General features: G+C 71.2%; 414 protein-coding genes, 3 tRNA genes, 1 pseudogene and 1 riboswitch (2 of these 419 cut by a window edge). Of the genes and pseudogenes, 172 read left to right on the top strand and 246 right to left on the bottom strand.

The annotated features are described in order from the left end of the window. The 6 genes in view from F9C11_RS23710 to F9C11_RS23685 are tightly spaced (at most 4 nt apart) and all read left to right on the top strand, a layout consistent with a single transcriptional unit that may run on beyond the window. Positions 1 to 756: the 3' portion of an ABC transporter permease gene (locus F9C11_RS23710; protein WP_409179555.1), read on the top strand. 90 nt of this gene lie to the left of the window's left edge; only the last 756 of its 846 coding nucleotides appear in the window; the start codon falls outside the window, past its left edge; its stop codon occupies positions 754 to 756. After that, the gene (locus F9C11_RS23705) at positions 753 to 1472 is read left to right on the top strand and encodes an ABC transporter ATP-binding protein (protein ID WP_409179553.1); all 720 of its coding nucleotides are present in this window, start codon (positions 753 to 755) and stop codon (positions 1470 to 1472) included. The genes F9C11_RS23710 and F9C11_RS23705 overlap by 4 nt, the downstream gene beginning before the upstream one ends. Then, on the top strand, positions 1469 to 2359 hold the full coding sequence (locus tag F9C11_RS23700; RefSeq protein ID WP_409179552.1) for an ABC transporter substrate-binding protein: 891 nt from the start codon (positions 1469 to 1471) through the stop codon (positions 2357 to 2359). Before F9C11_RS23705 ends, F9C11_RS23700 begins: the two co-directional genes overlap by 4 nt. Before the next feature lie 4 nt (positions 2360 to 2363). Continuing rightward, positions 2364 to 3431, top strand: coding sequence for an LLM class flavin-dependent oxidoreductase (locus F9C11_RS23695; RefSeq protein ID WP_409179551.1), 1068 nt, complete (start codon positions 2364 to 2366; stop codon positions 3429 to 3431). After that, positions 3428 to 4615, top strand: a complete 1188-nt coding sequence (locus tag F9C11_RS23690) for a M20 family metallopeptidase (RefSeq protein ID WP_409179550.1) — start codon at positions 3428 to 3430, stop codon at positions 4613 to 4615. The genes F9C11_RS23695 and F9C11_RS23690 overlap by 4 nt, the downstream gene beginning before the upstream one ends. Next, positions 4612 to 5109: a GNAT family N-acetyltransferase gene (locus F9C11_RS23685; RefSeq protein WP_409179549.1), complete on the top strand. Its 498-nt coding sequence runs from the start codon at positions 4612 to 4614 to the stop codon at positions 5107 to 5109. Before F9C11_RS23690 ends, F9C11_RS23685 begins: the two co-directional genes overlap by 4 nt. Here the strand turns inward: F9C11_RS23685 and F9C11_RS23680 are convergent. Beyond that, positions 5106 to 5360: a hypothetical protein gene (locus F9C11_RS23680; RefSeq protein WP_409179548.1), complete on the bottom strand. Its 255-nt coding sequence runs from the start codon at positions 5358 to 5360 to the stop codon at positions 5106 to 5108. The two genes, F9C11_RS23685 and F9C11_RS23680, sit on opposite strands and share 4 nt — an antisense overlap. A 271-nt stretch (positions 5361 to 5631) precedes the next feature. Next, entirely contained in the window at positions 5632 to 6810 is a 1179-nt protein-coding gene (locus tag F9C11_RS23675) for an MFS transporter (protein ID WP_409179547.1), read from the bottom strand. Positions 6811 to 6890: 80 nt separating this feature from the next. Here F9C11_RS23675 and F9C11_RS23670 point away from each other — a divergent pair, with 80 nt between their 5' ends. The 3 genes from F9C11_RS23670 to F9C11_RS23660 all read left to right on the top strand — a co-directional run bounded on the left by F9C11_RS23670 (position 6891) and on the right by F9C11_RS23660 (position 11741). After that, positions 6891 to 9881, top strand: coding sequence for a BTAD domain-containing putative transcriptional regulator (locus F9C11_RS23670; RefSeq protein WP_409179546.1), 2991 nt, complete (start codon positions 6891 to 6893; stop codon positions 9879 to 9881). A 97-nt stretch (positions 9882 to 9978) separates the two neighbouring features. After that, on the top strand, positions 9979 to 10854 hold the full coding sequence (locus F9C11_RS23665) for an NADP-dependent oxidoreductase (RefSeq protein ID WP_409179545.1): 876 nt from the start codon (positions 9979 to 9981) through the stop codon (positions 10852 to 10854). A 53-nt stretch (positions 10855 to 10907) separates the two neighbouring features. Next, on the top strand, positions 10908 to 11741 hold the full coding sequence (locus F9C11_RS23660; RefSeq protein WP_409179544.1) for a helix-turn-helix domain-containing protein: 834 nt from the start codon (positions 10908 to 10910) through the stop codon (positions 11739 to 11741). Between the two features lie 178 nt (positions 11742 to 11919). Here F9C11_RS23660 and F9C11_RS23655 read toward each other — a convergent pair whose 3' ends face one another. The 4 genes from F9C11_RS23655 to F9C11_RS23640 all read right to left on the bottom strand — a co-directional run bounded on the left by F9C11_RS23655 (position 11920) and on the right by F9C11_RS23640 (position 16911). Then, positions 11920 to 12894, bottom strand: coding sequence for an NADPH:quinone oxidoreductase family protein (locus tag F9C11_RS23655; RefSeq protein ID WP_409179543.1), 975 nt, complete (start codon positions 12892 to 12894; stop codon positions 11920 to 11922). 14 nt (positions 12895 to 12908) lie between these two features. Continuing rightward, positions 12909 to 14327, bottom strand: coding sequence for a Re/Si-specific NAD(P)(+) transhydrogenase subunit beta (gene pntB, locus F9C11_RS23650; RefSeq protein ID WP_409179542.1), 1419 nt, complete (start codon positions 14325 to 14327; stop codon positions 12909 to 12911). Between the two features lie 21 nt (positions 14328 to 14348). Continuing rightward, positions 14349 to 15872, bottom strand: a complete 1524-nt coding sequence (locus tag F9C11_RS23645; RefSeq protein WP_409179541.1) for a Re/Si-specific NAD(P)(+) transhydrogenase subunit alpha — start codon at positions 15870 to 15872, stop codon at positions 14349 to 14351. A 385-nt stretch (positions 15873 to 16257) separates the two neighbouring features. Further along, a complete protein-coding gene (locus F9C11_RS23640; RefSeq protein ID WP_409179540.1) occupies positions 16258 to 16911 on the bottom strand; it encodes a TetR/AcrR family transcriptional regulator in 654 nt (217 codons plus the stop codon). A 140-nt stretch (positions 16912 to 17051) separates the two neighbouring features. Between F9C11_RS23640 and F9C11_RS23635 the strand changes: the two genes are divergently transcribed. The 3 genes from F9C11_RS23635 (at position 17052) to F9C11_RS23625 (ending at position 19143) form a co-directional block, all read left to right on the top strand. Then, positions 17052 to 17384 (top strand): VOC family protein, encoded by a 333-nt coding sequence (locus tag F9C11_RS23635; protein ID WP_409179539.1) that lies wholly within the window; start codon positions 17052 to 17054, stop codon positions 17382 to 17384. 87 nt (positions 17385 to 17471) lie between these two features. After that, a complete protein-coding gene (locus F9C11_RS23630; protein ID WP_409179538.1) occupies positions 17472 to 18326 on the top strand; it encodes an alpha/beta fold hydrolase in 855 nt (284 codons plus the stop codon). A 211-nt stretch (positions 18327 to 18537) separates the two neighbouring features. Beyond that, the gene (locus F9C11_RS23625; RefSeq protein ID WP_409179537.1) at positions 18538 to 19143 is read left to right on the top strand and encodes a TetR/AcrR family transcriptional regulator; all 606 of its coding nucleotides are present in this window, start codon (positions 18538 to 18540) and stop codon (positions 19141 to 19143) included. 218 nt (positions 19144 to 19361) lie between these two features. Here the strand turns inward: F9C11_RS23625 and F9C11_RS23620 are convergent, their stop codons facing one another. Genes F9C11_RS23620 through F9C11_RS23610 form a run of 3 tightly spaced genes read right to left on the bottom strand, consistent with a single transcriptional unit; the run spans position 19362 to position 22691 of the window. Then, the gene (locus tag F9C11_RS23620) at positions 19362 to 20978 is read right to left on the bottom strand and encodes a class I adenylate-forming enzyme family protein (RefSeq protein WP_409179536.1); all 1617 of its coding nucleotides are present in this window, start codon (positions 20976 to 20978) and stop codon (positions 19362 to 19364) included. 22 nt (positions 20979 to 21000) lie between these two features. Then, positions 21001 to 21786 (bottom strand): MaoC/PaaZ C-terminal domain-containing protein, encoded by a 786-nt coding sequence (locus F9C11_RS23615; protein WP_409179535.1) that lies wholly within the window; start codon positions 21784 to 21786, stop codon positions 21001 to 21003. Beyond that, positions 21783 to 22691 carry an SDR family oxidoreductase gene (locus tag F9C11_RS23610; protein WP_409179534.1) on the bottom strand — a complete coding sequence of 303 codons (909 nt, stop codon included), beginning with the start codon at positions 22689 to 22691 and terminating at the stop codon, positions 21783 to 21785. Before F9C11_RS23610 ends, F9C11_RS23615 begins: the two co-directional genes overlap by 4 nt. Before the next feature lie 88 nt (positions 22692 to 22779). Between F9C11_RS23610 and F9C11_RS23605 the strand changes: the two genes are divergently transcribed. Together F9C11_RS23605 and F9C11_RS23600 are read left to right on the top strand one after the other, a co-directional pair. Next, positions 22780 to 23538, top strand: a complete 759-nt coding sequence (locus tag F9C11_RS23605; protein WP_409179533.1) for an enoyl-CoA hydratase family protein — start codon at positions 22780 to 22782, stop codon at positions 23536 to 23538. An 18-nt stretch (positions 23539 to 23556) separates the two neighbouring features. Next, the gene (locus tag F9C11_RS23600; RefSeq protein WP_409179532.1) at positions 23557 to 24615 is read left to right on the top strand and encodes an NAD(P)H-dependent flavin oxidoreductase; all 1059 of its coding nucleotides are present in this window, start codon (positions 23557 to 23559) and stop codon (positions 24613 to 24615) included. Between the two features lie 173 nt (positions 24616 to 24788). On the opposite strand, the gene F9C11_RS23595 is transcribed toward F9C11_RS23600, so the two are convergent. The 3 genes from F9C11_RS23595 to F9C11_RS23585 are packed head-to-tail and all read right to left on the bottom strand — an operon-like array spanning position 24789 to position 27933. Then, on the bottom strand, positions 24789 to 25940 hold the full coding sequence (locus tag F9C11_RS23595) for an acetyl-CoA C-acetyltransferase (protein WP_409179531.1): 1152 nt from the start codon (positions 25938 to 25940) through the stop codon (positions 24789 to 24791). A 17-nt stretch (positions 25941 to 25957) separates the two neighbouring features. Then, positions 25958 to 26758 (bottom strand): SDR family oxidoreductase, encoded by an 801-nt coding sequence (locus F9C11_RS23590; RefSeq protein ID WP_409179530.1) that lies wholly within the window; start codon positions 26756 to 26758, stop codon positions 25958 to 25960. Next, complete coding sequence (locus F9C11_RS23585; RefSeq protein ID WP_409179529.1) at positions 26755 to 27933, bottom strand: acyl-CoA dehydrogenase family protein; 1179 nt, start codon at positions 27931 to 27933, stop codon at positions 26755 to 26757. The genes F9C11_RS23590 and F9C11_RS23585 overlap by 4 nt, the downstream gene beginning before the upstream one ends. Positions 27934 to 28029: 96 nt before the next feature. On the opposite strand from F9C11_RS23585, the gene F9C11_RS23580 reads away from it, so the two are divergent. The 6 genes from F9C11_RS23580 to F9C11_RS23555 are packed head-to-tail and all read left to right on the top strand — an operon-like array spanning position 28030 to position 33748. Further along, complete coding sequence (locus tag F9C11_RS23580; RefSeq protein ID WP_409179528.1) at positions 28030 to 28908, top strand: enoyl-CoA hydratase; 879 nt, start codon at positions 28030 to 28032, stop codon at positions 28906 to 28908. Further along, positions 28905 to 30059 (top strand): acyl-CoA dehydrogenase family protein, encoded by a 1155-nt coding sequence (locus F9C11_RS23575; protein WP_409179527.1) that lies wholly within the window; start codon positions 28905 to 28907, stop codon positions 30057 to 30059. Before F9C11_RS23580 ends, F9C11_RS23575 begins: the two co-directional genes overlap by 4 nt. Further along, the gene (locus F9C11_RS23570) at positions 30056 to 31009 is read left to right on the top strand and encodes an acyl-CoA dehydrogenase family protein (RefSeq protein ID WP_409179526.1); all 954 of its coding nucleotides are present in this window, start codon (positions 30056 to 30058) and stop codon (positions 31007 to 31009) included. Before F9C11_RS23575 ends, F9C11_RS23570 begins: the two co-directional genes overlap by 4 nt. Further along, positions 31009 to 32082 (top strand): acyl-CoA dehydrogenase family protein, encoded by a 1074-nt coding sequence (locus F9C11_RS23565; protein WP_409179525.1) that lies wholly within the window; start codon positions 31009 to 31011, stop codon positions 32080 to 32082. Before F9C11_RS23570 ends, F9C11_RS23565 begins: the two co-directional genes overlap by 1 nt. A gap of 26 nt (positions 32083 to 32108) precedes the next feature. Further along, positions 32109 to 32981, top strand: a complete 873-nt coding sequence (locus F9C11_RS23560; protein ID WP_409179524.1) for a CoA transferase subunit A — start codon at positions 32109 to 32111, stop codon at positions 32979 to 32981. After that, positions 32978 to 33748: a CoA-transferase subunit beta gene (locus F9C11_RS23555; RefSeq protein WP_409179523.1), complete on the top strand. Its 771-nt coding sequence runs from the start codon at positions 32978 to 32980 to the stop codon at positions 33746 to 33748. Before F9C11_RS23560 ends, F9C11_RS23555 begins: the two co-directional genes overlap by 4 nt. 5 nt (positions 33749 to 33753) lie before the next feature. Here the strand turns inward: F9C11_RS23555 and F9C11_RS23550 are convergent, their stop codons facing one another. Beyond that, complete coding sequence (locus tag F9C11_RS23550; RefSeq protein WP_409179522.1) at positions 33754 to 34365, bottom strand: TetR/AcrR family transcriptional regulator; 612 nt, start codon at positions 34363 to 34365, stop codon at positions 33754 to 33756. A 91-nt stretch (positions 34366 to 34456) separates the two neighbouring features. Here F9C11_RS23550 and F9C11_RS23545 point away from each other — a divergent pair, with 91 nt between their 5' ends. Then, positions 34457 to 36010, top strand: a complete 1554-nt coding sequence (locus tag F9C11_RS23545) for an AMP-binding protein (RefSeq protein WP_409186960.1) — start codon at positions 34457 to 34459, stop codon at positions 36008 to 36010. Positions 36011 to 36176: 166 nt separating this feature from the next. Here the strand turns inward: F9C11_RS23545 and F9C11_RS23540 are convergent, their stop codons facing one another. The 8 genes from F9C11_RS23540 to F9C11_RS23505 all read right to left on the bottom strand — a co-directional run bounded on the left by F9C11_RS23540 (position 36177) and on the right by F9C11_RS23505 (position 43995). Next, positions 36177 to 36626 carry an NUDIX hydrolase gene (locus tag F9C11_RS23540; RefSeq protein ID WP_409179521.1) on the bottom strand — a complete coding sequence of 150 codons (450 nt, stop codon included), beginning with the start codon at positions 36624 to 36626 and terminating at the stop codon, positions 36177 to 36179. 44 nt (positions 36627 to 36670) lie between these two features. Then, positions 36671 to 37876: an acetyl-CoA C-acetyltransferase gene (locus tag F9C11_RS23535; RefSeq protein WP_409179520.1), complete on the bottom strand. Its 1206-nt coding sequence runs from the start codon at positions 37874 to 37876 to the stop codon at positions 36671 to 36673. Between the two features lie 13 nt (positions 37877 to 37889). Then, the gene (locus F9C11_RS23530; protein WP_409179519.1) at positions 37890 to 38660 is read right to left on the bottom strand and encodes an SDR family oxidoreductase; all 771 of its coding nucleotides are present in this window, start codon (positions 38658 to 38660) and stop codon (positions 37890 to 37892) included. A gap of 249 nt (positions 38661 to 38909) precedes the next feature. After that, the gene (locus tag F9C11_RS23525; protein ID WP_409179518.1) at positions 38910 to 40142 is read right to left on the bottom strand and encodes an NADH:flavin oxidoreductase; all 1233 of its coding nucleotides are present in this window, start codon (positions 40140 to 40142) and stop codon (positions 38910 to 38912) included. Between the two features lie 864 nt (positions 40143 to 41006). Beyond that, complete coding sequence (locus tag F9C11_RS23520) at positions 41007 to 41768, bottom strand: SDR family NAD(P)-dependent oxidoreductase (protein ID WP_409179517.1); 762 nt, start codon at positions 41766 to 41768, stop codon at positions 41007 to 41009. Then, a complete protein-coding gene (locus F9C11_RS23515) occupies positions 41765 to 42409 on the bottom strand; it encodes a PaaI family thioesterase (protein WP_409179516.1) in 645 nt (214 codons plus the stop codon). Before F9C11_RS23515 ends, F9C11_RS23520 begins: the two co-directional genes overlap by 4 nt. Then, complete coding sequence (locus F9C11_RS23510; protein ID WP_409179515.1) at positions 42409 to 43182, bottom strand: SDR family oxidoreductase; 774 nt, start codon at positions 43180 to 43182, stop codon at positions 42409 to 42411. The genes F9C11_RS23515 and F9C11_RS23510 overlap by 1 nt, the downstream gene beginning before the upstream one ends. A gap of 183 nt (positions 43183 to 43365) precedes the next feature. Beyond that, the gene (locus tag F9C11_RS23505) at positions 43366 to 43995 is read right to left on the bottom strand and encodes a TetR/AcrR family transcriptional regulator (protein ID WP_409179514.1); all 630 of its coding nucleotides are present in this window, start codon (positions 43993 to 43995) and stop codon (positions 43366 to 43368) included. A 68-nt stretch (positions 43996 to 44063) separates the two neighbouring features. Between F9C11_RS23505 and F9C11_RS23500 the strand changes: the two are divergent. Continuing rightward, positions 44064 to 45041, top strand: a pseudogene (locus F9C11_RS23500) (FAD-binding protein); the annotation flags it as partial. A gap of 158 nt (positions 45042 to 45199) precedes the next feature. On the opposite strand, the gene F9C11_RS23495 reads toward F9C11_RS23500, so the two are convergent. After that, positions 45200 to 46498 (bottom strand): NAD(P)/FAD-dependent oxidoreductase, encoded by a 1299-nt coding sequence (locus tag F9C11_RS23495; protein ID WP_409179513.1) that lies wholly within the window; start codon positions 46496 to 46498, stop codon positions 45200 to 45202. A gap of 299 nt (positions 46499 to 46797) precedes the next feature. Here F9C11_RS23495 and F9C11_RS23490 point away from each other — a divergent pair, with 299 nt between their 5' ends. Further along, positions 46798 to 48060: a PucR family transcriptional regulator gene (locus F9C11_RS23490; RefSeq protein ID WP_409179512.1), complete on the top strand. Its 1263-nt coding sequence runs from the start codon at positions 46798 to 46800 to the stop codon at positions 48058 to 48060. A gap of 166 nt (positions 48061 to 48226) precedes the next feature. Here F9C11_RS23490 and F9C11_RS23485 read toward each other — a convergent pair whose 3' ends face one another. Then, entirely contained in the window at positions 48227 to 50305 is a 2079-nt protein-coding gene (locus F9C11_RS23485) for a prolyl oligopeptidase family serine peptidase (protein WP_409179511.1), read from the bottom strand. Between the two features lie 252 nt (positions 50306 to 50557). Here F9C11_RS23485 and F9C11_RS23480 point away from each other — a divergent pair, with 252 nt between their 5' ends. From F9C11_RS23480 to F9C11_RS23465, 4 genes are all read left to right on the top strand, one after another. Next, positions 50558 to 51022 carry an SRPBCC family protein gene (locus F9C11_RS23480; RefSeq protein ID WP_409179510.1) on the top strand — a complete coding sequence of 155 codons (465 nt, stop codon included), beginning with the start codon at positions 50558 to 50560 and terminating at the stop codon, positions 51020 to 51022. Continuing rightward, positions 51012 to 52424 (top strand): MFS transporter, encoded by a 1413-nt coding sequence (locus F9C11_RS23475; RefSeq protein WP_409179509.1) that lies wholly within the window; start codon positions 51012 to 51014, stop codon positions 52422 to 52424. Before F9C11_RS23480 ends, F9C11_RS23475 begins: the two co-directional genes overlap by 11 nt. Before the next feature lie 34 nt (positions 52425 to 52458). After that, a complete protein-coding gene (locus tag F9C11_RS23470; protein ID WP_409179508.1) occupies positions 52459 to 54141 on the top strand; it encodes a DUF885 domain-containing protein in 1683 nt (560 codons plus the stop codon). Between the two features lie 219 nt (positions 54142 to 54360). Further along, positions 54361 to 55164 carry an IclR family transcriptional regulator gene (locus F9C11_RS23465; protein WP_409179507.1) on the top strand — a complete coding sequence of 268 codons (804 nt, stop codon included), beginning with the start codon at positions 54361 to 54363 and terminating at the stop codon, positions 55162 to 55164. A 20-nt stretch (positions 55165 to 55184) separates the two neighbouring features. Here F9C11_RS23465 and F9C11_RS23460 read toward each other — a convergent pair whose 3' ends face one another. Together F9C11_RS23460 and F9C11_RS23455 are read right to left on the bottom strand one after the other, a co-directional pair. Further along, positions 55185 to 56015 carry an alpha/beta fold hydrolase gene (locus tag F9C11_RS23460; protein ID WP_409179506.1) on the bottom strand — a complete coding sequence of 277 codons (831 nt, stop codon included), beginning with the start codon at positions 56013 to 56015 and terminating at the stop codon, positions 55185 to 55187. 210 nt (positions 56016 to 56225) lie between these two features. Then, complete coding sequence (locus tag F9C11_RS23455; RefSeq protein WP_409179505.1) at positions 56226 to 57137, bottom strand: LysR family transcriptional regulator; 912 nt, start codon at positions 57135 to 57137, stop codon at positions 56226 to 56228. Between the two features lie 441 nt (positions 57138 to 57578). Between F9C11_RS23455 and F9C11_RS23450 the strand changes: the two genes are divergently transcribed. Continuing rightward, the gene (locus F9C11_RS23450) at positions 57579 to 57977 is read left to right on the top strand and encodes a DUF1508 domain-containing protein (protein WP_409179504.1); all 399 of its coding nucleotides are present in this window, start codon (positions 57579 to 57581) and stop codon (positions 57975 to 57977) included. 264 nt (positions 57978 to 58241) lie between these two features. On the opposite strand, the gene F9C11_RS23445 is transcribed toward F9C11_RS23450, so the two are convergent. Beyond that, positions 58242 to 58451, bottom strand: coding sequence for a hypothetical protein (locus tag F9C11_RS23445; RefSeq protein WP_409179503.1), 210 nt, complete (start codon positions 58449 to 58451; stop codon positions 58242 to 58244). A 22-nt stretch (positions 58452 to 58473) separates the two neighbouring features. Further along, on the bottom strand, positions 58474 to 58833 hold the full coding sequence (locus tag F9C11_RS23440; protein WP_409179502.1) for a DUF488 domain-containing protein: 360 nt from the start codon (positions 58831 to 58833) through the stop codon (positions 58474 to 58476). A 91-nt stretch (positions 58834 to 58924) separates the two neighbouring features. Here F9C11_RS23440 and F9C11_RS23435 point away from each other — a divergent pair, with 91 nt between their 5' ends. After that, the gene (locus tag F9C11_RS23435) at positions 58925 to 59791 is read left to right on the top strand and encodes a LysR family transcriptional regulator (protein ID WP_409179501.1); all 867 of its coding nucleotides are present in this window, start codon (positions 58925 to 58927) and stop codon (positions 59789 to 59791) included. A 42-nt stretch (positions 59792 to 59833) separates the two neighbouring features. Here the strand turns inward: F9C11_RS23435 and F9C11_RS23430 are convergent, their stop codons facing one another. Beyond that, positions 59834 to 60673: a GH25 family lysozyme gene (locus F9C11_RS23430; RefSeq protein ID WP_409179500.1), complete on the bottom strand. Its 840-nt coding sequence runs from the start codon at positions 60671 to 60673 to the stop codon at positions 59834 to 59836. Positions 60674 to 60884: 211 nt separating this feature from the next. Here F9C11_RS23430 and F9C11_RS23425 point away from each other — a divergent pair, with 211 nt between their 5' ends. Then, entirely contained in the window at positions 60885 to 61802 is a 918-nt protein-coding gene (locus F9C11_RS23425) for a DUF5829 family protein (protein ID WP_409179499.1), read from the top strand. Positions 61803 to 61951: 149 nt separating this feature from the next. Then, positions 61952 to 62713: a hypothetical protein gene (locus F9C11_RS23420; protein WP_409179498.1), complete on the top strand. Its 762-nt coding sequence runs from the start codon at positions 61952 to 61954 to the stop codon at positions 62711 to 62713. A 57-nt stretch (positions 62714 to 62770) separates the two neighbouring features. On the opposite strand, the gene F9C11_RS23415 is transcribed toward F9C11_RS23420, so the two are convergent. The 5 genes from F9C11_RS23415 to benA are packed head-to-tail and all read right to left on the bottom strand — an operon-like array spanning position 62771 to position 69804. Next, positions 62771 to 63502, bottom strand: a complete 732-nt coding sequence (locus tag F9C11_RS23415) for a LuxR C-terminal-related transcriptional regulator (protein WP_409179497.1) — start codon at positions 63500 to 63502, stop codon at positions 62771 to 62773. After that, positions 63450 to 65402, bottom strand: coding sequence for a hypothetical protein (locus F9C11_RS23410; protein WP_409179496.1), 1953 nt, complete (start codon positions 65400 to 65402; stop codon positions 63450 to 63452). The genes F9C11_RS23415 and F9C11_RS23410 overlap by 53 nt, the downstream gene beginning before the upstream one ends. Before the next feature lie 29 nt (positions 65403 to 65431). Next, positions 65432 to 67915 (bottom strand): benzoate 1,2-dioxygenase electron transfer component BenC, encoded by a 2484-nt coding sequence (gene benC, locus F9C11_RS23405; protein ID WP_409179495.1) that lies wholly within the window; start codon positions 67913 to 67915, stop codon positions 65432 to 65434. Positions 67916 to 67927: 12 nt separating this feature from the next. Next, entirely contained in the window at positions 67928 to 68437 is a 510-nt protein-coding gene (gene benB, locus F9C11_RS23400; RefSeq protein ID WP_409179494.1) for a benzoate 1,2-dioxygenase small subunit, read from the bottom strand. Next, complete coding sequence (gene benA / locus F9C11_RS23395; protein ID WP_409179493.1) at positions 68434 to 69804, bottom strand: benzoate 1,2-dioxygenase large subunit; 1371 nt, start codon at positions 69802 to 69804, stop codon at positions 68434 to 68436. Before benA ends, benB begins: the two co-directional genes overlap by 4 nt. 229 nt (positions 69805 to 70033) lie before the next feature. Between benA and F9C11_RS23390 the strand changes: the two genes are divergently transcribed. Genes F9C11_RS23390 through catC form a run of 4 tightly spaced genes read left to right on the top strand, consistent with a single transcriptional unit; the run spans position 70034 to position 73213 of the window. Continuing rightward, positions 70034 to 70942, top strand: a complete 909-nt coding sequence (locus F9C11_RS23390; protein ID WP_409179492.1) for a LysR substrate-binding domain-containing protein — start codon at positions 70034 to 70036, stop codon at positions 70940 to 70942. Continuing rightward, positions 70939 to 72042 carry a mandelate racemase/muconate lactonizing enzyme family protein gene (locus F9C11_RS23385; protein WP_409179491.1) on the top strand — a complete coding sequence of 368 codons (1104 nt, stop codon included), beginning with the start codon at positions 70939 to 70941 and terminating at the stop codon, positions 72040 to 72042. Before F9C11_RS23390 ends, F9C11_RS23385 begins: the two co-directional genes overlap by 4 nt. A gap of 31 nt (positions 72043 to 72073) precedes the next feature. Then, positions 72074 to 72919, top strand: coding sequence for a catechol 1,2-dioxygenase (catA, locus tag F9C11_RS23380; protein WP_409179490.1), 846 nt, complete (start codon positions 72074 to 72076; stop codon positions 72917 to 72919). Between the two features lie 15 nt (positions 72920 to 72934). After that, positions 72935 to 73213 carry a muconolactone Delta-isomerase gene (gene catC, locus F9C11_RS23375; RefSeq protein WP_406634616.1) on the top strand — a complete coding sequence of 93 codons (279 nt, stop codon included), beginning with the start codon at positions 72935 to 72937 and terminating at the stop codon, positions 73211 to 73213. A 269-nt stretch (positions 73214 to 73482) separates the two neighbouring features. On the opposite strand, the gene F9C11_RS23370 is transcribed toward catC, so the two are convergent. The 6 genes from F9C11_RS23370 to F9C11_RS23345 form a co-directional block, all read right to left on the bottom strand. Continuing rightward, positions 73483 to 74277, bottom strand: coding sequence for a crotonase/enoyl-CoA hydratase family protein (locus tag F9C11_RS23370; protein WP_409179489.1), 795 nt, complete (start codon positions 74275 to 74277; stop codon positions 73483 to 73485). Between the two features lie 159 nt (positions 74278 to 74436). Continuing rightward, the gene (locus F9C11_RS23365) at positions 74437 to 74865 is read right to left on the bottom strand and encodes a MarR family winged helix-turn-helix transcriptional regulator (protein WP_409179488.1); all 429 of its coding nucleotides are present in this window, start codon (positions 74863 to 74865) and stop codon (positions 74437 to 74439) included. Between the two features lie 33 nt (positions 74866 to 74898). Continuing rightward, positions 74899 to 76092: a CaiB/BaiF CoA transferase family protein gene (locus F9C11_RS23360; protein WP_409179487.1), complete on the bottom strand. Its 1194-nt coding sequence runs from the start codon at positions 76090 to 76092 to the stop codon at positions 74899 to 74901. 38 nt (positions 76093 to 76130) lie between these two features. Continuing rightward, positions 76131 to 76898, bottom strand: a complete 768-nt coding sequence (locus F9C11_RS23355) for an NPP1 family protein (RefSeq protein ID WP_409179486.1) — start codon at positions 76896 to 76898, stop codon at positions 76131 to 76133. A gap of 64 nt (positions 76899 to 76962) precedes the next feature. Then, positions 76963 to 78795: an FUSC family protein gene (locus F9C11_RS23350; protein WP_409179485.1), complete on the bottom strand. Its 1833-nt coding sequence runs from the start codon at positions 78793 to 78795 to the stop codon at positions 76963 to 76965. Positions 78796 to 78919: 124 nt separating this feature from the next. Beyond that, positions 78920 to 80104, bottom strand: coding sequence for an FAD-dependent monooxygenase (locus tag F9C11_RS23345; RefSeq protein ID WP_409179484.1), 1185 nt, complete (start codon positions 80102 to 80104; stop codon positions 78920 to 78922). A 134-nt stretch (positions 80105 to 80238) separates the two neighbouring features. Between F9C11_RS23345 and F9C11_RS23340 the strand changes: the two genes are divergently transcribed. Further along, entirely contained in the window at positions 80239 to 80706 is a 468-nt protein-coding gene (locus F9C11_RS23340) for a MarR family winged helix-turn-helix transcriptional regulator (protein WP_409179483.1), read from the top strand. Positions 80707 to 80712: 6 nt separating this feature from the next. Here the strand turns inward: F9C11_RS23340 and F9C11_RS23335 are convergent, their stop codons facing one another. Further along, positions 80713 to 81633: a hypothetical protein gene (locus F9C11_RS23335; protein WP_409179482.1), complete on the bottom strand. Its 921-nt coding sequence runs from the start codon at positions 81631 to 81633 to the stop codon at positions 80713 to 80715. A gap of 96 nt (positions 81634 to 81729) precedes the next feature. Between F9C11_RS23335 and F9C11_RS23330 the strand changes: the two genes are divergently transcribed. The 4 genes from F9C11_RS23330 (at position 81730) to F9C11_RS23315 (ending at position 86483) form a co-directional block, all read left to right on the top strand. Then, positions 81730 to 82782 (top strand): peptidase dimerization domain-containing protein, encoded by a 1053-nt coding sequence (locus F9C11_RS23330; RefSeq protein WP_409179481.1) that lies wholly within the window; start codon positions 81730 to 81732, stop codon positions 82780 to 82782. Between the two features lie 10 nt (positions 82783 to 82792). Then, a complete protein-coding gene (locus F9C11_RS23325) occupies positions 82793 to 83620 on the top strand; it encodes an alpha/beta fold hydrolase (protein ID WP_409179480.1) in 828 nt (275 codons plus the stop codon). A 276-nt stretch (positions 83621 to 83896) separates the two neighbouring features. Beyond that, complete coding sequence (locus F9C11_RS23320; protein WP_409179479.1) at positions 83897 to 84871, top strand: pirin family protein; 975 nt, start codon at positions 83897 to 83899, stop codon at positions 84869 to 84871. Between the two features lie 82 nt (positions 84872 to 84953). Continuing rightward, positions 84954 to 86483, top strand: a complete 1530-nt coding sequence (locus tag F9C11_RS23315) for a DUF4157 domain-containing protein (protein ID WP_409179478.1) — start codon at positions 84954 to 84956, stop codon at positions 86481 to 86483. An 8-nt stretch (positions 86484 to 86491) separates the two neighbouring features. Here F9C11_RS23315 and F9C11_RS23310 read toward each other — a convergent pair whose 3' ends face one another. Next, on the bottom strand, positions 86492 to 87388 hold the full coding sequence (locus F9C11_RS23310) for a phosphatase PAP2 family protein (RefSeq protein WP_409179477.1): 897 nt from the start codon (positions 87386 to 87388) through the stop codon (positions 86492 to 86494). Positions 87389 to 87500: 112 nt separating this feature from the next. Between F9C11_RS23310 and F9C11_RS23305 the strand changes: the two genes are divergently transcribed. From F9C11_RS23305 to F9C11_RS23295, 3 genes are read left to right on the top strand one after another with little or no spacing between them, the layout of a single operon-like run. Then, complete coding sequence (locus F9C11_RS23305; RefSeq protein WP_409179476.1) at positions 87501 to 88181, top strand: response regulator; 681 nt, start codon at positions 87501 to 87503, stop codon at positions 88179 to 88181. A 59-nt stretch (positions 88182 to 88240) separates the two neighbouring features. After that, positions 88241 to 89587, top strand: a complete 1347-nt coding sequence (locus F9C11_RS23300; protein WP_409186959.1) for an ATP-binding protein — start codon at positions 88241 to 88243, stop codon at positions 89585 to 89587. Next, entirely contained in the window at positions 89584 to 90066 is a 483-nt protein-coding gene (locus F9C11_RS23295; protein ID WP_409179475.1) for a hypothetical protein, read from the top strand. The genes F9C11_RS23300 and F9C11_RS23295 overlap by 4 nt, the downstream gene beginning before the upstream one ends. Here F9C11_RS23295 and F9C11_RS23290 read toward each other — a convergent pair. Continuing rightward, positions 90063 to 90662, bottom strand: coding sequence for a TetR/AcrR family transcriptional regulator (locus F9C11_RS23290; RefSeq protein ID WP_409179474.1), 600 nt, complete (start codon positions 90660 to 90662; stop codon positions 90063 to 90065). The genes F9C11_RS23295 and F9C11_RS23290 overlap by 4 nt on opposite strands. A 56-nt stretch (positions 90663 to 90718) precedes the next feature. On the opposite strand from F9C11_RS23290, the gene F9C11_RS23285 reads away from it, so the two are divergent. Continuing rightward, the gene (locus F9C11_RS23285) at positions 90719 to 91954 is read left to right on the top strand and encodes an FAD-dependent oxidoreductase (RefSeq protein WP_409179473.1); all 1236 of its coding nucleotides are present in this window, start codon (positions 90719 to 90721) and stop codon (positions 91952 to 91954) included. Positions 91955 to 92919: 965 nt separating this feature from the next. Here F9C11_RS23285 and F9C11_RS23280 read toward each other — a convergent pair. Next, on the bottom strand, positions 92920 to 93480 hold the full coding sequence (locus F9C11_RS23280) for an NADPH-dependent FMN reductase (protein WP_409179472.1): 561 nt from the start codon (positions 93478 to 93480) through the stop codon (positions 92920 to 92922). A 95-nt stretch (positions 93481 to 93575) separates the two neighbouring features. On the opposite strand from F9C11_RS23280, the gene soxR reads away from it, so the two are divergent. Continuing rightward, entirely contained in the window at positions 93576 to 94043 is a 468-nt protein-coding gene (gene soxR / locus F9C11_RS23275; RefSeq protein WP_409179471.1) for a redox-sensitive transcriptional activator SoxR, read from the top strand. Between the two features lie 755 nt (positions 94044 to 94798). Here the strand turns inward: soxR and F9C11_RS23270 are convergent. Next, positions 94799 to 95305, bottom strand: coding sequence for a mycothiol transferase (locus tag F9C11_RS23270; RefSeq protein WP_409179470.1), 507 nt, complete (start codon positions 95303 to 95305; stop codon positions 94799 to 94801). Positions 95306 to 95554: 249 nt separating this feature from the next. Here F9C11_RS23270 and F9C11_RS23265 point away from each other — a divergent pair, with 249 nt between their 5' ends. Further along, positions 95555 to 95704 carry a hypothetical protein gene (locus F9C11_RS23265; protein WP_409179469.1) on the top strand — a complete coding sequence of 50 codons (150 nt, stop codon included), beginning with the start codon at positions 95555 to 95557 and terminating at the stop codon, positions 95702 to 95704. Positions 95705 to 95780: 76 nt separating this feature from the next. Here F9C11_RS23265 and F9C11_RS23260 read toward each other — a convergent pair whose 3' ends face one another. Beyond that, positions 95781 to 96215 (bottom strand): DUF6314 family protein, encoded by a 435-nt coding sequence (locus F9C11_RS23260; protein WP_409179468.1) that lies wholly within the window; start codon positions 96213 to 96215, stop codon positions 95781 to 95783. 242 nt (positions 96216 to 96457) lie between these two features. Here F9C11_RS23260 and recQ point away from each other — a divergent pair, with 242 nt between their 5' ends. Then, positions 96458 to 98302 (top strand): DNA helicase RecQ, encoded by a 1845-nt coding sequence (gene recQ / locus F9C11_RS23255; protein ID WP_409179467.1) that lies wholly within the window; start codon positions 96458 to 96460, stop codon positions 98300 to 98302. 925 nt (positions 98303 to 99227) lie between these two features. Here the strand turns inward: recQ and F9C11_RS23250 are convergent. Next, positions 99228 to 99431, bottom strand: a complete 204-nt coding sequence (locus tag F9C11_RS23250; protein WP_409179466.1) for an antitoxin — start codon at positions 99429 to 99431, stop codon at positions 99228 to 99230. 117 nt (positions 99432 to 99548) lie between these two features. On the opposite strand from F9C11_RS23250, the gene add reads away from it, so the two are divergent. Further along, complete coding sequence (gene add, locus F9C11_RS23245) at positions 99549 to 100532, top strand: adenosine deaminase (RefSeq protein ID WP_409179465.1); 984 nt, start codon at positions 99549 to 99551, stop codon at positions 100530 to 100532. Here add and F9C11_RS23240 read toward each other — a convergent pair. Together F9C11_RS23240 and F9C11_RS23235 are read right to left on the bottom strand one after the other, a co-directional pair. Further along, the gene (locus tag F9C11_RS23240; RefSeq protein WP_409186958.1) at positions 100510 to 101904 is read right to left on the bottom strand and encodes a vWA domain-containing protein; all 1395 of its coding nucleotides are present in this window, start codon (positions 101902 to 101904) and stop codon (positions 100510 to 100512) included. The two genes, add and F9C11_RS23240, sit on opposite strands and share 23 nt — an antisense overlap. 5 nt (positions 101905 to 101909) lie before the next feature. Continuing rightward, a complete protein-coding gene (locus F9C11_RS23235) occupies positions 101910 to 102791 on the bottom strand; it encodes a MoxR family ATPase (RefSeq protein ID WP_009080300.1) in 882 nt (293 codons plus the stop codon). Positions 102792 to 103004: 213 nt separating this feature from the next. On the opposite strand from F9C11_RS23235, the gene mgrA reads away from it, so the two are divergent. Next, complete coding sequence (gene mgrA / locus F9C11_RS23230) at positions 103005 to 104033, top strand: L-glyceraldehyde 3-phosphate reductase (RefSeq protein WP_409179464.1); 1029 nt, start codon at positions 103005 to 103007, stop codon at positions 104031 to 104033. A gap of 25 nt (positions 104034 to 104058) precedes the next feature. Here the strand turns inward: mgrA and F9C11_RS23225 are convergent, their stop codons facing one another. Beyond that, on the bottom strand, positions 104059 to 104613 hold the full coding sequence (locus F9C11_RS23225) for an NUDIX domain-containing protein (protein ID WP_409179463.1): 555 nt from the start codon (positions 104611 to 104613) through the stop codon (positions 104059 to 104061). Between the two features lie 5 nt (positions 104614 to 104618). After that, positions 104619 to 105143 carry a PadR family transcriptional regulator gene (locus tag F9C11_RS23220; protein ID WP_409179462.1) on the bottom strand — a complete coding sequence of 175 codons (525 nt, stop codon included), beginning with the start codon at positions 105141 to 105143 and terminating at the stop codon, positions 104619 to 104621. A gap of 84 nt (positions 105144 to 105227) precedes the next feature. On the opposite strand from F9C11_RS23220, the gene F9C11_RS23215 reads away from it, so the two are divergent. The 5 genes from F9C11_RS23215 (at position 105228) to F9C11_RS23195 (ending at position 111904) form a co-directional block, all read left to right on the top strand. Next, entirely contained in the window at positions 105228 to 105788 is a 561-nt protein-coding gene (locus tag F9C11_RS23215; RefSeq protein ID WP_409179461.1) for a hypothetical protein, read from the top strand. Between the two features lie 4 nt (positions 105789 to 105792). Further along, positions 105793 to 107097, top strand: coding sequence for a carotenoid oxygenase family protein (locus F9C11_RS23210; protein ID WP_409179460.1), 1305 nt, complete (start codon positions 105793 to 105795; stop codon positions 107095 to 107097). A gap of 229 nt (positions 107098 to 107326) precedes the next feature. Next, positions 107327 to 108484 (top strand): ROK family protein, encoded by a 1158-nt coding sequence (locus F9C11_RS23205; protein WP_409186957.1) that lies wholly within the window; start codon positions 107327 to 107329, stop codon positions 108482 to 108484. 322 nt (positions 108485 to 108806) lie between these two features. After that, on the top strand, positions 108807 to 109538 hold the full coding sequence (locus tag F9C11_RS23200; protein WP_409179459.1) for an HAD family hydrolase: 732 nt from the start codon (positions 108807 to 108809) through the stop codon (positions 109536 to 109538). Continuing rightward, positions 109535 to 111904, top strand: coding sequence for a glycoside hydrolase family 65 protein (locus F9C11_RS23195; RefSeq protein WP_409179458.1), 2370 nt, complete (start codon positions 109535 to 109537; stop codon positions 111902 to 111904). The genes F9C11_RS23200 and F9C11_RS23195 overlap by 4 nt, the downstream gene beginning before the upstream one ends. Positions 111905 to 112355: 451 nt before the next feature. Here the strand turns inward: F9C11_RS23195 and F9C11_RS23190 are convergent, their stop codons facing one another. The 5 genes from F9C11_RS23190 to F9C11_RS23170 form a co-directional block, all read right to left on the bottom strand. After that, positions 112356 to 112559, bottom strand: coding sequence for a hypothetical protein (locus F9C11_RS23190; RefSeq protein ID WP_409179457.1), 204 nt, complete (start codon positions 112557 to 112559; stop codon positions 112356 to 112358). Between the two features lie 41 nt (positions 112560 to 112600). Then, positions 112601 to 113563 carry a Ppx/GppA phosphatase family protein gene (locus F9C11_RS23185; RefSeq protein WP_409179456.1) on the bottom strand — a complete coding sequence of 321 codons (963 nt, stop codon included), beginning with the start codon at positions 113561 to 113563 and terminating at the stop codon, positions 112601 to 112603. A 159-nt stretch (positions 113564 to 113722) separates the two neighbouring features. Then, positions 113723 to 114763, bottom strand: a complete 1041-nt coding sequence (locus F9C11_RS23180) for an LLM class F420-dependent oxidoreductase (RefSeq protein WP_409179455.1) — start codon at positions 114761 to 114763, stop codon at positions 113723 to 113725. Positions 114764 to 114847: 84 nt separating this feature from the next. Further along, positions 114848 to 116047, bottom strand: a complete 1200-nt coding sequence (gene fahA, locus F9C11_RS23175) for a fumarylacetoacetase (protein WP_409179454.1) — start codon at positions 116045 to 116047, stop codon at positions 114848 to 114850. After that, the gene (locus tag F9C11_RS23170) at positions 116044 to 119358 is read right to left on the bottom strand and encodes a DUF885 domain-containing protein (RefSeq protein WP_409179453.1); all 3315 of its coding nucleotides are present in this window, start codon (positions 119356 to 119358) and stop codon (positions 116044 to 116046) included. The genes fahA (F9C11_RS23175) and F9C11_RS23170 overlap by 4 nt, the downstream gene beginning before the upstream one ends. 740 nt (positions 119359 to 120098) lie before the next feature. On the opposite strand from F9C11_RS23170, the gene F9C11_RS23165 reads away from it, so the two are divergent. Next, the gene (locus F9C11_RS23165; protein WP_409179452.1) at positions 120099 to 121409 is read left to right on the top strand and encodes an AsnC family protein; all 1311 of its coding nucleotides are present in this window, start codon (positions 120099 to 120101) and stop codon (positions 121407 to 121409) included. Positions 121410 to 121824: 415 nt separating this feature from the next. Here the strand turns inward: F9C11_RS23165 and F9C11_RS23160 are convergent, their stop codons facing one another. The 9 genes from F9C11_RS23160 to F9C11_RS23120 all read right to left on the bottom strand — a co-directional run bounded on the left by F9C11_RS23160 (position 121825) and on the right by F9C11_RS23120 (position 131432). Then, complete coding sequence (locus F9C11_RS23160; protein ID WP_409179451.1) at positions 121825 to 122751, bottom strand: RluA family pseudouridine synthase; 927 nt, start codon at positions 122749 to 122751, stop codon at positions 121825 to 121827. After that, a complete protein-coding gene (gene lspA / locus F9C11_RS23155; protein ID WP_409179450.1) occupies positions 122748 to 123365 on the bottom strand; it encodes a signal peptidase II in 618 nt (205 codons plus the stop codon). Before lspA ends, F9C11_RS23160 begins: the two co-directional genes overlap by 4 nt. Positions 123366 to 123628: 263 nt before the next feature. Then, entirely contained in the window at positions 123629 to 123874 is a 246-nt protein-coding gene (locus F9C11_RS23150; RefSeq protein WP_409179449.1) for a hypothetical protein, read from the bottom strand. 250 nt (positions 123875 to 124124) lie between these two features. Further along, a complete protein-coding gene (locus tag F9C11_RS23145) occupies positions 124125 to 125453 on the bottom strand; it encodes an aminotransferase class V-fold PLP-dependent enzyme (RefSeq protein ID WP_409179448.1) in 1329 nt (442 codons plus the stop codon). A gap of 39 nt (positions 125454 to 125492) precedes the next feature. After that, positions 125493 to 125607: riboswitch (SAM riboswitch) on the bottom strand. Positions 125608 to 125702: 95 nt separating this feature from the next. Further along, entirely contained in the window at positions 125703 to 127181 is a 1479-nt protein-coding gene (locus F9C11_RS23140; protein ID WP_409179447.1) for a potassium/proton antiporter, read from the bottom strand. A gap of 99 nt (positions 127182 to 127280) precedes the next feature. After that, entirely contained in the window at positions 127281 to 127976 is a 696-nt protein-coding gene (locus F9C11_RS23135) for an ArsR/SmtB family transcription factor (protein WP_409179446.1), read from the bottom strand. A gap of 97 nt (positions 127977 to 128073) precedes the next feature. Further along, complete coding sequence (locus F9C11_RS23130) at positions 128074 to 129723, bottom strand: penicillin-binding transpeptidase domain-containing protein (RefSeq protein ID WP_409179445.1); 1650 nt, start codon at positions 129721 to 129723, stop codon at positions 128074 to 128076. Positions 129724 to 130088: 365 nt separating this feature from the next. Further along, entirely contained in the window at positions 130089 to 130946 is an 858-nt protein-coding gene (locus F9C11_RS23125; protein ID WP_409179444.1) for a phosphotransferase family protein, read from the bottom strand. Between the two features lie 15 nt (positions 130947 to 130961). Continuing rightward, positions 130962 to 131432, bottom strand: a complete 471-nt coding sequence (locus F9C11_RS23120) for a glycine-rich domain-containing protein (protein WP_409179443.1) — start codon at positions 131430 to 131432, stop codon at positions 130962 to 130964. Positions 131433 to 131737: 305 nt separating this feature from the next. On the opposite strand from F9C11_RS23120, the gene F9C11_RS23115 reads away from it, so the two are divergent. Next, positions 131738 to 132859 carry a helix-turn-helix domain-containing protein gene (locus tag F9C11_RS23115; protein WP_409179442.1) on the top strand — a complete coding sequence of 374 codons (1122 nt, stop codon included), beginning with the start codon at positions 131738 to 131740 and terminating at the stop codon, positions 132857 to 132859. Positions 132860 to 132985: 126 nt separating this feature from the next. Here the strand turns inward: F9C11_RS23115 and F9C11_RS23110 are convergent, their stop codons facing one another. Together F9C11_RS23110 and ileS are read right to left on the bottom strand one after the other, a co-directional pair. Beyond that, the gene (locus tag F9C11_RS23110) at positions 132986 to 134368 is read right to left on the bottom strand and encodes an amino acid permease (protein WP_409179441.1); all 1383 of its coding nucleotides are present in this window, start codon (positions 134366 to 134368) and stop codon (positions 132986 to 132988) included. Positions 134369 to 134470: 102 nt separating this feature from the next. After that, entirely contained in the window at positions 134471 to 137632 is a 3162-nt protein-coding gene (ileS, locus tag F9C11_RS23105; RefSeq protein ID WP_409179440.1) for an isoleucine--tRNA ligase, read from the bottom strand. A gap of 421 nt (positions 137633 to 138053) precedes the next feature. Here ileS and F9C11_RS23100 point away from each other — a divergent pair, with 421 nt between their 5' ends. Then, positions 138054 to 139826 carry an HSP90 family protein gene (locus tag F9C11_RS23100; protein ID WP_409179439.1) on the top strand — a complete coding sequence of 591 codons (1773 nt, stop codon included), beginning with the start codon at positions 138054 to 138056 and terminating at the stop codon, positions 139824 to 139826. Continuing rightward, the gene (locus F9C11_RS23095) at positions 139823 to 142552 is read left to right on the top strand and encodes a hypothetical protein (RefSeq protein ID WP_409179438.1); all 2730 of its coding nucleotides are present in this window, start codon (positions 139823 to 139825) and stop codon (positions 142550 to 142552) included. The genes F9C11_RS23100 and F9C11_RS23095 overlap by 4 nt, the downstream gene beginning before the upstream one ends. Positions 142553 to 142730: 178 nt before the next feature. Here F9C11_RS23095 and F9C11_RS23090 read toward each other — a convergent pair whose 3' ends face one another. Continuing rightward, on the bottom strand, positions 142731 to 144074 hold the full coding sequence (locus tag F9C11_RS23090; protein ID WP_409179437.1) for an MFS transporter: 1344 nt from the start codon (positions 144072 to 144074) through the stop codon (positions 142731 to 142733). 64 nt (positions 144075 to 144138) lie between these two features. Between F9C11_RS23090 and F9C11_RS23085 the strand changes: the two genes are divergently transcribed. Continuing rightward, positions 144139 to 144927, top strand: coding sequence for an ArsR/SmtB family transcription factor (locus F9C11_RS23085; protein WP_409179436.1), 789 nt, complete (start codon positions 144139 to 144141; stop codon positions 144925 to 144927). On the opposite strand, the gene F9C11_RS23080 is transcribed toward F9C11_RS23085, so the two are convergent. The 11 genes from F9C11_RS23080 to F9C11_RS23030 all read right to left on the bottom strand — a co-directional run bounded on the left by F9C11_RS23080 (position 144872) and on the right by F9C11_RS23030 (position 154824). Next, positions 144872 to 145498 carry a hypothetical protein gene (locus F9C11_RS23080; protein ID WP_409179435.1) on the bottom strand — a complete coding sequence of 209 codons (627 nt, stop codon included), beginning with the start codon at positions 145496 to 145498 and terminating at the stop codon, positions 144872 to 144874. The genes F9C11_RS23085 and F9C11_RS23080 overlap by 56 nt on opposite strands. A gap of 152 nt (positions 145499 to 145650) precedes the next feature. Beyond that, the gene (locus F9C11_RS23075) at positions 145651 to 146502 is read right to left on the bottom strand and encodes a DivIVA domain-containing protein (RefSeq protein ID WP_409179434.1); all 852 of its coding nucleotides are present in this window, start codon (positions 146500 to 146502) and stop codon (positions 145651 to 145653) included. A 53-nt stretch (positions 146503 to 146555) separates the two neighbouring features. After that, positions 146556 to 146828, bottom strand: a complete 273-nt coding sequence (locus F9C11_RS23070; RefSeq protein ID WP_037367937.1) for a YggT family protein — start codon at positions 146826 to 146828, stop codon at positions 146556 to 146558. A gap of 115 nt (positions 146829 to 146943) precedes the next feature. Further along, positions 146944 to 147516, bottom strand: a complete 573-nt coding sequence (locus F9C11_RS23065; protein WP_409179433.1) for a cell division protein SepF — start codon at positions 147514 to 147516, stop codon at positions 146944 to 146946. An 80-nt stretch (positions 147517 to 147596) separates the two neighbouring features. Continuing rightward, positions 147597 to 148340, bottom strand: coding sequence for a YggS family pyridoxal phosphate-dependent enzyme (locus F9C11_RS23060; RefSeq protein WP_409179432.1), 744 nt, complete (start codon positions 148338 to 148340; stop codon positions 147597 to 147599). Next, positions 148337 to 149050 (bottom strand): peptidoglycan editing factor PgeF, encoded by a 714-nt coding sequence (gene pgeF, locus F9C11_RS23055; protein ID WP_409179431.1) that lies wholly within the window; start codon positions 149048 to 149050, stop codon positions 148337 to 148339. The genes F9C11_RS23060 and pgeF overlap by 4 nt, the downstream gene beginning before the upstream one ends. Positions 149051 to 149777: 727 nt before the next feature. Next, the gene (ftsZ, locus tag F9C11_RS23050) at positions 149778 to 151094 is read right to left on the bottom strand and encodes a cell division protein FtsZ (protein WP_409179430.1); all 1317 of its coding nucleotides are present in this window, start codon (positions 151092 to 151094) and stop codon (positions 149778 to 149780) included. Between the two features lie 395 nt (positions 151095 to 151489). After that, complete coding sequence (locus F9C11_RS23045) at positions 151490 to 152251, bottom strand: anti-sigma factor domain-containing protein (RefSeq protein ID WP_409179429.1); 762 nt, start codon at positions 152249 to 152251, stop codon at positions 151490 to 151492. Continuing rightward, positions 152248 to 152841 (bottom strand): ECF RNA polymerase sigma factor SigK, encoded by a 594-nt coding sequence (gene sigK / locus F9C11_RS23040; protein WP_409179428.1) that lies wholly within the window; start codon positions 152839 to 152841, stop codon positions 152248 to 152250. Before sigK ends, F9C11_RS23045 begins: the two co-directional genes overlap by 4 nt. Beyond that, positions 152834 to 153559: a DUF1365 domain-containing protein gene (locus F9C11_RS23035; protein ID WP_409186956.1), complete on the bottom strand. Its 726-nt coding sequence runs from the start codon at positions 153557 to 153559 to the stop codon at positions 152834 to 152836. Before F9C11_RS23035 ends, sigK begins: the two co-directional genes overlap by 8 nt. After that, positions 153553 to 154824 (bottom strand): NAD(P)/FAD-dependent oxidoreductase, encoded by a 1272-nt coding sequence (locus F9C11_RS23030; protein WP_409179427.1) that lies wholly within the window; start codon positions 154822 to 154824, stop codon positions 153553 to 153555. The genes F9C11_RS23035 and F9C11_RS23030 overlap by 7 nt, the downstream gene beginning before the upstream one ends. A 72-nt stretch (positions 154825 to 154896) precedes the next feature. Here F9C11_RS23030 and F9C11_RS23025 point away from each other — a divergent pair, with 72 nt between their 5' ends. Beyond that, on the top strand, positions 154897 to 156135 hold the full coding sequence (locus tag F9C11_RS23025; protein ID WP_409179426.1) for a class I SAM-dependent methyltransferase: 1239 nt from the start codon (positions 154897 to 154899) through the stop codon (positions 156133 to 156135). Beyond that, positions 156132 to 156911, top strand: a complete 780-nt coding sequence (locus F9C11_RS23020; RefSeq protein WP_409179425.1) for a DUF1295 domain-containing protein — start codon at positions 156132 to 156134, stop codon at positions 156909 to 156911. The genes F9C11_RS23025 and F9C11_RS23020 overlap by 4 nt, the downstream gene beginning before the upstream one ends. Here F9C11_RS23020 and F9C11_RS23015 read toward each other — a convergent pair. After that, positions 156898 to 157341, bottom strand: coding sequence for a DUF664 domain-containing protein (locus tag F9C11_RS23015; protein ID WP_409179424.1), 444 nt, complete (start codon positions 157339 to 157341; stop codon positions 156898 to 156900). The two genes, F9C11_RS23020 and F9C11_RS23015, sit on opposite strands and share 14 nt — an antisense overlap. After that, on the bottom strand, positions 157338 to 157847 hold the full coding sequence (locus tag F9C11_RS23010; protein WP_409179423.1) for a DinB family protein: 510 nt from the start codon (positions 157845 to 157847) through the stop codon (positions 157338 to 157340). Before F9C11_RS23010 ends, F9C11_RS23015 begins: the two co-directional genes overlap by 4 nt. 116 nt (positions 157848 to 157963) lie before the next feature. Here F9C11_RS23010 and F9C11_RS23005 point away from each other — a divergent pair, with 116 nt between their 5' ends. Beyond that, positions 157964 to 158398 carry an OsmC family peroxiredoxin gene (locus tag F9C11_RS23005; protein WP_409179422.1) on the top strand — a complete coding sequence of 145 codons (435 nt, stop codon included), beginning with the start codon at positions 157964 to 157966 and terminating at the stop codon, positions 158396 to 158398. Between the two features lie 426 nt (positions 158399 to 158824). Here F9C11_RS23005 and F9C11_RS23000 read toward each other — a convergent pair whose 3' ends face one another. The 17 genes from F9C11_RS23000 to F9C11_RS22920 all read right to left on the bottom strand — a co-directional run bounded on the left by F9C11_RS23000 (position 158825) and on the right by F9C11_RS22920 (position 177485). Next, on the bottom strand, positions 158825 to 159658 hold the full coding sequence (locus F9C11_RS23000) for an NAD(P)H-binding protein (RefSeq protein WP_409179421.1): 834 nt from the start codon (positions 159656 to 159658) through the stop codon (positions 158825 to 158827). A gap of 110 nt (positions 159659 to 159768) precedes the next feature. Continuing rightward, the gene (locus tag F9C11_RS22995; RefSeq protein ID WP_409179420.1) at positions 159769 to 160632 is read right to left on the bottom strand and encodes a cell division protein FtsQ/DivIB; all 864 of its coding nucleotides are present in this window, start codon (positions 160630 to 160632) and stop codon (positions 159769 to 159771) included. Next, entirely contained in the window at positions 160629 to 162047 is a 1419-nt protein-coding gene (gene murC / locus F9C11_RS22990) for a UDP-N-acetylmuramate--L-alanine ligase (RefSeq protein WP_409179419.1), read from the bottom strand. Before murC ends, F9C11_RS22995 begins: the two co-directional genes overlap by 4 nt. Beyond that, the gene (murG, locus tag F9C11_RS22985; RefSeq protein ID WP_409179418.1) at positions 162040 to 163164 is read right to left on the bottom strand and encodes an undecaprenyldiphospho-muramoylpentapeptide beta-N-acetylglucosaminyltransferase; all 1125 of its coding nucleotides are present in this window, start codon (positions 163162 to 163164) and stop codon (positions 162040 to 162042) included. The genes murC and murG overlap by 8 nt, the downstream gene beginning before the upstream one ends. After that, positions 163161 to 164597, bottom strand: coding sequence for a putative lipid II flippase FtsW (gene ftsW, locus F9C11_RS22980; RefSeq protein WP_409179417.1), 1437 nt, complete (start codon positions 164595 to 164597; stop codon positions 163161 to 163163). Before ftsW ends, murG begins: the two co-directional genes overlap by 4 nt. After that, positions 164584 to 165990, bottom strand: coding sequence for a UDP-N-acetylmuramoyl-L-alanine--D-glutamate ligase (gene murD, locus F9C11_RS22975; RefSeq protein ID WP_409179416.1), 1407 nt, complete (start codon positions 165988 to 165990; stop codon positions 164584 to 164586). The genes ftsW and murD overlap by 14 nt, the downstream gene beginning before the upstream one ends. A 57-nt stretch (positions 165991 to 166047) precedes the next feature. Further along, positions 166048 to 167130: a phospho-N-acetylmuramoyl-pentapeptide-transferase gene (gene mraY / locus F9C11_RS22970; RefSeq protein ID WP_409179415.1), complete on the bottom strand. Its 1083-nt coding sequence runs from the start codon at positions 167128 to 167130 to the stop codon at positions 166048 to 166050. Next, positions 167127 to 168632 (bottom strand): UDP-N-acetylmuramoyl-tripeptide--D-alanyl-D-alanine ligase, encoded by a 1506-nt coding sequence (gene murF / locus F9C11_RS22965; protein WP_409179414.1) that lies wholly within the window; start codon positions 168630 to 168632, stop codon positions 167127 to 167129. The genes mraY and murF overlap by 4 nt, the downstream gene beginning before the upstream one ends. Then, positions 168629 to 170188 (bottom strand): UDP-N-acetylmuramoyl-L-alanyl-D-glutamate--2,6-diaminopimelate ligase, encoded by a 1560-nt coding sequence (locus F9C11_RS22960; RefSeq protein ID WP_409186955.1) that lies wholly within the window; start codon positions 170186 to 170188, stop codon positions 168629 to 168631. Before F9C11_RS22960 ends, murF begins: the two co-directional genes overlap by 4 nt. 422 nt (positions 170189 to 170610) lie before the next feature. Further along, entirely contained in the window at positions 170611 to 172536 is a 1926-nt protein-coding gene (locus F9C11_RS22955; protein ID WP_409179413.1) for a peptidoglycan D,D-transpeptidase FtsI family protein, read from the bottom strand. Then, complete coding sequence (locus tag F9C11_RS22950; RefSeq protein WP_409179412.1) at positions 172536 to 173186, bottom strand: hypothetical protein; 651 nt, start codon at positions 173184 to 173186, stop codon at positions 172536 to 172538. Before F9C11_RS22950 ends, F9C11_RS22955 begins: the two co-directional genes overlap by 1 nt. Then, a complete protein-coding gene (rsmH, locus tag F9C11_RS22945) occupies positions 173183 to 174139 on the bottom strand; it encodes a 16S rRNA (cytosine(1402)-N(4))-methyltransferase RsmH (RefSeq protein ID WP_409179411.1) in 957 nt (318 codons plus the stop codon). Before rsmH ends, F9C11_RS22950 begins: the two co-directional genes overlap by 4 nt. A gap of 192 nt (positions 174140 to 174331) precedes the next feature. Continuing rightward, positions 174332 to 174763: a division/cell wall cluster transcriptional repressor MraZ gene (gene mraZ / locus F9C11_RS22940; protein ID WP_009080393.1), complete on the bottom strand. Its 432-nt coding sequence runs from the start codon at positions 174761 to 174763 to the stop codon at positions 174332 to 174334. 543 nt (positions 174764 to 175306) lie between these two features. Then, positions 175307 to 176005, bottom strand: a complete 699-nt coding sequence (locus F9C11_RS22935; RefSeq protein ID WP_409179410.1) for an ESX secretion-associated protein EspG — start codon at positions 176003 to 176005, stop codon at positions 175307 to 175309. Beyond that, positions 176002 to 176571 (bottom strand): PE-PGRS family protein, encoded by a 570-nt coding sequence (locus F9C11_RS22930; RefSeq protein WP_409179409.1) that lies wholly within the window; start codon positions 176569 to 176571, stop codon positions 176002 to 176004. The genes F9C11_RS22935 and F9C11_RS22930 overlap by 4 nt, the downstream gene beginning before the upstream one ends. A gap of 22 nt (positions 176572 to 176593) precedes the next feature. Further along, positions 176594 to 177127 (bottom strand): DUF3558 domain-containing protein, encoded by a 534-nt coding sequence (locus tag F9C11_RS22925; RefSeq protein ID WP_409179408.1) that lies wholly within the window; start codon positions 177125 to 177127, stop codon positions 176594 to 176596. Further along, positions 177120 to 177485, bottom strand: a complete 366-nt coding sequence (locus F9C11_RS22920) for a hypothetical protein (RefSeq protein WP_409179407.1) — start codon at positions 177483 to 177485, stop codon at positions 177120 to 177122. Before F9C11_RS22920 ends, F9C11_RS22925 begins: the two co-directional genes overlap by 8 nt. A gap of 264 nt (positions 177486 to 177749) precedes the next feature. Here F9C11_RS22920 and F9C11_RS22915 point away from each other — a divergent pair, with 264 nt between their 5' ends. The 3 genes from F9C11_RS22915 (at position 177750) to F9C11_RS22905 (ending at position 182753) form a co-directional block, all read left to right on the top strand. Beyond that, on the top strand, positions 177750 to 178814 hold the full coding sequence (locus F9C11_RS22915) for an AAA family ATPase (protein ID WP_409179406.1): 1065 nt from the start codon (positions 177750 to 177752) through the stop codon (positions 178812 to 178814). Between the two features lie 32 nt (positions 178815 to 178846). After that, positions 178847 to 180118, top strand: a complete 1272-nt coding sequence (locus tag F9C11_RS22910; protein ID WP_409179405.1) for a DUF58 domain-containing protein — start codon at positions 178847 to 178849, stop codon at positions 180116 to 180118. A gap of 76 nt (positions 180119 to 180194) precedes the next feature. Then, complete coding sequence (locus F9C11_RS22905) at positions 180195 to 182753, top strand: transglutaminaseTgpA domain-containing protein (protein ID WP_409179404.1); 2559 nt, start codon at positions 180195 to 180197, stop codon at positions 182751 to 182753. An 858-nt stretch (positions 182754 to 183611) separates the two neighbouring features. Here F9C11_RS22905 and F9C11_RS22900 read toward each other — a convergent pair. From F9C11_RS22900 to F9C11_RS22890, 3 genes are all read right to left on the bottom strand, one after another. After that, positions 183612 to 184016, bottom strand: coding sequence for a DUF3040 domain-containing protein (locus tag F9C11_RS22900; RefSeq protein WP_409179403.1), 405 nt, complete (start codon positions 184014 to 184016; stop codon positions 183612 to 183614). Positions 184017 to 184954: 938 nt separating this feature from the next. After that, the gene (gene dinB, locus F9C11_RS22895) at positions 184955 to 186172 is read right to left on the bottom strand and encodes a DNA polymerase IV (RefSeq protein WP_409186954.1); all 1218 of its coding nucleotides are present in this window, start codon (positions 186170 to 186172) and stop codon (positions 184955 to 184957) included. A 291-nt stretch (positions 186173 to 186463) separates the two neighbouring features. Continuing rightward, a complete protein-coding gene (locus tag F9C11_RS22890; RefSeq protein ID WP_409179402.1) occupies positions 186464 to 187189 on the bottom strand; it encodes a methyltransferase domain-containing protein in 726 nt (241 codons plus the stop codon). Positions 187190 to 187301: 112 nt separating this feature from the next. Between F9C11_RS22890 and F9C11_RS22885 the strand changes: the two genes are divergently transcribed. From F9C11_RS22885 to F9C11_RS22870, 4 genes are all read left to right on the top strand, one after another. Then, on the top strand, positions 187302 to 188153 hold the full coding sequence (locus F9C11_RS22885) for a ParA family protein (RefSeq protein WP_409179401.1): 852 nt from the start codon (positions 187302 to 187304) through the stop codon (positions 188151 to 188153). A 3-nt stretch (positions 188154 to 188156) separates the two neighbouring features. Continuing rightward, positions 188157 to 188975: a DNA-formamidopyrimidine glycosylase family protein gene (locus tag F9C11_RS22880; protein ID WP_409179400.1), complete on the top strand. Its 819-nt coding sequence runs from the start codon at positions 188157 to 188159 to the stop codon at positions 188973 to 188975. 349 nt (positions 188976 to 189324) lie between these two features. Beyond that, positions 189325 to 189897, top strand: coding sequence for a GNAT family N-acetyltransferase (locus tag F9C11_RS22875; protein ID WP_409179399.1), 573 nt, complete (start codon positions 189325 to 189327; stop codon positions 189895 to 189897). A gap of 526 nt (positions 189898 to 190423) precedes the next feature. After that, positions 190424 to 191449 carry a quinone-dependent dihydroorotate dehydrogenase gene (locus F9C11_RS22870; RefSeq protein WP_409179398.1) on the top strand — a complete coding sequence of 342 codons (1026 nt, stop codon included), beginning with the start codon at positions 190424 to 190426 and terminating at the stop codon, positions 191447 to 191449. 78 nt (positions 191450 to 191527) lie between these two features. Here the strand turns inward: F9C11_RS22870 and F9C11_RS22865 are convergent, their stop codons facing one another. From F9C11_RS22865 to F9C11_RS22825, 9 genes are all read right to left on the bottom strand, one after another. Further along, positions 191528 to 192706, bottom strand: a complete 1179-nt coding sequence (locus F9C11_RS22865; protein WP_409179397.1) for a hypothetical protein — start codon at positions 192704 to 192706, stop codon at positions 191528 to 191530. Positions 192707 to 193445: 739 nt separating this feature from the next. After that, positions 193446 to 194438, bottom strand: coding sequence for a phage shock envelope stress response protein PspM (gene pspM / locus F9C11_RS22860; RefSeq protein ID WP_409179396.1), 993 nt, complete (start codon positions 194436 to 194438; stop codon positions 193446 to 193448). A gap of 36 nt (positions 194439 to 194474) precedes the next feature. Further along, positions 194475 to 195332 (bottom strand): PspA/IM30 family protein, encoded by an 858-nt coding sequence (locus F9C11_RS22855; RefSeq protein WP_409179395.1) that lies wholly within the window; start codon positions 195330 to 195332, stop codon positions 194475 to 194477. 240 nt (positions 195333 to 195572) lie between these two features. Then, complete coding sequence (locus F9C11_RS22850) at positions 195573 to 196022, bottom strand: helix-turn-helix domain-containing protein (protein ID WP_409179394.1); 450 nt, start codon at positions 196020 to 196022, stop codon at positions 195573 to 195575. A 100-nt stretch (positions 196023 to 196122) separates the two neighbouring features. After that, a complete protein-coding gene (locus F9C11_RS22845; RefSeq protein ID WP_409179393.1) occupies positions 196123 to 196587 on the bottom strand; it encodes a CinA family protein in 465 nt (154 codons plus the stop codon). Then, entirely contained in the window at positions 196587 to 197234 is a 648-nt protein-coding gene (pgsA, locus tag F9C11_RS22840) for a CDP-diacylglycerol--glycerol-3-phosphate 3-phosphatidyltransferase (RefSeq protein WP_409179392.1), read from the bottom strand. Before pgsA ends, F9C11_RS22845 begins: the two co-directional genes overlap by 1 nt. Next, the gene (rimO, locus tag F9C11_RS22835; protein ID WP_409179391.1) at positions 197231 to 198679 is read right to left on the bottom strand and encodes a 30S ribosomal protein S12 methylthiotransferase RimO; all 1449 of its coding nucleotides are present in this window, start codon (positions 198677 to 198679) and stop codon (positions 197231 to 197233) included. The genes pgsA and rimO overlap by 4 nt, the downstream gene beginning before the upstream one ends. A gap of 102 nt (positions 198680 to 198781) precedes the next feature. Then, positions 198782 to 203026: an AAA family ATPase gene (locus tag F9C11_RS22830; protein ID WP_409179390.1), complete on the bottom strand. Its 4245-nt coding sequence runs from the start codon at positions 203024 to 203026 to the stop codon at positions 198782 to 198784. A gap of 119 nt (positions 203027 to 203145) precedes the next feature. After that, the gene (locus tag F9C11_RS22825) at positions 203146 to 205194 is read right to left on the bottom strand and encodes an acyltransferase family protein (RefSeq protein WP_409179389.1); all 2049 of its coding nucleotides are present in this window, start codon (positions 205192 to 205194) and stop codon (positions 203146 to 203148) included. Positions 205195 to 205351: 157 nt separating this feature from the next. On the opposite strand from F9C11_RS22825, the gene F9C11_RS22820 reads away from it, so the two are divergent. Then, positions 205352 to 205870, top strand: a complete 519-nt coding sequence (locus F9C11_RS22820) for an amino-acid N-acetyltransferase (RefSeq protein ID WP_037355697.1) — start codon at positions 205352 to 205354, stop codon at positions 205868 to 205870. Between the two features lie 4 nt (positions 205871 to 205874). Here the strand turns inward: F9C11_RS22820 and F9C11_RS22815 are convergent, their stop codons facing one another. Together F9C11_RS22815 and F9C11_RS22810 are read right to left on the bottom strand one after the other, a co-directional pair. Beyond that, the gene (locus tag F9C11_RS22815) at positions 205875 to 206258 is read right to left on the bottom strand and encodes a hypothetical protein (RefSeq protein ID WP_409179388.1); all 384 of its coding nucleotides are present in this window, start codon (positions 206256 to 206258) and stop codon (positions 205875 to 205877) included. 65 nt (positions 206259 to 206323) lie between these two features. Further along, positions 206324 to 208861 carry a DNA translocase FtsK 4TM domain-containing protein gene (locus F9C11_RS22810; RefSeq protein WP_409179387.1) on the bottom strand — a complete coding sequence of 846 codons (2538 nt, stop codon included), beginning with the start codon at positions 208859 to 208861 and terminating at the stop codon, positions 206324 to 206326. Between the two features lie 530 nt (positions 208862 to 209391). Here F9C11_RS22810 and F9C11_RS22805 point away from each other — a divergent pair. The 4 genes from F9C11_RS22805 (at position 209392) to F9C11_RS22790 (ending at position 212277) form a co-directional block, all read left to right on the top strand. Next, complete coding sequence (locus F9C11_RS22805; RefSeq protein ID WP_409179386.1) at positions 209392 to 209673, top strand: hypothetical protein; 282 nt, start codon at positions 209392 to 209394, stop codon at positions 209671 to 209673. A 146-nt stretch (positions 209674 to 209819) separates the two neighbouring features. Next, positions 209820 to 210629, top strand: coding sequence for a lysophospholipid acyltransferase family protein (locus F9C11_RS22800; RefSeq protein WP_409179385.1), 810 nt, complete (start codon positions 209820 to 209822; stop codon positions 210627 to 210629). Between the two features lie 47 nt (positions 210630 to 210676). Further along, complete coding sequence (gene wrbA, locus F9C11_RS22795) at positions 210677 to 211291, top strand: NAD(P)H:quinone oxidoreductase (RefSeq protein WP_409179384.1); 615 nt, start codon at positions 210677 to 210679, stop codon at positions 211289 to 211291. A 41-nt stretch (positions 211292 to 211332) separates the two neighbouring features. Beyond that, on the top strand, positions 211333 to 212277 hold the full coding sequence (locus tag F9C11_RS22790; protein ID WP_409179383.1) for an EamA family transporter: 945 nt from the start codon (positions 211333 to 211335) through the stop codon (positions 212275 to 212277). Positions 212278 to 212498: 221 nt separating this feature from the next. On the opposite strand, the gene F9C11_RS22785 is transcribed toward F9C11_RS22790, so the two are convergent. The 6 genes from F9C11_RS22785 to thyX form a co-directional block, all read right to left on the bottom strand. Further along, positions 212499 to 214196, bottom strand: coding sequence for a ribonuclease J (locus tag F9C11_RS22785; RefSeq protein WP_409179382.1), 1698 nt, complete (start codon positions 214194 to 214196; stop codon positions 212499 to 212501). Beyond that, positions 214193 to 215206, bottom strand: a complete 1014-nt coding sequence (gene dapA / locus F9C11_RS22780; protein ID WP_409179381.1) for a 4-hydroxy-tetrahydrodipicolinate synthase — start codon at positions 215204 to 215206, stop codon at positions 214193 to 214195. The genes F9C11_RS22785 and dapA overlap by 4 nt, the downstream gene beginning before the upstream one ends. Before the next feature lie 112 nt (positions 215207 to 215318). Continuing rightward, positions 215319 to 216821, bottom strand: a complete 1503-nt coding sequence (locus tag F9C11_RS22775) for a serine/threonine-protein kinase (protein WP_409179380.1) — start codon at positions 216819 to 216821, stop codon at positions 215319 to 215321. Between the two features lie 84 nt (positions 216822 to 216905). After that, on the bottom strand, positions 216906 to 218147 hold the full coding sequence (locus F9C11_RS22770; RefSeq protein ID WP_409179379.1) for an Nramp family divalent metal transporter: 1242 nt from the start codon (positions 218145 to 218147) through the stop codon (positions 216906 to 216908). A 101-nt stretch (positions 218148 to 218248) separates the two neighbouring features. Then, a complete protein-coding gene (locus F9C11_RS22765) occupies positions 218249 to 218647 on the bottom strand; it encodes an ACT domain-containing protein (RefSeq protein WP_409179378.1) in 399 nt (132 codons plus the stop codon). A 10-nt stretch (positions 218648 to 218657) separates the two neighbouring features. After that, complete coding sequence (thyX, locus tag F9C11_RS22760) at positions 218658 to 219416, bottom strand: FAD-dependent thymidylate synthase (protein ID WP_409179377.1); 759 nt, start codon at positions 219414 to 219416, stop codon at positions 218658 to 218660. Positions 219417 to 219500: 84 nt separating this feature from the next. Between thyX and F9C11_RS22755 the strand changes: the two genes are divergently transcribed. Together F9C11_RS22755 and F9C11_RS22750 are read left to right on the top strand one after the other, a co-directional pair. After that, positions 219501 to 220022 carry a toxin-antitoxin system HicB family antitoxin gene (locus tag F9C11_RS22755; protein ID WP_409179376.1) on the top strand — a complete coding sequence of 174 codons (522 nt, stop codon included), beginning with the start codon at positions 219501 to 219503 and terminating at the stop codon, positions 220020 to 220022. 605 nt (positions 220023 to 220627) lie between these two features. Then, complete coding sequence (locus tag F9C11_RS22750) at positions 220628 to 221503, top strand: DUF4097 family beta strand repeat-containing protein (RefSeq protein WP_409179375.1); 876 nt, start codon at positions 220628 to 220630, stop codon at positions 221501 to 221503. 895 nt (positions 221504 to 222398) lie between these two features. Here the strand turns inward: F9C11_RS22750 and F9C11_RS22745 are convergent. Beyond that, the gene (locus tag F9C11_RS22745) at positions 222399 to 223613 is read right to left on the bottom strand and encodes a winged helix-turn-helix domain-containing protein (protein WP_409179374.1); all 1215 of its coding nucleotides are present in this window, start codon (positions 223611 to 223613) and stop codon (positions 222399 to 222401) included. A gap of 50 nt (positions 223614 to 223663) precedes the next feature. On the opposite strand from F9C11_RS22745, the gene F9C11_RS22740 reads away from it, so the two are divergent. Beyond that, positions 223664 to 224218 carry a GNAT family N-acetyltransferase gene (locus F9C11_RS22740; protein WP_409179373.1) on the top strand — a complete coding sequence of 185 codons (555 nt, stop codon included), beginning with the start codon at positions 223664 to 223666 and terminating at the stop codon, positions 224216 to 224218. On the opposite strand, the gene F9C11_RS22735 is transcribed toward F9C11_RS22740, so the two are convergent. Beyond that, on the bottom strand, positions 224208 to 224684 hold the full coding sequence (locus tag F9C11_RS22735; RefSeq protein ID WP_409179372.1) for a GtrA family protein: 477 nt from the start codon (positions 224682 to 224684) through the stop codon (positions 224208 to 224210). The two genes, F9C11_RS22740 and F9C11_RS22735, sit on opposite strands and share 11 nt — an antisense overlap. 154 nt (positions 224685 to 224838) lie before the next feature. On the opposite strand from F9C11_RS22735, the gene F9C11_RS22730 reads away from it, so the two are divergent. Both F9C11_RS22730 and F9C11_RS22725 read left to right on the top strand, forming a co-directional pair. Continuing rightward, the gene (locus F9C11_RS22730; RefSeq protein ID WP_409179371.1) at positions 224839 to 225354 is read left to right on the top strand and encodes a hypothetical protein; all 516 of its coding nucleotides are present in this window, start codon (positions 224839 to 224841) and stop codon (positions 225352 to 225354) included. 20 nt (positions 225355 to 225374) lie between these two features. Further along, positions 225375 to 226082 (top strand): SAVMC3_10250 family protein, encoded by a 708-nt coding sequence (locus tag F9C11_RS22725; protein ID WP_409179370.1) that lies wholly within the window; start codon positions 225375 to 225377, stop codon positions 226080 to 226082. A gap of 3 nt (positions 226083 to 226085) precedes the next feature. Here the strand turns inward: F9C11_RS22725 and F9C11_RS22720 are convergent, their stop codons facing one another. The 13 genes from F9C11_RS22720 to F9C11_RS22660 all read right to left on the bottom strand — a co-directional run bounded on the left by F9C11_RS22720 (position 226086) and on the right by F9C11_RS22660 (position 239983). Further along, on the bottom strand, positions 226086 to 226535 hold the full coding sequence (locus F9C11_RS22720; RefSeq protein WP_409179369.1) for a hypothetical protein: 450 nt from the start codon (positions 226533 to 226535) through the stop codon (positions 226086 to 226088). Continuing rightward, the gene (dapB, locus tag F9C11_RS22715; protein ID WP_409179368.1) at positions 226532 to 227281 is read right to left on the bottom strand and encodes a 4-hydroxy-tetrahydrodipicolinate reductase; all 750 of its coding nucleotides are present in this window, start codon (positions 227279 to 227281) and stop codon (positions 226532 to 226534) included. Before dapB ends, F9C11_RS22720 begins: the two co-directional genes overlap by 4 nt. After that, a complete protein-coding gene (locus F9C11_RS22710) occupies positions 227278 to 228642 on the bottom strand; it encodes a M16 family metallopeptidase (RefSeq protein WP_409179367.1) in 1365 nt (454 codons plus the stop codon). The genes dapB and F9C11_RS22710 overlap by 4 nt, the downstream gene beginning before the upstream one ends. 84 nt (positions 228643 to 228726) lie before the next feature. Continuing rightward, complete coding sequence (locus F9C11_RS22705; protein ID WP_409179366.1) at positions 228727 to 230973, bottom strand: polyribonucleotide nucleotidyltransferase; 2247 nt, start codon at positions 230971 to 230973, stop codon at positions 228727 to 228729. A gap of 236 nt (positions 230974 to 231209) precedes the next feature. Then, complete coding sequence (gene rpsO / locus F9C11_RS22700; RefSeq protein ID WP_009080476.1) at positions 231210 to 231479, bottom strand: 30S ribosomal protein S15; 270 nt, start codon at positions 231477 to 231479, stop codon at positions 231210 to 231212. Positions 231480 to 231624: 145 nt separating this feature from the next. Continuing rightward, positions 231625 to 232128 (bottom strand): RNA 2',3'-cyclic phosphodiesterase, encoded by a 504-nt coding sequence (gene thpR / locus F9C11_RS22695; protein WP_409179365.1) that lies wholly within the window; start codon positions 232126 to 232128, stop codon positions 231625 to 231627. A 3-nt stretch (positions 232129 to 232131) separates the two neighbouring features. Further along, on the bottom strand, positions 232132 to 232605 hold the full coding sequence (locus F9C11_RS22690; RefSeq protein WP_037714715.1) for a helix-turn-helix transcriptional regulator: 474 nt from the start codon (positions 232603 to 232605) through the stop codon (positions 232132 to 232134). Positions 232606 to 232778: 173 nt separating this feature from the next. After that, positions 232779 to 233735, bottom strand: coding sequence for a bifunctional riboflavin kinase/FAD synthetase (locus F9C11_RS22685; RefSeq protein WP_409179364.1), 957 nt, complete (start codon positions 233733 to 233735; stop codon positions 232779 to 232781). A gap of 44 nt (positions 233736 to 233779) precedes the next feature. Further along, positions 233780 to 234697 (bottom strand): tRNA pseudouridine(55) synthase TruB, encoded by a 918-nt coding sequence (gene truB / locus F9C11_RS22680; RefSeq protein ID WP_409179363.1) that lies wholly within the window; start codon positions 234695 to 234697, stop codon positions 233780 to 233782. 515 nt (positions 234698 to 235212) lie between these two features. Beyond that, positions 235213 to 236532 (bottom strand): MFS transporter, encoded by a 1320-nt coding sequence (locus F9C11_RS22675; RefSeq protein ID WP_409179362.1) that lies wholly within the window; start codon positions 236530 to 236532, stop codon positions 235213 to 235215. A 113-nt stretch (positions 236533 to 236645) separates the two neighbouring features. Further along, the gene (locus tag F9C11_RS22670) at positions 236646 to 237467 is read right to left on the bottom strand and encodes a PhzF family phenazine biosynthesis protein (RefSeq protein ID WP_409179361.1); all 822 of its coding nucleotides are present in this window, start codon (positions 237465 to 237467) and stop codon (positions 236646 to 236648) included. 57 nt (positions 237468 to 237524) lie between these two features. Continuing rightward, positions 237525 to 238862 (bottom strand): MATE family efflux transporter, encoded by a 1338-nt coding sequence (locus F9C11_RS22665; RefSeq protein WP_409179360.1) that lies wholly within the window; start codon positions 238860 to 238862, stop codon positions 237525 to 237527. A gap of 155 nt (positions 238863 to 239017) precedes the next feature. After that, on the bottom strand, positions 239018 to 239983 hold the full coding sequence (locus tag F9C11_RS22660) for a ketopantoate reductase family protein (protein ID WP_409179359.1): 966 nt from the start codon (positions 239981 to 239983) through the stop codon (positions 239018 to 239020). Positions 239984 to 240072: 89 nt separating this feature from the next. On the opposite strand from F9C11_RS22660, the gene F9C11_RS22655 reads away from it, so the two are divergent. Beyond that, complete coding sequence (locus F9C11_RS22655; protein WP_409179358.1) at positions 240073 to 240642, top strand: TetR/AcrR family transcriptional regulator; 570 nt, start codon at positions 240073 to 240075, stop codon at positions 240640 to 240642. A 31-nt stretch (positions 240643 to 240673) separates the two neighbouring features. On the opposite strand, the gene F9C11_RS22650 is transcribed toward F9C11_RS22655, so the two are convergent. Next, positions 240674 to 241684, bottom strand: a complete 1011-nt coding sequence (locus F9C11_RS22650; protein ID WP_409179357.1) for a DHH family phosphoesterase — start codon at positions 241682 to 241684, stop codon at positions 240674 to 240676. Positions 241685 to 241709: 25 nt separating this feature from the next. Between F9C11_RS22650 and F9C11_RS22645 the strand changes: the two genes are divergently transcribed. The 3 genes from F9C11_RS22645 to F9C11_RS22635 all read left to right on the top strand — a co-directional run bounded on the left by F9C11_RS22645 (position 241710) and on the right by F9C11_RS22635 (position 247022). After that, the gene (locus tag F9C11_RS22645) at positions 241710 to 242744 is read left to right on the top strand and encodes a TRM11 family SAM-dependent methyltransferase (RefSeq protein WP_409179356.1); all 1035 of its coding nucleotides are present in this window, start codon (positions 241710 to 241712) and stop codon (positions 242742 to 242744) included. A gap of 175 nt (positions 242745 to 242919) precedes the next feature. After that, positions 242920 to 246030, top strand: coding sequence for a hypothetical protein (locus tag F9C11_RS22640; RefSeq protein ID WP_409179355.1), 3111 nt, complete (start codon positions 242920 to 242922; stop codon positions 246028 to 246030). A 38-nt stretch (positions 246031 to 246068) separates the two neighbouring features. Next, entirely contained in the window at positions 246069 to 247022 is a 954-nt protein-coding gene (locus F9C11_RS22635) for a pentapeptide repeat-containing protein (RefSeq protein WP_409179354.1), read from the top strand. Positions 247023 to 247115: 93 nt separating this feature from the next. On the opposite strand, the gene F9C11_RS22630 is transcribed toward F9C11_RS22635, so the two are convergent. The 7 genes from F9C11_RS22630 to rimP form a co-directional block, all read right to left on the bottom strand. After that, positions 247116 to 247949: an alpha/beta hydrolase gene (locus tag F9C11_RS22630; RefSeq protein WP_409179353.1), complete on the bottom strand. Its 834-nt coding sequence runs from the start codon at positions 247947 to 247949 to the stop codon at positions 247116 to 247118. A 4-nt stretch (positions 247950 to 247953) separates the two neighbouring features. After that, positions 247954 to 248427 (bottom strand): 30S ribosome-binding factor RbfA, encoded by a 474-nt coding sequence (gene rbfA, locus F9C11_RS22625; protein WP_409179352.1) that lies wholly within the window; start codon positions 248425 to 248427, stop codon positions 247954 to 247956. Positions 248428 to 248461: 34 nt separating this feature from the next. Continuing rightward, positions 248462 to 248755 (bottom strand): DUF503 domain-containing protein, encoded by a 294-nt coding sequence (locus F9C11_RS22620; protein ID WP_037812533.1) that lies wholly within the window; start codon positions 248753 to 248755, stop codon positions 248462 to 248464. 163 nt (positions 248756 to 248918) lie between these two features. After that, a complete protein-coding gene (gene infB / locus F9C11_RS22615) occupies positions 248919 to 251873 on the bottom strand; it encodes a translation initiation factor IF-2 (protein ID WP_409186953.1) in 2955 nt (984 codons plus the stop codon). 89 nt (positions 251874 to 251962) lie between these two features. Beyond that, positions 251963 to 252265, bottom strand: a complete 303-nt coding sequence (locus F9C11_RS22610; protein WP_409179351.1) for a YlxR family protein — start codon at positions 252263 to 252265, stop codon at positions 251963 to 251965. Positions 252266 to 252354: 89 nt separating this feature from the next. Then, positions 252355 to 253413 (bottom strand): transcription termination factor NusA, encoded by a 1059-nt coding sequence (gene nusA / locus F9C11_RS22605; RefSeq protein ID WP_409179350.1) that lies wholly within the window; start codon positions 253411 to 253413, stop codon positions 252355 to 252357. Beyond that, positions 253410 to 253943, bottom strand: a complete 534-nt coding sequence (gene rimP / locus F9C11_RS22600) for a ribosome maturation factor RimP (RefSeq protein WP_409179349.1) — start codon at positions 253941 to 253943, stop codon at positions 253410 to 253412. The genes nusA and rimP overlap by 4 nt, the downstream gene beginning before the upstream one ends. A gap of 111 nt (positions 253944 to 254054) precedes the next feature. On the opposite strand from rimP, the gene F9C11_RS22595 reads away from it, so the two are divergent. Next, the gene (locus F9C11_RS22595) at positions 254055 to 254975 is read left to right on the top strand and encodes a ferritin-like domain-containing protein (protein ID WP_409179348.1); all 921 of its coding nucleotides are present in this window, start codon (positions 254055 to 254057) and stop codon (positions 254973 to 254975) included. A 255-nt stretch (positions 254976 to 255230) separates the two neighbouring features. Here the strand turns inward: F9C11_RS22595 and F9C11_RS22590 are convergent, their stop codons facing one another. From F9C11_RS22590 to F9C11_RS22570, 5 genes are all read right to left on the bottom strand, one after another. Next, entirely contained in the window at positions 255231 to 255908 is a 678-nt protein-coding gene (locus F9C11_RS22590) for a hypothetical protein (RefSeq protein WP_409179347.1), read from the bottom strand. A gap of 32 nt (positions 255909 to 255940) precedes the next feature. Beyond that, on the bottom strand, positions 255941 to 256963 hold the full coding sequence (locus F9C11_RS22585; RefSeq protein WP_409179346.1) for an aminotransferase class V-fold PLP-dependent enzyme: 1023 nt from the start codon (positions 256961 to 256963) through the stop codon (positions 255941 to 255943). A 10-nt stretch (positions 256964 to 256973) separates the two neighbouring features. Continuing rightward, positions 256974 to 257738: an isocitrate lyase/phosphoenolpyruvate mutase family protein gene (locus F9C11_RS22580; RefSeq protein ID WP_409179345.1), complete on the bottom strand. Its 765-nt coding sequence runs from the start codon at positions 257736 to 257738 to the stop codon at positions 256974 to 256976. 73 nt (positions 257739 to 257811) lie between these two features. Continuing rightward, complete coding sequence (locus F9C11_RS22575) at positions 257812 to 258441, bottom strand: GPP34 family phosphoprotein (protein ID WP_409179344.1); 630 nt, start codon at positions 258439 to 258441, stop codon at positions 257812 to 257814. Next, positions 258438 to 259877: an ArnT family glycosyltransferase gene (locus F9C11_RS22570; protein WP_409179343.1), complete on the bottom strand. Its 1440-nt coding sequence runs from the start codon at positions 259875 to 259877 to the stop codon at positions 258438 to 258440. The genes F9C11_RS22575 and F9C11_RS22570 overlap by 4 nt, the downstream gene beginning before the upstream one ends. Positions 259878 to 260055: 178 nt before the next feature. Here F9C11_RS22570 and F9C11_RS22565 point away from each other — a divergent pair, with 178 nt between their 5' ends. Together F9C11_RS22565 and F9C11_RS22560 are read left to right on the top strand one after the other, a co-directional pair. Continuing rightward, complete coding sequence (locus F9C11_RS22565; RefSeq protein WP_409186952.1) at positions 260056 to 261258, top strand: sensor histidine kinase; 1203 nt, start codon at positions 260056 to 260058, stop codon at positions 261256 to 261258. Further along, a complete protein-coding gene (locus F9C11_RS22560; protein WP_409179342.1) occupies positions 261255 to 261905 on the top strand; it encodes a response regulator in 651 nt (216 codons plus the stop codon). The genes F9C11_RS22565 and F9C11_RS22560 overlap by 4 nt, the downstream gene beginning before the upstream one ends. A 240-nt stretch (positions 261906 to 262145) precedes the next feature. On the opposite strand, the gene F9C11_RS22555 is transcribed toward F9C11_RS22560, so the two are convergent. Beyond that, positions 262146 to 262823, bottom strand: coding sequence for an IclR family transcriptional regulator (locus tag F9C11_RS22555; protein WP_409179341.1), 678 nt, complete (start codon positions 262821 to 262823; stop codon positions 262146 to 262148). Between the two features lie 118 nt (positions 262824 to 262941). On the opposite strand from F9C11_RS22555, the gene F9C11_RS22550 reads away from it, so the two are divergent. From F9C11_RS22550 to fahA (F9C11_RS22510), 9 genes are all read left to right on the top strand, one after another. Then, positions 262942 to 263361, top strand: coding sequence for a nuclear transport factor 2 family protein (locus tag F9C11_RS22550; protein WP_409179340.1), 420 nt, complete (start codon positions 262942 to 262944; stop codon positions 263359 to 263361). Positions 263362 to 263445: 84 nt separating this feature from the next. Further along, complete coding sequence (locus F9C11_RS22545) at positions 263446 to 264291, top strand: SDR family NAD(P)-dependent oxidoreductase (RefSeq protein ID WP_409179339.1); 846 nt, start codon at positions 263446 to 263448, stop codon at positions 264289 to 264291. Further along, positions 264284 to 265078, top strand: a complete 795-nt coding sequence (locus F9C11_RS22540; RefSeq protein WP_409179338.1) for an SDR family NAD(P)-dependent oxidoreductase — start codon at positions 264284 to 264286, stop codon at positions 265076 to 265078. The genes F9C11_RS22545 and F9C11_RS22540 overlap by 8 nt, the downstream gene beginning before the upstream one ends. Continuing rightward, positions 265075 to 266481 carry an FAD-dependent oxidoreductase gene (locus F9C11_RS22535; protein ID WP_409179337.1) on the top strand — a complete coding sequence of 469 codons (1407 nt, stop codon included), beginning with the start codon at positions 265075 to 265077 and terminating at the stop codon, positions 266479 to 266481. The genes F9C11_RS22540 and F9C11_RS22535 overlap by 4 nt, the downstream gene beginning before the upstream one ends. 135 nt (positions 266482 to 266616) lie before the next feature. Next, on the top strand, positions 266617 to 267942 hold the full coding sequence (locus tag F9C11_RS22530; protein WP_409179336.1) for an MFS transporter: 1326 nt from the start codon (positions 266617 to 266619) through the stop codon (positions 267940 to 267942). A gap of 43 nt (positions 267943 to 267985) precedes the next feature. After that, positions 267986 to 268525 (top strand): MarR family winged helix-turn-helix transcriptional regulator, encoded by a 540-nt coding sequence (locus F9C11_RS22525; RefSeq protein ID WP_409179335.1) that lies wholly within the window; start codon positions 267986 to 267988, stop codon positions 268523 to 268525. Positions 268526 to 268607: 82 nt separating this feature from the next. After that, positions 268608 to 269807 carry a homogentisate 1,2-dioxygenase gene (locus tag F9C11_RS22520; RefSeq protein WP_409179334.1) on the top strand — a complete coding sequence of 400 codons (1200 nt, stop codon included), beginning with the start codon at positions 268608 to 268610 and terminating at the stop codon, positions 269805 to 269807. Beyond that, positions 269774 to 270631 (top strand): hypothetical protein, encoded by an 858-nt coding sequence (locus F9C11_RS22515; protein ID WP_409186951.1) that lies wholly within the window; start codon positions 269774 to 269776, stop codon positions 270629 to 270631. Before F9C11_RS22520 ends, F9C11_RS22515 begins: the two co-directional genes overlap by 34 nt. Next, positions 270628 to 271797, top strand: coding sequence for a fumarylacetoacetase (gene fahA, locus F9C11_RS22510; protein WP_409179333.1), 1170 nt, complete (start codon positions 270628 to 270630; stop codon positions 271795 to 271797). The genes F9C11_RS22515 and fahA (F9C11_RS22510) overlap by 4 nt, the downstream gene beginning before the upstream one ends. Positions 271798 to 271873: 76 nt before the next feature. Here fahA (F9C11_RS22510) and F9C11_RS22505 read toward each other — a convergent pair whose 3' ends face one another. Further along, positions 271874 to 272503: a CoA transferase subunit B gene (locus F9C11_RS22505; protein WP_409179332.1), complete on the bottom strand. Its 630-nt coding sequence runs from the start codon at positions 272501 to 272503 to the stop codon at positions 271874 to 271876. After that, positions 272500 to 273210 carry a CoA transferase subunit A gene (locus tag F9C11_RS22500; protein WP_409179331.1) on the bottom strand — a complete coding sequence of 237 codons (711 nt, stop codon included), beginning with the start codon at positions 273208 to 273210 and terminating at the stop codon, positions 272500 to 272502. Before F9C11_RS22500 ends, F9C11_RS22505 begins: the two co-directional genes overlap by 4 nt. Before the next feature lie 156 nt (positions 273211 to 273366). Here F9C11_RS22500 and F9C11_RS22495 point away from each other — a divergent pair, with 156 nt between their 5' ends. Then, entirely contained in the window at positions 273367 to 274134 is a 768-nt protein-coding gene (locus tag F9C11_RS22495; protein ID WP_409179330.1) for an IclR family transcriptional regulator, read from the top strand. A 32-nt stretch (positions 274135 to 274166) separates the two neighbouring features. On the opposite strand, the gene F9C11_RS22490 is transcribed toward F9C11_RS22495, so the two are convergent. Further along, entirely contained in the window at positions 274167 to 274538 is a 372-nt protein-coding gene (locus F9C11_RS22490; protein ID WP_409179329.1) for a winged helix-turn-helix transcriptional regulator, read from the bottom strand. A 141-nt stretch (positions 274539 to 274679) separates the two neighbouring features. Here F9C11_RS22490 and F9C11_RS22485 point away from each other — a divergent pair, with 141 nt between their 5' ends. From F9C11_RS22485 to F9C11_RS22470, 4 genes are read left to right on the top strand one after another with little or no spacing between them, the layout of a single operon-like run. Continuing rightward, on the top strand, positions 274680 to 275069 hold the full coding sequence (locus F9C11_RS22485) for a hypothetical protein (protein ID WP_409179328.1): 390 nt from the start codon (positions 274680 to 274682) through the stop codon (positions 275067 to 275069). Continuing rightward, positions 275066 to 275227, top strand: a complete 162-nt coding sequence (locus F9C11_RS22480) for a hypothetical protein (protein WP_409179327.1) — start codon at positions 275066 to 275068, stop codon at positions 275225 to 275227. Before F9C11_RS22485 ends, F9C11_RS22480 begins: the two co-directional genes overlap by 4 nt. A 50-nt stretch (positions 275228 to 275277) precedes the next feature. After that, entirely contained in the window at positions 275278 to 275955 is a 678-nt protein-coding gene (locus F9C11_RS22475; RefSeq protein ID WP_409179326.1) for a winged helix-turn-helix domain-containing protein, read from the top strand. Beyond that, positions 275952 to 277307 carry a sensor histidine kinase gene (locus F9C11_RS22470; RefSeq protein ID WP_409179325.1) on the top strand — a complete coding sequence of 452 codons (1356 nt, stop codon included), beginning with the start codon at positions 275952 to 275954 and terminating at the stop codon, positions 277305 to 277307. The genes F9C11_RS22475 and F9C11_RS22470 overlap by 4 nt, the downstream gene beginning before the upstream one ends. A 226-nt stretch (positions 277308 to 277533) precedes the next feature. Here F9C11_RS22470 and F9C11_RS22465 read toward each other — a convergent pair whose 3' ends face one another. Further along, complete coding sequence (locus F9C11_RS22465) at positions 277534 to 278760, bottom strand: LCP family protein (RefSeq protein ID WP_409179324.1); 1227 nt, start codon at positions 278758 to 278760, stop codon at positions 277534 to 277536. A gap of 158 nt (positions 278761 to 278918) precedes the next feature. Continuing rightward, entirely contained in the window at positions 278919 to 279662 is a 744-nt protein-coding gene (locus F9C11_RS22460; protein ID WP_409179323.1) for an SDR family NAD(P)-dependent oxidoreductase, read from the bottom strand. Positions 279663 to 279761: 99 nt separating this feature from the next. Between F9C11_RS22460 and F9C11_RS22455 the strand changes: the two genes are divergently transcribed. Together F9C11_RS22455 and F9C11_RS22450 are read left to right on the top strand one after the other, a co-directional pair. Then, positions 279762 to 280370: a TetR/AcrR family transcriptional regulator gene (locus tag F9C11_RS22455; protein WP_409179322.1), complete on the top strand. Its 609-nt coding sequence runs from the start codon at positions 279762 to 279764 to the stop codon at positions 280368 to 280370. Between the two features lie 37 nt (positions 280371 to 280407). Beyond that, positions 280408 to 281961 carry an MDR family MFS transporter gene (locus F9C11_RS22450; RefSeq protein WP_409179321.1) on the top strand — a complete coding sequence of 518 codons (1554 nt, stop codon included), beginning with the start codon at positions 280408 to 280410 and terminating at the stop codon, positions 281959 to 281961. Positions 281962 to 282491: 530 nt separating this feature from the next. Here F9C11_RS22450 and F9C11_RS22445 read toward each other — a convergent pair. Then, positions 282492 to 282761, bottom strand: coding sequence for a WhiB family transcriptional regulator (locus tag F9C11_RS22445; RefSeq protein WP_009080567.1), 270 nt, complete (start codon positions 282759 to 282761; stop codon positions 282492 to 282494). A gap of 446 nt (positions 282762 to 283207) precedes the next feature. On the opposite strand from F9C11_RS22445, the gene shbA reads away from it, so the two are divergent. Then, positions 283208 to 284350 carry an RNA polymerase sigma factor ShbA gene (shbA, locus tag F9C11_RS22440; RefSeq protein ID WP_409179320.1) on the top strand — a complete coding sequence of 381 codons (1143 nt, stop codon included), beginning with the start codon at positions 283208 to 283210 and terminating at the stop codon, positions 284348 to 284350. On the opposite strand, the gene F9C11_RS22435 is transcribed toward shbA, so the two are convergent. Beyond that, entirely contained in the window at positions 284327 to 285190 is an 864-nt protein-coding gene (locus F9C11_RS22435; protein ID WP_409179319.1) for a LysR substrate-binding domain-containing protein, read from the bottom strand. The genes shbA and F9C11_RS22435 overlap by 24 nt on opposite strands. A 100-nt stretch (positions 285191 to 285290) precedes the next feature. Here F9C11_RS22435 and F9C11_RS22430 point away from each other — a divergent pair, with 100 nt between their 5' ends. Next, the gene (locus tag F9C11_RS22430; protein ID WP_409179318.1) at positions 285291 to 286316 is read left to right on the top strand and encodes a bile acid:sodium symporter family protein; all 1026 of its coding nucleotides are present in this window, start codon (positions 285291 to 285293) and stop codon (positions 286314 to 286316) included. Positions 286317 to 286382: 66 nt separating this feature from the next. Here the strand turns inward: F9C11_RS22430 and F9C11_RS22425 are convergent, their stop codons facing one another. Next, positions 286383 to 288902: an ABC transporter permease gene (locus F9C11_RS22425; protein WP_409179317.1), complete on the bottom strand. Its 2520-nt coding sequence runs from the start codon at positions 288900 to 288902 to the stop codon at positions 286383 to 286385. Positions 288903 to 288905: 3 nt separating this feature from the next. Beyond that, on the bottom strand, positions 288906 to 289622 hold the full coding sequence (locus tag F9C11_RS22420; protein WP_409186950.1) for an ABC transporter ATP-binding protein: 717 nt from the start codon (positions 289620 to 289622) through the stop codon (positions 288906 to 288908). 192 nt (positions 289623 to 289814) lie between these two features. Between F9C11_RS22420 and F9C11_RS22415 the strand changes: the two genes are divergently transcribed. From F9C11_RS22415 to F9C11_RS22350, 14 genes are all read left to right on the top strand, one after another. Further along, positions 289815 to 291050, top strand: coding sequence for a sensor histidine kinase (locus tag F9C11_RS22415; RefSeq protein WP_409179316.1), 1236 nt, complete (start codon positions 289815 to 289817; stop codon positions 291048 to 291050). Continuing rightward, positions 291038 to 291682 (top strand): LuxR C-terminal-related transcriptional regulator, encoded by a 645-nt coding sequence (locus F9C11_RS22410; RefSeq protein ID WP_409179315.1) that lies wholly within the window; start codon positions 291038 to 291040, stop codon positions 291680 to 291682. Before F9C11_RS22415 ends, F9C11_RS22410 begins: the two co-directional genes overlap by 13 nt. Positions 291683 to 291878: 196 nt before the next feature. Continuing rightward, on the top strand, positions 291879 to 292427 hold the full coding sequence (locus tag F9C11_RS22405; protein WP_409179314.1) for a DUF1062 domain-containing protein: 549 nt from the start codon (positions 291879 to 291881) through the stop codon (positions 292425 to 292427). Positions 292428 to 292837: 410 nt separating this feature from the next. Then, the gene (locus F9C11_RS22400; RefSeq protein WP_409179313.1) at positions 292838 to 293176 is read left to right on the top strand and encodes a WXG100 family type VII secretion target; all 339 of its coding nucleotides are present in this window, start codon (positions 292838 to 292840) and stop codon (positions 293174 to 293176) included. 31 nt (positions 293177 to 293207) lie between these two features. Continuing rightward, a complete protein-coding gene (locus F9C11_RS22395; protein ID WP_409179312.1) occupies positions 293208 to 293507 on the top strand; it encodes a WXG100 family type VII secretion target in 300 nt (99 codons plus the stop codon). A 45-nt stretch (positions 293508 to 293552) separates the two neighbouring features. Beyond that, complete coding sequence (locus tag F9C11_RS22390; RefSeq protein ID WP_409179311.1) at positions 293553 to 294107, top strand: WXG100 family type VII secretion target; 555 nt, start codon at positions 293553 to 293555, stop codon at positions 294105 to 294107. Positions 294108 to 294173: 66 nt separating this feature from the next. Continuing rightward, positions 294174 to 298073, top strand: coding sequence for a hypothetical protein (locus F9C11_RS22385; protein WP_409179310.1), 3900 nt, complete (start codon positions 294174 to 294176; stop codon positions 298071 to 298073). Beyond that, a complete protein-coding gene (gene eccCa, locus F9C11_RS22380) occupies positions 298070 to 302086 on the top strand; it encodes a type VII secretion protein EccCa (RefSeq protein ID WP_409179309.1) in 4017 nt (1338 codons plus the stop codon). The genes F9C11_RS22385 and eccCa overlap by 4 nt, the downstream gene beginning before the upstream one ends. Then, a complete protein-coding gene (gene eccD / locus F9C11_RS22375; protein ID WP_409179308.1) occupies positions 302083 to 303468 on the top strand; it encodes a type VII secretion integral membrane protein EccD in 1386 nt (461 codons plus the stop codon). Before eccCa ends, eccD begins: the two co-directional genes overlap by 4 nt. A 19-nt stretch (positions 303469 to 303487) precedes the next feature. Next, entirely contained in the window at positions 303488 to 303718 is a 231-nt protein-coding gene (locus tag F9C11_RS22370; protein ID WP_409179307.1) for a type VII secretion protein EccB, read from the top strand. Between the two features lie 17 nt (positions 303719 to 303735). Continuing rightward, the gene (locus F9C11_RS22365) at positions 303736 to 306156 is read left to right on the top strand and encodes a hypothetical protein (protein ID WP_409179306.1); all 2421 of its coding nucleotides are present in this window, start codon (positions 303736 to 303738) and stop codon (positions 306154 to 306156) included. Positions 306157 to 306175: 19 nt separating this feature from the next. Next, positions 306176 to 309457: a right-handed parallel beta-helix repeat-containing protein gene (locus F9C11_RS22360; protein WP_409179305.1), complete on the top strand. Its 3282-nt coding sequence runs from the start codon at positions 306176 to 306178 to the stop codon at positions 309455 to 309457. 17 nt (positions 309458 to 309474) lie between these two features. Then, on the top strand, positions 309475 to 309873 hold the full coding sequence (locus tag F9C11_RS22355) for a YbaB/EbfC family nucleoid-associated protein (protein ID WP_409179304.1): 399 nt from the start codon (positions 309475 to 309477) through the stop codon (positions 309871 to 309873). Continuing rightward, a complete protein-coding gene (locus tag F9C11_RS22350; RefSeq protein WP_409179303.1) occupies positions 309870 to 310595 on the top strand; it encodes a hypothetical protein in 726 nt (241 codons plus the stop codon). The genes F9C11_RS22355 and F9C11_RS22350 overlap by 4 nt, the downstream gene beginning before the upstream one ends. A 281-nt stretch (positions 310596 to 310876) precedes the next feature. On the opposite strand, the gene F9C11_RS22345 is transcribed toward F9C11_RS22350, so the two are convergent. The 3 genes from F9C11_RS22345 to F9C11_RS22335 form a co-directional block, all read right to left on the bottom strand. After that, on the bottom strand, positions 310877 to 311029 hold the full coding sequence (locus F9C11_RS22345) for a hypothetical protein (RefSeq protein WP_409179302.1): 153 nt from the start codon (positions 311027 to 311029) through the stop codon (positions 310877 to 310879). A 1413-nt stretch (positions 311030 to 312442) separates the two neighbouring features. Then, a complete protein-coding gene (locus tag F9C11_RS22340) occupies positions 312443 to 313492 on the bottom strand; it encodes a hypothetical protein (RefSeq protein WP_409179301.1) in 1050 nt (349 codons plus the stop codon). A 213-nt stretch (positions 313493 to 313705) separates the two neighbouring features. After that, positions 313706 to 314020: a hypothetical protein gene (locus tag F9C11_RS22335; protein WP_409179300.1), complete on the bottom strand. Its 315-nt coding sequence runs from the start codon at positions 314018 to 314020 to the stop codon at positions 313706 to 313708. Positions 314021 to 314123: 103 nt separating this feature from the next. Here F9C11_RS22335 and F9C11_RS22330 point away from each other — a divergent pair, with 103 nt between their 5' ends. Both F9C11_RS22330 and F9C11_RS22325 read left to right on the top strand, forming a co-directional pair. After that, positions 314124 to 325259, top strand: a complete 11136-nt coding sequence (locus tag F9C11_RS22330; protein WP_409179299.1) for a TcdA/TcdB catalytic glycosyltransferase domain-containing protein — start codon at positions 314124 to 314126, stop codon at positions 325257 to 325259. After that, positions 325252 to 325809, top strand: coding sequence for a type VII secretion system-associated protein (locus F9C11_RS22325; protein ID WP_409179298.1), 558 nt, complete (start codon positions 325252 to 325254; stop codon positions 325807 to 325809). The genes F9C11_RS22330 and F9C11_RS22325 overlap by 8 nt, the downstream gene beginning before the upstream one ends. A 286-nt stretch (positions 325810 to 326095) precedes the next feature. Here F9C11_RS22325 and F9C11_RS22320 read toward each other — a convergent pair whose 3' ends face one another. Next, positions 326096 to 327103 (bottom strand): helix-turn-helix domain-containing protein, encoded by a 1008-nt coding sequence (locus tag F9C11_RS22320; protein WP_409179297.1) that lies wholly within the window; start codon positions 327101 to 327103, stop codon positions 326096 to 326098. A 168-nt stretch (positions 327104 to 327271) separates the two neighbouring features. On the opposite strand from F9C11_RS22320, the gene F9C11_RS22315 reads away from it, so the two are divergent. Next, positions 327272 to 329164 (top strand): putative Ig domain-containing protein, encoded by a 1893-nt coding sequence (locus F9C11_RS22315; protein ID WP_409179296.1) that lies wholly within the window; start codon positions 327272 to 327274, stop codon positions 329162 to 329164. 584 nt (positions 329165 to 329748) lie between these two features. Here the strand turns inward: F9C11_RS22315 and F9C11_RS22310 are convergent. The 4 genes from F9C11_RS22310 to F9C11_RS22295 are packed head-to-tail and all read right to left on the bottom strand — an operon-like array spanning position 329749 to position 333475. Next, positions 329749 to 330684: a ribokinase gene (locus tag F9C11_RS22310; protein ID WP_409179295.1), complete on the bottom strand. Its 936-nt coding sequence runs from the start codon at positions 330682 to 330684 to the stop codon at positions 329749 to 329751. Further along, entirely contained in the window at positions 330669 to 331703 is a 1035-nt protein-coding gene (locus tag F9C11_RS22305; protein ID WP_409179294.1) for a phosphotriesterase, read from the bottom strand. The genes F9C11_RS22310 and F9C11_RS22305 overlap by 16 nt, the downstream gene beginning before the upstream one ends. After that, positions 331696 to 332691 (bottom strand): DMT family transporter, encoded by a 996-nt coding sequence (locus F9C11_RS22300; RefSeq protein WP_409179293.1) that lies wholly within the window; start codon positions 332689 to 332691, stop codon positions 331696 to 331698. The genes F9C11_RS22305 and F9C11_RS22300 overlap by 8 nt, the downstream gene beginning before the upstream one ends. A 31-nt stretch (positions 332692 to 332722) precedes the next feature. Further along, positions 332723 to 333475, bottom strand: a complete 753-nt coding sequence (locus F9C11_RS22295; protein WP_409179292.1) for a glutamine amidotransferase — start codon at positions 333473 to 333475, stop codon at positions 332723 to 332725. A gap of 112 nt (positions 333476 to 333587) precedes the next feature. Here F9C11_RS22295 and F9C11_RS22290 point away from each other — a divergent pair, with 112 nt between their 5' ends. Continuing rightward, positions 333588 to 334577: a LacI family DNA-binding transcriptional regulator gene (locus F9C11_RS22290; RefSeq protein WP_409179291.1), complete on the top strand. Its 990-nt coding sequence runs from the start codon at positions 333588 to 333590 to the stop codon at positions 334575 to 334577. Beyond that, positions 334574 to 335632: a M20 family metallopeptidase gene (locus F9C11_RS22285; RefSeq protein ID WP_409179290.1), complete on the top strand. Its 1059-nt coding sequence runs from the start codon at positions 334574 to 334576 to the stop codon at positions 335630 to 335632. Before F9C11_RS22290 ends, F9C11_RS22285 begins: the two co-directional genes overlap by 4 nt. 515 nt (positions 335633 to 336147) lie before the next feature. On the opposite strand, the gene F9C11_RS22280 is transcribed toward F9C11_RS22285, so the two are convergent. Next, positions 336148 to 337245, bottom strand: a complete 1098-nt coding sequence (locus tag F9C11_RS22280; RefSeq protein ID WP_409179289.1) for an NAD(P)/FAD-dependent oxidoreductase — start codon at positions 337243 to 337245, stop codon at positions 336148 to 336150. Positions 337246 to 337498: 253 nt separating this feature from the next. Here F9C11_RS22280 and F9C11_RS22275 point away from each other — a divergent pair, with 253 nt between their 5' ends. Together F9C11_RS22275 and F9C11_RS22270 are read left to right on the top strand one after the other, a co-directional pair. After that, the gene (locus tag F9C11_RS22275) at positions 337499 to 337663 is read left to right on the top strand and encodes a hypothetical protein (protein WP_409179288.1); all 165 of its coding nucleotides are present in this window, start codon (positions 337499 to 337501) and stop codon (positions 337661 to 337663) included. Between the two features lie 72 nt (positions 337664 to 337735). Further along, positions 337736 to 338380, top strand: coding sequence for a carbonic anhydrase (locus tag F9C11_RS22270; protein WP_409179287.1), 645 nt, complete (start codon positions 337736 to 337738; stop codon positions 338378 to 338380). Between the two features lie 30 nt (positions 338381 to 338410). Here F9C11_RS22270 and F9C11_RS22265 read toward each other — a convergent pair whose 3' ends face one another. The 6 genes from F9C11_RS22265 to F9C11_RS22240 form a co-directional block, all read right to left on the bottom strand. Next, complete coding sequence (locus F9C11_RS22265; RefSeq protein ID WP_409179286.1) at positions 338411 to 338944, bottom strand: MarR family winged helix-turn-helix transcriptional regulator; 534 nt, start codon at positions 338942 to 338944, stop codon at positions 338411 to 338413. A gap of 26 nt (positions 338945 to 338970) precedes the next feature. After that, positions 338971 to 340251 carry an MFS transporter gene (locus tag F9C11_RS22260; RefSeq protein ID WP_409179285.1) on the bottom strand — a complete coding sequence of 427 codons (1281 nt, stop codon included), beginning with the start codon at positions 340249 to 340251 and terminating at the stop codon, positions 338971 to 338973. Positions 340252 to 340439: 188 nt separating this feature from the next. Then, a complete protein-coding gene (gene pepE, locus F9C11_RS22255; RefSeq protein ID WP_409179284.1) occupies positions 340440 to 341174 on the bottom strand; it encodes a dipeptidase PepE in 735 nt (244 codons plus the stop codon). 29 nt (positions 341175 to 341203) lie between these two features. Further along, positions 341204 to 342493 carry a M20/M25/M40 family metallo-hydrolase gene (locus F9C11_RS22250; RefSeq protein ID WP_409179283.1) on the bottom strand — a complete coding sequence of 430 codons (1290 nt, stop codon included), beginning with the start codon at positions 342491 to 342493 and terminating at the stop codon, positions 341204 to 341206. Then, positions 342490 to 343830, bottom strand: a complete 1341-nt coding sequence (locus tag F9C11_RS22245; RefSeq protein WP_409179282.1) for a cytosine permease — start codon at positions 343828 to 343830, stop codon at positions 342490 to 342492. The genes F9C11_RS22250 and F9C11_RS22245 overlap by 4 nt, the downstream gene beginning before the upstream one ends. Further along, complete coding sequence (locus tag F9C11_RS22240) at positions 343827 to 344777, bottom strand: DUF1177 domain-containing protein (protein ID WP_409179281.1); 951 nt, start codon at positions 344775 to 344777, stop codon at positions 343827 to 343829. The genes F9C11_RS22245 and F9C11_RS22240 overlap by 4 nt, the downstream gene beginning before the upstream one ends. A 102-nt stretch (positions 344778 to 344879) precedes the next feature. Here F9C11_RS22240 and F9C11_RS22235 point away from each other — a divergent pair, with 102 nt between their 5' ends. Continuing rightward, on the top strand, positions 344880 to 345674 hold the full coding sequence (locus tag F9C11_RS22235; RefSeq protein WP_409179280.1) for an IclR family transcriptional regulator: 795 nt from the start codon (positions 344880 to 344882) through the stop codon (positions 345672 to 345674). A gap of 6 nt (positions 345675 to 345680) precedes the next feature. On the opposite strand, the gene F9C11_RS22230 is transcribed toward F9C11_RS22235, so the two are convergent. Further along, the gene (locus F9C11_RS22230) at positions 345681 to 346841 is read right to left on the bottom strand and encodes a glycosyltransferase (protein WP_409179279.1); all 1161 of its coding nucleotides are present in this window, start codon (positions 346839 to 346841) and stop codon (positions 345681 to 345683) included. Positions 346842 to 347012: 171 nt separating this feature from the next. Between F9C11_RS22230 and F9C11_RS22225 the strand changes: the two genes are divergently transcribed. From F9C11_RS22225 to mmsB, 8 genes are all read left to right on the top strand, one after another. Next, the gene (locus F9C11_RS22225) at positions 347013 to 348035 is read left to right on the top strand and encodes a helix-turn-helix transcriptional regulator (protein WP_409179278.1); all 1023 of its coding nucleotides are present in this window, start codon (positions 347013 to 347015) and stop codon (positions 348033 to 348035) included. 523 nt (positions 348036 to 348558) lie between these two features. Beyond that, positions 348559 to 349575 carry a LacI family DNA-binding transcriptional regulator gene (locus F9C11_RS22220; RefSeq protein WP_409179277.1) on the top strand — a complete coding sequence of 339 codons (1017 nt, stop codon included), beginning with the start codon at positions 348559 to 348561 and terminating at the stop codon, positions 349573 to 349575. 108 nt (positions 349576 to 349683) lie between these two features. Further along, on the top strand, positions 349684 to 351354 hold the full coding sequence (araB, locus tag F9C11_RS22215; RefSeq protein WP_409179276.1) for a ribulokinase: 1671 nt from the start codon (positions 349684 to 349686) through the stop codon (positions 351352 to 351354). Beyond that, positions 351354 to 352031, top strand: a complete 678-nt coding sequence (locus F9C11_RS22210; RefSeq protein WP_409179275.1) for an L-ribulose-5-phosphate 4-epimerase — start codon at positions 351354 to 351356, stop codon at positions 352029 to 352031. The genes araB and F9C11_RS22210 overlap by 1 nt, the downstream gene beginning before the upstream one ends. A 26-nt stretch (positions 352032 to 352057) precedes the next feature. Continuing rightward, positions 352058 to 353563, top strand: a complete 1506-nt coding sequence (gene araA / locus F9C11_RS22205) for an L-arabinose isomerase (RefSeq protein ID WP_409179274.1) — start codon at positions 352058 to 352060, stop codon at positions 353561 to 353563. A gap of 17 nt (positions 353564 to 353580) precedes the next feature. Next, positions 353581 to 354687 (top strand): multiple monosaccharide ABC transporter substrate-binding protein, encoded by a 1107-nt coding sequence (gene chvE, locus F9C11_RS22200; protein ID WP_409179273.1) that lies wholly within the window; start codon positions 353581 to 353583, stop codon positions 354685 to 354687. Further along, complete coding sequence (gene mmsA, locus F9C11_RS22195) at positions 354684 to 356204, top strand: multiple monosaccharide ABC transporter ATP-binding protein (RefSeq protein WP_409179272.1); 1521 nt, start codon at positions 354684 to 354686, stop codon at positions 356202 to 356204. The genes chvE and mmsA overlap by 4 nt, the downstream gene beginning before the upstream one ends. Beyond that, positions 356201 to 357442, top strand: coding sequence for a multiple monosaccharide ABC transporter permease (gene mmsB, locus F9C11_RS22190; protein WP_409179271.1), 1242 nt, complete (start codon positions 356201 to 356203; stop codon positions 357440 to 357442). Before mmsA ends, mmsB begins: the two co-directional genes overlap by 4 nt. A gap of 32 nt (positions 357443 to 357474) precedes the next feature. On the opposite strand, the gene F9C11_RS22185 is transcribed toward mmsB, so the two are convergent. Then, the gene (locus tag F9C11_RS22185) at positions 357475 to 358488 is read right to left on the bottom strand and encodes a helix-turn-helix domain-containing protein (protein WP_409179270.1); all 1014 of its coding nucleotides are present in this window, start codon (positions 358486 to 358488) and stop codon (positions 357475 to 357477) included. 150 nt (positions 358489 to 358638) lie between these two features. Between F9C11_RS22185 and F9C11_RS22180 the strand changes: the two genes are divergently transcribed. Next, positions 358639 to 359295, top strand: coding sequence for a cutinase family protein (locus tag F9C11_RS22180; protein WP_409179269.1), 657 nt, complete (start codon positions 358639 to 358641; stop codon positions 359293 to 359295). Between the two features lie 150 nt (positions 359296 to 359445). Here the strand turns inward: F9C11_RS22180 and F9C11_RS22175 are convergent, their stop codons facing one another. From F9C11_RS22175 to F9C11_RS22165, 3 genes are all read right to left on the bottom strand, one after another. Then, positions 359446 to 361701, bottom strand: a complete 2256-nt coding sequence (locus F9C11_RS22175; RefSeq protein ID WP_409179268.1) for an ATP-binding protein — start codon at positions 361699 to 361701, stop codon at positions 359446 to 359448. Between the two features lie 163 nt (positions 361702 to 361864). Then, positions 361865 to 362950: a DUF6801 domain-containing protein gene (locus F9C11_RS22170; protein ID WP_409179267.1), complete on the bottom strand. Its 1086-nt coding sequence runs from the start codon at positions 362948 to 362950 to the stop codon at positions 361865 to 361867. A gap of 65 nt (positions 362951 to 363015) precedes the next feature. Continuing rightward, the gene (locus F9C11_RS22165; RefSeq protein WP_409179266.1) at positions 363016 to 364254 is read right to left on the bottom strand and encodes a DUF6801 domain-containing protein; all 1239 of its coding nucleotides are present in this window, start codon (positions 364252 to 364254) and stop codon (positions 363016 to 363018) included. Between the two features lie 321 nt (positions 364255 to 364575). On the opposite strand from F9C11_RS22165, the gene F9C11_RS22160 reads away from it, so the two are divergent. The 3 genes from F9C11_RS22160 to F9C11_RS22150 are packed head-to-tail and all read left to right on the top strand — an operon-like array spanning position 364576 to position 366843. Beyond that, positions 364576 to 365142, top strand: a complete 567-nt coding sequence (locus F9C11_RS22160) for a hypothetical protein (protein ID WP_409179265.1) — start codon at positions 364576 to 364578, stop codon at positions 365140 to 365142. Next, a complete protein-coding gene (locus F9C11_RS22155) occupies positions 365139 to 366329 on the top strand; it encodes a lipase family protein (protein WP_409179264.1) in 1191 nt (396 codons plus the stop codon). Before F9C11_RS22160 ends, F9C11_RS22155 begins: the two co-directional genes overlap by 4 nt. A 4-nt stretch (positions 366330 to 366333) precedes the next feature. Continuing rightward, positions 366334 to 366843 (top strand): GtrA family protein, encoded by a 510-nt coding sequence (locus F9C11_RS22150; RefSeq protein ID WP_409179263.1) that lies wholly within the window; start codon positions 366334 to 366336, stop codon positions 366841 to 366843. Positions 366844 to 366874: 31 nt separating this feature from the next. Here F9C11_RS22150 and F9C11_RS22145 read toward each other — a convergent pair whose 3' ends face one another. Beyond that, positions 366875 to 368056, bottom strand: coding sequence for a helix-turn-helix domain-containing protein (locus F9C11_RS22145; protein WP_409179262.1), 1182 nt, complete (start codon positions 368054 to 368056; stop codon positions 366875 to 366877). 198 nt (positions 368057 to 368254) lie between these two features. On the opposite strand from F9C11_RS22145, the gene F9C11_RS22140 reads away from it, so the two are divergent. From F9C11_RS22140 to F9C11_RS22125, 4 genes are all read left to right on the top strand, one after another. Then, a complete protein-coding gene (locus F9C11_RS22140) occupies positions 368255 to 369454 on the top strand; it encodes a PucR family transcriptional regulator (protein WP_409179261.1) in 1200 nt (399 codons plus the stop codon). 1256 nt (positions 369455 to 370710) lie between these two features. Next, positions 370711 to 371646, top strand: a complete 936-nt coding sequence (locus tag F9C11_RS22135) for an alpha/beta fold hydrolase (RefSeq protein WP_409179260.1) — start codon at positions 370711 to 370713, stop codon at positions 371644 to 371646. A 214-nt stretch (positions 371647 to 371860) separates the two neighbouring features. Beyond that, the gene (locus tag F9C11_RS22130) at positions 371861 to 373195 is read left to right on the top strand and encodes a helix-turn-helix domain-containing protein (RefSeq protein WP_409179259.1); all 1335 of its coding nucleotides are present in this window, start codon (positions 371861 to 371863) and stop codon (positions 373193 to 373195) included. Positions 373196 to 373262: 67 nt separating this feature from the next. Then, the gene (locus tag F9C11_RS22125; protein ID WP_409179258.1) at positions 373263 to 374423 is read left to right on the top strand and encodes a PucR family transcriptional regulator; all 1161 of its coding nucleotides are present in this window, start codon (positions 373263 to 373265) and stop codon (positions 374421 to 374423) included. A 483-nt stretch (positions 374424 to 374906) separates the two neighbouring features. Here F9C11_RS22125 and F9C11_RS22120 read toward each other — a convergent pair whose 3' ends face one another. The 12 genes from F9C11_RS22120 to F9C11_RS22065 form a co-directional block, all read right to left on the bottom strand. Then, a complete protein-coding gene (locus F9C11_RS22120) occupies positions 374907 to 375524 on the bottom strand; it encodes a hypothetical protein (protein ID WP_409179257.1) in 618 nt (205 codons plus the stop codon). After that, positions 375521 to 376027 carry a hypothetical protein gene (locus F9C11_RS22115; RefSeq protein ID WP_409179256.1) on the bottom strand — a complete coding sequence of 169 codons (507 nt, stop codon included), beginning with the start codon at positions 376025 to 376027 and terminating at the stop codon, positions 375521 to 375523. Before F9C11_RS22115 ends, F9C11_RS22120 begins: the two co-directional genes overlap by 4 nt. After that, positions 376024 to 377130 carry an MCE family protein gene (locus tag F9C11_RS22110; RefSeq protein WP_409179255.1) on the bottom strand — a complete coding sequence of 369 codons (1107 nt, stop codon included), beginning with the start codon at positions 377128 to 377130 and terminating at the stop codon, positions 376024 to 376026. Before F9C11_RS22110 ends, F9C11_RS22115 begins: the two co-directional genes overlap by 4 nt. After that, entirely contained in the window at positions 377130 to 378101 is a 972-nt protein-coding gene (locus F9C11_RS22105; protein WP_409179254.1) for an MCE family protein, read from the bottom strand. Before F9C11_RS22105 ends, F9C11_RS22110 begins: the two co-directional genes overlap by 1 nt. After that, entirely contained in the window at positions 378098 to 379096 is a 999-nt protein-coding gene (locus F9C11_RS22100) for an MCE family protein (protein ID WP_409179253.1), read from the bottom strand. Before F9C11_RS22100 ends, F9C11_RS22105 begins: the two co-directional genes overlap by 4 nt. After that, positions 379096 to 380112 (bottom strand): MCE family protein, encoded by a 1017-nt coding sequence (locus F9C11_RS22095; RefSeq protein WP_409179252.1) that lies wholly within the window; start codon positions 380110 to 380112, stop codon positions 379096 to 379098. Before F9C11_RS22095 ends, F9C11_RS22100 begins: the two co-directional genes overlap by 1 nt. Further along, complete coding sequence (locus tag F9C11_RS22090; RefSeq protein ID WP_409179251.1) at positions 380103 to 381119, bottom strand: MCE family protein; 1017 nt, start codon at positions 381117 to 381119, stop codon at positions 380103 to 380105. Before F9C11_RS22090 ends, F9C11_RS22095 begins: the two co-directional genes overlap by 10 nt. After that, a complete protein-coding gene (locus tag F9C11_RS22085) occupies positions 381116 to 382309 on the bottom strand; it encodes an MCE family protein (RefSeq protein ID WP_409179250.1) in 1194 nt (397 codons plus the stop codon). Before F9C11_RS22085 ends, F9C11_RS22090 begins: the two co-directional genes overlap by 4 nt. Next, positions 382306 to 383121, bottom strand: coding sequence for an MlaE family ABC transporter permease (locus F9C11_RS22080; RefSeq protein ID WP_409179249.1), 816 nt, complete (start codon positions 383119 to 383121; stop codon positions 382306 to 382308). The genes F9C11_RS22085 and F9C11_RS22080 overlap by 4 nt, the downstream gene beginning before the upstream one ends. Further along, on the bottom strand, positions 383122 to 383853 hold the full coding sequence (locus F9C11_RS22075) for an MlaE family ABC transporter permease (RefSeq protein ID WP_406643124.1): 732 nt from the start codon (positions 383851 to 383853) through the stop codon (positions 383122 to 383124). Positions 383854 to 383912: 59 nt separating this feature from the next. Then, a complete protein-coding gene (locus F9C11_RS22070; RefSeq protein WP_409186777.1) occupies positions 383913 to 384653 on the bottom strand; it encodes a hypothetical protein in 741 nt (246 codons plus the stop codon). 109 nt (positions 384654 to 384762) lie between these two features. Further along, on the bottom strand, positions 384763 to 386406 hold the full coding sequence (locus tag F9C11_RS22065) for a DUF6801 domain-containing protein (RefSeq protein ID WP_409186776.1): 1644 nt from the start codon (positions 386404 to 386406) through the stop codon (positions 384763 to 384765). Between the two features lie 254 nt (positions 386407 to 386660). Here F9C11_RS22065 and F9C11_RS22060 point away from each other — a divergent pair, with 254 nt between their 5' ends. Beyond that, the gene (locus F9C11_RS22060; RefSeq protein WP_409186775.1) at positions 386661 to 387596 is read left to right on the top strand and encodes an ATP-binding cassette domain-containing protein; all 936 of its coding nucleotides are present in this window, start codon (positions 386661 to 386663) and stop codon (positions 387594 to 387596) included. Continuing rightward, positions 387593 to 388426, top strand: a complete 834-nt coding sequence (locus tag F9C11_RS22055; protein ID WP_409186774.1) for an ABC transporter permease — start codon at positions 387593 to 387595, stop codon at positions 388424 to 388426. The genes F9C11_RS22060 and F9C11_RS22055 overlap by 4 nt, the downstream gene beginning before the upstream one ends. Here the strand turns inward: F9C11_RS22055 and F9C11_RS22050 are convergent. From F9C11_RS22050 to F9C11_RS22030, 5 genes are read right to left on the bottom strand one after another with little or no spacing between them, the layout of a single operon-like run. Then, complete coding sequence (locus F9C11_RS22050; RefSeq protein WP_409186773.1) at positions 388423 to 389565, bottom strand: glycosyltransferase; 1143 nt, start codon at positions 389563 to 389565, stop codon at positions 388423 to 388425. The genes F9C11_RS22055 and F9C11_RS22050 overlap by 4 nt on opposite strands. Then, the gene (locus F9C11_RS22045) at positions 389541 to 390317 is read right to left on the bottom strand and encodes an alpha/beta fold hydrolase (protein WP_409186772.1); all 777 of its coding nucleotides are present in this window, start codon (positions 390315 to 390317) and stop codon (positions 389541 to 389543) included. Before F9C11_RS22045 ends, F9C11_RS22050 begins: the two co-directional genes overlap by 25 nt. Then, on the bottom strand, positions 390305 to 390595 hold the full coding sequence (locus tag F9C11_RS22040; RefSeq protein ID WP_238605367.1) for an acyl carrier protein: 291 nt from the start codon (positions 390593 to 390595) through the stop codon (positions 390305 to 390307). Before F9C11_RS22040 ends, F9C11_RS22045 begins: the two co-directional genes overlap by 13 nt. Beyond that, positions 390592 to 394437: a beta-ketoacyl synthase N-terminal-like domain-containing protein gene (locus F9C11_RS22035; protein WP_409186771.1), complete on the bottom strand. Its 3846-nt coding sequence runs from the start codon at positions 394435 to 394437 to the stop codon at positions 390592 to 390594. The genes F9C11_RS22040 and F9C11_RS22035 overlap by 4 nt, the downstream gene beginning before the upstream one ends. Continuing rightward, entirely contained in the window at positions 394431 to 400199 is a 5769-nt protein-coding gene (locus F9C11_RS22030; protein ID WP_409186770.1) for an SDR family NAD(P)-dependent oxidoreductase, read from the bottom strand. The genes F9C11_RS22035 and F9C11_RS22030 overlap by 7 nt, the downstream gene beginning before the upstream one ends. Before the next feature lie 261 nt (positions 400200 to 400460). Here F9C11_RS22030 and F9C11_RS22025 point away from each other — a divergent pair, with 261 nt between their 5' ends. From F9C11_RS22025 to F9C11_RS22000, 6 genes are all read left to right on the top strand, one after another. After that, a complete protein-coding gene (locus F9C11_RS22025) occupies positions 400461 to 401249 on the top strand; it encodes an SDR family oxidoreductase (RefSeq protein ID WP_409186769.1) in 789 nt (262 codons plus the stop codon). Between the two features lies 1 nt (position 401250). Further along, positions 401251 to 402219: an aldo/keto reductase gene (locus F9C11_RS22020; RefSeq protein ID WP_409186768.1), complete on the top strand. Its 969-nt coding sequence runs from the start codon at positions 401251 to 401253 to the stop codon at positions 402217 to 402219. 53 nt (positions 402220 to 402272) lie between these two features. Further along, positions 402273 to 403094, top strand: a complete 822-nt coding sequence (locus tag F9C11_RS22015) for an ACT domain-containing protein (RefSeq protein ID WP_409186767.1) — start codon at positions 402273 to 402275, stop codon at positions 403092 to 403094. A 939-nt stretch (positions 403095 to 404033) separates the two neighbouring features. Continuing rightward, positions 404034 to 404105 (top strand) — tRNA-Leu (locus F9C11_RS22010). Between the two features lie 12 nt (positions 404106 to 404117). Beyond that, a tRNA-Tyr gene (locus F9C11_RS22005) sits at positions 404118 to 404190 on the top strand. A gap of 23 nt (positions 404191 to 404213) precedes the next feature. Continuing rightward, the gene (locus F9C11_RS22000; protein WP_409186766.1) at positions 404214 to 406493 is read left to right on the top strand and encodes a hypothetical protein; all 2280 of its coding nucleotides are present in this window, start codon (positions 404214 to 404216) and stop codon (positions 406491 to 406493) included. Between the two features lie 262 nt (positions 406494 to 406755). Here F9C11_RS22000 and F9C11_RS21995 read toward each other — a convergent pair whose 3' ends face one another. Further along, complete coding sequence (locus F9C11_RS21995) at positions 406756 to 407358, bottom strand: TetR/AcrR family transcriptional regulator (RefSeq protein WP_409186765.1); 603 nt, start codon at positions 407356 to 407358, stop codon at positions 406756 to 406758. An 82-nt stretch (positions 407359 to 407440) separates the two neighbouring features. Between F9C11_RS21995 and F9C11_RS21990 the strand changes: the two genes are divergently transcribed. The 3 genes from F9C11_RS21990 to F9C11_RS21980 all read left to right on the top strand — a co-directional run bounded on the left by F9C11_RS21990 (position 407441) and on the right by F9C11_RS21980 (position 409908). Further along, positions 407441 to 407899: a hypothetical protein gene (locus F9C11_RS21990; protein ID WP_409186764.1), complete on the top strand. Its 459-nt coding sequence runs from the start codon at positions 407441 to 407443 to the stop codon at positions 407897 to 407899. A gap of 298 nt (positions 407900 to 408197) precedes the next feature. Further along, positions 408198 to 409142 (top strand): GlxA family transcriptional regulator, encoded by a 945-nt coding sequence (locus F9C11_RS21985; RefSeq protein ID WP_409186763.1) that lies wholly within the window; start codon positions 408198 to 408200, stop codon positions 409140 to 409142. Positions 409143 to 409155: 13 nt separating this feature from the next. Beyond that, on the top strand, positions 409156 to 409908 hold the full coding sequence (locus tag F9C11_RS21980) for an HD domain-containing protein (RefSeq protein ID WP_409186762.1): 753 nt from the start codon (positions 409156 to 409158) through the stop codon (positions 409906 to 409908). Between the two features lie 3 nt (positions 409909 to 409911). On the opposite strand, the gene F9C11_RS21975 is transcribed toward F9C11_RS21980, so the two are convergent. The 3 genes from F9C11_RS21975 to F9C11_RS21965 form a co-directional block, all read right to left on the bottom strand. Next, positions 409912 to 414432, bottom strand: coding sequence for a cation-translocating P-type ATPase (locus F9C11_RS21975; protein WP_409186761.1), 4521 nt, complete (start codon positions 414430 to 414432; stop codon positions 409912 to 409914). Between the two features lie 51 nt (positions 414433 to 414483). After that, on the bottom strand, positions 414484 to 414768 hold the full coding sequence (locus F9C11_RS21970) for a hypothetical protein (protein WP_409186760.1): 285 nt from the start codon (positions 414766 to 414768) through the stop codon (positions 414484 to 414486). A gap of 69 nt (positions 414769 to 414837) precedes the next feature. Continuing rightward, the gene (locus tag F9C11_RS21965) at positions 414838 to 415701 is read right to left on the bottom strand and encodes an alpha/beta fold hydrolase (RefSeq protein WP_409186759.1); all 864 of its coding nucleotides are present in this window, start codon (positions 415699 to 415701) and stop codon (positions 414838 to 414840) included. A gap of 216 nt (positions 415702 to 415917) precedes the next feature. On the opposite strand from F9C11_RS21965, the gene F9C11_RS21960 reads away from it, so the two are divergent. Beyond that, complete coding sequence (locus F9C11_RS21960; protein ID WP_409186758.1) at positions 415918 to 416133, top strand: hypothetical protein; 216 nt, start codon at positions 415918 to 415920, stop codon at positions 416131 to 416133. Further along, on the top strand, positions 416130 to 416336 hold the full coding sequence (locus tag F9C11_RS21955; RefSeq protein WP_409186757.1) for a hypothetical protein: 207 nt from the start codon (positions 416130 to 416132) through the stop codon (positions 416334 to 416336). Before F9C11_RS21960 ends, F9C11_RS21955 begins: the two co-directional genes overlap by 4 nt. Before the next feature lie 171 nt (positions 416337 to 416507). Here F9C11_RS21955 and F9C11_RS21950 read toward each other — a convergent pair whose 3' ends face one another. Beyond that, on the bottom strand, positions 416508 to 417443 hold the full coding sequence (locus F9C11_RS21950; RefSeq protein ID WP_409186756.1) for an AraC family transcriptional regulator: 936 nt from the start codon (positions 417441 to 417443) through the stop codon (positions 416508 to 416510). Positions 417444 to 417580: 137 nt separating this feature from the next. Here F9C11_RS21950 and F9C11_RS21945 point away from each other — a divergent pair, with 137 nt between their 5' ends. The 3 genes from F9C11_RS21945 to F9C11_RS21935 are packed head-to-tail and all read left to right on the top strand — an operon-like array spanning position 417581 to position 420285. Further along, complete coding sequence (locus F9C11_RS21945; protein WP_409186755.1) at positions 417581 to 418810, top strand: cytochrome P450; 1230 nt, start codon at positions 417581 to 417583, stop codon at positions 418808 to 418810. 1 nt (position 418811) lies between these two features. Continuing rightward, positions 418812 to 419822 carry a 2Fe-2S iron-sulfur cluster-binding protein gene (locus tag F9C11_RS21940; RefSeq protein WP_409186754.1) on the top strand — a complete coding sequence of 337 codons (1011 nt, stop codon included), beginning with the start codon at positions 418812 to 418814 and terminating at the stop codon, positions 419820 to 419822. A gap of 16 nt (positions 419823 to 419838) precedes the next feature. After that, entirely contained in the window at positions 419839 to 420285 is a 447-nt protein-coding gene (locus F9C11_RS21935) for a hypothetical protein (protein ID WP_409186753.1), read from the top strand. Here the strand turns inward: F9C11_RS21935 and F9C11_RS21930 are convergent. Continuing rightward, complete coding sequence (locus F9C11_RS21930) at positions 420282 to 421223, bottom strand: NADP-dependent oxidoreductase (protein WP_409186752.1); 942 nt, start codon at positions 421221 to 421223, stop codon at positions 420282 to 420284. The two genes, F9C11_RS21935 and F9C11_RS21930, sit on opposite strands and share 4 nt — an antisense overlap. 79 nt (positions 421224 to 421302) lie before the next feature. Between F9C11_RS21930 and F9C11_RS21925 the strand changes: the two genes are divergently transcribed. Continuing rightward, positions 421303 to 421881 (top strand): TetR/AcrR family transcriptional regulator, encoded by a 579-nt coding sequence (locus F9C11_RS21925; protein ID WP_409186751.1) that lies wholly within the window; start codon positions 421303 to 421305, stop codon positions 421879 to 421881. 401 nt (positions 421882 to 422282) lie between these two features. Here F9C11_RS21925 and F9C11_RS21920 read toward each other — a convergent pair whose 3' ends face one another. Beyond that, positions 422283 to 423104: a hydrolase gene (locus F9C11_RS21920; RefSeq protein ID WP_409186750.1), complete on the bottom strand. Its 822-nt coding sequence runs from the start codon at positions 423102 to 423104 to the stop codon at positions 422283 to 422285. An 80-nt stretch (positions 423105 to 423184) separates the two neighbouring features. Between F9C11_RS21920 and F9C11_RS21915 the strand changes: the two genes are divergently transcribed. From F9C11_RS21915 to F9C11_RS21895, 5 genes are all read left to right on the top strand, one after another. Further along, a complete protein-coding gene (locus F9C11_RS21915; protein WP_409186749.1) occupies positions 423185 to 423943 on the top strand; it encodes a hypothetical protein in 759 nt (252 codons plus the stop codon). Positions 423944 to 424101: 158 nt separating this feature from the next. Continuing rightward, the gene (locus F9C11_RS21910) at positions 424102 to 424944 is read left to right on the top strand and encodes a lysostaphin resistance A-like protein (protein WP_409186748.1); all 843 of its coding nucleotides are present in this window, start codon (positions 424102 to 424104) and stop codon (positions 424942 to 424944) included. Between the two features lie 16 nt (positions 424945 to 424960). Next, positions 424961 to 426109: a sensor histidine kinase gene (locus tag F9C11_RS21905; RefSeq protein WP_409186747.1), complete on the top strand. Its 1149-nt coding sequence runs from the start codon at positions 424961 to 424963 to the stop codon at positions 426107 to 426109. Continuing rightward, positions 426106 to 426801: a response regulator gene (locus F9C11_RS21900; protein ID WP_409186746.1), complete on the top strand. Its 696-nt coding sequence runs from the start codon at positions 426106 to 426108 to the stop codon at positions 426799 to 426801. The genes F9C11_RS21905 and F9C11_RS21900 overlap by 4 nt, the downstream gene beginning before the upstream one ends. Before the next feature lie 208 nt (positions 426802 to 427009). Then, positions 427010 to 427504 (top strand): IclR family transcriptional regulator, encoded by a 495-nt coding sequence (locus F9C11_RS21895; RefSeq protein WP_409186745.1) that lies wholly within the window; start codon positions 427010 to 427012, stop codon positions 427502 to 427504. A 491-nt stretch (positions 427505 to 427995) separates the two neighbouring features. Here F9C11_RS21895 and F9C11_RS21890 read toward each other — a convergent pair whose 3' ends face one another. The 3 genes from F9C11_RS21890 to F9C11_RS21880 form a co-directional block, all read right to left on the bottom strand. Further along, entirely contained in the window at positions 427996 to 428289 is a 294-nt protein-coding gene (locus F9C11_RS21890; protein WP_409186744.1) for a hypothetical protein, read from the bottom strand. Positions 428290 to 428604: 315 nt separating this feature from the next. After that, positions 428605 to 428678: transfer RNA gene (locus F9C11_RS21885), tRNA-OTHER, on the bottom strand. 117 nt (positions 428679 to 428795) lie between these two features. Beyond that, positions 428796 to 429557: a GntR family transcriptional regulator gene (locus F9C11_RS21880; RefSeq protein ID WP_409186743.1), complete on the bottom strand. Its 762-nt coding sequence runs from the start codon at positions 429555 to 429557 to the stop codon at positions 428796 to 428798. Positions 429558 to 429652: 95 nt separating this feature from the next. On the opposite strand from F9C11_RS21880, the gene F9C11_RS21875 reads away from it, so the two are divergent. From F9C11_RS21875 to F9C11_RS21850, 6 genes are all read left to right on the top strand, one after another. Then, a complete protein-coding gene (locus F9C11_RS21875) occupies positions 429653 to 429898 on the top strand; it encodes a hypothetical protein (RefSeq protein WP_409186742.1) in 246 nt (81 codons plus the stop codon). Continuing rightward, entirely contained in the window at positions 429895 to 430197 is a 303-nt protein-coding gene (locus tag F9C11_RS21870) for a hypothetical protein (RefSeq protein ID WP_409186741.1), read from the top strand. Before F9C11_RS21875 ends, F9C11_RS21870 begins: the two co-directional genes overlap by 4 nt. Beyond that, positions 430194 to 430361, top strand: a complete 168-nt coding sequence (locus F9C11_RS21865; protein WP_409186740.1) for a hypothetical protein — start codon at positions 430194 to 430196, stop codon at positions 430359 to 430361. Before F9C11_RS21870 ends, F9C11_RS21865 begins: the two co-directional genes overlap by 4 nt. Positions 430362 to 430812: 451 nt before the next feature. After that, the gene (locus F9C11_RS21860) at positions 430813 to 431028 is read left to right on the top strand and encodes a hypothetical protein (RefSeq protein ID WP_409186739.1); all 216 of its coding nucleotides are present in this window, start codon (positions 430813 to 430815) and stop codon (positions 431026 to 431028) included. A gap of 200 nt (positions 431029 to 431228) precedes the next feature. Next, positions 431229 to 431987 (top strand): hypothetical protein, encoded by a 759-nt coding sequence (locus tag F9C11_RS21855; protein ID WP_409186738.1) that lies wholly within the window; start codon positions 431229 to 431231, stop codon positions 431985 to 431987. Next, on the top strand, positions 431974 to 432450 hold the full coding sequence (locus tag F9C11_RS21850) for a type II toxin-antitoxin system VapC family toxin (protein ID WP_409186737.1): 477 nt from the start codon (positions 431974 to 431976) through the stop codon (positions 432448 to 432450). Before F9C11_RS21855 ends, F9C11_RS21850 begins: the two co-directional genes overlap by 14 nt. Before the next feature lie 29 nt (positions 432451 to 432479). Here F9C11_RS21850 and F9C11_RS21845 read toward each other — a convergent pair whose 3' ends face one another. From F9C11_RS21845 to F9C11_RS21720, 26 genes are all read right to left on the bottom strand, one after another. Further along, positions 432480 to 432797 carry a hypothetical protein gene (locus F9C11_RS21845; protein ID WP_409186736.1) on the bottom strand — a complete coding sequence of 106 codons (318 nt, stop codon included), beginning with the start codon at positions 432795 to 432797 and terminating at the stop codon, positions 432480 to 432482. Next, entirely contained in the window at positions 432794 to 433711 is a 918-nt protein-coding gene (locus F9C11_RS21840; RefSeq protein ID WP_409186735.1) for an N-acetylmuramoyl-L-alanine amidase, read from the bottom strand. The genes F9C11_RS21845 and F9C11_RS21840 overlap by 4 nt, the downstream gene beginning before the upstream one ends. A 2-nt stretch (positions 433712 to 433713) precedes the next feature. After that, positions 433714 to 434427 (bottom strand): hypothetical protein, encoded by a 714-nt coding sequence (locus F9C11_RS21835; RefSeq protein WP_409186734.1) that lies wholly within the window; start codon positions 434425 to 434427, stop codon positions 433714 to 433716. Next, the gene (locus tag F9C11_RS21830; protein WP_409186733.1) at positions 434424 to 434669 is read right to left on the bottom strand and encodes a hypothetical protein; all 246 of its coding nucleotides are present in this window, start codon (positions 434667 to 434669) and stop codon (positions 434424 to 434426) included. Before F9C11_RS21830 ends, F9C11_RS21835 begins: the two co-directional genes overlap by 4 nt. Positions 434670 to 434706: 37 nt before the next feature. After that, complete coding sequence (locus tag F9C11_RS21825) at positions 434707 to 435465, bottom strand: hypothetical protein (RefSeq protein ID WP_409186732.1); 759 nt, start codon at positions 435463 to 435465, stop codon at positions 434707 to 434709. A 10-nt stretch (positions 435466 to 435475) separates the two neighbouring features. Then, positions 435476 to 436630 carry a hypothetical protein gene (locus F9C11_RS21820; RefSeq protein ID WP_409186731.1) on the bottom strand — a complete coding sequence of 385 codons (1155 nt, stop codon included), beginning with the start codon at positions 436628 to 436630 and terminating at the stop codon, positions 435476 to 435478. Beyond that, the gene (locus F9C11_RS21815) at positions 436627 to 437748 is read right to left on the bottom strand and encodes a hypothetical protein (protein ID WP_409186730.1); all 1122 of its coding nucleotides are present in this window, start codon (positions 437746 to 437748) and stop codon (positions 436627 to 436629) included. Before F9C11_RS21815 ends, F9C11_RS21820 begins: the two co-directional genes overlap by 4 nt. 12 nt (positions 437749 to 437760) lie before the next feature. Next, positions 437761 to 438675, bottom strand: coding sequence for a phage distal tail protein (locus F9C11_RS21810; protein ID WP_409186729.1), 915 nt, complete (start codon positions 438673 to 438675; stop codon positions 437761 to 437763). A 10-nt stretch (positions 438676 to 438685) separates the two neighbouring features. Next, on the bottom strand, positions 438686 to 442180 hold the full coding sequence (locus F9C11_RS21805; protein WP_409186728.1) for a hypothetical protein: 3495 nt from the start codon (positions 442178 to 442180) through the stop codon (positions 438686 to 438688). 300 nt (positions 442181 to 442480) lie between these two features. Next, positions 442481 to 443068, bottom strand: a complete 588-nt coding sequence (locus F9C11_RS21800; protein WP_409186727.1) for a hypothetical protein — start codon at positions 443066 to 443068, stop codon at positions 442481 to 442483. Between the two features lie 92 nt (positions 443069 to 443160). Continuing rightward, positions 443161 to 443631, bottom strand: coding sequence for a hypothetical protein (locus F9C11_RS21795; RefSeq protein WP_409186726.1), 471 nt, complete (start codon positions 443629 to 443631; stop codon positions 443161 to 443163). Positions 443632 to 443645: 14 nt separating this feature from the next. Then, positions 443646 to 443897, bottom strand: a complete 252-nt coding sequence (locus F9C11_RS21790) for a hypothetical protein (protein WP_409186725.1) — start codon at positions 443895 to 443897, stop codon at positions 443646 to 443648. Positions 443898 to 443900: 3 nt separating this feature from the next. Next, positions 443901 to 444230 (bottom strand): hypothetical protein, encoded by a 330-nt coding sequence (locus tag F9C11_RS21785; protein ID WP_409186724.1) that lies wholly within the window; start codon positions 444228 to 444230, stop codon positions 443901 to 443903. 4 nt (positions 444231 to 444234) lie between these two features. Continuing rightward, positions 444235 to 444654, bottom strand: a complete 420-nt coding sequence (locus F9C11_RS21780; RefSeq protein WP_409186723.1) for a hypothetical protein — start codon at positions 444652 to 444654, stop codon at positions 444235 to 444237. Then, complete coding sequence (locus F9C11_RS21775; protein WP_409186722.1) at positions 444651 to 445112, bottom strand: HNH endonuclease signature motif containing protein; 462 nt, start codon at positions 445110 to 445112, stop codon at positions 444651 to 444653. Before F9C11_RS21775 ends, F9C11_RS21780 begins: the two co-directional genes overlap by 4 nt. Positions 445113 to 445170: 58 nt before the next feature. Further along, positions 445171 to 445542 carry a hypothetical protein gene (locus tag F9C11_RS21770; RefSeq protein WP_409186721.1) on the bottom strand — a complete coding sequence of 124 codons (372 nt, stop codon included), beginning with the start codon at positions 445540 to 445542 and terminating at the stop codon, positions 445171 to 445173. A gap of 17 nt (positions 445543 to 445559) precedes the next feature. Beyond that, on the bottom strand, positions 445560 to 445961 hold the full coding sequence (locus F9C11_RS21765) for a DUF6093 family protein (RefSeq protein ID WP_409186720.1): 402 nt from the start codon (positions 445959 to 445961) through the stop codon (positions 445560 to 445562). Continuing rightward, positions 445961 to 446536 carry a hypothetical protein gene (locus tag F9C11_RS21760; protein WP_409186719.1) on the bottom strand — a complete coding sequence of 192 codons (576 nt, stop codon included), beginning with the start codon at positions 446534 to 446536 and terminating at the stop codon, positions 445961 to 445963. Before F9C11_RS21760 ends, F9C11_RS21765 begins: the two co-directional genes overlap by 1 nt. Before the next feature lie 19 nt (positions 446537 to 446555). Beyond that, positions 446556 to 446879 (bottom strand): hypothetical protein, encoded by a 324-nt coding sequence (locus tag F9C11_RS21755; RefSeq protein ID WP_409186718.1) that lies wholly within the window; start codon positions 446877 to 446879, stop codon positions 446556 to 446558. A 34-nt stretch (positions 446880 to 446913) separates the two neighbouring features. Beyond that, positions 446914 to 448107 (bottom strand): DUF5309 family protein, encoded by a 1194-nt coding sequence (locus F9C11_RS21750; RefSeq protein WP_409186717.1) that lies wholly within the window; start codon positions 448105 to 448107, stop codon positions 446914 to 446916. Positions 448108 to 448149: 42 nt separating this feature from the next. Next, a complete protein-coding gene (locus F9C11_RS21745; protein WP_409186716.1) occupies positions 448150 to 448905 on the bottom strand; it encodes a hypothetical protein in 756 nt (251 codons plus the stop codon). A gap of 40 nt (positions 448906 to 448945) precedes the next feature. Beyond that, positions 448946 to 449929: a hypothetical protein gene (locus tag F9C11_RS21740; protein WP_409186715.1), complete on the bottom strand. Its 984-nt coding sequence runs from the start codon at positions 449927 to 449929 to the stop codon at positions 448946 to 448948. Then, a complete protein-coding gene (locus tag F9C11_RS21735) occupies positions 449916 to 451406 on the bottom strand; it encodes a phage portal protein (protein WP_409186714.1) in 1491 nt (496 codons plus the stop codon). Before F9C11_RS21735 ends, F9C11_RS21740 begins: the two co-directional genes overlap by 14 nt. Then, the gene (locus tag F9C11_RS21730) at positions 451403 to 453010 is read right to left on the bottom strand and encodes a terminase (protein WP_409186713.1); all 1608 of its coding nucleotides are present in this window, start codon (positions 453008 to 453010) and stop codon (positions 451403 to 451405) included. Before F9C11_RS21730 ends, F9C11_RS21735 begins: the two co-directional genes overlap by 4 nt. A 1-nt stretch (position 453011) precedes the next feature. After that, a complete protein-coding gene (locus tag F9C11_RS21725) occupies positions 453012 to 453485 on the bottom strand; it encodes a hypothetical protein (RefSeq protein ID WP_409186712.1) in 474 nt (157 codons plus the stop codon). An 805-nt stretch (positions 453486 to 454290) separates the two neighbouring features. After that, on the bottom strand, positions 454291 to 454614 hold the full coding sequence (locus tag F9C11_RS21720) for a hypothetical protein (RefSeq protein WP_409186711.1): 324 nt from the start codon (positions 454612 to 454614) through the stop codon (positions 454291 to 454293). 73 nt (positions 454615 to 454687) lie between these two features. On the opposite strand from F9C11_RS21720, the gene F9C11_RS21715 reads away from it, so the two are divergent. Together F9C11_RS21715 and F9C11_RS21710 are read left to right on the top strand one after the other, a co-directional pair. Continuing rightward, a complete protein-coding gene (locus tag F9C11_RS21715; protein WP_409186710.1) occupies positions 454688 to 454945 on the top strand; it encodes a hypothetical protein in 258 nt (85 codons plus the stop codon). Further along, positions 454945 to 455478, top strand: coding sequence for a MerR (locus F9C11_RS21710; RefSeq protein ID WP_409186709.1), 534 nt, complete (start codon positions 454945 to 454947; stop codon positions 455476 to 455478). The genes F9C11_RS21715 and F9C11_RS21710 overlap by 1 nt, the downstream gene beginning before the upstream one ends. 121 nt (positions 455479 to 455599) lie before the next feature. On the opposite strand, the gene F9C11_RS21705 is transcribed toward F9C11_RS21710, so the two are convergent. The 17 genes in view from F9C11_RS21705 to F9C11_RS21625 are tightly spaced (at most 33 nt apart) and all read right to left on the bottom strand, a layout consistent with a single transcriptional unit that may run on beyond the window. Next, positions 455600 to 455803 carry a hypothetical protein gene (locus tag F9C11_RS21705; protein ID WP_409186708.1) on the bottom strand — a complete coding sequence of 68 codons (204 nt, stop codon included), beginning with the start codon at positions 455801 to 455803 and terminating at the stop codon, positions 455600 to 455602. Further along, complete coding sequence (locus F9C11_RS21700) at positions 455800 to 456093, bottom strand: hypothetical protein (RefSeq protein ID WP_409186707.1); 294 nt, start codon at positions 456091 to 456093, stop codon at positions 455800 to 455802. The genes F9C11_RS21705 and F9C11_RS21700 overlap by 4 nt, the downstream gene beginning before the upstream one ends. 32 nt (positions 456094 to 456125) lie before the next feature. Further along, the gene (locus F9C11_RS21695) at positions 456126 to 456524 is read right to left on the bottom strand and encodes a hypothetical protein (RefSeq protein ID WP_409186706.1); all 399 of its coding nucleotides are present in this window, start codon (positions 456522 to 456524) and stop codon (positions 456126 to 456128) included. Then, positions 456521 to 456838, bottom strand: coding sequence for a hypothetical protein (locus tag F9C11_RS21690; protein WP_409186705.1), 318 nt, complete (start codon positions 456836 to 456838; stop codon positions 456521 to 456523). The genes F9C11_RS21695 and F9C11_RS21690 overlap by 4 nt, the downstream gene beginning before the upstream one ends. Beyond that, positions 456835 to 457008, bottom strand: coding sequence for a hypothetical protein (locus F9C11_RS21685; protein ID WP_409186704.1), 174 nt, complete (start codon positions 457006 to 457008; stop codon positions 456835 to 456837). The genes F9C11_RS21690 and F9C11_RS21685 overlap by 4 nt, the downstream gene beginning before the upstream one ends. Beyond that, complete coding sequence (locus tag F9C11_RS21680; RefSeq protein WP_409186703.1) at positions 457008 to 457463, bottom strand: DUF6221 family protein; 456 nt, start codon at positions 457461 to 457463, stop codon at positions 457008 to 457010. The genes F9C11_RS21685 and F9C11_RS21680 overlap by 1 nt, the downstream gene beginning before the upstream one ends. Beyond that, the gene (locus tag F9C11_RS21675) at positions 457463 to 457981 is read right to left on the bottom strand and encodes a hypothetical protein (RefSeq protein ID WP_409186702.1); all 519 of its coding nucleotides are present in this window, start codon (positions 457979 to 457981) and stop codon (positions 457463 to 457465) included. Before F9C11_RS21675 ends, F9C11_RS21680 begins: the two co-directional genes overlap by 1 nt. Next, entirely contained in the window at positions 457978 to 458286 is a 309-nt protein-coding gene (locus F9C11_RS21670; RefSeq protein WP_409186701.1) for a hypothetical protein, read from the bottom strand. Before F9C11_RS21670 ends, F9C11_RS21675 begins: the two co-directional genes overlap by 4 nt. Then, positions 458283 to 458963 carry a hypothetical protein gene (locus F9C11_RS21665; protein ID WP_409186700.1) on the bottom strand — a complete coding sequence of 227 codons (681 nt, stop codon included), beginning with the start codon at positions 458961 to 458963 and terminating at the stop codon, positions 458283 to 458285. The genes F9C11_RS21670 and F9C11_RS21665 overlap by 4 nt, the downstream gene beginning before the upstream one ends. Further along, positions 458960 to 459193, bottom strand: a complete 234-nt coding sequence (locus tag F9C11_RS21660; RefSeq protein ID WP_409186699.1) for a hypothetical protein — start codon at positions 459191 to 459193, stop codon at positions 458960 to 458962. Before F9C11_RS21660 ends, F9C11_RS21665 begins: the two co-directional genes overlap by 4 nt. After that, entirely contained in the window at positions 459190 to 459456 is a 267-nt protein-coding gene (locus F9C11_RS21655; protein ID WP_409186698.1) for a hypothetical protein, read from the bottom strand. The genes F9C11_RS21660 and F9C11_RS21655 overlap by 4 nt, the downstream gene beginning before the upstream one ends. Beyond that, entirely contained in the window at positions 459453 to 459671 is a 219-nt protein-coding gene (locus F9C11_RS21650; protein ID WP_409186697.1) for a hypothetical protein, read from the bottom strand. The genes F9C11_RS21655 and F9C11_RS21650 overlap by 4 nt, the downstream gene beginning before the upstream one ends. Further along, the gene (locus tag F9C11_RS21645) at positions 459668 to 459982 is read right to left on the bottom strand and encodes a hypothetical protein (RefSeq protein ID WP_409186696.1); all 315 of its coding nucleotides are present in this window, start codon (positions 459980 to 459982) and stop codon (positions 459668 to 459670) included. Before F9C11_RS21645 ends, F9C11_RS21650 begins: the two co-directional genes overlap by 4 nt. Beyond that, positions 459979 to 460482, bottom strand: coding sequence for a hypothetical protein (locus F9C11_RS21640; protein WP_409186695.1), 504 nt, complete (start codon positions 460480 to 460482; stop codon positions 459979 to 459981). Before F9C11_RS21640 ends, F9C11_RS21645 begins: the two co-directional genes overlap by 4 nt. Further along, complete coding sequence (locus F9C11_RS21635; protein WP_409186694.1) at positions 460475 to 460660, bottom strand: hypothetical protein; 186 nt, start codon at positions 460658 to 460660, stop codon at positions 460475 to 460477. Before F9C11_RS21635 ends, F9C11_RS21640 begins: the two co-directional genes overlap by 8 nt. A 33-nt stretch (positions 460661 to 460693) precedes the next feature. Beyond that, positions 460694 to 460903 (bottom strand): hypothetical protein, encoded by a 210-nt coding sequence (locus tag F9C11_RS21630; RefSeq protein ID WP_409186693.1) that lies wholly within the window; start codon positions 460901 to 460903, stop codon positions 460694 to 460696. After that, a protein-coding gene (locus tag F9C11_RS21625; protein WP_409186692.1) for a hypothetical protein crosses the window boundary here: on the bottom strand, positions 460896 to 461373 show its 3' portion. Its footprint extends 431 nt past the window's final position; only the last 478 of its 909 coding nucleotides appear in the window; the start codon falls outside the window, past its right edge; it ends in the stop codon at positions 460896 to 460898. Before F9C11_RS21625 ends, F9C11_RS21630 begins: the two co-directional genes overlap by 8 nt.

Here is a 461373-nt window from a genome sequence, read left to right as displayed (position 1 = left end):
CGGCTCGCCCTGCGCGTCGTCGGCCCGCTGGTGCTGCTGCTCGCCTGGGTCACCGGGTCGGCCACCGGTCTGCTCAGCCCGACGCTGCTCGCCTCGCCCGGCCAAGTCCTGGCCGCGGTGGGCGAACTGTGGACCAGCGGACAGCTCGGCGACGCACTGGAAGTCTCGCTCGCCCGCGCCGGAGCCGGGCTGGCCATCGGAGTGCTCGTCGGCCTCTCGCTCGGCGTCCTCACCGGTTTTTCCCGGCTGGGCGAGGAATTGCTCGACTCGTCCGTGCAATTGCTGCGCACCGTTCCGTTCCTGTCGCTGGTCCCGTTGTTCATGGTGTGGTTCGGGATCGGCGAGACCGCGCGCGTCGTGCTGATCGCGGTGGCGACGAGTTTTCCCATGTATGTCTCCACTTCCGGCGGAGTGCGCAACGCCGACCGCGGCCTTCTCGAAGCGATGCGGACGTTCGGCATGGGCCGGCTGGCTCTCGTGCGGGAAGTGGTGCTCCCGGGCGCGTTGCCGTCGCTGCTGTCCGGGCTGCGGTTGTCGATGACGCTCAGCGTGATCGCGCTCATCGCCGCCGAGGAGATCAACTCGACGGCGGGCATCGGCTACCTGATGTCGACCGCGCAGGAGTACTCGCGCACCGACGTGCTGACCGTCTGCATCCTGATCTACGCGGTGATCGGCCTGCTCGCCGACGGCGCGGTCCGGCTGCTGGAGCGGCTGGTCATGCCGTGGCGGACCGTCGGACGGGGCGCCCGGTGAACGCGGCGGCCGTGCACCTGCGCGCGCTCGAACGGCGGTTCGGCGACCGCGCGGTGCTGGACAGCCTCGACCTCGACATCCAGCGCGGCGAGTTCTTCGCGCTGCTGGGTGCCAGCGGCAGCGGGAAAACGACCCTGCTGCGGTTGCTGGCCGGCCTCGACCGCGCCGACGGCGGCACGGTGTTGGTACCTCAGATCCGCACGGTGGTATTTCAGGAGCCCCGGCTGGTGCCGTCAAAACGGGTGCTGGCGAATGTCACGGTCGGGATGCCGCGCGGCAGTACCACCCGCCGGACCGGGCTGGACGCACTCACCGAGGTCGGGCTCGCCGACCACGCCGACGCCTGGCCCGCAACCCTGTCCGGCGGCGAGGCGCAGCGGGTCGCGCTGGCCCGCGCCCTCGTCCGCGAACCCGAACTGCTGCTGCTCGACGAACCGTTCGCCGCGCTTGACGCGCTGACCCGGCTGCGGATGCAAGACCTCGTCGAACAGCTGTGCCGCGTGCACCGGCCAGCCGTCCTGCTGGTCACCTACGACGTCGACGAAGCCATCCGGCTTGCCGACCGCATCGGCGTCCTGCGCCAAGGACGCTTGATCACCGACGAACGCGTCGCTCTCGACCGGCCCCGCGACCCGGCCGATCCCGCTTTCGCCGCCCTCCGTTCCCGCCTGCTCGCCGACCTGGGCGTGCACTCGCTCGAGGAGACCTCGCCATGACTGTCCACATCGGAGTCCACCCGCACAACCCGTCGCTGTATCACCTGTCCCGGCTGGGATTCCTCGAAAAGCTGCTGGAGCCGCTCGGCGAGCAGGCCGAATGGCACCGGGTCGGCGGGCTCGACACCGCGGCCGCGCTCGCCGGCCGCCGGATCGACTTCGGCGGCACCGGTTCGACCCCTCCGCTTTCCGCCCAGGCCGACGGCCACGACCTCGTCTACGCCGCCGTCTCCGCGCCTCGGCCGGGGCACGGCGCGCTGCTGGTGCGCGAAGACATCCAGACGGCGGCGGACCTGAAGGGCCAGACCGTCGACCTCGCGATCGGCTCGTGGCAGACCCATTTCGTCAGCAAGCTCCTGAGCAGCCACGGACTCGACTACGGACAGGACATCACCGCGCGCCGAGCCGGACCGTCCTCCGCCGACGACCTCCGCGACGGCCGCATCGCCGCGTGGGTGGCGCAAGGCGCGGAACTGTCCGCCGCCCGTCGCACCGGTGTCGGGCGCACGCTGAGCGAAGCCGGAGACGTGATCGCGGACCGCTCGGTGTTCTTCACCCGCCGCGACTTCGCCGACACGCGGCCCGAAATCGTCGGCACCGTCGTGAAAGCACTGCAGCAGGCCGACGACTGGGTTGCCCGGCACCTGACCGAAGCAGCGGACTTCACCGCCCGCGATCTAGATGGCAGCGCCGAGGATTGGCATGCCGCACTGGCCGTGCTGCCATGGCAACTCGAGCCGGTGAGCGACGCCTTCCTCGCCGAGCAGCAGGAAGCCGCCGACATTCTGGCGAAGGCCGGGTTCCTGGCGAAACCGATCGAGGTCGCCCAGATCCGGCACCCGGGACTGGACCAGGCCGTCGCGGCGGCACTCGGCGTGAAGGGTTGATATCGTGACCGAAATCCTGTGGTATCTCATCCCCCGCGAAGGCGCCTATCCGTGGGAGCCCGAAGGACGCCGCGAAGTCGATCTGACATATCTCCAGCAGCTCGGCACCGCGGTCGACCGCATCGGCTTCGACGGAGCGCTGTTCGCCACCGACCTCTACGACGTGTGGCCGCTCGCCAGCGCGCTCGCCGCGGTCACCCGGCCGTCCTTCAAACCGTTGCTCGCCGTGCATCCCGGCCTGATTTCGCCGACCCAGCTGGCGAAAATGGCGTTGACCTTCGAACAGCTCTTCGGCCGGGACCGGCTGCGCTTCAACGTGGTCAACGGCTCCACCCCCGCGCTGCGGCAGGCCGGGCTGCAGCTGGAACACGACGAGCGGTACGCGCTCAGCGCCGAATACTGGTCGCTGGTCAAACGCCTCATCGCCGGGGAGACGTTCGACCACAAAGGACGGTTCTACGAACTCACCGGCGCCGGACAGGGACTGCGCGAGCTGGTCCCGGACGGCGGCACGCACGTCCCGCTGTGGTTCGGCGGCTCCTCCCCGGCCGGCATCGAGATGGCCGCCGAGCACGTCGACGTGTACCTGACCTGGGGCGAGCCTCCGCACCTGCTCAAGGAAAAGCTGGAGCGGGTCCGCGAGCGAGCCGCCGCGCACGGCCGCGAACTCCGGCTCGGCCTGCGGCTGCACCTGATCGTCCGGGACACCGAGGAAGAAGCGTGGGCCGCCGCCGACCGGCTCCTCGACGTGACGAGCACCAGCACCTACGAACGCATGCTCGGCGACGCGGCCGCCAACGACGGCGAAGGCTGGCGCCGCCAGTTCCGCCAGCACGGCGGCGTCGTCCCGGCCCGCGCACGGGAACTCGAGGAGCATCCCAACCTGTGGCCGGGCATGGGCCTGTTCCGTCCGGGCCCGGGCACCGCGGTGGTCGGCAGCACGGAACAGGTGCTGGAGCGGCTGGCGGAATTCCGCGATCTCGGGGTCGACGTGTTCATCCTGTCCGGGAATCCGTTGCTGGAAGAGGCTTACCGGGTCGGCGAAACGATCCTGCCGGAGCTGCGCGGATGAGTGCGCCGGCGGCCCGGGACCTCGAGCTGCCTCAGCTCCGAGCCCGCCTCCGCGCGACCCCGGAAGTCGGGTTGCACCTGCCGCGCACCCAGGAAACCGTCCTCTCCGCCCTCGACGGATTACCGCTCGAAATCCGTCTCGGCGACGCGCTCAGCTCCGTGGTGGGGATCGTGCGCGGCGGGTCCCCCGGCCCCACTGTGCTGCTGCGTGCCGACCTCGACGCATTGCCGTTCCCCGGCGGGCCGCGGCATGTCTGCGGGCACGACCAGCACGCGGCGATGCTGGTCGGCGCGGCGCGGTTGCTGTCTGCCCGCCGGGACCGGCTGGCGGGCGACGTGCTGCTCATGTTCCAGCCCGGCGAGGAGGGGCACTACGGAGCGCGGCACATGCTCGAAGAAGGTCTCCTCGACGCGACCGGCAGCAAACCGATCGCCGCCTACGCGCTGCACTCCGCCGCTTCGTCTCCGCTGGGCGCCTTCGCGAACACTGCCGGTCCCGCGCTCGCCGCGTCCGGCAGTGTCACGATCACCTTGCGCGGCCGGGGCGGGCACGGGGCCTGGCCGCACCGCGCCGCCGATCCGGTGCCCGCGGCCGGTGCCCTGATCACCGCGCTGTATGCGGTGGTCAACCGGGAGTTCGACGTCCAGGAACCCGTGGTCCTGACCGTCGGCAGCGTCCACGCCGGAACGCAGGCGACGATCATCCCCGCCGAGGCTCAGCTCGACGCGACGCTCCGGGCGATGTCCGACGAAACGCTCGACCGGCTCGCCGCCGCAGTGGAACGCGCCGCGCACGGTGTCGCGCAGGCCCACGGAATCCGTGCCGAGACCGCCTATCGGCCCGGCTATCCGGCGACGGTGAACCACGCCGGCGAAGCGGATTTCGTGCGCGACACCGTGCACGACGTCTTCGGCCCGGAGCGGTTCGTCCGCACCACCCGACCCGCACTGGTGTCCGACGACATCGGCCGGGTCCTGGCCGCCGTCCCCGGAGTGATGACCAGCGTCGGAGCCTGCCCGCCCGGCCGCGATCCCGCGACCGCACCGGGAAATCACGCGCCGGACGCCGAATTCGACGACGCCGTTCTCCCCGACGGCGCCACGCTGCTGGCCGAACTCGCGCAACGGAGGCTCGGATATTCGGTGGACAGCGGCCGCGGCGGCGCGCAAGATCAAGAGACGTGACCGACCTCGCCGCCTTGCCGCTCGCCGATGCCCAGCTGTCCGAAGCCCAGCCGTCCGACGCCGCCGAACTCCTGGTGCTGCAACGATGCTGCTGGGTCCCGCAGGCGATCGTCAACGACACCTTCGACGTCCCCGCCCTGCACGAGGACCTGGACACCGTGCGCGGCTGGATCGAGACCACTCGCGTGTGGACAGTCCGGATCGGCGGGCGGCTGGTCGCCGCCGTGCGCGCGCACCTCGAGGAGGACCGCTGGGAGATCGGCCGCTTGATGGTCGCGCCCGACCTCGCCGGGCAGGGCGTCGGCCGGTGGCTGCTGAGCTACGCCGAACGGCAGGCCCCGCCGCAGGCCGCGAGCCTGGTGCTCTACACCGGGGCGGGCAGCGAGCGGAACCTGACGATGTACCGCCGCGCCGGGTACCAGGTGACGGAACCGCCCGCGAACACGCTCGGGAAGCACATTCGCGGGGCGGTTTACCTGACGAAGAGGATTTAGCGATTTTCCCTGCGCAGCAAGGCGAAGGTGCCGGCGGCGATCAGCGCGAGCGCGTCGACCCCGACCGCGGTGCGGATACCCTTCAGCTCGCCCGTGGTGACGGTCGTGAAAACCGCGCTCAGCAACGGGATTCCGATCGCCATGCCGATTTTGCTGGCTCTGCGTGGCCCGGGCAGCGCCGCCCCGAGCATCGTGCGCGGCGGAACCGCCAGGAGCCTCGGCCCGAAGCTGTCGCCGAGGACCTGGCCCACCCGATGCCCACCAGCACCAGCCCGGCGACCAGCGACGAATGGCCCAAGACGTTCTGCCCGTACAGCCCGCCGAAGAGGAACAACGCGGCAACGTTCCCGTAGCCGACGCCCGGGCACCGGAGGACGGCCACCGGCAGGAGCGGTCCGGCTCTCCCCCGTCCCGAACGCGATCAGCAGGACAACCGCCAGGGCCAGTGACCCGACGGCCGTGGTGTCCACCCCGGACTCGGCTCTGGCACGGTTCCGTCCAAGATCGCCCGGGACAGCGGCGTCAAGCGCCCCGCGCCGGGAAGCCGTGCCGTCGCGCGGCCAAGACGACCGCCAGCACCGGTGCCATCAGCACCAGCACCGCCCACGGGAACGAACCGCTGCCCGCCGCGTCGAGCAGCACCCCGCCGACGACGCCGCCGCCGGCCATCGCGGCGTTCCACAGCGTGACGAGCATCGCCTGGACCGGGTCCGCGGACGCGCCGCCCGCCTCGCCCGCCGCCGTCTGCAGCAGGGTCGGCACCCCGCCCCAGCCGAGGCCCCACAGCGCGGCGGCCGCGTAGACCAGCGCGGGCTCGGTCGCGAGCAGAGCCGCGGCGACGGCGACCAGCAGCGAGCTGACGACCATGAGCAGCCGCAGCCGCCGGTGGATCTGCGCGCCGACGATCCAGATGCTCACGATCGACGCGAGACCGAAGGTCAGCAGGACCAGGTCGGTGTCGTCGCCCATGCCGAGGCCGGTGAGGTAGGTGGCGAGGTAGGCGTACAGCACGGTGTGCGCCAGCACGAACACCAGCGTGACGAACAGGACCGCGGCGACTCCCGGGATCCGCAAGGCGGGCAGCATCTTCGGCCGCGCACCCCCGGCCTGGCCGGGGAAGTCCGGCACCGCCGCGGTGATCCACGCCAGCAGCACCAGCGTGAGCCCGGTCATGGCGAGGAACGCGGTGCGCCAGCCGGCGAGCTGGCCGAGGAAGGTCCCGGCGGGCACGCCGAGGCACAGCGCCACTGGGATACCAGCCATGGCGATTGCAATGGCACGGCCCTGCAGCACGGGCGCCACCAGACGGCGGGCGTATCCGGCCAGCAGCGCCCACGCGAGACCGGCCGCGACGCCCGCGACGAACCGCGCCACCATCGTCAGGCTGTACTCCGACGACACGGCGGTGACGGTGTTGGCCACGGCGAATCCGGCCATCGAGGTCAGCAGCAGCCGTTTGCGCCGCCAGCCCGCGGTGGCCGTGGACAGCGGGATCGCGGTCAGCACGGTGCCCAGCGCGTAGACCGTGACGGTCTGCCCGGTCGCGGATTCGCTGACGCCGAGCGAGCCGCTCATCGCGGGCAGCAGGCCGGCGGGCAGCGTTTCGGTGAGGCTGGTGATGAACACCGCGGTGGCGAGGGACAGCAGTGCGAAGAGCGGAAGCCGCTGGGTGGGCGCGACGGAGACTGAGGTGTTGCTCATGCGCCCACTCTGCGGACCGGGCCTTCGGGAACGCTTACGATCGGCTGACGGTGGTCTGACGGCGCGAACGGGAGCGACGCATGCGGTTCGGGGTGCTCGGCCCGCTCGCGGTGTGGGACGAGACAGGCGCGCTGGTCACCGTGCCCGAGGCGAAGGTGCGGGCCCTGCTCGCGACGCTCCTGGCCCACGACGGCGGACCGGTCGCCCCGGACCGGCTCGTCGAAGACCTCTGGGGCGACCGTCCGCCGGGCAAACCGGCGGGCGCGTTGCAAGCCAAGGTGTCGCAGCTGCGCCGGATCGTGGGCCGCGAAAGCATCGAGCGGCAACCCGCGGGGTACCGGCTGCGGATCGAGCACTCCGACGCCGCTGAGTTCCGAAAGCTCGTCGCCCAGGCTCGCGCGACAGCCGACCCCCACGCCCGCGCGGCCCGCTTCGCCGAGGCGTTGGCCCTCTGGCGAGGCGAGCCGTTCGCCGACTTCGCCGACGAGGAATTCGCCCGGCCCGCCGCGCATCGGTTGTCCGAGCTGCGTCTGTCCGCAGTGGAGGAACAAGCCGCAGCCCAGGTCGAAGCAGGCGACTACTCCGCCGCGGACGACCTGGCGGACGTCATCGCGCGGCATCCGCTCCGCGAAGGCTTGCGGGCCGCGCAGATGCGCGCGCTGTACCTGCGCGGACGGCAGAGCGAAGCCCTTGCCTCGTATACCGAACTTCGCACCCGGCTCGCCGAGGAGCTGGGCGTCGACCCGAGCCCGGAGCTGCGCGCGCTGTACGAATCGCTGCTGCGGCAGGAACTCGGCGCCGAACCGCGCGGCAACCTCCCCCTCCCGTTGACCCCGCTGATCGGCCGGGAAGAAGCGCTTGCCCGGCTGACCGGGCTGTCGGCAAGGCTGGTGACGCTGACCGGTCCGGGCGGAGTCGGGAAGTCGCGGCTCGCGGTGGCCGCGGCAAGTTCTCCCCGCACCGCACCGGACGGCGTGTGGCTGGTCGAATTCGCGGGCGTGCGCGGTTCCGCGGCCGACCTCGCCGAAACGGTCGCCGCCGTCCTCGGAATCCGCGACTCGGCCGACTCCGCGTCGCCGGTCCAACGCCTCGCCGCGGCCCTGCGCGACCGGCGGACGCTGCTCGTCCTGGACAACTGCGAACACGTCGTCGAAGCCGCCGCCGAACTCGTCGAAGCACTCCTCCGCACCACTCGCGACCTGCGCGTTCTCGCCACCAGCCAGGAACCGCTAGGCCTGCCGGGCGAGACCGTGTTCGCCGTCGAACCGCTGCCGCCCGCGGACGCCGTCCGGCTGTTCACCGAACGCGCCACCGCCGCCGCCCCGGATTTCGCGGGCGACGCCGGCACGATCGCCGAGATCTGCCGCCGCCTCGACGGTCTTCCGCTCGCGCTGGAACTGGCGGCCACCCGCGTCCGCGGTCTGGGCGTGCGGGAACTGGCGGCCCGGCTCAACGACCGGTTCGCCGTCCTGACCCGAGGGTCGCGCGGCGCTCCGGCGCGGCAGCAGACCCTGCGCGCGGTGCTCGACTGGAGCTGGGACCTGCTCAGCGATCCGGAGCGGACTGTCCTCAGCAGACTGGCCGTCCACCGGGACAGTTTCGATCTCGCCGCCGCCGAAGCCGTCTGCGCGGGCGACGGCGACGTGGTCGATCTCGTGCTGCGGCTGGTCGACCGGTCGCTCGTGTCGGTCGCCAACGGACCGGCCGGGATTCGGTACCGGCTGCTGGAATCCGTTGCCGCGTATGCCGTCGAGCGGCTGGCGGATCCGGCTGCCACCCGTAGCCGACATCTGCGGCATTACCTGCGAATCGCCGAGAACGCCCGCTTGCACGGCGCCGAGCAGCGGGTGTGGCTGGCCCGGCTGGACATCGAAGCGGGCAACCTGCGCGCGGCCTTGGACGAGGCGATCTCCCGGTCGCCCGCCGAGGCAGTACGGCTCGCCAAGGCGTTGTCCTGGTGGTGGCTGCTGCGCGGCAGGCTCACCGAAGGCCGCCGGATGCTGTCCGCCGTTTTGCGGGCCGCCGGGCCGAATCCGGACCTCACTGTCCTCAATGGATCGTTCGCCCTGCTGACCGGCGAACCTGCCCCGCCGGATTCCCCGGACAGCGCCCGGGCGCTGTGGCTGCGCGCCTACAGCCTGTTCAGCGTCGGCGAGGTCGCCGCCAGCCACGAAACCAACGAACGCGCCCTCGCCCTGGCGACGGCCGAGGCCGACGAATGGGGTGTCGCCGCGGCGCTCGGCTTGCGAGCGATGCTCAGCCTGGTCCGCGGCGATCTCGCCGGACTCGACCGGGACGGCCTGCGCAGCGCCGAGATCTTCCGCCGCCTCGGCGACCGGTGGGGCGAGATGCAGACCATCCCGCCGCTGGCCGCGCTCGCGGAAATCAGGGGCGACTACGCCGAAGCCGCGCGCCGCCAGCACGAGGGACTCGCCATCGCGCGCGAACTGGACTTGCGAGCGGAAGTGTCCGCGAGACTGTCCGGCCTCGGCCGCCTGGCACTGCTCGAACGCGACTGGGACCGAGCCCGCGACCTGCACGAACAAGCCCTCCGCATCGCGGCCGACCACGGCTACACCTACGGCCGCATCCACGCCGAAATGGGCCTGGCGCTGGGTGCCCGCCGCTCCGGCGACCTCGATGCCGCCGAACGCCGGCTGACCCGGATCCGCGACGAATACCGCGGCCTGTCCTCGACGGCGGGCGACCATTTGCTGTATGCGGAACTCGGTTTCGTCGCCGAACTCCGCGGAGATCTGGTGCAGGCGAAGAGATATCACCGGCAGGGGTTGGAATACGCGCGGGAACTGGACGAACCGCGTGCGGTCGCGCTGTCGTTGGAAGGGCTGGCGGGGACGGCGGATCCGGAAACCGCGGCGTTGTTGCTCGGTGCGGCGGACGCGGCGCGACGCAGTGTCGGCGCGCCGCTCCCGCCTGCCGAACGCGGTGACGTCGACCGGATCACCGAAGCCGCCCGAGCTGCCCTCGGCGATTCCGCCTTCGCTGCGGAATTCCAGCGCGGCGCCCAGTTGTCGGTCAAGGCCGCGGAGTTCGTCTCGGCTCGGTGGTGACGCCGGCACCAGGACAACCGCCGCCTAGCTCCCCGGCCCCGGCCGCCGCACCCTGGCACCAGGGCCGCACCCCGGCGGCCGGACTGGAGCGAACCCCGTGAAAGCACTGCACCTCACCGGCTTCGGCACCGAAGCCACCCTCACCGACCTCCCCGCCCCCACACCGGGACCGGGGCAGGTCGTGGTCGATGTCGTGGCGGCGGCGGTGAACCCGCTGGACCGCAAAATCGCCTCCGGCGCCATGCACGATTTCTTCCCGGTCACCCTCCCCTACGTCCTGGGCACCGATTTCTCCGGCCGAATCGCGGCCCCGGGCCCCGGCTGGCAGATCGGCGACCCGGTGATCGGCCGCCTCGACCCCGGCACCGGCGGCGCTTTCGCCGAGCAGATCGTGCTCGACGCCAGCCAGCTGGCCCCGGCCCCGTCGCGGATCAGCCTGGACACCGCGGCCGGCCTCCCGACCGCCGCCGCGACCGCGTGGCAGGCGCTGGCCGAGATCGCGAACGTCCACTCCGGACAGACAGTGCTCGTGCACGCCGCGGCCGGTGGCGTGGGCAGCTTCGCGGTCCAGATCGCCCGCCTGCTCGGCGCCCGGGTCGTCGCCACCGCGTCCGGTTCGGGCGTCGCGCTCGCGGAAAAACTCGGCGCCGACGAGGTCCTCGATTACCGGAAGACCGAGTTCGACCGCCGGCTCCGCGGAATCGACGTGGTGCTCGACACCGTCGGCGGCGAGGTCGGGGCCCGGTCGCGGCGGGTCGTGAAGCCGGGCGGGCTCGTCGTGACCACCCCGGCCCCGGCGGAGGGGGCCGAGTTCGTGTTCCACACCTCGGACGCGGCCCGGCTGGCGAAAGTGGCGAACTTGGGCCTGGAAGTGCTCGTCGACCGGACGTATCCGCTGGCAGACGGCGCACCGGCGCTCGCCTACCTCGGCGAAGGCCACGCCCGGGGCAAGGTGCTGCTCCGCGTCGCCTGAGTGGTGCCGGCGACGCCTGGCTGCGGCCGGTGGCCCGGAGGCATAGTGGCGGCATGGATCTGCGCGAACTAGGCGTCTACCTCAAGTCGCGGCGCGACCGGATCGGCCCGGCGGACGTCGGTCTCTCCGCCGGGCCGCGCCGCCGGGTGCCCGGGCTGCGCCGCGACGAGGTCGCCACCCTGGCCGGCGCTTCGGTGGACTACTACGGGCAGCTGGAGCAGGGCCGCGGCACGCAGCCGTCGGAGCAGATGCTCGCCGCGCTGGCCCGGGCGCTCCGGCTGACCAGCGACGAGCGCGACCACCTCTACCACCTGGCGGGCCGCCCGCTGCCGCCCGCGTCGAGCGGCAGCGCGCACGTCCAGCCCGCCCTGCTCAACCTCCTCGGGCAGCTGACCGCGACCCCGGCGCAGGTGATGACCGACCTCAGCGTCCCGCTCGTGCAGAACCGGCTCGCCGAGGCACTCCTCGGCGCTCCCGCGCCCGGCGACGGCGTCCAGGCCAGCTTCGTCTACCAGTGGTTCACCGACCCGGCCGCGCGGCAGCGCTACCACCCGGACGAACACGAGCACCAATCGCGAGTCTTCGTCGCCGACCTGCGCGCCGCGCTCGCCAAACGCGGCCGCGACGCCCTGGCCGGCGAACTCCTCTCGACGCTGCGCGCCCGCAGCGAGGAATTCGCGTACCTGTGGGAACAACGCGAGGTCGCCGTCCGCCGCACAGACCGCAAACGGCTCGTGCACCCGACGCTCGGCGTCCTCGAACTCGACTGCATGAACCTGCTCAGCGAGGACGGCGGCCAGCGCCTGCTGTGGTTTACCGCCCCGCCGGGCAGCACGGACCTCGACCTGCTGGGCGCCGTCGGCACCCAGGACCTCGCAGCCCGCTAGTCCACTATGGACTCACGGGGTCACGAGCACACCCCGCCGGGCGGTGCCGACCTCGACCTGCTGGGCGCCGTCGGCACCCAGAGACCTCGCAGCCCGCTAGTCCACTATGGACACCCCGCCCAGCGTCTCCGACGATGCACCGCCGGAGACGCCCGGGGCCTCGCGCGGCGTCAGTCCACTAGGGACGGACAGCCAGGATGAGCTTCCCCATCGCCTTCCGGTTCTCGATGACCTCCAGCGCCTCCCGCACCTCCGCCAGCGGGTAGCTCCCGCCCAGCGGCGGCACGATCGCGCCCTCGGCCAGCTTCAGCAGCAGCTCCGCCCACTGTCCCCGCAGGTACCCCGGGCGCGGCAGCGCGTACGCGCCCCACCCGACGCCCACGACGTCCAAGTTGTTGAGCAGCAGCCGGTTCACCTTCACCTCCGGGATCGACCCGCCGGTGAACCCGATGACCAGCATCCGCCCATCCGCGGCGAGGCAGCGCAGCGAATCGGTGAACCGGTCGCCGCCGACGACGTCCGCGATCACGTCGACGCCGCGGCCGCCGGTCGCCGCCTTCACCGCGTCCTTGAACCCGTCCGCCAGCACGTACTCGTCCGCCCCGGCCGCGACCGCCGCCTCGCCCTTCTCCGGCGTCGACACCACGCCGAGCACCTTGCCCGCGCCGAACGCCTTCGCGACCTGGATGACCGCCGTCCCGACCCCGCCGGCCGCGCCGTGCACCAGCACCGTTTCCCCGGCCGCCATCCGGCCGCGGCGGCACAGCGCGAAGTGCGCGGTCAGGTAGTTGAACGGAATCGCCGCCGCCTGGTCGAAGGCCAGGTCGTCCGGGATCGGGAAGACCGCGTCCGCCGCGCACGCGACCTGCTCGGCGAACCCGCCGAGGAACGGCAGCGCCGCGACCCGGTCCCCGGCCTTGACCGCCGCGCCGTCCGGAGCCTCCGCCACCACCCCGGCGACCTCCGCGCCCGGGACGAACGGCAGCTCCGGTTTCACCTGGTACAGCCCGCGCGTCTGCAGCAAGTCCGGAAAGGACACTCCGGCCGCGTGCACGTCGATCAGCACCTGGTCGGCGCCGCGCGCGGGGGCCTCGGCTTCGACCACGGAAACGGTCGACGGGCCTTCGAGATCCTTGATGTGTACGGCTTTCATGCGTTTCTCCTGGTTCACAGCGCGGAGAGGATGTCGTTGACGCGGTCTTTGGCGTCGCCGAAGAGCATGGCGGAGTTGTCGCGGAAGAACAGGGGGTTCTGCACGCCCGCGTAGCCGGAGGCCATGGAGCGTTTGAACACGATCACGTTCTCCGCTTCCCAGACGGTGAGGACGGGCATTCCGGCGATGGGGCTGCCCGGGTCTTCGGCCGCGGCGGGGTTGACGGTGTCGTTGGCGCCGATGACGAGGACGACGTCGGTGTCGGCGAAGTCGTCGTTGATCTCGTCCAGTTCCAGCACGATGTCATACGGCACCTTGGCTTCCGCGAGGAGCACGTTCATGTGGCCCGGGAGGCGTCCGGCGACGGGGTGGATGCCGAACCGGACGTCGATGCCCTTGTCGCGCAGTTTCCGGGTCAGTTCCGCGACCCCGTACTGGGCCTGCGCGACCGCCATCCCGTAGCCCGGCGTGATGATCACCTTGGACGCCCCGGTGAGCAGCTCCGCCGCGCCCTCCGCGGTGATTTCCCGGTGCTCCCCGTAATCCTTGTCCCCGGACGGTCCGGCCTCGATCCCGAACCCGCCCGCGATCACCGAGATGAACGACCGGTTCATCGCCTTGCACATGATGTAAGACAGATACGCACCCGACGAACCGACCAGCGCGCCGGTGATGATCAACAGGTCGTTCTCCAGCAGGAACCCCGACGCCGCCGCCGCCCAACCGCTGTAGCTGTTCAGCATCGAGACGACCACCGGCATGTCCCCGCCGCCGATCGAGGCGACCAGATGCCACCCCAGCGCGAGCGCGAGGACGGTGACGACGATCAGCAGCCACAACGCCGGGCTGACCACGAACCACGCGGTGAACGCCACGAACAACACCAGCGCGCCGAGGTTGAGGACGTTCTTGCCGGGCAGCATCAACGGCGCGGACTTCATCTTCGCCGACAGCTTCAGGTTCGCCACGATCGACCCGGTGAACGTCACCGCCCCGATGAACACCCCGATGAACACCTCAGCGTGGTGAATCCCCAACGTGCCCAAGGAATCCAAGTGCTGGGCTTCCCCACCCGCGGGGTCGCACTCGACCTGCAGGTAGCCGTTCCAGCCGACCAGGACGGCGGCGAGACCGACGAACGAGTGCAGCAGGGCGATCAGCTCGGGCATCCCGGTCATCTCGACCACGGCCGCCCGCCGCAGCCCGATCCCCGCGCCGATGACCATCGCGACGATCATCAACGCGACCGACGTCCCGGTGATCTCGCCGGTGACAGCCTGGGCGATCGTCGCGATCAACGCGACCACCATCCCGGCGATCCCGAAATAGTTCCCGACCCGGGCGGTTTCGTGCCGGGACAGTCCGGCGAGGGCGAGAATGAACAACAGCCCGGCCACGATGTAGGCGGCCTGGCTGGCAGTGTGCACAGTCATCTGAAAAGAGGCCTTCCGTGGTCAGCTGCGGGAGAACATGGCGAGCATCCGGCGGGTCACCGCGAAGCCGCCGAAAATGTTGATCGTCGCCAGCAAGGTCGCCACCGCCGCCAGCACGACGACGACTGTGTTGCCGCTGACCAGGTTCAGCAGCGCGCCCACGACGATGATCCCGGAAATCGCGTTCGTCACCGACATCAACGGCGTGTGCAACGCGTGATGCACATGCCCGATCACGTAATAGCCGATCACGATCGCCAACGCGAACACCGTCACATGCGGCAACAGGGCCGCTGGAGCCAACGCCGCCAGCACCAGCACCACCGCCGCGATCCCCAAGACGACCCCGAGCCTGCGACCGGAGGACATCGGCTGCTTCTCCGGCTCCTCCTTCTTCACCACCGCCGCGGGTTTCTGCGGCGCCGCGGAGACCTGCACCGGAGGCGGCGGCCACGTCAACTCGCCGTTGCGCACGACCGTGATCGACCGGACCACCACATCCTCGAAATCGACCACCAGCCGGCCGTCCTTCTCCGGCGTCATCAGCTTCATCAGGTTCACCAAGTTGGTGCCGTACAGCTGCGACGCCTGCGCCGGAAGCCGCCCGGCGAGGTCGGTGTAACCGAGGATCGTCACGCCGTTGTCGGTGACGATGCTTTCCCCGGCGACCGAACCCTCGACGTTCCCGCCGTTCGCCGCCGCCATGTCCACAATGACCGAACCCGGCTTCATCGACGCCACCATCTCGCCGGTGATAATCCGCGGCGCCGGACGCCCCGGGATCAACGCCGTCGTCACGATGATGTCGACCTCGCGACACTGCGCCGCATACAGCTCTTTCTCGCGCGCCTTGTAGTCCTCGCCCATCTCCTTCGCGTATCCCGTGGCGGAGACTTCGGCGTTCGGGTCCTCGATGGACAGATACTCCCCGCCCAGGCTCTTCACCTGATCCGCGACCTCCGGGCGCGGGTCCGTCGCCCGCACAATCGCACCCAGCGACCCCGCCGCCCCGATCGCCGCCAACCCCGCCACACCCGCGCCCACCACCAGCACCTTCGCCGGGTTCACCTTCCCCGCCGCGGTCACCTGCCCGGTGAAGAACCGCCCGAACGTGTGCGCCGCCTCCACCACCGCCCGATACCCCGCGATATTCGCCATCGAGCTGAGCACATCCAGCGACTGCGCCCGCGAGATCCGCGGCACCGCGTCCATCGCCAACGCCGTGACCGGCCGCCGCGCCAAATCCTCCACCAACTCCGGCCTCAACGCCGGAGCCAGCAAACTCACCACCGTCCCACCCGACTTCACCGCATCCAACTGCGACGACGACGGCGCATTCACCCCGAACACGATGTCCGCCTCGGCAATCGACCCGACCGCCGCACCAGCCTCCGCATACGCCTCGTCAAAAAACCCCGACAACAAACCCGCGCCCGGCTCCACCGCGACCTCATAGCCCAGCCCGCGCAGCTTGCCCACCGTCTCCGGAGTCGCCGCGACGCGCGTCTCCCCCGGCTGGGCCTCCTTGAGCACCCCGATCAGCATGCCGTCTCCTTCCCGCTCGTTCGCGGAAGATCCGCCGGCCGGGCCTGACGGCGTTTTGGGTCGCCACCTGGTCCGACTTCGCCCGCTTCAGGTACAGATGCGCTGGATACTCCCATGCCGCCCGGCCTCCGGCAGCCAACCGGAGCCCCTTTTTCGGCGGCGAGCGCGACGAGATCACGGTCATAGCCGCGGGCGATCGCGGCTGCCGGATCCCCCGCGCTGCCCCCGGGGCCGCGGCACTGGGCCGGGAAACCGCCGACTACCCGGTTGAACCGCCCCGCCGGGCCTCGGCCGCCGCCGCTGCGGGCCCGGCCGCGGATCGGCAGCCGGATCGATCACGACGTCCGCAGTGATGTCCGCCACTTGACAACCGGCCGCCGCGCGCTCAGCCGACCGGGCGGCCCACTCCGTTGCTCCGCCTGGAGCCCGCGGTCGCGTACCGGGTCAGCATGGCCGTCAGCTCGTCCTCGAACGCGGGAAGATCGAGCGGCTCCGGCCCGGCGATCAGCTTGTGCACGAGCAGTTCCACCGTGTTCACCACGAGCCGCGCCGCCATGTCCACATTGGACACGTGCGCTTCCGGGGAGCGCTCGAGCAGCCCGCGCACATAGGCGATCTGCTCCTCCTCGTACCGGGCGACCTGCTCCAGCAATTCCGCGGAGCGCGGGGCTTGTTCGGCCATCACGCGCAGCAGTTGCGGATCGTCGAGGTGGTTCTGGACCGCCGCGTGCACGATTTCGCGGAGCGCGTCCTCGAGCGTCGTCGGCGGCCCGGTGGTTTCCCGGTGCCGGCGCAGGGTTTCCGCGCCGGCGTCGAGATGCCGCGCCGTCAGCGCGACGAGGATGGCGTCTTTGTTGGGGTAGTACTGATACAGCGACCCGATCGACACCCGCGCCCGCTCCGCGATGCGGTTCGTGGTGCCCGCGGCGTAGCCCTGCTCGGCGAAGACCTGCGCGGCGGCCGCGAGGATCCGCTGGCGGGTCAGTTCGCCGCGCACCTGCTGGGGTTCCTTGCGCGGCTGGAGCCGCTTTCCGGGCATCGCGAGCCTCCTCGGCAGCGGTGAGCTTTTGCTCATAATAACCCGCTGAACAGGGTGGACGCGGCAAGTGCTTGCACTTCGCCAGCACTCGTGGTCTCCTGGCAGCGCTTGCAGTTCGCAATCACTTCAAAGGGGAAGCCATGATCCGTCGAGTACTCGCCCAGTGCACCGTCTCCGACCTCGCGCGCGCCGAGGAGTGGTACGCCGCGCTGTTCGAGCGCGGTCCCGACGCCCGCCCCATGGCCGGACTGCTGGAATGGCGCCTCGGCGACACATTCGGCCTGCAGGTGTGGTCCGAACCCGGGCGAGCCGGGCGGTCGACGGTCGTCTTCGAGGAAACGGATCTCGACGCGGTCGCCGCGCGGGCGACGAAGGCCGGGATCGCCCACGACGGACCGCGCCCCGGCGGCGGCGCGCGCATTCTGCCGCTCGCGGACCCGGACGGAAACCGCGTGGTGTTCAGCGGCGCCTGAGCCGGAACCTGCTTGACCGGCCGGTCCGGACCGGCCTAACCTCGCGACTAGAGCGATCGCTCTAGTCGCGAGACCCGAGGAGGTCCGATGCCGCGCGTGGAACTGTCCGCCGGGCCGATCGACTACACCGACACCGGCGGCTCCGGCCCGGTCCTCGTGTTCGGGCACGGGTTCCCGATGTCCGGCACGCAATGGCGCAAGGTCGTCCCCTTGCTGGACGGTTGCCGCTGCGTCCTGCCCACCCTGCCGCTCGGCGCTCACCTCGCCCCGATGCGGCCGGACGCGGACCTGACCCAGTTCGGCGTCGCGCGGCTGCTCGGCGAATTCCTCGCCGCACTCGACCTCCGCGACGCGACTGTCGTGCTCAACGACTGGGGCGGCGGCCAATTCCTCGTCGCCGACGGGCTGGCGCCGGCCGAGCACGTCGCCCGCGTCGGACGGCTCGCGCTGGTCGCGTGCGAGGCGTTCGACAATTTCCCGCCCAAACCGGCGCGACTGGCCGTCCGCCTGCTCCGGCTCCCCGGCGGACCGTGGCTGCACGCCCAAGCCACCCGGACCTCGTTCTACCGGCACGCCAAGGCCGCGTACGGCGGGATGTGCGAGAGCCGGATTCCCGACGACGTTCTCGAAGGCTGGTTCGCTCCGGCGTTGCGGGACAAGGCAATCCGCCGGGACATGGTCAAGTTCGCCACCGGCAGCCCGCCGCGGCGGGTGCTGCTCGAATGGACCGGGCGGCTGCGGACGTACGAGCGGCCGGTCCTGGTCGTCTGGGCGGGCAAGGACCGGATGATGCCCGCCGACCACGGGCGACGGCTCGCCGAACTGTTCCCGGACGGCCGCCTCGTCGAGATCCCGGACAGCGGCACCCTGATCCCCGAGGACCAGCCGGAACGGCTGGCCAAGGAACTGACCGCGTTCCTCGCCGAAACCGGCGCAGGCTGAACCAGCAGGCCGATCCGGTCGACGGAAACCGCACTCCGGGCGGTTCTTCGGAGATTGTCCACCGCGACGCCGGCCAACGGCGACCGCGTTCCGCCGGAATTACTCGACGGGCTCCTGGACACCGCCGTCGAACAGTTCCCGCGCGGCCCCCGTCCATAACGAAACCGGTCGGCCCGGCGAATGCGGCGGGCAATTGGATACCGTGGTCGGCATGGCTGACCAACGACCGCTCGGCTTGCGAGAACGCAAGAAGCTCGACACGCGCAAAGCGCTGAGCGACGCCGCCGTGGCGCTGATGTACGAGAGAGGTCCAGACAACGTCGTCCGCGAGGACATCGCGGAACGCGCCGGGGTGTCGCTTCGGACGTTCAGCAACTACTTCGCCACGAAGTACGACGCGGTCGCCTACCGGCAGGAACACCGGATCCGGCTCAGCGCGGAACTGCTGCGGCAGCGCCCGCCGGAAGAACCGCTGTGGACCGCGCTCGCCGAGGCGCTCATCGAACCGCTGCGCGCCGACGGGGTGCCGTACGGGCAGCCGGCCTCCGACCAGCTCAGCGCGGTGCAGGCGTGGAGCGCGACGCCGGAGATGCGCACCGCATTGGCCCGCGTGGACACCCGCGACCTGGTCAAGGCGATCGCCGACCGCACCGGCACCCGGGTCGGCGAACTGTACCCGCAGCTGGTGTCCGACGTCGCGATCGCCGCGATGACCGCGGTGCTGAACCGGTTTCTGGACGAGAGCCTGGAGAAGTCCGTTCCGGCGACGCTGCGCGAGGTGTTCGCCGGGATCGCGCAGGGGCTTCCGCCTCAGTGATCCTCGGGGAAGCCAGACGCATTTCGTACCGGGATCCGGTTGCGCGGCAAGGAATCCGGCGTAATCCACTGCGTTGACGACGCCATCCTCAGTGACCGGGCGCAGCTGCTGGGTCTCGCGGCCGCGCCGGTACCCGGTGCTCCAGGTCGAGCACCTCGCGGGCGGACGGCTCGCGAGCGTCCGCTCCGGTCCTCGCCGGAACCACCGCTCCCGGCCTGCTACTCCCACCGCACCCGCCGCCGGACCACCTTGCCCGTCGCGTTGCGCGGCAGCGGATCCCGGGTCAGGAACCAGGCCGTCGGGACCTTGTACCGGGCGAGCCGGTCGCCGAGATAGTCCCGCAGCTCGTCCGCGTCCACTTCGGACCCGGGGCGCACCACGACCTTCGCGGCCACGATCTGGCCGTAGTCCGCGTCGGGCAGTCCGGCCACGACGCATTCGGCGACTCCGGGGTGCCCGGCGAGCTGTTCTTCCACCTCCGCCGGATAAACGTTCTCCGCTCCGCGCAGGATCAGATCGCTTCGCCTGCTCCGCACGAACAGCGCACCGTCGCGCAGCCGGCCGAGGTCGCCGGTCCGGAACCAGCCGTCCTCGGTGAACGCGGCGGCCGTCGCGGCCGGGTCGTTGTAGTAGCCCAGCATCACCTGCGGGCCGCGGAGGTGGATCTCGCCGTCGGTGCCGTCCGGGACCGGGCGGCCTTCGGGGTCGCGGATCTGCACTTCCATGTTCGGCACGGGACGGCCCGCGGTGTCCGGGTCGGCGACGAGTTCGGCGGGGGTGGCGAGGGTGGCCGCGGTGGACGACTCGGTCAGGCCGTAGTTCGTGCTCAGCGAGGCGGCCGCGCCGGGAAGCGCGTCCCGCAGCCGGGCCTTCAGCTCGGCGGTCGACGGCGCGCTGCTGACCGAAACCGTCTTGAGCGAGCTGAGGTCGTACCCGGAAAGATCGGCCTCGACCAGGCGGGACAGCATCGTCGGCACCGCGCCCCAGTTGGTGATCCGCTCGGCCTGCACGAGGTCCAGCACACGGTGGATGTCGAATTTCCCTTGGTACAGCACGGCGGTGTCGCCCACCGCGAGCCGCACGACCGCGAGGTTGTGCAAGGCGGCGATGTGGAACAACGGGGTGGCCAGCAGGAATCGGCGGTCCCGCGCCGGACGGCCGAACTCCGCCGCCAGAGCGTCGTTGAACAGGTGAAACCAGACCGCCGCGATTACATTGCGATGCGAATGCGTCGCGCCCTTCGGACGGCCGGAGGTGCCGCTCGTGAAAAGGACGACGGCCGGATCGTCCTCGTCGACCGGCTCCGGCCGCAGCTGCGCGCCTTCGTGGCGGCCGAGGAGTTCCCGGTATTCCGGGCTGCCGAATCCCAGCACCGGATACCGGTCCGGGACCAGCGGTTTCCGGGCCGCGTCGGTCAGCACGACCTTCGGCGTGGTCAGGTCGACGCCGTGCGCGACCTCCGGCGCGGCCCACATCGAGTTCATCCCGACCGCGATCGCGCCGAGCGACACCGCCGCCCAGAACGCGACTATCCACTCCGGACAGTTCGCCGCGCACAATCCGACCCGGTCCCCGCGCCCGACCCCGTACTCGGTCCGCAGCACCGAAGCCAGCACCGCGACTTGGCGGTAATGCTGGGAAAAAGTGAGCCGACTGTCCACAGTGACCAGATACTCGCGATCGCCGAACGCACGCGAGGCCTCGAGCAATTCGGTCAGGCACCGATGCCGCCGCGCGAACACTCTCGCCGGACGGCCCGCCACCGGCTCCGCCCGGATCTCGAACTCCGCGCCCGGCGCGGTCAGCCGCGCGATGATGTCGTCCCGCTCGGTCATCGGTCGCCTCCCGTAGGGTCATTCATCCGAAGCGGACGCGACCGCCGTCGACCACAGGACCGCGGTCCGACCTGATCCGCAGGTCGCCGTCGGACCAGCCGTCGACCTGCAGCTGTTCGCCCGGGAACACTGGTGCGGCAAACCGGCCTTCCAGATATCTCAGGTCCGCCGGATGCGCGCCGACCTGCCGGGCGGCGACCAGCGCGCCCGCGCCGAGGGTGGCCAGGCCGTGCAGGATCGGGCGCGGCTGGCCGATCCCGGCCGCTGCCGCCGGATCGACGTGGATGTGGTGCCGGTCCCCGAGCAGCCGGTAGAGCAGCGCTTGATTGTCCGCTGTGGACAGCGGAGCAGTCCACTCCGGACTGTTCACCGCAGACGGACGGCCCGGGCCGCGTTCGCCGCCGAAACCGCCGATGCCGGGACAGAACAACGACCACGTCGCGACGAAGTAGTCCGATTCGACGGCCACCTCATACACCGCCGCACTGCCTTTGTCCCACACCTCCGGAACCCAGGCCCGCATGGACATCTCCCCGGCCGGCGGCAATGGCCGCACCACCTCCAGCCGTTGCGAGCCGTGTACCGCGTTGCCGACCTCGAACGCCCCGGCCGAGCCGAGGACGTCCGGGGCCCATTGGGCGAGCGTCAGCGCGAACGGCGGCAGCACCCGCAACCGGTCCTCGAAGACCAAGTCGAGTTCGTCCGGCCGGGCGCCGACGGCGAGCGCGTAAAGGATCGGGTCGCGGTCGCGGTAGCCGACGGTGCGCTCGCCGAGAACCCGGCCTTTCCAGTCCGCGGGGCTGCTCACTGCGCCCCGTAAACCGGTTCGGGCTTGGGCGCTTCGTTGAGCAGCTCGCGCACCGCCGGGCCGACCTCGGCGGCGGTCCAGCGCCGGTCGAGTTCGCGGGACGGGCCGTGGCTCCAGCCGTTTTCCACGCAGATCCGGCCGCCCTCGACCTCGATCACGCGGCCGGTGACGTCCGCGGCGTCCTCGCTGGCCAGCCACGCGACGATCGGCGACACGTTGCCCGGGTGCATGGCGTCGAACCCGCCTTCCGGCGCGGCCATCCGCGCCGCGAACGGGCCCTCGGTCATCCGGGTGCGCGCGGCCGGGGCGAGCGCGTTCACAGTGATCCCGTACCGGCCGAGTTCCGCGGCTCCGACCAGCGTCAACGCGGCGATCCCAGCCTTGGCGGCGCTGTAGCTGCCCTGGCCGACGCTGCCCTGCAGCCCCGCGCCGGAGGTGGTGTTGACAATCCGCGCGGCCCGCGTTCGCCCGGCTTTCGCCTCCGCGCGCCAGTAACCGGCGGCGTGGTGCATCAGCGCGAAATGCCCCTTGAGGTGCACCGCGACGACCGCGTCCCACTCCTGCTCGCTGGTCGTCACGATCATCCGGTCGCGCACGAACCCGGCGTTGTTGACGACGATGTCGAGCCCGCCGAACGCATCGATCGCCTGCTGTACCAACGCTTCCGTCGCCGCGAAGTCCGCTACGTCCGCGCCGTTGGCCACCGCTTCGCCGCCCAGCGCGCGGATCGCTTCGACCACTTCGCCGGCCGGACCGTCGGACGCGCCTTCGCCCGCGCCCGACGTGCCGAGGTCGTTCACCACCACCCGCGCGCCCTGCCGGGCGAGTTCCAGCGCGTGCTCGCGGCCGAGCCCGCGTCCTGCCCCGGTCACGATCGCGACCCGGCCCTCCAAGATCCCGCTCACATCGTCTCCGTCCGTCGGCCGGCGAGGAGGTTCCCCGTAAACCAAGCAAGTGTTAGGCTACCAAGCAATCGCTAGGTTAGGAACGCACGTGACGATTTCCACGCAGCTCCACGACAACGGCACCTTCGTGGTCACCATGGACTACCCGCCGGTGAACGCCCTGCCGGTCGCCGGATGGTTCCGCCTCGCCGAAACGGTCCGGGAGGCGGGCGAGGACGCGGCGGTGCGCGTCGTCCTGCTCCGCGCCGAGGGCCGGGGCTTCAACGCCGGCGTCGACATCAAGGAAATGCAGCGCACCACCGGTTTCGACGCCCTCGTCGGCGCGAACCGCGGCTGTTACCTGGCGTTCAAAGCGATCTACGAATGCGCCGTGCCGGTGATCGCCGCGGTGAACGGTTTCTGCCTGGGCGGCGGCGTCGGACTGGTCGGCAACTGCGACACGATCATCGCCGCCGACGACGCGTACTTCGGAGTCCCCGAGGTAGACCGCGGCGCCCTCGGCGCGGCCACGCACCTCGCCCGGCTGGTCCCCCAGCACCTGATGCGCACGCTGTACTTCACCAGCCGCACCATCATGGCGAACGACCTGGTACAGCACGGTTCGGTGGTGGAAACCGTGCCCGCCGCCGACCTGCACGACGCGGCGCTCGCCCTGGCCGCCGAGGTAGCCGCCAAGGACCCGCGCGTGATCCGGGCCGCCAAAGCCGCACTCAACGGGATCGACCCGATCGACGTCAACCGCAGCTACCGGTACGAACAGGGCTACACCTTCGAACTCAACCTCATCGGAGCCGCCGACGAACACCGCGATGCCTTCGTCACGACCGGCCGCCCGCTGAACGACTGACCTTCCCCGAGGAGACCCGTGCCTCTCCGCACCCCGCTCACCGAGCTGACCGGCGTCGCCCACCCGATCGTGCAGACCGGCATGGGCTGGGTCGCCGGCCCGCGCCTGGTATCCGCGACCGCCAACGCCGGCGCCCTGGGCATCCTCGCCTCCGCGACGATGACCTACGACGAACTCGACCACGCCATCCAAGAAGTCAAACAGCGCACGGACCGGCCTTTCGGCGTCAACCTGCGCGCCGATGCGGGCGACGCCACCGAACGCGCCGAGCTGCTGATACATCACGGCGTGAAGGTGGCATCTTTCGCTCTGGCGCCCAAAAAAGACCTGATCGCGCGGCTGAAGGACCACGGCCTGGTCGTGATGCCCACCGTCGGCGCCGCCCGGCACGCCGAAAAGGTCGCCTCGTGGGGTGCCGACCTGGTGATGATGCAAGGCGGCGAAGGCGGCGGCCACACCGGTCCGACGGCCACCACCCTGCTGCTGCCATCTGTACTGGACGCGGTTGATATCCCAGTAGTCGCCGCTGGTGGTTTCTTCGACGGCCGCGGACTAGCCGCCGCCCTGTCCTACGGCGCGGCAGGCATCGGCATGGGCACGCGGTTCCTGCTCACCAGCGACAGCGCGGTGCCGGACGAGATCAAACGCACCTACCTCAGCTTCGGCCTGGACGGCACCGTCGTCACCACCCAAGCCGACGGCATGCCGCACCGCCTGCTGCGCACCCCGTTCATCGAGGGCCTCACGAAGGAGGGCTCCGTGCGGCGCTTGGCCCGCACCCTGCGCCGCACGAAGGACTTCAAGCGATTGAGCGGCCAGTCCTGGCCCTCCTTGCTCGCCGACGGCCTCCGCATGAAACGCGGCAGCGACCGCTCGTGGACGCAAACGATGCTGGCCGCCAACACCCCCATGCTGCTCAAAGCGGGTTTGGTGGAAGGCGACACCAAGGCCGGAATGCTGGCGGCCGGACAGGTAGTCGGCGTCATCGAAGACCTGCCGAGCTGCGCGGAACTGGTGACCCGGATCGTGGAAAGCGCCCAGGAACGGTTGAAAGCCACCAGCGCCCTGCTGGACTGAGCCGAGGTCCGCCCGCGCAACCGCACCGGTGCACCCAACCCCCGCACCCCGACACGAAGCCGCAACACGGCGCTGGGGCATCTTTCCCGCCTTGCCAAGCACCCCAGCGCCGTAGTCAGCCTCAAGCTTCGGGGTGCCCCCACCGCACAAGCCGACCCGAACGAAACCGCACCCTAAAGCCGTTCAAGCACAGTCACATTCGCCTGTCCCCCGCCCTCGCACATGACCTGCAACCCGAACCGCCCCCCGCTCCGTTCCAATTCATGCAGCAAAGTAGTCATCAACCGCGCCCCGGTAGCCCCGAGAGGATGCCCCAGCGCGATCCCGCCCCCATTGACATTGACCTTCTCGTGCGGCACTCCGATCTCCCGCATCCAAGCCAGCACCACCGGCGCGAACGCCTCATTGCACTCAAAAAGATCGATGTCCCCCACTGACATCCCAGTCTTCTCCAACGCCCGCTGCGTAGCCGGAATAGGCGCAGTCAACATCCACACCGGATCCGCCCCGTACACGCTGATGTGATGCACCCGAGCCCGCGGCGTCAACCCGTGCTCCGAAACCGCACGCTCCGAAGCAATCAGCAAAGCCCCGGCCCCATCGCTGATCTGCGAAGCCACCGCGGCAGTAAGCGGACTGCCTTCTTCCAGCGGCTTGAGCCCAGCCATCTTCTCCAAGGTGGTATCCCGCCGAGGCCCCTCGTCCACGGCGAACGCACCCACCGGCGAGATCTCCCGCGAAAACCGGCCTTCGTCGATAGCCGCCAACGCCCGCCGATGACTCTCGTAAGCGAATTCCTCCAGGGACGACCGGGAAAGCCCCCACTTCTCCGCGATCATCCGAGCCGACCGGAATTGCGAAACTTCCTGCTCCCCATACCGGGCCACCCACCCGGGCGACTCCGCGAACGGCGTGCTGAACCCGAACTGCTGCCCCACCACCATCGCCGAGGAAATCGGAATAGCGGACATATTCTGCACTCCCCCGGCCACGATCAGATCCGCGGTCCCGGACAGCACCCCCTGCGCCGCGAAGTGCACCGCCTGCTGACTGGACCCGCACTGCCGATCGACAGTCACCCCAGGAACGTGATCCGGATATCCAGCCACCAGCCAGGCAGTCCGGGCGACATCCCCAGCCTGCGAGCCAATAGTGTCGCAACACCCGAACACGACGTCGTCGACCGCACCCGGATCGATCCCGGTCCGCTCGACGAGCGCACGAATCGCATGCGCGCCGAGATCAGCCGAATGCACTCCCGCGAGCGCACCGCCCCGCCGTCCCACCGGAGTGCGAACCGCGTCGATCACATATGCCTCAGGCACGAAATCCTCCTGCCGGATCAGGGATGCTGACTGCTCACCGAGACGACTTCGCCCGTGAGGTACGACGAATAAGCACTAGCGAGAAACACCATCACATTGGCGACTTCCCACGGCTCCGCGGCCCGGCCGAACGCCTCGCGCCCCTTTAATTCGGCAAGCAGCTCAGCGGTGGTCACCTTCTCCAGGAACGGATGCATCGCCAGACTCGGCGACACCGCGTTCACCCGGATCCCGGCGGAAGCCAGATCCATCGCCGCGGACCGGGTCAGCGCCATCACCCCGGCCTTGGCCGCCGCGTAATGCGCCTGCCCCTCCTGCGCCCGCCAGCCGATCACCGAAGCGTTGTTCACGATCACCCCGCGGCGCCCGCGCGCGATCATCCGCCGGGAAGCCGCCCGAATGCAGCGGAAAGTCCCGGTGAGCGTCACATCCAGCACCAGCGACCACTGCTCGTCGGTCATCTCGGTGATCGAAGCCGTGCCCCCGAGGCCGGCGTTGTTCACCATGACTTCGACCCCGCCGAACGGCTCGGCCGCGTCGAGCAAAGAACCGACCTGTTCTTCCTTGGTCACATCGCACACCACCGAACTGACCCGCTCGGCGCCGAATTCCGCGCCCAGTTTGGAATCCGCCTCGGCAAGCCGCCGCTCGTGCGTATCCCCGAGCACGACCGCCCGTGCGCCCTCTTCCAAACAGCGCCGGGCGACAGCCGCACCAATTCCCGCGCCCGCCGCCGCGGTCACGACGACCACGCGTTCGGCGAGCAACCCGTGTCCCGGCACGTAATCGGGCGCGGGCTGTTCCGGTTTATCACTCACGGTCGCGGCTCCCTCGGCAGGCCGAGCACCCGCTCGGCAATGATATTGCGCTGGATTTCGTCCGAGCCGCCGTAAATGGTGTCGGCCCGGCTGAACAAGAAAAGCGTCTGCTGCGCGTCCAGCTCATAGGAACCGGTCGCGGTCAACGCGGAACCCCCGCGGACCTCCATCGCCAATTCCCCCAGTTCCCGATGCCACCGAGCCCACAGCAGCTTCGACACCGAAGCCTCCGGCCCCTGCGACCCCGCCTCGTACGCGCTCAAAGTCCGCAGCGCGTGCACCCGCAGCACCTCGAGGCCGACCGCGGCCCGCGCCAGCCGATCCCGCACCACCGGATCGTCGTACCGTCCGTTCGCCCGCGCGGCAGCGACCACGCCGGCCAGCTCCCGGGCGAACCCGACCTGCTGGCCGACAGTCGACACCCCGCGCTCGAACCCGAGCGTCGCCATCGCGACCCGCCACCCGTCCCCGGGCGCGCCGACCACCAGCGACTCCGAGGTCCGGGCCCCGTCGAAGAACACCTCGTTGAACTCGCTGGTCCCGGTCAGCTGGCGGATCGGCCGCACCTCGACCCCGGGCTGGTCCATCGGCACCAGCAAGTACGACAGCCCGGCGTGCCGTCGCGACCCCGGCTCCGTCCGCACCACCGCGAAACACCACTGCGCGTGCTGAGCGAGCGACGTCCAGATCTTCTGCCCGTCGATCACCCATTCGCCGTCCTCCAGCCGGGCCCGCGTGCGCACCCCGGCCAGATCCGACCCCGCGCCCGGTTCGGAATAGCCCTGGCACCACAGCTCGGTGACCGCGGCGATCCCCGGCAGGAACCGCCGCCGCTGCTCGTCCGTGCCGTGCGCGATCAACGTGGGCCCGAGCAGCTCCTCACCCAGGTGGTTCACCCGCGCCGGGGCGTTCGCCCGCGCGTACTCCTCGTGGAAGATCATCTGCCGCACCAGGCTCAGCCCGCGCCCGCCGTATTCGACCGGCCAGCCGAGGCACGTCCAGCCGTGCGCGGCCAGATGCTGGTTCCACGCCTGCCGTTCCCGCGGCGCCTCGTGCTCGCGCCCGGATCCGCCGAGGCCCTTCAGCGCGGCGAACTCGCCCGCGAGGTGGTCGCGCAGCCACTCGCGCACCTCGGCGCGGAACTGCTCGTCCTCGGGGGTGTAGCGAAGATCCACCCGTCCTCCTGGTCCGCCGGCGCCGGTCCGGCCACGCTACCAAACCAAGCACTTGTTTGGTAGCATCGCCGCCGAATCGAGAGGGAGTGATGCGCGTTGAGCGGAACCGAGCAAAGCACCGACGAGCAGGTCGTGACGTACGAGGTGCGCGGTCCGGTCGCGGTCGTCGCGCTGAACCGGCCGCGGTACCGCAACGCGCAGAACTCGAAGATGACCTACGCGCTCGACGCCGCGTTCGCCAAGGCGGTGGACGACCCGGACGTCAAGGCGATCGTGCTGGCGGGCAACGGCAAGCACTTCTGCGCCGGGCACGACATCGGCACCCCCGGCCGCGACGCCGGCCAGAGCTTCGAGCGCAAAGCGGTCCTCTGGTGGGACCACGCCGACCGGGCGGGCGTCGATTCCCGGTTCGCCCGCGAATCGGAGGTCTACCTCGGCATGTGCCGGCGGTGGCGGGAGATCCCGAAGCCGATGATCGCGATGGTGCAGGGCGCGTGCATCGCGGGCGGGCTGATGCTCGCGTGGTCGTGCGACTTCATCGTGGCCTCCGACGACGCGTTCTTCTCCGATCCGGTCGTCCGGATGGGCATCCCGGGCGTCGAGTACTTCGCGCATCCGTGGGTGATGAACCCGCGCGCGGCGAAGGAATTCCTCTTCACCGGCGACCGCTTCGGGGCCGGCCGCGCGCAGGCGCTCGGCATGGTCAACCACGTCGTGCCGCGCGCCGAACTCGAAGAGGCGACGTTCGCGATCGCCGAGCGGATCGCGCAGATGCCGCAATTGGGCCTCGCGCTTACGAAGAAAGCGGTCAACCAGGCCGAAGACCTGATGGGCATGCGGTCCGGAATGGACTCCGTGTTCGGCCTGCACCACGCCGCGCACGCGCACAACGCGGAGCTGGACGCCGATTCGCTCGCCGGGCTCGACGCGCGTTCGATGGCGAAGGCCAACAAGAAGGCCGCGGGAGAGTCATGAGCCCGGAATTCACCGCCGCGGAAGAGGAGTTCCGCGCGGAGGCGCGCGCCTGGCTGGCGGAAAACAGCCCTGGCCCGCTGCCGTCGATGGACACCGAAGACGGGGCCCGCGCGCACCGCGAATGGGAAGCGAAACTGGCCGAGGGCCGGTGGTCCGTGGTCACCTGGCCCGCCGAGTACGGCGGCCGCGACGCGACGTTGACCGAATGGGTGCTGTTCGAGGAGGAGTACTACCTCAGCGGCGCGCCGACCCGGATCGCGCAGAACGGCATTTCGCTGCTGGCCCCGATCATCTTCGAGCACGGCACCGACGAGCAGCGCCACCGGCACCTGCCGGCGACCGCGAACGGCACCCGGATCTGGGCTCAGGCCTGGTCCGAACCCGAGGCGGGCAGCGACCTCGCCGGGATCCGCAGCACGGCCGTCCGCGACGACGACCGCGGCGGCTGGGTCCTCACTGGACAGAAGATCTGGAGTTCCCGCGCGCCCTTCGCGGACTGGGGGTTCGGCCTGTTCCGCTCCGATCCCGAAGCCGAACGGCACCGCGGCCTCACCTACTTCCTGTTCCCGCTCGATGCCGCCGGCGTCACCGTCCGGCCGATCGCCCAGCTCGACGGCGACTGCGGGTTCGCCGAGATCTTCTTCGACGACGTCTTCGTGCCTGACCACGACGTCCTCGGTGGGGTCGGCGACGGCTGGCGGGTCGCGATGAGCACGGCGGGCAACGAACGCGGCCTGTCGCTGCGTTCGCCGGGCCGGTTCCTCGCGGCGGCGGACCGGCTGCTGGACCTCTGGGCCGAACGCGGGGCCGAAGCGCCGCACCTGCGCGACCGCGTGGCCGACGCGTGGATCAAGGCCGAGGCCTACCGGCTCTACACCTGGGACACCGTCGACCACGTCCAGAACGGCGGCGACGTCGGCGCGGCGGGCAGCGTGAACAAGCTCTTCTGGACCGGCCTCGACCTCGGCATCCACGAAACGGCGCTGGACCTGCTCGGCCCGGAGCAGGAGCTGCGCGGGCGCTGGACCGAGGACTACCTGTTCGCCCTCGGCGGCCCGATCTACGCCGGCACCAACGAAATCCAGCGCAACATCGTCGCGGAACGGCTGCTCGGCCTCCCCCGCGGCGAACGCGGGAAGGCACAGGCATGAAGTTCCGGCTGTCCGCCGAACAGCGCGCGTTCGCCGAAGCGCTGGACGCCCTGCTGGGCGCGGCCGACGTCCCCGGCGTCAACCGGTCCTGGGCGGCCAAGCGGCCGGAATCCGGGCTGCTGCTGTGGAAACAGCTCGCCGAACTGGGCGTCACCGCGCTCGCCGTGCCCGAGGAACACGGCGGGGTGGGCGGGACGCCGGTCGATCTGCTCGTGGCCTTCGAGCGGCTGGGATATCACGGCGTGCCGGGTCCGCTGATCGAATCGGTCGCCGCCGCGCCCGCGCTGCTCACCGACGCGTCGCTGCTGTCCTCGCTGGCATCCGGGGACGCGGTGGTGACCTTCGCGAGCGCGCCGGACACTCCGTACGCGCTGGATACTGATGTCGCGACGGACGTCTTCGTGGTCGGCGACGCGCTGGCCCGGGCGGAAATCGGCCGCTCGCTGCAGTCGGTCGATCCTTCGCGGCACCTGTTCGAGGTGACCGCCGCGGCCGAGGTTCAGCCGCTTTCTCCCGAAACACGGCAAAAAGCACTCGATCTCGCCAGCCTCGCCTGTGCCGCCGAACTGCTGGGCTGCGGCGAGCGGATGCTGGCCGACACCGTGGCATATCTGGGGCAGCGACGGCAGTTCGGCCGCGTGATCGGCGAGTACCAGGCGCTCAAGCACGCCGTCGCGGACGTCCGGGTGGCGCTCGACTTCGCCCGCCCCCTGCTGCTCGGTGCCGCCCGCGAACCGAACGCCCGCTCAGTCTCGGCGGCGAAGGTGGCAGCCTCGGACGCGGCCCAGCTCGCCGCGCGCACCGGACTGCAGTTGCACGGCGCGATCGGTTACACGCTCGAATGCGACCTGAGCCTGTGGTTGCTGCGCGTCCGGGCACTCGTGGGTTGCTGGGGCACGCCCGCCGTGCACCGAGCGCGAGTGCTGGAAAGCCTGATGAGGGGCCGCTGATGCACTTCGCGCTGACCGACGAGCAGCGGGATCTCGCCGCCGCCGTCCGCGGGCTGGTCACCCGGAGAGCCGCGAAGACCGACCTGCGGGCGGCGATCGACTCGCCGTCCGGGTATGACACGGAGCTGTGGTCCGCGTTGTGCGAGCAGATCGGCGTCGCGGCGCTGGCCATTCCCGAGGAGTACGGCGGGGCCGGGTTCAGCCTGTTCGAAACGCATGTCGTGCTGGAAGAACTGGGCGCGAGCCTGACGCCGTCCCCGCTGCTGGGCTCGGGAGTGCTTGCCGCACAAGCATTATTGGCGGCGGACGCGCCCGAGCTGCTCCTCGAAATCGCGGCGGGCGAGGTCGTCGCGCTGGCGTGGGCAGACGGTGCCGGACGGCATCGGACCGACGGTTCGGACGTGGTCGCCTCGGGCGGCGTCCTGAACGGCACCGCGACGCTGGTGCTGGACGGCGCGCAGGCGTCGCACCTGCTGGTGGTCGCGATGGCAGACGGACGCCCCGCGCTGTTCCAGACCGACGCGACGGCCGAGGCGACCCCGGCGGTCGACCAGACGCTCAGGTTCGCCAAGACCGAATTCCGCGACACCCCGGCGACTTTGCTCGCCGCCGACTTCACCGAAGCGCTCCCCCGGCTGCACGCGATCGCCGCGATCGCTTGCACCGCACTGCAAGTCGGCGGCGCACAGTCCTGTTTGGACCGGACTGTCGCGCACCTCAAGGAACGCGAACAGTTCGGCCGTCCGCTCGGTTCGTTCCAGGCGTTGAAACACCGGGTCGCGGACATGCTGGTGCAGGTCGAAACCGCTCGTTCAATCTCGTGGGCGGCCGGGTTCGCGGCCGGCAACGGCACCGATCTCGTCCAGCAGGCGGCATACGCGAAATCCTGGTGCAGCGAGGCTTTCAGCACGGTAGCGGCCGAAACCGTCCAGCTGCACGGCGGGATCGCGATCACCTGGGAACACGACGCCCAGCTGTATTTCAAACGAGCGCACGCACTCGCGCAGCTTTTCGGCGACGCCCGCGAGCACCGGGCCCGGCTGCTGGCGCGCGGCCGCGCGGTGCCCGCCTGAGCGGCAGGAAGACAATGGAGGAACGAATGGGCGGCAAGTCCATGTCCCTGGACGGCGTCACCGAGTACGTCCGGTCCGGAATGACCGTCGGGATCGGCGGATGGGGGTCGCGGCGCAAGCCGATGGCGATGGTGCGCGAACTGCTGCGCAGCGACGTCGAGGACCTCACGCTGGTCACCTTCGGCGGGCCCGAGGTCGGGCTGCTGTGCGCGGCGGGCAAGGTGCGCCGGGTGGTCTACGGGTTCGTCTCGCTCGACACGATCCCTCTCGACCCGCATTTCCGCGCCGCGCGCGAGGGCGGCCGGGTCGAGACGACCGAGTACGACGAGGGCATGTTCGTCGCGGCGCTGAAGGCGGGCGCCAACCGGCTGTCGTTCCTGCCGACGCGGGCCGGGCTGGAAAGCGACGTGGTGCTGATGAACCCGGAGCTGAAGACGGTCGCGTCGCCCTATGACGACGACGTGTACATCGCGGTGCCCGCGGTCCGCCCGGACGTCTCGCTGCTGCATCTCAACCGCTCCGACAGCCTCGGCAACGGCCAGTTCCTCGGCCCGGACCCGTACTTCGACGACCTGTTCGCGATGGCGTCGGACAAAACCCTGCTGAGTGTCGAGAAAATCGTGGACACCGAGGACCTCACCGCCACCGAGCGGTCGACGTCGCTGCTGATCAGCCGGATGTTCGTGAACGGCGTGATCGAGGCGCCGAACGGCGCGCATTTCACCTCGTGCGACCCGGATTACGGCCGCGACGAGGCGTTCCAGCGGCATTACGCGCAATCGGCGCAGGACGAGGAATCGTGGCAGCGCTTCCGCGAGACCTACCTGGCCGGCGACGAGGCCAGTTACCACGAAGCAGTGCGCGCCTTCCACCGCTCGACCGAGAAGGAGTCCGCATGAGTGCGCCCGCGACCCGCGCCGAGGTCTGCATCGCCGCCTGCTCCGACGCGTGGCGCGGTTCCGGCGAGGTGCTGGCCCACGCGGTCGGCACGGTCCCGGCGATCAGCGCGCGGCTGGCCCGGCTCACCCACTCCCCCGAACTGGTGCTGTCCGACGGCGAATGCCACTTCATGGCCGACCCGCCGCCGCTGGGCGCGACCGCGGCGGCCGGCGGGACCGTCGAGAGCTGGGCCCCGTTCGGCCGGATCTTCGACATCCTCAACACCGGGCGGCGGCATTCGATGATGGGCGCGAGCCAGATCGACCGGTTCGGCAACCAGAACATCTCGCTGATCGGCGACTGGCGGAAGCCGAAACGCCAGCTGATCGGCATGCGCGGCGCGCCGGGGAACACCGTCAACCACCGCACCGACTACTGGGTGAGCCGGCATTCGAGCCGGGTGTTCGTGGACCGCGTGGACGTGGTCTCCGGGGTCGGCAACGACCGGGCCCGCGCGCATCCGTCGACCTCGCTGCGGTTCCACGACCTCGGCGTCGTGGTGACCGACCTGGCGGTGCTCGACTACGACGAGGACGGACGGCTGAAGGTGCGCTCGCTGCACCCCGGCGTCACCGAGGACGAGGTGCGCGCGAACACCGGCTTCGAGCTGGACTTCAGCGGAGCCGGGGTGTCGCGGACGCCGGACGAGCGCGAACTGGAGCTGATCCGCACCGTGCTCGACCCGAAGAACGCCCGGGACCGGGAGGTCAAGGAGCCCCGGCCCTGAACCGGTCAGCCGGCGAGCAGGCCGCCGTACAGCATCGCGAGGTACTGCTCCGCCACGACGTCGTGGCGGAGCTTCCCGCGCGGGTTGTACCAGCGGACCGACGACCAGACGGTGTCCCGGATGAACCGGTACACCAGGCTCGTCTCGAGGTCGTCGCGGAAGTCGCCGGTCTCCCGGCCCGCCTGGAGCACGCCGAGCCACAGTTTTTCGATCTTCAGCGACGTTTTCCCGACGAATTCGAAATCGGCGAGGCTGCCGACGACGGCCGATTCGTTCTGGTAGAGCGCCACCGCGAACGGCCGCTCGTGAATCGTCGCGAAAGCGGTGTGCACCAGCGCGTCGAACTGCTCGCGCGGCGTGCCGTCCTTCCCGGCGATCTCGGTGAACGCGGCCAGCAGGCCGTCCATGAACTCCTTGAGGATCTCGCGGAGCATGTCCTCCTTGGACGCGAAATGGTGGTACAGGCTCCCGGACAGGATGCCCGCCTCGTCGGCGATGTCGCGGACGGTGGTCTGGGAGTAGCCCCGGGTCGCGAACAGCTGAGCGGCGATGCCCAGCAGCTCGCCGCGCCGGGTGCCGCCGTTCTTGGCCGGGGCCCGGCCGGTTCGCGGAGTCATCGCATGGATCCCTTCCTGCCCGCTGCTTTCCCCTATGCTACCGAACAAGCACTTGTTCAGTGAGGAGACCCGCGTGTCGACACCTCGCACGATGCCCGCTCTGCTCGACGAAGCCGCCCGCCGCCACGGCGCCGCTCCGGCTGTGGTCGACGGTACGACACAGCTGTCCTGGACCGGATTGCGGGAGCGGGTACGCACCGTTTCCCGCGCGCTGGCGGCGGTCGGAGTCCAGTCCGGCGACCGGGTCGCGGTGTGGTCGCCGAACCGGGTGGAGTTCATCCTGACGTTCCTGGGCGCGCAGTGCCTCGGCGCGGCGCTGGTGCCGATCAACACCCGGTACCGCGGCGAGGAGGCGCGGGTGGTGCTGGAGCGGTCCGGCGCGTCGGTGCTGGTGCTGTGCAACGGGTTTCTCGGCAACGACTACCTCGGGATGCTGACCTCGGCCGCCTCCCGTCCGGGTGGCTCCGGCGCTTCTGGGGCAGTACCTGGCCTTCCGCGGCTGCACACCGTGGTCGACCTTGGTTCCGACGGGGTCGCGTTGCCGTGGGACGAATTCCTCGCCCGGGCGGAGTCGGTGCCGCCTGTCGACGAATCCGTGGTGACGCCTTCCACTGTGGCGGACATTCTGTACACCTCGGGCACCACCGGCGTGCCCAAGGGCGTGATGAGCACGCACGCCCAGACGATCGGCGTCGCGGACGTGTGGGCGAAGGGCGCGTCGCTCACCCCGGCCGACAAGTACGCGATCGTCAACCCGTTCTTTCACTCCTTCGGCTACAAGGCCGGGGTGGTCGCGGCGATCACCGCGGGCACGACCGTCTACCCGGTGCCGACCTTCGACCCGGTCGCGTTGATGGAGCTGATCCAGCGCGTTGGCATCTCAGTGCTGCCCGGTGCTCCTACCATCTTCACTACGCTGATCAACCACCCGCGCCGCAAGGACTTCGACCTGTCGTCGCTGCGGTTCGCGATCGCCGGGGCGGCTTCGGTTCCGGAGAACCTGTTCTCGGACATGCGGGAGATCCTCGGCTTCGAGCAGGTCGCGCAGGCGTACGGGCTCACCGAATGCGTGGTGGCGACCCAATCGCGCCCGAACGAGGACCCCCGGCATGTCGCGCACACGACGGGCCCGGCGGTGCCCGGGCTGGAAATCCGGACAGTCGACAGCGAGGGCGAGGACGTCCCGGTCGGCGCCGACGGGGAAATCCTCATCCGGGGCGAGTTCGTGATGCTCGGCTACTTCGACGACCCGGAAGCGACCGCGGCGGCGATCGACGCCGACGGCTGGCTGCACACCGGCGACGTCGGGCAACTGGACGAGCACGGCTGCGTCAAGATCACCGGACGGCTCAAGGACATGTTCACCGTCGGCGGGTTCAACGTGTACCCGGCCGAGGTGGAGAACGTGCTGAGCACGCACCCGGACGTCGTGGAGGCCGCGGTGGTCGGCGTGGACGACGAACGGATGGGCTCGGTGGGCCGCGCGTACGTGACGCTGTGGGACGGGATCGAGCTGGACCCGGACGCGCTGCGCGAGTACTGCCGGGAACGGCTGGCGAACTTCAAAGTGCCGCGCGAATTCGTGGCGATCAAGGAACTGCCGCGCAACGCCAGCGGGAAGATCGTGAAGCGGGAGCTGGGGTGACCCGCCCGGTGTCAGGCCTGGACCACGGCGGGTTAGCTCCGCGTCCAGCGGGATCGAGGGCTGCCACCAACGGTATCGAGCTGGAACCGAAGGCACTGCGCGAGTACTGCCGGGAACGACTGGCGAACTTCAGGGTGCCGCGCAACGCCAGCGGAAACGCCCGGCGTCAAGCCTGGACCACGCGCCGAGCAAGCTCCGCGTCCAACGGGCTCATCCCGTCGTCCACCTGGTCCGACGGCCGCCACCAGCGGAACGCCAGCACCTCGTCGTTCGCGGTCAGCCGAGGCGGGTGCTGGAGACAGGTCTGGTAGACGGCGAGAAGTTCCCGGCGTTTCGGCCGGACGAGGTCGAATTCGGCGACGGCCGCGAAAGCCAGGTCGTGCGCGCGGATGCCGGTTTCCTCCCGAAGTTCCCGGATGGCGGTGCGGTGCGCGGTCTCCCCTGGCTCCCGCTTGCCGCCCGGCAGCTCCCACTGTCGTCGCCAGCTGTCGAACACCAGCAAGACTGCCCCTCCCCGCCGCACGACCACCACCGACGCGGCCGCCTGTTCCTCCGCGGCGAACCGGACGGCAAGCAGCACGTTGCCCGCGCGATCGCGGATCGGCAGTGCAGTCATGCTCCGATCCAACCGCGCGGGCCTCTTCCCCGCCGAGTGTGTTTTTAAGCTAGCCGCTCCAGCACCATCGCCATGCCCTGTCCGCCCGCCGCGCACATGGTCTCCAAGCCGAAGGTCGCGTCCTTCTCCTGGAGGCAGTGCAGCAGCGTCGTCGCCATCCGCGCGCCGGTTGAGCCGAATGGGTGACCCAGCGCGATCGCCCCGCCGTGCACGTTGACGCGGTCGAGGTCCAGGCCCAGCTGGTCGACGCACGGCAGCACCTGCGCGGCGAAGGCCTCGTTCATCTCGACCAGGTCGATGTCCCGAACCGACAGTCCCGCCCGCGCCAGCGCCTGCTGGCTCGCTTCGACCGGCCCGAGTCCCATGATTTCCGGGCTCAACGCCGACACTCCCGTGGCGACGATCCGCGCCAGCGGCTGGATGCCCAGCTCACGCGCCCGGACATCGCTCATCACCACGAGCGCGGCCGCCCCGTCGTTGAGCGGGCAGCAGTTTGCCGCGGTAACCGTCCCGTCTGGTCGGAACACCGGCTTGAGTTGAGATATCTTCTCCAGCGTCACGCCCGCCCGCGGACCGTCGTCGGCGGACACCACGCTGCCGTCCGGCAAGGTCACCGGAGTGATGTCCTGCCGCCAGAACTCCCCCGCCGCCTCGGCAAGATTCTGGCTGCGCACCGCGAACGCGTCTTGGTCCTTTCGGGACACTCCACAATGGTCTGCGACATTCTCCGCGGTCTCGCCCATCGCAATGTAGACATCCGGCAGCGCACCGTCTTTCCGCGGGTCTGTCCACTTCAGACCGCCAGCCGCCCGCTTCTCTGTCACGGCCATCGCGTCCGCGTACAGCGGGTTCTTCGTGTCCGGCATCCCGTCCGCTTTCCCTTGGGAGAACCGGGAAACGCACTCGACGCCCGCTGAAACGAACACGTCGCCTTCGCCGGCTCGGATCGCGTGCATGGCCATCCGCGTTGTCTGCAGCGAAGACGCGCAATAGCGGTGCACAGTGGTGCCGGGCACCGCGTCGAGGCCGAGCCGCAGCGCTACCATCCGGCCGAGGTTGTACGCCTGTTCCCCGGCCGGTTGCGCGCAGCCGAGCATCAGGTCGTCGATCCGCCCGACCTCCGGGACCGCGGCCAGCGCGGCTTCGACCATCTGCGCGGCGAGGTCGTCCGGCCGCAGGTCTTTGAGGGAGCCTTTATACGCCCGCCCGATCGGCGAGCGGGCGGCGGAGACGATCACGGCTTCGGGCACAGCAGGGTCCTCCTCAGGAGTTCGGGGTGTGCTGGAGGAAAGCGGGCCATTCGCCGCCCCCGTCCACATTGAGCACCGCTCCGCTGACGTGGCTGGCGAGCGGCGAGGCGAGCAGCAAACAGGCTTGCCCGACCTCGGCCGGGGACGCGAACTGTCCACGCGGGATCGTCCGGGCGACCGCGGCGCGCTGTGCTGGATCGCCGTAGTGGTCCTCGGAACCCGGCGTCTCGACCAACCCGCAACTGACCGCGTTGACCCGCACCCGCGGTGCCCACTCGACGGCCAAACTGGTGGTGAGACTCTCCAGCGCCGCCTTCGCCGCGCCGTACACCGCCGTGCCCGGGCTGGGCCGCCGCGCCGAGATCGACGTGACATTGACTGCCGACGCACCGGCCGTCTCAGCCAGAATCGGGTACGCCGAGTGGAGCACGTACGCCGCGGCCAGGAAGTTCAGGTCGTTGATCTTGCGATGAAACCGCGGCGAGGCCTCGGCGAACTGGGCGAACGGCGCGCCGCCTGCGTTGTTGACCACGACGTCGAGCCGCCCGTGCCGCTCGCCGATCCGCTCCAGCCACTCGCGGACCTGCTCCGGCTCCCGCACGTCGACCTGCGTGAACCGCGGCTTGCGCCCGTCCACCTCGCGCAGCTTCCCGGGTTCGGTGCGCCCGCAGATCTCGACCTCGGCCCCCGCTTCGAGGAACGTCGTCACGATGCCGTCGCCGACGCCACGAGCGCCGCCGGTGACGAGGACGACGCGACCGGTCAGGTCGAAGCTGACAGACATGCTGCTCCTTCTCGCCGGGAGCACTCAGCTTACCAAACAAATGCTAGGTTGAGAGCGAGGAGGTTTTCCCTGCCACGTGAAGCGATCCGGCGAGTCAGCATCGTCGCCGGGGGCGCGCCGGGATTGCCGGGGCGACCAGGTCGCCGCGTGCGGGGACCTGGTCGTGCTGAACGACATCGACGCTGCGTTGCCACGGCGGCTCGTGAGCGCTGATTCCGGTCAGAACCGGCGCCGCCGCTCACGAGCTATTCAGCCCACGTATCCCGCGGGCTTGCCCCAATCCGCACCCCGGGTCGTAGTCCGGTCCACCAGCACACACCGCGTCCCGGTGAAGTTCGTTGGCATGCATTTGTTGCAGTGGATGCACAAGGACGGCGTCGCCGGCTCGGCCGCGATGCGGTTCACCAGGTCCGGCTCGCGCAGCAACGCGCGCCCCATCGCGACGTACTGGAACCCTTCCCGCATCGCCAGATCCATCGACGCGCGGCCGGTGATCCCGCCGAGCAGCACCATCGGCAGCTTCACCGCGGCCCGGATCTGGCGCGCGTCTTCAAGCAAGAATGCGTCCCGATAAGGGTATTCGCGGATAAAGCGCTTCCCCATCGCCTGAACGCCCAGCTTCAGCGGCTGCGGCAGCACCGCGGCGAACTCGCGGACCGGGGCGTCGCCCTTGAAGAGGTACATCGGGTTGAGCAGCGACGAACCGGCAGTCATCTCGAGCGCGTCGCAAGTACCGTCGGCTTCCAGCCACTGCGTCACCGGGATCGCCTCGTCGAGCCAGAACCCGCCGGGAGCACCGTCGTCCATGTTCATTTTGACGATCACCGCGATCCGGTCGCCGACCGCGTCGCGCACCGCGCGCATCGTGTCGCGCGCGAGCCGGGCGCGGTTTTCCAGCGAGCCGCCGTATTCGTCGGTGCGGTGGTTGAGTTTCGGACTCAGGAAGGAGCTGATCAGATAGTTGTGTCCTAAGTGGACCTCAATCGCGTCGAAGCCGCATTCGACGGCGCGCAAGGCAGCTTCGGCGTGGGCGCGTTTGACGCGTTCGATGCCGACGTGGTCGATTTGCTGGGCGAAACTGAGCGTCGTCTTGTGGAAATACCGGCTCGGCGCGAGCGCGGGAAGCCCGTTGCCCTTAGGGTTCGCGACCGGCCCGCCGTGCCCGATCTGCGCCGAGACCGCCGCGCCCTCGGCGTGCACCGCGTCGGTGAGCACGCGCAGTCCGGGCAGGGCTTCGTCGGCCCAATAGATCTGATGCCGGTCGGTGCGGCCTTCCTTGGCGACCGCGCAATAGGCGACCGTCGTCATCCCGACGCCGCCTTTCGCGTAACCGACGTGGAAATCGACCAGATCCCGGGTGACCCGGCCGTGATGGCTGAGCCCCTCGTAGGTCGCCGCCTTGACAACGCGATTGCGCAACCGCACCGGCCCGAGCCGGGCGGGAGCCAGCGGGTCGGGCGGGGTGGAGGTCGTGGAAGTCACGGTGCCACGGTAGGAAACGGAGCCCGCGGCCCGCTCCGCCGATCTCGGTGACCGGGAGGCGAGGACGGGTGGGCGCGGCAACGCTCGGCCCGGGCGCGGAGACTCCAGTTCAGCTGTTCGCGCTCAGGAGGGAAACCGCTGCGTCTGGCCTCATCCTCGATACCACGCCGACGCCTTCACCGGCCCCACCGCCGTCGCCGCGCGCCTCAAGGAAGCGTCCGAGACGGACGAGCCGGCGGATTACGCGAACAGGATCAATCTGGAGATCCTCGGCCAGCTCGCGCCCATCAGCACCCCGCCGGTCGTGCGGAAGTCCGGGAAATCGAACGGGGCCGGTTTCCTCGACATGGCGGCCGAGTTCCTCGCAGAGTTTGGCCGTTTGCCGCGGCGCGGCCAGGCACGCCGGATGCGGGTCGACCCGGTCCGGGCGTGCGTCGCCAGCCGATGCGGAGACGCCCGGGGCCGCGGCTGGGAAGGTGCCGTTCGGGGTCGGGGCGGCGAAGGCTTCCCCCGGGAGGGGTCCGGCGATCGCGTCCAGCAGCGCTGCGCTGTCCCGGACTGTCGTGGTCACTGCGTGGGCGACCGAAACCGGCGCGTCGGCAGCGGCGGATCAGCTCGCTGTCCACATTGGACTCAGCCGAGGCGGACAACCGGCTGTTGCGGGGAGACCGGCGGCCTCGGTGCCGATCTCGGCGAGGGCGGTTTCGAAGCGACGGCCGACGACAGCGTTGAGCCGAGGATTCGTCTCCTCGATGCGGGCGATCGCCTGTTCGGCGGCCCCCGTGCGGACAGTTCGCCGCGGCGGATGGCGGCGGCAGGGCCAAGGGCGGAAAGGATGGGCACAGCGAGATCTCCTCGGAAGGCTCAGCCGAAGAAGGCTTGACCGCCGTCGAGCGGCACGGTGGCCCCGGTCAGGTAGCGCAGATCGGAGCCGACCAGCGCGACGACGGCGCGGCCGATGTCCTCCTCGCACTCCCCGATCCGGCCCATCGGAATGGTCGCGACGAATTCGGCGGCCTCTTCGGGATGGTGCTCGGTCCACCATTTCAGCCCGGGCGACAACGCGTGCGGCGCGATCGCGTTTACCCGGATCCCGTCGCGCGCCCACTCCACGGCGGCGGTGCGCGACAGCGAGCGCAGGGCTTGTTTCGCCGCGGCATAAGCACCGTAGGTGGTGGGATCCCAACGCACCATCGCTGAGGTGACCAGGTTGACGATCGAACCGTCGCCGGTCGCCTTCAAATGCGGATGGGCGGCTTTCATGAACGCGAACGCGGCGAACGGGCCGGTTTCGAAACCGCGCCGGAAATCGTCCTCGCTCATTTTCAGCAACGGCCCGAAGGCGCCGGAGTACGCATTGTTGACCAGAATGTCCAAGCGGCCGAACCGCGAAACGGCCTCGTCGACGACGCCGGGAATCGACGCGGTGTCCGCGACATCGCATGCGAACGGTTCCGCGGACGCGCCCCGCTCGCGCAGGAGACGACAGGTCTCGTCCAGCTTGGCGCGCGTGCGGCCGACGACCGCGACCGACGCCCCCTCTCCTGCCAGCGCCAATGCGATTCCTTGCCCGACGCCTTGTCCGGCGCCGGTCACCAGGGCCACCCGGCCCGCGAGCGTGTTCATCGGCCTCCTTCGTCCTGGGCGACCGGCCGGGCGAGGTGTTTCGCCACGAAAATGCCGTCCGCGGAAACGCAGACCCGGCCGTCGGCGAGTATTTCGCCGGTCGTGTGAATACGGCGGCCTTCGCTGGATTCCTGGCGTGCGTGAATCGTCAGTTCCTCGAACAGCGGGGTCGTCCGGTGGTACCGGACGCTGAGCGTGCCGGTCATCCCGTCCGGCCCGGGACCCCAGCTGTTCGCGACGCCGAGCGCGTGATCCAGCAGCAGTGCGGAAATCCCGCCGTGCACGCAGCCCGGCGGACCTTGATAAGGCAAGCCGAGCGTCACCGTTCCGGCGACCGAACCGTCCGGCAGGCCGTGCAGGCGCAGCGGCGGCGCGAGAGCGTTTTCCGGGCCGGTGACCGGATCGTGCCGCGGTCGCCCGGCCCACATTCCGGCGAATCGTTCCTGCCGCTCCGGCGCGTGTTCTTCGAGCTGGGCGGCGATCCGGTCGAGTTCGCGGGCGATGTCCGTCATCGGCGCGGCGCTGTCCGCGCCCGCGTGCAGCAGTGCGCTGACCACCCGGCGCGCCGCCGCGACGGCAGCGTCGATGCCGTCGTCATCGGGCATGGGCGACAACGGGACGTTCTCGGCGTAGGTCGTCATCAGTAGTGCGCCGCCGGGCGGAGAGTCGCTTCGGCGCCGCCGTCGACGTAAACGACCTGGCCGGTGATGTGCGTGGTCGCGGCGTCCGCGAAATAGGCCAGGACTCGCGCGACGTCCTCCGCGGCCGCGTAACCGTGCAGCGGCATCGGGACTGCTTTGTCCATCACGGCTTTCCTCTTCGGGTCCGCGAAAAGCTCGTCGGTCATCGGCGTCCGCACCACCCCGGGTGCGACCACGTTGACCGCGATTCCCGCGTCGGCCCAGCCTGGCGAGACGGACGTCCGGCGCGCCCATTGCGCGATCGCGGACTTCGAGGACGGGTACAGCTGGAGCGCGCGATTGCCGGCGATCGCCGCGCGGGCGGCGGTCAGCGCGGCTTGCTCGTCGCCGCGCAGGCAGGCGTCGACCACCGCGGGATCGTTCGGCTGGGTGCCGGAGATCGAGCCGACCAGGACCACCCGCGGCGCCGCGGATTTCGCGAGCAACGGCTGGAGTGCGTCGACGAACTCGGTGCTGCCGAAGTAGTTCACCGTGACCATGGCTTCGCCCGGATTCGCCGTGCCGGCGCAGGTGATCACCGCGTCGACGTGCCCGGTGCGCTTGCCGATGTCCTCGGCGGCAGCGGCCCGGCCCCGCGGCGTCGAGAGGTCCGCGTCCACGTCGCTGCCCGCGAGGTCGACGCCGAGAACCTGGTCGCCGCGCTCGGCGAGGAGACCGCTGAGCGCCGCCCCGATCCCCGAACTCGCTCCGGTGACGACGACAGTGCGCGGCATGACGGCCTCCTGAGGTGGGTTCCGGGAACGGCCGCGACGCTACGGGGACCTCCGCGCGCGCGGCGGGCTGATCCCGGTCACCGGGAGAAACTGGCCGGTCTGACATACCAGCGCTCCGGACTGCCACGTCACCTCGAGCACCTGGTCGCCGAGCGAGCCGCCCGGCCTGGGCGGTGTGAAGTCTCAACCGGCCCGGACTGGTCGGTCAGCGGGCCGGCCCAGTTCGGCCAGCAGCAGCCGGCACGCCAGCACGGTGTCCGCCTCGGCCTCTTCCGCGGTGATGTGCCCGTTCAGCTGCGAAGTCAGCACGCCGTACCAGGTCTGCTCGACCAGCCGGACCAGCCGGCGGTCGTGGCCGCTGGGCTCGGCTACCCCGGCGACGCGCAGGATCAGGTCGCCGAACGCGACCGTCGCGGCCATGTTCGGCGACTCCCCCGCGACCGTCGCGTTGTTCGACTGCAGCATCGCCTGCGCGAGCCGCGGCCGCTCCAGCAGCCGGCGGGCGGCGTCGACCAGCACGCGCGCGACCGCCTCGGCCGGTTCCTGGCCGGGTCCGACCGGGACGCTGGTGCGGTCCAGCTGCTCGACCTGGCTGTGCAGCAGCGCGGTGAACAGGACCGTCTTGGACGGGAAGTACCGGTAGAGCGTGGCGATGGCGACCCCGGCGTCGCGGGCGACGTCGAGCATCTGGATCCGGTCGAGGCCGTGCTCGGCGCCGTGGTCCGCGGCCGCTCGCAGGATGCGCCGGTAGCGCTCCCGCTGCGCGGGCGAACTCGGCGTGGCCGGCGCCCGGTTTTCGGCGACTCTCGGCACCGCGACTCCTCCGCTCGTGATCAGGCCATTCTCGCGCACGATCCTCCCACCGGGCGCCGCCGCTGCCGGTGAGCGGGACGACCGCGGCCGGACGCGGTGGGCTCGCTGGGTCGCGACGACTTGGCTTCGGAGACCAGTTCGACGTGGTGGCGGCCGGGTCCGGCGCGGGTGCGCTGACCGGCGCGTACCTCGCGGCCCGGGCCGGGCTGCGCACCGCGGCGGTCGAGGGCGCGGACCGGCTCGGCGGGACGTCGGCGTACTCCGGCACGTCCTGCTGGCTGCCCGGCACGCAGGTGCAGCAGCGCTTCGGCGTCGCGGATTCCACCGCCGCCGCGCGCGAGTACCTGCGCGCGCTGCACGGCGAGGACCGGACCGTGCGGCAGGAGGCCGTTCCTGGAGAAGGCCCCCCGGAGCTGGTCGCGACGCTGGAGGCGGACCCGGCGCTCGAGTTCGAGTGGCGGGCGTTCCCGGACTGCTTCGACCGGCCGGGCCGGGTCCCCGGCGGACGTTCGTTCGTGCCGGTCGGCCTGCCGCGGTCCGAGCCGGGCGAACGCGCGGAGCTGGTGCCCGCGCCCGCGACGGGCGGCGGTACGCGAACGAGTCCCTGCCATACGACCAGAGGGGCCGTGAGATGGCAGCACCCGGCGCGGCGGATCCCCTCGCACCTCGTGTTCGACAGCCGGGAGGGCGGCCGCGGTGCCCGGCGGACGGCCGGACGACCGCTTGGCGGCCGGCACGTGGGCGGATGCGGACACGCTCGTGGAGCTGGCGAAGTTGATCGACGCTCCGGAGCTGCCGGAGACGGTCGCCCGGTTCGATTCTTTCGCCGAGGCGGGGCACGACCCGGGATTCGGCCGGGGCGAGGACGAATACGCGCGGCATGCCGCGAATCCGGTGCCGGTTCCGGTGGATCGCCCGCCGTTCCGCGCCGCTCGGCTGGTGCTGCCGGACCTGGGCATGAAGGGCGGACTGGTCACCGAGCCGGTCCGGACGCGCGAGTGCTGCGCGAGGACGGTTCAGTGGTCGAAGGTCTTTACGCGGCCGGGAATTCGGCGGCTTCGATGACCGGGCGGTACTGCCCGGGCCCGGGAATTCCCCTGGGCACGGCGATGGCTTCGCGGCCCGAGCGGTCGACGAGGTGGGGGCACGGGCCGGAAAACAGCCGGATTGCCGCGCAGCCCCACGCCGCCGCGGGCCAGGCGCGTCAACCGAGCACCGTGCCCGAGCTTTCCGTGTTGCGAGGGCGTTTGCGAGAGAAGGCCGAGAGGTCGATCTCCAGCCCGGTGTGTTCGCCGACGTACCGCGCCGGCCGCGCGTCGTGGTCCGTGCCGTTCTCGGTCTGTTCGATGATCGCGGCCAGGAACTTGCCGACGATCGGGGCGTTTTTGAACTGGTTGCCGCTGGTGCCCATGGCGACGTAGAACCCGTCGAGCCCGGTGCGGTCGTAGATGGGGGTCCAGTCGTCGGCGACGTCGTAGACCCCCACGACCCCCCGCGCCCGGTTCGGGACCGTCAGCCCGGGCAGCCGCCGGGCGGCGCGGGTCACTTGCGCCTCGAACACCGCCATGGTCGGGTGCGTCGCGACCGCGTCCGGGTCGTCCGCCCACTGCAGCGGATCGCACTCCGGTTCCGTGCCGCCGACGAGCAGCCCGCCGCCGGGCTCGCCGCGCAGATACGTGCCCAGGTCCATGTCCGCCACCGAAATCCCGGCCCCGGAACCGGCTTGATACCCCGGCGGCGCCGCCACGTGCGCGACCTCCTGGCGCAAGGGCCGGCACGACACCGTGAAATCCGCGCCGACCCCGGCCAGTTCGTTGACGCGCGTCGACCACGGGCCGGCGGCGTTGACCACCACGGCACACGGAATCCGGGTCCCGTCGCCCAGCACCGCCGCACTCACGCGGCCATCGGCCCGCTCGACGCCGCACACGGTCGTGCGGAAGCGGAACTCCGCGCCGTGGAACCGCGCGGCGGCGGCCAGGTTCTGCGCGGCCAGCGCCGGATCGGTCACGAATCCCGCGTCGGGCGTGTACACCGCGCCCAGCGCGGACTCCGCGTCCGCCCAGAACCGGTTGTCGTCAAGGCGTTTCGGCGGCCAGTAACTGCCGACGTCGATACCCGGTATCCGTTCCGCGAGCTCCGCGCTCGACCACTCCTCGAACGGAACCCCGGCCTCTTTGAACAGCGGCACATACGCCGACCGCGGCGCGGCAGGAACGTCCAGCATCGCCAGCCCGCACCGCTCGAACCGGGCCAGCTGCCCGACGTCGCAACCGAGGTGCTCCGCCCACGCCCGCCAGGCGAAATGCGCCTCCCAGGCCGCGGAAACCCCGGCCAGCGTGGAAAAATTGAACCGCACCACCGCACTCGAAGCGGCCGTGGAACCGTGCCCCGGCGCCCCGGCCTTGTCGACGACCGTCACGCGCCACCCGCGCCTGCCGAGTTCCAGCGCGACCGAAGCACCGACAACGCCCGAACCGATCACCACGACATCGGCGGCCATGGAACCCCACTCCCCTCACGGAAACCCGTGCGCCACGCCGAGCACGCACGATGACCCGGCCATTGTCGGCAGGCGCGGAGTCGCGCGGCATCAAGCATTCGCCGCATCTCCGCGCGCGAAACCGCGACCGCTGTCGACCCGCGGCGCTGCCTGGCCCCTGCGTCAGCCGGCCTGACCGGGCAGCCTGCACGCGTCATCTGTCGCGCCGGACCGCCGCCGGGTACGACAGGTGTCGCTTGTCCTCGAAGGCGTGATGGGAGAAAGTGGACACTGGCCCGTACCAGCGGAGGTAAGCGCGCATGGCTGATGAGCTGCAGGAGGTCGTGGACGCCCTGGCCGAGCGGCTCCAGCGGTCGGTGGCGATCGACGACCCGCAGATCCGGCTGCTCGCGGCGAGCCGCCATTTCGGCGACGAGGACACGACGCGGGTCTTCTCGGTGCTCAACCGCTCGCTCGACCCGCGGCTGCGCGAGCAGATCCTCGCCAAGGGCATCGCGCAGTGGACCAGCCCGGGCCTGGTGGTCGTGCAGAACGAAGGAACGCTGCCGCGGCTGTGCGTACCGATCCGCTGTGCCGGCCTGCTGCTCGGCTACCTGTGGCTCATCGACCCCGATGCCACGCTGACCGGGCACGACATGGAGAGCGCCCGGGAAGCCGCCGAACGCGCCGGTGTCGTGCTGTACCGGGACCTCATCGTGCACGAACGCACCCGGGCCCGGCACGAGGCGATCCTGTGGGAGCTGGTGGCCACCGACCCGGCCATCCGCTCGCAGGCGGTCGAGGACCTGCGTGCCGAGCAGCTGTTCCCCGCGACGGCCATGCACTTCCAGGTGCTCGGCGTGCAGCACCGGGGAGCCGAATCCCCGCAGACGGTGGCCATGGAGGCGGCGCTCGAGGACGCGCAGGACGCGATCGCGCAGTACTGCGGGGCACCGGGATCCGCGCTCGTCGCCGCGAACAAGTCCCGGGCCTGGTTGGTGATCGCCCAGCCGCGGCCGTTGTCGCGGCGCGAGACGGAGACCGTCTGCGACCGCCTCACCGCACGATTCGACCAGCTCACCCACCACGACGGGCGACTCGTGCTCGGCATCGGCGGTCCCGTCTCCCGGACCGAGGACATCGTCGAGTCGTACCGGCAGGCTTTCCTCGCGGTGCGCGCGGCACAGCTCGTCCCCTCCGTCGGACCGATCGCCCGCTGGGACGAGCTGGGCCCCTACGCGCTCCTGCTGAAAATGCCCGCCGAGGATCTGCTCGCCGCCGCGCGGGTGCCGGCGCTCGCCACCCTGGAACGCGAGGACGGCCAACGCGGACTCGTCGCGACGCTGGAGGCGTTCCTCGACAACGCGGGCGATGTCGCCCGTACCGCGGGCGAACTCAAGGTGCACCGGGCCACCCTGTACCACCGGCTCAAACGCATCGAAGCGATCACCGGATGCGACCTGAACCGAGGCGAAGACCGGCTCACCCTCCACTTGGGACTGAAACTGCGCACCCTGGCCGCCGCCTACCGCGACCAGACGGCTCCGGAGACCTCTTCCGCCGCGCTGCGCTCGGTGTCCTGACGCTCGGTGTCCTGACCCAGACCGCGCAAGCCGCTCCGAAACGCGGACCCTCGCCGCGGAGGCAGGACTGCGCACTTGCCGAACCACCAGGCGCGGCAGGGCATGCCGCCCAAGCGGATCTTCCAGCGGCGCCGCCGGAAACCGGCCACGGCACGACCTTCGGCAGCTAGTCGGCAGCTGGCGTCATCCCCAGATGGTCCATGACGAACGCGAGGATCTCCGCGTGGTGCTCGATGGCCTGCGCCCGCGTCGCCGGCAGGTGGCCGTAGTCCTTCCGGACCCGCAGCAGCGGCTTGTTCGCGGCGCTGGCCGCGCGCAGCCGCGCGGTGAAGACTCGGCCGTGGAACGGTTCGCAGCCGAAGTCGTGCTCCCCGAAAATCTGCAGCACAGCCGGATGCCGCACGCCGACGCGAACGTTGTGGTACGGGGAAAAGGCGGCGAGACGACGGGAGTCTTCGGGGTCCGTGACGTCTCCGTAGTCCTCGAGGAACGCCCCGCGCACTTCCTTGGCCGCGGGGTTGTCGGGGCTCTGGAACTCCAGCATGTCCAGCAGCGGCACATCGGCCACCACCGCGCCCCAGAGATCCGGCCGCCGCACGAGCGCGACGCCGGCGAGCATGCCGCCGTTGCTCTTGCCGTAGAAGGCGAGCCGACCGGGTTCGCTGACCCCGGTCGCGATCAGTTCGTCGGCGACGGCGAACAGGTCGTCGAAGGTGTTCTGCTTGTTGGCCAAGCGCCCGGCTTCGTACCACTCCCGGCCGTATTCGGCGCCCCCGCGGAGGTTCGCCTGCACGTACACGCCGCCCGCCGCGAGGAACGGCCCGACATTCCCGAGATAATGGGGCATCAGCGCCTGGTTGAAGCCGCCGTAGGCCTCGATGAAGGCCGGCTGCGGCTTGCTGCGGTCGAGATCGGGCCGGTGGACGACGAAGTACGGGATCCGGGTGCCGTCCCGGCTCGTGGCGAACGCGCGGTCGACGGTCAGCTCCGGAAAGGCGCGGCCGCTCTCGCTCAGCCGGACGAGTTCGTTCGTCTCGGGCAGGTAGCGGTAGTCCGCCGGCGCCTGCTGGAAAGTCTCGTGGGTGAACGTCAGCTCGGCGGAACGCTCGAAGCGGCGGGCGGCCATCGCGGTGGGCGAGGACCCGGAACCGGGCATCGGGACGGCCGCCTTCGCCTCGCCGGCCGCGCCGACCACCCGGAACTCGACCGCGATGTCCCGGATCTCGCAGACGACCAGGTCGTCGCCGAGCTTGCGGACGCACCGCAGGACCGCTTCGGACTCCGGCACCAGTTCGCGCCAGGTGCGCTCGTCGGCGGAGGTGGCGACGGGGACGGCGACCACTCTGCCGCGCGGGGCGTCGCCGGTGACCACCGCGACGTAGGTGTCCTCGTCGTACCACACGCCGTGGCACTCCCCGCGGTAGTCCGCGGGGAGGAAGGGCCGCCATTCGCCGGTGGCGCGGTCCAGGAGGCGGCAGGCGATCTGCTCGTGCTGCCCGGCGAGGGCGACGACCCGGGCGCCGTCCGGGGACACCTGCGCGGTCAGCGTGAAGGTGTTGTGCGGCAGCTGGTCGCAGGGGAACACGGTGTCGGCCTCCGCGGGGACGCCCGCGGTTACCGGGACGAAGCGCAGCCGGTGATCGCCGGTGTCCGTCCGGTCGGCCGTGTAGAACCCGGTACCGTCCGGCAGCCAGCCAGGAGTCGCGCCGGCGGCGACGTGGCGCGGCGCCTCGACCGGCAGCAGCTGGCCGTCGTCGGTGCGGACGACGTGCAGCGTGCCGATCGTCTGTCCCAGCGGGTAAGCGGCGAACACGACCCGTGCTCCGTCGGGGGCCGGTTCGTACCAGAGCAGCTGCGAGCCCTGGCCGAACGCGGGGTCGCGCGGGTCGACGAGAAGAGTGCGGGGGCCGTCCGCGGTTTCCGAGACCCACAGGCCCAGCGTCGGGTCGTCGGCGGCGACCGCGGCGAGCCGGAACCAGAACCGGCCCATCCGGCGCGGCGTCGTGGTCCCCCAGATCTCCGCGTTCGACGGCTGGTCCGCGACGGTCCGGCCGAGCTGGTCGCGGATCTCGCCGAAATGCTCCCAGCCGCGGAGCGCGGCCGTGGTGGCGGCGTTCTCCCGTTCCTGCCAGGCGAGCGTCTCCGGGGTGTTCTCCCGCAGCCAGCGGTTCTCGTCGGTGAACGTCACCGCCCCGACCGTCACGACCTGCTCGCTGGTCTTCCCGTCCGCCGTTTCCGTCGTCACCCGTGCTCCTCGGTTCTGCGTGGGCAAGGAACGCGCTCCGCGCCAATCGTGCGGTTCAGCTTAGGATTCGCCGTCGCTCGCGGCCGCAGGCAAGCGTTGCGACTCCGCGCCCGGGAACGCGACATCTGTCGCCCGCGCCAGATGTCGGACCGCCGCGCCGAACTGCCCGACGTTTGTCCAATTCTCCTCGGCGAGTCCGCATCGCAAGCTGAGTACCGGGTTCGCCGCCTTCGCCCTCACCTGGAGGTATTCATGTCCTCGCGCACGGTCGACCTCGTCACCCGCAACGTCGTCGAGATTCCCGCGGAACCGGCCGCGATCTGGCCGTTGCTGCTCGACCCGGACAGGTGGAAACAGGGGGCGAAACCGGTCTGGGAATCGGGCGAGCCGGGCGCCGTCGGGGAGGTCCGGGTCGCCCGAGAGGCGATCGACGGCGCCGAGTACCGCCTGGCCGTCGAGACGGTGGTGCTCGAACCGCCTTTCCGCAAGGTCGTGAAGCTGCTGACCGGCGCCCCGGACGATCCCGGGTGGGCCGCGTGGCAGCTCGTCCCGCTGGCCGGCTCGACGCTGGTGAGCTACGACGTCTACAGCAGGCACGAAATAGACGGCGGGACGACCGCGGACGACTACCGGGCGGCGAACCGGCTCCGCTTCGACGCCGAACTCGCCACGCTCAAGCGGCTGGTCGAGGAGGAGGTGGCGGGCGATGAAAAATGAAACCGTGGCGAGCGGCCTGCCGGTGCCGAGGGGCCGCACGCGATCGGTGAGCGCGTTGCTGGTCGGCGCCGTGCTCGTCTACGGCTTGCTCGAAGCCATGATCGTGCCCGCGCTGCCGCTCATTCAAGGCGGGATCGGCGCCACCCAGGCGGAAGCCGGGTGGATCATCTCGGCGATGGCGCTCGTCGGCGCGGTCGCGACGCCGGTCGTCAGCAGGCTCGCCGACATCCGCGACCGGCGGCGCGTTTTCCTCGGTGTGCTCGCGGTCGTCTTCGTGGGGATCGCGACCGCGGGGCTGGCCTCGTCGGTGCTGGTGTTCGCGATCGGCCAGGGGCTGCAAGGCGCCGGGGTCGGCCTGGTGCCGCTCGCGGTCGGCATCGTCCGCGACACCGAACCGCCCGAGCGGTTGCGCCGGACGAACGGCCTGTTCGTCGGAGGGCTGGCCGTCGCCAACGCGGCCGGGGTGCTGCTGGCCGGGCCGCTTCTCTCCGCGCTCCCGTACCAATGGCTGTACTGGACGGCGTTGATCGTGCTCGTTCCGCTGCTGGCGTTCGCGGTTGCCGTGATGCCCTCCTATCCGCCTTCGGTGCGCGGCAGGGTCGACTCCGCTGGCGCCGCCCTGCTCGGCCTCGGCGTGGTCGCGCTCCTGCTGGCCATCACGTTCGCCGCTTCGACCGGGTGGGCGTCGGCTCCCGTGCTCGGGCTGGGCGCGGCGGCGATCGTCGCGCTGGCGGGGTTCGTCCTCGTCGAGCGACGCGTCGCCGACCCTCTGGTGGACCTGCGGCTGGGCGGCTCCGCGGTGCTGATCGTGCACGTGACCGCGTTCGCCGCGGGAGTGTCCTCGGCGGTGCTGATGATCGCGGTGCCGAGGATCGCGGCGGCACCGGCGGCGACCGGGTACGGGCTGGGTTCGACCGCGGTCGCCACCGGGCTGATCATGTTCCCGCTCGGCGTGCTCGGCGCGATCTCCGCCCCGCTGACCGGCCGGCTGGAACGGCTGGTCGGGTCGCGCATGGTGATGGTGCTTTCCGGGGCGCTGCTGCTCGCGGCGGGACTGATCATGGTGAGCGGCCGGTCCAGCGCTTTCGTGCTCGCCGTCGGAGCCGGACTGGTCGGGGTGGCCATCGGCACCGGGCTCACGCAGGGCGTCAACATCATCGCGCTCACGCTTCCCGCCGACCGCGTCGCGAGCGTCACCGGGCTCGCTTACGTGCTGCGCGCCGTCGGCAACGCGGTCGGCGCCCAATTGGCCGCCACCGTCATGGCCCTCGACCTGCTTCCGGGCACCCAGCTGCCCACCTGGAACGCCATCACGTGGGTCTTCCTCGGCGCGGGCGCGGTAGGAGCGCTCGTGGCAGCGGTGTCTTTCCGGCTCCCCGCGCGGCTGACCGCCGCACACTGAAACCGCGCGCATCCGTCCGACCAAGGAGACGCACATGGCCCCGACCGTCCGAGCCCTCGCCGACCGGGTGTGGGACCACGTCCTGCGCACCGAGCCGCACCACGCGCTGCGCGCCGGCCACCCCGTCGAGCACCTTCCGAGCGGGTCGCTCGACGAGGCGGAAGAACGGGCCGCCACAGGCCGGTCCGTGCGTGCGGCACTCGCCGAGATCGACGACGCCGCGCTCGACCGGGACACGGCCGCGCTGCTGCACTTCGTCGCCGACCAGTGGGCGTGCGCCGGCGAATCGTGGTGGTGGCACTTCCCGGTCGCGCCCTACCAGCTGTTCGAGCTCAGTTTCACCGCGCCGCAAGCCTTCGACGCGATCACTTTCGCCGACCCGGACGCCGATGTCGAGCTTTTCCGTTCCCTCGCAGGGGATCTCGCTCGGCGGGTACGCGGCGCGGAAGCGAAACTTCGCGCGCAGGCCGAGCGCGGATGGGGAGCACCGCGAGCGGCGTTGCCAGGATTCGTCTCCGCCGTCGCCGGCCTGCGCGCCGCGACGCAGCGGTGGCTCACCCTCGACGAGCACCGCGTCGAGCACCTCTCCCCCGCACTGCGCGGCAGGCTCGCCGACGGACTCGGCCGCGCCGTGACGAACGACGTACTGCCCGCGGTCGACTCCCTGCTGCGCTACCTCGACGGTCCGGCACGAGACACCGCTGCGCCAGGGGTCGGGCTCGGCCGCTACCCCGGCGGCGAGGAAGCATACCGGCGGCTGGTACGGCAGTACGCCTCCTATGACATCTCACCGGAGCAGGTGCACGACATCGGGCAAGCCCAGGTCGCCGAACTCACCGAGAAGATGGCGGAACTGCGCTCCGAGACCGGGTTCGACGGCGACGAAGCCGCCTACCGGAAGGTCCTCGAGGCGGACGAACGATTCCACGCCCGCCGCGCCGAGGACGTCGCCGCGACCTACCAGCGCCATCTCGCCGCCATCGAACCGCTGCTCGGGCACTGGTTCTCGGTGCTGCCCAAGGCACCGCACACAGTCGAACGCCTCGATCCCGAACTCGAAGCCGGACTGTCCTACGGCTACTACGAACCACCAGGACCGGCCAATCCCGCAGGCCGCTACCGCTACAACGGATCCGGGCTCGACAGCCGAGCACAGATCAACGCGGCGACCCTGATCTTCCACGAACTCGTTCCCGGGCACCACTTCCACCTCGCGCGCCAGGAAGAAGACACCGCACTGCACCCGATCCGCGGCAAGCTCGCCCCCGAGCTGCTCGGCGCCTACACCGAAGGCTGGGCCGAATACGCCGCCTCGCTCGGGATGGAAATGGGCCTCTACGCCGATCCCTGGGACCGGTACGGCCACTACGCGCACCAGCGCCTCACCGCACAACGACTCGTCGTCGACACCGGGCTCAACGTGTTCGGCTGGTCCTTGGAGAAGGCGGAGGCGTACCTGGCGGCCACGACCTTGGAATCGCCGTCGCAAATACACACCGAAACGCTGCGCTACTCCACCGATATGCCCGGCCAAGCGCTGGGCTATCGCCTCGGGTTCCTCAAGTTCTGGGAACTGCGCGAACAAGCCGCGCGCACACTCGGGCCCGCCTTCGACGTCCGCGCCTTCCACGAGGTCGTCCTCGGTCCCGGTGCGCTCCCGCTCGCCGCCGTCAGCGAGAACACGGCGGACTTCGTCGCGGAGCACACCGCCGGATGACACCGCGGGCTGCCCCGGTTCGAGGGTTTTGCCGCCACGACGGTGCTGTTCTCGCGCTCTGCCGGGGGTGAGGCGGCAGCCGCCGCGACCCGAGCCGGTCGGCCGCCGAGGTGCGCCGTCCGGCTGATTCGCGAGGTCGGCGAGGGTTGACGCCGCGCCCGGCAGCCGTGTTACCGTCCGAACTAGAAATGATTTCAGTTCGTCCGCGAGGAGCACAGCATGCCGGTTGCCGCGACCGAAACGGGCCCCTCGCCGAACCGCACCCTGCCGCCGTCGATGGTCGAGCGGATGACGCTGATCCTCGACGCCTTCGACGCGCCGAGCACCCGGCTCACCCTCGAACAGGTCGCGCACGCGACCCGGCTCCCCCGTTCGACCGCGCACCGCATCCTCGACCAGCTCGTGCGGCTGCAATGGCTGTCGCATTCACCGTTCGGGTACGCGCTCGGCACCCGGGCGCTGCGCCTCGGCGGCACCGGCGGCAATCACCTCGAACTGCGCGAAGCGGCCGCGGCCGTGCTGCACGAACTGCAGTTGCGCACCGGGATGGTCGCGCACCTCGCGATCCTCGACGGCGCGGAGGTCCGGTACCTGGACAAGGTCGGCGGCCGCTTCGCCGCGGTCGTCCCGTCGCGCGTCGGCGGCCGCGCGCCCGCGCAGTGCACCGCGCTCGGCAAGGCGATGCTCGCCTGGCTGCCCGCGGAACAGATCGAGGACCGGTTCCGGCCGGGGATCGGCCGCCGGACCAGCCGGACGATCTGCGACCTGGTGACGCTGCACCGCGAACTCGGCCGGATCCGCGACCGCAACGGCCTCGCCTTCGAACGCGGCGAGTGCTTCTCCGAAATCTCCTGCGTCGCGGCTGCCATCCGCGGCCCGGAGGGACCGGAGGCGGCGATTTCCCTGGTCGGCGACGCGCACACGGCGCTGGAGCGCGTCGCGCCGCTCGTCGTGGTCGCCGCGCGGCAGGTCGCCCGGCAGCTGTACCCGATGGTGCGGCCGCGCACGGCAGAACCGGCCTGAACCCGACCGTCCACAAAGGACTATCCGGCGCCTGGACAGCACCGGTCCGCGAGGAATCCGCCGACCGCGGAGCGGAAGCCGGCCGGATCCTCCACCCACGGCAGGTGACCGGCGGGCAGCCGCACGCGCGACGCCTCCGGCAGCGCCCGGGCGAGCGAGTCGACTGCCGAGCGCGGCCGGATGTCCGCGGCCCCGTCCACGATCAGGGTCGGGACGTCCAGCGTTTCGCACTGGCCGCGAAGGACTGGCGAGCTCTCGCCGCCGAGGGCCGCGTTGCACTCGAAATTCACGTCGAACCACGGGTCGGCCATGGCTTCGGCGTGCTCCAGCGCGCGTTCCCGGTCGGCGAAGTCGGCTGACCACTGCAGGACGCAGTACTCCCGGTCTTCCTTGGCCGTGCGCTCCTTGGCTGCCAGCGCCTCCCATCGCGTCAGGTGACCGCCCAGCGAGTTCCGCAGATTCCGCGAGTAGTCCCCGTGCCAGGTCGAGTCGTCGTCGATCCCGGTGCCGGAGACGTAAACCAGTTTCGTCACGCGGTCCGGATGCGCCAGGGTGTAGCGCAACGCCAGCTGCGCGCCCCACGAATGGCCCAGCAACGCGACGCGGTCCCAGCCGAAATGGGCTCGGACCGCGTCGAGATCGGCCACCGTCCGCTCGACCGAGTACGGTCCCTGTCGCTGTGATCGGCCGCATCCTCGCTGGTCCCAACGACAGACAGTCGCGGCTGCCGACAGGTCGGCGGCGACGTCCGCCATCATGTCCCACAGACCCGGGCCGCCGTGACAGAAGACGACCGGTTCGCCGTCGCCTTCCCGGGCCGCCCACAGCCGGACACCGTCCTCAGTCCGCACCGCGTGCTCCACCCGACGCAGTATCGCGCACCGTTCCGCCCCCTGCGACCGGGTTTCGAGCGGCCGGGCTGTTCCGCCGCGGAGGATCATCGTTCGACGGCCCAGCCGGCGGGGCCGGGTGCTCGCGTTGGACCCGGGCGTCGACGACCGGCCGATGATTTTCCACCGCGGCGATTTCGGCGGCGACGGGCGTCCGGACGAGGTCCCGGGCTACCGCTGGGGCTGGAGCGACCGCTGAGCCTCCTCCTCGAGCGCGCGCACCATCGCCACCGCCGCCTGCCCCGGCTGCTCCCCGGTCACCGCCCACAGTGCGCGTCGCGGTCCGCCGCATTCGTCGCGCACCGGGATCCACCGGACGTCGGCGGGCAGCGAATCCGCGGCGAAACCGGGCACCAGCGAAATTCCCAATCCGGCCGCGACCAGGCCCAGCCGCGTCGGCCACGCGCGCACCGCGAAAGCGATCGACGGCCCGGCGATTCCCGGCCACGTCCCGAATTCCGGCGCGCCGCCCGCGCCGACGATCCATTGCTGTTCGGCCAGTTCGTCCGGTTCGACCCAGCTGCGCCCGGCGAACGGATGCGCTTCCGCGACCGCCACGCCGTAGCCGATTCCACTGCGCAATTCGGTGCGGCGCAAGCCCGCGAAGTCGTATTCCGGAACACCGTCGCCGGTCACCGCCACCGCGACGTCCAGCCGGCCCCGGCGCAGCGACTGCAATTGCGCCGGGATCGCCGACTCGGCGAGCTGCACCTCCACGCCCGGATGCGCGCGCAGCAGCCGGGAAACCGCGCGCGGCAGCAGAACCGCCGACGCGGCGGGGAATCCGCCGACCGAGATCCGCCCGGCGAGGCGGTCGCGCAGTCCGGCGAGTTCCTTTCCGGCCGCGCTCACGCTTTCCAGGACGCGACCGGCGTGCCGGATCAGCACTTCCCCTGCTGTCGTAGGACGGATTCCGCGTGCGTGCCGTTCGAACAAGGCGGTTCCCGTCGCGCGTTCGCTCGCCGCGATCTGCCGGGACACCGCCGATTGCGTGTAGCCGAGCCGGTGCGCGGCAGCACTGAACGACCCGGTGCGGGCCACCTCGACCACGACCCGGAGGCCGGTGAGCGTCAGATCAGCCATTCCGCCAACCATATCCGAAACGCGCGACCCCGGGCGTCCACAGTAGACGCCACCGCGACCCCCTCCCCTCGCCCCGGCCCGAAGCACCGGCGCGAACCCGGGTTTTCGCGCCCCGAAGGACACCGAGCGTGCCCCACCTGCCCCGCCGCGGGTGCCGCCGAACGCCCGAACCGCGGTTGCGGCGAACAGGCGAACTCGCCCGCGCCCGAAACATCCGCGCGGCGCCGAGCGATGCTCTTGCCAGGAGCGCCGAAGGAAACTCCAGCGGGACCGCCTGCCGGCGGTCCACTGTGGAATGCCCGCGCCCACCCGCTGTTCACCGGCTGGCCGTCGCCGCTTAACCGCGGGCGGTAACTTTCCGGCGCCGCGTCCGCGATGTCCTCATCGACTGCGACGGCTCGTCACCGGACGGCCGTCCGAGCCGGACTGAGGTTGCGACCCATGAAAAGCGCTCGAAGTCCACGCCGGACTCCCCGGTTCCAGCTGATCGGCGGCCCGGGAAACGCGACGAGATGGCGGCTTCTCGGCACGAACAACGCTTCGCTGGGCCTGGGCACCGTCGATTACCGCAACGGGGAGGAATGCGTCGCGGCGATCCAGTGGCTGTGCGCGAACATTCCACGCACGCGCATGGAACTCACCCACGACCACGGAATCGACTGGCGATGGTTCCTGCGCGCGGGCAGCGGGACAATAGCGTCGGCGAGCCACGCCTACGGCCGCCGCATCGAAGCGCAGCACGGATACGAACGATTCGTCGCCGCGATCGGGGAAGCGGCGGAATTCGCGGCGGAAGGCCGGATCACCGACTGGCGCACGAAATACCGGCTGCCCGGCTGAACGCGTTCGCCGGGCATTGACTACCGCGGACGTCGCGCTCCTCGCCGCCAAGGGTTCGGCGGCGAACGCCGACCCGGGCACCGCCGTGAACGTCCCGCCGGTTCTCGCGAGCAGCCAGTCGTCGCGCCAATCGCGGATTCCTGGACGGGCGCAATGCCGATCCGCCGCTTGCCAGGCGGCGGCGCATGGTGGTGTTCGCGGCTATCCGCGGACCGTTACTGGTGAGAGGAATCGTCCGGCGGTCGCGGCGGACGGGATAATGCGTCAGTTCCCGGTTCCCGGCCGAGCTGAGCCCCAGCCCCGCCGGGAACCGGCTGGTCGGCCGCGGGCCCGACGTCCGCCCCATTCGAGATATCCGGCGAGCGCGGCGCGGAACTCCGGGTCGGCGGGCAGCCCGACCTCGTCCGCGGTGGCCAGCAGCAGCGAACCCACCGGCGCGCTACGGCTCGGTGCGGCGCCGGAGGTACTAGGCATCGCGGTCGGCACCTCCTGACCGCTACGAGCCCAGCAGCTCGGCCAGCACCGCAGCCTCGCTGATATCACTGCGCTTGGTCGCCGTCAGCAGAGTCAACGGACCCTTCTCCGCCAGCGCACGCAGCTGGTCCAGCGCTTCCGCACGCTCCGGATCTTCCAGCTCCGCCCGGTAGCGCTCCGCGAATTCCTCGTAGCGCTCCGGATCATGCGCATACCATTTGCGCAGTTCCGTCGACGGGGAGATCTGCTTGAGCCAGTCGTCCAGGTGCGCGCGATCCTTGCTCAGCCCGCGCGGCCACAGCCGGTCGACCAAGACCCGCGAGCCGTCGGCGGATTCCGGTTCGTCGTAGACCCGGCGGACCTGGACTCGGCGTTTGCTCATCGGAAAGCGGCTCCTTCCGCGGTCGGGGGCTCCCGCCCAGCGTCCGCCGTCGCCCGCCCCGGCGCAAACGAAGGGGGTATAACCCCAGGGTATGGAACTGCGTCAGCTGCGGTACTTCGTCGCCGTGTTCACCGAGGGGTCGATCAGCCGGGCGGCCGGGTCGCTGCTGATGTCGCAGCCCGCGCTGACCCGGCAGATCCGGGTGCTCGAACGCGAACTCGGGACGCCGTTGTTCGACCGGGTGCCGACCGGCGTGCAGGCGACGGTCGCCGGCCGGGCGTTGCACGAGCACGCGCGGCAGCTGCTGCGGCTCGCGGACGCGACCCGCGAGGTCACCCGGTCCGCGGCCCCGGTCAAGGAGCAGGTCGAAATCGCGTTGCCGCCGGGCATTCCGCAGGACTGGGTGCTCGCGGCGCTGGCGGAGATCCGCCGTCAGGTGCCGGACGCCGCACTGTCGTTTTTGGACGCCAGCAGCACCGAGCAGCTGCGGATGCTCAGCGAAGGACGCATCGACATCGGGCTGGTGCACCAGAACCCGCCGTCGACGCTGCACGGGCGGCTGCTGTTCGAGCATCCGTTCGGCGTCGCGATCCGGCCCGGGCACGAGCTTTTCGGCCGCGCGAAGTGCCGGTTGCGGGAACTCGACGAGGTCCGGGTGCTCGCCCACGCGCGGGCGCAGGTCCCGGCCGGGCACGACCAGATGCTCGCGGCCGCGCACGGGCTCGGGGTGTCGCCGCACTGGCGGTTCGCGCGGTTCAACGAGAACGCGCTGGCGTGCGCGGAGGCCGTCGAGGCGGACGCCGTGCTGCTGAGCCGCCCCAGCGCGAACCGGATGCTGCCCGGCTGGGCCTGGAGCGAGCTGGTCGAGCCGAGCGTCCCGCTGACGACGTGGGCCGCCTGCCAGCCGCAGACCCGGCGGATCGTCGGCGCGGTCATGGAGGTGCTGGCCGGGTTCTAGCGAGCCCGTCCGGGAGCGCGAGGGCTCCCGGACGGGACCGGGTCAGCCGGTGGCCAGCACCTTGAGCCGGTCGAGCCCGGCGCTGAAGTAGTCCTGGTCGAGCGGCGACGAGGTGTACTGCCAGAAGGTGTAGAACCCCCAGTTGTAGGGCAGCGCGCCCGGCGACGACGAGTACGCCGCCACCCACAGCGGGTTGGTCGAGCTGAAGTCGCCCTTGTTGCCGGTGCACTGGGTCCACCAGCTGGTGGCCGTGTAGATCACCGGCCAGCGCGACGTCTTCGCGTGGTACTCGTCGCTGAACGCCTTGATCCACGACACCATCGCGGACTGGCTCAGCCCGTAGCAGGCCGAGTTCGGGCCCCATTCGATGTCGAGCGTGCCGGGCAGGGTCTTGCCGTCGTTCGACCAGCCGCCGCCGTGCGCGACGAAGTAGTCGGCCTGCGCCGCGCCGCCTGAGATGTCAGGGCGGCCGTAGTGGTATGCGCCGCGGATCATGCCGACCTGGTACGAGCCGTTGTACTGCTGGGCGAAGTCCGGGTTCTGGTATCCGGTGCCCTCGGTCGCCTTGACGTAGGCGAACCGTTTGCCCTGGTTCCACCAGGACTGCCAGTCGACCGCCCCCTGGTAGCTGCTCACGTCGATGCCCGCCGTGGTCGTTTCGACCGACGCCGGCGCGACCGCGGCGCCGCCCGGTTCGTGAGCCCGGATGGACGCGCCCATCTGGTGGTTGTCCGGAGTCTCGGCCGAGGTGCTCGCGGCCGCGGCAGGTGCGGCCGCGGCGGCCGGCGCGGTCGCCGCGAGCAGGGCGGCGGCCGCGGCGACCACCGTTCCGGTCAGGCGGCGGCGCGCCCTCCCGGCGGGTCCCCAGTGGTGAGTGGTCATGACAGGTCCTTTCGGATGCCCTCGCGACGTGCCACCCGATCAGGCGGCACGAGGACCTGATTCTGTTGCTGAACGTGATGCGCTGTCACTGCTCCAAGTGAACTAATTTCCAGTTGACCGGACAACGGGAAAGACATTCTCAGTAGGCCGTTGCGGTCGAATCCGGCGAAAACGCCGCCGGCCGGCCGCCGTCGCCTTACTCTCCTGCGCCATGTCGAAATCTCGAAGAACCCGGACGATCCTCCAGCTCCTCGCCGTGCTCCTGGCCCTCGCCGCCACGGGCGCCGGCACCGCGCAGGCGGACGAACCGGCCCTGCTGCGCTTCAACCACTCCTACGGAGTCCTCGACCGCGAGACCGCCGACGCCATCGAGCATTCGGCCTACCTCAAGGACTTCGCCAACTTCCAGGTCCGCACCACCACCGGCGCGGGCGGCGAGAAGTGGACCGGCCGCTACCTGATGGGCCGCGAAACCTACCTGGAGCTCTTCGGGGTCGGCGACGTCCCCGGCAAGGACGGCGACCTCGGTTCGGCGGGCCTGGGAGTCTCGGTCGAACACACCGGTCAACTGTCCACAGTGGTCCAGCGGCTGCGCGACGCGGGCATCGCGAACCCGGTGGAATTCCAGCAGACCCGCGACTTCGGCGACGGCAAGCCGGTCCCGTGGTTCGACGCGGTCTTCACCACCGACCAGTACGACACCTTCGGCGCCTGGGGCATGGAATACCGCCCCGAGTACTTCGCCGACCCGCGCAGCAACACCGGACCGGCACAGTACCCCGGCGACATCAGCCGCAACCGGTACTTGCCGGACGACTACCGCAGTCACCAGATGCGCGACGTCGTCGGCATCCGGCTGGGCATCACCGCCCGCGACCTGGACAACACGCTGTCGCTGCTGCGCGCCGGAGGCATGACCGTGCGCCAGTTCCCGGCCGGCGCGCTCGCTTTCGACGGCATGACCACGATCCGCTTCGACGCGGTCCCGGCGGATCAGGTCGGGTTGCGGCAGATCGACCTCGTTCTCAACCGTCCGGCCGGAACGAGGCACGTCGAGCAGATCGGCCGTTCGACGCTCACCGTCGGCCCCGGCGCGCACGCGCGCTGGACGTTCGGCTTCCGCGGCTGATCCCCGTCCGCGAGGGGAACCCCGCGTTCCCCTCGCGGACGGCAGGCGGAGGCGGCGAAAACCCGGTGGTCCCCGCCGGTAAGTTGATCGATATCTCGGTGCACCGGGAACGACGACCCGGAAAATCGGGTCCGTACGAGGGGAATCGCATGCACAAGAGTTCCGTCCTGTCCATCGGCCGTTCGGCCGCGGCGCTCGCCGCGTTCGCCGCGCTGGCGGCGTGTTCGCCGGGAACCGGCGCGGCCCCGGCGGAAACGGCCGCCGCCCGCCCGGAGGCCTTCGGCGCGGCCGGCTACCGCGGCATCGCCCCGGGGATGGCCAAGGAAGCGGCTGTCGCCACCGGGAAACTCGCCGCCGCCCCGGTCTCGGCGCTGGACGGCTGCACGGTCCTGAGCTGGCAGGGCGGCCCCGCGCCGGACCCGGCCAAGCTGGCCGCCGAAACCGAGGCGCAGCGCAAGGCCGACGACCTCTACGCAAGATCCGACGCGGCGGACCACGAGGCGAAGCAGAGCGCGGGCAAGTCCGCCGCCGAGCTGGCCAAAGCCGCCGCCAAGGACGCGGAAGCGGCGCAGCTGGCGGCCGACTCCGCGATGGCGAGCGCCGAAGTGGCGGGCAAGCGCGAAGAGCGCGACAAGGCGTTCGCCGCGGCCGGCGGCGCCTCGTTCGGCAAGAACGGCCTGCACGAACTGGGCGCTCCTCCCGGAGCCAAGACCGCGGAGGGCATCGGCGTCGGTTCGTCGCTGGCCGACCTGCACAAGGCGTACGACGCGCGCGGCCTGAAGCCTGGCACGGCAGGACGGTTCGAGCTGCCCATCGCGGAAAAGCCGGGCTGGCGTTTCGTGTTCACCCCCGCCGACAACGGAACCGTCGGCGGAGTCGCGATCAGCGACGGCGCCCTGAAGTGCCGCTGACGCTGAGTCCATAGTGGACGGACGAAGGCCTCCTCGCCGTCGCGGGCGAGGAGGCTTTCACGCGTCCCCGGAACGCAAGACCGCCAACTCCGTGCGGCCCCGAATCCCCAATTTCGCGTAAATCCGCGTCAAGTGATATTGCACAGTCTTGACCGACAAGAACAATTCCGCGGCCACCTCCCGGTTGGACTGTCCACGGGCGACCATCCGCGCCACCGCCTCCTCCTGCGGCGTCAGCTGATCCGCCCCGCTCCGCGGCACGTGCACGCCGCCGGCCCGCAATTCCCGCTCGCACCGGGCGACACACGTCACCGCCCCCATCGACGCGAACCCGTCCCGGGCGGCAGCCAATTGCGCGTCCGCCCGGGCCCGCCGCCCCAGCCTCCGCAACGTCTGTCCATACGCCAACGCGATCCGCGCCTGGTCGTACCGCAACGGCAGCGCCCCGATCAATTCCAGCGCGGCGTCGAACGCCGCCACCGCACCGACATGATCGTTCCGCGCGCCCAGCAACCGCCCGCGAGCCGCCGCCAGCCGGGCCCGCGCCGAAGCATGCTCCCGCTTTCCCGCGGCCCGCTCGTGCGGAGCCAGAAACGCGTCCGCCTCCGCCGATCGTCCACTAAGGACCAAAGCGTGCGCGTACAGGTCGTGCCAGGGCCAATGTCCGGGCTCGTCCACCGAAGTCGGCAACGACAACCGGGTCAGCGGATGCAAGGCCCGCAGCACGCCAGCGGAATCAGCCGCGGCCTCCGCGACCTGCGCCCGCGCCAGCAATGCCGGGACCCGCATGATCTCGTAATCCTGCGGCCCCGCCGCACAAGCGAGCAACGCCTCCTCGGCCCGCCCATGATCCCCGCGCAACGCGTGCACCGCGGCCGAAGTCCAGTGCAGCAACGGCGCGGCGAGCACGATTCCGGTCCGGTCCACGAGCGCCAGCGCTTCCCGGACCACCCGCAACGCGTCGTCCCATTCCCCGCTCAGGAACAGCGTCCGCGCCAGCCATGCCCGCGCCCACAAGGAAATCCGCGCCGAGCCGCCCAGATAGCTCGTGGGCACCGCGCTTTCCAGGTCCACCCGGGCGTCGTCGATCCGGTCGGCGAGCAGATTCAGCCATCCCCGCGCCATCACGACCCGCTGCGCCTGCGCCCCGTGCCGGATCCGGTCCGCCAGCCGCGCGTAATCCCGCCGCGCCTGCTTGGCCCGTCCCGAAGCGGCGAGCCCGAGGCCCCGGATCGCCGCCGCCTCCACCGCGGCCGGCGTCTCCGGCACCGCCAGCTCGAGAGCCCGGTCCGCCCAGCGCACCAGGTCCTCCGCGGAGTACCGGCACAGCGCGTCGAGCACGTAGCGCTGACATATCAACGCAGCCGTCTCCGGATCTCTCGACGCGTTGACGATATCCCCAGGCCCGGCTCAACCGTCCGCCGGCTTCCGCCGCCCGGCCCCGCACCACCGCGAGGTAGCCCAGCACCGCGTCCCGCAACGGCGTCTCGCGCACGCTCTCGACTTCCGGGGCGAGCGCGGCGGCCCGGAACACGTCGCCGGCGCCGATCAGCGCGTCGACCGCCCGGGTGATCCGAGCCTGCCGCAGTTCCGCGTCTTCGGTGAGCCGTCCAGCGTCGTTGAGCAGCACCGCGGCCGTCCCCCACGCCCCTGCCGCGGCCCGCTCGACCGCCAGCGCGTCGAGCCGGTCCGCGACGCCCGCGTCCGGCACCGGACTGGCCGCGACCAGCAACCGCAAGCTCCGCGCCGGATCCTCGACCAGTTCCGCCGCCCGCCGCTGCAGCTTCGACCGCCTTTCCGGGCCCAGCCCGGCCAGCACCGCCGCGCGCACCATCGGGTCCGGCGGCCCGATCTCGGCCAGCCCGCGCGGCGCGAGTTCGACCAGCCGCGTCGCGCACGCCTCGTCCAGCACCGGCAGCGGATCGCCGTCGAGATCGGCCAGCGACGCCACCGAGCGCACCGCCGCCCCGGCGCCGAGCACCGCCGCGGCCGCGACAAACCGTTCCGCAGCCGGAGAAAGCCGCGAGATCCGTTCGCGCACCGAAGCAGCGACCGCGGCCGGCGCGGGGAGATTCGGATCGAACCCGGCCCAAGTCGCGCGCGGGACCTCGGTCAGCAGCCGCACGACGTCGCGCGGCCGGCCAAGCGTGTGCCGGCACAAGCGTTCGGCCATCGTCGGGTGCAGAGCGATCCCATGCGCCGAGGCCAGCTCGGACACTTCCGCGGCGTCCAGCGGCGGCACCCGCACCTCGTCGCCGGACATCCGCGCGAGCAGTTCCTGAACGTCCGCACGGGCGCGGGAATCGCCGGTCGCGGCGGTGAGCAGCACCGTCGCCCGCGCCGCCGGATGGTGCCGCAGCAGCGACGACAGCGTCCGGATCGAGTCCACGTCGGCCAGCTGCGCGTCGTCGACCACCAGCAACGTCCCCGGCAGCAGCTCCGCCGCGATCCGCCCCGCGACCGGGAGCGGACCGTCGTCGGTCGGCACGTCCGGGAACAGCTGGCGCAGCACGGCGAACGCGCTGCCGCTCTCCCATTCGGCGGCGGTCGCGCGGAGCACCGGCCCGGGGAACGCGCCGGCCGCCCGCCGCGCCAGGGTGGTGCGCCCGCATCCGGCCGGACCGCACAGCAGCACCGCGCGCCCCGCCTGGGACAGCAGGCCGGCCAGCTCCTCCGCCGCGGTCGTCACGGTCCTCCCCGCTTCTCCGGATGCCGCCGTCAGCCGGGATCGCCCCCGGCGACGGGCAGGACGGTGCCGGTGACATACGAGGCCTCGTCCGAGGCCAGGAACGCGATCGCCGCGGCCTGCTCGTCCAGAGTGCCGTACCGCTTCAGCAATGACGACCCGACAGTCTGGTCGATGTGCGCCTGGAACCACTCCCGTTCCTGGTCAGTGGCCGGATCGGGGCCGCCGCGCGGGATGCGCCGCGGCGGGGCCTCGGTGCCGCCCGGCGCCGTCGCGACCACGCGGACGCCCGCGTCCGCGTACTCGAAGGCCAGCGACGCGGTCAGCGCGTTGACCCCGCCTTTCGCCGCCGAGTACGGGATCCGGTGGATGCCGCGGGTGGCCGCCGACGAGACGTTCACGATCACCCCGCCGCCGCGCTGCGCCATCGACGGCAGCGCGGCCCGGCAGGAGAACAGCGCGGTCAGCAGGGACCGGCGGAGTTCGGCCTCGATTTCGTCCGGGGCGAATTCGGTGAACGGCTTGAACCGCAGCGCGCCGCCGACATTGTTGACCAGCACGTCGATCCGGCCGAACCGGGCCAGCGCGGCCTCCGCGACCGCCTGCGCGTCCTCCCAGGTCTCCAGGTCGGCGACCACCGCCGCGGCCTCGGGCAGCTCGTCAGCCAGGCCGCTGACCAGGCCCGACCGGTCGGCGAGCACCAGCGCGCCGCCCTCCGCGGCGATCCGCCGGGCGGTCGCCTCGCCGATGCCCTGCGCGGCCCCGGTGACCACCACGACCTTGCCCGCGAACCGTCCCGGCGACAGGAATTTCGGCCGCGCCGCCGCGCCGCCCATCGCGCGGCGGGTAGTGAGCTTCGACCGTTCCGCGTGCTCGGCCACCAGCCTGCGCGCGGCCGCGCGGTCGCCGGACTCGAACGCGGCGACCAGGTCCAGGTGGTCCTGCGTGCAGCGCGGATGGCACCAGGTCGCGTTGCGCAGCGTCTCGGCCATGTGGCCTTTCATGCCGAGCGCCTGATATGCCTGCAGGAGGTGTTCGTTGCCGGTCAGGGTGAACAGGTAGTCGTGGAACGCCGCGTTGGTTTCGGTGTAGGCAGCGGCGTCGAGGAACCGGTCACCGTCCACATAGGGCACGGTCGACTCGGCCAGCAGCCGGTATCCGGCGAGCTGGCCCGAGGTCAACCGGCCGATGGTCAGTTCGAGCGCACCCAGTTCGAGGGCTTGCCGGGCCTCGAAAACGGCGTCCGATTCGTGGACCGACGGGTGTTCCTCGCCGATTTCGTACCCGCCCGGCGCTTCGCCGGCCGCGGGCAGCATTTCCTGGCCCGCGATCGTGCGCGCGACCCGGGCTTCTTCCGCGGCGGACACCACCGCTCCGGACCGCACCGGGTTCAGCTCGACCGCCGGGAACAGCTCCTGCCCGGCGAGCGCCCGGCCCGCGCCGAATTCCGGCTCCGGTTCCGGAACTGCCATGGCAACCGGCTCGGCTGGGATCTCTGGCGCCCGAACTGGCGCCGCCAGCGCGAATTTCTCGTAGTAGAACCCGGTCGGCTCGAATCCGGCCGAGGCGAAGTGTCCCCGCACCGCCTCCACCATCGGCGGGGGCCCGCACAGGTACACCGCGACGTCGCCGCCGTGCAGGTGCTCGTCCCGGATCAAGGCGGTCACGTAGCCCTTGTTCGGCGCGGCACTCGTCGGGTCGGAAACGCAGTAATCCCAGGTCAGCCCGGGGACCTCGGCGGCGAGCTTCTCCAGCGTCCCCGTCTCGACCAGGTCGTCGTCGGTGCTCACGCCGTATATCAGATGCGCCGGTCTGGTCGGACCAGAATCGCGCATAGCGCGCACAATGGACAGGATCGGCGCGAGGCCGGTGCCCCCGGCCAGCAGCAGCACCGGCCGGTCCGTCTCGCGCAGGAAGAAGCTCCCGTGCGGCCCGGTGAAGGTCAGTGCGTCGCCGGGTTTCGCCCGTCCGGTCAGGTAATCCGACATGACGCCGCCCGGCGTGAGCTTCACCAGGAAAGTCAGCCGCTCGTCCTCGGGCGCGTTGCTGAACGAATACGACCGGGTCGCCTCGGTCCCCGGCACGGCGATGTTCACGTATTGCCCGGGCAGGAAAGCCAGCCGGCCGCGTTCGCGGATCTCCACCGTCAGCGACATCGTCGTCGGCGAAAGCCGGTCCAGCGCGACAAGAGTGCCGTGATGTTCCGCGGCCTGCGTTTTCGCGACCGCCGACGTGCTCGCGATCTGCAACACCAGATCGGACTTCGGCTTCATGCTGCACGGCAGCACATAACCGCGCTCCGCCTCGTCCGCGCTCAACGCGTCTTCGAGATAAGACCCGCCGTCGTACTCCCCCGATTCGCAGAACGCCTTGCAGGTTCCGCACGCGCCGTCGCGGCAATCGAGCGGAATGTTGATGCGCTGCCGGTAGGACGCGTCCGCGACCGTCTGCTCCGGCGCGCAGGTGACAAAGCGAGTGACACCGTCCTCAAAGGACAGAGCGATCCGGTGGTTCATGACCGCCTCCGCTCAGAAATGGTAAACGTCGACGACGTGGTGGATATAGTCGTTCTTGAGCACCACCGTTTTCCGCCGGATCAACGGCGAAGGACCGGAGAAATCGATGGTGTAGAACGAAGTCCCGTAATACGGATCGACCGTGTGGTACCGGAAGTACATCGTGTGCCAGTTGAACCGCACGTCCACCAGATCGCCGTGCCGCTCGATCAGTTCGACGTTGGCGATGTTGTGACTGGTCCGCGGTTCCGGAATGGACGTCGCGCTCGACCGTTCGGTGCGGATCCGGAACACCCGGTCCTCGAGCCCGCCCTTGTTCGGGTAATAAATCAGCGAAATGTCGCGCTGCGGGTCCTCGGTGAGCAGATCGTCGTCTCCCCAGGAAGGCATCCAGTACACGACGTCGTCGGCGTAGCACTCCAGCCACTTCTCGAATTCGCGGTCGTCCAGATACCGGGCTTCGCGGTAGAGAAACTGCTCGACGTCGTGCTGGGTGATGGTTTTCCCGGCGGCGGCGGTCATCGGGCCTCTCCTCGAACAGCCTGCTCACGGGCGATCGCCGCGCGCATGACTTCCTGCCAATACCCGTGCTGCACCGGATAAAGACCCTCGTCCTCGTTCTTCTGCCCGGCCGAAACGACCCCGTGCAGCCCGAGCGACGACGCGACCTCGTCCGGTCCGGTGAGCCAATGCCGCGCCCCGCGGCTCATGTCGTTCCACGGTGCGGCCGTCGCGCGGAAAGTGAGCTGACAGGACCGGAATTCCTCCAGATCGTCCGGCGTGGCCATGCCCGAGGCGTTGAAGAAATCCTCGTACTGCCGGATCCGCCACGCCCGCGCTCGCGCGCTCTCGCCCTTCGGCGCGATGCAGTAGATGGTGACCTCGGTCTTGTCCGGCGCGATCGGCCGGAAGTGCCGGATCTGCGTCGAGAACTGGTCCATCAGGTACACGTTGGGGTATACGCACAGGTTCCGGGACCCGCGCACCATGAACTCGCCCTTGGCGTCGCCGTATTTCTCCTTCAGCTCCGCCATCCGCGGCCACAGCGGCCGGTCCTGCGGATTGCCCGCCCAGGTCCACAGGCACAGGTGCCCGTGCGGGAACGACCAGTAGCCGCCGCCGGACTTGCCCCACGAACCGGCGTCGAGGGTCTTCGTGTCGTTCGCCGATTCGCCGGTGTTGCGCCGGGCCGTGGTGGCCGCGTAATTCCAGTGCGTCGCGGTGACGTGGTAGCCGTCCGCGCCGTTCTCCGCCTGGACCTTCCAGTTGCCGTCGTAGGTATACGTGGAGGCCCCGCGCAGTACTTCAAGTCCGTCCGGCGACTGGTCCACGAGCATGTCGATCACCTTGGCGGCGTCGCCCAGGTGCTCGGTCAGCGGAAGGACGTCCGGATTGAGGCTGCCGAACAGGAACCCGCGGTAGGACTCGAACCGGGCGACCTTCGTCAGGTCGTGCGACCCGCCGGTGTCGAACGATTCCGGGTAGCCCGCGCCGTCCGGGTCCTTGACCTTGAGCAGCTTGCCGTCGTTGCGGAAGGTCCAGCCGTGGAACGGGCAGGTCAGTGTGGGCCGGTTGTCCCGTTTCCGGCGGCAGATCATCGCGCCGCGGTGCGCGCACGCGTTGATCAGGCAGTGCAGCTCGCCGGCCTTGTCGCGAGTGACGACGACCGGCTGGCGGCCGATCGTGGTGGTGAAGTAGTCCCCGGGGTCGGGCAGCTGGCTCTCGTGCGCGAGGTAGATCCAGTTGCCCTCGAAGATGTGCTTCATCTCGAGTTCGAAGATCTCCTCGTCGGTGAAGATCCGGCGGTTCGCGCGGTAGACGCCCGCCTCCGGGTCCTCCACCACCGCGTCCGCGACGAGCGAAGCGGCGTGGTCCAGCGTCTCGGCCATGACTCCTCCAACGGGCCTCTGATCTGCACTGATCGGCTCCCCAGCAGGGCGTTTCCCGCACTGTGCCAGCCCGTGGCCCCGGCCACACCAGGGCAAGCCCCAGTCCTGACCCAGAGTGCGATTATTCGATGCGGTTTATCAATCGCACGCAAACCGCTCCTTGTCTTCACTCAATGCCGGAACCTACGGTGAGCGAGACCACGCGCGGAGCCGGTGAGGAGGCAGCCCGATGGAACTGCGCCACCTGCGGTACTTCGCCGCCGTTGCCGAGACCTGCCACTTCGGCCGCGCCGCCGAACGCCTGCACCTCGCCCAGCCCGCGCTGTCGCACGCGATCCGGCAGCTGGAGGACGAACTGGGCGTCGCCCTGCTCAGCCGCACGACCCGGCAGGTGCAGGTCACCCCGGCCGGCCAATTCTTCCTGGCCGAGGCCCAGCGGATCCTGGACGCCGTCGAGGCGGGCGCGCGCGGAGCCCGGCGCATCGCCGACGGACGGCGCGGCCTCGCCCGGATCGGCTTCACCGGCACCGCCGCGCTGTCGCACCTGCCGCAGGTCGCCCGCGCGCTGCAGCACAGGCTGCCCGAGGTCGAACTCGAAGTGCACGCCGACCTGCTCACCGGCGAGCAGTGCGCCCAGCTGCGCGACGGCACGCTCGACATCGGCGTGCTGCGTCCGCCGGTCACCGGCGGCGACCTCGACCTGCACGTCATCGAGACCGAACCGCTCGTGCTCGCCGTCCCGGCCGACCACCGGCTCGCGGTCGAACCGGTCGTGGCGATGAGCGATCTGCGCGCCGAAGCGTTCGTCACCTATCCGGCCAGCCACTCCGTCGTCAACGAAGCGGTGCTGCGCAGCTGCCGCGACGCCGGTTTCACCCCGCACCGCGAGCACGAAGCGGCCGGCACCGCGGTGCTGCTCGCGCTCGTCGCCGGAGGTCTCGGCGTCGGCGTCGTCCCCGCGTCCGCGCGGGCGCTGCCGCTGGCCGGGGTCGTGTTCCGCGACCTCGCCGGAGCGGCCACCGTCCAGCTCGCGCTCGCCTGGCACCGCGACCGGGCCTCGGCACTGGTCCCGGCCGTGCTCGACGCGCTCGGCGAGCTGTTCCCCGTCGAACTGCCCGTGTCAGGGAGGACACGATGAAGATCACCCGGGTGGAGGCGATCCCGTTCGCCATCCCCTACCGCAAACCGCTGCGCTTCGCGTCCGGCGAGGTGCACACGGCCGAGCACGTGCTGGTCCGAGTGCACACCGACGACGGTGTGGTCGGCGTGGCCGAAGCGCCGCCGCGGCCGTTCACCTACGGCGAGACCCAGGCCGGGATCGTGGCCGTGCTGGAGACCGTTTTCGCGCCGCAGGTCGTGGGGCTGAGCCTGCTCGAACGCGAGACGGTGCACGCCCGGCTTTCCCGCACGGTCGGGAATCCGGCCGCGAAGTCCGCTTTGGACATGGCGATCTGGGACGCGCTCGGGCAAAGCCTCGACGTCTCGGTCACCGAACTGCTCGGCGGCTACACCGACCGCATGAAGGTGTCGCACATGCTCGGCTTCGACGAGCCGGCCGCGATGGTCGCCGAGGCGGAGCGGATCCGCGACAGCTACGGGATCACGACGTTCAAGGTGAAAGTCGGCCGCCGTCCGGTCTCCCTGGACACCGCGGTGGTTCGCGCGCTGCGGGAGCGGTTCGGCGCCGAGGTCGACCTGTACGTGGACGGCAACCGGGGCTGGACGGCCGCGGAATCCGCCCGCGCGATGCGGGAAATGGCCGACCTCGACCTGCTGTTCGCCGAGGAGCTGTGCCCCGCCGACGACGTGCTCGGCCGCCGCTGGCTCGTGTCCCGTTTGGACGTTCCGTTCATCGCCGACGAATCCGCGGTGACCCCGGCCGACGTGACCCGCGAGATCCTCGGCGGCTCGGCCACCGCGATCAGCATCAAAACCGCCCGCACCGGTTTCACGCGTTCGCAGCGCACGCACCATCTCGCCGAAGGCCTCGGGCTGGAAGTGGTGATGGGCAACCAGATCGACGGCCAGATCGGTTCACTGTGCACTGTCGCGTTCGGAGCGTCGTACGAGCTGACGGCCCGCCGCCCCGGCGAACTGTCCAATTTCCTCGACATGACCGACGACCTGCTCGCCGAACCGCTGCGCATCGCGGACGGCGAACTGGCCATCCGCCCCGGCGCCGGCCTCGGCGCCGAACTCGACCCCGGCAAGCTCCGGCACTACCGGCAGGACCGCTGAGCCGGAAACCCCGATGGATCAAGGAGGATTCATGACCGCCACGCATTCCCCCACCGCCGCCGCGTCCGGAGCCAACGCCACCGAACGGTTCAAGAGCGACAAGCTCGCCGGCGTCGCGGGCACCCCGAAGGAACGGGTCAGCCTGCTCGCCCGCGAGGTGCTGGAGGCCGTGCACGCGACGATCCGCAAGCACAAGGTGACCTACGACGAGTACAACGCGCTGAAATCGTGGCTGATCAGCGTCGGCGAGGACGGCGAATGGCCGCTGTTCCTCGACGTCTGGGTCGAGCACGTCGTCGAAGAGGTCGCCACCGAGCACCGCAAGGGCAACAAGGGCACCATCGAAGGCCCCTACTACGTGCCGGACGCCCCCGAGCGGGGCGCGCGCGGCAAGATCCCGACGCGGGAGAACGAGCCGGGCACCCCGCTGGTCTGGACCGGCCAGGTCACCTCGACCACCGGCGAGGCGCTGGGCGGCGCGAAGGTCGAACTGTGGCACGCGGACGCGGACGGCCTGTATTCGCAGTTCGCGCCGGGCATCCCGGAGTGGAACCTGCGCGGCACCTTCACCACCGACGACGAAGGCCGCTTCGAAATCCACACCGTGCGGCCCGCGCCGTACCAGATCCCGACCGACGGCGCCTGCGGCAAACTGATCGCGGCGGCGGGCTGGCACGCCTGGCGTCCGGCGCACCTGCACGTCAAGGTGTCCGCGCCAGGCCACGAACTGCTCACCGCGCAGCTGTACTTCCCCGGCGACGAGCACAACGACGACGACATCGCGTCCGCGGTGAAGCCGGAACTGCTGCTCGACCCCCGGCCCGCGGACAACGGCGAAACCGTCGAATACAGCTTCGTCCTCGACCCGGCCCTCTGATTCGTTAGGAGCCTCATGCTTTACCACGTGCGGATGGACGTCCGCCTGCCCGCGGACCTGGACCCGGCGGTCCGCGACGCCCTCATCGCGCGCGAGAAGGAGTACAGCCAGCAGCTGCAGCGCAGCGGGAAATGGCCGCACATCTGGCGGATCGCGGGCGAGTACGCGAACTACTCGGTGCTGGACGTCGCCGACCACGACGAGCTGCACCAGATCCTGTCGAACCTGCCGCTGTTCCCGTACATGGACATCCAGGTGACCGCCCTCGCCCGGCATCCGTCCAAAGTGGACTAACTCGCCCGGTCCCGGGCTTCTCGTCCGTGAGGGGAACCCGGAGAGGGTGTTGTGGAACCCGGTGATCGCCGATCATCGGGTCGGGTGTGCGTGTGTTCGGGCAAGCCGTCGTATCACTCGGCGAAAACCAGCGAGGGCGGCGAACACATCGAACCCCGCGGCCCCATCGAAACCGAAGCCGCACGCCGCCTAACAGAAGACACCCACGACTCACCACCACACCCTCTCAGGGATTCCGTCAAGGTTCCCCTCACGGACGTCCAGACCGCTTACCTGGCCTGCCAAACCGGCGCGCGCTTCTCGACGAACGCCTGCGTCCCCTCGCGCACGTCCTCGCTCGTCATCACTGCGACGGCGTTCTCCCGATTGTTGTCCCAAAAGACGTCCTCGGCCGGGATCGCACCGTCCACAATGCCCAGTGCGACGCGTTTGCTCGCCTGCACCGCCAACGGCGCGTTCGCGGCGATCTTCTCCGCCAGCGCCAGCGCCTCGGTCAGCACGTCGGCGTCCGCGACCACGTGGTTGACCAGGCCCAGCGTCGCCGCGCGGGCGGCGTCCAGCGGTTCGCCGGTGAACATCATCTCCATCGCGATCTTCCGCGGGATCTGCCGGGGCAGCCGGAACGCCCCGCCCGCCGCGGCGAACAGGCCGCGTTTGACCTCCGGGAGCCCGAAGGCCGCCGATTCGGCCGCCACCACCAAGTCGCTGGCCAGCGCGAGTTCCGTGCCGCCGCCGAGGGCGAATCCGTTCACCGCGGCGATCGTCGGCTTCGAGACCGGGTGCCGCACGTACCCGGCGAAGCCCCATTCCTCGTGGCCCGGCGCGGCGAGCGATTCGCCCCGCGCCACGGCTTTCAGGTCGGCGCCGGCGCAGAACGCCCGCTCCCCCGCGCCGGTCAGCACCACGACCCGCGTTTCCGGGTCCCGCTCGGCCCGTTCCAGCGCGGTGCCGACGAGTTCGCTCAGCTCGGCGTTGACCGAGTTCATCGCGTGCGGCCGGTTGAGCGTGATGACCAGAATGTGTCCGCGCTGGTCGACAAGCGCGGCCGGGGCGTCTGCGGGCATGGCCGTCCTCCTCCGCCGGCGCGAGGGCCGGCGCCTTCTCGTGGTCGGGTCCGGGCCGGAGGGCACCGCACCGGCCACCACCCCACCGTGCCGGTTCCCGCGGCGGCCGTCCACTCGAGCCGGAAGGTCCGCCTCGGCTCAAGCGTCCACAGTGGACCGCTAGGACTCGACGAACCTGCTCAGCAGCCGCCCGAACTCGGCCACGTCGCGGCGCGGCCAGTCCCGCAGCCGGTCTTCGAGCCGTTTCCGTTGCGCCGCACGGGTGATCGCCAGCGCGCGATGCCCGGCTTCGGTCAGCTCGAGCCGCTGCCGGCGCGAATGCCGCGGGTCCGGGCCGCGCACCAGCAGCCCGGCGTTCTCCAGTTCCGCGAGCTGCCTGCTCACCGTCGAGGGGTCGAGCCCGTACTCCTGGGCGAGATCCGCCGCGTGCGCGCAGTCCGCGAGGTCGATCGAGGACAGCATCGTGTACTGCACGAACCCGAGCCCCTCGTACAGTTCGTTCGAGCGCACCCGGGACCCGCGGGAAAACAGGATCATCGCGCGGTGGATAGCGTCCAGGGCGTCGCCGTCGCGGTCTTCTCCCGGCATGTCCCCGCATGCTAGAGATGCACCATACAACTGTCAACGCGGCTCGGCGGCGATTCCCCGGCGCAGCAGGTCGTCCGCGTCGGCCCCGGCTTCCTCGAGCAGCGCGCGGGTGTGCGCGCCGAACGCCGGGACGTCGCCCATCCGCGCCTCGACGTCGGCGAACGTCACCGGCGGCAGGAGCGCGTCGACGACGGCGTGCTCGGTGCCGATCTTCCGCCAGCGGTCGCGGGCGCGCAGCTGCGGATCGGCGACGACGTCGGCGACCTGTTTCACTTGCGCCGCCGGGATTCCCGCGTTCGCGAGCCGTTCGTCCAATTCCACTGTGGACCATCGGACGGTCTCGGCGGCGACCGCCGCGTCGCATTCCGCCCGGTGCTGCACGCGCAGGACGTTCGTGGCGAATCGGGGGTCGGCGGCCAGGTGCGGGGCTTCGAGGACCGAGGTGACCAGGGTCCGCCATCCGCTGTCGTTCTGGACGCCGATCAGCATCTGGCCGTCTTTCGTCGGGTACGCGTCGTAGGGGGCGATCGACGCGTGGCTCAGGCCCATCCGCGCGGGCTGGCGGCCGGAGTACATCTGGCTGTACATCGCGTAGCCCATCCATTCGACGGTCGCCTCCAGCATCGACACCTCGACCGTCGCGCCCTGGCCGGTCCGCCAGCGGCGCAGCAGGGCGGCCAGCACGGCTTGCGCGCAGTACATCCCGGAGGCGATGTCGGCGGCCGGGATGCCGGTCTTGACCGGGGTGTCCGGGGTGCCGGTGATGCCGATCAGCCCGGCTTCGGCCTGGACCAGCATGTCGTAGGCCTTGCGCTGTTCCCTGGGGCCGCCGGTCCCGTAGCCGGAGAGGTCCACCGCGACCAGTTCCGGGCGGTCCGCCCGCAGCTCGGCCGCGCCGAACCCCAGGCGGGCGGCCGCTCCGGGGGCCAGGTTCTGCACGAAGACGTCGGCGCGGGCGACGAGCCGGCGGACGACGTCGCGGCCTTCCCCGGTCTTGAGGTCCACGGCCAGGGATTCCTTGCCCCGGTTGAGCCAGACGAAGTGGGCGCCGGTGCCGTGGACCACGTGGTCGTATTCGCGGGCGAAGTCCCCGCCGTCCGCCCGTTCCACCTTGACGACGCGGGCGCCCAGGTCGGCCAGGGTGCGGGTGGCCAGCGGGGCGGCGACCGCCTGTTCGATCGAGACGACGGTGATTCCGTCCAGCGGAAGCGCGGAGTCCGGGTGCATGCCGCTTACTATTACCCGGTTTTCGCTCGCGTGGAAGGTCAGCCGCGCGGGTCGAAGGGGATCCCGGACGGCTTCGCCTTCTCCAGCAGGTCCTGGTACCTGCCGTCGCTGATCTTGATCGTGGCGGCGCCGAAATCCGCGTTCATCAGGCGGTCGCGCAGAGCTGCCGACGGCCACCCGTCCCAGCCGACCAAAGGTGGGTACCGCCAATCGTGGTAGTGGTTTTCCGGCGGTTCGTCGTGGGCGTCGGCCAGCCGGAAGAAGTGCGTGCCGAGGCCGTCCTTGTGGTAGACGACCTTCGGGTGGGAACCGTCGAAGTTCACCTTCGACCGCGGGTACGTGACCTGCGACGAGTGCTGCGTGGTCGTGACGTATTCGACCTGGTTCGCCGACTGGTCGATCCACGAGATCACGTGCTCCCAGTCGTGCCGGTGTCCGCCGAGGCCGCTGCCGTCGACGGCCTGGTCCTTCTCGAAGTAGCTCGCGTAGACGACCGCGCACCAGCCGTGGTTGCAGGTCGAGCGCGAGTAGGTCTGGGAGTTGTCCAGGTCGGACTTGTCGTGGCAGTTGCCGTTGACCGCGCCGGTGGTCTTGAGGCCCGGCGCGAGCGTGCCGTCCGGGCCGATCGCCGGGGTGGCGTAGCAACCGTCGCCGTCGTAGTCGTAGGCGGGCGAGAAGGACTGCTCGTATCCGTTGGCGTTCTGCGGCAAGTTGTGCGGTGGATCGGCGTACGCCGCGGTCACCGGGAACAGCAACGCCATGCATCCGGCGACCGTCGCGGCGCGGGCGAGCGGGAGTTTCCTCATCTCCGGATGGTGCCATCGCGAACGCGGAAGGTGAAGGGACGCAAGGGAAGCATCCGATGCCCTTTCAGCCCGCGAGCACCTCCGCACCCCGATGCACGCGCAGCAGGTCCGCCCGGACGAGGTCGGCCAGCAGCCGTTCCTCCTCGTCGGCCTCGACCGGACGCGCGGGCAGCTCCCGGCTTCCGGCCAGTGCAGCGGCCGCGGCTTCCGCGAAGGACGCCATCTCGGGAGACTGCCCGTCCCGCTGCAGCAACGCGCCCGCCGACGCCGCGAGACCGCGCAAGCCCTGTCCGGCTTCTTCCAACGCTTCCCGTTGCTCCGCCGAAGGCTCCCGGCTGCCGGGCTCGGGGCTCAGCAGGTCCTGATGCGTCCGGGCCGCGGCGCGGAACCGCAAGCCGACCTCACGCCGGCCGCCTCCGCCGCGCAATCGCTCCGCCACCGCCGCGAGCAGCTCGCCAGTCTCCTCGACCGCGTCGGAAAACCGTTGCGCCACCGAAGGTTTCGGCACGCCCGGCACCGCGGCGAAGCCGAACAGAAGCCCGATCACCACGGCGAGCGCCACCAGCAGCAGGTACTCCATGAGCACCGAAACCGCGTCCAGATGCCGCGTCGTCGCGTTCATCCCGACGCTCATCAGCACCATGCAGCCGTTGAACACCATCGGCTGCACCTGCATGAACGGGAACCCGACGAGCAGCGCGACAATCCCCAGCGGCAGCAACGCGCCCGGCGGCAACAGCCACAGCGCGACCGCGAGCACCACGGCCCCGGCCACCGCACCGGCGGCGCGCTGCCACGCCTTCGCCAGCGTGTCCCGCCACTCCGGCTGCATGAGCGCGAACGTGGTCATCAGGAACGACACCGTGAGCGGGTCGCCCGGGCGGAACGCCGCGATCACCGCCGCGACCAGCATTCCCAGCGCACACCGCACCGCGTGCCGCAACTGCGCGGAGCGCCACGAGAACAGGCCGGTCGCCTCGCGCCGCAAGGCCTCGCGCACGAGATGCCGCGGGAAGTCCACAATGGACTCGTCGCGACGCAGGGCGGCCTCCCGGATCGCGGACAGCCCGGCCCAGGCTTCGTCGAGCAGCGCCGAGGTGTCGCCGGGCAGCGCGACGTCCGGGTCGCTCCGCTCGATCTCCGGCGGGTCCGAAACGGTCTTGGCCCGCACGGCTTCCGCCAGCGCCGCGACCTGTTCGTCCGCGGCGTCGAGCACGCGGGTCACCGCCGCCGCCTGCTCCTCGTCGAACGCGCGCAGCCGGTCCCGCAGCAACGCGGCCGTGCCGTGGTAGCGCGCGCCTCCGGCGAGCACCCGCGCCTGCCACGCGCGCGGCCGGTCGGTCACCCACAACCGCACCGCCCGTTCCGCGCTCGCCCGATCCGGCCCGGCGAGCGCGTCGGCCAGCGCGGTGCGGGTCGGCTTGCCCGGATCGCCCAGCCCCATCAGCAGCCGCAGCACGAACACGACCGCGACGGCCAGCGCCGGCGCGCAGACGATCTGCGCCGGGCTGGCCGTGCCGCTCAGCTGGAAGCCGTAGCCGAACACCGAAGCCATCCCGAGCCCGAGCCCGACCGTCACGTACCGCGGCCCGAGCGCGGGCACCAGCGCGGCCGCGAACACCACCAGCACGAGCAGCGCGATCGACGCGACCGGCGACACCTCGCCCAGCAGCCGCGGCCCGGCCCCGCCGAGCACGACCGCCGGGGCGAACGCGGCGAGCAGCCACAGGTCCGGCCGCAACGGCCCTCCGGTGGCGGCGATGAAGCAGAACAACGCGGTCAGCCCGGCCAGGATCGCCGTCGCGCCGAGCCCGAGCGCCACCCCGAGCCCGGCCGTGCCGCCGACGACCACCAGAATCGCCGCGAGCATCCCGCCGCCGCGCGCAATCGCGTTCATCCCGCCCCGTTCCGTCACCGCGCAATGCCGCCGGGTAGCCTCGCACGCCGCATTGCCGCACTGTGCAGCGGGGAAAGCTCGTGAGTGCTGGTCCCGGTTCTAACCGGGACCAGCACGCACGACGTCAGACGGCCGCGCGCTCCGGCGGCAGCGTCAGCAGCGTGTACACCTCGCCGCGCGCCTGTCCTTCCAGCCCGTCCACCGACCGCAACGCCGCGTTCCGCGCTTCCAGCTCCGCTTGCGTCCGCGGCGCCATGACCGACGCGCCGTCCGTGGCCAGCGCCTGGTTGCGCTCCACGAACTCGCGCGACCGGGCCTCGTACGCCGCGAACGCCTCGTCGTGCGGAGCGGCGGCCAGCTCGTAGGCCAGCAGGTACGCGCCGACCATCGCGAGGCTCGAGCCCTGCCCGGACAGGAACGACGTGGCGTGCGCGGCGTCCCCGGCCAGCGCCACCCGGCCCCTCGACCACACCGGCAGGCGGATCTGGCTGACCACGTCGAAGAACAGATCGTCCGCCGAGCGCATCGCCTCGACCATCCGCGGCACCAGCCAGCCGTCGCCCTCGAAGCAGCTGGCGACCAGATCGCGCTGCGCCCGCGGGTCAGCGAAGGCGTGGAACGGCGGATCCTCGCGGCTGAACTGCAGGAACGCGTGCATGTCCCCGTCGCCGTCCCCGGTGGCGTAGAGCGCCGCGCTGTGGCCCGGGACGGCCCACACGACCCCCTCGTGCGACAACCCGAGGTCGTTGGGCATGGTGAACCCGGCGAAGCAGCAGCCGAGGTAGCGGTGGAACTGCTCCTCGGGCCCGAAGATCAGCGAACGGGTCTTCGAATGCAGCCCGTCCGCGCCGACGACCAGGTCGAACGTCTGCCGCCGGCCGCTGGCGAACCGCACGTCCACCGCGGCCCCGCGGTCGTCCAGCTCCGCGATCGACTCCGAGAAGCGGAACTCGACGTCGTCGCGGACCGCGTCGTACAGCAGGCTGGTGAGGTCGCCGCGGGCCAGTTCGATGTCGTGCCCCGTCAGGTCCCCGGTCACCGCCGCCGGTTCGAGCCCCTTGAGGAGGCTGCCGTCCACGTCGAGGAACGAAATCCGGCGGGTGGCGACGTGCCGCGCCCGCGCCTTCTCCTCCAGCCCCATCCGCCGCAGCACCTCGACGGCCGGGCCGCGCATGTCGATCGGATACCCGCCGCCGCGCACCGCCGGCGCCTTCTCCACCACGGTGACCGCGAAGCCGTACCGGTTCAGCCAGTACGCCAGCGCCGGGCCCGCGATGCTCGCCCCCGAGATCAGCACACTCCCGTTCATGGTTCTCCCCTTCCCCCCGGCAAGCGATAGATGCCTACCTTAGGTATCATTTTCGAGACCGGCCGGAACCGCCTCCCGCGATCCCGGCGACCCAACTGTATACCTAAGTTAGGTATCTAATCAAGGAGCCCGCGATGTCCGCCGTCCCTTCGCTGTTCCGGGACCTGCTCCCCCGGCTGAACGAGCTGAGCGGGACGCTGCGCCGGGGAAAGCTGTTCGAGCGCGCGGTCGAGGCCACCGGGCTGCCGCTGGAACGGCCGGCGGTGAGCGTGCTCGGCATCCTGCGCCTGGAGGGCGAACCGCTGCGGGTCGGCGAGATCGCGAGCCGGATGAACGTCGTCGGACCGCACGCGACGCGGCAGGTGCAGGCGCTGGAAAGCCGCGGCCTGGTCCGGCGCGTGGCCGATCCGGACGACCAGCGGGCCCGGCTGATCGAGCTGACGCCGGAGGGAGAGGCCGCCGCCGACCGCTACGTCGGCGTGATCGAGGGCTGGTTCTCCGCCGCCCTCAGCGACTGGACGGCAGAAGACCGCCAGCTCCTCGACCGGCTGATGAAGCGGCTCGTCGAGGACCTGACGGCCCGGCTGTCCGACTGGGACTGAACGCCGTCACCGCGACAGCCGCAGGAACTCCCGCTGTTCGCGGTCGTAGCGCTGGGTCAGTCCGTTCCCGTAGCGGTCCCACCAGTTCTGCGTGTGCCCGTTCTGGCGGGTGGTCGTGTCGCCGTAGACCTCCCGGTCGTATTCGATCCGGGCGTCGCGGAACTGCTGCTGGAACTCCTCCGGCGAAAGCCCGCGCAGATGCTCCACCGCGGCCGGGTCGAGGGTGCGCGCGCTCTGCACGATGTCCGCGCCGCCCATGTGGTTCAGGATCGCCCGGACGCCGCCCGCGCCGCGCATGTGCGCGCCGGACATGATCGCGGCCTGCGTGCCCGGGTCGGTGAATTCCAGGGCGCCGGCGCGGCGCGCGTTCGCGGTCATCAGCTGCGCGACCACCGCGCGTTCCTCGGCGCTGCCGACGCCGTACTGCTCGCGAGCGGCCATGATCTGGTCGTAGCCGTTGTGCATGCTCTCGCGGAAGCCGTACGCCTCGCGCACTCCGCCCTGTTCGCCGCTCGCGCCCTCGGACCGCATGATCGAGTCGACGACCCGGTCGTCCAGCTGGTGCGGTGCGGCACCCCCAGCAGCCGCACCGCCGCCGCCGGCCCCAGCTCCCCCGCCGCCCGTGCCGCCGCCGTAGCCCTGGGCCACCGCGGTGTCGGCCTCGGCGTAGTTGTGCGCCGCGTGCGCCACCTTGCCGTTGACCTGCTCGATCAGCTTCACGAAATCGCCGAGCGACGACACGAGCTTCGACTGCAGCAAGGCGTTCGCGGCGGCCACCCCGCTGCCGATGCCGGCGAACGACAGGGCGTCGATCACGAGCGTCTCGAGGTCGCGCACGGCCGAGAACGCCGCGGCGCCGAGGCCTTCCACGTTCTTCACGATCGCCGACACCTCGGCCGGCAGCACCCGGTAGGTTCCCGCTGTCATGGCAGTGACCCTCGCGCACCGGCCGGGCCGCGCCAACGGCCGAATTACCCACTTCCGCCGGGGATCGAATCGCTGCCCGGCGGGTACCTGAGCGGCATGGAGCCCGACGAGGACCGGCACGACCGGACCGACCACGAGATCGAACTGCTCGCCGAGCGGCTCTGGGCCTGGTCCCGCGACCCGGACGGCGAGCCGGGCCTCGGCCAGCTCGCCGACGCCGGGTTCGCCGTCTCCGGCCGCACCGCGCGCTACGGTTCCGGGCGGCCGTGCGTCGCCCTGCTGCTGCCGTCCGACCGGCTGCGGGAATTCGGGCACAACCTCGTCGCCGCGGCCATCGTCGGGGCCGCGCTCGCGACGGTCCGGACGCTGGAATCCGGTTCGCTCGTGGTCACCGACCGCCCCGCCGACGGCATCGACGCGGTGCTGACCTTCCAGCCCGGCGTCCACACCTGGGCCGCCGCGCCGCTCGCCGCCCGGACCGAGCTGCGGGTCACCGTGCACGGGAATTCCGGACCGGCCCCCGAGGACAGCACGGACGCGGTCGCCGGGCTGGTGCAGGTCTTCACCGCGATCGCCGCGCTGCGAGCGCGGCTGCCCGCCGGGTCGGAGGTGCGGGGAATCGTGACGCACGGCGGGGAATCCACCGACGCGGTGCCCGATTTCGCCGAAGCCCGCTTCGGCTTGCGCGCACCCGACGCGGAAACGCTCGGCCGGGTCGTCACCGAGGTGACCACGGCCGCCGAGGGCGCCGCGATGGCGACCGGGACCAAGGCGAACGTCGAACGGTTCGGGCCGATTCACGCGCGGTTCCAGGACAATCCGGTGCTGTCCGGGCATTTCGCCCGGCATCTCGCGGCGTGCGGGATCCACGCGTCCCCGGCGGGAGCCGCGGCGATTCCCGGCCGGGCGGAGGTGGGCGATCTGAGCGTGCGGATGCCGGCCATCCATCCGTCCGTCGCGCTCCACGATCCGGTGCGCGCGGTCGGCAGCCGGGCGTTCGCCGAGGCGACCGGCTCGCCGCGCGCCCGGACGGTGCTGCTCGCGACGGCGTCGGCGCTGGCCCGGACCGCGTCGGACCTGCTCGCGCATCCGGCTCTGGTGCGCCAGGCCTGGGACAATTTCGCCGACCGAGCGCGGCGGGGCGGCTAAAGTCCTCGGCATGGGGACGACGACCGCGGACGTGCCGCTGCCGGACGGCCGGAATCTTCGGGTCCACGACAGCGGGGGCGGCGGTTTTCCCGTGGTGTGGCACCACGGGACCCCGCAGTCCGGCCGCTTGCTGTCCCCGGTCGTGGAAGCCGCTGCCGCGCGGGGCTTCCGGGTCGTTTCCTATGCCCGGCCGGGATACGGCGAGTCCGCTCCGGACACCGGGCGGACGGTCGGGTCGGCCGCCGAGGACGTCCGGCAGCTGGCGGACGCCCTGGACCTGCCGCGGTTCGCGGTGGCGGGCGCGTCCGGCGGCGGACCGCACGCGCTGGCCTGCGCCGCGAGGCTGCCGGATCGGGTGCCGGCCGCGGTGTCGCTCGGCGGAATGGCGCCGTTCTCCGAGGAGTACGACTGGTACGACGGGATGGCCGACGACAGCTGGCTGCGGGCCGCGCGCGAGGGCCGGGAAACCCGGCTGCGGCACGGGAAAACGCAGGAATTCGACCCGGCGAGCTTCACCGACGCGGACTGGACGGCACTGCGCGGCGCCTGGGCGCCGCTGGGCCAGGACGCCGGCGCCGCGGCGGACGTGGCCGCGGAAGCCGACGACGACCTCGCGTATGCCGCACCGTGGGGATTCCCGGTCTCCGACGTGCGGGTCCCGGTGCTGCTGGTGCACGGCGGCGAGGACCGGATCGTCCCGGCCAGCCACGGCGAATGGCTCCTGCGGAACCTCCCGGACGCCGAACTGTGGCTGCGTCCGCGCGACGGGCACATCTCGGTGCTGAACGCGCTCCCGACCGCGCTCGACTGGCTGCGCAACCTCCTCGACCGTCCGTGAGGGGCGCTCCCGCGGCGACGCGTAGTGGTGCCGCCGGATCGTCAGCCGTGCCGCTTTGAGCCCTCCACCATGCGGCGGCCGGACCTGGCTATGACTTCGGCCGGAATCTGCGATATCGGCCAGCCGATCGGGCCTCTGCCGCCGGCAGCGCGTGCCGGGTTTCCGCGAATCAGGATCAGCGAAGCACTTCCGGCCGTTTGCCGCCGCGGCCTTTCCCGGCGCCCGCGACCCCCAGCCGGGCAGGAACCCGCGCCACCGCCGGTTATCGTGTCCGGCATGAGCAACGTCGAGACCGACCCGGCCGAACTGGCGTGCGGCGGCGATCCGGTCGGCCCCGGCAAGGTCGAGATCCTCGACGCCCGTTCCGTGCCGCTCGGCGGACCGCGGGCGATGCCGGTCCGCCGCACCCTGCCGCAGCGCCGGCGGTCGCTCATCGGCGCGTGGTGCTTCGCCGACCACTACGGTCCCGACGACACCTCGGTCAGCGGCGGCATGTCGGTCGGCCCGCATCCGCACACCGGGCTGCAGACGGTGAGCTGGCTGTTCGCCGGCGAGATCGAACACCGCGACAGCCTCGGCTCGCACGCGATGGTCCGGCCCGGCGAGCTGAACCTGATGACCGGCGGGCACGGCATCTGCCACGAAGAGGTGTCGACGCCGGAAACGACGACGCTGCACGGGGTCCAGCTCTGGGTCGCGCTGCCGGACGAGCACCGGCACACCGCGCGGGACTTCCAGCATTACGCGCCGCCGGCCACCGAACTCGACGGGGCCACCGCGCGCGTCTTCCTCGGCACCCTGGCCGGGGCGACCTCGCCGGTGAAGACCTTCACTCCGTTGCTGGGCGCGGAACTCGTCCTCGAACCGGGCGCGAGCATCCGCCTCGACGCGGACCCGTCCTTCGAGCACGGCGTCCTGCTGGACACCGGGGAAATCGTCTTCGCGGGCACCCCGCTGCAACGGGCTCAGCTCGGTTACCTCGGCATCGGCGCGGCCACGCTCGACCTGCACAACCCCGGCCCGTCGCCGGCGCGGGCGATCGTGCTCGGCGGGCCGCCGTTCGGCGAGGAAATCCTGATGTGGTGGAACTTCGTCGGCCGCAGCCACGACGAGATCGCCGAGTACCGCGCGGCCTGGGAGGCGAATTCCGACCAGTTCGGCGCCATCGAGCCGTACCCCGGCGGCCCGGCGCGGCTGCCCGCTCCCCCGCTGCCCGCGGTGCGGATCAAACCGCGCCGCAACCCGGCGTGAGCGGCCCGGAACGGTGACGCCGCGGTGACGGCCGGCCCGGAGGCTGGGGGCCGATCGCGTCGGCACTGTCGGAGGCGTTGTCATGGATGGGGCCTTTGCCGCGTCGCGGCGCAACCGAGCACCTGCCGCCGCGCCGCCGATCGTGCACGACGTCCTCCGTTCTCCGGGCCAGCCGCTCGCCCGCGACACGCGGGCGGTCATGGGCGCCGAACTGGACTGCGATTTCAGCGAAGTCCGGGTGCACACGGACTCGCGCGCCGCCGAGTCCGCCGCCGCGGTCGGCGCCGCCGCCTACACGGTCGGCCAGCACATCGTCTTCGGCTCCGGCCGCTACGAACCGCACTCCGCGGCGGGCCGGCGCCTGCTGGCCCACGAACTCGCCCACACCCAGCAGCAGACGGCCGCACCGGCTCCCGCGGACTTGCGGATCGGGGCAGCCGAGGACAGCACCGAACGCGACGCCCGCCGGGTCGCCGCGGGCGGACGGGCCCGGGCCGCCACGGGTCCGGCGGTGCTCCGCCGAAGCCCGCTGACCGACGAGCTGACGACCGACCTGCGCACGGGCGGCAAGACAAGCGTTTTCGACCGGCTGCGGGCTCGCGGCCCGATCGCTCAGGACCCGGATCTGGGCCCCTGGATCGACCGGAGCTTTCCCGGCGACACCGACGATCGCTGGCTGGCCCGGGAACTCGCCGCCCGCGGCGCGGAGCCGCGCTGGACGGCCGAGGCCTTCGCCGAACGGGAGCGCCGGGCCGCCGAGCACGGGTGGCGGCCCGAACCCGGCAACATCGAAGCGCGCTTCGACGTCGGTCACGGCCCCAACCCGATCCAGGCGTTCTATTTCCCCGGGAGAACCAACCGCCACGCCATGATCGTCGGCGGGGTGCACGGGTCCGAGGCCGCCGGAGTCCAAGTGGTCGAAATGCTGCTGCGGATCCTGCGGACGCCGGACGCCCAGGGCAACCCGCGCGTGCCCGCGTTCAGCGTCATCGTCGTCCCCACTTTGTTCCCGGCGAATTACGCGGTCCGCAGCAGGCAATCCCCGGGCGGCATCGACCCCAACCGGAATCTGCCCCAGCGCGGGCAAACGGTCGGCGCCGTCCCGGTCGACCGGGACAACCGGCCGCTCGATGCGCGAAACCGGCCGATCCTGCCGGAAAACCTGGTGCTGCTCGATCTGGTCGACCGGTTCCGCCCGGAACGCATCGCCATGGTGCACGGCGTGGCTGGCGGTCCCAACGCGGGCGTGTCCACCGACCCGCGGCCCGGGCACGACCGGCCCGCCGGCCCGGACGCTCCGGAAGGCGACGATCTCGCTCTGGCCCGGGAGATGGGGAGCCGGGCGATCGCCGGAGGGGCACGGGCCCCGCTGAACGAACGGGGCAGCGTCACCTACCCGACGCAGTCGGTGCCGCACCAGGAAGGCGTGACGTTCGGGATGTACGGCTCCAGCGCGGCGGGCAGCCGTCCGGCGATGAACGTCGTCCTCATCGAAACCCTGGGCAACACCCGGTCCGACGAGATCAGGAACAGCGACGCCGCGGGCAAACGGCGGATCGAGCTGCAGTCGTTCGCCGACGTGCTCAGAGACGTCTTCCTCGAACGGCCCTGAACTCGCGCCTAGCGCAACCGGTTCCGCGCCCCGGACGGATCGAAGTTCACCCGCCGCAGCGGTCCGGCCGCCAGCAGCACCACCGCCACCGCGCTCAACGCCGCCAGCACCAGCGCCGCCACGAACCGGGCCGGCACCGACGTCGCCGAGGCCAGGACCGCGTAGCCGCCCAGCACCACCGCGACCGGGCCGAGCAGCGCGACCGCGGTCAGCACCGGCGGAATCCGGCCGCCGTCCGGGCGCCGCGCCGAGACGACCGCCGCGCCCGCCGTCACGACCGCGGCCACCAGCAGGCAGGCGCCCACGGTGTCCGACAGGCGGTGCCAGCTGAGCGCGACGGTCGCCGCGGCCACCCAGGCCACGCCGGGCGCACCCACGGCGAGCACCCAGGTCCGGAACCGCGCGGGCAGCACCACGGCCAGCGCCAGCAGCACGGCGGTGGCCGCGCTCACGTGCCCGCTCGGGAAGCTGTTGTGGTGCGGGGCCCCGGACGAACCGACGTCCGGCCGGTCCAGCAGGTAGATCTTGAGCAGCTGCGCGGCGGCCAGCGGCAGCGAATACAGCACCAGCGCGGTCACCCCGAGCGCGAACCGCTTGCGCAGCACCGCGAGCGCCACGATCACGATCCCGGCCGCGCCGAACACCTCGACGCCGTCGATCCCGGCGAGCGGCCGCGCCCAGTCCACAGTGGACCGCGGAAGGCTCTGCGCGAAGCGCACGACGCCGTCCTCCGCGCGCTGCCCGGCCTCGGTCCGCACGAACAGCAGGTAGGCGACGACGAACGCGGCGGCGAACCCGATCGCGGCCGCCACGAGCACGGCGGTCCGCGAACGCCGCGGCGGGGCGAGCGCGTGCCGGGGCGCGGACAGGGGCACGGTCGGCGTTTCAGGAGTCAGCACTGCCATGCCTTCGAGCCTGGCCGCGGGATTTCGGGATCTCGTCAGTGCCGTGTCATGGTTTCGCTACAAGATCCGCCCGGCTCGCGCGAATCCGCGGGCTGTCCGAATAATGGCCCCTGTGGCTGTGGTGTTGGTGATCGAGGACGACGCGTCCGTCCGCGAGGGCATGGAGCTGGCGCTGCGCCGGCAGGGACACACGGTGCACACCGCGGCGACCGGCGAGGACGGCGTCGCGCAGCTGCGCGAACGCGCGCCCGACCTCGTGGTGCTCGACCTGATGCTGCCCGGCATCGACGGGTTCGAGACCTGCCGCCGGATCCGCGCGCTCGGCCAGGTGCCGATCATCATGCTCACCGCGCGCAGCGACGATTTCGACGTCGTCGCCGGCCTCGAAGCGGGCGCGGACGACTACGTCGTGAAGCCGGTCGAACCGCGCGTGCTCGACGCCCGGATCCGCGCGGTGCTGCGCCGCACAGCCGCCGAACCCGGCGCCGCCGGCCCCGAACAGCACGGCGACCTGGTGATCGACCGGGCCGGGATGCTGGTGCGGAAACACGGCGAGCAGGTCTCGCTCACGCCGACCGAACTGAAGCTGCTGCTGGAGATCTCGCGCACGCCCGGCCAGGTCTACAGCCGCAGCCAGCTGCTCGCCTCCGTGTGGGGGCACGACTACCTCGGCGATTCCCGCCTGGTCGACGCCTGCGTGCAGCGGCTGCGCGCGAAGATCGAGGACGTTCCGGCGCGGCCGGACCACGTGCAGACGGTCCGCGGCTTCGGCTACCGGTTCGGCCGCTCGTGAGCCGGCTCCGGTCGTGGGTGTCCGGGCTGCGCCTGCGGCTGGTGCTGGCGTTCGCGGCGATGACGCTGGTCGGCGCGGGCGCGGCGGCGGGCGCGAGCTACGTGTCCGCGCGCAACACGATCCTGGCCGGGGTGCAGGACCCGGCGATGGTGCAGCTGCGCGACGAGGTCCGGACCTACCTGCCGCAGCTGACGCTCCCGCCCGACCAGCGGCAGCTCGACAACATGGCGAGTTCGCTCAAGGGCGTCACGACCGTGGTGTTCGGGTCGCTGCATTCGCGCGTCGGGCTGAATCCGGCGGAAATCCCCGCCGGGCTGCGCAGCGCGGTCGCGGAGGGGACGTCCATCCAGTTCCAGCGGGTCGTCGAGGGCGGGCGCCCGGTGCTCTACATCGGGATGCCGCTGCTGCGCTACGGCGCGACGAAGAGCGAACACACCGGCATCGAGGTCTACAAAACGGTCCCGCTCGCCACCCAGCAGGCCGCGATCGAGCAGCTGGCGACGCGCGCGTGGCTGATGACCGCGCTGGCCCTGCCGATCGCGGTCGCGCTGGCGCTGCTGGCGGCGCGGCAGGTGCTGCAGCCGGTGCGCGCGCTGAACTCCGCGGCGCGCAAACTCGGCGACGGCCAGCTCGACGTACGGCTGCCCGCCAAGGGTTCCGACGAACTGGCCCAGCTGGTCACCACGTTCAACCACACCGCCGCGGAACTGGAACGCACCGTGGGCTCGCTGCGCGAGATGGAGGCCGACGCGCGCCGGTTCGTCGCGGACGTCTCGCACGAACTGCGCACCCCGCTGGCCGCGATGAACGTGGTCACCGACGTCCTCGACGAGGACGCCGACCAGCTGCCGTCGGACACCGCGGTGGCGGCGCGGCTGGTGTCGGCCGAAACGCGGCGGCTGACCCGGCTCGTACAGGACCTGGTCGAGATCTCCCGCTTCGACGCCGGACGGGCTGAGCTGCGGGTCGAGGAGGTCGACCTGGCCGAGGCGGTGCCGAACAGCCTCGCCGCCCGCGGCTGGACCGACTCCGTGGCGACCGACCTGCCCAGCGTCACCGTGTCCGCGGACCCGCGCCGCCTCGACCTGGTCGTCGCCAACCTGGTCGGCAACGCCCTGCACCACGGCGCGCCTCCGGTCGAAGTCCGGCTGAGCGCCGACGAAACGACCGTTTTCCTGACCGTCACCGACCACGGCCCGGGAATCCCCGAGGAGGTGCTGCCGAAGGTGTTCGACCGCTTCGCGAAGGCCGACACGTCGCGGGCCCGGTCCGAGGGAAGCGGCCTCGGGTTGTCGATCGCCCTCGAGAACGCCCGGCTGCACGGCGGCGACATCGAAGCCGAAAACACCGGCGACGGGGCGCGGTTCACGCTCCGCCTGCCCCGCACCGCGAGGGAGGAACGATGAGACTTCTGCGGCTTTTCCTTGCGGCAGCTTCGGTTTTGGCGCTCGCCGGGTGCGGTGTCCAGCCGACCGGAGTGATCCCCGCCGGCGACGCTCCCGGCGGATTCCAGCTGGGCGCGCCGCGTCCGCAGATCACGCTCTACTTCGTCTACGCGGGACAGCTCAGCCCGGTGCAGCGCGCCTGGGCGAGGGACGCGACCCCCACGACGGTGCTGACCGAGCTGTTCGGCGGCCCGACGCGGGTAGAGGAACAAGAAGGTTTCTACTCGATGCTCTCGCCCGGCAGGCACGTCACGGTCGACACCTCGGCGCAGCCGGTGACGGTGACTGTCGGCGAATCGATGAAACTGCTGTACCCGATCGGGCTGCAGCAGGTGGTCTGCACCGTGTCCGCTTCGTTGGCGGCGTCCGGGCAGCCGATCGGCAAGGGGATCACCGTGGTCGCCTCGGACACCAAGCTGGAATCCCTGTACTGCAATTAGCCTTGCGTCCCGGGCAAAAACCCGTACACCACCCGTTCGACGACCGACAGGACGATCTCCGTCGCGCTGTGTCCTTCGGGCACCTGCCGCAACGCCGCCTCCAACGCGCCCAGCACCGCCCCGGTCAACGCGGCGGCCTCGACCCGATCCAGCTGCGGCGCGCACGTTTCGTAGAGCTTCTCCGCCCACCGATCGGCCACCGCGGCGTTGCGCAGCAGGTACCCCGCGCGCAACGCCGGGACCCCGGCCAGCAACCGGGTGCGCACCTCGGTGAGCGGATGGTCCAGCGGAAAGCTCCAGGCGTCCGCCGTCGCCAGCGCGTGGACGGTTTTGGTCACCAGCTCCGCCACCGGCGCGCCCGGCCGCGCCTGCGCGAAGACCCCGTCGACCACCTCGTCGTAAAGATGCTGGTCAGCGAAGACGACGTCCTCTTTCGTGGCGAAGTAGTTGAAGTACGTCGCCGGGGACACCTTCGCCCGCGCGGAGATCTCGGCGACGGTCGTGCCGTCGTAGCCCTGCTCGTCGAACAGCGTGAGCGCCGCCTCGATCAGCGCCTGGCGGGTCCGCCGCTTCTTCTCTTCCCGCAACCCGGTCATGGCGGGAATCTTACCGTTACTCTAAACTTAGAGAGTCTCTAAGATTGGAGGTCCCGATGGAGCGGACCGGATGCGTGGTGGCCGGGGGCGGCCCGGCCGGCGTGATGCTGGGCCTGCTGCTGGCGCGGGCCGGGGTCGAGGTGGTGGTGCTGGAGAAGCACCGCGATTTCCTGCGGGATTTCCGCGGCGACACCGTGCACCCGTCGACGCTGCGGCTGCTGGACGAACTGGGCCTCGGCGACCGGTTCGCCGCCCTGTCCCGTTCGGTGCTGGAACGGATGAAAATGGAGATCGGCGAGGAAACCGTGATCGCCGCCGACTTCGGCAGGCTGCGCGGCCCGCACAACCACATCGCGATGGTGCCGCAAGCCGAATTCCTGGGCCTGCTGGCCGAAGCCGGCGCGGCCGAACCGAAATTCTCGCTGCGCATGGGCGCGTCGGTGGTGTCCCTTCGCCGCGAGAACGGCCGCGTGACCGGCGTGAACTACCGCGACGAAACCGGCGCCGTGCACGAACTCGCCGCCCCGCTGACGGTCGGCTGCGACGGACGCTGGTCGACCGTGCGCCGCGAACTCGGCCTCGCCCTGCGGGAGTCGGAGGTCCCGATGGACGTCTGGCAGGTGCGAGTGCCGAAAGCCGGACCGGGCGAACGGGGGGTGTTCGCGCGGTTCGGCCCCGGATACGCCTCAGTCACCATGGACCGCGGCGACTATTACCAGACCTCCTACCTCATCCCCCGCGGCCAAGACGCACAGCTGCGCTCCGGCCCCATCGAGGGCTTCCGCTCCCGGCTGGGCGAACTGTTCGGCTGGACGCCTTCGCAGTTGTCCGCCATCCGTTCGTGGGAGGACGTGAAGCTGCTCGAAGTGACCATGGGCCTGCTGCCGCGCTGGCACGCCCCGGGCGCGCTGTGCATCGGCGATGCCGCCCACCCGATGTCCCCCGTGGGCGGCGTCGGGGTGAACCTCGCCGTGCAGGACGCCGTCGCCACCGCACGACTCCTCGCGGAACCACTGCGCCGCGGCGAGGTCCCGGTGTCCCGCCTGGCCGCAGTACGCCGCCGCCGCTTGCTGCCGACGGTCGCGGTGCAGTCGAGCCAGCGAGGCGAACATGAGATGCTGCTGCGCCCGGCGCTGGAGGGAACGCTGGATCGGCTGCCCGCACCGATGCGGATGGTGCAACGATTCCCGGCGCTTTCCGGGGTGACTGCTTATCTCGGCGGCGTCGGGCTGCGACCGGAGCATGCACCTGCTTTCGCTCGACGGTCCAGTGTGGACAGTTACGCTGGATGAGGTGCTGCCGTTGGGGTTGGTGCCGCGGGGGTTCGCGGCACCGACCTGGGGCGGGATTGAGCGGTGCCTGGGTTTGGCCGGAGCCCGGGGCTTGGGCGAAGCCCGGGGCTTGGGCGAAGCCCGGGGCTTGGGCGAAGCCCGGGGCTTGGGCGAAGCCCGGGGCTTGGGCGAAGCCCGGGGCTTGGGCGAAGCCCGGGGCTTGGGCGGAGCCCGGGGCTTGAACGGAACCTGGACTGGACCAGAATCCCGGCACGGCGGGAGCCCAGACTTGGCCAGCGCGCGAGCTTGACTGGAGCCCCGGCTCAGCCGAAAACCCCAGCTGGACCAGAAGCCCGGCTTGGCCGGAGCCCGGGCTCGAGCGGAGCCCCGACTTGACCAGAGCCCAGGATTGGCAGCGCCCGGGCCGGACCGGAGCCCCAGCTGGCCGAAACCCGGGCTTGTCCGGCGTCTGGGTCGAGCAGAACCACGGCCCAGCCGGAGTCCGAACCGTCGGCGTCCATCTCCACGAACGTCGCGTAGCCGCGCTCCATCCCCCAACCGAAACCGGCGCTGCAGGCCTTGCCGAGGCCTTCCTTCGCGGTGCAGCACGTGCACCGCTTGTCCGACTCGGTTTGCCGAAACCCGGGCGTGAGCAGAGTCCCGGCTTGACCAGACCCCAGGATTGCCAGTGCGCAGGCTGGACCAAAGCCCAAGCTTGGCCGGAGCCCCGGCTTGGCCCGAACCCCTGGCCCGACCGGAGCTCCGGCTTGGCCCCAGCCCCCCGGCCCGACCGGAGCTCCGGCTTGGCCCCAACCCCCGGCTCGGCCCGAGCCCCGGCTCGGCCCGAGCCCCGGCTTGGCCGGAGCCCGGACTTGGCCGGGATAGCAGCGGAACGCGCACCGTTAGCCCAGCGCCAAACCGGCTTCCGCCGCCGCCATGAACTCGGCCCCGGTCGCATCGGCCGCGGCCTCCCCGCGGTAGCCGGGCTACGCCGGATAAGCCTGCACCAGCCGCGCCTCCTGCAGTGCCCGGGCCCACCATTCGAGCTGGTCGAGCAACGCCTTCGCCGCGACCGCCGCGTCCGGGTCGATCGGTTCGCCGTTCTCCCCGAAGCGGCCGTGCGCCCCGTGGAAGCTCACGGTTTCGCGGATGGTGACCGCGTGCAGCTCGGCGAAGACCGGACGGAGGTGCTCGACCGCGCGCAGCCCGCCGGAAATCCCGCCGTACGACACGAAAGCGACCGGTTTCGCATGCCATTCGCCGCGGAACCAGTCGAGGACGTTCTTGAGCGCGGCCGGGTAGCTGTGGTTGTACTCCGGCGTGACGACGACGAACGCGTCCGCCGCTTCGAGCCGGGCGGCGACGGGCGCGGCCCCCTCGCCGTTCATCGCGAGCGGCAGCGAGATCTCGGCGACGTCGAGGACGTCCACCGAGAATCCGCCGTGCCGGTCGACCTCGCGGGCGAACCAGCGCACCACCGTGGGGGCGAACCGCCCTTCCCTGGCGCTGCCGACGAGCACAGCGAGCCGGACGGGAGCTTCGGACACGTTTTTCTCCTTTTTCCCGGGGCGGAACAGGTTTCCCGCCTCCGGAAGGGAGTCTCGAACTTCAAGCTCCCTTTAAGTCAAGCTATGCTGAGCGCATGACGAAAACGGAGCCGCCCGAACTGACCGTCGGCGAACTCTCCCGCCGCAGCGGCGTGCCGGCGTCGGCCCTGCGGTTCTACGAGGACGAGAACCTGATCCGCAGCAGGCGCACCGCGGGCAACCAGCGCCGCTACCGCCGTGACGCCCTCCGGCGGGTCACGTTCATCCGCATGTCGCAGCGAGTCGGCATGCCGCTGGCGCAGATCCGCGAGGTGCTGGCCCTCCTGCCGGACGACCGGACCCCGACCCGCGCCGACTGGTCCCGCATCTCGTCCTGCTGGCGCTCCGACCTGGACCAGCGCATCCGCCAGCTGGAACAGCTCCGGGACCAACTGAACGACTGCATCGGCTGCGGCTGCATGTCCCTGGCCAAATGCCGCCTGGCCAACCCGAACGACCAACTGGGCCAAGCCGGCCCCGGCCCGCAGCGACTGCCGGACCACCGGGGAACGGAATACGACTGAGACCGCCCGGCGTCTCGGGTTGCCCACGCCTCCCGACCGGGTTTCGCCGCGCAGGGACTAGCCGCCACCGGGTGGTGCCACCTGGCAGCCACACTCCGCCCGACTCACCGCCCCGCCCCCACCCCCGCCGCCGCCGAAACCTGAGCTGCCCACGGCCTGCCGCCATTTCTCGGGCGCGCAGAAACCCCTCCGTGCCAGCGTCGGCGACGACGGTCTCGATTTCGGCGCGGCTCCCGCTCAACCCGCGCCAACGCCCATCGCTCGGCGTACGCCAGGCGTAAGCCGCCGTGCAGGAACAGCCGCACACAAACCGCCGTGCGCCAACCACCGCGCGCAAGCCGCCGTCCGCGAGCAGCTGCACACAAAACCGTCGTGAGCGACCAGCCACGCACCACCCGCTGTGCACAACCAGCCGCATACAAGCCGCCGTCGACGGATGCCTGCGCGCAAGTCGCGCCGTCCGCGGGCGGCCGCGCACAAGCCGTGAGCGAGCAGCCACGCGCCAACCGCCGTGCGCGAACAGCCGCACGCAAGCCGCCGTCCCTGGCCGCGAACTTCGCCAGCTCACCGTCCGGGTTTCGCCGCCCACCGCCTGCAGGCCGCTGCCCCGGCCTCCCGAGCACGCTCCGCGGGCGAGAACTCGGGCCGCCGCACTCAACTTGCCGGCTACCGGCCACCCGTCCGCAGCCGACTGCCGCTGCAGCGGTCCGGGCGGGACCGCTCACTCGCCCGGTGCGTCAGTCACTCCGGCTCGATCATCCCAGCAGCAACCCCCTCACGTAAGCCGCCTGTCCGGCGTGCTGCAGGTCGTCCGACAGCACGCTGACCAGCCGGACTCCCAGCGTCACCGGCGGGTCCCAGGCTTCGTCGACCACGCGGTCCAGCGCCTCCTCGTCGATACCGGCCACCCAGGACACCGTGTGCTCGTGCACGGCGTCGTAGTAGCCGGTGAGCAAATCCGGCGACTGGGGCCGCACCTTGGCGACGTCGTCGCTGCTGTGCCCGTAGCCGATGTCGCCGGCCGGGAACGGCAGGTCGAATTTCTCTCGCCAGCCCTTGGCCGTCCAGAGCTGGTCGGTGCCCGCCACGTCCGCGACATGGTCGTCTTGCACCCTCGCCAAATGCCAAATCAGCCAGCCGATCGAGTTGGCGTCCGGGCCGGGGCGCGCCGCCAGCTGCTCCGCGGTCAGCCCGTCGACTGCCTGGTGCACCACTTCCCGCACCCGGCCGAATCCGTCCACGAGCAGATCGGCCACATTCATCTCGCGCTCCTCCTCCGTCGTCGTGCCCTTGCCTCGATCATGCCTCGAAGATCCGGCTGTGCCCAGCACTGTGACTCGAGCGGTGCGAAGGGTCCCTTCGCACCGGCAGAACCGCTTCCGCACGGCAAAATCCGCCGGCTACCCGCGGTGACCGCGACCGTCCACTTCGGACCTGACGGTCGCGGCCGGTGTCAGGTAAACTCCGCGGCGAAAGCGACCTGCACGCCGACGACGCGAACGGAGGGCCCCGTGGCGATCACCGCGCCCCGCGCCCTGCCCGGCTTCGACAACATCGCCGGCATCGCGATTCCCGCGTGGGCGGGCATGGTGCTCACCGCGGCCTGCGCGATTTCGGCGATAGTGGTGCTGCTGCTGATTTTCCGCAACCGGCGCAAGTAGTCCACGCGGGACCTTCGCTTCGTATCCGCTGGGTCCCGTGCGAGAACAGTGCGGAATCAAGCGCCAACCGAGAAGATCACTTGGCCACCCGGGTGAACCGGCTGGTGATCACGTGGTCCTTGGCCGGCCCGGTCACCACCCATTCCTGTTCCCACCGGCGGGCGTCGAGCACGCGGTAGGCCCCTCGATACCAGTCGGCGGCACACGGATGGTCGGCCGTCCACTCCCCGGTCGCCAGGTCCAGGTCGTGGAAGAATCCGCCGTGGTCGAAGTGGACCGCGGCGCGCGGTCCTCCGCCCGGCCGGTAGTGCAGCGTCCGGACGAACGGTCCGCGATGCGCTCCGAGCTGCAGTTCTCCCGACTCGTGGTAGACGAGCACCCCGTCGGCGGACGTGAACGTCGCGCGGCCGCTCGCCTCCCCCAGCGCCGCCCCGTCGACGTCGACGATTTCGCGCGCGAGCTGCCATTCGCCGGAAAAGTACCCGGTCAGGTCATCGATCGGAAAAGCCACGGATCCCATTGTGCGCCTCCGGACCGCCCGCGAAGGGCACTGGGACCGCTGTCTCGACACTGTCTGTCACAGGGGTGGCGTGAAGGGTCCCGTCATCCCGACTGCCACCAGTCGCCATGCTGTTCACCCTGCGCGACCGGGCCCGCTCGGCCCCCGGAAAACGGCCGGTGCGACGGGGACTCTCGCGCCGATCGCGGCGGGGCAGGCTCGCCCGGACGGTCCGCCGCCCTAGAATCGGCCGCGTGGCGCACCCCGACCTGGCCGAGCAGGCCACCCGTTCCCCCGCTCTCGAGACTCTGCAGCGCGTCTTCGGCTACGACGCGTTCCGCGGCGACCAGGCGGAGATCGTCGAGCACGTGATCTCCGGCGGCGACGCGCTGGTGCTCATGCCCACCGGCGGCGGGAAATCGCTGTGCTACCAGATCCCGGCGCTGGTGCGGCCGGGCGTCGGCGTGGTGATCTCGCCGCTCATCGCGCTGATGCAGGACCAGGTCGACGCGCTGCGCAACGTCGGCGTGCGCGCCGGATTCCTCAACTCCACGCAGGATTTCGCCCAGCGGCAGGAGGTCGAGGAAGCCTTCGTCGCGGGCGAACTCGACCTGCTCTACCTCGCGCCCGAACGGCTCTCGGTCGAATCCACCGTGCGGCTGCTCGACCGCGGCAAGATCGCCCTGTTCGCGATCGACGAGGCGCACTGCGTCTCCCGGTGGGGCCACGATTTCCGGCCCGACTACCTGATGCTGTCGTCGCTGCACGAACGCTGGCCGGACGTGCCCCGGATCGCGCTCACCGCCACCGCGACCGAGGCCACGCACAAGGAAATCTCGCAGCGGCTCGGCCTGGACGACGCGAAGCATTTCGTCGCGAGCTTCGACCGGCCGAACATCCAGTACCGGATCGTGCCGAAAAACTCGCCGCAGAAGCAGTTGCTCGACCTCCTGCGCACCGAGCACCAGGGCGACGCGGGCATCGTCTACTGCCTGTCCCGCGCTTCGGTGGAGAAAACGGCGGATTTCCTGGTGCAGAACGGAATTCCGGCGCTGCCCTACCACGCCGGGCTCGACAAGGCGACCCGCGCGGCGAACCAGTCGAGGTTCCTGCGCGAGGACGGGCTCGTCGTGGTCGCCACGATCGCGTTCGGCATGGGCATCGACAAACCCGACGTGCGGTTCGTCGCGCACCTGGACCTGCCGAAATCCGTGGAAGGCTATTACCAGGAAACCGGCCGCGCGGGCCGCGACGGGCTGCCGTCGACCGCTTGGCTCGCGTACGGGCTGCAAGACGTGGTGCAGCAACGCAAAATGATCGACAACTCCGAGGGCGACGAGAGGCATCGCCGCCTGCAGGCCCAGCACCTGCACGCGATGCTGGCGCTGTGCGAGACGGTCGAATGCCGGCGCACGCAGATCCTCGCGTACTTCGGGCAGTCCGGCCAGCCGTGCGGGAACTGCGATACCTGCCTGAACCCGCCGGAACGCTGGGACGGCACCATCGCCGCGCAGAAACTGCTGTCCACAGTGGTCCGTCTGCGCAACGAACGGCGGCAGAAGTTCGGCGCGGGCCAGATCATCGACATCCTGCTGGGCAAGACGACGCCGAAGGTCACCCAGTTCCAGCACGACACGCTGAAGGTCTTCGGCATCGGCACCGAATTGCGCGAACAGGAATGGCGCGCGGTGGTGCGGCAGCTGCTGGCGCGCAACCTGCTCGCGGTCGAAGGTGATTACGGATCGCTGGTCCTGACCGAAGGCTCGACCGCGGTGCTGAACGGCTCACTAGAAGTGCAACTGCGCCGCGAACCGGAACGCCCGGCGCGCGCCCCGCGAACGTCCCGCCGCACGCCAGCCGCTCCGATCGACATGCCCCCGGAAGCCGAACCGGTCTTCGAGCGCCTGCGTGCCTGGCGCGCGGCGACGGCGAAGGAACAGGGTGTCCCGGCGTACGTGATCTTCCACGACGCGACGCTGCGCCAGATCGCCGCGATGATGCCGACGACGCTCGAGGTGCTGGGCACGGTGAGCGGGGTGGGCGAGAGCAAGCTGGCCAAGTACGGAGAGGGAGTGCTGGCGGTGCTGGCCGAGGAGTGAAGGCTGGCGCGCGGGGCGTGGTCCGGCTGGGTTGTGTGGGAGTCGGAGCCTCTGCTTTGGCTGACGGCCGGATCCGCGATTGGGCGGTTGGCTGGACTGGGCGAAACGACTGGCGAGACTTGGCTGAGCCGCAAGCCAGGGTGGACAGGGGCAGTCGGTCCCGCTTCGCGGAATAGCAGGGCAGTCTGGGCAGAGTGACCGGCCAGACTCCGCGAGCAGCACGGCAGGCTCGGCAGAATGACCGCCACACTCGGCGAGCAGCACGACGGGCTCGACGGAACGACCGGCCGGGGGTTCGTGGAGTGGGGAGTCGGGTTAGGCGGGTCTCAGCGGCAGGCGAAGCGCGCGGGGCCGGGCCAGGAGGACCAGTCGGGAGTACGCGAAGGCGTGAGAACTGCGCGGTTCCAACGCCGCTGGAGGCTCTCGGCCAGCACGAGGCGAAACTGCCGCCCGCTCAGCCAATGGCGCCGATCACCTCAGCCCACACACAGGGCCTGCGGATGCCTTCGCTGCCGATGCGTCTCAACTCCGCGGCCCTGGGTCGGCGCCTCGGCAGACGCGAAGATGGCGGAGTTTCTCGGCTCCGGAATCGAGGGCCGATGAGATTGCGGCCGCGCTCCTCGGGGAAGCTGCCGACGAAGCCGTCGGGTGCCATCTCGCGCAGTATCTGGGCAATCTGCCACTGTGGCCGGTGTCCGCATGGCCGCGCGTTCGCCGCCTACGCCCAGCCCCCCCGTCAGCCCAACCCGCCGTCAGCGCAGCACGTCGTCAGCGCGGCACGTCGTCAGCGCAGCACGTCGTCAGCGCGGCACGCTTCCCGCGCAGCCTCAGACCGCAATCCGGCCCGCCCGCTCAGCGCCACCCCACCTCAGCCGCGAGAATCCCCGCCAACCAGCCGCCTCCCAGCCAGCGTCGACGCCAGGGCTCACTCAGCCGCCCGGGCGCGGGTTGTTTCCGAGACCTTCCGGACCGCTCCCGTGATCTGCGAGTGGTACCGCCCGTTGGTCTTCTCGTCCACGAAGCGCGCCGCCTTGCCTACGGCCTCGTTCACCTTCTCCGGGTTCTTCCGCACGTACGACACCGCGCCCGCGGCGCCAGCCAGCATGGTGAGTTTCTTCATCAGAGCCATCGCGCACAAGTCCTTTCCCTAAGAAACCTCAGTCACCTGCCCAACGCCGTCCGGCCGCTTCGGGTTCCCGGCGAAACTCGGGTGACAGGAGGAGCGCGGGGCAGGCATCATCCGATCGTGCGCGATCTTTCGGCTCTTCCCAAGGTGCATCTGCACGTCCACCTCGAGAGCACCGTTCGTCCCGGTACGCTGGAGGAACTCGCGGCCGCCCATGGTGTTCGGCTGCCCGGGAAGCCGGCCTCGTTCAACGGGTTTCGGGCGTTCGCCGATCGGAACAGTCTCACTCGGTCGTGTTTGCGCGAAGCCGAGGACTTCGAGCGGATCGCGCGGGAATTCTGCGCGGACGAAGCCGCGCAGGGGACTCGGTACGTCGAGGTGACCTTTACCGCTGCCTCGCACGGGGAACGGGTCGGGGACCTTGAACTTCCCCTCGCCGCGGTCCTCAACGGACTGTCGGAGGGCGGGAAAGAGCATGGGCTGCAATGGAGGCTGATCCTCGACCATTCGCGGCGGAGGTCGGTCGAGCGAGCCGAGAAGACCCTGGAATTGGCCAAGCGGCACGAAGAGGTCGTCGCGATTGGCATGGCTGGCGAGGAAAGGTATTCGCTGGCTCCGTTCCGGGAGGTGTTCGTCAAGGCGCGGGAGGCGGGGCTGCATCTCGTTCACCACGCTGGCGAGGACGCGGGGCCGGACAGCGTGCGCGAGGCGCTCGAAATCGGTGGTGCTGAGCGGATCGGCCACGGAATTCGCATCGTGGAGGATCCGGACCTGACCGCTCGGCTCGCGGAAAGCGGGATGCCGATTGAGGTGTGTCCCTCGTCGAACGTCGTGCTCGGGTTGGTTCCGTCGCTTCCGGAGCATCCGCTGCCCCGATTGATCGACGCTGGTCTCAGGGTCACGCTCAACACCGATGTCCCGGACGTCACCGGCACCACGATCACCGACGAATTCACTCGGGCGAGGGAAATTTTCGGGTACGACGACGCGACTTTGGCTCGATTGGCCGGCAACGCGGTGACCGCCTCGTTCGCGCCGGAAGAGGCCAAAGCGTTGCTGCACAAGGAGATCGACGACTGGCTCAGGTCGGCAGAAGACGCGTGACCAGCACGCCCAGCTGCTGCGCGTTCCGGCATTCGTGCATCTCCACCAGCTCCGCGTAGTCCGGCGCGGCCGAATCGCCGGTACCCCACAGGGCCCGGCGCTCAGGATTCAGCCAGTGGACGTGCCGGGCACGGGAGCGGATCGCGCGGACGGCCTCGAGGTTCGGGTCGCCGCCGTTCGTCCGGGCGTCGCCCAGGATCAGGACCGACGTGCGCGGGCCGACGGCGTCCAGCCAGCGCGAGGTGAATTGTCCCAGCGCACGGCCGTAATCGCTGTGGCCGTCCCAGCGGACCACCGCGGCCTCGCTGAGCATTCGCGCGCCCAGCTGCTCGGGATCGGCGGCGCCGGTGTCCACGAGATGCGTCACCTCGTCGGTGCTGTCGACGAAGCCGAAAACGCGGACTTTGCTGAACTGGTCCCGCAACGCTTGCACCAGCAGCATCGTGAAGTTCGCGAATCCCGCCACCGAACCGGAAAGATCGCACAGGAGGATGATTTCCGGGCGACCGGGGCGGCGATGCCGGTAGGCTGGCCGCAAGGGCACGCCGCCGGTGGAGAGTGAACGACGCAGCGTTCGGCGCAAGTCGATCTGGCCGCGTGTGGTGCGTTTGCGGCGCGCGGCGAGCCTGGTGGCGAGTTTGCGGGACAGCGGCTGGATCGTGCGGCGCAGTTCGGCCAGTTGCGTCCGGCTGGCGAGCAGGAAGTCCACGCGGTCGGCGGCGGGGGCGATCGCGTGCTGGGCGATCCGTTCGCGGCCCCGGAGTTCGGCGGCCCGCCGGCGCGCCTCGGTCCGCACCCGGCCGCGGAAACCCTCGACGCGGCGGCGGATTTCGTCGCGGGTGAGCCGGTCGGCGAACTCGCCCGAGGAACCCGAGGAACCCGAGGAACCCGAACCGGAGCCCGAGCCGCGCATCGCGGCGAGCACCTGGGCGATGAGCGTCTGCGGTTGCAGGCGGTCCAGCGTCTGGTGCGCGGAATACCCGCCGCCCGGGCCGGTGCCGGCGCCGTACTGGCCCAGCAGGTCCACCGCGAGCCCGGCGAGCTGGTCCAGCGCCTGGTCGTCGCCTTCGGCCAGGGCCTCGGCGAGCGCTTCCCGCAGCTCCTCCCGGTCCCGCGGCGGGTTTTCGCGCGCCAGCTCCGGGGCTCCGACGCCGGCGGGGAAGTACAGGTCGAACGCGGCGTCGAACACCGTCCGCTGCCCGCCCCGGCGGACGAGCGCGGCGGCGAGCCCCTCGCGGACCAGGTCGCGGTCGTCCAGGCCGAGCACTTCCAGCGCGGCCGCCGCGTCGGCCGTCTCGCCCGGACCGGCCGGGATGCCGTGCGCCCGCAGGGCCCGCACGAACTCGGCGAGCCGTCCGGCCAGGCCCGGCACGCCGGTCACGACGCGTCCAGCACCTGGTCGAGACGCAGCCCGGCCCCGGCCTTCGCGATGTCGTCCTGGTGCTTCAGCACGACGCCGAGGCTTTCCCGCACCACCCGCTCGTCCAGCGCGCCCGCGCCCAGCTCCAGCAGCGTGCGCGCCCAGTCGACGGTCTCCGCCACCGACGGCAGTTTCCGCAGGTCCATCGCCCGCAGCGCGGCGATCACCCGCACCACCGAATCCGCCAGCGCGGCCTCGATGCCCGGCACCTTCAGCCGGACGATCTCGCGTTCGAGGTCCTCGTCCGGGAAATCGATGTGCAGGAACAGGCACCGCCGCCGCAGCGCCTCGGACAGCTCGCGCGTCGCGTTCGACGTGAGCACCACGAACGGCTGCTGCGTCGCGGTGATCGTGCCGAGTTCGGGCACGGTCACCTGGAAATCGCCGAGCACCTCCAGCAGCAGGCCCTCGATCTCGACGTCGGCCTTGTCCGTCTCGTCGATCAGCAGCACGGTCGGCTCGGTGCCGGAGATCGCGGTGAGCAGCGGGCGGCGCAGCAGGAACTCCTCGCCGAAAATGTCGGTGCGCGCCTCGTCCCACGTCTCGTCGCGGCCCGCGGTGATCCGCAGCAGCTGCTTCGCGTGGTTCCACTCGTACAGCGCGCGGGCCTCGTCGATGCCCTCGTAGCACTGCAACCGCACCAGCCGCGAACCGGTGACCTCGGCGACCGCCGTCGCCAGCGCGGTCTTGCCGACCCCGGCCGGGCCCTCGACCAGCAGCGGCTTCCCCAGCCGGTCGGCGAGGAACACCGTGGTCGCGACCGCGGTCGACGCGAGGTACCCGGCCTCGGCCAGCTGCGCCGACACGTCGTCGACGGACGAGAAAAACCCGGTGCCCACGTGGCCTCCTAAGCGATCGCTCACCTGCACTGTACTGGCCGGTCGCCCCGAAAGCCGTCCCGCCGCCCAGACATCGGACCCATACCCCACCCGGCACTCCCCGACCTCCCTAACCCTCCAGCAGCAGGAGCACATTCCTCCGACGTATCCCGGACCGCCGCACCAAGGCAGGAGGTCGCCCGCCGGACGCGGACCCCGGGCTAGCATCGCGGCGTGACCTACGCTGCCGCCGATGCCCGTTACGACTCGATGCCCTACCGCCGCTGCGGGCGCAGCGGCCTGAAGCTGCCCGCGATCTCGCTCGGGCTGTGGCACAACTTCGGGAACGACCGCCCGCTCACCGTCCAGCGCGACATCGTCCGGCGGGCCTTCGACCTGGGCATCACGCACTTCGACCTGGCCAACAACTACGGCCCGCCGTACGGCAGCGCCGAGGAGAACTTCGGCCGGCTGCTGGCGAGCGACCTGAAGCCCTACCGCGACGAGCTGGTCGTCTCGACCAAGGCCGGCTACGACATGTGGCCCGGCCCGTACGGCGAATGGGGTTCGCGGAAGTACCTGCTGGCCAGCCTCGACCAGTCGCTGGGCCGGATGGGGCTGGACTACGTCGACATCTTCTACTCGCACCGGTTCGACCCGGAGACGCCGCTGGAGGAGACCGTCGGCGCGCTCGACCGGGCGGTCCGGTCCGGCAAGGCGTTGTACGTCGGGATCTCGTCCTACAACTCCGCGCGGACCGCGGAAGCCGCGCGGTTGCTGCGCGAACTGGGCACGCCGCTGCTGATCCACCAGCCGTCGTACTCGATGTTCAACCGCTGGACCGAGGCGGACGATCTGCTCGGGACGCTGGAGCGGGTCGGCGCGGGCTGCATCGCGTTTTCGCCGCTGGCGCAAGGGCTTCTGACCGACAAGTACCTCTCCGGGGTGCCCGCGGATTCGCGGGCGGCGCAAGGGAAATCGCTGAACCCGGACACGATCACCGAGGAGAAGCTCGGCAAGATCCGGGCGCTCGGCGAGATCGCGGCGCGACGGGGGCAGACGCTGGCGCAGCTCGCGTTGGCCTGGGCGTTGCGGGATCCGCGGATGACGTCGCTGGTGATCGGGGCCAGCAGCGTGAAGCAGCTGGAGGACAACGTGGCCGCGCTGGACAACCTCTCCTTCACCGCGGACGAGCTGGCCGAGATCGACCAGCACGCCACCGAAGAAGGCATCAACATCTGGAAGCGGTCTTCGGACGGCTGAAAAGGCACTCGGCCGGAGGCGCGAACTACCCGAGCCTCCGGCCGAACTCGCCGTAGACCGTCTCGCCGTCCAGGAACGCTTGGTACGCAAGCTCGATTCGCCGCGCTTTCGAGGGCCGCAATCGCGCTCGCGCGGCCTCGAGGTCAAGAAACTCGAACCGGCTCACCTCGTCCGCGGCCAGGCGGATAGCTCCGATCCGCTCGCGGCTCAGCACCCCGCCGTCGAAGACGAACTGCAGGCTGTCCCGCCAAACGCCGTGCGCGGGCAACCAATCGACGACGAGCAGGCGTCCCACCGTGACGTCGATCCCGAGTTCTTCCCGGACTTCCCGACGGCACGCGGCCAGCGGCGACTCGCCGTCTTCGGCCAGGCCGCCGGGAATCTCCAGGAACGGCTTGTAGGTCGGGCAAACGAACAGGACCCGGCCGTGCTCGTCGTGCGCGAGAACTCCGGCCGCTGCGTTCTTGCGCGGAAACCGGGCGGCGATGCCGGGATGGAATTCGGCCTCCGGCTCGCCCTCGTCCCGGAGATCGCGCGCGAACCGGGCCTCGTCGCCGCCATGGACCGGATTGCCCGCCACGGCCGTCACCCGCGGCGGGCGCGGATCGTCTCCGCCGCCCACTCCGCCCAGTCCCGTTCCATCGCCGCGTACCGCTTGCCCCACTCCAGGGCGAGGCGGCCGTAGAGCGACGGATCGCTGTCGTCCCAGTCGACCGAAGCCTCCAGCGCGGCCAGCTCCTCGACCAGCCCCTCGGCGAAAGCGCCGTGCCTGCCCAGGAACCCCCGGGCCTCCTCCGGCGAGACCTCGCCCAGGAAGTACACCCGCAGCAGCATCTCGTTCCGCCGCGGCGCCGGCGGCCTGTCCTCCAGCAGCCATTTGCGCAGTTCCGCGCGCCCGGCGTCGGTGATCGCGTACTCCTTGCGCCCGCGCGGGCCCTCCGCGGAGACCTCGATCAGGTCCGCGCCCTCCAGCTTGCCCAGTTCTCCGTACAGCTGGCTCTGCGTGGCCGTCCAGACGCTCGACATCGCCGTTTCGAAGCGTTTGAGCAGGTCGTAGCCGCTTCCCGGGGCCGTGGCGAGCAGCCCCAGCACCGCGTGTCGCAAAGTCATGCCCCCACCCTACCTTCCACTATTGACATGTCCAGCCCGCACGTTCTAGCTTTGACCTGTCACCACAGGAATATGGGGGTACCGATGAACTACCTGAAGAGTTTCCTTCCGTGGATCGCCTTCGCGGTCGTCTCCACGCAGGCCGACTGGCGGTGGTCCGGCCTGGCCGGGCTGGTGCTGGCGGGCGGACTGCTCCTGCTCGAACGCCGGAACGGCAAGGGCTGGGACACGCTGTTCATCGAGGTCTCCGCGGTCGTCTTCTTCGCGGCGCTGTCGGCCTGGTCCTTCAGCGACCCGGCCTCGCCGTTGAGGAATTACGTCGGCGCGCTCACCGACCTGTGGCTGGCGGCGACCGCCTGGGGGTCGATCGCCGCGAAACGGCCGTTCACGCTCGGGATCGCGAAAACCATGGTCCCGCCGGAAATCGCCGCCACGACGGTGTTTCGCCGGGTCAACGTCGTGATCACCGCAGTGTGGGCGGCCAGTTTCACCGTCGCCGGAATCGCCGAAGCCGTCCTGCTGCATTACGCGCCGCACGACACCGTCGGTTTGGTCGTCATCAAGGTCCTCGGCTTCGCGGTTCCGATTTCGTTCACCATTCGCTATCCGCGCATCGTCCGGGCCCGTGCCCAGAAAGCCGCGTGAATCCATGGCCACCACCGATTTCCACCTCAAGGGCCACTACGCCCCGGTCCACGACGAACTCACCGCTCGCGACCTGCCGGTCACCGGTGCGCTGCCTCCGGAACTCACTGGCTGGTACCTGCGCAACGGGCCGAATCCGCGCCAGGACAGCGCGCATTGGTTCACCGGCGACGGCATGGTGCACGGCGTGCGGCTCGAAAACGGCCGCGCGGCCTGGTACCGCAATCGCTGGGTGCGCACCGAAAGCTTCGACACCCCGAATCCGGTGCTCTACAACGCCGACGGAAGCAGGAATCTCCGGTCGAGCGTTGCCAACACCCACGTCGTCAATCACGCGGGCCGCACGCTCGCGCTCGTGGAATCCTCGCTGCCGTACGAAATCACCACGGATCTCGACACCGTCGGCGTCTACGATTTCGACGGAAAGCTCGCCGACGCGATGACCGCGCATCCCAAGATCTGCCCGGAAACCGGCGAACTGCATTTCTTCGGCTACGGCAGCCTCACCGCCCCGCACGTGAGCTACTACCGCGCCGACGCCGCCGGGGAACTCGTGCTGCGGCAGCCGATCGACGTGCCCGGCCTGACGATGATGCACGACTTCGCGCTCACCCGGCGGCACGTGGTGTTCTTCGACCTGCCGGTGGTGTTCGACCGCGGAACCGACGGCGGCATGCCGTTCCGCTGGAGCGACACCTACGGCGCGCGGCTCGGCCTGCTCAGCCGCGACCGGCCGGAGGACGGCGTGCGCTGGTTCGAGATCGACCCGTGCTACGTCTTCCACACGCTCAACGCGCACGACACCGCCGACGGCCGGATCGTCGTGCACGTCGTGCGCTACGAGCACCTGTACCGGCCCGGCGTGCCGGACCCGAAGGGCGCGCTGTGGCGGTGGACGATCGACCCGCGCGCGGGCGCCGTCGCCGAGGACCTGCTCGACGACCGCGACGGCGAATTCCCCCGCATCGACGACCGGCTCGCCGGGCTCGACGCACGGTTCGGGCATCTCACCGGATGGCACGGCCCGGAGGGTCCGCTCGTGCTCCGCCGCTACGACTTGCACACGAACACCTCACGCGAGCACGTGTTCCCGGAAGGACACATCCCCGGCGAAGCGGTTTTCGTTCCGGCGGACGACCGTCCGGACGGCGCGGGCTGGCTCCTGACGTACGTCTACGACGGACCGGACGACCGCAGCGACTTGGTGGTGCTCGACGCGCAGGACCTCGAAGCCGATCCGGTCGCGACGGTCCGTCTGCCCGGACGCGTGCCCGCCGGGTTCCACGGCAACTGGCTGCCCGGCGCCTGATCCGGTCGGCCGGCGGACGGCGGACTCTGCGTGCCGTCCCCGGGTTTCGCCCGCCGAGCCCGTATCGTCGGGCCAAGACCTCCCGCCTGCCCTCCCGAGCCGGAAGAAAAGAAACTTTCCTGCCAAAGCGGGGCGAATCCGGTTACCGTGGCAGGACGGAAGTCCGAACGGGAAGGAAACTCAGCAGGTGGCAGGGTCGGGTACACCACCGGTCGGCACCCCGGCCGGGATGCGCATGATCAACCAGCGGGCGGTGCTCGACCTGTTGCGCCGCGGCGGGCCCGCGACGCGGCCGCAGGTGGCGAAGGACACCGGGCTGTCGAAGCCGACGGTGAGCCAGGCGCTGCTGGCGCTGGAGGCCGCCGGGCTCGCCCGCGCGACCGGGCACACGTCCACCGGCACCGGCCGTTCGGCGGTGCTCTACGAGGCGGACCCGACCGCGGGGTACGTGCTGGGCCTGGACATCGGCCGCGAGCACATCCGGGTCGCGGTCGCCGACCTGGGCCGCACCACGGTCGCCCGGCGAGACGTGCGCAACACGGCCCGCTCGGGCAGCGCGCTGATCTCCGCACTGGGCAAACTGGCGGCGGACATCGTCGCCGAAGCGGGTCTGACCAGCGACGACATCGTCGTCCGCGTGCTGGGCTCCCCCGGCGTCGCGGACCCGGTGAAACGCTGTTTCCGGCACGCCCCGAACCTGCCCGGCTGGGGCCGTCCCGGGTTGCTCGACGATCTGGAGCAGGTGCTCGGCCCGGACCTGCTGGTGGAAAACGACGCGAACCTCACCGCGGTCGGCGAATGGGAAAGCGGCGCCGCCCGCGGAGCGTCGGTAGTCGGCTGCATAACCATCGGCACCGGAGTAGGCATGGGCCTGATGGTCGACGGCCGGGTCTTCCGCGGCGCCACCGGCGCAGCGGGAGAAATCGGCTACCTGCCCTACGGCCGCACCCGCGTCGGCGACGAGCCGAGCGAACCCCCCGCCCGCGGCCACCTGGAAGAAGCGACCGCCGCACAGTCGGTGGTCCGCGGCGCACGCGAACTCGGCCTGGGCACAGCCCGATCCGCCCGCGAAGTCTTCAGGCTAGCCCGCGAGGGGGACGAACTGGCACAACGAGCGGTATCCGCGGAAGCAGACCGACTCGCCTACACCGTCGCTTCGGTGGCCGCGGTGATCGACCCGGAACTGATCGTCCTAGGCGGCGGCGTAGGAACGGCAGCAGACCTGCTGCTGGAACCAATCGACCGCGCCCTTCGCGCGTTCACCCCGCTCACCACCACCGTGGTGCAAGGCGAACTCGGCGACGACGGCGTCCTCACCGGCGCCATCAGCGTCGGCCTGCGCGCAGCAGAACGCCTAGTCTTCGACCGCCGCGTAGGCGCCGCCTAACCCGCACCGCCGCACCCAACAGCGCGGCACCAACCGCAACCGCTGCACCCAAACAGCGCGGCACCCAGCCCTAAAACCGCAGCCAGCGCACCCAACGAGCGAGGCACCCAGCCCCTCCCCCGCACCCCGATACGAAGCCTCCCTGCGGGCGGTGGGTGCTTGTCAAGGCATCTTTCCCGCCTTGACAAGCACCCACCGCCCGTCAGCACAATCAAGCTTCGGGGTGCCCCACGCAACCACTAACCGGCAATGTCGCCCCCCAGGGCGACGAGCCGCCCCCCGACACCCCGCAAACCTCCCCCACCCCCGGTACCTTGCAGGAATGATCGGACTGCCCGACACCATCACCGCCTGCCTCTTCGACCTGGACGGCGTACTGACCGGGACGGCCGTGCTCCACCGCGAGGCGTGGAAACGGACGTTCGACGAATACCTCCGCACCCGCGACTCCGCGAACTTCCAGGAATTCACCGACACCGACTACGCCACCTACGTAGACGGCCGCCCGCGAGCCGACGGCGTCCGGGAATTCCTGCGCTCCCGCGGAATCGAACTCCCCGAAGGCACCCCGGACGACCCCGTCGACGCACCCACCGTCAACGGCATCGGCAACCGCAAGAACGAACTGGTCCTCAAAATCATCGACGAACGCGGGGTAAACCCCTACCCGGGCTCCGTCCGCTACCTGGAAGCAGCCCAGCAAGCGGGCCTCCGGATCGCCGTAGTGACCTCCTCGGCGAACGGCGCGAAGGTCCTCGACGCAGCCGACCTGTCCCGCTTCGTGGAAGCCCGCGTAGACGGCCTGGTCATCCGCCGCGACCACCTGAAAGGCAAGCCCGCGCCCGATTCCTTCCTCGCCGGAGCCAAGGCGCTGGGCGTGGACCCGAAACAGGCCGCGGTGTTCGAAGACGCACAATCCGGCGTCCAGGCGGGAAAAGCCGGCGGTTTCGGGTACGTCGTGGGCGTGAACCGCGAAAACCAGGCGGCCGCCCTGCGCGCGCACGGTGCCGACGTCGTGGTGGACGACCTCGCCGACCTGCTGGAGGACAAGTGACAGAACTCGGTTACGAGTGCGCGCCGTGGGAGCTGCGCTGGCGCGGGCTCGACGTGGATGCGTTGCAGCGCACCGAATCCGCCTTCGCGGTCTCGAACGGACACATCGGACTCCGCGGCACCCTTGAGGAAGGCGAACCGCGCGGGCTGCCCGGCACGTACCTCAACGGCTTCTACGAACAGCACGAACTCCCTTACGCCGAGGGCGGTTACGGCTACCCGGAGGAAGGCCAGACCGTCGTCAACGTGACCGACGGCAAGATCATCCGGCTGCTGGTCGAGGACGAGCCGCTGGACATGCGCTACGGCATCGCGACCGCGCACGACCGCGTGCTCGACTTCCGCCGCGGCACGCTGCGCCGGGTCACCGAATGGTCCTCCCCCACCGGCAGGCGCGTGCGGGTGACCACCGAGCGGCTGGTTTCCTTCACCCAGCGCGCGGTCGCCGCGATCCGCTACGAGGTCGAACCGCTGGACGAGAACCTGCAGCTCGTCGTGCAGTCCGACCTGCTGGCCAACGAACCGGTCGAGTCCGACACGCACGACCCGCGGGTGGCCGCCGCGCTCGACGCGCCGCTGGTCGGCGAGTTCTGCCACGCCGCGGGCTACCAGGCCGTGCTGGTGCACCAGACCCGGATGTCCGGGCTGCGGGTCGCCGCCGCGATGGACCACAAAATCGAGGTGGACGACGGCCTGCGCACCCGCATCCACGCCGAGGAGGACCTCGCCCGGCTCACCGCCGCGGTCGACGTGCCCAAGGGCGGACGGCTGCGGGTCACCAAATTCCTCGCCTACGGCTGGTCCGCGCAACGGTCCGCGCCCGCCTTGCGCGCACAGGTCGAAGCCGCGCTCGCCGGCGCCCGGCAGACCGGCTGGAAAGGCCTGGCCGCCGAGCAGCGCCAGTTCCTGGACGACTTCTGGGCCACTTCGGACATCGAAATCGACGGCGACCCGGAACTCCAGCAGGCCGTCCGGTTCGCGCTCTTCCACCTGCTGCAGGCCGGGGCCCGCGGCGAAACCCGGGCGATCGCCGGGAAAGGCCTCACCGGCCCGGGGTATGACGGGCACGCGTTCTGGGACACCGAAACCTTCGTGCTGCCGGTGCTGACGTACACGATGCCGGACGCCGCCCGCGACGCGCTCGGCTGGCGACACTCCACAATAGACAAAGCGAAAGAACGCGCGGCCCAGCTCGGCCTGCGCGGCGCGGCTTTCCCGTGGCGGTCCATCAACGGAGCCGAATGCTCCGCGTACTGGCCGGCCGGGACCGCGGCGTTCCACGTCAGCGCGGACATCGCCGACGCCGTCGTGCGCTACGTGAACGCCACCCAGGACGAGCATTTCGAGCGCACCTGCGGCGCGGAACTGCTGCTGGAAACCGCGCGGCTGTGGGCCTCCCTCGGGCATTACGACCACCACGGGCACTTCCGCATCGACGGCGTCACCGGGCCCGACGAGTACTCCGCGGTGGCGGACAACAACGTCTACACGAACCTGATGGCGCGCAAGAACTTGCTCGCCGCGGCCGACGTGTGCCAGCGGCATCCGGACGTCGCCGCACAGTTCGAAGTGGACACTCCCGAGGTCGATTCCTGGCGCGCCGCGGCGGATGCCATGGCGCTGCCCTACGACCAGGAACTCGGCGTGCACCCGCAGTCGGAAGGCTTCCTGCAGCACGACGAGTGGGATTTCGCCGCCACCGACGAGGATTTCTACCCGCTGCTGCTGAACTACCCGTACTTCGACCTCTACCGCAAGCAGGTCGTCAAGCAGGCCGACCTCGTGCTGGCCCTGCATCTGTGCGGCGATTCGTTCAGTCCCGAGGAAAAAGCCCGCGACTTCGCCTACTACGAAGCACGGACCGTCCGCGATTCCTCGCTGTCCGCGGGCACCCAGGCCGTCATCGCCGCCGAGGTCGGACACCTGCAGCTGGCCTACGACTACCTCGCCGAAGCGGCGCTGACCGACCTGCACGACGTGCACAACAACGTCCGCAACGGCCTGCACATGGCGTCCCTGGCCGGTGCCTGGCAGGCCACCGTGGCCGGATTCGGCGGCCTTCGCGACTACGGCGGCCAGCTCTCGTTCGCGCCCCGGCTGCCGGAGGAACTGGGCGGCCTCACCTTCCGCCTCGCCTTCCGGGAAACGCGGTTCCAGGTGTCCATCCAGCACGACGCGGCGACGTACCGGGTGCTCAACGGGCCGCCGCTGGACCTGATCCACCACGGCGAACGGTTCACCGTGACCGAGGAACCGGTGGAGCTGCCGATCCCGAAGCTGGACCCGGGCCCCGCGCCGGTCCAGCCGGCCGGCCGCGCTCCGGCGCGCCGGGACGCGTCGAAGGTGCGGCAGTTCGACCGAGCCTGACTCGTGAGCGGCGATGCTGGTTCTAACCGGCTCTGAACCGCAGGACGTGGTTGACACCCGGACTTGGTGATCACAGGGAGTCCGGGTGAATGAGCCCCAGTCGGACCGCGAGGCGCGCCGGTGCCTCGCGGTCCTGCGCCAGGTCGAGGAAGTGTCCGGGAACGTCGCGCTGACGGCGCAACTACCACTTCGGGCTCGCCACTAACACGTCCTCGACGAAGGCATCGGGCACGTCTACCTCAAGCCCCGCACGCCCCCTCACCGGCAAAGTCGAGCGCTCTCACCGCATCGCCGAAGAGTTCTACCGCCTCCTCCACGGCATCGTCATCGACAACGTCAACGTCTTCAACGCCGACCCCTACGAGAGACTCCGGCAGAAAACCCAAACCACACAGTCCGAGTGACACCGATCTTCCGCAGTCGCACAGCCGGTTCTAACCGGCATCGCCGCTCACGACGGCGTTTCGTCCGTGCCCGGCACCCGCGGCACCTCGTCGGTCCGGGAGGGGCTCAGGTCCGGCCCCGGCGCGGTGGCCACCTCGCCGGGCAGCTCGTCCGGATCGGGCAGCTCGCGTTTGCGGCGCGCGGGGAACGGCGTTTCCTCGTCGTCGTCCTCGGAGCGGTCGCGGGGAAGGAATTCGCTGCGCGGGGTCATGTCTCCGGGATACCCGGTTTACCGCGCCCGCACCAGGGAGTTCACGCGGCCGGACGCGAGCGCTGCTTTCCGGTCGCGTCGGTGAGCTGGTCCAGCAGCGTCAGCAGGAGCCCGTCCCGGGTCGACCACGGGCAGATCGTCATCTTCCCGCCCGCGACCGTCAGCAGGGCTTCCGCGACCACCGCGCCGCCGAGCGCCTGCTGGGCCCGCTGCCGCGAAATCCCGGGCAGCTGCGCCCGCCGCGCGAACGGCATCGCCGAGAGCCGCGGAATCCACGCGCGCACGTCGTCCAGGTGCAGCTCGCGGGCCTTGCCCGGACGGTCGCCGGCCAGCCGGGCCAGCTGCCGCAGCACCTTCGAACAGCCGACCACGCGGTGTTCGGCCAGTTCAGCCTGCACATCGCCCAGCGCGGCGGCGACTTCCTCCAGCACGTGGTCACGCAGCGCACGCACTTGCTTGCCGCGCACCGGCGGTTCGGCGGGCAGCCAGTCGCGCGTGACCGACCGGGCGCCCAGAGGCAGCGACCGCGCGAACGCGGCCTGCTCGCCGGCCCCGGCGGAGAGCTCGACCGTGCCGCCGCCGATGTCGAGCACCAGCAGCGGTCCCCCGGCCGCGCCGTACCAGCGGCGCGCGCCGACGTAGGTCAGCTCCGCTTCCCGGCGGCCGGAGAGGAACCGCAGTTCGACCCCGGTTTCGCGGGCGACCGCACGGACCGCCTCCCGGGAGTTGACCGCGTCCCGGACCGACGACGTGGCCAGCGGAAACACGTCCTTGACCCCGTGCTCGCGGGCGAAGTCCATGCCGTTCGCGACGGCCTTCGCGATGGCCGCGATGCCGCGTTCGCTGAGCCGTCCGTCGTCGTCGAGTTCGCGGTCGAGGCGCAGCCGGGTCTGGTGCGTCAGTGCCGGGTCGATCGGGGATCCGCCGGGTTCGAGCACGACGAGCCGGGCACTGAACGATCCCACGTCCAGCACCGCAGCAGCGGGTCCTTCGATTCTGCGCACAGCCCGGCCTACCTCGCTTTCGCCCCGCCCGGATTCCCCGTTGAACCCGTTCTTACTCCCGTATTCGCGTCCCGCGCGGGGAGTTGACGGCATTTCGACGGCGGCATCGACCTGAGGTGCGGTTTTTTCACACTCTCAGCAGCCCGCATCATAGCGGACCTAGCCGAGCAGCTCCTTCAGCTTGGCGACGGCGGCCACCCGCGCCTCGCGCCCGGGCTGCAGCGGGTTGACCGCCAGCGTGGTCGCCCCGGCCTCCTTGAACGCCGCCAGCCGCTCCTTCACATACCCCGCCGGACCGACCAGCGACGTGGCGCGCAGCAGCTCCGTCGGGACGGCCGCGGCGGCTTCTTCCTTCTTGCCGTCGAGGTACAGGTCCTGGATTTTCTTCGCCTCGGCCTCGTAGCCGTAGTTGCACGCGAGCGTGTTGTAGAAGTTCTTGCCGCGCGCGCCCATCCCGCCGATGTACAGCGCGAACACCGGGCGCACCCAGTCGAGCAGGCCCTCGACGTCGTCGCCGATGGCCAGCGGCGGCGCGGCGAACACGTCCAGCTCGCCCAGCTCCGGGTCGCGTTTGGCCTTGCCCTCGGCCAGCGCGGCTCCCCAGACGTCGGCGGCCTTCTCCGGGTGGAAGAAGATCGGCTGCCAGCCCTCGGCGACCTCGGCGGCGAGCGCGACGTTCTTCGGCCCGAGCGCGGCGAGCACGACCGGGATCCGCTCGCGCACCGGGTGGTTGATCAGCTTGAGCGGCTTGCCGAGCCCGGTGCCCTGGTCCGCGGGCAGCGGGATCGTGTAGTGCTTGCCGTCGTGCACGACGCGCTCGCGCTTCCACACCTGGCGGCAGATCTCGATGATCTCGCGGGTGCGGCCGATCGGCGCGTCGTACTTCACGCCGTGGAAACCCTCGATGACCTGCGGTCCGGACGCGCCGAGGCCGAGGGTGAACCGGCCGTCGGACACGAAGTCCAGCCCGGCCGCGGTCATCGCGGTGAGGCTCGGGGTGCGGGTGTAGATCTGGAAGATGCCCGACATCAGGCCGACGCGCTCGGTCTTCGCCGCGAGGTAGCCGAGCTGGCTCACCGCGTCGAAGCTGTAGGCCTCGGGGACGAACACGATGTCGAGCCCGACCCGTTCCAGCTCCACGATGTCCGCGACGCTTTCGGCGAACCCGCCCGAGTAGCTGACGCCGGTGCCGATCCTCATCGATCCCTCATTCCCGTGCCGGTCGACTGTGACTAAGCGTTTGCTCATTATGCGGCCGCCCGGGTGCCGGCGCTACGGCGTGGGTCACACCACAGCGGGCGCCACCGTCCCGCGCACCTCGCCGAAGCCGATCCGGGCGCCGGCCGGACCCGGGGCGGAGGCGCTGACGACGACCTCGTCGCCGTCTTCCAGGAAGGCCCGGGTCTCGTCGCCGACCGCGAGCGGTTCGCGCCCGCCCCAGCTCAGCTCCAGCAGCGAACCGCGCTGGTCCTTCGCCGGGCCGGTGACCGTGCCGGACGCGTACAGGTCGCCGGTGCGCAGGCTCGCGCCGTTCACCGTGAGGTGCGCGAGCTGCTGCGCGGCCGTCCAGTACTGCGTGGCGAACGGCGGGCTGGACACGAGGTGGCCGTTGATCCGGATTTCCAGCGTCAGGTCGAGACTCCACGATTCGGCCGCGCGCAGGTATTCGAACGGCTCCGGATCCTGAGCGGGCTGGGACACCCGGGCGTGTTCCAAGGCGGCGAGCGGGACCAGCCACGGCGACACGGACGTGGCGAACGATTTGCCGAGGAACGGCCCGAGCGGCTGCGATTCCCAGCCCTGCAGGTCGCGCGCGGACCAGTCGTTGACCAGGCACACGCCGAACACGTGGCGCGGGAACTCGTCGATCGGCACCGGTGCGCCCAGCTCCGAGCCCACGCCGACGACGAAACCGACCTCGGCCTCGAAGTCGAGCCGGGTGGCCGCGCCGAACGACGGTTCCGGGGCGCGCCGCGGTTTCCGCTGCCCCGCCGGGCGAACCACGGGAGTGCCCGACGGGACGACGGTTCCCGCGCGGCCGTGGTAGCCGATCGGCAGGTGTTTCCAGTTCTCCGGCACCAGATCGTCGCCGCCGGTGAAGATCCGGCTGGCGTTGAGCGCGTGCTGTTCGCTGGAGTAGAAGTCGACGTAGTCCGCGACGTCCACCGGCAGATGGCTGACGATCTCCTTGCGAGGCACCAGATGCGGCCGGATCCGGTCGGCGTGGCGCGGTTCGGTGAGCCATTCGCGGACCCGCGCCCGCACTTCGGCCCAGGTGTCCGGGCCGGCGGCGAGCAACGGGTTCAGCACGCCCGCGCCGAGCAGGCGGCCGAAGGACTCGCCCTCGGCCGCCGCGCTCAGGTCGAGCACCTGGTCGCCGACCGCGACGCCCGCCCGCCGGGTCCGCTCGCCGTGCGAGAAAACGCCGTAGGGCAGGTTGTCGAGGCCGAACAGGGTGTCCGGCGGAAGGTCGAGCCAGGTCACGCGGACGCCTCCGCGATCCACGCGCCGACCACGGTGTCCAATGCGGACAGCGGGAGGATTCCGTTGCCCAGGATGACATCGTGGAACGCGCGGATGTCGAACCGGTCGCCCAGCGCCTGTTCGGCCTCGGCGCGGACGCGCTGGATTTCCAGCCGTCCCACCATGTAGCTCAGCGCCTGGCCCGGATTCGCGACGTACCGGTCGATCTCGGCCTCGATCTCCATCTTCGCCATCGGCGTGTGCTCGACCAGGTAGTCGACCGCCTGCTGCCGGGTCCAGCCCAGCGCGTGCAAACCGGTGTCGACCACCAGCCGGCCGGCCCGCATGGAGTCCTGGGCCAGCATGCCGAAGCGGGCGATGTCGTCGGAGTACAGGCCCATCTCGTCGGCGAGGCGCTCCGCGTACAGGCCCCAGCCCTCGATGTAGGCGTTGAACGGCGCGATCCGGCGCAGCAGCGGCAGATCGGCGAGTTCCTGCGCGAAGGTGAGCTGGAAGTGGTGGCCGGGAACGGCTTCGTGGAACGCGATCCCCTCGCTGGTGAACCGCGGCCGCGAACTCGCCTCGTAGGTGTTCGCGTAGTACGTGCCGGGCCGGGAACCGTCGAACGCCGCCTGCAGGTAGTAGGCGATGGTGCCGCTCGCCGCGTCCGCCTCCGGAACCGGCTCGACCGCGCACTTCGCCTCCGGAACCCGGGAGAACCATTGCGGGGCAACGGTTTCCGCCCGGGCGATGGCCGCGCGCGCGCCTTCCAGCAGCTCCTCGCCGTCGCGCCAGCGCAGCTCCGGGTCGTTGCGGAGCCGGTCGAAGATCTCCCGCAGCTCTCCGGTGCCGAACACGCGGGCGCCGAGTTCGCGGTACTCCTCGGCCAGCTTTTCGCCCAGCCGCAGCCCGGTTTCGTGCAGTTCCCGCGCGGTGCGGTCGGTGGTGGTGTGCGCGCGGATCAGGCCCTGGTACTTCTCCAGCCCGCCCGGCAGGTGGCTGATGCCCGGCTCGCTGTCCGTCTTCGAAACCGGCAGCACGTCCTCGGCGAGGAAGTCGCGGTAGCGCCGGTACGCGGGCCGCACGACTTCGGCGAGCAGCCGGTCGCACTCCGCCGCGAAGCCTTCGACCTCGACCGCCGGGGTGACGCGGAACGGGTCGCCGTCCTCGTTCGCGAGGTACCGCTCGACGTACTCGATCCCGATGCGCACCAGGAAGTCCGGCGGCGCGAATCCTTCCGCCACAGTCGTCCGCTGCGCCTCGATCACCGCGTCGAGATAGCCGCCGATCGCCGCCAGCCGCGTGAGGTAGTCGCGCGCCTTGCCCTCGTCCTCCGGGACCAGCGCGGGAAGGATGGTCATCAGGTTCAACGCGGGCGAGCTGAACCCGTCGCTCACCGCGAAGCCGGACAGCCGCGAGTCGATCGTGTCGATCGCGCCGCGGGCGTGCGTTCGCACCACCTCGCGGGTGATCACCTCGGACGGGGTCAGCCCGGCCGGGTCGATCGCGTCGGCGCGCTCGGCGATCGCGGCGTACCTGGCGCGGTCGCGCTCGGCCGCGGCGAGGCTCGGGTCGGCGAGCTTCGTGTGGTCGCCGGGCAGGCCGAGGACGGTGCGCTCCAGCGGTTCCCGCTCGAAGTCCAGCTCGACCAGCTCGTCGGCCAGACCGGCGACGGTGTCGCCGTGGCCGGCCACCCACTCGGTGACCACGGCGTCCAGCACCGACAGCGGCAGCGAGCCGCCGGAGAGGACGGTGTCGTGGAACGCCTTGACGTCGAAGCGGCTGCCGAGCCGCTGCTCGGCCTGCGCGCGCAGCCGCTCGATTTCCAGCCGTCCCACCATGTACGCCAGCGCCTGGCCCGGGTAGCCGAGGTACCGGTCGACCTCGGACTCGATCTCGACCCGCGCCATCGGCGTGTGCTCGAGCAGGTAGTCGACCGCCTGCTGGCGGCTCCAGCCCAGCGCGTGCATGCCGGTGTCGACGATCAGCCGGCCGGCCCGCATGGACTCCATCGTCAGCATGCCCAGCAGCGACACGTCGTCGGAGTACAGGCCCATCTCGTCGGCGAGGCGCTCGGTGTAGAGGCCCCAGCCCTCGGCGTACGCGGTGAAGTTGCCGATGCGGCGCAGCAGCGGCAGGTCGGCGAGGTCGAGGGCGGTGCTGAGCTGGAAGTGGTGGCCCGGGATCGCCTCGTGGAACGCGATGACCTCGGCGGTGTGCCGGAAGCGCTCGGTGGCCTGGTGGGTGTTCGCGAAGTAGACGCCGGGGCGCGACCCGTCCGCGGCGGGCGGCATGTAGTACGCCGGGGGCGCGCCGGGCGCGGAGTCCTCCGGCACCGCCTCGACGGTCCACGGGTGCTCCGGGACGCGGCCGAACCAGTTCGGCGCCTCGGCCGCGGCGCGGGAGATGGCCGTGCGGGCGGTTTCGAGGAGGTCCTCGGCGCTCGTCCAGCGGAGCTTCGGGTCGGTGCGCAGCCGCTCGAAGATCTCCGGCAGCTCGCGCGTGCCGAACACGCGCTCGCCGAGCGCCTGGTACTGCTCGACCTGGCCGGCGATGATCGCGAGGCCGGTGTCGTGCAGCTCCTGCGGGGTGCGGTCGCTGGTGGTGTGGGTGCGGGCGAGGCGGGCGTAGATCTCGTCGCCGCCGGGGAGCCAGGAGACGCCCGCCTTGTCGTCCGGGCGGCCGTGCGGGAGGACCTCGGCCTCGAGGAAATCGCGGTACTCGCGGAAACCGGGCCGGGCGAGGTCGCGGAGGATTTCGTCGCGGCGGGCGGCGAACTCGTCGTTCGGGGCGGGCTGGCGCAGCAGCGGGTCGTTCTCGGGCTCGGCGAGGTAGCGGTCGAGGTGCGCGATCGCGGCCTTGACCAGGCGTTCGACCGGCAGGAGTCCCGCGGCGATGCCGTCGCGGTGGCGTTGCGCGACGGCGCGGAGGTACTCGGGGATCCCGCGGAGCCTGCCGAGATGCGCCTCCGCGGTTTCCGCGGTGACGGTGATCATCGGCAGCGCGGACAGCAGCCCGGACGCGGGCCCGACGAACAGGTCGGTGACGGTGAAGTCGACGACCCGGCTGTCCATCCGGTCGAGGCTTCCGGCGATGGAGCTGAGCACGACGTCGCGGGTGACGCGGTCGGCCGCGCCGAGCCCGGCCGGGTCGACCGCCTCGGCGCGCTCCCGGATCCCGGCGAGCTTCTCCCGGAACGCCGCCTCCGCCGCGGCCGACGGATCGCCGAGCCCCGGCGCGTCCGGCCGGACGCCGAGAATGGCGGCGTCGAGCGGCTCGTGGTCGAACGACGCCTCGACCAGCTCGTCGGCGAGATCGGAAACGACGGACATCGGCGTGGACCCCCAGGGTAGGCGGAGAAGGTGCTGCCGCCGACCCTAATCGAGACCCGTGCCGCGACGCCCGTCTCCCGGCTGGCCGGTCCCTCGGCAGGCCTACCGGCGTGCCGGGGCGTGGAACTCGGGGCGGCCGGGTTGGGGCGGGTTTTCGCTTTTCCGCGCTGGTGCGGCGGTTGGCCTGGGCGCGCTTTGGCGGCGGTTGGCCTGGGCGCCATGCCAGGAAGGCACGGTTCGCGAGGCCTTTCGGACAACCGGCCACCGCCCGCGTTCCGCCAGCCGCCGCGGTGGCGCGCGGCTCGCCGAGGCCGGGGGCAAGGCCTCCCCCGCGAGACAAGGCCCGCAAGACTCTCCGGACAACTCGCCACCGCCCGCCGCCGCGGCGGCCTGCGGCTCGCCGACGCCGGGGGCAAGGCCTCCCCCGCAAAGCCCTCCCGACAACCCGCCACCACCCGCATTCCGCGAGCCGCCGCGATGGCCCGCGGCTCGCCGATGCCGGGAGCAAGGCCTCCCCCGCGAGACCCTCCGGACAACCCGCCACCACCCGCGCCCCGCCAGCCCGCAGCTCGCCGACGCCGGAGGCAAGACCGCCATGCCAGCGCGACACGCCTGCAAAACCTTCCCGGACCACCGGCCACCACCCGCGTCCCGCCAGCCGCCGCGGTGGCGCGGGGCACGCCGGGCGCGGTGGTGCGGCCGGGTGCGGCGGGCGAGGCGGTAGCGTTGCCGGAGTGGCCGTGACCGATCCCGCCGACATCCGCCTGCTCGCCGCGCTCGCCGAGCTGGGCAAGGGGGCTGTGCACGAGCTGGCGGCGAAGGTCGGGATGGATCCGAGGGAGGTCGCCTACCGGCTGGTCGCGCTGTCCGGGAGCGGATTGCCGCTGCTGGTCGGGGTCGAGAGCGACCCGAACGGCCTTCGCGCGGCGATTTCCGGGGCTCCGGCGTCGTGGCAGCGTCCGCAGGGGGGCGGGTATCCGGGAGGGCCCGGGTCGGCGCCGTTCCCCGCGGCCGGGCCCGGCCAGGGCGGGATGCCGCCGGGTCCGGCCTCCGCGCCGATGGCTTCCGGCCCGGCCGCGATGCCCTCCGGTCCGGCGCCGAACGGCCCGGCTTCGGCGGGAGTCCCGGGGCGGGGCGCGCAGGCTCCCGGGATGCCGGGCTCGTCCGGTCCGCATCCGCCGGGACAGTCCGGGATCCCCGACTCGGCCGGAATGCCGGGGCACTCCGGACCGCACCCGCCGGGGCAGCACGGCATGCCCGGACCCGGGACCTCCGGCGCGTACCCGCCCGGGCAAACCGGTCTTCCCCCGGGCCCGGGGCAGCACGGCAGGCCCGGGCCGGGGACGTCCGGTGCCTACCCGCCGGGGCAGAACGGCATTCCCGGACCGGGAGCGTCCGGCGCCTACGCACCCGGACCGGCCGGGATTTCGGGCGCTTACCCCCCTGGGCCGAACGGGATTCCCGGCGGAATGTCCGGCGCGTACTCCCCCGGGCAGACCGGGATGCCGCCCGCCGGGGTGAGTGTCCACAATGGACCGTACCCGGCTCCGGACCCGGTCGTCAGCACGTGGGGCGTCCCGCAGACGGCTTCCTGGGCCCGCGGCGACGAACCCCGGCCCGCCGCCGCGCCCGCGAAGCAGGGGCGGATCGGCGAGACGATGCAGTCGCAGGGACTCGAGGGGGAACAGCTTTCGGTGCAGCTGCTGGAAGTCCAGGATCCCGCCGACTTCCTCTTCGGCGCGGCCGGATACCGGCTCGAGGACGGCGAGCGCGCGGTCGTCGTGCACACCGAGATCACCAACCGCGGCCCGATCCCGTTCGCGTCGCTGCCCGACAACTACCTGGAACTCGTCGCCGACAGCGGCGAGACCATCGCGAAGGCCCCGGTGTCGCTGACGTCGCGGCCGCCGCACAAGATCGGCGTGCAGCCGGGCGAGACCCTCGGCGGGCACACCGTCTACGTCCTCCCGACCGCCACCCGGGTGGTCGCGGTGCGCTGGAGCCCGCGGCCCGAGCCGGACGAACGCACCCTGACCTGGGCCGTCGACTAGCCGGCTGGCCGGCGCCTGCGCCGGTCGGCACCCGGCGCAGGCGCTCGCGAGGCCTCCCGTCTCGCGGGAGGTCCGGAGCACCGGCCACATCGTCCGGACACTCCGCCCAGCGGCCATGCGCGAGCTGGTCAAACCCCGCGCATGCCGCGCCAGCAAAACCACGCAGCCACCGGACTAGTTCCCGTGCCGCAAGGTCTCCAGCGCACCCGGCCACACCGTCCGGCTACCCCGCCCAGCGGCCATCCGCGAGACGGGCTAACCCCGCGCATGCCGCGCCAGCAAAACCGCGGGACTAGTTCCCGCCCCGCAAGATCCCCAACGCACCGGCCACACCGTCCGGCTACCCCGCCCACCGGCCACCCGCGAGCTAACCAAACCCAGCGCCCGCGCATGCCGCGCCAGCAAAACCGCGGGACTAGTTCCCGTCCCGCAAGATCTCCAGCGCACTAGCCAGATCGTCCGGATACTCCGCCTCGAACTCCACCCACCGGCCGTCGGCCGGATGCGCGAAGCCGAGGGTTCGCGCGTGCAGCCACTGCCGGGTCAGGCCGAGTTTCCGGGCCAGCACCGGGTCCGCGCCGTAGGTCAGGTCGCCCGCGCACGGGTGGCGCAGCGCGGAGAAGTGCACGCGGATCTGGTGCGTGCGCCCGGTTTCGAGCTTCACGTGCGCCAGCGAGGCTGCCCGGAACGCCTCGACCACCTCGTAGTGCGTGACGCTCGGCCGTCCGCCGGCGACGACCGCGAACTTGTAGTCGTGCCGCGGATGGCGGTCGATCGGGGCGTCGATGGTGCCGCGCGTCGGGTCGGGGTGGCCCTGGACGACGGCGTGGTAGCCCTTGTCGACGGTCCGCTCCTTGAACGCCCGCTTCAGCACGGTGTACGCGTGCTCGCTCTTGGCCACCACCATCACCCCGGTGGTGCCCGCGTCGAGCCGGTGCACGACGCCCTGCCGTTCGGCCGCTCCGGACGTCGAGATGCGCAGCCCGGCCGCCGCGAGGCCGCCGACGACCGTCGGGCCGGTCCAGCCCGGGCTGGGGTGCACGGCGACGCCGACCGGTTTCGAAATCACCACGATGTCGTCGTCATCGTGCAGGATCTTCATGCCTTCGACCGGCTCCGCGACGATTTCCGCCGCCCGCTCGGGTTCCGGCAGCGTCACCTCGAGCAGCCCGCCCGCGGACAGCCGGTCCGATTTGCCCGCCGGACGGCCGTCGAGGAGCACGTCGCCCGCCGCGGCGAGGTCCGCGACCGCGGTGCGGGACAGGCCGAGCAGTTTGGCGAGCCCGGCGTCGACGCGCATCCCGTCGAGCCCGTCCGGGACGGGCAGCATGCGCGCGCTCACTCGGAATCCTTCTTCTTGCCGCGGGTGGAAGTGCCGTCGTAGTCCTTGCCGAGCAGGGACAGCAGCACGATCAGCGCCCCGCCGACGCAGATCGCGGAGTCGGCGATGTTGAAGATCGCGAAACCCTGCCCGTTGGGCACGAACGCGGAGATGAAGTCGACGACGTGCCCGCGCAGCGGTCCGGGCTCGCGGAAGAACCGGTCGGTCAGGTTGCCGAGCGCGCCGGCGAGCACGAGCCCGAGGCCGATCGCCCAGCCGACCGAGCGCAGCCGGCGCGAGATCCACACGATCGCGATCACGACGCCGATCGCGACGAGCGCGAGCACCCACGTCATGCCGGTCGCCATCGAGAACGCGGCACCCGGATTGCGGGTGACCTGCAGGTAGATCAGCCCGCCGAGGATCGGCTTGGGCTCCTTGCCCTCGAGGTTGGCGACGACGAGGTTCTTCGTGATCAGGTCGATCGCCCACAGCAGCGCCGCGACCGCGAACACCACCCAGACCCGCCGCTTGGGCAGCGGCGAGGTTTCCTCGGCAGCCCCCTGCTCAGGCGGTTCCGCAGACGGCTCGACCTCGGATTCGGACGGCGAAGGATCGGTGCTCACCCCCCCCATTGTCCACAACCGCGCCCGAGCAGGTCACAGCGGCAGTCCCCGGCCGGAATCCGGGCCGCGCGGCGCTCGCCGGTTTCGCCGTCGCCGCCGTGCCCGCCGAGATCCCCACCCGCGCCGCCGCGGCGTGGACCCCACCGACTGTCTCCCGCTGTGGGCGGCACACTGGCGGGCCTGTCCCGCACCGAACCGCGAGAAATCCACGACGGGCAGCAGGCCGCCCTAGCCGACTGCCACCCGCCCATTCCCCCGCGGCGGCGACGCCATCAACCGCGTTCCCCGTCGTCGAGTTTGAAATGATCAGTCAACCGGTCGATGGTGAATTTGTTGCTGAGACGGCAAGCGCTGTGCTGATTGGCGAACATGCCGCTCTGCCAAAAGCCTTCGGTCCGATCGCGGACGGCCACCCATTCGACGGGGACGACGTACTCGGCGGTGTCGTTCGTCGACCAGCCAGGTGCGAGCGAGGTACTCGTGTCCGCCGTCGCGGTAATAACGGAAGAAGACGACATTGATCGGCACCCCGTATCTGGTGTTGAGGTAGGTGACGATGCGCTCGGTCGCGGAGTCCGCCTCGGCGGCGACTACGGACAAGCAGTGGTCCCTGTTCAGTTCTTCGGGCGGATTGCTGCCCAACCTCCAAGACGTGCAGTGCGCCGTCTTCGTCGACTGCGGGCAAGTCGATGATTTTCCCGAAGCTGGTCGGCACTTGGCGGCCGATCAGCAGCAACCGAGGACCCAAGATGTCCGGGTCGCCTTCGATCAGGAACAGAAACCGGGCAGCTCCCGCGTGTCCCCCACCGGCGCCCACCGGCCGTCCACCTTCGCGTACTCCCACCGGGCGCCCCGGGCCACGATCTGCCGCAGCGCCAGCACCAGCCGGTCCACGTGTTCCTCGGTGCTTCCCAACCCGAGGCTCACCCGGACCGCCTGCTGGCCCTCGCTTCCGGCTTCACGGATCAACCGCCGGGCGGCCACATGCGCGCAGAACGCGCCGTCCCGCACGCCGATTCCGTACTCAGCCGACAGAACCGCCGCCAGCCAGCCGGGCTCGAATCCGTCGACCACGAAACTGACCGTGCCGACGCGGTCCACCGGTGCGTCGAAGAAGCGCAGCTCGGCAAACCCGGGCAAGCTCTCGAGACCCTTGCGCAGCCGCTCCAGCAGCGCGGCCTCATGCGCACCAACGGCATCCCAATGCGCCGCCAGCTGCTCGCAAGCCACCCCGAGCGCATACACGCCAACGGTATTCGGCGAACCGGCCTCGTGCCGTTCCTCGCCGGTGTTCCACACCACGGCTTCCTCGGTCACCAGTTTCGTCGCACCGCCGCCGGCCAGGTACGGCTCGGCCGCCCGGAGCCAGTCGCTGCGGCCGATCAGCGCGCCCGCCCCGAACGGCGCGTACAGCTTGTGCCCGGACAGCGCGACATAGTCGACATCCAGCTCCCGCACCGAAATCCGGCGATGCGGAGCGAGCTGCGCGGCGTCGAGCGCGACCCGAGCACCGTGTTTCCGGGCCACCGCGGCGATTTCCGCGACCGGCAGCAGCTCGCCGGTCACGTTGGACGCCCCGGCGACCACCACCAATCGCGGCCCCTGCGGGCATTCCGCCAGCGCTTCGTCCACAACGGACACCGCGGCGAGCCGAGTGCGCGGCAGCTGCACGCGCCGGACGTTCGGGCCCCGCCACGGCAGCAGCGCCGCGTGGTGTTCGCTGTCGAACACCACCACGGAAGTCTTGCGCGGCAACGCTTTCGCCAGCAGGTTGAACGCGTCCGTGGTGTTGCGGGTGAAGATCACCGAGTCGCCGCTGCGGGCGTCCACGAACCGGCGCAGCACGTCCCGGGTCCGCTCGTACAACCGGGTGGAGACCTGCGAAGCGAAGCCCGCGCCGCGATGCACGCTGGCGTACCAGGGAAGGAACTCGTCGACCGCCGTGCGCACCGCGTCCAGGCAGGGCGCGCTGGCCGCGTGGTCGAGGTTGGCATAGCCGATGTCGCCGCCGGTGACCAGCGGGACCCGCAACGCGGCACCAGCGACAGCGGGAACAGCAGAAACAGTTTCCGTGGACCGGTCGAGTGCGAGAGTCATGACGGTGCCTCCTCGGCGTTCCGGGGGACCCCGGCGAGGGGCCCGCGCTTGCCCGCCGCACTGCGCGACCGGCCTGGTCCTCACCCGGGGCACCCCACCGCGGTAGGAGGGTTGCCGGCCAGCAAGCCGGGGCTTCGCGCTGGCACTCATGACCTGGAACCGAAGATAGCGGAAAACCCGCGAAGAAGGCCAGCCCCGTCTCGTGATCTGAGACGGCGGTCACCCGACAGTCTACAAAGGACAGAAGGGTCAGGCCCCGGATTCCCCGTGCCAGCGGGCGAGGCGGCCGGCCCGGTCGACGGCCCGGATGCGCCGTTCGGTCGCGTCGCGGTCGGCGGCGGTCGTGACCACCAGAAGCTGGTCCTCGACCTGCAAGCGGCTCGTTTTCTGCGGGGTGAAGCCCGTCCCGCCGCGCACCACGAGGCTGACCGTCGCCCCGGCGGGCAGCCGCAGCTCCGACAGGTACACGCCGTGCAGCTTCGACCCCTTCTGGATGCGCACCTGCAGCAGTTCCGCGCCGAGTTCGTCGAGCGGCGCGGCGTCGACCTCGATCTCGTGCGCCTGCGTCGCCTTCGTCAGCCCGAGGATCCGCGCGAGCGGGCTGAGCGTCGCGCCCTGCAGCAGGGTGAGCACGATGACGAGCACGAAAACCGCGTCCACGAGCCGTTGCGCGCCCGGCACGCCTTCGGACAGCGGGATCATCGCGAGCACGATCGGCACCGCGCCGCGCAACCCCGCCCAGGACAGGAACGTCTGCTCCCGCCACGGCAACCGGAACGGCAGCAGCGACAGGATCACCGACAGCGGCCGCGCGAGCAGCAGCACCACCGCGCCCGCGACCAGGCCCGGGATGAGCGTTTCGAGCAGCCGGGTCGGCGACGCGAAGAGACCGAGCAGCACGAACAGCCCGATCTGCGCCAGCCAGCCGAGCCCTTCGGCGAACGACAGGGTGTCCGACCGGTGCGGCAGCTTGGAATTGCCCAGCACCAGGCCCGCGACGTAGGTGGCGAGCAGGCCGGACGCGTGCGCCAGCTGTCCCGAGGAGTACGCGAGCACGCACACCGCGACCGTGGCGAGCGGGTACAGGCCGGTCGCCGGAAGCGCGGCCCGGCGCAGCGCCTGCGCGCCCAGCCAGCCGAACGCGAGGCCGAGCGCGAGGCCGGCGAGCAGTTCGTAGACCACCAGCAGCGGCAGCGACCAGTCGACGGCCTCGCCGGACGCGAGCACGACGACCGCGATGTAGGCGGGCGCGTCGTTGACGCCGGATTCCAGCTCCAGCGCGCCGACGAGCCGTTTGCCGACCCCGGCCGTGCGCAGCACGGAGAACACCGCCGCCGCGTCGGTGGACGCGAGGACCGCGCCCCACAGCAGGGCGAGCCGCCAGTCGAGGCCGAGCAGCCAGTGCAGTGCCGCGCCGGTGACCGCGATGCTGATCACCACGGCCACTGTGGACAGCAGGATTCCGGGCCCCAGCGAGGGTTTCACCGCCGACCAGCGCGTGGTGAGCCCGCCTTCGGTGAGGATCAGCACGAGCGCGGCGAGCCCGAGGGACTGGGTGAGCGCGGGATTGTCGAAGCGGATGCCGAACCCCGCCTCGCCGAGCACGACGCCGATCCCGAGATACAGCAGCAGCGACGGGAAGCCGAGCCGGATGGACACCCGCACCGCGACGACCGAGACGACCAGAACCAGCGCTCCGACGCCCAGCAGCACGGGAAGCTCGTCCACTCTGGCCCTCCCTCCCGGTCGCCCGCAGGCGTCCAGAATAGTGAGGCAGGGTCCGGTTCCCGAGCGCGCACCACCGGTGCGGGGGACGGCGCAGGTGTGTTACGACGCCTCGGCGGCACTCACCGTCGCGAGATCGACACCGAGCGCGGCGAACGGCCCCTTCGCGCTCGGCAGGACCCGGATCGCGCGCTGCTGGTCCCGCGTCAGCCATCCCGCCTCGACGGCCCGCTCCAGCACCGCCGCCGGAACCGCGCCGGCCAGGTGCTCCCGCCGCTCTGTCCAATCCAGACAGTCGCGCAGCAACGGCCGCCGCGGCCGATCCGGCACCGCGACGCCGAGATCGGCCAGCACGTCGCGTCCGGCGTCGGTGAGCGCGAGCCCGTCCGACACGTCGATCAGGCCCCGTTCGACCATCCCGTCCCGCAAGGCGACCCCGAGCGTCCCGGCCAGATGGTCGTAACAACTGCGCGCGAAGGACAACCGCTGCACCCGCAACGAAGTCCGCAGCCCGGACGGCCGTTTCAGTTCGGCATGCTGCGCCAGATGCTCGATCAACTCCGCGACCCGCGGATTCGCCAGCCGCACGTACGCGTGCCGCCCCTGCTTCACCCGCGCGACGAACCCGGCCTCGGCCAGCCGCGTCACGTGCTCGCTGGCCGTCGAGACCGCGATCCGCGCGGCGGCGGCCAGTTCGCCGACGGTCCAGGCGCGGCCGTCGAGCAGGGCGAGGCACATGGTCGCGCGGCTCGGATCGGCGAGCACTGCGGCGACTTCGGCCAGTCCGACTGTTTCCATACGGCGAGGGTAGAGCGGGCAAGGTTCGGCGGCGGCCGAAAAGTCGCCTCGTGAGTGTCCATCCCGGTTAGAACCGTGATGAACACTCACGAGCCCGCTACAGCGCGTCGAGGAACTTCGCGCCCAGCGAGACGGCCGGTTTGGAGTCGTTGGCCCCCTCCAGGAACACCGCGAACGCCAGGTCGCCGCGGTAGCCGACGAACCAGCCGTGTGCCTCCGCGCCGTCGCCGAACTGCGCGGTGCCGGTCTTGCCGAACACCGGACCGGAGTGCGAGAGGCCGGTCGCCGTGCCGCCGGTGACGACCTCGCGCATCATCCCGCGCAGCGCCGACAGCACCGAACCGGACGGCGGCTGGTAGCCGGTGTTGACCTTGGTCCCGCCCTCCCACAGCCGCGGCACGACCGCGCGCCCGGACGCCGCGGTCGCCGCCAGCACCGCCGCTCCCATCGGGCTGACCTGCACCTTTCCCTGTCCGATGCCGTCCTCGACCTGCTCGTCCGCGTTCGCCGCCGGGTCGACGCGGCCCAGCTCGGTGGACAGGCCCTCGATCGCGAAATCGGCGTTGAGGCCGAACTGGGTGGCCGCCTTCGCGAGCCCATCGGCGGGCAGCTGCGACGCGAGCCGGCCGAACGTCGTGTTGCACGACTTCGCGAACGCCTTGTGCACGGTCGTCGTGCCGAGGTCGAAACCCTCGTTGGAGAGCGTGCGGGTGCCGATCCGGTCGGTCAGCGGGCACGGCACCGAGGAATCCGGCGTGACGAGCCCGGCTTCCAGCGCCGCGGTAGCGGTGACGATCTTGAACGTCGACCCCGGCGCGTACTGGCCGCTGAACGCCGACGCCGCGTTGGTGACGCTGGCGTTCTGCGCCACCGCGAGCAGATCGCCGGAAGACGGCTGGACGGCGACGAGGACCGCCTTGCCGCGATACCCGTCGACCGCTGCCTGAGCGGCGTTCTGGGTCGCGACGCTGAGCCCGGTGACGGCCGGTTTGTGATCGCCTTCGGGGTTGCCGAACAGCGTCTCCAGGCTCTTGCCCGTGGCGTCCACGCGCTCGACCGCGAACGCTTGCGACGCTTGGCCGTGCCCGGTGAGCGCCGAACGGAGCAGCGGGAACACCTTGTCGTCAGCCAGTTTCAGCCCGCCGCTGCCGGAGACGACGACCGGTTTGCCGTCGCGGTCGACCACCGCCGGAACGTCCGAGGACGCGATCGCCAGCCGCTGGCCCGCTTCCAGCTTGGGGTGCAGCACGGTCGGCGCCCAGTGGACCCGCCACTTCCCCTGCGCCTGGACGAGCCCGAGGCTGCCGGCATACGTCCAGCTGCGGTTCGGACCGAGGTTCCAGGTGATCGTGTAGGCCGCCGTGGCCTTGTCGCCCTGTGCCGCGCCGACGTCGCCGAGCTTGGCGGTCAGCTCCTTGGGCCGGAGCGTCGCCCACGCGTCCTGCAGCGCGGAAGAGGCGTCCGTCGGGGCGTCGGTGGCCTTGCTGGCGGCGTCGGGGTCTTTCCCGGCGAAGGCGAGCAGGTAGGTGCGCGCCGCTGACGTCGGGTCGCTGGGCTCCGCGACCGTCTCCGTTCCTGGCGAGGCCGCCGTCGATCCCCCGCCGTTGAGCAGCACGACCGCCGCCACCACGATCGCGACCACGGCCAGCGCGCCCCCGATCAGCACGCCCTTCTTCCCGGCAGGACTCACCGTCGCCTCCCCCTCGCCCCACGCGGTCCGCCCGCGTCCCTGGCCCAGCTTGCTCATCGCTGGAGGGAACCGGGCGTTACCTCGGGGAATGGGACGGATTCGTGATCAACGCGGTGGGGTATAGGTCGTTATACGTCCGCCGCCGGTCCGCGGGTCATTGATCCGCGGGCCGGAGGGCAGTTTTGGACCAGTCGGGGACGTGCCGCGCTCAAAGCCCGCCTGAAGGACCCGATCACCGGCGAGCGGTGGCGCGGTTCTCCTGCTGTCCACGGTGGGCCTTCTGCTCCGCGAGATGGCCTCGCCCGGGACGCGTCGTCGGCTGTTTCGGAATCCCGGCTGCTCATTCGCAGGCTAAACCTGCTGGTCACCGCCGGGATCCGGACGGCAGACGCACCCTTTTCGCTGCCTCCTGGCCTTCCGGATCAAGTCGCCAGTCGGTACCGGACGTACTGCCGGGCAACGTCGGTGAGCCCGGGGAACGCGCCGCGGTAGGCCCACATTCCGAAGACCAGCACCGCGAACGCGGTCACTGCTTCGGCGGGGGCGTCTCGGTACGCCGGGATCGCGTTCGCCCATTCTTCGGCCTGTTGCGGGGTGTGGCCGTCGGCGACGAGCCGCAGCACCAACGCCGCCGGGTCAAGCCATGGCGCGCCGACGCTCGACCACGCCCAGTCGACAACCCGCGCGCGGTCGGAGACGAGAATGTTGAGCGGGTGCAGGTCACCGTGCACGAGGCTGCTTCCGTCAACGGCCTCGATCCCGCGCCGCTCCCAGTCCAGCAGTTCAGGCAGGTGGGCCTTGTCCCAGCCGTCAAGTTCGCGGTCCGATTCGGACAGTCGACGCCAGGGGGCGGACCACGCCCATTGGTCCATGGACTGCTCCAGTTCGACGGGGGACGGGGTCAGCTCCCGTGTCATCGCAGCTACGGTCTCGGCGACCATCGGGAGGTCCGGCGATCCCGGCGCGAGGCTGGGGTGATGCCCGGTGACGGCCTCGAACCCGAGCACGTGCCACCCCTCGGCGGTCACTTCCCAGAGGAGGCGCGGCGCAGCAGAATTCGGCCGGGCCCCGACCCGTGCTTCCGTCTGCTGCGCCCGCGCTCGCCGTGTGCCAGCCAGGACGCCCTTGACGAAGCAAGGGCCGTGCGCGGCCTGGAGCGTTGCCAGGAAATCGGAGTTCCGGCCGTTGTCCGGGGAAACCGTCGCGGCCACGGGACCCGTCCGTTCTTCGATCGCTCGCCGGACGGCAGCGGGAAGGTTCGCCCAATCCTGGCTGACCATGTCTGCCTCTTCGGTCTAGCTCCGCGCGGAAGACGGCGGCGGGTCGTCGGTGCACCCGTTCTTGCACTGGGAACACTTGGCGCACTTCGCCGCGCCAGTGAACCACAGGGGCTCGTCCACCGCGAACCCCGCCGCCCGGATGGCGCCGGTGGTCCGGCGCATCATGTCGACGAGCGGAACGTCCCCGATTTCGTCTCTGTCATTCGGGACGTGGTGGATGAAGCTTCCGGAAACCCGGTCGCAGAATTCCGCGTATTCGTGCGTGTACAGAATGAACGTGTGCCATCCGATATCGACGGTTTCGCTCGGCGCCAGAGGGCGGCTGGTCCGGGCGCACGCCGCGAGGAACGCAAGCGCCTGGTCCATGATTCGTCCCGCGTACTCCAGAGAAACGACGTTCTCTGTCGAGATGCGGGCCCGGAGCCTGCGGAACAATTCCTCCGGGATGAGCCCCTGCCCGGTCAAGTCCCCTACCGCAACAGTCATATGCGAACATCCTTCCGATCTGGTTGTATCCGTTGCCTTGCGTGCCAACGAAAACCCGGCGACCGCCGCCGGGACCACTACAGTCCAGCGGACTTCATTCGTTGCCGCGCATGGAACCCGGCCGGTGCGGAGCCGATTCGCGGACCGTGCGCGGAAGGTCTCCCCAGCATGATTCGCGCGGTCATCGCCCGTCCCTCGCGTCCGTACCAGCCCATGCCCTCTACCTTCGGGACCAGCCGGACCGATGAACAGACGTTTGCCGTCTACCGTCGTCTACAGTCAATGGCGAGCACAGGGGGTGACGGATGGACGACCTCGCAGCACGGCTCCGGCGCGCACGCACCGACGCGGGGATGAGCCTCGCGGCTTTAGCCGCCCGCACCCACTTCAGCAAGCCGCTGCTCGGGTTGCTCGAAACCGGAAAACGCACGATCAGCCCGGAACACGTAGTCGCCTACTCCCGCGTCCTGTGCGTTCCCGTGACGGCCCTGTACGGGGCCCCGGACGACCCATTGCGCATCGCGCACGAATGGCTGGTGTCCGAGACTCCCGCAGCCCGGCACACGGCCGCCGGGCGACGCGTCGGCCCCAGCCTCGCCACCGAACTAGAGGAACGCGTCGTCGAGCTGCGCCACCTCGACGACGTGATCGGCGGGGGCGACCTCATCCCGCTCGTGCGCCGCGAACTCGCCGACGCCGAACGGGTAGTGAACGAGGCCAGCTACGACGAGGACACCGGCCGCCGCCTGCTCACCGCAGTCGGCGAACTCGCGCAGCTCGCCGGATGGGTCGCCAGCGACGCCGGACAGTACGCAGAAGCACAGCACGTGTACCTGTCCGGCGTGTCCGCCGCCCGTGACGCCGGCGACCGTGCACTCGCCGGGCAACTCCTCTCCAGCCTCAGCTACCAGATGGCGAACGTCGGCGACCCGGCCGACGCCGCCCTGCTCGCCCGGTCCGCCGTCGCCGGGGCCCGCGACGCCACCCCCATAGTCCGCGCACTGCTGCTCGAACGGGTCGCGTGGGCGTCCGCCCGGTCTCGGGACACCGACGGCACCCGCCGCACCCTGGACGCCGTAGACGACGCCTACGCCGCCCGCAGCACCGACACAGAAGAACCGGAATGGGTGTACTGGCTGGACCGGAACGAAATCGACGTAATGGCCGGACGCTGCCTCATCGAACTAGGCGAACCGGCACGCGCGGAACCTCTCATCACCCACGCCGTCGACGCCTACGCACCGGAACACGCCCGGGAAGTCGCCCTGTACCGGACCTGGATCGCCGAGGCATACGCGCGCTCTGGGGACCTCGACGCGGCCCGCTCCGCACTACGCGCTGCCCGCGAGTCCGGCGACGGAGTCAACTCGGCCCGGCTGGCCACCCGCATCGAACAGATCTCCCGGCTGGTCGGCGCGGACGCATAAGCACCAGGCCCGCGCTGTCGGCCAGCTCCCCGAGCGGAGATCATCTCGTCTCTCAGCCGGGGCGACCTCCGCCTGGGGAAATCGACCGACGAAACAGCAGGTTTCAACCCCGCGCCGTATAGGTCGTTATACAGCCTGATCGGTCTTCCGCCGCGCGCGCTGCCAGCAGATCCCGGCCACGACCAGCACCGCGACCAGGACACCCGAGCTGATCAGCTGGACCCGGGCCTCGGGGTCGCCGGTCATCACCGCCAGGATCGCGACCATCGCGGCCAGCGTGAGCCAGGTCAGGTACGGGAAGCCCCACATGCGCACGGTCAGGCTCTCCGGCGCGGTGCGTTCCAGCTGCCGGCGCACGCGCAGTTGCGTGCAGGCGACCAGGATCCACACGATCAGCAGCACTGAGCCGACCGCGTTGAGCAGGTATTGGAAGACGGTGTCCGGCCAGAGTGCGTTCAGGGCCACGGCGACGAAGCCGAAGAGCACCGAAGCCGCGACAGCGAACACCGGCACGCCGTTTCGGTCCACTTTGGTCAGTGCGCGGGGCGCGTGGCCGCGGCGGGCCAGCGAGTACACCATGCGCGCCGCGCCGTACATGTTGGTGTTCAGGGTGGACAACAGGGCGAACAGCACGACCACGTTCATGATCTGCCCGGCCGCCGGGATTCCGATCCGCTCCAGGGTCGCGACGAACGGGCTCTGTCCTGTTTGGACGTCCGGCCACGGCAGCAGCGAGACGATCACCAGCATGGAACCGATGTAGAACACCGAAATCCGCACGACCGCGTTGCGGACCGCGCGGCCGACGGCGTGCGCGGGGTCGTCGGACTCCGCGGCCGCGATGGTCACCACTTCCAGGCCGCCGAAGGTGAAGACCACCGCGAGCAGCCCGGTGCCGACGCCCTGCCATCCGTGCGGCAGCAGCCCGCCGTGGCCGAGGAGGTTGCCCGTGCCCGCGAACGACGTCCCGGGAAGCACGCCGAGGAACGCGAGCACGCCGAGGACCAGGAACGCCACCACGGCCAGCACCTTGATCAGCGCCAGCCAGAACTCCAGCTCGCCGAAGCGGGACACGGCCGTGAAATTGACCGCGGTCAGCACGGCCATGAAGAGCAGGACCAGCGCCCACTGCGGAATGCCGGGCAGCCAGCCGTTGACGATGATGGCGGCGGCGGTGGCCTCGACGGCGAGCACCACGACCAGCGCGGCCCAGTACAGCCAGCCGATGGCGAACCCGGCCCACGACCCGAACGCGCGCTCGGCGTGCACCGAGAACGACCCGCTGGACGGGATCGCGGCGGCCATTTCCGCCATCATGCGCATCACCAGCATGGCGAGCGTGCCCGCGAGCACGAAGGACAGCACGATGCCGGGCCCGGCGAGCTTGATCCCGACGCCGGAGCTGACGAACAGTCCCGAACCGATCACGCCGCCCATCGCGAGCATGGCGAGGTGCCGCTGGCGCAATCCGGCGGCCAGCCCTTCGGCGGCCGCGGCTTCTGAAGTCATGGGGAATCCCTAGCAGACGCTCACCCAGGCGCCGGAAGGCAGGCGTCCGCGAGGGGAACCCAAGCAGAATCCCTCCGGGTTCCCCGCACGGACCAGCCGCACTTACGCCTTCGCGACCGCCACGCGCACCTTCACGCCTTCGCCGACCGTGCCGTCGAAGCCCTCGGCCACCTCGCCGTAGGACACCGACGTCGCGAGCGTTTCGGACGCCACGAACTCCTCGTGCTTGCGCACCGCGCCGGTCACCTCGCCCGCGGCGTCCACGGTCAGCGAGATCCGGTCGCCGACGTCGAGACCGGCCTCGCGGCGGGCCTGCTGGACCACGCGGACCAGGTCGCGCGCCACGCCCTCGTTCGCCAGGTCCTCGGTGACCTCGGTGTCCAGCACGACCAGGCCGGCCCCGCCGGGCAGTTCGGCCGCAGCGCCGCCGCCGGAGGCCACCAGCCGCCGGTCGTACTCGCCCTCGACCAGCTCGACGCCCGCGGCCACGACCGCGCCGGAGGCGTTCGTCGTCCAGTCGCCCGCCTTGACCGCCTTGATCACCTGCTGCACGGCCTTGCCCAGCCGCGGCCCGGCCGCCCGCGCGTTCACCGCGACCTCGAACGTGCCATGCGCGGCGACGTCGGCGGTCAGCTCCACCGACTTCACGTTCACCTCGTCCCGCAGGATCTCGGTGAACCCGCGCAGCGGTTCGACGTCCTCGGCCGCGACCACGAGCTTCGCCAGCGGCAGCCGCACCCGCAGCTTGTTCGCCTTGCGCAGCGCCAGCGCCGACGACGCCACCTGCCGCACCTTGTCCATCGCGGTCACCAGCGCCGCGTCGGCGGGCAGGTCGAGCGCGTTCGGCCAGTCGGTCAGGTGCACCGAGCGGCCGCCGGTCAGCCCGCGCCACACCGTCTCGGTGGTGAGCGGCAGCAGCGGGGCGACGACCCGGCAGGTCACCTCCAGCACCGTGTGCAGCGTGTCGATCGCGTCCTGCTCGCCCGCCCAGAACCGGTCGCGCGACCGGCGGACGTACCAGTTCGTGAGCACCTCGAGGAAGTCCCGCACGGTCTGGCACGCGCCCGCGATGTCGTAGCCGTCCATCGCGGACTCGACGTCGGTGACCAGTTCGTGCGTTTTCGCCAGCACGTACCGGTCGAGCAGGTGCGTGGAATCCGTGCGCCACTGCCCCTGCTTGCCCTCGGCATTCGCATACAGGGCAAGGAAATAGTACGAGTTCCACAGCGGCAGCACGGCCTGGCGCACCGCGTCGCGGATCCCCCGGTCGGTCACCACGAGGTTGCCGCCGCGCAGGATCGGGCTCGCCATGAGGTACCACCGCATGGCGTCGGACCCGTCGCGCTCGAAGACCTCGTTGACGTCCGGGTAGTTCCGCAGCGACTTCGACATCTTCTGGCCGTCGGAGCCGAGCACGATGCCGTGCGACACGCAGGTGCGGAACGCCGGCCGGTCGAACAGCGCGGTGGCGAGCACGTGCAGCAGGTAGAACCAGCCGCGGGTCTGCCCGATGTACTCGACGATGAAGTCGCTCGGGTAGTGGTGCTCGAACCATTCGCGGTTCTCGAACGGGTAGTGCACCTGGGCATACGGCATCGACCCGGAGTCGAACCACACGTCGAGCACGTCCGGCACGCGGCGCATGGTCGACTTGCCGGTCGGGTCGTCCGGGTTCGGCCGGGTCAGCTCGTCGATGTAGGGCCGGTGCAGGTTGTCCAGCCGCACGCCGAAGTCGGCCTCCAGCTCGTCCAGCGAGCCGTAGACGTCGATGCGCGGGTAGGCCGGGTCGTCGCTTCGCCACACCGGGATCGGCGTGCCGAAGTAGCGGTTGCGGGAGATCGACCAGTCGATGGCGTTCTCCAGCCACTTGCCGAACTGGCCGTCCTTGACGTTCTCCGGGTACCAGGTGATCTGCTGGTTCAGCTCGACCATCCGGTCCTTGAACTGCGTCACCGCGACGAACCACGACGACACCGCGCGGTAGATCAGCGGGTTCCGGCAGCGCCAGCAGTGCGGGTACGAGTGGTCGTAGGTCTCGTGCCGCAGCAGCACCGCGCCCTGGCGCGCCGCGCCGCCGGTGCCGTTCTTGAGGTCCTTGACGATGTTCGGGTTCGCGTCGAACACCTGCTGCCCGGCGTAGTCCGGCACGGTGGCGTCGAACTTGCCGTGGTCGTCCACCGGCGTCACCGGGGCGATCCCGGCCGCGTCGGTGACCACCTTGTCCTCGGCGCCGTAGGCGGGCGCGATGTGCACGATGCCGGTGCCGTCTTCGGTGGTGACGTAGTCCGCGGACAGGACGCGGTGCGCGTTCTCGGCGCCCACGAAGTACGGGAACGGCGGCGCGTAACGGGAACCGAGCAGCTGCTCGCCGGTGTAACGCGCGACGACAGCCGGTTCCTCGCCCAGCTCGCGGGCGTACGCGGCCACGCGCTCCTCGGCGAGCAGGTACCGCTTGCCGTCGCTTTCCACCACGACGTACTGCACCTCGGGATGCACCGCGGTGGCGAGGTTGGACGGCAGCGTCCACGGCGTCGTGGTCCAGATCAGCAGGTACGTGCCGTCGAGCTCGTTGTCGTTGCCCTCCAGGCGGAAGCCGACCGTGACGGCCGGGTCCTGCCGGTTGCGGTAGACGTCGGCGTCCATGCCCAGCTCGTGGTTGGACAGCGGCGTCGCGTCGCGCCAGCAGTAGGGCAGGACGCGGTAGCCCTCGTAGACGAGTCCCTTGTCCCACAGCCGTTTGAACGCCCAGAGCACCGATTCCATGTAGGTGACGTCGAGCGTTTTGTAGTCGTTGTCGAAGTCGACCCAGCGGGCCTGGCGGGTCACGTACTCGCGCCATTCGTCCGTGTAGCGCAGCACGGACTGCCGCGAAGCCTCGTTGAACTTCGCGATGCCCATCTCTTCGATCTCGGTCGTCTCGGTGATCCCGAGCTGCCGCATCGCCTCGAGTTCGGCGGGCAGGCCGTGGGTGTCCCAGCCGAACCGCCGTTCGACGTGCTTGCCCTTCATCGTCTGGTAGCGCGGGACGATGTCCTTGACGTACCCGGTGAGCAGGTGCCCGTAGTGCGGGAGGCCGTTGGCGAAGGGCGGGCCGTCGTAGAAGACGTACTCGTTGTCGCCGTTCGTGCCCGCGGGGCGCGCGTCGATCGTCGCCTGGAAGGTCCGGTCGCTCTCCCAGTACGCGAGGACGCTCTCCTCCAGCGCGGGGAACGACGGCTGGGACGGGACCGTGGTCTCTCCGCCCGGCGAAGCCTGGGGGTACATCCGGGTGCTCCTTGCGTTCGTCGCTCGTACGGGCGACCGGCGGCCGCCCACACGGGGACGAGACGCTCGCGCGTCACGCGGTACCACCCCGCTTGCCCGGCGCACTGCTCCCGGGCCACTCGTTGCGCGGCTGTCACGGGCCGCACCCGTCCGGTTCTACTGCGGGCTCGCGCCCGGTTCTTCCGGAGGCTCCCCGGTGATGGCCGGATCGACGCCTTGCTGACTCCAGGTTAACGCCTCGCCGCAACCCGCTTTCGCCCTGCCCCGGCTGTGTTCGCCCGGCCGGGCGCGGACGCCGGGAAACCGCGCGACGATCGCGCGCGCCGGGCGGAAAAACCCGGTGCCCGGCGCCGGGCCGCACCGATACGGTGGCCGCCGGGCAACGGTCCCGCCAACACCACAGCACAGGAGTCGAGCACGGGTGAACCGTAGTTTCCAGGTGGATCTTCGCGGGGTCGTCGACCTGCTGAGCCAGCACCTCTATTCCAGTCCGCGCGTGTACGTGCGGGAACTGCTCCAGAACGCGGTGGACGCGGTGACCGCGCGGCGGGCGGCCGACGCCGCCGCGCCCGCCGGGATCGCGATCGACGCCGGCGAGGGGACGCTGCGGATCGCCGACACCGGGATCGGGCTGACCGAGGGGCAGGTGCACGAGCTGCTCGCGACGATCGGCCGCAGCTCCAAAAGGGACGAACTCGGGTACGGCCGCCGGGATTTCCTCGGCCAGTTCGGGATCGGGCTGCTGTCCGCGTTCCTGGTCGCCGACGAGACCCGCGTCGTCACCCGCTCCGCGACCGGCGCTCCCGCGGTTTCGTGGACCGGCCGCGCGGACGGCACCTACGCCGTCGGGCCCGGCGAGCGGGACGCGATCGGCACCACCGTCACCCTCACCGCGCGCCGCGGCGCCGAGCAGTGGTTCGTGCCGGAGACGGTCGCCGACCTCGCGACGCTCTACGGTTCCATGCTGCCGTTCGAAATCACCGTGAACGGCAAGGCGATCAGCGGCTCCGGCGTCCCGTGGCTGGCCAGCCAGCGCTCCCCCGGGCACCGTTCGGCGGACCTCGTCGGCTACGCGCAGGAGGTGCTGGGCTTCACCCCGTTCGACGTCGTCGACCTCGACGTGCCCGAGGCCGGGCTGACCGGCGTCGCCTACGTGCTGCCGTTCCCGGCGAACCCGGCCGAGCAAGGCGGGCATCGCGTGTACCTCAAGCGGATGCTGCTCGCGGAAAACGCGCCCGGGCTGCTGCCGGACTGGGCGTTTTTCGCCCGCTGCGTCGTGGACACCGGCGAGCTGCGGCCCACCGCGAGCCGCGAGGCGCTGTACGACGACGATCAGCTCGCCGCGACCCGCGAAGCGCTCGGCGAGCAGCTGCGCGGCTGGCTCGTCGGGCTGTCGGCCACCCATCCGCAGCGGCTCAACCAGTTCCTCAAGATCCACCACCTCGGCGTCAAAGCGCTCGCCCTGCACGACGACGACATGCTGCGGCTGGTCGACGAGTGGTGGCCGCTGGAAACGAACGTCGGCCGGATGACGCTCGCCGAATTCCGCGCGCGCTACGGCGTGCTCCGCTACTGCGCGACCGCCGACGAATTCGACCAGCTGGCCGGCGTCGCGGCCGCGCAGAACCTGCCGGTGATCAACGGCGGCTACACCTACGACAGCGAACTGGTCGAACGCGCCCGCGCGCTCGACCCGGGCGTGCGCGTCGAGCGGCTCGACCCGAGCGACCTCACCACCGCCTTCGCCGACCTCGACCCGGACACGGCGCTGGCGGTCCGGCCGTTCGCCGCGGCCGCGCAACGCTGCGTCGACCGGCTCGGCTGCGAGGTCGTGCTGCGCGAGTTCGAGCCCGCGTCGCTGCCGGTGCTCTATCTCGTCGACCGTGCCGCCGCGTTCGCCGGCGAACTGCGCGCGACCAAGGAAGCCGTGGACGAGCTGTGGGCCGGGGTGCTCTCGGCCTTCGAGAAGCCGGAACGGGACCGCCCGCAGCTGGTGCTCAACTACCGCAACCCGTTGGTACAGCGCATTTCCCGGCTCGACAACGCGGAGCTGACCGCGCTGGCCGTCGAATCGCTCTACGGACAGGCGCTGCTGCTCGGCAGGCACCCGGTCCGGCCCGCCGATTCCGCGCTGCTCAACCGGGCGTTCCTCGGCCTCCTCGACCGCGCCGTCCCGAACCAGGAGAACCGATGACCGCACCGACCGGCCAGGACCTGTGGAACCGGCTGGGAGCGGCCCGCAGCCTCCCCTTCGGCAAGGGCCAGATCGCCGCGATGGAGACCCTGGTCCGGACCGCCGACGCCGAGGGCGCGGGCGACGTGCAGTACGCCGCCCGGCTCTCGCTCGTGCGCGCGTACACGCACGGCGGCGAACCGGCGAAGGCGTTCGTGCCGTTCGCCTGGTGTCTCGCCAAGCACGACCAGGGCGAGGGCGCCGAGAACTGGGACTACGTTCTCTTCTGGTCGTTCAAGTCCGTCGTCAAGTCGCTGACCGACTTCCCCGAGGTGCCGCTGGAACGCACCTACGCCGTGCTCGACGATATGGAGCGCAGGTACCGGGCGGCCGGGCACACGATGAACCCGGTGCACCAGCACCGGCAGATCGTGGCGCGGCACGTCGGCGACCACGAAACGGCCGTCGAGCAGTACCGGCTGTGGAACGCGGCGCCGCGCGGCGAAATGTCGGACTGTGCCGGATGCGAACCGTCGAGCAAGGTCGCCCACCTGAGCCGCTACGGCCGGTTCGAGGAAGCCGTCGCGATCGCCGAACCGGTGCTCAGCGGCACTTTCACCTGCAGCGAGCAGCCGAACGGGATCCTGTCCACACTGCTGCTCCCGTTCGTCCACAGTGGACGGCTCGAGGAGGCGGCGCGGGCGCACCGGCAGGTGTACCGCACGATCCGGCACAACCGGCTGGACCTGGGCCTCCTCCCCCGCCACCTCCGGTTCTGCGCGCGCACCGGCAACCACGTGCGCGGGCTGGAAATCCTCGAGCGGCATCTCGGCTGGCTGGACGACGCGCCCTCCCCGTACGTCGAGATGGAGTTCTGCGCGGCCGCGGCGCTGAATCTGCGCCTGGTCGCCGACTCCGGGCACGGCGGCACGGCCGTGCGGCGGCCCGGAGGCGAGATTTCCGTCCAGGCCCTGCACGACGAGCTTTCCGAGCGCGCGCTGGGCGTCGCGGCCCGCTTCGACGCCCGGAACGGGACCAGCGAGCAGAGCGGCCTGGTCCGCGCCGTCCTCGCCGCCGAGCCGATCGTGGACCACCTCCCGCTGTCCTGGACCACCCCGCGGCCGGCCCCGGCGCGGACTCCGGCCGCACCGTCCTTTCCGGACACTCCGGAGGAACTGGCCGACCTCGCCGAGAAGCACTCCCGGCGCGGCGAAGAAGCGGCCGCCGAAGCCGCGTGGGCGAAGTTCGACGAACTGTGCCCGGAACCGGCCGGAGCGCTGCTCGCGCGGCGGCTGTCCGGGTCCGCCAACGCGGCGGCGGACCCCGAAACCGCCGTGCGCGATTGGCTGCGCGCGGCCGAACTGTTCGCGGCCGAGGGCGACGAGGTCGCCCGGCACACCGCGGCGAGCAAGGCCGGGCTCGCCCGCTGCCAGCTGGGCCAGCCTGGCCTCGCCGCCCTCTCCGACGCGGCCGAGGCACTGGCCGGGCTGGACGATCGGGACCAGTACGTCCGCGCCCTGATGCGGTGGGCCGTGGCGCTTTCCGAGACGGACGACCTCGACGGCGCGTCCGCCGTTCTCGGCCGCGCCAAAGCCGCCGCCACGGCGGCGCCCGCCGAGCTCACCGCCCGGCTCTCGCTGCTGCGCGCCGAACTCACCGCGCGCAGCGGCCGGCTGCCGGAGGCCCGAGAGCTGGCCGGACGCGCGACGGAACTGTTCGCCGAAGCCGGGTTGGCCGGCCAGGAGGGGTGGGCACGGCTCATGGCCGCCCGGATGACCGCCTCGACCGGCGATCTCGAGGCGGCTTACGCCCTGCTGCGGCCCGCCGAATCCGTCGCCGACGCGGGCCTGCGGGCCCAGGTGCGCCGCACCCTCGGCATGCTCGCGTCCGACCTCGGCCTGCTGGAGGACGCGGTGGGCCACTACCGCGGCGAGGTCGCCGATCTGGCCGAGTCCGGGGACCTGGCCGGGGCCGCGCTCGCCCAGCTCGGGCTGGCCTCCGCGGCCGGCCGCGCCGGGGACGCGCTGACCGCCGCCGACGCGGCCGAGGCGGCGATCGAAGTCCTGGAACGGGACGGCGACGAGGACGAACTGGCCAGGGCGCGCTACCTGCTCGCCGGGGCACACCGTGCGCTCGACCAGCGAGACGCGGCGCTGGTCTTGCTGGGGCAGGTGCTCGAGCATTTCGCCGCGGCCGGGAACCAGCCCGCGGCCGGGCAGGCAGCCGAGACCATCGGCGACATCCTCGACGAACTCGACCGCGACGACGAGGCCGCCGAGTCCTACCTGCGCGCCGCGGAGTGCTTCAGGGCGGCGGAAATCCCGGTCGACGCCGTGCGCAACCTGCGGCAGGCAGCGGTGTCGTGGCAGTGGACCGCCGACCCGGACCGGGCGCTCGCCACGCTGGCCGAAGCGGAGAAAAGCGCCGCGGCCCTCGAGGGCGACGAGCCGCCGGTCGTCGGGGAACGAGCCATGGTCGCCTTGAACGGCGGCCGGATCCTGGGTTCCGCCGGACAGCGGGAGGAAGCGCTGCCCCGGGCCGCCGCGGCCGCCGAACTGCTCCAGTCGATCGGCGCGACGACCGAAGCCGCGATCGCCGTGTCGCTGCAGGCCCGGCTGCTGGCCGAACTGGACCGCCCCGCCGAAGCCCGGGCCGCGGCGGAAGCAGCGATCCAGGGCTTCCCGCCGGAGGCGACGGAGCAGATCGAAGGACTCCGGGCGCTTTTGGCGAGCCTCGACGTTTCGTAGGCGCCGCTCCGCCGAGCCCGCGGGTGTTCTGCCGGGCTCGGCGGATCATCCCGCTTGTCGCGAACCTGGCCGCGCACCGTCGCCGCGGCAAGACGCTCCCCCCTGCCTCACCGCGTTGCTTGACCCCGCCCGCGCGCGATGGCCCCAGCGGAGGCACGATCCAGCCCGGCACCGCGAATCAACCCGCCGACTCAACCCGCTCACCCCGAACCCGGCCGCGCACCGTCGCCATCGCAAGCACCGCCGCCGCGAACCACAACCCCGCTGAAACCACCCCCAGCACATGCAATCCGTCCACAAACGACCCGCGCGCCGCCGGTTCCCCCGCCACCGCACCGAAAACCGCCACTCCCAGTGCTCCGCCCGCCTGCCGCGCCGCGTTGTTGATCCCGCCCGCGATGCCCGCGCGTTCCCCCGGCGCGTCGGCGACAGCGGCGGTCACCACGGCGGCCGTCAGCAGCCCCATCCCGACACTGAGCACCACCAGCGTCGGCAGCAGCGTCCAGTACCCGGTGCCAAGGCCGATCCGCAGCAGGTTCAGCAGCGCCGCCCCGCCGAGCAGGAGCCCGGTCACGATCTGCGGGCGCGGGCCGAACCGAGCGGTGAGCCGTCCGGAGACCGGGCCGACCAGGACCAGCGGGACGAACATCGGCAACAGCGCCACCGCGGCGGCGATCGGGTCCGCGCGGAGCACGTCCTGCAGGTAGAGCGTGAACACCAGCACCGAACCGAGGCCGACGAAGTTCATCGCCGCGGACACCAGGTTCGCGCCCGCCGTCTGCCGGGACCGCAGCAGCGACAGCGGCAGCATCGGTTCTGCCGAGCGCAGTTCCACCGCCACAAAGGCCACCGCGAAGGCCACGGCGAGCAGCCCGACCCACGGCGTTTTCGCGATCACCGCGTACACCCCGGAGCCGAGCGCCAGTGCCGCGGTCGCCGCGCCGGGAAAGTCCACGCGGCCCGGTTTCCGGACGTCCGGCGGCACCATCCGCCGGGTCGCGACTGCTGCCGCGGCGACGATCGGCACGTTCAGCCAGAACACCGGCCGCCACCCGGCCGTCTGCACGAGAATCCCGCCCAGCAGCGGTCCGGCGGGCAGCGCGAGCGCCGAAATCCCGGCCCAGATCCCCAGTGCGCGGGCGCGTTCCGCCCGGCCGGGGAACGTCCCGGTGATGACGGCCATCGTGCCCGGCAGCAGCAACGCCGCGCCAACGCCTTGCCCCGCCCGCGCCGCGACCAGCCAGCCCGCCGACTGCGCCAGCCCGCACGCCGCCGACGCGGCCCCGAAGACGGCCAGCCCGGTCAGCACCACGCCGCGGTGCCCGAGGACGTCGCCGAGCGCTCCCCCGGTCAGCAGCAAGGCGGCGAGCACGACCGAATACCCCACCACCACCCACTGCAGCTGCGGGACTCCCGCGTGCAGTTCGCTGCCGAGCGTGGGAAGGGCGACGTTGACGACGGTGACGTCGAGCTGCACCAGGAACATCCCGGCGCACATGGTGAACAAGATCGCGGTGCGCATGGGTCCAGGAGACACCGGGAACGCTTCCGTCGCGGTGGAAGTGTGCCGGGGGCATGCTGGAGGCATGGAAGGAGACGCCGACATCGCGCGCACCGCCGCGCTGTTCGCCGATCCGGCGCGGGTCCGGGTGCTGATGGCCCTCGCCGACGGCCGGTCGCTGGCCGCGTCCGTGCTGGCTGGCGAAGCGGGCCTGACCGCGCAGGGAGTCAGCGCGCATCTGTCGAAACTGCTGGCCGCGGGTCTGGTGACCGCGGAAAAGTCCGGCAGGCACCGGTTTTACCGCATCGCCGGCGCGGCCCCGGAACTGCTGGAAGCGCTCGCCCGGCACTCTCCCGCCCGTCCCGTCCGGTCGCTGCGGGAAGGCACGCGCGCGGAAGCCTTGCGCACCGCGAGACTGTGCTACGACCACGTCGCCGGACGGCTCGGCGTGACCGTCACGGCGGCGCTGCTCGACCGCGGCGCACTGGCCACTGTGGACGGTGAACCGACCACCCGGCGACGGCCCGGCGACCGGATTTCCTCGCAGCTGCAGGAACATCCGTACGTGCTGGGACCGGCCGCCGACGAGGTGTTCGCCGCGTTAGGGGTGGACGTCGCCGAGGCCGCGAAAAGCCGTCGTCCGCTGCTGCGGTTCTGTCTGGATTGGACAGAGCAGCGCCATCACCTGGCCGGAGCGCTCGGCGCGGCGGTCACCCGACGGTTCCTGGACGCGGGATGGCTGCGGTCACGCGCGAAGGCACACCGAGCGGTCCAACTCACCGAGGCTGGTGCGAAGGTGCTCGAAGAGGTGCTGGGCGTCAGCGATGCGCCGCGGCCAGCACGGCATCCGGACCGCACCGCGCGCACGGCGTGAAGCCGAGCTGCCGGGCCTCGCCGACGCCGATCGGGATCGTGTCGCGGCCGGACAGCCAGCCGCAGTCCACCAGGTGGTAACGCGGGTACTCGTCCACGACCACGACCTCGTCCTCGAGGTCCTTGACCACCTCGAGGTCCTCCGGCGCGGTCTCCTCCACGCCGGGCGGAGTGTCGCGGACCGCTTTCGCCTCGGATTTCGGCCCGGCTTCCGAGGCCGGCTTCCCGATCTCCGGCTCCGGCACCTCCGCCGGATCGCCCAGCTCGCCCGTCGCCGGGATCAGCGCGGTCTGCTCGGCGTCCTTCTCGGCCGGGACCGCCTCGCCCTTTTCCCCATCCGAATCCTCCGAGTCCTCGGAGCCCTCGGCGTCCGAAGAGTCCGCGGAGTCCTCGTCCGCGGGCCCCGCGGTGTCCGCGCCCTTGCGCCGCCGCAGCCAGTCCACGAGCAGCAGGAGCCCGGCGAGCACGGAGAGCCCGATGGAAACCCAGGCCCACAGCGAGGTGCCCGTGATGAGCGCCGTGACGAGCAGCCCGAGAGCCGCCAGCACCAGAAGGAGGACGATGTAGAGCACGCTGAATTACAACACGCGCCGCCCGGTTTCCGGAGCCGACCCGCCCACGCGGCGTACCCCGCCGGTGCCCCACCGTGGCGGCTCCGGATCCGGGCACGCCGAAACCCCGCCGGGTCGGAAGGCGCTCCGGCGGGGTGCGGTACGGCAGTGGGTCAGCCGGCCTCGGCGCGCGGGCCGAACGAGTAGCCCTGGCCGCTGCTTCCGGTCGAGGACTGGCTCGAACCGGACGACGCCGACGCCGGGGCCGCGGAGCCGCGGTCGTCGAGCTCGCGCAGCTGGGACTCGAGGAATCCGCGCAGCCGGGTGCGGTATTCGCGCTCGATCGTGCGGAGTTCTTCGATCTTCTTGCCCAGAGCGCCCTTCTCGGCGTTCAGGTTGTTCATCGTCTCGGTGTACTTGCGCTGCGACTCGCGTTCCATGGTGGTCGCCTTGTCGCGCGCCTGGCGCTCCAGCGTCTCGGCGCGCGTGCGCGCGTCGTTCAGCATCGTCTCGGCGCGCGTGCGCGCCTCGTTCACCATCGAGTCGGACTTCGCCCGGGCGTCGGACAGCAGCTGCTCGGACTTGGTCCGCGCCTCCGCCAGCATCCCGTCGGACTCGGTCTTCGCCTCGGCGGTGAGCCGGTCGGCCATCTCCTGCGCCAGTCCGAGCACCTTGGCGGCCTGGACGTTCGGCTCGGCGCTGTCGGGGACCATCGAGTGCGCCTGGGTCTGCTCCATCGCCGACGCGGGCGGCGGAACCGGGGCGAGCCGCCGCGACGGCTCGGGGTCGCGGCCCGGCGGCGGGCCGGCGACCTTCGCGTTCTCGAGCTCGGAGCGGGTCGACTCCAGCTCGGCGTCGAGCTGCTCCACCTGCTGCCGCAGCTCGTTGTTGTCCTCGATCAACCGGGCAAGCTCGGTCTCCACCAGGTCGAGGAACGCGTCCACCTCGTCCTCGTTGTAGCCCCTCTTGCCGATGGGCGGCTTGCTGAACGCGACGTTATGCACGTCAGCGGGGGTCAACGACATCAGATCACCTCACGCACTCCATGGCCTGCAGGACACACCCGGGTTTTCCCCGATCACCTGGGTGTCAGTTGCATCGCGAAGAACACAACCAACAGCAGCACCATAATCGACAAGTCCAGTCCTACGCCGCCGATCCGGACCATCGGAATAATCCTGCGGAACAACCGCACCGGCGGGTCGGTCACTGTGTAGATGGTCTCGAGCGTCACCGCAACCCCTCCGGCGGGACGCCATTCCCGTGCGAAAGTCCGCACGAGCTCGACCACGATCCGGGCCGTGAGCAGCAGCCAGAAGGCAAACAGCACGTACCAGATCGCGAGCCACACAGCATTCACGGCGACCACTCTAGCGGGGGACGGCCGGATTGGGCGCGACCAGCCGCTCCCAGGGCGACATAGTCGACAAAATCACGTCTGGCTGCGCCCAGCGGTTCTCCCGTGTTCACCCGCGCAGGAACAATCCGCCCTCGGCGATCCGCCTGCGGTCCTCGGCGGTCACGTCCACGTCGGGCGGTGAGAGAAGGAACACCTTGTTGGTGACCTTGTCCATCGAGCCCCGCACGGCGAACGCCAGCCCCGCCGCGAAGTCCACGATCCGCTTGGCGTCCGCGTTGTCCATTTCGGTGAGGTTGATGATCACCGGGATGCCCTCGCGGTAGTGCTCGCCGATCGCCCGCGCCTCGATGTAGCTCGTCGGGTGCAGCGTCGTGATCCGGCTCAGCGGGTCCCGCGCCGGCGCGGCGGCCGGTTCGGCGACCGGGCGCAGCCGGGCGACCGGCTCCGGCTGGCGGTCCACGGCGAGCGCGCCGTGCGTCGCCGGCTCGGCCGCCATCGACCGCGACCGGACGCGCGCGGCGGGTTCGTCGTAGCTGTCCTCGACGTCGCGGTAGCGGGCCCGGGAGCGCGCCGGCGGCTGGTCGTAGCCGTCGTCGTACTCGTCGTAGCCGTCGTCGTAGCCGTCCTCGTCCGCGGGCACCATCCCGAAGTAGGCCTTCAGCTTCTGCAGCGCGCTCATGCCTCTCCCTAGCCCTTGCCGCTCCCGCACCGTTGTGCCCCGCCCGGGCGGACACGAAACGTGACCGCCGGGCGGACTCCCTACGGCGAGGCTAAACCGCGCCCGCCGAGCAACGCGGTTCCGACACGCACACACGTCGAGCCGTGCCGGATCGCCTGGTCCAGATCATGGCTCATTCCGGCGGACACGTCAGCCGCTTCCGGATGCCGGGCCCGGACCCTTTCCGCCGCCTGGGCCAGCCGGGCAAAAGCGGTGCCCGGATCCTCCCCCAACGGGGCCACGGCCATCACGCCTCGCAACCGCAGCTCCCCCGTGTGGGCGATATGGTCGGCGAGGGCGTCGACCTCGGCCAGCGGGGTCCCGCCGCGCGCGACGTCGCCGTCGAGGCTCACCTGGACCAGCACGTCGAGCGGTTCGGTCCGCTCCCCCGCCTCCCGCGCGGCGGCGACCGCTCGGGAGAGCGCGTCGGCGAGCCGCACCGAGTCGACCGACTGGACCTCCGCCGCCCAGCGCACGACCGAACGCGCCTTGTTCCGCTGCAGCCGCCCGACCATGTGCCAGCGCGGCGCGGCCTCCGGGCGCAGTTCGGCGACCTCGGCCGCCTTCGGACCGGCCTCCTGGTCTCGGTTCTCGGCGAGGTTCAGCAGCCCGAGGTCGGTCAGCAGGGCGGCATCGACAGCCGGGAAGGTCTTGGTGACGCCGAGCAGCCGCACCTCGTCGCGGGAACGGCCGGCCGCCGCGCAGGCGTTCGCGATGCGTTCCTCGACCGCGGCCAGCGCCGCCGCCAGCTCCGCCCGCCGCTTCTCGACCGGGTCCTCGGTCACGCCTTCTCCTCTTCGAGCCAGGTGATGCCGGCGATCCGGCCGGTGGTGCCGTCGCGGCGGTAGCTGAACAGCGTCTTGTCCTCCGCCGTGCACCGCGGGTCCGCGCCGACCCGGCCGACGCCCAGGTCCGCCAGCTGCTGCCAGAGCCCGGCCCGCAGGTCCAGACCAGCCGTGCCCTTGCGCGTTTTGCAGGCGCTGCCGGGCAGGTGCTTCTCGACGTCCGCGGCCATCGCGGCCGGGACCTCGTAGCAGTCGCCGCAGATCGCCGGGCCCAGCAGCGCCTCGACGCGCCCCGGTTCGGCGCCGAGCCCGCGCATCGCCTCCAGCGCGGCGGGCAGCACGCCGACGCGCGCCCCGACCCGGCCCGCGTGCACCGCGGCGACGACGCCCGCTTCCGGATCCGCCATGAGCACCGGGACGCAGTCGGCGACCAGCACCACGAGCGCGACGCCCGGCCGGTCGGTCACCAGCGCGTCGGTGGCCTCGGCGGCGGAGGTCTCGGTGCCGTCGACGACGGTCGCGGTCCGGCCGTGCACCTGCTCCATCCAGGCCAGCTTGTCCTCGGCGAGGCCGAGTTCAGACGCCAGCCGCTTGCGGTTGGCGTAGACGTCGCCCGCGTCGTCGCCGACGTGGTCGCCGAGGTTGAAACTCTCGTACGGCGGCCGGGAAGCCCCGCCCGCCCTGGTCGTGACCACTCGTCGTACTCGCACCCCGCCATCCTGCCAAAAACCGCGGCGGACGCAGGGGGCGAGCCTCGTGCGCGGCGATCCCGGTTCTAACCGGCGCCAGCACTCACCGCCTCCCTCCGGCGCGCCGCACGCATCCGCCGCTGAGGCCACGCGACCGCACGCCTGTCCCGCACGAGCGCGCAACACGGCCGGGCCCTCGTGCGCGGCGATCCCGGTTAGAACCGGCACCAGCACTCACGACCCCCTCCGGCCGCCGCACGCATCCGCCGCTGAGGCCACGCGACCGCACGCCTGTCCCGCACGAGCGCGCAACACGGCCGGGCCCTCGTGCGCGGCGATCCCGGTTAGAACCGGCACCAGCACTCACGACCCCCTCCGGCCGCCGCACGCATCCGCCGCTGAGGCCACGCGACCGCACGCCTGTCCCGCACGAGCGCGCAACACGGCCGAGCCCTCGTGCGCGGCGATCCCGGTTAGAACCGGGATTGCCGCTCACGACGCCCCGCCCGGCCGCTTCCCCAACCGCACGCTTCTTCCGCAGCGCCATGCCCTTGCCGCGCCGCCATGCCCCGCCCGCTGCGCCATGCCCGCCCGCAGCAGCACGCTTGCCCCGCGCGAGTGGGCACCGTGGTTGGGTCTCGTGAGTGTTTATGCCGGTTAGAACCGGCGCCAGCACTCACGAGGGCCCAGGAATACGCCAACGGCCGCCCCGAACGCGTCGGGACGGCCGTTGTTCGTGAGTCCGTGCTTACCGCCGCATGAAGGGCGGCACGTCCACGTCGTCGTCGGTCGGGTCGTCGTGGACCGTCGTCGGGCGGCTCGGCAGGCCGCCCGTCGCCGAACCCGAACCGATCGGCGAATACCCGCGCGAGCCGCCGCCCGGCTGGGGCAGGCCGCCCGGCGGGGTGCCGGCGCCGGGCTGCGGCAGGCCCGACGCGGGCGTGCGCGGCGGGGCGACCGGGTAGCCGGAGCTGCCCGCCGGGGGCACCGGGGTGGCCCCGGTCTGCGGCGGGGTCTGCGCGGACGAACCGCCGCCGACCTGGCCCGCCGAGGCGGACGCGGTGCCGTTGCCCTGCTTGCCGCCGAACGCGGGCGGGTCGAGTTTCTTGTGGGTGGGCGCGCCGGCGTCGAAGCCGGCCGCGATCACCGTGACGCGGACCTCGTCGCCGAGGGAGTCGTCGATGATCGTCCCGAAGATGATGTTCGCGTCCGGGTGCGCCGATTCCTGCACGAGCGACGCGGCCTCGTTGATCTCGAACAGGCCGAGGTCCGAACCGCCCGCGATGGAGAGCAGCGCGCCGTGCGCCCCGTCCATCGACGCTTCCAGCAGCGGCGAGTTGATCGCCTTCTCAGCGGCCTGGATCGCCCGTCCCTCGCCGCGCGCGGAGCCGATGCCCATCAGCGCGGAGCCCGCGCCGGACATGACGCTCTTGACGTCGGCGAAGTCCAGGTTGATCAGGCCGGGCGTGGTGATCAGGTCGGTGATGCCCTGGACACCGGAGAGCAGCACCTCGTCGGCGGAGCGGAACGCGTCCATCAGGGACACGCCGATGTCGCCGAGCTGCAGCAGCCGGTCGTTCGGGATCACGATCAGCGTGTCGCATTCGTTGCGCAGCTGCTGGATGCCCTCCTCGGCCTGCTTGCCGCGGCGCTTGCCCTCGAAGGTGAACGGCCGGGTCACCACGCCGATCGTGAGCGCGCCGAGCTTGCGGGCGATCTGCGCGACGACCGGCGCGCCGCCGGTGCCGGTGCCGCCGCCCTCGCCCGCGGTCACGAACACCATGTCGGCGCCCTTGATGACCTCTTCGATCTCCTCGCGGTGGTCCTCGGCCGCCTTCTGCCCCACCTCGGGGGCGGCTCCGGCGCCGAGCCCGCGGGTCAGTTCCCGGCCGATGTCGAGCTTGACGTCGGCGTCGGACATGAGCAGTGCCTGCGCGTCGGTGTTCACCGCGATGAACTCGACACCCTTGAGGCCGACCTCGATCATCCGGTTCACGGCGTTCACGCCGCCGCCGCCGATGCCGACGACCTTGATCACCGCAAGGTAGTTGTGCGGGGGCGTCATCGGGTCCGCCTTCCTGATCGTGATGTGCACATGCCGCCCGCCGGGGCCGGAACCCTCAACCTCAACCCGAGAGTGAGAGTTATGTCAACCACCGGCGTCAAGGCAGGACGGTAGGCGCCGCGCAAGCTCTAATCCAGTAGCCACGCCGTGAGCGGCAAAGGTGTTTTGCCACAACGCGAAGCCGCGCGCAAGGCCGGAACCCGCCGCGAGGCCCGGCGCGCGGTCTGGTATGCGAGCGCGCCGGGTCCGGCGGAAGCGCTGCCCAGGCGCGAGATCCGCCCCACGCGGGCAGTGGAGTCACCAGCACCACCTCGCTCGACGGCGAGCCGCCCGCCGGTCCCGGTGCCAACTCCACCGCCGCCCGCCGGAAACCCGGCCGCACCCCGCCCGATCCGCTAGGCAGGCACGGAAGTCACCAGCACCACGTCGCCCGACGGCTTCCCCGACGGCGACCCGCCCGCCTGCTCCACGCTGATCGCGAACTGCTGCGCACCGGCCAGCCCGTCCGCCACCACCAGCGAGCCCGACGGCCCGCCCGGCAGCAGGCCCGCCGGGCGCGGGGCGAGGTCCGGGCCCATCAGCCACGCCTCGTACACCTGCCCGGCCCGGACCGGCGGCAGTCCGGACTGCATGAACATCACGCGGTCCAGCTTGCGCGAAACCACCACTGTGCCCCCGCCCCCGCGCGGCGACGCGACGTGTTCGGTCCGCGCGTCCGGCGCGGTGAGCAGTTCGGCCACCGGCAGGTAGCGGGCGCGCGCGGCGTCCAATTCGGACTGTGCGCTGTTCAGCTGGCTGCTGGTGTGCAGCGCGATCCCGCCGAACACGCCAGCGAGGGCGAGGCCGACGACGGCGGCCGCGGCGGCGAGCAGCATCGGCCAGCGGCGCGGGCCGCGCGGGCGCGGTTCGGCGGAACCGGTCCGCGGCGGCAGCTGGCGGGTCGTGCGCATGTCCGCCAGCACCCGGTCCTTGAGCTCGGACGGCGGCTGTTCGTCCATCGCCGCGCCGAGCCGGGCCGCGGTCTCGCTCAGCTCCCGCACTTCCTGCGCGCAGGCCTCGCACTGGTCGAGGTGGCGGCGGAACTGGGCCCGCTCGACCTCCGAGAGCGCGTCGAGCGCGTACGCGCCGGCCAAGGTGTGCATGTCCGGACTGTTCACGCCGTCACCCCCAGGCAGTCGCGCAACCGGATCAGCCCGTCGCGCAGTCTGGTCTTGACCGTCCCCTGCGGCGTGTCCAGCACGTCGGCGACCTCGCGGTAGGTGTAGCCCTGGTAGTAGGCCAGGAGGACGGATTCCCGCTGGAGTTCGGTGAGCGTCTTCAGGCAGCGCCGCACCTGCGAGCGTTCCAGCCGGGTCGCGACGGATTCGGCGACCTCGTCGAACGGCCGCCCGCGCGCGGCCTCGAAGGTCGCTTTCCGCTCACGTTCGGTGCTCGCCCGCGCGGACCGCACCCGGTCGACCGCGCGGCGGTGCGCCAGCGTCATCGCCCAGTTCAGGACGCTGCCCTTCCCCGGCGAGTAGCGCGTGGCGGTCTTCCACAGCTCCACGAGCACCTCCTGCGCCACCTCCTCGGACTGCGCGGGGTCCCGCACGATGCGGCGGACGAGCCCGTAAACGGGACCGGCAAGCTGATCGTAGAGCCGTTCGAAGGCGCGTTCGTCGCCCTTCGCGACCAGCGCCATCAGGTCCTCGGCGCTGGTCGCGGGCGCCGCGGAGAGCCGGTCCGCCGGGCGTGCGCTCTCATCCATGGAGGGCTCCTGCCGTGTTCTGTCCGGTCCGGGCGGCGAGCGGGGCCTTGCGCCGCCAGAGCGCGAGCCCGTGGCGGCGGATCAGCGCGGAGACGCGCTGCGGCTGCAGCGGCCGGCCGAGCAGGAAGCGCGCGAGCGTGCGGATCCCGGCCGGTCGGCGGACTCCTCGCAGCGTAGCGGTCAGCGCGGCGTCGCCGTCGTGCCGCAGGACGACGCTCAGCGCCAGCAGCGCGTCCGGGCGCGGCAGGTGCATCCGGTACTCCCCCGCCGCCTCCTGGAACGGCGACACGTAGAACTCCTTGTCCGCCCGGACGTCTTCATCCGGCCGGAGCAGGTAGGCGTGCCTGCCGCCGTAGGTGTTGTGCACCTCGGCGACCACGCAGGCGAGTTCGCCGTCCGGCGTGTGGCACCAGTAGACAGTGATCGGGTTGAACACGTACCCCAGAACGCGCGCCGACGCGAGCATCGTCACCGGCCCGCCGCGCAGGTCCACTCCGCGGCGCGCGAGCCAAGCGTCCAGTTTGGACCGGATGTCGCCGGGTTCGTCGCGGCTGAAGTGGTCGCGGCCGTCGAAGCGCGCGAACGGCCGGAGCCACCACGGCAGCCGCGGCAGGTCGTCGAGATCGGTCCGCCACAGGTACATCCGGTGCGCGAAGGAGTACGGCGGATCGGCCCGGCGGACGTGCGCGACGGTGGCGTCGTAGAGAGCGGTCACCAGCTCACCCCGAAACTGGCCGCGGCGCGGACGCCGGAGGTACAGCCGTCCTCGTGGAATCCCCAGCCTTGGTAAGCACCGGCGTACGCGACGATGCCGTCGTTCAATTCCGGCAGCCGTCTTTGCGCGGCCACGGATTCCGGCGTGTAAATCGGATGTTCGTAGGACATTTTCGCGACCACCGCATTCGAATCGAGACCAACACTGGGGTTGAGGGTGACGGCATACGTCGTCGCTTCGTCGAGGCCCATCAAGCGATTCAGGTCGTAAGTGACTTGCACAGCGCGCAGATCCGCCCCGCAGCCGGGCGTGCGGTAATTCCAGGAGGACCGGGCGGCAGGGACGGTCGGCAGCACCGCGGGATCGGTGTGCAGCCAGGCTTCATTGCGCGAATAGCGGAAAGCTCCGAGCAGTTCCTGTTCCGCCGCAGTGGGATTCGGCAACAGCCGCAGAGCTTGGTCCGCATGCGTCGCGACCACGACCCGGTCGACCCGATGCGCGGTGTCGGCATCGTCGCGCACCTCGACCCCGCGCGCGGTCCGCCGCACCGCGCGAACCGGGGTGGACAGATGCACCGCGGTCAGCTGCTTGGCCGCCCGCTCGACATACTCCCGCGAACCGCCGACGACAGTCCGCCAGGCCGGCGAATTCCGCACCGTGAGCATTCCGTGATTGCGCAGGAATTCGAACAGATACCGCGCCGGATACCGCATCGTGTCGGTGCGGTCGGCGGACCACACCGTGGACACGAGCGGCAGCACGAAATGGTCCGCGAAATACCGTGAATACCCGCCGATCGCCAGGAACGCGCCGAGCGGAACGTCACCCGCCTCCGGGCGCTCGAGCAGCCGCCCGGCGTGCCGGTGGAACCGCTTCACCTCGGCCAGCATGAGCAGATAGCGCGCGGACGCGGCGTTGCTCCGTTGCGCGAACAGCCCGGGCAGGCCCTTCGCCCCGGCGTACTGCAGGCCGCAGCCGTCGCAGCGGATGCTCATCGACATCTCGGTGTCGCGGGTGCGGACGCCGAGTTCGCCGAACAGCCGCAGCAGCGTCGGGTAGGTGCGCTCGTTGTGGACGAGGAACCCGGAATCGACGGCGACCGTCCCGCCGTGCGCGCTCGGCACGTCGTGGGTGTGGGCGTGGCCGCCGAGCCGGTCGTCGGCCTCGAACAGCAGAACCTCGTAGCGGCGCTGCAGCAGGTACGCGGCGGTGAGGCCGGCGACCCCGCTGCCGATGACAGCGATGCGTTGTCCCGTGGTGTGGTGCACGGAGGGGATTCGGAGCCGGAACCGGAACGGATGGGCGCCAATCCGCGCGGCCGCCGGCTCCGAATCCCTCGCATGCCGAACTCCGCAGCCCACCGCATCGCCGGCTTCGCCGAACGCGTCCTCGGCGGCCCGCTGCCGGTCGCCGTCCGCACCTGGGACGGGCGCCGGGCCGGACCCGCCGGGCCGACTGTCGTGCTGAAAAACCGCCGCGCGCTCCGCTGGCTCCTGTACTCCCCCGGCGAGCTGGGCCTGGCCCGGGCTTACGTCTCCGGCGACCTGGACGTCGAAGGCGATCTCACCGAGGGCTTCCGCCGGGCCTGGGCTTACCGGCCGCGACTGTCCGCGCGGGACTTCGGCGAGGCACTCCGGCTGGCCGCCCGGCTCGGGGTGTTCGGCCTCCCGCCGAAACCGCCCGCCGAAGAAGCCCGCTTGCGCGGAAAACCGCACACCCTCGGCCGCGACCGCTCCGCGATCTCGCACCACTACGACCTTTCGAACGCCTTCTACCAGCTGCTGATGGACGATTCGATGGCCTACAGCTCGGGCTATTGGTCCGGAACCGCCGATCTCGCCCGCGCCCAGCACGACAAACTCGAACTGATCTGCCGCAAACTCGGCCTCCGCCCCGGGAAGCGCCTCCTCGACGTCGGCTGCGGCTGGGGCTCCCTGCTCGTGCACGCGGCGAAGCACCACGGCGTCGAGGCCGTCGGCGTCACGATCTCCGCCGAGCAGGTGCGGCACGGCAAAGCCCGGCTCGCGCAGCACGATCTGGACGACCGCGTCGAGGTCCGGCAGCAGGACTACCGGGAACTCGCCGGAGAATCCTTCGACGCCGTAGCGTCCGTCGAGATGGGCGAACACGTCGGCGAAGAGAACTACCCGACCTACGCCAGCACGTTGTTCCGCATGCTCAAACCGACCGGCCGACTGCTGCTGCAACAGATGTCGCGTGGAGCGGTCGCACCGGGCGGCGGCGCGTTCATCGAGCGCTACATCGCCCCCGACATGACCATGCGCCCGCTGAGCCGCACCCTCGGCCACCTCGAAGCCGCGGGCTTCGAAATCCGCGACGTGCACGCGTTGCGCGAGCACTACGTCCCGACCGTGCGAGCCTGGGCGGAAACTCTGGAGCGGCACTGGGACGAGGCCGTCGCGCTGATCGGCGAGGCAGGCGCCCGGGTCTGGCGGCTTTACCTCGCCGGCGGCGCACTCGCCTTCGAGGAGAACCGCATGGGCGTCGACCAGATCCTCGCCGTGCGGCCGGACGCGAACGGCCGCTCCGCGATGCCGTGGACGAGGGAGTGGGCATGATCGCGCTGCTCGGCCTCACCGCCGGAGCCACCCTGGCCGCGGTGACCCTGACGTTCGGCATCGCCCGCCTGCGCCGTCGCTACGACACCGTCGACACCTTCTGGGGCTTGGGTTTCGCCCTTGTCGCCGTCGTCTCGTTCCCGTTCGGCACCGGCCCGCTCGCCCTGCGCCTGACCGTCGCCGCACTCACCGTCGTCTGGGGCGTGCGCCTGGCCGTCCACCTGCACCTGCGCAACCGCGGCAAGCCGGAAGACCCGCGCTACCAGCAGATCGCCGAACGCGCCGGCCCGAATCCGGGCGGCCGGATCTTCGTGCGGACCTACCTGCTGCAGGGCGTGGTCCTGTGGTTCGTCTCGCTGCCGGTGCAATTCGCCATGTCCGGCACGGGTTTCGGCGTTGCCGGCTGGCTGGGCGTGGCGGTCTGGCTGGTCGGGTTCGCCTTCGAAACCGTCGGCGACGAGCAGCTCCGCCGCTTCCGCGCGAACCCGGCGAACCAAGGCCAGGTCCTCGACACCGGCCTCTGGCGCTACAGCCGGCATCCGAACTACTTCGGCGACGCCTGCGTCTGGTGGGGCCTGTACCTGCTGGCCTGCTCGACGTGGCCCGGCGCGGCGACGATCCTGTCTCCGGTCGCGATGACCTTCACCCTCGCGCGCGGCACCGGCAAGCCCATGCTGGAGAAAAGCCTGCGGCGATCCCGCCCCGGCTACGCCGACTACGTCGCCCGCACCAGCGGTTTCTTCCCGCTGCCGCCGAAAAAGCTCACTCCCCGATGAGTTCCCGCAACAGTGCGAGATGCCGCGAGGTCTCCTGCACCAGGTACTCGACCACCGCCGCGACCGTCACCAGCCGGTCGCCCGCGAACCCCACCGGATCGTCCAAGGACCGCTCCGCGAGAGCTTCCCGGCACAGCTCGACGTTGTCCCGGTAAGCGCCGCGCACTTCCTCGATCGGCAGGTCGAGACCGACCTCGAACGCCGCGTCCCGCCCCGCTTCCAGCCGCTCGGCCCACCGCTGCGGCTGCCCGGCGACCAGGACGTCGTGCAGGGTGTTCTCCACCAGCGAGAGGTGCCACAGAATCCCAGCGGCGGTCATCAGCTCGCCGGGCCGATGGGCCTGCTCGTCGGTCAGCCCGGAGCATTTCCACGCCACGGTCGCGCGCAGCAGTTCGAGGTCGTCGATCAGCTGCGCGCGATCGAGGCTCACTCGCCGGTGAGACCGTCGGTCAGCTCGCGCAGCAGGTCAAGATGCCCGAGATGGCGCGCGGTCTCCTCGATCATGTGCGTGACGACCCAGCGCACCGTGAGCGGTTTGTCCCCCTTGAACAGCACTGTGTCCTCGAACCCCCTCGCCGCGACGACCGCCCGGCACTTCTCGGCTTCGGCCTCGTAGTCGGCGATCAACTGCGTCATCGGCAGCTCCAAGGCGAGCCGGAACTCCGCGTCGCGATCGATTTCGAGCCGGTCCGCCCACTCGTCCGGCTGCCCGTCGAGCACGACGCGGAACCAGTAGTTCTCCACGAGGGTGAGATGGCACAAGATCCCGGCGATCGTGGTCAACTCGCTGGGCACGTGCGTGCGGCGGGCTTGCTCGTCGCTGAGCCCGGAGCATTTCCAGACGACGCTGGCGCGAAGGAAGTCGAGGAAGCCGGTGAGCTGGGTGCGCTCGTCCCCCGCCATCGGCGGCTCGGGACGTTCAGGAGCATCGGTCACGCCAAGCAGTGTGCCGCACCGGGCCACCGGTTTTCAGGATTTACCTTGCACGCAATGTAATTGCGCGCTACCTTCATAGGGGCAAGCAGTTCCCGACCGCTTCGAAGGAGAACCCGATGCCCAGCCGCGACGCGACCACCCACTGGACCGGCGGACTGCAGAAAGGCAAGGGCGAGGTCACCCTCGACTCGTCGAACCTGGGCGCCTACGAGGTGTCCTTCCCGACCCGCGCGGGCAATCCGGACGGCCGGACGAGCCCCGAGGAACTCATCGCCGCCGCCCACTCGAGCTGCCTGGCGATGAACCTCTCCGGAGTGCTGGAATCGCAGAATCTGGAAGCCGACTACATCGACGTCTCCACCGAGGTGACGCTGGGCCCGGCCGAAGGAGGAGGCTTCGAAATCAGCGGAATCGCAGTCACCCTGCGCGCGAAACTGGACGGCGTCACCGCCGAGCAATTCGCCGAACTGGCCAACACCGCGGAAAAGACCTGCCCGGTTTCGAAGGCCCTTTCCGGCACGACCATCACCCTGGATGCCGCACTGGCCTGAGCGTTCCGTGAGGGGAACCCGCACGGAATGAGATTCCCTCAGGGTTCCCCTCACACCCAGCCCGCCGTGACGCTCCCCATGCCACGGCGGGTTTCTCAGCCCGCAACGACTCCACCGCAACAAAGCCTGTGAGGGACCCCCTCACAATTCAGCTTCCCTCAGGGCCCCCTCCGCACCCCGACGACCACCCACCCCACCACCCCAGCCGCGAAACACCCACCCCACCGCAGCCAACGCACCCAACCATCAAGGCACCCACCCCTCCCCCGCCCCCGATACACAGCCAAAAACACGGCGCAGGGCTGCTTGTCAAGGCATCTTTCCCGCCTTGACAAGCAGCCCTGCGCCGTAGTCACACTAAAAAATCGGGGTGCCCAGCCTCACCACTGGGCGCAATGTCGCCGCCAGGCGACGAGCCGCCCGGCCTCACGAAAACGCAGCCACATTGGCCTTGGCCCACTCCGCATAAGAAACCCCAGGCCGCCCCAGCAATTCCTCCACCACCCCAGTAGGCTCCTGCGGATTCCGAGTCGTATACGCATACATCCCCAGCAGCCACGAAGCAATCTCCTCCGGATACCCGGCCGCGACCCATTCCGCGACCTGTTCCTCCGGAGTCAACTCCACAAACGAAACCGGCTTCCCCAAAGCCTCCCCGATAGCCGCGACCATCTCCGCGAACGAAATCCCCTCGGGCCCGCTCAGCTCGTAAGTCCGCCCGACATGCCCGTCAGTGCTCAGCACGTGCGCGGCCACCGCGGCGATATCCCCCAGATCGATCGGCGTCTGCGTAGCCCCCGGATAAGCGGACCGGACCTCCCCGCGCTCGCGGATCGACGGCGCCCACCCCAGCGAATTGTTCATGAAAGCCCCCGGGCGCACGAACGTCCGAGCGAACCCGGCCGCTTCCACCGCGGCCTCCACCGCCGCGTACTCGTGCCCGCTGGACGCCGGGTGCTCGTCTCCGATGCTCGCCCCGGACAACGCGACCACCCGCCGGATCCCCGCCTCCCCGGCCAGCTCGCAAAACCGCGAAACAGTCCGCGCGTACGGAGCCAGATACACCGCCTCGACCCCGTCCAGCGCGGCCGGCAGCGTCGAGGGCTTGGCCAGCGACCCGACCACCACCTCGATCCCGTCCGGCAGCGCCGCCCGTTCCGGATCCACCGTCAGCGCCCGCACCGGAACCCCGCGAGCCACCAGCTCGTCGACCACCAGCCGTCCGACGTTGCCGGTCGCACCCGTCACCAGAACCGTCATGCCCCCACCTTCTCGTATGGCGTACGAACGAGGTCAGCGTACGGCATACGGGAAAGGCGTGCCACCGCGACGTCGTGAGCGGCGATCCCGGTTCTAACCGGGATCGCCGCTCACGAGGTGATGGTCGGCAGCTCCGGCGCGGAAACGTCGTAGATCTTCCCCTGCTGCGTCAGCAGCGCGGCCAGCACCTTCGCCTTGCGGTCGGTGTTCTCCGCGTTCCCCCACCGCACGGTCTTGCCGGTGGAGAGCGTGAACTCGACGCTCGCCGGGGTCTGCGCGGTGACCGTCGTGGTCTGCTTCGCCAGCTGCTCCGGCAGCACCCTGAGCACCGCCGTCACCGCGCGGGTGACCGGATCGTCCGCCGACACCTTCGGCAGCTTCAGCTCGGGCAGCCCGGCCGGCCGGGTCTTCACCGTCTTGAACACGACCCCGCCGCCGTCGACCAGATGCACCCCGTCGCCGCCGGGACCGCTGTCGAAGAACGCGATCGCGGTCCGCTCGGTCACCGCGATCTCCAGCGTCGTCGGCCACGACCGGGACACCTCGACCGTCGCGATGCCCGGCATCTGGGCCACCCGGTCGCGGATCCCGTCGACGTCCGCGCGCAGCATCGGCTGCCCGGGCGGCACCGCGGCGGTCGCGCGGATCTGGTCCGCCGACACGGTTTTCGCGCCCTGCACCTCGATCGTCTTCACCGCGAGCAGCGAGCTGAAGAACAGCAGATACCCCAGCGCCGCCAGGGTGACCACGGTCAGCAGCGCCACCCAGCGGCGGCGGATCTCCTTGGCGCGGTTCGGCCGGGACTTCCGGGCGGCGGCGCGCGCCGAGCGGCCCGAACGCGCGGCGGTGCGGGCGCGGGTGCGCCGGCGCTCCTCCTCGCTCCGCCTGCCGCGGCGTTCCCGGGCCAGGGCAGCACGCTGTTCCTCGCCCGCACGAGGCGCGGGCGAGCGGCGGCGCTGCCGGGTCCCGGTCATGCTCGGCCGGCCCTCCGGTCCAGCTCGGCCAGGATCTCCGGGCCCAGCTGCGTCACGTCGCCCGCGCCCATGGTGACCGCGAGGTCGCCCGGCCGGACGAGGTCCGCGACCAGGCCCGCCGCCACGTCGAAGGCGGGCTGGTAGTGCACCGGCACGGTGACGCGGTCGGCGATCAGCGCCCCGGTCACGCCCGGCACCGGCTCCTCGCGCGCGCCGAACACGTCGAGCACCACGACCTCGTCCGCCAGCGACAACGCCTCGGCGAACTCGGCGGCGAAGGTCTGCGTGCGCGAGTACAGGTGCGGCTGGAACACCACGACGACCCGTCCGCTGCCCGCGGCCGTGCGCACCGCGCGCAGCTGCGCGGCGACCTCGGTCGGGTGGTGCGCGTAGTCGTCGTAGACCCGGACGTCGCCCGCGCGGCCCTTGAACTCGAACCGCCGGCGCACCCCGCCGAACGCGGCGAGCCCGGCGGCCATGCCGTCCAGCGGCGCGCCGAGTTCGAGCCCGGCGAGCAGCGCGGCGACCGCGTTGAGCGCCATGTGCTCCCCCGGCACCGCGACGCGCAGATCGTGCTCTTCGCCGTCCAGCGCGATCCGCACGACGCCGCCGTCCGGCGCGGGCGTGTAGTCCAGCACCCGCACGTCGCCTTCGCCGGAAGCGACCCGGCCGTAACGCCGCACCCGCACGCCCGCCGCGGCGGCCTCGTCGCCCAGCCGCGCCGCGCCCTCGTCGTCCGCGCACACGATCAGCAGCCCGCCCGGCTCGATCTGGCCGACGAAGTCGCTGAACACCTTCACGTACGCCTCGGCGGTGCCGTGGTGGTCGAGGTGATCGGGCTCGACGTTCGTCACCACCGCCACCGACGGCGTGTAGGTGAGGAAGGAACCGTCGCTCTCGTCGGCCTCCGCGACGAACACGCCGCCCTCGCCGTGGTGCGCGTTGGCCCCGGATTCGTTGAGGTCGCCGCCGATCGCGAACGACGGGTCCATCCGGCAGTTCTGCAGCGCCACGGTGAGCATCGACGTCGTCGACGTCTTGCCGTGCGTTCCGGCGATGCACGCGACGCGGTGCCCGGCCATCAGCCCGGCCAGCGCCTGCGCGCGGTGCAGCACCGGGATGCCGCGTTCGCGGGCCGCGGCGAGTTCCGGGTTGGTCTCCTTGATCGCGGTGGACACCACGACGGCCGACGGCGGTTCGGCCAGCTCGGCGAGGTTGTCCGCGGTCTGGCCGACGAACAGCGTCGCGCCCTGCGCGCGCAGCGACAGCAGCGCGCGCGACTCCTTGGCGTCCGACCCGGACACGGCCGCGCCGCGGGCGAGCAGGATCCGCGCGATGCCGGACATCCCGGCCCCGCCGATCCCGATCAGGTGCGCCCGGCGCAGCTGCTCGGGCAGTTCGGGCGAATCAGGCACCGGCGGCCTCCAAAACGATGCGGGCGAGGGTCTCGTCGGCTTCCCGGTGGCCGAGCCCGACGGCGGCCGCGCTCATCCGCGCGACCCGGCCGGCGTCGGTCACCAGCGGGATCACCAGGTCGGCGACCTTCGCCGCGGTGAGGTCGGCGTCGGCGACCATCAGCGCCGCGCCGGCGTCGACCGCGGGCTGGGCGTTGACCGCCTGCTCGCCGTTGCCGTGCGGCAGCGGCACGAACACCGCGGGCAGCCCGACCGCGGACACCTCGGCCGCGGTCATCGCGCCGGACCGGCACACCACCGCGTCCGCCGCGGCGTAGGCCAGGTCCATCCGCTCCAGGTACGGCACCGGCACGTACGGCGGGCGGCCGGGAAACTCTTGCACCGCAAGGGAATTCTTCGGCCCGTGCGCGTGCAGCACGCCGACGCCCGCCTCGGCGAAGTCCTTGGCCGCGCCGGACACCGCGGAGTTGATCGACGCCGCGCCCTGCGAACCGCCGAACACCAGCAGCGTCGGCGCGTCCGGGTCCAGCCCGAAGAATTCGCGGGCCTCGGCGCGCAGCGCGGCCCGGTCCAGCGACGTGATCGAGCGGCGCAGCGGAATGCCGACCACCTCGGCCTTCGGCAGCGGCGTGCCCGGCACCGCGACCGCGACGCGGGACGCGAACCGGGCGCCGACCTTGTTGGCCAGCCCGGCCGATTTGTTCGCCTCGTGCACCACGATCGGCACGCGGCCGCGCGCGGCGAGGTACGCCGGCAGCGCGACGTAGCCGCCGAAGCCGACCACCACGTCCGCGCGCACCCGGTCGAGCACCTCGCGGGTGCGGCGGACCGAATCGCGCACCTTCAGCGGCAGCCGGAGCAGCTCCGGCGTCGGCTTGCGCGGCATCGGGACCGGCGGGATCAGCTCCAGCGGGTACCCGCGCGCGGGCACGAGCTTGTTCTCCAGTCCGCGTTCCGTGCCGAGGGCGACCACCTCGGCGTCCGGGCGCAGCCGCTTCACGGCGTCCGCCAGCGCGAGCGCGGGCTCGATGTGCCCGGCGGTGCCCCCGCCGGCGACCACGACGACCGGCGCCCGGCCCGCTGCCGGCCGCTGCGTTCCCTTGACGGGCTTGCTCACCGATGACCTCTCCGGTTCGCGGTGCTCCGGGCACCGCGGTTCGCTGTACTCCGCCGCGCCGACCGGCGGCGTTCCTGTGCCGGTGCGGGCCTTGCCGCACGCGGCGCCGGCCGGGCCGCCTTCGTCCCGTTCCCCGCGCCGCGCGTTCCCTTGCGGGAGGACGGCGGGCGGTACGGATCGGGCGCGGGCAGCCGCAGCAGGCGTCCGAATTTACCCGGCCCGTGCGAGCGCAGCGCGGCCACCGCCTCGGGTTCGTGCCGCGCGGCGTTGGCCAGCACGCCCATGATGAGCATGGTGATCACGAGCGACGTGCCGCCGTAGGAGATCAGCGGCAGCGTGACGCCGGTGACCGGCAGCAGCCCGACCACGTAGCCGATGTTGATCGCCGCCTGCGCGACGAGGAACACCGTCAGCGTGCCCGCGACGATCCGGATCCACGGGTCGATGTTGCGGGTGGCGATGCGCAGGCCGACCACGGCCACGCCGGCGAACAGCGCCAGCACGACCGCGCAGCCCACGAAGCCCAGTTCCTCGCCGATCAGCGCGAAGATGAAGTCGTTCTGCACGTTCGGCAGGTAGCCCCAGTTCGACGCGCCCTGCCCGAGCCCCTTGCCGAACAGGCCGCCGTCGGCGAGCGCCAGCTTGGCCTGGTTGGCCTGGAACCCCTCGGCCGAGGTGTCCGCGTCCGGCGACAGGAACGACATCACCCGGGCGAGCCGGTAGGGCGCGATGATCGCCAGCACCAGCACGCCGCTCAGGCCGCCGGCCAGGATCACTCCGAAGAGCCGTTTCGGCGCGCCGGCGAACCACAGCAGGCCGAGCAGCACCACCGCGAGGGTGATCGTGCCGCCGAGGTCGGGCTGCAGCATCACGAGCGCGAACATCAGCAGCGCCACCGGCACCACCGGGACCAGCAGATGCCGCCACTGGTGCAGCACGTTGTACTTGATCACCAGGATGTGCGCGCCCCAGAAGGCCAGCGCCACCTTCGCCGCCTCGACCGGCTGGAAGGTGAACACGCCGAGCTTGAACCAGCCCTGCGAGCCGTTCACCGTCGACCCGAGCGGCGTCAGCACGAGCAGCAGCAGGCCCAGGCAGGCGACGGTCATGGTCGCCGACATCCGGCGCACGCGTTCGAGCCGGACCCGCAGGCCGATCCAGAACACGATCCCGCCGATCGCGACGAACATCAGGTGCCGGAAGAACAGCGAGTACACGCCGCTGCCGGTCTTCGGGTTGTAGGAGGCCACCGACGACGCGGACAGCACCATCACCGCGCCGATCACGGTCAGGATGCCGGTCAGCGCGAGGACCAGGTGGAACGACGCCAGCGGCCGGGACAGCCACGCGGTCAGCGCGGTGCGGAGCGCGACGAACGGGCTTTCCTTGCGGACGCGCCGCGGCCGGGGCTTGTCTCCGTCAACGACCGTCATCCGCCGCCCCCGCCGCGCCTCCGGCCAGCGCACGCACCGCGGCTTCGAACGCGTCGCCGCGCGCTCCGTAGCCGCCGAACATGTCCAGCGAGGCGGCGGCGGGCGCGAGAAGCACCACGTCACCAGGACGAGCCAGGGCGCTGGCCGCATTCACCGCCGCAGTCATGGGCTCATCGTCACCCGGAAGGAGGCGGTTGTACGGGACATCCGGCGCGTGTCGCGCGAGAGCGGCTTCGATCACGGGGGCGTCGGCGCCGAGCAGGACGGCCGCGCGCAGCCGTCCGGCGACCGCCGCGACCAGGTCGTCCACCGACGCGCCCTTGAGCTGCCCGCCGGCGATCCAGACCACGCTTTCGTGCGCGAGCAGCGAGCCGAGCGCAGCGTGCGGGTTGGTGGCCTTCGAGTCGTTGACGTACCGGACGCCGCCGATCTCGGCGACCTCCACCGCGCGGTGCGGCGCGGGCTCGTACGCGCGCAGCCCCGCGCGGACCGCCGCCGGCGTCACGCCGTGCGCGCGGGCCAGCGCGGCCGCGGCGAGCGCGTTCGCGAGGTTGTGCGGTCCGGCCGGGCGGACGTCGGCGATCTCGGCCAGCTCCTCCGCGCTCGTCTCCGGGTCGGCCCCGAAAGCGCGGTCCACCAGCAGGTCCTCGACCAGGCCCAGCTCCCCGGGCCGCGGGGTGTCGAGCACGAACCCGATCCGCCGGGCGGCCTCGGGCGCGTGGTCCTCGGCGATCCGCGTGGACCACGGGTCGTCGACGTTGTGCACGACGGTGCGCGAACGTTCGTGCACGCGGCCCTTCGCGGCGGCGTACTCCTCCATCGAGCCGTGCCAGTCGAGGTGGTCCTCGGCGAGGTTCAGCACCACCGACGCGTCCGGCGCGATCGTGGACGACCAGTGCAGCTGGAAGCTCGACAGCTCGACGGCCAGCACCTGATGCCCGCCGCGCACCGCGTCGAGCACCGGGTAGCCGACGTTGCCGCAGGCCACCGCGTCCGAGCCGGCCGCGCGCAGGATCGACTCCAGCATCCCGACCGTGGTCGTCTTGCCGTTCGTGCCGGTGATCACCAGCCACGCGGGCGGATGCTCGCGCAGCCGCCCGATCCGCCAGGCCAGCTCGACGTCGCCGATCACCTCGACGCCCGCCTCGGCCGCCGCGACCAGCAGCGGCGACGTCGGCCGCCAGCCCGGGCTGGTCACCACGAGCGCGGTGTCCGCGGGCGGTGCGGTCAGGCCCGGGACCAGCTCGGCGTCCAGGTCCGCCAGCTCGGCGAGCCGGTCGGCGTCGCCGTCGGTCACCGTGACCCGCGCGCCCAGCTCGCGCAGCACCGGGACCACCGACTTCCCGGTGACTCCCGCGCCCGCGACCAGAACGTGTTCGCCGTCCAGCTCCACCCGACCTTCTTCCCCTCCGCCACCCTCGACGGTGGCGCTGCGCGCCGCTGGTTTCACCTAGCTCCCGAAGTTGAGCTGCTCGCTGTAGAACAGCCCGAGCCCGAACATGCAGCAGATCGCCGAGAGCAGCCAGAACCGGATGATCACCGTGGTCTCCGCCCACCCGGCCAGCTCGAAGTGGTGGTGGAACGGGGCCATCCGGAACAGCCGCCGCCGCGTCGTGCGGAAGACCGCGATCTGCGTGACCACCGAGATCATCTCGACCATGAACAGGCCGCCGATGACGATCGCGAGCAGTTCGGTGCGGGTGGTCATGGACAGCCCGGCGACGAGGCCGCCGAGGGCGAGCGAACCGGTGTCGCCCATGAAGATCTTCGCCGGCGCGGCGTTCCACCACAGGAACCCGATGCAGGCCCCGGTGGCCGCGGCCGCGACGACCGCGAGGTCGAGCGGGTCGCGCACGTCGTAGCAGGCCGGCAGCGGCTGGGTCGAGCAGGAGAGCCGCGCCTGCCAGAACGAGATGACCACGTAGGTGGCGAGCACCATCGCCGCCGCGCCGCCGGCCAGGCCGTCGAGGCCGTCGGTGAAGTTCACCGCGTTCGACCAGCCGGAGATGACGATGTAGCAGAAGATCACGAACACGACCGACGGGAACGTGATCAGCGCCAGGTCGCGGACGTAGGACAGGCTCTGCGACGCCGGGGTGAGCCCCTGGGCGTCCTTGAACTGCAGCGACAGCACCGCGAACAGCACGGTCACCACGAGCTGCCCGACCAGCTTCGCGGTCTTGTTCAGCCCGAGGTTGCGCTGCTTGCGGATCTTGATGAAGTCGTCGAGGAAGCCGACCACGCCGAGCCCGACCGCGAGCATCAGCACGAGCAGGCCGGACGCCGAGGGGGCGGCCGCGCGCGAATTGCCGATCCAGGTGATCAGGTGCGCGACGAAGTAGCCGGCCACCATCGCGATGATGATCGCGACGCCGCCCATGGTCGGCGTGCCGCGCTTCGACTTGTGCCCCTGCGGGCCTTCCTCGCGGATCTCCTGGCCGAAGCCCTGCCGCGAGAAGACCCGGATGAGGTAGGGCGTGAGCAGGATCGAGACCAGCAGACCCGCCGCGGCCGCGATCATGATGTTGATCACGCGTGACCACCGTTCGAGCGTTCGGAGTTCGAGGAGGGGGAAGTCCCGGGATCGGCCAGCAGCGCCTCGGCCACCCGCCAGAGACCGGCGGCCTTGGACGCCTTGACCAGCACCACGTCCCCGGGACGGAGCTGATCATGCAGCACGCCGACGGCGGCCTCGACATCGGGTACCAGCACCGACTCCTCGCCCCAGGAACCCTCCTGCAGCGCGCCCTGGTGCATGGCGGCGGCGTCCTGGCCGACCACGACGAGCTTCTCGATGTTGAGCCGGACGACGAGCCTGCCGATCGCATCGTGCGCGGCGACCGAGTCCTCGCCCAGCTCGCCCATCACGCCGAGCACCGCCCACGCGCGGCGGCCCGACCGGCTCATCGAGGCCAGCGCCTTGAGCCCGGCCCGGACCGATTCCGGGTTGGCGTTGTACGAGTCGTTGAGGATCGTGACGCCGTCCGCGCGGGTGGTCACCTCCATCCGGCGCTCCGAGCGCCGCTGCAGCGACGACAGCCGCCGCGCGATCTCCTCGGTGGTCGCGCCGAGTTCGCGCGCGATGGCGGCGGCCGACAGCGCGTTGCCGACGTGGTGCTCGCCGTGCAGCGGCAGCGTCACCGGGGCTTCGCCCTCGGGCGTGATCAGCCGGAACGACGGGCGGGCCTCGGCGTCGACGGTGATGTCGGCGGCCCGGACCTGCGCCCCGGCCGACTCCCCCACGCCCACGACGCGGGCCTTGGTGCGGCTCGCCATGGCCGCGACCAGCGGATCGTCCAGGTTCAGCACCGCGAGGCCGTCTTCCGGCAGCGCCTCGACCAGCTCGCCCTTCGCCTTCGCGATGCCCTCGCGCGAGCCGAACTCGCCGACGTGCGCGCTGCCGACGTTGAGCACCGCGCCGATCCGCGGCGGCGTCGTCTCGGCGGCCGCGGCGATGTGCCCGACCCCGCGCGCGGACATCTCCAGCACGAGGAACTTGGTCGAGGCGTCGGCGCGCAACGCGGTCCACGGGTGGCCCAGTTCGCTGTTGAACGACCCGGGCGGCGCGACCGTCGGGCCCATCGGCTCGATCAGCTGCGCGATGACGTCCTTGGTCGAGGTCTTGCCGGACGAACCGGTGACGCCGACGACGGTCAGCCCGCCCGCCGCCAGCCGGTCCACCACGTGCCGGGCCAGCTTGGCCAGCGCGGCCAGCACGGCGGCGCCGGAGCCGTCGGTGTCGCCGGCCAGCGCGACCGACCGGGAGTTGGCCTGTCCCGGCGGCAGCGGCGGCACGACGATCGCCGGGGCGTCGACCTCCCGCGCGGCCAGCACGCCGACCGCGCCGGCCTCGACCGCCTTCGCGGCGAAGTCGTGCCCGTCGACGCGTTCGCCGGGCAGGGCGAGGAACAGCCCGCCCGGGCCCAGCTTGCGGGTGTCGAATTCGACGCTGCCGGTCACGACAGCGGATCCGTCGGTGCGGTGCAGCCTGCCGCCGACGACGTCGGCGATCTCGGCCAGGCTCAGCTCGATCACGCGGTCACCTCGAGACGCTTGCGGATGGCGGCCTCCAGCTCGTCCCGGTCGGAGAACGGGTGCACCACACCCTGGGCCTCCTGGCCGGTCTCGTGGCCCTTGCCTGCGATGAGGACGATGTCGCCCGGCCCGGCGACCGACACCGCGTGCGCGATCGCCTCGCGCCGGTCGCCGATCTCCAGCACCTCGCCGCCCGCCGCGGGCCCGACGGCGCGGGCCCCGGCCAGCATCGCGGCGCGGATCGCGGCCGGGTCCTCCGAGCGCGGGTTGTCGTCGGTGACGATCAGGAGATCGCTGCGGCGCGCCGCGGCCTCGCCCATCATCGGGCGCTTCGCGGTGTCGCGGTCGCCGCCGCAGCCGAGCACGGTGATGATCCGGCCTTCGGTGCGGGCGCGCAGGGCGTCGAGGCCCTGGGCCACCGCGGCGGGCTTGTGCGCGTAGTCGACCACCGCGGTGAAGTCCTGGCCGAGGTACACCCGCTCCATCCGGCCGGGCACCTCCACCGCGGCGAGCCCGGCGACGATGTCGTCCGCTTCGATGCCCGCGCTGTCCAGGATCGCCGCCGCGAGGACGGCGTTGGCGACGTTGAACGTGCCGGGCAGCGGGATCTTCGCCGCGCGGCTGAGCCCGTCCGGGCCGAGCAGCGTGAAGGTCTGCTCGCCGGCCGGGGTGGCCTCGATGTCGGCGGCCCGCCACAGCGCGTCGGTCCCGGCCTCGATCGAGACGGTCACGGTCTGCGGCGTGAGCAGCGCCTGTCCCCACGCGCTGTCGACCACGACGACCTCGGTGGTGGACCGGCCGTCGAACAGCAGGGACTTGGCGGCGAAGTACTCCTCCATGTCCTTGTGGAAGTCGAGGTGGTCCTGCGACAGGTTGGTGAACGCGCCCACCGCGAACCGGGTGCCGTTGACCCGGCCGAGCGCCAGCGCGTGGCTGGAGACCTCCATCGGCACGTGCGTGACGCCGCGTTCCAGCATCACCGCGAGCAGCGCCTGCAGGTCCGGGGCCTCCGGCGTGGTGAACCCGCTGGCGAGCCGCTCGCCGCCGATCCGGGTCTCGACCGTGCCGATCAGGCCGGTGGCGCGCCCGGCGGCGCGCAGGCCCGAGTCGACCAGGTAGGACGTCGTGGTCTTGCCGGAGGTGCCGGTGACGCCGAGGACTGACAGGTGCAGCGACGGCTCGCCGTAGATCCACGCGGCGATCTCGCCGAGCGCGGCGCGCGGGTCCGGGTGCACGAGGACGGGCACCCGCGCGTCGCGCAGCGCGGGCCGGTCGGCTCCGCTCGGGTCGGTCAGGACGGCCGCGGCTCCGGCGGCGAGGGCCTGCTCGCTGAAGTCGGCTCCGTGCGCGCGGGCGCCGGGGAGGCCGGCGAACAGGTCGCCGGGGAGCACGTGCTGCGCGCGCAGCGTGGCGCCGGTGACGGTGAGGTCGGCGGCCTCGGGACGGTCGGCGATGAGCCGGGCTCCCGCACGGGCGAGCAGAGTGGCCAGCGGGACCGGGTCGATCCGGGCCGGCCGGGGCGGCGCGGCGGCCGCTTTGGCCGGGCTGTCCGGCAGCGACGCGGCAGCGGGCCCGCTTCGGGGCTGGGACGAGGACACGGACACGCCGGAGAGGTTACCGAGGCCGGATCCGGGTGACCCAACGCGGTACGGCGAACGCGCGCCCCCGCCCCGGGTGTGGTAGGCGAGGCGGGCAAGATCGTTGCGGCGCAACCCTTTCCCCGGCCCGGGACCGGCCCGTGTGGACGATCGGCGCGGGGTTCGCCGCTTCGGCGCTTCGAGCACGGCCGGACGCGAACGCGGCATGCCCGGCGGGCAACGAAGCCGGAGCCCCCGGATCCTCGTGTCCCGCAAAGAAAACGAGTCCCCCGCGTCGGCCGGAACGCGACCCGGTGCTCCAGCTCAGCAGCCGCCTGTGCCGCAACTGCGGGCGCCCCGAACGCGTCGTCCGGGACGCCCGCGCTGCTGCCGGAAAAGAATCAGGGCAGGACCAGGGGAACGACCGGGGCCGGGCCGTCCGACAGCGGGATCTGGTAGCGCTGCGACAGGTACGACGCGACGGTGTGGAACAGCGGCCCCGCCGAGTGCCCGAAGCCCGAGGGCAGCGTGGTGTCCGGCGCGTCGAGCCGGATGCCGACCACGAAGCGCGGGTGGTCGGCGGGCAGGATGCCGGCGAAGGTGATGTTCGCCAGGCTCGAGCTGTAGGCCTTGGTGCGCGGGTCGATCTGCTGGCCGGTGCCGGTCTTGCCGGAGACCTGGTAGCCCTCCAGCCCGGCCGAGGGCGCGGTGCCCGCGTTCGGGCTCTTCGCGTTCTGCACCACCGCGCGCAGCATGTCCCGCACCGTTTTCGCGGTTTCCGGGCTCACCACGCGCTCGGTCTTCGGCGGTGCCTCCGGCGTCACGGTGCCGTCCGGGTTCTTCTTCGCCTTCACGATCCGCGGTTCGACGCGCAGGCCGTCGTTGGCGATCGCCTGGTACATCCCGGCCATCTGCACCACGGTCATCGACAGGCCCTGCCCGATCGGCAGGTTGCCGAACGTGGACGCCGACCAGTCCTCGCGAGGCGGGACGTACCCGGAGCTCTCGCCGGGGAGGCCGATGCCGGTCTTCTGCCCGATGCCGAACTTCTTCAGCAGCTCGAGGTACCGGTCCGGGCCGACCTGCTGCGCGAGTTCCAGCGTGCCGACGTTGGAGGACTTCGCGAACACGCCGGTGGTGGTGAACGTCTGCGTGCCGTGCTGCCACGCGTCGTGCACCGTCCGGTCGGCGACCTTGATCGAGCCCGGCACCTGCAGCGTCGAGGTCGGCGTGGCGATCTTCTCGTCGATCGCCGCGGTCGCGGTGACCACCTTGTTCACCGAACCGGGTTCGTACGGCGTGGTGACCGGCCGGTTGTTGAGCAGGTCGGGCTTGAGCGTGGACGGGTCGTTCGGGTTGAACGTGCTGGAGTCGGCCAGCGCGTACACCTCGCCCGTCTTCGCGTCCATGATGACCGCCTGGCCGCCCTTGGCGTTCGCCTTCGCCACGTAGTCGCTCAGCTGGCGCTGCAGTTCGAACTGCAGGTCGGAATCTATGGTCAGCTGGAGATCGGAGCCCGGGACGGCGGCGGTGAGCACGTGTTCGGTGCCCGGCAGGTACAGGTTGTCGTTGCCGTTCTGGGTGTTCACGATCTCGCGGCCGGGCGTGCCGGCCAGGTCCGCGTCGCGCGACTTCTCCAGCCCGACCACGCCGTGCAGGTTGTGCTTCGACACGTCGGGGTCGTCCATCCGCCAGTTCGACAGGCCGACGATGTTCGACGCGAGCGTGTCGCCCGGGTACTCGCGCTTGGCGCGCTTCTCCACGCTGATCCACGCGTACTTCTTGACGATCTGGTCGGCCACCGACGGCTCGACGTTGTCGACGAGGTAGGTGAAGGACTGCTGTTTGTGCAGCAGCGCCAGCTGTTCGGCCTCGGTCGTGAGGTGCGGGACCTTCTGCGCGATCAGCTTCGCCGCGCCGGCGACCTCGGTTTCGAAGGTGCGGCCCTTGTCCGGGTACTTCTTCGCGTACTCGTCCATCGTCTTGTGCAGCGCCCGCAGGTTCACCGACAGCGTGCGGGTTTCCACGCTGAACGCCAGTTTCGCCCCGTTGCGGTCCACAATGGACCCGCGCTGCGCCGGGATGTCGATGGTGAGCGTGCGCTGCCGTTCGGCCGCCGCGGACAGCGCGGGGGCCTCGAACCACTGCACCTGCACCAGTTTCGCGCCCGCCACCACCATCAGCACGACGAGCATGATGCGCACCGCGGAAAACCGGCTGCGCTGCCCGCCGTTGCCCCGTTTCGCGACCGCGCGGCGGGTGCCCGCGGCGTAAGTCCGCCGCGCGCTGCCCGCCGCCCGGGAACGGCTGTTGCCGCCTGCCGCCATCACTGTCCTCCCGCGGTCCCCGCCGTCACGTCGCCTTCGATGCCGCCCTCCGGCGGAGCGACCGGCTGCTGCGCCGGGGGCGCGACCGGTTCCTGCTGCTCGTCCGGCTCGGCCTTCTTCGGTTCGCCGACGACGGTCGTCTTGCCGTCCTTGCCGACGACGATGCGCGCCGGGTCGCCGCCGGGCACCATGCCCAGCTGCTTGGCCGCGGGCGCGAGCGACGCCGGCGACTGGGCCTTCGCGACCTCGCGCTCCAGCCGGTCCTTCGTCTCCATCAGCGAAGCGCTGTCCGTGCGCAGTTTTTCGAGCCGGTAGGAATCGGCGATCGCCTGCGTGGTGAACCACAGCGTCGCGGCGACCCCGACCGCCAGCAGCCCCATCATCACGAGCACGAACGACGCGCGCGACCGCGGCCAGCGCAGCTTGAACCGCGCGCGCACGGTCTTCGTCTCGACGGTTTCCGGTTCCGCCACCGGCTTCTTCGGCGCGCGCTGCCGCAGCAGGTCGGCCCGCTGCGCCCGCCGGGCGTAGGCCCGCTCGGCCGCCGTCGTGCGCCGCCGTGCCGGAGCGTCCGTCTCGGCGACGGTGTTCCGCGGTGCCCGCTCCGCAGCGGTCGACGACGAGCGGCGGGACTTCGTGGGTGCGGTCATCGCGGCTCTCCGATCCGTTGTGCTGCGCGCAGCCGCACCGAGGCGGCCCGCGGGTTGTGCTCGATCTCGCTCTCGCCGGCTTTCTCCGCTCCCCGGGTGAGGAGCTTCAGTTCCGGCCCGTGCCCGGGCAGTTCGACCGGAAGCCCTTCCGGCGTCCGGGATTTCGCCCGTTCCGCGAGCGCCTGCTTGACCAGCCGGTCCTCGAGGGACTGGTACGACTCGACGACGATCCGGCCGTTCATCGCCAGCGCGCCCAGCGCCGCGGGCATCGCCCGGCGCAGCACTTCCAGCTCGCCGTTGACCTCGATCCGCAGCGCCTGGAAGGTGCGCTTCGCCGGATGCCCGCCGGTGCGCCTGCTCGCCGCGGGCACCGCGGAGTAGAGCAGTTCGACCAGCCGGCCGCTGCGGGTGAACGGTTCCTTCTCCCGCTCCGCCACCACGGCGCGGACGATCCGCTGCGCGAAGCGCTCTTCGCCGTAGTCGCGCAGGATCCGGATCAGCTCGCCGGGCGCGTAGGTGTTGAGCACGTCGGCCGCGGTGAACCCGGTGGTCGGGTCCATCCGCATGTCCAGCGGCGCGTCCTGCGAGTAGGCGAACCCGCGTTCGGCGCGGTCGAGCTGCATCGAGGAGACGCCGAGGTCGAACAGGATTCCGTCCACTCGGGACAGTCCCAGCCCGGCCACCGCTTCGGGCAGCCCGTCGTAGACCGTGTGCACGAGGTCGACGCGGTCGCCGTGCCGCGCGAGCCGCTCCGCGGAGCGCTCGAGCGCGGCGGGATCGCGGTCCAGGCCGATCAGCCGGAGCCGGGGGAACGCGGTCAGCAGCGCGTCGGAGTGGCCGCCGAGGCCGACGGTCGCGTCGACCAAGACGGCGTCGCGCCCTTCCAGCGCGGGGGCGAACAGCTCGACGATGCGGTCCAGCAGCACCGGAACGTGCTCGGCTGCGTCCGCCATGTCCTCCCCCTTTCTGCCGCGTGCGTAACCGGGGAAGATGCGGCGGATGCCGTCAGGTCCCTGCCCGCCCGCTTGCTGACCTGGCACCGGGGAAGGTGCGCCAGGGTCAATGAGCGGACAGAGGCCTCACGGCATCCGCGTCGAACGGCGTACCCGCGTCCCCCGACGACGCAGGTGCGCCCGGGGCGTCCCCTAGAAGACGCCCGGCAGTACTTCCTCCCGAGCCTGTGCGTAGCTGTCCTCGTGTTCGTCCAGGTAGCCCTGCCACGCCTGGGCGTCCCAGATCTCGAGCCGGGTGATCGCGCCGATCACCACGCACTCCTTGTTGAGCCCCGCGTACCGGCGCAGCTCCGGCGCGATGGCGACGCGCCCTTGCCCGTCCGGACGCTGCTCGTCCGTCCCGGCGAACAGGTAGCGCTGGTAGGCCCGCACCGCCTCGTTCGTGAACGGGGCTTCGGCGACCTTCCTGGCCATCTGCTCGAACTCGGCACGGGGGAAGACGAAGAGGCAGTGGTCCTGCCCCTTGGTGACCATCAGCCCGCCGGCCAAGGCTTCGCGGAACTTCGCGGGCAGCGTGAGCCGCCCTTTGTCGTCCAGCTTCGGGGTGTGGGTGCCGAGGAACACCGGCCTCCACCTCCCTACCGGATCCGGTTGGCTCCCCGCCCGGTTCCGGCTCGGGGGCTCCCTTCCGCCCCACTGCGCACCACCGTACCCCACTTTTCACCACAGTCAACGCGTCGCGCGGCCGTGCCACTCCGTCGGGTGGCGCGTTTGCGCAGGTCACGGAGGTGGGTCCAGGTGGGGGCTCGGTGGGGGGACCGTGGCGAAGATCCCCCGCACCGGGGTCTGCCGCAACCTCGGAAGGCCTGAAACGTCCGCGTTTCGGCAGCGCGGGGACCAGGAGTGGGGACTGGTGGGGGAACCGGTGGGGGCCGGTGGGGAGGCGGGTGGAGCGGGGTGGGGAGCCGCGGTGGGGCCGGGTGGGGACAGCTGGCGCGGCACCCGGTGGGGGCGGGTGGGGAGCCGCGGTGGGGCCGGGTGGGGAACCGCAGTGGGGGCCGGTGGGGACAGCTGGCGCGGCGCGCGGTGGGCCGGGTGGGGAATCGCCGTGGGGCCGAGTGGGGAACCGTCCGCTTGCGGCGCCGGCGCCGTCCACTTCGGACCGGGTCAGCCGGGAACCAGCTCCATCACCCGCTCGGCCAGCCGGGCACTGTCCACTGGGGACACCGTCACCCATTCCGCTCCGCCGCGCCCCGGCGAGCACACCGCCGAATAGGCCCCGGCGTCCGTGTCGAACCACGTCAGCCCGCCGGCGCGGGCCAGTTTGCCCGCGCGGTCGCGGACGTGGACGGTGAACTGGCCCGCCGCGTACACCGGCCGGGACTGGATCGCCCGCAGCTCCTCCCCCTGCGCGCCGCCGGGCGGCTCCCCCGCCGCGGGCAGCCGGACGCCGTAGCCGGGACCGGCCGACAGTTCGGGCAGCACGTCGACGATCGCCGACGCGAGTTCGCTCTCTCCGATGTCGCGCACGCCGATGGTCCGCGCCGGCTGCACGGCCAGCACCGCGTTCCGGCCGCGGAGCGCGGCGACCGCGCGGAACGGTTCGTCGGCGGTCATGTCGGCGAGCGCCTCGCACTCCACGTACCGGTCCGCGGACGCCAGCACGCGCAGGCTGTTCTCCAGCGCGGCGTCGAGACGGCCGTCGAACAGGCCGCGCTCGCCGAGGTTCCGGTAGACCTCCGCGCGGATCGCGGACCGGTCGGCGTCGGTCTCCCCCACGCTGCGCACCGCCAGCGGCGCGGGCGGGGCGGCCAGGCCGAGGTCGGCCCAGACGATGTCGAACGCGGACGCCGACAGGCTGATCAAGCCGGCCCCGCGCCGAGCGGCGGGACCGCGGGGAATTCGCCTTCGGGCAGGAGGCCGCGCAACGCCGTGTCCCGGGTGCGCAGGACGTCGATCGCCTTCTGCCGGGCGGCCTCGGCTTCGGCGCGCCGCTCGTCCATCTCGGACGACAGCCCGGCCAGCCGCACCAGGCTCCCGCTCGCCGCGGCGGACCGGATCATCGCCGCCGGGTCGAAGTCCACCGGCGCGGGCATGTCGGCGCGCGCCCGGGCGGCGATCTCGGCCTGTCCCTGCACGGCCTCCCCGACCCTCGCCGACACCACCGACGTTTCGGCCAGCCAGCCGGAGGCCGTGCCGAGCACCTTCCGCATCGCGTCGCCGGCGTCGCCCTGCCAGGTTTCCTCGCTGCCCGCCGACAGCGCGACCAGCCCGCCGATCGACTCCTCGAGCCGCCGCGCCAGCCCGGCCCACCGCGCCCCCGCCTCGCCGGCCGCGGCCGGGTCGTTGCCCTCGACCGCCTGCGCGGCGAGCGCCGCGTGGCTGAACGCTTCGTACCGGGCCGTCGGCTCGGGGGCCGGGGTGTCGGTCACGACTTTCCTCCTCGCACGGGGTTCACGGCAGCTTCGGCTCGACCAGGCCGGCCACGTCGCCCGCCCGCGAGCAGGCGAGCGCGGAGTCGGCGAAGTTCGCGTTGGCGACGTCGACCTGCACGCTCTGCGCGCCGCCCACGTCGAGCAGCACCGCGCACGTGCCGCGGCGGCCGGACACCTGCACCGCCTGGTGCGAGCCGACGTCCTTCTTGGTGCGCTTGCCGTCGGAGAGGTCGAGGTTGGCCAGCCCGTTGGTCTCGTCGAGGGTGACGGTGACGCCGAAGACCGAGGGCGCCGTCCAGTCGCAGGCCCGGGCCTCGCCGATCGTCTTCGGCTTGCCCTGCCCGGTGAGCCCGGCCGACGACCGGTCCTGCGGCGAAAGCAGCGCGCACGGGTCGAGCTTGGCCAGCGAAGGAGCGGAGGACGTCGGCGGCGGGCCGCCGTCCGCGGGGGCGGCGTGCGAGAGGCCGGGCATCCGGCCGCACGAGACCAGCGGCAGCACGGCCAGCCCGGCGAGGGAAAGGAGCGCGGCGCGCGCCGCGAGACGGTCAGCCACCGGTGCAGTCCACGCCCTCGGCGGCTTCGCCGTCCTGGTCGCGGTATTTCTCGAGAGCGCCGCCGATGCGGGTCTTCAGCCCGGCGATTTCCTTCCCGAACGCGGTGAGCCGGTCGACCGCCGAGCCGTCGCGGCCGAGGCCGTACTTCGCCATGAACGCGCCGACCTCGCCCGCGTACCCGCCGCCGAGCGGCACCGACCGGCCGAGCACCGCGGCCTCGCGGACCATCTCGCCGACGACGTCCTGCAGTTCGCCGAGCTTCGCGTACGTCGCGGACGCCAGCTCGGGCGTGACCGCGAACCGGCCGCCGGACAGCCCCGGGAGCCCGGCTTTCCGTTCCGCCTCGGCCTCGCTCATGCGCGGATGCACCTCTTCCGACGTCGAACCGTGGTCGGGCGACTTCGTTTCGGAGCATACGACAGTGCATACGGTCAGCGGGATCACCTGAAAATGCCTCATAATCACCCGTAAGAAGGAGTGCTGAGGTGGCTGGGCGTCACCATGAAACGATCTCGGGGTTCCGCCGCCCCGTTCTCCCGGGTTTGACACACTGGGGAGAACGCTGGACAGGCGCGCATCCCCGCCGGTTGCCGTCCAGCCATTGCGCCACCAGGAGGTCGAGTGACGTCGAGAATCCAGTCCGCTTCCCCCGCCGGCCCGCACGGCAACGGGTCCGGACAGCCGCCGTACCCGGCGGTCGAGTCCGCGGACGGGCTGGCGCGGGTCCCGGCGGCCGGGCTCGGCGAACTGCACGACACCGCGCGCCGGATCGCCGCGAACGTCGAGCGCGTCCTCGTCGGCAAGCCGGACGTCATCCGGATCGCGCTGGTGACCCTCCTGGCCGAGGGCCACCTGCTCGTCGAGGACGTGCCGGGCGTCGGCAAGACCTCGCTCGCCAAGGCGCTCGCGCGCTCGATCGACTGCACCGTCAGCCGCGTGCAGTTCACGCCCGACCTGCTGCCCAGCGACGTCACCGGCGTCTCCATCTACAACCGGCAGACCGGCGAGTTCGAGTTCCGGCCCGGCCCGGTGTTCGCGAACATCGTGGTCGGCGACGAGATCAACCGGGCCTCGCCGAAGACGCAGTCCGCGCTGCTGGAGTGCATGGAAGAGCACCAGGTCACGGTCGACACGAGCACCTACCCGCTCGGCGCGCCGTTCATGGTGATCGCGACGCAGAACCCGATCGAGATGGAGGGCACCTACGCGCTGCCCGAGGCCCAGCGCGACCGGTTCACCGCGCGGGTGTCCATCGGCTACCCCGACCAGCAGGCCGAACTGGCCATGGTCGACGAGCATTCCGGGCACAATCCGCTCGCGGACCTGGCCCCGGTGTCCGACGGCGAGACCATGCTTCGGCTGATCGAGACCGTCCGCGGCGTGCACATCGCGCCGGAGGTCCGCCGGTACGCCGTCGACGTCGTGTCCGCGACCCGGCAGGTGCCGGAGATCCGGCTCGGCGCCTCGCCGCGCGCGACGCTGCACCTGGTCCGGGCCGCGCGGGCGCAGGCCGCGCTGTCCGGGCGCGACTACGTGGTGCCCGACGACCTGCACACGGTCGCGGTGCCCGTGCTGGCGCACCGGCTCGTGCTCACCACCGAGGCGCACGCCGCCCGCCGTTCGGCGACCGACGTGGTCCGCGCGGTGCTGCACCGCGTCCCCGTCCCCCAGGGCTCGGCCCGCTGAGGCGCGTCCCGCTACCCCGTTAGGGAATCCGCATGCTGCGCGCGCTTTCCGGCCTCACCACCCGAGGCCGCTGCCTCCTCGCCGCCGGGATCGCGGCCGCGGTGTGCTCGCTGGTGCTCAACGAACGCGACCTGCTGCGGGTCGCGGTGTTCGTGGTCGCCCTGCCGCTGCTGGTCGCCGCCTACATCTCGGCCACCCGGCTGCGCCTGGGCGCCGCGCGTTCCCTGCGCCCGGACCGGGTCGCGGCGGGCTCGGCCGGCGAGGTCGACCTGGAGCTGTGGCGCAGCGGGCGGCTGCCCGGCGGCGAGGTGCTGCTGGAGGACGGCGTGCCGTACGCGCTGGGCTCGCGCCCGCGGTTCGTGGTCGAACGGCTGCCGCACGACCGGCGCGTGCTGCTGCGGTACCCGCTGCGGCCGGGCCTGCGCGGGATCCAGCAGGTCGGCCCGCTGCGCGCGACGATCACCGACCCGTTCGGGCTGTGCGAGTTCGAACGGGAGCTGATCGGCCATTCGCGGCTGGTCGTCGTGCCGCGCGTGGTCCCGCTGTGGGGGCTGCCCGGCGGCGGCGGGGCCGGGGCGGGCGACGACGGGAGCGTCCGGCTGCATTCCGGGCAGGGCGAACCGGACGTGATCGTGCGGCACTACCGCACCGGCGACGACATGCGGAAGGTCCACTGGCGCTCGACCGCGCGCCGCGACGAGATCATGGTCCGCATCGAGGAACGGCCCTGGCGCGGCGGCACGACAGTGTTGCTGGACCACCGCGCGGCCGCGCACCACGGGAGCGGGCCGGCGGCGAGCCTGGAGTGGGCGGTGTCGTTCGCCGCGTCGGTGTCGCTGCATCTGCGGCGGACCGGCCACCGGGTCCGGCTGGTGACCGAACACGGCATCTCGCTGGCCGACTCCCCCGCCGACGGCGGCGAGGGCTACGACAACCTGGTGCTCGACGCGCTGGCCGCGCTCCAGCCCGCGCACCAGCGAGACGTGACGCTCGGCCACGATCCGGCCGAGGGACAGGAACTGATCGCGATCCTGGGCACGGTGAGCGCGGAATCGGTGCACGAGCTGACGCGGTTCCGGGCGCGCGGCGTGCGCAGTCTCGCCGTCCTGCTGGACACCCCGGCCTGGGCGGGTTCGGCCTCGCCGGAGCACCTCGCCGCGGCGACCGAGGAATCGGCGGAGCTGCTGCGCGGGGCCGGCTGGGGCGTCGTGGTGGCCGGTCCTTCGACGCCGATGCCCGAGGTGTGGGGGCTGCTGTGCCGCGCGGGCACCCACCGGTCGACGGTGATCGGCGGCACGCGATGAGCCCGCTGACCACCGTCGTGCGCGGCAATCCCGGTTCTAACCGGGATTGCCGCTCACGAGCACGCAAGGGGAACCGATGACCACCACCGCTCCCCGCCCGACCGGCGCGCCGCCGATCCCGCACACCCCGACGCCGCAGCCGACCGAACCCCCGCCCGCGTGGCGGAGCAGCGTCCTGCCGCCGGTCGCCGCCGGGCTCGCGACGCTGTGCGCGGCCACCTCGCTGACCAGCGTCGTCTCCGGCTGGGCCTGGTTCGGGTACCTCGTCGTGGCCGTCGTGCTCGTCGCCGGGACCGGGCTGGCGCTGCGCTCGCTGCGCGCGCCGACCGTCGTCGCCGGGTTCGGGCAGCTGCTCGTGCTGCTGTTCCTGATCACCGGGGCGTTCACGACGCAGGGCGTGCTCACGATTTTCCCGGGTCCGACCGCGTTCGGCGAACTGCGGGCCACGCTCGCCGCGGCGGCCGAGCAGATCCGGATCGGGCTGCCGCCGGTCGACAGCACCCAGCCGATCCTGTGCCTGGTCACGATCGCGGTCGGCCTGGTCGCGGTGCTGGTCGACACGCTCGCCGTCGCCGCCGCGGCGCCCGCGGCGACCGGGCTCGTGCTGCTGTGCGTGTACGCGGTGCCCGCGGCGCTGTCGGACGAACTGATGCCGTGGTGGACCTTCGTGCTCGGCGCGGGAGCCTTCGCGTGCCTGCTCGCGCTCGACGGCAACCACCGGCACCGCCGCTGGCGCAACCGCGACGCGCCCGGGTCCGGCGGCGCGCTGCGGCTCCTGCAGGCCCCGGTGGCCGTCGTCAGCTCGGCGATCGTGCTCGGCCTGCTGGGCGGCGGGATCACCATGGTCGGCACCGTCGGCAAGATCCCGTTCGGCTCCGGCCCGGGCGGCGACGGCGACGGGACCGGCGGTTTCGGCATCGCGCCGTTCACGCAGCTGCGCGGGCTGCTCGACCAGGGCCAGAACACCGAGCTGTTCCAGGTCCGCGGCCTCGGCCCGGACCGGCGGCTGCTGCGCGCGTTCACCTTGGACACCTACACCCCGAACAAGGGCTGGGGCCTGCGCGCCGGCGGCCAGGCGCAGACCGGCGTGCTCGCGAACAGCACCCTGCCCGCCGCGCCCGGCGACGACGGCACCGGAGTGTCGCGGCAGATCCAGATCCAGCCGACGCGCTGGGTCGACAACTGGCTCCCGATCTACGGCGCCCCGCGCGCGCTCCGGGGCGTGCCGCCGCAGTGGCTGTACGACCGGGTCAGCGGCTCGGTGTTCACCACGACGAGCGAACCGGCCCCGACGTACGTGGAAACCGCGTCGCTGAAGGAGCCGACCGCGGCGGAACTGCGGGAGGCCGCGCCGAAATCCGACGAGGTCCCCGCGCTGTACACGCGGATCGGCCAGGTCGACCGGCGGGTCGCGGCGCTCACCGAACAGCTCACCGCGGGCAAGTCGAACAACTTCGACCGGGCGACCGCGCTGTGGCAGTACTTCAGCGCGCAGAACGGTTTCGTCTACGACACGAAGACCGCGGACGCCACCGACGCCGACGCTCTCGCCGACTTCATCCTCAAGGGGAAACGGGGCTACTGCGAGCAATACGCGTCGGCGATGGCGGTGATGCTGCGGGTCGCGCACATCCCCGCGCGCGTCGCGATCGGCTTCACTCCCGGCGTGTCCAAGGGCGACTACCAGTCGATCAGCTCGCAGGACGCGCACGCGTGGGTCGAGGCGTACTTCGGGGACAAGGGCTGGGTCAGCTTCGACCCGACCCCGCTCGCCGACGGCCGCGGCATCGTCCCGCCGTACCTGCAGCAGAACACCCAGAACCCGCGGCAGTCCAACGCGACCGACGACGTGCCGACGGCCCCGCGTTCGGCCTCCCCGTCCACCGGCGCGCCGGCCGACAAGACCCACGACCAGGCGACGCCCGCCGCCCCGGTCGACACCACTCCGGACGACAGCTGGCTGACCTGGCTCGCGCTGGCCCTGGCCGTGCTGGGCGTCGCTGCCGTGGCCACGTCGTATTTCCTGCGCCGCCGCCCCCGTCCGGGCCTGGCCCCGTCCGGTGTGCCGCCGGGCACCACGCCGGACGGAAATGTCCTGGTCAGAACCCCGGTCGCCGCTCCGACTCCGGTGCGCCTGGCCGTATTGTGGCTGCCGCTGACCGGAGCCGTCCTGCTGGTAGCCGCGCTGGGCCTGCTGGCCGGAACAGTGTCGTGGTGGTTGGCCGCGGTCGTCGTTCTGGTTCTCGCCGCGCTCGGAGGCCCCGCCGCGCTCCGGGACCTGACGCGCCGCCGCCACCTCCAGACCATCGCGACGCACGCCCCCCACGCGGCCGACGCGGCGTGGCGCGAGCTGAAAGCGGAATGCGCGGACCGGGATGTACCGATCTCCGACAGCGACACGGTCCGGGTGGCCGGCGGGAAGATCGCGGAACGGCACCGCCTGGACGACCAGGGCCGGGAGGCTCTGCGGACGGTGCTGGGCGCGGTGGAACGCAGCTGGTACAGCGACGAGGCGGAACCGGACCCGACGCTGGAGCCCGCCTTCGGGCAACTGCGAGAAAGCCTGCGGCAGACCGCCCCGCTGTCGCTGCGGGGCCGGTTGTTCCCACGCTCGGTGCTTCGCCGACGGCAGTGAGTTTCCCCAGGGCCGGGCGGCAGTTTCCGGACAGGTCTGAACTGCCGCGTGGTGCCCGGATCTGGCTGGGGGATCGCCGACCGTTGCCGGGATTTCCGCCGGGCGACCCTCGCCGCGGGAAGCCCAGCACGGTCCGCGCGGCCGCGACCTCACCCCGCCCAGCTGGCTGCCGGAAACCACGAATGGGTGCGGCAATGTCCGGACTCTGCCCGGCCGAGTGCCGCAGCGGTCGAATTGATCTGCGATCGCCGCGCAACGCCGCAACCGGTGCCGCGGCTGGTTTCGGCTCGCGTTGCTCGCCAAAGCTCGGGCCAGGGATCTTTGTCCCGCTTAGCGGTTCGGTCCGGGCCCGCGCACGAGAAATCCGGTGCCGTGGCTCGCTCGCTTCATCGCAGCGGGCGGGTCAGACACACGTCGACGCTCGGCCAGGGCACGAGCCAGGGATCCGTACCTCCCACCACGCGGCGCAGTCCAGACCCGCGCACGAGAAAACCGGTTCCGCAGCTCGCTCGCTTCATCGCAGCGGGCGGGTCAGACACACGTCGACGCCCGGCCAAGGCGGATCCATATCCCCGCCAAGCGGTTCGGCCCAGGCCCGCGCAACGGGGATCCGCGCAACGGCGGAACCGGTGCCGCGCTCTGGCTCACGGAGCAGGCGCGCGTTGTCGCTCGCCGAGGCATGGGTCAATGGTTCGCGCCCCACCGAGCGGTTCCGGCACCGCGCACGGAAAATCCGCGCAACGGCGGCTCCCCAAAGCTCGGGTCAGGGACCCGGGTCCCGCCAAGCGGTGCAGTCCGGGCCCGCGCACGAGAATCCGCGCTCCGCCCCTAGGGGAGAAGCGCGGATTCGCCGTCGTGCTATTGGCCTTCGAAGCGCTGGCGGAAACGTTCCTCCATGCGCTGCGTGAAGGAGCTCTTGCGGCCGGTCGGCTTCCCCCCGCCTCCTCCGTCGTCATGGCTGTTCGCACCGCCGCTGTCGCTGTGGCGCAGCGACGTCACGGCCATCATGACCCCGAAGAACATCACGAGGAACCCGAGCACGCTGACCACCGGCACGTCGGCGACCCGCAACACCGGGATCACCACACCGAGCACCAGCAGCGCAACGCCCACCACGAACAGGGCGATCCCCTGGATGCGCCGACGGCGCGCGGGTCGGCGCAACCGGGTGCCACGCACCGTGGATGCGAACTTGGGGTCCTCGGCATAGAGCTCGCGCTCGATCTGGTCGAGCAGCCGCTGCTCATGCTCGGAGAGTGGCATCTTTCCTCCTCCGGCACAGCTGTCGCGGGCGCCGGGCCGCGCAACGTCCTGGACCCAACAGCCAACCCCAGGCGGGGTGGCACTGTCCAGGATACGAGCCCCGCGCTCGTCCGACTACCCGATCCCCGATCCGGAAATGATCGAATCGGGGGAAATCCCGCACAACGCAGGTTGACAGTGCGTCACCGCGACCGAAGTCACCCCCTTCGGCGCAGTCCAGGCCGCCGCGCCGCCCCGTCGGCCTCCCCCGGGCGGGGTCCCTCGTCACGGAGAGAAACCGGCTTCGCGCCGACCACCCGCCCTGCCGACACCCCGTCCGGGACGATCTTCCGCCGATCGATACCGTCCGCCATTCATTCACCCAATGCCCGCCGAGATCGGCAATCCCACACCCCGAGACCAGCCCGGAGCCCGCTAACTCAGCGCGACCGCCGAACCCCTGTTCCGGACTCCGCCCGACCGCCCTCGCATCGGACACCGGCTGCCGGCGAGCCGCTCGTCCCGGCGAACCGGCCCCGCCAGAAGCGCCCTAGCCGGACCGCGGCTGACAGCGACGCTCAGCCGCGCGGTCCCCCTACTGCCCGGCGAACCCACGCGGCGCGAGGACAGCATCGGCCAGACGCCGAGCGCACGTCACGAGGCACCCGCCCGGCCACCTGCCAACCCATCAACCCCACGGCGGAAGGCACAGCAGCAGCAGCCAGCCGCCGGACACAGCGGGCGGAGTCATTTGAGGTCGCGCCCAGCACGCAATTCCACGCCACCACCAGCGACCCCGCAGCTCCACGCCGCCAGCAACCCGCAGCTCCACCCCACCGCCGCCCCTCCCCAGCGCAAAGAGCAGCATCAGGCACACACCGAGCAGGCATCGCGAACCACCGCCCGGCCGCACCCGGCAACGATGCCGAGACCGCCCAGCACCACGATCCGCCCCGGCCTCACCCCTCCCGCGGAGAAAGCAGCGAGGCGGGCCGGATCGCTGCCGAGCCGAACTTCAGTCTTGCCACGTCTGCGGCTACCTCCGCGTCGCGCCAGCGGGGCTCGTCGTTCTCGAACGACAGCTGCTCCCCTTCGTCGCCGGTGTCCAGGCCCTCCACGCGCACCCCGATCAGCCGGACCGCTCCCGTCGGCGCGTGTTCGGTCAGCAGCTCTACCGCCGTGCGGTGGATGTCGCGGGCCACGTCCGTCGCCGAGAGCACCGTGCGTGCTCGGGTGATCGTGCGGAAATCGGCGAACCGCACCTTGATCGACACCGTCCTCCCGCGCAGTCCGCGCGATCGCAGCGTCGCCCCGACCCGTTCGGACAGGCGCAGCAGTTCCAGACTCAGCTCGTCGCGGTTCAGGACGTCGACGTCGAAGGTGTGCTCGGCTCCGATCGACTTCTCCGCCGACTCCGGTTCCACCGCCCGGTCGTCATGGCCGTTCGCCAGCGCCCACAGGTGATCCCCCGCCGCCCGGCCGACCGCGCGCCGCAGCCGGGCGGGCGGGGTGGCGGCGACGTCCGCGATCGTGTGCCAGCCGTGCTGGCGCAGCTGTTCCTCGGTCCGCTTCCCGACGCCCCACAGCGCCGACACCGGCAGCGGGTGCAGGAAATCGAGCGTCTCGGCTGCGGGGACGATCACCATCCCGTCCGGTTTCGCCATCCCCGAGGCGAGTTTCGCCACGAATTTGACCTTCGCGACGCCGACCGAGCACGAAATCCCGTGCTCCGCCTGCACCCGCTCCCTGATCCGCGCCCCCAGCACGCCCGGCGTGGTCCCCAGCCGCCGCAGCGCGCCTCCCACGTCCAGGAAGGCCTCGTCCAGGCTCAGCGGCTCGACCAGCGGCGTCAGCTGCCGGAAAATCCCCATCACGCCGCGCGACACCTCGCCGTACAGCCCGGGCGTCGGCTGAATGCAGACGAGCTGCGGGCAGAGCCGCTTGGCCGTGGCGAACGGCATGGCCGAGCGCACGCCGTAGCGCCGCGCCGGATAGCTCGCCGCGGCGACGACCGAGCGCGGGCCGCCGCCGGACACGACGACCGGCCGGCCCGCCAGCTCCGGGCGCGTGCGCAGTTCGCACGACACGAAGAAGGCGTCCATGTCCACGTGAAGAATCGAGCAGCCGGTGTCGTCCGGCAGCTCGGTCGCGCCCGTGGTGACGCGGTAGCGGGCCATCCCGCTCGGCAGTTCGGCGTTTCTCCCCACGCCTCCGGACGCTACCCGCTGCCACCGACAATTCCGGGCGCTCGGGCATCGGCGACCACGCTTACGGGTGGTTCCGGCCCTCGCCAGGGCGGTTATCGCGGCACCGAAGAGCGAAAGTCCGTCGCGCGATCAGGTGCAACCGGCCCGCCACGTCGCGCAGCTCAGGCAACCACCGAAACACTCAGCCGGCCCCACGTCCCCGACCATGCGTACGAGTGGCACAGCCCCGCCTAGGCAGTCATTGCAACAGCGAAGAACGGATCAACCCCGCCGCGCGATCGCGTGCAACCGGCCCGCCACGTCGCGCAGCGCGGGCACCGCCGAGGCGCTCAGCTCGAACTCCGCCAGTTCGTCCTCGCGGACCCCGCCCGGCACGACGTCGGAGATCACCCGGTCGCCCTGCAGCAGCGTGACCTCCAGGCCAGCGGCCACGAGCGAGTCGGTCAGCCCGGCGCTGTCGTACCGGCGCAGTACGGTGTCCCCAGCGACGATGCCCTCCGGCGCCTCCATCAGCTGCTGTGCCTCGGAGATCCGGCCGGCCAGCGCGCGATGCAGCACGGCCGCGGTGCGGTTGGCCACCAGCACCGACACGGCGCCGCCCGGCGAGACCGCCGCGGCGAGCGCGTCGAGCACCGCGCGCGGGTCGTCCACGACCTCCAGCAGGCCGTGCGCCAGCACCAGGTCCGCGGACCCGGCCTGGACGTGCGCGGCGAGCGCGTCGGAGTCGTCGGCGATCACCGTGATGCGGCCGGAGACGCCCTCCTCCTCGGCGCGGCGGCGCAGCGTCGCGAGCGCGTTCGGGTTCGGTTCGACCACGGTGACCAGGCAGCCGGCCGAGGCGAACGGCACCGCCCAGCCGCCGCTTCCGCCGCCGACGTCGACGACGACCGGCTGCTCCACGCCGCGGGCGCGGGCGGCCCGCAGTTCGGCCTCGAGCGCCCGGCGAACAGCGCCCGAACCCCGGGCGGCCACGGTGTCGGTCTTCATGGCCGACAGGGTAATGGCCGCCGGTCACTTGCCGTGACCCGCGTGGGCGCCGCAGCGGCGTTCGCCACCTTCCGGGCTACCGCCCCGGCCGACGGCCCGTAGGCTGTGTCGAGTGCACACGGTCGCCGTTCTCAGCCTCAAGGGTGGTGTCGGCAAAACGACGGTCGCGCTCGGTATCGCGTCGGCCGCGCTGCGTAGGGGAACCCGCACGCTCGTAGCCGACCTCGACCCGCAGGGCAACGCCACCACCTCGCTCGACCCGCCGTTCACCGACGCGACGCTCGCCGATGTCCTCGAGACGCCCGCGCGGGCCGTCCTCGAACGCGCGATCGCGCCCAGCGTCTGGAGCGAGGAGATCGACGTGCTGGTCGGCGCCGAGGAGCTGGAGTCGCTCAACGAGCCCGACTCCGACGGCCGCCGCCTGGAAAACCTCTCCCGCGCGCTCGACGAGCTGCATCAGCATCCGCTGCGCGAGGAACCGTACGAGCTGGCGATCATCGACTGCCCGCCGTCGCTCGGCCGGCTCACCAAATCGGCGCTCGTGGCCGCGGACAGCGCGCTCATTGTGACCGAACCCACAATGTATGCGGTCGCCGGCGCGCAGCGCGCGCTCGAGGCGATCGAACGGATCCGCGAGGACGCCAATCCATCCCTGCGGCCGATCGGCGTGCTGGTGAACAAGCTGCGCGTGCGGTCCTACGAGCACCAGTTCCGGGTCGCGGAGCTGCGCGAGAACTTCGGCTCGCTGGTGATGCCGACGGCGATCCCGGACCGGCTCGCGGTGCAGCAGGCCCAGGGCGCGTGCAGCCCGATCCACGAGTGGCATTCCCCTGGCGCACAGGAGATCGCGCTGACCTTCAACATGGTCCTCGCCAAGATCCTGCGCTCCAACCGCGCCGGACGGCACCGCGTGCGCGCCGAGGAGGAAGCGGCGCAGGCGGAAGTGCCGGAAACCGCGGGCTGACCCGTGCCCGAGGGCGACACCGTATTCCTGGCCGGCAAGCTGCTCGACCGCGCGCTCGCGGGGAAAACGTTGGTGCGCGGCGAATTCCGGCACCCCGAACTGGCCACCGTGGACCTCGCGGGCCGGGAGGTGCACGGCGTCGGAACCGTCGGCAAGCATCTCTTCACCCGCTTCTCCGGCGACCTGACGCTGCACAGCCATCTGCGGATGGACGGCTCGTGGAAGATCCAGCCCGCGGGCGCGAAGTGGCCGATGCCCGCCCATCACGCGCGCGTCGTGCTGATGACCGAGGACGTCCAGGCGATCGGTTTCCGCTTGCACGACCTCAAACTGCTGCCCACCGCCGAGGAACACACTCTCGTCGGCCACCTTGGCCCGGACCTGCTGGATCCACAGTGGACGGACGAGCACGCCGCGCTGGCCGCCGCCAACCTGGCCGCGAAACCGGACCGCGAACTCGGCGACGCGCTGCTGGACCAACGCGTCCTGGCCGGCGTCGGCAACCTGTACAAATGCGAGATCTCTTTCCTGCTGGGGGTTTCCCCGTGGACCCCGGTGTCCGAAGTGGACCCGGCACGCGCGGTGGCGCTCGCCAGGAAACTGCTCGTCGCCAACGCGTGGCGGCACGAACAAGCCACCACCGGCGACCTCCGCCGCGGCCGCCGGACCTGGGTCTACGAACGCACCCGCCAGGGCTGTTTCCGCTGCGGCGGCCCGCTGCTGGTGCGCCAGCAGGGCGACGGCCAGTACCAGCGCCCGACCTGGTGCTGCCCGCGCTGCCAGCCCGGCCCCGTCCCGGCCGGCGGACCGCCGGGCAAATGATGTTGCCGGACCGAGAGGTTCGCGGTTAGCGTGGCAGTACACGAGAGAGGAGGTGGTCCTAAGTTGTATTCACACAGGACTCGTGAGGTGGCTGTCCGCTAGCGGATGGCACGTGTTGGGACTTTGAGCAGCGATACAACAAGAGCCACCTTCGGCTCATCGCCTGCTTCACGTGCTGCCTGCTGACGAATACCAGGCAGTCACCGGGTTCCCGGGGTTCTCGAGCACCGGTCCGGCTCGAGCCTGGACGCTGACGGCGTCCAGGAGGCGCCCCGGGAATTTCCCTGTCCGCGCCCGGCGAGCACCGCGGCGGTTCCTGCGGAGCCGCGGAAGTCGCTAGGCTGGGAGGATGCTCAGGCCGGACTACCCGATCAGCACCGAACGCCTGCTCCTCCGCCCGTTCCGGGACGACGATCTCGATGCCCTGAACTCGTTCCAGTCCCGCGCGGACGTCGTCCGCTACCTGTACTGGGGACCGCGAAGCCGCGCGGAATCCGCGGCCGCGCTGGCGAAGCGCGTGCACAGCTCGACGTTGTCGGAGGAGGGCCAGTTCCTCGCCGTCGCAGTGGAACTCGCCGAAACGGGACAGCTCATCGGCGACCTCAACCTCGAATACCTCAGCGCGGAACACCGCCAAGGCGAGATCGGCTTCGTCTTCCACCCCGACCACCACGGAAAAGGGCTGGCGCTGGAAGCAACGCGCGAAGTCCTGCGCCTCGGCTTCGAGGAACTGGGCCTGCACCGGATCGTCGGCCGCTGCGACGGCCGCAACACCGCGTCGGCCGCACTGATGGAGCGCCTGGGCATGCGACAGGAAGCACGCCTGCGGGAAAACGAGATCGTCAAGGGCGAATGGACCGACGAACTGGTCTACGCCATGCTGGAAGACGAGTGGAAAGCCGGGGCTTCGCGGAGGAACTGATCCCCCGGGCATCCGGTCGATCCGCGGTGCGAGCCGGAATGGTTCGCACACCCGGCCAACTCTGGCTTTCCGCACGCCTCACCACACCGGCACCCACCTTGGAGACGGACCACCTTGCAGTGAGGGCCACCTCCAGGGACTCCGAGTTCCCCTCCCGACCCCGCCAAGGCCCGTGAGGAAATCTCGCACGCGGAGCGTCCCCTTCACGGACCCGGATGCCCTCACAGCTCTTCAAACCCTGAAACCGCCGCCGATGCACAAAAACATCGAGGCACCCAGCCCCTCCCCCGCACCCCGATACGAAGCCTCCCTGCGGGCGGTGGGTGCTTGTCAAGGCATCTTTCCCGCCTTGACAAGCACCCACCGCCCGTCAGCACAATCAAGCTTCGGGGTGCCCCACGCAACCCACAACCGGCAATGTCGCCCCCCAGGGCGACGAGCCGAAGACCCCCCCCGACGCGACCCAAACCACACCAACCCAAGCCACCCCAAGCGCCCCCACCAGACATACGGCAGCATGAACCCCGTGCTCTTCGACAGGATCGTCCGCCCAGCGATGTACCGGCTCGCCTACCACGACCCCGAGGCGGTCCACGAACGCACCGTCGCCCTCCTGAGCCGAGCCGGAACCGCCCTCCGCCCGATCTCGAAGCTGTACCGCACCGAAGACCCCACCACCGTCCTGGGCCTGACCTTCCCCAACAAAATCGGCCTGGCCGCGGGCATGGACAAAAACGGCCGCGCCCTCCACGCCTGGCCCGCCCTGGGCTTCGGCTTCGTCGAGGTGGGCACCGTCACCCGCCACCCCCAGCCGGGCAACCCCAAACCCCGCCTCTACAGCCTCCCGGCCACCGACGCGGTCATCAACCGCATGGGCTTCAACAACGACGGCGCCCAAGCCCTGGCCGACCGCCTGGCCGCGCACGGAAAACCCGCGGTCCCGCTGGGAATCAGCATCGGCAAGTCCAAGGTGACGCCGCTGGACGAGGCGGTCGAGGACTACCGCTTCTCCCTCCGCGCCCTCCACCCCTACGCGGACTACTTCGCGATCAACGTCAGCTCCCCCAACACCCCCGGTCTCCGTGCGCTGCAAGACAAAGCCGCGCTGGCCGAACTCCTCGCCGAACTCCGCAAGACCGGCGCCGAGCTGGGCGGCAACACCCCGTTGCTGGTCAAGGTCGCCCCCGACCTCACCGACGACGCCCTCGCCGAACTCCTCGAAGTCTGCCTGGACCACGGCGTCGCCGGAATCATCGCGACCAACACGACCCTCTCCCGCGAAGGCATCGCCCCTTCCGAAGCCGCGCTGGCGGCGGAAACCGGCGGACTCTCCGGCCGCCCGCTGACTCAGCGCTCGGCCGAAGTCGTGCGCTTCGTCCACGAAAAGACCGAGGGCAAGCTACCCATCATCGGCGTAGGCGGCATCCTCGGCCCGGACGACGCCCGCCGCATGCTCGACGCCGGCGCCAGCCTCGTCCAGCTCTACACCGGCTTCGCCCTGCACGGCCCAGGCCTGGTCCGCCGCGTCGGCATGGGACTCGCCGCCCGGTAACCCGCGCCGCCCGAAGACGCGGTGCTGCCCTCGAACCCGGCCAGGGAATCGAGGGCAGCCCGGCAGAAAAACCCCGCCTCAGCCGGGGAACCGGGGCCCTCCGGTGCTGACGAACCGCAGATACCCCCGCCACGACGCGTACCGGTCCAGACCTTCCCCGCCGGCCGCGGCCGACGGTTCGCAGAGCACCGCGAGCGGCGAACTCCCGTCCTCCAGCTCCACCCGGCCCAGCACGAACGGCGCGGACAATCCCGCCGCGAAACGGCCGAACGCCGCGGGGGACAGCCGCCAGCGTTCGCCGTCCACTCCGGCCGAACCGGCGATCACCCCGGGCTGGGGCGGCGTGACACCGTCGAGCAGGACCATCCGGTAGCGCTCCGCGGTCCGGACCAGGCCGCCGAACCGCGCACCGTGCAGCTCCTCGTGCAACGGCTGGCCGCACAGATGCGCCCCGAACACCACGACGTCGACGCTCTCGCACGGATACGGATCCGGCGACTGCTCGCCCGTCAGCACCGATGCCAGGTCGATCCCGATCTGGTCCTCGAACGCCCGCGTCACGACTGTGATCCCGTACGGCCGCCGGTCCCCCGGCACCGTCACCGCGGAGAGATCCAGCGCCTTCAGGGTCGCGTCGAGGACCCCGACGGTCGGCAGCAGCAGCGCGTCCAGCTCGGCCAGCAGCGATCGGGCGGCAAGGGCGTTTCCGGCCCCGTAAAAGGCGCTGACGTCGACCGGCACCAGCACGGCACCGGCAGCCTCCAGAGACGCTGCGGCGACGTCGAAAGCCCGTCTCGCCGGCAGCGGCAGGCTGGCTTCGGCGGGGATGCCGAGGCGCGGATGCCGGCCGGCGGCGAGGCGGACGTCGGCGGGCCATTCGCGGACCGCCGGGTCCAGACCATCGGGGCCGAGCATCGCCGCGACGGCCCGTTGAGCGGTCGCGAGGCGGTGCGCGGACACCGAAACGGCCGGCCCCGGGATCAGCCCGGGAGTCGGGTCGAGGGTGAGCACCCCGGGCGGGGCGGCGATCTCGCGCGCGGACGAATTCAGTGCCAGGTCGACGATCTCGAGTCCGACGGCCGCGCTTTCCGGGTCCGCGACGGTGGTTCCGAGGACCACCGCTCCGGCTCCGGTCAGGCGCGCGAGCGCGGGCGGGCCGTCGAAGTCCGCCGCGCACACCGTTCCGGCGAGCGGCAGGTCTTCCCCGGCGTGGACGCGCTCGTCGACCGTTTTCGCTTCGACGAGCACTTCCTCCATGGTGCGCACCGAAGCCCAGAGCCCGGGGCGGCCGGCTTTCGCGAGCCGCTCGAACGCGGTGCGGACCCGCTCGTGCGAGCTGGGCGGAGGGACGGGTACAGGATCAGGTTCCGGCGGGAGCGTAGTCACGAGGGCGTCCTTTCCTCGGCGGGATCGGAGGAGTCCACTGTGTACGTCCGGCGCCGCGAACCTCAGCCCGTGACGCCGGGCCTGGCGGGTGCCAACACCGACCTCATGGGAAAAACGTTAAACCGCAGACGTTTCCGTCACCAGCAGGATCGGATTACGCGATTGTTGCGGTGTGCGGGGGAAACTCACGCACCGTCGCGACCGGACGCGTCCCGTTGCGCCGACCGGAATCCGAAACTCGGCCATCAGGACGGCGTTTCCGCGCGACCGCAGCGAATCCCGCAGTCGCCGCGAAGCCGCGGGCCCGGACCACATTCACCCCGGGATCGGGCGTTTCGCGGCGGATTCCCGCGTCGGACCGCCCGGCGCCGGGCCTGGATCAGCGGGCGGGCGGGACTCTTCCGCTCGTGCCGGCCGGGCCGCAGCGGCCGCCCTCGACACCAGTGGCACGGCGAACCTACGAGAGCTTGAGCCAACGACTCCCGCAGGCCCCAGGGAAGCGGGTCAGCCCAGTTCCCTCAACGCCAACCCCGCAAGCCGATCCGGCGTGTCCGTCAGCGCTTCCCGCAAGCGTCAGCCAACCACTCCCGCACCAGCCCCCGAAAGCAGCTCAGCCCAGATCCCTCAACGCCAACGCCAACCCCGCGAGCCGGTCCGTCGCGTCGGTCAGCGCTTCCCGCGACGTGCCCAGGCCGTCGCTGCTCGCCGCCACTGCGCGGCCGGCCGCGGCGACCAGGCCGCCGTAGCCCTCGATGCCGTCGTCGAGCTGTTCGCGCAGTTTCGCCACCGCCGCCTGCAACGCCGAACGTTCGCGTTCCGGCGCGGAGTTGCGGCCTCGTTCGATCGCTTGGATCCGGTCGGCCAGGCCGCGCAGCGCACGGGCGGCCTCGTCGGCCGTCGCGCGGGCGTCGGCGACCGAGACTTCCGGAACCGCCGCGGTGCCCAGCGAAGTCGGCGCCGACAGCTGCCGGAGGAGTTCGCGCAAGGAGGCTTCCGATTCGGCCAGCCGCTCCATCGGCTCGCGCGCGGCCGAGCCGGCGGCGGGCAGCGGCGGCGGGCCGCTGGGCGCGGCGGGCAGTTCGAGCTTCTTCAGCTCGCGCAACCGCAGCGCGGTGCGGACGCTGAACGTGCCGAACACCAGCGTCGCGAATCCGGAGAACACCGCCTGCCCGATCTCCGGGCCGGCCACCGCTCCGCCGAGCAGGCCGGTGGCGGTGAGCACGGTGAGGATCCCGAGCAGGATCGTGATCAGCACCCACAGCGTCAGCACGCGCGAGGTGCGCCGGATGCGCCGCTGGTGCTTCGCGCCGGGCTCGTTCCAGCGCTGCCATTTCGCGCGGACCTCGGCGACCGCGGGCACCTGTCCGGCGACTGTCGAAAACACCGCGGACGCGGCCGGGGCCGACGGGCGGCGCGGCACCGGCGGCGGGGAGACCGGACCGCGCTGGGTCCGGCCGTTCTGCTGCGGCTTCCCGCCGGCCTCGTCGGCCGGCGGGAAGTACCGCTGCAGTTTTTCCTGGGCGCGCTGGGCGTAGTCGGGCAGCCGCTCGATGTGCTTCTCGAGCTTGGCGTTGAACTCGCTGAAGTCCCGCCGCTTCGTCATCCGCCGCTACCCCCTGCGCCGCTCGTGCCCGGCCGGTCAGGCCGGGTTCTTGCCCTGCTCCGCCTGGACGCGGGCCTGGATCTCCCGCTGGATGTCGCCCGAGGCGGCCGGCTTGGCCGCAGCCGCGCCCGCGCCCGCACCCGCGCCGCCGTCGGTGACCTGGGCGACCGAATCGCCGCGCATCGACGCGCGGATCTGCTCCAGCCGCGAGTGGCCCGCCATCTGGGTGGCCGACTCCTGGACCTCCATCATGCGGCCCTGCACCGAGTTCTGCGCCAGCTCGGCCGAGCCGAGCGCGGTGGTGTAGCGCTTCTCGATCTTGTCCCGGACCTCTTCCAGCGACGGCGTGTTGCCCGGCGCGGCCAGCTGGCTCATCTGGTTCAGCGAGGCGGAGACCTGCTCCTGCATCTTCGCCTGCTCCAGCTGCGAGAGCAGCTTGGTGCGCTCGGCCAGCTTCTGCTGCAGCATCGTCGCGTTGCGCTCGACCGCCTGCTTGGCCTGCGTGGCCGCCTGCAGCGACTGGTCGTGCAGCGTCTTGAGGTCTTCGATGCTCTGCTCGGCGGTGACGAGCTGCGCGGCGAAGCTCTCCGCCGCGGTCTCGAACTGCGCGGCCTTGGCTTCGTCGCCCTTGCCGCGGGCCTCGTCGGCCAGCACCAGCGCCTGGCGCGTCGAGGCCTGCAGCTTCTCGACCTCGCCGAGCTGGCGGTTGAGCTTCATCTCCAGCTGCCGCTGGTTGCCGATCACGGAGGCGGCCTGCTGCGTCAGCGCCTGGTGGTTGCGCTGCGCCTCCTCGATGGCCTGCTGGATCTGTACCTTCGGGTCGGCGTGCTCGTCGATCTTCGACGAGAACGCCGCCATCATGTACTTCCAGAACTTCACGAACGGGTTGGCCATCTCCTCCGCCTGCCTTCTTGCGTCCCACGGGCCCTGATTGCTTCGGGGCGGGGCGTCGCTCCCCTAGTCGCACAACGTACCGACCCCGGCGTCGGGTTCCATCGTGTCAGGTCGGCCTCCGCCGTTCCAGGCGACCCCGGGGGAATTCAGGGTCAGCCCTGACCGGCGCCCGCCAACGAACCCGCGCACGCCGACGGCCCCGGGGAGATCCCCGGGGCCGGACAGCGAAACAGCGGGGCGCTACGCCGCGATCGTGGACGCGAGCTTCGGCGCGCCGATCGTGGTCCGCAGCGTCGTGTTCATCCGCGGAGCGGGCTGAAGCCGCAGGTCGGAGAGGTCGTCGCCGATCAGCTCCGACACCAGGCGGCCGCCTTCGAACCCGGCCTCGCCCCGGTCGGGCACGGTCTCCCGCGAAGCGGTCTCCACCTCTTCGACGGGCGCGACCTCGACCTTGTCGAGGGCCGACACGTCCGCGGCGACCTTGTGCAGCAGCTCGCCCAGCGGCAGCTCCAGCGCCTCGCAGATGGACGCCAGCAGCTCGCTGGAAGCTTCCTTCTGGCCGCGTTCGACCTCGGACAGGTAGCCGAGGCTCACCCGGGCGGCGCGGGAGATGTCACGCAGCGTCCGACGCTGGTTGGTGCGGGCATGACGGAGCCGATCACCGATCGCCTCGCGCAACAGCACGGTCATCACGCGCCTCCCTTCCCGAACTGGTGCCTCCTACGTTACCCAGAGCGGTACCCCGAGTGCAGGACTTGACACGTGCGTACGCCAAGGGCGAACGCCGTTTTCAGTCTAGTTGTTCCCCGAGCAGCGCGAACGCGGCTCGCACCGACGCGGTCCGGATCGTGTCCCGATCACCGGTCTCGGCCAGCTCACGCACCGTGTCCGCGCCCGGCCCGCTGAGCCCGACGTACACCGTTCCCGGGGCCACGCCGTCCTGCGGATCCGGCCCGGCGACGCCGGTCAGGCCGAGCCCCCAAGTCGCTCCGCAGCGCTCTCGCGCGCCCCTGGCCAGCTGCGCGGCGACCTCCGGGTGCACCGCACCGTGTTCGGCCAGCAGCTTTTCGTCGACCCCGGCGAGCGCGGCCTTCAGCTCTGTGGCGTAGACCACCAAACCGCCGCGCAGCACCGCGCTCGCGCCCGGCACCTGGGCGAGCGTGGCGCAGACGAGACCGGCTGTCAGCGACTCCGCCGCGGCCACGGTTTCCCCCCGGCGGGTGAGGGCCGCGACCAGTTCGCGCGCTTCGGTCATCACGAGCCCATCGCGCGCCGGCCGGCGGCCCGCAGCCGGATCGCGCGGACCAGGTAGTCGACGCCGGTCAGCACCGTCAGCGCCACCGCGAGGCCCATCAGCGCCCAGCGCACCGGGTCCGCGCCGGCCGGCAGCGGCAGCAGGTAGGTCACGATCGCGGCGATCTGCGCCATCGTCTTCGCCTTGCCGCCGCGGCTGGCCGGGATCACGCCGTGCCGGATCACCCAGAACCGCAGCAGCGTCACGCCGATCTCGCGCACCGCGATCACGATGGTGACCCACCAGGACAGCTCCCCCAGCGCGCTGAGCCCGACCAGGGCCGCGCCGATCAGCGCCTTGTCCGCGATCGGGTCGGCGATCTTGCCGAAGTCGGTGATGAGCCCGTAGCGGCGGGCGACCCAGCCGTCGACCTGGTCGGTGGCCGAGGCGACGGCGAACAGCCCGGTGGCGATCGCGCGCCAGGTGGTGTCCTCGCCGTGGCCGGTGAACAGCGCGACGACGAACAGCGGGACCAGGACGAGCCGCGAGATGGTGAGCAGGTTCGCCAGGTTCAGCGTCGGGACCTCGGTCGCCTCGGGCAGCCGGTCCCCGCCCTCGGACGCGGCGCGGGGCACGCCCTCGCCCGCCCCGCTGGGCGCGGCACTCACCGGCCGGCGTCCGGCGCCGGGCGGACGACCAGGTCGACGCCGGCCGAGTCGACGACCTCGCAGCGGACGAGGTCGCCCACCGCGAGCGGCTTGGTGATCTCGTCCTCGAGAATGACGCATTCGCCGTCGACCTCGGGGGCCTGGTGCGCGGCGCGGCCGACCGCGTCGTCGCCGTCGGTGCCGTCGTGCTCGACCAGGACGTCCACGAAGGTGCCGATCCGGTCCTCGGCGCGCTGCGCGGTCAGCTCCTCGACCAGCGCCGAAACGCGCGCGACGCGTTCGGCGACCTCGGCCGGGTCCAGCTTGCCGTCGAAGGTCTCGGCCTCGGTGCCGTCCTCGTCGGAGTAGCCGAACACGCCGACCGCGTCGAGCCGGGCCCCGGTGAGGAACCGCTCCAGCTCGGCCAGGTCGTCCTCGGTCTCGCCGGGGAAGCCGACGATCACGTTGGTGCGGATGCCCGCCTCCGGCGAGTGCTCGCGGATCTGCTCGGTGAGCGCGAGGAACGAATCGGTGGAGCCGAACCGGCGCATCCGGCGCAGCACCTGCTCGCTGGAGTGCTGGAAGGACAGGTCGAAATAGTCCGCGACGCCCGGCGTGGTCGCGATCGCCTTCACCAGCTGCGGCCGGGTTTCGGCGGGCTGCAGGTAGGAGACGCGGACGCGCTCGATGCCGTCGATCCCGGCCAGCCGCGGCAGCAGCAGTTCGAGCGCGCGGGTGCCGTCGCGGCCGAAGTCCTTGCCGTACGACGTCGAGTTCTCGCTGACCAGGAACAGTTCCTTCGCGCCGTTCTCGGCGAGCCAGGCCGCCTCGGCGACGATCTCGTCCGGCTGGCGGGACACGAACGACCCGCGGAACGACGGGATCGCGCAGAACGAGCAGCGCCGGTCGCAGCCGGAGGCGATCTTCAGCGCGGCGACCGGGGAATCGTCGAGCCGCGTGCGCAGGACGCGCGGGCCCCAGCCGTGCTGCGCGTGCCCGGGCACCTCGACCCCGGCCGTCGCGGCGGGCCGCTGCACCGGGCTGATCGGCAGCAGCTTGCGCCGGTCGGACGGGGTGTGCGCGGCGATCGCGCGGCCGGCGACCACGTCGTCCAGCCGCGCGGAGAGGTCGGCGTAGTGGTCGAAGCCGAGCACCGCGTCGGCCTCGGGCAGGCTGTCGGCGAGTTCGTTGCCGTAGCGCTCGGCCATGCAGCCGACCGCGACGACCTTGCGCCCGGTGTCGGCGGCGGCGAGCAGCGTGTCGACCGAGTCCTTTTTGGCCGATTCGACGAACCCGCACGTGTTGACCACGACGACGTCGGAGTCCTCGGGTTCGGCGGCCAGTTCCCAGCCGCCCGCGGCCAGCCGGCCCGCCAGCTCCTCGGAATCGACCTCGTTGCGGGCGCAGCCCAAGGTCACGAGGGAGACACGGCGGGCGCGAGCGGAGTCAGCGGCTGGAGAAGGCACGACGTTCAGGGTAGCCGTCGCGTCCGGGCGCCCCCGCGACGGCGTCGCCCAGTGCGGTGAAGCGGCCCTCCCCCGCCGGGCGGGAGTCCCGCCCGGCGGGGGTCACTCGGCTGCGGACACGTCCGGAACCGTCAGCAGGGTCAGCTCCGCGTCGTCCAGCGCCTCCAGGTCGACGTCCGGCCCGGCCAGCCGCATCGCCTGCGCCCTGATGGCGCGTTCGAGCAGGCCGCGGGCCGAACGGCCGTTGGCGAAACCCGGTCCGCGGTCGAGGCCGGCCATGAACCCGGGCAGCGCTTCGGCGAGCGCCGCGTCGAGGCGGTAGCCCTGTTTGCCCGCCATCGCGGTGAAAATCGCGGCCAGCTGGTCGTTGTCGTAGTCGGCGAAATGCACCGTCGCGCCGAACCGGGACCGCAGGCCCGCGTTGGCGTCGAGGAAGCGGTCCATGTCCGCCGGGTAGCCCGCCGCGATCACGATCAGGTCCTCGCGGTGGTTTTCCATCTGCACCAGCAATTCGGCGATCGCCTCGGCCCCGAAGTCGGGGCCGGGGCCGGAGCCTTGGACCAGCGTGTAGGCCTCGTCGACGAACAGCAGCCCGCCGATCGCCCGTTCGCACACCTCGCGGGTCTTCGGCGCGGTCTGGCCGATGTACTCGCCGACCAGGTCCGGCCGCGCGACCTCGACCAGGTGCCCGGACGGCAGCACGCCCAGCTCGCGGTAGAGCTGCCCCATCAGCCGCGCGACGGTCGTCTTCGCGGTGCCCGGGTTCCCGGTGAACACCAGGTGCCTGCTGCGCGCGCCGACCGGCAGCCCGGCCTTGCGGCGGCGCGCGTCCAGCCGCGTTTCCGCGACCAGCGCGCGGACCTGCTCCTTCACCCCGTCGAGGCCGATCATGCCGTCGAGTTCGGCCAGCAGGTCGTCCAGTCCCCGGCGCGGTCCGGCGTCGTCGCTGACCGCGACCCCGGCCTCGCCCGGCAGGTCGGCGGCCACCAGGACGGCCAGCTGGTCCGGCGGCGTGTCCGGGGCGGCGGCGAGCCGGCTGGACTGCCTGCTGATCGCGGCTTCCAGCAGGCCGCGCGCGGACCGGCCGTTCGCGAACCCGCGGCCGCGCGGGATGCGGCGGATCGCCTCGGGAAGGGCCGCGAGCAGGTCCTCGGACAGCTGGTAGCCCTGTCCCTTCGCCATCACGGCGAAAATCCCGGCGAGTTCCTCGTTGGAGTAGTCCGGGAACTCGATCCGGCCGGAGAACCGCGACCGCAGGCCCGGGTTGGACTCCAGGAACTCGTCCATTTGCTGGGGATAGCCCGCGACGAACACCACCAGGTCCTCGCGGTGGTTCTCCATCTGCACCAGCAGTTCGGTGACGGCTTCCTTGCCGAAGTCGTCGTTGTCGTCGCGCACGAGGTTGTACGCCTCGTCGATGAACAGCACGCCGCCCGCGGCCCGCTCGCACACCTCGCGGGTCTTCGGCGCGGTCTGGCCGGTGAACTCGGCGACCAGATCGCCGCGGCCGACCTCGACCAGGTGCCCGGACGGCAGCACGCCCAGCTCGCGGTAAATCTGCCCGACCAGCCGCGACACGGTCGTCTTCGCCGTGCCCGGATTGCCGGTGAAGAGCAGGTGGCGGCTGCGGACGGCGACCTTCATCCCCGCGTCGCGGCGCCGCGCGTCGACGGCCATCTCGTCCACCATGGACCGCACGCGCTGCTTCACCGAGTCGAGCCCGATCATCGCGTCCAGTTCGGCCAGCAGCTCGGGCAGGCTGCGCCGCGGACCCGAGTCGTCCACCGCGCCCACGCCGGATTCGCCGGGCTGCGGCAGGTCGGCGGCCACGAGCGTGACCAGGTCCGCGCCGCCGTCGGTGGTCAGCCGGGTGGACTGCTTGCCGATCGTCGCTTCCAGCAGCACGCGCGCGGACCGGCCGTTCGCGAACCCGCGGCCGCGCGGGATCCGCCGCACCGCTTCGGGAAGCGCCGCGAGCAGGTCCGCGGACAGCTCGTAGCCCTGTCCCTTCGCCATCACGCGGAAGATCTGCGCCAGCTCGTCGTTGGAGTAGTCCGGGAATTCGATCGACCCGGCGAACCGCGAGCGCAGGCCGGAGTTGGACTCCAGGAAGGCGTCCATCTCCTTGGGGTAGCCGGCCGCGAAAACCACCAGGTCCTCGCGGTGGTTTTCCATCTGCACCAGCAGTTCCGCGACCGCTTCCCGGCCGAAGTCGTCGTCCTTGTCGTTCACGAGGTTGTAGGCCTCGTCGAGGAACAGCACGCCGCCGACGGCCCGCTGCACGACCGCGCGGGTCTTCACCGAGGTCTCGCCGAGGTACTCGCCGACCAGGTCGGTGCGGGTCACCTCGACGACGTGGCCCTTGGGCAGCGCGCCCAGCGCCCGGTAGATCTTGCCGAGCAGCCGGGCGACCGTCGTCTTCGCGGTGCCCGGATTCCCGGTCAGCAGCAGGTGCCTGCTGCGCACCGCGACCTTCATGCCCGCTTCCCGGCGGCGCGCGTCGATCGTCATCTCCGCGGTCAGCGAACGGACCCGCTCCTTGACCGCGGCGAGGCCGATCATCCCGTCCAGTTCGGCGAGCAGTTCCTCGATCGAGGATCCGCCGCGCCGGCCGGCCGCGGCGACCAGCGGCTCGATGTCCGCGTGGCCGATCTCGATCCGGGCGCCCGGCAGCGCGCCCCGGCTGATCGCCTGCCGCGACGCCGCGTCCAGCAGGGTCTCCACGGTGCGGGCGCTGGGTTCGCCGGCGAGCGCGGCGAGCCGGTCGCGCACGTCGGCGGGCAGGCCGAACGAGCGTTCCCGGGCGAGGACGTCGAGCAGCGCGGCCGCTTCGGCGGGCCGGTCGAACCGCGGCAGCCGGTACTGCAGCATGTTCTGCACCAGGTCCGGGGCCTCGGTGCTGAGCTGTTCGAGCACCTTTTCGGTGCCGTCCAGGATGATCAGGCGGCAGCTGTCCTGGTCGCGCGCGTACCTGCGCAGCAGCCGGACGGTGCCCGCGACGTCCTTCTCGAAGAGCGCGTCGACCCGCTCGGCGAGCATCAGCGCGGAGCCGCCGTTTTCGATCTCGTTGATCGTCGCGGGCACCGAGCGCTCGACCGGGTCGTCGCCGTACTCGGCGATCAGCGCGGCGCAGTCGAAGAACTCGGCGTTGTCGAACCCGACCTCGGCCTCGGTCAGCGACGCCTTCAGCGCGCGGGCGAACCGGCGCTGGCCGGTGTTCGCCTCCCCCACCAGCAGGATGAACGGGTTCGGCTGCTTGGTGCCCGCGGTCGTCCGGGCCGCTTCGCGCTTCTCCCATTCGGCGTAGGCCTTCTGCCACTCCTCGTAGGCCTTTTCGTAGCGGGCCTGCTCCTTGCGCTGCCACATCCGGTTGCCCGCGGCCAGCAGGTCGAGCGTGACCGACCGGCTGTGCCGCGCCATGTCGCCCAGCACGTTGTTCCCGGAGCCGTCCGAACCCGGCCGTTCCGGTTCGGGCGGCGGCGGTTCGCCGGGGCCGTTCGCGGTGCCGTGCCGGGTCGCGTCCGCCCAGGCGACCACGCGGGTGGCGCGCGTGACGAACTCGGAGACCGGCTCGGCTCCGGAGACGAACATCCCGGCCTGGCCCAGGTTCTCCACCCGGATCTGCGGCGCCGGGGCGCTCGCCGGCGCCGGCGGTGCGGGAGCGGGCAGCGGCGGCGGTCCCGCGGGCGCGGGCGCGGCGGGCGGCGGCTGCGCCGGGACTTGCCCGGACCACGGGCCGCTCTGCGGTGCGGGCGGGTAGCCGGGCTGGGGAGGCCGGTAGCCCTGCGGAGCGGACGGCGGGCCGGGGTAGCCGCCCGGATTGCCTTGCGGCGCAGGGGGTCCGGCGTATCCGGGGCTGCCCTGCGGCCCGGGATTGCCCTGCGGTCCGGGATTGCCCTGCGGTCCGGGATTGCCCTGCGGCCCGGGGTTGCCCTGCGGTCCGGGGTTGCCCTGCGGTCCGGGATAACCGCCCTGCGGTCCCGGGTAGCCGCCGGGATTCCCTTGCGGTCCGGCGAATCCGCCCGGGGCGCTCGGCGGGCCGGGATACGGCTGCCGGGGTCCTCCGCCGTTGCCCGGGTAGCCCGGCTGGCCGCCGGGGTACTGCTGCGGCGCGCCGTACCCCGGCGCCGGAGCCCCGGGCGGCGGCACGAGCCGGGCGGCGGCCCGGTATCCGGGATCCGCGGGCGGCTGCGTGTACTGCCAGCTCCCGTCCGGCAGCCTCCGCTGCCACGCCTGGCCGGGGACGAGCAGCCATCCGGCGCCGTCCGGGCCGGTCAGCGCGGCCGTCCGGCCCGCCGCCGCCTCGGACTGTGCGGCCTGGAATGCGTCCCACCCTGCGCGCGTCAAAAAAACCAGCTCCCCCTCAGGTGCCCGTGCGGCGAGCCCGCCGCCGCCCCATTGTGCCCAACCCGGGACGCTCCGCGACGGCTAGTCGCCGAACTCGCCCGTTCGCCGCTCCCCCGCGGTCACCACCGCAGGGCGTGCTTGAGCTGTTTGACCGCGATCGGCGCGAGGGTGGTGGTGAAGGTCGCCGACGGATGGTTGTCGTCCATGTAGACCAGCACGTTCCCGACGACCGCGCGGCAGCGTTTCTGGTCGCAGTAGTAGTCGGTGAAGTCCAAGAACGTCACGTTGCCCGGGATGTCGTCCACCTGCTCCCACGACGGCGTCGGGGCCACCGCCGAGGCGCGCGGCACCGAACACGCCAGGTCGGTCGGGCTCTTCTGCGCGACGCAGCTGGCCATGTTGAACGCGTAGCGCGGGTTGTCGCGCACGGCCACGACCGGGATGCCCGCCTCGTCCAGAGCCGACCAGACGTCGACGAAGCCCTTCGGCGTCGACTCGTTCGGCCCCGGTTTGGCGTTGACCGTGCCGAGCATGACGACGGCGTCCGGGCGCGTGTCGAGCAGTTCGTCGGTGGCCGCCTTGTTCCAGTCGAGGCAGTTCTTGTCGCCCGGCATCAGCTCGGAGCCGGACGAATACGGGCACGCGCCCTTGAGCATGGTGGTGACCTGCCAGCCGTCGGAGACGACCGCGGGCCGGAACGCGGCGAGGTACTGCTGGATGTGCGAATCGCCGACGAGCACGATCCGCTTGGCGGGCGGGCCTTCCGGGCCCTCCGTGCAGATCTCCAGCTCCTTGTCGCGGGGCGACTTCGAGCACTGGTCCGGCGCGATGCGGGCCCAGTCGTCGGCGAGCTTCACCGTCGGCGGCACGATCGGCGGCGACGGCCCGCCGCGGTAGACGAAGCCCTGCGCGTGCGCGACCGCGCCCGGATGGTCCGGGTCCCCGATGGCGATCTCGTAGTTCGCCCGCGCGCTGCTCACGCCCTGCCAGACGCCGCTCGTGACGAGCACCGGGGCCAGCGCGAGCACGCCGAACCGGTAGGCGCCCCACCGTTTCGCGGTGCCGATCTTCGACAACCGGACCGGATTCTCGATCAGGTGGTAGGTCAGGACCGAGAGCAGGAACGACACGCCGACCACGAACGCTCCGCCGAGCAGGCCGACCGCCGGCCGGTCGCGGACGATCAGGTAGAACACCAGCACCGGCCAGTGCCACAGATAAAGCGAGAAGCTGAGGTTGCCGACGTAGCCGAGGAACTTCGAGCTGAGCCAGCGGTCCGCGCCGAGCGCGCTGCCGGTCTGCCCGGCCACCAGCACGAGGGCCGCCGAGACGGTCGGCCACAGCGCGATCCAGCCCGGGAACACGCTGTCGACCTCGAGCAGGACGCCGCACAGCACCAGCCCGGCGACGCCGGCCCAGCCGAGGACGACGCGCAGCGCCCGCGGCAGCGTGACCTGGTCGAGGAACATCGCCAGCAGGCCGCCGAGCGCGAACTCCCACACCCGGGTCAGGCCGTGGAAGTAGGCCAGCGGCTGGTCGGCCGCGGTGAGGTACACCGAGTACGCGAGCGACGCGGCGAACAGCACGGCCAGCAGCAGGGTCACCGTGCGCCGCAGCGACCAGCCGAGCCGGCGCACGAGCAGGCCGAGGCCGGCGAACAGCAGCGGCCACAGCACGTAGAACTGGCCCTGGATGGACAGCGACCAGAAATGCTGCACCAGGCTCGCGCTGTTGTGCTGGGCGAAGTAGTCCACCGAATCGGCCGCGAGCTGCCAGTTCTCGTAGAACAGCGCGGACGCGACGACCTCGCGGATGGTCTGGAACCAGCGGTCCTGCGGGAGCAGCAGCTGCGAGACGACCACGACGGCCAGCAGCACGGTCATCGCGGCCGGGAAGAGCCGTTTGATCATCCGGCCCCAGGTCGCGCGCAGGTCGATCCGGCCGCGCAGCAGGGCCCGGCAGAGCTGGCCGGTGATCAGGAACCCGGAGACGAGGAAGAACACGTCGACGCCGCCGGAGATCCGGTCGAACCACACGTGGTAGACGACGACCAGCACCGAGGCCAGCGCCCGCACGCCCTGCAGCTCGGGCCGGAACCGGGCCTGCGCGCCCGGCCCGGCGGAAGGCCGGCCAGGCCGCTGCGGGGCGGCCACGGTGGTGCCGGACATCCAGGTTCCTCCCGAGGGCCGGTAGCCGGCCGCGGGCGCCGACTACTGGTCATGTGCGCTCACTAGCTATACGTGACGGGCCGCGCCGTCACGCATCCGGGGTCCCCCGACGGAGCCGCTCGGCGGCGCCGGTGCTCGCGGTAGTTATCTTGACCAGGTGCCCGACTCCCGCCCTCCGTCCGTCCGCCGCGCGCGGATCGCCGACGTCCGCAAGATCAAGGCCCTCGTCGATTCCGACGCCGGCCGCGTGCTGCTCGAAAAAGATCTGGTCACGCTCTACGAGGCGGTGCAGGAGTTCTGGGTCGCGACCGACGAGCGGGACGGCGCCGAGGACGTGCTGGGCGCCGCCGCGCTGCACGTGCTGTGGGAGGACATCGGCGAACTGCGCACCGTGGTGGTCGACAAAGCCGCGCGCGGCCGCGGGATCGGCCGCGCGCTGGTCGGCAGGCTCGTCGAGGAGGCCCGCGAGCTGGGGCTGAAACGGCTGTTCGTGCTGACCTTCGAGACGTCGTTCTTCGCCGGGCACGGGTTCGTCGAGATCGACGGCGCCCCGGTGTCGCAGGAGGTGTACGAGGAGATGCGGCGCTCGCTCGACCCGGGCGTGGCGGAGTTCCTCGACCTGCCCTACGTCAAGCCGAACACGCTCGGGAACTCGCGGATGCTGCTCGAGTTCTGAGCGCTCACGTCAAGTGCACGGTGATCCGGTCCCCGGTGGCCGAAACCTCGGCCAGCCGGACCGTCGTGCCCGCGTAGTTCGTCTCGTGCGGGCCGGGCCGGTCGGTGTGCAGCTGGACGGACGTGTGCTCGCCGCGGCCCGGTTCGGTCAGCACCAGCGACACCACCGCGTCGCCCGCGACGAAGCACTGCCGGCCCGGCTTGCAGCGCGAGTCCGAGACCAGGTCGCGGTAGCGCACGATCAGGTCCCGTCCGGAGACCTGCACTTCCTGTCCGCGGGACAGGACCGCGTCGTGGCCCGGCTCGGCGGCTTCCGGTCGCGGAGTCTGCGCGAGGGCGACCGGACCGCCCGCGCACCCGGCCAGCGCGGCGGCCGTCCCGATACCCACTGCGAGCTTCTTGAGGTCCATGCCTACCGGACGGGCGACACGCCCCGCCGGGTTGCACGCGCGGATCAGAAGTCTTCGTCCTCGCCGCCTGCGGGCGCCCCGCCCGCGTCGGAGCCGCCGCGGATCATGAACAGCACCGACTCCAGCTCCTCCGGCTTGATCAGCACGTCGCGGGCCTTCGAGCCCTCCGACGGGCCGACGACGCCGCGGCTTTCCAGCAGGTCCATCAGCCGCCCGGCCTTGGCGAACCCGACGCGGAGCTTGCGCTGCAGCATCGAGGTGGAGCCGAACTGCGACGTGACGATCAGCTCGGCGGCCTGCAGCAGGACGTCGAGGTCGTCGCCGATGTCCGGGTCGATCTCCTTCTTCTCGCCCGCCTTGGCGCTGGTGACGCCCTCGTTGTAGTCCGGCTGCGCCTGTTCCTTGGCGAAGTTGACGACCGCCGCGATCTCCTCGTCGCCGACGAACGCGCCCTGGATGCGGACCGGTTTCCCGGCGCCCATCGGCAGGTAGAGCGCGTCGCCCATGCCGATCAGCTTCTCCGCGCCCGGCTGGTCGAGGATGACCCGCGAGTCGGTCAGCGACGACGTGGCGAACGCGAGCCGCGACGGCACGTTCGTCTTGATCAGGCCGGTGACGACGTCGACCGACGGCCGCTGGGTGGCCAGCACCAGGTGGATGCCGGCGGCGCGGGCCTTCTGGGTGATCCGGACGATCGCGTCCTCGACGTCGCGCGGGGCGGTCATCATCAGGTCGGCCAGCTCGTCGACGATCGCCATGATGTACGGGTACGGCTGGTACTCGCGTTCGCTGCCCGGCGGCGCGGTGATGTCGCCGGAGCGGACCTTGGCGTTGAAGTCGTCGATGTGGCGGACCCGGTTGGCCTGCATGTCCTGGTAGCGCTGCTCCATCTCCTCCACCAGCCAAGCCAGCGCGGCGGCGGCCTTCTTCGGCTGCGTGATGATGGGCGTGATCAGGTGCGGGATGCCCTCGTACGGCGTCAGCTCGACCATCTTCGGGTCGATCAGGATCATCCGGCATTCGGCGGGCGTCGAGCGGGCCAGCAGCGACACCAGCATCGAGTTCACGAAACTGGACTTGCCGGAACCGGTCGAACCGGCGACCAGCAGGTGCGGCATCTTCGTCAGGTTCGCGGTGACGAACTCGCCCTCGATGTCCTTGCCGAGCCCGATCAGCATCGGGTGGTTGTCCTTGACCGTGGACGGCGCGCGCAGCACGTCGCCGAGGCGCACCATCTCGCGGTCGGAGTTGGGCACCTCGATGCCGACCGCGGACTTGCCCGGGATCGGCGCGAGCAGGCGGACGTTGTCGGTGGCCACCGCGTAGGCGATGTTCTTGGTCAGCGCGGTGATCTTCTCGACCTTCACGCCCGGGCCGAGCTCGACCTCGTACCGGGTGACCGTCGGGCCGCGGGTGAAGCCGGTGACCTGCGCGTCGACGTTGAACTGCTCGAGGACGCCGGTGATCGCCTCGATCATCTGGTCGTTGGCCTTGCTGCGGGACTTCGGCGCGTCGCCGAGCTTCAGCAGGTCGGGCGGCGGGAGCGCGTAGTCGCCCTCGACGGTGCGGGTGACCGACAGCGCGGGTTCCGGGGCCTTCTTCGGCTTCTTCTCCGGCACCTCGGCAGGCGGCGCGACCGGCTTGGGCGGCCGGATCGGCGTAGCCGGCTCGGCGAGCGCGGCGTCGAGGTCGAGCTGCTCGCCGTCCTTGTCGGCGCTGGCCTGGCGACGGCGCGCCGGCTTCCGCAGCCGCACGGGCTTCGGGTCGGGTTCTTCCTCGGCGGGCTCTTCGCCGTGCTGGCCGGCCTCGTATTCGGCCAGCTCGTGCTCGTCGAGGCCCCAGGTGCGCAGGCGGTGCGGGATGTCGCGCACCGGGGTGCCGGTGAACACGAGCACGCCGAACAGCAGGGCGAGGATCAGCAACGGCACCGCGACCCAGGTGGTGACGCCCTTGGTCAGCAGCCCGCCGGAGAACGCGCCGAGGATGCCGCCCGCGTACATCCGGCCGTCGTTGGTGTCCGGGAGCGCGGTGAAGATGTGCAGCATCCCGAGCACGGACAGCACGACCAGCAGCGTGCCGATCACCATCCGCGGCCGGGTCTCCGGCCGGGGCTCGGACCGCATCAACGCGACCGCGACCACCAGCAGGACCAGCGGCAGCGTCACCGCTCCCGCCCCGAGAACCGTCCGAGTGGCGACCTCGACCCCGGCCCCGATCGGCCCGGCCGCCCGCCACCACACCCCGACCGCGGCGACGATGGCGAGCGCGATCAGCCCGAGAGCCAGCCCGTCGCGCCGGTGTTCGGCTTCGAGCTCCCGCGTGCGCCCGACCGTGCGGGCGAGCGACCCGACGCCCTTGGCGACGAGGTTCCAGGTGCTGCGCACGCCGCGCCCGAACGCCCCGGAACTCTTGCGGCCGGCCGGACGCCGCGCGGGAGACGTCCGGGGCCGGGAACTGCTCCGGGCCCTGGTCGAGCCCTTGGACCGGCTCGACGCCCCCCTCGCCGGGGTACGCGAACCGCGCGCCGGTGCTTTCCCGCCGCTTCCCGCCGTGCTCCGCTTTCTCGTCGCCGACCCAGCCATGCCTCCACGGTAACGGGCGAGGACCGATAGTCCCATGTGCCACTCGCAGCGCAAGCGAAACAATCGTCCCGGATCACAGTGGATCTTGCGGAGACATCGGCGGGTCCTTGGGGAGCGGAGGCCTCATGCCAGCCCTGCCGAGGTCGTGCCCGCGCTCGCCGACCCGACCGCTTTCGCAGGTGCCGCCTGAATTGCAGCGGTTGCCGTTGAGGTGACTGGCGGAGCAGCCAGGGTCGGTCGTGGAGGACGCGGATTCGCCGGAGGTGACGGTGAGCGTCCCGGATGCTGCGCGGCCTCGGACGCGGTTGCTGGTGTTCGGTTCACGGACCGGGATGTTGCGGCAGACCCGGGACGCGGAGGAGGGCGGGCCACGGTCTCGTGGTTGTACTAGGTGGCGCCGCTCCGTCGCCTCCGGGCCCGGAGGCTTCCGGTCCGACGTCCCCCGTGGCCGGCTCCCCCGCGCCCGCGAGCGTCGCGGCGACCCCGACCACCAGCGCGACCTCGGCGGACGGCTACCTGAAGAAGTCCAGATGCCCGCCGCCGACGGCGATCCTTCCGACATCTACGCCTTCGGCAACGACGTGCTCAACGAGACCCGGTTCTCGACGCGCGGCGACGACGGCATCACCAATCAGGCCGAGTACAACAGCCCGTGCACATGGAACGTCAAGAAGCTCCCGTTCCAGTTCGCGCCCAGCAGCGAATACACGGGCCAGCTCGCGGTCGACACGCTCAACCCGCACGGCACGCGTCTGCGCACCGCTGGCAACGGGTTCTTGAACGGCAGCCTCGGCTGGGAGTGGGACTACTGAGCACGCGCCCCGTCTGACACGGTGAGGCAGCCGAGCACCTCCACACACGCTCTGAACAGCTGCGAAGACCTCCGAAGCACCCCACTGCCCCACCGCGGGGAGAACCGCGTTGTCCCAGGTGGTCCCGGCCGTGAAATGCTCTGCCCATGTTCGCGCTCCAACAGGACGAGGCTCCGCGCCGTGCCCCCGCGATCTGGCGGACGATGCTCAACCTCGACCGAGGGCTGGTGAATCTCGTCGGGCGGCTCACGGTCACCGGGTCGGTGCCGCGGGAGCTTCGGGGGAAGCCGCTGCTCATGGCGGCCAATCACATCGGCGTGTTCGACGCCTTCGTGCTCATGGCGGCGTGCAAGCGGATCGGCATCAATCCCCGCTTCATGCTCGCCGGCGGGATTCTCGACGCTCCGGTGATCGGCCCGGCGCTCAAGGTCAGCGGGCATTTGCGCGTGGACCGGGCCAAGGCGGCGACCGCGGTCGGGCAGTTCGCCGAGGCGGCCGAGGCGTTGCGGACCACGCGCGAGCCGATCGTCGTGTACCCGGAGGGGCGGATCAGCCACGACCCGGGGCTGTGGCCGGAGCGCGGCAAGACCGGTGCGGCGCGGCTCGCGCTCGCCGCGGGGGTGCCGGTGATTCCGATCAGCCAGTGGGGCGCGCACGAGGCCGTCTACTGGGGCACGGAGACCGTCAACGGGCCCGCGGATCTGCTGCCGCTGGCCAAATCCGGGTTGAGCGCGCCGTTGCGCCGGCCCCGGTTCAAGGTCCATTTCGGGACTCCGGTGGACCTGTCCGACGTCGAGCCGGAGCGGCCGGGCGCGGGCGTGCGCGCGCACGCGAAGATCATGCGGGCCATCACCGACGGCCTGATCCCGTTGCGCCGCCACGAACCCGTCCGCCCGCGGTTTCACGACCCGACCCGGCCGACCGACACCGTCAGTCCCTGGAAGCCGCAGCGCTGAGTCCGGATCGTGGGACACCCCGCCGAGCCCGGCTAGGGTCGCGTGGTGTGAGCACCCGCATCCTGGTCGTCTACTACAGCGCCACCGGCAACACCGCCGCCCTCGCCGACGCGCTCGCCGAGGGGGCGGGCGAAGCCGGAGCGGAGGTACGCGTCCGCACCGTGGCCGAGACCGCGCCGCCGGAAGCGGTGGCGAGCAACCGGCGGTGGCAGGCCTGGGTCGATTCCGGGCCGCACCACGACCTCGCCGCGCTGGCCGATCTCGAGTGGGCGGACGGGCTCGCGCTCGGCAGCCCGACCCGGTTCGGCGGGCCCGCCGCGCAGCTCAAGTCCTTTGTGGACACCACGGGCGGCCTGTGGGCGCAAGGGAAACTCGCCGACAAGGTGGCGACGTCGTTCACGTCGGCGTCCACCGCGCACGGCGGCCTCGAAGCGACCGTGCTGGCGATCAACAACATCTTCTACCACTGGGGCGCGATCGTCGTCCCGCTCGGCTACGCGGAGCCGCACCTGCTGGAGTCCGGCAACCCGTACGGCGGCTCGTTCGTCTCGCGCAAATCCGCCGCCCCGGACGACACCGCGCTGCGGGCGCTGCGGATACAGGGGCAACGGCTGGCGACGATCGCGACCCACGTCGCGACCGGCCTGAAAACCGCCGGATAACTCAGTTTCGCCCGGTCGTCCCGCTCCGTAGTGTCGCGCGCGTGACCACCGAACTCCCCGTCCTCGAACCGCCCCGGGCGATCCACCGGGGCCGCGGCCTCTCGCTCGTCCTGCTCGCCGCCGTCTTCTTCAGCACGTCCGGCGCGCTCGCGAAACCGGTCATGGGCGCGGGCATGACGCCGGAGCAGGTGGCGGTGCTGCGGATCGGGACGGCCGGAGTGCTGCTGCTCATCGGCACCGCGCTCTTCGCGCCGCGCACGCTGCGGATCCGGCGCGGGGAATGGCCGATGCTGCTCGCGTACGGCGCGCTCGGCGTGGCCGGGACGCAGCTGCTGTATTTCATTGCCGCGCAACGGATCCCGGTCGGCATCGCGATCCTGCTGGAGTTCCTGTCGCCGGTGCTGATCGCGTTGTGGGTGCGCGTGGTCCGGCGGAAGCGGCTGCCGCGCATGCTGTGGTTCGGGATGGCCGTCGCGATGGCCGGGCTGGCGCTGGTCGCGCAGGTCTGGCAGGGGCTGCGGCTCGACGCGATCGGGCTGCTGGCCGGGCTCGGCGCGGCGCTCTGCTCGGCCGGGTACTTCCTGCTCGGCGAACGCGCGGTCGCCGACCGCGAGCCGCTCGGGCTGGTCACCTGGGGCATGGTGATCGGCGGCGTGCTCGTGAGCGTCGCCGCGCCGCCGTGGACGCTGCCGCTGGGAATGGCGGGCCAGACCGTCCCGTTCGGACCGTGGACGCCCCCGCTGTGGGTGCTGCTGCTCGGCCTGGTGGTGCTGTCGACGGCGATCCCTTACCTCGCGGGGATTTCCGCGCTGCGCCACCTGCCCGCCTCGGTGGCGAGCGTCGTCGGGCTGCTCGAACCCGTCGCGGCGGCGGCGTTCGCGTGGGCGCTGCTCGGCGAAGCCCTCGCCTGGCCGCAGGCGGTCGGCACCGCCCTGCTGCTCGGCGGCGCCTACCTGGTCCAACGGCAGACCGCCGCCCTCGCCTGACTCCCTCTCCGGGCGGAGCGGGAACCAACCTCGGGCGGGATGTGTCTTATCCGCGGACCCGCCACACTGGACGGGCCGCACGAGAACACCTGGGGGATCTCATGGACAACCGGCCGAGCCGGGCGCAGCAGCGCAGAGCCCGCAACGCGCTCGCCCGCCAGGCAGCGATCGTCATGCTGGCGTTGCTGCTGGCGGGCGCGCGGCGCTGAATCAGGGCTGAATCAGACCGGGATGACCGTCGGCACGATCATCGGCCGGCGGCGGTAGGTGTCGGCGACCCACCGGCCGACGACCCGGCGCACCGCCTGCGCGATGCGGTGGGTGTCGGTGATGCCCTCGGCTTCCGTCCGGGCCAGTTCCATCTCCACGAGCGGCACGACGGCGTGCAGGGCCTTCGGGTCGTCGGAGAAGCCGCGGCCGGAGATCGTCGGGCTGCTGACCGCGCGGCCGGTGTTCGAGTCGATCACCACGGTGATCGCGATGAACCCGCCCTCGCCGAGCACGAGCCGGTCGGACAGGGTCGACTCGCCGACGTCGCCGACGGACAACCCGTCCACGTACACGTGCCCGACCTCGACGCGGCCGGTGCGCGAGGCCTTGCCGTCGACCAGGTCCACGACCACGCCGTCCTCGGCGATCACCACGTTGTCCGGCGCGACGCCGGTGCGGATGGCGAGTTCCCCGTTGGCGCGCAAGTGTTTCCACTCGCCGTGCACCGGCATCACGTTGCTCGGCCGCACCGCGTTGTACAGGTACAGCAGCTCGCCCGCGGACGCGTGGCCGGACACGTGCACCTTCGCGTTGCCCTGGTGCACGACGTTCGCGCCGAGCCGGGTCAGCCCGTTGACGACGCCGAACACCGCGGTCTCGTTGCCCGGGATCATCGAGCTGGCCAGCACGACGGTGTCGCCCGCGCGGATCGAGATCTGCCGGTGCTCGCCGCGCGCCATCCGCGACAGCGCGGACAGCGGCTCGCCCTGCGAACCCGTCGACACGAACAGCACCTTGCTCTCCGGCAGGGTGCTGGCCTGGTCCAGGTCCACGAGCAGGCCGTCCGGCACGTTCAGCAGGCCCAGCTCGGCCGCGATGCCCATGTTCCGGACCATCGACCGGCCCACGAACGCCACCCGGCGGCCGTGCCGCACGGCGGCGTCCAGCACCTGCTGCACGCGGTGCACGTGGCTGGCGAAGCACGCGACGATCACGCGCTGGTCGACGCGCCGGATGACGTCGTCGAGCACCGGGCCGATGTCGCGCTCGGGCATGACGAAGCCGGGCACCTCGGCGTTGGTCGAGTCCACGCAGAACAGGTCCACGCCCTCGTCGCCCAGCCGCGAGAAGCCCGCGAGGTCGGTCAGCCGCCCGTCGAGCGGCAGCTGGTCGAGCTTGATGTCGCCGGTGTGCAGCACGACGCCGGCCGGCGTGCGGATGGCGACCGCGAGCGCGTCCGGGATCGAGTGGTTCACCGCGAAGAACTCGAGGTCGAACGCGCCGACCTGGCGCCTCTCCCCCTCGCGCACCTCGATCAGCTTCGGCCGCTGGCGGTGCTCCTTGGCCTTGGCCGCGAGCAGCGCGTTGGTGAACCGCGAACCGTAGATCGGGACGTCCGGGCGCAGCCGGAGGAGGAACGGGACGGCTCCGATGTGGTCCTCGTGCCCGTGGGTGAGCACGAGGCCGTCGATGTCGTCGAGCCGGTCCTCGATCGCGCGGAAGTCCGGCAGGATCAGGTCGACGCCGGGCTGGTCGTCCTCGGGGAAGAGGACGCCGCAGTCGACGATCAGGAGCCTGCCGTCGTATTCGAAGACGGTCATGTTGCGCCCGACCTCGCCGATGCCGCCGAGCGCGACGACGCGCAAGGCTCCCTCGGGAAGTGCGGGCGGGAGGTGCGTCGGGCCGGGTCCGGCGGGAAGTGAAGTCACCGGGGCATTGTCCCAACGCTGGTGTGCGAGGTGGGGGCGGTGTAGGCCGCCTGCGAATCTGCTTGTGCCACCCGTGCACCATGCCAGTCCGAGGCCGCGCTGTCCTCCAGCGGCACGCCGCCCTGGGCGAGATCGGCCGCGATCTGCTCCAGCTGGTCGTCGAACGGGGCCACGATGGGCAGCCGCGGGTCGCCGATGTCGAACCCGCGCAGCCGCAGCGAGGCCTTGCTGAACGCGACTCCGCCGACGCGCGACATCGCCCGCAGCACCGGCAGCATGCCGCGGTGGTTCGTGCGCGCGGTGGACGTGTCGCCCGCCTCGTAGGCCTCGATCATCGCGCGGATCCGGCCCGCCACGACGTGCCCGATCACGCTGACCACGCCGACCGCGCCGACCGACAGCCACGGCAGGTTCAGGCCGTCGTCGCCGGAGTAGTAGGCGAGGTGGGTGTTCGCGATGACCTCGGACCCGGCGATCAGGTCGCCCTTGGCGTCCTTCACCGCGAGGATCCGCGGGTGCTCGGCCAGCCGCTGCAGCGTGTCCACCTCGATCGGCACGATCGAGCGCGGCGGGATGTCGTAGAGCATCACCGGCAGCTCGGTGGCGTCGGCGACCGCGGTGAAGTGCGCGTACAGCCCGGCCTGGCTCGGCCGCGAGTAGTAGGGCGTGACGACGAGCAGGCCGTGCGCGCCCGCTTCGGCGGCGGCGTGCGCCTGCTCGATGCTGTGCGCGGTGTTGTTGGTGCCCGCCCCCGCGACGACGGTCGCCCGGTCGCCGACCGCCTCGACGACCGCGCGGACCAGCGCGGCCTTCTCCTCGTCGGTGGTGGTCGGGCTCTCGCCGGTGGTGCCGTTGACGACGAGGCCGTCGTTGCCGAGGTCCACAAGGTACTCGGCCAGTTCCTGGGCCCGCTTCACGTCCAGCGCCCCGGCTCGGTCGAAGGGGGTCGCCATCGCGGTGAGCACGCGGCCGAACGGACGTCCGGGCGCGGCGGCAGGTGAGGTGGACATGGCCACGACGGTACCTCCTCAGGCCGCCGAACCCGGCCCCGACCTGGTGTGGCATACCGCAACTCCGGAGAATTTCCGCCGCCGCGCCGCTCCCGGCGGAACTTCTCGCGCGCTACTTGACCTTGGCGGTGATCTGCGCCGGGATCTGGTCGTTGTTCGCCCGCGACAGGACACAGTAGATCTTGCGGTTCGGGCCGCTGCTGCTGTCGCTGTCCGGCTGCACCTGCCACGCCTGCTGGGTCGGCACGATCGCCCGGTAGGCCAGTCCCGCGCGCTGCTGCGGCGGCACCACCGCGGAATGGAACGACGCCGCGCAGCGCGCCTCGGCCGCGCGGCTGAGGTCCTCCAGGCCGGGATACGGGGCGACGACCGCGTCGTCGTCGCTCCAGTTCTCCAGCGGCAGCGGGCTGGCGGAGTCGAAGACCTCGAGCGTGTGGTTCTTCTTGCAGTCGACGTTGTTGTCCGAGCTGATCACCACGCCCGGCTGGACGATCGCGTTGTAGCAGATCTCGTACGAGGAGAACTTGGTTTTGAGGTACCCGTCCGGGCCGTAGGTGACGGTCTCGGCCTGCTGCTCGTCCTTCTTCGGCGACCACACCGGCTTGCCGAGGAAGAACCCGCCGGCCAGCGCGGCGATCGCCAGCGCCGCGATCGCGCCCGCCCACAGGCCGCGGCGGCTCTTGCCTTCCGGCTTCGCGGCCATCCGCGTCGGCTGCCCGCCCACGCGGGTCTCCTGCTGCGGCATGACGGCGGTGGCCGGGCGTGGCGTCGGGCCGGTCGCGTGGGCGAGCTGCGCCCGCGCCTGCGCGGCGGTGAGCCGGGCTTCGGGATTCGCCACGAGCAGGCCGAGGATGACCGCGCCGAGCGGACCCTGCACGCGGGTCAGGTACGGCACTTCGGTCATGATCGCGTGCAGCGTGGCGGCCGTGGTGGGCCGTTCGAACGCGACGATGCCCTCGACCGCGAAGTACAGCGTCGCGCCGAGCGACCACAGGTCCGATTCCGGCATCGCCTCGCGGCCCTCGACCCGCTCCGGGGCCATGAACGCGGGCGAGCCGACGATCATCCCGCTCGTGGTGAGCCGCGGGTCGTCGATGGCGTGCGCGATGCCGAAGTCGGTGAGCTTCACCCGGCCGTCCGGCGCGACCATGATGTTGGCCGGTTTGACGTCGCGGTGCACGATCCCGGCGGCGTGCGCGGCCTGCAGCGCCGACAGCACGCGCTCCCCGATCACCGCGGCCTGCTGCTCGGGCATCGGGCCGTGCGCGCGGACGAGGTCGGCGAGCGTCGGCGCCTCGACCAGTTCCATCACGATCCAGGTGGTGCCCTGGTCGGTGACCACGTCGTACACCGTGACGACGGCCGGGTCGTTGAGCCGCCCGCCCGCGCGCACCTCGCGCAGGATCCGTTCGGAGAACACCGCGGCGCCTTCGGCTTCCGGCAACCGCAGCTCCTTGATCGCGACCTGCCGCCCGATCACCTGGTCCTGCGCGCGCCACACGATGCCCATGCCGCCGCGGCCCAGTTCGCCGAGCAGCAGGTAGCGGCCGACCACCACGCGGCCGGCGGGGGCCGTGCGGTTCGGGTCGTGCGGGCGGGTCTGTTCGTCGGTCACGGGGTCGGGCTCCTCGGTCGGCTTCGCGCAGATGCTAGTCCGACCGTCCGGCAGCCTCGCCGGTTCCGTCCGGTTAGGACAGCGTCAGCCGGTGAAAGTGAGCGCGATCAGCACGACGTTGAGCAGGATGATCACCGCGGCGACGACGGCCCCGAGCACGGTGGTGGTCCGGCGGTTGACGTCCGCGCCCATCAGCCCGCGGTCGGCGGTGAGCCGGATCAGCGGCACGAGCGCGAAGGGAATGCCAAACGAGAGCACCACCTGCGAAACCACGAGCGCGGCACTCGGATCGGCGCCCAGCGCCAGCACGACGATCGCGGGCGCGAGAGTGATCAGCCGCCGCACTACGATCGGAATCCTCTTGCGCAGCAAGCCTTGCATGATCATCGCGCCCGCGTACGCCCCCACCGACGTCGACGCCAGCCCGGACGCGAGCAGCCCGATGGCGAACATCAGCGCGACACCGGGTCCGAGCGCGGCGGCGACCGCCCCGTGCGCGCCTTCGATGGTGTCGACGCCTTGCTGTCCTTGAAGATTCGTCGCGGCCACGAGCAGCATGCCGAGATTCACCGCGCCGGCGAGCAGCATCGCGAATCCGACGTCGTAGCGGGTCGCCCGCAGCAGGCGACGGCGGCCGCCGGGTTCCGGTCTGCCGTGCCGGTCGCGGACCAGTCCGGAGTGGAGATACACCGCGTGCGGCATCACCGTCGCGCCGAGCATCGCGGCCGCGATCAGCACGCTGTCGCCGCCGCTGAAACGCGGGATCAGGCCGTTCGCGATGTCCGCAGGCGACGGCGATTCGACGAACAGGCTCGCCAGGAACCCGACCGCGATCACCACCAGCAGACCGGTCACGACGCGTTCGAACGGACGCTGGCCGCCGCGGTCCTGCACCGCGAGCAGCACCAGCGACACGAACCCGGTGATCAGCCCGCCGGCGACCAGCGGAAGTCCGAAAAGGAGGTTGAGCGCGATCGCGCCGCCGACGACCTCGGCCAGGTCGGTGGCGATCGCGACGATCTCGGCCTGTGCCCAGTAGCCGAGCCTTCCCGCCGTCGAGAGCCGGTCGCGCAGCGCCTCGGGCAGCGACTGGCCGGTGACGAGACCGAGTTTCGCCGACAGGTACTGCACCAGCACGGCCATCAGGTTCGCCACGACGATGACCCACACCAGCAGGTAGCCGTAGCGCGCGCCGGCGCTGACGTTGGCCGCCACGTTCCCGGGGTCGACGTACGCGATCGCGGCGACGAACGCCGGCCCGAGCAGCGCCCAGCCCGCCCGCAGCCGGGCCACGCCGCGCGGACGTGCCGCTTCCGCCACCGCCATGTGCGCCCACTCTCCGTTGTCGGTCGCCCCAACTCAAAGTTTAGGCATGCCGAACTTTGCCGGGCAAGGGTGGGCTGCGCCACGCCCCTCGCCGGCTGCGGTCAGGCGGGCAGGAGCACTTCGTGGCCGGCTTCGCGGAACGCCGCCACCGCCCGGTCGAGGTCGTCGGAGCGCACCAGGATGTGGTCGGTGTCGAAGGTGGACAGCGAGAACAGCGCGACGCCCGCCGCCGCCAGCTCCGACGCGAGCGCGGAAATGATGCCGGTGAGGGTGAATTCCAGCGGCCCGCGCACGGTGAACAGCCGCCAGCCGTCCTCGACGGCGCCGCCCTCGGGTTCGCGGCCGGTCGGGCAGATCACCGACAGCTCGTCGGGCGTGCGGGTGACCGACACGAGCGCGGGCTCGCCGGGTTCCAGCAGCTCGGCGGGGACGGCGGCGTCGGCGGGCAGCCGCACGACCGAGTAGGGCCCGGGGCGGAGGTCGATCGTCAGGTGTTTCATCAGTGCGTTGTCAGCCTTCCAGCACTTTCGGGCTCGAGGCGATCTCGGTGCCGTCGGGCAAGGTCGAAATCGTGAAATCGGCGAACACGTTGGCCGCCGCCTTGTGCAGCTGCCGCAGGCATTCGATGGCCAGCGAACGGATCTCGACGTCCGCGTGCTCGGTGGCGCGCATCGCGATGAAATGCCGCCACGCGCGGTAGTTCCCGGTGACGACGATGCGGGTTTCGGTCGCGTTCGGCAACACGGCGCGGGCCGCCTGGCGCGCTTGCTTGCGGCGCAGGGTGGCGCTGGGCGTGTCGGCGAACTTCTCCTCCAGCCCGGCGAGCAGCTCGTCGTACGCGGCCGCGCTGGCCTGCGTGGCCTTGACGAACTTCTCGTGCAGCACCGGGTCCGCGGCGATGACGTCCGGCTCGACGAATTCGGCGTCGCGCTCGGGAACGTAGCGCCGCGAGAGCTGCGAGTAGGAGAAATGCCGGTGCCGGATCAGTTCGTGGGTGAGCGAGCGGGAGATCCCGGTGAAGTAGAAGGTGACCGACCCGTGTTCGAGCACGGCCAGGTGGCCGACGTCGATGACGTGCTCGAGGTAGCCGGCGTTGGTCGCGGTCGCCGGGTTCGGCTTCTCCCAGGACTGGTAGCAGGCGCGCCCGGCGAACTCGGCGAGCGCCTCGCCTCCGTCCGCGTCGGTGGACCAGGGCACGTCCTCGGGCGGGAAGAACTCGGTTTTCGCGATCAGCTGCACCTTGGGCGGCACCGGTCTCGCTCCCCTCATGTCGGCTTCGCCAGCCTAACCCGGCGGCACGGGTGACATCACCGCGCCTTGACGTGACGTCACTCGTGACGTCATAGTGGTGTCATGGACTTGACGCCGTATATCGCGAACCTTCGCGAGGACCTCGCGAACACGGCCTCCGCCGGGGACGAGCAGACCCGGCGGGCGGCCGCACTGCTGTCGTCTGCTCTGGAACCGGCGGTGCGGCTGACGCTGATGAACGCGCTGGCCGACCTGGCGGCCGAGGTGACCGCCGCCCTGCCCGGCCAGGTCGTGGACGTCCGGCTCGACGGCAGGGACGTCCGCGTGGTCGTCACCGGCGGCGAGGACCGTGCTGCTTCCGAGCCTCCCCCGCCGCCGCCCCCGCCGCCGGTGGACGGCGGCGACATCTCGCGGATCACCCTGCGGCTGGTCGAGCAGATCAAGGGACAGGCCGAACAGGCGGCGGCCGCGCAGGGGGTTTCGCTGAACACGTTCGTGGCGCAGGCCGTGCAGGGGGCGCTCGGCCACGCGCAGCAGCACCAGCAACGGCACCAGCGCTGGCACGACGCCGGCAGCGGCGGGGGCCGCACGGAGACCAAGCTGCACGGCTGGGTCGAAGGCTAGAAGGGGGCACCACCATGGGCGAGAACCGGGAAGACCAGGGGAAGAACACCGAGGGCCGGGTTGGGGAACCTGGCTTCGGAAACGCGGCGGGGTCCGACGCCGGGACGGATGCGGGGGCTGCGGGCGGGGTTTCTGCCGGGGCTTCTGCCGGAGCGGGCGCAGCGGGCAGCGGGACCTCCGCCGATGCGGGTGCTGGTTCCGATGCGGGGTCTGCGGCGAGGGGAACCGCTGCTGGGGCCGCATCCGGCGCGGACGCTGCAGCGAGCGGAAACCCCGCGGAGTCGGTGTCCGGCGCGGACGCTCCGGCGAGCAGAACCGCCGCTGGGGCCGCATCCGGCGCCGACGCCGCGGCGAGCGGAAACCCCGCGGAGTCCGCGTCCGGCGCGGATGCTCCGGCGAGCGGAACCGCTGCGGGAGCCGGACACGACGGAGGGCATGCGGGGACCTCGGCCGGGGCCGCCGAAGCAGGCGGGCCGGGCGCCGAAGCTGCCGGATCCGCGGCGGGCGGAGCTGGGTCGGCCAGTGCTGAGTCCACTTCGGACAGTTCGGCGGCTCGCTCCGGCGCTTCGGCGGGCGGGTCGGAGTCCGGGGAGCCGGGTCCGTACGTGCGGCTGCAGGACTTCGAGGCGGACGGTCCGGTCGAACTGGATCTGGGCGTCACGATCGGGCGGGTCGAGGTCGTGCTCGGGCGGGAGTCCGGGGTGACCGTGCGGCTGCAGCACGACGCGGGCGAGCAGCCGTCGTGGGTGAACGGGGTCAGCAGTCTGCTGTCGTGGGTCGGGGAGAAGTTCGGGGACCAGTTCGGCGGCCTGCCGGAGTTTTCGGTCGCCGACGCGGTGCGGCAGGCGCGGATCGAGAAGACCGGCAACCGGGTCGTCGTGCGGGCGGCCAAGGCGTGGCAGCTGCGGAACGTCCCGGTGGCGGTGACGGTCCACGCGCCCGCCGGGTCGCACCTCGAGGTGCGCGCGGGTTCGGCGGACGTCACGGTGACCGGCGCCGCGGGCCGCGCGGACATCCTCACCGGGTCCGGCGAGGTGTCGCTGGAACGCGCGGACGGCGCCGCCACCATCCGCACCGGCACCGGAGCCGTGAAACTCGGCCCGACCCTGGCCGGACTCCAGCTGCGAAGCGGAAGCGGTTCGGTCGAGGCGGCGTCGATCGCCGGACCGGCGACGCTCGGCACCGGAACCGGAAACGTCTGGCTGGGCGCGGTCGAGGGCGACGTGATGGCCCGCACCGGCAGCGGCGACCTGTCGGTGGCCGACGCGGCGTCCGGCTCGCTCGAGCTGATCACCGGCTCGGGAGAGGTGCGAGTCGGCATCCGGAGCGGAGTCCGGGCGGAAGTGGAACTGGCCTCGGCGGCCGGGCGGGTGTCGAGCGAACTGGACGTCTCGGACACGCCGCCGGAGGGGGCGGTCGCGCTGAAAGTCCGCGCCCGCACCGGAACCGGCAACGCGGTGGTGACCCGCGCGGCGGGCTGAGGCCGGGAACATCCCGTCTGCTGCGGGCGCGCCGAGCAGACGGATGCAAGGGGGAGGCGGCGGGCCGCACCGGAGGAATCCGCGCGGCCCGCCGCTTCGTGCGGTATGGGCTTTCCGTCGCGCCACGGCATTCCTGCTGGCGGACGGTCGAGTGCGGGATTCCGCCGCGGATTCACGGCGCGTGACTCGGGAAGTCCTTGTGCGGCAAGGGAAGCTGCGGAGATGGGATTTCCCGCGCGCGATGCCGTAGTGGCCGCAGAGGTTTCCGCGCGCACCAACCGGAGTTGCAGCTAGGGCTTCCCTACGCGGCAAGCCCCGCCGCCAGAAGGACTTACCGCGCCAACCCGGCCACCGCAAGGACTTCCCTGCGGCAACACCTGCCACCGCCAAGACTCCCCTGCGGCAACACCTGCCACCGCCAGGGCTCCCCTGCGGCAACATCTGCCTCCGCCAGGGCTTCCCTGCACACGGCACCTCGGCGGCGAGACCGTCCTTGCCGCCACAGGGACTTCCCGGCGCACCACGCCCAGCCACCGCGAGAAATCCCCTCCGCCCCAAGACTTCGCCGCGCGCCAACGCGGCCACCACAGGATCTTTCCCGCGCCAACCCGGCCACCGCAGCAATTTCCCGCGCCAACCTCACCCGCCGCGAGGACTCCCCTGCGCACCACATCCCAACCACGGCGAGAACTTCCCTGCCGCTCCGAGCATCAGCCCAGCCACCGCGAAAAACCTCAGCCGCCGCCAGGATTTCCACGCGCTGACTCCACAGCCTTCGCCGCAGGGAATTCCACACGGGCGTCGTGAATCCGCCGCCAGTGCCCACCAAGCCTCAGCCGAGCCACCGTCACCCCGGTCAGCGCGAGGGCGGTTCCGGCCGGACCCGGCACCAGCATCACTTCACCGCCCTCCGCAAGGCCCGCGCCAGATCACCCCGCTCCCCCACCACCACGCCGTCCAGGCCCTGCCACTCCGCCATCGTCCGCAGCTCCCCGGCCAGTTCCGCCGCCACCCGGGACTGGTCGGCCCCGGGTTCGGCGAACGCGCCCTGCACCCGCAGCACCCCGGCCGCCCGGTCGGATTTCAGGTCCACTCTCGCCGACAGCGCTCCGTCCAGCAGGAACGGGAACACGTAATACCCGTGCACCCGCTTGGGTTCCGGCACGTAGATCTCGATCCGGTACCGGAATCCGAACAGCCGCTCGGTCCGCGCGCGTTCCCAGATCAGCGGGTCGAACGGGCACAGCAAAGCCCGTCCGGACACCGACCGCGGCGTGCGTGCTTCGGCGTGCCGGTACGCGACCGCGCGCCAGTCGGCCACCTGGACCGGCTCCAGCACGCCTTCCTCGACCAGCTCGCGAACGGCTTGCCGGGAGACGTCCGGGCCCAGGCGGTAGTAGTCGCGCAGGTCGGTTTCCGTCGCCACGCCCAGTGCCCGCGCCGAGCGGTCGATCAGGCCGCGGGCGCCTTCCTCCGCGGAAACCTTGCGGGACAAGATCTCCGGCGGCACCACGCGCTCGGTCAAGTCGTACAGCCGCTCGAAGGACCGCCGGGTGCCGGTGCTCAGCTGGCCGACTCCGAACAGGTACTCGCAGGCCTTCTTCACCACCGACCGCTCCCACCACGCGCCCGGCCCGCGCCCGGCCCCCTCGGTCTCCAGTTCCTTTTCGATCGCCCCGGCTCCGATCGGACCGTGCTCCTTGACGACGGCCAGCACGTCGTCGAGCAGGCCCGGCATCGTGTCGACCACCCGGGTGTAGTTCCGCCACCAGCCGTCCCGTTTGGCTCCCGACCGCAGCAGCGGCCAGTCTTCGATCGGCAGCAGGCTCGCCTCGTGCGCCCACGACTCGACCAGCAGCCGCGGCCTTCGCGGGCGGTGGCTCCACGCGGCGTCGTCGACCAGCGCCGGGTCGTAGGGGCCCAGGCGCGAGAACAGCGGCATGTAGTGCGCGCGCACGGCGACGTTGACCGAGTCCAGCTGCAGCAACTGGACCCGCGACAGCACCTTGGCGAGGTGCCGCCGGGTCGGGGCGGAGGCGGGCCGGGGATCGGCGAACCCCTGCGCGGCCAGAGCGGTGCGGCGGGCGGCGGAAAGGCTGATCGTCTGCATGATGCCGCCATGGTGCCAGCCACCCCCGACAGTTTCGGTACATTGCCCGCGTGAGTGCCGCCGAAGTCCGTCCCGCGAACCCGTCCGACGCCGCGGAGATCGCCCGCATCCAGCGGCTGACCTGGCGGGCCGCCTACGCCGGCCTCCTGGGCGGCGAAGCCATCGACGAACTCGACAAGGCCGACCTCGAGGGCACCTGGACCGAGACCATCGAGTACCCCGATTCGCGCGTCTACCTGGCCACCGAAGGGTCGTTCACGGTCGGCTACTGCGTCGCGGGCCCGGCCCCGCGCGACGAAGCCGCCGCGGCCGACGGGTCGGCCCCGGAAGACGCTCCCGGATTGATCGCGTCGCTGGTGGTCGAACCGCGCTGGGGACGTCGCGGGCACGGCGGGCGGCTGCTCGCGACCGCCGCCGCCGGCCTCCGCGCGGACGGCCTGAGCCGCGGCATCACCTGGGTCGCCCAGTCCGACCACGCGACGCTCGGCTTCTACCGCCGCGCCGGCTGGTCCCCCGACGGCACCGTGCGCACCCTCGACACCGGCCGCGGCACGCTGCGCGAAGTCCGGATCACCGGCACGCTGGAGCTGGAACTCACGCAGTGACCCGCTCTTCGCGCTTCGCGAAGACCACCCAGCGCATCACCGAATACATGAACACGCCCTCGCACGCCCCGGCGATCAGCCGCGACAGGTGGTACTCCACGCCCAGCGCGGCCAATCCCGCGCCCAGCCCGAGCAAAAACGCTGCGTAGTTCACCGCGATCGCCACCGCGTACAGCACCGCCTGACGGCCCACCGGCGCGTGCGAACGGAAGTTGAGCGCGCGGTTCAGCACGAAACTCAGCCCGAACGCGACCACGTACGCGACGCTGATCGACAACCACACCGGCCACCCGAGCCCGCCGTGGAACAACGTCAGCAGCAGCAGGTCGACGCCGAACGTGAAACCGTTGAGCACCGCGAAACCGAGGAAACTCGGCGCGACGATCCGGGACAGCCCGAACGGCAGCACGCGCACGACGGCGGCGCACAGCCCGGCGAAACGGTCGGCGATCGGCACCTCAGGCACCTGCCCGATCCTGGCAGCGGAAGGTGTCCGGAACCGGTCGGCCAGGTGATCTTCTGGGGCTGGCTCCCGGGGAAAGAGTGGGGTTAACCCCCGTGATCTTTCCGTGATGGCTGCTAGCTTGGAGTGAGCGGGGACACGGACGGGGGTGACGCGGATGGGATGGGTGCTCCTGACCCTCGGCGTCGCCTTCGGCTCGGCGCTCGTGCCGCTGGTCAACGCCGAACTCTTCGTCATCGGCCTGTGCGCGAGCCAGCACAGCGTGCACTGGCTGTGGCTCGGCGGCGCGGTCGCGGTCGGCCAGATCGCCGGGAAACTGCTGTACTACCTGGCCGCGCGCGGCTCGATCCGGCTGCCGAAATTCCTGCACGACCGGCTGCACCGCGAACGCCCGCTGACGCCGCGGCGGGTCCGCTGGCAGCTGCGCACCAAGGCGATCCGCGGCAAAATCGAGGCGCTGCGCGAACGCTGCCAGCGCCATCCGCACTGGATGACCGGCACCTACGGGGTCAGCTCGCTCGTCGGGCTGCCGCCGTTCATGGCCACGAGCGTGCTGGCCGGGATGGTCCGGATGCGGCTGTCGACGTTCCTCGCCGCGGGCTTGGCCGGGCGGTGGGTGCGGTTCAGCCTGCTGGCCGCTTCGCCCGCGATGTTCGCCGGATGGCTGCAGTAATTCCCTGCCATGATTACGGGATGCGCGAACTGGTCTACCTGTCCGAGCGCAAACTCCGGCAGTTCGATCTCCAGCGCCGGCGATGGCCGGGCCGGGGCCGCGTCGAGGGCGAGGTCAAGATCCCCGGCGTGGGCGGGCTGAAGGTCGGCCCCGGGCCGGGAGAACCGCCCGCCGCGGACCTGGACGCGGTCCTCGCCGCGCTGGACTCCTCGGACCGGGCGGCCAAGTGGTTCGCCGACGACGGCGCGCGTCCGGGCGACTGGGTGCAGTTCGAAGCGCCGATGAGCTACACGTGCGCGTGGTTCGCCGCCGTGTTCGTCGACCTGGACCAGGCTACCGACAGCTATCCGACCGGCGGCGCGATCCGGCTGCTGCTGCACGGTTCCGAGCAGCACCTGGCGGGAGCCCAGTCCGGCCGCGGCAATTACGACGCCGCCGCCGGGTACCTGCCGGAGCCCACCGGTTCCGATCTCTTGCGGGTCGTCACCCTGCTCAAGCGTCTCCCGGACGACACCGGGCAGTCGCTGTTCACGGAGGCCGGCGACGACCCGCTGTCCGAGAAGTTCGGCCGGGTCGTCGACGCGCTCTCCGAACGGCTGGCCGTGCGCCACACCGGGGCGTGGATGGGCGGCTACGCCCGGGTCACCGGGGTCCTCGGGCACACCGCGGAACGCCGGATCGTGACCGCCACCCCGCTGTACGTCGAGTACCTCTCCGAACCCGGCTGACCGCTACTTGCCTTCCGCGGCTTCCAGTTCGATCGCCTTGCGCATCGTCGCCCGGGCCCGCCGCCGGTCCCCCGCGATGTCGTACGCGTACGCCAGCCGGTACCAGGCCCGCCAATCCTCTTGGCTCGCCTCGACTTCCGCGCGCCGCTGGTCGAACCACGCGTCCGCGGCGTCGCGGTCCACCCGGCCGGACGGGCGGCGCGGCAGGTCCGACACGTCCGGCAGGCCGCCCTCGGCGTCCAGCCGCCGCGACAGCCGCTGGATCTGCATCCCGGACCGCCACGTCACCACGACGATCCACACGCCCAGCAGCGGCAGCAGGAACACCCCGACGCCGAGCGCGATCCCGGCCGGCGTCCCGGTGCCGAGCAAAGCCACGGCCCGGTCCGCCAGCAGGACCAGGTACACCACGAGCGCCGCCGTCATCAGCAGCGCGAAATTGCGGGCTTTCACAGGTCGAGCACGTTCTCCAGGCCGACCGTCAGGCCGGGACGCGACACCACCGAGCGCACGCCGAGCAGCACGCCCGGCATGAACGACGTCCGGTCCAGCGAATCGTGCCGGATGGTCAGGGTTTCCCCCTCGCCGCCGAACAGGATCTCCTCGTGCGCCACCAGACCCGGGAGGCGGACGGAGTGCACGTGGACGTCCTCGACCGAAGCGCCGCGGGCACCGTCCACTTCGGACGTCGTGGCGTCCGGGCCGGGCGCGACCCCGGCCTCGGCCCGGGCGGCGGCGATCATCCGCGCGGTGTGCGCGGCGGTGCCGGACGGGGCGTCGGCCTTGCGGTTGTGGTGCAGTTCGATGATCTCGGCCGAGGCGTAGAACTTCGCCGCCTGCGCCGCGAAGCGCATCGCCAGCACCGCGCCGAGCGCGAAGTTCGGCGCGATCAGCACGCCCACCGACGGCTTGTCCGCCAGCAGCCCGCGCACTTCGGCCAGCCGCTCCTCGCTGAACCCGGTGGTGCCGACGACCGCGTGCAGGTCGTGCGCGATCAGCCAGCGCAGGTTGTCCATCACCGCGTCCGGATGCGTGAAGTCCACGACCACCTGGGCCTTCTCCAGCGCGGCGAAATCGTCGCCGGCGTCCAGAGCGGCCACCAGTTCCTGGTCCGCGGCGCCCTCCACGGCTTTCACCACGGTGGCACCCATGCGGCCGCGCGCTCCCAGCACGCCGACGCGGATCGGGGACTCGGTCATGACGCGATCACCTCGTGCAGATCGTCGGGCAGGTCGTCGGCGTGAGCGTACGGCCCCACCACCGCCGCGGACGACACCCCGCCGGGGCGCCGCAGCAGAGTGCGAGCGAGCGCACACACGTCTTCGGTGGTGACCGCGTCGATCCGCGCGATCGTGTCGTCCACGCCCAGGTACCGGGCGTAGTTCAGCTCGTTCTTGCCGATCCGGGACATCCGCGACGACGTGTCCTCCAGGCCCAGCACGAGCCCGCCGCGCAGCTGCCCCTTGGCGCGCGCGACCTCGGCGTCGGACAGCCCGTCCGCGGCGACCGAGTCGAGCACCTCGCGGATCACGCCGGCGACCTGGCCCAGCCGCTCCGGCTGGCAGCCCGCGTAGACCGACATGTGCCCGAGGTCGGCGTAGCTCGCCACCGACGAATACACCTGGTACGCCAGCCCGCGGCGTTCGCGGATCTCCTGGAACAGCCGCGAACTCATGCCGCCGCCGAGCGCCGCGTTGAGCACCGACAGCGTGAACCGGCGCTCGTCGTGCCGCGGCAGCGCGCGGAAGCCGAGCATCACGTGCGCCTGCTCGGTGTCGTCCGGGTGCAGCGCCAGCTTCGGCACCGTCTTCAGCCGCGCCCGGCCGGACCGCGGCGCGACCGGCGTCGCGGCGCCGCCGAGCCGGTCCTTCAGCGCGCGCTTGACCAGCCGCAGCACCTGGCCGTGCTCGACGTTCCCGGCGACCGCGAGCACCATCCGCGGCAGGGTGTAGCGACGGCGGTAGAAGCCGCGCAGCGCGACCGGCGACATCTCGGTGATGGACTTTTCCGTGCCCAGCACCGGACGGCCCAGCGGATGGTCGCCGAGGATCGCGCTGACGAACTCCTCGTGCAGCAAGTCTTCCGGATCGTCGTCGCGCATCGCGATTTCTTCGAGGACGACGCTGCGTTCCATGTCCATGTCGCGGTCGGTGCACTGCGCTTCGAAGACGACGTCGGTGACGAGGTCGAGCGCGAGCGGCAGGTCCGCGTCGAGGACTTGGGCGTAGTAGCAGGTGTGCTCTTTCGCGGTGAAGGCGTTGAATTCGCCGCCGACCGCGTCGATTTCCTCGGCGATCTGGGTGGCGTCGCGGTGGGTGGTTCCCTTGAACAGCAAGTGTTCCAGGTAGTGCGCGGCACCGGCGACCGGAGCCGGTTCGTCGCGGGAACCTACGCCGACCCAGAGGCCGACTGTCGCCGACCGGGAAGCCGGGACGTGCTCGGTGATCACCCGCAGGCCGCCGGGAAGAACGCTCCGCTTGACGACCGCACCGTCCGAAGTGGACTCGAGCGTACGGGTGGTGCCGACGGGCTGCTCGTGCCCGGAAACCTGCCGTGCCAATGCAATCCTTTGCTCACATGCGGTGAAGGCCCCCTCCCCGGCCGGAGAGGGGGCCTTCACGGACCAAGCTGTGCGGGACGAGCCTTACTTGGCTTCGGTCTTCTCCGCCTCGGCGTCGCCTTCGGCCGGCTTCGCCGCGTCGTCTTCCTTGACCACGATCAGGCTGATCTTGCCGCGGTTGTCGATGTCGGCGATCTCGACGCGGATCTTGTCGCCGACGTTCACCACGTCCTCGACCTTCGCGATCCGCTTGCCGTTGCCCAGCTTCGAGATGTGCACGAGGCCGTCCTTGCCCGGCAGCAGCGAGACGAACGCGCCGAACGCGGCCGTCTTCACCACGGTGCCCAGGAAGCGCTCGCCGACCTTCGGCAGCTGCGGGTTGGCGATGGCGTTGATCTTGCCGATCGCCGCCTCCGCCGACGGGCCGTCGGCCGCGCCCACGTAGATCGTGCCGTCGTCCTCGATCGAGATGTCGGCGCCGGTCTCCTCGGTGATCGAGTTGATCATCTTGCCCTTCGGCCCGATGACCTCGCCGATCTTGTCGACCGGGATCTTCACCGACGTGACGCGCGGGGCGTACGGGCTCATCTCGTCCGGGCCGTCGATCGCCTCGGCGATGACGTCCAGGATGGTGAGGCGAGCGTCCTTCGCCTGCTTCAGCGCGGCCGCGAGCACCTCGGACGGGATGCCGTCCAGCTTGGTGTCCAGCTGCAGCGCGGTGATGATGTCCTTCGTGCCGGCGACCTTGAAGTCCATGTCGCCCAGCGCGTCCTCGGCGCCGAGGATGTCGGTGAGGGCGACGTAGCGGGTCTCGCCGTCGACCTCGTCGGACACCAGGCCCATCGCGATGCCCGCGACCGGGGCCTTCAGCGGCACGCCGGCGTTGAGCAGGCCCATGGTGGACGCGCAGACCGAGCCCATCGAGGTCGAGCCGTTGGAGCCCAGCGCCTCGGAGACCTGGCGGATCGCGTACGGGAACTCGTCCCGCTTCGGCAGGACCGGGACCAGGGCGCGCTCGGCGAGCATGCCGTGGCCGATCTCGCGCCGCTTCGGCGACCCGACGCGGCCGGTCTCGCCGGTGGAGAACGGCGGGAAGTTGTAGTGGTGCAGGTAGCGCTTCGTCGTCTCCGGCGACAGCGAATCGATCTGCTGCTCCATCCGGAGCATGTTCAGCGTGGTGATGCCCAGGATCTGGGTCTCGCCGCGCTCGAACAGCGCCGAGCCGTGCGCCCGCGGGACCACGGCGACCTCGGCCGAGAGCTGGCGGATGTCGGTCAGGCCGCGGCCGTCCATCCGGATCTTCTCGGTGAGGACGCGGTTGCGCATGATCTTCTTGGTCAGCGCCTTGAACGCGCCGCCGACCTCCTTGTCGCGGCCCTCGAAGGCTTCGCCCTCGCCGAGGCCGAGCTTCTCCAGGACGGCGGCCTTGACCTCGTCGGTCGCGGCGTCGCGCTCCTGCTTGCCGGGGATCTGCAGCGCCTTGGCCAGCTCGTCGGACGCGATCGCGGCGACGGCCTCGTAGATGTCCGGCTGGTAGGCCGGGTACACCGGGAACTCGCCGGTCGGCTTCGCGGCGTCGGCGGCCAGGCGCTGCTGCGCCTCGCACAGCACGCGGATGAACGGCTTCGCGGCCTCCAGGCCCTCGGCCACCGCGGCCTCGTCGGGAGCCTTGCCGCCGGCGGCGATCAGGTCGAGCGTGTGCTCGGTGCCCTCGGCCTCGACCATCATGATGGCGACGTCGTCCCCGACGATGCGGCCGGCGACCACCATGTTGAAGGTGGCCTTCTCGAGCTGCGGCCAGGTCGGGAACGCGACCCACTGGTCCTCGATCAGCGCGACGCGCACGCCGCCGACCGGGCCGGAGAACGGCAGGCCGGCGATCTGGGTCGAGGCCGACGCGGCGTTGATCGCCAGCACGTCGTACGGGTCGTCCGGGTTGAGGCTCTGGACGGTGATGACGACCTGGATCTCGTTGCGGAGGCCGTCGGCGAAGGACGGGCGCAGCGGGCGGTCGATCAGCCGGGCGGTGAGGATCGCGTCGGTCGACGGGCGGCCTTCGCGGCGGAAGAACGCGCCCGGGATGCGGCCGGCGGCGTACATCCGCTCCTCGACGTCCACGGTCAGCGGGAAGAAGTCGAAGTGCTCCTTCGGGTGCTTCGACGCCGTGGTCGCCGACAGCAGCATGGTCTCTTCGTCCAGGTACGCGACGACGGCGCCGGCGGCCTGCTTGGCGAGCCGGCCGGTCTCGAACCGGACGGTGCGGGTGCCGAACCGGCCGTTGTCCAGAACGGCTTCGGTCTCGAACACGGTGACTCCGGTGGAGTCGGTCATATGGTCAATCTCCTCTTTGGTTCCTTCGTACGGCGAGAGTCTCCCACTGTGGGACCCGGTTCGCCCGAGAACGCTCGAGGAGGTGTGAGGCCGGTCTTCGATCGAAGCCCCCGGGTCCGTTGCCCGGGAACCACTACCGAGGACCGGCGGGATCGTTCCTCCAGCGCGCTCGCGCCGTGTGGGGGTGTGCTTGCGGCGAGGGGGAGCGGCTCCGGCCGCTCCCCCTCGTCAGCAGGCTATCGACGCAGGCCGAGACGCTTGATCAGGTCGCGGTACCGCGCCACGTCCACCTTTTCCGTGTAGTTCAGCAGCCGGCGGCGACGGCCGACCAGCAGCAGGAGACCGCGACGGGAGTGGTGGTCGTGCTTGTGGGTCTTCAGGTGTTCGGTGAGGCCGATGATCCGCTTGGTCAGCAGCGCGACCTGGGCCTCGGGGGATCCGGTGTCCGAGTCGTGCAGCCCGTACTCGGCGAGGATCGTCTTCTTCTCTTCGGTGGACAGCGCCACTGGTGGTGCTCCTTGTGCATCTCGTGCCGTGAGGCCCGCACCGCGCCGCGCGGCCGGGTGAGACGGTCTCGGCCGCCACGGACTGCAGCCGGACCCGATTGCCGAGGTTACCAGCCGGTTGAACTGCGGCTTCCGGCGCGTGCGGCTAGCTGGGCAGCACGGCCTCGCCCGCGCGGCGCAGCCGCCAGGTGCGCAGCGTGCGGTACGGGCTTCCGCCGCCCATCAGCTCGACGCGGTCCGCCGTCCAGACCCGGCTGCGGAAACCGGCCAGCTGCTCCGTCCACGCCGTCGGCGGCTGCGTGCGGGAGCACCGCGCCAGCGTCAGGTGCGGCCGGTAGGGACGGCCCTCGCCGGGGCCCAGGGTCGCGGCCGCGGCGAGATCGGCCAGGTCCTCCCCTGTCACTCCCAACCACAGCACGCCCGGAAATGTTCCCGAACCGGCGAGCCGGACGTCAACGGATTTACGGCCGGCCAGCGCCCGGTCGAGGAAGGCACCGCAGCCGGCGGGGTCCGCCTCGCCGTAAAAGGCCAGCGTGATGTGCCAGCCGGCCGGGTCGGACCAGCGCAGCAGCCGGTCCTTGGCGCCGAGCGCGGCGGCGATCTCGGCCGCGACGTCGGCGGGCGGGCGCAGCGCGGAGAACAGCCGCATCCGCTATTGGCCCGCTCCCGCGCGGCGGAGCAGGTCGGCGATCGCCGGGAAGTCCTCGTCGAGCAGCTTGGCCGCCTCGGCGAGGTTCTCGTCCTCGGCGACGTCGCGGATGCCCGCGAGCACGATCTTCTCGTCCGAGCTGACCGGGATGTTGTCGCGGCCGACGGTGGGCCGCGAATCGCGCACGTCCTCGAGCGCGGCCTGCATCGCGTCGCGGTCGCCCGCGGCGACCTCGGGCACCAGGATCTTGCGCTCGAGCATGATCATCCGGGCCAGCACGACCGGATTGCCGATCTTCGCCCGCCGCCCGCTCATCACCTGGCTCAGCATCGGCGCGCTGATCCCCAGCACCTCGGCCAGGAACGCCTGCGACACGTCGAAGGCCACGACCAGCCTGCGCACCCGATCGCCGAGCGGCTCCCCGTACCACTCCCGCTGCAGCGCGATGTTCCGCTGGACGATCTTGTGGTCCTCCACCTGGCTCCGCTCCCCTAGCGCTGTCGTCCCGCGGCCCGGTGCTGCCCGGCCCTGTCCGTCCCTCCGGCCCGGCGCCGCCGGCCCATCTTGCCACCCCGGACGCCCCCGCCGGGCCGGAACGCCCGATTCGCCCCGGGTCCGGCCCGCCCCGGGCCGGGTCCGCTCGGCCGTCTTCAGCCGAGCGCTTCCCTGGTCCGGGCCACGTCCTCGTCGATCTTCTTCACCAGATCGGCCGACGCCCCGAACCTCGCCTGGTCCCGCAACCGGGTGACGAAGTCCAGCGCGACGTGCTGGCCGTAGAAGTCCTCGTCGACGTCCAGCACGAACGCCTCGACGGTGCGCTCGCGGCCGGAGAACGTCGGGTTCGTGCCCACCGAAACCGCCGCGCGCAGCCGCCGGCCCGGGTCGGACAGCCGGCTGAACCACGCCGTGTAGACGCCGTCGGCGGGCACGGCGGCGAACCGCGCGGTGGACAGGTTGGCCGTCGGGTAGCCCAGGTCGTGGCCCCGGCCGTCGCCGCGCACGACGATGCCCTCCAGCCGGTGCGGGCGGCCGAGCGCGTCGGCCGCGGCCACCACGTCGCCGGCGTCGATGCAGGAGCGCACGTAGGTCGAGGAGAAGGTGATGTCGTTGGCGCCGCGGTCGTCGTCCAGCGAACGGCCCTGCAGCTCCGCGCCGTAGGCGACGAACCCGAAGCGGCGGCCGAGTTCGCGCAGCAGCGCGACGTTGCCCGCGGCCTTGGCCCCGAAGGTGAAGTTGTCGCCGACCAGCACCGCGGCCGCGTGCAGCCGGTCGACCAGCACCTCGTGCACGAACTCGTGCGGGCTGAGCCGGGACAGCTCCAGGGTGAAGGGCAGCACGCAGAACACGTCCACGCCGAGTCCTTCGACCAGTTCGGCCTTGCGCCGCAAGGTGGTCAGCTGCGCGGGATGGCTGCCCGGGCGCAGCACCTCGGACGGATGCGGGTCGAAGGTGAGCACCACGCTGGGCACGCCGCGTTCGGCGGCCGTCGCGACGGTGCGCTTGATCAGTTCCTGGTGCCCGCGGTGCACGCCGTCGAACACGCCGATGGTGACCACGCACCGTCCCCAGCCGCCCGGGAGGTCCCCGAGCCCACGCCACCGCTGCACTGTCTGTCAACTCTCCCCGAGCAAGGTGCCTTTGGCCTCCCACCCTATGCGGGCAGGAGTACCACCACCGAACGGGTCACTCCCTCGGCGTCGGAGGCCAGCGCGAGCACGTGGCCGTCCGGCGCGAACAGGCCGTACGTGCCGGTGATTCCCGCCGCCGGGATGCGCCTGCCGTACTGGACGGCCTTGGCGGTGGCGGCGTCGAGGTCCCGGCGCGGGAACGCGGCGGCGACGGCGGCGTCGAGGTCCAGCGACAGTTCGGGGTTTTCTTCGAGCTGGTCGAGCGTGCGCGCGCGGGCGAGCGTGAACGGCCCGACGGTGGTGCGGCGCAAGGCTTTCAGGTGCCCGCCGACGCCGAGCCCGGCGCCGAGATCGCGGGCGAGCGCGCGGACGTAGGTGCCGGACGAGCATTCGACGATCGCGTCGAGTTCGATCCGGTCCTCCTCGCGGCGGAGACCGAGAACGTCGAACCGGTGCACGGTCACCGGCCGCGGCGGGAGGACGACGTCTTCCCCCGCGCGCACCCGGGCGTAGGCGCGCTTGCCGTCGATCTTGACGGCGGAGACGGCGCTGGGCACCTGCTGGATGTCGCCGGTCAGCCGCGCGATGCCGTCGGCGATCCGCTCGTCGGCGACCGCGGCGAGGGTTTCCGGCGCGGCGTCGTCGCCGAGCGGCTCGCCTTCGGCGTCGTCGGTGGTGGTGGCCCGGCCGAGCGACAGCGTGGCGAGGTAGGTCTTGCGGTCGAGGGCGAGGTGGCCGAGGAGTTTCGTGGCGCGCTCGATGCCGAGCACGAGCACGCCGGTCGCCATCGGGTCGAGCGTGCCGGCGTGGCCGACCTTGCGGGTGCCCATGATCCGCCGCGCCCGCGCGACCACGTCGTGCGACGTCATTCCCGCCGGTTTGTCGACGATGAGCAGTCCGGGAGGAGGGGCGGGACGGGACGGTTTTTTCGGGCGAGACACGGCGGAAACCCTACCTAGGCGGGGTTTCGGGGGCGACGGCCGGTTCGGGCAGGTGCGCCGGGGCTGGGGCGGGGTGGATGCGGCGGGTGTATTGGACAGCCGCCCGGCTCGGGCGGGCTGGGCGGCCGATCGGATCGGGCGGACGGCTTGGGCAATCGCACGGCCGAACGCTCCCGGATGCGATCTGGCAACCCCTCCGGGCCAGTGGCCTGTCGGCTCGGCCGGATGGCTCGGGCAACCGCACGGCCGAACACTCCCGGAAGCGTTCTGAGCAACCGTCCGGACAGGGCCCGCCCGGCTCGGGCGAACGGCTCGGGCAGCCGCACCGCCAGACGCCCCGGAACCAGGTGGATCCCCAGCAGGTGCTCGCCGTCGGCGAGCACCCGGCGCACGGGATCACGCGGCGGCTCTCGGCCAGCGCGCCGAACTCGGCGCGGACGGGCTGGCCGGGCCCGGCCGGGGACGTGGCTGCCGGGCTGGCCAATCCGGGCCGTCCGGGCCAGTGCCCTCGGCGCTTAGGCGGCGGCCACGACGTCTTCCGGGGCGCGGTCCCAGCGGTGCCGCCGGATCCGGACCGGGACCTCTTCCCCGCGCGCCTCCGCGGCGAAAACCTGGGCGCGGGCCCGTCGCCACCACACCAGCATCCGCGACGCGCCCAGTGCCAGCACGGCCACGATGACCAGCAAGGAGATCCGGAAGTTGCCGCCGGTCGCCTCGAGGAGGATGCCGATCAGCAGGGCGGTCACGGTGGTCGCGAGGAAGCCGCCGACGTTCACCACTCCGGTCGCGGTGCCGACGCGGGACAGCGGGTTGTAGTCGCGGGCGACGGCGAAGCCGATCATCGACGCCGGGCCGCCCAGGGTGAGGAACGCGAACGCCGGGATCAGGACGCCCACCGGGACGTGGCCGTTCCAGCCGAGCAGCACCGCCCACACCAGCGTCGCTCCGGCGAGGTAGCCGACGACCAGCGGCACCCGCAGCGCCGGCGCCCGGCCGATCACCGCGCCCAGCAGCGGGCCGCCCGCCATCGAGCCGAACACGAACACCGTCAGCAGCGCGCTGGCGGTCGCCGCGGGCAGGCCCTCGCCCTGCACCAGGAAAGGCATGCCCCACAACAGGGTCAGCACGTTCGGCGCGAACATCGTCGAGAAGTGCACCCAGAAACCCAGCCGGGTGCCGGGGGTGCGCCAGGCGAGTTTGACCTGGCGGCCGAGTTCCGCCGGGCGCACGGGTTCGCGTTTGCGTTCCGGCGCTCCGTCGGGAGTGTCGCGGACGCGCAGCGCGACCGGCACCGAGTACAGCACCGTCACCGCGCCGACGGCGAGGAAGGTGACCGTCCATCCTGGACCGTCGAGGAGCAGGGTGAGCGGGACGGTCGCGATAAGGTTGCCGATGTAGCCGACGCAGGAGGTGAAAGACGCGAGCAGCGCGTACCGGTGCGCGGGGAAGTGCGCGGCGACGAGCCGCAGGACGCTGACGAAAGTGAGCGCGTCGCCGAGACCGAGGACGCCGCGGGCCACGAGGCCTAGCGCGTAGGTGTCGGCGAGTCCGAGCAGCAGCTGCCCGGAGCCGAGGATCAGGACGGCGGCGGTGAGCACGCGGCGCGGGCCGTAGCGGTCGACGAGCACGCCGGTCGGGATCTGCATGGCCGCGTAGACGCCGACCTGCAGCACGGTGAAGATGCCGAGCGCGGCGGATCCGACGCCGAAGCGTTCGGCCGCCTTCAGCCCGGCGACGCCGAACGAGGTGCGGTGGAAAACAGCGAGCAGGTACACCGTGACCGCGGTGAGCCAGATGAGCCAGGACCGGACAGGGGCGCGGCCGGCGGGCGTCAAGAGTTCCTCCAGAGTGCGGGCGAGCGTCGGGACAGCGGAGGACGACGACGCTGCCGCCTCGATAGTTGTATCGCCTCAGCAACCTCGATACATAGCCGTAACCGGGGTGTGTTTCACCACAAATCGACTTCGCCGCGGATCCCGACGACCGTTTCGCCGCCGACCCACACGTCGTCGCCGTCCCGCTCGACGTGCACCCGCCCGCGCCTGCCGAGCCGCGTGCCCTGCGCCGCGACGTACGACTCGGGCGCGATGCCCTCGCCGATCAGCCACTGGCCGAGCGCCGCGTTGAGGCTGCCGGTGACCGGGTCCTCGACGACGTCGCTGAACGCGCGGACCTCGAACGCCGTGTCCGATCCGGGCGGCTGCGCACCGGCGACGCCCACCTTGTACGAGCCGAGCACGCCGAAGTCCGGCTCGACCGCGAGGACGGTCGCCGCGTCGCGCAGCAGCAGCGCGACCCAGCCGGGGCCGTTGTCCGCCCAGCGCGCGTCGAGGACGTCGGCGTCGCCGAGGCGCAGACCGCGTTTCACCGCGGCGAGATCCGCGTCGTCCACCGGACCGCCGCGGCGCAGCGGAGGCGCGGCGAACGCCAGCCGGTGGCCGTCGCGGCGCACCCGGACCAGCCCGGCCTCGCATTCCTGCACGAGGTGCCCGGCTTTCGGTTCTCCCCCGGCGGCCAGCCACGCCCGCGCCGACCCGAGCGTCGGATGCCCGGCGAACGGCAGCTCGCCGTGCGGGGTGAAGATCCGCACGCGGTAGTCGGCGGCCGGGTCGGACGGCTCGAGCAGGAACGTGGTCTCGCTGAGGTTGGTCCAGCTCGCGAACGCGGCCATCCGCTCGTCGGACAGCCCGTCCGCGCCGTGCACGACCGCGAGCGGGTTGCCTCGGGCGAGTTCGTCGGCGAAGACGTCGACCTGGGTGAACTTCGGCATGCGCCCACCCAAGCATCCGCCGGGCGACGACGGCGAGCGGGTTTCTCGGTTACGCCATCACGCCTCCCGCACCGCGCCGACCACGGCCCACCGCCCGGACCGCCACCGCGCCACCACCGCCGCCAGCCGGAACACCATGAACAGCGACAATCCGCTCCAGATCCCGCTCAGCCCCCAGCCCAGCGCCAGCGACAGCCAGATCAGCGGCAGGAAGCCGAGCCCGGCGCTGACGAGCGTCGCGGTGCGCAGGAAGGCGGCGTCGCCCGCGCCGAGCAGCACGCCGTCGAGCGCGAACACCACGCCCGCGATCGGTTGCAGCGCCACGAAGAACCACCAGGCGTGCGGGATTTCGCCGAGCACTCCCGGATCGGACGTGAACGCGTGCGGCAGGACGCTCCACAACGCCGCGAACAGCACGCACAGGAAGCAGCCGAGGATCAGGCCGTATCCGGTGATCTGCGTGGCCACCCCGCGCGCCTGCCGCGCCGCTCCCGCGCCGAGCGCCGCGCCGACGAGCGATTGCGCGGCGATCGCGACCGAATCGAGCACCAGGGACAGGAACGTCCACAGCTGCAGGACCACCTGGTGCGCCCCGACCGCCTCGGTCGAGGTGCGCGCGGCCACCGCGGCGGCGGACACGAAGCAGGCCTGGAACGCGAAACTGCGCAGCACCAGGTCCCGGCCGAGACCCAGTTGCGCCCGCATCACCCGGAAATCCGGCCGCAGCGGCACCTTTTCCCGCACCAGCGCGGCGACGAACATCGACGCCGACACGACCTGCGCGACGACGTTCGCGATCGCCGACCCCTCCAGCCCGAGACCGGCCGCGTACACCAGCACCGGGCACAGGACGGCGGAGATTCCGTTGCCCGCCAGCACATAACGCAGCGGGCGGGTGGCGTCCTGCACGCCGCGCATCCAGCCGTTGCCCGCCATCGTGACGAGGATCAGCGGCGCGCCGAACAACGCGATCCGCAGCCACGACACCGCCGCCGCGGCGATCTCGTCGCTGCCCGAAAGCGCGCGGGCGATCGGCCCGGCCAGCAGTTGCCCCGCGACGAGCAGCACCAGCCCGACCAGCACGCCGAGCCAGGTGGCCTGCACGCCCTCGCGGACCGCGTCGGAGCGCCTGCCCGCGCCGTGCAGCCGCGCGGTGCGCGAAGTGGTGCCGTAGGACAGGAAGGTGAGCTGCGTGGAGACCTGCGACAACACGACGCCGCCCAGTGCGAGGCCGGCGAGCGGCAGCGCCCCGAGATGGCCGACGACGGCGGTGTCGACCAGCACGTAGAGCGGTTCGGCGGCGAGCACGCCGAGCGCGGGCACGGCGAGGCCGAACACTCGGCGGGGCGGGATGCGGTCACCGCTGACGGCGGTGGTCGTGGCGTTTTCGGACACGGGACGAGAGTAGCCACCGGGACCGACAATTCCGGCGGGCCGGAGGTCGAGGACGACCGGACTCCGGCGGACCGGGCGCGGAATTCGCTTGCCGCGCAAGGGAATCCGGCCTGAGATCGAGTCGCTCTCCGGCCCGGAGGACGCGGCGGCGAAGATCAGGCCCGGTCCGTTCCCGCAGGGGCGAAGTACCGTTCGGCCGCTTCCAAGCGCGGTACCGAGATCCCCAGCCGCCGCGCTTCGGCCAGGACGTCCCGGCAGACCTCGCGCGGTTCCTCGGCGTCGGGGTCGGAGTGCGCCGCGAAGTTCACGCGCACGGGCTCGAAATGGGCGGTCAGCCAGGCGAGCACGGGAGCCGTCAGCCAGGCGGGCGCCCGGAAGAGCAGCACGCCGCCCCGCTGCCGCCGCAGGTCGAGACCGCGGGCTTGAAGGAGCGGCAAAAGCTCGCGACCGGCCAGCAATCCCTCGCGCAGGTCGCGAGCCGCACCGGCCAGTTCGGACAGGGAGCCCCGCCGCAGCCCCTGCGAGAACAGGCCGGCGTCCGAGACGAAATGGACCCACAGCCAGCCGCGGAAATCGGGGCGCTCCTTGACCCGGAGCCCGGCTTCGCGAAACGCCTGGCGCACAGCACGCTCGCGGTCGGTCGGCGGCTGGCCCAGAGTGCCGAAGACGACCGACGGCAGCAGCGCCCCGCGGAGCACGCCGTCCGCACCGAAACCGCCACCCGCCTGGGGAAAGCCCCAGGCGATCCGGTCGGGCGGAAGGTCGCCGATCGCGTCGAGCGGCTCGGCCCAGACGTTGCCGAAGACCAGCACCGTCGCCTGGCCGAGCCGCGGGGCCAGGAAGGCCGTCGCCTCCGGAAGGCGGTGGTGCGGCACGCTGAGCACGATCAGGTCGAAGTCGTGGTCCGGCTTCAGCGTTTCGCGGTAGCGCACCGGCCACTTCTCGACGACGCGCTGCCCCCGCACCCGGTGCCGCGTGTCGAACAGGTCGAGGTCCACCGCGTCCCCGTAAGCGGCCGCGCGGCCCGGCCGGACGTAGAACTCGACTTCATGGCCCGCCCGCTGCAGGACCCAGCCGTAGATCGTGGCGATGACGCCGCGGCCGAACATCAGGATCTTCACGCTGCACCTCGTGGGGTACGCTGAAACTGGAGACAATCTCCACTTTCAACATATGGAGATCATCTCCAGTTGTCAACGCGAGGGAGCGCATGACCGCCGACAAGCCGCTGCGGGCCGACGCCCGGCGCAACCGCGACGCCCTGATCGCCAAGGCCCGGGAGGTCTTCGACGCCGGCGACTTCTTCGACCTGCGCTTCGACGACTTCGCCGGCCTCGCCGGAGTGGGCACCGGCACGCTGTACCGCCACTTCCCCACCCGCGAAGCCCTGGCCGAGGCGGTCTACCAAGGGGAAGTCGCCGCGCTGTGCGACCGCGCCCGCGAACTGCAGGCGACACTGCCCGCGGCGGAGGCCCTGGCGGCGTTTCTGCGCGGCATGGTCGACCACATAGCCGCCCACCCGGGGTTGGCCCGGACGCTGGCCACCCTCCTGGCCGACCGGTCGAGCGCCCGAGCCGAAAGCGGCCAGGAACTGGAGCAGGCAGTCGCCGACCTCGTCGCCGCCGCCGTACGCGAGGGCACCGTTCGCGACGACGTGAACCCCGGTGCCGTGATGATGGCGCTGCACGGCATCGGCGCGGCCCACGACCGTCCCCATTGGCGGACCGAGGCCGACGACCTCATCACCCTTCTGCTGGACGGGCTGCGCCGACCGCGGTGATGCTGGACCAAGCCGGAAACATCGAGCCCGCTCAGGAAGCCCGCAGCAGCGGAGCCCTCCCCAGCGCCGCCCGCAGCCGGTCCAGCACCTCTTCCGCCGGACCCTCCGCCGTGCATCCCGCCGCCATCCGATGGCCTCCCCCGCCGAACTCCGCGGCGGCGGCGGACACGTCGATGTCGCCGGCGGAACGCAGCGAGACCGTCCACACTGGACCGGGCCCGGCCTCCTTCAGCACCGCCGCGACCCCGGCCTCGCGGGTGGCGCGCACGACGTCGATCACCGACTCGACCTCTTCGAGCCGCACCGTCGCCGCCGCGGCCGCGCGCACGACCGTGTGCACGAAGCCGAATCCTTGCGCCCCTTCGGGTTCCAGGCGGGCCTCCGACAGCACCGTCGCCAGCATCGGCAGCCACGCGAACGGGTGGTCGTCCACGATGCGGCGGGCCACCTCGCCCGGGTCGGCTCCGGCTTCCAGCAGGCGCGCGGCGATCCGGTGCGTTTCGGGGCTGGCCCGGCGGAAGCCGCTCGTATCGGTGACGACCCCGGCGTACAGGCAGCGCGCGGCGGCCGCGTCCAGCTCGACGCCCATCGCCTCGATGATGCGCGTGACCAGGATCGCCGACGCTTCGGCGGTGTCGTCCACGACGTGGTGGGTGCCGTAGCGGGCGTTGGTCGCGTGGTGGTCGACCACCAGGACCGAACCGCCCGCCTCGCGGACCGTGCCGACCCTCGGGGCGAGCCTGCCCAGCCGGGCCAGGGTCGGGGTGTCCAGGGCGACCAGCAGTTCGTCCGTCGGCGGGAGGGCGTCGACCGGGGTGATCAGGCCGTCGACGTCCAGCCAGGCCAGTGTTTCGGGGGCCTCGTCCGGCTCGCCGAAGGCGACCCGGACGCGCGCGCCGCGGCGGTGCAGCACGTGGCCGAGGGCCAGCGCGCTGCCGAGGGCGTCGGCGTCGGGACGAACGTGTCCGAGCAGCGTCACGTCGGTGGCCCCGGCGAGCAGTGCGGCGGCGGCCTCGATGTCCTGTACCAGGGAAGCTGTCACGAAGTGCCACGCTACGCTCTGCGGGATGCCTGAGTACGTGATCCTCGTTCTGCCTTCCGCCAACCGCGTGTACGCCGCCTCGTCGCCGGCTTTGCTGCGAGCCGAACTGGCGGCCTTCGGCGCTGGTCTTTCCGCCGAGGTGTCGGCGATCGAAGAGATCGAACTCGGCGGGGTCGGGTACGTGAAATTCGCTTGCGCGGCCCCGCTCGGCGAGCGCGACCTGGCGCTGCTGTCGAACCTGTCCTCGCTGTACGCCCTGTTCGAACTGGGCGACGGCGTGCTGACGCCGGTCGCCGTGCACCCGCTGGCGAAGGCCGACTCCGACCTGCTGACCATCCAGAAGTACCCGGGCAAGACGAACGAGCAGTTCACGAAGCTGCTGCTCAACCTCACCCTGCTGGCGACCTCGCGGCCCGCGGACTGGCCGGACCGCGAACTGCACGTGCTCGACCCGCTGTGCGGCCGGGGAACGACGCTGAACCAGGCCGTGATGTACGGCTTCGACGCCACCGGGCTCGACGTCGACGCGCGCGATTTCGAAGCGTACGAACAGTTCGTGAAGACGTGGCTGCGCACGAAGCGCGTGAAGCACACGGCGGAATCCGGGCAGCTGCGCCGCAACAAGGTCCGCCTCGGACGCCGGCTGGACATCGAGTACGCGTTCGACAAGGACGACTACAAGGCCGGCCGCACCCGGCGGCTCAGCTATCTCAACGCGGACACCCTGACGACCGACGAGGTCCTCCGCCCGGCCTCGGTGGACCTCGTCGTGACGGACGCGCCGTACGGCGTGCAGCACGGCAGCCACCGCGACACCGGACTGGCCCGCAGCCCGCGCGACCTCCTCGCGGCGGCGATCCCGGTGTGGAACCGGGTGCTGCGCCCCGGCGGGGCGATGGGGATCTCGTGGAACACGCACGTGCTGCCGAGGGAAGAACTGGCGGCGATCCTGGAACGGGCCGGCCTGGAGGTGCGGTCGGGCGGGCCGTACGAGGAGCTGGCGCACCGGGTTGACCAGGCGATCGTGCGGGATCTCGTGGTCGCGGGAAAGCCGGGCTGAATCCGGCCCGGAAATTGCGTTACCGGGCGCACCCTGTGTTCACCGAAATGAGTGAACAAGGCTTCGGTGCGGGCGAAGTCGGCGGTGCTTTCACCCCCCAGAGTTGACCGTTTGCCGCCGGGCGAAGGCGGAAAGTGGCGCGGCTCGGCGCGGGTCCGGCAGTCTCGGTCACGAGATGGACACGACAGCGCAGAGCACCCCGACCCCCCTCTCCGTTCCCGCGGCCGACCTGGCGACCTGCACCCCGAGCCAGCTGGCGCTCGTCCCGCTGAGCGACGCCGGGCACGGCGGGAAAACGCTGCCGGAATCGACGATTTACTTCCCGCGGAAACTCGACGAGGAACTGGACTCGGTCGTGGCGGCGGCAGCGGGCGGAACGAGCCGGATGGCCACCCTGATCGGCGATCCGGCGACCGGGAAGAAACGCGCTTTGTGGGAGGCGATCCGCGCGAAGAACGACGACGGGTCTTTCCGTCTCTACGGCTGGCGGATCTGGCCGGGGCTCAGTCCCTGCACGCCGGAGGAACTGCTGGACAACGCGGCAGGCCTGGCTCCCCGGACAGCCTTGTGGCTTCCCTCGGCCGACCGCTACCTGATGCCCGCGGACAGCGAACTCGGCGAGAAGGTCGCCCGGTGCCTGCGGAATCTCCTCGACGACGAAACCCGCGCCCCCTGCCTGATCCTCGCCACGCTGTCCCGCGAACGCTGGCAGGCCGTCAACGCGTCTCCCGGCCGGAAGCCGCCGGGCCCGGACCGCACCCACGCCCTGCTGCTTCTCCAGCAAGGGACCCGGATCCGGGTGCCCGATTCCTTCACGAAGGCCGAACTCCTGCGGGCGCACGATTCTCCCGAACCGCGGCTGGCCGAAGCCGCGGAAAGCGCGCCGGACGGCCGGGTGATCCAGAATCTCGTCGCCGAACCGGAACTCCGCACGCGCTGCCGCGACATCGGCCCGCCGGCGCGCGCATTGCTGAATTTCGCGATCGAAGCCCGGCACGCCGGACACGGCCAGCGGCTGCCGCGCGAATTGCTGCGCCGGGCCTTCCAGTCCGGCTTCGGCGGCCCGCCCGATTCCGCCGGGCGATTCGCCGAGGCGCTGAGCGAACTGACCGGACAGGTGCCCGGCGGGGCCGCGATCCTGGTCCCGGAATCCGGCTCCGCGGCAGAGGAGTTCTGCCTCGCGCCCTCGCTCGAACGGCACTGCGTGACCGGCGCGGCGAAACCGGTTCTGCCGGACGAACGGCTGTGGCCGGTGCTGCTCGAAACGGCGGACGCGGAGAATTGCCTGGCGCTGGCGCGGGAATGCGAAAAACGCTGCCTGCTGGAATTGAGCGCCAAATTCTTCGTGAAAGCGGCCGAGCAGGGCTGCCCGCGAGCGCGCGCCGAACTCGCCGCGATGCTGACCAGGGCGGGCCGGATCGACGACGCGCTCAGCCAGTACGACGCGATCGTGCGGACCAGCGGCGATCCGGCGGCCGTCGACGACGCCATCGGCAAAGGGGCCGGCACGCTCTTCGCCGCCAAGCGGCCCAAGGACGTCCTCGACTGGCTCGGCCCGCTCGCCGCCGAAGGAAACCACGCGGCCGAAGTGCTGGTGGCGCTGGCGCACACTCAGCTCAAGCAGCACCGGGCGCTGGCCATCCACCGGAGGCTCGCGGAGAAGGGAGACCTGCATTCGGCCGCGGTCGTCGCGGAAAGCATCGCGTTCGAGGAGGATTCCGCCGAACCGCCGCCGGGTCGCGCCCTGCCGACGCCGGAGGAGCTGGCCGAGGAACGGGAGCGGCAGCGGGCGCGGCTCGACGAAGCGGTCCGGTACCTGACCGAACTGGGCGAGCGCACCGGATTCGACCTGCTGCCGATGATCACGGACCTGACGGTCGACGCCCTCGGCCCGAGCGCGGCGGTCGCGATGCTCTCGACGGAAGCGACCGTTCGCGGCCGGCCCGACGCCTATCTCCTCGGCGCCCGGGTGCTGGCTGCGACCGGGCGGGTCGAGGACGCGCTCGACTGGGTGCAGACGGCGCGCCAGTACGACGTTCCCGGCGCGCTGGCCGCCGCGGTCGAGGTGAACCTGAGCGCGGATCTGAAACCCACCGCGCAGCAGCTCGCCCTCGAATGCGCGGCAGAGGGCGACGCGGGCCCGCTGATCGCGGTCGGCGACGCCTTCGCCGCGTCGGGTCTTCCGCGCACCGCGCTCGACTGCTATTACGAAGCGGCCGAACACGAACCCCGCGCATTGGGCGCCGCGGCGCTCGCGGCCGCTCAGCACGGTCTGTTCGACGACGCCGCCGGCTACTACCGGAACGCCCAGCGAGCGGGCAACGCGCCGGAACCCGCCGAGATCGCCCTGCTGCTCTGCGCCTTCGGGGAATCGCGGAAATCCCGGGAATGCGAGTATTCCGAGCCGATCGCCCAAGCACTGCGGTGGTATGTCGAAACCGTTCCGCTGACCGCAGGCGCGCTGACCCCGATCGCGCAGTACATCACCGATCTCTACGCGGAGGACCTGGTGCGGGCTTACCGCACGCGCATGGACGTTTCCCGCGCACACGCGCAGCTCTGGGTCGCCGACGCGCTCGTCCACGCCGACAGCGTCCGGGAGGACGGAACCGACCGGGCGACCGCGAGCGGATCCGGCGTGGAACTCTCGTCGTCCGCCCTCCTGGTCGTGGCTTCCGGCCTCTATTCCGAAGCGGCCGGCGCGGGTTCGGCGCGGGCCAAGGAACAGGCCGTGCGGCTACTGCTCAAACGCCAGAGCTTCGCCGAGGCGGCACAGCTGCTCGGCGCCGGGCGCGCCGAGGTGCCGGCCCGGCTGCAGGGCCTGCTGGCGGAAGCGCTCGCCGGGCTCGGCGATCTGGACGAAGCGGAACGACTGGTCGAACAGCAGATCGCCGACGGCGACTTCAGCGCCGTGGCGGGCGTGGCCCGGGGCTTCCTGCTGCACGGAAAGCTCGACACGGCGCCGGAAAACCTCGGCAGGGCACGGGAAAATCGCCGCAAGGCCTGGGAACTCGCGGAGCGCGGGGTCCGCGGAGGCGACATCGATTCCCATGTCCTGCTGGCCGATCTCCGCCGCAACGAGCGCCAGCCGGGCGGGGTGCTGGATCTCTACTGCACCGCGCTGGCCCACGGCCATCCCGGCGCGCGCAAGCGCATCGACCGTTTTCTCGCGGTCCCGGAGAACCCGGACTGGACGCACAAGCAGTTCCGGAAATACGGGCTCGACGCGCGTGGGGACATCGCGGGAGGCTGGTCCGTGCCAGACTCCCGCGAGGCTGAGCGGTGAGAGGCGAGCGGCGGCGCCGCCTCCTGCTTCACCGCGGTGTGCGGACGTTAGCCCTCGCCACCGCCGGAGCGGCCGGCGCCGCGGCCGTGCTGTGGTTTCTGCTCGGGCCCTTCGTGTCCTGGGTCGCCGGCGCCGACGTCGCGCACCTCGCGGTCGCCGAGCGGGCCGCCGTCTTGAGCGGCATCCGCGGCCAGATCGCCGGTTTCCTCACGCCGCTCGGCATCGGCATTCCGGCGTGGGTGGCGGTCAAGAAGCTTCTCCTGGACCGCGACAAGCACATCACCGACACCTATGCCACCGCGATCGGCCATCTCGGCGCGGAGAGTCCTTCGACGCGGGCCGGCGGCGTCCGGACGCTGGAACGGATGTACGAGGATTCTCCGCGCGACCGGTTCCGGGTGGTCGAAACGCTGACCGACTTCTTGCGCAGTCACCCCGAACCGGTCGAGCCGCTGCCGGTGGACGTCAGAGTCGCTCTGCGCGCCCTTCGCACGCACCCGCCCCCGCCCCGGGCCCGGATCGACCTCGTCCGCGTCCAGCTGCCCGGGGCCGAGCTGCGGCTGGCCGACCTTCGCCAGGCGTGCTTCGCCGCGGCGAGGCTGACGGGCGCGGATTTCGCCGAGGCACGGCTCGACGGGGCCGATTTCTCCGACGCGATTGTGACCGCAGCGCAGCTGACCGGCGCGAGCTTGTCCGCCGCGACGCTCGATCGCGCCAACTGCCGCCGCGCGAACCTGCGCGACGCGGTGCTGGTTCACGCCAGCCTCCGCGGCGCCGACCTGACCGACGCCGTCCTCGCCGGTGCCGACCTCAGCGGCGCCGATCTGACCGGCGCGGTCTTGACCCGCACGGACGTGTCGGGCGCGGTCTTCGAACGCACCGTCCTCACTGGCGTCGACCTGACGTCGGCGCGCGGGCTGAGCCGGGACGCGATCCGGCCGGCCGTCACGGACGCCACCACGACGTTGCCGCCCGACCCGGCTGCCGGATGACCCGCCTTCCCGCGCACGGTCGCTGTTCACGCCGCCAAGTAGCCGTGTTACCAATTGCCGACACAACCCCGGCCACCCGAACCGGTGATTCCGCTACGTCAGGCGCGGGCCGAGGAAGCGCAGGACTTCCGGCAGGATTCCCCGCCAGTACTCCGAGGTGTGCTCCCCCGGCGTGATCCGCGCGACCTCCGGGCCGGCCTCGGCGATCAGTTTCCGGTTGGCCGCCAGGAAGGGGTCGCCGTCGCCGCACCACACGCCGAGGCCTCGGGGCGGGAGTTCGTCCGCGTGCTGGAGGGGTTCGGCGGCCTTCCAGTCGTCCTGCGCCGGGAAGATGTGCCGGGACCGGGCTTCCGGCCAGGTGCGGAACAGGGCCGCGCTGCAGGTGGCCACTGCTCGCACGTCGCGGCGGCGGCGGGCGAGGCCGAGGGCTCCGAAACCGCCCATCGAGATGCCGAGCAGGCCGGTCATCGGGCGGAGGCCCGATTCGGACAGCCAGCCGGGGAGTTCGTCGGTGAGCATGCGGTGCGGGTCGTCGCCGCCGTCGGGCATCCAGTAGTGGCTGCCGTCGACCGCGGCGACCGCGAACGGCGGGGTTCCGGACCGGACCGCGGCGGTGAGGGCCGCGGGCAGGTCCAGGTCCAGGAACGTGCGGGCGTTCGAGCCGCGGCCGTGCAGGGCGACGCAGACCGGCAGGCCGGTGCTGGGGACGCCGTCGGGGGTCATCAGCACGACGTCGACGTCCCGGCCGCGGGCCGCGGAGTGCCTGCGGTGGATCGTGATCGACGCCTTCAGGGGCGCCGGGCTGGAGGCCGGGGCAGCCGAGGGCGGCGCAACCACCGGGGCGGAGCGCCCGGTGCAGGCGGAGACGAGCGCCGCGGCACCGCCGAGCAGCAGGCCGCGTCGCGTGACACCGGGCTTTGACCGCATCGCTTCAGCCGCGCGTCTCCTCTTCTGCTTGCTCCTCGTCCTCTTCGGACCGAGGGGCCTTGTACGGGTCCGCTTCGCCCGCGGGCTGGGCTCCGGTCGCGCGGCGCGCCACCTCGGCGTCGGATTCGCGGGCCTTCGCGAGCAGCTCTTCGATGCGGCGGGCGTCGTCCGGGACGCTGTCCGCGACGAAGGTCAGCGTCGGGGTGTAGCGGACGCCGGTGCCCTGTCCCACCTTCGTGCGCAGGACGCCGCGCGCGGCCTCCAGCGCGGCGGCGGCGCTCGCGAAGTCCGGCTCCGCGTCGAGGCTTTCGCCGAGCACCGTGTAGTACACCGTGGCGTCGTGCAGGTCCGCAGTGACGCGGGCGTCGGTGATGGTCACCGAGCCCAGTCGCGGGTCCTTGACGTCGTGTTCGATCGCCGAGGCCACGATCTGCGAGATCCGCTTGGCGAGCTTGCGTGCCCGAGCGGGATCGGCCATGGCTGAGGTCTCCTTCTCCGGATTTCCGGGTGTTCTAGTCGTCCGGGCCGAGCAGCCGGCGGCGCGCGGAGAGCAGTTCGAACTCGGGCCGTCCGGCCGCGAACCGCTCGCACGCGTCGAGCACGTCCCGGATGTGCTCGCCGTCGGGGGCGACCGCGGCGACGCCGATGAGCGCGCGCCGGTGCAGGTCCAGATGTCCCGCCTCGGCGACCGAGACGGAAAAGCGTTTCCGCAGTTCGGCCACCACCGGCCGCACCACGGATCGTTTCTGCTTCAACGAATGCACGTCGTCGAGCAGCAGGTCGAGCTCCAAGGCTCCGACAAACAAGCTAGTCACCTCAAAACTCGACGGAACAGCCCGACTGGACCCCACGCGGGGGTCCAGGGGGCTTGCCCCCTGGCGGGGGCGCGGGGTTCGACCCCCGCACAACACGCTGAGGGCGGGAGGGGCGAGCGCAGCCTGCGAGCACGCCCCTCCCCCAACGGAGGCCTCAGCTGCGGGGCTTCTCCCGCTGTTCGTAGGTCTCGATCACGTCGTCGACCTTGATGTCGCTGTACGAGCCCAGCGTGAGACCGCACTCGTACCCTTCCCGGACCTCGACCACGTCGTCCTTGAAGCGGCGCAGCGAGTTGATCGGCAGGTTCTGCGCGATGACGTTGCCGTCGCGCAGGAGGCGGGCCTTGGCGTTGCGCCGGATCTCGCCGGACATGACCAGGCACCCCGCGATCGTGCCGATCTTGGAGGACTTGAAGACGTCCCGGACCTCGGCGCGGCCCAGTTCGACCTCTTCGTACTCCGGCTTGAGCATGCCCTTCAGAGCCTGCTCGATCTCCTCGATCGCCTGGTAGATGACCGTGTAGTAGCGCACGTCGACGCCCTCGCGGGTGGCCCGCTCGGTCGCCTTGCCCTGCGCCCGGACGTTGAACCCGAGGACGATCGCGTCGGACGCGGTCGCCAGGTCGATGTCCGATTCGGTCACGCCGCCGACGCCGCGGTGCACGACGTGCAGTTCGACGTCTTCGCCGACGTCCAGCTGCAGCAGCGCCGCTTCGAGCGCTTCGACGGTACCCGAGTTGTCGCCCTTGATGATCAGGTTGAGGCTGCTCGTCTCCTTCAAGGCGGAGTCGAGGTCCTCGAGGCTGACCCGCTTGCGGCGCGACGCGTTGAGCGCGTTGCGGGTGCGGGCGGAGCGGCGCTCGGCGATCTGCCGGGCGACGCGGTCCTCGTCGACCACCAGGAAGGTGTCGCCCGCTCCCGGCACCGAGGTGAACCCGATGACCTGGACCGGACGCGAGGGCAGCGCCTCGGTGACGTCCTCGTTGTGCTCGTCGACCATCCGGCGGACGCGGCCGTAGGCGTCGCCCGCCACGACCGAGTCGCCGACGCGCAGCGTGCCGCGCTGGACCAGGACGGTGGCCACCGGGCCGCGGCCGCGGTCGAGGTGCGCCTCGATCGCGACGCCCTGCGCTTCCATGTCCGGGTTGGCCCGCAGGTCCAGAGCCGCGTCCGCGGTCAGCAGGATCGCCTCGAGAAGCCCGTCGATGTTGATGTTCTCCCGTGCGGAGATCTCGACGAACATCGTGTCGCCGCCGTATTCCTCGGCGATGAGGTTGTACTCGGTGAGCTGCTGCCGGATCTTGTCCGGGTTCGCGCCCTCCTTGTCGATCTTGTTGATCGCGACCACGATCGGAGCCTTCGCGGCCTGCGCGTGGTTGATCGCCTCCACCGTCTGCGGCATGACGCCGTCGTCGGCCGCCACCACGATCACCGCGATGTCGGTCGAGTTCGCGCCTCGGGCACGCATGGCGGTGAACGCCTCGTGACCCGGGGTGTCGATGAAGGTGATCAGCCGCGGCACGCCTTCGAGCTCGGTCTCGATCTGGTAGGCGCCGATGTGCTGGGTGATCCCGCCGGCCTCGCTCTCGCGGACCTTCGTCTTGCGGATCGTGTCCAGCAGCCGCGTCTTGCCGTGGTCGACGTGCCCCATGATGGTGACGACCGGCGGCCGGACCTGCAGGTCCTCCTCGCCGCCCTCGTCCTCGCCGTAGGTGATGTCGAACGTCTCGAGCAGCTCGCGGTCCTCCTCCTCGGGGGAGACGACCTGGACGACGTAGTTCATCTCGCCGCCGAGCAGCTCGAGGATGTCGTCCGACACGGACTGCGTCGCGGTGACCATCTCGCCGAGGTGGAAGAGCACCTGCACCAGCGAAGCCGGGTTGGCGTCGATCTTCTCGGCGAAGTCGGTCAGCGAAGCGCCGCGCGGCAGCCGGATCGTCTCGCCCTGCCCCTTGGGCAGGCGGACGCCGCCGACGCTGGGCGCCTGCATGTTGTCCATGTACTCCTGGCGCTTCTGCCGCTTCGACTTGCGGCCCTTGCGCGAGGGCCCGCCGGGACGGCCGAACGCGCCGGCCGTGCCGCCGCGGCCGCCCGGGCCGCCGCGACCGCCGCCGCCGCGGAAACCGCCGCCGCCGGCCGGGGCGCCACCGCCGCCGCCCGGACGGAAGCCGCCACCGCCGCCACCGCCGCCTCCGGGACGGAAGCCGCCGCCGCCGCCACCGCCGCCGGGGCCGCCGCGGAAGCCGCCGCCACCGCCGCCCGGACGGCCGCCGCCGCCACCGGGACGACCGCCGCCGCCGGGACCGCCTCGGCCGCCTGCCGGTCCGGCCGGACGGGCGCGGCCCGGCATCATGCCGGGGTTCGGGCGCGGGGGCATGTTGCCCGGGCTCGGCCGGTTGCCGCCGCCCTGGCCGCCGCCGGGACGCGGCGGACGGGTGTCGCCGCCCTGGCCGCCGCCCGGACGCGGGGGACGGGTGTCGCCGCCCTGGCCGGGGCCGGGGCGCGGGGCGGGCGGACGCGGGGCCGGGGACCCGGAGCCGACGCCGAACGGGTTGTTGCCGACCCGCGGCGGGCGCGGGCCGGGACGCGGGCCGCTGGGCTTGGGGCCCTGCGGCTTGGGCGGCACGACCGAACCGGCGGACGCGGCGTCCTGCTGCTTCGGGGCCGGCTTGGGCGCGGCGGGCTCGGCCTTGGCGGCCGGGACCTCCTGCGCCGGGGCCGGCTGGGCCGGTGCGGGCGGGCGCGGACCGGGGCGGGGACCGCCGGGCTTGGGGCCCGGGGACGCCGCCGGCTTGGCGGCCTGCGGGCCCGGCTTCCCGGCCGGGGCCTGCTGCTGCGGCGCGGGCGCCGGAGCGGACGGGGCCTGCGGAGCGGCGCTCTGCGGCTGCGGAGCGGCCGGCTTCGGGGCCGGGCGCGGTCCCGGCGTGGGGCCGGGCTTCTTCCCGCCCTTGGCGGGGTACGCGTCGCGGAGCCGGCGGGCGACGGGCGCCTCGACGGTGGACGACGCGGACTTCACGAACTCGCCCTGCTCCTTCAGCTTGGCGAGAACTTCTTTGCTGGTGATGCCGAGCTCCTTAGCGAGCTCGTGTACGCGGGCCTTGCCTGGCACAGCTCTCCTCATCTAGGGGAGGCCAGGCGGAAGACCCGCTGACCTCGTCCTTACCGTCGCGCGTTCATGGCTTCAGCTTCACGGCTGACTCATGACGGGTCGACCTGCTTCCTTGTATCTCGCGACCCCGGGTTCGTCCCGGCGTCGTCGTCCGCGGCGAACGCCGCGTGGTCGTGCAGCCCCGCGGCCTCGAGCGCGCCCTGGACCCGGAGGGCCCGCGGGAACGCCCGCTTCCGCTCGGCTTTGGCCAGGCAGCCCGGCCCGGGGTGCAGCCACGCACCCCGTCCCGGCAGCCGCCGACGTTCGTCGACGACCAGCCGCCCGTCCGCCGCGACCACGCGCAGCAGTTCGCCGGTCAAGTCCCGTTTCCGGCAGCCGACGCACGTGCGCACCGGCGAATGCCGGTGACGCTGGAGGTCGGGGGTGTCCCCAGTAGCCCTGCGCGGGTCTTGAACCGTTGTCGAGTCTAGCGCCTGCACCTTCAGTCGGCCGAACCGGTCGCCGCGGCGGGCCGCGCCTGGCCGGCGTGGTCTTGCTCACCCTCGGCCGGACCGGCGGGCTCGGCGGGGGCCGCGTCGCTGCGGATGTCGATCCGCCAGCCGGTGAGGCGGGCGGCGAGGCGGGCGTTCTGGCCCTCCTTGCCGATCGCCAGCGACAGCTGGAAGTCCGGCACGACGACCCTCGCCGTCTTGGCGCGCTCGTCCACGACACGTACCGAAACAACCTTCGCGGGCGACAATGCATTCCCGACGAACTTGGCCGGGTCGTCGGACCAGTCGATGATGTCGATCTTTTCGCCGGACAGCTCGCTCATCACGTTGCGCACGCGCGCGCCCATCGGGCCGATGCAGGCGCCCTTGGCGTTGACGCCGGGGATGGTGGAGCGCACGGCGATCTTCGACCGGTGCCCCGGCTCGCGGGCGACCGCGGCGATCTCGACGGTGCCGTCGGCGATCTCCGGGACCTCCAGCGCGAACAGCTTGCGCACCAGGTTCGGGTGCGAGCGCGACAGCATGATCTGCGGGCCGCGGTTGCTGCGCGACACGCCGAACACGAACGCCTTGATCCGGGTGCCGTGCTCGTAGGACTCCCCCGCGACCTGTTCGGCCTGCGGCAGCACGCCCTCGGTGTCGCCGACCTGGATCACGACCATGCCTCGGGCGTTGGCGCGCGCGTCGCGCTGGACCACGCCGGCCACGATCTCGCCCTCCTTGGCGGAGAACTCGCCGTAGGTCTTCTCGTGCTCGGCGTCGCGCAGCCGCTGCAGGATGACCTGGCGCGCGGTGGTGGCGGCGATCCGGCCGAAGCCCTCGGGCGTGTCGTCCCATTCCTCGTCGACCTCGCCGTCGGCGGCGAGGGTGTGCGCGAGGACGCGGACGAGCCCGGTCTTGCGGTCGATGTCGATGCGGGCGTGCGGCTGGTGGCCCTCGGTGTGCTTGTACGCGGTGAGCAGCGCGGTCTCGATGGCCTCGATGACCGTGTCGAAGGGGATGTCCTTGTCCCGTTCGATCGCCCGCAGCGCGGCGATGTCCACGTTCACTTCGACTCCTCCTTCTTGTCCTTGTCGTCCTCGGCAGCGCTGTCTTCGGTCAGGGCTTTGAGTTCTTCGGCGGGCGGCTGCTTGAATTCGACTTCCACCACGGCCTTAGCGACGGACTCGTAGTGCACGTCCTTGATCCGGCCGTCCACGAGCACCCGCGCGCTCTTCTCGCCTGCGTGCCCGACGCGGCCGAGATAGGCGGGGCCTTCGACGGGCGTGATCTTGACGAGACGGAACCGGGCGCGCCGCCAGTGCCGCTGCTGGGTGAGCGGCCGGTCGAGGCCCGGCGAGGTGACCTCGAGCGTGTAGGCGCTCGCCAGCACGTGCTCGTTCTCGTCGAGTGCGGCCGAGACGGTGCGGCTGACCTCGGCGACCTCGTCCAGCCCGACGCCGTCGTCGGAGTCGACGACCACCTTCACCAGCTGTCGCCTTCCGGCTTGCTGCACCTCGAGCGAGTCGAGGTCGAAACCCGCGGTCGTGACGGCTTCGGCCACGATCGGCTCCAGCCGGCTGGCGAGTTCGTTGGGCACGTGGGGCACTCCTGTTCGGCCTGTTGGTCGGTGAAGGCCAAGCTTATCCTGCGCCCCCGCGAAGACGCGCGAGCGGCGGCGCACCCGGGCGGCCTGGCAGGATGGGCCGACGTGACCGCAGACTTCTCCCGGCGCGCCGTGCTGCGTCTGGGCGCGCTGAGCGCCACTGTCGCCGCGGCTGTGCCGCTCGCCGCCTGCTCGGGCGGCTACGACGACGCCCCCGATCCGCTGGCCCCGCTGCTGGCGATGGCCGAGGCGGACGCCGCCGCGGCCAGGAAGCTGCCCTCCGGCGGCGACGCGGCCGGCCAGGTCGCCGACGCCAGAGCCGCGCAGGCGGCCGCGCTGAAGGCCGAGGTGGACCGGCTGAACCGGCCCAAGCAGGCGGCGAACGTCCCGCCCGCGCCCGCGGACCTCGGCGGGTTCAAGGACCGGCTCGCCGCCGCGCGCAAGCAGGCCGAGGACTTGGTGCCCGCGCTGCCGGCGTACCGGGCCGGGCTCGTCGCGTCGGTGGCCGCCGGATGCGCCGGGCTGCAGCGGGTGGCGCCGGAACTCGGGCCCGGGGCGGACGCGAAGGCCGTGGCCGCGCTGTCGTCGGTGCCGAAGGAAGCGGTGGATTCGCTGCAGAAGGCGCTGGCGGCGGAGCACGCGTCGTTGTGGGTGTACGGGCTGGTGACGGCGTTCCTGCCCGGTGATTTCGGGGAGGCCGTGAAGGCTGGCCGCGCGGAGCACACCGCGCGGCGGGACGCGGTGACGCAGATGCTCACTTCAGTGTCGGCGACGCCGGTGGCGCCTGAAGCCGCGTACGTGCCGCCTAAGCCGGTTACGGACACGGCTTCGGCTGCTGCGCTGGTGGCGAGCGCAGAGGCGGATACCGCGGCGGCTTGGCACGCGGTCCTCACGCATACCGACGATTCGGGGCTGCGCGGGATGGCGCTGCAGGCGGTGATCGCGGCGGCTCGGCGCGGGATGCCTTGGCGGCAGGAGGCCGGGCAGAAGCCCGCTGCGGTGGCGTTGCCTGGGCAGCCTTCGTAGGGGCTCGTGAGTGCGTATCCCGGTTAGAACCGGGATACGCACTCACGAGACACCCGCGCAGTCCCGCTGCTCGCGCACGACCTGCAGCGGTCGCAGGCGTCCTGCGCGAGATGCGGAGTCAGGGCACAGCAGCCGCGGCGACACCGGGCGTGGGGCGGCAGGAAGCGGGCGGAAGCCGCCGTCGCCCTCCCCGGGCAGCCTCCTAGCAAAAACGTGCAGGCCGGACCACCCCGGCCTGCTCGTTCGAAAGCAGTCTCAGCGGAGCTTGCCCGACAGCGTCAACGCGTTCTTCGCGATCCGGCTGAGCAGCGGTTTGTCGTGGTGGCCGTAGTAGAAATCGGTCAGCACGATCGTCACCTCGGGGCCGTTGGCCTTCGATTCGTACTCGGCCTCGTTGCCGCTCAGTTTCGGGGCGTCGGTGTCGTGGAAGGTGCCGTCGCGGACCAGGTCGCTCACGTTGCCGGTGCCGTCCCGGTCGGTGAGTTCCTTCAGCTCCGTCGCCTTCGCCGCGTCCGGCATCGTCACCAGCACCACCGACACCAGCGCCTTCGCGTCCCCGGCCTGCACCGTGTACAGCGCCCGCGCCAGGGACTTGCACTGGTTGTCCTGGAAGAACTTCTTGGCGCCGGAGTAGGCGTTGGCGGCGCAGTCGGTCGCCTTGACCGGGCCTTCGGCCAGTTTGTAGTCGAACGCGGGCTTCGCGGTGGTCGCCGGGGATTCGGCGACCGGCTGTTCCGGCGTGCTGTCGTGCCGGATCAGGTACCAGACGAGCCCGGCCACGACGGCGATCGCCACGAGACCGGCGCCGCGCAGCAGCAGGGCGCGGTTGCGCGACGGCCCGGGCGGCGGCGGGCCCGGGCGCGCGGGCACGGCCGGGATCGGGGCCGTGTCCGACGGGCCGGGGGCGCCGGGGGTGAAGTGCGGATGGGACACGCGAACACCGTAGTTCACCCCCTCGCCGGCCTTCAGCCAGACGCCGCGCCCAGTGCGGCGAGAACGCGTTCGACGTCGTCAGGGCCGTTGTAAAGGTGGAAACCGACGCGGATCCGCCCGTTGCGGACGCTCGCGACGATCCCGGCTTCGGCGATCCGCGCGGGGTCGGCGTCCAGCGCCACGATGGCGCTTCCCTGGGGTTCCAGTCCGGCCGCGGCGCGCAGGGAATTGGCCAGGCCGACGTTGTGGTCGCGCACCGCGGCGAGGTCGAGTGACGCCAGGTAGCCGAACGCTTCCGCTGCGCCGACGTGCGACAGCCACACCGGCGAAAGGTCGAACGCGCGCGCGTTTCCGGCCAGGCGCAGCGGCATTCCGTAGACCGAGGACCACGGGTCGTCGCCGGCGTACCAGTTCGCGGCGACCGGGCGGGTCCGTTCGTGCGCCCGCGGATGCACCGCGAGCCAGGCGCAGCCGCGCGGCGAGAACAGCCATTTGTAGCCCGCGCAGACGATCCAGTCCGCCCACGCGACGTCCAGCGGGAGCCAGCCCGCGGCTTGCGTGACGTCGATCAGGACCGGCACGTCCGCGGCTTCGGAGGCGGCCCGCAGCGCGGCGGTGTCGAGCAGCGCGCCGTCGGCGGACTGCGCGAGGCTGACCGCGACGAGGTCGTGGCCTTCGACGTGCTGCGCCAGCTTGGCGAGCGGCGCTTCGGTGACGTTCGCCCGCTGCGCGAACGGGAACGTGACGCTGGTGAACTCGCCCTCGGCGACCAGCACGCGGGCGTCCGGGGCCAGCCCGGCGGCGACGTTCGCGGCCAGCTGCGACACCGACGCGCCGATCGCCACCCGTTCCGCCGGGACCCCGGCGAGCCGCGCGAATCCGCCGCGCGAGCGGGCTACCGGCTCGTCGAAGTCCGACGGGGCGTCCTTGCCGGTGCGCCACCGGCCGACCGCGGCCTCGACCGCGTCGGCGACCGGCGCAGGCGGAATTCCGATGCTGGGGGTGTTGAGGTATCCGGCGGGGACAGCGAAGTCGGTGTTTCCTCCGAAGATCATGTCTCCCAGATTAGGGCAGCAATGCCGTGACATCACCGTACGACGGCGGGTTCAGCGGCAGCTCGGTCTCTTCCCGGACGGAGTCCACTGTGGCCAGTGCGGCGGAAAGCGCTACGCGGTAAGGGGTTGAGCCGAGACTGACCCGCGCGACGCCCAGGGAAGCCAATTCGGAGAAAGTGGCCTTGCCGGGCGGGTACAGGAGGTTCACCGGCACGTCTACTGCTTCGACCAGCTCCGTCACGTCCGCGGGATCGTGCAGGCCGGGGACGAAGACGCAGTCGGCGCCAGCGTCCGCGTATGCACGGGCCCGGGTGACGGCGTCCGCCACCGGGCCGGCGCCGAGCCAATGCGTGTCGGTGCGGGCGTTGAGGAACATGCCCGGAACCCGTTCGCGCACCTTGGCCAGCAGCGCGGCCTGGACGACGATCGGAGCGAGAGCGTCGCCTCGGCCGTCTTCCAGGTTGACGCCGACGACCCCGGCGTCGGCGAGCTCGGCGACGAGGTCCGCCACTTCTCCCGCGTCGGCGCTGAACCCGTCGGCGAGGTCGACGCTGACCAGGATGTCCAGCGGGGCCAGCGATTTCGCCAGTGCGACGGTGGCGGCGCGGGAGGCCGGGGCGCCGTCGGCGTACCCGGCCGCCGCCGAAACGCCGAGGCTGGTGGTGCCGACCGCCGGATGGCCCGCGTCGGCGAGCGCGGCGGCGAAGCCGAACTCCCAGACGTTCGGCAGCAACAGCGGACGGCCCGGGACGTGGAGCGTGGCGAAGGAAGTCATGTCCGCCACGGTACGAGGTCCGCGGTTCGGCCGCGGCCGAACCGTCGGCCAGCCCCCTCGGCTGGCCGGCGGCTCAGCCTCCGGAACCGCCGGAGAACGCCGCGATCCGTGCCGCGCGCCGTCCCGCCACGGCCTTGCGCAGCGCGGGAACCACTGGTCCGGCGAGCTTCTCCAGTTCCTTCAGCCGGTCGCTGTGCCGGCGCGCGTCCGAGCGGGACATCCCGGCTCCAGACGCCGCGGCCAGGGTGGCCAGCGCGGCGGTCGAGGCGTCCACTTCGGACAGCGGGGCGGCCAGGGCGTGATCGAGCCGGGCGTGCGCGTCGCGGACTCGCGCCGGGTCCGAAGGCGCCAAAACCTTGCGATGCAAGAAAGAACTGCTGCCCTCTTCGAGCAGACCCGCCGCGGAGAGTTGCGTTTCCAGCGACTGCAGCGTGTCGTTCTTTCCGCGGCGCAGCAGCGCTCGCCACGAGGCCGGCTTGTGCGCGCGGAGGTCGGCGAGCAGATCGTCGAGCAGGAGGTCGCCGGTCGGTTCCGCGCCGGTCGGTTCGGCTTGGCCGCGCTGGTCGCGCAGATTGCCGCGCAGCACCAGGTCGGTCATCGCCGCGGCGCGGACCAGCAGGGCCGCGCGGGAACGGCGGGAGACCGGGCCGCCGCCGGGGTCGCAGGCGAGGAAGTAGGCTCGCGCGGGCAAGGAATCGCTCATTGTTTCTTCACCTCGGGCCAGATCGTTTCCCAGGATTGCTTCCGCCCGGTGTACAGCCACATCAGTCCGGGCACCACTTCAGTCACCGAGGAGAAGTACGGGCGCAGCAACGCCGGGTCGAAGCCCGCGAAAAGCACGTTCCTCGCGGAATCCGGCGGCCGGTCGAAGTACCAGTATCCTCGGTGTCCACTGTAGACATCGTCGATCCCGTACCGCGGCCCGTAGTATTCCACGGCCGCGGCGAACGGGTAGATTTCCCCGTATACCGCGGTTTCCCGGCGCACTCCCTCGGGCAGCGACCGATACGCCTGCCCGACGCCGTCCGCCAGCTGCTGCTGCGCGGTCTCCCCGGCCGCGAACACCGTGCCGAGTGGAAACGGGCCGAACGAGGTGGCTTTCATCGACGCGGGCCACACCGGAAGCCCGGCAATGGTGACCGCGGCCGAAAGCGCGAACGCGATTCCCGCCGGGATTTTCCACCACCGCACCAGATTCCGCCGGGAAAGCTCTGTCGCGGCGGCGGCGAACGGCAGCGAATACAGGCTCATCAAATAGTACGAGCGGCCGTGCGTCCCGACGATCACTGCCACGACCAGCAGCAGCGCCACCGCGAGGTACCGGTACGGCGCCAAGTCCGGAGAACGGAACAGCCGCCACATCCCGTACAGCAGCGCCAGCACGCCGATGCCCATTCCCGCGCCGAGCAGACCGTCGCGCGCGAAGGCGAGGTAGCCGGGGAATTCGGCCGCGACGACCTCGCTCATCCGCGCGTAGGCCCAGCCGTGCGCGGCTTGCCAGAACAGCGTCGGCAGCGTGGCCACGACGGCGATCAGCGCGCCCAGCCACAATTTCGGCCGGGACACCAGCTGACGCGGTCCGAGGACGAGCGCGGACCCCAGCACCGCCGCCCACAGCGCGGGGATCAGGAATTTCGTCTGCAATGACACCGCGGTGACCACTCCGGCCCAGACGAGCAGGCCGTCGCGCCGGGTCCGGGTCCAGCGCACGAGCAGGAACACCACGAGCGTCCAGAAGAACGGGTCCAGCGCGTACGTGGCGACCCAGTGGCTGATGATGATCAGCCCTGAAGTCGCATACGCCCCGGCCGCCATCACCTGCGCCCCGCGACCGCCGCCGAGTTCGCGGGCGGTCAGCGCGGTCACGACCACCCCGGCTCCGGCCGCCAGCGCCATCGGCAGCCGCAGCGCGAACAGCGAACCGGGGAACCACTGGTCGAGCGTGCCGGCCAGCAGCGGGACGAGCGGCGGCTGGTCGAAATACCCCCAGGTCAGATGATCTCGACCGGCCACGAGGAAGTACAGCTCGTCGAATCCGTGCGCGTACCGGGTGCTCGTCGCCGCCAGCAGCGCGACGGCGGCCGCCGCGACCGCCAGCACCGGCAGCCGGGCGAACCGCGGGATTCCTTCGCTCGTCATGGCGCCGAGTCCACCGCGCCGGGCGGGTGCGGCGTAAGCGTGCTCGGTAGCGACTCGCAGCGACGAAAGTGGATCAATTCCAGCGCATCCGCAACTTTCGGCGGCAGCCGCCCCGCCCGGGCGGTGCGGATCGGGCGCGGCCGGGCGAACGACCGGATACCGTGGCCGGGTGACCAGCATGCGCCGTCCGTGGCCGCGGTCGACCGACTGGCTCTGGCTGGGCGGCACCGCGCTGGTGTTCGCCTGTCTCGACTTCGGGCTTTTCCTCGCCTCGGGGCCCACCACCGGTTTCCTCGGGCCGTACGCGACGCTCGTGCTCGAAGTCGTCTGCGACGCGTCCCTGCTTCTCCTGGCGCGCTTCCCGAACGGCGTGGCCGGTCTGCTGATCGCGGCCTCGCTGGCGATGCTGGCGTCCGACCTCTTCTCCCCCGGCCTGCTCGTGCCGACCAGCCAGCCGACGCTGATGACCGTCCCCACGATCACGCCGATCGTGCTGGCGCAGCTCGTCCGGCAGCTGGACCGGCGCCGGGTGCTGTGGATCGCCGGATTCCTCGCGCTGCTGGCGACGCGACCGTGGAATCCGGCCTGGAACACGACGCCGTTCGGCTTGCTGAGCACCGCGCTGCCGGTGGCGATCGCGCTGTATTTCGAGGCGCGGCGGCAGTTGCTGAGCTCGCTGCGCGACCGGGCCGAACGGGCGGAACGCGAGCAGCATCTGCTCGCCGAACAGGCGCTGGCGGCCGAGCGGCGGCGGCTGGCGAGCGAGATGCACGACGTCGTCACGCACCGGTTGAGCCTGATGGTGCTGCACGCGGGCGCGCTCGGCGTGACGTCGCCGGACCCGGCGGTGAAATCGGCCGCCGAGGACATCCGGCGCGAGGGGGCGCACGCGCTGGACGAGCTGCGCGACCTCGTCGGGGTGCTGCGCAACGGCACCGGGATCGAGCCGCCGGTGCCGAATCCGCCGCTGCCGGGCGAGGTGGCGGACCTGGTCGCCGAATCGGTGGCGGTCGGGATCGCGACCGAGCTTTCCGTGACCGGCGACCGGACGTCGGTGTCGCCGACCGTCGCGCGCACCGCGTACCGCGTGGTGCAGGAGGCGCTGACCAACATCCGCAAGCACGCGCCGGGCTGCTCGGCGACGGTTTCGCTGCGCTATCACCCGGGAGGACTGGACGTGGCGGTCGCCAACACTCCCGCGACGCGGCCGCCGGACGCGGCGCTCGCGGGCACCGGCTCCGGCGCGGGGCTGAGCGGGCTGCGCCAGCGGGTCGAACTCGTCGGCGGGACCTTCGAGGCGGGGCCGCTGCCCGGCGGCGGGTTCAAGATCGGTGCCATACTGCCCGCCTACGTCCCGACCACGGAAGGTGCTGCCCGGTGATCACGGTCGTGGTGGCCGACGACGAGCCGATGGTGTGCGCGCACCTGCGCACGATCCTCGGCTCGGCCGGCGACATCGAGGTAGTCGCGCAGGCGCGGGACGGCGCGGAGGCGGTCGAGGAAGTAGTCCGGCACCGGCCCGCGGTGGTGCTGATGGACCTGCGGATGCCCGGCGTGGACGGGCTGGCCGCGATCGAGCGGATCTGCGCGCTGCCGGAACCGCCCGCGGTCGTCGCGCTGACGACGTTCGACGCGGACACCTACGTCATCCGCGCCCTCCGCGCGGGCGCGGCCGGGTTCCTGGTGAAGTCGACGCCGCCGGAGGACCTGATCGGCCTCGTGCGCGTGGCGGCGGACGGGCACACCGTGCTGTCGCCGTCGGCCGCGCGACGGTTGGTCGCCTTGTCGGCGGACGGCCAGCGCCGCGACGACGAAGCCCGCCGCCGGACCGCCGGGTTGACCGAACGGGAGCGGGAAGTGCTGGCGTGCCTGGGCGAGGGACTGTCCAATGCGGACATCGCCGGGCGGCTGCACCTGGCGGAGGCGACGGTGAAGAGCTACGTGTCGCGGATGCTGGTGAAGCTCGACTGCACCAACCGGACGCAGGCCGGGCTGCTGGCGCACGAGGCGGGGCTCGTGGGCCGTTAGGCCGCAACCGGCCGAGCTCGGACGGGCACACCGGGTTGCCGCCGTCCGCCGCTTGGTCGCGCGGTCGCAAGCGGGCATCGCTGCCCGGCTGCACGAAGAGGCCGGGTTCGTCGGCCGTTGGGTCGCCAACCGGCCCAGCTCGGACGGGCACACCGGGTTGCCGCGCGCCGATGGGTCGCGCGGTCGCAAGCGGACATCGCTGCCCGGCACGAACCGGAGACGGGCTCGTCGGCCGTCAGGTCATTTCAGCAACGAGCCCAGCCGCTGCGCTGACGCCACCACCAAGCGGCCCAGTTCGTCCGGGTCCGGGGCCTCGAACAGCGACAGCCCGATGCTCGTGCCCGGGGTGTCGCGACCGGTCGGCACCACCGCGGAGATCCCGGTGATTCCCGGCGCGATCTCCCCCACCGACACCGCGTAGCCGCGGGCCCGGGCGCGGGTGATCTCCTCGCGTTCGCCTTCCACCGGCGGTTCCGCCGCGAGCAGCGCGAGCCCGGCCGATCCGCGGCCGATCGGGTCCAGCTGGCCGCTGCGGAACGACACGTGCATCCGGGCCTGGCGCGGTTCCACGATCATCAGCATCCGCACCTGCTCGGCGTTTTCGCGGACCACCAGGTGCGCCGACGCGCGGCCGGCGTCCGAAAGCTCCTCCAGCACCGGGCGCGCGAGCGTGCGCAGGTCCTGTTCCACCGGCTCGGCCAGGCGCACGAGACCGGCGCCGAGCGAGATCCGCTTGAACCGGTCGCGGCGGCAGAGGTGGTGCGCCTCCAGCGTGCGCACCAGCCGGTGCGCGACCGTGCGGTGCACGCCGATCCCCTCGGCGATCTCGGTCATCGTGAGCCCCTGCGGATGCTCCACCAGCAGCTCCAGCACCTGAAGCCCGTGGCTCAGCGTCTTCGACGTCCCCGATTCGGACACACGACTCCCTTGACGACAGCTTGTCCGGCGACCTACTGTTCCTTCATATCGCACGGTGCGTGCGAATATAGCACGTTTGCCGCTCCCGGCAACTCCCCTGCGGATCGAGGTTGAGGACATGGGCGAAGTCCCCGTCGAGGACGTGCTGGCGGTGCATCAGCTCTACGGCCGCCAGAGCCACGCCATCGACTCCGGGCAGGCCGCGCGCTGGGCCGCCACGTTCACCGCGGACGGGGAGTTCGTCTCGCCCAGCTATCCGGAACCCGCCGTGGGCGCCGCCGCGCTGACCGCGTTCGCCGAGCGGTTCCACGCCGGATGCGTCGAGTCCGGCGAACGGCTGCGGCACGTGGTGTCCACAGTGGAAGTCCAAACCGGACAGTCCGAGGATGCCTTGCGAGCGCTGGCTTATCTGCAGATCGTCGGGACGCCGGAAGGCGGTTCCCCGCGGCTGCACCGGCTCACCGTGCTGGACGACGAACTCGTGCGCACCGCGGAAGGCTGGCGCGTGCGCCGCCGCACCGTGCACCGCGAGCCCTGACCACGTCGTGAGTGTTTATCCCGGTTCTAACCGGCATAAACACTCACGACACCCAACCCGCCCCCCACCTTCACGAGGAGCCCCATGCCCACCCCCCTTCCCCCTCTCACCCCCTCCGGCCCCGGCCGGGTGCTGCACCAGCCCGCGACCGCGCGGTACCCGGAGATGCCGGGCAAGGTCGCCGTGGTCACCGGCGCGGCGCGCGGCATGGGCGCGCGGTTCGCGGCCGCTCTCGCCACCCGCGGGGTGCACGTGGTGGGCGGCGACCTCGACGCCGCCGCGATGACCGCCACCGCCGACGAGCTGACCGCCGCGCTGGCCGCCGAGTCCATCGAGGACAAACCAGGCCGGATCGTCGCGTCCGCTTTGGACGTCACCCGCGCGCAGGACCACGTCGCGCTCGCCCAGCGCGTGGTCGACGAGTTCGGCCGCATCGACTTCTGGGTCAACAACGCCGGGATCTTCCCCTACGCCGAGGTCCCGGACATCACCCCGGAGCAGATCCGCTCGACGCTTGCGGTGAACGTCGAGGGCGTGCTGTTCGGCGCGCAGGCCGCGGCCGCGCGGATGGAACCGGGCAGCGCGATCGTCAACATGGCGTCGGTGTCCGCGGTCCGCGTGCGCAAGGGCCGCGCGGCGTACTGCAGTTCGAAGGCCGCGGTCGCGCACCTCACCGAATCGCTCGCGGTGGAGCTCGGCGACCAGGGCATCCGGGTCAACGCCATCGCGCCGGGCTACATCGACACCGAGATGACGCGCTGGATCCAGGACGACGCGCCCGCGCTGGCGAAGGCGCTCGACGCGGTGCCGCTGCACCGGATCGGCTCGCCGGAAGAGGTGTGCGGCGTGCTGCTGTTCCTGCTTTCGGACAGCTCGCGGTACGTGACCGGGCACAGCCTCGCGGTCGACGGCGGCTCCCGGCATGTCTGACGCCACCGAAGCCGTGCGCTACCCGGACGTCGTGCTCGTGACGGGCGCGGCGAACGGGATGGGCGCGCAGCACGCCCGCGCGCTCGGCGAACGCGGCGTGCACGTCTGCGTCGCGGATTTCGCCGGGGCGGACGAAATCGCGGACGAGATCCGCGCGGCGGGCGGGGCGGCGACCCCGTACCCCTTGGACGTCGTCGAACCAGCACAGTGGACTCGCGTGCTCGACCGGATCCGCGCCGAGCACGGTTCGCTCGGCGGGCTCGTGAACAACGCCGGGATCTCGCGGCGGCTGGAATTCCAGGACACCACCGCCGAGGTCTGGGACCGGGTGCTCGCGGTGAATCTGTCCGGGCCGTTCCACGGAATGCGCGCGGCCGCGCCGCTGATGCGCGATTCGGGCGGCGGTTCGATCGTGAACATCTCGTCGATCTCCGGCCAGATCGGCTACTTCTCCCCCGCCTACTCGGCGAGCAAATGGGGGCTGACCGGATTGTCGAAGTCCGCCGCGGGCAATTTCGCGAAGTGGCGGATCCGGGTCAACTCCGTCCATCCCGGACTGGTCGACACCGGGCTGCTGGCCGGAGCGGACGCGTTCGTCAAGTCCGCTGTGGACAGTGTGCCCGCCGGACGGATGGCCGACCCGAAGGAAATCACCGACACGGTGCTGTTCCTGTTGTCGGACCGGTCCACGTATCTGACCGGGAGCGAGGTCACGGTGGACGGCGGTCTCGTCTCGAACGGTCTCTACCATCGCATTCTCGCCGAAACCGGAGGTGATCTCGGATGAGCGTCGACACGGACGTCGTGGTGATCGGCGGGGGCGGCGCGGGCCTGGCCGCGGCGGTGTCCGCGGCCGAGCACGGCGCCTCGGTGCTGCTGTTCGAGTCGGAGAAGGAACTCGGCGGCTCGACCCAGCTGTCCGCGGGCATGCTCACCGCGGCCGGCACGAGCGTCCAGCGCGAACTGGGCATCGAGGACACGCCGGAGCGATTCTTCCAGCACTACCTCGACCTCAACCAGTGGCGGCTGAAACCCGGTCTGCTCAAGACTTTCTGCCGCGAGGCCGGGCCCGCCGTCGAATGGCTGATCGGGCTCGGCGCGGAAATCCCGGCGAAGGTGTCGCACGACGCGCACACGCCGGGCCTGACCCGCGCGGGCGTCGAGGACGTCTGGCGCGGGCACGTGCCGAAGGACCAGGGTTACGGCCTCGTCCAGGTACTCGACCGCGCGCGTCGCAAAGCCGGGGCCGAAGCGGTGCTGAACACCCGCGTCGAACGGCTGCTCGTGGAGGACGGCCGGGTCGCCGGCGTGGTCGCGGACGGCATCGAGGTCCGCGCGAACTCGGTGATCGTGACCAGCGGCGGGTTCGCCCAGGACCCGGCACTGCGCTCGCGGTACTACCCGGACGCGGACGCGGCGGGCGAGGATCTGTTCGTCGTCGCCGCGCCCGGCTCCCGGGGCGACCACTTCGCGTTCGGCGAGCAGGTGTCCGCGTCGATCACCGGCGAGGGCTGGGGATTGCTGCTGCCGACCGCGTACTTCCAGCGCCTGCACCACTGGCAGTCCGGTTTCCCGCCGCGCTCGCGCGTGCTGGTGAACGCGCACGGCCGCCGGTTCATGGACGAGGACGCCTCCTACGCGGTGTCCAGCGGCATCATCTCCGCGCAGGACGGTCCAGTGTGGATGGTCTTCGACGACCGAGCGCGCCGCGACCTTCCGCCGGGCTATGCGCATTGGAATGCCGACCACGTACTGTCCGAAGCGGACGCCGGCCGCACCCTCCGGGCCGGCACCCTGGAGGAGCTGGCGGGCAAGATGAACGTGCCCGCCGCCGCCCTCCAGGCCACTGTGGACAGATGGAACGCCCAGCTCCCCGCCGGCGAGGACCCGGAGTTCCTGCGGCACGAAACGCTCTCCGCCAAGGGCGCGACCGAACCGCCCGCGAAAATCGCCACCGGACCGTTTTTCGCCGCCCGCACGCTGCCCGCCGAACTGGTCTGCACGCACGCCGGGCTGGAGATCGATTCCGGCGCGGCGGTGCTGGACGTCCGCGGCGAACGCGTGCCCGGGCTGTTCGCCGCCGGCGAGGCCGGGGCCGGAGTGCTCGGCTTCCGCTACGTCGGCGGCGGCAACGCGGTCGCCAACGCCGTCACCATGGGCCGCATCGCCGGCCGTTCCGCCGCTGCCTGATCCGACCGACTTGCCAATCCAGCCACAAGAAGGCCGCCCCTCGGGACGCAACATTTGCCGCAAAGCCATTAGGCCGCGGCTGTGGCCGGACCGGCAACGATCACCACAGTACTGCTCACCGTCGAGGAGAACCCCATGTCCGTCCCCGCCGCAGCCGCCACCACGGCGGACTCCCCGCTGGCCAGACGCACCGTGCGCAAGGTCGGCGTCCGCGTCATGCCGATCGTCCTGCTGCTCTACATCTTCAACTACATGGACCGGGCGAACATCGGCTACGCCCAGCTCGGCATGGCCAAGGAACTCACCATCACGGCCGCGACGTTCGGCGTCGCGTCGGCGATCTTCTTCCTCGCCTACGTGGTGTTCGAGGTCCCCAGCAACATGATCATGAAGAAGGTCGGGGCCCGGCTATGGCTCAGCCGGATCGCGGTCAGCTGGGGCATCGTGACCGTGCTGACCGGGTTCGTCGCGAGCGTGACGCATCTGATGATCGCGCGGATCCTGCTCGGCATCGCCGAGGCGGGCCTGTTCCCCGGGCTGCTGCTGTACTTGACCTTCTGGTTCCGCGGCAAGGAACGCGGCCGGGCCATCGCGACGCTCGCGCTCGCGCAGCCCATCGCGCTGATCGCCGGCAGCCTGTTCGGCGGCTGGATCCTCGACCACGTGCACTGGTTCGGCATGAGCAGCTGGCAGTGGGTGTTCATCCTGCAGGGCGCGCCCGCCGTGCTGATCGGCCTGCTCACCTTCTTCTACCTGCCGAACAAGCCCGCCGACGCGAAGTTCCTGACCGCCGAGGAAAGCTCCTGGCTGCAGGCCGAGATCGACCGCGAGTACGTGCCCGAGGAGAAGGAAACCTTCCTCGGCCAGCTGCGCGCGGTGCGCGACGGCAAGGTGCTGCTGCTGGCGATTTCCAACCTCTTCATCGCCTGCGGCCTGTACGGGCTGACGTTCTTCCTGCCGCTGATCGTGAAGCAGCTCGACCCGAAGTACTCCTCCACCAACATCGGCCTGCTCGGCGCGATCCCGTACGTGGTCGGCGCGGCCGGCATGCTGCTGCTCGCCCGCAACTCCGACCGCACCGGCGAGCGCAAGGGCCACGTGATCGGCACCGTGCTGGTCGCGGCGCTCGGGTTCTTCGGCGCGATGCAGTTCAAGACCGTGCCGGCGCTGTCGCTGATCAGCCTCTCGCTGGCGGCGATCGGCGTGCTCGGCTACCTCGCGCCGTACTGGGCGATGGCCGCGCGGGTGCTGTCGAAGGAGCACACGGCGGTCGGCCTGGCCGCGATCAACTCGATCGCCGCGCTCGGCGGGTTCTTCGGGCCGTACGCGATCGGGCTCGCGGCCACCGAAAGCGACGTGACGATCGGACTGTACTTCCCGATCGGCTGCCTGGTCGTCGCCGCGGCGATGCTGGCGTTCCTGAAGGTGCCGCGCGACGCCGGCGCCCGCGGGAAGAAGTAGTTTCGAGTTTGATTATCCCGGCGGCGCGGCTACAGTGCTGTCCATGCAGGACCCCGCCGCGCCGCCGGACCCGGACTCGCTCGACTTCTGGTCGTTCATCGCGCTGGCCAACCGCAGGCTGTCCGAGGAATTCGGGTTCCGTCACCAGCTCGCGACCGAGGTGCTGCTGACGCTGAACCGGGCGTCGAACCTGGTCACCTACGACCTCGAATCCGCCGTGCACCGGCCGCGCGGGCGGTCGTGGTCGGCGTTCCGGGTGCTGTTCGTGGTGTGGCTGGCCGGGCCGCTCGAGCCGTCCGCCGCCGCGCGGCTGGCCGGGATGAGCCGGGCGGCCGTGTCGAATCTGGCGAAAACCCTGGTCAGCGAGGGGTTGCTGACGCGGACGCCGGGCGAGACGGACGGCCGTTCGGTGCGGCTTTCGCTCACCGAGGCCGGGCACGCCGAGATGCTCGAGGTGTTCGAGGCGCAGAACGAACGCGAGGCCGGGTGGGTCGAGGTGCTCACCGAGGCCGAACAGCGCGTGCTGGTGCTGCTGCTGGACAAGCTCATCTCCGGCCGGGCCGGGTTCGCGACCCGGCGCTGACCCTTTCCCCCGGCCAGCTCGTGGACTACGCTGGCCGGAAAGTAGTACATACTTTGATTACTTCGCGCCGAGGAGGCGACCCATGGCCTACTACCGCAGCGCGGGCAGCATCCCGCCTAAGCGGCACACCCAGCACCGCACGCCCGAAGGCGGGCTCTATTCCGAGGAGCTGATGGGCGAAGAGGGCTTCTCCTCCGACTCGTCGCTGCTCTACCACCGCGGCATCCCGTCGGCGATCGTGGACGCGACGCCGTGGGAGCTGCCGGACCAGACGCTCACCGAGAACCGGCCGCTCAAGCCGCTGCACCTCAAGCTGCACACGCTGTTCCCCGGCCAGGAGTGGAAGAGCGCGGACGTCGTCAACAACCGCCGGCTCGTGCTCGGCAACGGCGACGTGCGCATTTCCTACGTCGCCGCCGGCGAGGCTTCTCCGTTGTACCGCAACGCGATCGGCGACGAATGCGTGTACGTCGAGTCCGGCGAAGCGGTCGTGGAGACGGTCTTCGGCGCGCTGCCCGCCCGCACCGGCGACTACGTGATCCTCCCCCGCGCCACCACGCACCGCTGGGTGCCGAAGGGCACGGAACCGTTGCGCGCCTACGTGATCGAGGCGAACTCGCACATCGCGCCGCCGAAGCGCTACCTGTCGCGGTACGGCCAGTTGCTGGAGCACGCGCCCTACTGCGAACGCGACCTGCACGGCCCGGCCGAACCGCTGCTCGTCGAAGGCACCGACGTCGAGGTCCTGGTGAAGCACCGCGGCTCGCGCGGCGTCGTCGGCACGCGTTACGTGTACCCGACGCACCCGTTCGACGTGGTGGGCTGGGACGGCTGCCTCTACCCGTACACGTTCAACATCTCCGACTTCGAGCCCATCACCGGCCGCGTGCACCAGCCGCCGCCCGTGCACCAGGTCTTCGAGGGCAACAACTTCGTCATCTGCAATTTCGTGCCGCGCAAGGTCGACTACCACCCGCTCTCCATCCCGGTGCCGTACTACCACTCCAATGTGGACTCCGACGAGGTGATGTTCTACTGCGGCGGGAACTACGAGGCGCGCAAGGGCTCCGGCATCGGCCAGGGCTCGATCAGCCTGCACCCCGGCGGGCACAGCCACGGCCCGCAGCCGGGCGCGGTGGAACGCTCGATCGGCGCGGAGTTCTTCGACGAGCTGGCGGTCATGGTCGACACGTTCCGCCCGCTGGAGATCGGCGAGGGCGGCCACGCGAGCGACGACCCCGGCTACGCCTGGACCTGGGCAGGACGGGGACCGCAGTCGTGACCGACGCATTGACCCGGGGCCTGCTGGACGACGCGGCGGTCTTCCCGCCCGGCCTCGCCCCGCTGCCGGACGCCGTCGCCGCGCACGACCGGCACGCCTCCGCCGAGTACGCCGCGATGGTCGGCCCGCTGGTCGTCGCGGCCTCCGGGCTGGCCGAACTGGCCGAGGTCGTCGCGGGCCGGGAAACCGCCCTGCCGCTCACCGTGACGCTGCCCGCCGGGCCGGACGGGATCGCCGGCGTGCTCAAGGCCGTCGACGGACTGCCGGTGTCGGTCGAATCGCTGGAAATCGCGGTGCCGCAAGGAATGGGCGTCGCCGAGTTCCTGTCCGCAGTGGACGGTTGCCCGGTCCCGGTCGCCGTGGAGATCCCGCGCGACGAACGCCGGATCCCGTTGCTGCAAGCGCTTTCCGGCACTCCGTACAAGGCGAAGTTCCGCACCGGCGGCACCTCGGCCGAGTACTACCCGGACGAAGCCGAACTCGCCGCCGCGATCCGCGCCGCCGCCGAAGCGGGCGTGCCGTTCAAGGCAACCGCGGGCCTGCACCACGCGATCCGCAACACCGACCCCCACACGGGCTTCGAACAGCACGGCTTCCTCAATCTCTTGCTCGCCGCCGAGGCGGTCGACCGCGGCGCCGGGGACGAGGAAGTCGTTGCGCTGCTTGCGGAACGCGATGCCCAGTCCGTCGCCGACCGCATTCGCGCCCTGGCCCCGGAACGCCTGGCCGCGGCCCGCGCCCAGTTCACCTCGTTCGGGACCTGCAGCATCACCGACCCGCTCACCGAACTGACAGACCTAGGCCTGATCGGAGCCACCGCATGACCGTGCTCGACATTCCCGCCGGCTCCCCGTTCGGCGTCGAAAACCTGCCGTACGGCGTCTTCTCGGCAGGAGGCGGCAGCCCCCGGGTGGGCGTGCGCGTGGGCGAGCACGTGCTGGACCTGTCGATCGCGCTCGGCGACGCGGTGTTCGCCGAGCCGACGCTGAACGCCTTCATGGCGCAGGGTTACGACCGCTGGGTCGAGGTCCGCACGCGGCTGCAGTCGCTGGTGACCGGCGAGGTGCCCGCCGAAGCGGTGCACGCGGTCTCCGACGTTCAGCTGCACCTGCCCATCGAAGTCGCCGACTACGTGGACTTCTACGCCTCGGAACACCACGCGTCGAACGTCGGCCGGTTGTTCCGTCCGGACGCGGAACCGTTGCTGCCCAACTGGAAACACCTCCCGGTCGGCTACCACGGCCGCTCCGGCACGGTCTACGTGTCCGGCACCGACGTGGTCCGCCCGAGCGGCCAGCGCAAGGGCGAGGACGGCCCGGTCTTCGGCCCGAGCACCCGCCTGGACATCGAGGCGGAGCTGGGCTTCGTCGTCGGCGCGGGCACTCCGCCCCACACGCCGATCCCGCCGGACGACTTCCCGCGCCACGTTTTCGGCGCGGTCCTGCTGAACGACTGGTCCGCCCGCGACATCCAGGCCTGGGAGTACGTGCCGCTGGGCCCGAACCTGGGCAAGAGCTTCGCGACGTCGATCTCGCCGTGGGTGGTCCCGATCCTGGCGCTGGCCGAGGCCCGGGTGCCGCTGCCCGGCCAGACGTCGCCGGAACCGCTGCCCTACCTGCGGGAAACGTCGCCGTGGGGCCTGGACATCACGCTCGCGGTGGAGTGGAACGGCCAGGAGGTGGCCCGTCCGCCGTACCGGGAGATGTACTGGTCGCCCGCGCAGATGCTGGCGCACCTGACCGTCAACGGCGCCTCCGCCCGCACCGGCGACCTCTACGGTTCGGGCACGATCTCCGGAGCGGACCCGGCGGAACGCGGCTCGTTCCTGGAACTCTCCTGGGGCGGCCGGGACCCGGTGACCGTCAACGGCGAATCCCGGACCTTCCTCCAGGACGGGGACGAGGTCGTCATCACCGGCGAGGCCACCGCGAGCAGCGGCGCGAAACTGGGCTTCGGCGAGGTCCGGGGCCGCATCCTCCCCGCGCAGTAGCCCCACCGCCCAGCCGAGGCCTCGTGAGCGGCAATCCCGGTTAGAACCGGGATTGCCGCTCACGACCCGCCGCCGCTTACTCCGCGACCGGAGCCCCCGTCTTCTCCCGCACCTCGTCAAGGGAAACCCCAGGCGCGAGCTCGACCAGCTTCAGCCCGTCGTCCGTCACATCCAGCACGGCCAAATTGGTGATGATCCGATTCACCACTCCGGCCCCGGTCAGCGGCAGAGTGCACTTCTCGACGATCTTGGGCGTCCCGTCCTTCGCGGTGTGATCGGTGATGATCACCACCCGGCGAGCCCCGGCGACCAAATCCATCGCCCCGCCCATTCCCTTGACCAGCGCGCCGGGAACAGTCCAGTTCGCCAGATCCCCGTTGGCCCCCACCTGCAACGCCCCGAGCAGCGCCAGATCGATGTGCCCGCCGCGAATCATCGCGAACGACTCCGCGGAATCGAACAAACTGGCCCCGGGCTGCAAAGTGACCGTCTGCTTCCCGGCGTTCACCAGGTCCGGGTCTTCCTCGCCCTCCCAGGGAAACGGCCCCAGCCCGAGAATCCCGTTCTCGCTGTGCAGCGTCACCTGCACCCCGTCCGGAATGTGGTTCGCCACCTGGGTGGGAATCCCGATCCCGAGGTTCACGTAATCGCCGTCCCGGAGCTCGCGAGCCCCGATCTTGGCCATTTCCTCCCGACTCCAGCTCACGCCGACGCCTCCTCGCGCACGCGGACAGTCCGCTTTTCGATCTGCTTTTCCCGCTCGGCCGCCTGAATCAGCCGCTGGACGTAAATGCCCGGCGTGATGATCCGCTCCGGGTCGAGGTAGTCGTCCGAGATCTGCTCGGCCTCGGCGATGGTCACCTTGCCGCAGGTGGCGACGAGCGGGTTGAAGTTCCGCGAGGCGTACCGGTAGACCAGGTTCCCGGCCGGGTCCGCGACGTAGGCGTGCACCAGCGAAAGGTCGGCGACGATCCCGCGCTCCTGCACGTAGGTGACGCCGTCGAACTCGGCGTGCGGCTTGCCCTCGGCGATCGGCGTGCCGACGCCGGACTTGGTGTAGAACGCCGGGATGCCCGCGCCGCCCGCCCGCATCCGCTCGGCGAGCGTGCCCTGCGGGGTGAACTCGACCTCGACGGTCCCGTCGAGGTACTGCTGCGCGAACAGCTTGTTCTCGCCCACGTACGACGCGATCACCCGGCGCACCTGCCGGTTCTCGAGCAGGATGCCGAGCCCGGCCCCGTCGACTCCCATGTTGTTCGAGACGATCGTCAGATCGCGCACGCCGGAGTCCCGGACCGCCTCGATGAGGTCGTTCGGGTTCCCGGTGAGGCCGAAGCCCCCGACCGCGATCGTCAGCCCGTCCTCGAGCAGCCCGTCGAGGGCCTCCGCGGCGCTGCGGTACTTCGTCGGCACGGCATCCTCTCCACTTCGTTCGGTGAGTGGTCAGTCCCCGCATACAACCCAGCGCAGGGGAAACGGGTCAACCGACACGCCGGGATCCCCGGCAAAGCTCTCGCGCACCGAACACCCGCGCCCGATGCGTCCGCTGAGCGGACGTACCCTCGATCCGTGCCCACCTCGCCTCCAGACCACGTCGTCGGACGGGTGTCCGCGGTCCTGCGCGCATTGTCCACCCACCGCGACGGAGCGTCGACCTCTCAGCTGGCGCGCCAGTGCGGCCTCGCCCGGCCGACGGTGCACCGGCTGCTCGCGTCGCTGGCCGCCGAGGGCTACGTCGACCGCGACCGGCAAACCGGCCGCTGGTACCTGGGCCCGGAGCTGTACCTGCTGGGCGAGGCGGCCGCCCCGCGCTACGACGTGACCCAGCAGGCGCGCGCGAGCGTCCACCGGCTGGCCGCGGCCACCGGGGAGAGCGCGTTCTTCTCCGCCCGCCGCGGCAACGAGACGGTCTGCCTGCTGCGCGAGGACGGCGACTTCCCGATCCGGTCGTTCGTGCTGTACGAGGGCGCGCGCTTCCCGCTGGGCGTGGTGTCGGCGGGGCTGGTGGTGCTGTCGATGCTGCCGGACCGGGAGGTCGAGGAGTACCTGTCCACAGTGGACCTGACGGCCGAATGGGGCCCGGCGCACCGGGCGGAGGACGTGCGCGCCCGGATCGCGCGGACGCGAGAGGACGGGTATGCGACCAATCCCGGGCTGGTGGTCGAGGGAAGCTGGGGAATGGCGGCGGCGGTGTTCGACCCGGCTGGGGAACCGGCCTGGGCGTTGACGCTGACCGGGGTGGAGTCGCGGTTCCGGGAGGAGCGGCGGGCGGAGCTGGGGGCGTTGCTGCTCAAGGAGGCGCATGCCCTGACGAACGTGCTGCGGCAGCCCTCGTGAGTGCTGATCACGGTTAGAACCGCGATCGCCGCTCACGAGGCGGTAGCGGCGTTCTCCGCGTCGTAGGCCGCTCGCGCCGCCGTCACCTGGTCCATGTTCTGGCGGGCCCACCGGTCCAGCAGTTCCAGCGGTTCGGCGAGGTTGCGGCCCAGCTGGGTCAGTTCGTATTCGACTTTCGGCGGGATCACCGGGTACGCCGTGCGGACGAGGATGCCGTCGCGGACCAGGCTGCGCAGGGTCTGCGTCAGGACCTTCTGCGAGATGCCGTCGACGCGCTTGCCGATCTCGGTGAAGCGCAGCGGGCCGTCGGTCAGCGCGCCGACGATCAGCACCGTCCACTGGTCGCCGATGCGGTCGAGCAGCTGGCGCGTCGGGCAGTCGCGGTCGTACGGGTTTCCGAGCACGGCGGCCTCCTCACTCTCCGCTAGAGAGTAACACTCCCCCGGGTCGGCAAGCTTTACCGAACCCGAACACTTGTCCCACACCCCTCGTACACCCGCGCGCGACGGTGGTCGGCAGACCATCGACCCGGGAGGACGACAACGATGCGAGGAACGAAGCGGCTGGCACTGGCGGGCTGCGGGATCGCGGCCGGACTGCTCGTGGCCGCGCCGATCGCCAGCGCCGACACGCAGGCGCCGGCTCCGGTCACGCTGAGCCCGCAGGAGGTGCAGCAGATGTGCACCGCCTGGGTGCCGAAACTGCGCAAACAGGCCCAGAACCTGACCAACCGGATCAACGGCGGACCGGAGGTTTCCGGCTCGGTCGCGAATCTCAAGGCGCGCGCGAACGACGCCCGCACCAAGGGTCACGCCGCACAGGCCGACCGGCTGCAGAAGCGGGCGGACAAGCGGCAGAGCCGGCTCGGCGAGCTGGCGGACGCGACGAAGCAGCTCGACGCGTTCACCGCGGCGCACTGCCAGGCGCCCAAGTGAAGCGGCTGCTCGTGCTCGCCGCCGCGGCTGCCGTCGTCGGGCTCGGCTGCGTGGCGTGCGACAACGGTTCCGCGCCGTCGCCGGACGGCGATTTGAGCAGCATCCAGTCCACGCTGGACTCGATCCAGTCCGAGATGGCGGGCGACGGGCAGCGGTGACGCGCGTACCGTTTCCCCCGACGCAGTCGGCCGGAGGAACGGGAGCCCGCATGGGGTCAGCTGGCCGCGGTCTCGTCCTGGTCGTGGAGGACGAGACCGCGATCGCCGAACTCGCCGCGCTGTACCTTCGGCGCGACGGGTTCGGGGTCAAGGTCGAGCCGGACGGGGCGCAGGCGCTCGCGGCGATCCGCCGGGTGCGGCCGGTCGCCGTGGTGCTCGACATCGGACTGTCCGGAATGGACGGCATCGAGATCTGCCGAGCGCTGCGCGCGGCGGGCGACTGGACGCCAGTGCTGTTCGTGACGGCCCGCGACGATGAGCTGGATCGCTTGCTGGGGCTGGAAATCGGCGCGGACGACTACCTCACCAAACCGTTCAGCCCCCGCGAACTCGCCGCCCGGGTACGGACGGTGTTGCGTCGCGCGTCCGGCAGTCCGGCCACGACGCTGGCTTGCGGCGGCGTGCGCGTCGATGTCCCCGGCCGCCGCGTCTGGGCAGGCGAGGCTGAAGTCGCGCTGACCTCCACCGAATTCGATCTGCTCGCCTACCTTTTGCGGCACCCCGGCCAGGTGCTTTCGCGGGATCAACTGCTCAGCGCGGTCTGGGGCTATGCCGCCGCGGCCGGGACCCGCACGGTGGACGTGCATGTCGCGCAGCTGCGGGCAAAACTCGGCGACGACAGTCCGATTCGGACAGTGCGCGGCATCGGCTACGCGGCGGACGGATGAAAGGCACGCTCGCGCTCCGGATCACCGTGGTGTGCCTGGCGGTCGCCGGAATCGCGGTGCTCGTGGCCGGGCTGGTCGCGTCCAGATTGGTCCGCACCACCGCGGATTCGGTGCTGCAGCAGTCGTTGCGGGACCAGGCCGACGTCATCGCCGGGCAGCTCGACGACACCGGCATCGGCAACCGGCTCGCGCTCGGCAAGGCGGCCGCGGTCGTGCGGGGGCAGGGCATCGAGGTCGTCGTGCACCGGGTCAGCGGCCAGAATTCCGGACCGGCGACCGCGGTGCGCGCGGCGGAACGGGCCGGGCTCGAGTCCGGAAAGGACCGTTCGGCGCGGGTCGCGATCGGCGGGGTCGACTACCTCGTGGAAGTGCGGCCGGTCGGACCGCAAGCCGCGTTCGCGCTCGTGCAGCCGGTGCGCAGCGCCGAAGCGACGCAACATGCGTTGCTGCGCAACATCCTGCTGGCGCTGGGCATCGGCCTGCTCGTCGCCGCCGTCGCCGGTTACGTCTCCGGGCGTTGGCTCGGCCGCCCGCTTCGCCGTGCGGCCGCCGCCGCGGGCAGCCTCCGGGCCGGTCGACGCGACGTCCGGGTGCCGGTCGAGGGTCCCGCCGAGGTCGCGCAAGTCGCGGGTTCGCTGAACGAACTCGCCGACGCGCTGGCCCGCAGCGAAGCCCGGCAACGCGAATTCTTGCTGTCGGTGTCGCACGAACTTCGCACCCCGCTGACCGCGGTGACCGGTTTCGCGGAGGCGATCGCCGACGGGGTCGCCGAGGGCCCGGACGCGCGCCGCGCCGGGGAAACGATCCACCGCGAGGCGCAACGCCTGGAACGGCTGGTGTCCGACCTGCTGGAACTCGCCCGTCTCGGCGCCGACGAATTCCAGCTCGACCTGGGCCCGCTCAACCTCGTCGCGCTGGTCCGGGACTGCGCGGAGGTGTGGCAGCTGCGCTGCGCCCGCGCGGACGTCCCGCTCGCGGTGCAGTCTCCCCCGGGAACCGCCCTGGTCATCGCCGACGCGCGACGGCTGCACCAGGTCGTGGACGGCCTGGCGGAGAACGCTTTGCGCGTCACGCCCGCGGGTGCGCCGATGGTGTTCGCGCTGACGGTCGCGGACGGGCACGCACACCTGTCGGTCCGGGACGGCGGGCCGGGGCTGGCGCCGGAGGACTACCCGGTGGCGTTTGAACGCGGGGTGCTCAACGCGCGGTACCGCGACAGCCGCCCGGTCGGGTCCGGCATCGGGCTGGCGCTGGCGCACGGGCTGGTGACGCGGATGGGCGGGACGCTGACGGCTGGGCCCGCGCCGGAAGGCGGAGCGGCGTTCACGATCACCCTGCCGATGGCCGACTAAGCGAGGGCTCAGTTGGAGGTCGTCAGCGGGTCAATTCACGCACCCGCTCGCCGTCAGCTTCGGCTGCGTCGGGGACCCCGCGGCCTGGTCCTGGCGCTCGGCCGCAGCGCGCTCCCGCACACCAGCTCAGTTCACGCAACCACCCGCTCGCCGTCAGCTTCGGCTGTGCTGGGGTCCCCGCGGCGTGGTCCTGGCGACCGGCCGCACCACCTTCCCGCACACCAGCTCAGTTCACGCAACCACTCGCCGTCGTCAGCTTCGGCTGTGCCGGGGTTCCCGCGGGAGGAGTCGGCGTCGTCGTCTCCGCGATGGGCCGCACCGCGCCGGCGTTCGCGGGCTGGCGGGCCGTGCTCGGATCCGGGGTTTCTCCGGAGGCCGCGACGTCCGGCGAGCTGATCTGCGTCTGCACGAATTGCCGCACCTGAGCCGGATCCACCTTCACCGCGTCGCCGTCGGACGGGGTGGCCAGCGAGAGGCTCTGCACCGGGATCGTGCCGAACGCGATCGCGCCCGAGCTGAGGCCGTGCAGGCGCTGGGCGAAGCTCAGCAGGTCCCAGCCCTGGTCGAGGGTGACCGAACCTTCCAAAGCGTCCACCAGGGACGAAAGCCGCGCGGGATCGGCGAGGGTGCCGGAGCCCAGGACAGTCTTCGCCATCGCCGACATGAACGCCTGCTGCCGCGCGATCCGGTCCAGGTCGCCGCCCGGCAGGCCGTGCCGCTGGCGGACGAAGGCGAGCGCCTGCGTACCGGAGACGGTCTGCGGTCCGGCGGGGAAATCCGCGCCGGAGAAGGGATCGTGCACCGGCGCTTTGAGACACACCTGCACTCCGCCGACCGCCTGGCTCAGCGCGGCGAACCCGGCGAGATTGACCGCGGCGTAGTGGTTGATGGTGAGCCCGGTGAGCTTCTGCACCGCGGCGATCGCCGACCTCGCCCCCGCCTCGTCCGCGGCCACCTCCAGCGCCGGGCCGCTCATTCCTTGCTGCGCAAGCTTTCCCCGTTGATCGGCCCGCGCCCGGCTGTACGCGGAATTGATCTTGTGCTTGCCGTAACCCGGAATGTCCACATAGGAATCACGCGGAATGGAAATCGCGGTGGCGGCCGCCCCGCCTGCCGGGACGTGCACGACGATCATCGTGTCGGTGGTATTGCCGCCGTCGTCGCCCCCGCCCGCGTGCAGCGCGTCGAGCACGTTCTGCGGCAACGGCGTCCCGTCCGGCTTGGTGCGCGAATCGAGGCCCACCAGCAAGATGTTCTGCGCGACCGTGAGCGGCTCCCCGGCCGGGGTGTCCGGAACCCGCGCGGAGGGCGCGATGACGTCCGCGGTGACGAGACTCGTGTCCAGCCGGTGCAGTTGCGACCACGCGAATCCGGTGGCGCCCAGCACCAGGGTGGACACCACCCCCAGCACCGCACGGCCGCCGATCCGGCGGCCCCGGGACGTGATCAGCACGGCCGGTTCCTCGCTTCCCCGGGGACGGATTTCGACCCCCGCGTCCGAGGATCACCGCGTTAGCTGGGAATAGCCTGAGAAACCTGTCGCGAAGATGTGATGCTGCCCGTTCGGCCGAGCGCGCCGCGACAGCCGGTATCCCTTCGGGCACAGGGAGTTCAGCGCGGCATCCGCCGCCACACCGCGCGCGGCACGAACCGCATCGCCGCGAACACCAAGCGCAACACGCCCGGCACCCACACCACTTCCCGGCGCCGGCGCAACGCGGCCACAGTCGCGTCCGCGACCTGGTCGGCGGTGCTGGAGAACGGCGCCGGCGACATTCCTTCGGTCATCCGGCCGATCACGAAGCCCGGACGCACGAGCAGAAGGTGCACGCCGGTGCCGTGCAGCGCGTCGGACAGTCCCGAGGCGAAGCCGTCGAGCCCCGCTTTCGCCGAGCCGTACACGTAGTTCGCGCGCCGCACGCGGATCCCGGCGACCGACGAGAAGACGACCACGTTTCCAGACCCCTGCGCGCGCAACAGTTCCGCCGTGTGAGTGAGCACCGACACCTGAGCGACGTAATCGGTGTGCACGATCGCGGTGGCGTGCGCGGCGTCGGTCTCCGCACGGGCCTGGTCGCCGAGGATGCCGAACGCCAGCACCACCGTCTCGAGCGGACCGTGCTCTTGGAGGACGCGATCGAGCAGCGGACGGTGCGCGGAGAGGTCGTCGGCGTCGAAATCCTCGGTCACGACGGTCTCCGCGCCCGCCTCGCGCAAGGCGGCCGTCTGCTCGCTCAAATCCGCGCCCGGCCTCGCGGCGAGCACGAACCGCCGTGCCCCGCCCCGCGCCAGCCGGACGGCCACCGCCATCCCGATTTCGCTGCGTCCGCCTAGTACCAGCACCGTTCCGCTCACGAGGGGTGAGTCTGCCAGTCCGATCTCTGGGCGGCCCGAGTGCCCTGATTCACAAACTGCAACTTTGCAGACTCTGCAATATCTCGCTACCCTGACTCAGTGCCCCCTCCCGGCCTGCGCGAGCGCAAGAAGCTCGAAACCCACCGCACCATCGCTCTCGCCGCGCTCCGGCTGATCGACGAGCGTGGTCTGGACCAGGTGACTGTCGACGACATCGCCGCCGAAGCGGGCGTGTCCGCGCGGACGTTCTTCAACTACTTCGCCGTCAAAGAAGACGCTGTGCTGCTCGCGTACGCCGATCACGCGGAGCGGGCCGAGCAGACGATCGCCCGGTTCCTCGCGCAGCCGGAAGGCGTCGGGGCCTTTCCCGCGTTCATCGCGACCGTCCGGGAAGACCTCGCCGACATCGAGCGGGACCGCGACGAGTGGCTGACCCGGCTGCGCATCATCCACGGCGATCCGTCGCTGCTCATCCGCGCGACGACGCTCAACTCCGGCTCTCGCGGTCCGATGATCGCCGCCATCGCCCGGCGTTCCGGCACCGACGCGGAGAAGGACCTGTTCCCGTCGCTGCTGCTGGCGGTGGCGGGCGGAGTGCTCAACACCTCGCTCAGCAGGTGGGCCGCCCGGAACGGGGCCCAGCCGCTGCTCGAGATTTTCGACGAGGCCGCCGCGGCCGCTGCCGCCGGCCTGCCCGACCCCCGCTGAACTCCCCCGAGTCTTCCCGAGTCCGGAAAGGACTGTCATGTCCCTGTCCACCGCGGCGTCGCCCGCGCCGTCCCCGGCGATGAGCCACCGGCAAGTGCTGCAGGCGATGTCCGGCCTGATGATGGGCATTTTCGTCGCCATCCTCGCGTCCACTGTGGTCGCGAACGCCCTGCCGCGGATCGTGTCCGAGCTGGGCGGCAGCCAGTCGTCCTACACCTGGGTCGTCACCACCGAACTGCTCGCGATGACCGCGACTGTCCCGCTCTGGGGCAAGCTTTCCGATCTGTACAACAAGAAACTGCTGATCCAGCTCTCGCTCGGGCTGTTCGTGGTCGGCTCGCTGGTGGCCGGTCTCGCGCAGAACATCGACGTGCTGATCCTCAGCCGGATCGCCCAGGGGATCGGCGGCGGCGGGCTCACCGCGCTCGCCCAGGTGATCATGGCGGCCATCGTTTCGCCGCGCGAACTGGGCAAGTTCTCCGGCGTCTTCGGCGCGGTCTTCGCCGTCGGCACCGTGGCCGGGCCGCTGATCGGCGGCGTCCTCGTGGACACCTCGTGGCTCGGCTGGCGCTGGTGCTTCTTCCTCGGCGTGCCGTTCGCGCTCGCCGCGATCCTGTTGCTGCAGCGCACTTTGGACCTGCCGACGCTGCGCCGTGAGGTGCATGTCGACTACCTCGGCGCGTTCCTGATCATGCTCGGCGTTTCGACGCTGCTGGTGTGGTCGTCGCTGGCCGGCTCGACCTTCGCCTGGGGTTCCTGGCAGACCGCGGTGCTCGTGCCCGCCGGCGTGCTCGTGCTGGTGCTCGCGGTGTGGGTCGAGTCGAAGGTGCGCGAGCCGGTCGTGCCGCTGGCGCTGTTCCGCAACCGCACGGTCACGCTCGCCACCGTCGCGAGCTTCCTGGTCGGCGTCGCGATGTTCGGCGGCACCGTGTTCCTGTCGCAGTATTTCCAGCTGGCACTCGGCAAATCGCCGACGGTGGCCGGGTTGATGAGCCTGCCGATGATCTTCGGCCTGCTGGTCTCGTCCACCGTGTCCGGCCAGCTGATCAGCCGCACCGGCCGGTGGAAGCCGTTCCTGCTGCTCGGCGCGGTGCTGATGACGGCGGGCCTCGGCCTGCTCGGGCTGATCGACGCGCACACCTCGGTGGCGGAGCTGAGCCTGTTCATGCTGGTGCTCGGCGTCGGCGTGGGCATGCTCAACCAGAACCTGGTGCTGGTGACGCAGAACGACGTGCCCGCCGCCGACCTCGGCGCGGCGACCTCGACGCTGTCGTTCTTCCGCAGCCTCGGCGGGTCGATCGGGGTGAGCGCGCTCGGCGCGGTGCTGGCCAGCCGGGTCGGCACGCTCGTCGCCGAAGGCCTCGGCCCGGCCGCGGCGGGCGGTTCCGGCGGCGGGAAGGTGCCTGACCTGGCGCAGCTGCCCGCGCCGGTCGTGGCGGTGATCCGGGACGCCTACGGCATCGCGACGAGCGACCTGTTCCTGATCAGCGCGCCGATCGCGCTGCTCGTGGTGGTCGCGGTGGCGTTCCTGAAGCACCTGCCGCTCAAGACGAAGAGCGGGCTGGAACGGCTGGCCGACGAGGCCGCCTGAGCTGCCGTCGCCCCGGTTTCCCGTTCGACGACCGCGGCACCGCGGTCGTCGAACGGGAAACCGCCGAACTGGCGTTCCTCGCCGCCGTCCAGGTGCTCCCGCTGCGGCTGCGCGACGTGCTCGATCGGTCCGCAAAGGACACTGCCGAACCGCATCGGACAGTACGACCGCGGCCGAAACGGGGCTGCTGCGGAAGTGCGGGCGCTAGCCGTGGTTCGACAGTCGCAATCGGACTCGATCCGCGCTCGCCGGATAACTGCGCGGACCGGGCGAATCGGTTTATCGCGCTTTCGCGCGGGCCGCGTCCTCACCGTCCGAAACGGACTGGTCACCGCGATGGCAGCGTCCGAAACCGCGGCATTGGCGCCGCAGCGACTCGCCGAAACGTTCGAAGAATAAAAAACGCCCGGGCGGCGATCGCGGTGTGCGATCGCCGCCCGGGCGCAACCACCGAGTTCCGGGCTCGTGCCGGTCGTGGTGGGGGAAACTGCTAGCGCCTTCGCCGCCGGGAAATGGTCACCGGCTCGCGGTCAGGCGACTCGATGCCGTGCGGCGGCGGAGCCGGATCGAACCAGCTTCCGGCGCTCCAGCTCGGTGGTTCCCCCGAAGATCCCGTTGCCGAGACCGTTGTCGAGAGCATAGGAAAGGCATTCCGCGCGGACCGGGCAGCGCGCGCAGACCGCCTTGGCCTTCGCGACCTGCTGCGCCCCCGGACCCATGTCGGAAATCGGGAAGAACAGTTCCGGGTCCTCGTCCTGGCACGCCGCGCGGGCGAGCCAGCTGGTGGCCGTGAGTTCCATTGTTGCTTTTCACCTCCTGTCCTCAGTGTCGAACCGTGGTCAACCGAGTTCTCCGCGCGCACGGGCGCACCATGCCTTCGGAGGATGTTCGGTGGGCTTTTCGGCCGAACCGCCCCGGGCCGCGAAGGACCCGCCGGACGACCGGCTTTCCAAGTTACCACCGATCACCGCCGGCGCGCGGAATTTCGATTCAGCTCACATCGCGGACTCGGTTGCCGCCGGACGTGCTACGGCCCCCGCGCCGGTCGTTCCACGCTCCCGCGCAGCCCGGGATTTCCTTTTCCGCGCACCGTTTCCCCCTTCCGCAGCGGCCGCGGGCGAACGGCCCGTCCCAGCCAGGTACCCGCCAGCGCCGGACCTAACCACATTTCCGTGATCGGATCGTTACATCCCACGGGCGCGTCACCGCACCTGTTCGACAAGTCCGCGATCGGGAGGGGGTGCGCGTGGCGGGGTTCGACGGCTTTTTCCGGGGCGATTTCCCTCGCCTCGTGGCGTTCCTGTGCGCGGGCGGGCTCGGGCCGGGCGCGGCGCGCGAGGTGGCGGTGGAGGCGTTCGTCCAGGAAACCGGGGCGTGGCCGCCGCCGGGCGACCCGCGCGTGGCGGTGCGGCTGACCGCCGCGCGGCTCGCCGCCGAGCAGGCGTGGTTCGACGGCGGGGCCCCGGCCGAGGACCCGCCGGGCGACCGGCTGGCCGCGGCCGTGGAGCGGAACGCGCGCGGGGTCGAACTGCTTTCGACGCTGCCGGAGACCCAGCGCACGGTGCTGACCTGGGCGCTCGACGGGTTCTCGCCCGCCGCGATCGCCTCGGCGCTCGGCATGGCGGGCACCACGGTCCGCTCGAATCTGCGGCACGCCCGGGAACGGCTGAAACACCGGCTCGGCCTCGCCGGGCGCGAGGAGGCCCTGATGACCGCATTGCGCGAAGCCGAATCCGCACTGGTCAACGCGCTGCGCTCGGCGCTCGACGTCGAAGAGGCGTTGACCCGGGTGAAAACCGAGGCGAGCGCGCTGGCCGCGCCGCGGGTCCCGGCCGGCCGGTTCGGCTTCGACGGCCCGGTGCGCGCCGCGGTCGACGGCGATCCGGAGGCGGCGCGGGACCTGCTCGCCGCGGTGCAGCCGCTGATCGTGCGCTACTGCCGGGCCCGGCTGGGCGGCGCGGACTCGTATTCGTCGGCCGACGACGTGGCGCAGGAAGTCTGCCTGGCGCTGCTGAACGCGCTGCCCGGCTACCGGAACCAGGGGCGGCCGTTCCTCGCGTTCGTTTACGGGATCGCGCAGCACAAGGTGGCGGACGCGCACCGAGCGCACGCGCGCGACCGGACCGAGCCGGTGGCCGAACTGCCCGAGGCGGTCGATCTCGCCGACGGGCCGGAGGAACGGGCGCTGCGCAGCGAACTGAACCGGCAGCTGGCCCGGCTGCTGCAGCTGCTGCCGGAACGACAGCGGGAAATCGTGTTGCTGCGCGTAGTAGTCGGGCTTTCCGCCGAGGAAGCCGCCGAGGCAGTCAGCTCCACCCCGGGTGCGGTCCGGGTCGCGCAACACCGCGCGCTGCTGCGGCTTCGCTCAGTCCTCGAACGCCGGCGCTGACCCGATCCGCGCCACCACGAACTCCGCCAACGTCGCCACCGGCCCCTCGCTGGCATCCCTCGACAGCAGAACGAAATCCACGGCACCCGGGTCCGGAAGACCGAGTTCGGCGGGCAATTCGACCAGATCGGACGGCACCAGGCTCCGCGCGTGCACGGTGATCCCGAGTCCCGCGGCCGCCGCCGCGCGCAGGCCGGTCAGGCTCGAGGTCTGGCAGGCCGCGCGCCATTCCATCCCGGCGCGCTCCAGCGTTTCCACCGCCAGCTGCCGCGTGACCGACGGCATCGGGTACTGCACCAGCGGCACCGGATGGCCGGGCGCGAGTTCCGTCGCCGCCGAGCCGATCCACACCAGCGGTTCGCGGCGCAGCAGCCGTCCCGGGCCGGGCGCGCCCGGGCGGCGTTTGCCGAGCACCAGGTCTAGGCGCCCGTCGGCGATCCGGCGGGCGAGCACATCGGACAGTTCCACGTGCAGTTCGACGTCCACCAGCGGATGGCTTTTCCGCAGCCGCCGCAGGATTTCCGGCAGCTCGCCGAGCGCGAAGTCCTCCGACACCCCGAACCGGACCCGCCCGCGCACCTGCGCGCCGCGGAAATGCCGGGCCGCGCGGTCCTCGGTGTCCACAATGGTCTGCGCGAACCCGAGCATCGCCTGCCCGCGCGCGGTCAGGTCGACCGCGTGCGTGTCGCGCGCGAACAGCAGCCCGCCGGCTTCGGACTCGAGCCGCCGGACGTGCTGGCTGACTGTGGGCTGCCCCACGCCCAAGCGCCTCGCCGCCGCGGTGAAGCTGCGGGTTTCCGCCACGGCAAGGAAAGAACGGCACAACCGGGGATCCAGCATGCGGGCCATGTTATCGGTAATCGCAATGACAGTCAGTACGGTCATCGGGGTTCCGAATGACCGTCGGCGGCGGGAGAATGGCCGGGAAAGGAGTTCCACCGTGCTCGCTTCGTTCGCCCGCCCCGTCTCGGCCGTGCTCGCCAAGCTGCGGATCGACCCGTTCATCGCCCTGATCCTCGTCACCGTCGGCATCGCCTCGCTGCTGCCCGCCTCCGGCGCGGCCGCCGCCGGGTTCGGCGCGGCGACCAAGATCGCGGTCGGACTGCTGTTCTTCCTTTACGGCGCGCGGCTTTCCGGCCAGGAAGCGGTCGAGGGCATGCGGCACTGGCGGTTGCACGTCACCGTGCTCTGCGCCACTTTCGTGCTTTTCCCGCTCTTGGGGCTCGCCGCGTCGTTCCTCTCCCCCGGGCTGCTGACCTCGCCGCTGTACACCGGCGTGCTGTTCCTCTGCCTGCTGCCCTCGACGGTGCAGTCGTCGATCGCGTTCACTTCGATCGCGAAGGGCAACGTCGCGGCGGCGATCTGCAGCGCGTCGCTGTCCAACCTGCTCGGCATCGTGCTGACGCCGCTGCTCGTCGCGCTGCTGCTCGCCACCGACGGCCCGGGCGTGAGCGGTTCGGCGGTGCTGGACATCGTGCTGCAGCTGCTCGTGCCGTTCGTGGCCGGGCAGCTGGCCCGCCGCTGGATCGGCGGCTGGGTGCAGCGGCATTCCGCGCCGCTGAAGATCGTCGACCGCGGTTCGATCCTGCTGGTGGTCTACACCGCGTTCAGCGAGGGGATGACCGAGGGCATCTGGCACCAGCTGGAGATCGGCCCGCTGCTGGTCCTGGTCGCGGTCTGCGGCGTCCTGCTGGCGGCCGTGCTCGGCGCGACGAGCGGCGGCGCGCGGCTGCTCGGCTTCGACCGCGCGGACCGGATCACGATCATGTTCTGCGGTTCGAAGAAGAGCCTCGCGAGCGGCCTGCCGATGGCGACGGTGCTGTTCGGGCACGCCGAGGTCGGGCTGATCGTGCTGCCGCTGATGCTGTTCCACCAGATTCAGCTGATCGTGTGCGCGGCGATGGCGCGCCGGTACGCCCGGCAGGCGGCCGCGCGGGAGCCGGGCGAACTGGCGGCGGTCGGCTGACCAGGGGCGCGGGCCTCGACCGGGCGGCCCGGGACAACCGCCCGGGCTGACCGTCGCGAACACGGGCTACTCGCGCGTCCCGATCGCCTCCACCGGCCGGGCGCGCAGCGCGAACTTCGCCGGCAGCAGCACCGACGCGGCGCCCACCAGCGCGGTCGCGGCGACGATCCCGAGGTACAGCAACGGCGGGATGCTCGGGATCGGCGACCCGGTGAGGCCGAGGCTGACCGTCGCCAGCGGGATCAGCGGGACCGCCGATCCCACCGCCACCGCGATCAGCACCACCGTCAGCGCCTCGATGCGCAGCACCTTCAACACCTGGTCCCGCGTCATCCCGACCAGCCGCAGCAGCGCGAACTCCCGGGTGCGGGCCAGCGTCGTCATCACCAGCGTGTTCGCGACCGCGAGCGCGAGGTAGGCGAAGACGAGCACCAACGGCAACGCGCTGCTCAGCGCCGAAGCGGTCGCCGCGTCGCGTTGTTCTTCGGACAGGCCTGCCTTGGCGGACACGGTCAATCCCGGGTACTTCGCGGACAGGCCCGCCAAGACTGGTTCCAGGTCCGTCCCGGAGCGGGCCCGGACGAGGATCTGCTGGTTCAGCTGCCGGTTGCTGTGCGCGAGCACGTCCTCGTGCGCCAGGGTGACGTCGCCGAAACCCATGCCGCGCTGGTAAATCGCGACCACGGCCGGGGTCGCGGCGGAGCCGTCCGGCAAGGTCAGCTTGATCTGGTCGCCGACTTTGCCGCCGAGGGTGCTCGCCGCGCCGGCGCTCAACGCGACCTTTCCCGGGGCCAGATCGGCGAGATCGCCTGAGGAGACAGCCAGATCCATCGTCTTGGCCGCGTTGTCGACGGTGATGCCCTGCGCCGGGAACTCGAAGATCTCCGGCGAATCGAGCACCTTCGTCGAGGCGAACACCTGCACCCGCACCACCCCGGTCGCGGCCTCCGCACCGGGCAGCGCGGCCGCGTCCCGGACCGCGTCGTCCGGCAAGCCGCCCGCCGCGCCGGTGAGCGTGTACTGCGCGGTGCTCCCCTCGGCGGCCTGGTCGGCGGCCGCGGCGGCGAGGGTCGTCGGAATGAACAGCTGCACGCAGGCGAAGCCGATCCCGAGCACCAGCGGGCCGATCCCGGCGGCCAGGCGGCGTGCGTTCGCGCGGGTGTTGGCGGCGGCGAGGAAGCCGTATTCCTTGAACCGCCGGGTGATCGGCTTGGCCAGCAGCCGCGTCGCGAACGCCGCCACCGGTGGCGCCAGCAGCAGGAGCGCGATGATCATCAGCAGCCCGCCGCTGCCCGCGCCTGCCACGGCGAAAACGCCGGAGAAGAACACCGGCAGCAGCGACGCGGCCAAGCCGAGGAGCAACAGCAGCACCCCGAGCGTCCGGCGGCCGCCGCTGATTCCCGGTGGTTCGACGGCGGCGTCGCTCAATGCTTCGACCGGGCGCACCGACGAGGCTTTCCACGCCACCGCGAAGGTCGCGATCTGCGCCGTCGCCACCCCGGCGAGCACCGCCACCAGCATCGGCAGAATTCCCACGGAGAAAGAGAAATCGCTCGGCACGACTCCGATCAGGACGAGCGCGCCACGCAACAGCTGTGCGGCGAGGATGCCGGGCAGGCATCCGATCGCCGACGCGACGACCGACAGCACCAGCGCTTCCGCGGCGAGCATTTTCCAGATCTGGCGCGGAGTAGCCGCGATCGCGCGCAGCACGGCCAATTCGCGGCGACGCTGATGGACGCTCAACGCGAGAGTGCTGGCCACGACCAGAATTGCGATCAGCAGCACCGTGCCGCCGAGCGAACCCGCGATCTCCCGCAAAGTGCCGCTCGCCGAGGCGACATCGGGGTTTTCGACGCGGCTCCGGTCGTCTCCGGTGGCCACCTCCGCTTCGGAGCCCAGCGCGGCGGCCAGCCGGTCGGCGAGCTCGCCGGGATCGACGCCAGGCCGGGGAAACACCCCGACGGCGTCCACCCGGTCTCCGCGCCCGGCCAAGCTTTCCGCTTCCGCGTCGGAAAAGAACACCGCGGGAGTGCGGATTTCTCCGTCCACACCGGACAGTCTGGCCACGCCGACGACCCGGTATCCGGCGGCGGCTCTGGTCGTCTGGATCCGGACCGCGGCTCCGGCGTCCTTGGCCAATCCGGCGTCCAGCACCACTTCGCCCGGCCGCCGCGGTTCGCGGCCTTCGACGAGGTCGAACGGACCCAGCCGGGCGCTCGACCACGGATGCCCGGCCGGAGCGCGGTCGCCCGGGCCCAGCACCGCGGGGAAGCTCACGTCCGGCACCACTGAGCCGACGCCCTCGGTCCCGGCGATCTTCCGCACCGTCTCGCGGGTCAGCGGCGCCGGTTCCTTGAGCGGTTTCGATTTGGTCTTGCCGTTTTCCCTTGCCTCGAACGATTTCGCACCGCCGACGACCACCGGGACCCCGGCGTACCGCTGCGGCGGCACCCCGCCGTCCACGCCGGACTGCAGGAGAATGCCGAACGCGGTGACCAGCATGGCCGCGCCGAGCAGAGCGACGAACGCGCCGGCGAAACCGGAAGCGCGCCCGCGCAGCGTTTTGACCGCCAGTTCGAGCATCGCTCACCACTCCCCGAGCGTGGTCATCCGCTCGGCCACGCGGTCCGGAGCGGGTTCGGCCATCTCGTCGGCGAGCGCGCCGTCGGCGAGGAAGACCACCCGGTGCGCGTACGACGCGGCCACCGGGTCGTGCGTCACCATGATCACCGTCTGGCCGGTCTCGTCCACGAGCTGCCGCAGCAGTTCGAGCACCTGGCGGCCGGTCCGGGTGTCGAGCGCGCCGGTCGGCTCGTCGGCGAACACCACCTGCGGCCGCGGCGCGAGCGCGCGGGCGATCGCCACCCGCTGCTGCTGGCCGCCGGACAGCTGGGCCGGGCGCCGGTCCAGCCGCCCGGCCAGTCCGACGCGCCGGACGACCTCGTCCAGCCAGTCCTGGTCGGGCGCCAGCCCGGCCATCCGCATCGGGAGCGCGAGATTGTCCGCGACGGTCAGCGACGCCAGCAGGTTGTAGGCCTGGAAGACGAAGCCGACGCGCTCGCGCCGCAGCACGGTCAGCCCGGTCTCGTCCAGCTCGGCCAGGTCCGTGCCGCCGAGCAGCACCGTGCCGGCGGTCGGCCGGTCGAGCCCGGCGGCGCAGTGCAGGAAGGTGCTCTTGCCCGCGCCGGACGGGCCCATCACCGCGGTGAACGACCCCCGGCCGAACCGGACGGTCAGGTCGCGCAGCGCGGTCACCTCGCCCGCGCCGGAACCGTAGGTCTTGCGCACCGACCGCAGCGACACCACGTCGTCCGGCGGCGCTCCGGTCTCTGCCGGTGCCGGGCGTTGCCGTTTCTCGCGTGCCACTTCGTCCTCCGGGTGCTTGTGCTTTTCCCGGACGCTACGGACGCGGAAACCCGCCGGACAGCCCGTATCCTGCAGATCGCGGGTGCAGAAAACTGCACCCGCCGGGACGGATCTTCGGCAGGGGGACGGATGGCGGCGGCGCCCGCGTTCAGCGTGCGGGACTACCTCGCCGGGTTCGGGGTTTCCTTCCGGTACCTCGCGGTCGGCGCCGCGGCCGGGCTCGGCGGCCTGCTGCTCTTCTGGCTGACCGCGGGCAGCCTCGTGCTGAGCGTCGCCGGGATCGGGCTGCCGCTGCTGGTCCTGCTCGTGCCGGTGTTGCGCCGGTTCGCCCGGGCGCAGCGGAAACGGGTCGAACGGCTGCTGGGCACTCCGGTCGGCGAGAAGTACGCGGAGCCCCGTTCGCCGCTCGGGGTGCTCAAAGACCGCGCGGTCTGGAAGGACCTGGCGTTCCTCGCGGCCAACACCGTCGTCGGCACGCCGCTGTGCTTGGTCGGCCTGAGCCTGCTGTCCGGCGCGCTCTGCTGGGGCACCGCGCCGATCTGGTGGACCCTCCTGCCGCCCGCCGCGCACCTGACGTTCCGGCCGGTCACCAGCTGGGCCCAGGCGTTCGGCGCGACCGGCATCGGCCTGGCGTACGCGACCGGACTGCTCCTCCTCGTGCCGCTGCTGGCGCGCGGGCACGCGATGCTGGCCCGGGCCTTCCTGCGCCCGCCGCGCGGCAGCAAGCAAACCCGCCGGATCGAAGAGCTGACCGTCAGCCGGGCCGAAGCCCTCGAAGCGCACGGCGCGGAGCTGCGCCGGATCGAGCGGGACCTGCACGACGGCACCCAGGCCGGGCTCGTCGCCATCTCGCTCCGGCTCGGGCTGATCAAGCACGCCCTGCAGCACCAGCCGGACACCGCGCTCCGCCTGGTCGACGACGCACAGGAACTGACCGAGCATTCGCTGGCCGCGCTGCGCACGATCGTCCGCGGGATCTATCCCCCGCTGCTGACCGACCGCGGTCTGGCCGGCGCGGTGCAGGCGCTCGCGGCGAGCGGCGCGGTCCCGGTCGAGGTCGACGTCTCGGGCACCGGACCGGCCCCGGCCGCAGTGGAGGCGGCGGCCTACTTCGTGGTCGCCGAAGCGCTGACGAACGTCGCCAAGCACAGCGGGGCCGGCCGGGCGTGGATTACGCTCGGCATCGACCGGGAAAGGATCAGGATCACTGTGCGGGACAACGGGAAGGGCGGCGCCGCGGAGAACTTCGGCACCGGGCTGGCCGGGATCCGGCGGCGCGTCGCGGCCTTCGACGGCAGCTTCGAGCTGAGCAGCCCCGAAGGCGGCCCGACGGTGCTGCGGGCGGAGCTGCCGTGCGCGTCGTGATCGCCGACGACAACGCGTTCATCCGCGAGGGCCTGGCGTTGCTGCTGTCCACGGTCGGCCACGAGGTGTGCGCCGTGCTGGAGCGGGGGCCGGACGTGCTGCCCGCATTGCTGGAGCACCGGCCCGACATCGCGGTGCTGGACGTCCGCCTGCCGCCGGGGTTCACCGACGAGGGGCTGCGGGCGGCGGCCGCGGCGCGCGCGGAAATCCCCGGTCTGCCGGTGCTGATGCTGTCGCAGTACGTCGAGCACGCCTACGCGGCCGAGCTGCTGGCCAACGGCGCGTCCGGCGTCGGCTACCTGCTGAAGGACCGGGTCGGGCGGATCGAGGAATTCCGCGAGGCGATGGACCGGGTCGCGGCGGGCGGGACCGCGATGGACCCGGAGGTCATCTCGCAGCTGATGGCGCGCCGGCTCGCCGCGAACGCGCTCGACGTGCTCAGCCCCCGCGAACGCGAGGTGCTCGCGCTGATGGCCGAGGGCTACGGCAACGGCGCGATCGCCGAGAAGCTGTTCATCGCGGAAACCTCGGTGAACAAGCACGTCGGCAACATTTTCGCGCGGCTCGGGCTGTCCGCGGGCACCGGCGACCACCGGCGGGTGCGGGCCGTGCTCGCGTATCTCAACGCCTGACCCGCGGCGCCCGGGGCGGAAAACCAGTGGAGCCGCGCCCGCGTCCGCGGCTACTGTCGCCCGGCCAGTGTCAGCAAGGCAAGGACGTGCCGTTGTACCTCGCGTGAGACATCCCAAGCTCTGACCTCGTAGCGCGCCGCGGTCGTGCGTCGCGCTTCTTCGTGCTGCGGAATTCTCACTGGATCGGGGTACTCCCGTGCTCTATCACTGGACAGTCCTGCCCACTCGCCTGCCGCTCGTCCGGCGGCGCTGCCATGCGTGCCCGGCGCAGCGGTTTCGGGCCGACGGCAAGTTCCGGGTCAACGCCAACCACAAACTCGTCGACGCCTGGCTCCTCGTGCTCTGCACCGGGTGCGGGGAAACGGCGAAACTCACCGTGTTCGAACGGGCGAAGGTGCGCTCGGTCCGCCCGGCACTGCTGGATCGCTTGCACCACAACGATCCTGGCCTCGCCGCCGAACTGCTTCAGGACCCAGTCCTGCGAAGGCGCAACCGCGTCGCGCTCGACTGGGACGGCGCCTGGCGGCTCGACACGGGTGGTCTGGACCACCTGGGCCAGGACGCGATCGACGTGTCGGTCGGCTTCGCGGCCCGCATCCCGGTCCGGCCGGTGCGGCTGATCGCCGAGGGCTGCCGCCTGGCCCGGGCCGAGGTGGAGCGGCTGCTCGCCGAGGGGAAGGTCGTGTCGGGGGTCCGGCTGAGCGGCAAGCTCTCCGGCGACTTCTCCTTCACGCTCAAGCACTGAACGCCGTGCGGGGAACCCTGAGGATTCCCTCGGGGGTTCCCCGCACGGCCAGTCGCGGCTTCCGTCCACAGAGGACTCCGCAAGTCCACTCCCGACTTCCGCTCGCATGAGCGCGAACCGCGAACCCGGGCACACCGCGGTGCCTGAACGGGCAATCGTGCGTAACCGGCTCCCGCGGGAAACGTTGCCGCGCCCGGAGACCCCCGGGTGGCGGAGCGGCTTGCCCCGCCGTCCGCGCACTGGTGTCCAGAAGGGAACAACGCGGCGACAACCCGTAGACCGGCGCTTACCGTAAGTCCGCAGTCTCCCCGTGCTCTGTCGTATCGGCCGAACGAAGGGCATCCGCGGCGACGTCGGCGGCCTGGCATGCCAGTCCGTCATATCCGGAGAACCCGACCAGAGGAGAAAGCATGGCTTCGCAGGACGGCGCCCGCGTCGACACCAGCGTCATGCGCAAGGGCGCGCAGACGATCAGCGACACCGGGCAGAACATCACCGGCGTGAACCAGAAGGTCGACGGCACCATGCAGACGCTGTTCGGCACCTGGCGGTCGGACTCGGCGAACGTGTTCAACACCGCGATGGGCCAGTTCGACCAGACGGTCCGCAAGATCGTGCAGAAGCTGGACGAGCTCGCGCAGAACGTGCAGATCTCGGCGAGCGAGTACGACAGCCGGGACTCGGACAACACCTCCACCGCGCACAACGCGGCCGCGGTCATCGGCGGCGGCGGCCTGCAGGGCTTCTGATCCCCTTCCTTCCCACGAAAGGACCTCTCCCATGGCTTTGGGCCAGTTCCAGATCAGCTTCGCGACCATGCAGGACACCGTCGGGCAGGCGAAGCAGCAGTCCAACCAGATCACCGAGCTGCTGGACCAGATGAAGGCGGTCATCGAGGGCCAGCGCGAAAACTGGACCGGCGTCGCGGCGGACATGTTCCACGAGACCTACACCTACTGCCACCAGGCCGCCCTCACGCTGCCGCAGGCGCTCGACGCCGCCGCGCAGACCCTCGCCAACATCAACGAGGGCACCTCGAACACCGAGGGCAACAACGCCAAGCGGTTCGCCGCGAACTGAGGCCGCCGCTTCGGCGCGACTGACCCAGAAAGGAGGGCGACGGCCATGGTTTCGTTGGGCGACACCGATTACGGGATGCACAACGACACGTCGAACAAGCACCAGACGACGTCGGAGGACGGCAAGTTCCACAGCCCGGGCGACCAGACGCCGCCGGACGTGACCAACGAGTGGATCCCGCCGGGCGACGTCGGCAAGCCGCCGCCGGTGCCGGGCGGTTCCGAGCATCCGGGCAAGGGCGTCACCGCGGTCAACACCGAGGCGATGCGCACGTTCGCGAAGAACATGCAGGCGCTCGCGGACGGGCCGCTGAAGGATCTTCCGGCGAAACTCGACGGGATCCAGCTCAAGCCCGGCGTGTTCCTGACGGCGCAGGAGAAGATCGTCAAGCCGATCCAGGGCACGAACGCGCTGCGGGACACCACCCGCACCGCGATCCACGACCTCTGCAAGGCGCTCGACGAGGTGGCGGACGCGGTGAACAAGGCCTCGAAGGCGTACGACAGCGCCGACGAGGTCAACAAGATGTCGGCCGACGACTACAACCAGTATTTCAACACCGTCAGCGGCCACATCACCGGCGCCGGTCAGAAACCCTGACCGGTTCGGGCGGCGGTCTTTCCGGGTTTCTCCCGGGTCTCTCAGGTGCGAAGCGATCGAGGGAAGATGGCGGACGACAACACCAACGGGTTCACCTCGGACGACAACGGGGTCTGGCCGGACACCACGAAGACCGGCAACCAGAACACCACTGGTGACCCGTCGAAGGATTTCGACGGCCTGACGTGGAAGCAGATCGAAGCGGCGGTGCTCGGCGGCGGTTCGCTGTCGGGCGGCCAGGACAACCGGGACAAGGCCTACGGCAACGTCAACTGGCAGTCGCTTCAGGACGCGGCCGGGGTGTTTCAGGAGACGCAGCAGAACCTCGAGATGGTCGCCCAGTCCATTCAGGACCAGACCGCCGCCCTCGCCGGGCCGAACGGGCCGTGGAAGGGCGACGCCGCGACGAAGTTCAAGGACATGATGACCGCGCTGGGCAACAAGTTCTCCGATCTGGCGGACCGGATCGGCGACGGCGGCGGGTCGAACAACGTGCCGACGAACCTCGTCAATTCCGCGGCCTACCTCAAGTGGGCGCAGGACACGATCCGCTACATCGACAGCTACTACGCCAGCCAGGTCCTCGCCCAGGGCAGCAAATACCACCTCAGCGACGGGCGCGCGTACATCTCGCAGTTCCCCGAGGCCGTCGAGATGATGACCAACGACATGCGCAAGGTGGCCGGCCAGCTCGCGCAGAAGTACAACACCGTGCACGTCAACGCGGGCAGGACGACCCCGCCGCCCACGCCCGGCGGCGGCGACGGCAACACGCCCCCGCCGCCTCCGCCACCGCCGCCTCCGCCACCGCCGCCCACGCCCCCGCCGCCGGTGACGCCTCCCCCGCCGCCGCCGGTTTCTCCCCCGCCGGTTTCCCCGCCGCCGTCCCCGGCGACGCAGCCGCCGCCTGCCCCGGAACCGCCGCCGGTGTCCCCGCCGCCGGGCGGTGGCGACGGCGCGCCCCCGCCGCCTCCGGTGAACCAGGCCGTGCTCCCGCCGCCTCCGGGAGGCGGAAACGGTCCCGGCGGAAGCGAGGTGCCGCCGCCGCTGACGAACGCCGCCGTGCCGCCCCCGCCGGGCGACGTGAACGGTCCCGGCGGCGACGGCGCCCCGCCGCCGATCAACGCTGCCTCCGTTCCGCCGCCGCCGAACGGGAACGCGGTGAAGCCGCCGTCCGTTCCCGCGCCCCCGGGCGACCGCACCGGCGGGGGGAAGAGCGTGAAGTCCCCGCAGATTCCGCCGCCGCCGGGCGATTCACCGGAAGGGAACAACCTCAAGTCGCCGTCGATCCCGCCCCCGCCCGGCGCCTCGGGCAACAACCTGGGCGGGCAGGTCGACCCGCCTTCGATTCCCGCTCCGCCGGGTGATTTGGGCGGGCACGTCAACCCGCCCTCAATTCCTGCCCCACCGGGTGATTTGGGCGGGCACGTCAACCCGCCTTCAATTCCTGCCCCGCCGGGAGACTTGGGCGGGCACGTAAGCCCGCCCTCGATCCCCGCTCCTCCGGGCGACTTGGGCGGGCACGTAAGCCCGCCCTCGATCCCCGCCCCACCGGGCGGTTCGGGCGGGCAGGTCAACCCGCCCACGATCCCCGCCCCACCGGGCGGTTCGGGCGGGCACGTGAATCCGCCTTCGATCCCGGCGCCTCCGGGAGATTCCGGCGGAAACCTGGCGAACAACGCGCTCGACCCGGCGCATCTCCCGCCGGGCCTGAACACCCCGCCGGGCAACCAGACGCCGGGCGGCGGCGGCATCCCGATGATGCCGCCGGGAGGCATGGGCGGCGGCGGTGGGCTGAACCCGCCGTCCGCGGAACGCCCGGACTCCTCCGGCCTGCTCGGCAACATCAAAAAACCGTGGCTGAGCCCACCGCCGGACGGCATCGGCAACCCCGACTCGCACGGCGACACGCCCCCGCTCAGCTCAGCCAAGTGGGCCCCGCCGCCCGGCGCGAGCGGCGGGCCCGGAGACGGCGTCGGCGGCCCTGGCGAAAGCGGCCCGGGCGCGATCAAGGGCCTGGGCGAGAGCGACCTGCCGAAGCTGCCGGATCCGATCGGCGACCACGAGCAACAGCAACTCCCGGGTGCCGGTACCCCACCGATGGTGCCTCCCGGTGGCATGGGCAGCGGCCTGAACACGCCCGCCGCCGAACGACCGGACTCCTCCGGACTCCTCGGCAACATCAAAAAACCCTGGGTGAGCCCACCGCCGGACGGCATCGGCAACCCCGACACACACGGAGACACCCCGCCCCTGCACTCCGCCGAATGGGCCCCGCCCCCAGCGGGCAACGACGGTCCGGGTGCTGGAGAACCGGCCGGACCAGGGGTCGACGGCCTCGGCGAGAGCGACCTTCCGAAACCGCCGGACCCCGTCGCCAACCAAAACCACGAACAACAGCAACTCCCCGGCGCCGGAACCCCACCCATGGTTCCGCCAGGCGGCATGGGCAGCGCCCTGAACACCCCCGCCGCCGAACGACCGGACTCCTCCGGCCTGCTCGGCAACATCAAAAAGCCCTGGGTGAGCCCGCCACCGGACGGCATCGGCAACCCCGACACACACGGAGACACCCCGCCACTGCACTCCGCCGAATGGGCCCCGCCACCGGCAGGCGTCGGTGGTCCGGGCGCGAAGGACCTCGGCGAGAGCGCCCTTCCGAAACTTCCGGACGCCCTCGGAAACCATGAACAACAGCTCCCGCCTCCGGGCACCCCGCCGATGATGCCGCCGGGCGGCAACGGCGGCCTGAACCCGCCCGCCGCCGAACGACCCGACTCCGCCGGATTGCTCGGCAACGTCCAAGAACCGTGGACTGCCAGCATGCCGATCGGCGTCGGAAACCCCACCGCCCAAGGCGAAACCCCGCCCAGCACCGCAACTGGCTGGGCACAAAACCAAGAGCCCCAAGGCCCCAGCATGCCCATGGCTCCGCCAGCAAGCACCGGAGGCGCAACGAACACACCCGCCGAACGACCCGACTCGGCCGGGCTTCTCGGTGACGTCCGAGAACCGTGGACCGCAAGCACGCCGATCGGCGGCGGAAACCCCAACGCCCAAGGCGAAACCCCGCCAAGCACCGCAACCGGCTGGGCCAAAGACCACCAGGCCCAGGAACCCGGCACCGAAGGCACCACGGCGAACACCCCCGCCGACCGCCCCGACTCCGCCGGACTGCTCGGCAACATCCAAGAACCCTGGACCGCAAGCACACCCATCGGCATCGGAAACGCCCAAGCCGAAACCCCGCCGAGCACCCCAGCCAACTGGACCCCGCAGCCACCAGCAGCGCTGGTCCCGCCCGGCGCCGCAGGCACCGCGGCGAACACCCCCGCCGACCGCCCCGACTCCGCCGGGCTGCTCGGCAACGTCCGGGAACCCTGGGCAACGAACACCCCAGCCGACTCCGGACTCCCCAACGAGCAAGGCGAAACCCCGCCCGCCAGCCCAGCCCCATGGTCCACTGTGGACTCCCAGCAGAAGGCGGCCCCGCAGCGGGGCGAAGACCGTCCGGAAAGGACAGTCACCCCGAACACCGGCCGGGAAACCCCCGACGACGGGATCGTCCGGATCGCCGTGGTGCAGCCTCTCGACACCGAGGACACCTCGGCCTGGGACGTAGGCACCGACGATTTCCTCCCCGCCCTCCTGCCAGTCACCGCCCAGGCCGAAGACCGGAAGCAGGAAATCACCACCGACCACGTCCAACGCACCGACGCGCCCTGGCGCCCCGACGAGACCCCCTCGCTCGGCACCTACCAGCGGGTCCGCGGCGGTCCGGCCGAGATCCTCCCGGACGAGCTGCCCACCTGCGGCGACGCGCCGGAACCGCAGGAGCCCGAGGCCGACACCGCGGAAGACGAGGCCGAGGAAGAAGAGGAACGCACCATGGCCGATCTGCTCCGGCAGGACGATTCGGCCCGGGGCGAGCCCGTGCGCCGCGGGACGCCGGGGGTGCTCGAATGAGCACGGAGACCGTCAAGCGGGGACCGCGCGCGGCAGGTCCGGAAATGCCCGAGGGGCAGGAAGAACTGCAGGAACCGCCCGTCATGGCGGAGCCGGCGGCGCGCGATTTCAACTCGCTGCTGATGATGCTGCCGATGGCCATCGGGTCGCTGGTGATGGTGCTGGCGTTCTCCGGAGTCGCGGGCAGTTCGCCGTTCACCTACGTGATCGGCGGCGGCATGGGCGTGTCCATGATCGCGATGAGCCTCGGGCAGCTGTCCCGCGCGGCCGCCGAGCGCAAGCGCAAGATGCAGGCCGAGCGGCGGGACTACCTGCGCTACCTCGGGCAGGTCCGGGAGCGGGCGCGTTCGACCGCCGAGGACCAGCGGCACGCGGTGGCCTGGAACAACCCCGCCCCGGATTCGCTGTGGTCGCTCGCGATGGGGCCGCGGCTGTGGGAGCGCCGGATCAGCCACGAGGACTTCGCACGAGTTCGGATCGGACTGGGCACGCAGCAGTCGGCGCTGGAGCTGGTGCCGCCGGTGACCAAGCCGATCGAGGACCTCGAACCGCTGTCGGCGATCTCGCTGCGCCGGTTCACCGAGACCTACCGCACGCTGTCCGGCATCCCGATCGCGGTGGGCCTGCGCAGCTTCACCAGCATCGAGTTCGACGGCGATCCGGACGCGGCCGTCGCGCTGGTCCGGGCGATGCTCGCGCAGCTGGTCGCCTTCCATTCGCCGGACGAACTGCGGCTGGCGGTGCTCACCACGGAGGCCGCGCAGGCGCAGTGGGACTGGGTGAAGTGGCTGCCGCACAACAACCATCCGACCCTGCGCGACGCGGCGGGCCCGCTGCGGCTGCTGGCCGCCGACCACGACGAGCTGATGGACCTCCTCGGCCCGGACGTGGCCGACCGCGACGACCACGACAAGGCCGTCGGGCCGACGACGACCGAACCGTTCGTAGTGGTCGTCGCGCACCTGGCGACGATCCCGGAGTCCTCGCGGCTGGTCGGCGCGGGCCTGCGCAACGTGGTGCTCCTCGACGTCACCGGCGCGCTTCCCGGCGGTCCCAAGGTGCTGCGGCTGACCGCAAAGGACGAGCTGGTCGAGTTCCCGGCGGGCAGCGGGGCCGGTTCGGCGGCCCGGGACGAGCTTTCGGTCACCCAGGCCGAAGGGCTCGCCCGGCTGCTCGCGCCGAAACGCACCAGCGGCACCCTGGAGATCGCCGACCAGCCGCTGGAAAGCGACTTCGGCCTGACCGCGCTGCTCGGCATCAAGGACGTGCACACCTTCGACGTCCCGGCCCAGTGGCGGCCGCGGATGGCGCAGCGGGCCCGGATGTCGGTGCCGATCGGCGTCACCGAAGACGGCGAGATCGTCGAACTGGACCTGAAGGAATCCGCGCAGGGCGGCATGGGCCCGCACGGGATGCTGATCGGCGCGACCGGGTCGGGCAAGTCGGAGCTGCTGCGCACGCTCGTGCTCGGGCTCGCCGCGACGCATTCGTCGGAGATCCTCAACTTCGTCCTCGTGGACTTCAAGGGCGGCGCGACGTTCCTCGGCATGGACCGGCTTCCGCACACCTCGGCGACGATCACCAACCTCGCCGACGAACTGCCGCTGGTCGACCGCATGCAGGACTCGCTCAACGGCGAAATGGTGCGGCGGCAGGAACAACTGCGCGCCAGCGGCTACCCGTCGCTGTACGAATACGAAAAGGCGCGCGCGGCCGGCGAGCAGCTGGCCCCGATGCCGACGCTGTTCCTGGTCGTGGACGAGTTCTCCGAACTGCTGAGCGCGAAGCCGGAGTTCATGGAGCTGTTCGTCTCCGTCGGACGGCTGGGCCGCAGCCTCGGCGTGCACCTGCTGCTCGCCTCGCAGCGGCTCGACGAGGGCCGCATCCACCGCGTCGAAGGCCATCTGTCGTACCGGATCGCGCTGCGCACCTTCTCCTCGATGGAGTCCCGCAGCGTGATCGGCGCGGGCAGCGCCTACGAACTGCCGCCGGAACCGGGCAACGGCTACCTGAAGATCGACACCACGAACCTGGTGCGGTTCAAGGCCGCTTACGTCTCCGGCCCGGTCCCCGCGGGCAACGGCGACAACTCCGCGGTGGCCGCGGCGAGGGCCAGCCGGGAGGTCGTCCCGTTCCGCACCGAGGCCCACCCGGCGAAGCTGATCATCCGCGACGACGAACCGGAACCGGCCGGGAAACCTTCCGACGCGGACGCTCTGGAAGCCGCCGTGCCGGGCGGCCCGACGCTCGCCGACGCGTTCATCGACCGGCTGACCGGCGCGGGCCCGGCCGCGCGCCAGGTGTGGCTGCCGCCGCTGGCCGAATCGCCGAGCCTCGACTCGCTGCTGCCGAGCGTGCTGCCGGACCCGGAGCGCGGGATGGCGGTGCAGGACCCGGCGCACTGGGGCAGGCTCCGGGTGCCGATGGGGATGATCGACCGGCCGTTCGAGCAGGTGCGCGAGCTGCTGACGGCGGACCTGTCGTCGGCGGCCGGGCACGTCGCGGTGGTCGGCGGGCCGAAGACCGGCAAGTCGACTTTGCTGCGCACGCTCGTGCTGGCGCTGGCGATGACGCACACCCCGAAGGAGGTCCAGTTCTACGGGCTGGACTTCGGCGGCGGCGGGATCATGTCGCTGTCCGGGCTGCCGCACGTCGGATCGGTGGCCACCCGGCTCGAACGCGACCGCGTCGTCCGGACCATCGAGGAAATCTCGCAGGTCATGGAGGGCCGCGAGACGCTGTTCTCCGAGCACGGCATCGAATCCATGGACGCCTACCGCGCGCTGCGCCGCAGCGGCCGGATCGAGGACCCGTTCGGCGACGTCTTCCTGGTGGTCGACGGCTGGTACAGCCTCAAGAACGACTACAGCGAGCTGGAGCAGAAGATCGGCGAGCTGGCCTCGCGCGGGCTGTCCTTCGGCGTGCACGTGGCGATCGGCGCGACCCGCTGGTCGGAGATCCGGCCGTACCTGCGCGACCTGCTGCAGACCCGGTTCGAACTGCGGCTGGGCGACCCGATGGAGTCGGAAATCGGCTCCCGCAAAGCGAAAACCGTGCCGAACCAGCCGGGCCGCGGCCTGACCCCGGACGGCCTGCACTTCCTCGCCGGCCTGCCGCGGATGGACGGCAGCGGGAACACCGAGGACCTCGCCGCGGCAACCAAGGCGGTCGCCGAAGAGGTCCGCCTCTTCTGGCCGGGCGCCCCGGCTCCGGCAGTGCGGCTGCTTCCCGCGAAACTGCCGATGGCGCAGCTGCCCGCGCCGGACGGCGACCTGCGGGTCGCGCTCGGCCAGGACGAGCAGCGGCTGCTGCCGGTGTGGCACGACTTCGCCGCCACTCCGCACCTGCTCGCCTTCGGCGACAACGAAACCGGCAAGACCAACCTGCTGCGGGTCGTCCTGCGCTCGGTGCTCAACCGCTACTCGCCGAGCGAGGCGAAGATCGTGCTGGCCGACCCGAGCCGCCAGCTGGACGCCGAAGTGCCCGAGGCGTACCGCGTCGGGTACGCGACCACCACCGAGGCGCTGCAGGAACTGGCGCGGCAGGCCGGCGTTTCGCTCACCCCGCGGGTGCCGGACCAGACCATCACCGCGGACCGGCTCAAGCGCCGCGACTGGTGGACCGGCCCCCGGCTGTTCTTCGTGGTCGACGACTACCAGCTGCTCACCAGCGGCATGGGCTCGCCGCTGGAACCGCTGTTGTCGTTGCTGTCGCAGGGTTCCTACATCGGCTTCCACCTGATCCTCAGCCGCAGCACGTCCGGCGCGATGCGCGCGCTGAGCGACTCCGTGGTCCGCCGGATCTGGGAGCTGGGCAGCCCGGGCGTGGTCTTCTCCTATCCCAAGGAGGAGGGCAAGTTCCTCGGCGAGGCGGCCCCGCGGCAGCTGCCCGCCGGGCGCGCGCAGCTGGTGACCCGCCGCGGCGTGAAGCTCGTGCAGACCGCGATCGCGGAAGACGACCGGACCGGCGAGGGCTGGTCCCCGCTCGCGACGACCGAAAGGGGCGTGCGATGACCGCGTCGACCGGCGAACTGTGCCGGATCACCGTGTACGGGCCGCAGGGCCGGGCGGACCTGGCGGTGCCGATGTCCGTCCCGCTGACCAGCCTGCTGCCGGTGCTGCTGGAGCACACCGGCGGCCGCGAGGACCTCGGCGAGGCCTGGGTGCTGCAGCGGCTCGGCGAGGAACCGCTCGACGCGTCCGGCACTCCGGAGTCGCTGGACTGGAAGGAGGGCGAGGAATTCCACCTGCGCCCTCGCACTGATCCGCTGCCGGAACTGGATTTCGACGACATCGCGGACGGCATGGCCACCGCGGTGAGCCGCCACCCCGGCCGCTGGCGCCCCGAGTTCAACCGCGGCCTGTTCCTCGGGTTCGCGATCTTCTCCCTCGCGGTGCTGGCCAGGGTGCTGCTCTACCCGGGTTCGGCCGGGCTGACCGCGATCGGCGGCGGCGTGGTGTCGCTCGGGCTGCTCGTCGCGGCCGTGGCGACCGGGGTGCGTTCGGAGGACAAAGCGCTGCTGACGCTGCTCGGGCTCGGCGGCTGCGGGTTCGCCTTCCTCGCCGGCGCGGTCGCGGCGGCCGGGCTCGATCCCGCGTTCGACCTCCAAGGCACGCCGATCCTGACCGGCTGCCTGACCTTCGCGCTGGCCGGCGGACTCGTGCTCGGCGGGCGGGCCGCCTGGTCGCCCGCGATCCCGTTCGTGCCGTTCGGCGCGGTGGTCGCGACCGGGCTGGGCGGGGCCCTGTCGCTGTGGCTGCACCTCGGCGCCGGGTTCACCACCGAGCAGGCGGCCGGGCTGGTGTCGTTCGTGCTGGTCGGGCTGATGGTGTTCGCGCCGCGGATCGGCATCCGGTTCGCCCGCATCCGCGGCCCGCAGCTGCCGCGTTCGGCCGGGGAGCTGCAGTACGACATCGAGCCGATGCCGGCCGCGCGGATGGTGCGCCAGACCGGGTACGCCGACGGCTACCTCACCATCGCCTGTCTCGCCGCCGCCGCGATCTTCACCGGCTGCTTCCCGTTCCTGATCGGGCACGGGCTGTTCCCGGCCATCCTCGGCGGGCTGGTTTCCGCGGCGGTGCTGATGCGGTCGCGGGCGCTGCTCGGCGCGTGGCAGCGGGTTCCGCTCGCGGTCGCCGGCGCGCTCGGACTCGTGCTGCTCGGGCTGTCGCTGATCCAGCCGCTGCCCACGGCGTGGCGCGGCGCCTGCGCGGCCGGGCTGTGCCTGGTGTTCTTCCTGCTCCTGCTGGCGATGCTGCGCCCGCCGCCGCGGCGGCTCCTGCCGATCTGGGGGCATCTGGCGAACTGGCTGGAAACGCTGAGCGCGGTGGCGATGGTCCCGATCCTGCTGCAGTTGTTCGGCGTCTACGCGTGGGCCGTCGGGCTCACCGGATGAGCGAAGGAGAGGTGCACTGGTGCAGACGCAGAAGGACCACGTCGAGGCGTATTCGTTCCTGATCGGGCGGATGACCTCGGCACTGGTGCTCGGCGACGCGAGCCACCTCGACGTGCCCGCCCGGCGGGCCTGGGTCGGGCTGCTGGTCGGGCTCGTGCTCGGCCTGCTGATCGCGGTCGGGTTCTTCGTGTACGGGCTGATCGCGCACCACACCGGCGGGGCGGCGCCCGCCGCCGGCCGCCACGCCTGAGCGGAAGGAGGGCAGCCATGGAACTCTCGCTGATCCGGCGCGGCGACAGCGCACTGGAGAAGAAGACCGTGGGCAACGCGCTGGTCGTGCATCTCGCCGAGGGGATGACCGGCGAGGCGCAGTCGCTCGCGCTCGGCGTCGCGGCCGACCCCGAGCACGACCTGGTCGTGGTGGACTTGCCGGTGGACTCGCCGATCGCGATGTGGGAATCGGTGGCCAAGGCGCTCCCCCGGCGCCGCCGCGGGGTGCGGCTGGTGATCGGCGGCCGTTCGCGCGAGACCACCGCGCTGGCCGGGCAGTGGCTGGCCGAGCGGATCAACCGCCCGGTGCTCGCGCCGGACGGTTCGGTGATCCCGAGCGCGGGCGGCGCGCTGTTCGTCCACGCCGGACGCGGCGGCGGCTGGGTGCGCTTCCGGCCGGGCCGCCCGCCGGCCTGGGAGGCGAAGCGGTTCCCGCGCCCGGCTTGGGATTCCGGGATCGCCGCCGAGCTGACGCCGACGAGTTCGCGCGGCGTCGCCGAACCTCTCCCGGGCGGCCTGTGGATCCGCCCGGTCGGGTTCGACGCTCCGCAGCGGCACCACCGCCGCGCGCTGATCTCCCGGATGCCCGCGCAGCACGACACCATGACGATCGTGCTGGGCTGCCCCGGCTGCCCGCCGCTGGCCCTGGACGACGCGGCCCGGCTGTGGGTGCAGCTTCCGGACAAGGTGGCGGCCAAGGCGCGGTTCGTGCAGTACGGCCCGATGTCGGTGCCCGGCGAGGCCTCGACCGGGCAGGCGCTGGCCGATCTGCTCGGCAAGCCGGTCGCGTTCTACGCGGGCGTGCCGGTCGGTTCGCCGCAGCTGCCGACCCTGCGCACCGTGCTGCCCGACGGACGGTTCGGCTGGCGTCCGTTCGCCGCCGAACTCGGCTACGAACCGCGCTCGGGCGACGAAACGCCGTTGCCGCACCTGCTTTCGCACCGTCCGCCGGTCCACGGGCTCGACCAGATCTCGCCCGCGGTGTACTGGTACTCGCCGGACGCGGTGGTGGAGGTCGTGCAGTCGGGCCTGCTGGTGCGTCCGCCGCAGGACGGTCCGTCGACGGCCGCGGTTCGCGAGATCGCGCTCGACGCCGCGGTGCACAACCTCGCCTTCGACGCGGCGGACGAGGGCTCGGCGGCGCGGATGCGGTTGCTGGCCGAGGATCTGCTGGCCCGGCTGGACGAGGAGACTCGCCGGATGAGCCGGGTGCTGCCCGCTGCCGCGCTGCTCGCCGAACGTGCGCGGCCGCGAGCGGCGGCTCGGGCGCTGGACGCGATCGAGTCCGGGAATCCGGCGCCGGCCGCGGCCGCGGCTCCTCCGCCGGCGTACCTGCCCGCGGCTCCGGCGGCACTGGGGATCGCCGCGCCGACGGAGGTTCCCGGGGCGATCGCCGCTCCCGCTCCGGCTCCCGCGCCGGTGAAGACCGAAACTCCGGCCGCTTCGCCGGTCAAGGCGCCGGCAGCTCCTCCGGCCGCTTCGCCGGTCAAAGTGTCGGCAGCTCCTCCGGCGGCGAAGCCGATCACGCACCTCGCTCCGGCCGAGGTCGCCCCGGCCAAGCCGGTCGAACCGCCGGTCGCCGCACCCGAGAAGCCGCCGGCCGCGCTGCGGTTCCAGGAGACCCCCAGCGCGGAAGCGACCGCCCTGCTGCCCCAGCGCGGGGCGGACAAGGAACGCCAGTGGCTGCGCAAATCGCTCGGTGCGGAATACGGCCTGATGTCGAACACCGTCGCGCGGATCCTGTCCGAGCACCCGGGATTCCAGGGCGTGCTGTCGACCTCGTCCTCGGCCGAGGTGCTGACCGACGCGGTGGCCGTGCAGCTTTACCTGTCCCCCAAGGGATCGACGATCGACGCCGGACTGCGGCGCGGCGCGAACGGCCCGCACGTGCCGGTCGCGCGGTGCGTCGTGGCCGGGCTGAGCAGGCTGCCCTCGCATCGCGGTCCGGCGACGTTCGCCGCCGCGCTGCCGCCGTCCGCGTGGCCGCTGCTGGACGGGCGGAAAGTGCTGACCGAATGGGGTTTCCTCAACGCGCTGACCCAGCCTTCGTCCACTGTGGACGGCGAGACGGACGTGCTGGTGTGGTCGATCACCGGGCGGCGCACCAAATTGCTGGAACCGGCCGAGGGCGGCGTCGAAAACCGCGTGCTGTTCGTGCCCGGCACCAGTTTCAAGGTGCTGGAAACGCGCGAACCGGCGCCGGGCTCGCGCGGCGCGGTGCTGCTGCGGGAGCTGACCGCGAGCGAGATCGACGAGACCGGCCGGGTGGCGAACGACCGGGCGGCGCTGGACGAGCTGGCGGTCGACTCGCTCCGGCAGACGCTGCGGACGTGGGCGGAAGCGGGCGAGGACCTGGTCCGGACCGTGATGGACGAGCAGGCGGCGGAGCGGTTCGGGGCGCTCCCCGGCCTGGCGTGAGTGCGGAGAGGCGGAGACGATGAACCGACAGCTGCTCGTGGTCGGCGGCGACCGGCCGGGTGCGTTCGGCACCATCGGCGCGGCGCTGGCGCAGGCGCAGCCGGGGGCGACGATCAGCGTGCGCCCCGGCCGGTACGAGGAGAACCTCGTGGTGGACCGGATGGTGTCGCTGGTGGCCGAACCGGGCACGGCGGAGATCGTGGCGGCCACCGGGAGCGTGCTCGTCGCGAACGCCGAGGCGGTGCAGCTCAGCGGGTTCGTTCTCACCGGCCTCGACGACCAGCTGGTCACCGTGGACGTGGTCCGCGGCGAGGCGGCGCTGGACGGCTGCCGGGTGTCCGGGACTTCGTGGGCGACGCTGCTGGCCCGGCTGGAGGGTTCGCTCGCCCTGCGGGGCTGCACGGTGACCAGCACCGGCGGGGCCGGGGTCGTGCTCGCCTCGCCGGCCCAATCGTCCCTTGAGGACACTGAGATCGTCGACGCCGCGTCGTCCGGGGTCGTGGCGGCCGAGACCGGTTCGGTGCTGCTGCGGCGCTGCACGGTACGGGGTGCGGCGGGCAACGGGGTGTGCGTGAACGGCGAGGCGGTCGCGATTGTCGACCAATGCGAAATCGTCGGCGCGCGGAAACCGGCGATGGTCGTGGAACAGCAGGGGCGCGCGACGATCACCGGGCTGACCGTGCGGGACAGCGCGAACGTCGACCTGTACGTGACCAGCAAGGGCCGGGTTTCCGTGGCGTCGTCGGAGTTCCGGGCCGCGCCGATGCAGGCCGCGCACATCGCCGCGGCCGCCGAGCCGGTGTTGCGGGACTGCGTGTTCGCCGGGGCGGGCGCGAACGCGGTGCAGGCCACCGGATCCGCCGCGCCGCAGTTCGTGGACTGCACCTTCGAGGGGTCTCCGGTCACGATCCTGGTCGACGGCCAGGCGCGGCCGCGGTTCGAACGCGCGACCGTGCGGGGCTCCACGCACACCGCGATGTCGGTCGGTGCGGAATCCGCGGTCGCTGTCCGCGGATTGCGGATGACGCCGGAGCGCGGTGACGGGATCGTCCTTTCCGGACAGTCCGCTTTGGATCTTTCGGACGCCGCCGTCGACAGCGGCCGGGAAAGCGGCCTGGAGGTCACCGAGGACGCGCGGCTGACCGTGACCGACCTCCGGGTCGATTCCACCGCGGGCAAGGCGGTGTCGTTCGCCTCGAGCGCGCCGTCGTCGGCGAAGTCGGTGCAGGTGCGCGGCGGCGGCTTGCACCTTTCCGGAACCGCGGAAATTTCCTTGCAGGACTGCGAGATCATCGGTTCGGCCGGGGACGGGATCACCGTCGGTTCGGCGCTGACCGCTTCCCGCTGCCGGGTGCGCGATGCGCGCGGCAACGGGGTGTACGTCGCCGCTCGCGCGTCCTTCACCGAATGCGAGATCCTCGGCGCGGGCGAGGACGGCTTCCACGTGGAAACCACCGAACCGGTCAGCATCCGCGACTGCGTGGTCAACGACGCTTCGGGCGAACCCGTCAGCGGCGAACACGCGGACGTGGACAACCTGAGCACCGATTCCGCCCGGACCGCGGAACCGGTGCCCGCCGGCCCGCCGTCCGATCCCGGGGTCGCCGAGCAGACCGTGCGCGAGGCCGCCGGCGAGGTGCTCGAAGGCCCGCTGGGCGAACTGGAGGCGCTGGTCGGGCTCGCCGGGGTGAAGAAGGAAGTCACCGGCCTGATCAACCTGATCAAGATGTCGCAGATGCGCGAGCGGATGGGCCTGCCGATGCCGCCGATGTCGCGGCATCTGGTGTTCGCGGGCCCGCCCGGCACCGGCAAGACGACCGTCGCCCGGCTGTACGGCACCGTGCTCGCCGAACTCGGCATCCTGGCGAAGGGGCACCTGATCGAGGTGGCCCGCCAGGACCTGGTCGGCCAGTACATCGGGTCCACCGCGATCAAGACCACCGAGGTCGTGGAAAAGGCCGTCGGCGGGGTGCTGTTCATCGACGAGGCGTACACGCTGAGCGCGCCGACCGGCGGGTCCGGCCCGGACTTCGGGCAGGAGGCCATCGACGCGCTGATGAAGATCATGGAGGACCAGCGCGATTCGCTGGTGGTGATCGTCGCGGGCTATTCCGAGCAGATGGAGCAGTTCCTGCAGTCGAACCCCGGCCTCGCGTCGCGGTTCACGCGCACCATCGAATTCCCGAACTACAGCGTCGACGAACTGGTCACCATCACGACCGGCCTGACGCGCAAGCATTACTACGAAATGACCGACGACGCGCTCGCCGCGCTGCGCGAGTATTTCGAGCGGGTGCCGAAGAACTCGACGTTCGGCAATGGTCGCGTCGCGCGCAAGCTGTTCGAGGCGATGGTGAACAACCAGGCGTCGCGGCTGGCGCTGTACCCGCCGTCCAAAGACATCGAACTGAACCGGCTCACCGCCGACGACCTGCAGGCTGAGCTGGCACAACTGCCTTCCGCGGCGAAGTCGACGGTTTCGGTCGCCGCCGATCCGGCCGCCGCGGTCAAAACCAGCGCGGGCTGGAAACGGCTCAGCGGGCTGGTCGGCCAGAACTCGGTGCGGGAGAACGCCGAACGGCTGCTGCTCAAGCTCGGAAAGCTCACCCGGGAACGGCAACCGCTCGGCCATCAGGCGAACCTGGTGATCAGCGGAAAACGCGGCACCGGGCGCTCGGAGTACGCGAAACTGTACGCGCAAATCCTCTCCGAATTCCGGATGGCCCCGATGGGACAGCTGGTGCGCCGAAATCTCGCCGAAGAACTGTCGCCGCAGTGGCCGGGCCAAGCCGAACACCTGGTCCGGGCCGCGGTGGAGGACGCGTCCGGCGGCACCTTGGTCGTCGATCTGGACGGCGACTGGGACACCTCGCCGCACACCCCCGGCATCGAAGCCTTGGAAGCTCTGGCCGGAATGATCGCCCGCCGCCCGGCCGACCCGGTCGTGGTGTTCACCGGCGAAAGCGACCGCGTCGGCGAACTGCTCGCCCAGCTGCCCGCCCTGCGCGACGCCTTCCCGTACGGCTGGCAACTCGACGAGTACACAGTGGACGAACTCGCCGAGATCGCCGTGCGCTTGCTGGTCCGGCGCGGGCACGAGGTTCCCGACGACGTCCGCGCCGCACTCGCCCACGAGTTGTCCGCCGCGTCCGACCACACCGCGTACGCCGCGCACGAACTGGCCCGCACGCTGTCGGCCGCCGCCGCGTCCCGCACGCTCGCCGCCGCCGACCTGCGCGGCATCCGCCCGCCCGACACCGGAGCACTGGCCCTCGGGCCGGGCCTGGCCTCGGTCGGCTGACCTTCGGGAGGAGACCGATGAGTTCGCACCACGAGAAGATGCTCGAAGACGCGATGGCGGCTTATCAGCACCAGCGCGACCACTTCGACCAAGCCCGCCAGGACGTCGAAACCGCCACCAGCACCGTCACTTCCGCCCGCCGCGAGGTGACCGCGACCGTCGGCCGGACCGGCGAATTGACCGCGCTTTCCTTCCCCACCAGCGCCTACAAACGCATGGCACCGGCGGAACTGGCGTCGGTGATCGTGCAGACCGTTTCCGCCGCCCGGCAGAAATCCGTCGCCGCGGCCGCGGAAATGCTGGCTCCCATGCTGCCGCCGGGCATTTCCGCGCAGGAGCTGATGAGCGGGAAAGTGGACGTCAACGCCCTGTTCTCGGCGCGAGTGCCGGGATTCGACGAAGGGACCCTGCCGTGACCGACCAATTTTTCGTCGACGCCGACGGCCTGGACGGCGGCCGCGACGGTTTCGACGGCAAAAGCGCCGAACTGCGCACGCTGGCCCAGCGCGTGCAAAGCCTGGCGAACCCCGGCCGGATCCAGGACGCGGCCGGAAACGACAAGAACGGCAACGAATTCTCCAAAACGCACAGCCAGTCCGCGGCCGAGATCTACAACGGCATCAACGCCTGGGCGCTGGCGGTGGAAGCGACCCGCGACGCGATCGCCGACATGGCCACGTCGTTCCGCGAGGCCGACCAGGGCGCTTACGACGGGTCGAACGCCCTGTTCAAGAACTTCACTGACCTGAACGGCAAAGTGCACAAGACCGACCCGGGCGGCTCCGACGCGCCGCCGTCCGAATACCGGCGCGGGGTGCGGATCCAGGGCAAACTCCTCGGCAGAAACCAGGAAACGGAAGACGGCGACGGCTGGACGGCGGCCAAGAGCGTCCGGGCGCGCATCCCGGACCGCGGAACGGAACCCCTGCCGGACGAGCAGCCTCAGCGGTTGAAGCGCCGGTCGCTCGAACGGCTGGTGGTCACTCGGGACGCGGAGGCCACCGCACTGCGACCGGCGAAGGTCTTCGTCCGCTCGGAAAAGCCGGCGCACGCGGTCGAAGGCGAAACCGTGGGCCGGGAACCGGCGAAGCCGCTCCCCGCGCAACCGCCGGCCGCCCCGGAAAACCCCCGTCCCTGATTTTCCGCGCCCCGAGGAGGTGCCCCCGCGATGAGTCTCATGGTGGACCCCAGCCTGAACTGGGTGTTCTACATCATCGCGGGCGACGCCTGGCCGCAGGGCGACGAGGACAAGGCCCGCGAACTGGCCGCCGAATGGGACCGGGTAGCGGCGGAGATTTCCGCCGCCGGGACCGGTTTCAGCCAGCTGGCGGAACAGGTAGTGTCCAATGTAGGCGGCGAGGTAGCGACCAATTTCGCGAACCACGCCAACAAACTCAGCACCATGGGCGCCGGTTTCTCCTACCGGGCCCAGCAGCAAGCCGCCGCGCTGCGCGAATACGCGCTGAACGTGGAAAACGCGAAATACGGCATCCTGATCTCCATCGCGGTCACCGCCGCGGACCTGATCTGGGCGATGACGAACCCGTTCACCGCCCCGTTGATCCCCGGCATCTGGGCAGCCGGGCGAACCGCCGTGATGCAAATCGAACGCTCGCTGATGTCGCGGCTGATGAGCCTGCTGTCGAGGGTCGGGCGAGAGGCCGCGCAGGAAGCCGCTGAAGAGGCGGCAGAGGAAATGCTGGCCGAATTCATCCAAATAGCGCAAGGCAACCGAGACGGCTTCGACTGGAAACAAATCGGCCAAAACGCGGCACTGGGCGGACTCGGCGGGGCGTTCGCCGCCGGCGCGCACAGCGGTCTGGGAAAATGGGGCCACAACGTCTTCGGCGCAGCCGGAGTGGAAGCAGCCACCGAGGTGGTAGTGGGCCTGTCCGGCGCGGCCCTGTTCGGCGGAGACCTGGACAGCCTGGGCTGGGGAGCCCTGAACGGCGGGTTAAGCGGCGCCGCCACCCACGGAGCCCACCACGCAGGCCAGAGCCTCCACGACAAACTCACCAACGGCGGCAACGACGGCGGCGGTGAGGGGAAGGGGCCGAACGACCCGGGCGGGGACAGCGGGACCGGGAATATCAAGGTGGCCCCGGTGAACGGCCCGAACGCACCTGACGGTTCTGGGGGGCTCGGGGATGGCGGTCCTGGTGGTGCCGACGGCACCGGGGGTGTAGGAGATGGCGGCTCTGGTGGCAATGGATCCCGGGGCACCGGTCCTGGCGGCGGCAACGGCTCCGGCGGGCACAGCGGCACCGGTCCTGGCGGCGCCAACGGCTCCGGCGAGCATGCCGGTATCGACCCCGGCCGCGGGGGCAATGGCCCCGGCGGTGCCAACGACCCCGCCAGTCCCAGCAGCACTGGCTCCGAGGGGCATGGCGAGGCTGGTCCCGGAGGCACCAACGATTCCGGCACCAACACTTCCAGCGGCAACGGCGACGTTGGCCAAGGCGGCACCCACAACTCCGGCACCAGCAACTCGACTCCAGGCAACTCGAACACCACCGGCGGCTCAACGAACGGCAGCCCCTCAAACGCCGCGAACAACTCCCCTTTGCCCGGCAACCCCAACCCGAATCCCTCGACCGGCTCCAACTCGAGCAGCGTCCCCGAGCCCGCGGGCAACTCCGCGACGGGCTCGCACTCGACGAGCGGCAATCCGTCACCCGGAGACCCGAACTCCGCAGGCAACTCCAGTCCGGCGAACCCGAGCAACCAGCAGTCGCCCGGCAACGCCAACACCCCTCCCCCGGGAAACCCCAGCTCAGCCGACGGCTCCACAGACCACCCGACTTCGCCAGGCAGCCCTGAGTCAGCTGGCAACTCCACGAGCACCCCAGACCCAGCGGACACCCCCAGCGGCAACACGCCCGCAACCGGCCCGGCTGGGGGCCCCGCCCAAGGCCCCGGCTCGCCCGGCAACCCTCCCGTCACCAACCCCAGCACCGAAAACCAGGGCGGACCCACCACCGGCGGTCAGAACCCCTCAGCCGCCAACCCCGACCCGAACACCGCCCCCGGAAACCAGAGCAACCCCCACTCCAATCCGGGCCCCGGCAACCAGGGCGCGAACGGCACCGGGCACAACGCCGCCCCGCCCATGCCGGACTCGGTCAAGACCACACCCCCGCCACCGTCCACACCCGACTCCGTCGCCACCGGAACCTCGAACTCCCCCAGCACAAACGGCGGCCAGACAGCTGGCAACAACGCCGTCTCGCCAACCCAGCACGACACCGGCCTCCCCGGCTTCGGCGGCAACCAGAACCCGCACTCCGCCACCGATCCCAACTCCCCGAACCCCACGGCGATCGGCCCGGCCCCATCCGGCCACTCGTCCCCCGTGGGCAACGCTTCCCCGAACCCCACCCCCGGGGCGACCCCATCCGCTGGCCCAGCCCCGAGCACGAGCCAGAGTCCGTCCGCCAACCCCGACTCCGCCACCCCGCAGCCCAAGCCGGTACCGCCGCCGACGTCGACCAGCGTCAAAGGCATCGACTCAACCCCGAGCCCCTCCCCGAAGACCACTGTCGACGGCCCCAGCCCGTCGCACGCCTTCCCCACCCCGATCCGAACCTCGGCCGCCAGCCCCGACCCGACCCCCGGCAGCCTCAACCACACCACCACTCCGGCGGCGAACACCGACCCGAACCCAGCCGCAAGCCCGATCTCAAACAGCCCGAACCCAGCCGCCACCCCAGTCTCAAACAGCCCGAACCCAGCCGTTACTCCAGGCCCAGCCGCCCAGCCGAGCCCCGGCACGCAGCCCAGCCCGAGCCCTGCTGCGAACCTGGGCCCGAACCCCGCGGCTGATCCGACCCCGGCCCCAGCCACCCAGAACCCAGCCAGCAACCCAGGCTCGAACGCCCATCCGAACCCGGACCGAGCTGCCGACCCCACCTCAGCTGGAAGTCCGCGCCCGAAGCCGGGCTCGAACCCGGACACTGCCGGCAACCCAAGCCCGAACCGGAATGCCACCCCCGGCACGGACTCACTCGCCAACTCCATCCCGAAGCCGCGCGCCACGGCCGGTCCAACGCCGAGTCCCTCCCTCAATCCGGCCCCGGTCGCCACCCCGAACGCTGCCCCGACCCCGGCCCCGGGTCAGACGTCCACCGCCTCCCCGAACCCCGCGGCGATCGGCCCGGCCTCGTCCAGCCACCCGTCCCCCTCGGACAACGCTTCCCCGAACCCCACGCCCGGTGCGACCCCATCCGCCGGCCCCGCCCCGAGCACCAGTCAGGCACCCACCATCTCCCCGGCCCCAGCTGCCAGCCGAAACTCCACGACTTCCCCCAACCCGGCGGCCAGCCAGCGCCCCATCACCGACTCGAACACCGCCACCAGCCAGAACACCACCACTTCGGCCAACCCAGCCACCAGCGCAAAACCCGCCGCCGAACCGGCTCCAGCCGACTCCACCCCCCAATCCCCCAAGACCAGCCCGGCCCCACCCGCGGCAAAGCCGATCAACCCCACCCCCGCCCCGCGACCCGGCGACGGCGCCACCTCGAATCGCCACGCCCCCGTCGCCGCGCCGAAGAAGCCCGGCAACCCATCACTCCACACTCCCCTCGCCCCACCCAAGGGACCTCAGCCGTCCCTCCACACTCCCGTCGCGGCACCCAAGAAAGCCACCCCATCCCTTCACACCCCGGTGGCAGCCCCGAAAAAGCCGACTCCCGCCGGACCGGGGCCGAACGTCGGCAAGCATCCCCCGGTCACCGGCGGCAAGGCCGATTTCGCTCAGCACCACAAGAACTTCAAGTACACCGTCGTCCACGAAACCGGGATCATCGGCGACCTCGGCACCCGCAACCAAAACAACCAGAACAGCATCGGCGTAGTAGCCACCGTCGCCGCGACCCCAGGCGACGATCTCCACGCCCTCGCGGAGAAGTACTCCACCGGGTTCACCGGAAACTCCTCCGACGGACGATTCGCCCTCGTCATCGGCATCAACGGCACACCGGGCTCAGAACAAGCGATCACCCAGAAAATCCAGCACTTCCAGAATACCTGGGACAACCGTTTCTCGGTAGCAATTATCGGGTTCACCTGGAAACACCCGAGCAACCCGAAGATCGACCAGAAGACCATCCCCTACGGCGGCATCCGCGAAACGATCGCCCGCAATCCGGTCACGGAAAAGCTCGTCGGGCAGATCCGGGAAGCCGGTGGCGACAGCGAGGTCTACCTGCACACCGGCGACGCCGACGTCCATTCCCTCAACACCCGCACCGGGCCGTTGTTCGACGCGGTCGACACTGCGGTCCGGCAAAATCCCGAGGGTCCGCCAGAGGTGCTCAGCGGCGGGTACCACGTCCGGCCGGAGGACGGAGACCTCGCCAATCGGGCCGCGCAGCTGGACCTCGACGTACGGCAGGCGCTGGCCGGAGTCGACTCCCGGTCGGTTTATTTTCCGGAGCCCAACACGTTTGTCCGGATGCCGGGGAACAAACTCGAGAACGACGCGACTTTCGGCACCAAAAACCCGAACACCGGAAACTTCGACTACGGAGCCAAAGAAGGCCAGGGGCTGATCGATTCAGTTCTGTCCCAACGCAATCCTGGCTGGCAATACAGCGACCACCCGGCGGCAATCGCGAAATTCTCCTCCGCTCTCGCCATCCAGACCGACGGATCGCGCATCGCGGGCAAACTCGGCACCGACCCGCACGGCATCACCGCGCTGACGCAAAGCCACGCCAACGAAACCACCTGGTCCGACCAGATCGGCCATTATCTCGGCAACCACACGACTCTCGACCCCAATCTGGCCAAGATCGCCGCGAAAGCCGCGTTCCACGGGATCAGTCCGGGCGGGCCGACCCCGAACCGGCCAGACGTCTTTTCCGATGTCGTCGCGAATTTGCCCAAGAACGAGCGCACGTCGCTGGTCAAGGGCATGAAAGAGAACGTCGAGGACGGTAAGAAGCTCGCCGACCTGACGCTCGCCACCCGGCAAGCCCTGGTCGACAACCTCAGCGGCAACCGGCCGACGGCGGCGCAAACTCCTGCTGCCGCGCCAAAAAACCACCCGCAGGCGAAATCAGCACCGAAGCCGAATCCGAAAACCCTGCCGGGGCCGAAGGAATGGAACGGGCGTCGCGACACCGCACCGGTCACCCGGTTTTCCTCGGAACGGTTCGACCCAGTCAAGAAGATCGCCGACCAGTTCGCCGGCAATCGCGCGGGGCTCAAGGGCGGGCAGCTCGCCGGCGCGATCGCGCACATCCGGTTCGACGTACGCCGGTTCGAGATCGCGCCGGGCCAGTGGGTGCGCGAGCACACCATCCCGATCGACCTGACCTCGCGTTCCGGCTCAGTCTCGCCTGAGCAGCGGGAACAGTTCGTCCAGGACCTGCAGGCCCACCTCGACGAATGGGTCAACCAAAGCTCCCGGCTGCCCGGCGGCGACCAGCTGCACGTCCGCCTCGACGTCCGCGTCGCCGACGACCTCCACCCGGACGACACCAGCTGGCAGGCCGACCCGCGCCGCCGGATCCCGGTGAATCTGCACGATTCCACTGTGGACCCCGATACCCCGGACACCGACCAGCTCAACTGGGACGTGCGCGACCCGGCGTTCGGCGCCACGCACGAGCTGATGCACTTCCTCGGTCTCGGCGACGGCTACCGGAACGACGAAATGCTGTTCAACCGCGACGATCAGCCCGGCGTGATGGGTCCGGACGCGTGGCACGATTCCCGGCTCACTCCGGGCAATCTGGCCCAGATCGAGCAGGTCTCGAACACCGCGAACATCCGCGACCACCACCTCGGCGACGCACCCGCGCCGAACCCGGCACCGCACCAGGACGACCACCGTGCACCGTCCGAGCCGGACGGCAGGCCGAACCTGCACACCCCGATCAAAGCCCCGCACGAGACCGCCGAGAACTCCCGGCCCGAACCGGACAACCAGCCAGGCACCCCCGACAACACTCCACAAAGGACGAGCACCGAGCAGAACCAGCCACCGCACCAGGGCTCGGACGAGCAGACCGAGAAGCCCGACAGCCGTCCCCTCGCCGACCGGCTGCCCGAGTTCGTCCGCAACGGCAGGGCGCTCGGCTCCGTGGTTCCGGTCGACGTCCGCGGTGCCAAGGACGTCGGCACGAGCATCGAAAACCTGATCCACCGTCTCAACCCGAAGCAGCAGAACCCGCCGCAGACGCACGGCATCGACGCGATCACCGATTCGCTGTCCGGACCCGAGTTCGAGTCCTTTATGGGCGATGGCCGCAAGTCGATGGTGCGGGCCGGCGAGAAATGGTACGAGGTGCACGTCACCGCGGAGCCGGACTTCAGCTCCGTCAACGCGGACCAGATCACCAATCTCGAGCAGCCGACCATCGGCGACGTCAAGAACGAGGTCAAAACCACTCACGCGAGCCCGAACACCGATACCACCGCGAAGGTCGTCGGCACCTCGTACTTCGGGCTTTTCCCGGCCGGTCCGTACGCGTCCGTCGGCGGCACCGCGCAGCTCGCCAGCCCGTCCGCGGAGCACACCGGGACCACCACCGGCACCGATCAGCGCGTGATCCGCACCGCGGGCAACATGCAACGAGCCGACGCACCGGTCAGTTACCGGATCACGGTGCGCACCGAAACCGGCGGAATGGTCGGTTCTACAGTGGACGGACAAGTCGGCCTGGTCCTCTCCGCCGACCTGGCCAACCTCGAAAGGGAAAAGACGGCCGGACCGGCTGAGCCGAAACCCGACTGGGCCAAGAAGATCGAATTCCTTTCCCCGGAAGCGGTCGACTTCGACGAGAAGGCGCTTTTCGAGAAGGTAAGCAAGAATCTGCATCCGTCGGTGACGAAGTTCGGCGCCCCAGGCCGGACCTCGCTGCGGGAATTCCTCAGCCGCGGCGGCGTTCGCAGCATGCTCGGCACCGCGATGCAGGGCAGCCCGGTGGTGTCGAACGACCTGCTCAGCCCACACGGAGCGCACCGCGACGCGGTACAGCTCTCGGCGCGGCCGACGAAGGTCGAATACCTCGGCACGATCCCCGGCGACAGCGAACTGCGGTTCAACGATTCCGCGGTGAGCGGCGGAAGCACCACCGTCTCGTCCAAATACGGCGGCGAGGTGAACGCGATTTTCGGCGGCGGGTCGTACGTTCCCGGCTCGGTCGGCGGAGTCGCCGGGGTCAGCGGCAGCTACTCCCGCAAGGTCAGCCAACAGTCCACAAGCGGCACGAGCTTCACCAACAAGTCCACAGTGAACGCGAAGGGCGACATCGGCCTGTACAAGGTGACTGTCGATCTCGAAGTCACCACCTCAACCGGGGAAACGACGACCGTCCAGGCCACTTCGTACACGCGAATGGGCCTGCCCGAAGCGAAAGCCCAGGGACTTCCGGTTCCGAAACACACTCCGGCGAAGTTCAAGGACGTCGGCGCGCGCTACGAACCGCCCTATCTCGCCGCGGCCGTGGCGGCGGGCACTGCCCGGCCCGGCTCGTTCGAACCGGCGACCCGCGTTCAGCCACAGATCGAGAACGCGCTGCGAAACCTGCCGGGAGCGGGCAAATTCCTGCCCCGCTGGGACAAATTCCAGAGCGACGACCAAGGCTCCAGCCGCGACGTCGCCGAACGGTTCGCGAACCTGCGGAAGATCACGTCCACGTTCTCGGTCGCCTCGCTCCGGGGCAAAATGGACAGTCTCTTCACCCAAGGCGTTTCCACGCAACTGAAGCGGCGCGGGCTCTTCACCGACGAATACCTCAACGTGACAGTGAAGGCGAAGCCAGGGCCGGGCAGGCACCTCGGTCAGGCCGACGGCCGCTCGGTCAAGAACAGCAACGAAACGAGCCCCTCGCTGACCAGCGCGACCACCACCGAACGAGGCTGGTCGGTCGGTCTCGAGGGCCGGGTGATCATTCCCGGGGCGACGACGGTCGCGAACCTCGGGGTCAGCCCCACGGTGAGCCCGTTGCAGTATTCGGACACCCGGACGTGGAAGAACTCCGGCGGCCCGACTGTGACCACGACGACCGGCAAGGGCGGCAGCCCGGATTCGCAGGTGTTCGAGCACGACGTCGAGTTCGAGGTCGAAATCACCAGCTACACCCGCCACCGGCCGTGGGTGCGGCGGCTGACGCCCGGATCGCCGTTCCGGGTCGCGCCGAAGGTGTCCACTGTGGCCAGAACCGGCGACCCGGACCTGCCGAAAATCCAGGGCAAGGTCGATCTGTGGCTCAACGACGGGGCCGCGCTGACCAAGGACCCGGCGGAGTTCAAGCCGGGCAGGCCGGGCGTCGTCGCGATGCCGCCGAACGCCACCCCGAGCATCGACGACCTGCTGACCCTGCAGCAGGACCAGCCGACGCCGAAGTTCCTGCACGTGGAAGCGTTCGCCAACACCGAGGCGCTGCGGGACGAGGCATTGCGCCAGCTTCAGCGCGCGGCCGGCGGCGACGCGGTGCTCGGCCTCCCCGGCAGCGAAGCGCGGGCTCGCGTGGACCGGATGTTCTCGCCGGAGAACTTCCGCGGCCTCACGCCGAAACTGCTCAAGCAGGGCGGGACGGCGAACGGTTTCCGTTACGAACGCCGCGTCGCCGACCGGGTCGGCGGCCTGGGCATGGGCATTTCGCTGAGCAATCCGAAGCTCGTCGCGGTTTCGGCAACCGGCGGCGGCGACCGGACGTATTCCGGCGGGTCGAAAGCCAGTTACGAAGACACGCGGAAACAATCCGTCGAAGCGAACGTGCAACTCGGCGTCACCGTGCGGCCGGCCGGCAGCGATGCGCACGGCCAAGGCCAGCTTTTCGGCACCGCGAAATGGAGTCCCTGGCAGCGCAGCTCCGGATCGTCGCACGAGATCACCGCGAGCATCGACCACACCAGCCGGTCCTCTTCGGACAGTCGCATCGTGCTGGTGCAGTACGACGCTAAGGTCCGGCTGATCGCGGAAAGCCGCCAGGAAGGCCTGGTCAACGGGTCGATTTCGCGAGCGGGCGCGGACGTCCTCCTGCCGGGTTCGGTCTACGTCGCGATGACCGAGGACGAGGCTCGCGCGGAAGGGTTGCTGCCGCCGGTCGAACCGCGTACGCCGGCGCCGGGCAAGCTTTCGGCTCCGCCGCTGGTCGGCGGCAAATCCAGTTCGCTCGGCTCCGCGGTGCTGGAGGACGCTCCCAACCTGACGAAACTCGTGCAGGAAGCCCGGCAGCGGCTCGGCGGGCTCGGCGACCGGCTGCTGCCGAAATCGGTGCTGGACGATTCGATGAACAACCTCCAGCGGACGCTCGACACCGCCTCCCCGGAAGCCGTCACGTCTCTTGTGGACAGTGCACTGGACGGCGGAGTGTCCTTGCTGGCCCAAGACCCGGGCGTGCTCTGGACCGACAATTACCAGCTGCTGCTCAAAGCGAAGATCCTCGACACGCGATTCCTCGACGTGAAGCACGACGGCAGCGAGGTCGACCACGTCGTCAACGCGACCCGGACGGACAAGAACAATTCCGGGCACGGTTCGTCGTACGGCGGTCAGGTCCGCGGCGCCGGCCGCGGGTTGTTCCAGGACAGCCAGCCCAAGGTCAGCGGCTACGACGGCGCGTACCTGGGCGCTTCCGGGACTCGCGCGAAGAGCGACCAGACCGTCGAGAACAAGGCCACGACCACGGCGTTGACCTCGTCCTCGAGCGGCCCGTCGGCGCGGTACCAGCACCAGGTCCAGTTCGAATTGGTCGTCGCCCGGGACGGGCGCACCTACCCGGTCGCTTCGCAGGAGGCGACCGTGACCTCGCGGTCGTCCGCGGACGACCACAAGATTTCCGGCGACGAGCAGTACCACACCAAGCTGTACGGATCGCGGACGACCGAACTCAGCGCCACCGAGTCCACTTCGGACCGGCTGGAAGCGTGGCAGCGGGAAGGTTTCGGCCCCCTGCCGAAGTCTTCGACCGTCGAGGGACTCCGCGGCGCGGCGGACGTGCGAGCCGGCGCCCTCCGCGCGCTGCGGCTGGCTGGCGCGGGCAACGGTCTCACCGGACCGGGCACCGGCGCGCACAACACGCTCACCTCCTCGATCACCAACGAGACGCTGCAAGCACATCTCCCGAACATGGTCGGCAAACCGTTCGCCACCCCGGATTTGCATTCCTCCGCGGTGACCGGCAGCAGCCACGCTTCGGTGAAGATCTACACCCGCGTGGTGAAGCCGGATCTGGTCGGATTGAGCGATTCGGTGAAACTGGAGCGTTCGGATCAATCCAGTTCCGCTTTCACCGGCGAGGCCAAGGAAACGGTCACCGGCGAGCAGCAAGGCAACCTCGGCACCGGCGGCATCACCGACCCGGGCCGGAACGCGCATTCCTGGGGCGGCCTCGACGTCCGCGGCCCGGTCGGGCAGAACGATCCGACGTCCAGCACCGCCGCGGCACAGCGGTCCGTGGTCGGCAAGGACAAGGGCCGGACCGGGCTGGTCGGCTTCGACGTCGAGTACCGGATCGTCGCGACGGTCGACGGCAAGACCGCGGCGGTGGAGGTCCGCGTGCCGCAGTCGTCGCGGACGCGGATGAGCGAACCGGATCTGGAGCAGGCGCTCGGCGGACCTTTGCCGGCCACGCTCGCCTCGGCGCAAGACGCGGTGAAGAAAGCCGCCGAGGATTGGCGCACTGCGGAAGAGGAGCTCGAAAAGGCACAGCGCGATTTCGACGACGCGTGGCTGTCCGAAAAGGACAACCTGCGCACGACGACCGACGGCGCGCGCGGCCTGAACCTCCCGGTCGACGGCGATCCGGTGCAGCACCTGCGGCAAGCGGTCCAGACGGCGCAGAACGAAGCCCGGGAAATCGGCCAAGCTCTGCGTGCGGGCAACGACGAAATCGCCCGGCTCGACGAACGCGATGAGCAGCTTCTCGCGCTGGCCCTCAGCGAGGAGCCGGGCTCCGCCGAGCAAAGCGATCTGGTCGCGAGGGCCTGGGACACCCAACGGCAGGTCCAGCAGATCCGGAACGAGCAGGCCGAACTGGTCCGGCAACGGCAGACCGCGCAGGACCGCGCCGCACAGCTCCTGGCCGTGCTGGACGAGTACCGCAACAATCACACCGACCACTCCGCACGGCAGGACGACGCGGCCAACCGGATCCAGGATGCCCGCGAGAAGGCGGACGAGGCTCTGCGGAAATGGTGGCAGGCAAAGTCCGAAGTGGACACCAAGATCACCGCGCATGCCTGGCCGCGTCCGGCGGAGAACACCCCGGAACAACACCGCGAGGGCACCGTCGAGGTGAACGACACAGTGTCCGGTTGGGACGCTGACACCGATCGGCCCTACCACTTCGACCCGGCGGAAATCCAGGTTCGCCAGATCACCGACAGCTCCGGCCGGGTTCGCGCAGTCTCGTTCCTCCCGGCGGACGAGCACACGGAAAGCGTTGAACGGGACTGGGTCGCCGACAATTCCCGTACGGTCAGCACGCTTCCGGAAGGCGCGACACCGGACAAGTTCGACCCGCTGGTGAAGCAGGCCAACGCCCACGGAGCCACTCCGGAACTTTCCGGCCGCCGGTTCGGCGAGTGGGCCGACAAGACCGCGGCGCCGTGGGACGACGACTCCCTCTTCGTCTTCGCCCACGGACGCGAGCAGTCGGTCAAGGTGACCCTGCTCGGCGGCCGCACGGTGCGGGTCGATGGCGACACGTTCGCCCGGATCGTCGCCCAAGCCGCACCGCTGGCCCAGGCTCATTCGGTCACGCTCATCGCGTGCAGCACCGGACAGACCGACGGCCCGGGCGGCCTGGCGCATGACTTCCAGCGCGCACTCGGCGAACTCGGCGGACCGTCCACAGTGCACGCACCGACCAAACCCACGTTGTTCGGCCGTGCTTCGGCGACGCTCGGCAAGGCGATCGGGGCGACGCACAGTTTCACCGCGGTCACCGACGGCGGCTATTTCCGCACCTTCGGCGATCCCGTTCGGTCCACTGCGGACACCGCGCCGCCCGCTGCGGAAAACCGCTACTCCTCGCCCGCGGAGCTGATGGCCGACCTGCGGCAGACCGCGGTCAACGGCCCGCCGCCGGCCCCGCTGCTGGGACCGGACCTGTTCGGCCTGTACCGCGCCCCCGAACCGCCGGAATTCCTGCGCGGCCACGATTTCCGCACTCTCACCGCCGGACAGGGCATCAGCTTCCTGGACCTGCTGGACCTCGCGAAGGGCTACCAGCTCGGCCGCGAGCACCTGGATCCCGCGAACCTGGACGACAATCGCGAGTGGACTCTCGAGAAGGAGCGGCCGGACGACCAGCTGTCCGCCTGGGCGCCCGGCGACGTCGAACCGCTCCCCAAAACCACGTCGACGCCGTTGCTGATGCACGCCATCTGGCTGGGCGGCCCGCTCAAGGACACCGGCACCATGCACGCCTTCCGCCGCAACTTCGGCGACGCGGCGGACCGGCTCGGCGACGGCATCGTCCCGGTGCTCTGGACGGACGTGCCGCGCTGGCAGACCGAACTGGCGCTGACCACCGCGGCCCCGGAGGAGGGCCCGGATCCGCTGCACGACGTCCGGGATCTGCTGCGCTGGGCGGCGGAACACCGGATCCAGCTGATCAATGTGGACGAAGTGTTCACCAGCGAGCACCCGATGCGGGCGCAGGAGTTCTACCTGTCCGAACTGGCCAAGCAGACCGGTCCGGGCTTCGCCGCGGCGAGCGACATCCTGCGGCTCGAGCTGATGCACCGGTTCGGCGGCCTCTACACCGACGGCGACAACGTCGTGCACGGGCTGGACGACGTCGTCCGCGCCGCCGAGTCCGCCGCCGGCTACGCGGTGCACCGCGTCGGCGGGAACATCGCGAACTCGGCGTTCACCATGGCGAAAGGACATCCGTTCGCGGCGTCCTATTTGGACCAGCTGCGGGAGAACTACGGGCGGACCCAAGCGAATCTGATGCCCCGCGAGGTCGACTCGCTCGGCCAGAACTTCTTCGCCACGCCGCTGGGCCGCGTGCACCGGCAGTCGGTGATGTACCGCTCGGGCCCGGTCGCACTGACCGAAACGGCCCGGCGGATCGGCCTGAACTCCGCGCTCGAACTGCCGGGCATGACGGAGATCCGGATGAACAGCGACCACAGCTGGCTCCTGCCGCCGCAGGGCGACCCGGCCCCGCTGGCGGACCGGATCGAGACTTTGGCGCTGACTCAGCGCGTGATCCAGACACTGGTGCGCGGCCTGCACAACCGCGACGGCGACCTGCATCTGACCGCGGTCGAGCCCGCGGTGCGCCGGCACGCCGACCCGGATCTGGTGTGGCACGCGGCGTTGTCCTACCTCGCGGCCGACCCGGAGCTGTCCGCCCTCATCCGCACAGTCACCGACCGCAGCAGCTACACCGGCAAGGTGCACGACGTTCCGCTGCCGCCCGCGGCCCGCGCGCTGCTGACGATCGACGACAGCCGCGTGCACTACCACCTGGGCGAGGTCCAGCGCGCCGCCACCCTGCACGCCGCCGACGCGGTCTTGGTAGCGGATTCGCCCACCCCGCTGGAAAACTTGATCGACACTCTCCGCTCCGCGGAGGGCCCGGTCCCGCCCATCGAAGTCACCGGCACCGGCCCGGACGGCCGAGCGCACGCCACGGCGGCCGCACGAGAATTGGCCGGGAAGCTCGCCGACGCCCTGGGCACCGATGTACTGGACCGCGTGCCGGTGAAGATCCGAGTGTCCGAAGGAGACGGTCGCGTCTCGATTTCCTTCCGCCCGCCCGACGGACCCGCGATCGAGATGTCGACAAGCAGGCCAAGGGTGTACCGCGGCCTGGACGACGGCCCCGCACCCGCGACCCCTCGGCCCTGGACGCACAACGGCCGTACCGTAGGGACGCACTACGCACCGTCCGAAGTGTCCGTTCCTGATCGACAGTCTATTTTGTCCACCGATCCGGCGGCGGTCCGCGCTTTCACCGAGCAGCTGCGCACCAACGGCAGCGACCGTCCCGCCGACGCGGTCACCGTCCGGCTGTCGGCCGCCGAACACCCGACCGCGGACTTCCTGCTCGGCGACACCGCTGAAACGGGCCTTCTGCTCGAAGAATTGGTACGTACCGCCACGCACCGCTGGTGGTTCCGCCCGACCCCGCCCGCCGGGCCGATCGCCTTGAGCGACCGGGACGGCACCGCCAAGCTCCTCGGCTGGGTCCTCGCGGAACTCGGCCGCGGCGAATCGGCCGCTTCGCTCGCCGAGAACGTCGCAAGGCACGAACGCCCCGACCTGATCTGGGCCGCGGCCCGTGAACTGGCCGCGCTGTCCCCTGTCCACGCCGAGCAGCACGCCGCCCTCCACCTGCACGGCGTGACCGACACCCTGCTGGGCAAGCCGGACGCCTCCGCCGTGCTGTCCGACCTGGCCGAAGCGACCCGGGCCGGCGCGGACGTCGGCCGAATCGCCGAAGCCGTCGAGGTGCTGGACCGGCACGGCGCCCTTGATGCGCTCCTGAGCGCCCCCGGCGGCCGTTCCTTGCTGCTCGAAGAAATCGCCCGGATCGGCGACCGTCCGAGCCCTGACGGCTACGCCCGGTCCCTCGCCGCCGCTGTCCAGAATCTGGCCGCGAAGAACCTGTCCGCGGACGCGTTCCGCACCGCAGTACGCACCGCCCTCGACGGCCCGGCCAGGCGACCGGCCCCGCATCGGCTGAGCGTCGTCGGCCTGGGCTGGCTGGACCGCTGGCATACTGCCGCCGCCATCCGGAGATACCAGGCGGAGGAACGCGCGGCGTCCGCCCGCCAGGCCGCTGAACTGGCCGAACTGGCGGAAGGAGGCCCCCGCCATGGCTGAATCACCGGGCGCGAAGGAGGGACCGGCGATGTCCGAGGACCAGTGGGTGCTGCTGGTCGACCCGGCGTGGCAACCGGCGCCGACGACCGGCGGAACCGAGGTTCCGAGCCCGCCGCCGCGGGCCGTGGTGGGCGGCTGGCTCGCGCGCGCGGACGGCTCCGTCAGCCGCTTCGAGCCCAACCCGTCCTACGAACCGGCGGCACACGACTCCCCGACCGACCCGCTGGACGCCGTGCTCCGCCTGACCGCCCGCGGCGAGGCGGACTTCGACCAGCTTGCCGCCGTCTTCCGCGAGTCGGCCTTCGCCGTGGCCGTGGACACCGACGAATCCCCGCTCGTCGCGCCGTCGCCGGACAACATCCCGTGCCTGCTCGTCACCACGGCCCCGGCCCACCGCCGCCGAGTCCGCGCGGCCGGCTGGCGTCCGGCCGGTCCGCTCGACCTGCTTCGGCTGCTGAACGACCGCGACGGCGTCGACCTGCTCCTCAACCCCGGCTCGCCGGGCTGCCTCCGGCTGCTGGCCGACAGCGTCCGGGAGATCACGACCTGACCGGTCTGTCTCAATGACGCTGGCGTCTAATTCGTAGCGACCTCGCATCAGTTTCCGCCTGGCGCTTCCGGCTCCCCGACGCACCGCGACGCCGGTGCTCTCCCGGTTTTGTCGGTGGTGCGCGCGATGATGTCCCGGACAGCAGCCGACTTGGGGAGGGACGGCAATGCGAGTGTTGATGAGCGGTGAAGCAAGAGTCGAGTACGGGCATCTCTATGTCCGGACCCTGGCCGCACCTGCCATCCGGCCTGCCGTCGTTTCGGCGTACCCCGAGCCACTCGCCTCATCACGGCACCGACCGCACCGCCGAAGCACCCCGCTCACTGTCCACCGAAAGCCAGTCATTCCGAGTAGCGTGCAGCGCCAGCTGGAACCGGTTCGCCGCCCCCGTGCGGGCCATCAGGTTTTCCAGGTACCGGAACATCGTCCGCCTGCTCACGCCGAGCACCCGGGCGACCTGGTCGTCGCTGAGGCCCGCGGCGAGCAGCGCGAGCAACCGGCGTTCGCTGGGCCGGATCTCGGGGCCGGAGGCGTCCGCGGCGAGGCCCAGCGGCAGCGCGACCTGCCAGCACATGTCGAACAGCCCGGCCAGCGCGTCGAACAGGCCGCACGAGCGGATCAGCAGCACGGTGCGGTCCGCGCCGGACAGGGCCGCGCAGTCGTCCACGATCAGGAGTTTCACCGGGACCTCGGGCAGCACCCGCGCCTCCTCCCCGCTTTTCCCGCAGGGCAGGATGTTCTCCGCGACGTACTCGGGCCGCTCCAGCGCGAGCCTTCCGTAGACGGCGCGGTAGCGGACGCCGCGGGCCAGGTTCTCGAGTTCGATCTCGTTGGCGTCCGCGTCGGCGTAGTACGGCGGCGAGTCCAGCCCCCGGACCTCCGTCCGCGCCGAGCGCTCCAGTTGCCGCACCCGTTCGGCGGCAGTGGTTCCGCTGACCACCTCGATCATCGGGTCGGCGTCGCAGCGCGCCGAGTGCCTGCGGTACTGCTCGTACAGCCGCGTCATCGCCGCCCGGGCTCCGGCCAGTTCGGCCTCCCGTTGCCTGGTCAGCACCTCCAGCACCGGTTCCGGCCGCAGCGCGGACATCGGCGAACCCGGTCCGTCGACCCGGCCGGCCAGTCCGATCCCGGCCAGCACCCCCAGCACCCGGCGCACCTCGGCGGGGTCGCGGCCGGTGTCGTCCGCCAGCCGGTCCGGCGGAACCGGGCCCGACGAAAGTAGGTCGAGATAGATTTCTGCTTCGTCCGCTTTGAGCCCGAGCGTCAGGAGATGGCCGATTGCTTCGGGAACCATTCGGAGGCACCTCCACCGGGCTGGCCGACACCATTGCGCCACTGGCACCAGCGCGTCACCGCCAGGGCTGAACGAACTGTAGACAACGGGGCACCGAATGGCCCGACGCCGTTCGCAGGAAATTCCCTGGGAGGGATCGTGTCCCGTTCAGCCCGAAGAATCCTTGCCATGGCCGGTTTCGCGGCCTTGGCCCTGACCGCCCCGGCCCTGCCCGCCGTGGCCGCGCCCGCCGCGGCGCATCCGACCGCCCGCGTGTGCGCCGAGAAGGCGAAGCCCGGCATGGTCACGTGTTTCGCCGAACGCCAGACCGACACCATGCGCGCGCTGCTCTCCCCGGGCGCGCTGCCCAGCGGGTTCGGCCCCGCGGACCTGCGCTCCGCCTACAACCTCACCGCCGCGGGCAGCTCCTCGGCCACGGTGGCCATCGTCGACTCCAACGACGACCCGAACGCTGAATCGGACCTCGCGAGCTACCGCTCCACCTACGGGCTCCCGCCCTGCACCACCGCGAACGGCTGTTTCAAGAAGGTGAACCAAAACGGGCAGGCCAGCCCGCTTCCGTCCGCCGATTCCGGCTGGGCCGGCGAAATCTCGCTCGACGTCGACATGGTTACGGCGATCTGCCCGAATTGCCACATTCTGCTCGTCGAAGCGAATCAGCCGAGCATGGCCGATCTCGGCACCGCGGTGAACACCGCCGTGTCGATGGGCGCGAAGTACGTTTCCAACAGCTACGGCGGCGGCGAGGACGGCTCCGAACCTTCCTCCGACTCGAGCTATTTCCACCACCCGGGCGTCGCGATCACCGCGAGCACCGGCGACAGCGGCTACGGCATCAGCTACCCGGCCTCGTCGCAGTACGTGACCGCGGTCGGCGGCACCTCGCTGACCCGCAACAGCAGCGCCCGCGGCTGGGGCGAAACCGCGTGGAGCGGCGCGGGCAGCGGCTGCTCGGGCTACGTGGCCAAGCCCGCGTTCCAGAACGTGACGACCGGCTGCGGCAAGCGCGCGGTCGCCGACGTCTCGGCCGTGGCCGACCCGCAGACCGGCGTGGCGGTGTACCAGACCTACGGCGGCAGCGGCTGGGCCGTGTACGGCGGCACCAGCGCGTCCGCCCCGATCATCGCGTCCGTGTACGCGCTCGCCGGCACGCCCGGCGCGTCCGACACTCCCGCCGCCTACCCGTACTCGCACACCGGCAACCTCAACGACGTGACCTCCGGCAGCAACGGCAGCTGCTCGTCCTCGGTGCAGTGCAACGCCGGCCCGGGCTGGGACGGCCCCACCGGTCTCGGCACGCCGAACGGCACCGCGGCGTTCACCGCGGGCGCCCCGAGCGGCGGGGTCACCGCGAACAACCCGGGCAGCCAGAACGGCGTCGTCGGCACCGCGGCGAAGCTGCAGCTGTCCGCGTCCGGCGGCAGCGGCGGCTACACCTGGACCGCCACCGGCCTGCCCGCCGGACTGTCGATCAGTTCCGGCGGCCTGATCTCCGGCACGCCGACCACCGCGGGCACGTACTCGGTGACCGCGACCGCCAAGGACTCCTCCGGCGCCACCGGCTCCACCACCTTCGGCTGGACGATCGCCCCGACCGGCGGCGGCTCCTGCTCCGGCCAGAAACTGGGCAACCCCGGCTTCGAGAACGGCACCAGCCCGTGGACCGCGTCCGCCGGAGTGGTCAGCACGTCGTCCAACGGCGAACCCCCGCACAGCGGCACCTACCTCGCCTACCTGGACGGCTACGGCAGCGCGCACACCGACACTGTCTCGCAGTCGGTGAGCATCCCCGCCGGCTGCCACGCCACGCTGAGCTACTACCTGCACGTCGACACCGCCGAGACGACCGCCTCGACGGCCTACGACAAGCTGACCGTCAAGGCCGGTTCGACCACGCTCGCCACCTACTCGAACCTGAACCAGGCCAACGGCTACCAGCTGCGGACCGTTGACATGTCAGCCTACGCGGGCCAGACCGTGACGCTGACCTTCACCGGCACCGAGGACTCGAGCCTGCAGACCTCGTTCTGCCTCGACGACACGGCGCTGACCGTGAGCTGAAACCGAACGCGAGGAAGGCCGTCCCGTCCGCGGGGCGGCCTTTCCTTGCTGCGCGGGGAATCAACCCTCGGATTCAGCTCAATCCTTCACCGCAAGCACATCCAGCGCCGACGACGTGCACTGATGACGCACCGCTTCGCCGTCTCGCCGCGACACGGCTGCCGGTGGTCGTGCGTTCGCTGGTCAAGGATCGGAGCGCGTCGACGCGGGTGGTTCCCGGCAGTGCGGTACGGCCGGGCCGCGCAGGGGTGAAGGCGGGACAGACGAGCGTGCTGAGCCGGTCGGTGTAATACCCCACCAGCGGATGCCCGGACCACAGGAGGGTCAGGCCGTGGCCGTGCAGGTTCGGGTCGACGTCGCGAGGACAGTCCGCTTCGAGGGTCAGCCCTTTCCAGCGGACTGTCGGGCCGAGGCTGGCGAAACAGGGCAGCGATTCCTTGGCGCGCAAGGATTTTCGCGCGCCAAGGAATCAGCGGCGAAGCTCCTCCACGGCGCGGCTCGAGGAACATCGGGCACGCCCCGGAAGGAGAGGCACCCCGTCTGCTGCCTCTCCACCGACTGCTGACCGCGCCCTGACCGCTCAGTCACGCATCGAGCACCTCGGCCAAGGTCGGCAACGAAGGATGCGCACCGTGCCGCGTCACGACCACGGCAGCCACCTTCGCCGCGAAACCGCAGGCCGCGACCACCTCCGCGGTTGTTGGTCCACCGGGGATCTCGGCCAGCCGCGCAGCAAGCGCGCCGACGAACGAATCTCCCGCGGCCGTGGTGTCCACCGCTCGTACGGCGACCGCCGGGACGTGCGCGGACGACGACGCGTCGAGGACGGCGCATCCCTCGGCTCCCAGGGTCACGATCACCCACCGGCAGCCCGCGGCGAACAGCTCGGCACTCCCGCGGCGCAAGCTGGTGCTGTCGAAGGGATCCTGGCCGGTGAGCTGGCGGAACTCGATTTCGTTCGACACCACCACATCGCTGAACGGCAGCAGCTTCGCGGCGACGTCGTCCGCGGGCGCGGTGTTGAGCACCGTCAGGACGCCACGTTCGCGAGCAGCCGCGAAAGCGCGTTCCGTCGCGTCTGCCGCCGCCTCCAGCTGGCCCACGACTACCCGCAGTCCGGGCAGTTCCCTGATCGCGGCTTCGGCCGCGGCGGCGGGAATGTCGGCGTTCGCCCCGGCCACGACGACGATCGAGTTGACGCCCTCCGCGTCGACGGTGATCGCGGCCCGGCCGGTGGGCAGCGGCGACCGACGCACCCGGGTCACGTCCGCACCCTCGGCCATCAGGGCTTTCAGGTACTCGTCGCCGTCCTCGTCCTGGCCGACGCAGCCGAGCACGGCGACGTCCGCGCCGAGCCGGGCGGCGGCGACCGCTTGGTTGCCGCCTTTCCCGCCCAGTTCCCGGCTCGCCGAGAAGCCCATGAGGGTCTCCCCCGGCTGGGGAATGCGCGGCGCCTGGACGATGTGGTCGACGTTCAGCGACGCGACTACCGCCACTGCCGGGCTCATGCGGTCAGCCATCGCGCCGGAACGTCCCGCATCAGCCGGGCCACGGCGTCGGCCGGCACGCCTTCGGCTTCGAGCAGATCGGCGAAGATCGTCGGCACGAACACGAGCCCGTTCCCGCCGTTGTGCGTCCACATCTGTTTCAGGAACAGGTCGTGCGACAGCATGATCTGGTCCCCGAAGCCCTCGTGCACCCACCGGGCGACGGCGTGCGCGGTCTGGGAGACCGTCGGCGCCACGCCCTCGCCGGGGAACGAGATGTCGAGGCCGATCATGTCGAACTCCAGCAGCACGCCGCGTTCGAGCAGCTCGCGCTGGTAGCCCGGGTCGTCGCCGGACGGATCGCTGTGCGCCAGCGCCACTTTCGAAGGCAGCGCACCGCATTCGTCCAGCACCAGGTCGAGCACCTCGTGCCCGCGGCGCTGCCAGCCCGGCATATGGATGTTGAGCCCGACGTTCGGCCGTGCCGCCTGCGCGAGCGCCGCGGCCCGCAAGGAAGCCCGCTCCCCTTCGGTGAAAAGCGGGGAGACGCCGACCTCGCCGATGACGCCAGCGCGGATCCCCGTTTCGCCGACGCCCTCGTCCAATTCGGAGAGAATGCGCGCGGTCTGCACTTCGACCGCGACCGCGGTGATGCGCTCGCCCTCGAACTTCTCCAGGTACGCACCGGTGCCCATGATGACGTTGACGCCGGTCGCCTCAGCCACCGCGGCCAGCGCCCGCGGATCCCGGCCGATCGCCGCGCTGCCGGTCGCGTCGACCACCGTGCCGCCGCCGGCCGCGGCGAACGCGGCCACCTCGCGCACGACGCTCGCGTGGTCTTTTGCCGCCACGTTGTCCGCGCAGCAGTACGGATCCTGGCGCAGCAGGAACTGCCAGCCCGGCCCCACTTCCGCCTCGACGAGCCGCCGCGTGGAGGCGTAGGAAGGTTCGGCGACCGCGGAGGACAGATCGTTGAAGAGGTGTTCGTGCGGCAACACCACCCCGAGGTCCGCCGCGTCGACCGGACCGAGGACGCCGCGCACCTCAGCCACGACGCACCTCGGCCGGCTGGGCGAGGACCGCGGGTTCGGCGGTGTGCCGGGACGGGATCATCGCGATCGCCGCGGCCGCCAGCGCCACGAAAGCTCCGATGACGGTGACCAGGTGCAGGCTGGAACCCGCCGCGGGTGCGATGACCTCGAGCAGCAGCGACCCGATGAGCTGGCCGGCCGTGGAGGCCAGCCCCAGCAGCAGAAGCCCCAGACCGCGCACCAGCAAGGCCATCAGCGCGATCGACAAAAGGCCGAGCGGCCCGCCGAAGTACATCCACCACGTGCCCGGCAGAGCGAAGTGCGCGCCCGCGGCGGCCATCCGCACGAGGTACACGAGGCCGAGCGCGGCGAAGCCGATCAGGAAGTTCCACGTGATGGAGATGAACATCGAGCCGGACAGCAGGCCGATCTCGGAGTTGCCCGCGGGCTGCCAGCCGGCCAGCAGGCCGCCGACGAACGGCATGATCGCCAGCGCGATCATGTGCGGGGCCGACCAGTTCGGGGAGACGACGAGCACCGTGGCGCAGATCGCGAGGATCGCCCCGGCGACGCGCGGCGCGCTCATCGCCTGCTTGAACGGGACGCCGATGCCGAGCCGGTCGCACACCACGCCGGAGATGACCATGCCGGAGATCAGCGAGGTCTGAAAGATCGCCACCCCGAGGAAGCCCACCGTCACGCCTTCGGAGAGCACGATCACCGCGCCGCACAGCCCGGCGAAGAAGTTCCATCGCGGGATCTCGCCGCGCACCAGCTGACCCGGCAGCCGGAAGAACGCGGCGCGCGTCCGGGCCCGCGCCAGCACGATGACCAGCATCAGCACCAGTCCGGTGCCGAAGGACACCAGCGCGGCGGCGTGCCCGTCGCCGAGCGCGGTGCCGAGGTGTCCGTTGACCAGCGACTGCAACGGGCCGAGCATCCCGGCGAAGACGGTCGCGATCGTCAGCACGACGACCGAGGTCGCGCGGCGGGTGGGTGACGTACTCATCGAATCCTCCTTGATCCCGAGTGCGCGCGGCTCAGATTTCGCGTCCGGCGAGCCAGGTCAGCGCCTGCGCGAAGAGCTTGCGGTAGCCGTCCCAGCCCATGAACTCCTCCGGAGCCCAGTGCGGGGAGATGTCCGAGGTGAACGCGAGGGTGCGGCCCTTGCCGACCTGGCGCGCGGCCAGCATGACGTCGCCCTCGACGGTGGCCAGCAGCTCGGCGTCCGGCTTCAGCGTGGTGTGCTGGTAGCCCAGCAGGATCGGCCATTCCCGGTCCAGCCCCGCGACCACCGGGTGGCCGGGCTGCACGACCTGGGCGCGGACGCCCTCCGGAGCCTCGACGCGGTCGTCGAACGGGTCGAGGTCGACCGGGAGGATCTCCTCGATCGGCGTCCGGTGGTAGTTCGCCTTGCCCTCGAAGCCCTGGAAGCTCAGGTAGCCGCCGGCCATCATCAGCCCGCCGCCGCCGTGCACCCACTCGCGCAGCAGCTTCAGCCGGTTGGGCGTCGGACGGCCGCGGGTGAACGTGTCCGGGTGCAGCAGCAGCGTGTTGGACCCGACGTCGGAGAGCAGCACGACGTCGTAGGCGCCGAGTTCCTCCAGCGTCTGCGGGAATTTCTCGGCCACGTCGTGCGAGCGCAGGTGAGTCGCCTCGACCCCTTCCGCCGCCAGCGCCGCCAGCAGCCGCTCGCATCCGATCTCCACCTGTGTGTGCGCGAACGGGTCGTATCCCTTGTGGTCGATCGTCGCACTGACCCACGACTCCCCGGCTAGCAGGACCTTGACCATCGACGACTCCTTCGGGCGAAAGCGGCTTAGCGTGTGTTGCGCAACATAGCGCAACACGGCCAATATAGGATGCGGTTGCAGTCGCCGTCAACGCTCAACGGGGAGGAGCCGGATGTCGCTGGCGAAGGTGGCCCGAGAGGCCGGAGTGGCCGTTTCGACGGTGTCGAGGTACGTCCGGGGGGAGCTGCACGTCGCTTCCGAGACGGCCCGGCGCATCGACGCCGCGCTGTCGGCCGAAGGGCATCCGCCGGTCCGGAAACAGGTGGCCGGGCTGAGTCTCGGGCTGGTGGTCCCGTCGCTGGACAACCCGTATTTCTCGACGCTGGCGGACGCGGTGGCCGACGCCGCGGCGGCGGACGGCATCGACGTGTTCACCGCCCTCACCGGTTCGTCGCCGTCGCGGGAGCGCGCCAGCGTCGAACGCCTGATGCGGGTGCCGGACGTGGGCGGGCTGATCTACCTGGGGATGAACAGCACCAACGAAGCCTTCGCGGGCAGGCTGGCCGGCGATTTCCCGGTGGTCTTCCTCGACGAGTACGTCGAGGCCGCCGGGCCGCGGATAGCGCACGTCACCGCCAACAGCTTCGGCGGCGCCTACCAGGCGACCACCCACCTGATCTCCCAGGGCCACCGGCTCATCGCCCACGTCGGCGGCCCGGCCGGGCTGCGCACGGCCGACCAGCGCGAGGCCGGCTACCGGGCCGCCTTGAAGGCGCACGGGATCGAGGCGGACGAATCCATGATCGTGCGCGGCACCTTCAGCTCGGCCTTCGGCATGAACTTCTTCGCGCACATGGCGGCGGCGAACGCGGCTCCGACGGCAGTGTTCACCGCCAGCGACATCGCCGCGGTAGGCCTGCTCGAAGCGGCGCGCCGCGCGGGGGTTTCGGTGCCGGGAGACCTGTCGGTGATCGGCTGCGACGGCATCACGCTCGGCGAATGGACGTCGCCGAGGCTGACCACCGTCGCGCAGCCCACCGAGCAGATGGCTCGCAAAGCGGTCGACGAGGTCACCCGGCTCGCGGCCGGCGAAAGCCCCGCGGACCACGTGCTTTCCATGCAACTCGTCGTCCGCGAATCGACCCGGGAGTACTCCGGATGAGCACCGAAGCCCTCGAACTGCTGCGCGACCTGGTGCGGCAGGACACCACGTCCGGCGACAACGCCGCGCAGGCCGCCGCCCAGGAACTGGCCGTCTCCTACGCCACCGCCACCGCGGGCGTGCGTGTGCGGCAGCGCTCCTCCTCCGGGCGGCCGTGGGTGCTGCTCGGCACCGGTTCGGGCGACGGGCCACTGTTCGTGTGCCACATCGACACCGTCCCGGTCGGCTCCCCCGAACTGTGGGAACGCGCCCCGTTCTCCGCGGACGCCGACGAGAAGTTCCTCCACGGCCGCGGCAGCGTCGACATGAAGGGCGGGCTGGTCGCCGCGGTGGAGGCGTTGCGCAACGCCGCGGAAGCCGGTGCGGACGCGCAGGTCCTCCTCACCAGCGACGAAGAAATCGGCTGCCGGGGCGCGACCGAGGCGGCGACGTCGCTGGAGCTGACGCCGCGGATCGTCGTGGTGCCGGAAGCGACCCGGAACCGCGTCTCGCTCGGCCACCGCGGAGCGACGTGGCTGCGGCTCGCCGCGGCGGGCAAGGCCGCGCACGGGTCCACGCCCCAGCTCGGCCGCAACGCGATCCAGCTGCTCGCCGACCGGGCCCTCGGCGCGCTCGGTTCGCTTCCGCTGTCCACTGAGGACTATCTGGGCCCGGAGACCGTCAACGTCGGCACCTTCGAGGGCGGAACCGCGACGAACATCGTTCCGGCGTCGGCGGTTCTGACGCTGGATATCCGCACGGTGGACGGCGGCGCGCCCGGGATCGCCTGGGCGTCGTCGCTCGATCCGGCCATCAGCGCGGAGGTGGAACTCGATCTGCCCGCTGTCCGGACCCCGCGCGTGCCGGAACTCCTCGGCGCCCACCCGGCGGCCCCGGCCGCGACGTATTTCACCGACGCCTCGGCGCTGGCCGGGTCTGTGGCCGAAGCGCCGGTCGTGATCTGGGGGCCTGGGGATCCGCGCGAAATGCACGCGGCGAATGAGAAGCTGGAATTGGAGTCGTGGCGGGAGGCTTTACGCAACTATCGCGAACTGGTGCTGGCTGCGGCTCGCTGATCGTCTTGCGCGGGCAGTCCACGGTGCCGCCGCTCGCCGCGAGAATTGCCCGCGACAAAAGACAACCCGGAACAGCAATCCTGGCAGGAGACATTGCGCAACTACCGCGAACTACTGCAGGCCGCTCGCTGACCTTCCCGCCGCCGACAATCCCTGGTGCCACCACCCGCCGCGAGAATTCCCCACGGCAAACGAAAACCGGAACTGCAACCCTGGCAGGAGGCATTGCGCAACTACCGCGAACTAGCGCTGAGCGCCTTCCCACGCACGCAGTCCACGGCACCACCACCCGCCGCGAGAGCTGCCCGCGGCAAACGACAAACCGGGCCTGCAGTCGTGACGGCAGGCGTTGCGCCACTCCCGCAAACCGGTGCTGGCCGCCGCTCGCTGATCGTCTTCCCGCCGCCGACAATCCACGGTCCCGCCGCGAGGGTTGCGTGGCGAGGCATCCCGCCGTCCGGCCGCGCGGCACCCCGCTCAGGTGCACGACCCGAGCGGGGCCGAACTGCGCCCGGTCACCGCAGCGGGTCGTATGCCTCAAGGTCGATTCCCGGGTCGGCCTCGCGGGCCAGCCGGGCCGCGATCGAACCCGCGTACGGTCCCATCGTCAGGCCCGACGCGCCGAGTCCGTTGGCCACCACCAGGCCCTCGACCTGCGGCACCTTGCCGAGCAACGGGCGGATGTCCGGTCCGGTGGGACGGAACCCGACCCGGGTCTCCACGTACGTCGCGTCCGCCAGCCCGGGCGCCACCGACAACGCCTCGGACAGCACCTCCGCGAGACCGGCCGCGGTGACCCGGTTGTCGAAGCCTGCCCCGTCCTCCCGCGTCGCGCCGACGACGATCCGCGAATCGTCGAACGCCAGCAGGTAGTGGCGCGACTGCGGCAACACCACCGGCCACCGCGAGGTTTCCGTACCCGGCAACCGGAGGTGGACGATCTGCCCGCGCTGGGGTTCGACCCGCACCTCGACCCCGAGCGGTCCCAGCAACGCGGGCGACCAGGCTCCGGCCGCGGCGATCACCGCGTCCGCGCCGACGAACTCCTCGCCCACCAGCACCCCGCGCACCCGCTCGTCCGCGACGATCGACGCCGTGCCCTCGACAATCCGCGCGCCATGCCGCACCGCCGCCCGCCGCATCGCGTCGCGGACCAGCCGCCCGTCCAGCCGAGCCGCGCCCGGAATGTGGATAGCCGGGCCGTCGTGCGCGAGCGGCGGGAACAGTTCCTGTGCCTGGCGGCCGTCGATGAGCTCGACGTCCCCCGCCAGCGGCGCTGCCTTCGCCCGATCCGCCACCCGCTGAAAAGCTTGCGCCGCTTCGCTTTCCGACACCAGCCGCAGCGAACCGACCCTCCGGTAGCCGAGATCGGTCTCGCCGTCCTCGGCCAGCGCCGCCCGCAGGTCCTCGTAGTACTCCGCCCCGCCGGCCGCCATCCGGTACCAGTCCGGATCGTCCACCGCGGACGACCATGGGCAGATGATGCCCGCACCCGCCGACGTCGCCCGGCCGCTCGCCGCCCCGTCGACCAGCACTGTGTCCACTCCGGCCCGGGCCAGTTCGTACCCGGCTGCCGCGCCGACGATCCCGCCGCCGACCACGATCACGCGCATTTCGCCCCGCTCCTTCACCGCTGACTGTTTTCCGCTCACCGCACATCCGCCGCTGCATCCACGGCGCGAGCAGCAACCCGACGCCCGCCGCCAGCACCGCCGCACCCACCCCGGAGTTCCCCACGCGCCCCCCGCGCCCGCAGACCCCGGGCCACGCGAGCCGAGAGATCGCGGCCGGGACCCGCATAGCCCGGCCGCGCCTGGGTATCCCCCGGGAGAACCGCAGTTTCCCGGCGACGGTCAGGAGGACTCCATGCTGGCATTGCTCGGTCTGCTTCTGGTGATCTGGCTGGTGTGCATCGTGCTCGGGGTGGTGATCAAGGGCCTGTTCTGGCTCGTCGTCGTGGGTGCGGTGCTGTTCCTGGCGACCGCCGCGGTCGGGTTCGTCAAGCGGGAGGCGCTCGGGCGGGGGCGGTGACCGGTTGAAACCTGTCCGGGGCGAGACGATCGCAACACCCGCGGGCGGCCGGCGCGGCTTAGGCTGAGGGGCATGGCCGACCCGACACCGCAGACTCCGCAGGAAGCGTTCGACCTGCTGATGGCAGGCAACCACCGCTTCATCACCAGCGCCCCGGAGCATCCCAACCAGGACGCCGCCCGCCGCGCCGCGATCGCGCCCAACCAGCAGCCGTTCGCGGTGCTGTTCGGCTGCTCCGACTCCCGCCTCGCCGCCGAGATCATCTTCGACCGCGGGCTCGGCGACCTGTTCGTCGTGCGCACCGCGGGCCAGGTGATCGGCGGCGAGGTGCTCGGCAGCATCGAATACGGCGTCGACCTGCTGAACTGTCCCCTGGTCGTCGTGCTCGGCCACGACTCGTGCGGCGCCGTCGGCGCGGCCACCGCGGCGCTCGAGGACGGGCTCGCGCCGGTCGGGTACGTCCGGGACGTCGTCGAGAAGGTGACGCCCAGCGTCCTCGCCGCCCGGGCCGCCGGGCGGGTCGAACCGCACGAGATTCTCGCCGAGCACGTCAAGCACACCGTCGACCTGCTGCTCGACCGGTCCCGCGTGCTCGCCGACCGCGTCGCCGAGGGGCGCGCCGCGGTGGTCGGCCTCCGCTACCGGCTGGCCGACGGCAGTGCCGAGGTGGTCGCCGCGCACGGCATCGACGTGCCCACCGCCAGCTCGGTGGCCTGAACCGGTCCTCGAGGGGACCCCTGAAGGGAATCAGGGTCCCCCTCGCGGACCGGCTTCCCGGATCGCGCGTTCCAGCAGGGCGAGCGCCCGTTCGATGTCCTTGCGGCCGGCTTCGTCCAGCCCGGCGAGGAGCGCTTCCTCCCGGGCCAGGTGCCCTTCGAGGACCTGGTCGACGAGCTTGCGGCCGGCGGCGGTCAGTTCGGCGTAGCTGACCCGGCGGTCGGCGCGGTGGTCGCGGCGGCGGATCAGCCCGTCGCGTTCGAGCGCGTCCAGCCGCCCGGTGAGGGCGCCCGAGGTGACGAGCGCGGAGGCCGCCAGCTCCGACGGCGTCTTCCGGTAGGGCCGCCCGGCCCGGCGCAGGTTGCACAGGAGGTCGAACTCGCCCGGGGTCAGGCCGTACGGGGCCAGGTAGCCGCGGAGGCCGCCCGCGGCGAGGTCGGCGATCCGCCGGACCCGGCCGAAGATCGCGATCGGCGAGGCGTCCAGGTCCGGGCGCTGCCGGGCCCAGTCCGCCACCACCTGGTCGACCGGGTCCATCGGCATCGGCTCCTTGTTCCGCGGCATGCGGACGGAGCCTATCCGGATCCGTCCTAGCGGGATCGCACCGAGGGCTGATCGGCCGCTGCGGGTTCTTTCGCCGCCGGAGCGCGGCCGAGCAGCAGGACGAGCGCACCGAGCAGCGTGAGCAGCTGCGTCGCGGCGAGCAGCGCGTACCCGGCGGCGAATCCGTGGTCGCCGCCCGCGGCGATCGCCACCCCCATCAGCGTCGGAAGCAGCGCGGACACGAGATTGCCGACTCCGTTGACCAGGCCGTAAGCGCTGCCGACGGTGCCCGCGGGAGCGTATTGCTGCACCAGCGTCGGGATCGCCGGTCCCTGCAGGCCCCAGAACGCGTTGGCGAGGATGAGCGTCGCCGCGGCGAGCCAGCGCGAATCCGCGAAGGTCGCGGTCGTCGCGCACACCGCGGTTCCGACGCTGCCGACCACCAGCACGAGCGGCGCCCGGCGGCCCGGCATCCGGTCGAGGAGCCATCCGCCGAGGAACCCGGACCCGAGGCTGACCACGAACGGCAGCGCCGACAACGCGCTCATCTGCGCGAGCGAGAAATGCCGCGCCTGCAGCAAATACGACGGAAGCCACGAGGTGCTGCCCCACAGATACCCGAGGGTGGCCACCTCGATCAGCAGGATCCAGCCCAGCTTGGGCGTGCGCAGAGCCCCGGCGAACCGCCGCCACGCCGGCTGCCGCGTGGCGGTCCGGCGCCGCGAGGCCCGGACGAACAGGGCGACCAGCGGCAGCCCGACCACGAGGTTGAGGGCCGCGAGCAGGAGGAACGAACCGTGCCAGCCGAAGCGCACCAAGGCGAAAGTGATCACCGGGATGCCCAGCGCGGTGCCCAGGGAGACGCCCATCGAGCTGACCGCGTTGGGTTTGCCCCACGCGCCTTCGGCGAAATTGTCCTTGACGTACATGGTTTTCAGCGAGAACAACGGTCCCTCGCTGGCCCCGAGCAGGAACCGCAGCGTCAGCAGCAGCATCGCGCTCCCGGCGTACGGGGACGCGAGAGTGAACAACGCCCAGCACCCCAGGCTGACGAGCAACCCGCGCCGCACCCCGAAAACCGCTTCGTACCACGGCGTGATCAGCATGGCCGCGATTCCGTAGCCAGCCAGGAAAAGCGTCATCAACGCGCCCTGCGCGGCCCGGTTGCCTTGAATGCCGAAATGCCCGGCGAAGGCGGGGTCGGTGATCAGCACGGACACGTTGACCCGGTCCAGGTAGGAGATCGCCACGACCGCCAGCAGCGCCAGCACGCCCAGCCACGCGGTCAGCGGCGCGCCGGGCCGCCGCTCTTCCCTCAGCACAGTCACCGCGGTTCCTTTCCGGCCGGCCGCCTCGGCAGGCGGGTCGCCGGGAAGTATCTTTGTCCTAAGATGCTTGTGTCAAGCTACCTGGACAGGCTTCTCCGCGGCGGTTCCGGGGTCCGGACGCGACGACGGGGAAGGGCTGGGCCCTCCCCCGTCGTCGACCGGCGGAACAGTGTGCGGTGGCGGCGCGCTCAGCCCCACACCGGTTCGCGCGCCGGAGCGAGCAGGTCGCTGACCTCGCCGGAGACGTCCTCGCCGGGCACCCCGCGCCGGAACAGCCGCCCGGGCGCGCCGCCGCTCGTGGACACTCCCGCCAATTCCGCCCAGTCGCCGCGCACGCGCAGCCACGTGCCCTCGCGCAGGCCGAGCACCGGAATGTCGTTGCACTCGTGGAATTCCGCGAGCCGCTTCTCCCGGGTCTCGCCCATGTGCGTGCTGGCCGGGTCCGGGTCGACGTAGTGCGGGTTGAGCTGGAACGGCACCAGCCCCAGCGCGGTCAGGCTGGGCGGCTCCACGATCGGCATGTCGTTGGTGGTGCGCACGGTCGGCCCCGCGATGTTGGTTCCCGCGCTGGCCCCGAGGTACGGCATGCCCTCGGACACCCGCTCCCGCAACGGTTCCAGCAGCTCGCGCCGGTACAGCTCGGCCAGCAGGCGGAACGTGTTGCCGCCGCCGGTGTACACCGCCGGGGCCGAACGCACCGCGGCGACCGGGTCGGCGAAGGCGTGCAGCCCGCGCACCCGCACGCCGAGCGGCGCCACCGCGGCCGCGATGCGCTCGGTGTAACCGTCGTGGTCGGCCAGCGCGAACGGCACGAACACCAGCTCGGTGCGCCCGGCCAGCACCTCGGCCACCGCGTCCAGCGCGTGTTCCAGCGGACCGTGGCCGTGGTTGGTCGAGTTGGACAGCAACAGCAAGTCAGTCACGCGATTCTCCTTGGTTCGCCCGCCATTGTTCAGCAAGTCCGCAGCAGCCGGCCGAGGGCCCGGACGGAGAACCGCAGCGACTCCAGCGGCACCCGTTCGTCGACGCCGTGGAACAGCCGGTTGTAGGGCAGTTCCGGCGGGACGCGCAGCGCTTTGAAGCCGAAGCCCCGGATGCCGAGCGCGGACAGCGCCTTGTTGTCGGTGCCGCCCGCGTTGCAGTACGGCGTGGGATGGCCGTCCGGGTCCTCCGCCGTGACGGCCGCGCACATCGCGTCCACCAACGGACCGTCGAAGCCGCTTTCCATCGCGATGTCCCGGTGGATGAATTCGCGGCGCACCGACGGCAGCAGGAGTTCGTCGATCGTGTCCAGCAGCTCCTGTTCGCACCCGGGCAGGAACCGGCCGTCCACCGCCGCGGCGGCCCGGCCGGGGATGACGTTGACCTGGTACCCGCCGGAGATCATGGTCGGGTTCGCGGAATTGCGCAGGATCACGTTCACCAGGTCGGCCACCGGGCCCATCCGCGCCAGGCTTCCGTCCACATCGGACGGATCGAACGGGACGCCGAGCAGCTCCGCCGCGCGTTCCAGCAGCGCCCGCACCGGTTCGATCAGCCGGACCGGGAAGCGGTGCCGCCCGATCCGGGCGAGCGATTCGGCGAGGTCGGTGACCGCGTTCTCGTCGTTCGGGGAGGAACCGTGCCCGGCGCGGCCGGTGGCGACCAGCCGCAGCCACGCCTGCCCGCGCTGCGCGCATTCGATCGGGTACAGCCGGCTGCCGTTGCCGAGGTCGAACGACACCCCGCCGCCCTCGGTGATCGCCTCGCCGACGCCGTCGAACAGGTCCGGGCGGTTCTCGGCCAGCCAGTGCGAGCCGAACTTCCCGCCGCCCTCCTCGTCGGCGAGGAAGCCGAACACGACGTCCCGCGGCGGTTTCTCGCCGGTGCGGCCGAATTGCCGTGCCAGCGCGAGGATCGCCGCGTCGAAGTCCTTCATGTCGATCGCGCCGCGGCCCCACAGCAGGCCGTCGGCGATCTCGCCGGAGAACGGCGGGACGCTCCACTCGTCGGCGTCCGCGGGCACCACGTCCAGATGCCCGTGCAGAAGCAGCGCGGGCCGCGACGAGTCCACTCCGGACACTCGGGCGAACACGCTGGCCCGGCCGGGCGCGCTTTCCACGAGCGTCGGTTCCAGCCCGGCGTCGGAGAGCTTCTCCGCGACGTACTCGGCGGCGGGCCGCTCGGTGGCGCCCGGATTGGACGTGTCGATCCGGATCAGGTCCCGGCAGAGGTCGACGACCTCGTCCTGTGCGCTGGTCACCGGCCGACCTCCTCGAGTTCCGCCGAGCCGACCGGGCGGATCAGCCCGGCCTTGCCCAGCACCGTGTACAGGATCGCCGCGGTGAGCAGCGAGTTCAGCGCGGGGATGCCCCAGTGCACGAACTTGCCGACGCAGAACGCCGCCGCCCACACCGCGAGCGTCGCGGGCACCCACACCGGCATCGTCGCCGGGACCCGGCCGGCCGCGCGGGTCTCCCGCAGCGGCGTGGAAAGCCGGCGCACCAGGAAGTACTCGGCCACGATGATCCCGCCCACCGGCGGGATCGCGACGCCCAGCACCGACAGGAACGCGGTGAAGTGCTGCAGGAACCCGATCGCGGACAGCACGGTACCGGCGATCCCGATCACCAGGGTGACGACGCCGCGGTGCAGCGGGCGGCCGAACACGGTCCGCACGAAGTTCACCACGCCCAGCGAGGAGCCGTACAGGTTCCAGTCGTTGATCTTCGCGGTCGCCAGCACCACCACGATCAGCCCGACGAAGCCCGACGTGGACAGCACGATGTGCGTCACGTCGGAACTGCCGACCAGGTGCCCGAGCAGCACGCCGGTCATCCCGACGATGTACTCCGACAGCACGATCGAGGCGGAACTCTGCAGCAGGACGTGCCAGCCCTTGCGGTTGAACCGAGTCATGTCCGGCGCGACCACGGCTCCGGTCATGTAGCCGCCCGCGATGATCGTCGCCGCGGCCGGGATGGAGATCGCCGTCGCGGTCGGCGCGGCCGACATCAGCGCCCTCACCGAATGGCCGGACAGGGTCGAGACGACGCTCCACGCCACCAGCCCGAAGAACAGCGGCACGGCGATCTTCGCCAGCCACATCATGTATTTGAAGCCGTAGATCACCAGCAGCGTCAAGACCGCGCCGGACACCGCGCACCACAGCCACGGCGGCCCGCCGACCAGCGCGTTCATGCTCTTGCCGAAAATCCCGTTCTGCACGCCGAACCAGCCCACCAGGCTGATCGCGATCACCAGGCTCACCAGCGCGGACCCGTTCCGGCCGAAGCCGGTGAACCGGGTCAGCATGGTCATCGTGAGGCCCTCCCGCTGGCCGGCGAGGCCGATCAGGAAGATCACCGCCTCCAGGATCACCGCGCCGAGGGTGAACGCCCAGAACGCGTCGGAGAACCGCATCCCCACGCCGAGCGTCGCGCCGAGCACGAACTGCGACAGCGAACCGGACTGCGCGAGCCACTGCAGCAGCATCGAACCGAACCCGTAGCGGGCTTCTTCGGGGACGCGGCGCAGCGAGTAGTCGTCGTTGCCGATCCGTTTCCGGGGCTGCTTCGCGGTTTTCGTCGCGATGCTCATCCGGCCACCTCCGTGCCCAGCGTCTGCAGGTGCGCCATCGAGCCGTAGCGCGCCTGGAGGACGGCGAATTCCGCCTCGTCGTGGAACTGCAGCGCGCCCGCGCCGAACTGCTTGGCGACCTCGACCGCGTAGCGCGCGGCGGCCGCGATGTCCGTCTCGTGGCTGGCGCCGGTCGCGCAGCCCGCCACGGTCGCCGCCGAGGTGATCGCCAGCCCGACCACCGGCGCGTCGGTCGCGGTCGCCGGCTGCAGGATCGAGTTCAGGTGGTAGACGCCGTTGCCGTAGGGAGTGATGTCCTGCGTGGTGATCGGGTAGGTCACCAGCGGCGCGCCGGTCACCGCTTCGAGCAGTGCGCCGAGCCCCTCGGAAACCCGCAGGATGTAGCCGCTGCGCACGGTCGGCGACAGCGCGAGCCCGCGGTGGTTGATCACCCGGTTGCCCTTGGTGGTGTCGATCGACAGCACCGCGGCCATCTCGCCGGACAGCTCGTAGCTGTTCATCGTGGCGATGTCGACCGGCGAGTTCATGAACGGCACCGGGTCGTGCGGCAGGGTCGGCGCGTCCGGGCAGACGTGCGTGCCGATCAGCACGTCGCCGGCCAGGACGTCGCCGCGGGCCCGCATCGACAGCAGCTTGGCGGCAGCGGCGAGCGCGGCGGCGGCGCCGTCCCCGTCGGACACGAACCCGGTCACCTCCGGCCGGGCGCCGACCCCGCCGAGCCGCCCCACCACGCCGAGGGTGGGCGCGTCGCCGCCCGCGGTGCGGCCGCGGCTGCCGGCCACCCGCACGCGGACGAAGTCGGTCTTCCCGGCCGGGCCGGGCACCGTCGTGATTTCCGCGCCGCTGCCGTCCGCGCCGGCCACGGCGTCGAGGTAGGCGACGACCTCTTTCCCGGTCACCGCCGGGTCGTCGAGGATTTCGAGCAGTTCCAGGACGTGTTTGAGCATGTGGTTCCTCTGAAGATGGCAAGCCGCCGGGATTGGTCCGACCAGATTCGGCCGGAGGGCCCCGGCTTTACAAACATTTCCCGTTATTCGCACAATGGCCGGATGCCGGACTCCGACGACCGCGCCACCCCGCCCGGCCTGCCGCAGACCGCGGACCGCGCGCTGCAGGTGCTGCTCGCGTTCGACCGCGCCCGCCCGGAATGGGGCGTCACCGCGGTGGCCCGCGAGTTCGGGCTGCACACGTCGATCGCCCAGCGGCTCCTGGCCGTGCTGGCGCACCGCGGTTTCCTCGTCCGCGACGACAGCACCCGCAAGTACCGGATCGGCCCGGCCGCCCTGCACCTGGGCCGGATGTGGGACCGGGCCGGCGCGCTGGACCTGCTGGTCGCCCCGGTCCTGTCCGACCTCGCCGCGCAGACCGGGCACGCCGCTCTGCTGTCGCTGCCCGACGGCGCGCACACGCGGTGCGTGCTGGCCGCCGAGGGCGCGGACGGACGGCTGCGCGGCTACTCGCTGGTCGGCGAGCTGTACCCGGCGCACGCGGGCGCGACCAGCAAGGCGTACTTCGCGTTCCTGTCCGAAGAGGAACGCGACCGGCTGTTCGCCGACCGCCCGATGGCCCGGTTCACGCCGGACACGGTCACCGACCTCGCCGTCCTGCGCGAGCAGCTGGCCGAGGTCGCTTCCCGGGGCTGGGCGTTCACCACCGGCGAGTACGACACCGGCGTGGCGACGCTCGCGGTGCCGGTGTTCCTGCGCGGCGAACCGTACGGGAGCCTGTCCGTCGGCTGGTCCGCCTCCCGCTTCGACCACGACCCGGAGCAGTGGGTGGAGCTGCTGCGCCGGGGCGCGGAGTTGATCGAACTGCGGCTTTCCCGGCCGGTTCCGCGCCGGTGAACCGGCTCAGCGGAGCGCTTCGAGGTCGGCGGCGAACTGGTCCAGCGACGGCAGGGCGAGAATTCGGCGTTGCAGCCCGCGTGCGGCCCGCCGGAAGGACGGTTCGTCCACGACCTGCTTGAGCGCGGCGGCCAGGCTGTCCGGCGTCAGGCAAGCCGCGGCCACCTGGACGCCTATTCCCAATTCCTCGATGCGAGCGGCGTTTGCGGGCTGATCGGCGAATAGCGGTACCGCAGTCATTGGCACGCCGTGAGAAAGCGCTTCTCGGATTCCGCTGAATCCGGCGTGGGTGAGAAAAGCATCGCATGCACCCAGCAATAGGCGCTGCGGCACGAACGGCTCGAAATGCACGTTCGCCGGACGAGGGCCCGTCCAGGCTGCCGGGTCGTGGCCGAGCGCGACGACGGCGCGGATCGGCAACGCTCCCAAGGCTTCCACCGCGATCGTCCGCAGCCGCGATTCGGCGGAAAGCAGCAGATGCGCGTTGGAACCGAGGCTCATCAGCACCAGCGGCGCGTCGGCGGGCAACCCCGCGATCGCGTCGTCGAGCGGATCGCCGGGCTCGCCGGGTACGCGGTAATAGCGGTGCTGGGGCGTGCGCAACGCTTTCGGGTACCACGATTCGGGCAGCAGACCCGCGGCGATTTTGCCGTACGCAGGCGTCAGCGACTCGATCGCGGCGAGGCCGAATTTCGCGCGCACGACATTCAGCCGCGCTACGAGATCCGGCACCAGCCGCACGATCAACGGCGCGATGTCCAGCACCGCGAGCTCGACGCCGAGTGCCTCCGCGGCCAGGAAACCGCCGTATTCGTTGGTTTCCCGGACGATCAGGTCCGGCCGCCACGGCTTCGCGACGTCGAGCAGGTTCGCGGTGAATGTCGCGGTCATCCGTTCGTCGAACAGCGGAACGCTGATCGGGCCGGACACCTCCGGCCGCCACCCGCGCCCCGTCTCCCGGCCGGGCAGCTTCGCCGAAAGCTCTTCCGGGGACAGGACGTCCGGCAGCACGAGCACCGGCACGCCGAGCCGTTCGAGTTCGGCCCGCATCGCGCCGCCGGTGGCGATCGCGACCTCGTGCCCGGCCCGCCGCAGCGCGTGCGCCACCGGGACCACAGCGGGTACGAGATGCGAGCGAATGGGCAAACCGGTCAGCAGCACACGCATCTCAGAAATCCTCCAGAATTCGGCCGTGATCAGGCTGGCACGGTTCCGGCGGGCCGGACATACCGAGAATTAGGGGGACAAAGCGTCCCTGGCGCGAAGTTTCAGTCGCGCAACGGCATTCCCGGGAAATGTCGTTGCCGGTCCGGTGCCGGGGCGGTCATGCTGGATCGCATGGGCGGGGCGGTGGAGTGTTCGCTGGGAGACATGCACGAGGCGGTCGGGCAAGGCGCAGGCTCCGACGCCGCGGGCGAAATTCTGTCCCGTGCCTTGGCTCCGCTGGTGGCGCACGACGCGCTGCGCCTGGCGGCGACGAGCCCGGCCGCCGAGTTCGGACCGGCGGCCTTCAGCTTCTGGCACAAGTTCGACCCCGGTCTCGGGTTGGCCCTGCTGCACCGTGCGTACGCCCACGACGGCGAATGCTGGCCGTTGGCGCGGGCGTGGTCGGCGGACCCGGTACCCGGCGTCGTGCTGTGCGGCGACGTGTACCGCGGGTACGGCGTCGGCAGCGAACTGCTGGTCCTGCTGCGCGACCGCCGCGGCACCTGGGGAGCGTTGGAACTGCTGCGGTCCCAGGGCGGCAAGCAGTTCGACGCCGAGGACGCCCGCCGGACGGCGCGGCTCGGCCCGGCGCTGGCCGAGGTGTTGCGCCAGTACGTCACCGCAGGCCCGCTGACGCCGGAGATGCCGATGGTTTCCCCGGGAGTGCTCCTCGTCGGGCCGGACCACCGGCTGCGGGCGGCGACGCCGCAGGCGCACGCTTGGCGGGAGCGCCTGCGGGCCAGCCCCCGCACGCCGGACTTCACCGATGCCGCGCACCTGGCCGGAATGTCGCTGCAGGCGCGTCGGCACCTGAAAGACCCGCGGGCCCGCCTGCCAGTGCTGACCGCGCCGCCGGCCAGCCACGGCCGCTGGGTCAGCTGCCACACGCAACCCCTCGACGACGGCTCCGGCGACATCGCGGTGGTCATCGAGGCGACCACGGGGAAGCGGCTGCTGCCGTCGTTCTGCGACTGGTACAGCATCACGCCGCGCGAACGCCAGGTCGTCGAACACCTCTGCGAGGGAGCGGCGGCCAAGCACATCGCCCGCAGGCTGGACCGGTCGGTGCACACCGTCAACGAGCACCTGAAGGCGATCTTCCGCAAGACCGCGGCGAGCGGCCGGGAGGAACTCGTCGCCGCGATCACCGGCTGAGCGGCTGGGGACCGCACCGGCAGGACGGGGCTGGCGGCCTCGCCCGCCGACTCAGCCGCTCCGCGCACCCCGCCGACGGACTCCTCGCCGCGACCACCGAGACCGCACGGGCACCACGGTGCAGCAGCCAAGCACCTCGACCCTCGCCGCGTGCATCGCCGACGGCCTCCGCGCCGCGACCACCGGCCGAGCGACCACCGAGCCCGCCCCGGCACCACAGAGCAGCAGCCAAGCACCCCGCCCACAAATTCGCCCCCTCCACGCACCCCGCCGACGAACCCCACGCCGCGACCACCGGCCGAGCGACCACCGAGCCCGCCCCGGCACCACAGAGCAGAACCCGAGCACCCGCCCGCCAACTCACCCCCTCCACCCACGAACCCCGCACCATGACCACCGGGCCCGTCCCGGCCCGACCTCGGCATCAGTCCGGCGCCGAGTTCCGGAGAAAGGCTTGACCTCCCGTCTGTTATCGCTAACATTGCCCTCCTCACGCCCGCGTACTCAGCGAGGAGGTGCGGGGATGCCCGCCGACGGGTCTTCCGCCAAACGCCAGCCCGGGCTTGCCGAAGTGGCGGCGATGGCGGGCGTTTCGCACATGACGGTCTCCCGGGTGGTGAACGGCACCGGGCCGGTCCGCGCGGAGACGCGGGCGCGGGTGCTGGCCGCGGTGGACCGGCTGGGGTACCGGCCCAATTCCGCGGCCCGGACGTTGGCGACCGGGCGGTCGAGCGTGCTCGGCGTGGTCGCGCTGGAGTCCAATCTGTACGGTCCGGCGAGCACGCTGTACGGGATCGAGCACGCCGCCCGCGAGGAGGGCTACGGGGTCACGATCTCCAGCGTCAGCCGTCCGCGGCGGTCGTCGTTCGCCGAGGCGGTGGACAATCTGCGGCGGCAGGCGGTCGGCGGGATCGTGGTGATCGCGCCGCACGTCGCCGCCGGCGAGGCGTTGCGGCAGGTGCCCGACGACATCCCGATGGTGGCGGTCGGCGGCGGCGAATCGGCTCCGGTGCCGGTGCTCTCGGTCGACCAGTACGACGGGGCCCGCCGGGTGACCGAGCATCTGCTGTCGCTCGGCCACGAAACCGTCTGGCACGTCGCCGGGCCGGAGGACTGGCTGGAATCGCTGGAGCGCGAACGCGGCTGGCGGGAGACGCTCGAACGGCGCGGCGCGCGGGTGCCGCCGCCGTTGCGCGGGGACTGGAGCCCTCGTTCCGGCTACGACGCGGGCCGCCGGCTGGTCGCCGAAGGGAAGCCGGACGCGGTGTTCGTCGCGAACGACCAGATGGCGCTCGGCGTGCTGCGCGCGTTCGCCGAGGCGGGCATCCCGGTGCCGGGCCAGGTGCGCGTGGCCGGGTTCGACGACGTGCCGGAAGCGGCGTACTTCAGCCCGCCGCTGACCACCGTCCGGCAGGACTTCATCGAGGTGGGGCGGCGGACGTTCCGCTTGCTCGTCGAACGCATGGAAGGCGGCGACCCGGGCGTCCGCCACCTCGTCGCGCCCGATCTGATCGTCCGGGACAGCACCGGGCCCCGGTAGCGAAGCTGCTCCACCGCACTCGATAAAACGAACAACCCTGCGAATGTTAGCGCTAACAGTCTGGCGGCCGCCGGTCGCGCGGCCCGGAATCCGGAAGGAACTCCCCCAGTGCCAGCAGATTCCCTCGTCGTCGGCATCGACTTCGGCACGCTCTCCGGGCGCGCGGTGGTGGTCCGGGTGCGCGACGGCGCCGAACTCGGGACCGCCGTGACCGAGTACCGGCACGGGGTCGTCGACGACCGGCTTCCCGCCACCGCCGAGGAACTCCCGCCGGGCTGGGCGCTGCAGGTCCCGTCGGACTACCTCGACGTCCTGCGCACCGCCGTGCCCGCCGCGCTGGCCGAGGCGGGCGCCGACCCGCGGGACGTGATCGGGGTCGGCACGGATTTCACCGCCTGCACGATGCTCCCGACCGACGAGGACGGCACCCCGCTGTGCGAACTGCCCGAGTTCACCGGGAATCCGCACGCCTACGTGAAGCTCTGGCGGCACCACGCCGCGCAGCCGCAGGCCGATCGCATCAACGCCGCCGCCCGCGAGCGCGGCGAACCGTGGCTGCCGCGCTACGGCGGGCTGATCTCGTCCGAATGGGAGTTCGCCAAAGCGCTGCAGCTGTTCGAGGAAGCCCCCGAGGTGTACCGGGCCATGCGGCATTGGGTCGAGGCGGCGGACTGGATCGTCTGGCAGCTCACCGGCGCCTACGTCCGCAACGCCTGCACGGCCGGGTACAAGGGGATCTACCAGGACGGCCGCTATCCGGACCGGGACTTCCTCGCCGGTCTCCACCCCGGTTTCGAGTCCTTCGCGGACGAGAAGCTCGCCCGTCCGACCGGGCAGCTGGGCTCGCTCGCCGGGAAGCTCAGCGCGGAGGCCGCCGCCTGGACCGGGCTGCCCGCCGGGATCGCGGTCGCGGTCGGGAACGTCGACGCGCACGTCACCGCGCCGGCCGCGCAGGCGGTCGGACCGGGGCAGATGGTCGCGATCATGGGCACGTCGACCTGCCACGTCATGAGCGGCGCCGACCTGCGCGAGGTGCCGGGCATGTGCGGAGTCGTCGACGGCGGCATCGTCCCCGGGCTCTGGGGCTACGAAGCGGGCCAGAGCGGAGTGGGCGACATCTTCGGCTGGTTCGTCGAGCACTGCGTCCCGGCGTCCTATTCGGACGCCGCGGGCGCCGAGGGGCTCCACGAGTTCCTGACCCGGCTCGCCGCCCGGCAGGAGATCGGCGAGCACGGCCTGGTCGCGCTCGACTGGCACAGCGGCAACCGGTCGGTCCTGGTCGACCACGAGCTGTCCGGGGTCGTCGTCGGACAGACCCTCAGCACCCGGCCCGAGCACGTCTACCGGGCGCTGCTGGAGGCCACCGCGTTCGGCACCCGCAAGATCATCGAGACCTTCGAGGCCGCCGGGGTTCCGGTCACCGAGCTGATCGTCGCGGGCGGGCTGACGAAAAACCCGCTGCTGATGCAGATCTACGCCGACGTCACCGGCCTCCCGCTCTCGGTGATCGGCTCGGCGCAGGGACCCGCGCTCGGCTCGGCGATCCACGCCGCGGTCGCCGCCGGCGCCTATCCCGACGTGCGCGCGGCCGCCGCGGCGATGGGTTCGGTCCAGCGGATGGCATATCAACCGGTGCTGGCGAACATCTCGGCTTACGACGAGCTGTACGCGGAATACACCGCGCTGCACGACTATTTCGGCCGCGGCGGCAACGACGTGCTGCACCGGCTCGCCGCGCGCCGGCGCGAACTGGCCACTGTCGCGAAAGGACGGAACTGATGACGCTGACCGCCCAGGCGCGCGGGACTATCGCGGAGCTGAGGGAATCCGTCGCGCGGCTGCACCGCGAGCTGACACGCAACGAACTGGTGGTCTGGACCGCGGGCAACGTGTCGGCGCGGGTGCCCGGCGAGGACCTGATGGTGATCAAGCCGTCCGGGGTGTCCTACGACGACCTGAGCGCCGACACCATGGTCGTCACCGACCTGCACGGCAGGCTCGTGCACGGCGAACTCGCTCCGTCGTCCGACACCGCCGCGCACGCCTACGTCTACCGGCACCTGCCGGAGGTCGGCGGCGTCGTGCACACGCATTCGACCTACGCCACCGCGTGGGCCGCGCGCGGCGAGCCGATCCCTTGCGTGCTCACCATGATCGCCGACGAGTTCGGCGGCGAGATCCCCGTCGGCCCGTTCGCGTTGATCGGCGACGACTCGATCGGCCGCGGCCTCGTGGAAACCCTCCGCGCGACCCGCTCCCCCGCGGTCCTGATGCGCAACCACGGCCCGTTCACCGTGGGCGCGACCGCGCGGGACGCGGTGAAGGCCGCGGTGATGGTCGAGGACGTGGCCCGCACCGTCCACATCGCACACCAGCTCGGCACGCCGGTCCCGCTGTCCGGCTCCGACGTCGACCGGCTGCACGCGCGCTACCAGAACGTGTACGGACAGCGCTGAAAACCCCGACCCAGCAAGGAGAAAAGATGATCTCCGCGACCAAGCCGCAGGTGTGGTTCCTCACCGGCAGCCAGGCGCTCTACGGCGAGGAAACCCTCGACCAGGTCGCCGGGCAGTCGCTGCGGATCCGGCAGCTGCTGGCCGGTTCCGGCGGGCTGCCGTGCGAACTGGCCGGGAAACCGGTGCTGACCGAGTCCGCCGGGATCCGGCAGGTGCTGCAGGAGGCCAACGCCGACCCCGCGTGCGTCGGGGTCATCGCGTGGATGCACACGTTCAGCCCGGCGAAAATGTGGATCAGCGGCCTCGACGCGCTGCGCAAACCGTTGCTGCACCTGCACACCCAGCTCGACGCGACGCTGCCGTGGGCCAGTCTCGACATGGACTACATGAACCTCAACCAGGCCGCGCACGGCGACCGCGAGTTCGGCTTCGTGCAGACCCGGCTCGGGATTCCGCGCAAGACCGTCGCCGGGCACGCGGCCGATCCGGCGGTGGTCGCCCGGATCGACGCGTGGGCGCGGGCGGCGATCGGCGCGGCGCATCTGCGGACCTTGAAACTGGCCCGGTTCGGCGACAACATGCGCGACGTCGCGGTCACCGAAGGAGACAAGGTCGAGGCCGAGCTGCGGTTCGGCGTGTCGGTCAACACCTACGGCGTCACCGAACTGGCCGAACGAGTCGACGCGGCCTCCCCGGCCGAGGCAGACAGCCTGGTCGCGCAGTACGCCGACGAGTACACGCTCGCCCCGGAGCTGGCCCGCGACGGCGAACGGCACGAATCGCTGCGGTATGCCGCGCGGATCGAACTCGGCTTGCGGTCCTTCCTCGGCGAAGGCGGATTCGGCGCGTTCACCACGAATTTCGAGGATCTCGGCGGACTGCGGCAGCTGCCGGGGCTGGCGGTGCAGCGGCTGATGGCCGACGGCTTCGGCTTCGGCGGCGAGGGCGACTGGAAGACCTCCGCGCTGCTGGCCGCGGTGAAAGCGATGGGCCGCGGCTCGGACCGCGGAACGTCCTTTATGGAGGATTACACCTACCATTTCGGTCCCGGAGAACCGAAAATCCTCGGCGCGCACATGCTCGAGGTGTGCCCGAGCATCGCCGCGGACCGGCCGTCCTGCGAGATCCACCCGCTCGGCATCGGCGGCCGCGAGGACCCGGTCCGGCTGGTCTTCGACGCCGCCCCCGGCCGCGGCGCGGTGCTCGGCCTGACCGACCTCGGCGACCGGTTCCGCCTGGTGGCCAACGAGATCGACGTCGTCCCGCCCGACGAGCCGCTGCCGAACCTGCCGGTGGCCCGCGCGGTGTGGAAGCCCGCGCCGTCGCTCACCACGTCCGCGGAAGCGTGGATCACCGCGGGCGGCCCGCACCACACCGTGCTCACCCAGGCCGTCGGCACCGAGACCGTGCGCGATTTCGCCCGCATGGTCGGCGTCGAACTGCTCGTCATCGACGAAACCACCACCACCGCGGACTTCGGCGACCGCATCCGCTGGAACCAGGCCTACCACCGGCTCGCCCAGGGTTTCTGAAAGAAGGAGAACGAACAATGAGGTTCACTCGAGGAATCCGCGCCGCCGCCGCGGCGGCCGGGGCCGCCGTGCTCGCGTTCGGAGCCGCCGCCTGCGGGTCCAGCGCGAAAACCGCCGACCAGCAGGCGGGCGGGCCGGCCGGCGCGCTGGTCGGCGTGACGATGCCGACCAAATCGTCCGAACGCTGGATCCACGACGGGGACAACATCAAGGCCGCGCTGGAAAAGCTCGGCTACCGGGTCGACCTGCAGTACGCCGAGAACGACATCCCCACCCAGGTCAACCAGATCGAGAACCAGCTGACCAAGGGCGCGAAACTGCTGGTCGTCGCCTCGATCGACGGCACCGCGCTGACCACCCAGCTGCAGGAGGCGGCCGACCGCAAGGTCCCGGTGATCGCCTACGACCGGCTCATCCGCAACTCCCCCGCCGTCGACTACTACGCCACCTTCGACAATTTCAAGGTCGGCGTCGAACAGGCGAACTCGCTGCTCAAGGGCCTCGGCGACGGACCAGGCCCGTTCAACGTCGAACTGTTCGGCGGCTCTCCGGACGACAACAACGCGACCTTCTTCTACAACGGCGCGATGTCGGTGCTCAAGCCGCTGATCGCGAGCAAGAAGCTGGTCGTCAAGAGCGGCCAGGTCGACTTCGCGCCGACCGCGATCCTGCGCTGGGACCCGGCCACCGCGCAGCGCCGGATGGAAGACCTGCTCACCAAGACCTACACCGGCGGCGCGAAGGTCCAGGGCGTGCTTTCCCCCTACGACGGCCTGTCGATCGGGATCCTGTCCGCGCTCAAGAGCAACGGCTACGGCACCGCCGGACAGCCCTACCCGGTGGTCACCGGACAGGACGCCGAGGTCGCCTCGGTCAAATCCATCATCGCGGGCGAGCAGTACTCCACCGTGTTCAAGGACACCCGCAAGCTCGCCGACGTCACGGTGAAAATGGCCGACTCCGTCCTCAAAGGACAGAAGCCCGCGGTCAACAACACCACCGACTACAACAACGGCACGAAGGTCGTGCCCGCGCAATTGCTGCAGCCGGTCGTCGTGGACAAGTCCAACTATCAGCGGGAACTGCTCGACTCCGGCTACTACACGGCGGGCCAGCTGAAATGACCGAACTGCTCGGCATGCGCGGGATCACGAAGACCTTTCCCGGCGTCACCGCGCTGTCCGACGTCACGCTCTCGGTGCGGCGCGGGGAAATCCACGCCGTCTGCGGCGAGAACGGCGCCGGGAAGTCCACCCTGATGAAAATCCTGTCCGGCGTGCACCCGCACGGCAGCTACACCGGCGAAGTCACCTTCGACGGCCAGGCCTGCGCGTTCGGGTCCATCCGCGACAGCGAACGCCGCGGCATCGTGATCATCCACCAGGAACTCGCGCTGTGCGCGCAGCTTTCGATCGCCGAGAACATTTTCCTCGGCAACGAACGGGCCAAACGCGGCTGGGTCGACTGGAACCGGACCAACCACGAGGCCGCCGACCTGCTGCGCCGGGTCGGCCTGCGGGAGAACGCGGTCACGCCGGTCAGCGAACTCGGCGTCGGCAAACAGCAGCTGGTCGAAATCGCCAAAGCACTGTCCAAACGCGTCAAACTGCTCATCCTCGACGAGCCGACGGCCGCGCTGAACGACGACGATTCGGCGCATCTGCTTTCGCTGCTGCGCGAACTGCGCGACGACGGCGTGACCTGCGTGATCATCTCGCACAAGCTCGGCGAGGTGACCGCGATCGCCGACACCGTCACGATCCTGCGCGACGGCAAGACGATCGAAACGCTCAGCGCGGCCGGGCTGAGCGAGGAGCGCATCATCACCGGCATGGTCGGGCGCGACCTCGAACACCGGTTCCCGCCGCGGGAGCCGGACATCGGCGACGAGGTGCTCCGGATCGAGGACTGGACCGTGCACAGCCCGAGCCAGCCCGGCCGGGTCGTGGTGGACGGGGCGAACCTGACGCTGCGCCGCGGCGAGATCGTCGGGCTCGCCGGGCTGATGGGCGCGGGCCGCACCGAACTCGCGATGAGCGTCTTCGGCCGGTCGTACGGCACTGGCATCTCAGGACGGCTGGTCAAAGACGGCAAGGAGATCACGCTGCGGTCCGTCCGCGACGCCATCCGGCACGGCATCGCCTACGCCACCGAGGACCGGAAACTGTACGGGCTCAACCTGATCGACGACATCCAGCGCAACACGTCGGCGGCCGGGCTGTCCGCGCTCGCGCGCCGCGGCTGGGTGAACGAGCACGCCGAACACGACGTCGCGGCCCGGTTCCGCCGCGAGCTGCGGATCAAGGCGCCTTCGGTGCGCAGCGTCACCGGCAAGCTGTCCGGCGGGAACCAGCAGAAAGTCGTGCTGGCCAAGTGGATTTTCACCGATCCGGACGTGCTCATCCTCGACGAGCCGACCCGCGGCATCGACGTCGGCGCGAAGTACGAGATCTACGGAATCGTCAACGAGATGGCCGCGCGGGGGAAAGCGGTCCTCGTCATCTCCTCCGAACTCCCCGAACTGCTCGGCCTCTGCGACCGCATCTACACGCTGTCCGCGGGCCGGATCACCGGCGAGGTCGACCGGGCCGGCGCCACCCAGGAACTGCTCATGCGACACATGACGAAGGAACGGCCATGACCACCGCGAACCCCGTGCGGCCAGCCGATCCGGCCGCCCCGCCCGCCGGGCGCGGCCCCCGGCGGATCTCGATCAACCTCCGGCAAAGCGGCATCTACGTCGCCTTCGCGCTGATCGTCGTCCTGTTCGAGGCGATCACCGGCGGCGCGCTGCTCGAACCGCAGAACATCTCGAACATCATCGTGCAGAACTCCTACGTGCTGATCCTCGCCATCGGGATGATCCTGGTGATCATCTCCGGGCACATCGACCTGTCCGCGGGCTCGGTGGTGGCGATGACCGGCGCGGTCGCCGCGGTCCTCACGGTGAATCTCGGGCTGCCTTGGCCGCTGGCGGTCGTGCTCACCCTCGTCGTGGGCGCGGTGATCGGCGCCTGGCAGGGGTATTGGGTCGCCTGCTTCGGCATCCCCGCGTTCATCGTGACGCTGGCCGGGATGCTCGCCTTCCGCGCGCTCACCCTGACCGTGCTCGGCAACCAGGGCATCGGCCCGTTCCCGGACGCCATCCGCACCCTGTCGAACGGCTTCACCGGCGGCTACCTCGGCAACATCGGCCTCGGCCCGCTCGGCGGCGCGGACCTCGTCAGCCTCCTCGCCGGGGTCGTCGTGGTCGCCGGCATCGTGCTCGCGCAATGGCGCAAACGCGTCGCGCGGCTCGGCTACGGCCAGGAGGTCGACCCGTTCCCGCTGTTCGCGCTCAAGATCGCCGTCGCCGCCGCGCTGGTGCTCGCGGTGGTCGTGCAGCTGGCCCGGTTCCGCAATCTGCCGTGGGTTCTCGTCCTGCTCGCCGTGCTGGTGCTCGGCTACTCCCTCGTGGCCGGGAAGTCCGTGTTCGGCAGGCACGTCTACGCGATCGGCGGGAACCTGCAGGCCGCGACCCTGTCCGGGGTCAAGGTCAAATCCGTGACGTTCTGGGTGTTCGTCAACATGGGGGTGCTGGCCGCGCTGGCCGGAATCATCTTCGCCGGACGGCTCAACCAGGCCGGTCCCACGGCGGGCGTCAACTTCGAACTCGACGCCATCGCCGCCGCGTTCATCGGCGGCGCCGCGGTCCAGGGCGGGGTCGGCAAGGTCGTCGGAGCCATCACCGGCGGGCTGATCATGGCGGTGATCAACAACGGCATGTCGCTGATCGGGGCGCCGAGCGAACGGGTCATGCTCGTCAAGGGAGCGGTGCTGCTCGCCGCGGTCGCTTACGACATCTGGACCAAGCGCCGAGCCGGAGCCGCCGCCCGCTGACTCGCGGCCGGTGGGCGCTGTCCCACCGGCCGCTATCCGGCCAGCCGCAACTTCCGCGCCCGCAACGAAATCTCCAGCCCGAACCGCGCATCCGGATCATGCAGCTGGTCACCGAACAACGCGTTCAACATCCGCAACCGGTTGCGCGCCGTCTGCGGATGCACCCCCAGAACCCCCGCGATCTCCGGCGCACTCCCGCTCGTAGTGAGAAAAGCAAGCAAAGTCTCCGCCGCTTTGTCTTGCGCCGTGCGGGTCAGCACCTCCAGCGGCGCGAGACTGCTCGTTTCCAGCGCGGTGCGGAGGACATCGTCGGAGAGCAGCCAATGCGTGGTGAGGTGGTCGTCCCAGCGGACCGGGCGCGCGTCCGGCAGCACGCCGCGGCGGAGCAGGCCCAAGGTGCGGCGCGCCCAGCGCAACGACCGGGCAGTGTCCTCCGGCACGACCTCGGGGCCGAGCGCGGCGCGGACGCCGAAGTCCGGCACCGGTGCGGCGGCGGGGAGGACTGCCCACGGTTCGGGGGCGTGCGGGTCGCACAGCGCGTCGTCGGTGTTCTGGAGTTCGCCGGTGTCGAAGGCGACCGCGACGACGGTCTCCGGGAGCGGCCAGCCCGCCTCCCGGGCGAGGGCGGCGAGTGCGGTCGGCCGCGGCTTGCCGAGTTCGGCGAGCAGCCGGGCCCGAGCCCGGTCGCGGTCGCCCGCCGCCGCGGCGCGACCGCCTTCGGCCGCCAGCCGGCCAAGGATGTCCACCGCGACCAGCAGGTTTTCGACCGCGCGGGCGAAGTCCGGCGAGCGGCTCAGCAGCGGCAATACCCGCCGGGCGGCCGCGGTGAGCGCGCGGTGCACGCGGTCGAGATCGCCGACCGCCCGGAACTCTGCGGCGCCGAGGGCGCGGAACGTGTCGGCGCCCGGCGGAGCTTCGGTTGCCGTGCGGCGCAGCACGTGCGCGACGAACCGCGTCGCGGCGCGGTCGAGCAGCCAGGCGGACTCCGGCAACCGACGGCGGACCTCGTCGAGCAACGCAGCCGCGACCGGCTCTTCGGTGAGCATGCCCGGATCGTGGCGGCTGGGGCCGGCGGAAAGCGTCGTCGAGAATGCGTAACTGCCGCACATACGCAGAATCACCGATGCGCTCCGGGCAGCGCGGCCGCCAGACTCCTTTCGCTCGCACCGTCGCGATCTTGAGAAAAGGTGATCCGGATGCGCTTTGCCCGCCCCGCCGGCCTCGCGGCCGCCCTGCTGATGAGCACCGGGCTTCCAGTGCTCGCCGCGCTCCCGGCCAGCGCCGCCGGCTGTTCCGACGTCGACGTCGTGGTCGCGCGGGGCACCGGCGAACCGGGAACGCTCGGGGTGATCGTCGGCGACCCGGTCTTCGCCGCCGTGAAGAAGGCCCTGCCCGGCGCCTCGGTGAGTTCCTACGCCGTGCGGTACCCGGCCAGCCTGCAGCCCGATTCCGCGTCGCGGGGGAACCAGGACCTCGTCGACCACGTCACGCACCAGGCCGAGGCGTGCGGCGACCAGCGGTTCGTCCTCGTCGGCTACTCGCAGGGCGCGAACGTCGTCGCGAACTCGGTCGGCATCAGCAGCGAGGGAGCCCTCGTCGGCGGGCCGATCGTCGCGACCATTCCGGCGGACGTCGCGCCGCGGGTGGCCGCGCTGCTGACCTTCGGACCGCCGATCGCCAAGCTCGGCAAGCACATCACCGGCGAGTACGAGGACCGGACCAAGGAATTCTGCGCCGTCGGCGACCCGGTCTGCCGCCCGAACGGCACCAACGTCCTCGCCCACCTCAGCTACACCCGGAACGCCGGCGAAGCGGCCGCCTTCGCCGCGGACCGGGTCACCGCCGGGCAGTAAACCCGAGCATGGCCAGGTGTGCTGCACCGGCAGCCGCAGCACACCTGGCCTACGGACCCCCGACCGCCAAACACCTCACCGGCAAACACGAAAACCACACCACGGAGCTCCGCCCCACCGGCGAAGCAGCCGCCCTCGCCGCCGACCACATCACCGCCGCGCAGTAACCCACGCGGCGATCTGCGCCCGGCTCCGGAACCCGAGCTTCGCCAGGATGTGCTGCACGTGCGTGTCCGCGGTCCGGCGCGAGATCACCAGCTTCTCCGCTATGTCCTTATTGGACAGTCCACTCGCGACAAGGCGGGCCACCTCGTGTTCGCGGTTCGTCAGCACGCTCGCGGGCCGCGTCGGTTCGTCCTCGCCGAGGGCGAATCGCGTGGCTCGCTTCTCGCCCATCGCCCGTCCGGCGGCGAACGCGGCCGCGAAGCGCTCCTCGCCGAGTGCCTGCCGGGCGGCCTCGGTGAAGCGGCGGTGCGGCAGCACCACAGCCACTTCCGCCGACGCGCCGACCGCCTCCCACACCGTGGCCGCCGCGCCGAACAGCGTCGCGGCGCGCTCGTGGTCGCCCCGGCGCGCGGCCGTCCACGCCAATCCGTCGAGCCGGTAGGCCAGCTGGAACCGGCTGCCGATCTTCCGGGTCGCCTGGAGCGCTTCGACCGCCGCCCGCTCGGCCGCGTCCGCGTCGCCGAACTGGACTTCGGCCTGCACCAGCCCGGCCAGCACGATGCCGCGGTAGTAGTGGTCGCCGCACGCGCGGCTCAGCTCGACCGCCCGGTGCAGCACCCGCCGGGAGGTCTCCAGCTCGCCGAGGTAGGCGAGCGCGACCCCCTGGATGTACCGCGGATGCAGTTCGCGCCGGACGTCGCCGAGCTTCTGGAACGTCTCGCCCGCCGCGGCGGCGAGTTCGGCGCAGCGGGGATCGAGCCGGATCATCGCTTCCAGCGCCCGGACGTAGGTGATGAACGCGGCCAGCGGGACGTCGCCGGGATCCGCGGCCTGCTCGGCCTCGTCGAGCCGCGCCGCGGCGAGCTGGACATCGGAATGCCACAGCGAATACAGCGCCGCGGTGGCCAGCGCCAGCGCGCGTTCGGGCCGGTCCGGCGGGGCGGCGGCCAGCGCGCGGTCGAGCCAGCCGCGGGCCTCCGAGTTGAGGCCGAGCAACGTCCAGTGCTCCGCGACGCGGCAGGCGATCCGCAGCGCGGCGCCGGCCTCGGCGGGATCGGCGACCGACCAGTCCAGCGCCGCCCGCAGGTTGTCCTGTTCCAGCCGCAGCCGGCCGATCCAGGAAAGCTGCGCGGGGCCGGCCCATTCCGCGTCCGCGCGGGCGGTCAGCCGGTCGATCCAGTCCCGGTGCGCCCGCGCGGCCCATTCCGTTTCCCCGGCCTCGGCGAGCCGTTCCGCGCCGAACTCGCGCAGGGTCTCCAGCAGCCGGAACCGCACCGTGTCGCCGTGGTCTTCGCGCAGCAGCACCGATTTGTCCAGCAGACCGTCGACGAGGTCGAGCACCTGGTGCGGGTCCCCGCCCGGGCCGGCGCACACGGCTTCGGCCGCCTCGAGGTCGAAAGATCCGGCGAAAACGGACGCGCGCGCCCACAATTCCTGCTCGGCCGCCGAACACAGCTCGTAGCTCCACGCCACCGCGGCCCGCAGCGTCCGCTGCCGTTCCGGCGCCGTGCGCGGTCCGGTGCCGAGCGTGCCGAGCCGCTGCCGCAGGCGTTCGGCCAGCTGCCGCGGCGAAAGCGTCCGGACGCGGGCCGCGGCCAGCTCGATCGCCAGCGGAACGCCGTCCAGCCGCCGGCACACCTCGGCGACGTCGCCGGAATTCGCGGCGGACAGCCGGAATCCGGTGCCCGCGGCCGCCGCCCGGTCCGCGAACAGGCGCACCGCGGCGGATTCCTCCGGGGCCTCGGCGTCCTCGTCCGGGACGACGAGCGGGGGTACGCCGACGACGCACTCCCCCGGCACGCCCAGCGACTGCCGGCTGGTCGCCAGCACCGTCACCCCCGGGCACTCGCGCACGACCTCGGCGGCGAACTCCGCGCACGCTTCGACCAGATGCTCGCAGTTGTCCAGCACGAGGAGCAGATTCCGGTCGCGGAGATGGTCCAGCACGCCGCGGCGCACCGAGCGGTTCGGGCCTTCGTGCAGGCCGAGCCGGTCGGCCACGCGGTTCGGCACCAGCGCGCCGTCGCGCAGCTCGGCGAGTTCGACGAAAACCCCGCCCCCGGCGAACCGGCCGACCGCCGCTTGGGCGACTTCGCCCGCCAAGCGCGTCTTCCCGATGCCGCCCGGACCGGTGAGCGTGACGACCCGGCTCTCGTCCAGTCTCGCGCGGATCGCCGCGGTTTCCGCGCGCCGTCCGACGCAGCTCGTCACCGCCGGAACCAGACCCGCGACCGTCCTCAAGCCACACCTCACCGTGTCGACTGACGATCAAGCGTAACAAGGAGCCGCGGCGGCGACTGGCATTTCCGGCGCCCCTCGCCGAAGCGCTTGCCCGGCACCGGAACACGGTGCTCGCCCGACGATTCAGGCGAGCACCGTGTCCCGTTTCCCGAGCCCCCGGGGTCTAACGCGCGGCCAGCGCGAGCGCGAAGGTGTTTCCCTCCCCCTGGAAGAACGAGCTGAGATACGCGGTGAAAGCGCCGCAGCCGGTCAGCGGCGGGATCGCGTAGGTCCCGGTCACCGGGCCGCCGGTCGCCAGCGCGAACCCGGAGCCGGTGCGCAGGTCGACCGGGATCGCGGCGCTCGCCCGGCAGTTCGGGTCCGCGACGGGCAGGCCGAACAGCGACACCTGCGGCAGCGCGAGCGCGAGCCTCGCCTGCGCGGCGAACCCGCCGTCGCCGAGTTCGCCGGTCTGTTCGCCGTCCGGCGTGAAGCGCAGCTCAGCGGTTCCCGGAACGAAGCCGAAGAGCTTGAATTCCGCGCGCGCCGGGTCGAACGTCGGGCCGCCGCTGAAGGACGGTTGCGTGGTGACGGCGAAAGACCCGGAGAGCGGCACCGTCGTGCCCAGCGCCTTCACCGTCGTCGTCCCGGCGAGGCCGTAGCGGTAGCCGGTCTGCGCGGTCCCGACGTCGAAGCTCAGCAGCACCGCGTCCTGTCCCGGATCGAGGGTGCAGTCCGAGGTGAACGAGCCGAGCCCGGTGAACCAGCCGTCGGCCTTCTTCGGCGTGAGCCGGGTGCTGAACCCGCCGAGGGTCACCGTCGTCTTGCCCGCGTTCGGCACCACGATCTGCGGCACCGAGCCGGTCGCCTGCGCGGTGAACGGCCCCGACTGCGGCACCGCCGCCTTCGCCACGGTCAGCGGCACCGTCACCGGCCTGGTCAGCGAGCCGTTGACCAGCGTCACCTCCGCGCCCGCCGTGCCCTCGACGCTCGCCGCGCCGACCAGCGCCAAGCCGCGCGCGGCCTTGTCCGGGACGGACACCGAGACCGAGAGGTCCGAGGTCGTGAGAGTGCCGCCCGGCGCGGACGGAACGTCGAACGACGCCTTCACCTCGACGTTCAGCTTCTGCAGCCCGATCAGGGGGAACGGGCAGGTGTAGCTCAGCACCTTGTCGACCGGCGTAGCGCCCGCGGCCGCCGCGGGCGAGGCGAGGCCGGACACGGCGAGACAGGCGAGACCCGCCGCGAGCAACCACCGGGCTTTCGGCACGGCTCCCCCTTTCCGGGGCATGGCGCCGGTCCCCGCCGCGGCGCGACGGGGACCGGCAGATCGGATTACTTGCGGGCGAGGTTCAGGTCGAGCGTGTTGCCGTCGCTCTTGGCGAACCCGCTGATCCAGTCGTTGAACGAACCGCAGTTCTGGAACGCCGACAGCGAGTACGTCCCGGTCAGCTTGCCGCCCTTGAGCAGGTCGAACCCGTCGCCGGTGCTCATCTCGCTGGTCGACGGGCTGACCGTGCCGCACTTCGGGTCGGTGCTGATCGGGAAGCCGAACAGGTTGACCGTGGGCAGGAAGACGTCGAACTTGATGTGCGCCTTGAACCCGGTGCCGACCAGTTCGCCGCTCTGCGTGCCGTTCTGCACGACCTTGACGTCCGCGCTGCCGGGCAGGAACCCGAGCAGCTTGAACTCGGTCTTGGTCGGGTCGATCTTCAGCGAACCGGTGAACTTCTTGGCCGCGATGTCCACGTCGGCGTCGAAGCCGCCCTTGATCGGCGCGGTGCTGCCGAGCGATTTCAGCGACGTTTTCCCGTCGATGCCGAACACGAACTTGCTGCCGCCGGGCGGCGGGGTGTCCGACGTCGGCGGCGGGGTGGTGGCCGAGGTCGGCGGCGGCGTGTCGGAGGTCGGCGGCGGAGTCTCCGAGCTCGGCGGAGGCGTCGAGGTCCCGCCGCCGTTGATGGTGATCGTGGCCAGGGTGTTGTTCTGGCCCGGGTCCTGCGTGCACGGCGCGTTGATGGTGCCGTCCGGGGTGATCCCGGTGACCGAGCCGTCCGCCTTGCGCGGGGTGACCTTGAGCGCCAGGTCGCCGACGGTGATCTTCGCCTGGCCGGGCTGGGTGAACGTGAGCGACGGGGTCTTGCCGGTCGCGTTGATGTTCATCTCGCCCGAGGCCGGGATGTTCGTCTTGTCCAGCGCGATCGGGACGCTGACCGGAAGGTCGAGGCCGGGCGCGGCCACCTTCGCGCTCGCGGTCGCGCTGCCTTCCAGCGTCGTGGCCCCGATCAGGCCCAGCCCGCTGACCGTGTCCGCGTTGATGGTGGACACGGCCTTGATGTCGAAGGCCCCGGTCGCCTGCCCGGCGTTGACCGTCTTCGGCAGGTCGGTGTTGATCACCACCTTCAGCGACTGGGATCCCACCAGCGGGAAGGTGCAGTGGTAGTTCAGCGTCAGCGAGATCGGGTCGGCGGCGCTGGCCTGGGCGCCGACCACCAGCGCGGCGGCGACGAGCCCCGCCGCGCCCGCGGCCGCGGCGGCCCCGACCGTCTTCTTCTTGCCTCTTGGGTGACTCACGATAGTCCTTCCGTGTATCAACAGTGATACGAAAAGGCGGAGCGCGGTAAACAGGAATCGCTACCGATCGGTAAGCTAGCGAGCGGCCCGAGTGCCGATCAAGAGCTTTCGCGGAAATCCCGCGGGCGGCTCCGCAAATTGTCACCCGCGCACGCCGGGCGGACCGTTTTCCTAGCAGGCGCGGGCGACTTTCCCCGGCGCGGTCCTGGTTCCGGGCCGCTGACGCGGGTGACAAAACCGAATCCGGAAATGCTGACGCGCGTGCCAATCGGGCATTCCTTTCTTGCCCGTGCGCGACCGTGCTGCGTAGCCTCGAAAACCATGAACAGAATGCACAGCGCGGTGCTGGCGATGTCGGCTGCCGTGCTCCTCTCGGCCGCGGCCTGCTCCTCGGACCCCGCGCCCGCGGACACCGGCCGGCACGCCGACCCCGCCGCGCTCGCGTGGGTCGACAAGGTGTGCACCAGCGTGGCCGCGGGTTCGGCGAAGCTCGCGCAGCCGCCGGCCTCCGACAGCGCCGCCCCCGGGAAGACGCGGGACGCGATGGTCGCCTTCCTCGACCGGCTGGGCTCGGCACTCGGCGACATGGCGAGCGGCCTCCGCGCGGCGGGCGTGCCGCCGGTCCCGGACGGACAGTCCGCAGTGGACAAAGCGACCGCCACCCTGACCGAGACCACGGGCAAGATCGCCGCGACGAAGTCGAAAATGGAGCAGGCGAAGGTCGAGGACCAGGCGAGCCTCCGCCAGGCGATCGCCGACGCCGACGCGACGATGGGCCAGCTCACCGATCCGGAAGGCCCGATCAAGGACCTCAAGGCGAACCCCGAGCTGAACCTCGCCTTCGCCGAATCCCCCACCTGCAAGCGCGTCTACGGGACGAGTTCATGACGGCCCGCCGCGCGCTCGCCGCGCTGGTCGCCCTGGTTCTGGCCGCCGCGTTCGCCCCGGTCGCCGCCGCGGCGCCGGACCCGGGCACCGGCCCGGCCGACGATTCGTTCTACACGCCGCCGTCGCCGCTTCCGGCGGGCAAACCGGGCGACGTCATCCGCTGGCGGCCGTCGAAAGCCGGGCCGCGCAAGGCGTCCGTCGACGCCTGGCAGGTGATGTACTTGTCCACCAACGCGCTCGGGAAGCCGGACGCGGTCACCGGCACCGTGCTGGTGCCGAAGAACGCGGACCGGGCCACCGCGCCGGTCGTCGCGTTCGCGCCCGGCACGCACGGCCCGGCCTTCGCCTGCACTCCGTCGAAGATGATCGACCTGGGCGCGTTCTACGAGCAGCCCGGCCTCGACGACCTGCTCGACGCGGGCTACGCCGTCGCGGTGCCGGACTACGAGGGCTACCAAAGCTCTCCCAAAACCACCTACGTCGTGGGACGGTCCGAAGGCCCGGCCGTGATCGACGCGGTCCGCGCGGCGCAGCGACTCGCGCCTGCCGGGCTTTCCAGCACGGCGAAAGTGGTCTTCCGCGGCTATTCCCAGGGCGGCGGCGCGGCGGTGTGGGCGGGAGAACTGCAGCCGTCGTACGCCCCGGAGCTCAATCTCGCCGGGATCGCCGCCGGCGGGGTGCCCGCCGATCTCGTCCAGGTGACGCTGCAGCTCGACGGCAAATTCGGCTTCGGGGTCTTCGCCTACGCCCTGCTCGGCCTCGACCAGGCGTACCCGGAGCTGAAACTCGACTCGTTCCTCAGCGACAACGGCCGCGCGAAGCTGGCCGAGATGAAACAGAGCGCGTGCACGTTCGAACTGCTGACGACGTATGCGAATCAGAAGATCTCGGACTACACCACGAGCCCGGGCTACATCCAGCCCGCGTGGGCGGCCCGGCTGGCCGAGAACAAGCTCGGCGGCAGCCCGCCGAAGGCCCCGCTGTTCCTCTACCACGCCACCGGGGACCAGCTGGTGCAGTTCTCGCAGGCCGACGCCCTGCACAAGACGTATTGCGCGGCCGGGGTCCAGGAAACCTGGAAGACCTACGACACCGACCACATCACGCTCGTCTACACCGGCAACGCCGACGTCCTGTCCTTCGTCAAGGACCGGATAGCCGGCAAACCGGCCGCGGCGAACTGCTGAGCCAATGCCCGAGCCGCGAGCACTGTTCCGCTTCGCCGTCGTCGGAGCGGCCGCCTACGGGGTCACCGTGCTGGTCGACTACAGCCTCAAACTGACTGTGCTGCGGGAGAAACCGGTGACCGCGCTGGCGATCGCGACTGTCGCGTCGACGGCGTTCGCGTATTTCCTGTCCCGCCAATGGTCCTTCGTGGACCGAGGAGGTCACGGACGGCTGCGGGAAGCGACGTTGTTCTTCGCGGTCAATGCCGGTGCGGTGGCGGTGAATCTAGTGCCGCTGCTGGTATCGCGGTATGTGCTGCGCCTCGAAGTGCCGAATATCGGTTACGTGGCACAGGAAATCGCGGACTTCGCGGCGGGGATGGTGCTGGGCACGGCGTCGGGCACGGCGTTCCGGTGGTTCGGGTACCGGCGGTGGGTGTTCCCGCGACCAGCTCGTCCGAAGGAGACCGACGGCGAGCTGGTCGCACCGCAGCTTACCGAGCCGCGAGGCGGATCTGTCGCCAAAATTCCGTAAATATCGGCCCGGCTTCCGGCGGGCGCTCGCCTCACCCCCGGTCCGGGAGCGCCCGTTCCGCCAGCAACGCCAGTTCCAGCCGCAGCCGTTCGCCCGGGTCGGTCAAGCGGTCCCCGAACAATTCGGCGAGCGTCTTCAGCCGCGCGCGGACCGTCTGCGGGTGCAGGTCCAGCATCCGCGCGAGTTCCGGGGCGCTGCCCCTCGTCCGCACCAGCGCCAGCAACGTCTCCGCCAGGTGCTCGCGGCGTTTCTCCGGCAGCCCGGCGAGCGGGGCCAGTGTCGTCTCGGCCAGCTGCGCGGCCAGGAACTCGTCCGCGAGCAGCAGCAGCGCGGGCACGTGGTCGCGGCACCAGACCACCGGGCCCGGCGCGTCCAGCAGCCCCCGGGCCGCCAGGTCGGCCGCCCGGCGCGCGACCCGGAACGATTCGGCCGCCGAGCCGGACGGGGCCAGCGGGCCGACCGCCGCGGTCCAGCCGGCGGGCAAGGCCGCGAGTCCGGCCAGCTCCGTGTCCGGCGCGGCGGTGAGCGCGGCGGGCGGATCGCCCGTCAGGTCCGCGACGACGTGGTCCGGGAGCAGGCCCGGCGGAAGCTCGGGCGCGCCCGGCAGCGCGCGGAACACCACCGCCGCGACCCGTTCGGGCAGCCCGGCCGGACTGTCCTCTTCGGTCCGCGGCCCGCCGTCGAGCAGCGCGCGGAGCACGCGGCGATTCCGCTCCCCGTCGCCGGATTTCTCCGCTTCGGCCGCGCTGTAGCCCTCCGCGACCGCCGCCATCGACGTCTCGACATCGCCGAGCATGCCTTCGGCCATCCCGTAGACGACGTCGCCGGACAGGCCGGTTTCCTGGGCTATTTCGGCGATCCAGCGCCACATCACCCGGCTCGCGACGCGCACCGCCGCCTGCACCGACTCCCGGCTGAGCCCCTCGTGGAACGCCGTCCGCCCGTGCGCGCGGAAATCGGCGAGCCGGTCGCTCTGCCACATCGCCGGCGCGCCGACCCGGTCGATGTCCCGCTCGATCCCCCGCCGCGTCTGCTCGATCGCGGCGGTCCGCCCGGGATCCTCGCTGAAGCACCCGGAATATTCCGGGATCTCGGCGGCGATGGCGTCGACGCACGCCCGGGCGATCTCCGGGATCCGCGGGCGCACCGCGTCGCCCAGCCGGCGCGGGATCCGCGCCCACACGGAGCCGTCCGAACCGGCGGAACTGCGCATGGCGATTTTAATCCCCCACTCGGAAATTGGCGGTCGAGGAATACCGGCCCCAGTCGGCACGGAGCGTAGAACGCACCCCCGTCCGTGTCAAAAGCGCGGGTTCCCGTCGCTCTTTCGGGCGCCGATCGTTCATTTTTAGTGACGCACGTTTTCAGCTACGCTCACCTCCCTCCGTCCCAGCGCCTCGAAGGGGGATTCGTGGTCGAGTACCGCAGCTTCGCTCTGCTGGCTTCGCTGCCGCGCGCGCTCGGCGCGTGCTTGCGCCCGCACGCGGCGCACGCCGCGGCCGCGATGATCCAGGAGACCCAGCGCGCGGTCCCGGCGTACGGGAAGCCGCTCAAGGGGGTGTTCGGGAAGGTGCTGGTCCGCAGCGTCGAGTACGCGGTGCTGCACTGCGTGGACTCGATGGGCGCCCCGGACCTGCCGCACGACGAGTGGATCGAGTTCTACCGCGGCCGAGGGGCGATGGAGTTCAGCGAGGGCCGCAACCTCGACGCACTGCAGGACACCGCCACGATCGGGGCCAGGGTCGCCTGGCGGGCGATGCACCCCGCGGTGGTCGCCGCCGGGGTCGACCCGGCCGTCATCTCGGTCGGCGCGGAAGCGATTTTCGCCTACGTCGACGAGCTGTGCGCCACCGCGATCGCCGGCTACCAACAGGCCCAGGCGGACGCCGAGGGAGCCGTGCCCGCCCGGCGGCGAAGGCTGCTGGAGCTGATCGGGCAAGCTCCGGAAGGCGCGGCGAGCAGCATCGCCGAACTGGCGAGCGGCGCGGGCTGGCCGCTGCCCGAAACGGCCGCGATGGTCGCGCTCGAACGGTCCCCTGGTGCCGACGACTTCCCGGCCGGCCTGCTCGGCGACAGCGTCCTCGCCGACCTGGACGGCCCAGAGCCGCACCTGCTCGCCGCCGACCCGGACGCCGACCTCGCCCCGCTCACGCCCCTGCCCGACGGCTGGCGCGCCGCGGTGTCCCCGACCGTCCCGCTGGCCGACGCACCGGCCGCCTTGCGCACCGCGCGCCGGGCCCTGCAGCTGACCGGCCCGGAGACGTGCGGCCCGGTCATCTGGTGCCGCGACCACCTGGCGACGCTCTGGCTGCTCGCCGAGGATTTCCTGGCCGCCGAACTGGCCCGGCAAAGCCTCGACCCGTTCGCCTCGCTGAGCGCCAAGCAACGCGAACGGCTCAGCGAAACCCTGCTGGCCTGGCTGGAAACCCGCGGCGGCGCACCGGAAATCGCCCAGCGCCTCGACGTCCACCCGCAAACGGTCCGCAACCGCCTGCGCCAGCTGGAAGACCTGTTCGGCGACCGCCTCAAAGACGCCGACGACCGGCTCGGCATGCAACTGGCGCTGCGGGCGCAGCGGCTGATGCGGGCACATCGGCCGCTGGAGAACTGAACGGCAGCGCCGTCGCGGCTGCCGGGCGGGCCGCGCTGGGAGCCGGGAGACGGCAGGGCTGGCGGTCGCCGCGCGCCTCGTGCCGCACATCAACGCTCAACACCGCACGCCCAACGCCTTGCCCGAACCGGCCCGCTCGAGCCGAGGGGCAGGGCCGTCGCCGTTCAAAGCCGCGCGCCCAGTGCCTCTGCCCGCCCCCACCGCAGATCCGACCGACGGCACCACCGCCGCCCGAACCGCCCGCTCGAATCGGCGAGCAGGGCTGCCGTTCAGCCATACACCCAACCCGCCACGGAACCACCGCCACCACGGCCCGCCCGAACCGACAGGCCGGGCAGCCGCTCACACCCAACCCCCCTCCCCACCACAGAACCCAGCGACGGCCCGCCACCGCCCCACCCGAACTGGCCCGCCCGAATCGGCGGGCCGGGCAGCCGCTCAACACCGCACACCCAATGCACTCCCGCACCACAGAACCCACCAACAGCCCGCCACCACCCCACCCGAACTGGCCCGCCCGAATCGGCGAACAGGACCGCCGCTCAGCCACACACCCAACCCGCCACGGAACCAACGCCACCACCACGGTCCGCCCGAACCAACAGGCTGGGCAGCCGCTCAACACCGCACACCCAAAACCCCTCCCCCACCACAGAACCCACCAACAGCCCGCCCCCACCCAAATCGGCCCGCCCGAACGAACGGCCAGGGCCACCCCTCAACGCCCCGCACCCACCACCCCGCCCCGCACCTCCCCAGCCGCAGAACCGGCCACCGCCGCCCCGCCCGGAACCGGCCCCGTCGAGCCGGGCCGAAGCCAGCCGGGCCGAAGCCGCTGGCCCCACCCGTGCCACCACCGGCGAATCGACTGCCGAACCACCCGCCCGGCCGCGGCCCCGGACAACCCCCGCGCGGGCGCGCGCTCCAGCCGGTTCGCGGGCATCGGCAGCACCCGGCGCCACGCTCTCCCGGCGGGTCCCGGCGGAGGCGGGCGGTGCTCCTGGCGGGCGAAATGGATCCTCGCGCGGCACGACATCAGCGCGTCCGGTGCGTCGTTGCGACCATGCGTCGAGGATGACCCGGCCGCCGCGGCAATGTCGACAAGGCGTCCGGCGGCGGGCGGAAAATTCGCACGCGCGGCCGCTTTTTCTTTTCCTTTCCTGTCACGCGCGGCCGGGATTCCCGGGAGGTGGCGTTTGCCACAGCGCGGAAAACCCGGACTGCCCTAATTTCGGTTTTCCGAGAAAGGGCTGCCGATGACACTCGAGACGTACACCCTCGCCCTCCACGGCCGGCGGGTCCGGCTGCGCGAATACCGGCCCGCGGCGGACACCGGCGACGAGGCGGTCGTGCTGGTGCACGGAATCGCGGGCAGCATCGAGACCTGGACGCCGGTTTTCGACCGCTGCGCGGCGCTCGGCCGTCGCGTGCTGGCGCTGGACCTGCCCGGGCACGGCGGTTCGGACGCGCCCCGCGCGGATTACGGGCTCGGCGCGATGGCGAGCATCGTGCGGGACGTGCTCGCGGTGTCCGGCGTGCGGCACGCGACCGTCGTCGGGCATTCGCTCGGCGGCGGCATCGCGATGCAATTCGCCTACCAATTCCCGGAAATGTGCGACCGGCTGGTTCTGGTCGGCAGCGCCGGGCTCGGCACGGAGGTGAGCCCGGTGCTGCGGGCCGCCGCGCTGCCCGGCGCGGCCGCCGTCCTCGCGCTGACCGTCAACCCGGCGACGCTCGCGTTCGCCCGCGGGGCGGCCCGGCTCGGCCGCAGGCTCGGCGGGTCGTTGAAAACTGAAACACGGGAACTGGCCCGGCATTTCGGCTCGCTCGCCGATCCCGGGCGGCGGCGGGCCTTCCTGTCCATCGCGGGCAGCCTGATGGACCTGCGCGGCCAGCGCGCGAGCGCCGCGGAGAAGCTGTACCTGGCCGAATCGGTGCCGACGCTGCTCGTCTGGGGAGCCCGCGACCCGCTCATCCCCGTCGCGCACGGGCGGCGGACCGCCGAACTCCTGCCGGACAGCAGGCTGTCGGTCCAGGAAAACGCGAAACACTTTCCACACGTGGCCGACCCGGACGGGTTTTGCCTGCTGCTCAACGAGTTCCTCGCCGGGACCGCGCCCGCGCGGCTCACCTTGGCCGACGTCGCCGCCCGCCTGGAAACCTCCGTCGGGGATTCGAAAACGCCCGCCTGAAAATTGTCACGCGCATAGCATCCGCCGGGGTCCGGAGTATCACCTGCACCCACCTGTTTCCACCCGTTCGGGTGTAGTCCGGACGGGCGATGGACGCGGCGGCCACCGGCCCGTTGACAGTGCCGTTCCGGGGAAATTATGTTGCCTGTGCCGCAAAATCTGGATCGGCTTCGACCGCGAAGAGGCCGGTTTTGTTGCCAGCAAGGATAAAAACATGACCGAAGTGGATTCCGGGTTCGTCCGTCCCGCACCGCTGGGCTACCGGCCGCACTCCGGCGAACGCGCCGCCGGGCCCTCCGCCCGCCCGCGTTCCGGGCCGGTCCCGCCCGCCCCTCGCAGCCCCGCCGAAACCCGGCCCGTCCGGGCTTCCAGCGCGCTCGGGCTGTGGGCGTCGCTGCCGCGGGAACTGGCGGTCCGCTTCACGCCGAGGGTCGACCCGCTGGCGAAGGCCATCCTGCGCGAGGTCCAGCTGGCGGTGCCGGAGTACCGGCAGCCGATCGAGGGCGCGTTCGGGCACGTCATCACCCAGGGCGTGCGGCAGGCGATCGTCCAGTGCCTCGACAGCGTCGGCAAGCCCGCGGCCGCGCCGGCCGCCGCCTGGTCGGCGGTGTTCCGCGACCTGGGCAAGATCGAGTTCGCCGAGGGCCGCAGCCTCGACTGCCTGCAGACCGCCTACCGCGTCGGCGGACGGGTCGCGTGGCGGCATCTCGCGGAGTTCGGGCAGACCGCCGGGCTGCCCGCGGAAACGCTCTGCACCAGCGCCGAAGCCATTTTCGCCTACGTCGACGAGATCTCCGCGCTGTCGATCGAGGGCTACACGGCGGCGCAGACCCGGGCCGCGGGCAACCTGGCCCGGCGCCGGCGCCGTCTTCTCGACCTGCTGCTCGCCGATCCGCCGTCCGCGCCGCAGACCGTCGCCGCGCAGGCCGCCGCCGCGCAGTGGACGCTCCCGGAAGAGGTCGCCGTCGTCGCCCTCGAACCGCGGTCCGGCCAGCATCGGCTCGCCGTCCCCGACCTCCACCCGGACGTCCTCGTCGACTTCGAAGGCGGCGAACCGTGCCTGGTCACCGGCTCGCCGGACGAGCATCTGGCCGATCTCGCCGAGCGGCTGCCCGGCTGGCGCGCGGTGGTCGGCCCGTCCGTCCGGCTCGCCGACGCGCCCCGGTCGCTGCTGTGGGCGCGCCGGACGCTGCGGCTCGTCCAGCGCGGCGTGCTGCCGGACGCGCCGTTGACGCACTGCACGGACCACCTGTCGACACTGTGGCTGCTCGCCGACGAATTCCTGGTGCGGGAACTGTGCGAACGCAGCCTGGAGCCGTTCCGGGACCTGACCCCCAAACAGCGCGCGCGGCTCGGCGAGACCCTGCTGATCTGGCTGCAGTCCCGCGGCAGCGCGCCCGAGATCGCGAAGATCCTCAAGGTGCATCCGCAGACCGTCCGGTACCGCATGCACCAGCTCACCGAGCTGTTCGGCGACCGGCTCGACAACGCCGACGACCGGCTCGACCTGGAGATCGCCCTGCGCGCGGAAGCGCTGCTGGGCTCCTGAACCGCGTCATCCCAGCGAAGTGGTGAGGCATGTGACAGGACTGTCCGGCGAGACAGCCTTCGGACCGATGCTGAGCGGAGACGGACGGCCCGGGCGGCTGTGGGCGATGCTCCCGCGCGAGCTGGCCGCGGTGTTCCGGCCGCGGCTGCTGGACGTCGCCGACGACGTGCTGCGCGAAATCCAGCGCACCGTGCCCGGGTACGCGCAGCCGCTCGACGGCCCGTTCGGCAAGGCGCTGCGCGGCGGGGTGCAGGCGGCGATCCTGCAGTTCGTCGACCGGATCGCGACCGCGGGCGCGGTGGCCGACGATCGCCGCAAGGTCTTCGTCGCGCTGGGCGTGCACGAGTTCGAGCAGGGCCGCAACCTCGACGTGCTGCAAGCGGCGTACCGGGTCGGCGCGCGCGTGACGTGGCGGCGGATGGCCGAGGTGGGCGCCCGGGCCGGGGTGCCGTCGGCGACGCTGTGCCTGCTGGCCGAAGCGATTTTCGCCTATATCGACGAATTGTCGGCGTTGTCGGTGGAAGGGCACGCGGCCGCGCGCACCCGGGCGACGGGCGCGCGGGAACGCCGCCGGCGACGGCTGCTCGATCTGCTGCTCTCCGACCCGCCGACCCCGATCCAGCTGCTGGAGGAAGCCGCCTCGGACGCGGCGTGGCCGCTGCCCGCCCGGCTGGTGGCGGTCGCTCTGGACGGACCGGCCGACGTCGCCGGGCTCGACGCGCTCGAAGACCTCGAAGACGCGGCCCCGCGGCTGGTGCTGGCGATGCCCGAAGACCGGGCCCCGCTCGCCGCCGCCTTGTCCGGCCGCCGGGCGGCAGTGGGCCCGCCGGTGCCGCCCCACCGAGCTGGCCGCTCGCTGACGGCGGCGCGGGAAGCGTTGCAGCTGGTCGCGGCCAACGTCCTCCCGGACGAGCCGGTGACCTGGTGCGCGGACCATCTCGCGACTCTGTTGCTGCACAAGGATCCCCTGCTGCCGGCGAACGTCTCCCGCCGCAGGCTGGCCCCGCTGGCCGCGCTGACCGCGAAGCAGTACAACCGGCTGGCCAGAACGCTCCTCGCCTGGCTGGAAACGCGCGGCAACGTCCGCGAGGTGGCGGACCGGCTGGCCATCCATCCGCAGACCGTTCGGGCTCGCGCGCAGGAGCTGGAGACGATGTTCGAGGGGAGGCTGTGGGATCCGGACGACCGGTTCGAGCTGATTCTGGCTCTTCGCGCGACGCTGACTTGACCGGGTTTCGGTCCGGGGCTGCGTTGAGTCGAGCGGCCTTGGTCCGGTGCGCGACGCTGGCCTGAACGCCCTCGCCCGGGGGTGCCGCGGCTCTTCGCGCGACTCCGATCTGAACCAGTCACGCCCGATGCTGCCCTGGCCCGAGCCGCCCTCGCCCTCCGCGCGCGCTTGGCCTGAACCTCACCCGGTGCCGCCCTGGCCCCAGGGGCGTTCCCCTCCGCACGGTGCTGGCCGGAATGCCCTTGAGCGGTGCGCATCCCTGGCTCGAGAACGCCTTGCCCTCCGCGACGCCACCCCGATCTGCCCCGGCGCAGCACCGGCCCGAACGCCGCTCGCTCTCCGCACGCCCCGAAGTGCCCTCGCCCCAACGCTATCCCGCTCCAGAGCGCTCCATGCGGCCGCGCGGGCTGCGGGAGGTCCGTGCGGGGAACCTTCACGGACTCTGATCCCCTCACGGACCGGCGCGAGGAGGTGCGGTGCGGGTCAGGCGGCGGACATCCCGGTGATCCGCCACTTCCCGCCCGTCCGCTCGGCGGTCACGCTCAGCTGCGCGGCCCCGGTGCTGCGTTGTCCGTCGCCTCGGGTGCCGGTTTGGTCGAGGAACACCAGCAGGGCCGCGCGGTCGCCGTCGAGGAGTTTCACTCCGGACGCGACCGCGGTCGAGGTCACCACGAGCTTCTGCTCGGCCGCGAGCTGGCGGACCTGGCCGAACAGCCGGGAGTACTGAGTGAGTGCGGGGCCGGTCAGCAGGTCCTTGGCCGCGCGGTCGTTGCGGGCCGGATCGTCGTAGCGGTAGGAGAAAAGCGTGCCGAGTGCGGCGCTGATCTGCTTTCCCGCGTCCGCGGTGCCGGACACGTCGGACAGCGCGGTGTTGTGTGCCAGCACCGCGTTCGTGTCGCGGGCCTCGACGGTGAACCACACTGCCAGCGCGGCCAGCACGATCGCGACGGCCGGGAACACCAGGCGTGCCCGGCGTTTCCGCGGCAAGGGCTCGACCGGCTCCTCGACCGGCTCGTCGACCGGCGCGTCCGGTTCCGGCGGCACCGGATCCCGGTAGCGTCCGGCCACTTTGACGGCCCGCTTCTTCGTCCGCGTGGTCACGGCGCCTCCCCTGCCGGAACTTGGCCCAATGCGGTGACCCGCCAACCGTCCGGTGTCCGGCGAAGGTCGGCCTGGAACCGGGAACGCTTGGTCACCGCCTCCTGGCCCTCGGGCGTGACCGCCAGTTCCACGGACGTGATCAGCTTCGCCGTGCCCGCACCAGGGTCCACTTCGGTCACCGCGGCGTCGGTGACCTTCCCGACGGTGACGGTTTTCGCCTGCGCGACCCGGTCCAGGCTGCCCTGCCGGTCCTGCGCCAGCTCGTCGTGCAGCGCGCCGCCGGACACGTCCAGCCAGTGCTGGTAGCCGGCCGCGGCCTGCCGGTAGTCCAAAGTGGTCAGTCCGGCGATCGCGGATCGCCCGGCCTGCAACGCGTCTTCCCGCACGACTGCGCGCGCGACGCCGTCGTCGTGCGCGGCTTGCCACCAGGCGTACCCGGACCATCCGGCCGCCGCGGTCGCGAGGGCGGCGGCGATCGGGCCCAGGGAAGCGGAAATCCTCACGGCTGTCCTCCCGGTGCGTTCTGCGAGCCGCGCACGTTCGTCGGGTCGCCCTTCGGCAGCGCACAGCGCGCGGCCGTGTTCAGCGGTCTCGTCGAGGTGTCGAGACCGTCGCGATACGGCGTCGCATACCCGGTGGTGCACGGAGGCGGATCGAAGAAAGACAGCGACAAGCCGAAATGCGCCCCGTCCGGCCGGACGACCGAGCTGACCGCGCCGACCGCCCGCGGCGCGGTGATCAGCAGCTGCCGGATCCCGTTCTGCCGGGATTCCAGGACGTCCGCGGTGGTGAGCAGGTTCGCGAGCAGCACACCCAATTGCGGTCCGGAATCGCGGATCAGCGAACCGACCTCGTTCGCGGCGGCGGGCACTGCCGGAATGAGCTTGCGGAGGTCGCCGTCGGACTGCTTCAACGTCGACGCGAGCAGTTTGGCGTTGGCGCCGAAGCTGCGGATCGCGTCCGCCTGCTGTACCTGGGTGTCGAGGACCGTGTGCGCGTCGGTGACGAGCTGGGTCAGCGGCGCGACGTGCTCGCTCGCGGCTTGCACGAACTCGATGCCGCGGCCGACCAGCTGGTCCAGGGCGGGACCGGCGCCGGAGGTCGCGTTGTACAGCTCGTCGACGACGGTGCGCAGTGCGGGCTTGGGCACCGACGCGGCGAAAGAGTCCACAGTGGACAGCACGGTGTCGACCGGGAGCGGGATTTTCGTCTGGTCCTGGGTGAGCACCGAACCGTCGTGCAATACCGGGCCGCCCGCCGTGCGCGGCCGCAGGTCGACGTACTGCTCTCCGACCGCCGACCGATCGGCGACGACGGCCTCGGTATCGGCCGGGACGGGCGCGGTGCCGGAGTCGATCTCGAGATCCGCCTCCATCCCGGCGGGGATGAGCCGTAGCTGGCCCACCCGGCCGATCGGCACGCCCCGGTAGGTGACCTCGGCGTTGGTGAAAATGCCGCCGCCCGTCGGGAACTGGGCCTTCACCGTGTAGCCGCGGCCGAAGAACACCTTGTCCAGACCGGCGTAAGTCGCCCCGACGTAGGCCACGCCGACGACGGCGAGGACGACGAACAACGTCACCTGGACACGCACGAACCGGGTCAGCATCAGTGGCCCGTCTTCAGGAAGCCGTTGAGGTAGTCGCCGCGGATCGCGTCCAGCGCGGCGTCCGGGAACGGGAAGGTGAAGATCATCTCCATCGCCTTCGGCAGTTTGTCCCCGGAATCGGCCAGCCGCCGCAGCAAGGGCGCGAGCGCCTGGAGATCGGCGACGAGGTCGTCCTTGCTGCGGTTGACCGTGCTGACGGCGACCGAGGTCAGGCCGTCGAGCGACTTGAGCATCCCGACCAGCGCCTCCCGCTGCTGGTTGAGCACGCTGATGCCGGGGGTCAGGCCGTTGAGCGTCGCGGTGATCCGGTCGGTGTGCGCGTTGAGCGTTTCGGCGAGCCGGTTGACGCTTTCGATCGCCCGGGTGATCTCACCGCGCTGTTCGTCGAGCCCCTTGACCAGAGTGTCCAAACTGGACAGCAGGCTCCTCGCCGCGGTTTCCTTGCCGCCGAGTGCGGCGTTGAGCTGGTGGCTGATGTTCTGGACCTGGGCGACGCCGCCGCCGTTGAGCAGCAGGGAAAGCGCGCCGAAGACCTCTTCGATCTGCGGGGTCAGCGCGGATCGGTCGAGCGGGATGACCGTGCCGTCGACCAGTTTGCCCGAAGGGGTCGCGTCGGGCGGCGGGGCGAGTTCGACGAACTTCTCGCCGAGGATGCTGGCCTGCCGCAGCCGCGCGACCGCGTTGGCCGGGAGGTCGACGTCGCCGTTGAGGACCAGGTCCACGACCGCGCTGTGCCCGTCCGGGGCGAGCTGCACCTTCGATACCTGGCCGACCGGCACGTCGTTGACCTTGACGCCGGACTGCGGCACCAGGTCCAGCACGTCGGTGAAGCTCGCGGTGACGTGGATCGGGTGGTCGCCGAGCGCGGCGCCGCCGGGCAGCGGGAGGTCGTACACGCTCACGCCGGTCCCGCATCCGGTGGTGGCCAGGACCAGCGTCAGCACCGCGGCGGCCTTCGCCAGGGATTTCATTTCGTCTCCGGGAATTCGAGGAGGTTGCCGCGGCCGTTGATCAGGCCGGTGTCCGGGTCGTAGGCCCCGAGCACGTTCGTCAGCGCGTTCGGGGCCGCGCTCAGCGCTTCGGCGAGGGAATCCTTCTGGTTCGCCAGCACCTTCGCGACGCCGGCCAGTTTGTCCACATCGGACTGCACCTTGCCCCGGTTGTCCTTCACGAATCCCTGCACCACGCCCAGCGCCTGGGTCAGCTCGGTCAACGCGCCGGAGAACTGGTCGCGCTGGTCGGCGAGGACCTTGCTGAGCGAGGAGAGCTGCGCGATGGCCTGCTTCACCTGCCCGTCGTTGGCGGCGAGCATCGCGGTGAACTTGCTGATGTTGTCCACCGAACTGAACAGGTCGTCCTTGGAATCGCTCGCGGCGCGGGCGAATTCGCCGAGGTTCTTGATCGCCTGCCCGATTGTCTGGCCGTTGCCGTTCAGGTATTCGGCCGATCGAGTCAGGACGTCGCTGACCGCGCCGTCCTTGTTCGCCCCCTGCGGGCCGAGCGCCGCCATCAGCTGGTTGAGGCTGCGCAGCAGATCGTCGACCTCGACCGGCGTCGCGGTGCGCTCGCGCGGGATCGACGCGCCGTCGGCCAGTTCGGGACCGCCGGTGTAGACCGGCGTGAGCTGCACATACCGGTCGGCGACCAGGCTGGGCGTGATGACGACCGCTCCGGCTCCTGCCGGCAGCTGCACATCCGGCTTGAGCGTCATGGTCACTTTGACGTCCGTGCCGTTCGGCTCCACTGTGGACACCGAGCCCACGGCCACCCCGAGGACGCGCACGTCCGAGTTCGGGTAAATGCCGACGGCGGCGCTGAAGTACGCGGTCACCGTGCGCTCGCGCGGCGCGGTCGCCACCTGCCATCCCGCCGTGACCAGCAGCGCGCACACCACGCCGAGCGCGAGCGCGCGCAACCTGGCCCGGCGGCGGGCCTGGGCTCCCAGGTCGATGAGCTGGTGCGCCATCAGCGTCCCCCGTTCTTCGGTGGCAGGCAGCTGCCCGGTGTACCGCCGTTCGGCACCAGGCCGCACAGGTAGGTGTCGATCCAGCGGCCGTTGCCGACCGCGTTGCCGAGCAGCCGGTAGAACGGGCCGGCCAACCGCAGGCTGTCCTCGAGCCGGCCCTGGTTGCGCTGGAGCACGGTCGCGACGCGGTCGAGCTGGTCGAGCGCGGGCCCCAGGGTTTTCTGGTTCTCCGCGACCAGCCCGCGCAGCTGGACCGACAGGTTCTTGACGCCGCTGAACAGCTTCGCGATCGCGTCCTTGCGGTCGTTCAGCTCCTTGAGCAGCGTCCTGCCGTCCCGGATCAGGGCCTGGATCTGGCCGGAGCGGTCGCCGAGCGTCTTCGACACCTTGTTGGTGTTCTGGAACAGCTTCACCAGCTCGTCGTCGCGGGACGCAAGCGTTTGCGACAGGGCGGCGATCCCGGTGAAGGCGGTCCGGACGTCACTGGGCGCCGACGCGCCGAGCGTCTCCGACAGCGTGCGGAACGCCTGCGCGAGCTGGCCGGTGTCGATGGCGCCGACCGTTCCGGCGAGGTCGTTGAACACCGCGGTGACGTCGTAGGGCGAACTCGTCCGCTCGACCGGGATCGGCTGGTCCGGGTCCAGCTCGCCGTCGCCGACCGGGTCGAGCACGAGGTTTTTCTGGCCCAGCAGCGTCTTGATCTTGATCGCCGCGGTCGTCCGGTTGCCCACCCAGGCGTCCTTGACGCGGAACCGCACCTCGACGCGGCCGCCCGCCAGCCCCACGCCGGTGACCTCGCCGACCTTCACCCCGGCGACCCGGACCTCGTCGTTCGGCTTGAGCCCGGCGGCCTCGCGGAACTCCGCCCGGTAGGTCGTGCCGCCGCCCACGATCGGCAGGTCGTCGGAGAAGAAGGTCGCGGCGCCGACGAGCGCCATCAGCAGCGCGGTCGCCGCGCCGACGGCGATCGGGTTGCGCAGCCGGAACGGCTTGATCCGGGGCGGTTTCACCGGCACCTCGCAGCGGTCACCGGAATGCCCGGCATCGGCCCGCCGGGCGCGGGCTTGGCGTCCGTCTGCACCGAGCAGAGGTAGAAGTTCGCCCAGGAGCCGTAGGAGAAAATCGTGCCGATGCGGTCGAGTTTCTTCGGCAGGTTGCCGAGGAACTGCTCGAACACCGGGGTGTTGTCGGCGAGGTTCTTCGACAGGTCGCCGAGCGCGGCGATGCTGTCCTTGAGCGGCTGGCGGCCGGCCTGCAGCAGCCCGGCGGTGGACGTGGTCAGCTCGCCGAGCCCGCCGATGGCCTGCCCGATCGGTTTCGCGTCCGCGGCGAGGCCGGTGACGAGCTGCGCGGTCGTGTCCACGAGCGCGTCGAACTGGTCGCCCTGCGCGTTCACGGTGTCCAGCAGCGTGTTGAGATTGCCGATCACCTTCCCGATCACGGCGTCCTTTCCGGCCAAAGTGGACGTCAGCGACGCCGTGTGCCGCAGCAGGCTTTCGATCGTGCTGCCTTCGCCTTGCAGGACCTGGACGATCTCGAAGGACAGCTGGTTGACGTCCTTCGGCGACAGGGCTTGGAAAAGCGGTTTGAAGCCGTTGAACAGGGTGGTCAGGTCGAGGGCCGGTTTCGTCTTGTCCGGCGGGATCAGCGCGCCGTCGGCGAGCGCCGGCGCGGCTCCGGAAGGCCCGGGGTCGACCGAGAGGTAGCGCTGCCCGACCAGGTTGCGGTAGCGGATGACGACCGAGGCCGCGGCGGTGAGCCGGTGGGTCCGGTCGACGGAGAAGGCGACGTCGGCGAGCCGGTGCTCGACCACGCGCACCTCGTCGACCTGGCCGATCCGCACGCCCGCCATGCGGACCTCGTCGCCGGGGTTGACCGAGGTCGCGTCGGTGAACCGGGCGGTGTAGCCGACCGTCGTGCCGACGTTCGAATTGGCGATGGTGATCGCCAGCACCGCGGTCGCGCACACGGTGACGGCAAAGAAGACCAAGCCCTTGAACGCGGGTCCCGCGACGCTCCTCATCGGACAGTCACCTCCGTTCCGCGCAGTGCCGGTCCGATGAGGACACTGCTCCAGTCGGGCACTTCACCCAGTGCGGGCTTCAAAAGTTCGGCGATGAGCCGCCGCTCCCCCGGCGAGTTCGCCGGGCCTAGATCGCCGTCGGCCGCCCCCGGGGCCGCGCCGCCGCCGTAGCACTTCGGGCCGCCGGCCGCGTCGAAGCGCGGGCTGTCCCGGCCGGGCACGTACTTGTCGCGCGGGTTCTGCACGGTCAGTGTCACGTGCAGGCCCGGTTCGCTGGTGCCCTTGCCGAGAGCCTTCTCCATCAGCGGTTTGAGCCGGTCGACCGCGTCGAACAGGCACGGGAATTCGGGCGAGTACCGCGACAGCAGTTCCAGCGACGGGCGGCTGGCGGCGGAAACCCCGATGAGGTTGCCCGCGTTCTTCCGCAGGAAGTCGTTCAGGTTCCCGGCGGCTCCGGTCACGCTCGAGTAGAGGCTGTCCAGCTGCCCGCGAGTGTCCACAATGGTCTTCGCGGTGGTCGACAAATCGCTCAGCGCCTGGAGGATGTCCGGCGCCGCTTCGGTGTAGACGCCGGCCGCGTCGGCGAGCCCGGTGATGTCCGCTTTGAACTGCGGCAGCAACGGATTCAGCTTGGCCAGCAGGTCCTGCAATCGCACAATGCTGTCGCCGAGCGGCTTTCCGCGATTGTCGAGGGCCAGCGAAATCGCGCCGAGCGAACTGTTCAGCTTCTCCGGCTGGACCGCCCGCAGCAAGGGCAGCAGATCGCCGAGCACGCGCTCCAGCTCGATCGCGTTGGCCGAGCGGTCCTGCGCGATGACGTCGCCGGCGCGCAGCGCACCGACCGGCCGAGCGGGCAGCACGAGGTTGACGTACCGCTCGCCGAAGACCGTCTTCGGCAGCAGCCGCGCGGAGACATTTCCCGGCAGCTGCCCGATTTTCGCCGGGTCGAGCGCCAGGTCGATCTCGGCTCCGGACGCCGTGCTGCGCACCGCCCGCACCTCGCCGAAGGGCACGCCCTTGACCTTCACCTCGGCCGTCGGCGCGAGCTGGCTCCCGACCCGGTCGGCCTCGAGCGTCACGAGCGCGGAGTCGTCGAAATCCTTGTTGTAGACGGCCACCGCGAGGCAGCCGAGAAGGGCGAGCACGCCGAGGAACGCGACCCCGGCCAGCTGCGTGGCCAGCCGCTTCATCCGGACACCTTCACCGTGGTCGTCGCGCCCCAGATCGCCAGCGACAGGAACAGGTCGAGCACGCTGATCAGCACGATGGACGTCCGCACGGCCCGGCCCACCGCGACGCCGACCCCGGCCGGGCCGCCGCTCGCCCGGTAGCCGTAGAAGCAGTGCGTGAGGATCACTCCGACGCTGAAGACCAGCACTTTCCCGAAGGACCACAGCACGTCGCCCGGCGGCAGGAACAGCGTGAAGTAATGGTCGTAGGTGCCGCCGGACTGTCCGAAGAAGACCACCGTGGTCAGCCGGGAGCCGAGGTAGGAGATCAGCAAGCCGATGACGTACAACGGGATGATCGCGATGAACCCGGCGACGATCCGCGTCGTGACGAGGTAGGGCATGCTCCGCACGGCCATCACCTCGAGCGCGTCGATCTCCTCGGAGATCCGCATCGCGCCGAGCTGGGCGGTGAACCCGCTGCCCACAGTGGACGAAAGCGCGAGCCCGGCGACGAGCGGCGCGATCTCCCGGGTGTTGAAATACGCGGTCAGGAACCCGGTCATCGCCGAGATGTTGATCTGGTTGAGCGCGCTGAACCCCTGCAGCCCCACCGTGACACCGGTGAACACGCACAGCCCGACCATCACGCCGATCGTGCCGCCGATCACCGCGAGCGCGCCGCTGCCGAACGTCACCTCGGCCAGCAGCCGCACCACTTCGCGGAAGTAGCGGGTCACCGCGAGCGGGACGGCCGCGATCGCGCGGACGTAGAACAGCAGCTGGTCGCCGAGGTCGAACAGCTTGTCGCCGGGCTTGCTGAGGTTGACCACTCAGGTTCCCTTCGCCGGAACGAGTTGCAGGTACAGGGCGGTCAGCACGGTGTTGACGAAGAACAGCAGCAGGAAGGTGATGACGACCGACTGGTTGACGACGTCGCCGACCCCCTTCGGCCCGCCCTTCGGGTTCAGGCCGCGGTAGGACGCCACCACCCCGGCGAGGAAGCCGAAGATGACCGCTTTCACCGAGCTGGCCACGAGATCGGACAGCTGCGCGAGGGCGTTGAAGCTGGCCAGATACGCGCCGGGGGTGCCGCCCTGGACGATCACGTTGAAGAAATAGCCGCCGAGCACGCCGACCACGCTGACCAGGCCGTTGAGCAGCACGCACGCGAGCACCGCGGCCTGCACGCGCGGCACGACCAGGCGCTGGATCACCGAAACGCCGAGCACCTCCATCGCGTCGATCTCCTCGCGGATGGTGCGCGCGCCGAGGTCGGCGCAGATCGCGCTGCCGCCCGCGCCGGAGATGATCAGCGTCGTGACGATCGGGCTGGCCTGCTGCACGACGGCCAGCACGCTCGCCGCGCCGTTGAACTGCTGGGCGCCGATCTGGCTGGTGAGCGAGCCGAGCTGCAGCGAGATCACCGCGCCGAACGGGATGGAGACGAGGATCGCCGGCGAGATGGACACGCTCGCGATGAACCAGAACTGCTGCACGAATTCCCGGACCTGGTACGGGCGGCGGAACATCGCGAGGATGATGTCCAGCCCCATCGCGCACATCCGGCCGAATTCGCGCAGGCCGCTCGCCGCCCGTCGCGGGAGGTCGGCCAACAGCGTCGTCACGACGCCGTCCCGCATCCGTTCGGACCGGAGCTGCCGACGCAGCGGAGCACCAGATCGGTCACCAAGGTGTTGCCCGGGCCGGAAACCAGCCCGGTGAACAAGCGGCTGAGGTCCTCGCGGCCGACGCAGCCGGCGAACGGCGGCGTCGTGAACGTGGTCGTCACCTTCGCCGGCGGAGCGGGGAAAGCCAGCGGCAGCAAGGCTTTCAGCGTCACCTCCGCGGGTTGCGCGGTGCGGCAGTCCGGGCCGACGTCGAGCGGCTTGCCGTCCACTTTGACGTTCGACAGCTTGACGAAGACCTTCGCGGTGACCTCGGAATCGGCGCAGAGGTTGGTCTGCGTCTTCTTGCAGTTGGTGTCCTTGCCGGTCAGCACCTGGGTGCTGCCGGTGACGTCGCCGGCCGGGACGAGTTCGACCGTGGCGGTGGCCGGCATGAACCGGAACGCGACGAAATAGCTTTCGGTCACCGGGATGCTGAGCTTGCCGGTCAACGGGACGCGGCCGCTGAGGCCGAGCAGGGCGCCGTCGAACCGGCCCTGCGGGAAGCTGATCTCCGAACCGAGCTTCGCGACGCGGCTGGTGGTCGGCTGCTGCGCGTCGCCGACATAGAAGCCGACCGGGAAATTAGCGGCGGCCGGTGCTGGCGCGGTGTCGCCGGGCGCGGCTTGCGCGGAGCCCAGCGACAACGCGGCCAGCACCAGTACCAGCGGCAGCGAGAACCGGGTCAGCGCAGACATTCGGACTTCCTCATCGAAGACGTTCCTCCCGAAGCTACTGACGATTCTCGTTGCGGCACAGGGGTTTCCGTGTTCTTGTCACGCCGGTCGGCGTTTTCGCGGGCGCACTTCACCTCCGCGTGAGCGTCACGTCCAGTTTGTTGCCCGGACCGGAGGCGAGATCGGTGATCAGGCCGGTGAGGAAACCGCAGCCGGTGAACGCCGGGACGGTGTAGGTCGCGGTCAGCTTGCCGCCCGCGGCGGGGTCGAACCCGGGCGCCGAGGAGAGCGGCACGTCGGCCGGGGTTCGCGTGCGGCACGAGTCCGAGCTCAGGATCGGGAAGCCGAACAGCCGCACCTTGGCGAGCCGGACGTCCACCTTCGCGTTCGCCTTGGCTGTACCGCCGGAGAACGTGCCGTCGATCGGGCCTGCCTGGCTCAGCTTGACCGTCGCGGAGGCCGGGAGGAAGCCGAACAACAGGAAGTAGACGTCCGATGTGGGCAAGGCGAACTGGGCGTCGAACTTGCCCGCGGCCGCGTCGAGTTTCGCTTCGAGCCGCCCGGGGCCGAGGGGCAGGGTGGCGCGGAGTTGCTTGAGCGTGGTCTTGCCGCGGAGCGAGTAGGTGAATTTCGTGGTGCTCGGCGGGGTCGTGGTGGGCTGGGTCGTCGGTTCCGTGGATTGCGTCGGCGAGGTCGGCGAGGTCGGCTGAGTCGGCGAGGTCGGCTGGGTCGGTTGCGTGGGCTCGGTGGATGAGGTCGGTGGGGTCGGGGACGTGGGCTGGGTGGGCTCAGTCGAGGACGTGGGCTGCGTGGGCGAAGTGGGCTGGGTCGGTTCGGTGGACGACGTGGGTTGCGTCGGCGAGGTCGGCTGCGTGGGCTCGGTGGACGACGTCGGCTGCGTGGGGGAAGTCGGCTGGGTCGGCTCGGTGGACGACGTTGGCTGGGTTGGCGAAGTCGGCTGGGTCGACGTCGGTTGCGTCGAGGTGGGCTGGGTCGGTTGCGTGGGCTCGGTGGACGACGTCGGCTGGGTCGGGGACGTGGGCTGGGTCGGCTCGGTGGACGACGTCGGCGAGGTCGGCACGGTCGCCGAGGTAGACGAGGTAGACGAGGTCGGGGTGGACGAGGTCGGGGTCGTCGGGGTCGTGCTGGTTCCGCCGCCCGGCTTGATTTCGAAGGTGCCCAGCTGCTGGTTCTGTCCCGGGACGGCGACGCAGTCCGAGGTGAACGTGCCGAGGTCGGTCGGCTGGCCGGAGGCGGTGCGCGGCGTCATCGTCGTGCTGAAGTTCCCGACGGTCACCGACGCGGTACCGGCGCTGGGGAAGGTCACGGCCGGGGCCTGGCCGCTCGTCTTGACGTGGAACGCGCCGGAAGGCGGCACCTGCGTCGACGGGATGGTCAGCGGCAGGCCGAGGTTCAGCGTTTTGTCGACGGGGTACTTGAGCTGGGCCGCCGCCTTGGCCGAGCCGTCCAGCGTCGTCGCGCCGACCAGGGCGAGCCCTTCGGTGGCGGTTTCCGGGACGGTGACGTCCACGTCGAACTTGATCGGGGTGGACGCCGAGCCCGCGACGGCGTTGTCCGGCAGGTTGGTGTCGATCTTCACCGCGAGCACCTGGTCGCCGATGAGCGGGAACGGGCAGGTGTAGTTCAGGGTCAGGCTGGCCGGCGCGGCCTGGGACAGCCCGGCCCCGGCCAGCGTCGCGGCCGCCGCGGCGCTCGCGACGGTCAGGACGGCCAGCGCACCGGCCGCTTTTCTCGGCTTCCACGGAAACTTCACGACTCGTCACCTCGGGGAATCGGGACAATGTTTCCGGAAAATACCTCCGGGATTGCCGCCACAACAACTGACGGGCAATTTCTTGTCACCCCGGTCGGAGTGCCCGGAAAAGAAAAGGGTCACCGGCTTCAGTACTTGTCACGCGCGTGCTATTCGCCGCACGGGAAACTGTTACGCGCAGGACAGCCGGCCGCTGGCTCCTTGCTTTTCCCAGCCGCGGCTCGTTACGTTGCGGGGAAAGGGAAGGAGCGGCCATGCGCCCGCCGGTCATCGCCGTGACGGACCTCGGCAAAAAGTACCGCGAAGTCACCGCGCTCGCGGGAATCAGCCTCACCGTCGCCCCGGGGACGGTGCTCGCGATTCTCGGGCACAACGGCGCCGGGAAAACCACTTTGATCGACATTCTCAGCACGCGGACCCGGCCGACCTCGGGCACCGCCCGGGTCTGCGGGCACGACGTCGTCCGGCGCGGGAGGGCGATCCGGCGGCGGATCGGGGTCACCGGGCAGTTCGCCGCGGTCGACGACGCCCTTTCCGGACGCGGGAATCTGGTGCTGATCGCACGGCTGCTGGGCGCGAACCCGGCGCAGGCACGGGCGCGGGCCGCCGAGCTGATCGCGTCGTTCGGGCTCGAGGACGCGGCGGACCGGCCGGCCGGAACCTACTCCGGCGGCATGCGGCGGCGGCTCGACCTGGCCGCGGGCCTGGTGGGCGCACCGGAGGTGCTGTTCCTCGACGAGCCGACGACCGGGCTCGACCCGGTGAGCCGGGCCGGGCTGTGGACCGTCGTCGGGGACCTGGCCGCGCGCGGCACCACGATCGTGCTGACCACCCAGTACCTCGAAGAGGCGGACCGGCTGGCCGACCACGTCGTCGTGCTCGGGCTCGGCCGGATCACCGTCTCGGGCACGCCCGCCCAGCTCAAAGCGCGGTTCGGCAGCCGGACCGCGACGCTGACCCTCGGCAGCGAACTCACCGTGCGGCGCGCGGCGGACGCGGTGTCCCGCCTCGGCCTGCCGGCGGGCCGTGCCGGGCAGACGCTGACCGTCCCGCTGCGCGGCCCCGGCGACGTCACGATGCTGGTGCGCGCGCTCGACGCGGCCGAAGCCCCGCTGCGGGACCTGACGGTGACCGAACCGACGCTCGACGACGTGTACCTGTCCCTGCACGCGACGGCGACGGGCTCGTGACGCAGTCCCGCCACCGCGCGCCGGCCGCGAGCCTCGCCGATCCGCCGACGTGGCCGGAAACCAGCTTCCGGACACAGGTCCGCGTGCTCGCCGCGCGCTCGCTGCGCACCGCGTTCGGCGACTGGCGGCTGGTCTTCTTCGGCTTGCTGCAACCGGTGGTCCTGCTGCTGCTGTTCAGCCAGGTGTTCAGCGGGGTCGGCGCGCTGCCGAGCGTCGCGGCTTACCAGGGATACGTGAACTTCCTGGTGCCGGCGACGCTGGTCAACATCTCGATGACGACCGCGATGAGCTCGGGAGCGGGCCTGCTGGCGGAAATCTACGGCGGCTTCACCGCGCGGCTGCGCTGCCTGCCGATCTCGTTGTCCTCGGTGCTGGTGGCCCGCACCGTCGCCGATTCCGCGCGGCTGGCCGTGCAACTGGTCGTGACCTCGGCCGCGAGCGTGCTGTTCCTCGGCTTCCGCCCGGCGGGCGGGGTGCTCGGGCTGAGCCTGGCGCTGCTGCTGACGCTGGTCGTGGGCTGGTGCCTGAGCTGGGTGTTCGTCGCGATCACGACGTGGCTGCGCAAGGCGGAAACGCTGCAGGCGGCGTCGTTCGTGGTGATGTTCCCGCTGATGTTCTCCTCGAGCGCGTACATGCCGCTGGACTCGATGCCGCACTGGGTCCGCACGGTGTCGGCGGTGAACCCGCTGACGTACGCGATCGACGCGACCCGGGCGCTGGCGTTGAACCGCCCGATCGGCTGGTCGGTCGCGGCGGCACTCGCGATCGCAGGGGTGGCTGCGGTGGCGGGGGCCGCGTTGGCCGCGCGCACGTTCCGCGACCGCGGTTAGCCCGCCGAGCCCAGACCCTCCAACCGGGCCGCCGCCTCCGGCGCTCCCCCAGCCGCGGCGAACGACGCGCCGATCCGTTCCGCACCCTCGCGGTATTTCGGAGCCGATTCGATCGCGTCCCGGATGTCCGCCGCCCGCGCACGGTCGAACCGCAGCCGAACCCCCGCCTGCGCCGCCACTACCTGCTGGGCCAGCATCGACTGGTCGTCCCGGATAGGCGCCAGCACCAACGGCAGCCCGGCCGCCAGGGCTTCGCACACCGTGTTGTGTCCGCCGTGGCAGACCACCACCGACGCCTGCGCGAACACCTCGACCTGCGGAATCCGCCACGCCAGAGCGACCTCCTCGCTTTCCAGCGTGCCTGTCGGATCGACCACCAAGCCCTGGACGTCCGGCATTCCGGCCAGCGCGGCGACGCTTTCGGCGAGAAACCGTTGTCCCGCCGAAGCATTGGACGTTCCCAACGTGACGACCACCAGCGGCCTAGTGTCCACAAAGGACCGAGCGGAGCCGTTGGAGGCCGGGGGGAGGATCGGGCCGACATAACACACCGGCGCCGCCACCCGCGCCTGTCCGGCCAAGGCCCGCGTCGTGAAGGCCAGCACCAGGTGCGGCGAGAACCGCAGGTCGGCGACGCGGGCTCCGTGTCGTGCGCACAGTCTCGTCTGGAGTCCGGTCACCCAGGACGCGATTCTCGGCATCGACGCGAGCGGATCGGCCAGTTCGGTGGACGTGGAGGCCGACGTCGCCCACGGCAGCCCGCCTCGCGCGGCGACCAGCGCGCCCGCCAGCGCCTGCTGGTCGGCCACCACGACGTCGGGGCGGAAGGCGTCGACGGCGAACTGGACTCCGGGGACCATCGCGTCCGCGAGCGGCACCAGATACGACTCCCAGAGATATTTCAGCGCGGCGAACCCGCGCAGTTCGGGAGGCCGCAGCGCCACCGAGAACGGCCGGGAGTCCCCCGCCGCGAACACCTTTCCGGGGACCAGCGCGGACACTTCCGGCGAAGGACCGCACCAGGCCACCTCGTGGCCGCGGGAGGAAAGCTCCGCCGCCACCCCGCGCAGCGGCGCGATGTGCCCGGCCAGCGGCGGGACGACCAGCAGGAACCTCATGCCGAATGCCGTCCGATCCATTCCAGCACCAGCTTGCGCACCTCGCGATGCTGTTCCACGAGCACCGAATGCCCCTGCCCTTCGAACACGTGCAGCTCGCCGCGCGGCAGCATCGAGGTCAGCGCTTCGAGGTCGTCGGCCTGGTAGCCGTGGCTGCCCAGCACGGACAGCACCGGACAGCCGATCGCCGCCACCTGCTCCCAGGTGAGCAGCGGCCCGAGCGGCACCTCCTCGGCCATCTTCGTGGACATGATCCGTTCGGCGGCCAGCCGCGCCAGCCGCCGGTGGTGCGCGCTGAAGTTCGCCTCGATCCAGGCGAAGCTCTCCTCCGCCTGAAGGAAGCGCACGGTGTGCGCGAGGATTTCGCTCATCTTCCCGGCCCACGCCTCGGTCGCGGGCTCCGATTCGATGCACACGATGCTGCGGACCCGCTCCGGATTGGCGGCCGCGTAGCTGTAGGCGAGCGTCCCGCCGAAGCTGTTGCCCACCAGGTGCACCGGCCGCTCGATGCCGAGCTGGCGCAGCAGGTCGTCGAGGTCGGCGACGAAGTCGGCCAGCGTGTAGCCCCGCTCCGGCCGCTCGGTCTTGCCGTGGCCGCGCAGGTCGTAGCTGACCACGTCGATGCCCGCGGCCGCGACCGGAGGCGCCAGCGTCAGGTAGAAGCTCGCGAGGCTGTCGGTTCCCATGCCGTGCAGGAACACCACGGTCTCGGCGCCGCCGGCGCGGACGAGCTGCACGTTGGTGCGCAGCCCGTTCACCGTCATCGTGGGCACGTGCGCTCCCCCACGAACCGGGCGATGTCGCCGACGGTCAGCCCGATGACGTCGTCGAGATCCTTCTCCGCCAGGTACTCGGCGAGGTTGACGTCCTCGCCGAAGTGCTCGGCCAGGATGCTCGCGAAGGTCACCAGGTCGATGCTTTCCAGTTGCAGGTCCTCGTGGAACGTCGTGTCGGGAGTGATCTCGACGCCGAGCACGTCGGCGTCTCCGACCAGCTCGCCGAGCAGTTCCGCGACGACGTCGAAGACGGCCGAGGCGTGGTCGATGGTCATGTCGTGCTCCTGAGTTGTGCGATGGCGGTGTCCCCGTTCAGCTCGACGGAGACGGCGAGGTCCGGCAGCCGGCGGCCGCGACCGGAGACCCGGCCGTCGGCGTGCACGCGGATCTCCGCCGGGTAGACCGGTTCGGCCAGCTCCGCGCGCACGGCGTCCTTCGCCGCGATCCGGGTCAGCAGCCAGCCGCGTTGCTCGCGCGGCGCCACCGCGGCGAATTCGGCCCGTTCCTCGGCGGCGAGGTAGACACCGGCGTAGATCTCGCGCGCGGCGACGGTCGGCCAGCGGTCGGTGACGGACACGCGCCCGCCGTCCAGCCGCTCGGAAAGCAGGTGCCGGTCCGGGAAGGCGTACACGCGATGGGCCGCGCGGTCGCACGGGAACCGGACGTCCCGCCAGCCTTCGATCGTCGCGAGCACCCGGCCGTCGCGCACCAGCTCGGCGTCCATCTCCAGGACGTCGGGCCGGGGCAGCCGGGTCCGCACCAGGCACTCGACCCGGGCGCCCGGCGCGGGTTCCGGGCCGTGCCAGGTGATCCGGCCGATCGAGCGGGGGAAGGCGAGCAGGCCGTCGGACCGGGTCGCCATCAGCCAGCAGCCGAGCAGCTGGCCCACGTTGTCGAGCAGCCCGCCGGGCGCGGACGGGACCACCAGCTCGCCCCGGATGTGCTGTTCGCCGAGACCGGTCAACCGGGCCAAGCCCTGGTACGCCGGACCGTGGAACATCTCGCGGCGCGCGTAGATCTCGGCCGCGGGCAACGGCGGCGGCGTCTCCGGCGCGGGGATTCCGGCGCGCGGCGGCGGTGGCGGGAACGAGCCCAGCTCGACGGTCAGCAGCGCGTACGGTCCAATCTCGACAGTCACCTGGTCGCCCCGGCGGCTGAGCGACAGCGGCGCCTTCCGCGCCGGAGCGGCGATCAGCCACCGCGAGAACACCGCGTCGCGCACCGTTGCCGCCGTCGTGCCCGGCCACGCCCGTTCGACCGCCCGGCAGGCGAGGTCCACCAGCGTCGTCGCGGGCACCACCGGCCGGAAGTCGGTCTCGTCCGGCCACCCGGCGCTCTGCCGGAAGAACCGGTGGTCGCGCAGGTACGGCATCGCGGCGAGCGATACGTCCACAGTGGACTCCACCGGCCGCTGGACGGCCGCCGCGACGACGTCCGCCGCGGTCCGGCGGGTCTGGTCGAGCAGCGCGGCGAACTCCGCGGCGATCGCCCCGTTCACGCCCGCGGGCAGGTCCGGCACGTGCCGGTCGCCGAGCAGGCCGCGCGCCCGCTCCCCCAGCGACAGCAGCGGCCGTCCGGTGTTCAACCGGATCCGCCGCGGTTCTACGGCCGCGAAATCGGGTGCGCCGCCTTCGGTCCACAACGCCGTGGCGACCCGGCGAAGCTGGGCGAGCCCGGAGCGCGTGCCAGACCCGGCCGCGACGACCAGGTGCCGCCGGTCGCCGAGCGTGTCGGCGACGAACGAGCCCAGCTGCCCGGCGCCGACCTGGACGAACACGCGGAACCCGGCGTGGTGCAGGGCCTCGGTCAGCTCGCGGAACCGGACCGGGCGCACGAGATGCTCCAGGTACAGCTCGCGGATCGCGTCCGGCTCGGCGGGATACGGCCGCGCGGTGGTGGCCGACCACACCGGCACCGTGGGTTCGCGCAGGTCCAGTTCCGCGGCGAGGCGGGCGAACGGGGCCAGATGCGGGCGCAGCAAAGGCGTGTGGAAACCCGACCGGAACGGCAGGGTCCGGGCCACGATTCCCTTGCCGCGGCACGACTTCGCGAACGTCGCCACCGCGTCCGGCGGGCCGCACACGATCGTCTGCTGTGCCGCGTTTTCGTGGGAGAGCACGAGATCCGCGGGGAGCAGTTCGGCCGCGCGCCCGGCTGAGCAGCCCAGCACCAGGTAGTCCGCGGCGGGCAGCTCGAAGCCTTCCGGCCAGTACCGGTCCAGCAGATCCGGCTCCGGCCGGTACATCCCGGCGGCCTGCATCGCGGTCCACTCGCCCGCGCTGTGCCCGGCGAGCGCGTCCGGGCGGATCGCCAGCCGCCGCAACGCCTGGTCGAGCACGAGCCCGGCCGCCGACACGCTCGCCGCGCGGGCCGGCACGTTCGCCGTCGACCAGCGCGGCCGGTCGAGCCCGAAGTGCCGGGCGACGTCGGCGAGGCGCGGTTCGGCGTCCGCTTCCAGCCCGGGGTACAGGAACACGGTCTTCCCGTGCGGCAGCAGCGGGTCGGTGGTGCACCAGAGGTCGGCGCTGTGCCATGGCCGGCCGGTGGCCGCGACCTTTCCGAGCACCTTGCGCGCCATGGCCAGTTTGCGCTCGTCCGGGCCGACGATCCCGATCCGGCACCGCCCGTCCCCCGGCTCGCCCGGCTCCCCCGGCCGGTCGAGCCGTTCCAGCAGTTCCTCCGGCGAGTTCGCGGCCAGCCGCAGCACGCGCTCCGGCTCGGTGACGCGCGCTTTGCGTTTCGGCGCCGGGTCGCCCGCCTCCACCACCAGGTGCGCGTTCACGCCGCCGAACCCGAACGCGCTGACCGCGGCCACGCGCGGCAATTCGCCCCACGGCTCCGCTTCGGCCAGCACGCGGAACCGCGTTTTGTCGAGCAACGGGTTCGGGTCGCCGCAGTGCAGGGTCGGCGGAAGCACCTCGTGGTGCAGTGCGAGCGCCACCTTGACCAGCCCGGCGACCCCGGCCGTCGACAGCGTGTGGCCGATCATCGACTTGACCGAACCGAGCACGGCGCGCGGACCGCTGGTCGTGCCGAACACCTCGGCGACGGTGGTCAACTCGGCCGCGTCCCCGGCGGGGGTGGCCGTGCCGTGCGCCTCCAGCAGGCCGATTCCCGCGGGGTCCATGCCCTCCCAGGCCCGGCGCAAGGCGAGGGTCTGGCCCGCGACGGACGGGCTGAGCAAGCTCGCGCCGCGGCCGTCGCTCGACGTGCCGCTGCCCCGGAGCACGGCATACACGCGGTCGCCGTCGCGGCGGGCGTCGGCCAGCCGCTTGAGCACGACGATCGCGGTGCCCTCCCCGATCAGCATTCCGTCGGCCTCGCGCGAGAACGGGCTGATCCGCTGGCTCGGCGACAGCGCGCCGAGCTGGGTGAACAGCGACCAGAGCGTGTCGTCGTGCGTTTGGTGCACGCCGCCGGCCAGGACGGCGTCGCAGCGGCCCCGGGCCAGTTCCCCGATCGCCTGGTCGACCGCGACCAGCGACGACGCGCACGCGGCGTCGACGGTGTAGGCCGGGCCGCCGAGGTCGAGCCGGTTGGCCACCCGGGCCGCGGCGAGGTTGGGGACCAGCCCGGCGGCGGTCTCCGGCCGGAACTCGCCCAGGGTTTCGCGCAGCGCCGTGCGCAGCCGGTCGAGCACGTCCGGCCCGGCGGACGGGACCAGCTCGCCGACCGTGCGGGCGATCTGCCGGACCGTGCGGACCCGCTGGTCGAACCCTTGCAGGCCCGGCGAAAGATAACCGCCGCGGCCGAGCACGACGCCGATCCGTTCGGGGTCGCCGAGCCCGCCGAGGCCGCCCGCGTCGTCCACCGCGGCCGCGGCGACCGCGAGCGCGGTGAGCTGGTCCGGCTCGATGCCGGTCAGGGAGGTCGGCGGCACGCCGTGGGCGGCCGGGTCGAATTCGAGCGTGTCCGGAGCGAACCCGCCCCGGCGGCCGTGCGTGCGGTCCGGCGCGGAACCGTCCTGCCCGTGGAACGCCGGATCGCGGCGATCGTCCGGAATCTCGGTGACGGCGTCGGCGCCTTCGACGAGGTTCCGCCAGTATTGGTCCACAGTGGACGCACCGGGCAGGAACACGCCCATCCCGACGATCGCGACCGGTTCCTGCCTCACCACAGCGATGCCGTGTACAAGACGGCGCGATCGGTTCCGTAGGCGAGTTCGCGCAGCAGCGCCGCGACGCCCTCGTCCGGGTCGAGCAGCGCGACCTCACGGCGCTCGTACTCGCGGGCCAGCTCCGGCGACACCATCCCGCCGTGGCCGCCGTCCGGGGCCCACGGTCCCCAATGGACAGTGACCGCCCGGCCGGGCCAGCTCGTGCTCAGCGATTCCAGCACGTCGTTCGCCGCGGCGTAGTCGGTCTGGCCGCGGTTGCCGAGCACCGCGGCGATGCTGCCGAAGAAGGCGACGAAGCCGGGTTCGACGCCGAATTCCGTCAACGCCGAGAGCAACGCCCGCGCACCGTCCGCTTTGGTCTCGAAAACGGTGCGGAACGACTGCTCGTCCTTGTCCGCCATGAGCTTGTCGTCGATCACGCCCGCGGCGAAGACCACGCCGTCGATCCGGCCGTGCCGCGCCACGAGGTCTTTGACGAGCTGGTGCACGGCGTTCGCGTCGCAGACGTCGAGCGGCTGGTACGCGGGGTCGCCGCCCGCGGCGCGTATCTCGTCGAGCGTGCGGCCGATCTCGCGCTGCGCCAGAACGGTCCGCACCCGGCGTTCGATGTCGGACACCGACCCGCCGCGCCCGGCGAGCACGGCCCGCATCGCGGCGGGATCGGCGGGCAGGTCGTCGGGTTCGCCGGGCCACGGGGTGCGGCCGGCGAGTTCGAGCCGGCAGCCGGACCCGGCGAACGCGACCGCCGCGCGGGCGGTGATCCCGCGGGCCCCGCCGACGAGCAGCACCAGGGAATCCGGCCCGAGGTTCAGCGCGGCGAGTTCGCCGCCGCCCGGCCCGGCCCCGGAATAGGCCAGCGAGCCGAGGTCCTGGGGCCGCGGTTCGAGGGTGAAGCGGCCGTCGCGGTCGTGGCAGACGACGGACGGCCCGTCGCTGCGGGCTTCGTCGACCAGCACCTTCGCGCGGTCCTGTGCGACCTCGACGAGCCGGGTGGTCCCCTCGCGTTCCAGCGCGGCCGAGCGGACCAGGCCGCGAAGCCCGGCCGCGCCCGGTTCCGCCGCGATCAGGACGTCTCCGCGCACTGCCTTGAGCCGGGCGAACAGCTCGGGGGCCTCGACGCCGTCGGCGAGCAGCACGGTGAGGTCCGCGGCACCGGTGCCGATTTTCGCTCCGGCACCGGCGAAAGCCTCGCGCACGGACTCGTCGTCGCCCAGCACCGCCACGGACTTTCCGCGCAGCCGCGCGGGATCCGGGTCGAGCGGGACCGCCGTTCTGGCCAGCCGGTACCGTTTCGGCGCGGCGGCCTTCGCGGCGGGCGACAGCCAGCTCTCCAGGTGCGCGGCGAGGGCGTTCGCGGTCCGGTCGCGGCTGAGCTGGTCGGTGCGGTCGTCGGCGGGCAAGCCCAGCTTGCCCAGCAGGGTTCCGGCGATCTCGGTCCGCTTGATCGAGTCGATCGACAGGTCCGCCTCGAGGTCGAGGTCGCCCGCGATCATCTCCGCCGGGTAGCCGGTGCGTTCGCCGATCACGCCGATCACCGTCGCCAGCACGTCCTCCGGAGCTGCCGCGCGCTCGGCGGGTTCCGCTTCCTCGACCACCACCGGGGCCGCCGCCGGCGCCAGGGCCGGAGCGGCCGGAACAGGTGCGACCGGCGTCGAACCCAGGTAGCCGAGCAACACGTCCCGTTGCGCCGCGACGAGTTCGCGGGCGGTGCGCAGGAAGTCGACGACCGCTTGGTCGCGGCTGGGGGCGGGTTCGGTCATCGCGGTGCTCCGTATCCGTCGGGCAGGCGGGAGGGCGGGAACTTCGGCGCCGGGCGCGCGGACGGACCGGCCGTCGACGGCCCAGGCGGTGGCGGCGGGTTCGGGGCGCGGCGGCCGGGCCAGCCGTTCGGTGCGCACGGCCACGCCCGCTTGTGCGAGGCGGGACAACGCGGTCAGGAACCCGTTGAGATCCGGTCCGCAGGCGACGGCGGTGTGCGGGCGGTCCCCGAGGATTTCCGCCACCAGCCCGGTCAGCACCCGGCCGGGCCCGACCTCGACGAACGTCCGCGCGCCTGCGGCGTACATCGCTTCGATCTGGTCGAGGAACCGGACGGGCGCGCCGATCTGCGCGGCGAGTTCGCCGCGGACGTTGTCCTCGTAGGGCCGGGCGGTCCGGTTCGACCACACCGGCAGCCGGGGCGCCGAAAGGTCCTCCCCGGCGAGCGCGGCGGCGAAGACGTCGCCCGCTCCGGCGACCAGCGGGCTGTGGAACGCGCAGGCCACGGGAATCCGCTTGGCCGCGATCCCGGTCTCCCGCAGCCGCCGGACCGCCCGCTCCACCGCGGGAACCGGTCCGGACAGCACGCTCTGCCCGGGCGCGTTGTGGTTGGCCACCACGACGTCCGGGCCGATCAGCGTCGGGGTGAGGACGTCGCGCGACGCCTTGGCCGCGGCCATCGTGCCGGGCGCGGCGACGTCGGCGATGGCGTTCGCGCGGGCCTGGCTGAGCCGCACGAGCGTCTCGGGGTCGAACGCGCCCGCGACCGACAAGGCGACCAGCTCGCCGTAGCTGTGCCCACCGAGGAGGTCCGGCCGGACGCCGACCTGGTCCAGCAGCCGCGCCACCGCCGTTTCGACCAGCCCCAGCGCGGGCTGCGCGACGCGGGTGTCCGTCAGCGCGTTCTCTTGTGCGGCAAGGGAATCGGGCTCGAACGCTTTCGGAGGGAAGGCGGTGGCGGCGACCTCGGGGGCGAGACGCAGGAGGTCGGCCAGCTCGGGAAAGTGCACGAACAGCTCGGCGAGCATGCCGACGCGCTGGCTGCCTTGGCCGGGGAACAGGAACGCGACCTTGCCGGGATCGGCCGCGGCGGTGGCGATTCCGGCCAGGATCTCCGCGGTTCCGGCGGGCCAGTCGCGGAGCCCATGCCGCCGGTCGGGGGCGACCGGGCCCGCGCCGAGCACGGCGTGGAAATTGGTGCCGCCGAAGCCGAACGCGCTCACTCCGGCCAGCCGGGCCGGCGCCGCCCACGGCCGGGCCGAGGTCGTGAAGGAGAACGGGCTGGCCGCCGCGTCCCAGGCCGGGTTGGGCTTCGCCAGGTGCAGGGTCGGCGGGACGACCTCGTGCCACAGCGCGAGCACCGCCTTGATCAGCCCGGCCAGCCCGGCCGCACATTTCGTGTGGCCGATCTGGCTCTTGACCGAGCCGAGCGCGCAGGAACCGGGCTCGGCCCCGGCCTCGGCGAAGAAACGCGTCAACGTGCGCAGTTCGGTCGCGTCGCCGACGACCGTGCCGGTGCCGTGCGCCTCCACCAGCCCGACGTCCGCTGGGGACACTCCGGCGTCGCGGTAGGCCCGTTCCAGCGCGCGGGCCTGTCCCTCCGGGCGCGGCGCGGTGAGCCCCAGCGCCTTCCCGTCGCTCGCCGCGCCCACCCCCTTGACCACGGCGTAGATCCGGTCGCCGTCGCGTTCGGCGTCGGCGAGCCGTTTGAGCACCAGGCAGGCGACGCCCTCGCCGAGCGCGATGCCGTCGGCGTCCGCGTCGAACGGACGGCACCGCCCGGTGGGCGAGAGCGCGCCGGCGGCGGTGAACATCAGGTAGTCGTGGATGCCGTTGTGCAGGTCGACCGCGCCGCACAGGACGAGCGAACTGGTTCCGGTGCGCAGTTCCTTGACCGCGAGATCCAGCGCGGCCAGCGAAGACCCGCAGGCGGCGTCGACGGTGTAGTTGGCTCCGCCGAGGTCGAGCCGGTTCGCGATCCGGCCGGAGATGACGTTGGCGAGCGTGCCGGGGAACGTGTCCTCGGTCGGCTCGGGCAGCTGGTCCCGGAGTTCGCGCGGGACCTCTTCGAAGTAGCCGTCGAGCAGCGAGCGCAGCGTGCCCGCGTTGGCGAGGTCGCCGCCTGCCTCGGCGCCGAAGACGACGCTCGTGCGTTCCCGGTCGAATTCCCGGTTTTCGTACCCGGCGTCGGCGAGCGCGCGGCGCGCGATCTCCAGCGACACGAGCTGCGCCGGGTCGATGCTGCTCATCGCGGACGGCGGAATGCCGTAGTCCAGCGGGTCGACCGGCAGCGGCGGCAGGAAGCCGCCCCACTTCGACGTCGACTGTCCGAAGTAGACTTCCGGATCCCAGCGCTCGGGCGGCACCTCGGTCACCGAATCCGCGCCGCGCAGGATGTTCGACCAGAACGCGTCGAGGTCGGGTGCGCCCGCGAAGGCGCCGGCCATCCCGATGACCGCGATGTCCCGGCTCGAGGTTTCCGCGGCTTCGACGGGTCGCGCGAACGTCTGCCCGGAAGCGACTTCGGCGTGCAGCTCCGCGATCGTGGTCCGGCGGTCGCGCAGGACGGCGACCTCTCCAGCCAGGTACATCCCCTCGGAGAGCTGGGTTTGCGCGCTCAGCCGCGTTCCGTCGCGGCGCACGCCCTTGCTGGCGATCCGCAACCGTCCGGTGTTCAGCTCTTCGAGGCGTTGCCAGGCTTCCCGCGCCGGCACGTCGGACAGACTCGCCTTGAGCTGGCCGAATTCCGTCGTGTACGGGCTGAGCAGGCAGCGCGTGCGATGGCCTGGCGCGGTTTCGAGAGTGACGGTGGTGTCGGCGGCGAGCACGCATTCCTGGAACAGCCGGGTGATCGCGCCGTGCCGCACGGCTTCCTTGGTGAACAGGTACGCCGTGCCCAGCAAAACGCCCGCGCCGTCGATCGGGGCCGCCATCGCGGCGACCATCGCGGCCGAACGGGCGTCATGGATCCCGCCCGCGAACAACACCTCGACGTCCTTCTCCCCCGCGAGGACCGCCAGCTGTTCTTCCCACAACGCGAAGCTCGACCGCGGGCCGACGTGCCCGCCGCATTCGGCTCCCTCGAAGACGAACCGGCGCACTCCGGCGTCGAGGTACTGCCGGAGCAGGATCGGCGAGGGAACGTGCAGGAACGTCGCGATGCCCTCGGCCTCCAAAGCCTTGGCCTGCCCCGGTTTCCCGCCGGCGATCAGCACGCACCGCGGCCGGGCGGCCCGGATCCCGGCCAGCTGCTCGGCACGCAGGTCGTCGGGAACGAAGCCGAGGATGCCCGCGCCCCACGGCCGGTCGCCGAGCCGTTCGGCGGTGCCGCGCAACAGCTCCGCCGTGCGCGCGCCGTTCGCGGTGGCGACCGCGACGAAAGGAAACCCGCCCTCGTCCGCGACCGCGGCGGCGAACGCGGGCTGGTCGCTGACGCGCGTCATCGGGCCTTGCACGATCGGCAGCGCGGTGCCCAGCGTGCGGCACAACCGATCGCCCAGCGCGGGCGAGGGCAGCTCCGCCCCGATGATCCGGCGGACGCCTTCCTCGGTCGCGGACGGCAGGACCACCCCCGCCGCGCCTCCGGCGAGCGCGCCCACCGCGGTCCGCGTGCCCGCCACCCGGCCCCACACCGGAAGGTCGAACTTGCCCAGAAGCTGTTGCAGGAAAACGAAATCACTCAGGTCGCCGATACCGGCGACGAGCCCGAGCGCACCGCCGCGGACCGCTTCGGCGGCGGTCGCCGCGTCCGGCACCTCGGCAAGCGCGCCCTGCCACGGGGCTTTCGTCCGGATCGCGAAGGCCGCGCCCTCGGGCAACGGACCGTCCGTGCGCACGCCGTAAGGCACGCGGACCCGGGCCGCGACCAGGCGCAGCTCCACCGGGTCGGTCCCGTCGAGCACGCCCAATCCTCCTCCGCGCGCGACGGACGCCACCGTGTCGGGGTCGCCGACGCCCAGGCACCGCAGCCGTCGAGCGTGCGACGGCGGGACGAGCTCGACCATCGGCTGACCTCCTGTAGCGGGGCGGGCGGTGATCACCGCGGAACCGTTTACAGCAATAACGCATCGACTGCGGAAAAAGCAATACCGGCCGGGGATAATTGCCGCGGAGCGTACCATCGGCACTCTCGCCGTGCTAATGTCCGAAACTGTGCCCGGAACCCATCCCAGGCCACTGAACAGGGGTTTTATCATCCAGCTGACAGTCAAGAAATACATTTTGCTCACGCCGGTAACAACGTCGGAGAAAATAGTGGAGCGCACGTGGAACTGAGCGGGCGGGTAGTCGTGCTCACCGGCGCGGCGCACGGAATCGGGGCCGCGATGGCCCGCCGGTTCGCCGCCGAGGGCGCGCGCGGGGTGGTCGTGTCCGACCTCGACGCGGACGGGGCCGAACGCGTGGCGGCGCAGATCCGGGACGCGGGCGGGCAAGCCGTCGCGACGGTGACCGACGCGACGTCCAAAAAGGACTTGAAAGCGCTGGTGGCGGGCGCGCGCGGCGAGTTCGGGCCGGTGGACCTGTTCTGCGCCAACGCGGGCGCCGCGTTCGGCACCGGCGTGCACGCCGCGGACGAACAGTGGGCGAAATCCTGGGAAATCAACGTGATGCAGCACGTCCACGCCGCACAGGCGGTGCTGCCCTCGATGCTCGCCCGCGGCGAAGGCTGCCTGCTGCTCACCGCGTCGGCAGGCGGCCTGCTCGGAGTGCCGGGCGACGCGCCGTACTCGGTCACCAAGCACGCGGCCGTCGCGCTGGCCGAATGGCTCGCGATCACCTACCGGCCGCGCGGGGTGCGGGTCAGCGCGCTGTGCCCGCTCGGCGTCCGCACCGCGCTGCTGGAGCCGGGCCTCGCCGCGGGCCACCCGGCCGCGCTGGCCATCGCGGCCGCCGCGCCGCTGCTCGAACCCAAGGACGTCGCCGACGCGGTCGTGCGCGGCCTTTCCCGGGACGAGTTCCTGATCCTGCCGCACGAATCGGTGCGGGAATCGTTCGCCCGCAAGGCCAGCGCGGTGGACGCGTGGATCGACGAGATGGCCGTTCAAGGAGGCTGAAGTGGAGTACCGCAGGCTCGGCGCGAGCGGGCTCGCCGTGAGCGAAATCGCCTACGGCAACTGGTACAACCACCACGCGCCCGGCTGCGTCGCCGCGGCGCTGGACGCGGGCGTCACCACGTTCCACACGGCAGCGGCCTGGGACGGCGGCGCCGCGGAAGCCGCTTTCGGCGCGGCGTTCGCCGGCACGCGCCGCGACGACCTGGTCCTGTGCACCGGGGTGTTCTGGCCCGAAGGCCCCGGGCCCAACGATTCGGGCCTGAGCCGCAAACACGTGATCGCGTCGCTGGAGGGCTCGCTGCGGCGGCTGCGCACCGACTACGTGGACGTCTACCAGCTGTTGAGATTCGACTACAAGACACCGGTCGCGGAAACGTTCCTGGCCCTGTCGGACCTGGTGCGGCAAGGCAAAGTGCGCTACGTCGGCACCGCGGAGTGGACGGCGGAGCAGCTGACCCAGGCGGCCGAGGCGGCCGCGCGCTACGACGTGCCGCTGATCTCGAACCAGGCGCATTACTCGATGCTGTGGCGCGTGGCGGAGGCACAGGTGATCCCGGTGTCCGACCGGCTCGGCATCGGCCAGTTCGCCGCGGTCCCGCTGGCGCAAGGCGTCCTGACCGGCAAATACGGCGGCGGCGCGGTCCCGCCGGGCTCGCGCGCGACCGGACCGGCGTACGCGCGGCCGTTGCGGTACCCGGAGCTGGTGGACCGGGTGGAGCTGCTGCGCGGCGTCGCGGACGACGCTGGGTTGACCATGGCCCAGCTCGCGCTCGCCTGGACCCTGCAACACGAAACCGTCGCCTCGGCGGTGGTGGGCGCGAGCAAGCCGGAGCAGCTGACCGAAAACGCGAAGGCCGCGGGGGTCCGGCTCGATCTGGACGTCCTGATGCGCGTGGACCAGCTGCTGGGCAGCTTCGTGCAGACCGATCCGCGACTGGTGTGGACGCCGCCGCCCGGGCTGGTTAACTGAATCGTGACAGGACGCGACGTCAGCGGTAAACGGGCGCCCCGACGCTGGAGGGCATGACAGCATCCGAGACACCGAGCACGAGCCGGAAGCGTTCGGTCAACCGGGAACTGGTCGAACTGGCGGCGCTGTTCTTCGCCACCGGCATCGCCGACCTGTTCGTCAGCACCCTCGCGAACAACCGCGTCGCCCCCGCGCTGATGTTCGCGCTGGGCGGGCTTTTCATCGCCGCCGCCACGCTGCGGCACCGCTGGAGCCACCGGCCGCCGCGCACCTCCGCGCCCGGACAAGGGGCCGCGGTCGAATGGTGCCTCCGCGCGACCGTGCGCGACGTGCCCGGAAGCCTGGCCGCCCTCACCGCCACCCTGGCCGCGCACCGCTACGACATCGCGGCCATGCAGGTCCTCACCTCGCCCGACGGCGCGGTGGACGAGTTCCTCCTCCGCGCCCCGGAAGGCACCACCAGCACAGACGTCGCCGAGGCGGCCCGCTCCGGCGGCGGCGAGAACGTCTGGGTCGTCCGGGCGGACGCGCACGACCTCGTCGACCTCCCGACCCGGATGCTCGCCATCGCCGCCCAAGCCGCCGACGCCGACGCCGACGTGCGCCCCCTCCTCAGCGCCCTGCTCGGCGAATCCTGCACGGTCCGCCGGAAAACCGGGGTCCGCGTGCGGGACGAGCGCGTCACCGGAACCACCCTGCTGCTGCACGGCCGGCCCGGCGAACTCCTCGAAGTCCGCCGGCCGCTGCTGCCGTTCACGCCCGCCGAGTTCGCCCGGGCCAAGGCGCTTCTGCGGGTGCATCTCGCCGGATACCAGGCCCGCACCGCTGGGATATCACCTGTCTGCTCCGTCCCGGGAAGCTCCGGCGAACGATGAGAACGGAACCGGGCCGGGAAGCCGCCGCAGGGTCACCGTTGAGGTATCAGTAGCGCCGCAGTGCCGCGGCAACCCAGGCTCCCCGGCGCGGTCACCGGAACCACCCTGCTGCTGCACAGCCTCCCCGGCAACCTCCTCGAAATTCCGCCGTCCGCCGCTGCCGTTCACGCCCGCCGAATTCCCCCGCGCCAAAGCCCTCCTGCGCGTAAACCTCGCCGGATACCAGACCCGCACCGCTGGGATACCACCTGCCTGCCCCACCCCAGCAACCTCCGCCGACTGATGAGAACAGAACCGGGGCCGGGAAGCCGCCGCAGGCTCACCGTTGAGATATCACTGACGCCGCAGTACCGCGGCAGCCCAGGCTCCCCGGCACCGTCACCGGAACCACCCTGCTGCACGGCCGACCCAGCGAACTCCTCGAAATCCGCCGTCCATTGCTGCCGTTCACGCCCACTGAATTCGCCCGGGCCAAGGCGCTTCTGCGCGTACATCACGCCGGACACCAGACCCACACCGCTGGGATACCACCTGCCCGCCCCACCCCCAGCAACCTCCGCCGACCGATTAACCGGAACCGCGGCCGGGAAGCCGCCACAGGCTCACCATTGAGATATCACTGGTGCCGTAGTGCTGCGGCAGCCCAGGCTCGGTCACCGGAACCACCGTGCTGCTCCACAGCCGACCCAGCGAACTCCTCGAAATCCGCCGTCCGCCGCTGCCGTTCACGCCCGCCGAATTCCCCCACGCCAAAGCCCTCCTGCGCGTACATCACGCCGGATACCAGGCCCACACCGCTGGGATACCACCTGCCTGCTCCGCCCCGGCAACCTCCGCCGAACGATGAACCGGGCCGGGAAGCCGCCCCAGGCTCACCGTTGAGATATCAGTGGCGCCGCAGTGCCGCGGCAGCATAGGCTCTCCGGTGCGGGGAAACGGCATGGAGTAGATCAGCGGCGGATCGCCCGGCTCAGGACCGGGAGGGCGCGGGTTCGAGTCCCGCCTCCATGTCCGCCCCCGCCTCTTGGAGTAGTTCAGCAGGCAGAACACCCGGCTGTATTCCGGGAAGGCGCAGGTTCGAATCCTGCCTCCAAGTCTTCGAGAGCAGGGGAAATCCACATGGGACACACCGCGTCGCCGGGGTACGCCTACGGGCAGCTCGCCCGCGCTGTGCGCACCGCCCTGTCCGCGAAGGACAGCGCGGCGCGCCGGCGCGCCGGGGCGAAAGCGAGCCAGTGGCAGGACGTCCTCACCGGCATGGCCGACGGTTCCCTGCGGATCGGCTCGCGGGTCCCGGTCGCGGGCACTCCGGCGTGGGTGACCCTCGAGGTCGCGCACGGCGGATTCGCCACCGGCCGGTTCCTGGCCGAGGTCCCGCTGTCCCCGGCCGAGGCCGCGCTGTGCGCCGACGGACCGGGCACGACCGACCGCGAACGGCTCAACCTCTGGTATCTCACCGACGCCGGACTCGACACGCTCCGCGCCATGCTGGCCGCCGAGTCCTACCGGATCGAGCTTCCGGAGGACGCCGCGCTGCCGACCGTCGCGTGGCTGCTGGACCACGGGCACGCCGAAGCCGCGCTCGACCTGATCGGCGAGCTTCGCCCGTACCTGCCTCGCCTGCGCCTGGCCCCGCTCCCCGGCGCAGCGCCGCGGCCGGCGGGCGCGCTGGTCCGGCTGAGCACCGTCGGTGAAGTCCGGGACTCGCTGCGCTCGGCGCGCACCCGGCCCGCGATCGCGGCGATGCTGGAAACGCTGCAGGTATGGCATCCGCTTTTCGACCGGTTGGTCGCGCTGTGGTGCGACACCGTAGAAGGCGAACTGCCGCGGCTGGCCGAAACCGGCGTCACCGGCGGCTGGCCGTGCCGCACCTGGCCTGCCGACTGGTCGCAGCGCCGCGCCGAGTGGCTCGCGGACTACGCGAGCGCGAGCGCCCAGCACACCGCGTCGACCGCGCACACGCACCCGAAGAGCAACTTCGCTCGGCTGCACCGCGCACTGCTGGCCTGCGAGCACGACAGCACGGAGCTGACCGGACGCGACGTCGGCTGGATCCGCCGCGCCCTGGCGAACACGATCACCAAGCACGGCGAACCGGGCTCGGAACCGCGAGCAGCGCTGCGCGCGCTGCAGGCCTCGGTCGCCGCGCGGCCCACCCACGCCGAACTCGCCGCCGCGCTGTCCGAGCGGCTGGACCGCTTCCCCGCCGACGGCGGGCTGCCGTCCCTCGAACCGGTCGCCGAGGACGCGCCCGCGCACCTGGTCGCCAAGGTCGCCCGCGCACTGGAAGCGCCGATCGAGGAACTGGTCGCCCGCAACGTGATCACCTCGGCCGACGTCCTCGCGACAGTCCTGCCGCAGATCACCGCGCAGTTGCTGGCCGCCAACTTCGCCGACGAACAGCTCGCGACGCTCTACGCTCACACCTACGCGGCCTTCCGCCGCCGCCGAAGCCTCCTGCTGCTCGACCTGGAAAACCAGATCAGCATCGAGGAACTGCCCTGGGTCCGCGCGATCGACCCGCTGCGAACACGACGTCCGGACACCGCGCGGGCGGCACGCCAGACGCTGGCCCAGACGGTCCTGCTCGCGCTCAACGCATTCCCGCAGGCGATCCTGCCGAACACGCTGGTGCGCGAACTGGGCGCGCTGGCGAAACAGGCTGGGCTGCCGATGCCGCTGGTCGAGGAGGTCGCGGCCGACATCTTCATGGGCACCTTCACCGCGAAATGGCGCACCGCGGCCGAACTCACCAGCCGCACGATGGCGGGCACGCTCTACGCCCGCTACTACGACCTGCCGGAATCCTGGCCGTCCGCCCCGCCGCGGCGCCGGTTCCGCGCACTGGCCATACGCACCGCCGACGACTTCGCCGACCTGTGCGCGGCCCGAGCCGCCGAAGCCCAGCCGACGCGGAAGATCCTCCGCTCGGTCGCCGCGAACGGCACAGTGCTGGAGCAGAGCCAGATCCTCACGACACAGAACCTGGCAGTTCTCGTGCACACGCTGGACCTTCGGACCCGGCTCGCAGCGTCCGCACCGCAACTGGCCGCCGAGTCGCTGACGTGGACGGTCACCCGCCTGGCGACCCGCACCGACCACCATCACGCGGCGCTGCAGGGCGTCAAGAACGCGGCCTACGCCTGGCGGCAGGCGCTGTTTTTCCTGAGCTTCTGCGACCTCGACACCCAGCGCGCTCTCCTGGGCCAACTCGCCGAACAGGTCACCCGAGCAGGCCTGACCGAGCGGTTCGCCCCGGCCGTAACGGGTTTGGCGCACGTGGTGGAAGGCGGCCGCTTCACCCCGGAGGGACGGACGGACGACGGCGGACGTCGTTTTCTCGGCTGGACCACGGGGAGGCACTGGTGTCTGCCAGAGCCTGCGACGGCGCGCCGCTAGACGGTTCCCTGCCCCCGAGCGTGATCGGGACCGTGCGGGGCGGAAACCAGAAGGCTCCGGTCAAAGCGTTCTTCGCGGCTCTCGGCTGCGGTGCCGTCCCTCCGACCGTTTCTGGTTCTCCCCGGCGCGAGCCCGAGGCACCGGGAAAGTGCGGCCAGCAGCACGAGCTGGCCGCACTCCCCAATCTGCGGCGAATCCTTCGAGCAGCAACGCGGTCAACGGCGCCGAGATGCTTTGCTGCGCCGATTTCCCCGTCCCCGGTTCAAGATTCCCGACCGCCCTCAGCCTCGCCGGTGATCTTCTCCAGCGCCCCCGTCAGCGCACCGACGCACAGCTCGCGCAACTCCGTTCGCGACAACGCTTCGGTCAGCAGCCATTCCACGCACAGCACCCGGACGAACTGCAGCCACCCGGTCAACGCGGCGGACAGCAGCTCCCCCGCGTGCCCGGTCAGGCCGGAGGCGTCGACCAGCCGCTGCCGCAGCGCCGTCAGCTCGTCGGTGATCGCGGCCTGGACCACCGGATCGCCCGCCAGGGTGCGGTTCGCCGCGAGGACCGTGTTGCGGTTGGCCAGGAAGTAGTCGAAATGGACCTCCAGCCCGAGGGTGATCTGTTCGGTCAGCGACGCCGCCGGATCCGGTTCGGTGTCCGCGAGCAACCGGTCGGCCGCTTGCCGGTACACCGCGGCGAAGAGGTCGTGTTTGGCGTGGAAGTGCCGGTAGAGCAGGGCGCGCGAAATCCCGGCCTGTTCGGCGATCTGCTCCATCTGCACCGCGTCGTAGGGCTTGGCCGCGAACTCCCGCGCGGCGACCTCGAGGAGCTGGGCGCGGCGCTGGGCGGGATCGAGTCGGCGGCGCGGCGGCATGCGCCCCACTCTAGTTGACACCTGTCTACCACGTCCGTACGGTCCCGTTAGTAGATGCCTGTCTACTAACAGCGAGGTCCCCGTGCAGGTTCGGCGCATCGTCCTGGAGCCGGCGGACGCCGTCGGTGCCCTGTCTTCCGCCGGTTACGTCGGCGGCCTCGAATTCAGCGACCCGGCACCCGGTGCCCGGTCTCCTGAGCACTGGGCGCGTGCGGTGTGGGAACAGGCCCCGCGGCCCGTGCGCGTCTTTCTCCGATTCGCGTGGCGGGTGGGGCTCGGCCTGCGGCTGGGTCCGCGGGACTCGCCGACGCAGGTGCTGGGGTGGGCGCTGGTGAGTTCGACCGGTCAGGCGGCCGTGCTCGAAGCCCGGTCCTGGCTGCTGACCGCGCGCAATGTCGTCGAACTGCGCGGCACGCGGGTGCGGTGGACCACCTTCGTGCGCTTCGACCGGCGACCGGCCGCCGCGCTGTGGTCTCTCGCCGTGCCCGTGCACCACGCCCTGATGTCCCGGTTGCTGCGCCGCGCCGCACTAGACGGTTGAACGCAGCCCCGGGCGGCCTCGATGAGCCACGGCCGCGCAGTGTCCACTGTGGCCGGATCCATCGCCGACCGGACTGCCCAAGCTGCGCGCCAGGTGCGCGGGATCGGTGATCCGCACATGCCAACTGTGGTGGGCGAGCCACTCCCGGGATCAGCGACCTCGGATCGCCACGGCGTGCCGACATAACCCGCCATGAACTCCGCACCGGGCCCGGCCGCGGGGCCGACCGGGCGGCCTGGCCGGATCTGTGGGCTAGTCGTCCTTGTGGACACCAGTATCTCCTGACCAGACTTGAAATATGGCAGGCAAGGAGATCGTCGTCGCGGTGTGCGCCGACGTGGTGCTGCTCGATCTCGCCGGACCGGTCCAGGTGCTCGACGGCGCGGGCGGCTACCGCGTCCGGCTGGCCTCAGTGGACGGGCACCCGGTGCGCTCGGACACCGGAGTGGTGCTGAGTGTCGACTGTGCACTGTCCGAAGTAGACGAACCGGTCGACACAGTGCTCGTCCCGGGACCGCCGCCGGGCCGGGTCGACGGCACCGCTCCGGCCTTGCTCGACGGAATCCGGCGGCTCGGCGGGACCGCGCGCCGGGTCGCGTCGGTCTGCACCGGCGCGTTCCTGTTGGCGGATGCCGGATTGCTGGACGGACGGCGGGCCACCACGCACTGGGCGATGTGCGCCGAACTCGCCGCGCGGTTTCCCGGCGTCACCGTGCGCCCGGACGCCATTTACGCGCGCGACGGCCGGATCGTCACCTCGGCCGGGGTGACCGCCGGGATCGACCTGGCGCTCGCGCTGGTCGAGGAAGACCTCGGGCCGGACGTCGCCCGGGACGCCGCGCGGCAGCTGGTCGTGTTCCTGCGCCGCCCCGGCGGACAGTCGCAGTTCAGCGTCTGGAGCGACGTCCCGGCGCCGAAAACCTCGGCGCTGCGGGTAGTGCTGGACGCGGTCGCGGCCGAACCGGCGGGCGATCACACGCTGTCCGGCATGGCCGCGCGCGCGAGGGTGAGCGTGCGTCAGCTGACCCGGCTGTTCCAGCAGGAACTCGGAGTCACGCCGGGCCAGTACGTCGCCCGGATCCGCGTCGAGGCCGCCCGCGTCCTGCTCGAATCCTGCGACGCCGGAGTGGAGACCGTCGCCCGCCGCTGCGGGTTCGGTTCCGCCGAGAGCATGCGCCGGCTGTTCCTCCAAGTCCTCGGCATCACCCCGACCGCGTACCGGCAACGGTTCGCGTACTCGTAAAAGGAGACCCCAGATGTCGGATTCCGTTTCCCGGCGCACCGTGCTCGGCGGCGCCGCGGCCGGTGCCGCCGCGATCGCGCTCGGCGCACCGGCGGCCAGCGCGGCGCCAGCCGAACTGTCCTTCCCGGCCACCCGGCTGGCGAGGCGCGCCCAGACCCTGGTGACCCGCGCGCAGCAACCGTTCCTGCGCAACCACAGTCTGCGCAGCTTCCTCTTCGCGCGGGCCGCCGCCGCGCAACAGGGCAAGCGGCCGAACGAACACTACGACGCCGAACTGATGTTCCTCATCTGCGTGCTCCACGACATGGGGCTGACCGAGGAAGTCAAGTCCGATCAGCGGTTCGAGGTCGCGGGCGCCGATTTCGCCGCACGGTTCCTGGAAAGCCACGGCATCACCGACCACCGCGTCGACACCGTGTGGGACGCGATCGCCCTGCACACCACCCAGCACGTGCACGAATCGCCGGTGTTCCAGCGCCGTCGCCCCGCCGAGATCGGCGTCGCGCAGGCCGGCATCGGGATCGACCTCACCGGTCCCGACGAACCCGGCCAGCTCCCGCCCGGGTTCGCCGACCGCGTGCACGCGCGCTATCCCCGGCTCGGCGGGTGCCGCGCCCTCACCGACGTCATGGTCTCCCAGAGCCTCGCGAACCCCCGCAAGGCGCCCTCGATGACGCTCCCCGGCGAGATCCTCCACCAGCGCCGCCCCGAGGTGCCCTATCCGACCTGGGACATGGTCCTCGACGCGAACGCCTGGGGAGATTGACCGTCAGTCCATTGTGGACACACCGGCTCGCCCGGCCGGCTTCGGCGCGATCCGGGACGCGATCGTCTCCACCACCGGCAGCATCGACGGCGCGAACTTCGCCACCGCGATGCCGCCGCCGACTCCCGCCCACGCCACCGGTCCCAGCGGGGCGCAGCCGAAGAAGTGGCTCACGCCCGGGGTCTGCACCACCGCGAACAGCACCGCCGCCGAGCCGAGGCTCGTGGCCAGGACCAGGGGGCTGTGCGCGCGGCCGGACAGGGTCTGCACCAGCTGGGCGCCGACGAGGCCGCACAACGACATCGTGCTGGTGCGTCGTGCGGTGCCCGGGGTCACCGTGCCGGCCAGCCACGCGGTGGTCGCTCCCAGTGCGGTGACGACGCCCCGGTCGCGGATCTGCCGGGTCAGCGGCGCGCCGAGCGAGCCGGTGCCCACGACGGTGCCGTTCTGCCCGGCGTCCGGCGCGGCGCTGGGGGTGACCGAAATGGCCATCGCCGGGAACATGTCGGTCAGCAGGTTGACCAGCAGCAGCTGCCGGGTGGACAACGGGGAAGCACCGGACAGCAGCGTGCCCAGCACGGTGAAACCGACCTCGCCGGCATTGCCGCCGATGAGGATGCTGATGGCGTCCGCGACGCTGCGCCACAAGGCCCGTCCTTCGTCGACCGTGTCGGCCAGCACCCGCAGATCGCCGTCGGTCAGCACGATGTCCGCCGCGTTGCGCGCGGCCGCGGACCCGCGCGCGGCCAACGCGATTCCCGCGTCGGAGGCCCGGATGGCGGCGGCGTCGTTCGCGCCGTCGCCGACCATCGCCACGACCCGGCCCGCGGCTCGCAGCGCTTCGACCACCTGCAGTTTCTGCTCCGGAGCCACCCGGGCCACCACGCCGGCCTCGCGCACCAGGTCCGCCCGGCCGGCCCGGTCCAGCGCGGCCAGCTCCTGCCCGGTCACGACCGCGGTGTCCTCGGGCCAGCCCAGTTCGACGGCGACGGCCAAGGCGGTGCGCGGGTGGTCGCCGGTCAGCACGACCGGGCGCACGCCCGCCGCGCGCAGCCCGGACACCATCGGCGCCGCACTGGGGCGCGGACTGTCCGCCAACGCGAGCAAGCCGACGAACTCCAAGTCCGCCAACGGTTCGTCGACGGCCTCGGCCAGCCGGTCCGGACCCACCGGACGGCGAGCCACCGCGAGCACCCGAAGGCCGGAGCCCGCCAGCGATTCCGCCCGCGAAAGGATGTCCGCCGGGGCGTCCGGGCAGCACGGGAGCACCACTTCCAGCGCTCCCTTGACCACCAGCCACCCGGTTTCGCCCTCGAGCCCGGCGGCGGCCGCGTAACCGCGGCTGGCCTCGAACGGCAAACCGGCGACCTGCCGCCAATCCTCGCCGGGCGGCGAAGCGGCGAGCACCGCGGCGTCGGTCGCGTGCTTGGCCCGCGAACTGTCCTTTTCGGACGGACAAGCCCGCGCCCCGGTCCGCACCACCTGAGTCTCCGCCGCCTGCCGCAGCGGGAGAATTTCTCCGTCGGCCGTCGCGACCTTGACGACCCGCAGTTCGTTCGTCGTGAGCGTGCCGGTCTTGTCGAAGCACACGGTGTCGATCCGGCCCAGTGCCTCCAGCGTGCGCGCGGAGCGAACCAGCACGCCCCGGCGGCTGAGCCGGCGCGCGGCCGCCATCTGCGCGACCGTGGCGACCAGCGGAAGTCCTTCCGGCACAGCGGCAACCGCGACCGCGACACCCCCGCTGACCGCTTCGCGCACCGTTCGCCCGCGCAGCAACGACAGGCCAGCGACGGCGACTCCGCCCGCGAGCGTCAGCGGCAAGGCTTTGCGGGTCAATTCCCGCAGTCTGGCCTGTACCCCGGCAGCCGGTGCCGTGCGGGAGGCCAGCGCCACGGCGCGCCCGGCCTCGGTGCGGTCCCCGGTGTCCGCGACAATCGCCCGAGCCGATCCCGCGACCACGGTGGTTCCTTCGAAGACCATGCACCGGCGGTCCGCGATGTCCGAGGCCGGGGTCGGCGCTGTGTGTTTCGGCACCGGCAGCGATTCCCCGGTCAGCACGGATTCGTCGACCTCGAGATCCTGCACCCGCACCAGCCTCGCGTCGGCGGGCACGACGTCGCCCGCCCGCAGCTCCACCAGGTCGCCGGGCCGCACCTCGGCGGCGTCCACGACTTCCGGCCGCGCTTCCTCCGACGCGAGCCGGCGGGCCTGCTGGGTCTGGGTCGCGGCCAGGCCCGACAGAGCCTGCTCCGCCCGCACCCCCTGCACCCCTCCGACGAGCGCGTTGGCCCCCATCGCGGCCAGCACCAGCAGAGCGTCCACAGTGGACCCGAGAATCGCCGACGCGGCGGCTCCGACGGCGAGCACCGGAGTCAGCGGATCGCTCAGCTCGCCCCGCATCGCGCCGGCCAGCCGAAGCCCGCTCGCCACCGGCGCGGTTCCGGGCAGTTCGGCGGCTTCCGCGGCCAGGCGCCGGGCTCGTTCGGGCAGGCCGGTGCGGCGCGCCCGGCGACGGCGCGGGTCCGAAGCCAGCCTGCGCAGCACTTCCTCCAGCGGCAACGCATGCCAGGCCACTCGCGGCCGCGGCGCCGGAGCCGGTTCCGCGGCCATCGCCGCCGCGGCCTGCCAGCCCCCGGCCAGCGCGACGCCGGTGGCGAGGTCGACCGGGCTGAGCCGGGCCAGCGGCGACAGCAAACGCCGCCACTGCCGGTGCCCGTCCGTGGCGACCACCAGACCGGACAAGGCCGCGGCGGCCTCGGCGCAGGTCGTCGCCCGGCCACCGGCGGCGCGCGCACCGCGAACGGCGCGCATCAGCCGCCAGGCTCCCGCCAGGCCGCTGATCGACAGCAGGTCGGCGGCCCAGACCGCGGCATCGCATCCGTGCGCGACCGCGACCGCGAGATCGCCGCGCAGCAAGCCGTCCAGCACTGCCTCCCGGGCAGACGCGTCGACGCCCGGCGGGACGCGGGCCAGCGTCAGCACGACGCGGCCGTCCTCCTGGCAGCCGGTGACGACCTCGGCCATCGTCCGGTCGGTGACGACCTCGTCCGCCAACACGGCCTCGCCGCCCGGGGAGCCGTCCTGGACGACCACGATCCGCAGGCCCGCCTGCCCGGCCGCGTCCAGCACGCTCTCCGCCAGCGGGTCGGGCACCCATCCGACGAGCACCGTTCCCACGTCCGCGCCGTCCGCCGAGGCGATCATCAACCCGGTTTCGGCCGCCGGATCGTCCGGCGCCGGCCGCAGCCGCACGGGGCTGTCCTCGCCGTTCACCGCCTGCAGCGCCGCTTGCCACAGCCTGCCTTCCGCCCACTCGCGGTCGTTGGGATTGGCCTCGAGCACCGTGCGCTCGTCGCCGCACAATGCGTTGCTGTGCACCACAAGCGTGTCGACCGCTTGCAGCAGCCGGAGCCGGTCCGGGTTCCGGACTAGCACCCCCTCGCGCGCGAGGGCGAGCCCGGCGCCGGAGGCGTACGCGGTCCAGCCGTACCGGGCGGGTTTCGGAGAACTGGCGAGGATCGCGGAACTGGCCTGGCTGAGGTTGCGCTGGAACAGCGCGGTAGCTCCCGCGCCGACCAGACCGCCGGTCAACGCGGTTTTGGCGTAGTCGCTGACCGGATCCGGCGGGGCCGCCCGGCGCTCGGGCCGGGTCGGCGGACAGTCGCGGTCGGGCACGCACAGGCGGTCGCAGGACCGGTCGAACGCGACCACTTGCGCCACCGCGTCCGCGAGCTGCCCGGCGCGCAACAGCACGTCGAGCGTGAGGTCGACGGGAGACTTCCCGACGCCGTGCAGCGCTGCGTTGGCCGTGGCGACCGCCAATTCGGCCGCGGGCCTGCCGAACCGGGCACGCAAGAACTCTTGGGCGAGCGGATGTTCCCGCACCGCCGTGAGCGCGGCATCCAGCACTTGCGGCGGCCGCCGCAGCCGCAACGGCGTGGTGGCCGCCGCCATCGCCAGCCCGGCACCGCTGATCGCGAGCGCGGCCGCCTGGGTCTGGACCGCGCGAAGATCGCCCGGATGGACGGACGCTTCGTCTTGGGCGCCAACGGACAGTCCGTGCTTTCGCGCGCGGGCCGCCAGTGCTTCCACCAAGCGGTCGCTGGCCGCGTCTTCCGCCATCGTCAGCACCATCCGGGACAGGCCAGCGTCCCAGTAGGCGGCGATGACATCGGGCCGCGCCATCGCCTCCCGAGCCAGCTTGCGCACCAAGCGGCCGAACCGGCTCGCGTCGCCTTCCGCCGCCGGGCGCAGTCCGAGATGGAGCTTCTGCCCGTGCCGCCACACCGCGCCGGTTCCCTCTGCCCCGCTGACCACCGCCTCGCGCAACACCCGCGCGGCGCACGTCGTGGCCCGGACGCCTGCTCCCGCCCCGGTGACCACCGCGTCGGCACCGAGGTTGACCGCTTCGGCGGCAACGCCCGCGGCCTGGCTTGCCCCGCGGACGAGCCGTTCGGGCACGGACAACGCGGCGGCCGGAAGCCGGAGTGCGCGCGACAGCAAGGAAGGAAGGGTACCGGTCATTTCCTCGTCATTCTTCGCAGAGCCGTTTCGGAAACACGAGCTTTCGCAGTGCTAATCTCCGGCGGCGGCATCCTTGCGAACGTCCTCACGGGACAGTTTCTCGGCGACATAGGTGCCTGCGCCCACCACGACGGCGACCGGCCACTCGAGAACTCCGACCGCGGCCAGCGCGGCCAATCCGCCCCACCACAGTGCGCGTTTGGGCATTTCCGAAGGCAGTCTCAACCCGGCGGTCCCCGAGTCCTGCTTCGCCGCTTGGCCGTTCTTGTGCCGCCCAGGGGGTTTCGTCCCCGGACCGTCGTGCGTTCCCGTGGTGCTGCGTGGGCGCGATGACATCTCTCGCCTCCTCGTCGTGGCCCTTCTGATACCCGGTGACGAGCAAGGCAAACACCCGGACGGGCGAAGCTAACCGAGGAAACGGACCAAGGTTTCGGCCAGCTGCACGGGGTTTTCCTCGGCCATATGGTGCCCGGACTCGATGCGCGCGGACGTCAGCTCGCCGCTGACCCAGGAGCGCCAGACAGCGACCGGGTCGCCGTAAAGGTCTTCCATGTCGTCCTTCGCGGACCACGCGACGAGGGTCGGACACGTGATGACGCGCCCCGCCGCCCGGTCCGCCTCGTCGTGAGCACGATCGACGGTCAGCCCGGCGCGGTAGTCCTCCAGCATCGCCCGCACAGTGGCCGGATTCGTGACCGCACTGGTCATATCGCGATAGTTCTCGTGCCCCATGGCTTGCTCGTCCGGTCGGTACCAGGCAAGGGGATCGGCCGTGATCACCCGCTCCGCGTGCGGGGACGAGCCGAAGAAGAACCAATGCCACCACGCGGTAGCGAACTTGGCGCCAGCGCGTTCGAGCGCCTCGAGGATGGGCACGCTGTCGAGAACACCGAGGCGAGACACCGCATCCGGATGATCGAGCGCGGTCCGGTACGCGACGTAACTGCCGCGATCATGGCCCACGACAGCGAATCGGCTGTGCCCGAGATTGCGCAGCAAGGCCACGATGTCGGCGGCCATCGCGCGGTCGCAGTACACCTCGTGCTTCCGGTCGGGCTCGGGTTTGGCTGACCGGCCGTACCCGCGCAAGTCGGGGCAAACGACGCTGAACCCGGCCTGGGCGAGCGCGGGGGCCACCCGGTACCAGGTCGTATGCGTCCGAGGATGCCCGTGCAACAGCACGACGGGCGGTCCTTCTCCGCCGCTTCGGCCGTGGATGGTTACGGAGTCGTTGACGGGGATGTCCCATTCCGCGAAAGTGTCGAACACGCTGTCACTGTCTCACCGTGGAGACTGGCTCGCGCGCTGCGACGGGGCCGCTTGGCGCGGTCAGGAATTCAGGTTTGACCAGCCGGAAACGGGGCATCCGACCGGGTGGCAGGAAGGGGGCCGGTACCGCGGAATCCGCCTCCTGGGGACTCGGTTCATTACGGGGGTGCCGTGGCTCGTCCTGGCAGACGCCGATGGCGTGTTTTTCTGGCGCAGTTGTTCCTCGTCGTGATCTGGCAGGTCTTCTACTCGCTCGTGCTTCGGCCGCTGCTCCCCCACGGCGACACGGTGGGCATCGTGATGATCGCCGTGTTCTCGGCGGGCATTTTGGCAGTGCCGGTCGTCTCCGCGTTCCACCGCCGAAAGCACCGGGACAAGAAGCGGCATCGGTTCGGATCACGACCTGAAGACCGCCCGGGAGGAGAACAATGAAGAAGAGCAGCCTCGGCTTTCTGCTCGGCATCATCGGCGCGTTTCTTTCGTTATTCGCCCTTGTCTTCGCTTTCTTGCTGAATCATCCAGAATTCAGCGAAACACTGACCACGGCGGGAACCGGACTGGTCATCGTCGGCGTTCTGACGGTCGCGACCGCAGTCTTGCTCTCAGCAAAGAAGCACAGAAATAACGGCCGGTGACCGTGCCCCGGTTCCGGACTCCTGCCTCGACAGCAAGGAAACCCGTGACAACCACCTCACTGATCGGCATCATCACGTCGATTATCGCGATCCTGCTCGGCGTCGCCGCGATCTTGGTCAGCACGAAAAGAAGATCGAAGCAGCGCCGACCCGCACGCTCAGCCAGAGAACTCACCGCGCCTGAGAAGGCGACACCCCATACCGCCTCCGAAACGCCGCAGCAAACCGACTAGCACTCGAAAACCCCCACCGAGCCGCGATTTCGCTCACCGACAATTCCGGATGCGCTTCAAGATCCGCCCGAGCATGCTGCAACCGCACCCCCACCAGATGTTCCGTCGGCGTGCACCCCACCCATTCCCGGAAACTCTCCTGCAGCCGACGGACCGTAGTCCCGGCCACAGCCGCCATCTCCGCCGCGGTCCACGCCCGCGAAGGGTCCGCTCGGACGGCGTCCACCACCCGCGTGATCGCCCTCGGCCGCGGTGCCGGGACCCGGCCGGAATCGGGGCAGCCGGCGAGAAGAAACCCCGCCGCGACCGCGCCCGCCAGCTGTTCCCGGACGATCGGCTGGTCGGTGAACAGCGCGCCGTCGCGCATCTGCGACGACAGTCCGGCCACGAGATGCCGCCAGTCGCGTGCCGGGCCGTGGTCGAGAGGCAATTGGTCCGGGAGCGCGCCCGCCGCCCGGACGGTCCCGGCGCCGAGAACGCGTTCGGCCTCGCGGTCCAGCCAGTCCCGGTCGAATTTGACCCCCAGCACGGTGCAGGTCGCGTCCCAGTGGGTGATCAGCGACGGGGTGTCGGCCCGGAAAACCGTCGCCTGCCCGGGCACGGACGTCACCGTGCCGTGCCTTCCCCGGCTGGCGAGGTGGCCGGTCAACGGCAGGTTGACCTCGTAGGCAGCCGGGTAGTCGCAGGCGATCTCGACGTCGGCTCCCCATCCGACGTACCCGATCAGCACCGGGCCGAGGTCCAGCGTCCGCAGGGTCAGCCGCGGTTCGCGGCCGGCGCGCAGCGGCGTCAGCTGGTGCGGAAAGTAGGCGGCGGCCACCGACTTCGAGACTCGCTCCCAGTCCCGCGGCGCCGCACCCCGGCGTGCGGACATGGACCGCATGCTAGCTGATCTGCGGCGACGCGCCGGATTCGTCGCGCGATCCGTACCGGATCCGCGCTTCGCGTGTCGTGGGCCCGGCCCGCGCGGACCTACCTTCTGCCCCGACCCGCACGAAGGAGGCCGCGTCAATGACGACGAACAGCACCACCGCCCCGGACCTGTCCTGGATCGCCGGCATCACCATGGCCCAGCTGGAACGCAACCCCTACGAGCCTTACGAACGGCTGCGCCGCGAGGCTCCGCTTGCGTACGTGCCGGTGCTCGGCTCGCACGTCGCGACGACCGCGGAGATCTGCCGCGAGATCGCCACCAGCCCCGATTTCGAGGCCGTCATCACCCCGGCCGGCGGCCGCACCTTCGGCCATCCGGCGATCATCGGGGTCAACGGCGACGTCCACGCCGACCTGCGCTCGATGGTCGAACCCGCGCTCCAGCCGGTCGAGGTCGACCGGTGGATCGACGGCCTCGTCCGCCCCATCGCCCGTCGGTACCTGGAGAAGTTCGAGAACGACGGCCGCGCGGAACTCGTCTCGCAGTACTGCGAACCGGTCAGCGTCCGCTCCCTCGGCGATCTGCTCGGCCTGAACGACGTCAGCTCGGACAAACTCCGCGAATGGTTCGCGAAGCTGAGCCGGTCCTTCACCAACGCGGCCATGACCGAGGACGGCGAATTCGCCAACCCGGAGGGCTTCGTCCAGGGCGACGAGGCGAAGGCCGAGATCCAGGCGACGGTCGACCCGCTGATCGACAAGTGGATCGCCGAACCCGCCGACACCGCGATCTCGCACTGGCTGCACGACGGGATGCCGCCGGGCAAGACCCGCGACCGCGAATACATCTACCCGACCATCTACGTCTATCTGCTCGGCGCGATGCAGGAACCGGGCCACGGCATGGCCTCGACGCTGGCCGGCCTGTTCAGCGAACCCGACCAGCTCGAGCAGGTGGTGGACGACCCGGCGCTGATCCCGCGCGCGATCTCCGAGGGAATGCGCTGGACGTCGCCGATCTGGTCGGCCACCGCGCGGATCTCGACCAGGCCGGTCACCGTCGCCGGGGTCGACCTGCCCGCGGGCACCCCGGTGATCCTGTCCTACGGCTCGGCCAACCACGACACCGGCGTCTACGAGGCCCCGACCCGCTACGACCTGCACCGGCCCCCGCTGCCGCACCTGGCCTTCGGGGCCGGGAACCACGCCTGCGCCGGAATCTACTTCGCCAACCACGTCATGCGGATCGCGCTGGAGGAGCTGTTCGAGTCGATCCCGAACCTGGAGCGCGACACCTCCTCCGACGTCGAGTTCTGGGGCTGGGGCTTCCGCGGACCGACGTCGCTGCACGTCGCGTGGGAGGCTTGACATGCCGTTCACCGCGACCGCCGGCGGCCGGGCCGTGCCGTGCGAACCGGACCAGCCGCTGCTCGACGCCTTCCTCCGCGCCGGCGTCTGGATGCCGAACTCCTGCAACCAGGGCACCTGCGGCACCTGCAAGCTGCGGGTGGTCGAGGGCGCGGTCGACCACCGCGACTCTCCCGCCGACACCCTGACCGAGGAAGAACGGGCCGCCGGACTGGCGCTGGCCTGCCAGGCCCGGCTCCGCTCGGACGTCGTCGTGGAAACCGCGGACGGCGCGGGCCGGACCACGCACCCGCTGCGCGACCTCACCGCGACCGTCCGCGAAATCCAGGACATCGCCCGCGACACCCGGCGTCTGCGGCTCGGCCTGCCCGAACCGCTGGCGTTCAACGCGGGCCAGTACGTCGAACTCACCGTGCCCGGCACCGGCGTGCGCCGCCAGTATTCGCTGGTCAACACGGCCGACGAGGACAAAGTCCTGGAACTGCACGTCCGCCTGGCGCCCGGCGGAGCGGCGACCGAGCAGTGGATCTTCGCGGACCTCTCCGTCGGCGAACAGGTCCAGGTCACCGGCCCGCTGGGCGATTTCTCCCTGCCCCCGGCGGAAGAGGACGACGGCGGCCCGATGGCCCTCATCGGCGGCGGCACCGGCCTGGCCCCGCTGATCGGCCTCGTCCGCACCGCGCTGTCCCGGGATCCGGCCCGGAAAGTGTTGCTGTACCACGGAGTTCGCGGCGAGGCCGACCTTTACGACCTCGACCTGATGGCCGAACTCGCCGACAGCTACCCGGGGTTCTCGTTCGTCCCGGGGCTGTCTCACGAGCCCGGGAACAGCACGTACCGCACCGGTTTCCCGACCGACCGGTTCCTCGAAGACGTCCCCAGCGCCCGCGGCTGGTCCGGCTGGCTCTGCGGACCGCCGCCGATGGTCGAGGCGGGGGCGAAAGCGTTCAAACGCCGCCGGATGGCGCCGCGGATGATCCACCGGGAGAACTTCACTCCGGCCACGACCTGACCGGAACCGAATCCCCTTGCAGGCCAACCGGTTCTACGCCCGGCACGTCCTCGGCGCAGCTGATCAGCAGCTGCGCCGGGTGCGCGATATGGTCCCGAAGCCGTTCGGCCGCCAGATCCGCATCACGGGCCAACGCCGCTTCGAGGATCGCCTTGTGCTCGCCCGGGAGGTCTCGATCGGTTTCCTGCCCAATGCCGGTACAACTCCGCCTCCTCGCGCAGGCCGCGCCGTGGCGACCAACCTGCGGTTGCGGCAGCCGTCGAACAGGGCCAGAGGGAAGCCGGCGTGCGCCCGGCAGATCGGCCTGGGCTGCGAATACCCCGACCCGCCCGGCGACTGGGGCGGAAACCACCGTTTCTGCGATGTGTTCGAAATCCGCGACGGCCGCATCCAGCGCCTGCGCATCTGTCTCGGCCCGGACTGCGGCGACGCGGACGCCGGGCGGCATCCCTGGCTGCGCTAGAGGTCGATGACGACCTTCCCGTGCACGTGCCGCCCTGCCTGCAGCTCGACCGCGGCCCGGACGTCCTCGACCGGATAGGTCGCCGCGATCGGCACCCGCAGCCGTCCCGCCGCGACCAGGTCCGCGATCTTCTCGAGGGCGTCCGGCGCCGCGTTGGCCCCGTTCCCCGGGGTGATCCCGTCGATTTGAGCGGCGATGGCGGTGATCCGCTCGTCCGGCACGCCGAGTTCGCGGGCCGCCCGCACCGTGTCCGTTCCGTGCAGGTCCATGGCCGCGGTGACGCCAGCGGGAGCCAGCGCCCGCACCCGGTCGACCAGGCCCTCGCCATACGCGACCGGCTCAGCCCCCAATGCGCGCAAGGCATCGGCCGAGGACGCCGACCCCGTCCCGAGCACGCGCGCGCCTGCGATCCGGGCGAGCTGGACGGCGAACACGCCGACGCCGCCTCCCGCACCGCCGATCAGCACCGTGTCGTCCGGACCCGGCTTGACCACGTCCAGCGCCGCAGCCGCGGTACAACCGGCGATCGCCAGCGTCGCGGCGGTGCGGTCGTCGACACCGTCCGGGGTGCGGTGCGCCTCGCCGCCCGCCGCGATCGTCCCCGCCACGTCTACGAGGACGTAGTCGGCGACCGCCCGGGACAGCGCCCCGCCGAACACCCGGTCCCCGACCGCGAACTCGCTCACGCCGTCGCCGAGCTGGTCCACGACCCCGGCGTAGTCGGTGCCGAACCCGCACGGCAGGCTCAGCCCGAACCGCGCGGCCGTCTCCGCGTCGGAAGTCATGAACCAGTCCATCGGATTCAGCCCAGCAGCGGTCACCCTTACGCGAATCTGCCCCGGACCAGCCTGCGGCACCGGCACTTCGCGAAGGCGCAAGGCCTCCGGCCCGCCGAACGCCTCGAACTCGACCGCCCGGCTCGTTTCTTTCCCGCTCACCTGTCTCCTCGAAGCCGAGTAAACGGACTATGCTCCGTTTATATTCTTCGACTCTAGCACAAGTGGAGCGTGATCCGTTTTGGCCGCCGCGAAGACCCCCCGAGCGGACGCGACCCGCAACCGCCAGCAGTTGCTGGACGTGGCGACCCGGCTGTTCGCCGCGGCCGGAACCGAGCCGTCGATGCGCGCGATCGCCGCCGAAGCCGGGGTCGGCATCGCCACCCTCTACCGGCACTTCCCCACCCGGGAGTCCCTGGTGGACGCGGTCTACCAAGACCAGGTCTCGCGGCTCACCACCGGCGCCCGCGACCTGCTCGGCCAACTCGGCCCGGCCGCGGCGCTACGCCGCTGGATGGACCTGTTCGGCGACTGGATCGCGACCAAGAACGGCATGCTCGACACGCTGCTCGCGATGGTCGAATCGGGCGAGATCGCGCACGCCCGCACCCGGACCGAACTGCTCGAAGCCATCGACGCGATCCTCGAAGCAGGCCGCACGAGCGGAGAACTGCGCGACGACGTCCCCGCGGAAGACATCGCCGCCGCCCTCATCGGCATCTTCACCGTGGCCGGTTCCCCCGAACACCAAGCTCTGGCGGGCCGCCTGCTGGACCTGCTGATGGACGGGCTCCGGCACTCCGCCGGCGAGCGGGACTGAAGCGCGGAGCGAGGAGCGCCAGGCCGCGGCCAGGACCGCGTGCGTTCGGGCAGCCTCGCCGACCCGAACGAATACGTGCTCGCGGAAGCACTCCCCGACGGCCGGCTCGAACCGGCCGCGACCGGCGAGTTCGCCGCGCCTTTCGGCCTGGTCCGCAGCCGAGCCGTCGCCCACCCGCACCGCCGGCTCCGGCTTGCGCTCGCGGTTTCCCTGCTGCGCCGCGGAGAATGGGCGACCGGCCTGTCCGAACCGCAGTACATCGCCCTCGCCGCCGACGACGTCCTGGCCGCCGAGACGCTCGCCGCCTACCGCGACCTCGGCGTACCGCACGAACACACCTCCGAAGGCGACTACCGGCAAGTCTGGCACCGAAGTACTCGGCGGCCGGTGGCGCGATCCGGTCAGGTCAGATGGTCGAATTCCCCGCTGACCCAACGGATGTGCGTCTCCGCGGACCGGTGCACGACGGCCTTGGCGTCCGCGTCGATGGTGTCCCCGCCGAGGGTGTACAGCCGGTCGTAGGACCAGCCGTCCAGCCGGTCCACGATCCGCCGGACCACCGCGGCCGACAGCGGGATGTGCTTCGGGAAATTGCGCTGGAACGAGACCCAGTCCGGGGCGAGGCCGCCGCTGATCGTGTCGCCGGACAGGAGCGTGCCGTCCGGGGTGCGCAGCACCGAGCTGCCCAGCATGTGGCCGCCGACCTCGATCAGCTCGACCCCGGGCACCGGCTCGGCGTGCTCGGTCCAGAATTCGAGCACCGGGTCGGTGCGGCCCAGCCATTCCTTGCCCGCGGCGTTCACCAGCACCGGAACCCGCCCGAACGCGTGGCTCCAGCTGACCTGCGCGGCGAACATGTGCGGATGGCTGGTGGCCACCGCGACGACCTCGCCGAGCGCCCGGACCGCGGCGAGAGTGTCCGATTCGATGGAGGTCGGCGGGTCCCACAGCACGTTCCCCCGCGCGGTCCGCACGACGAACGACCACTGCCCGATGCCCACCACCGGCTCCCGCCGCAGGCTGTGCACCCCGCGGCCGTGGTCGCGCTGCAGCACCACGTGCGGTTCGGCGGCCAGCTGTTCGTGCGTCCGCCAGCTCCCGGAATGCGGGCCCAGGTCCCCGCGCTCCTCGATGCCGACCTCGCCCCGGTCCAGCACGCACCGCGGGGGTCCGGGGGTGCCGGGTTGTTCGATGCCGCATCGGTCACAGATCCACAATGTCATGATCGCGATTCTCAAACCTCGACCATGGTAGAGGTCAACTGCTCGTTCCCTCGCGCGCTGCCGCCTGCGATGATGAGCACGTGGACTTGTCCGGCGGCTGCCCGCGGTGCTATTCCCAGCAGGACTTGGCCATCCTCTCCGGCGACGCCGGCTCCGTCCCCGACCGCCTTGTCGTTTCGATCGCGTCCGAAGCCGGGGATCACTGGTCCGGCGAACAATGGCGATTCCTGGGCCGGCGGCTCGCGCCCCGGCTGATCTCGCTGGTGCGAGCCCGGGCGGTCGATCCCGGCCTGGCACCGCGGGTTTTCGGCCCGGACTACGCCGACCTCGCCGGATGGCCGGATGCCGAACGCCGCGCCACCGAGGAAGCGCTGGCCGCTGCCTTGGCGGATGCGCTGGAGCATTGGCCTTCCCGCGCTCTCGTGGCGCTGCTGGGCGGTTTGGCCTGCGGCTACGACGACTTGCGGCCCTGGCTGGCGCGCATCGACCCCGCCACTGGCCCGGCGGCGCTGGGCGGCGTCGTCCGTCTCGCGTGCTGCTGGGCGGCAGACCTGCTGTGGGGCGAGGACGACTGGTTCGCTTGGTGGCACACCGACGATCCCTCGGCCCCGGTGCGCGAATGGACGCTGAGCGAGAAGACCAGGACCGCTGTCGCGCGGTTCAGCCAAGCGCACCCGACGTGCAAGACAGCCCGGGACGCCCTGCTCGCCTACGACCGTCTCGATCGAGGCGAGGACAGTCCCTGGTGGTACCCCGGCTACGGCTGGAACCAGTGGCGATCGCGGGGTCTGCCCGGACACTACGGCTGGCTCCGGCCCCGCGACACACGTCCTGCCTGAGGCGCGCGACGGCCATTCCCCCGGCCGCCGAAGACCGCCGACCAGGTTGTCCCTCCTGAGAGCTACCCGGATTGTCGTTCCCGGCGGGATTCCGCGAACCGACTGGATTCCTAGTCTCTGTCTTGCCCAAGGAAACCGCCGCGGAGAGGACAAGAGCAATGGTTCAGACCAAGGAAACCGGACGGCTGCGCAGATACCGATTCCCGGTGCTGCTGGCCGCGTTCGCCGTCGTGATGCTGGCGAACGCGGCCGTCATGCAGCTGGTGTCGCCCGTCGTCCTGCTCGCCCTGCCGGTGGGGGCCGGGTCCGTCGTCGCCGTGGTGGCCGGGTACCGCAAGCTGTCGCGGGTCGTGGAGCAGCGCACGGAGATCCCCGAGTTCGCCGGGAACCGGATGTGGCCCCAGCTGCTGCGGGGCGCGGCGCTCGGATCCGGGATGTCCGTCCTGCTGCTCCTGCTGATCGGGATGTTCGGCGGCTGGCAGGACCTCTCGGGGGGCTCGCTCTGGGGCTGCCTCGGCGCCGCCGGGCTGATGGCGAGCGTCGCGGTCACCGAAGAGGTGCTGTTCCGCGGCGTGCTGTTCCGGATCATGGAGGAACGCACCGGGACGACGATCGCGCTGGTCCTGTCGTCGCTCATCTTCGGCCTCGCGCACTCGATCAACGCCGACGCGACGCTCTGGGGCGTGCTGTCGATCGCCCTGACCGGCGGGTTGCTGTCGACTTCCGCGTACGTCGCGACCCGTTCGCTGTGGCTGTCGACCGGCCTGCACTTCGCCTGGAACTTCACCAACGCGGGCATCTTCGGCGTCGCGGTGTCCGGCTCGGCCGAGGCGTCGCCCGGGCTGCTGCGGACCACGCTGACCGGGCCTGACGTGCTGACCGGCGGCGTCTTCGGCCCCGAGGCGAGCCTGCTCGCGCTGCTGGTCTGCGCGGTGCCCACCGTCGTCCTCCTGCGCCGCGCCGCCCGCACCGGCCGGATCCGGCGCCGTGCCGCAGCCTGACCAGTACGCTCGCGCGATGCTCCTCCGGTGGCAGAGACTCTCCTCGTCCACAAAAGACAGTGCACTCGCGCTCGCGCTGACCGTCCTGGCGTTCGTGCCGACCGTCTCGTCCGTCGGCCCGCAGCTCGGGGACTTGCCGCAACGCCCGGTCGACGCGCTCGCGGTCGCGCTGGTCCTCGCGCAGGCTGCGCCGCTGGCGATCAGAAGGCGCTGGCCGGCGGCCTGCCTGGCGGTCTCCGGCATCGCCTTCGCGCTGTATCAATCGTTCGGCTACCCGGTCAGCATCGCCGGCCTCGGGTTCTACCTGGCGCTCTTCGCGGCCGGCGCCCACCAGGCCCGGTACCGCCGGGTCACCGCCGCGACGGCCACTGCGGCGTACATCGGGCTGGCGATCGCGTTGCATCTGCTGGGTTCGCCCAGCCAGCCCCAGGTGTTCGTGGTGTTCTTCCTGAGTTCGGCGGCGATGTGGGCGGCCGGGACCGCGATGCGCCGGTGGCGGGCCGAGGAGGCGGAGAACCGCAGGCTGAGCGTCGAGGTGGCGACCGCCGGGGAGCGCGCCCGGATCGCCCGCGACCTGCACGACGTGGTGACCCACCACGTGACCGCGATGGTCGTCCAGGCCGACGCGGCGCAGTTCCTGCTCGACGGGACCCCGGGCAACGTGGGGAAAGGACTCGCCGCCATCAGCGACACGGGCCGCCGCGCGTTGACGGAACTGCGGCACCTGCTCGGCGTGCTCGAAGCGACGGGCGACTCGGCGAAGGCCGACCGGGCACCGGCGCTCGGCCGGGTCAGCGACCTCGTCGAGCAGGCCCGGTTGTCCGGTCAGCCCGTCGAACTGACCAGGCGGGGCGACCATCGCGAGCACGCCGTCGACGTCGAACTCGCGGCGTACCGGGTGGTCCAGGAGGCGCTGACCAACGCGATGAAGTACGCGACCGGCCGCCCGACCCGGGTCGAGATCGAGGATCACCACGACCGGATCGAGATCGAGGTGACGACGGACGGGACCTCCGCGAGCGCCCCCGTCGCCGAGCGGGGCGGCCGCGGCCTGAGCGGGCTGCGGGAACGGGTGCGGATGCTGGGTGGTGAGATGGCAGCCGCGGCCCGGCCCGAAGGCGGGTTCCGGGTGCACGCTCTCATCCCGTCACGGAGGCAGGCATGACTGTCCGGGTTCTGGTGTGCGAGGACCAGGAACTGGTGCGCGCCGGGTACACCACGATCTTCTCGGCGCAACCGGATCTGGAGGTAGTCGGCGAGGCCGCGGACGGCAGGCAGGCCGTCGAAGAGACCCTGCGGCTGCGCCCGGACGTCGTGGTGATGGACATCCGCATGCCCATCGTCGACGGCATCGAAGCCACCCGCAAGCTCGCCGGACCGGGCGTGGACAGCCCGGCGAAAGTGTTGGTGGTGACGACTTTCAACGTCGACGAATACGTCTACGAGGCGTTCAAAGCGGGTGCCAGCGGCTTCCTGCTCAAGGACGCTCCGCCAGCGGAACTGATCAAGGGCGTGCGCACTGTCGCCGCCGGAGACTCCCTGGTGGCCCCGGCGGTCACCCGCGCCCTGATCGGCCGTTTCGCGGAACGCCTGCGCCCCGCCGACCCCACCCACCCGGCCCGAGACCGCGTCCGGCAGACCCTCGCCCGCCGCGAACTCGAAGTGCTCGAGCACATCGCGGAGGGCCTGTCGAACGCGGAGATCGCGGAGAAGCTCAGCATCACCACGGAAACGGTGAAGACGTATGTCTCCCGGATCCTGACGAAACTCGACCTGAGGGACCGCGTGCAGGCGGTGGTTCTCGCCTACCGGGTGGGGCTGGTCGGCGCCGAGCCGTCTTCCGGGGCCATCCACTGATGCTGCAGGGCCAGCGAACCGGCGGTGCTGACCGCGGCAGATGCAGCGGGCGGAGGCCGGACCGGAGGCGGCTTTCCAGTTCGGGGCGGGTCCTTGCTCAGCCGCGTCCGCCTTCCGGCGCAACGCCCGGAGCCGCTATGCCGAGCCCAGCGCACGATCCTCAGATGCGAGCAGAGCTGGAAACCTGGCCCCCGCCGCCCGCCCCTACATGGAGGATCTCTTCCAAGCCACCAGCGAAACCGTCCACCTCGCCGTCCCGGACGGCCGCGAAGTCCTCTACCTCGAAAAAGTGTCCGGCCACCGCCAAGCCCCGTCCCGCGTCGCCGGCCGCATGCCGATGCACTGCACCGCGACCGGCAAGGTCCTCCTCGCCTTCGGCCCGCGAAACCTGGTCGAGGAAGTGCTCGCGTCGCCGCTCGAACGACGCACCCCGCACACGGTCAACGCGCCCGGCGTGCTCCTGAGCGAACTGGCCCGCGCCAAGGCGAACGGGTCCGCCGTCGAGTACGAGCAGACCCGCGTCGGGTACGCCAGCGTCGCCATCCCGCTGACCGGAGCGACCGGTCTGACCACCGGCGCCCTGTCCATCACCGCGCCCACGTTCCGGGCCGACGTGGACAAGTACGCCGGGCTGCTCGCGATGGTCAGCCACCGAATCACCAAGACAATCAGCGCGATGCGCTCCTCGGCGGGGGTCCCGTAGACAGCGGGGCCTGTCGGCGCCGAACCAGCGATCCTCAACGCCTTCGCCGATGCCCAAGAAAACGGTCGACGCTTGTCGCCGCGGCCTGGCTGCACGACATCGGCTCCTCGCCGGAGATCGGGCACACCCGATTTCACCCGCTGGACGGCGCGAGGTACCTCAAGGTCAATGGCTGGCCCGAGGCGATAGTCAACCTAGTCGTGCACCACTCCGGAGCGAGGTTCGAGGCAGAGCAGCGGGGCCTGGCCGACAAGCTCGCCGAATTCCCCTTCCGGGACACTGCGCTCCTGGACGCGCTCGTCACCGCCGACCTGACAGTCGGCCCCCTCGGAGAGCGGGTCTCTTACGACGAGCGAATTTCGGAGCTCCTCTTCCGGTATCCCGCTTCGGGTCCGGTCCACCGAGCGGAAGTAGCGCTTCCGCAGTCGCCGGATTGAAAGGCACGTCACGCGCGCGACGCCCCCAGAACGCGGACGACATCGACGTCGAAATCAAAGCTGCCGCGCTTCTGCTCTGCCGGATTTTCCACCGTCAACAGCGGCAGTTCGCCGACCCCGGACTCCACAGTCGATCAGCACCACAATGATCGCCCAATCCCGCAGTTCGACAAATATTTTCCCATTCGCAGTGACCAGCAGCTCCGTCAGACCATTTTCACGCAAGACAGTCGGCGGATTGCCCGGAACGCGACTGGCCTCCATTTTGCAGAACGGCGACAACTCGAAAATCCCTTCCACATCATCGAGCCAGCACCAGAACTGCTGCAGGTGCCGATACTGCTTCACTATGCAGCTGTGCGCCAGGGACTCCCGGTGCGAAAATTCGGCCGCCGGCGAAGGCATTCGGGAGGCCTTCGTCGTCAAGGCAGTTGACCAGCACGGCCACGCAGTCGAGGTACCCGCCGATCATCGAGTCGGCAAGGTTCTCGGCCCTCAGATGCGTTCCCCAGCCCGAGCCGAGCCCGGATGCCACCTCCGCGGCGGTCAGCGAAACGGCCTTGCTCGAACAGTCCCTTGCTCTACCGCCCCCGCAAGACCTCGCCCCGAGATCGTAGACGAGACCGTTTCCACAGGTCAAACCCTATACAAGGGATGGCAGAGTGGGCCGGGTCGGGCTCGAACCGACGGCCAAGGGATTATGAGTCCCAGTTGCCCCAACCACTGCCTCTACCAGCTAAAACCCAGGTTACCAGCAACCGTAGCGCCATAATCCCTTACATCTCAGGAGGTGCCCGGAACCGCCGAAAATCAGACCCCGACGGCCCCGGGCGAACCACCCGGTCGGAGCAACGTCAGTCCGCGGGCCACTCGTACGACAGCTCGTATCGGTCAGCTGCGAGGATCATGTCGTTCATCTCCAGCGGCGTACCGTCTTCGCCGTAAGCCACGCGCGTCACCGTCACGACGGGAACACCTTCCGCAAGCTGCAGCAGCGACGCCTCGTCCGGCGTCGGCATCCGCGCACCGACGTGCTCGACGAACGAACCAAGCCGGTGACCCGCATCCTCGAGCCGGGCGTAGGCACCGCCGGGCCCGGTGTTGACGTCCTCGATTGCGGTGCCGCGCGTCAGCTCACGCGGGAGGCGCGACACCGCGAGTTGGACCACCAGCCCATCGGCGCGCATCACCCGATCCCGCACCGTGACTTCGGCGCCCTCGTCGATCGCGAGGTGCCGCGCCGCACGAGCGTCCGCTTCCTCGAATCGGATCTTCACTGACGACGACGGCGTGAACCCACGGGTTGCGGCGTCGGCGAGGAACGCACCGCGGTTCTTCGCCCTGGCTTCGCGCGATAGCCGGGACCGAGCGATCCGCTGGATGCTCGCCGGAGGCCGGACGAACACGCCTCGCCCGTGTTCGCTCGTGACGAGACCTTCGGCGCGCAGCATGTCGACGGCGTCGCGGATCGTCGGCCGGGATACGCCGTACGTCTCGACCATCTCGCGTTCGCTCGGCAGCTGGTCACCGGGCGAGTAGCGGCCTGCGGTGATCTTCTCGCGCAGATCAGCCGCGACCTGTCGGAATGCGGGAACACCGCTTTTGCGATCCACCATGCCCTCAAGTATCGCACTGGTTAACTTGTCTTGACCAGTTCTCGCTCATGTGGCACTGTACGTGGCCAAGACATCATGACCAGTGATCAAGGGCGGTGAACATGCGCGGCTGGCGCAACGAACGCAGCGTCCGAACGTTCGATTCGACGGGTCGCCCCGTCACGATCACGACCGGACTCACCACGAACGCTCAAGGCCACCTCACGGTGGGGTTGGCGATCGACAGCCAGGCCGAAACCGGTCCCAGCGCAACCGTTCCGGTCGCCGCCGGTGGCCGCGTGATCTCGAACCTGAACTTGTCGTTTGATGACCTCGCCAAGAAAACGCGGAGGCGGTCGTGAGGGGCACACTGTGCGGCGAACTGCCCGCTGATGAGGTGGCCGCGGCGATCCGCGCGGTGCACCCGATGCGGTCGCCGGATCTCGTACTGCGAGTGCATTCCGACCCGACCGTCGCGCACCGGCGGACCGTGCACCGCTACTGGAGGCAGGAACTGGACGACCCGTCGGTGCGGTGGCTGATCCCCTGGTGCTCCAGCCGCGACCCCTACCCGGAACGCCATGAACGTGGCGAGATCGACCGGACCGGGTTCACGGACGCGGATTGGTGCCCCGGCTGCACCGGGGTGGTCGCGCAATGACGACCCAAACCTGCGAACCAGACGGCAACGCCGAACCTGAGCAGGAACCCGAACCTGCCGAACCAGGCCCGGACGCGAGCCCGGACGAATGGGTGCGGTACGTCAACCGGACGTACCCGCGCCACGGGGTCACCGCTCCCGGGTCGCACATGGGACATCGCTGACATCCCTTATCCCCCGGGTGCCGCGACGGTTCCCCCGACGCTGCCGCGGCACCCGGGTGCGCCCTCACTGAGGTGGGGCGCACGGGCGGTGGCCTACTGGCCCCTTTCCCTCCAGTGCCACCGCCCATCCATCTCCCGGACGCTGCGCTTTCAGCGGTGGCGCGGCGACCGGGACCGCCTGACGGCAGCGACGATTTCCAGATCTGGCGCGCGTCAGGGCCCCGGGCTTGCCGGCGCGGGGCGGTCGGTGGCCGCCGATCAGACGTCCCGGCCACCGACCCACTAGCCACCCTGCGGGGGTGGAAGGGACCGGCAGTCCACAGAAGACGGCCGGCTGCCGGTCCCGTCACCTTGTAACACCAGAGGTGATCAACGCGAACATCTGTAGCAGGACGTGAGCGCAGGAGGGATCCCGATGGCCGAGGCAATGCATCGTAGGAAGTCCGCGCCGATGTCGATCATCGTGCTCCGGCTCGTGATCACGCTCGCGGTCGCGCTCACCTACTGGGCCTTGCACGCAAGCTGGTACGCCGACGGCCAAGGCCAAGGCGTCGGCACAGTCCTGTGGGCCATTTTCGACATCATCGCCACCGTCGTAGCGCTCGCATTCGTCGTCACGCAGCTGATTTTGCTGTACCGCAGGATTACTGACGTGCCGTCCGAGTAGCCGACCCCAGACACGGATCGAGGGCCCCCGCGCGTATGCGCGGGGGCCCTCGGCTTCTGGTGCTTTCGTGTATCAGATCGTGACCAACGGTGAGCTAACGCGCATGCGCGTTGTGCAGATAGTCGAATGCACCCACACTGGTGGTCGGATGGGAGAGGGCGATCACGCACATGGCGAGGCCTGGTGAAGGAGGTGCGGTCGTGGAACTGGAGATCTACGTACACGGGCGGATCGACACAATGGACGCGACCCGCGTCCTGACCGGGTTACAGCACATGGCCGACCTCATCAGTGCACTGGGCGGCGGCCCGGTCCGATTCTCTCGGCTGCAGGACGGCAGCATCGACACCGCACTGCGCCCGATGCAGCACCCGAAGACCACCGACGCCGCGTTCCGGCAAGTACTGGCCGGACTGCGCACAGCGCAGGAGGCACCCGCAATCCCCGCTGGATGGGACGACACGGCACTGAAGGCAGGGCAGGAAGCCACCGGGCTGCTCTGTGCCTTCACTGACGACGGCATGGACCTCACCCTTCGGGATGGCGACACGATCCTGGACAAGCTGCGTGTCACCACGGCATCACGGGACCATCTCAAGGAGGCCGTCGCCCCCCGGCGGGCCAGCATCGGCTCGGTTGTTGGCCGACTGGACTCCCTGAGCGTGCACACGCGATCCGAAGCTCGACTGTGGCCGGACCGCGGCGGCAGGGCTGTGGTTGTCCGTTTTGCCGACACCCAACTGGACACCGTTCGGAGCCTGATCGGCTGCCGTGTCGAGGCCCGTGGAAAGCTGGTTCGGGACTTCCGGGGACGCCCGGTATCACTGCAGCTGCGGGCCATCACGAGGCTGGCGACCTGGGAGGAATCCCCCAGGTTGGGCTCGGCGGCGGGCGTCGCCCCGGCTGCGGTGACATCGAGGGTGCAGGGGCAGCAGGAGGACGTGCGTGGCACGGCCTGACTCCTACACGCTGGCATACCTCGACAGCTGCGTCTTCACTCGGTACTACACCCGGGGCGAAGGATCGCACTTCATTCAGCAGATCATGGACGCAGCCGATGCCCGCCAGTTCGAGATCTGCACGTCGACATTCACCCTCGTCGAGTGCCTCGGCCAGAGCCCCACACCCCGGCCCGATGTCGGCATGGAAGCCAGGGTTCAGAAGCACCTCGACAGTCCGCGAGTAACCCTCGTCGAGTTCTCCCGCGAAGTCGCTCTGCAAGCCCGCGAACTCCACCTGACCAAGCAGTACCGATCCGGCGACGCCATCCACCTCGCCAGCGCCGTCGAAGCCGGAGCTGACGTGCTGTTCACCCTGGACAACGACGATTTCCAGATCGGCCAGCGGGTCAACGGGGTCTGGATCGACAACCCCTATCTGCCCGGCGATCCCAACCTGTTCGACCAAACCGGGACGGACTAATCCGCTCGAACGGGCACCTTCCGAAGAGATCAGTCCAGGTCGGGTCCGCGGGCCACGCCCTCGGCGTACAGCGGGTCGACGCGCGGGGCCGGGGCGTCGTTCGGCTTCGCCCCGGCGACGGCGCCGGTGCCGAGCAGCACGGAGCCGACTGCGATGATCCAGGCGGCGGTGTCGCCGTCGATGTGGACGCCGGCGAGCGCGACGATCCCGACGACGACCGGGACGGTGAGGTAGCCCCAGAGCCCGGCGATCGCCTTGCGGTAGCGGCCGGGCGCGGTACGAAGCCACGCGGCGAGCCGAGCACGGAAGGTGGGTGCGCCGATCGGGTCGGCGTGCTGGCCGGTCACGCGGCGGCCTTGCGGAATCCGGCGGTGCCGGTCACGTCGCGGCCGACGACGGGCGCGAGGACGTAGTCGACCTCGCACAGCAGCACCTCGCCCTTGGCGCGGGCACTGGCGAGTTCAGCCTTGAGCCGCCACGGCCGCGCGGCGTCGACGCGCTGGGATCCGCTCGTCGCCCACAGCTGGTTCGAGTCCGGCCGGTCGCCGGGGGTCGGACCGAAGAACCCGACCTTGGTCACGGTCATGCTCGTCCAGCCGACGCCGATGACGAGTTCGTCGGCGTCGGGCGGCACCGTCATCGTGACCGAGCCGTTCGCCGAGGGGCGCAGTTCGCGGTCGGGCATGTCGTCCTCCTGGTTCTGGGGCGCGCTGCCCCCGGTGTTTCCGCCGCCCGCCGGCGCGGTGCCGAGGGCGGCGATACGGGCACGGAACGCGCCCATGTCGAAGTTCGGATCGGACTTGCGCCCGCGGGGCGAGCACACTTCCTTGTGGCCGAGGACGGCCGAGACCGGCAGGCCGTACGCCGTGCACAGCGCGCGGCACAGCCGGGCGTAGGCGTCGAGCTGTTCCTCCGGCCACGCGGCGGTGCCGGTCGCTTCGGCCTCGATGCCGATCGAGTAGTTGTTCGACCAGGCGTTGTTCAGCACGGCGCCGGCGTGCCAGCAGAGTCCGGCGGCGACGACGTACACGGTGCCGTCACGGCCGAGCACGTAGTGCGCGAGCGGCCCGGCGAGGTCCGCACGGCCGTTCTGGACGACCCTGATCGAGGGCGCGTTCCCGGCGGCGGGCCCAGCGGTGTGGTGACAGACGACGGCTTTCACGCCGGACATCTGGCCGTGGCCGCGCGTGGTCCAGCCGGGCTGCTCGACCACCCGGAGTCCGGCGGACCGGGCGATCGTCGCGAGGGCGGTCAGGTACATGGTCATCCTCCGGTCGTGGGCGGGGCGGCGGAGGGCGGCGTGCTGCTGCCCGGGTCGACGCACGCCTTGCCCTGGTAGGTGGATCCGTCGGGTGCGGTGATCACGGCGTCGCGCAGCACGTAGCCGTCAGGGCAGGACGGGCCGGGATCGCCGCGATCGCCCTTGTCGCCTTTCGCGCCCTGTTCGCCGGTGTCGCCCTTCGCTCCGGCCACGCCGCGGCATTCGTCGTGCGCCGCGCAGTAGGAAGCGACCAGTGCGGTGTAGTCCGGGGCTGGCGCGTCGGTGCCGTCCTTGCCGTCCTTCGGCGCGGGGACGCGTGCGAGGACGGCGTTGGTGAGCGCGTCGAAGTCGGGCGACACACCGTCTGCGCCGCGGCATTGGTCGCGCAGCGAGCAGTAGTCGTCGACTGCCTGCCGGGCGGCCTGGCGCAGCGTCGTCGGGTCGACAGGCACGGCGACCGGCGCGGGCGGCTGCACGACCGGTGTTCCGCCGAGCGCTTTCACCTGCGCGGCGAGCCGCCCGATGTCCGCGCTGCGGGCGTCGCTGGTGCGCTGCAGCGATGCGATCTCCGAGCCTTGCCCGAAGAACTGCACGGCGAGCCAGACGACCCCGCCGAGGGCGAGCAGCGCGCCGAGCCACAGCAGCCGGTGCGCGCGCCGGTCCCGGCTCTTCTCCGCGGCCGGCTGCACGATGGTCCGGTCGATCTCACCCGTCATGAGTCACCTTCCCGACGCTTGAGCAGCTCGGCGAGCACCTCGGCGATCGCTTCGCTCCGGTCGTCCTCGTCTTCGTCGTCGTCCTCGTCCGGCCCGTCGAGAAGACGGTCGATGACCTTCTCGGCGGCGCGGCGGCGTTCCCGTTTCGAGCCGCGGTTGATGGCGTAGATGGCGGTGACGATGCCGCCGATCGAGGTGATGACGGCCGCGATTCCCGGGAGCAGCGACGCGAGATCACTCAACTTCGCCCCCTTTCGTGCACAGTGGACGGTCGCGCCGTCAGTGGTAGGCGGGGTTGACGTCGTAGAAAGCCTTCGAGATCCCCTGGCACTGCCGGGGGAATACTTGCGAGAAAGCGTTGCCGCCGGTGGAGTTCCATGCCCTGATGCGGACTTCGATGGTCTTCTGCATCGCGCTCTGCGGGAGCAGCAGCATCTTGCTGATGCTCCTGATGTCGGTCGTGTTCGCCGCCACGGACTGCGCGTCGGTCGAGGATGAAGCGATCACAGACCCGGCAAGAAGGACCTCGACCCAGATGTTGAACGTGCTCGCCAGCGTGCCGTTTTCAAGGTTGAGTTCGGCTCCGACCCACAACGCCGGGTTGAAAGCGCCGCCGTATCCGTCGGCCACGACCTGCGCGGTACCGGCCGTGGTATTGCCGCCGTAGCCCCATCTGGCCTGCCCGCCCAAGGTGATCGACATGCCGGGGTTGGACAACCCGTACCCGGCGCTCTCGTCGAGCGACCACATCGTGGTCCCGGACAGGTCGAGCATCCGGGCGGCTTTACCGGAGTAGACCATCGAGTAGAACGTCTCGAAGATCGGCTGCCCCGCCCCGTTCAAGATCCTGACTTTGGCGCCGCCGTTCGGGTCGTTCGGGTCCGGCAGCACCTCGAAGTCCGCTACCCCGTTGTGGCCGATGGAGAAGGGGAACTTGGACTGGCGGGTGAGCGCGTCGATCTTTTCCTCGAGTTCGCGGATCTTGTTCTTGAGGAAGTCCGGCGAGTCGGGCCGTTCGACCCGGTCGTTGGCGACCACGGCACACCTCCTAGTCGGCGCGGACAGCCTGCAGCTGGTGGTCGACGCGGTCGCGCGGCGTGGAGCCGCCGCGGGACGTCCCGATCAGCCGCCACCGGTAGTTCCCGTCCGGGAGCCAGATGTGGTCTGTCACCGAGTAGGTGACGAAATGGCCCGGGGTGTAGGAGCCCAGCTGCGGGTCCGCGTCGGCCAGCACCGTGGCCTGCCACTGCTGGGGCTGCCCGGCGGCCAGACTGAGGTTCGCTGTCGCCCAGGCGTCCAGAGTGGACTGGACGCTGGCGTCGGTGTGGCTCGTGTTGATGTCGTCGGTCAGCGGCCATCCGGACGAGATCAGGTCCGTCGCGCTCGCCATCCCGTAGAGCTGGCCGGCTTCTTGCCCGGCGCCCTTGACGATCGCGCGGGTCGCGGTCGAGCGGATCCCGCCGGAGATGGCCAGGTTCGTCAGCGTGCGCCGGTAGAAGAACCGCAGGTCGACACCGGGCTGGGTGAGCCACGGTGTGCCGATGAGCATGCGGTGCCGGATGTAGCGGGCGCCGCCGACGGTGGTGAGGTAGGGCTGGAACAACACGTCCGGCCCACCGTCCACCTGGGTCAGCTCGCGCAGGCGTTGCCCGCCGGGCGCGATGTCGTAGCCGTGGTAGGTGCGGGTGTTCGTCCCGGCCGGGTCGATGTCCGGCAGGTCGATCGGCAGATTCGAACCCGGGATATAGGACATGTTGATCTGGTGGTTGACGATCTCCCGGGCGATCCGCCACAGCGTGCCGGTCAGGGTCACGTCCGCGGCCGGGTCGGTCAGCCGCTGCCCGGCGCCGGGGTTCCACGCCGCGTTGTGCAGCGCGCGCCGGTCCAATATGTCCCAGATCCCCTTGCCCGACACCGTGAACACGGCCTCGTCCGACGACGGCTCGTACGGGGTGATCGGCCCCGCCTGGCACACCTGATCGCCCCGCAGCACCGCGACGCTGGTCTTGTCCGGGACGCACCACTCTCGCACCTGCCGGGTGCGTTCCGCGCCGTCGATCGGCACCGTGATCTTCCAGAATCCGGCGTCGTTGATCTGCGCCGCCCATTCCGGCTCGGCCGCCAGACTGAGGTCGGCGGCGACCTTGCCGGTGACGGTGTCGTAGGCGACGGCGGAGTACTCGCGTTCGGCGGGTGCGGTCATGCTGGCTTCACTGTGACGGTCAGGCGGTGACCGGGGTTGCCGTTGATGACGGCGTTGTTGCCCGCGGGACCGGTCCACCGGTTGAGGGCCATGACCACGGTCCGCGCGCCGGTCAGGACGTTGTCGGAACCGCCGGCGTAGGTGTAGGGCAGCGCGACGGTGCCGGTCCTGCCGTCGGCAGGCTGGATCGACAGCGGACCCGCCAGGTTCGCGCCGGACGCGCTGCCGTCGCGGGGCACGAAATCAAAACCCCCGCCCGTGCCGCACGTCATCGCGAGCTGCGCGTCGAAATCCAGCTGGTACGGCCATCCCGGGTCCGGAATGGACACGCTGGCGAGCGCGAAAGGGAACGTACTCACGGTCACTGAGGCGAACTTCGGCGTCTGGTACGTCTTCGGCGTGAGGCCGCGCCACGTCGTGCCGTCCCAGATCCGGATCCCGTTGTACCAGCTGAGATCTCCCGGCATGTAGCCCGGATCCGTGAGCGAGTCACCGGGCAGCAGGACCCGGACTCCGCCGATGAGACCGGTGGAGCGGCGCAGGTCGGTCAGGGTGATCGTCCCGCCTGTCGACACCTGCGCGCGGGCGAGGATGATGCCCACGCCGCCGCCGGCCGCCTGCGACGGCACGGGCGCGGTGGCCCAGTTGGTGACCGCGCCGGTCGAGTCCGCCGTCACCGGGTCGGCCGGAGTCGGCCCCGGGCTGCCGGTGATGACCTGGATCGCGACCGGGCCCTCCGCCGGCACGACGTCGCCGAGCGCCGCGTCGTAGATGCGGAGGACGACGAGGTCGTTGCGCGGGTTGGTCGCGGGCGCGGGATCGCAGGTCACGCTGACCGCGGCGGGAACCCGCCACGCCGTGTACGGGCCCTGGCCCGGGCGGTTCACGACCGCGCTTCCGGGCTGCACCGTCATCGTCAGCCCGGACGACACGGTGACCCGGAAGTCGTACGCCTGCGTGCCGTCGCTCGCGGTGCTGATCACCCCGGACCGGTTCGCCGACAGCGGCGCGTTCTGCGAGGCCCCCAGGAAAAGGCTCTGAAGGAGCGCCCGGCCTTGGCGAGCGTTGTTGCGCTGCTGCAGAGTCCACGCGCCGGTGGCGCTGGCGTTCGTCGTCATCCCGGCCCCCTCCTATTCGTCGGCGTCGCGCCAGAACGCTTGGACCTGGCCCGCGCCGATGCCGGTGAACTGGATCGCCCGGGACGCCCCGGGCGGAATGCTGATGAACCGCGCGCTTCCGAGCGCGCCGGTGCGGTCGACGCCGTCGAGCGTCACCGGGGTCGTGGTGAACGGCGAGCAGTCGATCCTCAGCGTCTGGCCCGCGACGACCGTCCCCGTGTAGGCGAGGATTCCGCCGGTGGCAGGGTCGACCAGCGTCGGGTTCTGCAGCGACGACGGCGTGGTGATGAGCAGCAGCGGCCACGTCGTCGCCGTGCCGTCGTTCTGCATCGCCAGCACGTTCGTGCCGTTGCCGGACACGCCCCAGTCCAGGCCGCCCGGCGAGCCCGCCGCCCAGTCGAGACCACCCGGGGAACCCGCCGCCCAATCCAGGCCGTCAGCGGAGACGTTCGCGAGCGTCGCCTGCGCTGTCCGCTCCACAGTGGACAGCCACCGCGGATCCGCCGCGTAAAGGTCGAGCTGCCAATCCGCCCCGCCGTTGGCGTCCCACCACGACCACTTACGGCCCGCCTCGGCCAACTCGACCGTGATCTGCCGCGGCAGCACCCCGTCGTCGACCACGAGCAGCTGCTGCGACCCCTCCGGGAACAAGCCCATGAACCGGCGACGCGCGTCGATCAGCATCGGCCACGGATCGCCGGCGACCGGCATGCACCAGCCCTGCAGCGACATCGACCGACCCGCCAGATACGAGCGGGACCGGTACGCGCCCGACCCGAAAGGCCGCTCGGTGATATGGGTCTTGCGGCCAGTGCCGTTGCGAAGATCCGTTTCAGGGACCGACCAGCGGCACCCGAACGCGTCGGTGCCGCCGGCCGCCCACGACCCGATCGTGAACGTTTCCTGCATCCGGTCGGTCAGCACCACGAGAGCCCCCTCACCGCAGCATCCACGCGAGCTGACTCGACACCATCGCCGCGATCCGATGCGGATCCGACTCCGCGGTGTGGATCATCACCGGCGGAACATCCCCACCCCGGCCTGATGACTGGGCTGGTTGCTGGATCACGATCCGCGGCGAGAAATGCTGCACTGACGCCGTTCCAGCAAGGATCTGCCGCTGCAGCGGGGGGTCTTCACCGCGGTTGATCGCCTTGAGCAGAGACAGATTGCGAGCGGTGTCCCTCGCGTTGACGACGAACTCTTTGTTCGACACCCACGCCGGGATCATGTCCTGCCGCGGTCCGCCTGGCCCGAACAGCAAACCTCCGGCGGTGACGTCGACTGGGCCGCCGCCCGCGTACCGCTTCACACCGTGGTGGGTGATCAGACCACCGTCGGCTGCGAAGTCAGCCCGGTTCGCTCCGCGGGGCATAACCGGAATGCTGTAGGTCGCCGTGATCTTCATCGACCGGTCGCGGGCGGCCTGGTTCAGCGCGGCCTCGGCCTCCCGCACATCGGCCTTGGCGTGCACCTCAGCCCAGGTACCGTCAGCGTTCAGTTTCCACAGCCGCACCGCCCCGGTGGCCGGGTCGGTCGTTGCGAACGTGGTCGTAGTGGCACCGGTCGAATCGGTCGTCTGCTTCCACTGCCGCACCTTGCCCGTCGCGGGGTCGATGTCGGTCGTGGTTCGCGTCTTGCCTTCCGTCCGATTCGTGACGGTCTGCCAGTTCGCCACTGCCGATCCCGCAGGGACCGTGTTGCCGTAGACGGACACGGTTCCCTTGGTCTGGTTGATGTTCGCGATCAGCACGTCCGCGGCGTGCTTGCCCTCTGCGGTGTTCGCGAACACCTGGAAGGTGCCGTCCGGCAGGCTGACGATCTGGTAGCCGAGCTTCCCGAGCGCGTCGACCGCTTGCTTGTCGTTGGCGGTCAGCTTCACGGACGCGCCCGGCGGCAGCTTGGTCAGGTCCGAGACGACCCGTTTGATCTTGTCCTGCGCCTCGGTGTCGCCTTCCAAACCGAGCGTAGTGACGATGTCCGCCGGGACCAAGCCGTAGTGCTGCAGCAGCTTCTGCACCTGGGAATCGTTGAGCCCCAACTGCTTGAGCTGCTTCGCGAACTCGTCGCGCATCGAGCCGAGCTTGCCGGTGATCTCGTCCGCAGACGACCCGCCGTCCTTCATCGCCTGTCCGACCGACGCCATTTTCGCAGCACTCTGTTGCAAGACGTCCTGCAGCTTGGAACCGGCCTCGCTGGTCGTATTGACCGCGCCCGCGGAGTCGATCAGATCCTTGATGTGGCCCCGCAGGTTCAAGCCCTTGAAGTTCTTGCCGATGTCGCGCAGCTCGTCGTTCCACGCCTGCATGGCTTCCTCGACCGATGGAGCCTGGCCGGCCATGACGCGCAGAATGTCGATGATCTTCTGGCCCTTGGTAGCCGTGTCCCCGGCAGTCGCGTTCAGCGCTTCGAACGCGCTATCGAGGTCGGCTACCGCGACGTTCGCCGCATACATCGCCGGCGTGGTGCCGCGCGCAACCGCGGATTCGACGGACCGCTGAGCCTTGGCGAATTCCTCCGCTCTCTGCCCCGCTTCCTGCAGCGCACGAGCTTCCTGGTTGGTCGATGTGATCGCGTCCAGCGTCTGGATCAGATTCGCCTTCTGCGCGTCGGTGAGGTTCAGGTTGTGCAACCGGACCGCGGACAGTTGGTTGACCAGATCGGAGGCGTTGCCGCCCTGCTTGGCGAACGTATCCGCTGCTTCCAGGACTGTCGGGATCATGTCCCGGTTCGTCTTGGTGGTCGAAAGCAGCGCCGAGATGTGGGTCTTGGCCTGCTGGTTGTAGGCGTCAAGCGCGGCACCGCCGCTCAGCACGGCTTCGCTGGTCTGCTTCACGCCGGCGCCGAACACCTGCGAGTTGCGGAACGCGTTGCTGTCCGTCAGCGCTTTCTGAGTCGCTGCGCGGACGTTCGCGCCGATCGCGTTGTTGTCCTCCAGGTAGGCCTTGGTCAGGTCGGTGACGGCCTGTTTTTGCTCGGCGGCGCGGATCGCGGCGTCCTGCGCTTTCTTGCCCCACACGGAGAGCAGAAGACCGCCGAGGCTCAGTGCGACGCCCAGGGGGTTGAATCCGCCCGTCACCAGCGCGCCCATACCGGCCTTGAACTTCGACGTGCCAGCCGATTCGGCCTCAGCCAGGGACTGCTTGAACGCGTTGGTTCGCTGACCGCTCGCATCCAGTTGCGGCGTCAACGCTTTCAGCCCAAAACCAGTCTCCGCCAAGGAAGTGCCGAAAATCTTCGCGATCCCGTTCGTCGCGAGCAGCGAGCCGCCGACCTGGCCGATCGGTGCCGTCCACGAGCCCAGCATGCTGGCGAACGCCTGCACGATCGCGAGACCGCCGGAGACCGTGCCGAGGAACCCGGAAGTGGTGCTCTGCAGCAACGGCATCCCCGACGAGGTCAACGTCAGCGCGATGCCTTCGACCTGGTTCAGCGCGCCGCGGAACTGGTCCAGCGGTCCGCTCGAACCAGCAGCCAGGTTGGCCAGCAGCTGCCCGAGGAACCCTTCCAGGTCCCGGACGACACCACCGAGCTTCACCATGCTGTTGCCTGCAGCATCGGACTCAGACGACGCATTGATCAGGAAGTCCGACAGCCCCGCGCCGGTCTGGCCGACCAGGGAACGGAATCCGCTGATAGCCGACGATGAGCGCGCAGTCGAGATCGCCACGCCAGGCATCGCGTTCTCGGCGAAGTCCGTGACGGCACCGACCAATTCCTTGACAGCCGGCGCGCTCGCTTTGAAAACGCCGTCGACCTCCGGGCGCAGCTTCTCCCACGACTCCCGCAGTTGTCCCGACGCTTCGACGAGCGGCCCTTCGAGAACCCCGGCCATCCGTTTGGCGTCCCCGATGACGTCGTCGGCCAGTCGTCCATAGGACTCGGTGATTGCGTCGTTGCCGGACAGCAGTTTCGCACCCACGCCTGCCACGAGCCCAGGGAGAGCCGCCAGCGAAACAGCGACGCCTGCTGCGCCGATCGCGGCCGCAGCAGGCAGACCGACCGACAGGCCGAGGAAGAGTTTCGCGTCGAACGCGGCGTTCGCGCGCGCCGCCACACGGGAGATTGTCTGCTCGACACGCTTGCCGGACCGGTCGACGTCGTTCTCGGCGTCCCGCTGTGCTTTCGCGTACCGCTTTGTCGCTTCCTCCGTCCGGAGCGCCGCGGCCTCTACCTTCCGCAGGTTTGAGGCGTGCTCTTCCTCCGCAGCGGCGAGTTGAGTGACTGTGGACTTGGAGTTGTTCCGTACCTCAGCCAGTCGAGCCTCAGAGACCCGGGCGCGGCCAGCTGCGTCGGCCTCCTCGTCGATGGCTTTCCGAAGGTCCCGGCCAGCTGCTTCGAGTTCGCGAGTGCTCTTCCCCGCGGCCTGCATCTTCGCGGCATAGTCGGCGATGTCCGCGCGCAGCTTCACCGAGACGGTCCGGTCAGCCATTCCGCCTCCTCAGCTCAGCAGGCCACACCACCAATGCGGATGGTTGCGGCGCGTCCTCGTACTCCTTGCGCTGCTTCTCGATCGCAGTGCAGCGATGGCACCGGTGCGGTGGCTCAGCGTGGTAGGAGCCTTCGTTGTCCGGGCTGGTGGTTTCTGGCAGGTAGCCGCCGCAACCGCGGCAGACAAGACGCTCGTAATCGAGGTACGCCAGCACCAGCGACCGATCGGTGTCCGTCCACTCCGGGGCGCGGGTGGTGACCGCGCGGAGCAGCCGCCCGTTGCTGTCGTACTCGTATTCCGTTAGCTCTTGGGCTTCTTCGCCCGCGAAGCGCGACGGGGAGACCCCGAGTCGGATTGCTGCCGCGACTTCTCGCCGGTGCCGGGCGTCACCTGCGATGCGGCTCGGCTGAAAACCACGCCGTCCCGGTCCACGCGGCTGAGCGACCACGCGGCGTTCTGCAGGTTTTCGTACTGGTTGTCGGTGATGACGTCGACCAGCTTGTCGAACTGCTCGACGGTCATCTCCGGTTCGACCATCTCCGCCAGGATCAGCGCGGGAACGAACGTCTCGAGGTTCATCCCCATGGCCAGATCCCCGGGAGTGTCCGGCCGCGGCGGATGCTCGGCGACGAGCTTCATCCACGGTTCGTGCGTGAGCCCACGCAATCGAACCTGCAGTGTGTGCTTGGCGATCTCCGCTTCAAGGGCCTGCAGATCGTCGGCGAGCTTCTTTTCTTCCGCGGTCGGCGCGAGTGTCGCCCGGCCGAGACGTTGCCTCGCCAGCTCAGCATCAAGCTGTTCGAACCGCTTCCGCAGATCCGGGCGCAGGCACAAGGGCACGACTTCTTCGGGCAGCGTCGCGGAAGCGATCAGGGCGTCGATGTCCACGGTGGGTCTCCTCGACTCAAAGGGTGTTGTCTCGACTCAGGAAAGGGGTAGGCCGGGCCGCCCGGGAGTCGAGTACCGGGCGGCCCGGGGTCTCAGGCGACGACGGCGTCGAGGTTGGGAGCGCCGGTGTTGTAGCCCTGGCTCATGAACTTTTCGACGCCGTTCGCTTCGGGCTTCTGCGGCCGGCGGGCACCGAACTTCACCGGGTACACCTCGACCTTGTCGCCGGTGGCGAACGCGGTGTCGTGCGCGACGCCGCGCCGCACTACGACGTACCCGGTGAGGTCGCGCTGCAGCAGCGTCCATGCCACGTCCTCGGCCGGGACGTCCTTGCGGACGCAGGTCAGCTGGATCGTGGTCTTGGACCGGCCCGGCTGCTCGGCGTCGACGGTGTCGCAGAGTTTCGACGCCTGCACCGCGGACTCGTCGGTGGAGATGTCGAGCCCGTCGGCCATGATCAGGCACTCCAGGGAGGTGCCCGCGGTCAGTTCGGCGGTGGTGGGTGCTGCGATGTTCGCGATCGACGGCACGAAGCTGACTTTGTTGCGGCCGTCAGAGAGCATGTCGCCCAATGGGATCACTCCTTCTTGTCGGCCGACGACCCGCCGGCCGGGGTGTTCTTGGTTTCCCGCGGCGACTCGCTCGCGGTGTCGGTGCTCGACTCGTCGGCCCCGGCGGGCGGGGCGAATGCGGCGGGTTTCGGTTTGTCGGGCACGGGCCCGTCTGCCTCGACCCACCCGGGGCACATCCCGGCCTCGAGGGCGGCCTTCGGCAGCGCGGCGACCGCGCCGGTCTCGTCGCAGCGGGCACGCACGAATGTCGCTGCCATGGCTCAGACCCGGACCGCAGAGAGCGTGACCGACGCGGACGAGGACACCGTCACGGACACGGTGCCGTCGCTGCCCGCGAGATCAGCGGGGAGCGGGCCGATCGCGCCGAGTTTCCCGGCGCCGATGGAGATCGTGGTGACGTCCGGTTCGGCCTGGCCGTACTTGGTGTTGCCGGGAACGACCACGGTCGCGGTGATCGCGGACGCGCCGCCGTTGTTGACGAGCAGGATCGTCCGGTCGCCCGGCAGAACCTTGTCCGGCCCGGCGGTCGCGGCGGTCGCGGTGAGCACGACACCGCCGATCTGAGCCTGCTGAACGGGAACAGTTGCCATCGGTTCAGTCCTTCCAGGACTCGAATACGTAGGTGTCCACCGCGAAACACGGGTGGCGCTGGGTGGCGGTGTCGGTGACGTCCCGGTCCTCGCGGACGGGGAGGCTGGTTTCTTTCCGGATCGGGTTCAGCGACCGCTGGGGCACGCCCGCCCGGACGCCGAGGACACGGGCCCGGGTCTGGTCGACCACGACCAGCGCCGACGGCACGGTGAGCCCGACCGAGGTGACCTGGAACCGGAACACCGCCTTGTCCGGGACCCGGCAGAGTTTCGTTTCGTCGTCGATCCCGGTGTCCATGTACAGCACCGCGTACGGGAAGCTCGGCTGGGTCGGGACCTGCCCGTCGTAGACGGTGAACGGCGGACTACCTCCCTGCAGCAGACCGAGGACCGCGGCGTGGTGCGCGGAAACTGGGCCGGTCATGCAGCAGCACCTCCCCGCTGTCTCGCGCGGAAGTCGGCTATCCGTTTCCGCCTGCACGTCCGGCACACCCGTTGCGTAGGTGCGTAGTAGGTGTTCTCCGGGGTGAACTCGTGCCCGTTCTTGCAGTGCGTTTTGAGCCCGCGCGCGTCGTAGCCACGGCGCAGGTTCTCCCCGTGTGTCACCGCTTCCAGATGAGCCGGGTTCACGCACGCCCGGTTTCGACACAGGTGGTCGACGTGCCACTTCGGCGGCACCGGACCGACCTGGGTTTCGTAGGAGTAGCGATGCGCGGTGGTGCGCACGCCGTTCTTCCGGCCGCCGTACTCCCACAGGCCGTAGCCGGTGCTGGAGATGAGGTAAGCCGTCCAGACCCAGCATTTCCCGAGGCTGGGATTGTGCTCGGGCACTGGGCCGTTGCGGTCGACCTTGGACCAGAAGCGTTCGTCTACGCTGGGCATGTTCGACTCCAACCAGTCGAGCCGTGCCCCGGGTCTGTTCCAGCAGACGCCGGGGTTTTCAGAGGATGTCTTCCGCCACGTCCGCGATTGCGTCGGCGAACCGCGGGGCTTCTTTGTTGAGCGGCCCGTTGATGTCGAGCACGGGCGCATTTTTCGAGCTGCCAAAGAAAAGTAGGTTCCCGAGCGCGCCCTGGATCAGGTTCTTGTCCGGCCCGATCTCCGCGCCGAGCCCCTGATCGGTGGTGTCGTAGGTGATCGACCGCGGGAAGTGCCGGAACGTCGGGTGTCCCTGCGCGTCCGCGCGCATCCCGTTCTTGACATTCACCGCGCCCTTGGCGACGACCTTCTTGAACTTCGGCAGCGTCTCCTCCGGCACCGCTTCGAGGTCCCGCGCCAGCTGGTCGACTTGCGACATGTCCACGTCGGACACGGGCACCTCCAGAGGGTTCAGCCGGTGATTTCCTCCACCTGGCAGCGGATCGCGGTCTGCAGCGACTTCCGGTCGCCGGAGCGGATCCGGAAGAGGCGGCCGACGTTCGCGGGGTCGCCGGACGCAGTGATCTCCGCGACCAGGCCGGTCACGACCGCCGCCGTGCCCGCGACAGGCAGATGCAGCTCGACCGGGACGACGGCCCACCGGTGCTCGCCCGCGTCAGGATTGCTGGGAAGTGCAGCTTTCTGAGCCTGGATCTTGCATTTCCCGATGTAGACCGGGTCCCCGTACGTCGGCGTCACCTGGCCGGTGTCAGGGTCGGTGGTGTCGCCGGTGACCGGACGGATCCGGCAGGTGTCGAGCATCAGCGCCTCGGCGGCGCGGCGGCCGGCGGCGACGAGGCGCTGGACCCGCATCAGAGCCTCACGTACCCGGCGCGGGCACCGTAGGCGCGTCGCAGCGACTTCGCGAGGTTCGCCGGGACGAGCCCGGAGAGGTCGCTGCTGGCGGCCTGGCCGAACTGCTGGGAGAAGTCGTCGATCGACATGCCGGTCGCGCCGACGGGGTTCGCGAACATCCGCGCCGCGACCGCGAGCACGGCGGACCGGGCGAGCCCGAGGTTCGGGTCGGTGTCCTGGTATCCGTGCGAGTAGGTCGCTTCGACGATCGACGGTTCGCCGGGGCAGGTCGCCCATCCGCAGCGCCGCCACAGCCGCGCACCGAACCGTTTCCAGTCGGTGACGGTGTTCCCGTCGAGTTTCACCGTGCCGACGGCGGTGACCGGGCGTTGCGGCAGCGTGAACCAGGCGTCGGTGTCGCCGAGCAGCTGCACGGTGTCGTCGGCGACGAACACGAGCTGCTGCCGGGCCGCCGCCTGCACCGCGCCGGTCGCGAGCTGCAGCAGCAGCTCGGCTTTCGCATCGGGCAGCGAGGTCGTGTCTTCCTCGAGCAGGGCGCGGAGGTCCGCGGCCGTCGCGAGCATGTCCGCCATGGACCTCCGCCTCCCCCTGCTATTCCTGAGCGACGGCGATCGCGCCGCGGAGGTTGTCCTCGTTGAGGCGCTTGTCGACGGCGATGCCGTGCTCCTCGGCGTAGGCGAGCAGCTGATCCTTGTCCATCGCGGACAAATCCACCTGCCCATCGCCGCCGCCGGTTCCGTCCTCATCGGACGCAGAGACCTCGGCTTGGCCTTCCTGGCCGTCGTCCTCGATGTGGCCGAGCCGGAGCAGCCACTGCAGCTGCTCGTCCGGCACGTCGCCGGGCAGGGTCGCGCCGCGGTGGAAGTCCACCGTGGCGCGACCGCCGCTGTCGGTCACCTGGGTTTCCACGGACACGCGGCCCGTGATCACGCGATGCGCCACGACTGCCTCACTTCAGGTTGAGGATCTTGGCGTGGGCGCGCTCGTTGCCGTACTTGAGCCCGACCTCGCCGTAGATCTGGTTGCGGTCCTTCGCGCCGGTCTTGGCGAGCGGCTCCTGGAAGAAGTGCCCCTTGCCCGGGATGTCCAGGTACACCGGGGAGCACTGCTCCATCGACACGATCGCGACACTGCTCTGCGACATCGCGCGGTCCAGCATCACGTTCAGCGTCCCGAAATCGGTGTCGATCCGGTCGACGGTGACACCGCCGACGTTGCCGACCAGCTCCTTGCGGACGTAGTTGCCCGCGGTGACGTAGGCGTTGGTGATCGCCCGCTTCTGCGCCGACCCGCACAGCAGCGTCGCGGTGGCCTGCTCGCTGAGGCCGCCGTTGTCGTAGGCCATCTGCAGCGTGTCGTCGACCATCGTCTTGGTCAGCGCCACGCCCTTGGAGTAAACGACGGTGCCGTTGGCGGTGATGTCGACCGGAGCGCCGCCCTTGGTGCGCGACACCTTGAAGTCGTTCGCGGTCAAACCGGCCGCGAGGACGTAGTACGCCTGGCCCGCGATCAGCGGGGTCGCGGTGCCGACGCTGGAGAACGTGACCGTGTCGCCCGCCGCGAGACCGTGCGCGGTGAACGTGATCAGGTCCGTGGCCGCGGCCGCCGTCGCCGTCACGGTCACGCCGCCCGCGGCGTCGGTCACGTTCGAGCTGATCGCCGAGAGCAGGCCGCGGGTCTTGCGCGCGGTCGTGTTGTCCGATGGCTTCTGGTAGACGCCGTTGATGAACGACCAGTTGATGTCGCGCACCATCTGCTTGAGCATCTGCTCGGTCTGCCAGTCCAGCTCGTCCAGCACCGGGTTGGACTGGTTGTTGTTCAGCCCGGACTTGCGCTGGTTCGCGGCCTGCTTGGTGTAGGAGACGCCGACGGTCTCCTGGTGGATCTGCAGGATGTTCGTCGCGTTCGCGCGCACTCGGTTCTGCTCGGGCGGCGCGTCCTGGCCTTCCAGCACCGTGTTCTGCGCGGCGTCGCGGAGATCGAAGGTCTCCCACTCGAACTCGTAGTCCGCGGCCTGCCCGCCGCCGCCGCTCAGCCCGCCGATGGCGGAGAAGAACGGCGTGTCGGCCGGGGTCAGCTGGTAGAGGATCCCGGAGTAGTTCGGGAGGTTGTAGCTGGTGCCCAGTGCGGTGATCCCAGACATCTGGGTGTCTCCTTTTCAGTCTGGGCGCACGGAGCGCCCGTGTTACGGCTTGGCGTGGGCGAGCTTCTGGTTCTGCAGCCGCAGAACCGCCTTGACGTCGCCCTTTTTGGTGGCCTCGGCGATCTGCGCGTCGAGGTCCGGCGGAGTGCCGCCCTGCCCGCCCTGGCTCGGGTCCGGCCGCGGCGGGACCTTGCCCCCGGCGGGCGCGGCCGGGAACAGCGCGAGAAGCCGGTCGGCGTGCGCGGCGAGTTCCTCGGCCGTCGAGCCGCGCAGTTCCGCGGCCTGCTCGGGCGTGAGCTTCTTCGCGTTCGCGACCTCGGCGCGCCACCGAGCCTCGCGCTCGGTTTTCAGCTCGGTCTCGTGATTCGCGAGCCGCTCGGTGATCTGCTCGATCTCGGTCTTGCCCGTGGCGGGGTCGCCGGTCGCGCCGAGCACCTCGGCGAGCTTCTGCAGCGGAGCCAGGCCCTCGAGCTTCTTCTCCAGCGCCTTGCGAGCCTCGCGCTCGGCCTGGAGCGCCTTGATCCCGCCCTCGCCGAGGGGTTCGTCCTGCTTCGGGCCCCCGTTTTGCTGCTTAGCCGACGGATCGCCCGTCGGCTGAGGGGCCGGGTTCGTCTGGCCGGGAGGCGGGCCGGGGTTCGGCGGCTCCGGGTTCTGCTGGTTGCCGCCCGCTGGCGGTGTCGGCGGGTTGTCTTCGGCGCCGAAGATCGGCCACACGGGGCGGCCGCCGACGATGCCGACGGCCCGGAGGCCGGTGCGCGGGTGGACGGGAAGGTCGGTGTTCACAAGGGTTTCCTCCATCGCAGAGGGGTTTGCCCGGTCCGCATCGCGCGGTCGGGAGTCACATGAGGTAGCCGTGTTCGCGGAGCAGGCGCACTGCGTCGTCGCGGCTGGTCGCGCGCCGGTACAGCTCTTCGGGCATGAGCCGTTCCCGCCCGCCGAGCCGCTGCCCGGCGAACCCTCGGCGGGTAATGCCTTCCGTGGTGCGGCCTCTCGGGCTCACCACCCGGCCCCGGTGGGTGACCACGGTCCCGTCGGCGCGGGTCTCGACCCGCGACCCGGCGACCTTCATCCCCCGGCGGGCGTTGACGACCTGCGCGAGATCGGCGCCGTCGCGGACCGCCTGCTCGTCCGCTTTGGACAAGCCGCGCACGCGTCCGTCCTCGAACGCGCGCCGCGGGTCGGTGGTGAAGTCGCCGGCGGCGTCCTCGACGGACGGGATGTGGACGCAGTCGCAGTTCGGGTGCCGCTCGAAACCGCTGCTGTAGCGGTAGAACCGGCCCGCGAGGATCACGCAGCGGGGGCACGAGTCCCCGACCAGCATCCGCACGTACCCGATCCGCGGCCGTGCCGCGACCGCGATCCCGTCCGCGACCCGGCCGGCGTCGGCGACCTGGGTCCGCACCGTCATTTCGAGCGACGCCTGCCCGGCCGCGAGCGCCCGATCGAGCCAGATCCGGTCGAACTGGGTCAGCTGAGTGCTGATCGCCCTTTTCGTGGCGATCACCGGGTTCAGCAGCAGCGACGCCAGGTCACGCCCGTCCGACGCGATCCCGGCCAGCGACTCGGCCACCACCTGCCCGGCGGCCGCCGGGTCCAGTCCTTGCGCGGCGAGCATCTCGGACACGTACCGGTCCGCGGTGCGCGCGGCGGCGAGCTGCGCGCCGGTCACGACCACGAGCAGCCGCGCCAGCATCGGAGCCCACGACCCGCTCAGGTTCGCCGGGTCGACCTTCCGCCACAACCGCACGCCCTCCGCCGAGGTCGCACGCACCAACCGCTGCCGCGCGACATAGTGCCGCCGCGCCAGCTCACGCGCCGACACCGGCCGGCTCCGGAGCCTGTCCCGGTTCGAGCGCCGACGGCTGGATGCGGTCCGCGATCACGCTGATCGGGTCCAGCTCGGCCGCCTTGCGGTCAGCCTCCTCGTCTTCCTTCTCCATCCGCCGGATCTGCGCGTCGCTGTAGCGCAAGTCCTCGCGGGTCTGGCGAAGGGTGACAATCGGTTTCTGTCCCGCCGGGGCGGTGTACTTCTTGATCGCCGCGTCCGCCGTCTGCGCGACCGTCGGGGTCGACGGGTCCCGCCACCGGGTCTCCAGCATTCGGTATCTCGGGTCCCACTCGCCCGTCTGGAACCGCTTCACCAGCCGACCGGTGCGCTCGTAGGCGCCGCCGAACGGCGTTTGTTTCCGCTCCGCCCGCTTGATCAGCCGGATCTCGGCGGCCAGCCGGGATTCCGCCGAGGGCGGGTTGTCGGTGGTGAGCCCGAAATAGTCCGGCGGCAGTCCGGACAACGACGACGCGATGCGCGCCAGCGCGTTGATCGATTCGTGGAACCCTGCCAGGTTCGCCGCCGGGAACGCGAACTCTCGCGCCCCGTCGTCGGTGCCGATTGGCACTGTGAGGAACTTCCGCACCAGCATCTGGATCGCGGTCAGCTTGTTGCCCTGCACGTCCTCGAGGTCGTCCGGTCCGACGCCGAAGAACCCGCGTACCGGCAGCGCCGCCGACTCCGCGCCGAGCATCATGTCCGTGGCAATCTTGCAGGCCGCGTCCGAGATCGGAATGATCGGAGCCAGCTCCGACCTCCCGTACCGCGGCGAGATCGGCGTCTGGCTCGTGAGCGTGCGCGCCCCCGACAAGCGGCCACGGTTGATCAGCGACACCACCGGCAGCATGCCGAGCCCGTGGTTGTCGCGGTCGTCTTCCCGCCAGCCGCCGTCGCCCCGCCCATACCAGATCGTCGTATTCGGCAGGTACAGCGATGCCGTCCGCTCCGGCTCGTGCGCGTAAGTGCCGCCCTCTGTCACCCGGCGCAACGCGGCCAACTCCTTGCGGGTGCGCGGGTCGATGTAGGAGAACATCTCCAACGGCGACTCCGCGGTCACCAACGGCGTGTCGGCGTCGTCCTCGTTCGTGCCGACCGTGATGTACGAGCGCTTCATCACCAGGGCGTCCACGCGCCCCATCTGCGACTGCTCGTCCATGTCGTTGGCCTGCCACACCCGCCACAGGTCGGTGTCCTCGCCGTCCTCGTCGGGCAGCCGGAAACCCTCCGGCTCCAGCCGCTCCTCGATCGCATCGGGCACCAGCTGCGGCCACCCGATGATGACCGGGCGGATGTGCTCGCCGACCTCGCGGAAAATCTCCGGGTGCATGTACGCCAGCGGCTGCGTGCCCTCGTAGTACCGGTTGAGCATCTCCAGCTCAGGCAGCTCGGCATCATGCCGCTCCGACAGGAACTGCACCCACTCCTCAGGCGTGTCCGGCAGCGCCAACGCGAACACCCCCTCCGCACTCACATCGCGACCACCTTGCGGCGCTTCTTCTGCCACCCGCCCTTGGCGAGCACGTCGAGCCGGGCCTGCCAGGAAATGCAGCCGGCCATTGCGAGGTCGATGAACTTCTCCGAGTCTGGACGCTCCTTGTAGATCGTCCACAAAGGAGTGTCGTCGTCATCCAGAACGTTCAGGTCGCCACGGCGTGCGTTGCCGATGTGCTCCAACATCCGCTCGTCACCGTTGTTCGTGACCTCGCCGGTGACCTGCGCCGTCTTGTACGCGCGCATCGCCTGCCCGATCTGCTTCGGGCGGTTCGTGTACCACTCGGCGACCTTTTTCTCGCCGTACAGCCCCGACCACTTCGCGACGTTGGCCTCGAACCGCGGCGGGTCGGCGTAGAGCCGGACCACGTTGCGGTCCTTCATGATCTCCGCGAGCGCGCCGTCGACCTGCTCGTCGGTGATCTCCCAATCGTCCGACAGCTCGGTGTTCTCCCACGCCACCAGCGGCCACTGCAGCCCGCTCTCGATGTGCGTCGCAACGAAACCGCACGCGTCACGCCACCGCGCGCCGTCGAACCCGACCACGATCGGATCGTCGTCCGGGAACGTGATCGCCCGCGACAGGTCGCCCCAGCGGACCGGGTTGAACACCTGCCGCGAACTCGCGACCCACCGGTTGAGCCACACCCGCTCGAAATACGCCTTGTCGGTTTTCGGGTTCGTGTACAGCGCCGCGATCGAGTCGATGTCCGCCCACTGCGCGACCGCCGGGCCCGACGCCTCGACGATCGCCGCCCGCAACCCGTCCTCGGTGTCGAGATCGTGCTGTTTCCCGGCCTCCCGGTGGAAGAAAAAGAACTGCGGGTTCTTCGTCTTGCCCCGGCTGATGTCCTCGGCCATCTGCTTCTCGGTCTCGGCCACCGAGCCGTCGCCCGGAGTGCCGGCCGTCGTAGTCGACAACGACCAGGGATCCGCAATGGGCCGCTTCGGGATGTTGGCCGACATCGTCTGGTGCGCCTGCAACAACCGCGCCGTCTTCATCCGGTGCGTCTCGTCGAAATGCTGGAACGTCGTCCGCGCACCGTCCCGGCTGTCCGGTGCAGCGGCGAGCGCGACCGCCTTCCCCGAGCCGTCGATGCGCGTGATCCGCTCGAGCGCCGCGTCGAACAGGTAAGCGTGGTCGCCTTCCTCGCACATCACCTTCAGAGCGGCGTACGCCAGTTCCTCGGTCTGCTCCTCGGTGTAGGCGACCATCGGGATGTACGGATCGCGGACCGGCCGCCCGACCGGCCGCCCGTACGCGTCGAACCCGTCGCACCGCACCGGCCCCTCGGGGTGCAGCTCGGCCCACGCGATCCACGCCGCTTTCTCGGTCTTCGCGGTGCCCTTCCGCAGCGACCAGCAGACCTGCTTGAACCGCCGTTTGCCCGCCTTCGGGTGCCCTTGCGGGTACACCTCGTACGCCCGGTAGTACAGCGCCCGCGTCTCGTCGTCGATCACCGCAGGATCGCCCCGAAGGTCGCCGGGGCCGAACGTCGCGCCGTCCTCGATCAGGTCACAGATCTGCGGGCCGAGCGTCGGCCAGGGCTCTTCGTCGAACGGCGGGACGATCAGCCCCGCCACGCTACGTCGCCAGTTTCAGCAAATCCCGCGGATCCGGCTTCGGCTCCTTCGGAGCCTGCTCCTTGCGCGCCGCCCGCCGGCGCGCGCCGGAGTCCTGCGCCTCGTCGACCCGCTCGATCTCCCACTGCAGCCGCCGCCGGTCGATCGGCGTCAGCCCGAAACCCTGCCGCTGCAGCCGGATCTCCGCCGCCAGCGCCGTGGACGGGTTGCGCCAGAAGTCGTCCACCAGAACCGCGAGCAGATACAGCCCGTGGCTGTCAGCCTTCTCGAACTCCGGCGCCATCGGCGACGCCCAGATGTCCGCCCACCACGCGAGCGTCATCTCGTGCCACTCGACGGTGACCTCGACTCCGTCCTCCGACCGGTGCAGCCGTTCGGGCAGCTTCGGCATCTTCACGTTGTGCACCCGCGTCAGGGTCGCCCTGGTCGCGGTCTTGTTTCGGCGAGCCGGGTTCTGCTTCGGGACCGGGGGCATCGCGCCCTCCAAGCGTCAGGGCCGCGGCATCGCGCCGCCGCCCGATTTCCTTGATCGAAAACCTGGGGGATCCGTACAGCCAGAAAACTGCCTCCCCAGCGGTCCGGGGAAGATCCACTCAGGGGGTATCCCCCCAGGGGGTATCAGGTGCCGGTGATCGCCTTTCCGCGAGCGCATGATCATCCGTTGGCAACCAACCATGATCGTCACCGCGCGTTCCAGCCTCCTGGCTGCGCCTCAGCTGTGTGCTTGCTATGGCATGAGGCACAGAGCCCTCGGCCATGACGCCGGTCGTTCGGGTCCTCGCCGCGGAGCACCAGCGTCCGCCTGTCGACCGGGTGATGGTCAGCGTGGACTGATGGTTCGCGTCGGCACAGCACGCAGATCGGGTCGCGGGCCAGCACCTGCCGGCGGAACCGGGTCTCGTGCTGGTGGTCGTAGCCGCGGTCGCGTGCGCTGCCTCGACGCTGCTCGGCTGTGCGCTGGTGTTCGGTGCAGCGGCCGGTGCCTGGTGGTACCAGCTCGGGGCACCCGGTGGCGCTGCACGGCTTGAGGGCACGGGGCATCAGGTGCCGCCGTTCTGCTGGAGGTACTCGATTCAGCGGGGTGCCATCCGCGTCCGTGCTCGTGGACGAGCTGTGGGCCGATGGCTCTACCCGACTCAGCCAGGCAGCCCCGGGTACGAGAACGGCCCCGCCGGTCTGCGCCTGGCGGGGCCGTGGTGTTCATGGGGCGGTGGGCATAGCTCACGCCCGAGGTAAGCGTGACACACGTGATCACCTGGGGCAATCACCGGGGGTTCGGATCAGGATGACGTGTCGCGCTCGAGCTTGATGAGTTCGTGATCCTTGACGCACCGGCCGCCGCATGCGGTGGCGTTGATTAGGTCCAGTGCTTCTTTCGCCTTCGCCAGGTCGTCGTGCAGCGCGACCGACACCACCTGTCGCACAGCCGATTCGGAGCAACGGCTGACAGTGGCGTACTGGCCCTCGCCACTGATCCACGCAGCCTGGGGCCACATGCAGGCCGCAAGAGTTCGCCAGGTCCGGTGCTTCGCGCTGCAGTTGTGCTTCCTGTAGATCTTGGGGCTCATCGGATTGCCCTTTCTCGGATCGCCGATGTGAGTCATTCAAGACGTTACCCCAGATCAGCGCGTCTAGTTAGCTTGACGGTTGCATGTCTAGCTGACTAGACTTACCATCATGGTGAACAAGCGGATGAAGGCCCAGGCGGCACTGAAGCTGGCCCGCGCCGCCGCCCGGCGCAACGACTACACGATCGACGAGTTGCCCGGACGCGGCAAGGGATCGCACCGCATGTTCGTCGTACTCAACAGCGAGCAGAACATCGTCGGTCGGTTCACGCTGACGAGCCACTCCCGGGACATCTCGATCGGCGTGCTCCGCTCGATCGAGGACGGACTGTCTCACCTGTTCGGCGCGAAGTGGATGGAGAAGTGATGGCGTACCCGACGTTCACGGTCACCGTGACCCGCGAAGACAACCTGTGGGTCGCGGTGGTGACCGACGGCTTGGAGCCGGGAGTAGTGGGCGCGGCCGACTTCGAGCGCTTCGCCGAGATCGACCCGGAGATGCGGGAGATCATCTCCGACCTGACCGGGCTCGGCGAAGGCGAGTTCCACGTCGCGTGGCACTACGACATCGGCGGCGAGGAAGGCTCCCGGCTTGTCGACGAATACCGCCAGGCGGAAGAAGTCGCTGCCGAGATGGCCGAGTGGCGCGACACGGCCCGGGGCAATCTGATCACCGCACTGCGCGGCAAGCTCTCGGAGCGCGCGATCGCCGACCTGCTCGGGATCTCGCACCAGCGTGTGAACCAGATCAAGAACTCTCCGGTCGGCGATGTCGACCTGGTCCAGGTGCAGGGCCGGCTTGAATCCTCGCTGAACGTGGTGCGGCTGCTGGCCGAGGACGCGCCTCCGGCCGCTCCGCCGCGGACTCGGCGGAAGGCTTCCCGGCGCGTGCGGGCGTAGCCGCCGCGCTACTTAACGATGAGCGCGTCGATCTTGTCGAAGCAACTGGTGCAGAGGATGCCGCCCGGACCGGCAGGCTTCTTGCCGCACTTGCTGCACTGCTTCGGGGTGGGGTCGTCGCTCATGCCGGGATCTTCGCATCCCGGCGGTCGAGGTAGTCGAGGATCTCCCTGAGGTTGTAGCCGCCGTCACCTCGGGTGATGTGGCCGCGGCGCACCCACTGGCGGAGGGTCGCGGGGGTGATGCGGTAGCGGTCGTCGCCGGCGCGGTCCGCTTCCTGGTGGAGCAGCAGCACGACGTCGGCGGCGCGGGCCCGGCCGGTCACGACCGGGCCCGTTCGGCCTGCCGTCGCTGCCATGCCGCATCGACGAGTTTGCGGCGGCGTTCCCGGTCGTCGGCGATCGCGCGGGACAGCGGGCCGGGTACGCGTTCGGCGACGTGGTCGCCGGGTTGTGCGCCGTAGCCGATGTACCGGTCGAGCCACCAATCCCGCTGGGCTTCGGTGGTGGCGAAGTCGGATATCTGGCTGCACGGGCTGAGGCGTTCGACGAGGTGGTCGTCGCGGGGGCTGAGCCGCCACAGCCATTCCGAATCGTCATGCCGCAAGTCGCTCACATGTTCGACTGTAGGTAGCGTGACAGCGGTCGTCAACGACCCCAAAGGCGGCGCGTGGTGCCGGGGCGGACCGGGGCCATGATGTCGCGGGCGAGGGCAAGGTTCTCGTGCATCTGGTTGACCGCGTCCCGCATCGTCTTGAGCGTTCGCCGTGACGGAGTCGGCCATGTCGAACTGGGAGGAACCGCCGGGAGCCGCGAAGGATGGCGAAGACCGAGACGTCGCGCTGTGCCTCGGCGAATCGGCAAGGTCTCCAACGCGGTTGGTGAGCATGCCCAATGATCGTCGGCCCAGTCCTCGACCACGGGTTCGCTGCCGGTCGTGTACGCCTGGCAGCTCCAGCAGGTGCCTTCGTACCAGCCGGGCGAGCGGACGCTGTCGGTGTCCTCAAAGATGGTCACCCACGGTGGACAGTGGGTGTAGACGCTCACGGACGGCTCCTCTCGACCACTGCCTGCCGGGCGCCGCACCGGCACGTCTGCCAGTCGAACGGCTCGCACAGCTTGCGGTGGCTGATCCACTCGTGGACGTGCTCGACCCACACGACCTCGGGGACCTGGCGCGCGGACAGGCCGAACACCAGGCTCACCTCCTCGCGTGTCCAGCCGAAGAAGGGCGGGCAGTCGTAAGTGACGCCGTCAGACTGTTTCGTCCATGTGTTGCCGTAGTCGTCGTGCAGGGTGGCAGGGGGCGAGACGATGGCCTCGGCACCAGGCAGCGAGGGCGGGAGGCCGAGCATGTTCACGGCTTCCCCTCGAGGTCTACCTGCTGCACGACCTGGATCATCCGCTGCCTGCCTTCTCGTGTCATGCGCGCGACGATGTCCGGGAACCGTGCGATGGCGCGCTGCCAACCGATTCCGATGCCGATCCACAGCGCGGCGAGGACGATGATCAAAACGAGCCACCAGGGCATCACGGCTTCCACTCCTGTCGGTAGTCCGGGTGACCGGCGTACGGAAGAGCTAGCAGGCGGAGGGTCGGGCACGGCAACGGCACCGTGAAGTCGCCCTGCCAAGGCTCACGACAGACTCGACAGATCACGTTGTCGTCGCCGGGCTCTGCGTGCTCGTCGATGATCTTCCGCTTGGCGTCGACCTCGGCGAGCACGCGGGCCGGGTCATGGCGGGCGACGTGATGCCCGCAATGCTCGGACATCTCCCGCGTGTACCGGCCTGGCGTATCTGCCTTCCAGAGGCATTCGTCCCACACCCCCGGCACCTGGCCCTCCGTGAAGACGAACCCCCTATCAGCCTCCCATACCGAACCGGTCTTGACCGGGCCATGCCACAGCAAGCCGTCGGCCGCAGCCTTCGCGATCTGCTCGTCGATGTCGATCTGTGCGCGGAGGAACGTGATCAGGTCATCCATCAGGGCAGCTTCCTCTCTGCAGCCTCGCTGATGCCGGAGTCCAGGGCGTCGCTCCAGTCGGTCGGGCAGGTGTAGCAGTCGGGCCGGCCGCAACGCCAGCCGTCTTCGCGGCGCTCCCACGCGATCGTGCCATCACGCCGGAGGTACTGCGTGCCGACGGGCGGCTCCGGCGGGTTGTCCGGGTAGAACTCGGCGGCATCCTTGAGCCGTTTCTCGGCGGCCTCGGCGCGGGCTTGCCAGTACGCGACCTCCCGCTCCAGCTGGCTCGCCGCGGCCGACACTGTGCCGCCGGTGCCGCGCTTCGCGAGTGCGGCGTTGCGGGCATCGTTCGACCCTCCGTCGACCGGGACGCACAAGTCCGCGATCCAGCTCAGGTCGCCGCCGTCCGGCTGGACGATGTGGACGGTGGGCCGGTCGGCGTAGGCGTACACATAGCCAGTGGCGTGCACGCCGCTGCCGGTCGCGTAGCGGGCCTCCACCCGCTGGCCGTCGCGCACCCACTTCGAGTAGTCGTTCACGATGCCGTCTCCTCGGTGGCCGTGTGCGGCGGCCACGGTGCTTGAAGCGGGACCGTGGCGTGCTCCCGGGCCGCCTGGTCGCCGTCCATGACGAGCTGGCGGTCCTTGCCGAGGACGAACCTCTCGAACGTGATCTGACCGTCCGACACGGTGACGGCGGACGGCACGGGGACGTCGCGCGGGTCGATGCCGTGCGCTTTGACGAAGTCCAGCATGGTCTCCCGTGGCACGGGGGTGACGGTCGTGACCATGAAGACATCGTCGCCGATGCTGCGGTCGGGGTGGTCGATCTTGTAGTCGGTCACGCTGAAACTCCTTGCGCTGCTTCGAGACGGACGAGGTCGAGCCCGTCGTAGGTGCGGCGGCAGGCGCGGCATTGGGCGGATTTGCCGATGCCGCCCCAGAACACCTGGCCGTCGCAGGTGACGGTGAGGCAGCCGGCGATCGGTTTGCCGGGCTTGTCGTGGGCGAGGTCCTGTGCCTGCCGGTGGATTTCGCTGAGGTCGCCGACGGCGTCGTCGATCCAGGACTGGCCGCCGAGCCACCAGGCGTTCGCGCGGATGTAGTCGGCGTCCGCGGTGATGGTGCCGCCGGGGCGGGATTCGTCGCGTTCGTCGGCGATCGCGTCCGCGATGTAGGCGAGACGGCCCGGGATCGAGGCGACCCAGCTGCCCGCGTCGTCCGGGCGGCGGGTGACCGCGTCGCCGTGCTCGTCCACGTCGCCGGGCAGCGAACGCGGGTCGAGGGCGGCGATCACGTCGTCCCGCGCCGGGGACGCCGAGCCGTAGCCGGGTGACATGCGGCCGGTTTGGCCGCGCATCGGCGCGACCATCGCTGGCAGTACCAGGGTGGCGTAGACGGCGATCTCGCGGACGATCCGGATCAACCGGTTCACGCAGTCGTTGCACGCGTACAGGACGCTGCTCGTGTCCTTCTGGCGGCAGACACGGCATTTGCCGACAGCGACGGGTTCGGTGGTCACAGAACCTCCACAGGCCAAGGGGTGATCGGGTACTGCTGGCTGCGCCGAGGACCGGCCGGTGTCTCGGTGCGCTCGATCTGGCCGCCCGCATAGCCGGGGCCGGCGAGGGTCCGGTGCGCTGCCTCGCGGGTCTTGTGCGGGCCGGATGTCGTCGGGCCGGTGAAGCCGTAGCCGGGGCGGTCGACCATCCATCCGTCGCGTCCCTTGTAGACGCGCGGCTTCGGTTTCACCGGAACACCGCCGCGATCTCGGCGATCCAGCCGCGGCGGCGAACGGGCGGTGCCGGGTCCTTCCAATCCACGGTGACTGCGGGCCGGTCGACGACCGGCGGCGGGCTGGGTATACCGATCCCGCCGGGTCGGTAGCCGATGTCGATCGTGAATCCGAAGTTGTCCCGAGCGATCGGGGCGTGCTGCAGGCAGACCTCGATGCCGTTGAGCGCGAAGTTCGGGCACTCGCCGTCGTTGGTGTTGCTGCACAAGGGTTGCTTCACGCTGTCCTCCTTGGGATGTCGCGGTCGTCGGGTCGCAGGTGCCCGTAGTGCCAGCCGACGTGCTGGTGCGGGCACGGGTAGGCGTTCAGGACGTGGCCGGGGTGATGGCGTTTCGCCGCGCGACGAGCTGCCCGCCGCGACGGCCAGGTCTTCTTCTCGCACCTGGTGCACCAGGTGAACGCTTTGTCGCTGTAGTCCAGGGCGCGGGCGGTCATGGCGCGGCCTTGAGTGCGTCTCGGACGCGTTCGAGGCTGGTGACGTGCAGGTCCCAGATCGCGTCACGCAGCTCTTCCTTGATCACTTCGATGGCCTTCTCGATGCGGGCGAGGGCAGCGTCGCGTGACCTCACGGCCGGGTGCTTCCACGAATCGGGCGGCAGCAGCGAGTACTCCGCGATCACGCGGCCGACGCCCGTCGACCCGCGGTTCACGCGGAACCGCGACACCTGTCCGACGGCGAGTTCGGGGCGGATCGCGAGCAGCGTCAGGTTGATCTCGGCCTCGGTGCCCTCGATGCGCAGCCTCACCGGTCCTCCTCGCCGCGGAGGATGCGGGCGATCCGGCGTTCGTCGTCCGTGCCACCGCACGCGGCGAGCGCCTTTTTGATGCGGGCCTGCAATTGGTCCCGCTCGGCGGTCAGCTTCGCGATCTCGCGTGTCCAGTCGTCCATGACGCGCCTGCCGATCTCGGCGAGCTTGTCGTCCTCGCTGTCGGCCGCCGGCTGGTGTTCCGCCGCCGACTCGACTGGCGGCGGTTTCTGCTCGTACAGCGCACGTCGCTGTCTCTCGCTCCAACCCGCGTAGGGGTCGTCCTCGCGGTGTTCCACCACCTGACCGTGGGCGTGGTCGAACAGGAATTTTAGTGCCCGGCTGTCTCCGTCGATGCTGCGCGACGCGAGGACGTACGCCCGGTCCTGTGTGCAGGTCAGCCGGGTGCCCTCGTCGTTCTCCACCATGTCGACGTGGCTCGGCACGGTCCAGCCGAGCAGGGTGCGCGGGGCGGGCACGGGGGGTGTCTGGTCACTCATGGTCGGGGCTCCCATCGGGGCCGCCGCGAAGGTCGTTCCAGACCTCGCGGGTCAGCGGTGTCTCGGTGTACCGCTTCGTGTCGGTGTGCACCCACGCGTCGAGACCGAGACCGCATCGGCAGAAGCCGGGGTCGCGCTCATCCGCGTCACTGGGATGACGACCGGTGTAGTCAGCCATGGTCGGGGCTCCCCTCACGGACACGGCGGGCGGTCATCGCGCGCCGTCTTTCGCCCACTGGGCGATCTGTTCGCTGGTCGGTTCGAGCCAGAATCGCGTGCCGTGCGGGCAGATGAACGAGTTCTCGCCGTAGGGACTCTGGACGATCGGCGGTTCGGTCGAGACGGTGGCGTCCACGCCGAGCTTGGCCATGCCGTCGATGAGGAACTGGCGGCAGTCTTTGTGGTTCGCGGACTCAGCCACGGCTGTCCTCCTCGTCTTCTGGTTCGTCGATGTCGGGGTCCATGTCGTAGGCGGACCGCTCGGCGTACGCTTCCGCAGCTGCGGTTTCCTGTGCTGCGGCGAGGGCTTCTTCGTTGTCGGTGCATTCGCGGGCCCACGCATCAGCGGCAGCCAAGGACGGCTGGCCACTCTCTGTGGTGGTGCGCTCGACGATCTGGCGCGGGACTGCGCGGATGGTGCCGAGCCAGCCGTAGACGACCTCCATCGCGCGGCGTGCCCGCAGCTCGGAGTAGGGCGTGTCGTCGTCCTCTTCGGACACGGGGTGCACCAAGTTGACGGCGTCGGACATCTCCTGGAGCGCACCGACCGGAAGCGTGCATTGCTCGATCGCCGCGCAGATCTCCTCGAGCTTCGCCCGGTCGGCCGCCGACTCCGCGCGAGCTTCCTTGCACAACTCGATGGCCTGAGCGAGCCGTTCTTCCGCCAGCTTC

This window comes from Amycolatopsis sp. VS8301801F10 (assembly GCF_046195355.1).
Lineage (GTDB): Bacteria > Actinomycetota > Actinomycetes > Mycobacteriales > Pseudonocardiaceae > Amycolatopsis.
This window is presented reverse-complemented; position numbering and strand designations above follow the sequence as displayed.

Coding starts and splice junctions, on each gene's coding strand:
- F9C11_RS23700 (WP_409179552.1), top strand. CDS start 1,469: ATGACTGTCCACATCGGAGTCCACCCGCACAACCCGTCGCTGTATCAC.
- F9C11_RS23690 (WP_409179550.1), top strand. CDS start 3,428: ATGAGTGCGCCGGCGGCCCGGGACCTCGAGCTGCCTCAGCTCCGAGCC.
- F9C11_RS23675 (WP_409179547.1), bottom strand. CDS start 6,810: ATGAGCAACACCTCAGTCTCCGTCGCGCCCACCCAGCGGCTTCCGCTC.
- F9C11_RS23670 (WP_409179546.1), top strand. CDS start 6,891: ATGCGGTTCGGGGTGCTCGGCCCGCTCGCGGTGTGGGACGAGACAGGC.
- F9C11_RS23660 (WP_409179544.1), top strand. CDS start 10,908: ATGGATCTGCGCGAACTAGGCGTCTACCTCAAGTCGCGGCGCGACCGG.
- F9C11_RS23655 (WP_409179543.1), bottom strand. CDS start 12,894: ATGAAAGCCGTACACATCAAGGATCTCGAAGGCCCGTCGACCGTTTCC.
- pntB (WP_409179542.1), bottom strand. CDS start 14,327: ATGACTGTGCACACTGCCAGCCAGGCCGCCTACATCGTGGCCGGGCTG.
- F9C11_RS23645 (WP_409179541.1), bottom strand. CDS start 15,872: ATGCTGATCGGGGTGCTCAAGGAGGCCCAGCCGGGGGAGACGCGCGTC.
- F9C11_RS23640 (WP_409179540.1), bottom strand. CDS start 16,911: ATGCCCGGAAAGCGGCTCCAGCCGCGCAAGGAACCCCAGCAGGTGCGC.
- F9C11_RS23635 (WP_409179539.1), top strand. CDS start 17,052: ATGATCCGTCGAGTACTCGCCCAGTGCACCGTCTCCGACCTCGCGCGC.
- F9C11_RS23630 (WP_409179538.1), top strand. CDS start 17,472: ATGCCGCGCGTGGAACTGTCCGCCGGGCCGATCGACTACACCGACACC.
- F9C11_RS23625 (WP_409179537.1), top strand. CDS start 18,538: ATGGCTGACCAACGACCGCTCGGCTTGCGAGAACGCAAGAAGCTCGAC.
- F9C11_RS23620 (WP_409179536.1), bottom strand. CDS start 20,978: ATGACCGAGCGGGACGACATCATCGCGCGGCTGACCGCGCCGGGCGCG.
- F9C11_RS23575 (WP_409179527.1), top strand. CDS start 28,905: ATGAGCCCGGAATTCACCGCCGCGGAAGAGGAGTTCCGCGCGGAGGCG.
- F9C11_RS23570 (WP_409179526.1), top strand. CDS start 30,056: ATGAAGTTCCGGCTGTCCGCCGAACAGCGCGCGTTCGCCGAAGCGCTG.
- F9C11_RS23565 (WP_409179525.1), top strand. CDS start 31,009: ATGCACTTCGCGCTGACCGACGAGCAGCGGGATCTCGCCGCCGCCGTC.
- F9C11_RS23560 (WP_409179524.1), top strand. CDS start 32,109: ATGGGCGGCAAGTCCATGTCCCTGGACGGCGTCACCGAGTACGTCCGG.
- F9C11_RS23555 (WP_409179523.1), top strand. CDS start 32,978: ATGAGTGCGCCCGCGACCCGCGCCGAGGTCTGCATCGCCGCCTGCTCC.
- F9C11_RS23550 (WP_409179522.1), bottom strand. CDS start 34,365: ATGACTCCGCGAACCGGCCGGGCCCCGGCCAAGAACGGCGGCACCCGG.
- F9C11_RS23545 (WP_409186960.1), top strand. CDS start 34,457: ATGCCCGCTCTGCTCGACGAAGCCGCCCGCCGCCACGGCGCCGCTCCG.
- F9C11_RS23540 (WP_409179521.1), bottom strand. CDS start 36,626: ATGACTGCACTGCCGATCCGCGATCGCGCGGGCAACGTGCTGCTTGCC.
- F9C11_RS23530 (WP_409179519.1), bottom strand. CDS start 38,660: ATGTCTGTCAGCTTCGACCTGACCGGTCGCGTCGTCCTCGTCACCGGC.
- F9C11_RS23520 (WP_409179517.1), bottom strand. CDS start 41,768: ATGAACACGCTCGCGGGCCGGGTGGCCCTGGTGACCGGCGCCGGACAA.
- F9C11_RS23515 (WP_409179516.1), bottom strand. CDS start 42,409: ATGACGACCTACGCCGAGAACGTCCCGTTGTCGCCCATGCCCGATGAC.
- F9C11_RS23510 (WP_409179515.1), bottom strand. CDS start 43,182: ATGCCGCGCACTGTCGTCGTCACCGGAGCGAGTTCGGGGATCGGGGCG.
- F9C11_RS23495 (WP_409179513.1), bottom strand. CDS start 46,498: ATGGCCGCCGATGTCGTGGTGATCGGTTCGGGCGTTGTCGGTGCTTCG.
- F9C11_RS23490 (WP_409179512.1), top strand. CDS start 46,798: ATGGCTGATGAGCTGCAGGAGGTCGTGGACGCCCTGGCCGAGCGGCTC.
- F9C11_RS23480 (WP_409179510.1), top strand. CDS start 50,558: ATGTCCTCGCGCACGGTCGACCTCGTCACCCGCAACGTCGTCGAGATT.
- F9C11_RS23475 (WP_409179509.1), top strand. CDS start 51,012: ATGAAAAATGAAACCGTGGCGAGCGGCCTGCCGGTGCCGAGGGGCCGC.
- F9C11_RS23470 (WP_409179508.1), top strand. CDS start 52,459: ATGGCCCCGACCGTCCGAGCCCTCGCCGACCGGGTGTGGGACCACGTC.
- F9C11_RS23465 (WP_409179507.1), top strand. CDS start 54,361: ATGCCGGTTGCCGCGACCGAAACGGGCCCCTCGCCGAACCGCACCCTG.
- F9C11_RS23455 (WP_409179505.1), bottom strand. CDS start 57,137: ATGGCTGATCTGACGCTCACCGGCCTCCGGGTCGTGGTCGAGGTGGCC.
- F9C11_RS23450 (WP_409179504.1), top strand. CDS start 57,579: ATGAAAAGCGCTCGAAGTCCACGCCGGACTCCCCGGTTCCAGCTGATC.
- F9C11_RS23445 (WP_409179503.1), bottom strand. CDS start 58,451: ATGCCTAGTACCTCCGGCGCCGCACCGAGCCGTAGCGCGCCGGTGGGT.
- F9C11_RS23440 (WP_409179502.1), bottom strand. CDS start 58,833: ATGAGCAAACGCCGAGTCCAGGTCCGCCGGGTCTACGACGAACCGGAA.
- F9C11_RS23435 (WP_409179501.1), top strand. CDS start 58,925: ATGGAACTGCGTCAGCTGCGGTACTTCGTCGCCGTGTTCACCGAGGGG.
- F9C11_RS23430 (WP_409179500.1), bottom strand. CDS start 60,673: ATGACCACTCACCACTGGGGACCCGCCGGGAGGGCGCGCCGCCGCCTG.
- F9C11_RS23425 (WP_409179499.1), top strand. CDS start 60,885: ATGTCGAAATCTCGAAGAACCCGGACGATCCTCCAGCTCCTCGCCGTG.
- F9C11_RS23420 (WP_409179498.1), top strand. CDS start 61,952: ATGCACAAGAGTTCCGTCCTGTCCATCGGCCGTTCGGCCGCGGCGCTC.
- F9C11_RS23415 (WP_409179497.1), bottom strand. CDS start 63,502: ATGCGGGTCCCGGCATTGCTGGCGCGGGCGCAGGTCGCGGAGGCCGCG.
- benC (WP_409179495.1), bottom strand. CDS start 67,915: ATGAACCACCGGATCGCTCTGTCCTTTGAGGACGGTGTCACTCGCTTT.
- benB (WP_409179494.1), bottom strand. CDS start 68,437: ATGACCGCCGCCGCCGGGAAAACCATCACCCAGCACGACGTCGAGCAG.
- benA (WP_409179493.1), bottom strand. CDS start 69,804: ATGGCCGAGACGCTGGACCACGCCGCTTCGCTCGTCGCGGACGCGGTG.
- F9C11_RS23390 (WP_409179492.1), top strand. CDS start 70,034: ATGGAACTGCGCCACCTGCGGTACTTCGCCGCCGTTGCCGAGACCTGC.
- F9C11_RS23385 (WP_409179491.1), top strand. CDS start 70,939: ATGAAGATCACCCGGGTGGAGGCGATCCCGTTCGCCATCCCCTACCGC.
- catA (WP_409179490.1), top strand. CDS start 72,074: ATGACCGCCACGCATTCCCCCACCGCCGCCGCGTCCGGAGCCAACGCC.
- catC (WP_406634616.1), top strand. CDS start 72,935: ATGCTTTACCACGTGCGGATGGACGTCCGCCTGCCCGCGGACCTGGAC.
- F9C11_RS23370 (WP_409179489.1), bottom strand. CDS start 74,277: ATGCCCGCAGACGCCCCGGCCGCGCTTGTCGACCAGCGCGGACACATT.
- F9C11_RS23365 (WP_409179488.1), bottom strand. CDS start 74,865: ATGCCGGGAGAAGACCGCGACGGCGACGCCCTGGACGCTATCCACCGC.
- F9C11_RS23360 (WP_409179487.1), bottom strand. CDS start 76,092: ATGCACCCGGACTCCGCGCTTCCGCTGGACGGAATCACCGTCGTCTCG.
- F9C11_RS23355 (WP_409179486.1), bottom strand. CDS start 76,898: ATGAGGAAACTCCCGCTCGCCCGCGCCGCGACGGTCGCCGGATGCATG.
- F9C11_RS23350 (WP_409179485.1), bottom strand. CDS start 78,795: ATGAACGCGATTGCGCGCGGCGGCGGGATGCTCGCGGCGATTCTGGTG.
- F9C11_RS23345 (WP_409179484.1), bottom strand. CDS start 80,104: ATGAACGGGAGTGTGCTGATCTCGGGGGCGAGCATCGCGGGCCCGGCG.
- F9C11_RS23340 (WP_409179483.1), top strand. CDS start 80,239: ATGTCCGCCGTCCCTTCGCTGTTCCGGGACCTGCTCCCCCGGCTGAAC.
- F9C11_RS23335 (WP_409179482.1), bottom strand. CDS start 81,633: ATGACAGCGGGAACCTACCGGGTGCTGCCGGCCGAGGTGTCGGCGATC.
- F9C11_RS23330 (WP_409179481.1), top strand. CDS start 81,730: ATGGAGCCCGACGAGGACCGGCACGACCGGACCGACCACGAGATCGAA.
- F9C11_RS23325 (WP_409179480.1), top strand. CDS start 82,793: ATGGGGACGACGACCGCGGACGTGCCGCTGCCGGACGGCCGGAATCTT.
- F9C11_RS23320 (WP_409179479.1), top strand. CDS start 83,897: ATGAGCAACGTCGAGACCGACCCGGCCGAACTGGCGTGCGGCGGCGAT.
- F9C11_RS23315 (WP_409179478.1), top strand. CDS start 84,954: ATGGATGGGGCCTTTGCCGCGTCGCGGCGCAACCGAGCACCTGCCGCC.
- F9C11_RS23310 (WP_409179477.1), bottom strand. CDS start 87,388: ATGGCAGTGCTGACTCCTGAAACGCCGACCGTGCCCCTGTCCGCGCCC.
- F9C11_RS23300 (WP_409186959.1), top strand. CDS start 88,241: ATGACGCTGGTCGGCGCGGGCGCGGCGGCGGGCGCGAGCTACGTGTCC.
- F9C11_RS23295 (WP_409179475.1), top strand. CDS start 89,584: ATGAGACTTCTGCGGCTTTTCCTTGCGGCAGCTTCGGTTTTGGCGCTC.
- F9C11_RS23290 (WP_409179474.1), bottom strand. CDS start 90,662: ATGACCGGGTTGCGGGAAGAGAAGAAGCGGCGGACCCGCCAGGCGCTG.
- F9C11_RS23285 (WP_409179473.1), top strand. CDS start 90,719: ATGGAGCGGACCGGATGCGTGGTGGCCGGGGGCGGCCCGGCCGGCGTG.
- soxR (WP_409179471.1), top strand. CDS start 93,576: ATGACGAAAACGGAGCCGCCCGAACTGACCGTCGGCGAACTCTCCCGC.
- F9C11_RS23270 (WP_409179470.1), bottom strand. CDS start 95,305: ATGAATGTGGCCGATCTGCTCGTGGACGGATTCGGCCGGGTGCGGGAA.
- F9C11_RS23250 (WP_409179466.1), bottom strand. CDS start 99,431: ATGGCTCTGATGAAGAAACTCACCATGCTGGCTGGCGCCGCGGGCGCG.
- F9C11_RS23220 (WP_409179462.1), bottom strand. CDS start 105,143: ATGACTTTGCGACACGCGGTGCTGGGGCTGCTCGCCACGGCCCCGGGA.
- F9C11_RS23215 (WP_409179461.1), top strand. CDS start 105,228: ATGAACTACCTGAAGAGTTTCCTTCCGTGGATCGCCTTCGCGGTCGTC.
- F9C11_RS23210 (WP_409179460.1), top strand. CDS start 105,793: ATGGCCACCACCGATTTCCACCTCAAGGGCCACTACGCCCCGGTCCAC.
- F9C11_RS23205 (WP_409186957.1), top strand. CDS start 107,327: ATGCGCATGATCAACCAGCGGGCGGTGCTCGACCTGTTGCGCCGCGGC.
- F9C11_RS23200 (WP_409179459.1), top strand. CDS start 108,807: ATGATCGGACTGCCCGACACCATCACCGCCTGCCTCTTCGACCTGGAC.
- F9C11_RS23190 (WP_409179457.1), bottom strand. CDS start 112,559: ATGACCCCGCGCAGCGAATTCCTTCCCCGCGACCGCTCCGAGGACGAC.
- F9C11_RS23180 (WP_409179455.1), bottom strand. CDS start 114,763: ATGAGGATCGGCACCGGCGTCAGCTACTCGGGCGGGTTCGCCGAAAGC.
- F9C11_RS23170 (WP_409179453.1), bottom strand. CDS start 119,358: ATGTCCGTCGTTTCCGATCTCGCCGACGAGCTGGTCGAGGCGTCGTTC.
- lspA (WP_409179450.1), bottom strand. CDS start 123,365: ATGGGGGGGGTGAGCACCGATCCTTCGCCGTCCGAATCCGAGGTCGAG.
- F9C11_RS23150 (WP_409179449.1), bottom strand. CDS start 123,874: ATGTCGTCTTCTTCCGTTATTACCGCGACGGCGGACACGAGTACCTCG.
- F9C11_RS23145 (WP_409179448.1), bottom strand. CDS start 125,453: ATGACTCTCGCACTCGACCGGTCCACGGAAACTGTTTCTGCTGTTCCC.
- F9C11_RS23135 (WP_409179446.1), bottom strand. CDS start 127,976: ATGGAAACAGTCGGACTGGCCGAAGTCGCCGCAGTGCTCGCCGATCCG.
- F9C11_RS23130 (WP_409179445.1), bottom strand. CDS start 129,723: ATGAGCAAGCTGGGCCAGGGACGCGGGCGGACCGCGTGGGGCGAGGGG.
- F9C11_RS23125 (WP_409179444.1), bottom strand. CDS start 130,946: ATGGTCAGCCAGGATTGGGCGAACCTTCCCGCTGCCGTCCGGCGAGCG.
- F9C11_RS23120 (WP_409179443.1), bottom strand. CDS start 131,432: ATGACTGTTGCGGTAGGGGACTTGACCGGGCAGGGGCTCATCCCGGAG.
- F9C11_RS23115 (WP_409179442.1), top strand. CDS start 131,738: ATGGACGACCTCGCAGCACGGCTCCGGCGCGCACGCACCGACGCGGGG.
- F9C11_RS23110 (WP_409179441.1), bottom strand. CDS start 134,368: ATGACTTCAGAAGCCGCGGCCGCCGAAGGGCTGGCCGCCGGATTGCGC.
- ileS (WP_409179440.1), bottom strand. CDS start 137,632: ATGTACCCCCAGGCTTCGCCGGGCGGAGAGACCACGGTCCCGTCCCAG.
- F9C11_RS23095 (WP_409179438.1), top strand. CDS start 139,823: ATGACCGCACCGACCGGCCAGGACCTGTGGAACCGGCTGGGAGCGGCC.
- F9C11_RS23090 (WP_409179437.1), bottom strand. CDS start 144,074: ATGCGCACCGCGATCTTGTTCACCATGTGCGCCGGGATGTTCCTGGTG.
- F9C11_RS23085 (WP_409179436.1), top strand. CDS start 144,139: ATGGAAGGAGACGCCGACATCGCGCGCACCGCCGCGCTGTTCGCCGAT.
- F9C11_RS23075 (WP_409179434.1), bottom strand. CDS start 146,502: ATGTCGTTGACCCCCGCTGACGTGCATAACGTCGCGTTCAGCAAGCCG.
- F9C11_RS23065 (WP_409179433.1), bottom strand. CDS start 147,516: ATGAGCGCGCTGCAGAAGCTGAAGGCCTACTTCGGGATGGTGCCCGCG.
- ftsZ (WP_409179430.1), bottom strand. CDS start 151,094: ATGACGCCCCCGCACAACTACCTTGCGGTGATCAAGGTCGTCGGCATC.
- sigK (WP_409179428.1), bottom strand. CDS start 152,841: ATGGATGAGAGCGCACGCCCGGCGGACCGGCTCTCCGCGGCGCCCGCG.
- F9C11_RS23025 (WP_409179426.1), top strand. CDS start 154,897: ATGCCGAACTCCGCAGCCCACCGCATCGCCGGCTTCGCCGAACGCGTC.
- F9C11_RS23020 (WP_409179425.1), top strand. CDS start 156,132: ATGATCGCGCTGCTCGGCCTCACCGCCGGAGCCACCCTGGCCGCGGTG.
- F9C11_RS23005 (WP_409179422.1), top strand. CDS start 157,964: ATGCCCAGCCGCGACGCGACCACCCACTGGACCGGCGGACTGCAGAAA.
- F9C11_RS23000 (WP_409179421.1), bottom strand. CDS start 159,658: ATGACGGTTCTGGTGACGGGTGCGACCGGCAACGTCGGACGGCTGGTG.
- F9C11_RS22995 (WP_409179420.1), bottom strand. CDS start 160,632: ATGACCGGGACCCGGCAGCGCCGCCGCTCGCCCGCGCCTCGTGCGGGC.
- ftsW (WP_409179417.1), bottom strand. CDS start 164,597: ATGACGGTCGTTGACGGAGACAAGCCCCGGCCGCGGCGCGTCCGCAAG.
- F9C11_RS22955 (WP_409179413.1), bottom strand. CDS start 172,536: ATGGCGGCAGGCGGCAACAGCCGTTCCCGGGCGGCGGGCAGCGCGCGG.
- F9C11_RS22950 (WP_409179412.1), bottom strand. CDS start 173,186: ATGACCGCACCCACGAAGTCCCGCCGCTCGTCGTCGACCGCTGCGGAG.
- rsmH (WP_409179411.1), bottom strand. CDS start 174,139: ATGGCGGACGCAGCCGAGCACGTTCCGGTGCTGCTGGACCGCATCGTC.
- F9C11_RS22920 (WP_409179407.1), bottom strand. CDS start 177,485: ATGAGCGAGGCCGAGGCGGAACGGAAAGCCGGGCTCCCGGGGCTGTCC.
- F9C11_RS22910 (WP_409179405.1), top strand. CDS start 178,847: ATGCTGCGCGCGCTTTCCGGCCTCACCACCCGAGGCCGCTGCCTCCTC.
- F9C11_RS22905 (WP_409179404.1), top strand. CDS start 180,195: ATGACCACCACCGCTCCCCGCCCGACCGGCGCGCCGCCGATCCCGCAC.
- F9C11_RS22900 (WP_409179403.1), bottom strand. CDS start 184,016: ATGCCACTCTCCGAGCATGAGCAGCGGCTGCTCGACCAGATCGAGCGC.
- dinB (WP_409186954.1), bottom strand. CDS start 186,172: ATGGCCCGCTACCGCGTCACCACGGGCGCGACCGAGCTGCCGGACGAC.
- F9C11_RS22890 (WP_409179402.1), bottom strand. CDS start 187,189: ATGAAGACCGACACCGTGGCCGCCCGGGGTTCGGGCGCTGTTCGCCGG.
- F9C11_RS22875 (WP_409179399.1), top strand. CDS start 189,325: ATGCTCAGGCCGGACTACCCGATCAGCACCGAACGCCTGCTCCTCCGC.
- F9C11_RS22865 (WP_409179397.1), bottom strand. CDS start 192,706: ATGGAGGAAGTGCTCGTCGAAGCGAAAACGGTCGACGAGCGCGTCCAC.
- pspM (WP_409179396.1), bottom strand. CDS start 194,438: ATGACGAAGCGGCGGGACTTCAGCGAGTTCAACGCCAAGCTCGAGAAG.
- F9C11_RS22855 (WP_409179395.1), bottom strand. CDS start 195,332: ATGGCCAACCCGTTCGTGAAGTTCTGGAAGTACATGATGGCGGCGTTC.
- F9C11_RS22850 (WP_409179394.1), bottom strand. CDS start 196,022: ATGACCGTGCTGTTGCGCGAGGCGATCGGTGATCGGCTCCGTCATGCC.
- F9C11_RS22845 (WP_409179393.1), bottom strand. CDS start 196,587: ATGACCGAAGCGCGCGAACTGGTCGCGGCCCTCACCCGCCGGGGGGAA.
- F9C11_RS22825 (WP_409179389.1), bottom strand. CDS start 205,194: ATGTCCGGCACCACCGTGGCCGCCCCGCAGCGGCCTGGCCGGCCTTCC.
- F9C11_RS22810 (WP_409179387.1), bottom strand. CDS start 208,861: ATGGCTGGGTCGGCGACGAGAAAGCGGAGCACGGCGGGAAGCGGCGGG.
- F9C11_RS22805 (WP_409179386.1), top strand. CDS start 209,392: ATGCCCGCCGCCGACGGCGATCCTTCCGACATCTACGCCTTCGGCAAC.
- F9C11_RS22800 (WP_409179385.1), top strand. CDS start 209,820: ATGTTCGCGCTCCAACAGGACGAGGCTCCGCGCCGTGCCCCCGCGATC.
- dapA (WP_409179381.1), bottom strand. CDS start 215,206: ATGTCCACCTCACCTGCCGCCGCGCCCGGACGTCCGTTCGGCCGCGTG.
- F9C11_RS22770 (WP_409179379.1), bottom strand. CDS start 218,147: ATGGCGGTGGCGGAAGCGGCACGTCCGCGCGGCGTGGCCCGGCTGCGG.
- F9C11_RS22765 (WP_409179378.1), bottom strand. CDS start 218,647: ATGAAACACCTGACGATCGACCTCCGCCCCGGGCCCTACTCGGTCGTG.
- thyX (WP_409179377.1), bottom strand. CDS start 219,416: ATGAGGGGAGCGAGACCGGTGCCGCCCAAGGTGCAGCTGATCGCGAAA.
- F9C11_RS22755 (WP_409179376.1), top strand. CDS start 219,501: ATGGACTTGACGCCGTATATCGCGAACCTTCGCGAGGACCTCGCGAAC.
- F9C11_RS22745 (WP_409179374.1), bottom strand. CDS start 223,613: ATGCAGACGATCAGCCTTTCCGCCGCCCGCCGCACCGCTCTGGCCGCG.
- F9C11_RS22730 (WP_409179371.1), top strand. CDS start 224,839: ATGGGATGGGTGCTCCTGACCCTCGGCGTCGCCTTCGGCTCGGCGCTC.
- F9C11_RS22725 (WP_409179370.1), top strand. CDS start 225,375: ATGCGCGAACTGGTCTACCTGTCCGAGCGCAAACTCCGGCAGTTCGAT.
- dapB (WP_409179368.1), bottom strand. CDS start 227,281: ATGACCGAGTCCCCGATCCGCGTCGGCGTGCTGGGAGCGCGCGGCCGC.
- F9C11_RS22705 (WP_409179366.1), bottom strand. CDS start 230,973: ATGACCGACTCCACCGGAGTCACCGTGTTCGAGACCGAAGCCGTTCTG.
- thpR (WP_409179365.1), bottom strand. CDS start 232,128: ATGCGGCTGTTCTCCGCGCTGCGCCCGCCCGCCGACGTCGCGGCCGAG.
- F9C11_RS22670 (WP_409179361.1), bottom strand. CDS start 237,467: ATGCCGAAGTTCACCCAGGTCGACGTCTTCGCCGACGAACTCGCCCGA.
- F9C11_RS22655 (WP_409179358.1), top strand. CDS start 240,073: ATGACCGCCGACAAGCCGCTGCGGGCCGACGCCCGGCGCAACCGCGAC.
- F9C11_RS22645 (WP_409179356.1), top strand. CDS start 241,710: ATGCCTGAGTACGTGATCCTCGTTCTGCCTTCCGCCAACCGCGTGTAC.
- F9C11_RS22640 (WP_409179355.1), top strand. CDS start 242,920: ATGGACACGACAGCGCAGAGCACCCCGACCCCCCTCTCCGTTCCCGCG.
- F9C11_RS22630 (WP_409179353.1), bottom strand. CDS start 247,949: ATGCGGTCAAAGCCCGGTGTCACGCGACGCGGCCTGCTGCTCGGCGGT.
- rbfA (WP_409179352.1), bottom strand. CDS start 248,427: ATGGCCGATCCCGCTCGGGCACGCAAGCTCGCCAAGCGGATCTCGCAG.
- F9C11_RS22585 (WP_409179346.1), bottom strand. CDS start 256,963: ATGATCTTCGGAGGAAACACCGACTTCGCTGTCCCCGCCGGATACCTC.
- F9C11_RS22580 (WP_409179345.1), bottom strand. CDS start 257,738: ATGACTTCCTTCGCCACGCTCCACGTCCCGGGCCGTCCGCTGTTGCTG.
- F9C11_RS22575 (WP_409179344.1), bottom strand. CDS start 258,441: ATGAGCGATTCCTTGCCCGCGCGAGCCTACTTCCTCGCCTGCGACCCC.
- F9C11_RS22570 (WP_409179343.1), bottom strand. CDS start 259,877: ATGACGAGCGAAGGAATCCCGCGGTTCGCCCGGCTGCCGGTGCTGGCG.
- F9C11_RS22565 (WP_409186952.1), top strand. CDS start 260,056: ATGCGCCGTCCGTGGCCGCGGTCGACCGACTGGCTCTGGCTGGGCGGC.
- F9C11_RS22550 (WP_409179340.1), top strand. CDS start 262,942: ATGGGCGAAGTCCCCGTCGAGGACGTGCTGGCGGTGCATCAGCTCTAC.
- F9C11_RS22545 (WP_409179339.1), top strand. CDS start 263,446: ATGCCCACCCCCCTTCCCCCTCTCACCCCCTCCGGCCCCGGCCGGGTG.
- F9C11_RS22540 (WP_409179338.1), top strand. CDS start 264,284: ATGTCTGACGCCACCGAAGCCGTGCGCTACCCGGACGTCGTGCTCGTG.
- F9C11_RS22535 (WP_409179337.1), top strand. CDS start 265,075: ATGAGCGTCGACACGGACGTCGTGGTGATCGGCGGGGGCGGCGCGGGC.
- F9C11_RS22530 (WP_409179336.1), top strand. CDS start 266,617: ATGTCCGTCCCCGCCGCAGCCGCCACCACGGCGGACTCCCCGCTGGCC.
- F9C11_RS22525 (WP_409179335.1), top strand. CDS start 267,986: ATGCAGGACCCCGCCGCGCCGCCGGACCCGGACTCGCTCGACTTCTGG.
- F9C11_RS22520 (WP_409179334.1), top strand. CDS start 268,608: ATGGCCTACTACCGCAGCGCGGGCAGCATCCCGCCTAAGCGGCACACC.
- fahA (WP_409179333.1), top strand. CDS start 270,628: ATGACCGTGCTCGACATTCCCGCCGGCTCCCCGTTCGGCGTCGAAAAC.
- F9C11_RS22485 (WP_409179328.1), top strand. CDS start 274,680: ATGCGAGGAACGAAGCGGCTGGCACTGGCGGGCTGCGGGATCGCGGCC.
- F9C11_RS22475 (WP_409179326.1), top strand. CDS start 275,278: ATGGGGTCAGCTGGCCGCGGTCTCGTCCTGGTCGTGGAGGACGAGACC.
- F9C11_RS22470 (WP_409179325.1), top strand. CDS start 275,952: ATGAAAGGCACGCTCGCGCTCCGGATCACCGTGGTGTGCCTGGCGGTC.
- F9C11_RS22450 (WP_409179321.1), top strand. CDS start 280,408: ATGTCCCTGTCCACCGCGGCGTCGCCCGCGCCGTCCCCGGCGATGAGC.
- F9C11_RS22445 (WP_009080567.1), bottom strand. CDS start 282,761: ATGGAACTCACGGCCACCAGCTGGCTCGCCCGCGCGGCGTGCCAGGAC.
- F9C11_RS22435 (WP_409179319.1), bottom strand. CDS start 285,190: ATGCTGGATCCCCGGTTGTGCCGTTCTTTCCTTGCCGTGGCGGAAACC.
- F9C11_RS22425 (WP_409179317.1), bottom strand. CDS start 288,902: ATGCTCGAACTGGCGGTCAAAACGCTGCGCGGGCGCGCTTCCGGTTTC.
- F9C11_RS22415 (WP_409179316.1), top strand. CDS start 289,815: ATGGCGGCGGCGCCCGCGTTCAGCGTGCGGGACTACCTCGCCGGGTTC.
- F9C11_RS22400 (WP_409179313.1), top strand. CDS start 292,838: ATGGCTTCGCAGGACGGCGCCCGCGTCGACACCAGCGTCATGCGCAAG.
- F9C11_RS22395 (WP_409179312.1), top strand. CDS start 293,208: ATGGCTTTGGGCCAGTTCCAGATCAGCTTCGCGACCATGCAGGACACC.
- F9C11_RS22390 (WP_409179311.1), top strand. CDS start 293,553: ATGGTTTCGTTGGGCGACACCGATTACGGGATGCACAACGACACGTCG.
- F9C11_RS22385 (WP_409179310.1), top strand. CDS start 294,174: ATGGCGGACGACAACACCAACGGGTTCACCTCGGACGACAACGGGGTC.
- eccCa (WP_409179309.1), top strand. CDS start 298,070: ATGAGCACGGAGACCGTCAAGCGGGGACCGCGCGCGGCAGGTCCGGAA.
- eccD (WP_409179308.1), top strand. CDS start 302,083: ATGACCGCGTCGACCGGCGAACTGTGCCGGATCACCGTGTACGGGCCG.
- F9C11_RS22365 (WP_409179306.1), top strand. CDS start 303,736: ATGGAACTCTCGCTGATCCGGCGCGGCGACAGCGCACTGGAGAAGAAG.
- F9C11_RS22360 (WP_409179305.1), top strand. CDS start 306,176: ATGAACCGACAGCTGCTCGTGGTCGGCGGCGACCGGCCGGGTGCGTTC.
- F9C11_RS22355 (WP_409179304.1), top strand. CDS start 309,475: ATGAGTTCGCACCACGAGAAGATGCTCGAAGACGCGATGGCGGCTTAT.
- F9C11_RS22345 (WP_409179302.1), bottom strand. CDS start 311,029: ATGCCGGGGATCAACGGGGCGGTGAACGGGTTCGTCATCGCCCAGATC.
- F9C11_RS22325 (WP_409179298.1), top strand. CDS start 325,252: ATGGCTGAATCACCGGGCGCGAAGGAGGGACCGGCGATGTCCGAGGAC.
- F9C11_RS22320 (WP_409179297.1), bottom strand. CDS start 327,103: ATGGTTCCCGAAGCAATCGGCCATCTCCTGACGCTCGGGCTCAAAGCG.
- F9C11_RS22315 (WP_409179296.1), top strand. CDS start 327,272: ATGGCCGGTTTCGCGGCCTTGGCCCTGACCGCCCCGGCCCTGCCCGCC.
- F9C11_RS22310 (WP_409179295.1), bottom strand. CDS start 330,684: ATGGCTGACCGCATGAGCCCGGCAGTGGCGGTAGTCGCGTCGCTGAAC.
- F9C11_RS22300 (WP_409179293.1), bottom strand. CDS start 332,691: ATGAGTACGTCACCCACCCGCCGCGCGACCTCGGTCGTCGTGCTGACG.
- F9C11_RS22295 (WP_409179292.1), bottom strand. CDS start 333,475: ATGGTCAAGGTCCTGCTAGCCGGGGAGTCGTGGGTCAGTGCGACGATC.
- F9C11_RS22290 (WP_409179291.1), top strand. CDS start 333,588: ATGTCGCTGGCGAAGGTGGCCCGAGAGGCCGGAGTGGCCGTTTCGACG.
- F9C11_RS22285 (WP_409179290.1), top strand. CDS start 334,574: ATGAGCACCGAAGCCCTCGAACTGCTGCGCGACCTGGTGCGGCAGGAC.
- F9C11_RS22280 (WP_409179289.1), bottom strand. CDS start 337,245: ATGCGCGTGATCGTGGTCGGCGGCGGGATCGTCGGCGCGGCAGCCGGG.
- F9C11_RS22275 (WP_409179288.1), top strand. CDS start 337,499: ATGCTGGCATTGCTCGGTCTGCTTCTGGTGATCTGGCTGGTGTGCATC.
- F9C11_RS22270 (WP_409179287.1), top strand. CDS start 337,736: ATGGCCGACCCGACACCGCAGACTCCGCAGGAAGCGTTCGACCTGCTG.
- F9C11_RS22265 (WP_409179286.1), bottom strand. CDS start 338,944: ATGCCGCGGAACAAGGAGCCGATGCCGATGGACCCGGTCGACCAGGTG.
- F9C11_RS22245 (WP_409179282.1), bottom strand. CDS start 343,830: ATGAGCATCGCGACGAAAACCGCGAAGCAGCCCCGGAAACGGATCGGC.
- F9C11_RS22240 (WP_409179281.1), bottom strand. CDS start 344,777: ATGCTCAAACACGTCCTGGAACTGCTCGAAATCCTCGACGACCCGGCG.
- F9C11_RS22235 (WP_409179280.1), top strand. CDS start 344,880: ATGCCGGACTCCGACGACCGCGCCACCCCGCCCGGCCTGCCGCAGACC.
- F9C11_RS22230 (WP_409179279.1), bottom strand. CDS start 346,841: ATGCGTGTGCTGCTGACCGGTTTGCCCATTCGCTCGCATCTCGTACCC.
- F9C11_RS22225 (WP_409179278.1), top strand. CDS start 347,013: ATGGGCGGGGCGGTGGAGTGTTCGCTGGGAGACATGCACGAGGCGGTC.
- F9C11_RS22220 (WP_409179277.1), top strand. CDS start 348,559: ATGCCCGCCGACGGGTCTTCCGCCAAACGCCAGCCCGGGCTTGCCGAA.
- F9C11_RS22210 (WP_409179275.1), top strand. CDS start 351,354: ATGACGCTGACCGCCCAGGCGCGCGGGACTATCGCGGAGCTGAGGGAA.
- araA (WP_409179274.1), top strand. CDS start 352,058: ATGATCTCCGCGACCAAGCCGCAGGTGTGGTTCCTCACCGGCAGCCAG.
- chvE (WP_409179273.1), top strand. CDS start 353,581: ATGAGGTTCACTCGAGGAATCCGCGCCGCCGCCGCGGCGGCCGGGGCC.
- mmsA (WP_409179272.1), top strand. CDS start 354,684: ATGACCGAACTGCTCGGCATGCGCGGGATCACGAAGACCTTTCCCGGC.
- mmsB (WP_409179271.1), top strand. CDS start 356,201: ATGACCACCGCGAACCCCGTGCGGCCAGCCGATCCGGCCGCCCCGCCC.
- F9C11_RS22185 (WP_409179270.1), bottom strand. CDS start 358,488: ATGCTCACCGAAGAGCCGGTCGCGGCTGCGTTGCTCGACGAGGTCCGC.
- F9C11_RS22180 (WP_409179269.1), top strand. CDS start 358,639: ATGCGCTTTGCCCGCCCCGCCGGCCTCGCGGCCGCCCTGCTGATGAGC.
- F9C11_RS22160 (WP_409179265.1), top strand. CDS start 364,576: ATGAACAGAATGCACAGCGCGGTGCTGGCGATGTCGGCTGCCGTGCTC.
- F9C11_RS22155 (WP_409179264.1), top strand. CDS start 365,139: ATGACGGCCCGCCGCGCGCTCGCCGCGCTGGTCGCCCTGGTTCTGGCC.
- F9C11_RS22150 (WP_409179263.1), top strand. CDS start 366,334: ATGCCCGAGCCGCGAGCACTGTTCCGCTTCGCCGTCGTCGGAGCGGCC.
- F9C11_RS22145 (WP_409179262.1), bottom strand. CDS start 368,056: ATGCGCAGTTCCGCCGGTTCGGACGGCTCCGTGTGGGCGCGGATCCCG.
- F9C11_RS22135 (WP_409179260.1), top strand. CDS start 370,711: ATGACACTCGAGACGTACACCCTCGCCCTCCACGGCCGGCGGGTCCGG.
- F9C11_RS22130 (WP_409179259.1), top strand. CDS start 371,861: ATGACCGAAGTGGATTCCGGGTTCGTCCGTCCCGCACCGCTGGGCTAC.
- F9C11_RS22125 (WP_409179258.1), top strand. CDS start 373,263: ATGCTGAGCGGAGACGGACGGCCCGGGCGGCTGTGGGCGATGCTCCCG.
- F9C11_RS22110 (WP_409179255.1), bottom strand. CDS start 377,130: ATGCTGACCCGGTTCGTGCGTGTCCAGGTGACGTTGTTCGTCGTCCTC.
- F9C11_RS22105 (WP_409179254.1), bottom strand. CDS start 378,101: ATGAAATCCCTGGCGAAGGCCGCCGCGGTGCTGACGCTGGTCCTGGCC.
- F9C11_RS22100 (WP_409179253.1), bottom strand. CDS start 379,096: ATGGCGCACCAGCTCATCGACCTGGGAGCCCAGGCCCGCCGCCGGGCC.
- F9C11_RS22090 (WP_409179251.1), bottom strand. CDS start 381,119: ATGAGGAGCGTCGCGGGACCCGCGTTCAAGGGCTTGGTCTTCTTTGCC.
- F9C11_RS22085 (WP_409179250.1), bottom strand. CDS start 382,309: ATGAAGCGGCTGGCCACGCAGCTGGCCGGGGTCGCGTTCCTCGGCGTG.
- F9C11_RS22075 (WP_406643124.1), bottom strand. CDS start 383,853: ATGTGCGCGATGGGGCTGGACATCATCCTCGCGATGTTCCGCCGCCCG.
- F9C11_RS22070 (WP_409186777.1), bottom strand. CDS start 384,653: ATGTCTGCGCTGACCCGGTTCTCGCTGCCGCTGGTACTGGTGCTGGCC.
- F9C11_RS22060 (WP_409186775.1), top strand. CDS start 386,661: ATGCGCCCGCCGGTCATCGCCGTGACGGACCTCGGCAAAAAGTACCGC.
- F9C11_RS22050 (WP_409186773.1), bottom strand. CDS start 389,565: ATGGATCGGACGGCATTCGGCATGAGGTTCCTGCTGGTCGTCCCGCCG.
- F9C11_RS22040 (WP_238605367.1), bottom strand. CDS start 390,595: ATGACCATCGACCACGCCTCGGCCGTCTTCGACGTCGTCGCGGAACTG.
- F9C11_RS22030 (WP_409186770.1), bottom strand. CDS start 400,199: ATGGTCGAGCTCGTCCCGCCGTCGCACGCTCGACGGCTGCGGTGCCTG.
- F9C11_RS22015 (WP_409186767.1), top strand. CDS start 402,273: ATGACAGCATCCGAGACACCGAGCACGAGCCGGAAGCGTTCGGTCAAC.
- F9C11_RS22000 (WP_409186766.1), top strand. CDS start 404,214: ATGGGACACACCGCGTCGCCGGGGTACGCCTACGGGCAGCTCGCCCGC.
- F9C11_RS21995 (WP_409186765.1), bottom strand. CDS start 407,358: ATGCCGCCGCGCCGCCGACTCGATCCCGCCCAGCGCCGCGCCCAGCTC.
- F9C11_RS21985 (WP_409186763.1), top strand. CDS start 408,198: ATGGCAGGCAAGGAGATCGTCGTCGCGGTGTGCGCCGACGTGGTGCTG.
- F9C11_RS21980 (WP_409186762.1), top strand. CDS start 409,156: ATGTCGGATTCCGTTTCCCGGCGCACCGTGCTCGGCGGCGCCGCGGCC.
- F9C11_RS21975 (WP_409186761.1), bottom strand. CDS start 414,432: ATGACCGGTACCCTTCCTTCCTTGCTGTCGCGCGCACTCCGGCTTCCG.
- F9C11_RS21970 (WP_409186760.1), bottom strand. CDS start 414,768: ATGTCATCGCGCCCACGCAGCACCACGGGAACGCACGACGGTCCGGGG.
- F9C11_RS21955 (WP_409186757.1), top strand. CDS start 416,130: ATGAAGAAGAGCAGCCTCGGCTTTCTGCTCGGCATCATCGGCGCGTTT.
- F9C11_RS21950 (WP_409186756.1), bottom strand. CDS start 417,443: ATGTCCGCACGCCGGGGTGCGGCGCCGCGGGACTGGGAGCGAGTCTCG.
- F9C11_RS21945 (WP_409186755.1), top strand. CDS start 417,581: ATGACGACGAACAGCACCACCGCCCCGGACCTGTCCTGGATCGCCGGC.
- F9C11_RS21940 (WP_409186754.1), top strand. CDS start 418,812: ATGCCGTTCACCGCGACCGCCGGCGGCCGGGCCGTGCCGTGCGAACCG.
- F9C11_RS21920 (WP_409186750.1), bottom strand. CDS start 423,104: ATGACATTGTGGATCTGTGACCGATGCGGCATCGAACAACCCGGCACC.
- F9C11_RS21910 (WP_409186748.1), top strand. CDS start 424,102: ATGGTTCAGACCAAGGAAACCGGACGGCTGCGCAGATACCGATTCCCG.
- F9C11_RS21905 (WP_409186747.1), top strand. CDS start 424,961: ATGCTCCTCCGGTGGCAGAGACTCTCCTCGTCCACAAAAGACAGTGCA.
- F9C11_RS21900 (WP_409186746.1), top strand. CDS start 426,106: ATGACTGTCCGGGTTCTGGTGTGCGAGGACCAGGAACTGGTGCGCGCC.
- F9C11_RS21895 (WP_409186745.1), top strand. CDS start 427,010: ATGGAGGATCTCTTCCAAGCCACCAGCGAAACCGTCCACCTCGCCGTC.
- F9C11_RS21880 (WP_409186743.1), bottom strand. CDS start 429,557: ATGGTGGATCGCAAAAGCGGTGTTCCCGCATTCCGACAGGTCGCGGCT.
- F9C11_RS21865 (WP_409186740.1), top strand. CDS start 430,194: ATGACGACCCAAACCTGCGAACCAGACGGCAACGCCGAACCTGAGCAG.
- F9C11_RS21860 (WP_409186739.1), top strand. CDS start 430,813: ATGTCGATCATCGTGCTCCGGCTCGTGATCACGCTCGCGGTCGCGCTC.
- F9C11_RS21840 (WP_409186735.1), bottom strand. CDS start 433,711: ATGTACCTGACCGCCCTCGCGACGATCGCCCGGTCCGCCGGACTCCGG.
- F9C11_RS21835 (WP_409186734.1), bottom strand. CDS start 434,427: ATGACGGGTGAGATCGACCGGACCATCGTGCAGCCGGCCGCGGAGAAG.
- F9C11_RS21820 (WP_409186731.1), bottom strand. CDS start 436,630: ATGACCGCACCCGCCGAACGCGAGTACTCCGCCGTCGCCTACGACACC.
- F9C11_RS21815 (WP_409186730.1), bottom strand. CDS start 437,748: ATGACGACGAACGCCAGCGCCACCGGCGCGTGGACTCTGCAGCAGCGC.
- F9C11_RS21805 (WP_409186728.1), bottom strand. CDS start 442,180: ATGGCTGACCGGACCGTCTCGGTGAAGCTGCGCGCGGACATCGCCGAC.
- F9C11_RS21795 (WP_409186726.1), bottom strand. CDS start 443,631: ATGCTCTCTGACGGCCGCAACAAAGTCAGCTTCGTGCCGTCGATCGCG.
- F9C11_RS21790 (WP_409186725.1), bottom strand. CDS start 443,897: ATGGCAGCGACATTCGTGCGTGCCCGCTGCGACGAGACCGGCGCGGTC.
- F9C11_RS21785 (WP_409186724.1), bottom strand. CDS start 444,230: ATGGCAACTGTTCCCGTTCAGCAGGCTCAGATCGGCGGTGTCGTGCTC.
- F9C11_RS21780 (WP_409186723.1), bottom strand. CDS start 444,654: ATGACCGGCCCAGTTTCCGCGCACCACGCCGCGGTCCTCGGTCTGCTG.
- F9C11_RS21775 (WP_409186722.1), bottom strand. CDS start 445,112: ATGCCCAGCGTAGACGAACGCTTCTGGTCCAAGGTCGACCGCAACGGC.
- F9C11_RS21765 (WP_409186720.1), bottom strand. CDS start 445,961: ATGCGGGTCCAGCGCCTCGTCGCCGCCGGCCGCCGCGCCGCCGAGGCG.
- F9C11_RS21760 (WP_409186719.1), bottom strand. CDS start 446,536: ATGGCGGACATGCTCGCGACGGCCGCGGACCTCCGCGCCCTGCTCGAG.
- F9C11_RS21750 (WP_409186717.1), bottom strand. CDS start 448,107: ATGTCTGGGATCACCGCACTGGGCACCAGCTACAACCTCCCGAACTAC.
- F9C11_RS21745 (WP_409186716.1), bottom strand. CDS start 448,905: ATGGAGGAAACCCTTGTGAACACCGACCTTCCCGTCCACCCGCGCACC.
- F9C11_RS21725 (WP_409186712.1), bottom strand. CDS start 453,485: ATGCCCCCGGTCCCGAAGCAGAACCCGGCTCGCCGAAACAAGACCGCG.
- F9C11_RS21720 (WP_409186711.1), bottom strand. CDS start 454,614: ATGACTCACATCGGCGATCCGAGAAAGGGCAATCCGATGAGCCCCAAG.
- F9C11_RS21715 (WP_409186710.1), top strand. CDS start 454,688: ATGGTGAACAAGCGGATGAAGGCCCAGGCGGCACTGAAGCTGGCCCGC.
- F9C11_RS21710 (WP_409186709.1), top strand. CDS start 454,945: ATGGCGTACCCGACGTTCACGGTCACCGTGACCCGCGAAGACAACCTG.
- F9C11_RS21685 (WP_409186704.1), bottom strand. CDS start 457,008: ATGCCCTGGTGGCTCGTTTTGATCATCGTCCTCGCCGCGCTGTGGATC.
- F9C11_RS21680 (WP_409186703.1), bottom strand. CDS start 457,463: ATGGATGACCTGATCACGTTCCTCCGCGCACAGATCGACATCGACGAG.
- F9C11_RS21650 (WP_409186697.1), bottom strand. CDS start 459,671: ATGACCGCCCGCGCCCTGGACTACAGCGACAAAGCGTTCACCTGGTGC.
- F9C11_RS21640 (WP_409186695.1), bottom strand. CDS start 460,482: ATGAGTGACCAGACACCCCCCGTGCCCGCCCCGCGCACCCTGCTCGGC.
- F9C11_RS21635 (WP_409186694.1), bottom strand. CDS start 460,660: ATGGCTGACTACACCGGTCGTCATCCCAGTGACGCGGATGAGCGCGAC.